Raw genomic sequence first — 461,373 nt, forward strand, 5'->3', positions numbered from 1 at the left:
GGCGCAGGCCTGATCATCGTCGAGGCGACAGCGGTAGCGCCCGAAGGCCGCATTACGCCTTTCTGCCTGGGGCTATGGTCAGACGCCCACACCCAGGCATTCAAGCCCATCGTGGATTTCATCAAACAACAGGGCGCCATCCCTGCCATCCAGATCGCTCATGCAGGGCGCAAAGCCTCTTGCGATGCCCCTTGGCGTGACGGCAAATTCCTGCCTCCGGAACAAGGCGGCTGGCAGACCTTCGCTCCCTCCGCCATTCCCGTCACGCCCGAGCATGGCACGCCCCATGCCCTCAGCCGTGAGGAAATCCAGCAGGTCGCGGCGCAATTCCATGCCGCGGCCAAGCGCGCGCTAGATGCGGGCTTCGAGGTGCTGGAACTGCATTGCGCCCACGGCTATCTATTGCACGAATTTCTTTCTCCCCTATCCAACCGCCGTGAAGACGAATACGGCGGTAGCCTGGAGAACCGCTGCCGCCTAGCACTGGATATTGCCCGCGATCTGCGCACATTGTGGCCGCAGGACAAACCTGTTTTCGTGCGCATTTCCGCGACCGACTGGGTGGAAGGCGGCTGGGACATCGACCAATCGATACAATTCGCCAAATGGCTCAAGGAGGCAGGAATAGATTTGATAGACTGCTCCAGCGGCGGCTTGATCCTGGATGCCAAGATTCCTGCCGGGCCCGGGTACCAGACCGAGTTCGCACAACGCATCCGCCACGAGACTGGCATCGCGACTGGCGCGGTGGGGTTGATCACATCGGCCGTACAAGCTGAGCATATCCTCGTCTCTGGACAGGCCGATGTCGTCATGCTCGCGCGCAAGCTGCTGAGTGACCCGCACTGGCCGCTGCATGCCGCCAAGGAATTGCGTACGGATGTCACATGGCCAGCGCAATATGTGCGCGCCAAGCATATTGAATAATCGCAGGAGCCGGCTTGGACTGGCGCCGCTCAGAAAGGAAACATGATGAAATGGACTGATAGCCAGCGAATCGCTGAAGCACTATACGACAAATATCCTGACGTGGATCCGAAAACAATACGATTCACCGACCTCTATGACTGGATACTAGCGCTGGAAGACTTCGACGACGAACCGGAAAAATGCGGCGAACGCATCCTGGAAGCCATCCAGATGGCATGGATAAAAGAAGCGGAATAACCTAGATTCAAGCATTTTCAGCATCAATTTAAGGGAGCGCCATGACAGCACCAAAAGAAATCTTCAAAGCTTACGATATCCGCGGCATCGTCGGTAAAACCCTGACCCCGGAAATCGTGGAGTCCATCGGCCATGCGATCGGCAGCGAAGCTGCGCTGCGTGACCAGAAAACTATCTGTATCGGCTATGACGGCCGCCTATCCGGCCCCGAGCTTGCCGCAGCGCTTTCGCGCGGTATCCGCAAGAGCGGCCTGGATGTGATCAATCTCGGGCTAGTAGCGACTCCTATGGTATATTTCGCCGCCTACCATCTTCAGACCGGTTCCGGCGTCATGGTGACCGGCAGCCATAACCCGCCCGAATACAACGGCTTGAAAATGGTCTTGGCAGGCGAAACCTTGTCCGGCGACACCATACAACGGCTGCGCGCGCGTATCGACAACAACGACTTCGTTCATGGCAACGGCACGGAAAGCAGCCACGACATTGCCCCTGCCTATATTGAACGCATAGCCTCCGACATCAAGCTCAAGCGTCCCATCAAGCTGACAGTGGATTGCGGCAACGGCGTCCCCGGCGCTTTTGCAGGCAAGCTTTACCGCGCGCTCGGCTGCGAGGTGGAGGAATTGTTCTGCGAAGTGGATGGGCATTTCCCCAACCATCACCCTGATCCTTCAGTCCCGGAAAATCTCAAGGACCTGATCGAAAACCTGCTGGCAGGTCAATCCGAAATCGGGTTCGCTTTCGATGGCGACGGCGACCGTCTCGGCGTGGTCACCAAGGATGGCAGCATCATCTACCCGGATCGACAACTACTGCTGTTCGCCGAGGATGTGCTCAAGCGCAGCCCCAAGGCTACCATCATTTACGACGTCAAATCCACGCGCAACCTTTCCCCCTGGATCAAGCAGCGCGGCGGCGAGCCATTGATGTGGAAAACCGGACACTCCCTGGTCAAGGCCAAGATGAAGGAAACCGGCGCTGCGTTGGCTGGTGAGATGAGCGGGCATATATTTTTCAAGGAACGCTGGTACGGCTTCGACGACGGCTTGTATTCCGGCGCGCGCCTGCTGGAAATCCTCAGCCAGTTCGACGATCCTTCCGCCGTGCTCAATGCGTTGCCCGACAGCGTCAGCACCCCTGAGCAGCATATCCACATGCGGGAAGGAGAGCCGCACCGCTTAATCAGCGAGCTGCAGGCCAGCGCCAAGTTCGAAGGGGCAAACGAAGTCATCACTATCGACGGCTTGCGTGTCGAATACAGTGATGGTTTCGGCCTGATGCGCCCTTCCAACACTACGCCCGTGATCGTCTTGCGCTTCGAAGCGGACAATGCCGAGGCGCTCAAGCGTATTCAGGAACAATTCCGCAGCGTCATCCTGGCTGCCGCGCCTAACGCCAAGCTACCTTTCTGAGCATGCGCAACTCGCGGCTGCTATGGTGGGTCATCTGGCTGGCATTGGCAGGCGCGGTCTACCACTTGGCGGATCGTGCATTAAACCCCAACCGCATCGGTATTCTGGGGGATGCTCCCAGCGTCACGCTGCAGCGCGGGCTTGACGGGCATTATCGCGCCGAGGCGCTCATCAATGGTGTCAAGGTCAACGTGCTGGTGGATACCGGCGCAACCGGCGTCGCCATATCGCCGCGCATTGCAGAGCGCCTGCAATTGAAAAGCAACCAGGCAGTTCGTACCTCCACCGCCAATGGCGAGACTGTGGCCTACATGACCCGGCTGCAGTCCGTACAGCTGGGCGGCGTCAAGGCGGACAATGTCGCTGCCGTGATTGCTCCTGGACTAGATGGCGACGTACTGCTGGGAATGTCGTTCCTGGCACGCATGGATGTCCGCCTATTCCAAGGCAAGATGACGATTACGCAGGTTGAGGAATAGCCGGCGCTCCTTGCGCCTGCCGCCATCGGTGAAGCCTCAGGCGGTATAGCACATGAGGTCTTAACCTCGGAATATCGGCAACGGCGGGATGATCGAAACTTCCTGCGATATCCTGCCGCATGGAGAGCCGCTCCATCAACGCTATGGAGCGGCGATTTTCCGCAGTGGCAAATGCCACAATCTCCTCCAGCCCCAACTCTTCAAACCCTATACGCAAGGCAGCCTAGCCTCGAAGGCGTACCCTTGTCCCCAATACGTCCGGCCAGGCGCCAACCAATTTCGACACAAGGTTGAAAAGGTAAATCATGGGCAGGGATATGCAAGCCCACAAAACCGATAAAACGATGGCTGAGCCTCTCCTCCACTGCCCATAGGCCTCAGCCGCGCTGCTCGATCAAACTGGCACAACGCCTTGCCATGGCGTCACTCTGCTGACTATCCAGAGTGTCAGGGAAATACGCCATGACTTCAGGGTCGGCATTGAGTAAAGCAAATGGCGCGAGATCCGCCTCACGCCATTGCCTCAACACCAACCTCTCAGTCGGGACCCCGAGGTATTGCATCAGGTGATGACGGTAGGCTGGTCGCGCCCGGTACGTTGCTTTAGCTCGGAAATTTGATGCGCAATCGCGATCAAGTCCGCCAAGGCATCCTGCGCATCCTGGTCATGCTTGGAAATATCCGGCTCGAAAGACTCCAGATAGATACGCAGCGTTGCACCGGCTGTGCCCGTACCAGAAAGGCGGAATACAATACGCGAGCCGTCTTCGAACAGAATGCGTATCCCCTGCTTCTGACTCACGCTGCCGTCGACAGGATCGGTATAACTGAAGTCGTCGCACGTCTTCACGGTGTAGCGCCCAAAATCCCGGCCCGGTAATGACGCAAACTGGGCACGAACATGCTCGATCAAGCCATTGGCGGCATCGCTAGGTAGCTCCTCGTAATCATGGCGCGAATAGACATTGCGGCCAAACCTTGCCCAGTGGCGCTTGACAATGGTTTCCACCGGCTGACGCTTGATCGCGAGAATATTGAGCCAAAACAGTACCGCCCACAAGCCGTCTTTCTCGCGCACATGGTCCGATCCGGTGCCAAAGCTTTCCTCCCCGCACAATGTCACCTTGCCCGCATCCATCAGGTTACCGAAGAACTTCCATCCAGTCGGCGTCTCAAAACATGGAATATCCAGCTCCTGCGCCACCCGGTCCACCGCCGCACTGGTCGGCATCGAGCGCGCCACCCCGGCGATCCCCTGTGCATAACCCGGCACAAGGCGCGCATTCGCCGCAATCAGGGCCAAGCTATCTGAAGGCGTGACAAAGAAGCGCTTGCCAAGGATCATATTGCGGTCCCCGTCTCCATCCGATGCCGCTCCGAAGTCCGGTGCATCGTCTCCATACATAATCTCGACTAAATCATGCGCATAAGTCAGATTGGGATCAGGGTGCCCGCCGCCAAAATCAGGCAGTGGATCAGCATTCATCACCGCATCAGGATCCGCACCGAGGCAGTCAACCAAAATAGCGCGCGCGTAAGGCCCTGTCACGGCGTGCATCGCATCAAAGCGCAAACGGAATCCGCTTGCCAGCAACTGGCGAATGGCTTCGAAGTCGAACAGTTTCGCCATCAAGTCAACATAATCACTGACAGCATCAATGATTTCTACCGTCATTCCAGCCAGTTCGATCTCTCCTACAATATCTAGCGCCACATCCGGTGCATCGACGATTTTGTACTGCGTCATTTCCTGGCTACGTGCAAAAATCTCCTCCGTCACTTTTTCCGGCGCAGGCCCACCATTAGCTGAGTTAAACTTGATGCCGAAGTCACCTGTAGGCCCTCCCGGGTTATGGCTTGCCGACAGGATGATGCCGCCGAATGTCTTGTATTTGCGGATCACACAGGAAGCCGCTGGCGTAGACAATATCCCATTCTTCCCGACCAACACCCGTCCTATTCCATTGGCAGCCGCCATTTTGAGGATGGTCTGTATGGCCTCAAGGTTGTAGAAACGCCCATCCCCGCCGACGACCAATGTCGCCCCAGCAGGCACCTGGACTGCGTCGAAAATGCTCTGCACAAAGTTTTCAAGATAATGTGGCTGCTGAAAAACCGAGACACGCTTTCGCAGGCCAGATGTTCCCGGCCGCTGGTCGTCGAACGGCTGGGTGCTAATAATATGAATTGCCATGCATATACTTTCGGGATGGTTTTAGGTTCAAATGCAGAAGCTAACTTACTTGATTAACAGCCCACTTTCAAGTTGACAAAAGTGTGAAACCTCAGGATAATCTCGCTTCTCGATTGGGGCATTAGCTCAGTTGGTAGAGCAGCGGACTCTTAATCCGTTTGTCGTAGGTTCGACCCCTACATGCCCCACCAATCGCATCAAGGCTTGCAGCATTGCAGGCCTTTTTCGTTTTTCGCAATGATTTCCCAACTGTTTACCTCCTTGCTCTACATATGGGCGGATATCCCGAGTATTGGCAGTCCTAAAGATATCTTTCGAGCCTGGGGAAACTCTTCGAAGCCCATACGCATTCATCAGCGCGATGAGAGTTGACATGACCGCCTGAATGAGCAGAGAGCAGACGTATGCCAATATCTAAGTGGCCTCGTGAACTGGAGAGGAAAATAATAACAATCCGCCAAGGGCAAACATCATTTTCTAGGACCTCACTCGCAAATATTGCTCTTTACTGCCCCTGTACCCCTTTGGAAAATTTGTGAATCTGGCAATTTGACTTGGCTTTTTCGAACACTCGGACCTCAAGCCCCACTCAGTATTGGTGATTTTGACTATAAATTTAAAAATATATAGGTAAGCAATATTTCATGGTATGAATGTAGCGTTGGAGCATCTTAAAGAGGCGGACAAGCCGTCGATTGCACATGACCTGAACTTGATGCTGTCATGTCAGATATGACGGTGGAAAGACGGGCGCAGTAAGTGGATGGCCAGGTCAGATCAACTCACCCAGGGTTTTGGGGAGAATCCTGTCATAGCTTTCACGAAACCTTGCAGTGAGCAATTGCAACAGCCTGATCAGCACCTTGTTGCCTAGCTTGGGCATATTGGCCAGCAATTGATATAGCGCATCCCTGCTCAGCACGGCAAAGTCAGTGGGCAAGCTGGCAACACAGCTGGCAGAGCGCGGCATGCCATCAATCATTGACATTTCACCAATGATGGCGCCAGCCCCGACCTTGGCAATGGTCTGTATTCCCTTGTTCGGAATATCCTTGATGACGTTCACTTCTCCCGTCAGGATCAGGAGCAAGTAATCTCCTGGATCGCCCTCCGTCAGCAGCTGACAGTCCCTGGGTGCAGCATAGCACTGCATATAGGAGCACAAATAACGCACTTCCTCGTTGGAAAAGTCCCCGAACAGCTTGATTTTATTTACAATCTCGAGGATTTCCTCGAAATATTTATCCGCACCGCCCAGATGCACCAGATCAGGATACATGTAAATTCAGCCCTTAAATTAAAGGAATTTATGGATTAACCGTAAAGTATTTAGGGTAAAAAAGATAAAAGCTCTCATTACTCAAGTTATTTGCGTCATAATAATGCAAGAGTATCTGAACGACATATAAAAAGTTAGACCTGAATTGCTTAGTAAATTATAACCGAGCACATGTCCTTAAATAAAAACTTAAACGATATTGAGAAAAGCCAGTTAATTGAGCTAATGCATGAATCTTTGAGAATTCGCTCGCACTTTGAGCTTTTTCTCTGGATGCAGGGAAAACTTCAGGTTTTCCTGCCGCATGAAATCATGATAACGGCTTGGGGAGACTTTTCACTTGGAGTCATATACTTCAACATTGTTTCCCCCCTGCCAGGCATCCGCTCCGACAAGATTGCCAGTCATGAAATCAATCAGTTCCTGCAAAACCTGTTCAACTATTGGCTGAACCATGCCAAGGCCCCTTTCACGCTCGCAGCAGCCGACAACATCCTGCATGACTGCGAATTCTCTAACAAAGAATCAAGCTATTACTTAAAAAACATGAAATCGGCATTGGTGCATGCCATCAAGGATCACCGTGGCAGGCATGATTGCCTTTATGTATTGCTTAGCTCCAACCTGAGCTTCCCCCCAGCCTCTCGTCCCATGCTGGAAGCGCTTCTACCCTATATCGATAGCGCATTGCGGCAGATAGAACACTTGCCGGAGCAGCAACCGACACTGATCAAGGCAGAACCCGAGCCCAAGGATGAAAGCCTGAATATCCTTTCCGGCCGCGAGCTGGAGATCATGGACTGGGTCACCAAAGGCAAAACCAACCAGGAAATTGGCATGATTCTTGATATCAGCGCCTTTACTGTCAAAAATCATTTACAGCGCATTTTCAAAAAACTCAATGTTATGAATCGTGCACAAGCCGTCGCCAAATTCCGCAAATAACCATTGTTTCAATTCCGGCAGCTAAAAAGGCCATGACATTTACAGCCTTTCCACCTTTCGATTTTCATTCACCCATGGTTGCGTAACTTGTCGCAGTTATGCGATAACGCTGACATTCCCCTGAAAAATGTGGTGTACTGCGTGCTTTTTGCACATTTTATTTTGCCCTGCTCTTGGGATGAATAGTCTCTTATCCCAGACTGGACAACAATAGGCCAATCGGACTAGCCACGTAGAGGCAAGTGCTCAGAACCCGAGGCTGTCCAGCAAATCGTCCACCTGCTCCTGACTCGCGACTACGTCGACGGCGGCATCCGGATTGATCTGCGGGCCATTCAACAAGGTGTTGTCCTCCTTCTTGACTGCGGTGCCGGGAGAGAAATCGATCAGCACCTGTACCAGTTGCTGTTCTATTTCCTGTGCCAGTTCGGTAATCTTCTTGATCACTTGCCCGGTCAGGTCCTGGAAGTCCTGTGCCATCATGATGTCGAGCAACTGAGCCTTGGTCGCGTCAGTATGATTGACCGTCCTGGAGAGAAATGCCAGCGTCTCGTCAGCCAATTGGTCATAATCGCGCTTGAGCGAGGGAGCGGCCAAGATACTCTTCCAACGTTCTTCGAGGCTGACGGCCTGTTGATTCAATTCATCCTGCAGGGGAGTCGCAATGTCGGTCGCGTTCAATACCCGCTCCGCTGCCTGTTCGGTCATACGTGCCACGTAATTCAATCTGTCACGCGCATCGGGAATACCTTGTGCCGCCTGCTCCAGCAATTTGTCGAAACCGAGACCTCGCAGGCTTTCATGCAAATTCCTGGTCAGCAATCCAATGCGGTGCAACATTTCGTCATGCGAGGTTTGAATGCTGCTCACATTCTCAGGGACAATCTCTGCATTTTGAAGTGGATTCGTCATGATCATCCCCCTGCTTTTTCAAGCTTTTCGAAGATTTTACTGAGCTTTTCGTCCAAGGTTGCTGCAGTGAATGGCTTCACCACATAGCCGCTGGCACCTGCCTGGGCAGCGGCTATGATATTTTCCTTCTTCGCCTCAGCAGTCACCATCAGTACCGGCAATGACGACAACGCCGGATCGGCACGTATCTGCTGCAACATGGTCAAGCCATCCATATTGGGCATATTCCAGTCGGATACGACAAAATCAAAGCTTCCACTCCTCAATTTGGCCAAAGCCATGACGCCATCTTCTGCTTCATCGACATTGTTGTATCCCAACTCTTTGAGCAGATTACGCACAATACGCCGCATCGTGGAGAAGTCATCGACCACCAGAAATTTGGTATTGGGGTTTGCCATTTGTTACTCCATTTCAGATTTTATTAGTATTGCCGGGAATGCCTGGCAGTAGCGCACAAGCACTTCCATTCTAAACACGCAGCGCCCGTCCACTATTGGCGGCCAGGTACTGCAAAACCCTACCGGGCATGTCATTTAATGAGCTCACGTCATCCACGCCACCCATGGCAATTGCTTCCTTCGGCATGCCGAATACAACACAGCTCGCTTCGTCCTGTGCAAAGTTGTATGCGCCTGCCTGCTTCATTTTCAACATTCCTTCAGCGCCGTCTTTGCCCATGCCGGTGAGAATAACACCGATCGCATTCTTGCCCGCATTGTTCGCGGCTGAGCTGAACAGGACATCCACCGATGGGCGGTGACGGCTGACAGGTGGGCCGTCATCCAGCTGGGTCACATAGTTGGCTCCGCTGCGCGCCAGCAATAGGTGCGAATGCCCTGGCGCAATATACGCATGGCCGGGCAGGACACGCTCACCCCCTTTCGCCTCCTGCACTGAGATTTTGCACAGGGCATTCAGCCGGTTTGCAAAGGATTGCGTAAAGCCTGCAGGCATATGCTGCGTAATCAGGATGCCAGGACAGTCCGACGGCATTTGCATCAGAAAGGACTTGATTGCCTCTGTGCCCCCCGTGGAGGCGCCGATGATAATGAGTTTTTCGCTACTGATCAGCGGATTGCCTACCAAAGGCAAACCCGCGCCGCCTGCCACAGGGGTCAATGGTTTCCTCGCAATCAATCGTGCCCTGGAGGCTGCGCGTATCTTGTCTGCGATCATTTCGCTATATTCATGCATGCCATTGGCAATCGAAATTTTCGGCTTGGTAACGAAATCCACTGCACCCAGCTCCATCGCGCGCATCGTGATTTCCGAGCCGCGCTCAGTCAGTGAGGAAATCATCACGACCGGCATCGGGCGCAAGCGCATGAGGCGCTCAAGAAAATCCAGCCCGTCCATCTTGGGCATTTCCACATCCAGAGTCAGCACATCAGGATTCTTTTGCTTGATCATTTCGCGGGCGATCAGGGGGTCGGGAGCCGTCCCGACAACCTCGAGGTCAGGCTGCTGGTTGATGATTTCGGTCAGCAGGCTGCGAATCAGCGCTGAATCGTCGATGATAAGAACTTTTATAGTCATGTCATTGCCTTTTTATTGATCGATCGCCTGGCCCCTGGCTTCCTCCCAGCCACCATGCATGCTCCGGAGCCTGCATTCAAAACAATTCCACCTCGCCAGCCACCTTGTTCGCCTTCAACCTCTTGGCATAGCTCTCTTCACGTGAAATCAAGGTGTTGTTGTGCATTTGCTTCAGCTTCTTGACCAATACGCGTCCGGTTCTGGGGAAGAAATACACTTTCCTGGGATAGATATCGTTCAGGTCCTCGCCCACCACGCGGATATTCTCGTCGCGCAAATACTTACGCACAAAGGCCGCATTCTTCTCGCCGATATTGATCGCCGTAAAACCGCTCAGCACATTGCCTCCACCAAAAATCTTGGCTTCCAGGTTCTCTCTGCGCGCGCCATTCTTCAATAGCTGGTTGATCAATACTTCCATGGCGTAAGTCCCATAACGGGCTGATTCCGACACTGGGTTGTTGGCATCAGCAGGGTTGCCTTCCGGCAACATGAAATGATTCATGCCACCGATGCCGGAAACCTTGTCGCGGATGCAGGCGGATACGCATGAGCCCAGCACCGTCACGATGACGATATCCTGATTGGTCGTGTAATACTCCCCGGGCAGAATCTTGGCAGCTTCGCAATTGAAGGTTTTGTCGAAATACAAGTTGGTCGCCAACTGCTCTTCTATCGGATTGGCCATGTTCAGCCTCCACGCCGATTGAGGGTATACACCGTCTTGCCCAGCAGCCTGAATGCGTCAGTGGCATAAAGGAAATTTTCAGAATGTCCGGCAAACAGCAACCCATCGGGCTTCAGCAGCGGAACGAAGCGCTTGAGAATCGACGATTGCGTCGGCTTGTCGAAATAGATCATGACATTTCGGCAGAAAATAGCATCAAATGGCCCGCTGATCGGCCAACTGCTACTCAGCAGGTTCAACGGCATGAAACTGACCAGTTTGCGCAAATCATCGCGTACCCGCACCAAACCCTGCTGCTTCCCTGTCCCACGCAAAAAGAATTTCTTCTTCTGTTCGATCGACAATTTCTCAATACGGTCATAGGCATATATGCCCGCAGCAGCCGTTGCCAGCACATTGGTATCAATATCGGTGGCAATGATCTCGACGGGAGGACGCAGTGTACCAAATGCCTCACAAGCGGTTATCGCGAGACTATAGGGCTCCTCCCCAGTGGAGCTTGCACAGCACCAAATGGAAATAGGATGGGCCGCCTTGCTGATATGCTCCGCGAGAATGGGAAAATGGTGGTGCTCACGAAAAAATGATGTCAGGTTGGTAGTAAGCGCATTGGTAAAGGCTTCCCATTCCTCCGACCCAGTCCCGCTTTCCAGCGTATCAAGATAATGCTGGAAGCTGGACATGCCGGTCGCCCGCAAGCGCCTCGCCAGGCGGCTGTAAACCATCTCATGCTTGGAATCCGACAGCGAAATGCCGGCCGCCTGGTAGATCAGCTTGCGTACGCGGGCAAAATCCGCTTCTGTAAAATCAAACTCCTTGCCGACATTCGATTGGCTGACTATGCGCGAATTCAATTATCCATTCCTCTGCCTATGCATAATGGTCAAAATTCTTCCCATTCGTCGCTGGAAAGGTCCGACCCGACGACCTTCTTATGGATACCTGATCTGGATGGCGTTGCATTGGGAATCGCGGCGGGCTTGGCATTCACTTTTGCCACAGATACCCTTTGTTTTGCAGAGGCGCTCGATACAACGTCTGCCTTGACTTTGGAAGGGGGAGTTTCAGGCGCAGACTCTTTCGCTTGAGCCCTAGGGTCTCGCTCCAGCGGGGTATCCCTGCCATTGCCAAGCTTGAATACACTTGCCGCACGCTCGAGCTGCAATACATCCTGCCGCAGCGCATCGGCCGCTGCAGCGGACTCCTCGACCAGGGCAGCATTGCGCTGCGTGACTTCATCCATATCATTGACAGCATGGTTCACTTGGTCGATACCTGCGCTCTGCTCGATCGAGGCGGCGGATATTTCCGCCATGATATCGGTGACATTACGCACTGAAGCCACAATTTCCGTCATCGTGGTGCCGGCCTGGTCAACGAACTCGACACCGGCCTCAACCCGTTCGACTGAATCAGAAATCAATCCCTTGATTTCTTTGGCCGCCGCCGCAGAACGATGTGCCAAATTGCGCACTTCGCTCGCCACGACCGCGAACCCACGCCCCTGCTCGCCAGCACGTGCTGCCTCAACGGCTGCATTCAATGCCAGGATATTGGTCTGAAAAGCAATGCCGTCAATCACGCCGATGATGTCTGAAATCTTGTTGGCCGACTCGCTGATCAAGCGCATCCGATCCCTGACTTCCCCGATCACTTCTCCACCCCGGGCAGCCACGCTGGAAGCGGATATCACCAACTGATTGGCCTGCCGTGCATTGTCGGCATTCTGTTTCACCGTCGAAGCAAGCTCTTCCATGGAACTGGCCGTTTCCTCCAGCGAGCTGGCCTGAGACTCGGTGCGCGCCGACAGGTCGTTATTGCCGTTGGCAATTTCGTTTACCCCGGTATTGATGCGCTGCATATTGGTACGAATGTCGGTGATCATGGCCACAATGTTGACATTCATCTGGTTGAGAGCCCGCAACAGCATGCCTGTCTCATCCGTCTTGCTCGCACTGAACTTGTGCGAAAGATCGCCGCTGGCAAGCGCATTCGCAATGTCAGTCGCTTCACGGAGCGGCTTGATCACTGAGTTGGATAGTGAAACCGCTAGACTGAGCATCGCGACCATGGCCACCAGGGCGCCACCAACAACGAAACTGATATCCAGCCCATTGAATGTTGCAGCGATGACAACCACCATGGCCAGAAGAATGGCGATGGTAGTCACCGCAACTTGTGTTTTCAATGTCATTTGCATTGCTCTTCTTACTCGCGATATGAAGTCTGTTTTCAGAATCTCGCCACGATGCAACTTGAGTCCATGATGTTTGTTTTCACGCAAACGGGCATAAATCTGAGAAGCTTGCTCGACCTGCTGACGCGACGGCTTGACGCGTACAGACATATATCCCACGACATTGCCGTTCTGCCGCATTGGAGTTGCGTTTGCCAATACCCAGTAATAGTCACCGTTCTTACGTCGGTTCTTGACCATTCCTGTCCAAGGCAATCCGGCTTTCAGCGTTGCCCACATGTCGGCAAAGGCTTCGGGAGGCATGTCCGGATGGCGCACCAGATTATGTGGTGAGCCAATCAGTTCATCTTCGGTAAAACCACTCACCTCAATGAAATCCTGGTTGATGTAAGTGATCTTTCCTTGGAGGTCAGTCGTCGACAAAATCGACTGACCATCCTGCAGAAAATACTCGTTGTTGGTCACAGGCATATTGATACGCATGCTATTTTTCTCCTAATCTTCAGTATGGAATTCCACGTGCATCCTTCTGCCTTTTGTTCGAAACAAGTATTTTATTTTTATAGCTATTTTTTTAATTTATTTTAAACACGCCGACCGTAGAGGACAGTTTCTGCGCCTGCTCCTCGAGACTTTCTGCCGCTGCCGCTGCCTGTTCAACCAAAGCCGCATTCTGCTGGGTCATTTCATCCATTTGCCCGATCGCGATGTTCACCTGCTCGATACCAGCGCTTTGTTCCTGACTGGCAGAAGTAATTTCACCCATGATGTCGGCCACGCGCTGCACTGAGCTCACGATTTCGCTCATCGTGGTACCGGCTTGGTCCACCAGCTTGTTGCCGATGTCAACCTTCTCAACGGAGTCGCCGATCAGGCCCTTGATTTCTTTCGCTGCAGCAGCAGAGCGCTGCGCCAAATTGCGCACTTCGCTCGCCACGACCGCAAACCCACGTCCCTGCTCGCCAGCACGTGCTGCCTCAACGGCTGCATTCAATGCCAGGATATTGGTCTGAAAGGCAATGCCGTCAATCACGCCGATGATATCCACGATCTTTCGTGAACTCTCCTTGATCGATCCCATGGTGCTGACCACCTGGTCGACCACATGTCCGCCCCGTACCGCAGACTCCGACGCCGTAATCACCAGCTGGTTCGCCTGTCTTGCATTGTCGGCATTCTGCCGTACGGTCGAAGTCAGCTCTTCCATGGAACTAGCGGTCTGCTCCAAGCTGGATGCCTGGCTTTCCGTGCGGGAGGAAAGGTCTGCATTGCCAGAGGAAATTTCGCTGGTCGCGACCAGCATGGTATCCGTACTGCCGCGTACCTCAGTCACCAGCCTGCGTAGCTCCTGGATCATGAAACGAATGCCGACCAGCAGCTTGCCAGGCTCATCAGAAGCATTCTCGTCGATCATATCGAGCAAATCATTCTGGCGCGGCGCCAGGTCGCCCTTGGAAACACGTCCGATCACGCGGATACCATAGTTGATGGGCTCGATGATCGACACCGTGATCACTCTGGCAAATACCACACCGAGCACAAGGGCCAGCACCCCCAGACCAACCACCAGAATACGCCCCTGGACACTGGCACTTTTATTGGCTGCGGCCAGCGCCAACGTCTTGTCACGCTCATACTGCAAAAGCTCATCCATTGCATTCTGGTAGATATCACGGGCAGCCTGGAAGCTGCTGTCCACAGTTTCGTAATATGCCTTCTCGTCCGAGATGAGCTTATTACTGACATTGCGCTTTTCTTCCAGGCTCACTTGTTCATTAGTCAGCCAGTTTTCCAGCGCAGCGGCACGCACGTTTAACCCTACCCGCACCTTGAAGGCCTCGCTACGTGCTTGGTCGAACGCTTCCCGTGCCTTGTTGACCTTCTGCAACAAAGGCTGGTATTCATCTCCCTGCATGGATTCCACAACCTGGGCCTGAAGCTTGTCGGTTTCTTGTGAGTATTGGTTCACCCTGTCAAGGAAGTAGGCTTCTTGGCTCTGACTGCGATTCCTGATATATGCCACGGCATTGGTAATATTCATATTGGTATGCAGCTTCCAATCATTCAGCAGCGCCTGCCTGCTCGCGGATTGCGTGACAATCTCATCCGTACGGTGACTCATGGATGTCATCAGCACCAGGCTAAGAATGACGATCACCGCGAGCAGAAGCAGCAACGATCCAAAACCTATCATCAGGCGCTTGGTGATCTGCAGGCTATACATGTAATTCATCAATGGATTCAGTAGCTTCATCATTTCTCATCTCCGCCCTTAGAATTGAATATTTATTTTTTTTAAGGTTATGTTGTAATTAAGCTTCCACAGCGATCTGGTCGACCAAGCCCATTTCCGAACTACTCATCAATTTGTCGATATCAACCAGTATCAGCATGCGATCATCCAGCGTGCCCAAGCCAATCAGGTAGTCGGTGCTCAGAATGGCCCCCATTTCCGGCGCGGGCTTGATCTGTTGCGCACTCAGGGTCGTGACGTCGGAAACACTGTCCACCACGATCCCGGTCACGCGACCATTGATATTGAGGATAATGACGACCGTGAACTGGTCATAGGTTGGCGTCCCCAGGTTGAACCTGATGCGCATGTCTACGATCGGGACGATAATGCCGCGCAGATTGATCACGCCCTTGATAAATTCCGGCGCATTGACGATCCTGGTCACGCTTTCGTAACCGCGGATTTCCTGCACCTTGAGGATATCGATCCCGTACTCCTCGTTGCCCAGCGTAAAAGCGAGAAACTCACTGTTCTCGCCTTGCGCCATTTCTGAAGCATGCGGCGGTTGGCCCTCTGCTTTATGACTTGTTAGTTCTAACATGACACACCTCTTAATGAATGGAAGTTTCAGTGATCAACTGCCTGCTGGAGCGCAGCAAATTGGCAACATCCAGAATCAGTGCAACGCCGCCATCGCCGAGGATGGTAGCGCCGGAAATTCCTGCCACCTTGCGGTAATTGGATTCCAGATTCTTCACCACAACCTGCTGCTGCCCTACCAGCTCATCCACGAACAGAGCGGCTTTCTTGCCATCTGCCTGCAAAACCACGAGGATGCCATCCTCGGGGGCGCGATAAAGTGGCTCGATACCAAACATCTGGTATAGGGGAATCAGTGGTAAGTAATCTTCACGCACCTTGACCAGACGGCCTTGGCCAGTCACCTCCTTGACGTCGTCCGCGGATGGCTGCAACGACTCCATGACAAAGCTCAGCGGCAGGATATAGACCTCCTCCCCCACCCGGATAGACATGCCGTCAAGGATCGCCAGGGTCAACGGCAGCGAAATCGAAATGGTCGTGCCGTATCCCGCAGCCGAGCGTATGTCGACTACGCCCCCCATGGCAGTGATGTTGCGCTTGACCACGTCCATGCCCACCCCACGACCAGAAACATCGGTCACCTGCTCAGCGGTTGAAAAGCCGGGAGCAAAGATCAATTGCCATACATCGCTGTCGGGCATGGTGTCGGAAACGCTCAGGCCTGAGGACTTCGCCTTGTTGAGAATACGCTCACGGTTCAAGCCGCCACCATCATCGCTCACCTCAATGATGATATTGCCGCCCTGGTGCCCCGCTGACAGGGACAAGCGCCCAACCGGGCTTTTGCCTGCCGCAGTACGCACTTCGGGCGGCTCGATACCATGGTCGATACTGTTGCGTACCAGGTGGGTCAGCGGATCGACAATGCGCTCGATCAGCCCCTTATCCAGCTCTGTGGCCGCGCCGTTGGTGACGAACTCGACCTTTTTGCCAAGCTTGCTTGCAAGATCGCGCACCATGCGCGGGAAACGGGAGAACACATAATCCATGGGCATCATGCGGATCGACATGACAGCCTCCTGCAAGTCCCGGGTATTGCGTGTCAGCTGGCCCACGCTGTTGAGCAACCGCTCGTGCACCATGGGATCCAGCGTGCTGGTGCGTTGCTCTATCATCGCCTGGGTGATCACCAGCTCCCCGACCAGGTTGATCAATTGGTCCACCTTCTCGATCCCGACACGGATGGACGTGGTTTCCTGGCTCACTGCCACCTTGTCGGCTTCGCGGCGCGGCGCAACCCGCTTGTTTTCCAGCGGCTCACCAGTCGTCTTGGCCCCCTCGATGGGAGCTGGCTGATTCCCTGCCTCCGGCTTGGCGACACTCGCATCGAATAGGCCGAAATCGCCTTCATCCAGCGGCTTTTCCGCGGCCTGTGTCGATGATGGCTGTACGCTTTCTGTTCCGGGGGGGATGTTTGCCTCTGCCACCTTGAGCTTGTCGACATCAACGACAAAGGAACTCACGGCCAGGATGCTGTCGCGCTTTTCCTCGGTTTCCAGCCACAGCGAGCGCAGTTTGCCAGCCATCGGCTGCACCACAACCTTGCCGAGCAACTCCAGCTCCGACACCAGCGTGCTCCAATCCTTGTCCGTGATATCCGGGATTTCGATGAGAAACCCTTGCCCGCCCTTAGATGATGGCTTGGCTGAGCTCATATCCTGCGCTCCGCCACTTTGCTCCGTAATGACCAGATCGTCGGGGTCGAGGACAAAAGAACAGATGGCGATGATGTTTTCCAGGGTTTCGTCTGTCTCAAGCTGGATCACATGTCGGTCGCCAACCGGGGGCAATGCTTCCACCGTGCCCAGCAATGCCAGCTCCTCGGACAATGCCTTCACATCCTTGTCCGGCAATACAGGCAGCTGTACTTGGTAACGTCTAATGGCCTGCGCATCGGGCTTGGCATTCGTAGCCTCTGGCGTTTTCTCGGCCTGGGCCAATGTTTCTCGCAAAGCGGGGACGCTCTTTCCATCTTCTTGGGCGAGGACATGCAACGTGGCCTTGACCTCGCTGACGGCTTCCTGGTCCACCAGACTGCCATTACGATGTCCATCCAACTGCATCTTGAGGATATCCTTGGCGGCAAGGAACACATCCACATGCTCCGCCTGCAGCTTCATCTCGTTCTTGCGGATACGATCCAGCAAGTTCTCAAGCACATGGGTGATCTCGGTCATGTCCGCCATGCCGAAAGTCGCGGCTCCGCCCTTGATGGAGTGTACCGCCCGGAAAATGGCATTGAGATCCTCTGCACTCGGGCTCTCGATATCAAGTTCGAGCAACAAACGCTCAGCTTCCGCCAGCAGTTCATCGGACTCATCGAAGAACACCTGGTAAAACTGGCTCATGTCAATTGTCATTATTCAACTCCACATTGGTTCATGCTTGTCCATCGCAAAAAACGGAGCGAAGGCGGTGCCATGCACGGGCATCATCCGATGACACGCTGAACAACATCCAATAAGCGTTTGGGATCAAATGGCTTGACCAGCCACCCTGTCGCTCCAGCAGCACGGCCCAATGCCTTCATCTCGTCACTGGACTCTGTCGTCAACATTAATATCGGCACTTTCTGGTAGGAACTGAGGTTGCGCAGTGATTTAATCAACGTCAATCCATCCATGTTTGGCATGTTCTGATCCGTCAACACCAAATCCACGACCTGGGTCTGCGCCTTGTTCAACGCATCCTCACCATCCACCGCCTCGATGACCTGGTAGCCGGCAGCATTCAGACTGAACACCACCATCTGCCTCAATGACCCGGAGTCATCCACAGCCAGTATTGTTTTTCCCATATCTTTTAATCCCCGTTCCTGCACGCCTGTACGCTCCAGCACGTACCTGACATTGTTAAAAGAGAAACCTAGAAAAGCTCAATATCTCCAACCCCCATGTGTTGCTGATTCACCGACGACTGCAAATCGCGGTGCATGGAAGTGCGTTTTTCGTTGAGCGACTCGCTCATCTTTTGCAAAATGGCCGCAATATCCTCGCGCGAGTGCTCTGCCACCAGGGACTCATGCTGGTCTGCCATCGCCAGCAGCAACAGCTTGAGCCCGCTGACTCGTGCAAGTGCGCGAGTCAGCAATTGGTTGGTCATGTCCTCGAACTGCATGCCAGTCACGACACGGTTCACTTCGCTCTCGATCTGGCGGCTATACATCGCCACCTCGGCAATATGCTGCTGCGACAATTGCGTGCTGGTGCTCAGGCTCAAGAGTATCTGCTGCTGTGCCTGAGCAGCCCGGTTGATGGCCATGAAGCCATCCACCAGCATGCCGATTGCTTCGCGTAACAAGGCATTGGCCCGGTCAAGGTCAGTCTCCACATGCTCGAGGTGTTCCTCTCCCCAGCCGCCGAGGCTGACCAATAGCTCTCTTAATTCATTTATTGGTATAGTCTGACTTGTCATATCACTATCCTGTCCAGACCGCATTCCATCTGTAAAAAACGAGAGAAAAGTCCTGCTTGGCTCACATCATGACTTGCTAAAACTCTCTGCCACAGCAGGCACATCCTCAGCCGACTCCACCTCTGCCGATCCATAATCGTTAATCGTTTCCTCCTCCGCCTTCTTGTTCATGATGATGATGCTGATGCGGCGGTTGATGGGATTGAGCGGGTTATCCTTATCGAACAACACGGCAGAGGACAGCCCCACCACCCGCAATAGTTTTTCCTCCTTCATGCCACCGGAAACCAGTTCCCGGCGCGAGGCATTCGCACGGTCCGACGACAACTCCCAGTTACTGTAGTAACGCTCTCCACTGGGATAAGGCGCTGCGTCGGTATGCCCGGAAAGACTGATTTTGTTTGGCACGTCATTGAGCAACTGACCGATCTCGTGCAGGATCTGGCGGGCATAAGGCTGAAGTTCGGCCTTGGAAGAAGCGAACATCGGACGGTTCTGCTCATCGACGATCTGGATACGCAACCCTTCCGTCGTAATATCCAGCAGCAGCTGCTTCTTGAACTGGCGCAATGTCTCGCTGGCATCAATCGCCTCCTCGATCCGCCTCTTCAGCTCCTTGAGCTTTTCCAGCTCTGCCTTGGCAACTTCTTCCTGGGCTGTTTTCAGATCAGGCTTTTTCCGGGCGTCAATGTCTTCGGCCCGCCTGATCTGCCCCTGCTTCTTGGTCATATCATTGCCGCCCCCCTTGAGGACACTATCGCTGGCGCCGGCTCCCGACCCGCCCTGCATCGCCACCTTGAGCGGTGTCTTGAAATACTCGGAGATTCCCTGCAGGTCCGCCTTGGTTGTGGATCCCAGCAACCACATCAGCAGGAAAAATGCCATCATGGCCGTCACAAAATCGGCATAAGCGATTTTCCAGGCGCCCCCATGGTGCCCGCCAGCATGCTTATTGATGCGTTTGACGACGATTCTGACGTTTTCCTTAGCCATCATGCTCTCCGTACACTAACGCGCCCGGGCCTGTTTCACATGCGCCTCAAGCTCGGCGAACTCAGGACGCTCTGTCGAATACAGCACCTTGCGACCAAACTCCACTGCGATGGCAGGCGCATAACTGTTATGACTGGCAAGCAAAGTAACCTTGGCACACTGAAGCATTTTGGAAGATTCATCAGCCTTGCGCTCCAGCAGGCTGGCCAAGGGTCCGACGAATCCATAGGCAAGGAGGATGCCGAGAAAAGTACCGACCAGCGCATGGGCAATCAACATACCAAGCTCGCCCGGGGGCAATCCCACGGATTCCATGGTATGCACCACTCCCATCACCGCCGCCACGATACCGAATGCAGGCATTCCCTCGCCTAAGCGGGCAATACAGTGGGAAGGCACCATGCTTTCATGGTGATGTGTCTCGATTTCGTTATCCATGAGGTTTTCGATCTGGAACGCATCCATGTTTCCAGACGTCATCAGGCGCAGGTAATCGCAGATAAAATCCATCAGATGATGGTCGGCAAGAATGTCCGGGTACTTGGAGAAAATCTGGCTGGCTTCGGGATTATCGATGTCACTCTCGATCGCCATCATCCCGTCGCGGCGGATTTTGGTGAGGATTTCAAACAGCAGCGCCAATAGGTCCATATAGCGTGCCTTGGTATATTTCGACCCTTTGAATACACTGGGCAACGCCTTCAAGGTAGCCTTGATCGCTTTTGCATCGTTACCGACGAGAAAGGCGCCAATGGCCGCCCCGCCGATCATCAGCAACTCTATTGGCTGGAACAAGGCGGCCAGATGTCCGCCCGCCATGGCGAATCCGCCAAAGACACTTCCCAGTACTACCAGATACCCCGCTATCACCAGCATATCAGCAAGCTCCGCCCGGGTTGCACAGACCCGATTTCTTAAGTTGTTTTCAGCATAGCAATCAAGCTGATGTTCTGATCGCGGTAATTGAAGTGCAATAACCCTTTATATCTGAATCATCGGGACCTGAATGCCTCCTGATGCGCCATGTCCCGCATCAAAGCTCCCAAACGAAAATACTCGGGGCACCGGGCCTATCCTGAATTTGCAATTTGGGAACCACTCCCGGAATCTCAAACTCGTAACTGATAAGCAAACTACCTGCCTGCATTTCCTTCTTGGCCTTGCGCCAGACATCAGGCATCGCCGCCGGGGAGAGATACGCGAACACTACGTCATACTCAGAAAGATTAACGGCCTGGTAGTCGCCATACTTGAATGAGACGGGAGATTTTTTTAAGTAGGTCAACAAGACGCTTACCAGCCATGGCAAAGGCGCGAGCTCAACTCCGGCACAGCTGGCATTCAGGCGCTCACGTGCCAGATAGAGGACAAGCCCTCCCGTGCCGCTGCCGATATCGAGCACACTGACCTTCCTGTCAGCAGGAACAAGCGCCTTCACCTGACGCCAGGTTGCAGGCAGAGATGGATAGAAAGGCACCTGGGTGCGATACGTGCTCCAGAACACGGCCAGGGTAAAACAAAACGCCAGCAGATATATCCATGCAGGTAACTGCCACTGCAGCATGAGCAGGACAGCCACGGGGAATAGCAAGTGTATCCACCGCCACCAAACGGCCATTGCCAGCAGGATGGACAAGATAGAGGCAACCACACCTTGCAGCAGGAACAGCATCCAAACCGGCAACCCACCCCAGCCAGACCGCCATAGCGCCTGGCTAACCCCCCACACTGCCACAAGCGCCGCCAGCTGGATAAAAAAAGCCAGGATAGCGGGGGGAAGCCGCCTCCTGGCATCACTCAACTCCGGCGCTTGCTCCTGCTTACCCAACATGGGCAGGAACCATTAAACACTGTAGAAACCTCATATCGATTGGTTACGCCGTCAATGCCGCAGCACGCTCCTTGGCCTTTCTGGTCTTGCCGGCACGTGAAGGCACATGGCAAAGGTTGCATTGGTAGCTGTCATGCAGATCATAGGCATTGACGACAAACTCTCCGCCACAGCAACTGCAACGCTGCATTTTTAACATGTTGCTGTCGAGAAAACGGATTAGGGTCCAGGCACGCGTCAATGACAGCACCACGTCATCATCATGTGGTTCGCTCCCCACTTGCTGCAGATAGAGCTTGTAAGCCTTCATGACCGCCGTGATGCCTGTTACCCCGGCATGCTGAATCAGGAAATGATAAATGTTGGCAAAAATCGAAGAGTGGATATTCGGTTGCCACGTCAGGAACCAATCGGTGGAAAAGGGTAGCATGCCCTTAGGTGGCGATACCCCCTTGATTTCCTTGTACAGCTTGATCAGGCGCTCGCGAGACAATGTGGTCTGGGACTCCAGAAGCTGCAGCCTTGCGCCAAGATGAATCATCTGGATGGCCAACTGGATTTGCTCTGCTTCGTTGATGACACTCTTACTCATGATACCCCCCGATACCCAATGAAGTACTGATCCTTCTGCCTGAATGTTGTTTGGTTCAGGCCATTATTCTATTGGCTTTAATGCTCAGGCAATTTCCTCAACACCCTGTCCCGCCATCAAGATAGCGGCGTGGGCCTGGGCCTGCATACGATCCTTGGTATAGCTTGTCAGCATGCCGAGAATTGCCGTGTCATCGAAGCGGAAACGCGTCAGCATCATGTTGAAGCTACTCAGTTTCAACAATTGCGCATTGCTCAGACCCTCCAGCAAATCTGCAATCTCCTGACTCAAACCAAGACGGAAAATCGCACTCGCCTTATCCGCACGGATCATTTGCTGCGCCAGCATCAGATAACTCAGGTTTGCGTCTTTGATTTCTGCCATGATTTCTTGCTCGTTCATTTTCCAGCTCCCTTGCTTGAGAAAAGTCAGCGCTGCATATGCAGTGCAGGTGAGACGTACTTTGAACTGTTTGGGATCAGGCAAATACTGGGGTCTGTCGGTTTTTCACGTAAGACAAACGAACACAGCCGATACAGTGTTTGTCTTACAAACACTGTATCGGCCTTGGGAGACAAGGCTTTCCAGAGGAGGAGCAACACTTTTTTTATAAAGCTAGTGCAATCTAACGATGCATATCTTTCACAATATTTTCAGCAATACATGTTTAACGACAGCAACTAATCAATCTTTAGGGGAAATTCAAAAAAAATTTCTAAAAATTTATAAGTTATTGTTTTATAACTAAATAATAAAATTAATTTCCTGTATTCATTCTATCTATCGGCAGATGGGCACCAGACTTTAGGCATTCTTTAAAAAAAATTTCATTCCTTTGGCAGGAATAACCGGTTTTCCCCCCTCTATTCTTCGATTCCATTCCTGTCTGCGTGGCAAATAATGCAGTCATCATGAAGGGCAACATGGACAAGACATATATGTTGCCTCCATCAGGAAACCGACGCACATGGCACAAGATAGTGATTTGGAAAAAACGGAACAGCCCACGCCCCGGCGCATCGAAAAAGCCCGGGAGGATGGCGATGTCCCGCGTTCGCGCGAGTTTTCCACTTGCGTCGTACTGATGGCGGGCGGGCTTGGTCTCATGATGCTAGGAAGCAGGCTCAACCAGGCGATGCTGAGTAACATGATCAGCAGCCTGCGTATCAGCCGCGAGGCTGCCTTCGACTTCAGCTTACTGCTCAGCAAGATTGCGAGCGGCGTCCTGGATTTGCTGATCGCATTTGCGCCTTTGATCCTGTTGCTGCTGGTCGTGATTGTGGGCGCCCCGGTACTGGTGGGCGGTTGGAATTTCAGCAACAAGGCGTTCCTCCCCAAGTTCAGCAAACTCAACCCGCTCAACGGTATCAAGAACCTGTTTTCGAAGAATTCACTGGTAGAGCTGATCAAGGCCATCTTGAAGGCCGCCTTGGTAGGCACTGTTTCCTACATGGTAATGGCGCACGATTTCGACACCCTGCTCTCGCTGCCGACACAGCCCCTAGAAACTGGTATTGCCCAAGTGGACGATATCTTGATCAAGGGATTCCTTTTCATTGTGTCGGCACTGGTGCTGGTCGCACTGATTGACGTGCCCTACCAGCGCTGGAGCTACACCAATAAGCTCAAGATGACCAAGGAAGAGGTCAAGCAGGAAGCCAAGGAAAGCGACGGCAATCCACAGATCAAGGGGCGTATCCGCCAGCAGCAACGTGAAATGGCTCGCCGCCGCATGATGGCCGAGATCCCCAAGGCAGACGTGGTGATCACCAACCCGACTCACTATGCCGTGGCCATCAAGTATGACGACCAATCCATGGCGGCTCCTCGCGTGATCGCCAAGGGCGCCGATGATATCGCCCTCAAGATCCGGGAAATCGCCGGCGAACATAACGTTGCCATCCTGGAATCCCCTAAGCTGGCACGGGCCCTTTTCGCCCATACCGAACTGGGCGATGAAATCCCGCAAGCGCTCTATGCCGCTGTCGCCGAAATCCTGGCGTATGTCTTCCAGCTGCGCAGCTACAAGACGCACGGCGGCTATTATCCCGACATGCCAACCGTATTGGACGTGCCGGACGCGATGGACCCTCATATGAAAGGAGACAGCTAAGTCATGAATGCTTTCAAACTCCCTTCATGGTTGAACGGCGGAAGCTCAATGGCGGCTCCCATCATTATCATCATGCTGCTTGCCATGATGATCTTGCCATTGCCAGCCATCGCACTGGACGCCTTGTTCAGTTTCAACATTGCGCTTTCCATCCTGGTATTGCTGGTCGGCCTGCAAACCTCCAAGCCGTTGGACTTCATTGCCTTCCCGACCGTATTGCTAGTCACCACCATGCTGCGCCTTTCACTCAACGTAGCCTCGACCCGTGTCGTCTTGACGGAGGGCCATACCGGCCCGGATGCCGCCGGCAAAGTGATTGAAGCATTCGGCCATTTCCTTATCGGTGGCAACTACACCGTGGGGATCGTCGTATTCGTCATCCTGACCATCATCAATTTCGTCGTCGTTACCAAGGGTGCTGGCCGGATTGCGGAAGTCGGCGCCCGGTTCACCCTGGATGCCATGCCCGGTAAGCAGATGGCAATTGATGCGGACCTGAACGCTGGGCTGATTGGTGAGGAAGAAGCACGTAGCCGCCGCAAGGAAATTGGTCAGGAAGCCGAGTTCTACGGTGCTATGGACGGTGCCAGCAAGTATGTGCGTGGCGATGCAGTGGCGGGAATACTGGTCATTGTCATCAACATCCTCGGGGGATTGATCGTTGGCATGGTCCAGCACGACCTCAGCTTTGCCGATGCAGTCAAGAACTATACCCTGCTGGCGATCGGAGACGGTTTGGTGGCACAGATTCCAGCCCTCATCATCTCGGTAGCAGCCGGTGTCGTCGTTTCCCGCGTCGCCGATGACCGTAACATCAGCAATCAATTGACAGAACAACTACTGTCCAATCCCCGTGCCATTTACATCACAGCCGCGATCATTGCCGGCTTGGGCCTGATTCCAGGCATGCCTCATTTTGCCTTCCTGGTGCTTGCAGGATTGCTCGCTGGTGTTGCCTTCACGGCCGAGAAAAAACAGCAAGTCAAGGAGGCCGAGCCTGAAACAGCTCCTGCCGAGGTCAATGATTCTCCGGAAGCCAGTTGGGATGACGTCATGCCTGTAGATGTCATCGGCCTGGAAGTCGGCTACCGCTTGATTCCATTAGTCGATGTCGCACAAGGTGGTGATTTGCTGAAGCGCATCAAGGGACTGCGGAAGAAGTTTGCGCAGGAAGTCGGCTTCTTGCCGCCTCCCATCCACATCCGCGACAACCTTGAGCTGCGCCCTGCAGGCTACCGGATTACCTTGAAAGGTGTTGAAGTCGGCAGCGGCGAGTCCTTTCCTGGGCAATATCTGGCCATCGACCCCGGCAATGTCACCGGCCCACTCAGCGGCACAACCACGACCGACCCGGCATTCGGGCTGCCGGCCGTATGGATAGAAGCCAATACCCGCGACCAGGCCCAAGCCATGGGATACACCGTGGTCGATACCAGCACCGTCATCGCCACCCATCTCAATCATATGATCACATCCCATGCTGCAGAACTGCTGGGGCGCCAGGAGGTACAACAGCTGCTGGATCATATTGGCAAGGAGTCTCCCAAGCTGGTTGAAGACTTGGTACCCAAGGCACTCAGCCTGTCCAGCGTGCAGAAAGTGCTGCAGAACCTGTTGATGGAAGGCGTGCATATCCGCGACATGCGCACCATCATCGAGACCCTCTCAGAACATGGGCCACGCACCCAGGATACCGACGAACTCACCTCGCTGGTCCGCATCCAGCTCGGGCGTGCCATCGTGCAGCAGCTGTTTCCCACCGGCAATGAGGTGCCGGTCATGACATTGGACCACAACCTGGAACGCTTGCTGATGCAGGCATTGCAGGCCAGCGCCAATGGCGGCGCGGCCATCGAGCCGGGACTGGCAGAAACACTTTCAACCCAGGCGGCAAATGCCGCCAAGCAACAGGAACAAATGGGGCTAGCCCCGGTATTGCTGGTTCCTGGCTCGCTGCGCACCGCATTATCCAGATTCCTGCGCCGCGCAGCGCCGCGCCTGCGGGTGCTCTCGCATGAAGAACTTCCTGATACCAAAACCATACGCGTTACCAGCCTGATCGGAGGCCAAGCATGAACATCAAACGTTACTTCGGAAAAAACTCCCGCGAAGCCTTGAACATGGTCAAGCAAGAACTGGGAGCCAATGCCGTCATCCTCTCCAACCGTGCCGTCGAAGGCGGCAATGAAGTACTGGCGTTCCGCGAGGAAGACATGGCGGCATTGGTGGCACGCGACAAGCCGACGCCAAGCCCGGCCAAGGTGCGTCATTCACCAGCCGATACAGAAGAAACCCTGGTGTCGATGCTGAACCGCAACCAGCGCATCCTGAAACCAGCGGAACCGTTGAACCAGCAGCAACTGCTGCAACAACGCTCACTCGCGACAGGAAGCAAGGGCACGCACAGTGAGCCCCATGCGACTGCCGCCGCCCAGGTTGCCAAGCCCTTGGTCAGAAGCAGAGAGCACGCAGGGAGCGAACAGCCCGGGCAGGACCGCCTGGCCCAGCGCGAATTAGCTCATATGATGCAAGAGCTGCGCTCCATGCGCGGCGCCATCGAGTCACAGCTGACGGAAATCACCTGGGCCAACATCCAGCAGCGCGATCCGGTCAAGTCCAATATACTCGGCAAGATGATCTCGGCAGGATTCAGTGCCGGGCTCGCGCGCCAGATCGCGGAGAAGGTCCCTGCTGACCACAGCGAAACAAATGCCATGAAATGGCTGCAGAATGTGATCAGCAACAATATCCACACCATTAGCGACGAGCAGCAGATTCTGGACCAGGGCGGCATATATGCCTTGGTCGGCCCGACTGGCGTCGGCAAGACCACGACGACGGCCAAGCTGGCAGCCCGCTTCGTGATGAAGCACGGTCCGCGCAAGCTAGCCCTCATCACGACCGACTCCTACCGCATTGGCGGGCACGAGCAACTGCGGATCTACGGCAAGATCCTCGGCGTCATGGTGCATGCCGTCAAGGACGAAGCCGACCTACGCATTGCCCTGAACGAACTCAAGGGCAAGCACACCATCCTGATCGACACGGTCGGCGTCAGCCAACGTGACCGTATGGTGGCGGAGCAAATTGCCATGCTGTCCAAGACAGGCCTGCCCATCAAAAAGATCCTGTGCATGAACGCCACCAGCTCTGGCGAAACCCTGGTCGACGTCATGGACGTATACAAACGCTACGGCCTGGATGGCGGTATCATCACCAAACTGGACGAGGCCGCATCGATCGGCAGCGTCCTCGATATCATCATCCGAGAACGCCTCAAGCTATATTACGTCGCGAATGGTCAACGCGTGCCGGAAGATATCCATCTCGCCAACAATCACTTCCTCGCACACCATGCCTTCAAGATGACACGCCAAAAAGCGGAGCAATTCCAGTTTCGCGAGGCCGAAATGCCCTTCCTGATGGCGAATGTCGCTACCAGTGGCAGAATCCTGGAGGCGCCGCATGAATCATCAGTACAAAGACCAAGCGGCCGGCTTGCGCCGCCTGATGGCGGGCCCCAAGCCAAGAATCATCTCCGTCCTGTCGGCAGCTGGAAAACCCGAACATACGCGCTTCATGACCAATCTTGCCGCTCCGCTGCATCGGCAGGGCAATACAGTGCTGGTCGTCGAGGCAACCAGCACCCCGGTGCACGAGGCGAGGCACTACGGCATAGATAGCAACCAAGCCACATTACTGGAGGCCCTGCTGCGCCCAGAACTGCTCCAGCCGTTAATCACCGATGACAGCCGTGGTTATTCTGTTGCAAAATTACTGCCAGGCAATACTGCCAGCCGCTTTCTGCAACAAGACAACATCAAGCAGCAACTCGAGCGTTTATTCTTGACCATGGCAGGTCAGCACGACATCGTACTGGTGGATGCTGCGCTCACCGTTGAAGACACCATGCCGCTGGACGTACTACACCATGGGGAGATACTGATACACATGACGCGGGATACCGGTTCCATTACCCAGGCCTATACCTTGATCAAGCGGCTATGCAGCCAGGTAGGCAGGCGTACCCTGGATATTGTGGTGTCGCATGCAAGTGAGGCGCAGGCCCATGTGGTGTTCAATAATATCGCCGCGGTCGCGCACCGGCATCTTGATATCAAGCTCGACTTTGCTGGCCTCATCCCGTCAGATGAGCATCTGAATATCGCAGCAAAACTTGGGCGCAATGTCATCGAAGCCTTTCCCAAGACCAAGGCTGCGGCAGCATTTAAGGCATTAGCAGGCAAAATAGACCATAATCATGGTTTATTGGAAACGTCGCTCAGCTAAGAGGACCCAAGTGATGTATACCTTGCATGGAAAAACCAGCCCGAAGGAAGAACTGCTGAAGCAGCATGCAAGCCTGGTCAAAAAGATTGCGTACCAGCTCAAGGCCAAGCTGCCTGCCAGTGTCGACATCGATGACTTGATACAGGCTGGCATGATGGGACTGCTCGATGCCAGCAATCGCTATGAAGATAACCATGGCGCGCAATTCGAGACCTATGCGGCCCAGCGTATCCGTGGCTCCATGATTGATGAACTGCGCCGGGCCGACTGGCTTCCACGCAGCGTGCGCAAGAATATGCGCGATGTGGAAAGCGCCGTGCACCTGCTGGAACAGAAACTCGGTCGGCCTCCCACCGAAGGCGAGCTTGCCCGAGAACTCAACCTGTCCATGGATGATTTCCAGGGGATGCTGGACGACTGCAGTGGGCACCAGCTCATCTACTACGAAGATTTCAGTGAACAGGACAGTGGAGACCACTTCCTCGACCGCTATCAATCCGATGATTCGGGAGACCCGCTGAAGGCCCTACTTTCCAGTGACTTCCGGGAAGCGTTGATCGAAGCCATAGAAGCGTTGCCTGAGCGCGAAAAAATCCTCATGGGCCTCTACTACGAGCAGGAAATGAACCTCAAAGACATCGGCGCCATCATGAGCGTATCCGAATCCCGGGTTTGCCAATTGCACACCCAGGCCGTCGCGCGGCTGCGCGCCAAACTGAAAGAGAAATTGTGGACTGGAGCAGTCTAGGCGGCATACTCCTTGCCCTCGCCGGCATCCTGATAGGGCAGGCGCTTGAGGGAGGGAAGTTCAGTTCCCTCATTCAGCCTGCCGCATTCATGATCGTACTGTTCGGTACCATAGGTGCCGTGCTGTTGCAGACCCGACCCGTATTTTTCATCCAGGGGATAAGGTTATTGCAATGGGTCGTGTTTCCCCCGCAGGACGACAGGGAAAAACTGGCGCGCCGTATCACCAGCTGGAGCCAAATTGCGCGCAAGGACGGCATCCTGCTGCTGGAGAACCATATGTACTCGGAACAGGATCCCTTCGTGAAAACGGCATTGCGCCTGGTGATCGATGGAACGCCTCCCGAAAAGATCCGCGATATCTGCAACGTGGATATCAACCGCTATGAGGCAGCGCAGCGCAATGCGGTCAAGATATGGGAAGCCGCTGGCGGCTATGCTCCAACGATTGGCATCCTGGGTGCTGTGCTCGGCCTGATCCATGTCATGGAGAACCTTTCCGACCCAGGCAAGCTGGGCAGCGGCATCGCAATTGCCTTTGTGGCGACTATTTACGGCGTAGGTTTTGCCAACCTGCTCTTCCTGCCGATCGCCAATAAGCTCAAGGCACTCGTGCAATTGCAGACCACCCGGCGTGAAATGGTGGTCGAAGGCGTGGTGGGGATCGCAAATGGCGAGAATCACAAGATTATCGAAGAACGCTTGAATGCTTACTTACGCTGAATCTGGGTGGATATGGGAAGAAGAAGAAAATTTGAGGATGAGCCAGACAACAATGACCGTTGGCTGGTCTCCTATGCAGACTTCATTACCCTGCTGTTCGCTTTTTTCGTCGTCATGTATGGCATCTCATCAGTCAACGACCAGAAATACAAGGAACTCACCTCTGCCCTGGGCAGCGCATTTAGCGGCAACACCAACGACAATACCTCCAGCCCCTCGCCTGATACTCCTCCCGCTGCGGATAGACATGTCCTGAAGACAACGCCCACCAGCAGCCTGATCCATGCCCTGCCGCTATCGCGGCTGCAGAAGGAGAGGCAGCGCAAGGAACAAGAAAGCATTAGCGCCATGATTGCCACACTCAACCGCGCGCTAGGCAATTTGGCCACCAACGGCAAAATCAGCATCAGCAAAACCAGCTTGGGCGTACGCATCGATATTGCCGACGGTGTATTGTTTCAGGCAGGCTCGGCAGCCATCAAGGCGGAGGCAGACGCTCCTATCAGTGAAATTACACAGATACTGGCTGACCAGCAATATGCCATCCAGGTAGAGGGCCACACCGACAATGTCCCGATCAGCAACGCCCAGTTCCCTTCCAATTGGGAGCTCTCTTCGATGCGGGCCACGAGTGTCGTCCGCAAAATGATAGAAAACGGCATTGATGCCGCACGGCTCAGTGCCGTCGGTTATAGCGACACACAGCCCATCGCTGATAATCAAACGGCGGAAGGGCGCGCGCAGAACCGTCGCGTCTCTATCATGGTGCTTTACCACAAGCCTGAAAAACTTCAGGGCGCAGCCAATCAGCAATAAATAAAAAAGCCGGGAAACCTCCCGGCTTTCTACTGTTCTGTCGTAACCTGCTCAAGCATGGGCATTGTAGCGCGTTGAACCGGTACTAGCCTGGCCATTGGGCCCGTAGAACTGCTCCAGTGAAGGTGGCCTGCCCAAGGTATCCAGTACCTGCTGGTTACGCCGGAACTGCTTACTGATCAAAATCCCGTTCACGCGATTGAGCTCCTTGGCTTGATCTATCAGGCTTTGGAACCTACCCCAGGATTTCTGTATGACAGCATCCTGAACTGCTATCCAGGCAGCAAGGCCGCGCTCGTCAGGGCCGAATCCCAAGCCAGTAATTGCCTGGTAGCGGGCCTGGGTACTAGCGTTGATGTCCTGCAAGACACGAGCCTTGTCATTCAGCAAACCTTCCATGGCGTCCACATCCACCTTGACCAGGCTAGCCTGCTCACGCTTCAGGAGCTCCAACAGGTTTTCGGTCAATGCAATTTCATGCTCAAAGCTGGCTGTGGTCATGTCAGGTCACCTTTTATTCCTGCGCAGCTTCAACGTTGAGCTGTCAACAGGTCTTTCACTGTATTGATCAGGCCATCTGCGACTTTTTCAGAGTCAACCCTAAACTGGCCGCTGGAAATGGCAGATTTGATCGCGTTGACTTTGTCCGCGTCATACACTTGCTCACTGGCCCCGGCTGCTTCAATAGATTGCAATTGCGCGGCTAGGGGAGACAAGGTGACGCTTTCACCGGCAACAGGCGCCTTGTTTTCGCTGGCGCGAGGAGCAGGCCTGTTCTCCGTCTTGTCATTGTTAAGCGCAACTGCTTTCTGAAGTGCGTCATCGATTTTCATGGCAATTCCTTAAGCTGGTTTCATCGCGGCAAAACCGCATACCGATATATTGCTCTTATCGGCAGCATTTTTGTCAACTTTAATGAAAAAGTTTAAATCCTTTTGCCTGCAGTCACAAAGCCTGTCGCCGTGTTATATCCATTACGCCGTCAATATTGCTAGAAAATGACCTCGATCAGGCCGCCCCGGCGGGCCAAGCCACTCACCACCCGGCCATTGCCCACTTTCACCTTCACGCGCTGGCCGTCTCCTGCGCTAGTGAGGGCCGTCCCTTCCGCTGACACCTTGAATCCCTCGCCCATGGTGTTGAGTATGACTTTCTGCCCCTGTTGCACCACCGGCAATACGCGTAACATCTCCTGCCGCAATACCGTGCCTGCGCTCAACGGCACATATACCGCCCGTCCTATTGCCTGGCTGGCATCGGTAAATACGCCCGGCGGCAGCTTGGCAAGGTCGCCATGGCTCTTGGCCAGGTCCTGCTCGGTAATGATATGCCCTTGCGCCAGCGGCGCGGCGGCAACCAAGTATTCCGCCATGACCTGCACATTGGCCTGTACATAAATCGTCCAGACTTGCGGTGCACTGCAGCGAACCCCTACGCTGGTCCGTCCCCATATCCTGCTGCCGGCAGCAAGCGACATCTGGAGTTGGTCGCAACTGGCAAGCTTGAGGCGCGGGTCGATGGCGAGTGCGGAGACCGACACCTTGCCGGGCAGGCCTGTACTCTGGCTCAGCAGGAACTGCTCCACCTGAACCCGCAACTGCGTCAGGTCCTGGTGGCTGGAGGCGGCATCAACCGGCGCGCCCCACAAGCCGACAATCAACCAGGCTGCGATCCGTCCGGTGATAGATACTCGCTTCATGTCTCACCCCTCAGTTATATATTGGCGCTATCTTTACTGACAGTGCGCGGGAATTCAGATCAAGTTGCATTTTACTGAGACGCGCAAGCGCATAAACGGAAAACAAAAGGGGAAATTCCGCGTTATTCACGCAATGAGATTGGCATGACAAGTCCTAGACTCACAATCATCTGAAATAACGGCAGTCGCATGCATTTCTTGACCGCCGCCGTTAGCAAAGGAGGTTGTTACGATGAACAAGCTGGACGCCGCACTCAATTTCCACCAAACCGCATTGCGCGTACGCGGACAACGCCAGGAGCTGTTGGCCGCCAATATCGCCAATGCCGACACGCCCGGCTACAAGGCGCGCGACATCAATTTTGCCGATACATTCAAGCAGGCCCTCACTGGTGCATCTGGCGGACTGAAAGCCGATACAACGCATCCTGGTCATATTCCAGCCACCGCCAGCCACCAGAACGGCGTGCTGTACCGCTCCATTATCCAAGGCAGCGTCGACGGCAACACCGTGGACATGGATGTGGAGCGCACCCAGTTTGCCGACAACGCATTGCGCTATGAAGCCAGCGCCACCATGATCAGCGGGCAGATCAAGAAACTATTGTCTGCGATACAGGGCCAATAATGGCAACTGACCTCAATCTTGAAGGAGGCACGCATGTCACTTTTTAATGTATTCAATATTTCCGGGTCAGCCATGAGTGCGCAGGGACAGCGCCTGAATGTCGTGGCCAGCAACCTGGCCAACGCCGACAGCGTCACCAGCTCCAATGGCCAGCCCTACCGCACCAAGCACATCGTGTTTTCCGCTGTGCCGGTGAATGCCAAGGGTGATGCACAAGGCGTCAAGGTGCAGCAGATCGTGGAGGACCAGGCACCTCCACAACTCAAATATGATCCCAAGCATCCCCTGGCCGACGCAAACGGCTATGTCGCCATGCCCAATGTCAATGTCACCGAAGAAATGGTCAATATGATCTCGGCCTCGAGGTCGTACCAGAACAATGTTGAGACCATGAATGCAGCCAAATCCATGCTGCTCAAGACGCTGACCATCGGCCAATAAACCTCAGTCCCTGAAAGCGAGTAAAGACCATGACAAGCACGCCAGGCATCTCCGATTCTCTGCTCTCCAGCATGAATGGCAGCGGCGCCAACAACAATACCAGCGCCATTTCCGAAACCCAGGATAGATTCATGAAGCTGCTGATTGCACAAATGAAGAACCAGGACCCCCTCAACCCAATGGACAACGCCGAGGTGACGAGCCAGATGGCGCAGCTGTCTACCGTGACCGGCATTGAGAAAATGAACGCCTCGCTGTCCACATTCATCAGCAGCATGCAGGCGACACAGGCCCTGCAGGCTTCCAGCCTGATCGGCAACACTGTCCTGGTGGAAGGTAACAGTACCTACCTTGCCCCCGCAGAGACCGAAGGCGAATCCGCTGCCTATTTAGGTGTCGAGTTACCCATTGGCGCCGATAAGCTCACGGTCAACATCAAGAATGGCGCAGGCAATGTTGTGAAGACCATCACCGTCACCAACCAGCCGGCGGGTATTTCCTCCCTGGGGTGGAATGGTTATGGCGATGACGGCACAAAACTGCCAGATGGCCGCTACACGATAGAGGCGACCGCAACCACGGGTAACAGCAGCGTGGCATCTACCCCACTGAGCTATGAGCAAGTCATGAGCGTGTCCACCGGCAGCGATGGGGTCAAGCTCAACCTGAGCAATTTGGCAGCGATCACCACAGACCAGATCAAGCAGATTTTCTAACCACCACCCAGGATTTCACCACCAGGAGAACAACATGGCTTTCCAACAGGGTTTGAGCGGACTCAACGCCGCATCCAAGAACATTGAAGTCATCGGCAACAACGTTGCCAATGCCAGCACCGTGGGATTCAAGCAATCACGCACGGAGTTTGCCGATGTATATGCCAACTCCCTGGGCGGCGGCAACGCTTCCAAGATCGGCATCGGCACCAAGATCGCCGCGATTACGCAGCAGTTCACGCAGGGCAACATCTCCAACTCCCAGAACCCGCTGGATGTCGCCATCAATGGCAATGGGTTCTTCCGCATGAGCGACAATGGCGCCATCACCTACAGCCGCAATGGTCAGTTTCAGCTGGACAAGGACGGCTACATCCAGAATGCCGCCGGCCAGCGGCTGACCGGATATGCCCTGGCAAATGGGCAGATCCAGACCGGCGCATTGACTGAGCTGAGAATCGATGCCGCTGATATGCCCCCGCGCACCACGACATCCATCACAGGCCCTTTGAACCTGGATTCCCGCGCCGAGATCCTGGACCCGGCCAATTTCGACATCGACGATCCATCAAGCTATAACCACTCTACCCCGATCGAAGTGTTCGACTCACTGGGAAACTCCCATTCCGTACAGCTTTATTATCTGAAGAGCGGCATTACCACCGCGCCCAATGCCACTACGACGTGGACTGTCATGGCCAGCGCCAATGGCAGCCAGCTGATGCCCAACCCGATTGGCACCATGGTATTTGATGGCTCTGGCATCGACCCGGCCATTACCCTTGCGCCACTCAGCATCCCGTTGAGTAGTGGAGGCCTGACTCCCATGTCGGTAACCTTGAACTTGACTGGCAGCACGCAGTTTGCCAATACCTTCAATGAAAGCGACCTCGGGCAAGATGGTTATGGAGCAGGCCGCCTTTCCAGCTTCAGTATTGGTGCAGACGGCTCCATCCTCGGACGCTACTCCAACGGCAGAAGCTCCGTGCTTGGTCAGGTTGCACTCGCCAACTTTCGTAACCTCAACGGATTGCAGCCACTGGGGGACAATCAATGGGCTGAAACCTCCGAGTCCGGCCCGCCCATCGTCGGCGTTGCCAACTCCGGCGGGCTGGGCGTCCTGCAATCCTACCGCCTGGAAGACTCCAACGTCGACCTGACCGCAGAGCTGGTCAACATGATCACTGCGCAGCGCGTCTACCAGGCCAATGCGCAAACCATCAAGACGGAAGACCAGATCATGCAGACGCTGGTCAACCTGCGTTAATGCGATGAAGCATGAGAGGCGGCTCACAATACTCAGCTACAGATACAACCATGTCAGAAGCGTGTTGTGAGTCGCGATTGAATAAAAGAAAGGAACCACCATGGACCGCCTGATCTATACCGCCATGACTGGCCTGAAGCACATCATGGAGCAGCAATCGACCACGGCCAACAATCTGGCAAACGCCACGACCACCGGCTTTCGTGCCCAGATAGACAGTTTCCGTGCGGTTCCGGTATTGAGCGACGGCCTGCCCACGCGGGCATTCGTTGTCGATGCCACAGTGGGCACCAACTTCAACAGCGGCGTCATTAATACGACCGGACGAGAGCTCGACCTCGCCATCCGTGACCAAGGCTGGTTTGCCGTGCAAAGACCAGACGGCACCGAGGCCTACACCCGCAACGGCAATTTCAAGTTGAACGAGAATGGCGTCCTGCAGACCCAGGACGGCATGATGGTACTCGGCGACAACGGTCCCATTACGATCCCGCTCGAAGCCAAGGTGGCTTTCGCCAACGATGGCATGGTATCGGCAGTGGCTACCAATGTCGTTCCTCTATTCACGAACATGATAGGCCGGCTCAAATTGGTCAACCCAGGCGATGACAACCTGGTGCGTGGTCCTGACGGCCTGTTCGAGACAAGAAACCGCGAGCCGGTGCCAGCAAGCGCAAACGTCACCATTGTGAGTGGCGCGCTGGAAGGCAGCAATGTGAACGTGGTGGAGGAAATGGTCAACATGATTTCCCAGGCACGCCAGTTCGACCTGCAAACCAAGCTGATCCAGAATGCGGAGAATAACGCCACAAAAGCAGGTCAGATCTTCAGTTTAAGTTGAGCAATGCTGGAGTAGCATAGGCTTACATTCAAGAATCCCGGCAGCCCCAGGCTGCCATTGCAAAGGAGCAGACCATGATACGCTCGCTATGGATCGCCAAAACTGGCCTTGACGCCCAACAGATGCAAATGGACGTGATTGCCAACAACCTGGCCAACGTCAGCACCAACGGCTTCAAGAAAACCCGCGCCGTATTCGAGGATCTGCTCTACCAGAACATCCGCCAGCCCGGTGCACAATCCTCCCAGCAAACCCAGTTGCCTTCGGGCCTGCAACTGGGGACTGGCGTGCGTCCCGTGGCGACCGAACGCATCCATATTCAGGGCAACCTGCAGCAAACCGGTAACAACAAGGATGTTGCCATCAGCGGTGAGGGATTCTTCCAGGTGCTTCTGCCAGACGGCTCCACGGCCTACACCCGCGACGGCGCCTTCCAGCTTGACAACCAGGGCCAGCTGGTGACCGCCAGCGGCTTTACTGTGCAGCCTGCCATCATCGTGCCACCCAATGCACTGAGCCTGACCGTAGGACGCGACGGCACGGTATCGGTGGTGTTGCCGGACAATCCCAACAATGCCGTGCAGATCGGCACCTTCCAACTGGCGACGTTCATCAACCCCGCCGGGTTGCAGTCGCGTGGTGAGAACCTGTATATCGAGACAGCCGCCTCGGGACCCGCCAATATCAACCAGCCTGGGCTCAATGGCACCGGCTTGCTGGTGCACCAGTATCTGGAAACTTCCAATGTCAACGTCGCGGAAGAGCTGGTCAGCATGATCCAGACGCAGCGCGCCTATGAAATCAACAGCAAGGCGATTTCCACTTCCGATCAAATGCTGCAGCGCTTGTCGCAACTATAAGCCTGGCAAAATCGTCGGCGGCAAAGGACAACATATGCAAACGTTTCTCTATCCAAGAACCTGGCTTATCTTGGGCCTGCTGCTGCTCGGCAGCGGCTGTGCCGTCACGCCCAAGACCATCACCCAGGTCCCCAACACCGCGCGCCCGGCGGCTCCCAGCCAGGCAGTCTACAACAGCGGCGGCATCTACAGTCCAGCCACCTACCGGCCGCTGCTTGAAGACAAGCGCGCACGCCTGGTGGGTGACACCATCGTCATCAATATCACCGAGAACACCTCAGCCACCAAGTCCGGCTCCAACTCTGCCAGCAAGTCTGGAGCCGTCAACGCCGGCATTACCGGACTGTTTGGCCACAATGTGCCCAAGGCCAGCTTCAACGCCGCCTCGGATAACGCTTATGACGATGCTGCCGCCTCCAACTCCCGCAACGTATTTACTGGCACCATCAGTGCCACTGTGACGGAAGTCTTGCCCAATGGTCACCTGGTCGTCAGCGGCGAGAAGCAGGTAGCATTCGACCGTGGCACGGAATTCGTGCGCTTTTCAGGCGTAGTGGACCCGATGTATGTCGCTGCGGGCAACAGCGTCCCTTCCAGCCGGGTTGCTGATGCCCGCATTGAATACCGTACCAACAGCAATCTTGACACAGCCCAGGTGATGTCCATCCTTACCCGCTTCTTCCTGAGCTTCGCGCCTTTGTAAAGTTGACATCATGACACTCACACGCCCTCTCGCCCTGATCTCCGCACTCGCTGCGCTAATACTCGCCCTTCCAGCCGATGCAGAGCGCATCAAGGACCTCACCACCATTCAGGGCGTGCGTTCCAACCAGTTGATAGGCTATGGCCTGGTCGTCGGGCTGGACGGCACAGGCGACCAGACCACACAAACCCCGTTTACGGTGCAAAGCATCGTCAGCATGATGCAACAAATGGGTATCAACCTGCCCAGCGGCACCAACCTGCAATTGCGCAACGTGGCCGCCGTCATGGTGACCGGCAACCTGCCGCCCTTCGCCCAGCCCGGTCAGCCCATGGACGTCACGGTGTCATCCATGGGTAACGCGCGCAGCCTGCGCGGCGGCACCCTGCTCATGACACCGCTCAAGGGTGCCGACAACCAGGTATATGCCATGGCGCAGGGCAACCTCGTCATTGGCGGCGCGGGGGCTGGCGCCAGCGGCACCAGCACGCAGATCAACCACCTTGGCGCGGGGCGCATTTCAGCAGGCGCCATCGTGGAGCGCGCCGTGCCTAGCCAGCTGACTGAAACCAGCACCATCAGACTGGAGCTCAAGGAGGCCGATTTCTCCACCGCCAGCATGGTGGTCGACGCCATCAACAAGCGCTTCGGCAATGGCACCGCCACGCCACTCGACGGGCGCGTGATCCAGGTGCAGCCGCCAATGGATATCAACAGGATTGCCTTCATCGGCAACCTGGAAAACCTGGACGTGAAACCTTCCCAGGGGCCAGCCAAGGTGATCCTCAATGCCCGTACCGGCTCCGTGGTCATGAACCAGGCTGTGACGCTGGATGACTGCGCCATCTCTCATGGCAACCTCTCCGTCGTCATCAACACCGCGCCCGCCATCAGCCAGCCCGGCCCATTTTCCGGCGGGCAGACGGTCGCTACCCAGGTTTCCCAAGTGGAAATCAACAAGGAACCTGGCCAGGTCATCAAGCTGGATAAAGGCACTTCGCTTGCCGATGTAGTGAAGGCCCTGAATGCCATCGGCGCTACGCCGCAAGACCTGGTGGCCATCCTGCAGGCCATGAAGGCTGCAGGATCGCTGCGCGCCGACCTGGAAATCATATAGGAGCACACACCATGGCTTCTTACGCGCTCAATACCGACATCAATGGCAAGATTGCAGCCGATGCCAACAGCCTGAATAACCTGAAGTACGCTGCACGCGACAATAGCCCGGAATCGATCAAGGCAGCGGCGGTACAGTTCGAGGCCTTGATGATCAACATGATGCTGAAAAGCATGCGTGACGCCACCCCCAAGGAAAGCATGTTCGACAGTGAACAAAGCCGCACCTTCCTGTCCATGCTCGACCAACAGCTCAGCCAGCAGATGGCCGCACGTGGCACCGGGCTTGCGGATATGCTGGCCCGCCAGTTGCAAGGCCGCCTGACCAGCGTACCGCCGGAAGCATTGGACTCCCTTGCCGGCTCACCGGAACACCCGCCCTTGAATCCGGGCCTGGCAGCAGGCAATACCAGCCAGCCTCTGCCAACAAATGCACATGAATTCGTGCAGCAGATGCGCCGGCATGCGGAAGCCGCCAGCCAAGACAGCGGTATCCCCGCCCACCTGATGCTGGGCCAGGCAGCGCTGGAAACAGGATGGGGCAAGCGACAGATCACCGGTACCGACGGTACTGCAAGCCACAACCTGTTTGGCATCAAGGCCGGCCCGAGCTGGAAAGGCAAGACGGTAGAAGCGCTCACTACCGAATATATCAACGGCATGCCGCAAAAGCGCATCGAGACATTCCGCGCCTACGACTCCTATGCAGACTCCTTCCGTGATTTTGCCAATATGATGCGCAACAACCCGCGGTATGGAAATGTCATGGAAAACACCGGCAGCGCCGCTAGCTATGCCCAGGCGATGCAAGAAGCAGGCTATGCCACCGATCCCCAGTATGCCAGCAAGCTGCGGCGGGTGATCGAGAACATCTCGGCCGCTTAAAGTTTCCCAATTTTATGCCGTTCACCCACTTAGGCCACCTTGATCGATACGCCCCATGTCCAATATATTCAACATCGGAAAAACTGCACTTAATGCAGCCCAGGTAGGCATCAGCACCACAGGCCACAATATTGCCAATGCGAATACCGAAGGCTATTCGCGCCAGGTGATTGTGCAGTCTGCCGGACAGGCCCAAGCCTGGGGCTTCGGCTACCTAGGCAACGGGACACAGGTCGACACGGTCAAGCGTGTTTACAACGAGCTGCTTTCGCGCCAGATCAGCAATAGCCAATCGATTGCCAGCGGCATCAACACCCAGCTTTCCAACATCAACCATATCAACAACATGCTGGCCGATGCAGAAGCAGGCCTGTCTCCCGCCATACAGGATTTCTTCGCCTCGATCAACGACCTGTCCTCTGCTCCCAACGACCCGGCATCGCGCCAGGCCATGCTGTCTACCGCAGAAGCCCTGTCAAGCCGCTTCAACGGCCTGGGAAGCCGGCTGCTGGAAATGCAGGGCTCAGTCAATGCGCAACTCAACGCCAGCGTCAACACCGTCAACCACTATGCCAAGGAAATCGCGCGGCTCAACGAAGTCATCGATGTGGCAACGACCAGCACCGGCCAGCCACCCAATGACCTGCTGGATCAGCGCGACCAATTGGTGCTTGCGCTGAACAAGGAGATCAAGGGCACCGTCATCGTGCAAGATGGCAACCGCTACAATGTCTCCATCGGCAATGGCATTCCACTGGTCAATGGCTTGAAATCGTACTCGCTGACGACGGTAGACTCGCCCACCAACCCGGGCAGGCTGGAAGTCGCCTACCAGGCCGGCGCGACCACCTCCATTCTGGCAGAGCAGAGTCTACAGGGCGGCGTCATTGGCGGCCTGATCGAGTATCGCCGTGAATCCCTGGACAAAGCTCAGAATACATTGGGGCAGATTGCCGTCGCGCTGGCGCAGTCATTCAACATCCAGCATCAGCAGGGGCTCACCAATGGCGATGTGCAAGGGGGTAATTTCTTCAACATCCCCTCACCGCAGGTAAATGCCAGCAGCCACAATACCGGCAGCGCTGATCTTGCGAGCAGCATTGTCGATGCCAGCCTGCTGACGGCAAGCGACTACCGCCTGCGTTATGATGGGTCCAACTACAGCATCACCCGCCTCAGCGACAACACGGTGCAAACCTTCAGCAGCCTGCCGCAGACCGTAGACGGCGTCAGCTTCTCACTGGCAGGCGGCTCGATGAGTGCAGGCGATCAATTCATGATCAGGCCGACTGCCAATGCGGCGGCCGATCTCTCCGTCGCCGTCAAGCAGATCGAGGACATTGCAGCCGGCGCGCCCACGATCACGACGACCGCAGCCGGCAGCAATACAGGCAGCGGTGTGATCAGCGGAGCCAGGGTAAGCGCTAGCTATGCCAGCTCCCCCCTGGCAAGCCCCTTTACCCTGAGCTACAACAGTGGCAGCCTGGGTGGGTTTCCCGCCGGCGAACCCATCACCGTCACCACCAGCGCTGGCACAACCACGACCTACCCAGCAGGCAGCACCATCCCCTACAGTGCCGGGGCCGCCATCAGCGTGGCAGGCATCAGCTTCAGCCTGAGCGGCGCCCCCGCAGATGGCGACCAGTTCACTATCGCAGCCACGACATCCAACGCGGCGGGTGATAATCGCAACGCGCTGCAACTGGCTGCACTGCAAAATACCAAGACCATGCTCGGCGGCACTGCCTCTTATCAGGGTACCTTCAACCAACTGGTCAGTTACGTGGGCAATCGCACCCGGGAACTCCAGGTCACGGGCGCAGCGGAAAATACGCTACTGGCACAATCGATCACCGCCCAGCAAGGCGAATCGGGAGTCAACCTGGATGAAGAGGCGGTCAACCTGATCCGTTACCAGCAAGCCTACCAGGCCGCAGGCAAAGTCATGCAGATTGCCAGCACACTGTTTGAAACAGTGCTGTCGATCAGATAAAAGATAAACGAGGAACGTGCCATGCGTATCAGCACCAACACCCTATACCAGAATGGCCTGAGCAGGCTCTCCCAGCTGCAGGTCGATCAAGACCGCCTGATGCAGCAGATTTCGAGCAAAAAACGCATCCTGACGCCCGCGGATGATCCCGTAGGCGCTGCTCGCTCGCTGGAATTGCAGAACTCGCAGCGCGTCAATACCCAGTTCGAGCGCAACCGCATGTTTGCCGAAAACAGCATGAACGCAATCGAAGGCAACCTGCAAGGCGTGACCGATCTGCTGATTGCAGCAAAAGCCAGGCTTGCCGAGGCAGGCAACGCTTCCTACGACGACGTCCAGCGCAGCTATATCGCCATTGACCTGCAAAACGACCTCGAGGCGCTGGTTGCCCTGGCAAACGCACAGGATGGCAGCGGCAACTATCTCTATGCCGGCTACAGTACCGACACTGCGCCCTACACCCTCAATGCCGGGGGTGCGACCTACAACGGCGACAACCAGGTCCGCCAACTGCAGGTTTCCGCCAATCGCCAATTACCGGTGGCGGAAAACGGCCCCAGCGTATTCCAGGCGAATGGCAATGATGTATTTGCCGCATTGGCCACCATCACCGACTTGCTGCAGACGCCCGTCACCAGCCCCGCAGACGCCCAGGCGCTGCAGGATGGCCTGGCAGCCGCCAGCGATGCCTTGCAAGGAACGCTGGACAATGTACTTACCGTACGCGCCCGCAATGGCTCCGCCCTCAAGGAAATTGAGGCACTCAACAGCGATGGCAGCAGCCGTGACCTGCAATATGCCAAATCGCTATCGGAACTGCAGGATCTAGATTATGCCAAGGCCTTGTCAGACCTGGCCAAGCAGCAGACGGTGCTCGAGGCCGCTCAGAAAGCTTTCGTTGCCACGACCAGCCTATCCCTGTTCAATCTGATTTAGGCCACTACTTCGATGAAGTGGCCGCGATAACGCGCAAATAAAAAGCCGGATGCATGCTCCGGCTTTTTATTTTTCTGCCCTGCCAGGCACCTATACCCCCAGCGCCTCCACCCAGGCCAGAGCTGCGACATGGGCATCATTGACCTTGTTCGGGTCAAGCTGCAGACTATCCGCCAACGCAATGATGCGGCTGCTGTCCTGGCTCTCGCAGGCCTCGGCCAGCTGCAGAAATGGCCCGTAAATACCCTGCCGATGCAGCAAGGCATCCTGAATCGCTTCAGGCAAGTCTATCTTTTCCAGCACCCGTTCCATCGGCATTTCCAGCATCAGGTCCAGCATGGAGAACACGCCTGTCACAAACAGGTTGTCGCGCCCGGTCTTGTCGAAATAACCATCGCCCAGGAGTTCGGTCAGGCGGCCCCGGGTGATCGAGGTTTTCATGAGTGCCGGCGCTGCGGCATTTTCCCCGGCGGTCACCATCAACAAGGTTAGCCAGCGATACAGCTGCTTGGTGCCGATGATCGTGAGCGCATGGCGCAGGGATTGTATTTCGCAGGACAAGCCAAACCCCACGGAATTGATATAGCGCAGCAATTTGAACGACAATGCCGCATCGCGCTTGAAGCCGTTCTCGATATCGCGCAGGTCGGCATCGCGGCTGATCATGTTCAACAAATCCAGCACGACGGCAAAGGCCGGGTTGATCACCTTGGCCGTGAAGGTCTCGGTATGGGCGAAATAAAACCCCTGGATCAGGTGGAAGCCGATCTGGCGGCACGCCTCGTAGTGGTGATGATGCTCGACCTTTTCTGCCACCACCGTGACGCCGAGTATCTGGTATTCCAGGAAACGCCGCGCCACTTCGTCCATGGTGTAGGCCAGGATATCGATCTTGACATAGTCGGCATCATCGATCAGCGCAGACCCGACCAATGAAGCCCCCTTGTCCTTGAGCGCAATCCGGTAGCCGCGCCGACGCAGGAAGCGGCAGCGCTCCAGTACCTCAGGGCTTGGTGCCACCAGCGCTTCCAGCTCCAGCACCGTCTTTGCAGGCGGCAATAATTCCAGAAGCTCGCTGTGCAGCATTTCTTCACTGATATTGAGAAACGCCAGCTTGTCGCCCAGCAGCCACTGCGTACCCATGTCGTTGAGGGTATTGACCAGCACACGGTTGCAAGCCTGAAGGCTGTTCTCATATATCGCACTCGTCGCCTCGGCGCTATGCCGGAAGAACAGCTCGTAAGCCACGATTTCCTGCAACGGGTTCATGATGGGTTGACGACCGATATAGGCTTGATCTTGTGTCATGCAAACATACTTTCCAGATAACATTCTTGTTTAAGCGGTCAACAACAACAAAACTTGATACAACGTCGCCATCAAGTTCATGTGACCCTTTTACTCTCCCCGCGGCACATCGACGACAGAATATGCCAGTGTCTGCATGAAGCTCATGCTCTCGTGCATCAACCGTTGTACAGGCTGCATCATGTAAGGCAGTGCCAGCATCAGCAAGAGGAAACCCAGCGATATTGTAATCGGGAAACCGATCCCGAACAGATTGAGCTGCGGCGCAGCCCTCGTCAGCACGCCCAGCGCCAGGTTTGCAAGCAGCAACGCCGCGATGATGGGCAACGACATCAACAGTCCGGCGCTGAATATCTTGCCCCCCCACAAGGCGATTTTATAGGGATCCAGGCCAAAATTCGGTTCCGCCGTGACAGGGAAGCTGGAAAAACTCTCGGCCAACGTGGAAATGACCACCAGGTGTCCATCGATACTCAGGAAAAGCAGCATGGACAGCACCACCAGAAACTGTCCGATCGAAGTGCTCTGTCCCTGCGTCTGTGGATCATAGAACATGGCAAACCCCAATCCCATGGTCATCCCTGCGGTATGTCCTGCCAGCTCTACCGCCGAAAAAATGATGCGCAGGCTGAATCCCATTGCCGCACCAATGATGACCTGCTGGCAAAGGATCAGCAAGCCGTTCATGGAAAACACCGACACCGGGGGAATATCTGGAATCGACGGCATCACAGCCACAGTCAATACCAGGCCGAGCCCCAGCTTGACGTTGTTGGGCAGCGCGCGATGGTTGAAGAGCGGCGCCACCGCAATAAAGGCGAGTATGCGGGTGAGTGGCCACATCAGGGTTGCCACCCACACCTGCAGGAACTCTTCAGGCACCGTCACCATGCGGACTCATTCACCCCGCCAGCACAGGAATACTCGTGAATACCGCCCTGAGGTAATCGGTGAATACTGACAACATCCAGGGCCCGGCAATCAGCAAAGTGGCAAATACGCCCAGCAGCTTGGGAATGAATGTCAGGGTGGCTTCGTTGATCTGCGTTGCAGCCTGGAAAATACTGACCAGCAAGCCGATGGCCAACACCACCAGCAACATGGGCCCTGCCACCATCAGCAATATCTCCGCCGCCTGGCGCCCCATGGTCATGACGTGTTCGGGACTCATATGCTCACCCTCTTACACTCTCAATAGAAACTCTGCGCGAGCGAACCCAGCAGCAATTGCCAGCCATCCACCAGCACGAACAGCATCAGCTTGAACGGCAACGCTACGATCGCCGGCGACACCATCATCATCCCCATCGACATCAGGATGCTTGCCACCACCATATCGATGATGAGAAAAGGAATGAAGATCGCAAACCCGATCTGGAAAGCCGTCTTCAACTCACTGGTCACGAAAGCCGGGACCAACACACGCAATGGCACCTCTTCCGGGGTAGCGACGGCATCCGCGCGCGACATCTTGAAAAACAAGGCCAGGTCGGATTCGCGCGTCTGCTTTAGCATGAACTCCTTGAGCGGAATGGAGCCACGGACCATGGCCTCCTGCATGGTGATGCGTTCTTCGTCGAACGGCTGGTAGGCCTCGGTGTAGATGCGTTCGAACACCGGCCCCATGACAAAGAAGGTCAGGAACAGCGCCAATCCCACCAGCACCTGGTTGGGCGGGGAGGACTGTGTACCCAGCGCCTGGCGCAGCAATGAGAGCACAATGATGATGCGGGTAAACCCGGTCATCATGAGCAAGGCGGCGGGCAGGAAAGTCAGGGAGGTGAGCAGGATCAGCGTCTGGATGCTCAGCGAGTAATTCTGTCCCCCGCCCGGTGCGGGCTGGCTATTGATCAGTCCCAGGCCGCCAGGCTCTGCCGCATGCCCCAGCAATGGCAAGCAGAGCAAGGCCAGGGGGAATAAAGCAGTGAAACAACGTGGATGCATGGCGATTCAGGGCTTTCTTTGCAGAGACTTGTTCAGCCAGGAGGAAAATGGGGTTGGCACCGGCTCGGCTGCCGAGGGTGTCAGTGGGATTTCCTCTCCTGGTTCCAGGTCAGCCAGGCTGGTGACCTGGCCGGGCGCAACGCCCAGCACCAGCCAACGACCAGCGACCGCGACCACCACCACCCGCTCGCGGCTGCCAACGCTGACACCGCCGACAATGCGCGCCACGGATTGCTGCTTGAGCCCCGGCGTCATCCGCTTCATCAGCCAGGCAATCGTCACCATCACGCCCAGTACCAATGCCAGGCCCAATACCATGCGCAGCAGACTGCCCGTGGCAGACACCTCATCGCCGGCAGCGCCAGCCAATGCGGGTTGGAGCATCCCACCTGCCAGGGCCAGCCGATACAGGGCCGAATGTAGTGTATGCTTCATGAGAACCGGCTCTGTTACTTGTTGATTTTACGGATACGCTCGGCCGGGGTGATGATGTCGGTCAGGCGGATGCCGAACTTGTCATTCACCACCACGACTTCACCCTGGGCAATCAGGCACCCGTTCACCAACACATCCATCGGCTCTCCAGCCAGGCCATCCAGCTCGACCACAGATCCCTGGGCCAGCTGCAGCAGATTCTTGATGGCAATCTTGGTGCGGCCCAGCTCCACAGTGAGCTGTACGGGAATATCCAGGATGAAGTCGATGTCATTCTGGGTCTCATGCAATTTATTCTTGGACGAAAACTCAGTGAACACCGGCGCCTGCTCTGCCTTGTTGTCCTGCAACGCCGAGGCCTCGGCTTGCTCCGCCTGGCTCTGCTCCGCCATGGCGGCGCCCCAGTCGTCCATTAATTGCTCATCATTGGGATCAATCGCCATCGGGCACCTCTCCTTTTACATATTCGCTGGAATTCGATCGCAGCAATTTCTCTACGCGCAATGCATATTGGCCATTGAAGACACCATATTTGCACTGCATGACAGGCACATTGTCCACCTTGGCCTCGATTTCCTCGGAAATCGACAGCGGTATCACGTCGCCCACCTTCATGTTGAGGATATCCCCCAGCGTCATTTCCGCCTTTGCAAGGTCAGCGATGAGCATCACTTCCGCACTCTGTATCTGCTGCGTCATGAGACGCACCCAACGCTTGTCCACACCCAGCGCCTCGCCCTGGAGTGGTGAGGTCAGCAGATCGCGGATAGGCTCGATCATCGAATAGGGAAAACAGAAATGGATCTCGCCGCTGGCGGAACCCAGTTCGATATTGAAGGTGGTGGACACTACAACTTCATTGGGAGTCGCGATATTGGCAAACTGCGTGTTCATTTCGGAACGTATATATTCGAACTCCAGCTTATATACCGGTTCCCAGGATTTGGCATAGGTCTCGAACACGATCGCCAGCACCCGCTGGATGATGCGCTGTTCGGTCTGTGTGAAGTCCCTGCCTTCGACGCGCGTATGAAATCGCCCGTCGCCACCGAAGAGGTTATCCACGATCAAGAAGACCAGCGTCGGGTCAAACACCATCAGCGCCGTACCCCGCAGCGGCTTCATCTGTACCAGGTTGAGGTTGGTCGGCACCACCAGGTTACGAATGAACTCGCTATATTTTGAAATCTTCACCGGCCCGACCGATACCTCCGTGGTACGGCGCAGGAAATTGAACAGCCCAATACGCAGCAAACGGGCAAACCGCTCATTGATGATTTCCAATGTCGGCATACGCCCGCGGACAATACGCTCCTGGGTCGCCAGGTTGTATTCGCGCACCCCGGCCGGGTCAAGGGCAGGCGTATCATCCTCCTGCTCATTGGTCACCCCCCTGAGCAGAGCATCGACTTCTTCCTGTGAGAGAAAATTATCCGCCATGGTCGTCTGGGCCAGGATTGGCTACTGGATCACAAATGAAGTGAAGAACACATCGCTCACCGCCTGGGGCTTGGCGCCTGGGGAGAACGGCTCGGAAAGCTGGGCAATGATTTCGCTGGCCAGGGCCTTTTTGCCGTCAATGTTCAGCAGCTCGGAAGATTTCTTGCTGCTCAATAGGATCAGGATACGGTTGCGTACACTGGGCATGTGCTTCTTGATGATATCCGCCTGCGCCTGGTCTTCCACCTGCACCGTCAGGTCTACCTGCAGATACTGATCGTCCGGATCCGGCTGCAGATTGACGGTGAATGTATCCAGGGTGACGAACACCGGCTCCTTGGCGACGACCTTTTCCTCCCTAGGCTTATCCTGCTGATTGCCGTCATGTTGCTTGAGATACCAATAGGCGCCACCGGCACCGAGTACTGCCACCAGCAAGCCCCCAATCAAGGCCAGGATCAAGCCCTTCTTTGATCCCTTTTGCTGAGTATCCTTCGCCGCCCCTTGTTTTGCCGCCTGCTGTGCCATGTTGCATCCTTCGCCGTTTTGCTATCTGTTGGGAAACATTATGAAAGAATCGCCAAAATAGTATGCGGGAAACAGAAGGAGGAAAGTACGCCAAATCCATGAATCGCCGCCATGATGAGCAGGGGCTGAGATAATCAGTGGAGGAGCACTTCCTGACATTGCCGCCATTGCGTCGGGAAGCACATGGTCAACACTCGTCAGGCAAACGTGTCTACCAGGCCCATCACCTTCGCGGCCTTGGTTAGGACCTCGCTGGTGTCATCGCCGTGACTTGCCACATCACCGCCGGACATGCCAGCTGCCTGCTGTTGTGCTTCATGTTGCCCCGACCGCACATTGGCTTGCCCCAGCTGCAATCCGGATTCGCTCATCATCTGGCGCAAGTTGTCCATGCCATCCTCAAGCGCCCTGCGTACATCCGCCTGTTCCGAGAGAAAGGTGGCATCCGCCTGGTTGTTGTGCACATGGATCACCACCTGCAATGGTCCGAGATCCGGTGGATTCAATGTCAGTGAGGCGGTCTGTTCTCCGCCGGCTACCATCCATACCACTTTTTGTCCAATCGCCTGGTTCCAGCCGGGATGCCCAAAGGGGACAGGCACCTGGCTGCTGCGCACATCCATCGCCGCCGTCACCTGTTGTGTTTGCTGCACCTGCGGCGAAGATGTCGTCACAGCTGGCTGAACTTGCTGTCCCTGCTCCAGCGCATCAGCAAACAGCGAGTTGTCACCGCCCGATGCAGGCTTGACTGATGCAGCCGCTGCTGCCGGCAGTTCAGCCTTGTCCCACTCGGGCTCCGGCTCATCCAGCTGACCCCCACCAATCCATGCTACAGGCTCCCGCTTCACATCGAGACTGTCCGCCTCTTGCGACTCCACTGCGGGGCGGCGCTGCACATCGGCACTGACCACGGCCAAGGCCGACTCTACATCAGCAGATACAGGTAATTGCTCAGCAATCGCCAATTCGGCCTCTTCTCCCAGCAATACTTGATCTTCAGTCATGGCCGACAACCCAGTTTCAGGGGAGAATCCTTGCTCAGCATTGAGCTCAGGCGCAATCAGTCCAAGGGTTTCTGGACTGACGCCCTGCTGTCTCTCATCGCCCAGCCTGAGCTGCAATTGCAGACGTTGACGCTGCAATGCTTGCTCTGGACCTCCTCCCTGCCTGGCTTCGGTTTGCACCTGCTTGGCAAGTACATCCTTGAAAGCCGGTCCATCATGGGTAGCATTCGCCTGCTTTGCCGTCTTGGCGGCAGCAGCGCTTGCTGCGGTATTCGTGAGAATGGCAGCCTGGTTGGGCATGGGAATATTCTGCATGGTCGCTCCTGCTCATTGCCTTGTTTGGTTACGGCTCACACGCATGGCATGTTCATCCATCATTTTCTGGTCCCGCTTGAGCTCGATGGCGTTTTCACGCTTGTCGGCACGGTCGATCAAGACGTCGTAGGACATTTTCTTCTTCTGGCATTCCTGCCACTCCTGCTTGCGCAGATGGTGCACTTGGCGCAAACGCTCGACATTCTCAGTCTGGCTGGTGATAGCCTGCGACAGCTTGCCGAGAAAGCTCTGGTAGTTCTGGTAAATTTCCGCCGTCATGCCATTCGCCATGGCATGATCCCGTTGGCTGACATAATCGGCACGGTATTGCAGCAACAGGTTCAGGCTGTTTTCCGCTTCCGCCAATTGCCGGCTGGCCTCGCCCAGCCGATTGACAGCGACATCCACCGCCTTCCCCGCCAAGTCCTGCAATGTCGTCAATACCACCTTTTTATGGGTAGGCATGCCATTTTCCCCTTGACCTGTTCATCAATTCGCTCCCGCCGTCCCCACCAGGCTGGCCAGCGCATCAACGCTGTCAGTCCAGCTTGCGGACTCTTTGATATCCTGTTGCAGAAATGCCTCGATGGCTTCGTGCCGCATGATGGCTTCATCCAGTACCGGGTCGCTACCGCTTTCATAAGCGCCTACATTGATCAGATCCTGGTTGCGTGTATAGCGAGAGTTGAGCTGCTTGAGCTTGCGTGCATTTTTCTGGTGCTCAGGCGAGGTGATATTGTGCATCGCCCGGCTGATCGACTGCTCGATATCAATGGCAGGGTAATGACCGCTCTCTGCCAGGCTGCGGCTCAGCACGATATGGCCGTCGAGAATCGCCCGCGCGGAATCGGCAATCGGGTCCTGCTGGTCGTCGCCCTCCGTCAACACCGTATAAAACGCCGTGATCGACCCTTCGCCAGGCTTGCCGTTACCCGCCCGCTCCACCAGTGCAGGCAGCTTGGCAAACACCGAAGGCGGATAGCCTTTGGTGGCCGGCGGCTCACCGATCGCCAGAGCGATCTCGCGCTGTGCCATCGCATAGCGCGTCAGGGAGTCCATGATCAGCAAGACATCCTTGCCCTGGTTGCGGAAATACTCGGCGATCGCCGTGGCATAGCTTGCACCCTGCAACCTCATGAGCGCAGGCACATCCGCAGGTGCCGCCACCACGACAGCGCGCGCAAGGCCTTCAGGGCCAAGAATCTGCTCAATGAATTCCTTCACTTCCCGGCCACGCTCGCCGATCAGGCCAACGACAATGACTTCTGCAGTCGTATACCGCGCCATCATGCCCAGCAACACGCTCTTGCCCACACCGGAACCGGCAAACAAGCCCATGCGCTGCCCACGCCCGACGGTGAGCATGCTGTTGATGGCGCGCACCCCGACATCCAGCACCTCTTCGATAGGCGCGCGCGACAACGGGTTGAGAGGCCGCGTGTTGAGCGGCACGCTATGCTCGCTATTGAGAGGCCCCAATTCATCCAGGGGGCGCCCTGCAGCGTCGATGACGCGGCCGAGCAAGGCCTCGCCCACCGGCAAGTGCCGTGCGCGGTCAATGGCCCGGCGGCGCGGATGCTTGGCCTGATTGGGCTTGGGCAATGCATCCGCCACTTCCAGCGCAAAAACCTTGGCACCTGGCACAACTCCCTCGACACCGCTCTGCGGCATCAGCAGCATGCGCCCACCATCAAAACCAACCACTTCGGCCTCGACGCGGCGGCCCTCCGCCAAGGGCACATAGCAGGCGCTGCCGATCGGCAGCTTGATGCCGACCGCTTCCATCACCAGGCCGGTCAGCTTGGTGATGCGGCCGGAGACCTCCAGCGACTCGACGATCTCAAGTATCTCGCTGCAATCCTTGAGATAGTCCTTCCAGCCTTGCTGATGAGCCTGTGCCCTATTCATTTGGCGCAATCCAGTCATTGTGTTGTGACAAGGCATCGCAGATGCGCTTCCAACGGGTACCATTGCTGGCATCGATCTGATTATCTCCCGTTTCCACCATGCAACCGCCACGCTCTATGCTGCTGTCTTCATGAATGTGCCAGTGGCTGTCTGCCATTTCTTCCTGCAAGTATTTCTTGACGATGATCGCATCATCAGGATGGACAACTAGCCTGGCAGGTTTCTGCACTGCAGGCAGATAATGAATTGATTCCTGCACAATCGGCAGGATAATGGCAGGATTCACCTTCAGCCTGTCCTTGACCATGGCCTTGGCAATATCCAGGGCCAGGACGAGCAATTGTTCTGATATTGCCTCATCGGCGGTCTTCAGCGCCTTTTCCATGCTGCCAAGCAACTCAAGCAGTCGCTGGCGATCCTGCTCCACCTGCGCTGCGGCATCGGCAATACCGGTGTCAAATCCCTGCTGCAACCCGATCTTATAACCTTCGCGCCTGGCCTGCTCCAACTCTGCCTCCAGGAGCGCCTTTCTGTCCTCCTCACTCTCCTGGACCACTTGCGGTGCTGCAGGCGTTGGCGCGGCGGCGGCCGGCGACGGTTCTTCGGCAAAGGAAGCCATCTCCCAGCGCTGATACGCCGTTTGCTTCTCCTTGGGAATCACCACATTAGACATAGGCATCCTCACCCTTGCCGCCCAGGACGATCTGGCCTTCGTCGGCCAGCCTGCGGACTATCTGCAATATTTGTTTCTGCTGCGTTTCCACCTCGGACAACCTGACGGGGCCCTTGCTTTCAAGGTCCTCCTTCATCATTTCTGCGGCGCGGCTCGACATATTGCGGAAGATCTTTTCGCGCAACTCTTCGGTCGTGCCTTTCAACGCCACAATCAATGTTTCGGACTGCACTTCGCGCAGCATGATCTGGATACCCTTGTCGTCGATCTCGAGCAGGTTATCAAACACGAACATTTCATCCATGATGCGTTGTGCCATCTCGCCATCATAGCTCTTGAAGCCATCCATCAGGCTGGCTTCATTTTCGCTATTCATGTAGTTCATGATTTCCGCGGCGGCCTTCACGCCCCCGATCTGCTGCTTCTTGATGCTTTCATTGCCACTCAGCAGCTTGGTCAGCACATCATTGAGCTCACGCAACGCGGTCGGCTTGATACCATCCAGGGTAGCAATCCTCAGCATGACATCCTGCCGCAGGCGTTCACCGAAATACCCGAGGATTTCCGCAGACTGATCCGGCTCCAGGTGCACCAGGATGGTGGCGATGATCTGCGGGTGCTCGTTCTTGATGAACTCCGCCACAGTCTGCGCATCCATCCACTTGAGACTTTCGATACCGCTGGAATCCCGCGTCTGCAGGATACGGTTCAATAGCCCCGACGCTTTATCGTCACCCAGCGCCTTGGTGAGCACCGAGCGGATGTATTCGTCGGAATCCAGGCCAATCGCTGTATTCTTTTCCGCTTCTTCCATGAAGGAAGCCAGTACAGCCTCGACCTGGTCATGCCCGATCGACTTCATCGATGCCATGGCCGTCCCCAGTTTCTGCACTTCACGCGGCCCCAGATATTTCATCACCTCGGCGGCCTCGTCCTCGCCCAGCGCGAGCATCAATACCGCACTCTTGACTACGCCATTATCACTCATTGCTGTTCACCCAATTTGTCACAATGCTGGCCACTACCTTGGGGTTTTCCTTGGCTAGCTTGCGCGCGGATTCCAGATTCTTCTGATAGGTACGCTCTGCCGGAGCTCCGCCTTCCTCTTCCCCGGCCTCCTCCCCTGTCATGCCACCTTCCCCCTCGGAGAGGCTGACGATGGCATCCTGATCTTCTTCATCCAGCTCGGCGAGTTCGCCCTTCTTTTCTTCTTCCGGCGAGAGCTTGCGCAGCAATGGGCGCAGGAAGCGGCGGTATAGCATATACAGTACCAGCAGAACCAGGCCATTCTTCAGCCACTCCTTGGCCATCTCGATATTGTCCGGGTCTTTCCATAGCGGCACCTCAGGGAATGCTTCCGCGATCTCCGGCATGAAAGAGCCGTTGACCACGCTCAGCGAATCGCCGCGCTCTTCATTGAATCCCATAGCCTGCTTGGCAAGGTCGCTGATCTGGGTTTTCTCGTCGTCGGTCAGCGGGCGCGTGATCACTTTACCTTGCGCATCCACTTCCTGCTTATGATTCACCACCACGGCCACGGTCAGCCGCTTGATACCGCCCATGGGCTGCTGCTGGTAGCGGATGGTCTTGTCCACTTCATAATTGGTGGTGGTATTGCGCTCCGAGTTCATGACTGGCGTCGTCACTGTCGTACCAGGCGGCGTTGTCGTCGTGGTCGTCACCACGTTGGCATTGGTCGTGGTGGTGGGCTCAGTACCAGGCGCCACGATGGGGGCAGTCGCTGGTGCCGGCGGCTGGTTGGTCAAGGCACCGGGCACCCCGCCCACTCCCTGCCCTGGCAATGTCTGCGATTCATTGGTCTGGCTGCTGCGAATAGCGGCGCTGTCTGGCGCCTGGTTGGGTTTGTAGATTTCGGCAGCCTGCTCCACCATGGAAAAATCCACTTCGGCACTGGCTTCCGCATGTACGTTCTTGGCGCCAACCAGCGGTGCAATGATGGACTCAACCCGGCGCGCGATGTTTTGCTGCAATTCATCGACATACTTCAGCTGCGTGGGATCTAGTTGATAATGATTGCCCGCATCCTTGCCATTGTCGGAGAGCAGGTTGCCATTCTGGTCAACTACCGTCACATTGGAGGTCGGCAGCTCGGGAACACTACTGGCCACCAGGTGCACGATAGCGCTCACCTGGCGCTGATCCAGGGCGCGACCAGGATGCAGGTTGAGCATCACGGATGCCGTTGGCTTTTGCTGGTCACGCGTGAACACGGTAGGCTTCGGCATGGCCAGGTGGATGCGAGCCGCCTGCACCGCGCCAATTGACTGGATAGTGCGTTCCAGCTCACCCTCCAGGCCGCGCTGGAAATTCACTTGCTCCACAAACTGGGAAACGCCGAATTTCTGGTTCTCCAACAACTCGAAACCGATATTTCCGCCCTTGGGCAGGCCTTGCGATGCCAGCCTTAGTCTGACGTCATGGACATGATTGGCCGGAACCAGAATGGCGCTACCACCATCGGCAATCCTGTACGGTACATTCATCTGTTCCAATGCAGCCACAATGGCACCACCATCCTTGTCGGAATAGCTGGAGAACAATACGCGGTATTCCGGCTTCTGGCTCCAGAGCCAGAACACCACCATCAATGCAATGACAGCAGCAGCGCCCAAGGCCAGCAGCAGCTTGTTCTCCAAGAGGGACTTGAAGTTGAATGAGCCGGGGGCTGGTGCTTCGGTCGTGGTATCGGCGGCCAGGGCCGCTTCATTGGCTGCTGCCATGTTACTTCTCCCATGCGATGGCAAAATCACTTGATGTGTAGCAATGACGGTCCGAGGAGAGCTGTTCACTTTATCCGCCGCATCAGCCCCGCCCCCTAGGCTGAAGGTGGAACAAATAACGCGGCAAGATCAGAGCAACACCCCAACGACCCCATGCAGGGTTTTATTCTCACCCTTCTTCATTACTGCGCTGCCATTATCTCGAGCCGCCAGCAAATTTGATCAGGCAAATAAAGCGGGTTTTACCAGCCTATTCCCATCAAGGAAGCATATTGACGAGTGATAAGCTGCTGCCATGTTGAAACTCAGTCCATCAAGGGCGGCCGTTTTCAGGAGAACGTCATGAAAACTTCAGCGATAGACTCTGGCAGGATAGAAGCCATGCTGGCGCAGCTCAAGGCTGCAGCGCAGAAACCAGCCACCGACACAGCTATGCACGGGATCAGCGGGAACAGCCCTGCCCAGAAGCCTCAAGCCTCGAACCGCGTTGATTTTGCCGATGTACTGAAATCGTCGATCAGCCAGGTCAACCAAGCACAAGTGAAAGCAGAAGAGCTGGGCCAAAGTTTTGCAATGGGCGATGACAAGGTCAGCCTGTCAGACGTCATGGTGGCAGGGCAAAAAGCCAATATCTCACTGCAAGCCACCATCCAGGTGCGCAACCGGCTAGTATCCGCCTACCAGGACATTATGAACATGCAGGTATGACGACACTGGCAATCCCCCTCACGCTTCTAGCGCACCTTTATCTTCATCCAGCGAACATGGCTTCCAGAGCAGCTTTCCCCTGGGCATACTCCGGTCCCTGACCTTCATGTCAGCATTGGTTTGTACAGGCGACTGGGCTGATCAAAGCTCTACCCGGTCTCAGTAGGTATCGAGGGCGTGGGCGGGGAAGCATCCTCGCCATGCTCCAGCCGGTATAGCCAAGCCAATATCTCCGCAATCGCCTGGTACAGAGCTGGCGGAATATGATCATCCAGATCCACCTGCATCAGCAGTGCCAATAACTCCCTGGATTCATGGACGAATACGCCATGCTCCTTGGCTTTGGCAATGATCTGCTCGGCAATGACGCCCCTGCCCTTGGCCACCACCCGCGGCGCAAAATCTCCAGATTCATAGGCAAGCGCTATCGCCTGCTGTTGCAATACGGGGTCATTCATCTCGCGCCACCGTCAAGGCATCCAGGGATTGCCCACGACTGGTCAGCGCCGTTGCCAGCGCAGGTAGACTCGACTGCAGACGTTGGATGGCCGCCTGGTCTGCCGCGGCGATGCGCACCCGCAACCGCCCTCCCTCCAAGGTGATATTCGCGGTAATCGTGCCCAGGCTTGGCAGCTCCAGTCGTATACTGCTCGATACTTTCCTGTCCTCACCCAAATCGGCATTAGTGCCATGCTCATCAGGGTTGACCTCTCTTTCGTGCATCTGCACCTGCCAATCCATTTTCTGTCCAGGCCACACCTCTCCCTGCCAATGGATGCGCTGGTTCTCTAACACGGCAATCTGCTTGTTGATCATGGACTCTGCTGCCCCAGGCAACTGGTTTTGCGGTTCCTGCAGTAAATGAGCCAGCGGCATCTTGCCCATCGTGAACTTTTCGAGATGTGACTCGTAGAACAGGCCGGAAGTAGTCAATGCCCGCTGCATGTCCTGCGCCACAACACGCGGAGATTGCGGTGCATGCGTCAAGACTTGGAGACTAGTCAATGTCTTGGAATTCTCGCCATGAGGCGACTGCGCCAGCTGCTGGCTCAAGATGCGGGCACCGCTGCTCAGCGCGGCAGAAACACCGCTATCCCCTGTCGGCGCAGTGGCAGGCATTGCTGGCAGCATCGTAGCCTGCAGCTTTGCCGCTTCCAGCTGTCCGGTCTGCCGACTCAGCAAACGAAAAGTAGGGACAGGATCATTACCCATGAAGCGGAGCAGCATCTGCTGACCAACGGCTGCTTGCTGGCCAAGTTCCATCCTGAAAGTATTGCCTTGCACATTGACCTGGAAGACACCAGGCTGCAACCGACTCACCACCTGGCCAAAGTAACTTTGTCCCTTGACCAGTTGGGCGATGCGGAAATTAAGATCCTGGACATTGCTGGCAATCTCCTCTACCGCCTGCGCCGGCGAGACCCTGGCAAGCGGGGCAACAGCAGCAGATGGGTCGGGAGATTGCTTGATCATTATCTGCCAGGCCGTATCAACTGCTTGTAGGTATCGAACATCTGCCGGTTGGCAGTGTTGTTGGTGAGAATATCGGAAAGACGCACCATCCAGGGATCGATGATATTGCGGATTTCTCGATCAGAATCCAGGATGCGCTTGAGATGGGAATACTTGATCTTCTGCTCCGGCTCGCGCAAGGGCTCGTCGCATTTATTCTCATCGGCCCGCTTGATGCGCTCGGCACATTCAACCTCAAGCATGGCCAACCTCTCCCAATCATGCTGCTTGGCAGCCGCCAGCATTTGATCGGTGATATCCGCCAAGGCTGCATACAACGACAAGGTTTGCTGAATGCTCATGAATATGCCTTTTCCAGCTGACGCTGGCTGTGTTGTTGGGGTTCCTGACGCGGTACTGCGCCAGCCGACTGGCTTGCGAGAGCAGACCAGGCCTCGTTCAACTCATTGAGCAATCTTACCACCTCCTCCACTGCCGCAATATCGCTTTGGCTATTCGCAAGATAAAGGCGCTTGCTCATGTAGACATACAAAGCATCCAGGCTTTCGGCAATCTCGCCGCCCCCTTTGCTATCGAGGCTGGCGCGCAAACCATTTTCTATGATCGAAATAGCCTTGGTAAGGTCAGCGCTCTTCCCCGCATAATCCCGCTCACGGATATGCTTGATCGCGAGATTGCACGCGGCAATGGCGCCTTCATACAACATGACGATCAAGCGGGCGGGACTGGCAGCCACCACGCCAGTTTCCACGCCAACCTTGGCATAAGCATTGACACCTGCGTTTAACCCGAACATGAAAGCTCCTTAATTAACTGTTGGCACTAATCGCTGCTAGTTGCTGTGTGAGATAAGATTGGGTCGTCTGCATCTGGGTCATCAGGACATCCAGCGCAACAAACTGAGCGCGGTAACGCGCCTCTACTGCCGCCAGCCTGACCTGTATCGCCTCTTCCTGCTTGGTCACGCGCTTGATGGAATCCTGCAGGCCGTCGGTCCTGCTGGCCAGCAGGCCAGTATCGCTGACGAATCCTTTTACCAGCTCGTTCAGTTGCGCGGCATAGCCCAGGCTCAAGGAAATACTGCCCCTGTCACCTGTTGCCGTGCCGCGTACCGAGACCACCAGGCCCTCTGCCGGATTGCCGACGGCAGTGCTCGTCAACACTTGCCCCTTGCCCGTTGCCTCAGCCCCATTGATGGTGCCGGCGACATCCAACCCCTCGACGGAGACCGGATCGCTGCCAAACAGGCTGCTCGCCGCTGTTCCGCCGGTAACTTCCACGGTTGAACCGCTACCGTATTCCGGAGAAATGATTTTCAGCATCCCGCCTTCGACAGCCACCTCAGCAGAGGACTTGGCATTGGCAAGCTGCGTCCGCAGCTGTTGAGCAAGCTCGTCCACCGATGCATAGCTGCCGGCGGCAAGCGTGAGGTTGTAGCTTGAACCGTTGATTTTGACCGCCAGCGTGTCGTTTACGCCGGCGACGATATTCAGGTCAGGCGCGGCACTTCCGGTCAATGCGCCGCGTGTGGCGGCCTGGGTGATGTTGATAGCGTAATTGCCAGGCTGGGTCTTGCTTCCCTGGGTCACGAACCGTGTCTCGACATCCGACGCGCTCCCCACGGCGGCGAACAGCTTGGCGACGTCGTCCAAGTTAGTTTCGATGGCTTTTTCCAGCTTGCTGGAATCCAGGGCCAAGGAGCCATCGCGCTGTATCGCGACGCCGATCTGGCTGAGCGAACTGAAGTTATCCGTACCGCCCACGGACTTGGTGAGCGCCATCTTGATCTGGGAGGAAATCGAGCGCGCTGTCGCGTCCCCGAGCAATGCGCCGTTTTTTCTATCGGCGGCCGTTGTCGTGCTGTCGTCGAACTTGGTCAGGTTGCGCAGCGTGGTATTCACTGCATTGAAGGCATTGACAAAGGCGGTGACCGAATCCTTGATCGCGGTCACGTTCTTGGTTACGTTCAAGGAAACGGCCGTATCGGGGCTGGCCTTGAATAAATTCAGCGTAATGCCGCTCAAGACGCCGGTCACGACATTGCTGGCGCTTTCGACATCGATGCCGTCGATATTGAGCTTGGCGTTGCGTGCCTCCTGCAATTCAACCAGGTTCTTGCCGGCACCGGAAGCGGCCGCGGGATCGTAAGCAAGGCGGGACAGCCCGTCGCTGTCCGTATTGTCACCATCGGCATCGGCAATACTCACCTTGATGCTGTTGACCTCACCGGACTCCTTTGAAGTCAATACCAGGCGGCCACCGCCGCTCTGGCCGTCGTTGACAATGGTCGCCGTCACTCCCATGTCGCCTGCATTGATGGCATCCCGGATGCCCGCCAAGCTATTGTTGGAAGCGGAGATGGTCACACTTTTTGCTGCCTTGTCCGGATTGGCGGTAAAGGTGTTAGTTGCCTCGTCATATGTGCCCAGGGCGATCGTGATCGTGCCCGTGCCGACAGCGGCACTGGTGTTGGAAAAATTCGAAGTGGCAACTTTATGGGATTGCGCGAGTTGGCCGACCTTGATCGCATAATTACTGACGGTTGCACTGCCGCTGGAGGTTGCGGTAAACACCGCGCTGTCGCCCGAAGTGGCAGACTGCACATTGAACTTGCTGCTGGTGGAAAGGTTGGCTAACGCCGTCTGGAAACTGGAAAGCGAGCTTTGCAAGGTCGCATAGGCAGATATCTTCGATTGATAGGACGTCTTCTGCTGGCTCAGCAATGTCAAAGGCTTTTGCTCGACCGCCATCAAGCTGCTGACGATTGAATCGATATCAAAATTGGTACTGGCAGAAATCCCGCTAGTGCTTGCCATGACAATACCTCGCTTCCCTGAATACTTGAAATTAAAAGTCAGGCCGTCTGCCTGATGATCAACCCTTGGAGCTTGTCCAGAGTTTTTGAAATCGCCAATACTTCTTCATTCGGGATTTGTCGCAATACTTTTTGCGTCTCGGAATCCACCACCTTGACCACTACCCGGCCAGAATCGGCATCCGTGGAAAACTGGATCGACTGCATGATGGGCGAGATAAACTCGTTGATCTGTTCCACCGCGGACTGGACATCGGCATCACTTGCCACAGACGCCTGTTGCTCCGCTTCTTTTGATCCAGCACCCGGCAAAGGTACGGCAGGCCCCGCATTGCGTACTGTAGAAGCCAGGCTACCTGCCTGACTGTATGCTTCTATATTCGTGATCGCCATGTTGAGTTCCTCAAGCAAAACCCGCAGCTTCCTTATTCAAGAAGACTGCGGGACTTTCATACTAACCTGCCACCTGCTTAGCCACGTAACAGGGTCAGCACATTGTTAGGGACAGAGTTGGCTTGTGCCAGCATCGCAGTACCCGCCTGTTGCAGAATTTGCGCCCGGGTCAGGTTGGCCGTTTCCGCAGCGAAGTCGGCATCCAGGATACGGGACTTGGCAGCAGACTGGTTCTCGACCGATACCTGCAAGCTGCTGATCACGGACTCGAAGCGGTTTTGCACGGCACCCAAGGTGGCGCGGCTGGTGTTCACTTGATCCAAGGCCGTATCAATCGCAGTAATCGCTGCAGTCGCATTGTCAGCAGCCGTACCACTGATCGCAATACCGGTTGCAGCCGCAGTAGCCACGCCAGCGGCAGTAGAGCTACCGGAAGTCAAATCAATCTCGTCTACAGTGATGGTATCTTGAGCACCTGTACCGGCACCTACCTGGAATGTCAATGAACCAGCAGTACCAGCAAACAACGCCTTGTTATTGAACTTGGTACCGTCCGTCAGGCGGGTGATTTCATCTTGCAATTGCTTGAATTCAGCTTGCAGGTTGTCGCGGTCGCCGGACTCGTTGGTCGCATTGGCGGACTGCACAGCCAGTTCACGCATACGCTGCAAGGCGTCGGTAATCTTGCCGAGCGCGCCTTCTGCAGTCTGTGCCAGGGAAATCGCATCATTGGCGTTACGGATTGCCACTGTCTGGCCGCGAATTTGCGCATCCATGCGCGTCGCAATGGAAAGGCCGGCAGCGTCGTCCTTGGCGCTGTTGACGCGCAGGCCGGAAGACAAGCGTTGCAGGGATGAATTCAGACTGGATTGCGAAGTCGTCAGGTTACGTTGCGCATTCAGCGAAGCCAGGTTGGTGTTGATAACTGCAGCCATGTTGGTTCTCCTTCGATTTAGTTAATTTCCATCAAACACTTTGTTGCATTTGGTATCGCTTTACAGTCTTGAATCACATCACTGTTAAGACTGTTATCGGTCGCTTCGGGAGAAAATTTAGGAGCTTTACTGCACTTGTTTTTCTCTCGAGTAGCATCTGATTGCAATGCCATGCCCCTGATGTCGGATTGATTAAAAAAATCTTTAGAGGACGCTCCTTTCTACAATGATCGACTGCCAGAAAATTTATATTTTTCAGATAATTAACAAATAATATGAAAAAAAAATTATTTTTGACCCTAAAGTTTTCCGGGTCTAATGAATGCATACTTGGCCCAGGGAAAGCTGGTGCTCGAGGCATGACAACATCGTACCGGACGACAGGGCACTGCAATTTGGATAACAAGAGGGGTAAAAAGCGCCAGATCTGCGCTTGGAATCAGTCGATCAGGTTGTTCTTGATCGCATAGTGCGTCAGCTCGGCATTATGGCGCAGGTTCAGCTTCTCGAGCAGCCGTGCACGGTACATGCTGACGGTTTTGACCGAAAGTGAGAGATTTTCGGCAATTTCACTCACTGACAGACCCGAGGCAATCATGGTCAACGTCTGGAACTCGCGATTGGAGAGCGTATCGTGGATAGGTTTCTCCAGGCCACCACTCACTTGGTCGGCCAGCGCCAATGCCACCTCGGCACTGATATATTTCTTGCCTTTGGCAACAGTGCGGATTGCTGTCACCAACTGGTCCGATGCACTCTGCTTGCTCAAATACCCGACTGCGCCTGCACGCAGGGCACGGATCGCATAGGCATCCTCCCGGTGCATGGACAGCATCAGGACGGCCACTCCGGGATGTTCTTTCTTGATGATATTGCACGCTTCAATACCGCTTCTATCCGGCAGAGAAATGTCGAGCACAACGACATCCAGGCCCTTGGTGCCTGCAAGTTTGATGGCTTCGGCTGCGTTCTTCGCATCAGCAACCACTTCGATATCTTCGGTTTCAGCAAGAATCTGCTTCAAACCCTCACGCAGGATCGCATGATCGTCAGCAATAACAACTTTGATAGTGGAAGTGAATGACATGACCAACGCAATGAGTTAGATAATTTTTATTATCCACCGGCAGCCTCGATTTTTACGGGATGCAACGGCAAAGTAACGCTGACTATTGTACCCCCTTGCCTGCCGGCTTGCACCTTGCATTGCCCGGCAAGTGCCACGGCTCGCTCAGACATGCCGCTGATGCCAAATGCATTGGCTTTCAGCCTATCTACCGGCGCAATGCCGATACCGTCGTCAATCACCTGCATCATGATTTCCTCGGCCGAAGCCTCCAGCGTCACCTCGACATGGCTGGCCTTCGCATACTTGGCGATGTTGGACATGGCCTCCTGGCAAATCCGGAACAAGGTAATGGCGTGATCGGTGGAAATATCGACCTCGGCAACGTTGCACACAAACTCGCAGGGAATGCCAATCTTGTCGACAAACTGGGTAGCTTGCCACTCCAATGCAGCCACAATGCCCAACTCGAGCACATTGGGGCGCAAGTCGCTCGCAATCCGGTGCGCGGCCTCGAATGTATCATCGACGATCGCCTCAAGCTGCCTGGCTTTGGCAAGCAATACCTCCTGCTCGGGCCCCAGCCGCTTGATCATGGAAGACAACCCAAGCCGGATCGCCGTCAAATTGCCGCCCAGATCATCATGCACCTCCTGGGCGATTTTCAAGCGCTCCTTCTCCTTGATCTGGGCAAGCTGTGCCGAAAGCCTGGCAAGCTTCTCATGCGACTCCCGGATCGCCTGCTGCTCCCGCCTGCTCTGCGTGATATTCGTCATGATGCCTTCCCACATCACGGTGCCGTCAGGCATCTTGCGCGGCGTGGCCCGCAGGTTGATCCACTTGGTATCCTGCCATGCCTGCATCCAGAAACGCCCGGTCCAGTTCAATACACTCAGTCCATGGGCAGACTGGCTGATGTTCTTCTCGTATGCGCCGCGATCCTCCTCATCAATCAAAGAGAGAAAAATGTCCGGGTTGGCAATCAATGCCTCGGCCTCCTCGCCCAGCAAGGGCTTGCAAGCATCACTGAGGTAAAGAAACCTCATGGCGCCATCACGACTCATATGCGCCTGATAAACCACGCCAGGCGCATTGGAAATCAGAGCACTCAAATTCGCGCCTTCATTCAGCACATGCAGGATATGTCGGCTGAACGCCTGGCTGTCCCGCATCACCAATAGCACCCGCCCGCTGCCACGGCCGACCATGAGCAGGCGAAACTCGCCAAAATAACGGTTGATCGCATGCAGCTCATGGCTGATATCCACCATCGCCGCTTCGGTCGGCACAGCATCCAGCAGATCTCTGACAGACGGCTCGCGTAACGCTTGCAGCAAGTCGTCCAGGGGATGATCGGCAATCGGCGCCTCTGCACCATCCACCAGCACCCCCATCAGCTGCAGTCGTTCAGGGTCGATCGCATAGATATCATCCCGCGAGCTCTGCGCGGCGGATTCGAGATACTTGCGGATTTCTGATAGCGGCGACAAAACAATACCTATTGAAAAGTTTCAGGAAAGCCTACCAGAACAATTGATTAATTCAAGCTGCGCAAGGTTTCCCGCCAGGGCTTCTCCCCGAACCCTGTCATCTATGCATGCGCATCTTCAAGATTCATCAAAATAATATTCGTTATATATTTACAAATATATTGAATTAATATTTAATCCCTCCTTTGTTTCAACTACTTAGCATCGGGGAGATCAGTGTCTAATTACCTAAAACCGCTCAAGCTGGCAGTGATTGCCGCGCTAGCAGTCAATACTCAAGTCGTTTTGGCAGAAGTTACGCCTTACGCCTTGGGTGAAATCAATGTCATCACAACCAAGCAACCAGAAAATACAAGGCTCTATGACAGCACCATCACACAAGAGGATATGCGTTTATTCAACCGCGAGACAGTAGGCACGGCTTTAAATATGTTGCCTGGTATCAGCATGACTCAAGGTGGGCAGCGCAATGAACAATTGGTGCAATTGCGTGGATTTGACTTGCGTCAAGTGCCTGTATTCGTAGACGGTATTCCGGTTTATGTCACTTACGATGGCTATGTGGACCTTGGCCGTTTCAACACTTTTGACCTCTCCAAGATTCAATTATCGAAAGGGTTCAGTTCCGTTCTATACGGCCCTAATACTTTGGGCGGTGCAATCAACCTAGTTAGCCGCAAACCAACAAAGGAGTTTGAAGGCAGCATTACTGCAGGCATTAAAACTGACCGCAATCTTAAGTTCAATGGCTATGCTACCGATGTCAATATGGGCGGTAATTACGAAACATGGTATTGGCAAGCCAATACCTCATATGTGGACAATGAGCGCTCCCGTATGTCTAGCGATTACAAGCCTAATGCATATGAGGACGGTGGGGACAGGGAGCGTGCTTATAATCGGGATGGCAAAATCAACCTGAAAATCGGCTTGACCCCCAGTGAAGGTAACGAATACAGCTTGAACTATATCAATCAGCAAGGCACGAAAGGCAGCCCAGTATATGCTGGCAGAGACAGCGACAGAAGAGCCAATTACTGGGATTGGCCCAAATGGGATAAGGAGAGCTTGTACTTCATATCACGTACCACCTTTGGTAATAGCGCTTACTTGAAAGTGCGGGCTTTCTATGACAAGTTCAGAAATGTATTGGAAAGCTACGACGATGCCCGTTATGCCACGATGACTAGACCTAGTTCATTCACTAGTATTTATAACGATGACACCTATGGTGCCAGCGCCGAGCTTGGTTTCGATATTGCCAAAAGCAATACATTGAAGTTTGCTGCACATTACAAACACGACAAGCATGAAGAACACAACAAGGGAAACCCGGTTCAAACCTTTAAAGATCGCACCATTTCATTTGGTATTGAAGATACCCATCATTTCAATGAGAAACTTAGCCTGGTAACAGGCATCAGTTATGATAAACGTGACACTATTAAGGCTGAAGGATTAAACAACTCAAATCAGATTTACGATTTCCCGAATGGAGATGCTCATGCTTGGAACCCCCAAGCTGGTCTTTTCTATAAGCCAACAGAGGATAGCGACATTCACTTTACAGTCGCCAGAAAAAGCCGCTTTGCGACCATGAAGGACCGTTTTTCTGGTCGTTTCGGTCGCGCAGTGCCTAACCCTGGCTTAGACACAGAAAGGGCAACCCATTATGAACTGGGTGCCGGTGCTTTTGTGTTGCCAGAATTGAAGCTCCAAGGTGCAGTCTTCTTTATTGATACCAAAGACATGATCCAGTCTGTCAGCTTGCCAAACTCTGCTTGTTCCGCCGGTGGAGGCGAGTGCTTCCAGTTCCGCAATATTGGTAAAGTCGAAAGTCATGGCATCGAATTGAGTGCAACCTGGTTTGCGACTAATAATATTGAGCTGGGTGGTAACTACACCTTTATCAACCGTGACAACCTCAGCAATGACCAGCGCTTGACCGATGTACCTCGCCAGAAACTGTTTGCATATGGCAAATGGAAAGTAAACAGTGCATTGCAAGTGCTGGCCAGTGTCGAAGCGGCGTCATCACGTTATTCTCGTCAGAATGCCACAGTCACGGATTGGCTGTCAGCCAAAGGTTATGCCACGGGTAACATTAAGGCCATGTATGCCGTTAATACCGATTGGTTTGCCGAGGCGGGGATCAACAATATTCTCGACAAAAACTATGCATATACTGAAGGCTTCTATATGGAAGGCCGCAACATATTCGTCAACGTCACGCGCAAGTTCTAAGCAACTCATTCATTAGATAGGAAACCCATGGCCCGCTCTCTTACTATCAAGGCTGCATTGAGCTGGCCAATCCGCACTCTCATCCTCTGGCTGATGTGTTTCAGCCAGTGGTCACTGGCAGACCCGACCAAGGTCGTGGTGATGACCAGCTATCCGCAAGAAGTCGTCTCGCAATTCGAAGCAGCATTTGAGCAGCAATATCCGCAATACAAGCTGGAAGTGCTCTGGCGGCAGTCCCGCGATGCCATGGCCTATATCCAGGATACTTCTCATCGTGTCGATGTGTACTGGTCGCCCGCCCAACGCAACTTTGCACAGCTTGAAAAAATGCAGGCGTTCCAGCCGCTGAATATCGACCTCGATGGCTTGCCTGCGGCAGTCAACGGCTTTGCCTTGCGCGAAGGCAATCATATTGCCACGGAAATTGCGGGGTACGGCATCGTGAGCAACCCACAGGCGCTGGCGAGTGCCGGGTTGGCTGCACCAAGGAGCTGGACCGATCTCGCAGACCCTGCATTCAACGGCAAGATCGCATTGCCCGTGCCTTCCAAGGTAGGCTATGCTCCCCCTCTCATCGATATCCTGCTGCAGGGCTATGGCTGGCAGGATGGATGGAACCTGTTGCAGGCCATTGCCGCCAATGCCGAACTGGTGACTTCTGGTGCTACGTTCGTCAGTGATGATGTAGCCAGCGGTCGCTTGCTGGCCGGGCTTACCATCGATTTCTTCACGGCTTCGGCCATTGCGAATGGCGCCCCCTTGCAGTTTGTTTACCCGGAGCTGACCGGCTATTCCCCTGCCCATCTTGCCATCCTGAAAAATGCCGGCAACCCCGCCGGTGCTCAGGCATTCAGCCGATTCGTGCTCTCCGAGAAGGGCCAGAAGCTGCTGTTCCATCCCGATATCCGCAAGTTGCCGGTGAGGCCATCGGTCTATGCAGACAAGCCCGCAGACTACTTCAACCCTTTCGAGAACAATCCCGTGTTCGTATATGACACCCGGCGGGGACTTGCGCGCCAGGACATCATCAATGCCTTGTTTGATGCCATCATCACACGTAACCATGCCTCGCTGCAGCATGCCCTCAGCGCCATCCGGGAGGCCAGCAGGCAGCTCGGGGCAGACGCACTGAATGTGGTGAAAGCCAGGCAATTGCTGAATACCCTGCCGATTGATGAAGCTGGGGCAGAATCGATCACGTCACTGGATCCGGTCGAGGCCGATCATTGGCGGCACATCATGCATGACCGCTATGAAGAAGCTGCACGCATTGCGACAACCTATTGAGTGCAATGCGCAACGCCCTGTCATTCCCGCTCGTTTTCATTGCCCTGTTTTCCAGCCTGACCCTCGGCACCGAGCAGGCGCAGGTCATGACGAATGACATCAGCCGGGAAGCCTATACACGCGCCATCGGCCCGCTGTCTGATGAGCAGAGGCAGCAATTCCTGCAAGGCCGCAGCCTGGTCAGGCAAAGCTGGATCATTTCACCTGCCGTGGACAATGAGATTGCCGGCCTAGGGCCTTTATACAACCGTAATTCCTGCATTGCCTGTCATGCCAAGAATGGCCGGGGCTTTGCACCCGGCTCGCCTGAAGAGTCCATGCGCGCCATGCTCGTGCGCCTGAGCCTGCCGGGAAAAACACACACGGGCGCGCCCCTGCCACATCCAGCCTATGGCGACCAATTACAGGAGTTCGGCGCCCCTGGTATCGAAGCTGAAGGCCGAGCCCGCTTGCATTACGAAGATATCATCGTGGTGCTGAATGGAGGTGAGGCCATCCGCCTGCGCAAGCCAGTATTGAGCTTCAGCAGCTTAGCCTACGGCCCACTTCCTCATGACATTCAAACCTCGGCCCGCATTGCGCCTGCCATCTATGGCATGGGCCTGCTCGAGGCGATTGCGGACAACAGCTTGCTTGCATTGCAGAACACCCCCAAGCCCGGGCGGATCAAAGGGCGGGTAAACCGCGTTTGGAGCGTGGAACGACAGCAGCAGGTCATCGGGCGTTTTGGCTGGAAAGCCAATGTCGCCACGCTGCGAGAGCAAACGGCCAGCGCCTTGGCAGGAGACATGGGCTTAAGCTCGCACCTGTTCCCGCAAGGCAACTGCGCCGAGCGTCAGACAGCCTGCAGGCAAGCTCCCACCCCAGGCCATCCGGAAATTTCGACCACCCAGCTCGCACACATGGAATTCTACCAATTGGCGCTAGCCGCACCCTCCCCGCGCCGCCAAGAGGATCCCCGCGTGCAACAGGGCGCAATGCTGTTCCGCCAGGCCCAGTGTGCAGCCTGCCACCTGCCCGCAATCAAGACTGGTGAATTTCCCAGGCTGGCGCCGCTGGGCAACCTGACCATTGCCCCTTACACAGACTTGCTGTTACATGATATGGGGCCAGGGCTGGCAGACCATCGGCCTGATTTTTCCGCCAGCGGCAGCGAGTGGCGCACCCCTCCGCTCTGGGGAATCGGCCTGGCAAAAAAGGTGGAGCCGAATGCAGGCTTCCTGCACGATGGCCGTGCCAGGACGATATTGGAAGCCATCCTGTGGCATGGTGGTGAAGCGCAGGAGGCCCGCGACATGGTGCAACAGATGTCTCCCGAGGACAGGCAATCGCTGCTCGACTTCATCGAGTCGCTTTAACAAGTTCGACGCAACGCCCCTGACTAAGCGCTCTGCCGCAGTGAGTACGAGCTCGTCCAAGCGACCAGGTTTTGTCAGCGGTCCTTAATCTCCGGTATAGGCTTGCTGCGAAAGGATTATCATATGTTTGTCCGCAGATTTCTTTACACGCACTGATATCATGATCGCCATTCTCGAAGCCAAGCACGCCGGCCTGCTCTCTCGTCAATATTGGTCCCGCAACATCATGTCCGGATTGATCGTCGGCGTTGTGGCCCTTCCGCTGGCCATGGCCTTTGCGATCGCCTCCGGCGCCAAGCCTGAACAAGGGTTATATACGGCGATAGTGGCAGGCACACTCGCCTCCCTGTTCGGCGGCAGCCGGCTGCAGATTACCGGGCCGACGGGGGCATTCATCGTCATTCTCTCCGGCATTACAGCGAAATATGGCATTGCCGGCCTGCAGATCGCCACCCTGATGGCAGGCGCAATGCTGTTGCTCATGGGGCTGGCACGCATGGGAAGCGTGATTCGGTATATCCCGGAACCTGTGATCATCGGCTTTACCAGCGGAATCGCCGTCATTATTTTCGTAGGGCAGTGGCAGGATTTTTTTGGCCTTGCTCCACAAGCATCGCATCATTTTCATGAAAAGCTGTTGCACCTGGTCGAAGCGCTGCCGCAGCTGCAATGGCAGACTTCATTACTTGGCGCGTTCACGCTGGCAGTGCTGGTCCTGTCCAACCGGTACTTGAAAAAGATTCCTGGTCCCCTGGTCGCCATCGTGGCAGCCACTGTCGTGCAGTCCGTCTTCCAATTTCAGCAAGTTGCTACCATTGGCAGCGCATTCGGCGGCATTCCGCAGGCATTACCGCATTTTTCCCTCCCCGAAGGCATCGGCCCCGCTGTCATGATCGAGCTGATCGGCCCAGCGTTCACTATTGCATTGTTGGGCGCCATCGAATCACTGCTGTCAGCCGTCGTGGCGGACAATATGGCAGGAACACGCCACCAGCCGAACCAGGAGCTGATTGGACAAGGCATTGCCAATATCGCCTCGCCATTGTTTGGCGGCTTTGCCGCCACCGGCGCGCTGGCGCGTACCGCCACCAACATCCGCAACGGAGCCAACAGCCCGTTGTCCGGCATCGTACATGCCGTCACTCTGGTGTTGATCGTGGTCTTGCTGGCCCCATTGGCCGTGAATGCTCCCCTGGCGGCGCTGGCGGCCATCTTGTTCGTGGTGGCCTATAACATGAGCGAAGTCCATCGCTTCCTGCATATTGCCAGGACTGCGCCGCGGGCGGATGTCGCCGTGCTGCTGATCACTTTCCTGCTTACCGTATTCAGCGACCTGGTCATTGCCGTCAATATCGGCGTCGTACTTGCCGCACTGCTGTTCATGAAACGCATGGCGGACACGGTGAATGTGACGCAGCTGAGTGATGACGACTTGCAGCAGGAATATGGCCCGCATGCATGGCACCTGCCGCCGGGCACACTGGTATACCGCCTGGAAGGACCTTTTTTCTTTGGAGCGGCCGAGCACCTGCAGCGCCGCCTGCAAACCATAGGCGAGAACACCGACACCATCGTGCTGCGTATGGCGCGCGTGCCGATCATGGATGCTACCGGTCTGCAGGCGTTGTGGAACCTGCTGGATACATGCAAGCAACACAATATTCGACTAGTGATTGTGGAAGCCAGGCCCAATATTCTGGAGAAGCTGCGCCGCTCGGGGATTATCGGCCAGATAGGCCCGCATCATGTGCTGCCCCACCTGCACTTACTATGGCAGGAGGCACCTTCCTCGCCCTTGCCTGGTTGACACAGTCTGCGATGGTATCCAGCCCGCCCCATCCCAGGCTGTCGCTGGACATAAAAAAATTGGCGCTATCTTCATCATCTTTGTTAAGATAGCCGCCACGCTAGGGGTCCTGAAGAGCCAATCTTCTGGTGAGATATACCCTTGAACCTGAACTGGATAATGCCAGCGTAGGAAAGCGCAAAGCCACTAAGGTCCATTCTGCCTATCTGGGGCTTTTCGTCCGTTCCTGCGCGTGCCTGTCCCTAACGCGAGTGAACGCACACCATGCCTGCCTCTACTTTCCGTCCACACATCAACATGCTGGCTATCGCCTGCGTATTTTCACCGGCAGCCCAAGCCCAGGATGCCAGCAAGGCCGATCACCCATCACTACCTGAGACCGTCGTCACCTCCGCGCCTGCCGGCAGCCCGGCACGCCGCGCCAGTGTCGGCAGCTTTCCCGAAGCATCCTTGCTGGACACGCCAGCTTCCATCAACGTGATCACCCATGAGCAAATGCAGGATCGCAGCATACGCTCCGCCACTGATGCGGTGAAATGGGATGCCAGCGTACAGAACTCCTACAATGCGGTCGGGCTGGCAGACTGGTTTGCCATCCGTGGATTTGTGCTTAATCAAGGCGCCAACTACCGCAAGGATGGCATGGTGATTCTTGCGCAAGCCATGGTGCCCATGGAAAACAAGGAGCGCATCGAGATTCTCAAGGGCCTTGCAGGAATGCAGGCAGGGATTGCTTCATCAGGCGGTATAATCAACTATGTGACCAAGCGCCCTACCGACGTCCCATTGCGTTCGGCAACATTCGAAGTTCGCGAACGCGGTACGGTATACGGCGCCGTCGACCTGAGTGGCCGCTCAGAAGATGGTATCTTCGGTTATCGCATCAATGCCGCAGCGGAAGACATCAAATCTTATGTCGATGGCTCGACCGGCAACCGCAACTTCATTTCTGGGGCATTCGATTTTCACCTCAGTCCCCGGGCATTGCTGCAGCTTGATCTCGACTACCAGCACAAGTCACAGCTGACCGTGCCGGGATTTCAGCTGCTGGGGCCGGAGCAAAGAATCCCGACCGGTGTCAGTGCCAAACAAATGCTCAACGATCAATCCTGGAGCCGGCCAGTGGTGGATGATAGCTACAATATCGGGCTGAAGTTCAATTATGAGTTGAATGACCACTGGCATACCACCCTGCAGGCCAACCAATCGACCCTGCATCGCGATGATGCCGTGACCTTGCCTTCAGGCTGCCAGACGCAAGGACTGATAGTCGGTTTCTGCAGCGACGGCAGCTATTCGATGTATGACTTGCGCCGCAAGAACGACAAGCGCTCGATCACCGCCACCCAGGCTCTGCTGCAAGGCAACTTCACGACAGCCAGCGTACACCATGAGCTCATTGCCGGCCTGTCGACGCTGAACCGTCGCGATCATTTTGCCGACTATGTGTACAACTATGTGGGTGAAAGCAATATCTACGCGCCCGTCTACTATGACAACTTCCCACTTGCCGACGTCAACCCCGTGCGTTTGCGTCGTAAGGATGAAGAGCGCGCACTGTTCGTGCAGGATGTAATGTCCCTGACCAACCAGCTCAAGCTGCATGCCGGCGTGCGTTATGTACAGTTCAAGCGTGATCAGTTCAACTCATCAGGGGTGTTGACGCACCGCACGGATGACGATTTTGTCTTGCCCAACCTCGCGCTGGTTTACAAGCTGCAGCCGGAACTGGCGGTGTATGGTGCCTACTCACAAGGCCTGGAGCCAGGCGGTACGGCACCCACAGGCACGACTAACGCAGAAGTCATCATGGATCCCAACAAGTCCAGGCAAGTCGAGTTCGGCGTGAAAGCGGAAGTGACACCGAGCGTCAGTGTATCTGCCGCCGTATTCGAGATCAAGCGCAAGAATGAATATGTGGATGCCACACCCACCTACGTCGTCAATGGCACGCAGGTCAACCGTGGCCTTGAATTTGCCGCCCAAGGACGCGTCACTCGCAACTGGGCGCTGAGCGCCAGCGTCACCGCCTTGCAGGCAAGGGCCGAAGGCACGGGCGATGACCGTATCGAAGACAAACAAGCCGGCAATGTACCGAGGTTCAGGTCTGCGCTGTACAGCGAATATACCTGGCCTGGCTTGCCTGCGCTCAAGCTGAACGCGGCATGGATTTATTCAAGTAGCAAGGCCTTCGCGCCAAGCAACGAGATTGCGGCATTGAACAGAAAAGTGGAGGGCTACCATGTCCTGAACCTGGGCGGCGCCTATACTACCAAGCTCGGCAATACAGCAACCACCTTCCGCTTTGGCGTAGACAACGTATTCAACAAGTTCTATTGGGGAGATGCGTCCAGCGCATTCGGCGGCTACCTGATTCCCGGTGCACCGCGCATCTTCCGCCTGTCCGCGCAAATCGATTTCTAACCCGCGCAGCAGATTGTTCCTTGGAGCAGCATCTCTAGGAGCATGCGGTTCATGTCAATCCAACCTGTTGCAGAAAAATAGTTGCGACGTGATGGCGGCCAGAGCTACCGTCAACGGTGCCCCGAGCCGGGCCGCCATCACCCACACTGCTCCACAGGCTCCAGATCCTGCAACTCCTCATCCGTGAACAACCGGGAATGGATGAGGAAATGCTTCCCTGTCGCCTGCTCCAGTGAAAACATGCCACCGTGACCGGCAATGGCATCCAGCGTCAAATGTGTATGCTGCCAATATTCAAACTGGGTCTTGTTCATGTAGAACGGCACACCATGCACCGTTCCCACCTTGACATCTGATGCCCCCAGCAAGAACTCTCCCTCCTGCAGGCACATGGGTGCACTGCCTTCACAGCAGCCACCTGACTGATGGAACATCAAGCTGCCATGCCTGGCCTTCAACTCATCGATCAATGCGGCTGCCGCTGGGGTGGCCACTATCCGGCTCGCGCTCATATTCATCCTCCAGACCAAGAGATGCAGAAAGAAAAACGCCTGGGTTAGACCAGCCAACCCAGGCGTCCATTCCCTTAACCTCGGGCTATCCTAGAAAAAGCCCAATGCATTGGGGCTGTAACTGACCAGGAGATTCTTGGTTTGCTGGTAATGATCCAGCATCATGCGGTGGTTCTCGCGGCCAATGCCGGACTGCTTATAACCGCCGAATGCAGCGTGCGCTGGATACAAGTGGTAGCAATTGGTCCAGACGCGGCCGGCCTGGATCCCGCGACCAACACGGTAAGCACGGCTGCCGTCACGGGTCCATAAACCTGCACCCAGGCCGTACATGGTGTCATTGGCGATTTCCAGCGCTTCCTTCTCGTCCTTGAAAGTCGTAACAGACAAAACCGGCCCGAAGATTTCTTCCTGGAAAATGCGCATCTTGTTGTGGCCCTTGAACACGGTTGGCTCGATATAGTAGCCTTCGCTCAGGTCGCCTGGCAGCTTGGTTGCATTTCCGCCGGTCAGCAACTGTGCGCCCTCTTCCAGTCCCAACTTGATATAGGACATGATGATCTCTACCTGCTCGCTGGAAGCCTGCGCCCCGATCATTGTGGACTTGTCCAGTGGACTGCCCTGTTTGATCGCCTTGACACGCTTGATCGCACGCTCGATGAACTGTTCGTAGATGGACTCCTGGATCAGTGCACGGCTAGGACAGGTGCAGATTTCGCCTTGGTTCAATGCGAACAGGGTAAAACCTTCCAGTGCCTTATCGAAATAGGCATCGTCCTTATCCATCACATCTTCAAAGAAGATATTGGGAGACTTGCCGCCAAGCTCGAGTGTCACCGGAATCAAGTTCTGGCTCGCGTATTGCATGATCAGTCGGCCAACGGAGGTGGAGCCGGTGAAGGCAATCTTGGCGATACGCGGACTGGTTGCAAGCGCCTTTCCCGCCTCGACGCCATGGCCATTCACCACATTCAGCACGCCGGGAGGCAATAGATCGCCTATCAGCTCCATGACAACCAAAATCGACGCCGGCGTCTGCTCAGCAGGTTTCATGACGATACAATTGCCCGCAGCCAGCGCTGGGGCCAGCTTCCATGCTGCCATCAAAATAGGGAAGTTCCATGGAATGATCTGGCCGACCACACCCAGCGGCTCATGGAAGTGATAAGCCACAGTCTCATGATCGATTTCGCTGATACCGCCTTCCTGGGTACGGATGCAACTAGCGAAATAACGGAAATGGTCGATCGCCAGCGGAATGTCGGCAGCCATGGTTTCACGGATGGGCTTTCCGTTATCGATGGTCTCCGCAATCGCGATAGTTTCCAGGTTGGCTTCCATCACATCGGCAATCTTGAGGAGGATATTGGCACGTCCGGTCCCTGAAGTCCTGGCCCAGGCCTCCTTGGCCGCATGTGCGGCATCCAAGGCCAGGTTGATATCCTTTTCATTCGATCGCGGCACCTGGCAGAATACCTTGCCAGTCACCGGGCTGATGTTGTCGAAGTACTCGCCATCCACCGGCGCAACCCATTGCCCTCCAATATAATTGTCATACTTATTTTTGTACGGAACCTTAATACCTAGGCCTTTCAAGCTATCCAGACTCATTACTACACTCCTCCACGAGTTATTAACGATTGCACAGGACTGCCACGATCTGATGTCGGAATACAACATCCCGCGCCTACGTTTCGTTAATATACTACCTAGTCTAGTTTTTGTCTTACATTGAGCCTGTTTTTTGAAGGAAAAACGGAAAAATCCCCGTACCGTGCAGTTTCACCTGGCTACCTGAACTGAAAGGATCAAGTGTTGGCAAAATGGATATCGTTGAGCAACAAATACTGACGCTCTAAAGTGAAAAGCCAGTTACTCACTTCTGGAATAACTGGCTTAATGGATTGTTGTTGGTCGGGACGGTGTGATTCGAACACACGACCCCTTGCACCCCATGCAAGTACGCTACCAGGCTGCGCTACGCCCCGAACCTTCGTTTCCGGCAGGCCAGAAACAAGAAAGAGATTATATCGAAAATACTCACTTTAGCACAGTGAGAAACCGCATTTTTGTTAACGCTGCCCCAGCAAATTCAGGACTTCGCGCAGTTCTGAGCGCAATGCAGCGAGATCGATGCCCGATATTGCCCCTTTTTCAGTCGCTGCACCGGACTGGGCATTTCCACCCAGACCCTCGCTGGATTCCAGCTCGCGATTCAGCCCGCCAGCACCAGCCTCATCCAGGCGATTGCGCGCGCCGCTGATCGTGAAGCCCTGTTCATAAAGCAACTCGCGTATACGCCTGATGAGCAGCACCTCATGGTGTTGGTAATACCGGCGATTGCCGCGGCGCTTGACTGGCTTGAGCTGGGTGAATTCCTGCTCCCAGTAGCGCAACACATGAGGCTTGACCCCGCACAGCTCGCTGACTTCACCAATGGTGAAATAACGCTTGGCAGGAATCGGCGGGAGCTGAACCTTAGGTGCTTGCTCCGGCATATGCCTCCTCTACCTTGCTCTTGAGTTTCTGGCTGGCATGGAAAGTCACGACTCGGCGGGCAGTAATGGGGATCTCTTCGCCGGTCTTGGGGTTGCGGCCTGGCCGCTCGGATTTCTGACGCAACTCGAAATTACCGAAACCAGAAAGTTTGACACTGTCTCCAGCCTCCAGCGCCATGCGGATTTCCTCGAAGAATGCTTCCACCATATCTTTGGCTTCGCGCTTATTCAACCCTACCTGTTCAAACAGTAAATCAGCCAAATCAGCTTTAGTTAATGTCATGCAAAACCTTTCCCTACTACTTTTTCTAATTTCTTAATGCTGCGCCATGTCGCTGAACCAATAAATCCAGCAACTCGGCCATCACTGCATCGGCTTCTGCATCGGTCAAAGTTTTTTGAGTATCTTGCATAAGCACTAGAAATGCAAGGCTTTTTTTCCCTTCAGGCACCCCTTTTCCTTGATAGACGTCGAACAGTGCAATGTCATTGATCAGTGCGTTTTTACTGCTACGCATGGTGTCCAGCAATGACTGGATCGGAGTCGCCTCATCAACCAAGACGGCAATATCTCGTCGCACCGGAGGGAACTTGCCCACCTGGACATAGGATGGCACCTGGGCATGGAGCAAGGGCTCCACGTCCAGCTCGAACAGGACAGCACCACGTGGCAATTGGTAATGCTGCTGCCACTTGGGGTGTAGTTTCCCAATCCAGCCGATAGGCTGTCCTTGCAGCAATATCTGCGCTGTCTGTCCCGGATGCAATGCAGGATGTTGTGCAGCGACATATTGCACACGACCGCCAGCCAGACGATCCACCTCAGCCTTTACGTCGAAGAAATCGACCTCACGCGCCTCGGAGGCCCATTGTTCAGGCTTGGCGCTACCATAGGCCAGGCCGGAAATACGGCCAATCTCGCGGTACGCTGAATCTTCAGCAAAATACGCCGATCCGATTTCAAACAAGCGTACCCGCTCCTGCTTGCGGTTGAGGTTATAGATCAGGCTCTCCATCAATCCTGCCCACAAGCTGGTGCGCATCACGCTCAGGTTGCTCGCAATCGGGTTTTTCAAGCCAATGGGGTTGGCGTTTCCAAGGAAATCACGCTCCCAGCTTTCATCAACGAAACTGTAGCTGACAATTTCCTGGTAGCCGCTGGCAGCTAATGTATCACGCAGCCAGTTCCGGTGTCGTTTTGATTCCGGCACCGGAAGCATGTGTTGTTCGTCATGCGGTGCCAATGCCGGAATATGGTCATAGCCATGCAGACGAGCGACTTCCTCGATCAGATCTTCTTCGATCTCGATATCAAAGCGATAGCTGGGGGGAGTCACTTCAAAACCGCCATCCATGGCAGCAAACTTGAAATTCAAGCGCTCAAGCAATGCACCAATCACTGTCGCATCCAAGGCAATCCCCAATACGGAATTCAGGCGCGCCAAGCGCAAGCGCACCGGCTGGCGTTCAGGCAATGGGTGCAATACTTCGGTAACCGGCCCAGCCTGACCACCGCAAATCTCCAATACTAGCTGGCTGGCACGCTCCAGGGCGATCAATGTGTTGCCAAAGTCGACCCCACGCTCGAAACGATAAGAGGAATCGGTAGAAAAATTCAGGCGCCGCGCCTTGCCCACAATCACAGCAGGCGCAAAGAAAGCGCTTTCGAGGAAGATATTGCGGGTGGTATCACCCACTGCGCTTGCCTCTCCCCCCATAATGCCAGCCAAAGCCAGAGGACCCTGGTCATCGGCAATCACCAGCATGTCATCGCTCAACGTGACCTGCTGGCCATTGAGCAGTAGCAAGTCCTCGCCACTTCGCGCATAACGCACTTGAATGCCACCCTGGAGCTTATCCGCATCAAAAGCATGCAAGGGCTGGCCCTGCTCGAGCAGCACATAGTTGGTGATATCGACAATAGCACTGATGCTGCGAATGCCACTACGCTCCAACCGGCGCACCATCCATTCCGGCGTTGCGGCGGCAGCATCCACACCCTCAATCAGGCGGCCTGCATAGCGCGGACAGGCCGCCGGCTCGCTGACGCTGACCGCCAGCTGGCGCGCATGTTCAACTGGAACAGGATCGACCATGGGCAGTTCCAGCGGTGCACCTGTCAGGGCCGCCACATCCCGGGCAATTCCGGTAATACTGAGGCAGTCAGCACGGTTAGGCGTGAGCTTGAGCGTAAACAGCTGGTCATCCAGGTCGAACAGCTCCCGGATATCCTGGCCGACGTGCGCATCCGCGCCAAGCTCCAACAAGCCATCGCTCCCCTCTGCCAAGCCCAGCTCCTTGGCGGAACACATCATGCCGGAGGACGCCACACCTCGCACCTTGGCCTGCTTGATCTTGAAGCCAGGCAGCTCCGCCCCCACCAGCGCACAAGGGGCTCTGAGCCCTGCACGCGCATTGGGAGCGCCACATACGATCTGCAGCGGCTCTACAGCCCCCACATCGACCTTGCACACCTGCAGGCGGTCGGCATCCGGATGCTTCTCGGCACTGATGATTTCAGCCACCACTACTTTGCTGAATGCGGGAGCGACAGGCTCCAGGGCCTCGACTTCCAGCCCTGCCATGGTCAGGGCGTGGCTCAAGCCCTGGCTGTCGAGGGCCGGATCTACATATTGGCGTAGCCAGTGTTCGGAAAATTGCATAGTGTTGATCTGTCCAGAAGTAAGGGCTAGGCGAATTGCTTGAGGAAGCGCAAATCGTTTTCAAAGAACAGGCGCAGGTCATTGACGCCATAGCGCAGCATGGTCAGGCGCTCCACACCCAGACCGAAGGCAAAGCCACGGTACTGTTCGCTATCAATGCCGACATGGCGGAACACCTCGGGATGGACCATGCCGCAGCCGCCGATTTCCAACCAGCCGCCGTTCCAGCTCATATCCATTTCCGCTGAAGGCTCGGTGAACGGGAAAAAGGATGGGCGGAAGCGCACCTGCAAGTCATCGCGCTCGAAAAACCGCTGCAGGAAATCCTGTACCACGCCCTTGAGGTTGGCGAAGCTGATGTGCTCATCCACCCACAAGCCTTCCACCTGATGGAACATGGGGGAATGCGTGGCATCGGAGTCAACGCGATATACGCGGCCAGGAGCAATGATCTTGAGCGGCGGTGCCTTGTCCTGCATGTAGTGCACTTGCACGGGGGAAGTGTGGGTGCGCAACACATGCTTGTCGTCCACGTAGAACGTGTCATGCATCGCCCGCGCAGGGTGGTCTTCCGGGATATTGAGCGCGGTGAAATTGTAGAAATCGGACTCGATCTCGGGGCCTTCCGCCACCTCGAAACCAATGGAGCGGAACAGTTCTTCCACCCGCCTCAATGTCAGCGATACCGGGTGCAGTCCGCCTGTGCCACGAGTACGGGCTGGCAAAGTAACGTCAATTGTCTCGCTTGCCAATTGACGCTCCTGCTCTGCCTGCAGAATGGCATCACGCCGCTGTTTGAGCGCCGCCTCGACTTGCTGCTTGACGACATTGATGGCCGCGCCTGCCGCAGGACGTTCTTCTGCCGACAATTTCCCCAGCCCCTTGAGAGCCTCTGTCAGGCTGCCACTCTTGCCAAGGTAACGTGCCTTGGCCTGCTCAAGGTCAGCGATGCTGGCACAACTAGCGAAATCCTGCTGCGCCTCGCTGATGATGTGATCTAGATTTTGCATGTTATGGTGTTGCCCTCACGGATGCTTTCAAAAACAGCCTTTATCCATTGATGCCATATGCCATCCACTGACATGGCCGCTTGTGGAAAAACCCGGAAAAAAAAGGAGGCACGAGGCCTCCTTTTCTTGTTGCTGTTGCTTAGGCAGCGGCGAGACCGGATTTAGCGAGTTCGGCAAACTTGGCAAACGCCTGCTTGTCGAACACGGCCAGATCAGCCAACACCTTGCGATCGACTTCAACCGCAGACTTCTTCAGGCCGTTGATGAAACGGCTGTAGGTCAAGCCATATTCACGGGCACCGGCATTGATACGTGCGATCCACAGGGCGCGGAACTGACGCTTTCTCTGACGGCGGTCACGGTAAGCATACTGACCAGCCTTCATCACCGCCTGCTTGGCGATACGGTAGACGTTCTTACGACGACCACGATACCCCTTGGCAGCGTTCAGAACCTTCTTGTGACGTGCACGGGCAATAACACCACGCTTTACTCTAGGCATCTTTCATATCTCCTTATTGAGTCGGCATCATGGCGCGTACGCGCTTGACATCGGTTGAGGAAATAATGGCCGTGCCGCGCAGGTTACGCTTCTGCTTGGTGGTCTTCTTGGTCAGGATATGGCGCAGGTGAGAGTGGGTACGCTTCACCTTGCCATTTCCCAAGAACTTGAAGCGCTTCTTGGCGCTGCTCTTGGTCTTCATCTTTGGCATTTTGTTCTCCTAAAAGGGATATTGAAAAAAGAGCGATCGGGCATGCCTTTGGCCGCGTCGCCACTTCCTTACTACTTACTACTCACAAACCTTGCCGCACTCAGGCATCAAGGTTTTGCTTTCTTTTGTGGTGACAACACCATCACCATCTGCCGGCCTTCCATCTTGGGAAACTGCTCTACCACGGCATATTCTGCCAAATCAGCCTCGACCCTTCTCAGCAAGGCCAAGCCGATTTCCTGGTGAGTGATTTCACGACCACGGAAGCGCAAGGTTACCTTTGCCTTGTCGCCTTCCTGCAGGAATCGGATCAGGTTGCGCAGCTTGACTTGATAGTCACCTTCGTCCGTACCAGGGCGGAACTTGACTTCCTTCACCTGCACCTGCTTTTGCTTGAGACGCGCCTCATGTTGCCGCTTACTCTCGGCATACTTGTATTTGCCGTAATCCATCAAGCGGCATACAGGCGGGCTCGCCTGCGGCGCAATCTCGACCAAGTCGGTATCCGCCTCCTCGGCCTTGGCAAATGCCTCGTTCAGAGTAACGATGCCTAGCGGCTCGTTATCCACCCCAACCAGACGAACCTGTGGCGCAGTAATATCGCCATTGATCCGTAATTCCTTTTCCTGAGCTATCGCAAAATCTCCCGTTATTTAATATTGAAGGTCAAAATAATAGACCGCGCTACTCGAGGACATTCTAGACCTTGTCGGCTACGTCGCTTTTCAAGCGCTCAATGAAAGCACTCAGCGGCATTGAACCTAGGTCTTCGCCCTTACGGGTACGCACGGCCACTTGACCAGTTTGCATTTCGCGCTCACCTGCAATCAGGAGGTAAGGCAGCTTCTGCAAGCTATGCTCGCGGATTTTATAGGTTATCTTCTCATTTCTCAAGTCCGAATCGACGCGGAAGCCATTTTTCCGCAACTCTGCAACCACAGAACTGACGTAATCAGCCTGCCCATCGCTGATATTGAGCACCATGGCCTGCACCGGCGCGAGCCAGGCCGGCATGGCGCCCGCATAGTTTTCGATCAAGATGCCGAGAAAACGCTCCATCGAGCCCACGATCGCGCGGTGCAGCATGACAGGATGCTTGCGCGAGTTATCTTCGTCGACATATTCCGCGCCCAGGCGCTCCGGCAAGTTGAAGTCGAGCTGGATGGTGCCACATTGCCAGAGGCGGCCCAGGCTATCCTTCAGAGTGAATTCGATCTTGGGGCCATAGAACGCCCCCTCACCTGGCTGCAACTCAAAGTCCAGGTTGTTCTGTCGGAGCGCCACGGCAAGCGCTTCTTCGGCCTTATCCCAGGCCTCGTCGGTCCCCACACGCTTTTCTGGACGCGTGGACAGCTTGACCAACACCTCGTTGAAACCGAAATCCTTGTAGGCCTTGTAGAGCATGACGATAAAATCGGCCACCTCGTCCTTGACCTGATCCTCGGTACAGAAGATATGCGCGTCATCCTGAGTAAAGCCGCGCACGCGCATCAAGCCATGCAGGGCGCCAGATGGCTCGTTACGATGACAGGAACCGAATTCGGCCAGGCGCAACGGCAGGTCACGGTAACTATGCAGGGTGCTATTGAATATCTGGATATGCCCAGGACAGTTCATTGGCTTGACGGCATAATCGCGGTTTTCCGAGGCAGTGGTGAACATGTTGTCATGGTAGTTCTGCCAATGTCCCGATTTTTCCCACATGACCCGGTCCATGATGGTCGGGGTGCGCACTTCCTGATAGCCGAACTCGCGGAACATGTTGCGCATGTATTGCTCGACTTCCTGCCAGATCACCCAGCCGCGTGGATGCCAGAACACCATACCAGGCGCCTCGTCCTGCATATGGAAGAAATCCAGCTGGCGTCCCAGCTTACGATGATCGCGCTTCTCCGCCTCTTCCAGCATGTGCAAATAGGCATCCAGATCTTCCTTTTTGGCCCAGGCTGTGCCGTAGATGCGCTGCAGCATTTCGTTATTGGAATCCCCGCGCCAGTAGGCGCCTGCCACCTTCATGAGCTTGAACGCCTTGAGCTTGCCGGTGGAAGGCACATGAGTACCGCGGCACAGGTCGGTGAAATCGTCCTGGGTATACAGAGAAATCTCCTGGTCGGCGGGAATGGACCCTATAATCTCGGCCTTGTATTGTTCCCCGATTGACTGGAAGTAAGCCACCGCCTCGTCACGCTCCATCACGGTGCGGACAATGGGAATATCGCGCTTGGCAAGCTCCTGCATCCGCGCCTCGATCTTCTGCAAATCCTCCGGCGTGAACGGGCGCTTATAGGAGAAATCATAGTAGAAGCCGTTTTCGATCACCGGGCCAATGGTCACTTGCGCATCGGGGAACAATTGCTTGACCGCCTGCGCCAGCAAATGAGCGGTGGAATGGCGAATGATGGCGAGACCTTCGGCATCCCGGTCGGTAATGATCGACAGATCGGCATCGTCCGTGATCAGGTACGAGGTATCGACGGCCTTGCCATTGACCTTGCCGCCCAATGCAGCACGTGCCAAGCCGGCACCGATGTTCATCGCAACTTCTGCGACAGTCACTGGCCCATCAAACTTGCGTTCGGAACCGTCTGGCAAACGAATAACTGGCATATATCCCCACCCAATAAACAACAAAAGCCGTCAAACGGCTTTTGTTTGCGCAATCAAATCAGGTGCCGATTATCGCATACAGGCGAGTAGCACCACAACTCGCGCGCACTGGGACGGCTAACAAGCTTTAGCGAAGTGATCCTGGCCAGGCGCTCCCGGCAATACAAGCAGTGCGACCAGGCAGAGCAACGACGCCAAGAGAGGTTTGCAGCCACTCCTTAGCGCTTGTAAGGGGAGGCCAATGGTTCGCCGATAAAAACCCCTTGCACCGGCCAGGCCACACTTTTCCAATAAGCTTCAATTGCCGAGGCACCCATCAGGTAATGCTTGAGCAATACCGCGGGATTGGGGAATTTCTGCCAATAATTGCATGGCTCGGAAACCGTACCGTAACTTGCCGTCGCGCCAGCCTCCAGCCAGCGCAAGCTGCTCATCTGGCTGGTACCCAGCAGGTCGCCACCCGCCGAAGTCAGGTGATCGGCCAGCGCCCCAGGGAAAAACTGCAATGTTTCGAGATAAGGCACACTGACCAGCCCGGTCTGATAGATCATGACATCCTGCACGTCGCGGATGCTGTCGGCCTTGAGGTTCTTGATTTCGAGGTAACGCTGCGCCACCCGGCCTGAAGGTGGGAAGAACTGGGCACGGCTGCTGCGGTTCTTGTCAGAGGTGGTCAGGTAGTAAGCCGTTGCCGCCGGCGCACTGTAGTCACTGGCAAAGCCACGATCGATCAATGCCTTGGCCTCCTCGAACGACTGTACGGGCAACAGCATGGACAAGCGGTAGCCCATATCGGTGAAAGGCTGGAACGAACGCGAATTGAAATAGCGATTGGGGTGCTTGGCAGGCGCGCAGGTGTTGGCACACTGCTCAGGATCGAAGCCCATGGTGATGGCGGAAGTAATCGAGTTGCACTCCACCGCATAGGGCGCTGTCCACATCATGACGATGACTTGGTGCCTGGGCTGCAGCTGTGCGTCAATCTCTTGCTTGAGCTGAGCGAAATACTGCGCGCTAAGCTTCTTCGGACTGCCCGGAATACTGACCTTGACCAGATTGCCATCCGGGATCTGGCGCACATTGAGATAGTACTCCCCGGCCTGCACGCTCTCAGGTTGATCGGTATTCACCACCACCGCCACATTTTCAGGCTGCAGGTTATAGCCACTGCCACTAAAAGTACGCAGGGAAATGGCTTCTCCCGCTAGCGCACCCATGCCTTGCAGCATCAGGCAGATCATCAGTAAATATCGCACGCCAGTCTTCACCTCGTCCATCAATCAGGCCATATCAAACAAAAAGGGAGCCTAAGCTCCCCTGAATCTTACAATGACTGGATGTCAGACGCTATGACACTTTACGCCTGCGCCGCGCGACGAAAGTCACCAAACCCAGGCCAGCCAACAGCATGGCAGCCATTTCTGGCTCAGGAATAGCCGCAATCACCAGGTTAACAGGGCCAACTCCCCCCTGGGCAAACAGCAATGCAGTATAGATGCCGGTATCGGCAATGGAAAAGCTCAATATCCCTTCATCCACATCGCCCAATAGATTCAAGCTGCCAAATTGCGCAGCTCCCTGCCCGATGGTCACGCCCAGCCAGGAAAAGCTACTGTCAACATCTTCAAGTGTCAGGGTGTAATCCCCAGCCAGCAAGGCTACGTTATATTTGTATATGCCAGGAATCGTAGTAGCGGCATCAACTTCAAATACCGGCGCGGCCTGTGCTGCCATCGTACCAGAGAAAGTCAACGCCACCAGCAGGTATTTGACTGCATTCAACAATTTTTTCATGATCCTATCCTTTATCAGAAATAGCAGGGGTTCTGCGACGCGAGGTATACGCCACCAAGAGGCCTATCCCGACGCACAGCAATGCCCAGGTATCAGCTTCAGGCACCAGTGAAACGGTAAATCCGAAGGAGCCTACACCCACACCATTATTTGCATCGCCAAAGACACTGAAAAGATAAGAGCCGGTAGTAAGCTCAGGCAAAAGGTAAGTACCTGAACCATAAAATGTACTGATCAGCGTAGCCCCGCTGAATACATTGATACCAAAGCTTCCATCCACAAAAGCCGCCGGGAACTCGTAATCCAGCAAGGACAGCTCATAAAGACCCGCATCAAGGCTGAGAGAAAAGACAGCATCACTAGGCAAGCTGCTATCGGCATAAAGATAGCCGACCTCATCAACCTTGGTGGCTGCATTGGCTGCTGTCATCATGACCAGCATCATCGCACCCACCAACCACTTTATAACAAAGTGTTTCATCATCACATCTCCCATCAAGGTCCAGACATGATATAGAAAGCAATAAGTAGGCCAGAATCAATATAAATTTATTTCACATATAATCAAGGCGTTATAAAAACCATCATCAGCATGGCAATCAGCCCCTGCACCATTCCCATCATATTTGCTCGAAATGAATGCATCATCACATGAAGTATCAGCCTCTCTGGGCAAGGTTTTGCTGCCAATGCCAACTATCCTTGCACATCTGCTCGATGCCACGCGTCGCTTTCCAACCCAATGCCTGCTCGGCATAAGCAGGATCGGTATAACTGGCCGCCACATCACCCGGCCGGCGTGCCACCAGCTGATAGGGAACAGCCTGGCCACTGGCGTCTTCAAATGCCTTGACCATTTCCAGCACGCTATATCCTTGGCCCGTGCCAAGATTGCATGTGAACACACCAGCTTCCTTATCCAGCCGCTCCAGGGCACGCAAATGGCCAACCACCAGGTCGACCACATGGATGTAGTCGCGCACGCCCGTACCATCCACGGTTGGATAGTCACTGCCAAACACAGAAAGAGATTCACGCTGCCCCTGGGCTACCTGGGTGATGTATGGCATGAGGTTATTGGGCATACCATTCGGGTTCTCACCAATGAGGCCGCTCTCATGCGCGCCCACAGGATTGAAATAACGCAGGATGGCAATACGCCACTCTGGATCGGAGACTGCCAAGTCGCGCAGGATATCCTCCACCATCAGCTTGCTTGCCCCATAAGGATTGGTCGCAGACAACGGGAAATCCTCGCGAATCGGCACACTGGCTGGATCGCCATACACAGTAGCGGACGAACTGAAGACTAATCGTTTGACGTCATGCGCCTGCATGACGCGCAGCAAGGTAACACTACCCGCCACATTGTTATCGTAATAACGCAAAGGCTGCGCGACCGACTCCCCCACCGCCTTGAGCCCGGCAAAATGCATGACTGCCTGGAATGGGTACCTAGAAAATAAATCACTCAGTAGTGCTTCATCCCGCACATCCCCTTCCACCAATACGGGTGCCTTGCCCGTGATCTGCTTGATGCGGTCAACGATATGCGCCTGGCTATTGCTGAAATTATCCAGCACCACCACCTCATAGCCCGCATTAATCAGTTCCACACATGCGTGGGAACCTATGTAGCCTGTACCGCCTGTTACTAATAACATTAAAAACTTTTCCTTTAGTCCAATAGCCCTATTGAAGCGCCACACATATTTATAGTAGCTTTATAAACATAGAAAACTTTTAAAAAAATCTGAATTAGAAAGTTAAGCTACCATTCTGTGATAGCCTTCTTGTAATATAAACCAGTAAATAATAATTTCACCACACCCGCAAATAATCCAGATATTAAGTGAGTTAATAGATTGACGACATTAAATAACACTATCATTGTCACTGGTGGCGCAGGCTTCATCGGTGGCAACTTCGTACTCGACTGGGTCAAGGCAGGACTAGGCACCGTCATCAACCTGGACAAATTGACCTATGCCGGAAATCTTGAAAACCTGGCAGACATTGAAGGCAACCCCAACCACATCTTCGTACATGGCGATATTGGTGACCGCGCCTTGGTCGCCAAGTTGCTGGCAGAACACAAACCCCGTGCAGTCATCAACTTTGCCGCCGAAAGCCATGTTGACCGTTCCATCCATGGCCCGGAAGACTTCATTCAGACCAATGTAGTCGGCACCTTCCACTTACTGGAAGAAGTACGCGCCTACTGGAATAGCGTGGTGAAAACCCACCCAGAGGAAAAAGAAAATCCTCAGTTCCGCTTCCTGCACGTCTCTACAGATGAGGTGTATGGCACACTGGGCCCCAAGGACCAAGCGTTTACGGAAACCACCCCTTACGCCCCCAATAGTCCATACTCGGCTTCCAAGGCAGCCTCGGATCATCTAGTGCGTGCCTACCACCACACTTATGGCTTGCCGGTATTGACCACCAACTGCTCCAATAACTATGGGCCTTACCATTTCCCTGAAAAATTGATTCCACTATGCCTGCTCAATGCGCTTGCTGGTAAACCATTGCCTATTTACGGTGACGGCCAGCAAATCCGCGACTGGCTATTCGTCAAGGATCATTGCAGCGCCATCCGCCGCGTACTGGAAGCAGGCCAGCTCGGGGAAACCTACAATGTGGGCGGTTGGAACGAAAAGGCCAATCTCGATGTAGTACAGACCTTATGCAGCATCCTGGATGAACTCAGCCCCAAGGCAGATGGCTCAAGCTACAAAGACCAAATCACATTCGTCAAGGACCGTCCAGGCCATGACCGGCGCTACGCAATCGATGCAAGCAAACTGGAGCGCGAGTTGGGCTGGAAGCCTGCGGAAACCTTCGAGTCAGGCATCAGAAAAACCGTGGAATGGTATCTGCAAAACCAGGCATGGGTGCACAACGTCACCAGTGGAGAATACCGCAACTGGGTCAGCAAGCAATATAGCGGGAGCGCAGCATGAGAAAAGGCATCATCCTCGCCGGTGGATCGGGCACCCGGCTTTACCCTGTCACCCAGGCAGTCTCCAAGCAACTGCTGCCCGTGTATGACAAGCCCATGATCTACTATCCCTTGTCCACGCTCATGCTGGCTGGGATACGCGACATCCTCCTGATCTCAACTCCGCAGGACACACCACGCTTTGAACAGCTATTGGGTGATGGCAGTCAATGGGGACTCAATATTGCCTATGCAGTACAGCCCTCCCCAGATGGATTGGCCCAAGCCTTTATCATCGGCAAGAAATTTATTGGCAATGATCCAAGTGCCCTGGTGCTTGGCGACAACATCTTCTATGGTCATGACCTGGCACATGACCTGGCACATGCCGATCAACGGCAGCATGGCGCCACTGTATTTGCCTACCCTGTTCACGACCCTGAACGTTATGGCGTGGTCGAGTTCAACGATGCTGGCCAGGCTATCAGCCTGGAAGAAAAGCCCAAAGAGCCAAAATCCCGCTATGCCGTTACTGGACTGTATTTCTATGACAACCAGGTCGTTGACATTGCCGCCAGCCTCAAACCATCTCCTCGAGGCGAACTTGAAATTACCGATGTCAACAAAATTTACCTGGAAAGGCGCTCCCTCAATGTGGAATTGATGGGGCGCGGTCATGCCTGGTTGGATACAGGAACGCATGAATCCCTGCTAGAAGCCTCACTATTCATCGAAACCATAGAAAAGCGACAAGGCCTGAAAGTCGCCTGCCCCGAAGAAATCGCTTACCGCAAAGGTTACATCGATGCAGAACAAGTAGAAAAAATTGCCCAGCCATACCTCAAGAATGGTTACGGCCAATATTTGATCCGGATGCTGAAAGAAAAGGTCTTTTAATGAATGTCACGCCCACCCATATTCCTGATGTGATCGTATTCGAACCCAAGATATTCGGTGATGCCCGGGGATTCTTTTTTGAAAGCTTCAATCAGAAAGCCTTTGAGGAAGCCGTCGGCAGGAAATATGATTTTGTACAAGACAACCACTCAAAATCCTCAAAAGGAGTATTGAGAGGGCTACATTATCAGATCCAGCAAGCCCAAGGAAAATTGGTTAGAGTAGTAGCAGGTGAAGTTTTTGACGTTGCCGTGGATATCCGCAAATCTTCTCCAACCTTTGGTCAATGGGTAGGGCAACATCTGTCAGCAGAAAACAAGAAACAAATGTGGGTACCACCAGGTTTTGCCCACGGCTTCCTCGTGCTGTCCGAAACTGCAGAGTTTCTCTATAAGACCACAGACTTCTACGCGCCTGCGCATGAACGTTGCCTAAGCTGGAACGATCCCGTTGTTGGTATTGAATGGCCAGATATTGGCACGCCCCCGCTCCTCTCAAGTAAAGATCAACAAGGCTTAGGCCTCCACCAGACAGAGTTATTCGCATAATGGCAACTTTCAACAAGATCCTGCTTACCGGCATCAACGGCCAGGTAGGCCATGCTCTCTATCCGAAACTACAAAGCTTGGGAGAAGTCGTTGCACTTGACCGCAGCCAACTTGACCTATCCAAACCTGACCATATCCGGGACGTAGTGCGACAGACCAAACCAGACCTCATAATCAACCCTGCAGCTTATACTGCTGTGGATAAAGCGGAATCTGAGCCGGAGCTGGCCTACGCCATCAATGGCACTGCTCCCGGCATTCTGGCTGAAGAAGCAGCAAAGCTAAATGCATTGCTTGTGCATTATTCTACGGATTATGTATTTGATGGCACCAAAACTACCCCTTACACAGAATTGGATGAAACAAATCCACTTAGCGTTTATGGAGCCAGCAAGTTAGCAGGAGAAAAAGCCATTCAAGAAGTCGGAGCAAATCATCTAATCTTCAGGACCAGCTGGGTTTATGGTGCATATGGAAAAAATTTCATGCGCACCATATTGAGATTAGCTGCCGAGCGTGACTCATTGAATATAGTCGCAGACCAGTTTGGCGCACCAACTTCTACCGAAAGCATTGCAGATGCAACTATTACTGCGCTGCACGCATGGGATGGGACTCAAAGAGGTGTCTATCACTTAGTCAATACTGGGGAGACGAGCTGGCATGGCTTTGCACTGGAAATCATTCGCCAGTATGGAGAAATAGCCCAAAAGAAAAATTTAGCGAAATTAAAATCCACTGTAGAAAATGTTGTCGGTATTACAACTGCAGAATACCCCACACCAGCTCATCGCCCCGCCAACTCCAAGATGAGCACTGAAAAATTCATGAGCACTTTCAAAACTGAATTAGCACCATGGGAATTGGCTTTGCGATCTACAGTAACCCACTTAGCAACATTCTCGGTCGAAAATCATTAGCATTATTACTAATTAATCATTAAAACTGACTTCAGTCAGACCAAGGGAAATTATTCATGAACGTCCATATTGATCATTGAAGCGAACAATATCATCTTCACCCAAATAAGCCCCAGACTGAACCTCTATCATTTCTAAAGGAAGCTTTCCTGGATTAGCCAGCATATGCGTCACACCTAAAGGAATATAAGTAGACTGGTTTTCAGAAACAAGGAACTCCTCATCTCCTCTTGTTACCTTCGCTGTACCGGTCACCACAATCCAGTGCTCGGCTCTATGGTGATGCATTTGAAGAGATAACGTAGCACCTGGATTCACTACAATACGTTTTACTTGGAACCGTGCCCCCATATCAATACTGTCATACCAGCCCCAGGGGCGGTGAACCTTGCGGTGAGTCTTGGCCTCGGGCCTTTTCTGGACCTTAAGCTGCTCCACGATTTTTTTCACATCCTGAGTTTTACTTTTATCTATAACTAGCACCGCATCTGCTGTCTCAATCACCGCGATGTTTTGCAGACCCACACATGCAAGCAGCCTACCTGAAGACACAGCTAGAGTATTCGAGCAATCATTGAACAGCACATCTCCTAAATGGGAGTTACCCGCGTTATCCTGCGGCAAAATTTTCCCGAATGAATCCCAGGCCCCAACATCTGACCAGCCGGCATTCAGGGGGATGACTATGCCTGCAGGCAGATTATCGGCACCACGAGCGACATGCTCCATCACCGCATAGTCTATAGAATCGCTAGGTACCTGTTGAAATTTAAGCTTGTCCACCCGAACAAAATCGCCATCGCGTTGTTGACCATCCCAAGCCTGCTTACATGAAGATAAGATATCTGGACGAGTCTTAGCAATCGCATTCAGCCATACCGTGGCACGCATCATGAACAGACCGCTGTTCCAGAAATAATTCCCACTTACTACATATTGCTGAGCAGTAGCCTCATCAGGCTTCTCAACAAACTGCTCAATACTGAAAGCAGAACCGAAACCTTCCAGCACTGCGCCTGACTTGATATAACCATAGCCAGTTTCTGCCCTATCGGGCACGATACCGAAGGTGACGATCTTACCAGCAGCGGCATGTTCAGCCCCTGTCCTCACGGTATCCTGAAAGTCTTGCACATTGATAATAGCGTGATCGGCGGGCATGACAAGTAAGATTGGATCCTGGCCGTGGCTGGCAGCCTCTAAGGCAGCCAAGGTGAGCGCAGGGGCAGTGTTCTTGCCTACAGGCTCAAGGAGAATAGATCCACGCCTTCCCATCATCCGCAATTGCTCAGCGATAACAAAGCGATATTCTTCATTACATACCAGAATTGGAGAACACTCGGTTCCAATGAGTGGATCGACCCTGCGTAATGTCGACTGAAGTAAAGAATCATTATCAAGCAATGTCAGCAATTGCTTGGGATAGTTTTCTCGAGAAAGAGGCCACAACCTTGTGCCAGAGCCACCTGATAAAATCACGGCTTGAATCTGCATAATTTTCTCACTGGATAGAAATATAAAGGGAAAGAAATAGGCACAGTATCTAATTACTTATTTGGCAAAAACCTTGTCAGCAAGGCCTCATATTGCTGCAACACTGAGTCCCAGGTAAATAAGGTATCGTATTGAGCCAAGCTACCGGCTCTCATCTCACGTAACCGAACTTCATCATTAAGAAGCTCATCAAGAGTGATTTCGCAGTCCTTTTCACCAGAAAAGTAGGCCGCCTTATCTCCAGCGACCCAGCGGTTAAAACGGTTATCGTGCGCCAATACTGCATTACCAGCCCCTAGTGCCTCCACCAAAGAAGGATTGGTGCCGCCAACTTGGTGGCCGTGAATATATAATCTTGAGAAATACCGTAAAGATTCGACCACGTGTTTATCATAAATTGCGCCAGGAAAAAGCACCTCGTCTGAGCCGGCAGCTTTAACCGCGACCTGATAAGCATGGTCAGGGTTATATTTTCCTAGCACTACAAGCCTCATGCCTCGAGGTTTAGCGGACCAGGCTTTCACCACCTCTAAAATAGAATTTTCAGGCTCTGCACGAGCAATTAAGATCGCATAACTGAAAGGCTTAAGTCCATATTCCTCCAAAACGGCCTGATTCGCCTCAATCACTTTATCTGCGCCGTATGGAATCATTGTGATCTTGCTAGGCCTGACTCTTGTTTCCAGATGACGCGCAATTTGCGGATGATCAGCAATCAGATGATTGCCTAAAATTGAACCAGCCCAATCATTAATCCAGAACCAGAGTTTAGCAACTGCCCCCCATTTTTTCCGATGCCACTCGATTCCATCCATATTAATTAGATTAGTTATTCCTTTAGTTCTATAGAGCCCACAGAATAAAGCAGTGTTATACCCAAGAGTTAAAATAAGATGATAAGTATTTGAAGCATGAATCGTTGACTTCCAATCAAAAAGAATAGTGCCTAAAGAACCCTGGATAGATATCGGAATATTTACTCGCTTTATACCATTCCACATATCCTCATACATAGGCCCATTACCATCTACTTGGCAATAAACTGTTACTTTCCACCCTTTTCTTTCAAGATAAATAGCCAAATGCTCTGCAAATGTTTCAAAGCCACCATGCGCAGCCGGAATTCCTCTGGTTCCTAATATTGCTATTTTCTTATGCATACAAATACAAACTCATGTTAAATGTGATTCTAATATTTCTTATTTTTATTAAAATTTTTCATCAAAAGCTGAAGTACAGGAACATTGTTTTGACGTTCGACAATAGCATCATTCTTGAATATACTATCTGGCATTTCCGCATCCCATCCGCTATATTCTCTATAGCTATGATATGTCCATGACCATTTCTCTTGCTCAAAGCGCTCAACTACATCTGTCAAGTAACGTAACCTCGAACCAGACGGAGCCCACCGAATAATGCTAAATTCACCGATATAAAGAGGAACATTATATTTATTAGCCCAATTACGAGCAATGTCTAGTCGATTATTTAGGTATTCTTTATCCCACTTTTCACTGGGATATATATATGCATGTGGGTATGCCGCCAATCCTTGATGAGTAAGTTCTTGGGGAGAATAAAAATGAAAGCTGTAAACTATATTATTAAATGGAACAGGAGTAAACTGCTCCAAACTAGAAGCCAGCCCCCAAGGACTAGGTTCCAGAAAAATTATATGATTTTCATCTACTTTACGTATGGCAGTAATCAATTCAGTAGCATACTTTTCCCATACTGATCCAGGCCTAACAACAGGCTCATTAATCAGGTCAAACCCTGCCACCACAGTCTCATTTTTGTATCTTTTAGCAATAGTTACCCAGTTATTCTTAATGCTTTCTCGTAATTGTTGATTATTCCAGTAGATCGCCTGATCTCCAGCAGGTTTAGGATCAAAAGCAAAAATTACATAAAATCCCAACTTACGACCTGCCTCCACAAGAAAATCCATTTGCGACAACTCAACTGGAGAAATTTCATAATCATTACATTTTTTACATTTTTCCAAATGAATAACGCTTCGAATTAAATTGACGTTAAACTTTTCAAGATCTTCCATGTCAGCAGAACTTAATTTCCGCCCAAGAACATTAAACCCTCGATAAGAATTTTCTTTAAAATCGTCTGAATTAAGAAAAGCTTTCGGTCCTTGCAAAGCCGCAGAAACCTTATCGACCGAAGCAGCTGTAGTTGTTTCAGAAGAAGAGCCACCAGCAGAAGAAGAGCCACCAGCAGAAGAAGAGCCACCAGCAGAAGAAGAGCCACCAGCAGAAGAAGAGCCACCAGCAGAAGAAGAGCCACCAGCAGAAGAAGAGCCACCAGCAGAAGAAGAGCCACCAGCAGAAGAAGAGCCACCAGCAGCAGAAGGATTGCTTGAATTGATAGATTTATTAGATGTTGAATGCTTTATAGTTACATTAGAATCACTACTAGACTCATCAATAGGAGCTTCTGTAACATTAGCAGCAGAAATAGAATTACTTCTGGATTTATTAGCTGCAGCCTCAGATTTAACATTCTTCTTATAATCAGAAGGAAAAACCTTTATCTTTTGTGAATTAGCTTGAGGGGTATCAGAATAAGTGGTACTCCCGTCTACATCTGTAGATTTATAAACTTCAGCAATACCAACCAAAGGCATAAGGGAAAACAAACTAAGTAAAACAATCCTTCGAGAGTTAATTAATTGCATAGTTATGGACCTCCAGGCTAGATACGATCAAATCACGCCACTTCAAAAAAACACTGTAAATAAAAATCCACACCTATTATTAACGGCAAAATAATCTAATTATTTAGCTAATTTTATTATTAGCTTTAAAATTTATTTTTTACAATTGACACCTATAAAAATTAATATATAAAGATTACTCCCGAAGTTAAATTAAAAAACTCATACCTTATTAAAGTCAAAGATAATCACTATCAAGCTATAGCAATGGAAAATAATCCAAATAAATATAACATACAAAAGAGCCTATTTACTGACATCACAATTCAGAAGATGAAAAAATCAAGAATCCTAACCCCATTAAGAATTTTACTAAACATCACCGCAAAATATTTTTAGATCAAACCCGTTTACCATAATCTTAGCAAATACACATTACGATATACTTTTCTGATAAACACTGATAGTTTTTATCGCAATCTCATCCCAACTGAAGCGAGTTCTCATATCGTTTTCTGCTTGCAAAGTAATCCTAGATAAGTCATGGTAAGAAAAAATTTTTACAAGCTTTTCAGCAAGATCAATATAATTTCCAGCAGAAAACAAAAATCCGTTTTCCCCATCATTTATAATTTGCGCCATACCCGGAAGGTCTGAAGCTAACACTGGAGTTCCATAACTCATTGCCATTAATAAAACACCACTTTGATATATTTTTCTATAAGGCAGAACAATCAAGTCTGCCGCACTATAAAACATTGATATCTCTTGATCTGGTATGTATCTAATATCCAATTTACAAAAATCATTTAGCCCGTTTTTACTTATTAATTCTTGATACTTAGAGAAATTATCTTTCCACACTTTTCCAGCAATGACTAGCTTAAATGGTTTTAGTTTATCTTTAACCAAACCTAACGCTTCAATCAACAAATCCAAACCTTTTACTTCTTTGATTTGACCAAAAAATAAAATTACCTTTTCATCTGATGATACATTAAGAGCTTGACGAGCATCTGCTTTTGGCATCGAGGGTGCAACCAGACCAATATAACTTCCGTGAGGAATTACATGTATTTTATTTATAGAAACATTACTTCTATTAATCAACTCATCCTTACTAACTTGATTGTGCACAATTAATTGATTACAGAGAAAGTAAGTCCATTTTAACAAGATAGAGAAGGTTAGACCCGGCTTAAAAGACTCAACATCGTGCACTGTAGCAACAACCTTAAATCCAAATAAGCGAAAAAATAATACACTTAAAAATTCTAAAACACCCACATGAAAAAAATGAAAATGGGCAATATTTGAATAATTTTTTTTAGCATGCTTTATGCTCCTACAAAGCCCTAAGATATACCTAGCCCCTCTTCTCCACGTAGCATCCTTTCCCCAAATATTTACAAAAGTAAGTTGCATGAAAATAGGTCTATTACCACAAGGTTTAGAAATGTCACAGGTATACCAAGTTGCAGATACTCCCTGATGTAACAAACCGGCACACAGTCCAGAATCATAATAGTCCATACCACCGTGACTACCAACTGGCTCCACAAAGGCGACGTTAATTTCTTTCACATAACACCCAATCTGAATAATTATTTTTTACCTGATACATATGTGTATTTAACAAAATCTTTAATGCCCAAAAATAAAGCATTATATGCATCAAGTCTCTTATATCTGACCCATTCAAAAGAGTTTCGAAACACCCATAACATAAAACCTATTAAAAATAGACCTTTCTTAAGCACAGTTCCATGAGTAAAAACAGTTAAAAATCTATTTTTCGCAGTTTGATAAACAAAAAAAGGAAGCTTAGGATTCCTTCCTTTAAACATACCAACAGCCTCTACCTCTTTGCCCTGGCTACCCTGAGCCAGATGGCGAACAACAGCTTTTGGCATATAATAAATTTTATATCCATAAGAAATTACTCTTAAAGATAATTCGACGTCTTCTTCGTACATAAAATAGCGTGGATCGAACCCGCCACACTCTTCTAAAACTGAACGTCTAATCATAAAAGCGCAACCACTGGCAAACTCTACAAATCGATCTTCTAGAGCTATTTTTGATACAGCACTTAATCCACAACCTGGTACGCGTGCCGAACCAGTTAACCAGTTCATATACCCCCCACCATACCAAAGTATATCCAACCCATCACCCATCATAGTAATTCTTGGGGTAACCAATCCAACTTCAGGGCTAAAAAATCCATCATGCAGTAATTGTAATAATCCAGGTTCAACTAGTGTGTCTGGATTAAGAAAAAATATATATTCACAATCTGTATTAACTATAACCCAATCTTTTCCAATATTGCATCCCTCACCAAAGCCAAGATTTTTTTCACTTTTAATAAGTACAACATCTGGAAACTCTTCTACGATGCACTCAGGACAATCATCCGGAGATGCATTATCCACAACAATAATCTTTGAATATCTCTCTTCCCTAAGAGAGTAAATACAAGAAATAATTTGGTCACTAGTATTATAATTAACAAAAACTATTGCAACACTTAAGTCTAACTTTTTTTTTGAACTAAAATCCGTCATCAATAAGCACCAATAAAAATTGCAACCATGAATAAAGAATCGTTAACATATTTTTAAATCCGTTTTGAAGAAACAAAACTCCATAATACTTTAAAGAACTCTGGTATTGTTTTATAAATAGCAAAGAACGGGCTTATATACCACGGGAGAAATTTAAACGCATATTTTGCCCAAACAAATTGAAAAAAACGAATCAATCGCATTTTTCTAGAACTTGAAAACTGCGTTCTAAATGTTCGATAATTTAAACATGCTTGCTTGATAAATATTACTGGGCCCAATTTAGCAGCTTGCAGGAATAGTTGTATGTCATATAACCCTGGATTATTTTTAACGAAAGAAGACCTCAAAACCACACACCCTTGCTTTAAAGGGTATACTGGTAAAATAAAGATTCCGAATAAAGTAAATAGTGATGACAGTACGCAATCATCTGATACAAAAGGAAAACGTGATTCTTTATAAATCCTCCCAGACTCATCCATATATGCCACAGCACCAAATGCAGCCAAAGCATTGGGATTTGATTCCAGTAAGTCAAGCCGCTTTGACAAAGATCCCAATGGAATAGTGTCATCGTGATCTAAAATTAGCAAATATTTACCGGTCGCCAATTCAATACCAGTTCTATATGAGTCTTCAATACCAGCATTAATACTTTTAAAATGCAATTTTATATTTGGATGATCAATTTCTTGTAAATATTTCCGCGTTCCATCAGTGGATCCATCATCAACGATAATCCACTCAAAGTCTTCAACATCTCCTTCAAGGACACTTTTTTTAGTATCCTCAAAATATTTCATTGAATTATATGTTGCCGTAATAATACTAATTAATGGAGATGTTTTAACATTCATCTTTAAGTTCTCATATTATTTTATATAATTATGACTATATATATATTCCAATTTACACTTTAAGAAGTTAGCTTTCCTTTTGTAAGATTTTTTTGATTAAGATAATTAGCCGCGCACATAAGACCAGCAAGAGTAGCCAAAAAAGCAATTCCCGGGGTTTGCATTAATTCTGGCTGAGTAATGCAGGCCAAAAAATACTCTATCATTGCAGCAAAAGAAGCTATGGCAACACTTGATATAAATAAATCATTAGACCGCGTTTGAATGTAAGTTAAATGAAGTATTTTGAATATAAGAAAAATGACTGACATGAATACAATAATGCCTGTTTTTAAGGTTAAATAGATATAAGCACTATGAACATATCTCACTTGCTCTGCTGTCACATCAGATTTAGCAGGCGGCCTATAAGGGGCACCAAGCCCAATGCCTAATAAAGGTGACCGCTGAATTGCCGCCCATGCCATTTTATTTTCATAAAACCTCCAGCCGAGAGAAGATCCATGAGAAACCTCCTCCTCCACACTAAACAATCTCTGCATCGCGCCTTCAATAGCGCCCGGCTTAATAGCTAGCATAGCACTTAAACCAAATACAGCAACAATTGCAATTAGTCCTACACTTCTAAGCATTTTTTTTGTCCCTAGCTTCCAGCATAAGAACAAAACAGCTAAGAAAGTCCCCCCCCAAACAGCACGACCATAGGTTAAGAAAATTCCAGCGCCTGTAAATATACACAATATAATAAGAGTCTTTGAAAAACCTATTCGGTTAGCAAACAAAGCCAGTACAAACAAAAATCCCCAAACAATAATGTGAGTTCCTGACGTCATGCTTCGTGTAACATCACTATTAATGCTTCCCAAAGTTTCAAGGCTAGTAAGCTCGCGCCCGAACACATTTACACCTAGAAAACCTTGCAAAATCTGGCCAATTGAAAATAAAAAAGCTACAAAAAGAAAGCCAAAAACAATAAATTTAAATCTTTGTCTATCTGAGCATGTTAAAGCTATTAAGGGAATCAATAGCCAATAAAGGAAATGCCTTGACTCCCCTAAAATATCTTTCAATGGCAATCTAATTTCAAACACCGCCCGAAATACAGAAAAAAGCAACAGTAAAAGTACAACAAATAAAGGAATAGCCAAAGGTGACAATGCTTGCTTTGTAAAGCTAAATTCTGAATTGTATTTAAAAAAACAAAAAATGAATGTTGCAAACAAGGCCATATCTGAAGATGGTATTGTGCCTCCCAGCAGTCTTATTGAAGGCAAAAATGTATCTGGAATTAATCTAGAAGAAATTGCTATAACAGCTATTAAAGCTACTAAAGGATATGTAAAACCAATAAAAATAAATAATATAGAAAGAATAATGGCTACTATCCACCACCATGGAAAAATAGCACTGACAAAACCAAATATCAAAGCCACTATTGCAGCCATTATTACAAAAAATATACTCCCTATCTTTAAACTAACGAAATTAGCATCCCTACGGTTAAAAGATAAGAGAGAAGAATTGTTCTTCATAATGACGCATTAGCCTTGTGAAATTTTAATGGTACCTTCTACCTAATATTTAATATATATTAAATATAACTCAAGACTTCACCTAAAGGTTTTCGGTATGATTGCGGAACAACAAATGATTCCCTTAAATATCCAGCGGCAACAAACATGATAATTAATTCGTTTTCTGGTATACGAAGGTGATTCCTCATTTCTATATCTTGTTTCCTAGTTTTACTCCAGTTAAGAGCGCAACTTCCTAGGCCTTGCAAATGTAAGCCATATATAAAACTCATTGCAAACATTCCCCCATCAATCCAACCTTGATAACGTTCCGCCCCATTAAAATTTGACAAATCCACTGTTATACAAAATAAAGCCTGAACCTCTTCATAAAACCCTCGTGCGCCCCCTTGAATTTGTAAAGTACTCCTAATTAATTCTGGATTAAGAATTGCCCGGACCTTTCCAGACTGTCGATTACAAACTGCTGGACTTTTTTGAGCAATACGTACGGCCTTTTCAATTACACTATGCTCTATAGGATCTTTAGTGAACTGCCTTACACTATGGCGCATAAGAAAAAAATCTTCTTTAACCCCAGATATTGCGTCTAAAACCTCAGCTTTAGAGCGCAAAATAACCCCGCCATCATTAATCCTTAATAAAGTGCTCTGATTATTTTTCTTTAACCGATCAACGATTACTTCTAATTGAGAATCTGGCTGACCAAGACTTCTATTAAATTGACAATAACGCGCCAGTACATTTATCGGAACATCTAGCTGTGGATCAGGCCCAAAATTAAGATGAAAATTATCGACTGATCCAACTAATTGTCCAATCACTACCCTTCCAAATAACGGCCTGGGATTAGGTAAAGACATTCCTTTCTCGATGTTGTGATAAGTAGCAGTAATAACCGCAAGAATCTTTTCACGATCTTTCTCGAAAGAAATTACAGATGACCATTTAATATATCGTTTAGCATCGTAACAAAAGTCTCTCAATAAACTCGGGCCTCGAAGACAAAATCTCAGAAGCCATTTAATAGAAAGCGGCAAGAAACCAATTATGTATTTTTTCATCTTACAACTATACATTCTCTAAAATATGTGTTCAACTTAGTAAATTTGACTTTTAACTTATAAAACAATCTTTTTATTTGAAATTCTAGTTAATAATTCTGCTATGTACTGCTCATAACGCAATAGTTTTTTTTCTGCAATTTTATTACCTTCTTCTACTGCAAACTTCAACTGCTCCCGACTGTTAAAACAATCCATAACCAAACCAACTATTTGCTCGTTAGTATTAACCTTACAATCCCCAAGATAAGGATAATCCAAGGCAGAAAAAAGCCCATTAAACTTCCTACTATACGCTAATGGCACAACAGGCACTCCACTTGAAAATGCTGCGATACAAGCATGCATGCGAGCTCCAAGAAAAAAATCCATCCCTGAAATAAAAGATTTAGCTTGGCTAGGAGAAGAAAAAGATGGTGCAAGCTTAGCAGCTGGATAAAGCTCTTGTAATTGAACACACACGTTCACATCGTCTTCTATAGGAAATGAGGTCGTTAGCACATGAGGAACAAGCCATACTTCACAACCTTCTATTCGAGTAAACTGATCTAATAGTGATCTAGTAAGTTCAGGATAATTAACACTAAGACCGAATTGATTCTTCCCAGTATACCCACCGTTATAAAGTAATCCTGATACATTTAGTCCAATTTTTACTTTACTTGAATCCCGGGAAGGGCGTTGAAATGGCAATCTAAAAGCAACGTCAATTACCTCCTCTGCATTTACAGATAAATTATTCTTTTGCAAGTATCCAAATGACAATCCATCCCTTACAAATATTTTAGTGCACCGCTGCATTACATTATTGGCCACCTTTAAATTAAACCTACTTTCGAATGGCCCTATAGTTTGCGGGCTTAAAATAAGAGGTTTACGTTGAAACAAGACAACCAACTTAGACACAATCTGTATTAGGAATCGTGAAAAACCATAAATATCAGCAAAACTATCACCTTCACCTATATCAAACACCACATCGCATTCCCGGATTTTCTTGGGATAATCAGAAGCCCCGATCAAAATTCTTTTGAGTGATACATTTGTCCCTCGCTCAATTAAAGGGTTGCCCTCAAAGTAATCTTTGTTTCCATTAGTGCCGAAAATTCGATATTCAACCTCAACCCCCGCCTGCACCGCAGCTTTATTAATAATAGAAATTTGTGCTTCAGTTAAAGCGCCAACACCAAGATTATCTGAAGTAGTAGAATGCCAAAGTAAGCCTATTTTCAACATGACTAATATACCAAAAGAAAAATGGAAAGACTAAATACTATTACAGTCAAAGTAAAATTAACTCCCCCAAACCCAGTAGGTATTTTTCTAAGCCGTAATGCACTGAAAAATATCAAAAACAAGGTTAATAATGTGATGATTAAAGCAATGACCATACCTTTTAGTCCAATCACTTTCATCAGAAGTGGTGCTGAAATTAGCAAAATAATAAGTGCAAAAATTTGTGCCCAGACACGTATTGTCTGAGATCCAGAAGCAGTCAATAGAACACCTTGAGGCGCAGCAAGATATCTTGTAAAAACTAACAAACCAATATAGGGCCAAATTGAATTTAACTCTACATATTCATCACCAAAAACAAATTCGGTAATATGCATACCGGCAAACCAGAAAATAGCCCAGCACACAGTACCAACAGCAAGCATCTGAAGATTAAGTTTTTTAGCTAGCTCAACAAACTCTCTAGTATTAGTGTGCTTGGCAGCAATTACAGGTAAAAATACATTTCCGAGTACAGGTGCAAATTGCATTGCACCATTTAGAAATCTCATACCTGCTTGGTAAATACCAACTCCAGTGGCTCCCAGATAATATTTCACAAGCATGGTGTCAACTTGGTAGAAAAAGTTAGTGAAACCCGCATCAACGGCATATGGAAATCCTGCTTTTAATGCTTTTAGAACAGCAACTGGAGAGGCTGACAGAGTATTTAAATCACCAACCACTCGCTTATATGCCCGCCACGACAAAATAAAATAAACAAAACGAGATAAAACAAAACCTAAACTAATTAATAATAACTCAGCCCCATTAATTACCATTAAAACTATTAAGCCGAAATGCAACAAAGAGCCAATTGTTGCAACTTTTGTTTCTTCATGAAATTTTCCGATACCTCTGAATGCAATATTAAAAAAATCCCCAAAAGAAGTGAGCAAACAAGATAACAGTAAAATCCAAAATATTGCTCTATCTAAGTCATTTGTATAGAATAAGTAATGTCCAGCAAGGCAACAGACCCCCATCACTACTGTGAGATATAGTTTTGCAAGAAAAACCCTCCCCATTAACTGATTAATATTATCAGGGTATCTTCCTATATCTCTTAACAACTGATTTGAAAATCCATATTCCACTAAAAGCACAGCTATTGACGCAAGAGTAAAATTGTACATCAATATGCCAAAGTCTCTCGGACCAAGGAATCTTGCAAGAATAATGAAAAGTACAACCGCTGATAGCAACCGTGAAAAAGTCGAAAGAGCCATAAATGCGGTATGTTTAATCATAAATTGCTACATTTTTATTATTAAAGTTAGGTTAAAAAAACATTGAATTTTATGAAAATGTACCTATAAGTTTTTTTCTACTTTTACTATCTACATTTTTCAGTAAAGATTTAACAAATTCTTCTTGCAGTGTAAAAGCAGAGATATTATCTCTGCTAATACTTGAAACTCTAAAAAGCAGTCCATCAGGAATATATCCCTGCAAACCTAATTCAAACCTTTTTATAGTTTGACCCAATCCACCATAAACTGTAGTTTCACCAACACGCATCCAATAAAGTATTGGCTCATATCGTGCCCCATGCTGGGCTAATAAATGTCTAACTTTAATTTCATATCCATCAAAATTTAAAATGGCATTACCCAACAAATCAACATTAAATCCTTGAGCTGTATAGCAGGTTTCAGGCTTATGTGCTTGCAAGCCGCGACTTTGGTCTCCCCCATAAGCAATCGAAAGCATTATTCGCATTCCTTGCTTATTAATATAGGTCCGAGAAAGAGTTTGATCATAAACTTTATTGAGGTTTTGCTGCACCTCAGGGCTCACTTGTATAGGAGTAATCGTAGGATCGATTTTCCACTCATCGAACTCCTTAGGAATCATTGCTTCTAAATTTATATCTTCTGCTGCATTAACAAACTTAGTAGGTTTAAGAATTACTCCTCCTAAAGTAGCTACCAATAACAGTAAAAATATAATTAAATTTCGCAGTGTAAATCCATCCATTAGACAGGCCTTATTAAGAGTTTAGGCTTTTAACTGCCATTTTTTAACCAAATATTGTAGGAGCGTATCAACACTAATTATCAAAATTAGAGCCACTACAAAAAGTAACATTCCAGCAAAACCATGAACAAAACCCTGACCAGCAGCATCTCCAAAATGATAAGTAACTAAAGTTAATACCATAACTCTAATCACATTAGCGGTAAAAGAAATTGGAATAATCAATATCCCAAGAATTACATTACGAATAAATGAATCGTGCTTTACAACATTTAAATAAAGTAAACCCAGCGCCTCCAAAGATATTAAAGTGTGCAAACCAGCACATGCATCCGCAACAAGTAATTGATATTGTCCGATTTGGAGGATCACCCCACTTCTTGAAATCGGATATCCTATCCAATAAAGTATATTTTCTGCTACATATGAGACCGCAATCTTCATTGGTAATGTCACAGCATCAAGAAAAACTCCAGGAAGAGGCACCATAAAAATCAAGAAGAATAACGGAAACCACAATGCTCGAAGCCCAGAATAACCACGGAAAATTAGCAACAATCCAGCAAAAACAGGAATTTGAGATGCAATATCTAACGGTGCAATATCTTGAGAACGGCCAAGAATGTAGAGTAAAAGACCAAAAACTAAAACTATCCCGCCAATTACTGGCCTGCCTATAATATTATTTTCGGCCTTAAACAATTGGTGTCTCTGTACCCATACTAAATACAAGACAACGCCAACAATTAATGGTCCATGAGCTTGATCTTCAGATTGCCATACAGTATTTAATAAGTTCAAATATGTAGGCGTATACATAATGAACAAACCTAATAATAGCATCCAATTCCGATTGATTACCTCCCAGATACCAGGATTATCTTGCTCGATTACCTCGACAGTGTTCATATCTACAAATCAACCAATATTGACCCAATTACCTTAGTACCATTATTCTTGCATTGTTCTACAGCAATAGATAAATCATTCACTCGAGTATGATTTTGTCTTGCAACTAATACAATTCCTCCAACAGTAAAAGCAATTGCATAACCATCTGAATAATTACTAAGTTCGGGAGTATCCAATAAAATTACATCATAAACACAAGCCAACTCTTTAATTAAATTTCCGAATGTTGGCTTGCTAACAAGCTCTTGAGGATTAGGAGGTAATGTACCGGCAGTTAATACAGATAAGTTTTCAAAAAAATTTATTTTTGAAATTACATCATACCCCGCTCTTCCTGCTAAGATATCAGATAACCCACGTTTGTTACTCAGATTGTATATCTCATGCTGGCGTGGGTAGCGTAAATTAGCGTCAATCAATAATGTATTTTCACCCAATTGCGCAAAAACAACTGCAAGATTTGCAACAAAAGAGCTTGCATTATCGCTGCTGCTTACTGAAGAAACAGCTAGTGCTTTTCGTTCCGGTGAAAACCAATGCAGCATTAATTGACTGCGTACTGCTCTCAAAACCTCAGCTTTGTTACTAAAAGGCTGATATGCAGCAACGAGCTCATTAAGATATGAGTTTTGGTCAGGTGATAAATAAGGATAGTTAAATTGCCTCGATAAAACCTGTTGAATATCATCTTCAGTTATCAACCCTAATGCTTGAGCAGCTTCTCCAAAGCGCAAACCCTTCTCTTTATGTAACCGCATAATTCTTTCAGCATCTTCGGGTGTAATTTTCCCCATCCGCAATAATAAACTACCAATTGTAAATTCTGAAAATTCGTTTACCAATGGTGCATTTTCTACTTTTTCAGAGTTTGAATTAGAAGGTGTAAATGAAATCATAATTCAGCCTTCCCTAAAGTTATCAGGTTTGAAGTATTTTTAAAAAATCTCAGTTTTCTTTTTTCTTTACTAATAGTCCCAAGAAGTGGGGCTTGTAATACTTCAATTAAGTCATCAGCAGTCCGTACTCTTCGATCAACAAACTCAGCTAAAACTCCAAACCCTATTCCTAAAAACATACCCAAGAGGATTGACAATATAATATTCAGCAATAAATTTGGGCTAGTGGGAGTAAGAGGTGCCACGGCAGGATTCAATAAAGAAATATCAGATTGATTTGACTGACCTTCAATATTCGTTTGAGTATACCTTTGCATAGCCATGTCGTATGCTTTTTGAGCATTTTCAACCTCTCTTGTCAAAACAGATAAAATATCCCTATCTCGATTAAGTTGTAATACTTTTTCTTTTTGATTATTTAAAGCCAAACGTATTTCCGCTTCACGTTGTTGCAGAATTCTTGAATTACTTGCCACATTACTTGAAACCGATTTGATCTGTCTATCTAGCTCAGACTTAAGATTTTCAATTTCTGCTTTAGCTCCTAGATAAAAAGGATGGTTTCTTTCAAATTTCTGCGAAACATCTGCAAACCTTGATTCTGCTCTAGCAATTTCAGTTTTAAGATTTTGGATAATTGGATTAGCTGCTACATCAGGAGACTCATAAGCTTCTTTTCCACTTGAATTTTTTTCCCGAGATCTCGCTTCCATAACTTGTGCTTGTGCAATAACCAATTGAGATGAAAGCTCATTTAATCTGGCTCTTTCCACATCCAATCTTTCATCAACACTTACAATCCCTTTCTCTTGCTGATACTCTGAAAGCTTCGATTGCGCTTGAGCTAGATCTTCTCTCAGTTCTTTCAATTGCTCAACGAAATACAAAGCAGCTTTTTGAGAAGGCTCAACTTTAAGTTGTATTGAAGTTTGCATATAAGACTCAGCAAATTCGTTTGCGATTGTAGCTGCAAACTGGGGATTTACCCCAAAAAAGCTAATATCAATAATACTACTCTCTCGAGATGGTTTAACTTGAAGTTTTTTTAGCAATAAATCTGCAAGCCATTCTTTAATTTCACCTTTACCTGAAGTTGCTTGATAAAAGTCCTCTTTTACGGCTGGAACATCTGCCAGACCTAGTTTATCAATTACCTTTTTTGCAACGTTTTTACTTGAAATAATATCCACTTGCGTTGCCATATAACCTGGCATTAACTGCGCAGGAAGCATTACACCTGTTACAGGATCAGCGCCTTTATAATTAACAAGCACTGAAGCTGTTGCTTTATAATTTTTTGGCAACAATATTGTAACAATAGCGGTAGTTAATACCGTTATAAATAAAGTAAAAATAATAATTTTATATCTAGCTTTAATGATAGAAATAAATCTGATAAAACTCATCTTAGATTACCTTTTTGATTATTCAGCTGTTATTCAAAAAACAAACTAAAATACACTCTCTTGTACATATACAACATCATTAGGCTGAATAAAATCATCATGCTTTACTTTAATTATCTTAACACCACCTTCATCATCTAACCGTTTCACCTTAATACCTTTTTCCGTTCCCCTGAGACTAAGGCCACCACCAACAGCGAGTGCTTGCAGCACTGTCATATGATACTCAAGACGATATTGTCCTGGCCGCTGAACCTCACCATATATATAGAATCTAGGAGCTCGATCTACATAAATAATATCTCCTGCCGTAAGTAAGATATTTTTATTTAAGTCGCCATCCCGCATCATTTCAGCAAAATCAATTATCTCTCTAACACTTTTCCCCTCAATCTTGCGAACCAAGCTAATCAAATCTCCCCCATCAGGTGCAACTCCACCGGCCAACGCCAGTACGTCTGCAAGAGATTTTGCACTATCCAGTGGGTAGCGACCTGGCCTGTTAACCTGACCTAGCACAGAAACCTGCTGACTCTGCAACTGAGCAACAATGATATTCACGTGAGGGTTTTTCAAGAATCCACCGCTTTCCAGCATGCTGGCAATTTTGCGTTCAGCAGCTGCAGGTGTTTCTCCACCGACTCTGACTTCGCCTATCAACGGGTAGGTGATAGTGCCAGACTCACTCACTCTTACTTCCAAGGAAAGATCAGGCTGTTCAAATACAGATATCCTTAGAACATCCCCCGGCCCAAGAACAATATCCGAATCCGCTGCGTTAACATTGAATACAACAATCGTCAGGACTACCGTTACAAACCATTTGATCAATTTAGTCATGGCACTACACCTATACACGTTTTATAGAATTACTACTTTAGTCCGCTTACTCCGCGAGCAATATCATCATCGACACTAGAGGGTTTTGACTGTTCGGCTTTTTCTGGTTGTTGTGGTACTTCGGCCGATTTGTCTAAATATTCAATTTTTGCTTCAGCCCGTAGTCGCTTGATTTCAGCCTCACCCGCTTCCTTACGCTTTTTATTCAAGAGCATTTGCTCAATTTGCGGTGTCGCATCTGCCAGTGATACCGGGCTCTCCTTTACGCTATCCATGAGCACCAGCATCGTCCTCGGTCCCATGCCGATCACAAACAGCTGGCCACGCCTTGCATCCTTCAGGCGCTCAGAAATCTGTGGAGGCAGCTCTGCCACACTGCGGGCAACTTCTCCACGGTCATATTGGATTCCCTTAGCATCCAACCACGCAGCGACTTCCTGCAGGGTTTTGAAGCTACCGAGCGCAGACTTGAATTCGTCATTGACATAACGTGAATCAATCAATATTTGTTCCATTTCCACCAGCTTGCGCTCGGAAAATAGTTGAGGGTTTTGCTTATAGAAATTCTCAACTTCTGTTTTGTCCGGCTTGCCTATGTTAGCCACCCTAGACTGGAGGTATGCCTGGGCAATCATTTGGGATTTTGCGCGCTCAATGGCTTGCATGACGTTCGGGTCCCGGTCTACTTTTGCTTTCAAGGCAGCCTGCTCCAACAGTTGACGGTCAATCAATGATTGCAATATCTGCTTGGTAGCAGCTTCTTTCTGCGCTGGCTGGACATTGGCCCGAGCAAGCTCTTCATTGAGTTGATGGACGGTTATTTCCTTGCCGTTCACTCTCGCCAGCGATTGGCTAGCCTTTGTTTCATTAGATTTATCTCCACAGCCCGACAGCCCGATACTAATCATCAAGGCGACCAACGCCCCTTTCGTCATTTTCGACCATTGCATTATTGTGCTTCCATATTCAGTATTCAAAATCCAGTCTCCTCAAAATTCAGCCAACACCATCAATACGCATTATCTTTTTTAAACACTACCAGCACCGTCCGGATGATGATCCAGAGATCGAACGCCAGCGACCAATGCCTGAGATAATCCAAATCATATTCAATCCGCGCTTCCATTTTTTCGAGGGTATCGGTTTCACCCCTCAATCCATTCACCTGGGCCCAGCCAGTAATTCCCGGCTTCACCTTGTGGCGCAACATATAGCCACGTATGAGCTTGCGGTATTGTTCATTATGCGCCACGGCGTGAGGCCTCGGGCCTACGATACTCATTCGCCCCTGCAACACATTGATAAACTGTGGCAACTCATCAAGGGAATTTCTCCTGAGAAAACCACCAATCGGTGTTAGGCGCTGGTCACGCTTTTGTGCCTGCACCACTTTGTCACCATCTTCCATCACTGTCATGGAGCGGAATTTGTAAACAATGATTTCCTCACCATTCAACCCATACCTACGCTGCTTGAATATTACCGGGCCTTTAGAAGTCAGCTTCACAGCCAAAGCCAGTGTCAGCATGATCGGTGAAAGCAACAACAGGATAAGGGATGCAAGAATAATGTCACTAGTCCGTTTGATTAAGCTATTAAACCCTGTAAACGGCGTTTCACAAATCGCCACCACAGGCACACCCGCCACATCATCAAACCTTGCCTGCACCAGATCAAAAATATAGATATCGGGCACAAAATAGACAGATGCTGTCGTGTCTTGCAGCTCCTCAAACAACTGTCTGATGCGCGGTTGCGCGGACATCGGCAGACTGATGAAAATGATCTGGGTATTGTTGGCACGCACATAAGCCGCCACGTCCGCCATTGTGCCTAGCAACGGTACATGACGCATTCCCTTGGGATGCCGGGATATCTCGCGATCATCAAAAAGACCTTTCACCTCCATGAACAGGTAAGGGTCTTCATTGATGCGATTCACCAACCGGACACCGATATCATTAGCGCCTACTATGACAACAGAACGAACTTCGCCATTTTTATGCAAATCCGAGGCAATTTTGCGGATGAGCAAATGCGCAACAGTAAAGATGATCGGCACCGCCACAAACCAGGTATACACCATTTCCTCATGGTACTGATCAGTAAGGTCTGCGGCATATCCGATAAATGCCAATATGGTGACAACAATTGCCCATCCGAACAAAATATCACGAATATAGCCCAACACTTTTCCACTACGCCATGTGCGGTAAAGATCCAGGCGCTCATAGACATTTGAAGATACAAAGTATGCAAGCAACGCAAGGATTAAGTAGTAGCCATTGAATGGCTCACCATAAAGAAGCGTAAAGCCATACAAAGTCCCCAGAATAATTAAAGGATCTAACAGCTGCTTGAAAAAAGCGACTAAAGGTATGTCATTTACCGTCATTTATAGCTCTTCAAAACTCATATTGCCCTGTTACTGAGACACTATTTGACCTAAATTCAAACATATCAGATGTTGACTCTCGATCACTATGAATAAATGAAGTAGTTATCCTAAAAGATGTTACTGGGTTATACATAAGTGACAGCATAAAACTCTTATCTTTATCTGACCTAAATTGACCAAAAATTTGATCCCCCTCAAAATCTCTTTTTTCATATTTCAATACGCCTTGAACAGCTATCTTACCAGTTGCCTGCAAATTAGCCGTTAATGATGTTCCACGATTCAGCGTATAACTTGTTGTAACAAATGACTGAGCGTTATTTTCTCTCCAAACTGCAGCATTCAAATTGGTTTTTCCAGAAGTCATCCAATTAAAGTTTCCCCGAGCATTAACCCCCCTAAAGTCCCGTTGAGACAGTTGCTCATGCTGCCTATCTACCAAACCACCAAGAAACTGCAACCTTGACTTTCCGGTAACAGCCCAATCGACATTCAACTTTAATTCATTCTGGTCATAATCATTGCTTATAAAAGATCCCTGAAAAGCTTGCTGCGGCTTTGATCCTTTAGTATTTCTGTACAGAACACCGATGATACTTTTAGTAGGAGATAGATAGTCAAATCCGATCTCCTGTATATCTTCCTTTAGATTAGCGGCCCTTTGAGCCTCAGCCCCGTACTCCATTTCAGAGTAAATAAAAGCCCCTCTAACACGCCATCTAGGATGCAGCATCCAACGCGCCTCCAATAAGCGGCGGTCCTGAGTTCTTGTGTTTAACGATAACATGGTTCCTTGCAGAGGTTGGAATTCTGAAAAAGGAACCAAAGCTTTTTTATGAAAAAACTCAACCTTGCCTTCCAATCGATTTCCCAACTCCCAATCCCACCTGGCAATAACGTCACGACCATCATTATCTAACTCTGAGTTTTTATTAAATGTGGACTTGTTTAATCTAAAATCCACATACATTTTTTGACGACTAATAGTATGATCCAGCACAATACCAGCGCTTTTGACAAGCATTGTATCTGAGGTATCTGAACTCCCAGTACTCATTTGAGCTAATTGCTTACTAGCGAATCTTCTTAAATTATCATCATATGAATATGTAAGACTGGCATACGGCTTTAAAACATCCCCCTCTAATGCACAAGCAGGGACTACAAATCCAGCAAGCTCGATACCTAGCCCAGCGACCAAAGCAATTTTTATTAGGTTAGTTGATTGAGATAACCGCAAAGAAGTGTTTCCCCAATGATTACCAGTAATGCCAGTTACCGGTATATATGATCCAAAGTCCCAATATGCCATTTGTCACCGCATGAGCGATGATCGGCAACCATATTTTTCCGCTACGAATATAAAGCAAGCCGTATGCCAAGCCAGCCACTAAACCGGCAAACCATTCGGTATGTTCTATTGCAAACAATGCGGATGAAACTAGTAAGGCCAGGACGCTTACCTGCCGAGGGTCGACATTGAGGAAATGTTGGTTGTGAATCCAGCGCATCAAGAATGAACGCCAGAACAGCTCTTCCATCAAGGGCACGACCAATGCGGCCCCCATCACTCTTGTCGCCATCAGCAGACGGGCATCCGGTCCGCTTCCCGGATCGAACCCTTCGGATTGATCGCCAATCAACATCCATGGCGCATCCAGATTGATCCAGGCGATAAATACTAGCATACCAACGGCGATTGCGCTCAACCACGACCTGGCTCCCAGCGCGGCTAGCCCCTGGAGCTCGACATACTGCTTGCGTAGATACCAAAGCAATAGGGCGACCAGCCCGACCTTGATGCCATAGAGCCAACGCGTATCGGCGTCCACCAAGCCGATCCGGACTACCAAGTCCACCACTGCCATGAAGAGCATATACAATGCAAATGGCGCTACACGGCTCAGGATCGGCGTATGTAAACGGGATAAAAACATATGTTGCAAATTGAATTCAATTGGTCATCATACAAAACTTTGGTCACAAATGACACAAATTCTCATTTAGGTAGTCTGTTCGGACTAAAAAAAATAAGTCGGCATCAAGCCGACTTATCGAATGCTACTGAGCTACTGCGATAGATTTATGACAAATCCCTGCTTTTACGGCGGCGCGCCACCAATCCCATCAACCCCATGCCGATCAGCATCAATGCATATTCGGATGGCTCAGGCACAGCAGCCACACGGAAACCGCTTAGCCAGATTTCCTGAAACTGGCGGCCGCCTTCGTTGCTGGAAGCGCCCTGGATGATGCCTATGGCATTGCTGCCAAGTTCAAACGTGTAGCGGGAGGCATCCACGCTCAGGAAATAGATACCTGAGTTAGGGTTATCCTCGCCAATGCTGACATCGGTACGGATCGCCACCTTGTCCAGGTCGAGATACTCGCCAGCCGCTGCGTCTGCCGCGTTATATGAAGGGACATAGCCTGAGCGGGACGGATCTCGCAGACGGTAGCCACCTTCAGCGCCGCTGTAAATGCCGTCAGCAAAATACCAGGCGGCAGAAATCGTCTCGACATCCGCCAGCCGTCCTCCTCGAAATGGTTATAGGCGGTAAACAACCCCAAAACCCCGTTGTTGATGCCGTTGGACACCTGCACCTGCTGCCTTCCCCAGGCGCCGCCAATCACTTCGCCGCGGGCGTGATGATCGGTAAAGCCGCTCTTGGTGCGAATCGCCAATGCGCCGCCCAAGGTGTTCAGGCCAAACAATGGGCTGGAGCCCGGCAGCAAATCCAGGGAGGCAATCGCGTTCATGGGCAGTAAATCCCAGTTCACCACATCGCCGAAAGCTTCATTGACCCGTACACTATCCAGGTAGACGGATATGCCCTGCGGCGTGCCTATCATCGGCGAGGCGGTGAAGCCGCGGAAATTGAGGTCCTGCTGGAAAGGGTTGCCTGCATAGTCGTTGATGCTCACCGATTGCATGTTGTTGTTCATGAACTCGGTGATGTTGATCGCGCGCGATTCGGAGATTTCCTTTGCAGTTGCACTTTGGATATTGGTTGCGGCCTGCTCCCGGTCTATGCCTACGCCAGGCAATGGGCTGACGATGCGCACACGCGGCGCGCGGATGACAATTTCCTCCACCCGGATGGCTGGCTGCGGCACTGCGTTTCCGTCACTTGTCGCAGTATTTGCGCCGTCACCTTCAGCAGCGAGGACCGGTACTGCCAGCATTCCCAATAGCAGTGATGCATAAACGACTACCCTACGCTGGCAAATGCTTTCCAGCCTGACTCGTGCCAACACACGCGCTCCTTCTCCATATTCATCATCTTATTGTTCTAGTGACTACCGGCTTCACAGCCAGCCTGGAGAGCAGTGCAGCAAAAGTTGCGCCACTATATCTTAGAAACCTAATAGATTGTTTTTACTTGATATTCATTAGCATTAAGGCATACATGAATCCATGCGTGGTTGTATGCAACCTGCCATGGCTACAGCCAATTGGCTGCATTTAGCCAGTTACGGAGAGAATCTAATGGGGAATGGAAAAGCAAAAAGCCACCAGATACGGTGGCTTTGGAATATTTGGTAGACCCGAATGGACTCGAACCATCGACCTCTGCCATGTCAAGGCAGCGCTCTAACCAGCTGAGCTACGGGTCTATTTGCTCTCGAGTGCGAGAGAGCTGCGCATTTTAGCGCAATGCCATTGGCTCCGCAATCCTGATTGTCAAAAATGTGGCCTGCATACACTGGTCACACGCCGCTATAATAACGGTTGAGTTCAGATCAAGGTTTTTCATGCCCCCCTTTGAGACAGTCAGCCAATATTTCGACCTGATCACGGACAATATTGCCAATCAAGGCTACGTGATCGTTCCCGGGTTCCTGCCTGACGACTTTATTCACGCCCTGCGCGATGAAGCGCTGGCATTGCATGAGGCCGGCAGGTTGAAGCGGGCCACCGTAGGCAAGGCTGAAAACAATCAGTTGGACAACAAGGTACGCGGCGACTTGATTCATTGGCTGGAACATACCCAGGCCAGTCCGGTACAACGGGAGTTTTCCGCCATCATGGAAACCCTGCGTGAATCCCTCAACCGCCACCTGTTCCTCGGACTATTCGAGCTTGAAAACCACTTTGCCATCTATCCCCCGGGCGCGATTTACAACAAGCACCTGGACCAGTTTCGCGGCAACGAAGAGCGACAGGTCACCTGCATCCTCTACCTGAACGAAGACTGGAAAGCGGAGTACGGCGGTCAATTGCGCCTCTACCTGGATGGAAAAGAGCCCGAGCCTTATATCGACACCGTACCGCTTGGCGGCACGCTGGTCGCATTCCTCTCCGGCAGGTTCTGGCATGAGGTGCTGCCGGCGTCCCAGCCGCGCATCAGCCTGACCGGATGGTTCAGGAAGCGTGGGCCCAGCCTGCCATGACCTTGTCGGGGGTGGACCAGCTGTTTGACCCGGAACAATTCCGCGCCAGTGGCCATGCATTGATCGATATGCTGACCGACCGCCTTGCGCAGGAGCTGAATGGCGATGCTAACCTCATCGAATGGCAGCCGCCGCTCGAGGCGGAGCAGGCATGGCAGCAAACCATGCCGGAGCACCCCGACCTCTCCCCAGAGGCGTTCACCCGCTGGATCCAACAGGCAATACTCCCCCGCAACCTTGCCATGCACCACCCTCACAGCATGGCGCATCAGGCAGCGCCACCCTTGCCCATGGCGGCACTTTCCGAGCTGGTGTCCGCCTTGTGCAACCAGGCGATGGCGGTTTACGAGACGGGGCCTGGAGCCACACTTATAGAGCGGCAGGTCATCCGCTGGCTCAATATCTTCATCGGCTGGCCTCAAGGCGCTGGCCTGCTGACGTCCGGCGGCAGCCTGGCCAACCTGACGGCCCTGCTTGCGGCCAGGCAGCAGATGGGAGCAGGTATCTGGCACCAGGGCGTCGGTGCTGCACCACGGATGCGAGTGCTGGCATCCGCGCTTTCCCATTATTCGATCAGCCGTGCCGCAGGCATCATGGGGCTGGGGGCAGACGCGGTCATCCCGGTTGCAGTGGATGGAGAAGGCCGCATGTCGATCGACGCCCTGATTCAGGCACACGACGGCTGTACCGCAAGGCAGGAGCAGGTCATGGCAGTGGTGGCGACTGCAGGCTGCACAGCGACTGGCAGTATCGACCCATTGCAGGCAATAGGAGAATTCTGCCGCGCGCGCGGCCTCTGGATGCATGTCGATGCCGCTCATGGCGCTTCGGCACTCCTTTCTAAAACGCACCGGACCAAACTGAACGGCATGGCAATGGCCGATTCGGTGACCTGGGACACGCACAAGCTGTTGTATATGCCTGCGGCGGCATCCGCGCTGCTGTTCCGCGATGATGCAAGCAGCTACCAGGCATTCTCCCAGCGCGCTTCATATTTGTTTCACGAGGAGGACGACGCTGAGACACTGAGCTTCAATACCAGCTATCGTACCTTGGAGTGCACGAAGCGCATGATGGGGCTGAAACTGCTCACGGCATTCAAGCTTTACGGCAGGCAGGGGATGGCGGCCCTGGTTGAACATGTATTTTCACTGGCGGAAGAGTTTGCTGGCCTTGTCGCCGACGCTCCAGACTTTGAGTTGTTGATGCTGCCACAAACCAATATCGTCTGTTTCCGCTATCTGGGCAATGCTGCATTGGATGCCACCGCACTGGATACCTTGCAAACAAATATCCGGACAACTTTGCTCGAACAGGGATTATTTCATTTGAGCCAAGCCAATGTCGGTGGTAAAACCTGGCTACGGTGCACACTCATGAATCCATATACCCGGGCACCACATCAGGAGGCCTTGCTGGACAATATCCGGCTTGCCGGTAATCGCCTGCTTGCTTCATCGACAACCTGAATCAACCACTGTCGCTAAAAAGGGGCAAGGAATGCGACCTTGCCCCTTTTCACCTCTGCAAGGCATATAACCTTACTTACTTGCTAGACTCCAGACCTGCGAGCCCAGCCTTGATGAAGCTGTCTACTGCATTTTGTGCCGTTTCATCATCCTGGCCTTCGGGCGGCTCGTTGCCGGTATCGAAACGGTAGTAACGCGCCATCCAGCTTACCTTGGCATTGCCGCCATCAGCCTCGACCTTGATCCGCCCGGTGAGTGAGCTCACCGGCAATGCTTCCAAGGCGATCTCGCCGCCCAGGCGGTATGACAATGTCTTGTTGGCGACGTCCAGCTCGTCTATCTGCTGTTGGATCTTACCGCCATTCTGCAGGGTCAGGTTAGCAGTCTTGTCGTCGACGGCCTCGCATGCCTTTACTTCAGGGTGCCACTTGGCAATGCCGCAAGGCTCGGCAATCTTGGCCCATACTGCGTCCGGAGCGGCCTTGACCACAACGGCCTCATCCGTCTTGCGTGGGGTGGGGCCGTGAGCGAATGCAGGCGCGGTAATGGCAAGGCTGAGTACTGCAATCAATAACTTCATCTTTTCTTTAACCTCAAATGTTGTTGAACGAAATCGAAAAATCCTGGTGGCATGAAATAAGCCAAAATCAATAAAAGAGCTGGCAAGGCGAACCATGGCCTGAGATCTGTCTTCCCAGAGCGCCATGTCGCCATGCCGCTTGACGTGATATCCCGCGCAAATCCATAGGGCGATTCCAGGCGTTTGTATTGAAGGCCCGTGGTGTCGGCCAATTGTCTCAGCGCTTTTTCATTCAGCCCAGAAAGGTTGGCTTGCGTATCTTCAGCGGGATTACGACCATGGGATGCATTGCGACGGTTCAGGCCGTCCTCTTCCTCCACCTCCATGTCCTTCTCCATTTCATGCACGGATTTGGAGGTAAACATACCGAATGTCGCAAAGCGCATCACTTCTTCCAGCTCCCAATAGCCAATGATGTTGTCATGCTCATCCAGCTTGGGAATCCTGCTGAGTGCTTCCTGGCCCGTGCCAACCAGCATGCCGCCGACCTCTCCAGGTTTACCCTCGAATTTGGGCAAGTAATCCGGGTTCGACGGCGGCGCCTGGTGGCCGTCGGTGAAGAATGCCAAATGCATATTGGATCCTAGCTTGGCGGTCTGCGCTATGCCGCTCAATACCCCGTGAGTAATGAAGGAGTCGGCCGCCCATGCCATGCGCCAATCCATGTGCGCAATGGTCTGGTCCAGCGCAGAAAAATGCGCGCAGACTTCGAGTGGCCGCACGATATTCTGTGTTGATCGCTCGGTAAACATGCCAAGGGCAACAGTGGAACCGCAAGGCAGCTCACGCAGCGCTTCGCGCATGGCTTTCTTGGAGAACTCCAGGCGGCTGATGCTCTTGCCATTCAGCGTATAGTCACGCACATTCATGCTCTGGGTAATATCAAGCACAAAGAACCAATCAAACACCCGGCGCGGCAATGTGGCGCTGGGGCTCAGCATGGTGATTGCGAGCAACACCACGCTTGCCAGCATCATGCGTCCGCGCAAGTCTATGCTGGAAAAGCTGAAGCGCTGCAATATCAAGGCATCCCCCTGGGGAAGCCGGGAATCGACGGCCAACCGTCAGGGCGCTTTTCGTCTTCTTCCACTTCGTCGTCATCTTCGTTGTAACGGTTTGGCGTTTTCACGCCGGCGAACGACGGCGACAGACGCAAAGCAAGCTCCAGATTGTATTTGGCCTCGATCCATTCAGGGTCGATGAGAAGCGCCTTAGTGTAATTCTCCTTGCACAGCGACATCAACGGCCCGACCTTGTCCCAGGAAGCGTAGCCTTCATTCTCGAGGATCTCTACGCTCTGAGTCAGGTAGAGGTTGCCGGAATTGAAATAGGCGGCCTTGCGCAGGCCATCATCCCCCTTGGCAGCCGCTTCAACATACAATTCAAGCGCCTTTTCCACCTGTCCCTGCTCCGCCAGCAACCAGGCATTGGCGAACAGCTCGCGTGCCGAGCTTCCGGTATGCAGCTCACCTGCTTCCAGCTTCTGGTTGTAAATACCCGCACGGTACAGGCTCACGCTGCTCCAGGCCAGGCCCGCTGTCGCCAGCACCAATAAAAGCAACATCCACGGCAATAGCCTTAAACGGCGCGCCATCTCTTAACCTCCGTCAGGTGTAGGGCAAATAATGCTGCGGCGCATAATAGCGACAATAAATAGAATATCCAGCTCAGATCGTGGCGCGCAGCGGCTTCGTAATACTTCACGGGCTGGTTCTTGAGTTCGGCAATATCGGCCAGCGCCTCTTCCACCGCCCTTGGGCTTTCCGCTTCATAAATACGGTAGCTCACACCCAGAGAGTTGAAGTAATCATGTAGCTGGTGTTCCGGATAGGCATCAAGATCCTCGTCCTCAGGCGCATTTTTGATGCTAACGCCGTTGGCAGAACGGAGGTAAACCCAATACAGGGAAGCACCCTGCCGATGGAACATTTCACGTAGCAAATCCTGAGTTTTCACATCCAGATGCGCGCCCCCATCGGACACCAGCAGGATGGCCCGTGCACCGGTAACGGGACGCCCCTCGAAATAATCCAGCGCCATGCCAAGACCACGCGCCACTGCGGTAAAGCCCATGCCACCCGCCTCTGTCGCACGCAATGCAGCCAGCACCGCCTCGCGATCGCCGCCCAGGGGCGCAGCGAGGATGGGAGAGGTGCTGAACGTCACCATGCCCAGCAAGTCCTCGCGACTCTGGCGCACAAAGGACTGCAGCACACGGCGTGCCGCTGCCATTTTCGACTCACTATCATGTTTGGCGGAGTCAGCGAAGCTGTCATTCATACTGGCACTGCGGTCCAGCACAATCATGACATGCGCGCCACGCCCGACTTTTTCCAACTGTTGCTCGCCCCAATATGGTCCGGACAATGCCACTGCCATTGCCGCAACAGCTAGCGCCCCAGCCCAGCGCCAAACACGTTCTATCCATAACGACAGTTCATCCTCAGGCAACCGCAGAATGGAAGGATAAGGAAACGCGGCATGACCACGTACCAGCAGTGGTACCAATGCCAGCAGCAATAGCGCCAGCCAGCCTGGCGCTTGCAACCCGGCGCCCGCGTTCTGCAGAAATTCGCTCATGGCGTCTCCATCAAGCTCAGCTTGCGTGCCAGTTTTTCCACCTCGGCCTTGCTGATGGTATCGGCCTTGCCTGCAAAGAACATTTGTTGCGTCGCCAGGAAGAATGTTTCAATCTCAGCCTGGAATGGCTGGGTTTCGGGATGTCTGGCAAAGAATTGCTTGAGCTCTTCCAGGGTGACAGCAGCATTAGCATAATCGGTGAATGCACGGCTCAAAATCCGCATTGATGCCTGCAGCTCGCCTTGCTGGTTGCGCAGGCGGCGGATCTCCCGCGCGGCCTTGCGGAAAGGGCTGGGATGCTTGCCGCGGAAAGGCAGGTAGTCAAACCGCCAGGCAAAATAAAGGCCGGCAACCAAGAGCCCGGCGACTGACCAGCTCAGCTGCTGCAGGAGAGGTTGCAGCGGCTGCGCCTGGGGTACGATGGCTTCACGCGGCGTGGCCTGCTCCTTGGTCAGCATCGTGGGCAGCATGGGGGCCATCAGGACTTCGGCTGGCTGCAGGCGCGCCACCAGGATGTCATCCCCCTTGCGGAACTGCAAACCCAGGGCGCGCAACGGAATCGGCCGGACATCCCGCAACGTGCGGAATACCTGCCAGTCGAACAGGAAGGTATGCCTGACCCCATTGCTCGTGCTCTCGGTTCTATGCACGACATCACGCAACTCGATATGGGCGCCGGCGCCAAGGCGCTTCGGCAAGGAGCTTTCATCGAACTCGAATCCTGCCGGCACCATGACCTCTACGCGTTGCTCGACGATATCGCCGACACGGTAGCCGATGTCGCGCACGAAGGATTGCGCATCGATGCTCTTTTCCGCGGCAAAAACAGGCAAGGTCAGGAATAGCAAAGACAACAACACACGTCTCATCAACTAGCCTCCAAAAGATGACGCGTCAGCAAGCCAGCATCAAATTTGTCTTCGATAAAAAATGGGGCGCGAGCGCCGTATTGCCGACACAGCTTCTTAAGCTCGCGCTTGCGTTCCAGGTAGCGCTGTTCGATTTCACGCCTGAGGCTGCGCCGCAGGAAAATGGAACGCTCGCCTTTTCCTTCCATGTCCCTGACTCGCGCCCACCCCCACTCGGGCAAGTCACGGTATTCGCTGCTGTCCCACAGCACCAAGGGCACGACGTCGTGCGCGGAAAAACTCGTCAAGGTATTGCTCAGCAATACCTCATCCAGGTGGAAATCGGAAATCAGGAACACCAATGACCGGCTTGGCCGCACCTGCTCGATCGCGCGCGGCAAACCTGTTGCCCCGGACTGGGGGCGAATCTCCGTGTCCAATATCTTGCGGTGCAATTCCTGGGCAAGGCCGCGCCGAAATGAGGGAGGCAGGAATATATCCTGGCGCACTACATCATCACAGGCCAGCAGTGAAAACGAGTCCCCGTGGCGCGTGCTGGACCAGGCGATTGCCGCAGCAATGTCAGCAAGCAAGCGCTTCTTTTCAGCATTGCCCGCAAACCGCATGGAGGCCGACAGGTCTAGCAAGGCATAGACTACGATCGCCCCGCGCTCGAAGAAGGAGCGCACCACGTAACGCCGGGGAATCACGCGCAGGCTGGCGCGCAAATCGAGGCGACGCGGGTCGGGGTTGTCCATGAAAGGCACATGCCCGGCAAAATCCGTCCCGCCACCGGGTGTGCAGGTGGCATGGGCACCCGGCTGGGCGCCACGGGCACGCCAGCGCAGGTGGTAATAGAATTCCTGTGGTGTAAAACTTGCCAAAATAATGCTTGCCTGTCAGGGCCTGTGCAACCTACGGCGCAGGGATCTTGTTGAGTACGCCGCTCAGCAATGCAGGGGCAATTTCATCGCGCCGCAATTCGTACGCCGGCGTAAAGAACACGCGGTGCCCTACGGTTTCAGGGAAAACAGCCCGGATATCATCTGGGGTCAGGTAATCGCGGCCTTCCAGCCAGGCACGCGTACGCGCGGCGCGCATCAACATGGCCATGCCGCGCGGGCTGGCGCCTCCAGCCACCAGGCGACTGATATCGACGTCTTCGATCTCGATCCCGATGCGCTCCGGATGGCGCAAGGCTTGCCAGATATTGACCGCGTAATCTTGCAAGGCAAGCTCGGAACGCACGCTCTCCTGAATCGCAGCGGATACCGCGTTCAGCTTGTCGTAGGGCACCAAACCCGGCTCCAACGTCTCGATCAGCGCATCCGCATCGTGGAACCGGGTACTGAACATCAGGTCGCGCTGCAGCTCTTTATCTTCCGGCGCGGTGACGGAAACTTCCATGAAGAAGCGGTCGCGTGCCGCGGCTGGCAGCTCGAACGTTTCCTCGCGCTCGAGACCATTTCTGTCGGCAAAGACGGTCAGGTGGGGAAAGGCATAGTCGCGATTGAAAGCATTGACGCTACGCTCGGCCATCAGTCGCAGCAGAAGCGAATGCGCTTGCGGCCGTGCGCGGTTGATTTCGTTGAAGAAAAATACGGCCAGGTTTTCCTCATGCCGCAACAAGGGACCAGGCGCCACGGCAGGCTGGCCATTCTGGTCAATGTAGGCATGGTAGAGAAAATCGCCGGGCATGAGGTCGATCGCACCCTCAATGCGTTGATACGCGCCGCCAAGCAAGCGTGAGGCGGCTTTCAGCAAAGTCGTCTTGCCTACCCCAACGTCGCCTTCAAGCAAAACGTGCCCGCGCGAGAAGATGGCAATCGTCAGCGCGCGAACCTGCCTTTCCAGCCCCAGCACCACTTTATTGGCGGATTGCTCGAATGATCTTGCACGCTCTCGCCATTCACTCAGATTTATTTGCTCTTGCATCTTATTGCGTCCTGCTGACTGAAGGTTTTATTTGCATGACACTGCGGACATGCCATCGAAATAACCCCCTCATGCATCCCAGTAAAAAGGCTGATGCCCGTCCCCGAACATCAGCCCTTGCCATATCACAAGCTTATTTCACGTCAAACTTGAAGGTACCGGTCGCCTTTGCATTGGCAATACGCTTGGCATTGCGTTCATCAATAGCCTTGATGGCAGCTTCCTGCTTGCTGAGTTCTGCAGGGTCATGCTTAGGGTCGTACTTGGTACCCGCAATTTTCTCTGGATAGCCAGGCTTGGGTTGCCAGCAGTCGCCAGGAGCACGACAAGTTTGGCCGTCATAGGCAAAAGCAAGGCCAGAGGCAACCATCGCACCTACGGTTGCTACTAATGTCAAAACGCGTTTCATTGATATCTCCTTGTGTTATGGTTGCTGGTGGTACTACAAGATCTGCCGGAAGCCACCAGTCAGCGTTGCCGGCAGGGTTGGGCCTACGAATTCTTCTTTTCAAAGGCATCCACGGCTTCCTGCGCCTTCTTCGGATCTTTTTCCAGCGCACGAATCCAAGCCATGACGTGCAGGATCTCATCCTGCGTCAGCAATCCCTGCTGCGGCCCCATCATGCCGGCGGCGCCGCCGAAGATCGTCTCAAACAAGCCTTTGTCTTCCAGATTGGTCGGATATGTCCAGTAGTCATCGTTCAACGCCGGGCCCAGCTTGCCTTCTGCCAAGTGTCCATGGCAGCCTGAGCAGGCGGTGGAGAAGATCACATAACCTTTTTTCATTGCCTCGAAATCACCGTTGTAAGGATTCTGGCCGGTGTTCCTGAACTCAAGCACTTGAGGCGTATCCTCCTCACCGCTGGTGTCAAGGATGTCTCCAGAAATCGTGCCGCGGAATTCCAACTCAGCCTGCGCTGGCATCAGTGCGAAACCAGTAGCCAAGAGCAAACTGATACTGCTAACAACTGCTAATTTTTTAAACATTTACTACCCCGGAGTGATAAAAAAACCTAGATTGGCAAGAGCGGGATGTGCTCTTTCTTGAGAATGGCGTCAATCTCTTGCTGGCTGGCCGTAATCGCCTTATCCAATTCAGCTTTCAGGGCATCGTCGCCATGCCTGACACCCATGACGGTTTCGTACTGCATGGGAATCTTGCTGCCATTGGCCCGCGTGGCATTGTCTTCAATCATGACCATGTTCAGCGGGGTGGTAGACTCGGCCACATATTTGGCTACTGACGGCGCCCATAACGCCGCAGCATGCAGCTTCATGGTAATCACGTCATTGACCAGCTTGCGCTCATCGATCTTGATGTAGCGATTGCGCGTAGACTTGAAATCCGTCAGCTCGGTCAGGTAATCGAACATGTCGTCAAACCGGCCGATCTCAAGCATCATGTTCTTGGCGGGACTATCAGGCAAAAATCCCAGCCTGAAGCTACGCTCCTTGAGATATGGATGATCCCAGGAGCTAATCTCTATTTCCCTGTCCTTACGCGTCACAAACACGTAACTGGACTTATAGTAGGGTTTGGTATTCAACACGCGGGGGTCGCCTTTATCCAACCCCAGCAGGACATCACATTGTTTCTTGTCGAGAAAATCCCGAACCGAATAACGCGGATCAGTCCACCAGACAAATGTCACCTTACGATTCATGGCTTTGCCGACGACTTTGGCAATCTCATTCTCAAAGCCCTGCTGCTGGTCATTGGAGTAAGGCAATTCATCTTTGCCTGCGCATACTCTCAACTCATCTGCCGCATGAACCTGCACAGCCATCATCCCGACAAAACCTGCCAAGACAGCCGTGGCAGCAGCGATAGAGGACTTCTTTTTCACAATATGCATGTCTACTCAATTCCAAAACGCAAATTCATTTAAATACCGGGGCAGTCCCGCTGCCCCGGATATCGCTTCAGCTTGCTTTCACTTACTGCATTAGAGGCTGAACACCATCAGGCCACCACCCATTTGAGTGTGATTCTGTAGCTCCTTGAAGGCACCTACAGCACCCAGACCAGCGCTAGGATCGGTCAGGTCGAATACCAGGCCAACGCCAGGCCATCCACCCACACCGTACATGGAGCCGATGTACTGCTTACCCTTGAATTGATAGGTCATGGGCGCCCCGATGCCGCCGGATGGCATCTTGAACTTCCACAAGTCTTTGCCGTTGTCCTTGTCCAGGGCCTTGATATAGCCATCCAGTGTGTTGTAGACCACCAGGCCACCCTTGGTAGCGAGCGTGCCGCCCCAAACAGCGAACTTCTCCCACTTGGTCCACTTGTACTTACCTGTCACGATGTCCATGGCACGCACTTGCCCCATTTCCTTCTTGGTCGGGCCACTAGGTCCTGGGTACATCGCCAGGGTTGCGCCCACGAAGAACTGGCCTGCACGGTATGGCAGCATGAATGGCTCCCAATCCATACAAATATGGTTCAGGCCTGCGTAGACGATGGGCTCGTCAAGATCCAGCGCATCCAGGCCCTGGTTGTGGAAGCCCATGGCGGAAGGACATACGTTGGTGCTCTTATGATCCATGCGTGTGCTGAACTCAGGATCGCGCACTGGCGTACCAGTCTTGAGGTCAACCTTCTTGAACACGTTGACCGCCGGATCAACCTTGGCAGCCTGGATCAGGTTGCCGTTGTCGCGGTTCAGCGTGTACATGATGCCGTTACGGTCGATATGGGTGAGCAGAGGTGTCACCTTGCCGTCAACCTTGTGATCGGAAAGAATCATTTGATTCACGCCTGCGAAGTCCCATTCGTCGTGAGGCGTCTTTTGGTAGCCCCACTTGGCTTCACCTGTGTCGAGGTCACGAGCCCAGATGGTCATGGTCCACTTGTTGTCGCCGGGACGCATGGTTTCGTTCCATGGCGCCGGGTTGCCTGAACCATAGTAGAAGAGGTTCAGCTTGGGATCATAGGCATACCAACCCCAGTTGGTGCCGCCACCGATCTTCCATGCATCGCCTTCCCAGGTCTTGAGACCGAGGCCGAATTGACCGTAATGCGGGTTATCGCTGTTGAAGTTCTTGGCTAGGCGGACCTCTTCATCGGGCCCGGTGGCAAAAGCACGCCACTGCAATTCGCCAGTTTTCAGGTTGAAGGAGTTAACCGCGCCGCGAACGCCCAGCTCAGCACCCGAGCAGCCAACCAGGACAGAATTCTTGGCGACAAATGGCGCCTGGGTCAGTGTGGCGCCCACCTTCGGATCACACACCTCGATTTCCCACACGATCTTGCCGGATTTGGCATCAAGGGCCACCAGCCTACCGTCCAGCTGGGTCTTCACGATCTTGCCGTCGCCATAGGCCAAGCCGCGGTTCACGATGTCGCAACATGCCACGGCCTTGACCGAGGCAATTTGCTTGGGCTTGTGCTGCCATGCAATCACGCCGGGGTCATTCAGGTTGATGGCAAACGTATTGTTCGGAAACGCACTGTGCACATACATCATGTCGCCAATGACCAGTGGCGCGCCTTCATGACCATGCAAAACGCCGGTAGAGAAAGACCAAGCTGCCTTCAGGTTCTTGACGTTGCTTTTGTTGATTTGGCTCAATGTGCTATTGTGCTGACCAGTGTAATTACCGGTTTGCAAAGCCCAGTTATCTGCATTTTTCTGTAAATTCAGCACCTCCTGGTTTGCCTGAGCACCCTGCACCGTCGCAAGCACCAGCAGGCTGCTGACAGCAGCGCTGATACCGACATGGCTTACTCTGCCTTTCATATACTTCTCCTCATTCTGGTTTGGTTACAAACTCCCTGCCGATCGGTTGTTACTCGGCGGAAACAATTGTTAACAATTTGTAACAACTGCAACAGATGAAAGATTCCCGATTAGATGGGAAAGTATTCACAGAGGCGATGTGGCCCAGGTGGGCGCGAAGGACGAGGTTGACAGGACTGGGAGCCTAATCGGCTGAACCATATTTTTCGGGCAGCCGAAGAGACATTGTGACTGTCAGGAAAATGCCCTGCGGGAAAGCCGTTTCATCATGATGCTGAAACGGCTCATCAACGACAAAAACGCCACAAGGTGACCCTATGTGGCGTTTGATACGTTCCCCAGTGTGACTGGTCAGGTCATGGGCGCATTGCAGCCAGCAAGGCACCATATCCCGATACATAATCAGGATAAATGAGCTGGTATCCGCTAGCCAGTAAACGTGCATTGCTGAGCTTCTTGTTACCCTGTACCGGCGGCGTGGCGCCTGCAGGGTAGGCAATGCCTTGCCGATCCGCCAGCCAGCGCAAAAGGTCATGCACCGGCAGGGGCTGGTTGTCGGTCACGATATAGAGGCGTTCCGGCACGGCATGACTCCGCTGCTGTATCAAATATGCAATGAATGCCGCGCCGTCATCCCGGTGAATGCGGTTGGTCCAGGCGTTCCGTGCCGGCCACTGTTCCGGCGTTTGCGCCTGCCTGATCATGCGCAGTCGTCCGGGCCCATAGATGCCGGAGAATCTCAGGATGGTGGATGAATACGCCGCCAGCAGGGCTTCTGCTTCCAGCATGCGCTTGCCGCTGAAGTCCTTGGCGATGGGAGGCGTATCTTCATCCAGCCATTCTTCCACTTCCTGTCCATATACGCCGGTGCTGGAGACGAAAAAAACGTGCTGCAAGGGCGCACCCTCCAGGGCCGACAGGGTGTTGCGCAACCCTTCAACGTAGCTGAGGCGGTAATGCTCATCGCTATATTCGCTAGCAGCAACGCAATACACCAGTATTTCTGGTCGGAGATGCACAATTGAAGCCAAGGTATCCGGCCTGGTGACGTCGGCAATCAATGTTTGCACCCCGGCAGGCATGGGTTGCGCGGAGCGCCGCAAGCCCGTTACCTCGTGCCCTTGTGCCGTTAAGCGGCGTGCCAGCTCGAGGCCCAGGTCTCCACACCCGGCAATCAGTATCTTGCTCAAGGCTGATCCCTCCCAGGCCACTCGCCACTAAGGAATTTCTCGGCATGGAACAGGGCGACGATCGTCTTGCCGTCAGTCAGCTCGCCATCCCGTATCATCTGCATGCACTGCTCCAGGCTGGCCTCGAACAATTGCAATGCCTCGTCGATGTCGCGATTATGCTGCCCGGCGGACAATCCGCAGGCAAGATAGATATGGATCACTTCATTGGAATAGCCGATACAGGGGTGCTGGAGGCCGAGATACACCCAGTCTGCCGCTGTATAGCCAGTCTCTTCGAGCAACTCCCGCTTCCCTGTTTCCAGGGGGGGCTCTCCCGCATCGATCTTGCCGGCGGGCAGCTCAATGAATACGCGCGACAAGGGGTAGCGGAACTGGCGCTCCAGCAATATATTGCCATTCTCCAGCACGGGAACCACCACCACTGCGCCGGGGTGGATGACATATTCGCGCTGGCTGGTGGCTCCCGATGGCACACGCACCTGGTCGCGCTTGACCAGCAGCATGCCGCCCTCGGCAATGGTTTCGGATGATAAGGTGACCTCGACGAGGTCCTGATCGTCGTATTGGTGATGGCTCATAAATCAACTCTTGGTGAAATGGCGGATGTCAAGACTTGCGCCAGAGATATCGGTATACAAAACCGGGGAATGCGAACACGATGAACAAGCTGAAGGTAATGGCGTAAAACTCCCAGCCCTGCGCAGCCACTTGCCCGATACTGCCACGCTCAACCGCAATCGCGATCATGCCAACCAAGAAGTAAAGCACTATCAGTTCAAGCAAACTCCAGCCCAGCGCTTTACGCTCGCCTTTCAGTGGAATGAGGTAAAACAGGCGCTCGGAAAACCAAGGCAAGTTGGCTGCGAGCAATGACAGCAGCAACAGGATTGTAATTGTCATGACGTAAGTTATACCTGGAGGCACCGCACTTGCGGCACATCGACCTGATTATTGAATGCTGTGAATAATGGCATAAGCACAAACGTCCATCAGGCGTTGTGGCAGCATGCCGAGTATGAGTAAACCAATAGCATTAACACTCAAGACCAGCTTCATGTCAATCGGCGCCTTGATTGCGCTGTGGTCGTCGGGCTCGTCAAAGTAGATATACTTGAGGACGCGCAGATAGTAGAAGGCCCCGATCAGTGCCATGATCACGGCAAACACCACCAACGCCGTGAAGCCCGCCTGCAGCGCAGCCTGCAGCACGGTGAACTTGGCATAGAAGCCCAATGTCGGCGGGATGCCCGCCATGGAAAACATGACCAGCAACATCAGGAAGGCATACCAGGGATTGCGCTGGTTCAAGCCCTTGAGGTCTTCCAGCCTGTCGGCCTCAAACCCTGCCCGGCTCAAGAGCAGGATGACGCCGAAGCCTGCCAATGTCATCAGCACATACGACAGGATATAGAAGGTTGCGGAAGCATAACCATTCAGGCTGGCGCTGAGGAATCCCAGCAACAGGAACCCGATGTGAGAAATGGTGGAGTAAGCCAGCATGCGCTTGATATTGGTTTGCGCAATCGCCGCGATATTACCGATCACCATGGACAAGACGGCCATGATGATCAACATTCCCTGCCAGTCAGCTGCGAGCATGAACATGGCCTGGATCAGCAGCCTCACCACCATGGCGAATGCCGCTATCTTGGTTGCCGATCCGATGAACAGGGTCACTGCAGTCGGCGAGCCATGATAGACATCCGGCACCCACATCTGGAACGGGGCCGCCCCCAGCTTGAACGCCAGGCCAGCCACGACGAACACCAACCCCAGCACAAGTACGCCGTGATCCGGCGCACCATTGAGCAGCGCTTCCGATACACCATCAATGCTCAGGCTACCGGTTACACCATAGAGCATGGACATGCCGTACAACAACATGCCTGAGGCCAGCGCGCCGAGCACGAAATATTTCATTGCCGCCTCGGTTGAGCTGGCGTTATCCCTGTCCAACGCCACCAGTGCATACAGGGACAATGACAACAGCTCCAGGCCGATGTACAAGGTGAGGAAATGTTGTCCCGAGACCATGACCATCATGCCCAGGGTCGAGAACAGCACCAGTGCATAGAATTCGCCCCTGAACATGCCTCGCAACGAGACATAAGTCCGGGTGTAGATCAGGGTGACAGAAGTCGCCAGGTAGATGCCCAGCTTGAGGATATCCGCAAGCGCGTCATCCACGAACATGCCGTTGAAGGCATATTCAATCACAGTGGAATGGGTGACTACTGTGATGATGGCCGCTACAAGCAGGGTCAACTGCGACAGCACATAAATCAGGAAACGGCTGGAGGACTTGAGAAACAGGTCCAGCAACAGGATCAGCATCGCCATCACGAGCACGACGATTTCTGGTAGTGCTGTCATCAGGTCAAGGGATATGGCATTCATGTCGGTATATTCTCGTCACAATCACAGTGGCGGCAGCTTGCTCAACGCCATATGCTCAAGCAGTTGGCTTACGGTTGCATGCGTCATTTCGGTAATGGGCTGCGGATAGATCCCGAACCCCAGCACCAGGAGGGCCAGCAGGCCCAGGATAAAAAACTCTCGCCGGTTGATATCCTTCAACGCAGCCACCTGGGGATTTGCAATCTCGCCGTAATAAACCCGCTTGACCATCCATAGGGTATACGCCGCACCAAAGATCAGGGTCGTAGCTGCGAGGAAGGCATACCAGAAATTCACTTGTACCGTGCCCAGGATCACCATGAACTCGCCGACAAAACCGGAAGTGCCCGGCAAGCCCGCATTGGCCATGGCAAACAGCACGGCAAAGGCCGTGAATACCGGCATGGTGTTGACCACGCCGCCGTAATCCGCAATCTGGCGTGAGTGCATGCGGTCATACAACACGCCCACACACAGGAACATCGCAGCAGAAATGAAACCATGCGAGATCATCTGCACGATCGCGCCTTCCAGGCCCAGCGGATTGAAGAGGAAGAAACCCAGGGTGACGAAACCCATGTGCGAGATGGACGAATAGGCAATCAGCTTCTTCATGTCCTTCTGCACCAGGGCCACCAGCGCGATATACACCACAGCGATCAACGACAGGGTGATCATGAAGCCCGCCAGGTAATGCGACGCGTCGGGCGCAATAGGCATGGCGAAACGCAGGAAGCTATAGCCGCCCAGCTTGAGCGCGATCGCGGCCAGCACCACTGAACCGCCTGTCGGCGCCTCGACGTGGGCATCCGGCAGCCAAGTATGCACGGGCCACATCGGGATCTTGACGGCAAACGCCATGAAGAAGGCAACGAACAGCCAGATCTGCACATCCAGGGCCAAGGGCATGCGGTAATAGTCAGTGATATCGAAACTGCCGCTCTGGTGATACAGATAGATGAACGCCACCAGCATCAGCAACGACCCGAGCAAGGTATAGAGAAAAAATTTGATGGTGGCATAAACCCGATTCGGGCCGCCCCAAATGCCGATCACCAGGAACATCGGGATCAGCATCGCCTCCCAGAAAATATAGTAGAGGATGGCGTCCAGGGCGGAAAATACGCCGATCATGATACCGGACATGATGAGGAAGGCCGCCATATATTGCGCAACCCGCTTCTCGATCACCTCCCAGCCGGCGATGACCACGATGAAGGTGGTAAAGCTGGTCAGCAGGATCAAAGGCACTGCAATCCCGTCTACCCCCAGGTGGTATTGGATATTGAACGCAGGGATCCACTGCAGGCGCTCCACGAACTGGAAGCCACCATATTGCGTATCGAAACCGAGATAGAGCGGCACGGTCACGGCAAAACCGGCGATGCTGCCCAGCAAGGCCAGCCAGCGTGCAGCGCTGGCATGCTTGTCCCCGCCGGTGAACAGTACCAACACGCCAGCCAGGATGGGCACCCAGATCGACAGGCTCAGGAAAGGTAAGTCATTCATCGCTTGTTATATTTTCATGAAGACAGTGAGTAGGAAGAAAACGCCGATGATCATGGCGAACGCGTAGTGGTACACCAAGCCAGTTTGCAACCGCCTGACCAACCCGGCAAAGCAGGCGACCAGCCTGGCAGCACCATTCACCAGCAAGCCGTCTATCAGCTTCACATCCCCGATCTGCCAGAGCTTGCCACCGAGAAAGCACGAGCCGCCGGCAAAGAATTTCTCATTGAAACTGTCAAAGCCGTATTTGTTGTCGAGGATGCAGTACACCAACCCGAACCTGTTCTTGACTGCTGCAGGAATATCCGGACGCTTCATGTAGAAAAACCAGGCCAGCGCCACGCCGGAGGCTGCGAGTATGAATGGCAGCGATGTCAGCCCATGCAGCGCCATCGCCCACGCGCCGTGGAAATGATGCGCCAGCTCACGCATTGCACCATGCTGCTGGTGATCCACATAAATGATGTCGTTGAAGTAATCGCCAAACACCATCGCATCAATCGCGACATAACCGATCAGCACAGAGGGAATGGCCAGCAGGACCAACGGCACCGTCACGACCCATGGGGATTCATGCGGCTTGTCGTGCGGTCCCAGGCCGTGATGGTGCTCGTCATCGTGGTGATGTGCATCATGATGGTCATGAGTCTTCTGCATCCATTTTTCCTTGCCGTGAAAGACGAGGAAATACATGCGGAAGGAATAGAATGCGGTGACGAACACGCCTACGAGCACGGCAAAATAGGCAAAGCCACTGCCAGGGATATGGGAAAAACTGACGGCCTCGATGATGGAATCCTTGGAATAGAAGCCGCTGAACAATGGCGTGCCGATCAGGGCCAATGATCCGATCAGGGAGGTGATCCAGGTAATCGGCATATATTTGCGCAAGCCGCCCATGTTGCGCATGTCCTGGTCGTGGTGCATGCCCATGATCACGGAACCCGCCCCGAGAAACAGCAAGGCCTTGAAGAAGGCATGCGTCATCAGGTGGAAAATCGCCACTGAATAGGCGGAAACACCCAGTGCCACGGTCATGTAGCCAAGCTGCGACAGGGTGGAGTACGCCACCACGCGCTTGATGTCGTGCTGAATGATACCGAGGAAGCCCATGAACAAGGCCGTGATCGCGCCGATCACCAGCACAAACGACAAGGCCGTGGTCGATAGCTCATACAATGGCGACATGCGCGCCACCATGAAGATACCAGCCGTCACCATGGTGGCAGCATGAATCAACGCAGAGATCGGGGTCGGGCCTTCCATGGAATCCGGCAGCCACACATGCAGCGGCACCTGCGCCGACTTGCCCATGGCGCCGATGAACAACAGGATGCAGATCACCGTCATCAATGACCACGGATGACCCGGCACCAATTCAACCGTGGTGTCGGCGAATTGCGGTGCAATCGAGAACACGGCGGCATAATCCAGGCTGCCGAGATAGTACAGCACCATGCCGATCCCCAACAGGAAGCCGAAATCCCCGACGCGGTTGACGAGGAATGCCTTGAGGTTTGCATAAATCGCGGTCGGTCGTTTGTACCAGAAGCCGATCAGCAGGTAGGACACCAGCCCCACCGCTTCCCAGCCGAAAAAGAGCTGCATAAAGTTGTTGCTCATCACCAACATCAGCATGGAGAAGGTGAAGAGGGAAATATAGCTAAAGAAGCGGCTGTAGCCGGGGTCTTCTGCCATATAGCCTATGGTGTAGATATGCACCATCAGCGAGACGAAGGTCACGACCACCATCATGGTTGCCGTGAGGCGATCAACGAGGAAGCCCACCTCGAAGCGGTGCCCACCGCTGGTGAGCCAAGTATACACCGTGCCATTGAAGACATTGCCGTGCAATGCATCCATGAATACGCAGACAGACAAGGCAAACGATGCCGCCACACCCGCAATCGTCAGCCAATGTGCCGAGGCACGAGGCAACTGGCGACCAAACAGGCCAACCACGGCGGCGGCGAACAATGGCAGCAGGGGAATCCAGAGATAAAGACTTTGCACCGTCATGCCGATACTCCAGGACTCAACATGGCATGCCGAATGAACATGTGCGGGGCTTGCATGGTTTATCCTTTCAAGCTGCCAATATCATCGACATTGATGGTTCTCAAATTGCGGAACAGCAGGACGAGAATCGCCAGTCCGATTGCAGATTCGGCCGCCGCCACGGTGAGAATGAAGAATACGAATATCTGCCCGGCAATGTCATTGAGATAGTGCGAGAATGCGATGAAATTCATGTTCACCGCCAGCAACATCAGCTCGATGGCCATCAGCAGCACGATCACATTCTTGCGATTGAGGAAAATGCCGATCACGCTGATGGCGAACAATATCGAGCCCAAAATCAGGTAGTGAGAGAGTCCTACGCTCATTGCTGCATCCTTGTCTCTATTTTTTTTCAACTGCAGGTTCTGGAGTCGGCAGGATTTCCTTTTCTGCCGGCATACTGACGATGCGCACGCGGTCGGCGCGCTTGACCTTGACCTGCTCCGCGGGGTCCATGAACTTGGAATCCTTGCGCTCGCGCAAGGTCAGCGCAATCGCCGCGACAATCGCAACCAGCAGCACGACGGAAGCCAATTCAAATGGCAACAGGTAATCGGTGTATAGCTGTCGACCGATTTCGGCAGTATTGCTATATCCTGCAGGCCGGGGTGCCGGGGTGCTGAGCATGTCGGGGCTGAAATGCTTGCTGCCCAGGATCATCACCATCTCGCCGGCCATCAACAGGCCTACCGGCAAGGCGACTGGCAAGGCATTCCAGAAGCCTTCGCGCATTTTGTCGAGATTGATGTCGAGCATCATCACGACGAACAGGAACAGCACCATCACTGCACCCACATACACCAGCACCAGGGCAATGGCAAGGAACTCGGCCTCCAGCAGCAGCCAGATACCTGCAGCCGTGAAAAAAGCCAATACCAGAAATAAGGTGGCGTGCACCGGGTTACGCGTCGTAATGACACGCACCCCCGCAAATAGCAGAATGGCGGCTAAAGCATAAAACACATAATCCTGGAATATCATGATCCCCTCCTCATGGATAAAGGCGCATTGATCAATGCCATATCCATCACTCCTCCTCGTGGCCTTCTTAGAGCGGCTTAACAAAACGCTCCTGACGTTGTTGCCCCGCCTAGTCGTACTACCTACCGTCTAGCCAAGACCGCCTTGCTGAATTTTGTTAAGCCGCTCTTATTTATCAAACTTCTAGCGATACCGTGCATCTGCCGCACGATCCGCGGCGATCTGCTCTTCGTATTTGTCCCCCACCGCCAGCAGCATGGGCTTGGTATAGATCAAGTCGCCGCGCTTTTCCCCGTGGTAGTCGAAAATCCTGGTTTCGACAATGGAGTCCACCGGGCAGGACTCTTCACAAAAGCCGCAGAAAATACACTTGGTCAGATCAATGTCGTACCGGGTGGTACGGCGGGTGTTGTCTTCACGCTGCTCTGACTCGATCGTGATAGCCATGGCTGGGCACACCGCTTCGCACAGCTTGCATGCAATGCAGCGCTCCTCGCCGTTCGGATAACGGCGCAACGCATGCAAGCCACGGAAACGCGGACTGATGGGCGTGCGCTCTTCGGGGAACTGCACAGTGACCTTGCGGGCAAAGAAATAGCGGCCAGTCAAGGCCATGCCCTTGACCAGCTCCAGCAGCATAAAACTTGCGAACAATTCTTTTATTTTGCTGATCATCCTAGTTTCTCAATGAAATGGTTTTTCAAGTAAGCCACTCGTTCAATGAAACAAATAAGCCCAGCGCGTCTGCATCATCGCACCCACAAACAATATCCATACCAAGGTCACGGGGATGAATACTTTCCAGCCCAGGCGCATGATCTGGTCATAGCGATAGCGCGGGAAAGTAGCACGGAACCAGAGGAAGAAGAACAGTAAGGCAGCCACCTTGAACAGCAACCATAAAATGCTGTCGGGCAGGAACGGCACCGGCGACAACCAGCCACCGAGAAACATCAGTGCCGCAAGCATGGCCACCAGGATCATGTTGGCGTACTCCGCCAGGAAGAACACCGCGAATGCCATACCGGAATATTCCACGTGGAAGCCAGCCACGATTTCCGACTCGCCTTCCGCCACATCGAACGGCGCCCGGTTGGTTTCCGCCACCGCGCTGATGAAATACACAATGAACAAGGGAAACAACGGCAGCCAGTACCACTCCCAGAAACCGCCGGACTGGGCCAGCACGATCTTGCCCAGATTGAGGCTGTTGGCAGACATCAACACACCCACCAGGGCAAACCCCATTGCGATTTCATAAGAGACGATCTGGGCGGCGGATCGCATTGCGCCCAGGAAGGCATATTTCGAGTTGGATGCCCAGCCAGCGATGATGACACCATACACACCAACAGAAGTCATCGCCAGAATATAGAGCAGGCCGGCATCGATATCGGCAAGCACCAGGGTCAGGTCGAAAGGCACCACGGCCCAGGCCGCCAATGCAGGGGCAATGGCCAGCACCGGGCCGAGCAGGAACAGGGTCCGGCTCGCCGCGCTCGGAATGATGATTTCCTTCATCAGCAGTTTGACGCCGTCCGCCAATGGCTGCAGCAAACCTCGATATCCGACACGGTTCGGCCCCATACGCACCTGCATAAATCCAATCACCTTGCGCTCGGCCAAGGTCAGGTAAGCCACGGCACCCATCAGCGGGCCGACAATGGCAATGATCTTGAGCAGGTTCCAGGCCACAGGCCACAGCGGACCAAGCATGGTTTGCATTTCCGCGATCATGCAACCACCTCATCCGCCGGTTGCTCGACAGGAATGCGTTCCACCGAGATCTCGCCCAGCAAATCGCCCAAGCCCGCTGTTTGTGGCAAGGCACCAGGGACTCGCACACAGCCATGAGGCACCCGGGCATCGGCATGTGCTTCCAATACCGCGCTGCCATTGCCTTGCCTGACGAGGATACGCTCGCCTTCCTTGATGCCCAGTTTCTGCATCTGCTCGGGGTGCAGTGCCGCCAGCACAGCCTTCACGACATGGCGCGTTTTCTGCAACGGCGGCGAGCGGCGGACAATGCCGTCAGACTGGAATTGCGGGATTTCGCCCACACGCTGCAAGTCACTGTCGAGCTTGACCTTAACTTCGACATCAATCAGCTCGCGCAGATTATTGTTCAATGTACGCCAAACGACCGCCGAGGGTTTCTCGCCACAGAAAATCTCATTCTTGATCTGTTCGGTGCTGTCGAAATCGAAACGGCTCACACCGGCAAGATTGCCCAATACGCGCAACACCTTCCAGCCCGGACGGGCTTCGCCCAATGCCTTGGTCACGGCAGTGAAGCTCTGCACCCGGCCTTCCATGCTCATGAAAGTACCCGAGGTTTCGGTAAACGGCACAATGGGCAAAAGAATATCGGCATCCCGCTCCAGCGCGTCCGACCGGTATGCGGTCAATACCACGACGCATTCCGCCTGTTGCAGTGCATTGACTGCCAGGCTGGGATTACCGCAATCCAGCTCGGGCTCGACATTGACCAGCATGTAGGCCTTGCGTGGTGACTCCAGCATGGTGCGTGCATTCAGGCCGCCTGCCTTGGGCATGGCACCAACCAGGTTGGCGCCAACACTGTTCGCGCCAGCGCTCAATACGCCGAACGTCGCTCCGCACAGGGAGGCAATCGCCTCGGCCAGGCTATATATCTCGGTATAGCGAGGATGATGTTGGGAAATATTGCCCAGGAACACAGCAGAGCGCGGGCTGACCAAGTCCATGGTTTCACCGTGGCCCGTCAGGCTCAGGGCAATGGCCTTGCTGTTATCCCACACCCGGACACCTTCCAGCAGCTCGCTAAGGGATTTGGGCAGACACAGGGAAAGCCGCTCCATGCCGGAAACTGCCTTGAGAATCTGCGACAATACATTGACCATGTCGTTCGGGGAACAGATGGCCTTGTGCTTGACCGGGATCAAAGGGTCGTCATCAAGCGGGTTAACGACGGAAAGCTCCGCCCCATTGGCAACCGCACGTCGGATGCGTTGCGCCAGCAAGGGATGCTCATTGCGAAGGTTGCTGCCGATCACGAGGATGCGGTCCATTTCCTGCACCTCCGGGATGTTGCAGCCCATCCAGATCACACCCAGGCGTTTGCCGTCATGGCGGAAGTCTGCATGGCGCAGACGGTAGTCGACATTATCCGAGCCCAGGCCATTGGCAAACCTGGTAGCAAGATAAGCTTCTTCCATGGTGCTGTTGGGCGACACCAGCACACCCAGCGCATCCCCGCCCTCGTTGTTCACAATATCCTTGATCTGGCCTGCGGCCAGTTCGAGCGCAGTTTTCCAGTCGGTCTCATGCCAAACGCCATTGTGCTTGACCATGGGCACTTTGAGCCTGTCCGGACTGTTCAGGCCTTCGTAGGAAAAGCGGTCACGGTCGGACAACCAGCATTCGTTGATGGTCTCCTTCTCGCGCGGCAACACGCGCAGCACCTTGCCATCCTTGACATGGACCTCGATATGCGAACCCAGGCCATCATGCGGCGCAATAGAGGGGCGGCGAATCAGCTCCCAGGTCCGCGCCTTGTAGCGGAAAGGCTTGCTAGTCAAGGCGCCCACCGGACACAGGTCGATGATGTTGCCGGAAAGCTCCGAATCGACGCTTTTGTCGACGTAGGCAGTAATCTCGGCATGTTCGCCGCGGTTGATCAACCCCAGCTCCATCATGCCACCGACTTCCTTGAGGAAGCGCACGCAGCGGGTGCATTGGATGCAGCGCGTCATATCAGTGGCAACCAGCGGCCCGATATTCTTGTTGAGTACTACGCGCTTTTCCTCGGTATAGCGCGATGCAGGAGCGCCATAGGCCACTGCGATATCCTGCAGGTCGCATTCGCCACCCTGGTCGCAGATCGGGCAATCCAGTGGATGATTGATCAACAGGAATTCCATCACGCTCTGCTGGGCCTCCACTGCTGCCTTGGAGCGCGTGAATATTTTCATGCCGTCAGCCACAGGCGTCGCACACGCAGGCAACGGCTTATTGAACTTCTCCACCTGCACTAGGCACATGCGGCAATTGGCGGCGACGGAAAGTTTCTTGTGATAGCAAAACCGTGGAATGGGAATACCAAGCTGGTCCGCTGCATCAATGATGGTGGAACCGTGCTCTACTTCGACCTGCTTGCCATCAATCTCGATATTAAGCATAGGCTACCTCGGGCTGCGCCTGGCTTCGTCCTGCCAGGCCATCTTCCACCATGCTACGGCCATGACGGATGTAATATTCGAACTCGGGACGGAAATGCTTGATGAAACTCAATACCGGCGTGGCGGCGGCATCGCCCAGCGCACAGATGGTGCGGCCGGAGATATTGCTGCTGACATCCGTCAGCAAATCCAGATCCTCCATGCGCCCCTGTCCATCAACAATACGCTTGATGACGCGGTACAGCCATCCTGTGCCTTCCCTGCACGGCGTGCATTGCCCACAAGACTCCTCGTAGAAGAAATAGGACAGGCGCTTGAGGGTCTTCACCATACAAGTGGTTTCATCCATGACGATCATGGAACCCGCCCCCAGGCTCGACCCGGCCTTGGAAAGGCCATCGTAGTCCATGGTCGCCCCCATGATGGCTGAGGCAGGTAAAATGGCAGTTGACGGTCCTCCGGGAATGACGGCTTTCAACTGGCGTCCCTTCCATACACCGCCCGCCAGCGCCAGCAATTCGGTGAATGGGGTGCCCATGTTCACCTCGTAATTCCCGGGCTTCTCCACATGTCCCGAGACCGAAAAAATCTTGGTACCGCCTGAATTGGCGACACCAAGCTCCTGGAAGGCCTGTCCGCCGTGTTCCATGATCCATGGGATCGACGTATATGACTCGGTATTGTTGACGTTGGTTGGCTTACCAAACACGCCGTAGCTTGCTGGAAAAGGTGGCTTGAACCTCGGTTGCCCCTTCTTGCCCTCTATCGACTCGATCAATGCAGTTTCCTCGCCACAGATATAGGCACCGTAGCCATGCACTGCGTAAAGATCGAAACTGAAATCGGTATCGAACAGGCACTCCCCCAGATACCCAGCAGCGCGTGCCTCATCCAGCGCCGCCTCGAATATCTCGTATTCCCGCCAAATTTCCCCGTGGATATAGTTGTATCCTACCCGCGCGCCCAGCGTATAGGCCGCAATCGCCATGCCTTCGATGAGCTGGTGCGGGTTGTAGCGGATGATGTCCCTGTCCTTGAATGTTCCTGGCTCGCCTTCGTCGGTATTGCACACCAGATACTTGGTGCCATCGAAATAGCGCGGCATGAAGCTCCACTTGAGCCCGGTGGGGAAACCGGCTCCGCCACGTCCGCGCAATCCGGAAAGCTTGACTTGGCTGATGATCTCGGTGGCCTTGACCTTTTCCGTCACCAGCCGCTTCAATTGGGCATAACCGCCAAGCTTGAGGTAGGTCTCCAGCGAGGCAGGATGCTCGTGCCCGATGGTACGCAGGCACACCAGCGTTTGGGTAGCGCTCATTTTTCCAGGCCCTCCAATATCTGGTCCACCTTCTCTGGCGTCAGGAACTCATGCATCTCGGTATTGTTGATATGGAGCAGTGGCGCCCCGCCGCAGCATCCCATGCACTCGCCCTCGCGCAAGGTATATCGATTATCCGGCGTGGTTTCGTTGAAGCCGATGCCGAGACGCTTCTGCAAATGCGCCACGATTTCGGCCGAATCGCGTAGCATGCAGGAGATATTGGTACACACCGTGATCTTGTACTTGCCGACCGGCTCCAGTTCATACATGTTGTAGAAGGTAGCCACTTCCAGTGCGGCGATGGCAGGAATACCCAAGTAGTCGGCCACCTCGGAGATCGTCTCTTTCGACAGCCAGCCTTTCTCGGTCTGTGCAATCCGTAACGCGGACATCACTGCCGCCTGGCGATGCTCAGGCGGATATTTGGTCAACTCTCGGTCGATTCTGGCTAAAGACTCAGCAGACAAGCTCATCGGTCAATTTCTCCGAATACAATATCCTGCGTACCGATAATCGCCACCAGGTCGGCAATCATGTGGCCACGCGTCATTTCATCCAATGCCGCCAAGTGGGCAAAACCCGGCGCCCGTATCTTGAGGCGGTAAGGCTTGTTGGCCCCATCGGATATCAGGTAAATGCCGAACTCCCCCTTGGGGTGCTCGACTGCGGCATAGGCTTCGCCTGCCGGAACATGGAATCCTTCCGTAAACAGCTTGAAGTGATGGATCAAGGCCTCCATGTCATGCTTCATCTCTTCACGTGGTGGCGGTGCAACCTTGGTATTGTCGCTGATCACCGGTCCGGGATTCTTGCGTAGCCAGTCGATGCACTGCTTGATGATGCGATTGGACTGACGGAACTCCTCGATGCGCACCAGGTAGCGGTCATAACAGTCGCCATTCACGCCGATCGGAATATCGAAATCGAGCCGGTCATACACCTCGTAGGGCTGCTTCTTGCGCAAATCCCAGGCAACGCCACTGCCGCGCAGCATCGGTCCGGTCATCCCCAGGGCCATTGCGCGCTCTGGAGACACCACGCCAATACCTACGGTACGCTGCTTCCAGATACGGTTGTCGGTAAGCAGGGTTTCGTACTCGTCGACATAGGCTGGAAACCGATTGGTGAAATCCTCGATGAAGTCCAGCAGCGACCCCTGACGGTTCTCATTGAGCTGCTTGACATCCTCCTTGCTGCGCACCGTTGACTCTTCATACTGCGGCATACGGTCCGGCAAGTCACGATAGACGCCGCCGGGCCGATAGTAAGCCGCGTGCATGCGAGCGCCGGATACGGCTTCATAACAATCGAACAGGTCCTCACGCTCCCGGAACGCATAGAGGAACACCGTCATGGCGCCCACATCCAGCGCATGCGCCCCCAGCCACAGCAAGTGGTTGAGGATGCGGGTAATCTCGTCGAACATCACGCGGATGTATTGTGCACGCAACGGCACTTCCAGCCCGAGTAATTTCTCGATGGCCATGACGTACGCGTGCTCATTGACCATCATGGACACATAATCAAGACGATCCATATAGGGCACAGACTGTAGATAGGTGCGGTTCTCGGCGAGCTTTTCCGTCCCGCGGTGCAATAGCCCGATATGGGGATCGGCACGCTGAATCACTTCGCCATCCAGCTCCAGCACCAGACGCAGCACACCGTGCGCTGCGGGGTGCTGAGGGCCAAAATTCATCGTGTAATTCCTGATTTCCGCCATGACTCAGCCCCTCACCTCAGTTTTTGAGCCTGCGGCTGCCACGATTGCAGCGCCGACTGACTGGCCCATGCACGCGAAGGACGAAACACGGCTGCAGCCCGGATGCATGGTGCAAATTTCGACATCAACCATGATGGAAGCCTTCCTCGCGGATCACTCGGGGCACATTATTGCGTGGGTCTATGGTCACAGGCTGGTAAACCACGCGTTGCCGCTCGGGGTCGTAGCGCATTTCCACATTCCCTATCATCGGAAAATCCTTGCGGAACGGGTGGCCGACAAAGCCATAGTCCGTCAACAATCGGCGCAGGTCTGGATGCCCCTCATACATGATGCCGAACAAATCGAAAGACTCTCGCTCGAACCAGTTGGCGACAGGCCAGATATCCACCACGGTAGGCAACACAGGAAAGTCGTCGTCCGGTGCGAACACGCGCAGGCGCAATCGCTGGTTCAAGCTGACAGAAAGAAAATGGTACACCGTGGCATACCGCAATCCTGACCACGAACCCTCGCCATAATCGGCATAATCGACACCGCACAGGTCGATCAGCTGTTCGAATTTCAGCAACTTATGGTCGCGCAACAGATTCGCCACTTCCAGCAGGCATGGCGCCTGGCACTCGATCGTCACCTCATTCCGGCACTCTTGAAGACGGGTAATGCTATTCCCAAAAACATCCTGCAAGTGCTGCTTCAATTGTTCCAAACGCGTCATCGTCTCGGCTCTCAACGGGCTATCGTGTTGGTACGCTTAATCTTGTTCTGTAATTGGATGATGCCGTAAAGCAAGGCTTCGGCAGTTGGCGGGCAGCCCGGGACATACACATCCACCGGCACGATACGATCACATCCGCGGACAACCGCATAAGAATAATGGTAATAGCCGCCGCCATTTGCACACGACCCCATGGAGATGACCCAGCGCGGCTCAGCCATCTGGTCATACACCTTGCGCAAGGCTGGTGCCATCTTATTGACCAAAGTGCCTGCCACGATCATGACGTCGGACTGACGGGGGCTGGGACGGAACACGATACCGAAGCGATCCAGGTCATACCTCGCAGCGCCGGCATGCATCATCTCCACGGCGCAACAAGCCAACCCGAATGTCATGGGCCACAAAGAGCCAGTGCGCGTGTAATTGATCACCGTATCCAACGTGGTGGTCACGAAGCCTTTTTCGAGCACCCCTTCAATACTCATGCAACATTCCCTTTCATTCCCATTCCAGCGCCCCCTTCATCCACTCATAGACGAAGCCCACAACCAGAATCCCAAGAAACACCATCATCGCCAAAAATCCGAACAGGCCAATTTCCTGTAATACAACTGCCCACGGGAAGAGAAACGCGATTTCAAGATCGAACAGAATGAACAGGATGGCAACCAAGTAATAACGCACGTCGAACTTCATGCGTGCATCTTCGAATGCCTCGAAGCCGCACTCGTAAGGAGAGTTCTTCTCTGCATCAGGCCGATTGGGAGAAACCAGCTTGCCAAGCACAATAGGGGCGACGCCGACAACAAGACCTACAATAATGAACAGCAATATCGGAAAGTAATTCTCCAGCACGTTCACACCCCATCCAAATCAGTCTTGAGAAAATCAAGCTTGCTTCGCCTGATAGCGGTCGCGGCGCCATCCATCACACCCGCACTTGTTAATGAATTGTAACATACAAATTACAACTGAACAGCCCAGAATACCAATACAGAGGCGGATCTCAGCATTAACAATTGTTTTATATGGAACTACAATTAAAATAACCTTATTTGGTAAAGGTTAAAATGAAAATCAATTAACTTTTTGTTACAAAAATAACCTTACAAGATACAGGTTATACCGACAAAAACCCCTTTAGTTCACTAAATCTCAAATTCGCCCAGTAATACGGAATTCAGAATTGCGCTACGACAGCCCATGCACGAATGCCCAGCAAGGAGGGTCTCCCTGCCCGATCGATCCGCCATGACAGTCACAAACCTCTCATCGCAACGAGAAGACTGGGAAGAACTGAATGTACAGAAGCGCGCCTGAGAGGGGATAACGAAAAAACAGGCCCTGAAAGGCCTGTGTTAGTTTGGAAGATTCAATGCGTGTCAACGCATTGATGAACAGGATATTGCCACATTGTTTCAATTAAATGAAACACGGACTAGTCCTATAGGTGCAAGCAGACAAAACGAAAATCTCCGGTTACGCAGTACGGAACCATCCATGCCCTCAAATGGAGCCAAGGGAGGTTCCACAACGCCTTTAAACCGCTAACACCCTGACAGGGCACAAGCGCAAGGCTCCACGACACTCAGCAACCCACCTCTGTCACCTACTGCGGTCATCGCCTACGGCATTAGATACAGTCTAGCTACCCATTTAAGCCACATCATCATATTGACACATAAACTCAACCGGGCAGCTATAGCTCCGCTTGGTGGTTTCTAAACTTTTCTGCGTCTTCCGCTCACCCAACACAAGGCTGCCACCCCTACCAGCATTGCACTGTATATTGATGGCTCGGGAACCGGTACCAATGCAACAGTACCATCCCAAACCACCGGAATATTTGCACTGGGACCAATCCACTGACTGGCGCCTGGTCGAGGATAGTCCAACACATACTCGCCTGTAGAAATAATGGCTCCAGGTGGTAAATTAACACCCCCGTGCGCACCATCCAAACCTGCTAGAGAAATATTCTGAACATTGATGTGCACACCATCACCAATCAAAATACTTTTGCCTATTAATGAAAGACTCAACACCTGAACATCTAGATGATCAAGCGACAGGCTGCCTCCAGCTTCAATGGAAATCGAAAAGTCGGAATAGATGCCACCACCACTCAGAGATAAATCCCCTCCGCATAGGAGCGCCTCCCCTGACGAAGTGAACTCCCCAGAGCAAATGATCTCTTGAATGTTGAATCCAGGACTGGCTTGTGATGCCAACGGAAAGGCAAGGCCAAGTACCAATAGCCGTTTGCGCATGATGGGCTTTCAGGATGACAAAACCTATCCATCATAGGCAAACCTTATGACAAGACTATAGAGGTGCCATAGGCCTAAGAGACTACCTACCCAGCACCCCTTCGACTTCCTAGGAGCGTCGCTCATGCGCTGACCTACTTTCCTCCCATCTCCCTGGCTTCAATACTGAAGCAATGCCAGCACGCAGACAGCTGCAGAAAGTGCAGCAGCATTGCCGAGAACAGCGATTGTCTATCCAGGCGAATGCACATCATAGGCGTGTCATGTCGCGACTGACCCATATCGTACCAACTATCCATGCCGTAAATAAGGGATTGAATTCTAAGCAGCAAAACACGAGTCGGTAGGCCTAGAGTTGATACTTTTCAATCGATATGCGCTGAGGCGCCTACGGTCGAAAAACATAAAAACCCGCCAAACTCTAGGTTACATGCGGGTTTTGATATGGTTTGATACAACTTGATATTATTTTTTGGTGCCGACGGTGAGACTCGAACTCACACGGCTTTCGCCACTACCCCCTCAAGATAGCGTGTCTACCAATTCCACCACGACGGCAATGGGCCAAGACCCTAAAACTTAATTACTGAGGTACATCCTTTGCCGATGTAGGCTCGGCCGGCTTAGGTACATCAGAAGCGGGAGCGGATTTTACCACAGACTTCTGCACTACGCTGCCTTGCTCAGAACGATGACTAGCCAGGTACGCGAGACTCATGCTGGTCACGAAGAAGATCGCGACACAGATGGCAGTGGCACGACTCATGAAGTTGGATGAGCCGCTGACACCAAACAGGCTACCGGAAGCGCCGCTACCAAAAGCAGCGCCCATATCAGCGCCCTTGCCATGCTGCAGCAATACCAAGGCAACTACGCCTAGCGCTGCGATTACATGAATGACAGTTACGATTGTTTCCATTTTCTCTTTTAAATCCCCTGCCCAGCTGTAACGTCAGCAAGCAGCGCGGCAAATTCTTTCAAAATCATCAGCATCCAAGGAACACCTGCCGATCAATCCGCCGTCTATATCCGGCATAGACAGCAATTGTGCCGCATTTCTCGGGTTTACGCTACCCCCGTAGATGATTCTTACGCTTTCGGCCGCCCCCGGATGCATGGCGGCGATACGCTCGCGTATGAAAGAATGCGCAGCACGTGCCTGTTCCGGCGTGGCTGTCCTGTTGGTGCCGATCGCCCATACAGGCTCATAGGCAATGACTGCCTGGTCGAGTAAAGCGCCCCCCGAGACAGAAAGTACCGCATCCAGCTGATTGGCAATTGCGTACTCCATCACCCCTGACTCGCGCTCCTGCAGGGTTTCCCCGACGCAGAAGATGGGTGTGATGCCGTAATGCTTGGCGATCGCGAACTTCTCGGCAATATTGGCATTGCTTTCACAATAGGCATCGCTGCGTTCCGAGTGCCCAACAATGACATAGCTGGCACCGAACTCCTTGAGCATGGCGGCGCTGACTTCGCCGGTATAAGCGCCATTTTCATGCTTGGCCACATTCTGCGCGCCCCAGGCGATATTGGTACCGCTGAGTATTTTCTGGGCCTGGAACAGGTAGGGATAAGGGACGCATACAGCGATATCCACATGCTCAACATCCTGCAAGCCACGCACAAGCGCTTCCAGCAACCGCTTGTTCTGAGCAAGGTTGCCATTCATTTTCCAGTTGCCGACAACCAGCTTGCGACGCATAAATAAACCCGAAAAGCTTTTATTGAAATGATGGTTGATATTACAGTGCGGCTGTCAGGCCGGTCAACGCAAGCAATTCGCCTAGACCGCGTCCTGCCAATGGTGTAAGCATAGCTGTACGGACTGTGTACCGCGAAACTCATTCACTTGCATTTGGTACACCGCATGCACGCGCTCAGGCAGGAACTGCTCCTGCCTGAAAAAGATAGCATCGAACACTTGGCCAGCCCTTTCCAGGCTCAGCTTGAGGTGCCGCTCTCCCACGACGCGCTGGTTGACAACGCGAAATTCGTCCAAGAACAACGGCGGCGGAAATCCTTGCCCCCATACCTGGCGCTCCAGTGCATTCGCCATGTCCAGCCCGGCATCCTCTAAGGACAATGAGCCGTCGACCTCGATCACGGCCTCGAGCTGCTGCTGGGTCAATAGACCCGAGACCACCTGTTCGAATGCCGCATCGAACCGCGGAAAATCCTGTTCGCGTATGCTCAAGCCCGCGGCCATGGCATGTCCGCCAAACTTCAGCAGCAATCCCGGTTCGCGCTTGGAAAGCAGGTCGAGCGCATCACGCAGGTGCAGACCGGCAATCGAGCGACCGGAGCCTTTGATGATGCCGTCGCCAGCAGACGCGAATGCAATCACGGGGCGATGAAAACGCTCCTTGATGCGGGAGGCCAGAATGCCGATCACGCCCTGGTGCCAGCCATCACGGAACAGGCTCAGGCTGTAGCGCCCGGCAGCATCGATCTCGTCCAGCACCGCCAGGGCGTCATCCTGCATATCGGCCTCGATATTGCGCCGCTCCTGGTTAAGCGCATGCAGGTGCTGCGCCATCTGCCTGGCCGATGCCATATCCGGCGCCAGCAGACAGGCAATCCCCAGCGTCATGTCATCCAACCGCCCTGCCGCGTTCAGACGCGGGCCAATACTGAAGCCCAGATCCTGCGGGCTGGCCTTGGCATGGTCGCGCCCCGCCACCTCGAACAAGGCCAGCACCCCGGGGCTGCATTTGCCTGCACGGATACGGCGCAGGCCCTGCTCGACCAGGATGCGGTTGTTGTCATCTAGCCTCACCAGGTCAGCCACCGTTCCCAGTGCCACCAAGTCCAGCAGTTCAGTCAGGTTGGGTTCGGAGCCAGCAGCGAACGCCCCCCGTCGGCGCAGCTCAGCGCGCAATGCGAGCAGTACATAGAATATGACGCCGACACCAGCCAAGTGCTTACTTGGAAAGTCGCATCCATGTTGATTCGGGTTGACGATGCACGCCGCCCGGGGAGTCTCGGCTCCAGGCAGGTGATGATCAGTCACCAACACCGGAATACCCAGTGCCTGTGCAGCATTCACTCCGTCTGTACTGGCGATGCCGTTATCCACGGTCAGGATCAGGTCGGGCTGATAGCCGACGGCCAATGCCACGATTTCCGGTGTCAACCCGTAACCGTATTCAAAGCGGTTGGGCACAAGAAAATCCACGACAGCGCCCATGCTGAGCAATCCCTTGACAGCTACTGCCGTCGCAGTCGCGCCGTCAGCATCATAATCTCCGACCACAATGATGCGCTTGCCTGCTGCAATCGCATCTGCCAGCAGGATGGCCATCTCGGCATTACCAGTCAGCCTTTCCGGGGGAATCAGGCGAGATAGGCTTGCCTCCATCTGGCCGATATTGCGTATTCCTCGCGCAGCAAGCAGGCGCGCCATAGTGGGGCGGACACCTGCGTCGACCAATGCCTGACAGGCCTCCTGGTCGATATTTCGTTGTACGATCTGTACCATCTAAAAATATGTTTCCAATGCGATTGGCTTGCGCCAGAACTTAAAAACATCGGCAGGCCTGAGCTGCACGTGCAGCATGCGATGAGACCAGGGAAAATACAGGTCAACCTCTCGCACCCGCCGCGCTTTCAATGCCTGCCACAATAATTCGCACCATTCATTGCCCAAACCCACATAGGGCGACTGCAGCACGGCATGTGGAGGTCCCTCTTGCATAACTGTGCGCAATGTTGCAACAGCAGCATGTGAGACGCCAGCCAGCTGGGCCATGCCCTTGAGCGTAGCGTTTTCACCATATACCTTGCACGCAGCTGTCTCGCTCGGACTGGGCAATATGCCTCCCCCATGCAACCAGACACTGTTCACTGCCAGCTCGCCACGCGCCTCCCTGGCTTGGTTGACCTCATGATCAAACAGCAGCATTTGCATTTCATTGAGCAGTTGCCGCCAGTGCTGGGCATCCTCTCCTTGCGGCAACCAGGATGCGACATCGTGTCCGGCCACTGTCTCGACCGCTGTCGTCGACAGCGCCGGCACCGAGGAAAGCCTCAGGTGCCAGTGTCCTTGGGCCCCCGGCAGAAACTCAAGCCCGGCCCCGGCAAAATGCCGGTTCAGGCTGATCCGCAATGCCTCGCTTTCCTGGAGGTGCAACGCCAGAGGAGCTGGCCGGGCGAGGACAAAGGAGTCACGCTGCAATGAGAAATGCACTGGACTGGCCAGCATCCAATATGCCCCATCCACAGGCACTCTCTCTCCTAGCCGCGCCAATACTGCCAAAGGCCAATCCTGCTGTTTTTTGATGCCGAATTGTTGGCAAAGATAGGCTTCGCAGCTGGTATTCAACCATTGCACCCGGCCTCGGGCAAACATCCGCAGCATCCCTTTGTCGGCTGCCATGGCATCCATATATTCAGGGAGATCAGAAAGAAAGATTTGCAATTTCACACAGATGTCACTTTGTCATGAAGCAGGTTGAGCGCTAAGATAGAAGACCACGCTTCTGCTTAGCAACAAGGTTATGGATATCATTTTATGGCGTCATGCCGAAGCCGAGGAAGGTTCTCCCGATCTTGCACGCCAGCTTACCCCCAAAGGGGAGCAACAAGCGGCAAGAATGGCTGCATGGCTGAAGCAACACATGCCTGCCAACATGCGTATTCTTGTCAGCCCGGCCAAGCGCACGCAACAAACGGCACTCGCCCTCGGGATGGAGTTTACCACTTTGGATGAACTTGCCCCGGGTGCTTCGCCGCAGGTGCTGCTGGATGCAGCTGGCTGGCCATTGGGAAAAGACAATGTGCTCATCGTGGGCCACCAGCCGACACTGGGCATGGCTGCAGCCTACGCCATGACCAGGCGCACGCAATATTGGAGCGTCAAGAAAGGCGCTGTCTGGTGGATTACCCACCGCCGCCGCGGCGAGGAAGAGCAAACCGTGTTGCGCGCCATGCTGACGCCAGAGCTGGTTTGATGGGCATGCGATCCGTCGACATTTCCCAGCACTTGCGGGAGGGCGTATGAGCACCGTTCTGATTGCAAACCCCAAAGGGGGAAGTGGCAAGACGACGCTGGCCACCAATCTGGCAGGTTATTTTGCCAGCAGAGGGCGACATGTCACGCTTTCGGACATGGACCGGCAACGCTCCGCACTGCAGTGGCTGGAACGCCGGCCATACAAACTGCCGCTGATCCACGGTCAGGATGGTCGCCATAGCTACACCAACAGCCTCAGTGCCGACTGGACCATTGTCGACTCTCCCGCCGGGTTGCGCGGCGATAAGCTGAAGCAAGCCGTCAAGGATGCAGATCTCATCCTGGTGCCTATGCAGCCGTCCGCGTTCGATATGGGAGCGACACGAGATTTTCTCCAGACGCTCCAAGAAGAGAAATCTGTGCGCAAAGGTCAAACGTTTGTCGCCATGGTCGGCATGCGTGTGGATAATCGCACCCGTGCTGCCTTGGCATTGCAGGAGTTCCTTGCACAATCCGGCTTTCCCTGCGTGGGCAACCTGCGCAGCGCTCAGGTATATGCCCTTGCGGCGGAGCAAGGCGCCAGCCTGTTCGACATCCGCCCATCCCAGGTCAGCCGCGACCTGCAGCAATGGGCCCCGCTGCTGCACTGGCTGGTCAATGCCAGCAAGCAAAAATAATTATCAGGAGGGAACATGCCCAACGAGATCGAGCTTAAGCTGCGTATTGCCAAGGAAGACATTCCACATCTACGCCGTCATGCCGCTGTCCGCAAACATGTCACGGGGAAGGCAGTTACACGCCGGCTGGTGAGTACCTACTATGACACACCAGACCTGCAGCTGCTCGACCAACACGTGAGTCTGCGGGTAAGACGCATGTCCGGAAGCTGGTTTCAAGCAGTCAAGGCAGCCGGGCACTCCCTGGCAGGATTGCACCAGCGCCTGGAGTGGGAAGACATTATTTCCAAAGGCGAACCTGATTACACCAAGATCACGGACCCTAGTCTTACCCCCATTTTCGACAACCCAGCGCTCTGGCAGGCATTGCTTCCCATTTTCACGACCGATATGCAGCGCACCGAATGGCAACTGGACTATCAAGGCAGCCACATCGAGCTATCCCTGGATGACGGCCTGTTGATCGCAGGCGAGCACAGCCAACCTATGATCGAGATTGAGCTTGAACTGAAAGGAGGAAAAGTCGAGCACCTGTTTGCGCTCGCGCTGGATATGCAATCCGATATCGCACTCACCATCGAAAATGTCAGCAAGGCACAGCGCGGCTATGCCTATTACCGTGACTTCCCGCAAAAACCATCCGGAGCCAAGCCTGCCGGCTTGATGCCTGGCGATGAACCTGGCGAAGCATTCGAGAAGGCAGGCTGGGAGTGCCTGCGCCAGTTGCAGAGCAATCTGTCGATCGCAATGCAGGGCGACGACCCCGAAGGGGTGCACCAGATGCGTGTGGCGCTGCGCCGCCTGAAAGTGGCATTGAGCGCTTTTGGCTGTCATGACGACATGCTCAGCGATGAAATCGACTGGATCAATGACTTGCTTTCCAGGGCACGTGACCTTGATGTGTTGCTGTACGACACCCTTCCAGGCCTACGGCTCACCACTGATGAGCTGAGACAGGCCCAGGCGCCGATCGCGCGTGCGCAAAAACGGGCATACAGCCTACTGCGCAATGGGCTGAAACAGCCGCGCTATCAACGTCTGCTGCTTATGCTGGGCCACCTGTTCGCCACTCCCCAGCCAACCAAGCACACCACCATCACCGAGATCGCAACGCCCCACTTGCGCCGGACACACAAGAAACTACTCAAGCAAGGCAGGCACCTGGGAAAATTGTCTGTGGAGAAAAAGCACAAATTGCGGAGATTGGCACGCCGCCTGCGCTATTCAGTCGAATTGTTCAGCTCGATTTACCCCGGCAAGAAACCTGAAAAACGCACAGCAAAGCTGCTGGATGCGTTGAAACACATCCAAAGCAATCTTGGCACACTCAATGACATCGCCGTCACCAGCCAGACCCTGGACAACATGAGCAAGCGCAACCCTGGGCTGCAGCCGGCGCGCCTTGCCTGGCAGGCTATCGCGCGAGAACGTGAAAAACGCCACATTGACAGCCTGCCATCACTATGGAAAACAGTGCGGCAAGCCCCGGTGGCTTGGTAAGCGTGCCATCTCAGGCAAAATCCACTACACTCGCCTCATTCTTTTAACCCCACACATGCAGGGATCACAATGAATCTGGAAAAAGTCATTTTCGGTTTCTTCATCGTACTTGCGATGACCCTTAACTTCGGCTTCTTTATCGGCGGTAGTGGTAACCCCATCGAGCATCATATCTACGAGTTATATACTGCCATCGTAGTCAACCTAATCGCCACGGTGCTCAAGTTCGGCGATCGCTCGCAAATTGGCGCCATTCATTTATCTACCAGCCTGGTGGCTGATCTGCAGCTGATTGCGGCAGCCATTGTATGGGTCGTCGCCAGTGCCGAGGAGTCCGGCACGGCTGCACGTGTCGTCTCGCTCAGCGGCGGCGCCCTACTCGCCAACATCACTTCGGTCATCCTACTGCTGGCGGAAACGATTACGCTGCGCCGGTAGATCCTGAGCGGAACCGCTTGTGAACAATATTTTCTTCTTGATCCTGCGGCGCATGCGCGCGCCGCTGATCACCGTGATCGTCAGCTATACCATTGCGATTGTCGGGCTAACATTGATGCCCGGCGTCGACGATCACGGCGATCCCTGGCACATGAGCCTGTTCGAGGCATTTTATGTCATCAGCTACACGGCTACCACGATCGGCTTCGGCGAGGTTCCCTACCCTTACAGCGATGCACAGCGGCTATGGATGACCTTCTCCATTTATTTCACTGTCATCCCCTGGTTTTATGCCATAGGTAAGATCATTTCACTATTCCAGGACCCGGCACTCAAGCAAGCACTCACTACCAACAGCTTCGCCCGTGCCGTGGATCATCTGCACGAGCCATTCTTCATTGTCTCTGGCTATGGCGAAACCGGCAGCCTGCTGGTGAAAGCGCTGGACCACAAGGGCATACGCGTCGTGGTCACCGAAGTGGACCAGGACCGCGTCAACGACCTGGAGCTGGAGGACTACCAATTCGACATTCCGGTGCTGTGTGCCGATGCCAAGATGCCCGACACTTTGCTAAGGGCAGGGGTGCGCCACCCCATGTGCCAAGGAATCGCCGCCCTCACGGACAACGACCATGTCAATCTGGCCATTGCTGTCGCAGCAAAGCTACTCAACCCTGACCTCATGGTGCTCGCACGGGCGGAAGATGATGAGGTGGCAGCCAATATGGCGTCGTTCGGCACCGACCACATCCTCAACCCTTACACCTTGTTTGGCGACCAACTGGGCATGGAAGTCCACGCCATCGGGACTTATCTCCTGCACAAGTGGCTGACAGGCGTCCCAGGAGACACCTTGACGTTGCCCAAGGTGCCGCCTATCGGCAAATGGATTATTTGTGGCTATGGCCGGTTCGGCAAGGCGGTCGTGGAAAGTCTGGAGCGCGAGCAAATCACGACCGTCGTCATCGAGGCAGAACCCGAGCTGACGCAGTGTGACAACTGCATCGTGGGCAACGGGACGGAGGCCTCCATCCTGAAGGAAGCAGGGATAGAGGATGCAGTCGGCATTATCGCTGGTACCAACAATGACATCAACAACCTGTCCATCGTGATGACGGCACAGAAAATGAACCCCAACCTGTTCGTCGTCGTACGCAAAAATCGCCGCTTCAACGAACCCTTGTTCGAACATTTCAACGCCGATATCTCAATGGACCCTAGCGATATCATTGCCCACGAATGCCTGGCGCGCATGATCACCCCGATGATGACGCACTTCCTGCAATTGGTGCGCACACAGGACAACAGCTGGGCCAATCAGCTGATCAGCCGCCTGGTGGGCGTGGTGGGTGAAAACGTACCGGAAGCTTGGGGCGTGACAGTGGATGCTGAGCATAGCCCGGCCGTCGCCAACCTGATTGCATGGGGCTTGCCAGTGACGCTGGATGCATTGACGCGCGACCCTGGCAACCGCATGCAGAAGCTGGACTTGGTCCCACTCATGCTGGTGCGCAGCGGTAAATACACTTTACTGCCAGAGCTTACTGAGCAGCTGCATGTAGGTGACCGCTTGCTATTCTGTGGCAGTGCCATGGCCAAGAGCGTACAGCCCATTACCCTGAGCAACCATAAAACGTTGACTTGGATTATCAATGGTCGAGAAATTGCCGACGGCTGGCTCTGGCGCTGGGCGACGCGCAAGCTGACCCGCTTGCGAAAGCTGCGTAAGCAAACACAGCAACAATGAAAGTGTGACTCGATCCTAGCTCGCTTCCCTTGCGCGGGCCCCAGCGCGGTTCCTGTCGATATGTTAGTCAGTCCATAGACGACACCACATGCCGTCGCAACGCCTTGCGCTCGGCGTGATGGCGCTTGCCTTCCAGCCGGCGCAGCTTCGAGCCCTTGGTCGGCTTGGTGGCGATGCGCGCCGCAGGTATCCTCGCCACGCTATTGACCAGCTCATGCAGCCTGGCTAGGGCATCCGCCCGATTCAACTCCTGGCTGCGGTGAAGCTGGGCCTTGATGATGATCACGCCGTCCTTGGTGATCCGGTGGTCACGCAGGCGTAGCAGGCGGGCCTTGATCACTTCGGGCAAGGAAGAGGCCTTTACGTCATAGCGCAGGTGAATGGCGCTCGACACCTTGTTCACATTCTGGCCGCCCGCCCCCTGGGCACGCACAGCGGTCAGGGTGATTTCATCCGGCGCTGGATACAGTTCTGGCAGATTCATCGTCTGAAGTGACCTCTATCGTTCAAATGCCTGTCGCACCAGCTGCAAGCCGAGGCTGACGCCGAAGCCGTTCACATCGCTGCCCACGGCGCCGAGCCCACCTTTGCGGCGATAGGAAGACAAATCCACATGCACCCAGGGAACGCCATGCTCAATGAACCTGGCCAGGAAGCGCGCAGCCAGCACATGATCGGCCTCCCCCTCCAGCGTACATTGCTTGATGTCGGCGATACTGCTTTCCAGCTCCTCCTCGTAATCCTCATCGAACGGCAGCCTGCACACGCGCTCGCCAACCGCATGTCCGGCCTGGACTGCCTTGTCCAGCCAAGTATTGTCGTTGCCGATCACGCCGCTATAACGGTCTCCCAACGCCACCTGCATACTGCCAGTCAATGTCGCGAAGTCGATCATGAAGTCCGGCTTGACGCGCGAAGCCAGCGTCAGGGTGTCGGCCAGCACCATACGCCCCTCCGCATCGGTATGAACGATTTCTATGGTCGTACCGTTGAGGGCAGTTACCACCTCACTCTGCTTGTAGGCGCGCGGCCCGATATGGTTCTGCGCCAGTGCCAGCCAGCAGTCGATTCTGACCGGCAGCTGGGCTTCAGTTACGGCAAGCAGGATCCCCAATGCCACGGCTGAGCCGTTCATGTCCTCATGCATGCCGTGCATGTATTTGGCCGGCTTGAGGTTATGCCCGCCGGTGTCGAAGCATATGCCCTTGCCGACCACCGCCACATGCTGGCGTGCATCTTTGGGCTGGTAAGACAAATGCACGATCGCGGCATCCTCCTCAGACGAGCCTTGAGCCACCGCGACAAAGGATCCCGCCCCGATTTTGCGCAGTTTTTTGAGGTCGTACTCATCGCGTCTCCAGCCATATTGCCCGGCCAGCTCCTTGATCTTTTCCCGGTATGCGGCCGGAGTCAGCTCATTCGGCGGCGTCAAGGTCAGGCTCCTGGCCAACGCACTGCCAGCCACCAGCGCACGGGTTTCGGCATAATCGTCAGCCTGCTTCCATCCGTGAATCACGATCTGCTTGAGCGGGTATGCCTTATGCCTGGATTTACGCACAGGCAGCTCCACCGCATTCACACTCACCACATAGAATGCCTCATTTGCAGCCCGCGCCCGCGATGCCTCTTCGCCAAAGACCGCAATGGTGACCGACTGCGGCTGGTCATCCAACAAAGCCGAGACAGCCTTGCGCAGCAAGGTATGGCGCTGGAAGGTATTCTGCTTATCGTCCAATACCACCCAGCTGGCGATGCCGCCGCTCGGCAGCGTAGCCGATACATGGCTTTTCGCCAGGTCAGTATATTTGCTTCGAGCCCGTCGCAGTCTGGCCTCCAGCAAGGAAGCGAACGGCAGAGAGGCTGGCCTACGTTTTGGCAGAACGAACAGTATATGGCTTGCCGCTGCCAGTGATTTTTCATCCGCCGGATCGTGGATCTGCTTGAGTTGCAATGTCATCAAGTTTTCTCTTGTTTTTAGCAGGTTAGGACTGGGCTTTCATGCGCTGGAGCAAGCGACAAAACTTGACCTAAACAGTCAAAAAAGCCAATATAGCGTCTTCACAACGGCCTCAAGCTATCACAAATATATTTAACGCTTGATGCTGCATCAGGCTGATTATACCCAAGCGTATCTTAAAAGTTTCCCGGAGAACCTTACATGGCATTGACCCCCGACATCGACCCTCAAGAGACCCAGGAATGGCTTGACGCCATCTCATCGGTACTTGAGAACGAGGGAACCGAGCGCGCGCATTTCCTGCTGGAAACGCTGATCGACAAAGCCCGCCGCTCAGGCGCATATTTACCGTATAACGCAACTACTGCATACGTAAACACTATTCCGGTCCATCTGCAGGCGAAACATCCCGGCGATGCTGCCATGGAACGCAGGATTCGCGCGCTGATTCGCTGGAACGCCATCATGACAGTATTGCGCGCCAATGAGAAATCCCCTGGCGTAGGAGGCCACATTGCCAGCTTCCAGTCTGCCGCCACCTTATATGACACTGGTTTCAATCACTTTTTCCGCGCCGCCAACGAGCGTTTCGGCGGCGACCTGATTTACTTTCAGGGCCACTCCTCTCCCGGTGTGTATGCGCGCGCCTTTCTCGAAGGCCGCATCACGGAAGAGCAGCTGTCCAACTTCCGCATGGAGTCAAATGGCAACGGCCTGTCGTCATATCCACACCCCTGGCTGATGCCTGATTTCTGGCAATTCCCGACCGTTTCTATGGGCCTGGGCCCGATTGCCGGGATATATCAGGCCCGTTTTCTCAAGTACCTGCACAACCGCGGCATTGCCGATACGGCTGACCGCAAGGTATGGGTGTTCTGTGGCGACGGTGAGATGGACGAACCTGAATCCATGGGGGCAATATCACTCGCCGCCCGTGAGAAGCTCGATAACCTGATTTTCGTCATCAACTGTAACTTGCAGCGCCTGGACGGCCCAGTACGGGGCAATGGCAAGGTCATCCAAGAGTTCGAGGCAGCCTTCCGTGGGTCCGGATGGAACGTGATCAAGGTATTGTGGGGCTCCTACTGGGATCCATTGCTCGCAATGGACAAGGACGGCCTGCTCAAGAAACGCATGGAAGAATGCGTGGATGGCGAATATCAGAACTTCAAGGCCAAGGGCGGCGCCTATACGCGCGAACACTTCTTCGGCAAATATCCCGAGCTGAAGGAAATGGTGGCTGCCATGTCCGACGAGGATATCTGGCGCCTCAATCGCGGCGGCCATGACCCGCACAAGGTCTATGCCGCCTATCATGCCGCAGTGAACCACAAGGGTCAGCCTACCGTCGTACTTGCCAAGACCGTCAAGGGCTATGGCATGGGTGACGAGGGCGAAGGACAGAACACCACTCACCAGCAGAAGAGCATGAGCATCGAAACACTGAAGAAATTCCGTGATCGTTTCGATCTCCCGCTGACGGATGAGCAAGTGGAAAACCTCTCATTCTACCGCCCTGCCGACGACAGTCCGGAAATGCAATACCTGCAGGCCCGTCGGGAAGCCATGGGGGGCTTTATTCCTGCACGCCGCCGCAAAGGCAATGAGCTGACCGTGCCCGCCTTGTCGGCCTTCGAGAACATGCTTGGCTCAACTGGCGAGCGAGAAATCTCCACGACCATGGCCTTCGTGCGCATCCTCTCCACACTGGTGCGCGACAAGCAGATTGGCAAGTATGTCGTCCCTATCGTTCCTGACGAGGCCCGTACCTTCGGCATGGAAGGCATGTTCCGCCAGCTTGGCATCTACTCCTCCGTCGGACAGCTCTACGAGCCGCAGGATGCCGACCAGGTGATGTTCTACAAGGAATCCAAGGACGGCCAGATACTGGAGGAAGGCATCAACGAAGCTGGTTCATTCTCCTCCTGGCTGGCTGCTGCGACATCATACAGCGTCAGCGGTGTGCAGATGATTCCGTTCTACATCTTCTACTCCATGTTCGGATTCCAGCGCATCGGCGACCTGGCCTGGGCGGCAGGCGACAGCCGTGCGCGCGGCTTCCTGCTCGGCGCCACAGCAGGGCGCACCACGCTGAACGGTGAAGGTCTGCAGCATGAGGATGGCCATAGTCACTTGTTGTCCGCCACCATCCCCAACTGCATCTCCTATGACCCGACGTTCGCCTACGAGCTTGCAGTCATCATCCAGGAAGGCCTGCGCCGCATGGTGCAGAATCAGGAGGATGTGTACTACTACATCACCCTGATGAACGAGAACTACACCCATCCAGCGCTACCGAAAGGTGCCGAGGAAGGCATCCTCAAGGGGATGTATCAGTTCAGTAAATCCAAATCTAAAGGTCCCAAGGTGCAATTACTCGGCAGCGGAGTCATCCTGCGCGAAGTCATTGCCGCAGCGGAGCTGCTGGAAAAGGACTGGGGCGTGTCTGCTGACATCTGGAGCGTCACCAGCTTTACCGAGCTGCGCCGGGAAGGCCTGGAAGTCGAGCGCTGGAATCTGCTCAACCCGGACAAGCCACAGAAGGAAAGCTATGTCACCAAGCTGCTGAAAAAGGCAGAAGGCCCAGTCATTGCTTCTACCGACTATATGAAGGCGTTTGCCGACCAAATCCGCAATTTCATTCCACAACGCTATATTGCGTTGGGCACTGATGGTTACGGCCGATCCGACTCGCGCGAAGCACTGCGCAGCTTCTTCGAAGTCGATCGCTACCATGTCGTGCTGGCCGCCCTGAAGGCGTTGGCAGATGAAGGAAAACTGCCCGCCACCAAGGCAGCGGAAGCAGTCAAGCAATACAAGCTAGACCCCAACAAGCCCAACCCGGCAACGGTGTAGGTCATGGTAACCAGGCTGCCAGGTGGCAGCCTGTTCGCAACGATCACACGCCCCGGCTTATCGCATGCGGGCGTTTTGCGTAAATGCATATCTTAAAAAAAGATACATTTTAAGGAACATCAAGCATGGCAATTAAAGACGTACTCGTTCCCGACATCGGCAACTTTGACAGCGTGGATGTCATCGAAGTCTTGGTCAGCGCCGGTGACACCATTGCCAAGGACGATTCACTGATCACCCTGGAGTCCGACAAGGCCTCGATGGATATTCCGGCGCCATTTTCAGGTACCGTCAAGGAAGTGAAGGTCAAGGTAGGTGACAAGGTTGCCCAAGGCACCCTCATCCTGACCATGGACGCCCTAGAGGAAGGCGCCAGCGCAGCCCCTGCCCCGAAAGAGGACGCCCCGCCAGTCCAGGTTGCGGTGCCAGCCCCTGTGCCCGAAGCCACCCGCCCGGCACCAGAACCTCCACCGACCATCCAACCACAAGCCACCCCCAACCCCATAGGCGCCAGTGTTGCAACCGCATCAGGTAAACTCGCACACGCCAGCCCGTCGGTGCGTAAGTTCGCGCGCGAGCTGGGAGTTAACCTGGCGCTGGTCACCGCCACCGGTCCCAAGAACCGCATTACGCAAAGTGACGTCCAGGCCTATGTCAAAAACGAACTAAGCAAGCCGCGCGGCGGTGGTATCGCCACTGGCGCGGGCGGACTTGCCGTCATCCCAGCACCCGTCATCGATTTTTCACAATATGGCGACACCGAGACCAAACCGCTCTCCCGCATCAAGAAACTTTCCGGCGCCAACCTTCATCGCAACTGGGTGACCGCGCCGCACGTCACGCAGTTCGATGAAGCCGATATTACCGACCTTGAAGACTTCCGCAAATCCATGCAGTCCGAAGCTGAGAAGCGCGGCGTCAAGCTCACCATGCTCGCTTTCCTCATCAAGGCCTCGGTCAATGCATTGCGCGCCTACCCTAACTTCAATGCTTCACTGTCTGCCGATGGCGAAAGCCTGATCCTCAAGCAGTATTACAATGTCGGCTTCGCCTGCGATACCCCGGACGGTCTGGTAGTGCCCGTGATCCGCGATGTCAACCGCAAGGACGTGCTTGAAATCGCTGCCGAGCTGGGCGAGCTTTCTGCCAAGGCACGTGAACGCAAACTCAAGGTCGAGGAAATGCAGGGCGGCTGTTTTACCATCTCCAGCCTGGGGGGCATTGGCGGTACGGCTTTCACCCCCATCATCAATTGCCCAGAAGTGGCAATTCTGGGCGTCTCGCGCTCCAGCATCCGGCCGGTATACAACAGTAAGACCAAGGAGTTCGAGCCGCGCCTGGTCCTGCCTTTGTCCCTATCTTATGACCACCGCGTGATCGACGGTGCCGATGGTGCACGCTTCACCAGTCACCTGCGCATGGTACTGTCCGACGTGCGTCGTTTGTTGCTGTAAGGATTGAGGGATCAAGATGAGCAAAATTATTGAAGTATTGGTTCCCGATATCGGCAACTTCGATAGCGTGGACGTCATTGAAGTCCTAGTGAAGGCTGGCGACACCATCGCCAAGGAAGACGCGCTGATTACCCTGGAGTCCGACAAAGCCTCCATGGACATCCCCTCTTCCCACGCAGGCGTGGTCAAGGAAGTCAAGGTCAAGGTCGGCGACAAGGTTGCCAAGGGTTCGCTGATCCTGCTGCTGGAAGAAGCTGGTACAGACCAGGCGAGCACGACCGCCGATGCGGCACCTGCAGCCAAGGAAGAATCCAAACCTGTCCCTGCAGCAACTCCTGCCGCACCGGAGCCGGCTACTGGCGACTCCGATATCAATACCGAAGTCGTGGTGCTCGGCTCCGGGCCTGGCGGCTATACAGCTGCTTTCCGCGCTGCCGACCTCGGCAAGCAAGTCGTACTGATTGAGCGCTATTCCACTCTGGGCGGCGTCTGCCTCAATGTGGGCTGCATTCCTTCCAAGGCCTTGCTGCACACCGCCAAAGTCATCACCGAGGCTGAGGAAACTAGCCTCCACGGCGTCAGCTTCGGCAAGCCCAAAATTGATCTCGAAGCTTTGCGTGCCTGGAAAGCCAATGATGTGGTCGGAAAACTCACTGCTGGCCTCGCGCAAATGGCGAAGCAACGCGGTGTGACCGTAGTGCAGGGCGTAGGCAAATTCACCAGCCCCCACCAGATCGCCGTGACTGCAGCCGACGGCAAGGTCACCACTGTAGGCTTTCAGAACGCCATCATCGCTGCTGGCTCCCAGGCTACCAAGTTCCCCGGCGCACCTGAAGATGAGCGCATCATGGACTCCACCGGTGCGCTAGCGCTGGCAGATGTGCCTAAGCGACTGCTGGTGATCGGCGGCGGCATCATCGGCTTGGAAATGGGGACAGTATACGAGGCGCTAGGCAGCAAGGTCAGCGTGGTCGAATTCATGGATGGCCTCATTCCCGGTGCCGACCGCGACCTGATCCGCCCATTGCAGAAGCGCATGGAAAAACGCTTCGAACGTATCATGCTGTCGACCAAGGTAGCCAACATCGAAGCCAAGAAAGACGGCATCCACGTCAGCTTCGAAGGTGAAAACGCACCCAAGGAAATCGAGGTCTACGACCGCGTGCTGGTTTCCATCGGCCGCCGTCCGAACGGCAAGAACATCGGCGCCGAAAACGCAGGCGTTGCGGTAGACGATCGTGGCTTCATCACAGTCGACAAACAAATGCGTACCAATGTGCCGCATATCTTCGCGATCGGCGACATCGTCGGCCAGCCCATGCTGGCGCACAAGGCAACCCATGAAGCCAAGGTGGCGGCTGAAGTCATTGCCGGGCACAAGGTCGAGTTTCAGGCTATGGTGATTCCTTCCGTTGCCTATACTGATCCCGAGGTGGCCTGGGCAGGCGTGACAGAAACCGAAGCCAAGGCCAAGGGCCTAGAAATCGAGAAAGCCTCCTTCCCATGGGCGGCAAGCGGCCGGGCGTTATCCATTGCCCGCTCCGAAGGCGCTACTAAGCTGATCTTTGACAAGGAAACCCACCGTGTGATCGGTGCCGGCATTGTCGGCACCAATGCTGGTGAACTGTTGGCAGAGGCTGTGCTTGCAATCGAAATGGGCGCCGATGCGCACGACCTAGGGCTCACCATTCACGCCCACCCGACCTTATCCGAGACCATCTGCTTCGCGGCGGAAATCAAGGAAGGCACCATCACCGATATGTTGCCGCCAAAGAAGCGCTAAATTTTTGTGCTTTGCTTTCAAAGTCAATAAAAAACGGCGCTTTAGCGCCGTTTTTTATTGAGGTCCAGCCTAAAGATCGCAGACCCCATCGTCAAGAATTGGTAATTCCTCACAAGTCGTTCTAGAATTCCAGAATTTGAGAATGAAAAGTATTTATCAAAATGATATTGAACCGCTTGCTAATGTCCATTGTTTTACTATGCCCTACGGCCTCCGTTGTCGCAGATAATATTACTGCAGAAGATCGCTTATATACCTTCTCATGGTATTTTCAGGATGGCTCACCGCTATCGCCTAGAGGAGGAAGTACACGCGGCACGACAATCCAACTTGTCACAGAACCCACGGCCGAATGGCACGCTTTGCAAGAACCAGGTATTACCCAGCTCGAACGCGATCGCCGTGCCATTCTTGCCATGGCAGGGGAGTACCGCGTGAGTTTCGACTTTATTGAAACCACGGGATTTGTCGCTGCCTATAAGCCAGAACGTCCCTACCGCAGTTGGGGAACGGAAAAAGTCTATGTCGTGGAGGATACTGGTCGCGATATCGTATTGCAGCATTTGCTGGTGATGTCATTCACAGATAAAGATGGCAAAACCCATGGCCCTCATGTCACCAAGCACTGGCGCCAGGACTGGCGGTACGAACCGACTGATCAGCTAGTGTATCTGGGCAACAATACCTGGCAACGCATCCAGGTTCCTGCGGAACGACAACGCGGCCACTGGCGGCAAACTGTTTACCAGGTGGATGATAGTCCGCGCTATTCCGGCATTGCACAATGGCAGCACCTGGGGAACTACTCAAGCTGGAATGACGAGAATGGCTGGCGCCCATTGCCACGGCGCGAATACTCCGTACGGAGCGATTATGATGTATTGATTGGCAACAACCGCCACACTATCACACCGACGGGATGGACGCACGAGCAACATAATCTCAAGGCAAAACTGTACGAAACTGGCAAGCTAGCTGCCAGCCAACCAATACTAGGGCGCGAGTCTGGTTTTAACCGCTATGAGCGCATCACAGGGTACGACTGGAGTGCAGGCGATCACTATCAAGAAAGCACCAAGCCCGTTTGGGATGCTGTGCGCAGCAAATGGCAGGAATTGATCAACACCACAGAGATACTACAGCTGCGAGGCTCTCCCGATAAGGACAACCTGTTCATACCGATATACCGATATGCCAGGGAAGTTGCAGAAGCAACACTCCCAATTCCGGCTGAAGAAATCCGGCAAAAAGTGGATGAGATCATTGACTCTTATCTGCCACCCGCAGCGCCTACAACGCCAAGGTCCAGCAAAAAAGACATTACAAAAGCGGCGGATCCAACAAGCACCCTATACTAGCGAGCCGTCAGTATCTAGATGAGAGTCCACTGATCGAGGAGGTGCAGTTATATGCGAAAAAGGGCGGGAAACACCCGCCCATTAGAGCACCTATTCTGCGGATGGCGGATTTGCTGTTGTATCCGCCGCAGACTGTCCAGCACTTTCTGGCTTTGCTTCCTCTGGTTGAGTTTGCTCGCTCGTCTTCGCACGTGGTTTACGGGATCTAGGTTTAGCAGCGGGCTTGCCATCGGCCTTCGTCTTTTCGGTTCCAGGCTTGGCCCGGCTTGCTGTACGCCGCCTACTGGTAGTTGAAGTCTTCGGCTTGTTTTCCGCAGCCGGCACTACGGGCTCCGTCGTGCTTTTATCCCCATCGACCACATCGTTGACCACCTTGCTCAGTATCCGCTTTCCAGCAACGACTACAGCAGCCAGTGCAACTTTCTTGACGATACTCCTGAGAATTCCCATACAGACTCCTATTGGCAAATAACCTGTTTAAGCTCGCTACCGGGAAAGTTTGCACTCTGCTTGATCAACTCGGTCGCCATCTCGGCTGACATATCATTGATAAGCAAACTGACACGCCCTTTTTCCTGATTACGCACCCCTTTTTGCACTGACCTAACGCCTTGGCGTTGCAGTTGTTCGAGTAGTTTATTCGCTAAACGTTCATCCTTGAAGACCCCGAGCGAAATTGCATGGCGCCAGGGTGCCTCTTGAATGATGAAGCTGACATCCACGCCCAGCGCTTTCAGCTCCTCGACTTTGCTCTGCGCAGCCTGCAATGATGGCAATGGCGGGATATATACCCAATAGCGCAAGGCTTCCTGGATGGTTTTCTGCTGCACAGTAGCAATCAAGGAATGCTGGTTTAAAATGGCCTGTGCACGCTGCAGCCCTTCCGCAGAAAAGCTGCCCCATTCATAGCAAGCATACGCCTCATTTTGCAGCGTGCCGCCGGACTCTACTGCCTTTGGCAGTGCTTCCACCTCATCCTGTGTCAGTAGCTTGATCTTGTCGGCATCCAGTGGTTCATGGACATGCGCCTTGGCTGCTGGCGGCGATTGGAACCAGCTCACACTCACCCACATGCCAAGATTCAACAATAATAATCCGCCCACCACCCATTTCATGGCAACCCTCTCTCCATGTACCACAAGCCTTGCAACACCAGGTTCTCCTCAAGGCAAAATTCGCTATGCAATATATGTTTTTGCAATAATGGCAATAAAGCGACTGCGTCACCACCGCTCAATATGCAAGGTATGGCTTCACCGCATCGCTCACCAAGCAGTGTCAGCAGGTTATTGATGGCACCTGCCCCAGCATGAAGACTGCCGCTGCAGACTGCATCCTGGGTGCTCAATGGAAAATCCCGGAACACGCCATGCATTGCTCCGATATTGGCGGCAGCACTGGCAAGACTCTCCTGCATCAACCTGATTCCAGGCATGATGATGCCGCCGAGGAAGCATGCCTGCCCAGGCGCGGTGCTTTCTATCATATCAACCGTCAATGCCGTTCCTGCATTCACTACCAGGCAGCTACGCTGGTAATGTTGCCAAGCCGCTATCATGGCTGCCCAACGGTCTACACCCAGTTGTGCAGGTATTGCATAGCCATTGCTCACGCCACATGCATGCAATGTGCTGGCATGCCAGCGCACCGGTAAACCAAGCAGCTTGAGGCGAGCCTCCAGCAAGGCTTGCCGATTCGGTCCGGCCACATTTGCTACGGCAACACGCTCGCACAGCGCCCATTCAGCGGGCATATCATCATTGAGTACACCGCGCTGCAGGATCTCTCCCGTTTCATATTGCAGCACCGCCCACTTCGTGCGGGTATTGCCCGCATCGATTGCCAGCAGGCAACTCACCTAGCTGACTCCTCGCACACTGATCTCGCCGGAAGAGAAACGCTGGTTACCATGTTCATTCTTTATCAGTAATACGCCATCATCGGCAATACCTTCCACCCTGCCGTATTGCTCCCGTCCATCAGGAAACAATAATTTGACGGTTTCGCCCTGGAAAATGTGATGAGACATCCATTCCTCGCGCATACCGGCAAACCCTGCGCGTTCGAACTCCTCCAACACTTGCGCCAATTGCTTCAGCAATTGTCCCAACATGTCGTTCGGATTGATCTCAAGCGGCAGATGGCTCGCCAGATCCGTTACAGGCTGATCAATCTTCTCGCGCGCGGCAACGGGCAACTTGAGATTGAGCCCTACCCCGATCACTGCTGCGCTGGGCCCTTCCATATCCCCATGTAGCTCGATCAATATGCCAGCAAGCTTACGTCCACGCACCAAGATGTCATTGGGCCATTTCAATTGTGCGCTGCGCAAGCCATACTCATGTAGCGTACGCACCAACGCCAGCCCTACTGCCAGGCTCAGGCCGGACAATGCAGAAGCCCCTAGCTGGAAGCGCCATAGCAATGAAAATGTCAGACTAGCTCCGAAAGCAGATTGCCAGCTACGGCCGCGCCGGCCGCGCCCCTTGGTCTGCAGTAATGCGGCAGCCACTGTTCCATGGGCTGCTCCAAGCGCTGCCTGTTGCATCAGGTAGCTATTCGTGGACTCTATCGAATCGAACATCAACAGCTTGAAACGCTGCTTATGGTCACCCAAGGCGACCTGCACGGCATCTTCACTCAGCAAAAGCAGGGGATATGGCAACCGATAACCTCTGCCTCGCACGGAAAAAACCTCGACGCCCAGCGCCTCCGCAGCCTGAATCGCATTCCAGACAGAGGATCGGGTCACGGAAAACCGGCGGGCAATGTCTTCACCGGAATGAAAACGTCCGTCTGCCAACAATCTCAAAATAGGAAACACCAAGTTATTCATTGCTGTGGCAGTATATCCCAAGCAATCATGATCAAATGAATATTCTAGCCCTGATGACCCCTATATGGAGGGTCCGCTGAACCAACACACAGTGTAAAATAGGAACATATCAATAATGTATGGTTACCATGTCTGAAAAACCCCCTGTTGCTCCAGCTTCCAATTTCATTCGCAATATCATTGAGCGCGACCTTGAACAAGGGACTTATGCCAGCCGCCGCTGGGCAGGCTCGCCCGGCGACGCCGTGCATCAAGCCACTGGCGGGCCGGATCCGGCCAAAATCCGCACCCGTTTTCCGCCGGAACCCAATGGTTACCTGCATATTGGTCATGCCAAGAGCATTTGTCTCAATTTCGGCTTGGCACGAGATTTCGGCGGTGTGTGCCATATGCGCTTCGACGACACCAATCCAGAAAAGGAAGAACAGGAATACGTCGACAGTATTACCGAGTCCGTGAAGTGGCTGGGCTTTGATTGGGAGGCGTTTGGTACATCCCATCTCTATTTTGCCAGCAACTATTTCGACTTCATGTATCGGGCTGCGGAATACCTGATCGAATCGGGTAATGCCTATGTCGACCAGCAATCTGCCGAAGAAATGCGCATTAACCGGGGCACGTTGACGGAACCCGGCAAGAACTCCCCCTGGCGTGACCGCCCGATGCAGGAAAGCCTAACCCTGTTCCGCGAAATGCGCGACGGTAAGCATGCGGACGGCAGCATGGTGCTGCGCGCCAAGATCGATATGGCTTCACCAAATATCAATTTGCGCGATCCTGCGATTTACCGCATCAAGCGCGCGCATCACCACAACACTGGCGACAAATGGTGCATCTACCCGATGTATACCTATGCTCATCCACTGGAAGACGCCTACGAGGGTGTCACCCATTCCATCTGTACGCTGGAGTTCGAGGATCAACGCCCTTTCTACGATTGGGTGCTGGAAAAGCTGGCGGAAGGCGGCCTGCTCGCTCACCCGCTGCCCAAACAGTATGAATTTGCCCGTCTCAACCTCACCTACGTCGTGCTTTCCAAACGCAAGCTGATCGAACTGGTGGAGAAGCAATTGGTCAATGGCTGGGATGACCCCCGCATGCCTACCCTGGTCGGAGCGCGTCGTCGCGGCTATGCACCTGAAGGTTTCCGCCTATTTGCTGAACGTATCGGTGTTTCCAAGGCAGATTCCTGGATTGAATACACTATTCTCGAGGATTGCATGCGCGAAGTACTCAATGCATCGGCAGAACGCCGCATTGCCGTACTCGACCCGGTCAAGCTCGTCATTGACAATTATCCGGAAGGCCAATCCGAAGATTGCCACGCCCCTAACCATCCGCAAAAGCCGGAGCTCGGCCATCGCGTCGTACCGCTTTCGCGCGAATTATGGATAGAGCGCGAAGACTTCATGGAAGAGCCGGTCAAAGGCTATTTCCGCCTATTTCCGGGCAACATGGTGCGCCTGCGCTATGGCTATGTCGTCAAATGCACAAGCTACGAGAAGGATGCCGCTGGCCATGTTACTGTCGTACATTGTGAATACCTGCCAGACACCAAGTCCGGCACGCCAGGTGCTGACTCGGTCAAGGTCAAAGGCAATATCCACTGGGTTTCAGCGGCGCATGCCTATGCTGCCGAAGTACGCCTGTACGACCGGCTGTTCAAGGAGGCCCATCCAGGCCAAGGCAAACATGAGGACGGCTCGGATCGCGACTACTTGGACGACATCAATCCGAACTCAGTGAAAACGATTACGGCACAGTTGGAACCTGCATTGAAGGATGCCAAACCGGAAGAGCGCTTCCAGTTTGAGCGGCATGGCTATTTCGTCGCGGACAGCAAGGATAGCCAGCCAGGCAAGCCGGTGTTCAACCGCACCGTGACCCTGCGTGATGCCTGGCAGAAATAAGATGGCAGCGCCTGTTCCGTCTGCGGCAATCATCCAGCCGGTCCCGCCAGAGATGGCGTTCCGCCTGCTCAACCACGGCCCCACTGTTCTGGTCACCACTTCCTGCGACGATCGCACCAATGTGATGGCGGCTGCCTGGAACATGCCACTGGACTTCAATCCGCCCAAGATAGCGATTGTCATTGACAAGAAAACCTATACACGGGAACTGATGGAAGCCAGCGGCACATTCGCCATCAATGTGCCATGCCGTACCCAGGCAGACATCGTCGTTAAGGTTGGCGCAAGCTCGGGCAGGGAATTATTGGGAAAACGACCGGGAGACAAGTTCGCTGCCTTTAACCTGCCGAGCTTTGCTGCATCGCAGATAGAAGCGCCATTATTACAGGGGTGTGTTGCCTGGCTGGAGTGCCGCATCATCCCCGAACCCCATATGCAGCAAATGTATGACTTGTTTATTGCAGAAATTATTGCAGCCTACGCTGATAGCCGCGTGTTCAGCAACGGGCGTTGGCACTTCGACGGTTACGATGATCTACGCACGCTGCACCACGTATCCGGCGGCTTCTTCTTCACACCGGGCGATGCCTTGACTACCTCACCGGGATAAATCATTTTACCGAACGCTGGCAATGGTCCAGTGCTGTTTCTCTCCATCCCGGGTCACCGAGCAACCCAGCGCTATCGGCTCATCTTCAGATTGCATGACATGCTTGGTGTGATCAGCAGTTTGCACTCCCATGAACCAGCGGTCCAGCCATACCACGATGGTTTTCCTGGCATCACTCTTAAGCCGAATTAGCTTGCCGTCATTGGCCAAGCATTCAGCACTATCATCCTCTATCAACGCCACCCTTGCATCACCGCTAAGTTCTGCAGCACAGAGACTAGATACCAGTGTCAGCAGGCTAACGTACAAATACAGCCTCACATTTCCCTCCACTACCATATACAGCATACGCACATTACAACTGTTTAGGGCTAGCACTAGATTCAAACCCATTACCACAAGCCTCAGGGCAATTTGATACGGTCGGCATATTTTTCACGTATCTTGGCAATCTTTGGGGCAGCTACTGCCTGACAATATGGCTGACTGGAATTGCGAGCATAATACTGTTGGTGATACTCCTCGGCTGCATAAAACTTACCGTTGGTACTCACCTCAGTCACTACGGGTGCCCCAAAAGTATTCTCCCGGGCAAACCTTTCCAGCAACCGGTGAACAGCAACCAGCTGGTCTTGACTTTGACAAAACACGGCCGACCGATATTGCGTTCCCACATCATGACCTTGTCGATTCAATGTCGTCGGGTCATGCGCCAGGAAAAATATCTCCAACAAAACTTCGTAATCAATCTCCAGTGGATCAAAAATAATTTGGACCGCCTCTGCATGTCCTGTCGCCCCGGTGCACACCTCTTCATAGGTTGGATCAACGACATTACCGCCGATATAGCCAGACACTACTTGCCTGACTCCTTGTAACTGCGAAAATACGGGCTCAAGGCACCAGAAACAACCACCGGCAAAAATAGCAACCGATTCAGCCACGATATTGACTCCCTTGTTTATCCAGCGTCCCTTGCATCGAAAAGTAGCATATTCACACCTTAGATCCTCGGATCAAGTCGAGGGCTGATAAAGCATAATACAGGGTAGCTCCCAGCAAACCATCTAGATTAATTGAAATATTATGGCGCGTATTGCAGTTTTCAACCAAAAAGGTGGAGTAGCAAAAACCACTACTGCTCTTAACCTTGCGGCAGCATTGCAACGCACGGGCAAAGAGGCGTTGTTGATCGACATGGACCCGCAAGCGCACCTGACTCAGATCTACGGTCGACCACCGGCAAGTGCCAAGCAAAGCCTCTTTGCCCTCTACCAGGATGACAAACCGCTTTATCATCTTGAAGTTGAGTGGCCCGGGCTTGGATATCTGATTCCCTCCCACAAGGAGCTGATCAAGGTAGACTCGGCCTTTGGCAAGGGTCCAGCCATACTCAATAAGCTGCGACATGGGCTTGATATTGCAGACAAATTGTATATGAACCGGCACACATTGATTGATTGTTGCCCTTACTTGGGCACGCTATCTCTCAACGCAATTTTTGCTGCAGACCTCATCATCATCCCCATCTCATCCGATTTCCTTTCCCTAAGGGGTGCCAAGAAAGTGGGAGATACCCTCGCAGCCATAGAACCGGTCCTGAAACGGCCGATAGAACGCCGTTACTTGCTGACACGCTTTGATCGCAGACGCAGCATGACATTTGAAGTACAAAAACAAGCCAAGGCACTGTTTGGGCATCATCTGCTCGACACTGTCATCTCAGAAAATGTCGCCGTAGCGGAAAGTCCCGAGCATGGTGTGGATATATTCCGTCACCAACCCAACAGTACGGGTGCACAAAACTATTTGGCGTTATTAATCGAATTGGCACAGAAATGGCCAAAAGACTAAGCTGCTTGCTGCAATACTCGACATAAGAATACAGCTGCCTCGTAAGCATCACTGCTAAGCCAGCTCGCTACAAATCACCTGCAAACATCTCACAAACCTGTGACATTTACTTAGGTATTAGAAAATGAAAAAAGCCCGCTAGAGAACTAGCGGGCTTTTGAATAAAAGCCTGGCGGTGACCTACTTTCGCATGCGTAGTGCATACTATCATTGGCGCGGAATCGTTTCACGGCCCTGTTCGAGATGGGAAGGGGTGGTTCCAATTCGCTATGGCCGCCAGACATAACCGGTAGTGCATGTGTATGAACACATTCACTGATATCTGATGGAACTTGCATAAGCAAATTCGTCTTCAACAAACAGAAGAAGTAAAGATGGTATTTTGATTGCTGCTTTGTCAGCACCTTGATTCAAGATTCAAGGTTATAGGATCAAGCCTCACGAGCAATTAGTATCGGTTAGCTTAACGCATTACTGCGCTTCCACACCCGACCTATCAACGTCCTGGTCTCGAACGACTCTTCAGTGTGCTCAAGGCACAAGGGAAGTCTCATCTTGAGGCAAGTTTCGCGCTTAGATGCTTTCAGCGCTTATCTCTTCCACACTTAGCTACCCGGCGATGCCACTGGCGTGACAACCGGTCCACCAGAGGTGTGTCCACTCCGGTCCTCTCGTACTAGGAGCAGCCCCCCTCAAACTTCCAACGCCCACGGCAGATAGGGACCAAACTGTCTCACGACGTTTTAAACCCAGCTCACGTACCACTTTAAATGGCGAACAGCCATACCCTTGGGACCGGCTACAGCCCCAGGATGTGATGAGCCGACATCGAGGTGCCAAACTCCCCCGTCGATATGAACTCTTGGGAGGAATCAGCCTGTTATCCCCAGAGTACCTTTTATCCGTTGAGCGATGGCCCTTCCATACAGAACCACCGGATCACTATGACCTGCTTTCGCACCTGCTCGACCTGTCCGTCTCGCAGTCAAGCAACCTTATGCCATTGCACTATCAGTACGATTTCCGACCGTACCTAGGTTACCTTCGCACTCCTCCGTTACTCTTTGGGAGGAGACCGCCCCAGTCAAACTGCCCACCATGCACGGTCCCCGATCCGGATTACGGACCTAGGTTAGAACCTCAACAACATCAGGGTGGTATTTCAAGGTTGGCTCCACGAGAACTGGCGTCCTCGCTTCAAAGCCTCCCACCTATCCTACACAAATCTTGTCAAAGTCCAATGCAAAGCTACAGTAAAGGTTCATGGGGTCTTTCCGTCTAGCCGCGGGTAGATTGCATCTTCACAAACATTTCAACTTCGCTGAGTCCCGAGAGGAGACAGTGTGGCCATCGTTACGCCATTCGTGCGGGTCGGAACTTACCCGACAAGGAATTTCGCTACCTTAGGACCGTTATAGTTACGGCCGCCGTTTACCGGGGCTTCGATCAAGAGCTTGCACCCCATCACTTAACCTTCCGGCACCGGGCAGGCGTCACACCGTATACGTCCACTTTCGTGTTTGCACAGTGCTGTGTTTTTATTAAACAGTCGCAGCCACCATTTCACTGCAACCCTCTTCTGCTCCACGAGCAAGTCGCTTCACATACCAAGGGCGCACCTTCTCCCGAAGTTACGGTGCTAATTTGCCGAGTTCCTTCTCCCGGGTTCTCTCAAGCGCCTTAGAATTCTCATCCTGCCCACCTGTGTCGGTTTGCGGTACGGTTCACATATACCTGAAGCTTAGTGGCTTTTCTTGGAAGCTTGGTATCAATCACTTCGTCTCACAAGGAGACTCGTCATCACGCCTCAGTCTTAACCTCCCGGATTTGCCTAAGAGATCAACCTACACGCTTAAACCACCTATTCCAACAGATGGCTGACCTAACCTTCTCCGTCCCCACATCGCAGCATATGTAAGTACAGGAATATTAACCTGTTTCCCATCAGCTACGCATCTCTGCCTCACCTTAGGGGCCGACTCACCCTGCGCCGATGAACGTTGCGCAGGAAACCTTGGGCTTTCGGCGAGGGGGCTTTTCACCCCCTTTATCGCTACTCATGTCAGCATTCGCACTTCTGATACCTCCAGCATTCCTCACAGAACACCTTCGCAGGCCTACAGAACGCTCTCCTACCATGCTAGTAAACTAGCATCCGCAGCTTCGGTTACGTGCTTAGCCCCGTTACATCTTCCGCGCGGGACGACTCGACCAGTGAGCTATTACGCTTTCTTTAAAGGATGGCTGCTTCTAAGCCAACCTCCTGGCTGTCTGTGCCTTCCCACTTCGTTTTCCACTTAGCACGTCATTAGGGACCTTAGCTGGCGGTCTGGGTTGTTTCCCTCTTGTCCACGGACGTTAGCACCCATGGACTGTCTCCTGTGATTGCACTTCTCGGTATTCGGAGTTTGCCATGGTTTGGTAAGCTCTTATGAGCCCCCTAGCCATAACAGTGCTCTACCCCCGAGAGTGAGACACAAGGCACTACCTAAATAGCTTTCGGAGAGAACCAGCTATCTCCAAGTTTGTTTAGCCTTTCACCCCTATCCACAGCTCATCCCCTAATTTTTCAACATTAGTGGGTTCGGACCTCCAGTACCTGTTACGGCACCTTCATCCTGGCCATGGATAGATCACTTGGTTTCGGGTCTACACCCAGCAACTGAACGCCCTATTCGGACTCGCTTTCGCTACGCCTCCCCTATCGGTTAAGCTCGCTACTGAATGTAAGTCGCTGACCCATTATACAAAAGGTACGCAGTCACCCCTTGCGAGGCTCCCACTGTTTGTATGCATGCGGTTTCAGGATCTATTTCACTCCCCTCCCGGGGTTCTTTTCGCCTTTCCCTCACGGTACTGGTTCACTATCGGTCGATTACGAGTATTTAGCCTTGGAGGATGGTCCCCCCATGTTCAGACAGGATTTCACGTGTCCCGCCCTACTTGTCGTTACCCTAGTTCCACAAACGGGTTTTCGTATACGGGGCTATCACCCACTATGGCCGGACTTTCCATTCCGTTCTACTAACGCGTCTGCTAAAAGTAACAGGCTTTTCCGGGTTCGCTCGCCACTACTTCCGGAATCTCGGTTGATTTCTTTTCCTCGAGTTACTTAGATGTTTCAGTTCACTCGGTTCGCCACCGCCCTCCTATATATTCAGAGGGGGTTACCCTTGCGGGTGGGTTTCCCCATTCGGACATTCCCGGATCAAAGCTTGTTTGCCAGCTCCCCGAGACTTTACGCAGGCTACCACGTCCTTCATCGCCTGTAATCGCCAAGGCATCCACCACATGCACTTATTCGCTTGACCCTATAACGTTGGACCCTGAACCCTTTTAAATTCAAGTCCGTGACTCACGAGTAGTGGTGAGTCCGTTACAGGCTGCTTCTAAAGCACTATCGAACCACGTTAAAAACAACGCTGTTCAATGTTTTGATTTCTGCAATCAAATTACCCATTGAATGTTTCAGACCTCATCACAAAGTCTTACTTCATTCTCTTTACTTCTTCCATTTTGTTAAAGATCAATCTAGCTTGTAAAAGCCAGACATAAAGACAGCACGCTGCGCTTATGTCTAACTTTTCAACAAAGTGTTGGTGGAGGATGACGGGATCGAACCGACGACCCCCTGCTTGCAAAGCAGGTGCTCTCCCAGCTGAGCTAATCCCCCTCTGAACTTCGCATTACTTCGTTACTCGTCTTCTTACATACCAAAGTATGCGGCGAAGATTCGCGCCTCGTATTACTCGTCCACTTGATAAGTGCTTGGTGGGTCTGGTTGGGCTCGAACCAACGACCCCCGCCTTATCAAGACGGTGCTCTAACCAGCTGAGCTACAGACCCTTAAGGCCAATCTTTGTTGCGCTCTTTAAAACAACCGATAAGTGTGAATGCTTGCAAGCAAGGCTTACTCTAGAAAGGAGGTGATCCAGCCGCACCTTCCGATACGGCTACCTTGTTACGACTTCACCCCAGTCATGAATCCCACCGTGGTAAGCGCCCTCCTTGCGGTTAGGCTACCTACTTCTGGTGAAACCCACTCCCATGGTGTGACGGGCGGTGTGTACAAGGCCCGGGAACGTATTCACCGCGACATGCTGATCCGCGATTACTAGCGATTCCGACTTCATGCAGTCGAGTTGCAGACTGCAATCCGGACTACGATCGGCTTTCTGAGATTAGCTCCCCCTCGCGGGTTGGCAACCCTCTGTACCGACCATTGTATTACGTGTGAAGCCCTGGCCATAAGGGCCATGAGGACTTGACGTCATCCCCACCTTCCTCCGGTTTGTCACCGGCAGTCCCAATAAAGTGCCCAACTGAATGATGGCAATTATTGGCAAGGGTTGCGCTCGTTGCGGGACTTAACCCAACATCTCACGACACGAGCTGACGACAGCCATGCAGCACCTGTGTCCACTTTCCCTTTCGGGCACCTAATGCATCTCTGCTTCGTTAGTGGCATGTCAAGGCCAGGTAAGGTTTTTCGCGTTGCATCGAATTAATCCACATAATCCACCGCTTGTGCGGGCCCCCGTCAATTCCTTTGAGTTTTAATCTTGCGACCGTACTCCCCAGGCGGTCAACTTCACGCGTTAGCTGCGTTACTAATGGATTTTACTCCACCAACAACTAGTTGACATCGTTTAGGGCGTGGACTACCAGGGTATCTAATCCTGTTTGCTCCCCACGCTTTCGAGCATGAGCGTCAGTATTAGGCCAGGAGGCTGCCTTCGCCATTGGTATTCCTCCACATCTCTACGCATTTCACTGCTACACGTGGAATTCTACCTCCCTCTCCCATACTCTAGCCTTGTAGTTTCAAACGCAGTTCCCAGGTTGAGCCCGGGGCTTTCACATCTGACTTACAAAACCGCCTGCGCTCGCTTTACGCCCAGTAATTCCGATTAACGCTTGCACCCTACGTATTACCGCGGCTGCTGGCACGTAGTTAGCCGGTGCTTCTTATCAAGGTACCGTCATCCTCATCCAGTATTAGTGGATAAGTTTTCTTTCCTTGCGAAAGAGCTTTACAACCCGAAGGCCTTCTTCACTCACGCGGCATGGCTGGATCAGGCTTGCGCCCATTGTCCAAAATTCCCCACTGCTGCCTCCCGTAGGAGTCTGGGCCGTGTCTCAGTCCCAGTGTGGCTGATCATCCTCTCAGACCAGCTACTGATCGTCGCCTTGGTAGGCTTTTACCCCACCAACTAGCTAATCAGATATCGGCCGCTCCATTAACGTGAGGTCCGAAGATCCCCCACTTTCCCCCTCAGGGCGTATGCGGTATTAGCTAATCTTTCGACTAGTTATCCCCCATTATTGGACACGTTCCGATATATTACTCACCCGTTCGCCACTCGCCACCAGGGAGCAAGCTCCCCGTGCTGCCGTTCGACTTGCATGTGTAAAGCATGCCGCCAGCGTTCAATCTGAGCCAGGATCAAACTCTTCAGTTTAATTCCGACTATTACTTTGTGGCCTCTTGCGAGGCCGGTATATCGCTTGGCTTAATCTCAAATGAATCTTAGGTGTAGCTTATAAAGCTACAGATTTCATTTAAGTGTTAAGCACTTGTATTTTGAGTTTGGGATACATATTAATATGTATCTTTTGCACTCACCTACAAGCACCCACACTTATCGGTTGTTCGTTTTGTTAAAGAGCAGGTTACTTCTTTTTACTCACCCCTGATTCGTTTCCAAATCAGCGAGAGGTGCGCATTATACAGACCTTTTTAATCCGGTCAAGCTAGTCTCGAAATTTATTTCTTACAACTTCGATCCCGCCTCTACACCCCTTACAGCGAGCCGCGCATTTTACAGATCAAAATTTGTATGTCAATACCAATCTGCAAAACTTGCATTATTTGGTTGCGGGGACAGGATTCGAACCTGTGACCTTCGGGTTATGAGCCCGACGAGCTGCCAGACTGCTCCACCCCGCGACCGATGTCGTTGCAACCCATTTCGTTAGATTTGTGTTGCGTCGAGAGGTGAAACTATAGCAAACCTAAAACTTCGGTGTCAACGTATTTTTGAGGGACTATTCAGAGTATTGGTGACGTCAAACAGAATTTTCCATCCCAATCAAGTGTTTGATGCCACACTCATAGCAGCTTGCTTTCACCACTAATAACGACAGAACGCACATATGCGAGGTCAGCTTCTGTATCTACACCGCTCGCTGGCGCCTTTTCCGTAATTTCGACGCTAATTTTGTATCCGTGCCACAGGACGCGCAATTGTTCCAGAGACTCAAAATACTCTATCGCGGAAGGGGTCAATGCTGCATATGCACGCAAGAATCCCGCACGGTATGCATAAATACCTATATGGCGGTAGATAGGCATACCAGGTGGGATATCCTGATTAGCAGCAAAAGCATCTCTTGGGTAAGGGATGGGAGCACGACTGAAGTAAAGCGCATGCCCTTGCTGATCAAGGACGACTTTGACAATATTGGGATTCAATATGGATGGTGTGTCATGCAGGACATGGCACGCAGTTGCCATGGAAGCTTCAGCGTGAGCAGACAGGTTGCCAGCCACTTCCCCGATCAGCCGCGGATCGATCAAGGGTTCATCGCCCTGCACATTGACGACAATCGTGTCATCCTCCCAACCGCGTTGTTGCACCACTTCGGCAATCCGGTCTGTACCGGATGCATGATCCGCACTAGTCATCATTACGTCATAGCCATAACTCGATACAGCCTCCTGGATGCGCTCGTGATCTGTCGCCACGACAACCTCGGCCGCACCGCTCGCAAGAGACCGTTCAATGACTCGCACGACCATCGGCTTGCCGGCAATATCCAGTAGCGGCTTCCCGGGCAAGCGGCTGCTGGCATACCGGGCGGGAATCACCACCTTAAACGACACTACTCCACCTCTTCTTCCGCTGGAAGCTTGCGCGCTTCATCCTCCAGCATGACAGGAATACCGTCTTGAATTGGATAGGCCAATCGGCAAGGCTTGCAGATCAGCTCCTGTTCGTTTTTTTTGTAATGTAGAGGCCCTTTGCAAATCGGGCATACCAGGATTTCAAGCAGTTTCGCATCCATTGATCAAATTTCCTTTTCCATGAGTCGTGTCAGGCGTGCCAGTATTTTTTCTGCAAGTGCGCGGTCTATTTCAGCCGAGATAGGCATGAACCACCAATTTTCCCGTGCAAACGCGATGCATTTGACCGCATCTTTTTCGGTCATAAGGACGATATCATCCTTGGCAAACTCAAAATCATCTTCAGTATAGGCGTGATGATCCGGAAAGGGATGCGCCTCAACGACCAGCCCCAATTGCTCCAGCTGACCAAAGAACCGTTGAGGATTGCCAATACCAGCTACCGCATGCACATGCTGCCCGATCAGCTCGTTCAGTGCCATGCGTTCTTGGGGAGCACTCACTTTGCGCAAGTCTTCCGGGATCAACTGCATGAGGTATCCACCTGCCGCAGGAGGACCCCCATTGAAAACAACCGCATCGACATCTTCAAGGCGCGAGCTGGGTTCTCTCAGCGGCCCTGCAGGCAGCAGCTGCCCATTGCCGAAAATGCGCTCACCATCGATGATGACGATTTCCATGTCACGCTCGAGCGCATAATGCTGCAGTCCATCGTCGCTAATGATGAGGTTGCATTCCGGATAATCCCTTAGCAAGTGGCGCGCGGCCCGGGTGCGTTTACGACCCACATATAAAGGTAGGCCGGTCCGTTGAACCAACAAGACGGGCTCGTCACCCACCTCCTGCGGCAAGCTGTCTTTCGTAACTTGATGGGTATGGATCGACTTACCGCCATACCCACGGCTGATGATGCCAGGATACCAGCCGTTTTGGCGCAACTGTTGCACCAACCAGATGACAAAAGGAGTCTTGCCTGTGCCACCTACGTTGATATTACCGACAATGATGACAGGCACTGACAACTTCAGAGACTTGAATAAGCGCAGACGATAGGCCAGCCTACGCAAAGCGATCAAAATGTAAAAAAGCCAAGAAAATGGCCGGAGAATCAGCTGCCAGCCTGTATGCCCGTACCACTGTCTCTCCAGCCACCTGCTGAAAGACTGGCCCATGATCAACAACTCCCGACGAAACGACTAGTGAAATTGTTTACGATAAAGCTTGGCGTAATGTCCATCCAGAGCCAGCAATTCCTCATGGCTTCCTCCTTCGATAATCCTCCCCTGCTCCATCACCATAATGCGATCCGCGTTTTCTATGGTCGACAGTCTATGGGCAATCACAATTGAGGTTCGGTTCTGCATCAACTCGTCCAGCGCTGCCTGCACATGGCGCTCGGACTCCGTGTCCAGTGCAGATGTCGCTTCATCCAATAACAGAATGGGAGCATTCTTGAGGATCGCACGCGCAATGGCCAGACGCTGGCGCTGCCCGCCGGACAAGCGTACGCCTCGATCACCGATCTCGCTTTGCAGACCGTTGGGCAATTGCTGAATGAAATCCCAGGCATGCGCCGCCTTGGCAGCAGCAATCACGTCCTCCTCACTGGCGTTGCGTAGCACACCATAAGCAATATTGTTGAACACAGTATCGTTGAAGAGAATCACATCCTGGCTGACCAAGGAAAATTGCTGACGCAAGCTTTTCAGGCTCATGTTCCGAACGTCTACACCATCGATCAGCACACGTCCCTGCTGCACCTCATAGAAGCGTGGCAGCAGGTTGACCAAGGTGGTCTTGCCGCCGCCGGAGCGGCCGACCAAAGCAATTTTCTCACCCGGCTTGACTGTGAAATTGAGATCAAGCAAGGCAGGACGTTGGGCGGAAGGATATTGCAGTGTCACATTCTCAAACACAATGCTACCCTCGGCGCGACCGATCTCCTCATGTCCCTCATCGACTTCCGGGATGCTGTCAATCAGCTCAAACACACTATGAGCGGCTGCCAACCCCACCTGCAGCTCCTCATTCAAACTGGTCAATGTCTTCACTGGTCCAATCAGCATCAGCAAAGCACCGATGAAAGCTGCAAACTCGCCGGCGCTAAATTTCCCCACTGCATAAAATACCACCAGCGCCAAAGCCACGCCCGCCAGCAACTCGACCACCATGCTGTTCAAGCCAGAAAACCGCGCCAGGCGTATTTGCATATGGCGATTCTTGCCTGCCACTTTGGTGAAGCGCTGGTACTCGTAATCACCGCCGCCAAAAATTTTCACCATCCGTTGACCGGACACAGCTTCCTCGATGACCTTGGTCATTTCCCCCATGGTCTGCTGCACAGCCTTGCCCGAACTACGTAACTTTGGTGTCATGCTCTTGAGGTACCATGCCATGGCAGGAGCCACGACCGCGAAAATCAGGGTCAGCTGCCAATCCAGATACAGCATGTACCCCACCATACCAAGAATAGTCAGCGTATCACGCACGGCACTCATGGCCACCTTAGTCGCGGCACCCGCCATCTGCTCTGTGTCATAGGTCAGCTTGGAAGTCACGACGCCAGCCGACACAGCATCAAAGAAACTGACGGGCAAACTCATCAGGCGACGAAACGTATCCTGGCGCAGGTTTTCCACCACCCGCCGGGCCACCCAGCGCATGGCAAAGTTGGAGATGAACCCCGCTAGCGCCCGGATTGCCAGCAACCCAAACAGCATAAACGGGAGCAGGTGCAGCTTGGTCGAGTCCTGATTGACGAATCCTGCATCGGTAACAAGCTTGATGGTGGCAAGAAATCCGGTATTCGTCGCTGAGAAAGTCACTAGCGCAATGATGCTGATCAGGAATGCTACCCAGTAACGGGCTGCATATTTGAGGAGGCGCAGATAAAGAGCCCGCGCACTTTGCACGGAGGCATTAGCCTTCCCAAGTGCAGTTTTAGACATGATGAATACTTTTTAAATTCAAGAACCAGAACGTGCCTGGGTTGCGAAGGTGATCTGGCTGTAACCTGCCTGGCGTGAGGCTTCCATCACGTTGACGACCGATTGGTGGCTACTCTTGGCATCGGCACTGATGATAATGGTTGGATCCTTGCCATCACCGACAGCCTTTCTCAAAGCATCAGCAATCCCGGGCACAGAGGCATCGGACACATCCTTGTTGTTAATGACATAATGGCCTGACTCATCAATCCCGACATTGATGACCAATGGCTTGTCCTTTGGATTTTCTGCATCTGCAGTAGGCAGGTTAATCTGCAACTCCGTAACACGAGAGAAAGTGGCACTCACCACCAGAAAGATGATGATGACCAGCAGCACATCAATCAGCGGCACGAGATTCACTTCCAGCTCTTCGTGCTTTTTACCTCGTTGAAAATTCATTCCTTGCGCTCGCCATGAATGATTTCGACCAGCTTGACTGCTTCCTGTTCCATCTCGACGATGAAACCGTCAATCTTGCCACGAAAGTGGCGATAGAAAATCATGGCCGGCACTGCTACCACAATACCACCCGCGGTATTGTAAAGCGCAACGGAAATGCCGCGTGCAAATTGCGCGACATCATGCCCTGTTGCGGTAAAGGCACCAAATAACTCTACCATCCCGATCACGGTGCCAAGCAGGCCAAGCAGTGGAGCCACCGTCGCAATCGTTCCCAACGTGGTCAGATACTTCTCCAGTTTGTGTGCTACGGCGCGACCAGACTCTTCAACCGCCTCTTTCATTACCTCTCGCGGCGCCCCCAGATTCTTCAACGCACTGGCGAACACAGTGCCCAGCATTGAATGCTTTTCCAGCCTGGCCAGGGCTTCCGCCGTCACACCTGCGCGCCCCTGGCTCAGCCAGTTCTGCACCTCGGGCAATAAAGCCTTGGGGACAATCTGTTGTTCGCGCAAGGCGAGCAGACGTTCAATGATGATGGCTACTGCAACGATTGAAGCAAAGATCAGCGGCCATATCGGCCATCCTGCCGCTTTAATGATTTCCCACACAAAGTGCCCCTAAATATATTCTGTAAAGTGGCGTTACTTTATCGCGCGTTGCCGGTTTCAGCAAGGGAAGGCGATGTAAAACCGGCCGGTCGGTTATACCAGTAGCGCTGCGACTTTTCCCGCCAGCGGGTGACGGCAATCCCGCGATGCTGCTCAAAATCCAACAGCACGGCACCATCGTAATCGGAGCGATAGAGCTTGGTGCCAGCGGTCGCATACCTTGTCACGACATCACTTCGTGGATGACGGAAACGGTTTCGGTAACCTGCGGTAAAAATCACGGCCTGCGGTTTCACTGCCTCCACGAACCCCGGCGTGGAAGAGGTGCGGCTGCCATGATGCGGCGCCACCAGCACATCCGCGTCAATGCCGTGCCCGGCTGCATCCAGCAGGTCGGCCTCTGCAGAGCGCTCGATATCTCCCGGTAGCAGCAATGCACCCGCGGCACTGCGGATATGCAGTACGCAACTGCGGTTGTTGGTCTTGACTCCGGTAGGCAAGTCGGCTGCATTGACGGGATAAAGTATTTCAAAATCGACACCGTCCCAGCGCCATTTCTGCCCAGCCCGGCACGGTGAATGTTGAAGCTGGCCTAGCTCAGGCTTTTCCTGCGGCAGCGAGCTGAGCGCCCAGTCGACCGGCATGGCGGCGATGACCGAGCCCATGCCACCGGTATGATCCAGGTCGTCGTGGCTCACGACCAAGCCATTGAGGCGCTTGACTCCCATGCCGTTGAGGTAGGGCACGATCACCCGGTTGCCGCTGTCGCTTTCACTGGAGAATCTTGGGCCTGTGTCATAGAGCAATACATGGTTCTGGGTATTGACGACGACAGCCAGCCCTTGCCCAACATCCAGCACGGCGACCCGCATATCGCCCCGCGCAGGCATGGACGGCGCATCGAGAAACAAGGGCAGCATGCCAGCCAACCCCAGCCAGCGCAACGGTACCCCGCTCGGTAGCAACAGGCAGGCTACGCCTGCCAGAGCCAACAGCATGGCGGGAATCGACGGTATATGCTGCTGCCATATCGCCGACGGCGATTCACTCAGCCACAGCAATAACGCCATGGCAAGCTGCATCAGCCAATGTGCGAGCCACAGCAGGGAGTCCAGCGGCAAAAAGCTGCCGAGCAAGGTCAACGGCACAATCACCAAGCTCACCAGCGGAATGGCAAACGCATTGGCCAATGGGGAGATCAGGGACACCTGCCCGAACAGCATAAGCAACACCGGCATCAAGCCGATGGTGACAGCCCATTGCGTCAAGATGGCATCCCGCAGCCAATGAGGATGTTGCAGGCGTCCGCCCAGCGCATAAGCCATCACCGCCACTGCGCCAAATGAAAGCCAGAATCCAACGGCAAGCACGGCCCAGGGATCGATCAACACGACGACCAGCAAGGAAAGCAGCAATACCCTGCCAATGGATACCCGCCTCCCCGACCAGAACGCCAATGCAATGACGGAAAGCATATATAAGGTACGCTGTGTCGGGATGGAAAACCCAGCCACCAGAGAATATGCTACTGCCGTCACCACACCTGCCACCAGCCCGGCCTTGCGTGCGGGACAGCGCAACGTCCAGTGCGGCACTCGCCTCCAGATAGCGAACACCAGGGTATAGACCATCCCGGACAACATGGTGATATGCAGGCCGGAGATACTGATAAGATGAATAATGCCGGTACGCCGGAATACCTGCCAGTCCTGCTGGCTGACGGCGTCGTCCTCTCCGATTGCCAATGCCTTCAACACGCCGGCATAAGGTCGGTCCTGTAGCACACTCTCTATGCGCCGGCTAACCGATTCCCGCACCATATCTACCCAGTAGGCAGGCCGGTTTACCCGTGCATCCACACGGACAGCGGCAGGCGATTGCCGTATGTAACCACTGGCACGGATGTTGCGCTCCAGCATCCATAGTTCAAAATCGTATCCATACGGATTGGACGTGCTGTGTGGCCGTTTCAGCCGCACCGTGAATTGCCAGCGCTCCCCGGCATGAAACTGCGGCATGCCGGCATGCTGCGTCTTGGGCGCAGGGCTTCCCAGCGAAAACCCGCCCGCATAATGAATTAACGAGATTCGGCGGGGCACGACCGCCCCTGGCGTTTGCACACTCTCCACATCAAAGTCAAAGCGCTCGCCACGGTCATGGATACCGGGAAGTCCTGCCACTACACCGACAATGGCAATATCACGGCCCTCCCACTCAGGCGGCAGCTCATCCGCCATCCGGCCATGGGCCAGCCATGCCGCCCAGCCAAAGCCGAATGCTAACCCCAGCACCGCCAGCAGCAGGCGACGGATAGCTAACCGCTTGCGGAAGCCGTAGAAGAAGGCGGCCAAGGGAACCAGGCCCCACCCCCAGGACAGGGGTGGCAACCACGGCAACTGCTGCAATACCCAGGCACCGGCTACAAATGTCAGTGCAAACGCGGGCATCCTCAGTCACCTAGTCAAATGGTGTGCAATCTGCCATCTTGAAGGCGATATTGACGCTGCATGCGTGCAGCCAGCTCAAGGTCATGGGTGACCACGACCAGGGCTACGCCTTGGTCACGGTTCAATGCAAGCAAAAGGTCAAATACGCCCTGAGCCGTATGGCGGTCAAGGTTGCCGGTAGGCTCGTCGGCAAGCACGCAGCGCGGATTGGTCACCAATGCGCGCGCCACAGCGGCACGTTGCCGCTCGCCGCCGGAAAGCTCGCCCGGCATATGCTCCAGTCTATGGCCCAAGCCCACCTGCATCAGCACGTCCTTTGCCCGCCCCAATGCCTCATCTCGCGATAGCCGCCGGATCATGAGTGGCAGAGCCACATTCTCCAAGGCGGTAAATTCCGGCAACAAGTGGTGGAACTGATAGACGAAGCCCAATGCCCGGTTGCGCAATGTGCCCCGCTCGGCCTCACTCAACGCCGCGAGCGACTTGCCCATGACCTGCACACTACCTGCGCTGGGCTCATCCAGGCCGCCGAGCAAGTGCAGCAAGGTACTCTTACCCGAGCCAGAGGTGCCGACAATGGCGATCTGCTCCCCGGCATCCACCTGCAAACTGATACCGTTGAGCACGGCAACATCCAGGCCTGTATAAGTTTTTTGCAAATCAACACATTGCAAAATAGTGGAATCACTCATAACGCAGGGCCTCCGCCGGATTGACCTTGGCAGCACGCCAGCTTGGGTAAAGTGTCGCCAGTAGGCTCAGTACGAAAGACAAGACCACGATTACCGTAACATCCGACCATAGCAGCCTGGATGGCAGGTCGCTGATGTAATACACATCCTTGGCCAGGAACTGTACCCCGAACATCCGTTCAATCATGGGTACGACCGTGTCGATGTTGAGGGCAATTAGTACACCGAAGAACGCCCCGGCGACTGTGCCAATCATGCCGATCAACGCGCCCTGCACGATGAAGATCTGCATGATGCTACGCGGGCTGACGCCGAAGGTGCGCATGATGGCAATGTCCGCACGCTTGTCCGTGACCGCCATCACCAAGGTAGACACAATATTGAAGGCAGCGACTGCGACGATCAGGGCAAGAATAATGAACATCACGCGCTTCTCCATCTGGATGGCGCGGAAGAAGTTGGCATGTTGCTGCGTCCAGTCGCTAATGTAATAGTTACCCGTGCCCATCAAGCGCTCGCCCAGCTGCCGCGCAACAGCAGGTGCATTAAAAAGATCATCCAGCTTTAGGCGTACGCCGGAGACATTCTCCCCCATGCGATACAGCCTGGCCGCATCATCGAGATGGATGAGCGCCAACCCGGAATCGTATTCGAACATGCCGATCTCGAACACGCCCACTACCGTAAACTGCTTGATGCGGGGCACTACACCTGTCGGCGTGAACTGGCCCTGCGGTGCCATCAGTACCACCTTGTCGCCCAATACCACCCCCAGGGACTGAGCCAGTTCAGCCCCCAGCACTACGCCGAACTCGCCTGGCTTGAGATCTTGCAGCCGTCCCGCACGCATATGACTGCCCAGCTCGGCCACCTTGTCTTCGGCGTCGGGAAGCACCCCGCGAATGATCGCCCCCTGCACGGATTGGCTGAACGACAGCATCCCCTGAGCCATGACGTAGGGTGCGGCAGCTTGCACATGAGGCGCCCCTTTCACCTTCTGTTCCAGGCTACGCCAATCCTCCAGGACATTGTCCGGGCCAGTGATCTGTAGATGAGAAGCCACACCAAGAATACGGTTCCGCAACTCCTCCTGGAAACCATTCATGACCGACAGAACCACAATTAAGGCAGCCACGCCCAGCCCGATGCCGATCATGCTGGTCAGGGAAATGAAGGAGATGAAATGATTGCGCCTTTTTGCCCGCGTATAGCGCAAACCGACAAAAAGCTCGAAAGGAAGTTGTCTGAAAAATGCCATGCCGCATTCTAGCGTGAATGGGGCTCAAGTACAGCATTGCGCATAACCGATGGCAATAAAAAAGCCCTTCCAAACTGGAAGGGCTATTCACTCATATCAAGTGTTGCTTAGAAGCGGATGGTATGACCACGACGACGGCGTGCAACAAATGCCACCACGCCCATGCCAAGTAGCAACATGCCGTATGTCGCTGGCTCAGGTACCGCCGCGACTGCGGTAAACACAACCAGATCTTGGTATTTCTTGTTCTGGAGATAGGTCAATGCATAATCGCCGGTAGCCACCACGCTGTCATCGTTGACGCCAGCAAGCCAGGTCTTGGCAAGGTCAATCGCTGCTTTGGAGTCTGGGTCGGTTACCCATTTGCCAAACATGAATTTACCGTGCCATTCTTTTGTAGGTTCAGCTTGAAACTTATCCTTGCCTAGATTCAAACCATCGTCTTTTTCATACACGATTTCCCATACAGCCACTTGGAAAGCTGCAGAAGAAATCGCGTCATCAACAAAGGAATAATACTTGTTGGCCAGGTTGGTCAGGTTGCTTTCCACAGTGGCACTGAAAGTGCCTTCAGTATAGGTCGCGGATTTGCCGAACGCCCGAAAGCCCTGAGTCAGTTCGACGCAGAACGCAGCAAAAGAATCCCCATTGTCCCAGGTACCGGAATACGCCCCTGCAGCAACATCACCCGATGCGCCCCCCCACCAACCAAATAAGCCTTTGCCTTTGAGGTCGACATTGACATCAACCACATCCTTCTTGCTGGAAAACTCATACCCGGTGAGCGTCGCCTTTACGCCGGCAGAGGGCGCCGCCAGTGCAGCCTGACTGATCATCGATGCGCCAACGAGCAACGAAGTTACTATCATCCCCTTAAAATTCAACATCTTACAACCCCTTTTCTAACGTTGACTGTTTTCGCACTTGAACACAGTCGTCTTGGATCTGGACAAGGGCTTATTGGCCCCGCTCAATACTGGATCGCAGTATACGGGCCATTTCATTTTTTGCATTTAGTACGTCTGGACTAATTAGTCCCATTGGACTAACCTCAACCTTATCAAGCATTTCATTGAGTCTTGGCGAGCTCAAGCTCACCCAGGTCAAGCGTTTAGCTCCCAAACAAAATTCCGCCAATATATGCCGTGCCTCTGCTAGAATCCATGCTATGTTTACCGGGATTATCCAGGCTCAGGGCCATATCAAGACCATAACACCCCATGACGGCGATGCTAGGCTGGTCATCGATACTGGCGATCTTGACCTGCATGACGTCGCGATCGGCGACAGCATTGCAGTGAATGGCGTATGCCTGACTGCCATTGCTCTGGGGCCTCATTCGTTTGAAGCAGATGTTTCCAAGGAAACCCTGTCATGCACGGTCGGTCTGGATACACTGCGCCAGGTCAATCTGGAAAAAGCATTACGGCTTTCTGACCGGCTGGGCGGCCACCTTGTCAGTGGGCACGTGGACGGCGTAGGCCAGGTCATCCGTTTCGAGCCAGTCGGAGAGAGCATGTTGCTGATCGTGCGAGCGCCACACGCATTGTCACGCTATATCGCGGTCAAGGGCTCCGTCACGATCGACGGTGTCAGCTTGACTGTGAACCATGTCGATGGTGACGACTTCAGCGTCAACCTCATTCCGCACACCATGGAAGTAACCACATTGAAGAACCTGGGCGTGGGCAGCCGTGTCAATCTCGAAGTGGACCTCATTGCCCGTTATGTAGAACGCATGGCACAGTGGGACGATACCCCAGCCTGAATCTTCCACCTCTGCACCCATTTTTCACGTACATCATGATCAGCCCAACCATAGAAATCATCGAAGAAATGCGTCAGGGACGCATGGTCATCCTCGTTGACGAGGAAGACCGCGAAAACGAGGGGGACCTCGTGCTCGCCGCCCAGTTCACGACTGCCGAACATATCAACTTCATGGCCAAGCATGGCCGCGGACTGATCTGCCTGACCCTGACGGAAGAGCGCTGCAAACAGCTCAACCTGCCAGCAATGGTGCAAAAGAATGGCAGCGGAATGGGCACCAACTTCACGGTATCCATAGAAGCTGCCACTGGCGTCACGACAGGTATTTCCGCCAGCGACCGTGCAAGGACGATTCAGGCGGCAGTCGCCCCGAACGCAAAACCAACCGACATCGTCAGTCCCGGCCATATTTTCCCGGTAGCTGCCCAGAATGGCGGCGTATTGGTACGGGCTGGTCATACCGAGGCCGGGTGCGACCTTGCTGCGCTGGCCGGCCTCACTCCTGCGTCCGTTATTTGCGAAATCCTGAAGGAGGACGGCAGCATGGCAAGGCTGCCGGACTTGATTGAGTTCGCCAAACAACACAACCTCAAGATCGGTACCATCGCCGACCTGATCCAATACCGCAACGAACACGAATGCCTGGTCAAGCGTGCCGCAGAGCGTGACGTGATCACCCCCTACGGTCCAATGCGCCTGATTGCCTATGCCGACATGATTGCCAAGGAAACCCATCTCGCGCTGGTAAAGGGAGAAATCACGCCCGACAAGGAAGTACTGGTCCGCGTTCACGAGCCGCTTTCCGTCTTTGACCTCATTGATGAAAGCAGTCGCTCACATTCTTGGAACACGTTGCAGGCAATGCGAAAAATCCAAGAGGCCGAGGCTGGCATCGTGATCCTGTTGCACAATGGGGAAGGCGCGGAAGACTTGGTGGAGCGGATCAAGTTTGCCGATGAGCCGGTACGGATTCGCCAGGACTTGCGCAACTATGGCATAGGCTCCCAAATCCTGCTGGATCTCGGTGTCAGGAAAATGAAGCTGCTGGCTGCCCCGCGCAAAATGCCGAGCATCGTAGGCTTTGGCCTGGAAATCACTGGTTATGTCGAGGCACCCTGACCTGGCCGGCTGATGCGGGCCATGATATGAGCATCGTTATGTGAGATAATCACGCCGTGGAAAACGTTAATCTCACCGGTCAGTTTCTGGTTGCCATGCCTGCCATGACTGACCCCTATTTTGCAAAGTCTGTGACGTTCATCTGCGAGCACAATGCCGATGGCGCCATGGGCATTGTCATCAACCGCCCTATCAACATGACGCTGCAGGACTTGTTCAAGCAATTGAACCTGCCACTTGCCGGCGCGCTGACGGACAAACCCATCTATTTTGGCGGCCCCGTGCAACTGGATCGTGGCTTTGTCCTTCATCAACCGCTGCAGGAATGGGACTCGACCCTGCGCATTGATGAAGAGATCGGCCTCACCACATCCAAGGATATCTTGCAGGCCATTGCAGAAGGCCACGGCCCGCACCACTTCCTGATCAGCCTGGGTTATGCCGGCTGGTCTTCAGGCCAACTCGAGCAGGAGCTGGCCCATAACGCCTGGCTGACGGTCGAGGCGACCCCAGAGCAGCGTCATCGCTTGTTGTTTGGCCTGCCTGCAGAGGAAAAAGTGCAAGCCACCATGGCATTGCTGGGACTTGACTTTGCCCGCTTTGCAGAGGAAGCAGGCCATGCCTGAGCCCGCAGCCAGCTCAAGAGGTTGCGTATTGGGCTTCGATTTCGGCGAGAAACGTATTGGTGTGGCGATAGGCGAACATCTGCTCGGCATTGCTCATCCGCTTGTAACCATTGATGCAGAGGCGAATGACAAACGCTTTGCCGCCATTGCCGGGCTGATCGAGGAATGGCAGCCCGAGATGCTAGTGGTCGGCCTGCCTAGCTACCTCAATGGAGATGAGCACGCACTGACCCAGCTTTGCCGCAAGTTCGCCCGCCGCCTGGAAGGCCGCTTCAATCTTCCCGTGCAATTAGTCGATGAGCGGCTGAGCTCTGCGGAGGCTAGCCAGACCCTCAAGCAAAGCGGCATCAGCGGACGCAAGCAGAAATCCGTGCTGGACCAGGTCGCAGCCCAGCACATACTGCAATCCTATTTTGACGGACTTGCCTCATGACAACGAATATCCCCTTACCCAATGCGGAAGACCTGCTCCTGATACTGGAACAGAAACTTTCGCCTTTCATCCATCCGAAAACCGCGATCGTCGGCATCCACAGCGGCGGCGCATGGATTGCGGAACGCCTGTTCCCCCGGCTACAGGCAGCCCATCCCCAATGCTCACTGGAGTTCGGCACCCTCGACAGCTCATTCTACCGGGACGATTACAACCAGCGCGGCCTACATGCAGAAACACGCCCCTCGCAAATCCCGTTTGACGTGGAAGAACGCCATATCATCCTTCTCGACGATGTGTTCTACACCGGGCGCACTATCCGCGCCGCCATGAACGAACTGTTCGATTACGGCAGGCCGGCCAGCATCAGCCTTGCCGTGCTGGTAGACCGCGGCGGTCGCGAGTTGCCGATCTGTCCCCAGGTTGCTGCACTGCAATTGGATATCCCACTCCACCAGAAACTGCAATTATCGCGCGACGAACATCATCAACTCCATTTCAGCCTGGAGGCCAGCGCCTGATGCATAACCCTCAATTGACCAAGGATGGAAAACTCAAGCATCTGCTTACGACTGAAGGCCTGCCCCGCGCCATCCTCAACCAGATACTGGATACTGCCGAGTCCTTCGTCGGCGTGGCCGAGCGTGAGGTTAAAAAAGTACCATTGCTGCGTGGCAAGACCGTCTGCAATATTTTCTTCGAGAACAGCACACGCACCCGGACGACATTCGAAATTGCAGCCAAACGCCTCTCCGCAGATGTCATCACCCTCAATGTGAGCACTTCCTCGCAATCCAAGGGTGAGACCATTCTCGACACCATTGACAACCTGACCGCCATGCATGCCGACATGTTCGTGGTACGCCATGCCGAATCAGGCGCCGCTCATTTCATTGCCCGCCATGTGGCTCCGCATATCCATGTCATCAATGCGGGAGATGGCCGCCACGCCCACCCTACCCAGGGTTTACTCGACGTATTCACCATCCGCCGTTATAAGCCGGACATGCATAACCTGCGCGTGGCCGTGGTCGGCGATGTGCTGCACTCCCGTGTCGCGCGTTCGGAAATTCATGCGCTCACTACCCTAGGCGTGCCCGAGGTTCGCGTCATCGCGCCCAAGACCTTGTTACCGCAGCACGTGGAAAAACTGGGCGTGCACGTCTACCACGATATGCGTGAAGGGTTAAAGGATATTGATGTCGTCATGATGCTGCGCTTGCAGAACGAACGCATGAATGGCTCCCTGCTGCCCAGTGCCCAGGAATATTTCAAGTGCTACGGGCTCACGCCGGAGAAACTTGCCTTTGCGAAGCCGGATGCCATCGTCATGCATCCAGGCCCCATGAACCGCGGCGTAGAGATTGACTCCGCCGTGGCTGATGGCAAACAATCCGTGATTCTTCCCCAGGTTACCTATGGCATTGCAGTTCGCATGGCCGTCATGAGCATCCTCGCAGGAAACTCCGAATGAACATCCTTATCAAGCAGGGCCGGCTGATCGACCCCAGGCACCGCGTCGATGCGGTACAAGATCTTTACGTCAGCAATGGCAAAGTTGTCGGCATTGATCACGCACCAGATGACTTCATGCCTAACGAGGTGATCGATGCCAGCGGATTGATTGTCTGTCCAGGTTTGGTAGACGTCTCTGCGCGCCTCCGTGAACCCGGCAACGAATACAAGGCATCACTGAAGAGCGAACTCCATGCTGCCGTAGCAGGCGGTGTCACCAGTCTTGCCTGCCCGCCGGATACCGATCCTGTGCTCGACGAGTCCGGCCTGGTCGAAATGCTAAGGCACCGTGCCAAGCAACTGCATTTGAGCAATGTGCATCCGCTGGGCGCACTCACGCGCCAACTAGCCGGAAAACAGCTCACGGAAATGAGCGAACTCACTGATGCAGGCTGCGTCGGCTTTTCGCAGGCGGACGAACCGATCATGGATACACTGGTACTGTGGCGTGCCCTGCAGTACGCCGCCACGTTTGGCTTTACCGTCTGGTTGCGCCCGCAGGAGCCTTATCTTGCCCAGGGCGGCGTCGCCCACGATGGAGAAGTTGCCGCGCGCCTGGGGCTCAAGACAATTCCTGTGGCAGCAGAAACCCTGGCCCTCGCCACCATCCTGCACATCGTGCGGGAAACCGGTGCCAAGGTGCACTTGTGCCGGCTCTCCAGCGCCGAAGGCGTTGCCATGGTCAGGGAAGCCAAGCAGCAAGGATTACATATCAGCAGTGATGTCAGCGCCCACCACCTGCATCTCACCGAGCATGACATCGGCTTCTTTGATGCCAATTGCCACCTGCGCCCACCCTTGCGCAGCCAACGTGACCGCGATGCCCTGCGTCAAGGGTTGGCTGACGGCACGATAGACCTCGTCTGCTCCGACCATGCACCTGTAGATGACGATGCGAAACTGGTACCGTTTGGCGAAGCCGAGGCCGGCGCAACAGGTTTAGAACTATTGTTACCCCTCACCCTGAAATGGGCAGAAGAGCAGAAGGTGGCACTGGTCGAAGCATTGGCACGCATCACCAGTACGCCAGCCAATATATTAGGCATAGCGAAAGGCCATTTGGGCTTGAATGCCGCAGCGGATATCTGTATTTTCGATCCGGCTCAATATTGGAAAGTGACCGCCGCCAACCTGCGCAGCCAGGGTAAGAACACTCCACTCAATGGATTGGAGCTGGCCGGCAAGGTAAGGTACACCATCGTCAACGGCGGTATTGCCTACCGTAGCTAACTGGACTGCAGGCCCATAAAACTCCCATTACGGGCCTGCCCAATCCTCCAGCCTAGACGTCGCGTCCAGGGAAGATGCCTTTTTTCACTACGGCGTGAACGCCCCAGTTGCCATCGACCACTTGGGTGATACCGAAATCCACCCCGATCGACATCAACGAGACTGCTTCATCTTCGGTCAAGTTCTGCGTTTGCATGAGGAAATGCCGCATCTTGCGGAAAGCATCCTTCAGTGCCAAATCCAGTGAGGATTTGGAGAAAATGCTGTTTTGCGCATCAGGGCCCAGCTCCGCTAAGTAATTTGCATAACTGAAGCCATGCAACACCCATTCATCCTGGGTTTCCAGCAGCGGGTATTGCAGGTCTGCAAGCGGAGTGCCCGGCAAATCCGCCTTCTTATGCAGAATGAACTGGAATGTCCCGGTCAATGAACATTCAATCGCCGTACCGCACATTTCAGAATCGCCTTGCGAGGCGTGAGGATCTCCCACGGAAAACAAGCCGCCTGCCACGGAAACCGGATAGTACATGGTGGCACCCTTGCCAATGCGCCAATTGTCGATATTGCCCCCAAAATGGCTAGGCGGAACGGAGTTGACCAAATCCGCTTCCTTTGGCGCCAACCCCATGGTGCCGAAGTGCGGCCGCACCGGCACCCGGATATTCTTCAGCACATTGTAGTTCTTGCTGATGGTGCTATGGTCAACAGGCACCCCGGGATAATCAACGATAGGGTGCACAACGCCAAAAGGATCCTTCTGTGGCGTCCAGCGATAATTATAAAAAGCCCGCGCCCAATTGCGCTCGCCAGTAGCATCGAGCTCGTAAATCGTTACGACTTCGCGCTTTTTTGGTTCCTCGATCAGTTCGTTGTAGTGGAACCCCCAATTCGCAGCTACATTGGAGCCAAATGTCTTGCCCTTGAATTCGGGGTTGGCGCTCGGACGCAAGGCGACATCGACGATGCGCACTTCCAACACGTCTCCAGGCTCGGCACCCTTGATCGCAACCGGCCCGGTTAAAATATGCACGCCCATCCCGCCACCAGCGCCAAGCTTGTGATCCATCGGCCCCATGCCTCGTCGGTCAACATTTTTGCGCTTGCTGTCCCAATAGAAGACACTCTCGGCACCGGGATCCCCCTTGACCATGAGAGACGCGTCGTCATTTGAGTGGTGGGTCAAGGTCTCGATGGTCGCGAAATCGCCCGATTCCAGCTCCACCACTGGCTTGAGCGACTTGCTGAAGAATCCCCAGCTGACAGTCTTGTCACTGGCGGGAATGTAGTAATGCGTGGCATGACCGGAAGTCAAGCCAGTCTTCGGCATGGTTTGGCCAAATGCACTCGAGCTGATACCCAGACTTGCAGCAGAAGCCAGCACCCCGCCCACGGCAAAGTCACGCATGAAGTCGCGACGTCCTTCCTGAAACTCTTGCTGGATTTCCGGACTGTCCTCTCCATGCGAATGGTGGCGGCATCCTTCTTGACATACATGATCACTCATTGATTGACTCCATCACGATTGAAAATATCGTTAGGCATCAAAGCAATTAAAGGGCCAACTGAGTGTATGTTTAAAAGTTTTTTGATATCAATCACATGATACAAAAACGTTGTGTTAGGAGACGACCATGCTACGCACTATCCTCTCCCATGATGCACCATATTGGCACATCTCTGCCCACCATGAGATCACTCCAACGGCTTCTTGCGTAACTTCACTGGCCTCCTTTGGCTGAGCCGCTTACGCATGCGGATATTGAGCATTTCCACTGCCACAGAGAATGCCATGGCAAAATAGATATAGCCCTTGGGAACATGTACATCAAAGCCCTCCACCATCAGGGTGACACCCACCAAGATCAGGAAGGACAAGGCGAGAATCTTGATTGTAGGATGCCCATCGACAAACTCACCTATAGACTTGGCGGCAAACAGCATGACACCTACAGCAATAATGATGGCGGTTGCCATGATGCCTACGTGATCAGCTAGCCCGACCGCCGTAATCACGGAATCCAGTGAAAAGACGATATCCAGCACGGCGATCTGCACTAGCACCATTCCCATGTTGGCCACGGCGACATTGCCTTCGTGATGACCATCGACACCTTCAAGGCTGTTATGAATTTCATGCGTGGCCTTGGCAAGCAGGAATAAGCCGCCGCCTATAAGGATCATGTCACGGCCTGATATTTCCACCCCGGCAATCTCGAACCAAGGCTCGGTCAAACCCATGACCCAGGAAATGGAAAACAGCAGGGCTAAACGCGCGATCATCGCCAGGCTCAACCCCAACCGCCTGGCAGTATTGCGCTGCTTTTCTGGCAGGCGCCCGACCAGGATGGAGATAAAAATGATATTGTCTATGCCCAGGACGATTTCCAGGGCGGTTAGCGTTGCAAGTGCTATCCAGGCTTCAGGGCTTGCCAACCATTCAATCATGCTTGAGCTCCAGAAAAGAAATCGTACGTCAACCCTACCGGTGCCAGTACGTCACACTATACCCAGACTATCCAGCCCTGCAGAAAGATCCCGGTCTTTTGCATCCTTGCCTTCCAGCTTGATCCTGAGCCTGAGGTCATTGACCGAGTCGGCATTACGCAGTGCATCCTCGTAGGTGATGAGTCCTGCCTCGTGCAAGTCAAACAACGACTGGTCAAACGTCTGCATGCCCAGCTCTCGCGATTTGGCAATGATTTCCTTGATTTCGTGCACGTCTCCCTTGAAGATCAGGTCGGAAATCAACGGGGAATTGATCATGATTTCCGTGGCAGCCACCCTCCCCTTGCCATCTTGACGCGCTATCAGGCGTTGGGAGACAAAAGCCTTCACATTGAGCGACAAATCCATCAGCAGTTGGTGCCGCCGCTCTTCCGGGAAAAAGTTGATGATGCGGTCCAATGCCTGGTTAGTGCTGTTGGCATGCAGCGTTGCCATACACAGGTGGCCGGTCTCGGCGAAGGCAATCGCGTAATCCATGGTTTCTCGGTCGCGGATCTCGCCGATGAGGATCACGTCGGGCGCCTGGCGCAAGGTATTCTTGAGCGCGATATGCCAATTATCGGTGTCGACACCGACCTCGCGCTGAGTGATGATGCAGTTCTTGTGCTCATGCACAAACTCGATCGGGTCTTCGATGGTGATGATGTGGCCATGGCTGTTTTCGTTGCGGTAACCGACCATGGCCGCGAGCGACGTCGATTTCCCTGAACCGGTGCCGCCGACGAAGATCACCAGCCCCCGCTTGGACTGTGCCACATCCTTGAGCACTTCAGGCAGCCCAAGCTCTTCGAGGCGAGGAATCTTGGTGGTAATGGTGCGGAACACCATGCCCACGCTGCCACGCTGCACAAAGGCATTAACGCGGAAACGCGCCACGCCGGGCAAGCCGATGGCAAAATTGCACTCACGCGTCGCTTCGAACTCTGCTGCCTGCTTGTCATTCATGATGGCGCGAGCGATCTCGCGCACCTGTTGCGGCGTCAATGCCTGCTGCGTCACTGGTGTCATCCTGCCGTCAATCTTCATCGCGGGCGGATAGGCGGCCGTAATGAAGAGGTCGGATGCCTTCTTACCCAGCATCAACCGCAACAGATCAAATACAAATTTCTCCGCTTGCCCTTGATCCATGCTATTCCTTTAATCTAGGTTAGCCGACGAAGGCATCTTTATTGGCGGCCTTGGCCCGTGCCTCGGCCAGGGAAATGACATTGCGTCGCACGAGGTCCTGCAGGTTCTGGTCTAGCGTCTGCATGCCGACGTTCTGCCCGGTCTGGATCGCGGAATACATCTGCGCGATCTTGTTCTCGCGGATCAAGTTGCGGATCGCGGGCGTACCGATCATGATTTCGTGCGCCGCCACGCGGCCTTGCTCATCCTTGGTCTTGCACAAGGTCTGTGAGATCACGGCACGCAGTGATTCGGACAACATGGACCGCACCATTTCCTTTTCCGCCGCGGGGAACACGTCGACGATACGGTCTATGGTCTTGGCTGCGGAACTGGTGTGCAGGGTGCCGAACACCAGGTGACCGGTCTCGGCGGCGCTGAGTGCCAGGCGGATGGTCTCCAGATCGCGCATTTCGCCGACCAGGATCACATCCGGGTCCTCGCGCAGGGCAGAGCGCAGGGCGTTTGAGAATGACAAGGTATGCGGCCCGACCTCACGCTGGTTGATCAGGCATTTCTTCGAGGTATGCACGAACTCGATCGGGTCTTCCACGGTGAGGATATGACCAAACTCGTTTTCATTGATGAAGTCGATCATCGCCGCCAGCGTAGTGGATTTACCGGAGCCGGTTGGCCCGGTCACCAACACGATGCCGCGCGGATTTTGCGCAATCTCGCGAAAGATGGGAGGACAGCCGAGCTGCTCCATGGTCAGCACCTTGGAGGGAATGGTACGGAACACCGCACCCGCACCGCGGTTCTGATTGAAGGCATTGACGCGGAAACGCGCCAGGTTGGGAATCTCGAAGGAAAAATCGCACTCCAGCGTTTCTTCGTATACCTTGCGCTGACCGTCATTCATGATGTCGTACACCATGTCGTGCACGGCGCTATGGTCCAGCGGCGGCACGTTGATCTTGCGCACATCGCCATGCACCCGGATCAATGGCGGCATGCCCGCCGAGAGGTGCAAATCGGAAGCCTTGTTTTTGACCGAAAACGCCAGCAAATCAGAAATATCCAAAACAGGCTCCTGTTATAATTCCAGACCCGGCACGCAGGTGCCGGGATGTTTGCACATCATGAAGAATGGACGGATTATGGACACAATTGGCAAGCGCTGGCAAGCGATCAAGGCCCGTATCCGCGCCGCTGCACTCGATGCGGGCCGGGCGCCGGATTCCGTCAGTCTGCTTGCGGTGAGCAAGGCGCACCCTGCCAGCGCCATGCGTGAACTCTTCCTGGCAGGCCAGCGCCAGTTTGGCGAAAACTACCTGCAGGAAGCGCTCGCCAAGCAGGAACAACTGCAGGATCTGGCAATAGAATGGCACTTCATCGGCCCGATCCAGAGCAACAAGACCCAGCCGATCGCCCAGCACTTCCACTGGGTGCACAGCGTCGACCGCGCCAAGATTGCAGACAGGCTCAATGCAGCCCGCGAACCCGGCCAGACAGCGTTGCAGGTCTGCATCCAAGTCAATGTCAGCGGAGAAAGCAGCAAAAGCGGCACCAGCGCTGCCGACGCGATTGCACTAGCGGACCATATCAGGCAATTGCCCAAACTGCGCCTGCGGGGATTGATGGCAATCCCGGCCCCCACGGACGATCCGCAGGAGCAACGGTCACAGTTTCGCGCCGTGCGTAACATCTACGACCGCCTGCAATCGGCGGGACATGACTTGGATACATTATCCATGGGGATGTCTGAAGATTTTCCCGCAGCCATTCAAGAGGGTGCGACAATAGTGAGGGTGGGCTCCGCCATTTTTGGGGCCCGGATCAAACCAACCGCAGAACAATCGATATGAAAATCAGCTTTATCGGCGGCGGCAACATGGCGCGCGCCATCATCGGCGGCCTGAAGCAAAAAGGCTACAGCATGGCGACCATCAGCGTCATCGAACTTGACGCTGCGAAGCGGGAGCAATTGACGGAAGAATTCGGTATCCATGCCACCGAGCATTTGCCCAGCGTTGCCAATGCCGACATCATCGTGCTGGCCGTCAAGCCACAGCAATTGCGCGACCTGGCAATATTCCTCGCCAGCTTCCTCAACCAGCAGCTCGTCATCTCGATCGCAGCCGGCATTCCCTGCGCTGCACTCAGCCGTTGGCTGAACGGCTACCGCGCCATCGTGCGTGCCATGCCCAATACGCCCGCCCAGATACAGGTCGGCATCTCTGGCCTCTATGCGGCGGATGGCGTCAGCATCGAGCAACGCGAGCAGGCTGACCTGCTGTTGTCAGCAGCAGGCAGCACACTCTGGGTCGATGACGAGCAAAAGATTGATGCAGTGACCGCAATTTCAGGCAGCGGCCCAGCTTATGTATTCTATTTCATTGAGGCGTTGGAACAGGCGGCCCTGGAACTGGGCTTCGCTCCCTACCAGGCACGCGCCTTGAGCCTGCAAACCTTCCTCGGCGCCAGCAAGCTGGCCAGCCAGAGCGATGCGCCCGCCGCCACCTTGCGTGCCCAGGTGACATCCAAGGGCGGCACCACCGAGCGCGCAATCCTCTCCATGGAGCAGGCCGGCATCAAACAAGCCATTATCCAGGCCGCGCAGGCCGCCGCTAAGCGCGCGCGCGAACTGGGCGAACAGTTAGGAAAGGACTAAACACATGCTCATCACTAATTCATGCCGGGGGCTCGAATGATCAACAACGCCTTGCAGTTTCTGCTGCATACCGTCCTCGGCCTGTTTACCCTGGCCTTGCTGCTGCGCTTCTATCTGCAACTCACCCGCGCGCCTTTCCACAACCCTGTTTCTCAGGCCATGGTCGCCGTGACCAACTTCGCCGTCAGGCCAGTTCGGCGCTTTATCCCGGGCATCGGCGGATTGGACACCTCGACCCTGCTGCTGGCATTCATTGCGCAGTTCCTGCTGCAGGTAGGCTCGTTGTGGATACGCGATTTCCCCCTGCTCGTCGCCGATAACACCATCTGGATTGCCTTGCTGGGACTGGCATTTGTCGGCCTGCTCAAGCTCAGCATCTATATCTTCCTATACGCAGTCCTGCTGCAGGCCATTCTCAGCTGGATCAATCCCCACACCATCATTACGCCTGTGTTGGACGCATTGACCCGGCCGCTATTGCGTCCATTGCGCAACCGCATCCCTACCGCCGGCGGTTTCGACCTCAGCCCGTTGGTGGTATTCATTGCCGCACAGCTGATCCTGATCGTGCTCATCACGCCAATGGAGCAACAATTGCTGCGCTTGTTCTGACCAGCTGTTACCAACCAGCTAGAATTCATCATCAACAGCTTACTGGGTGTGGGCTTCAAGTCCGGCAAGAATTAATGTGCAATGCCGAGCTTTTTTGCCAGTTCGTCAGCCGTCAGGATATGTCCAAAACCGTTGGTGCCCATGGCAAACTTGTCCGCATCCTTCAAGCCACCCACGACCAGTGGATCGAAACCCGCCGAGGAGATCAGCGCCTTGGCAACATTCAGCGCCTCTTGGTCGTCACCAGCAATCGGAATGGCAATCCGCGGCGTGCGACCCGCATTGTCGGTAAACACCCGATGATTGGCGGCATTGAAGGCGCGCACGATACGCGCGCCAGGCAGGTATTTAGCCGTGGTGATGCCTATGCCGTTGGCCTGCGTCTCTGGGTATAGCGAGCTGCGGTTAGCGTTGCCGGCGTCGAGCACAATCTTGCCCTTGAGTGCCGCACCGTAGTCACGACCGATTTGCGGATAAGCCTCATAAGGCACGGCCAGCAGAATGGCATCGCCGAATGCAATCGCCTCCTCCACAGTACCGGCGCGCGCTTTAGGGCCCAATCGTTCCACCAACGATTTCAGGCTTGAAGGATCGCGTGAGGAAAACAAGACCTCGTGCCCTGCCTTCACCCATAGAGCACCGACCGCGCCACCGAGGTTTCCGGCGCCAATAGTGCCGATTTTCAAAGGCTTTCCATCAGCAGCATAGGCAGAATGCCCGATGAAAGGAAAAGCGACCAACAGGCCCAAGCCTCCTCCAAGTTTCAGAATATGCCGGCGGGATAGGTGGCGCATGGTATGGCTCCTTGATCAAGAAATGGTCGTGTTCAAGTATAAAACCGATCGCAGGGTCAGGACAAAACTCAAGGTAAAGTTTGCGCCAAAGAATATGAGAGGCAGCCAGTCATGGATCAGGATGCCTTGCGCAACCGCCTACCAAGGCTACATCAATACGATATCGTATGTTTCCTGCGCATAGTGCGTTTCGGCCTGTAGGGAAATCGGCTTGCCAATGAAATCCGAGAGATTGGCCAGGCTCTGCGACTCCTCGTCCAGCAACAACTCAATTACCTTGGGCGCAGCCAGGATACGGAACTCGCGGGCGGTGAACTGCTTGGCATTGCGCAGCAGCTCACGAAAAATCTCATAACAGATGGTCTGCGCGGTTTTCACTTCGCCACGCCCCTTGCAGGACGGACATGGCTCGCACAGGAGGTGGGCGAGGCTTTCCCGCGTGCGCTTGCGTGTCATCTCAACCAGCCCGAGCGTGGAAAATCCATTGACACCGGTACGCGCCCTGTCCTTGGCCACATTCTTTTTCAACTCGGCCAGGACCGCACTTTGCTGTTCTTCTTCATCCATGTCGATGAAGTCGATGATGATGATGCCGCCGAGGTTGCGCACGCGCAGCTGGCGTGCGATACATTGCGCGGCCTCTAGGTTGGTCTTGAAGATGGTATCGGACAGGCTACGCCCGGTGACAAAGCCGCCCGTGTTCACATCCACGGTCGTCAGCGCCTCAGTCTGGTCAAAGATCAAGTAACCACCAGACTTGAGCTCTACCTTGCGCGACATGGCTTTGTTGATCTCGTGCTCGACGTTATACATGTCGAACAATGGGCGCGCACCTTGGTAAAGCTCGATGCGCTTTACCGCGCCCACCGCATAGTGGCTGGCGAAATCCAGCAGTTTTTGATAAGTCTCGCGCGAATCCACCAGAATGCGCTCAGTGTCGTCGTTGACCACATCCCGCAGTACGCGCATAGGCAGATCCAGGTCCTGGAATACCAGGGAGCGGTCGGCAGCCCCATGGCTGGCGGCCTGGATATTGCTCCAGACCTTTTGCAGGTAATCGATATCAGCCAACAGCTCTTCGTCTGTTGCCGCTTCCGACATGGTACGAATGATATAGCCGCCCTCACGCTTTTCCGGCAGCAGGCGCAGCAGGCGCTCGCGAAGCAGTTCACGCTCGGCCTCGTCCTCGATGCGCTGCGATACCCCGATGTGCTGCTGTTGCGGCAGGTACACCAGGAAGCGGCCTGCAATGCTGATCTGCGTCGTCAGGCGCGCCCCTTTGGTGCCGATCGGCTCCTTGATCACCTGCACCATGATGGGCTGGCCCTCATGCAACACCTCCTGGATGGCTTTCTCTTTCTCTGGGCTGCAGCACTCCAGAATATCCGCCACATGCAGAAAGGCGGCGCGTTGCAGGCCAATCTCCACAAAAGCGGACTGCATCCCGGGCAATACGCGACACACCTTGCCACGGTAGATGTTGCCCACCAGTCCGAGCGAGGTGGCACGCTCTACGTGCAGCTCCTGCAGTACGCCCTGCTCCACGATCGCGACTCGTGTTTCCTGCGGGGTGACGTTGATCAGTATTTCTTCACTCATGGGTATCTTGTTTTCAAATTCTCTATCCCTGCATGGCCAACCCAGGCTGGGTTCAGTCAATCCTGCGTGCCTGGAATGGCAACGCCACAATTCCTCAGCAACTTCGCCGTCTCGAATAACGGCAATCCCATCACGCCGGAATAACTGCCCTCGATACGTTCTATCAGTGTCCCGCCCAGGCCCTGTATACCGTAAGCGCCCGCCTTGTCGCGCGGCTCTCCGGTGGACACATAGGCAGCAATCACGTCACGGCTCAATGCAGCCATCTTCACGCGTGTCGTTGACAACGCAACTTCCGTACCGTCACGGCTTGCCACCGCAATTGCCGTATGCACCTCATGCCAGCGACCAGACATGGATGCGAGCATGGCGCAGGCTTCCGTGTCGCTTTCCGGCTTGCCCAGGATTTTGCCATCAACGCATACCGTGGTATCCGCCGCCAGCACCGGCATATCCAGGGCTGGCAACCTGGCGCAGCAGGACTGCGCCTTGCCACGTGCCAAGCGCAATACATAATCCTCGGCCAATTCCGCATTATATACAGACTCGTCTATATCGGAAGGGATGATGACGAACGCCACGCCGATTTGGTGCAGCAACTCGGCACGCCTAGGTGATCTGGATGCAAGATAGATACGTGTCATGTTGATATCCATGGGCTGTAGCGATTGTCATTGGGCGACGATACTACCGGATTGCCTCTGTCTCGAACAATAAACTTAAAGCTATACGGATACGGCAATACTGGCTTCACAGGCAATCCCGCTGTAAAATTATAGGTTTACGTTGTCTGGCCATGCCCAGACGCCTGGTGAAGAATTCATGATCTGGAAACCCCATACCACTGTTGCCGCCATTGTTGAGCAGGATGGCCGCTTTCTCCTGGTGGAAGAAGAGACTACCGACGGCATCCGTCTCAACCAGCCTGCCGGGCATGTGGAAAACGGCGAAAGCCTGCTGGAAGCCGTCATCAGGGAAACCCGCGAGGAAACCGCCTACCGTTTCAAGCCGCAAAGCCTGCTAGGTATCTATCATTGGCGCCACCCGCTCAAGGACATTACCTATCTGCGATTCGCCTTCATTGGTCTGGCTGATGATCATCAGCCAGACCAATCCCTGGACGACGGCATCATCCGCGCGGTCTGGATGACGCCGGAAGAAATCCGTGCGAGCCAGGCAAGGCACCGCAGCCCGCAAGTACTGGCATGCGTCGAACATTACCTGGCGGGGCAGCACTTCCCGCTCCACGTGATTACTCATTTATAGCGTTGCCATTTGGCAGATAGAACATCCATCATGAAGAAAAAAGTCATCGTCGGCATGTCCGGCGGCGTTGATTCCTCCGTCGCGGCCCTATTGCTCAAGGAACAAGGCTATGAAGTCGTGGGCCTGTTCATGAAGAACTGGGAGGACGACGATACCGACGAATACTGCCCGGCCAAACAGGATCTCATTGATGCCGCCGCCGTCGCCGACAAGATTGGCATAGAACTGGAAGCCGTGAATTTCAGCAAGGAATACAAGGAGCGGGTGTTCGCCAATTTCCTCGAGGAATACAGCGCTGGCCGTACACCCAACCCGGATATTCTCTGCAACTCCGAAATCAAGTTCAAAGCATTCCTAGACCATGCCATGGCGCTGGGCGGAGACCTCATGGCTACCGGTCACTATGCGCAAGTGCGCGAGAAGAACGGCTTGTTCCAGCTCATGAAGGCGGACGACGGCACCAAGGACCAGAGCTATTTCCTTTACCGCCTCAACCAGGCACAGCTCTCCAAGACCCTGTTCCCGCTCGGTCACCTGCTAAAACGCGAAATTCGCGACATTGCACGTCGCGCCGGCCTGCCCACCAGCGAGAAGAAGGACTCCACCGGCATCTGCTTCATCGGCGAGCGTCCGTTTCAGGAGTTCCTCAGCCGTTATCTGCCACGTGCTCCGGGAGAAATCCAGACGCCTGAAGGCAAGGTGGTCGGGCAGCATCACGGTTTGATGTACTACACCATGGGACAGCGCCAGGGCCTTGGTATCGGCGGTTCTAAGGATAGCAACGGGGAGCCCTGGTTCGTCGCGGGCAAGGACATGCAGCGCAACGTGCTGATTGTAGTACAGGGGCACGACCATCCCTTACTGCTCAATGACGGACTGATCGCTGACAACCTGCACTGGATTGCGGGCGAGGAACCAAAAACCCATTGGGTGTATGCCGCCAAGACCCGCTACCGCCAGCCGGATGCGCCGTGTGAGATTGACCGGCTGGACAGTGGCACTGCGGAAATCCGGTTTGGCCACAAGCAGTGGGCGATTACACCGGGGCAATCCGTCGTGGTCTACGAAAGCAATGTCTGCCTGGGCGGCGGCATCATCACCTCAGCCCTTTGACGAGCGCAGCGCAACAGGGCAGCGTCTTGTCTGCCACCCTGTGCATCATCAGCCGATGACTGGCGCGGTATCCTTGAATGAAGCCCGCTTCATCATGGCAGCATAGTGCCGGGCAAGATTGGGATACTGCTGCTTCCAGTCCAGGTGTTGATAGCGAAGCTCAAGATAGCCCAACATGCATCCGACGGCAATATCAGCCAAGCTGAAGCTTTCGTTGACACACCACTTCCTCTTCTCCAGGTCCTGGTCCATCCTCCTCAGGCCGCGTTCCACCTTGTTCAATTGCTTCTCAATCACTGCCGAATCCTGCATTCCTTCCGGGCGTCGCCCCTCCATCACGGCTGCGACAGCCGCATCTGTCACACCGTCGGCGAGGGCCTCCCAACGGCGGACGGCGATCTTGGCGGTATGGTCCTGCGGAATCAAGTGCGCCACTGGCGTCCGATGATCCAGATACTCCACGATCACACGGGAATCATAAAGGCTTTCGCCATCCGGCAGGATCAGTACCGGGATCTTGCCCAGCGGATTATGGTCGGCGACAGGGCATTCAGGGTCGGCAAGCACGACCAGCACCATGTCTACATCGATACGCTTTTCTGCAGCCACCACGCGCACCTTGCGCGCATACGGGCTGGTATTGGAGTAAAGGAGCTTCATCTTGAACAAGACTTGAGAGATGGATGGATGCATTATAATGCAAATCATGAACCCCATCTCACAGCAAACGCCATTCCCCAACGCCCTGCAGAAAGTCATCGAGGCAAACATTCTGCACGCATTGGAAGAAGATGTCGGGGCCGGAGACATCACGGCACAACTGGTGCCCGCAGGCCAATTGGCGACTGCCACCATCATCGCGCGCGAGGATGCCGTAGTGTGTGGCATCCCTTGGGCCAATGAAGCATTCCGCCAGGTTTCCAGGGAGATCGCGGCTGAATGGCTGGTGCAAGAGGGAGACCATGTCAGCGCCGGCGCCACACTCTGCTCATTATCCGGCCCTGCCCGCGCCTTGCTGACTGCGGAGCGCTGCGCCCTCAACTTCCTGCAGACGCTATCCGGCACCGCCACGGCCACGCGGCAATACGTCAACGCCATTACGGGAACACGAGCGCGCATCCTAGACACGCGCAAGACCTTGCCTGGCCTGCGTATTGCGCAAAAATACGCCGTGCGCATCGGTGGTGGGCTCAACCAGCGCATCGGGCTTTATGATGGCATCCTCATCAAGGAAAACCACATTGCTGCCGCAGGCAGCATAGAAGCAGTGCTACATCATGCCCGCGCGCTGAATCCGGATGTCTCTATCCAGATCGAAGTTGAAACCCTGGAACAGTTGCAGACCGCCCTGAACGCGGGCGCCACGCTGGTATTGCTCGACAATTTCGCTCCTCCGATGCTGGTGGAAGCCGTCCGCATCAACCAGGGCCGAGCCATCCTCGAAGCCTCGGGCGGCATCGATATTCACAATGTACGCGAAATTGCACTGACCGGGGTCGACCGCATTTCCATCGGCAGCCTGACCAAACATCTCCAGGCGATCGACCTTTCGATGCGCTTCCAGCCCCAGGAATAAGCCCTGCCGACGCAACCGGCTCCGGTCAAGCCTGGCAATGCGCACCAGCCCCCTCTGCCGGCCCCATGCCACATCTTGCTAGCGCCAAGCGCAAACGCATCGACTTTTGCGCTGCGAATCTTTAGTATTCCCACATGAATCAACCTGGCGCCATCTTCCACCCAGCCCCTGGCCGCCTCTCGCTGGGCGACACCCTGCGCATGCTTGTCAACGACGGGCTGGTGCACAAGCTGCAGGCCGAGCAGCTCTTCAAGGACCGCAGGCTGGACAGTTCCAACCTGCACCCCCTGATCATCATCAGCGAGCAAAAATGGAAAAGCCTGCAGCCCCCGCACAAGCCACTTTCGCTGGAAATGCTCACGGCATGGCTTGCCAAAAGGGCCAATCTCGAGCATTTCCACGTCGACCCGCTCAAACTGGATTTCAGCGCCGTGGCCCAGGTCGTTTCCAAGGCTTATGCCGAGCGCCTCAAGATCATGCCGGTCAAGGTCAGCGGCCAGGAGGCCATCATCGCGACCGCCGAACCGTTCTTTACCGACTGGATCCCCGACCTCGAACGCATCCTGAAACTCAACATCCGGCTGGTCGTCGCCAACCCGCGCGAAATCAGCCGCTACCTGCCGGAAGTCTACAACCTCGCCAACTCCATCCATCTCGCCAACACGGCAAAGGCCGGACAGGTCATTGGCGTGCAGAACCTGGAACAACTGGTTGAATTAGGCAAGGACAAGAATCTCGACGCCAACGAACAGCATGTGGTCAATATCGTCGACTGGCTGTTCAAGTATGCCTTCGAGCAACGCGCCAGCGACATTCACCTCGAACCGCGCCGCAACATGGGCATATTGCGCTTCCGCATCGACGGCGTGCTCCACCAGGTATACCAACTGCCCAGCGCCATCATGAATGCGATCACCAACCGCATCAAGCTACTCGGGCGTATGGACATGGTGGAAAAACGCCGCCCCCAGGATGGCCGCATCAAGACCCTGACGGACGAAGGCGAGGAAATCGAACTGCGCCTCTCCACCATGCCCACGGCATTCGGCGAAAAGCTGGTCATGCGTATCTTCACGCCGGAAATACTGGTCAAGGATTTTGTCGAGCTGGGATTTTCCAGCGCACAGGCGCAGAAATGGACCCGCTGGACGCAGAGTCCCAACGGCATCGTCCTCGTGACCGGCCCGACCGGCTCCGGCAAGACCACTACGCTATATTCGACCCTGAAGCTGCTTGCAACGCCGGAAGTGAACGTCTGCACCGTGGAAGACCCGATCGAGATGGTGGAGCCAGCGTTCAACCAGATGCAAGTGCAGCACAACATTGGCCTGACATTTGCCGACGGTGTACGCACCCTGCTGCGCCAGGACCCCGACATCATCATGGTAGGCGAAATCCGCGACGTGGAAACCGGGGAAATGGCGATCCAGGCCGCGTTGACCGGTCACCTTGTGCTCTCAACCCTGCATACCAATGACGCGCCGGCCGCGGTGACCCGCCTGCTGGACCTGGGCATTCCACCTTACCTGATCCACTCCTCGCTAATCGGCATCATGGCGCAGCGGCTGGTACGCACCTTATGCCCGCATTGCAAGATGCCTGCCGAGATCAGCCAGGAACGATGGGATGACTTGGTTAGTGCATGGAAACTGCCCAAGCCCGCCCAAATCTATGCCGCCAACGGCTGCCTGGAATGCCGCATGACCGGCTATCGCGGTCGCAGCGGCATTTACGAGATGCTGTCGCTAACGCCGGAACTCAAGAAGCTCATCACCCACGACGCCGATCTCGCCAGCATCAAAAAGCTGGCTTACCAGCAAGGCATGCAGCCATTGTTGATCAACGGCGCCGAAAAAATTGCCGAGGGCCTGACCACCATAGAAGAACTGCTCAAGGTCGCACCACCCCCTTTTGACTAATCAACATCAAGCGCCTGCCCAATACCAAGTCACAGGCTGGCTTTCTCGCCAGGGCAGCCCAAACACCATCATCCACAAAAGTATGTTGGTGTATCCTGGCTTTCAACCCATTGGAGCCAGGCTATCGTAACGGCCCGAAGCCATGGTTTCGAAGCGTGCTCCCCCTACATCGCGCTCCACCGGTCATGCAAATTGCAGCACTTGCCTAGCGCTTTGTCCGGTGCATTGGCAAGCCATGCCAAATCCATGGCATGACATTCAAAAGCACGTAATCTTCCTTGACCAAAATGGTACAAACCGTTAGTGTACTAAGTTTCCCAAACCCTCGGCGTAACAAGCATTATCTATGGAATTATCTGGCGCAGAAATCGTCATTCGCTGCTTGCAGGAAGAAAACGTCAAATACGTTTTCGGCTATCCTGGCGGCGCAGTGCTCAATATTTATGATGAAATATTCAAACAGGACAAGTTCAAGCACATTCTTGTCCGGCATGAGCAAGCCGCTGTCCACGCGGCAGACGCCTATTCTCGCGCCACGGGTGAGGTCGGGGTCGCCCTGGTGACATCCGGCCCTGGTGCCACCAATGCCATTACCGGCATTGCCACTGCCCATATGGACTCCATCCCCTTGGTCGTCATTAGCGGCCAGGCGCCTACGCCTGCCATTGGCCAGGATGCCTTCCAGGAAGTGGACATGATCGGCATCTCACGGCCCTGCGTGAAGCACAACTTCCTGGTCAAGGACGTGAAAGACATCGCTCCCACCATCAAGAAGGCATTCTTCATTGCCGCGACTGGCCGTCCCGGCCCAGTGGTCGTCGACATCCCCAAGGATATTACTGCGCACCTCGGCCATTATGAATATCCCGAGAGTGTAGAGATGCGCTCCTACACGCCTATCCTCAAGGGACACTCTGGCCAGATCAAGAAGGCCATCAAGCTCATGCTCGAAGCTAAGCGCCCCATGCTGTATACCGGCGGCGGCGTAGTGCTCGGCGATGCCTCGGAGCAGCTGATCAAGCTCGCACGCAGACTGGGCTTCCCCGTTACCAATACCCTGATGGGATTGGGCGGCTATCCTGCTACGGACAAGCAGTTCGTCGGCATGCTCGGCATGCACGGCACTCTGGAAGCCAATATGGCGATGCAGAACTGTGACGTGCTGGTTGCCATCGGCGCGCGCTTTGACGACCGCGTCATCGGCAATCCGCAGCACTTCTACAACAAGGACCGCACCATCATCCATGTCGATGTGGATCCTTCCTCTATCTCCAAGCGCGTCAAGGTGGATGTGCCCATCGTCGGCCACGTGCAGTCCGTGCTGGCCGAAATGAACGACTTGCTGGACGCCGAAACCCGCGCACCCGACGCTGCCGCGCTCAAGGCCTGGTGGACGCAGATCGAGGAATGGCGTGGCCGCAACTGCCTGGGCTACAACCGCAACAGCGAGATCATCAAGCCGCAGTTCGTCATCGAAAAATTGTGGGAAGTCACCAAGGGCGAGGCCTATGTAACGTCCGACGTCGGCCAGCACCAGATGTGGGCCGCGCAATATTACAAGTTCGACAAGCCGCGCCGCTGGATCAACTCGGGCGGCCTGGGCACCATGGGCGTCGGCCTGCCCTACGCCATGGGCGTGCAGTTTGCCGATCCCAAAGCCAAAGTCGCCTGTATTACCGGCGAGGGCAGTATCCAGATGAACATCCAGGAGCTGTCGACCTGCAAGCAATTCCACCTGCCGATCAAGGTGATCCTGCTCAACAACCGCTATCTGGGCATGGTGCGCCAATGGCAGCAATTCTTCTACGAAAACCGCTATTCGGAATCCTACATGGACAGCCTGCCGGATTTCGTCAAGCTTGCAGAGTCCTACGGCCATGTCGGCATGAACATCGAGAAGCCTGCCGACGTTGAAGGCGCCCTGACCGAGGCATTCAACCTCACGGACAGGTTTGTCTTCATGAACTTCATCACCGACCAGAACGAGAACGTGTTCCCAATGGTGCCGAACGGCAAGGGCTTGTCTGAAATCATCCTGGCTGAAGACCTGTAAGAATCATGAAACATATCATCTCCATATTGATGGAAAACGAAGCTGGCGCCCTTTCCCGCGTTGCTGGCCTGTTCTCCGCGCGTGCATACAATATCGAATCCCTGACCGTGGCGCCCACCGAGGATGCCACGCTGTCACGCATGACCATCGTCACCTCCGGATCGGATGAAGTGATCGAGCAGATCATCAAACAGCTCAACAAGCTGGTGGATGTGGTCAAGGTACTGGACCTCAACGATGGCCGCTTTATCGAGCGTGAGCTGATGTTGGTCAAGGTAAAGGCGACCGGGTCGTTCCGCGAAGAAATGAAACGCATGTGCGACATTTTCCGCGGTCGCATCATCGACGTAGCCGATAGCAGCTACACCATCGAAATGACAGGCTCCGGCTCCAAGCTGGATGCTTTCCTTGAAGCCCTGGACAAAGGTGCCATCCTGGAGACCGTCCGCACCGGCGCCTCCGGCATTGGTCGCGGCGACAGGATACTCAAGCTTTAAACACTCAAGCTGTCTATCTCACCGGACAGCAGAATCCATTTTGTATTGAAAGGCAAAACATGAAAGTCTATTACGACAAGGACGCGGATCTTTCCCTGATCAAGAAGCTGAAAGTGACCATCGTCGGTTACGGCTCCCAAGGCCATGCCCATGCCCAGAATTTGAAGGATTCCGGCGTCAACGTCACCATCGGCGCCCGCAAGGAAGGCAGTTCCTTCGCCAAGGCAGTGAACGCAGGGCATGAAGTCAAGGAAATCAAGGAAGCGGTCACTGGCGCCGACGTCGTCATGGTATTGCTGCCTGACGAAACCATGGCAGAAATCTACCATGCGGAAATCGAACCCAACTTGAAAAAGGGTGCCGCGCTAGCCTTTGCCCATGGCTTCAACATACATTACAACCAGATTGTGCCGAGCAAGGATCTGGACGTGATCATGATCGCGCCCAAGGGCCCAGGCCACACTGTGCGTTCGGAATACCTGAAGGGCGGCGGCGTGCCCTCCCTGATCGCGGTTTACCAGGATGCGTCTGGCAAAGCCAAGGACATTGCGCTCTCCTACGCTGCGGCCAACGGTGGCACCAAGGGCGGCGTGATCGAGACCAACTTCCGCGAAGAAACCGAAACCGACCTGTTTGGCGAGCAGGCCGTGCTCTGTGGTGGCGCAGTCGAATTGGTGAAGGCAGGCTTCGAGACCCTGGTTGAAGCTGGATATGCTCCGGAAATGGCTTACTTCGAGTGCTTGCACGAGCTCAAGTTGATCGTCGACCTCATGTACGAAGGCGGCATTGCCAACATGAACTACTCCATCTCCAACAATGCAGAATATGGCGAATATGTCACTGGCCCCCGCGTGATTGCCGACCAGGCCCGCGCTGCAATGAAGGAGTGCCTGAAGAACATCCAGAACGGTGACTATGCCAAGCAGTTCATTCTGGAAGGCCGCACCGGTTATCCATCCATGACTGCACGCCGCCGCCTTAACGCTGCTCACCCGATTGAACAGGTCGGCAGCCAGCTGCGTGCCATGATGCCTTGGATTGCCAAGAACAAACTGGTAGATCAATCCAAGAACTAACAGTTTCCGGCAACCTGACCGGACCTGGCCTCATCTAAAGAACCAACTGCCGGGGAAACGATCATAAGTGATCGCCCAGCAAAGAGAGCCAGACCATCCAGGTCTCCGTTAAAATAGAAAGAGGCTGGACACTGTCCGGCCTCTTTTTGCGTTTCGCTTTTCCCTTAATGAGGTCCATGTGCCAAAGCCCTACTCTGTCAAACTGCAATATTTGGTGCCAAAAATCGCATTGACCGCGTTGGCAGGCAAGCTTGCCCACCTGCGCGCCGGCTGGCTGACGACAACCGTCATTCGCTGGTTCGCCAAGCATTACCGGGTCAACATGCTGGAGGCCGTCAATCCCGACATTACCAGCTATGCCAGCTTCAATGACTTCTTTACCAGGGCACTCAAACCCGGCGCACGACCACTGGCCGATGCGGCGCAGCTCTGCCCGGTGGATGGAGCCATCAGCCAGTTCGGCCGCATAGACAAGGACCAGATTTTTCAGGCCAAGGGCCATCACTACTCGACCACGGCCTTATTAGCCGGCAATGCGCAGATGGCAAGGGAATATGAGAACGGCTACTTTGCCACCATCTACCTGAGCCCCCGGGATTACCATCGCATTCATATGCCCTGCGATGGCAAGCTGCTTTCCATGACATACGTACCCGGCGACCTGTTTTCCGTCAATCCTCTGACTGCCGAGCACGTGCCGGGGCTATTCGCACGCAACGAGCGCGTGGTATGCGAATTTGCTAATTCAGAAGGGAAATTCGCCTTGGTCCTGGTAGGCGCCACCATCGTCGGCAGCATGGCAACAGTGTGGCATGGCATCGTCAACCCACCACGTCGCGGAGAAATCCAGACCTGGCACTATCACGACCAGGATATCCGCCTCAAGCAAGGCGAGGAAATGGGACGATTCCTGCTGGGCTCGACAGTCGTCGTGCTTTATCCGGAAACAGCACAGCTCAGGTTTCAGCCCGGCTGGCACCCATTGCGGGCGGTCTCGCTGGGAGAGGCAATGGCGCAGTAGGTCTGAGCAGGGTAAAAAGCGATTCCTGGCCAAAGCCGGAATCGCCAGCCGGGGAATCAGCGCACCAATTGATCCACGCGTTCCGCTACCCGCGGACGCCGGTGCTCGGTAAGATGCATGGAAAGCTCCTTCAGCGCCATGCGGTAGACATCCCGCTTGAACTCAATAACGGAATCCATTGCCACCCAGTAGTCACTCCAGCGCCAGGCATCAAACTCAGGGTGCGTGCTGGCGCGCAACGACACATCGCTGTCACGCCCGATCAGCCGCAGCAGGAACCATATCTGTTTCTGGCCCCGGTAACTGCCACGCCATTCGCGCTTGATCCAGTTGGTCGGCACGTCGTAGCGCAGCCAATCCCGGGTGCGGCCCAGAATCTTGACATGCTCGGGACGTAACCCGACCTCCTCCATCAATTCGCGGTACATGGCCTGCTCAGGGCTTTCGCCATATTTGATGCCGCCCTGCGGAAACTGCCAAGAGTGCTCGCGGATGCGCTTACCCCAAAACACCTGATTGCGGGCATTGCATAAAATAATGCCAACATTCGGGCGATATCCATCCCGATCTATCATGACAACATACCTCTATAGTTTGTCGTCATTTTTCCATATTTTGCCGGATTTTGAAAGCTGGGCACACTTCCGGCCCCTACCGAAAATCCCGGAAAACACAGGAGAAATCCAGCCTTGACGCTATTTACAGCCCCCCCGTATACTGCCGGGTCAACCTTTGGCAACATTGAAACGTTAGCTTAACCAACCAGCAGAACCTGATCGCAAGCAAATACTTCATAGTGAAACACAGCATCCGCATCCTCAGCAGCTTACTGCTTCTCATCGCGTTTTCCCTGATAGCCCGGGCAGACGAAGCCTATATCACGAACCAAGGTGAAAATACAGTTTCCGTTCTCAGCCTTTCCGACCACCGCATCATTGCCACCATTGCCGTCGGCAAATCCCCTGTCGGCGTTGCGACCTCTGCGGCATTGGGCCGGGTCTATATCAGCAATGTGGACAGCCAATCAGTTTCAGTGATCGATGCGGACAAATATGAAGTCATCAATACCATCAACATTGCCGGCTCACCAGTCGGCATTGCATTGTCACCCGACAGCCAGACCCTGTATGTCGCCGACTGGAACGACAACCGCGTGCTCGCCATCGATACTGCCGATCCCAGCCAACGCCGTGAAGTCAGCATCGGCAAGGCACCCGCCGGCATCACCGTCAGCCCGGACGGCAGCAAGCTATATGTTGCCAACCGTGACAGCAACGACCTTGCCATCATCGACACCCAATCCCTGCAGGTACTGCAACGCGTCGCTACCGGGGAACATCCGTTCGGCATTACCCTCGGGCCGGATGGCAGGCAGATATTGGCTGTCAACGTTTACGCCAATAGCCTTTCCGTCATCGATCTGGAAACCCTGCAGACCCGCACCATTCCGGTAGGGGAGCACCCGTATTGCGTTGCGGTGAGCCCGGACAGCCGTTATGCCTATGTCACCAACACCCAGGCGGACACCGTCTCCGTCATCGATCTCGAACAGAACAAGGAAACCACCAGGATCAGTGTCGGCGGATTTCCGGAAGGCATCAACTACGATGCCGCCACCAACAAAATTTACGTTGCCAATTGGTTTGACAACTCGGTTTCAGTGATAGACGCCAGCAGCCATAAACATATCCAGGACATTTCCACCGGCAAGCAAAGCCGGGCGTTCGGACAGTTTATACTCAACAAGACGTCGCATTGATTGGGAGCTGCCGGGAACCTCAAAACAAATCGAGTGGCAAACAAGCGCTGCGGATCGGGATGTGATGCGAGGCGCAAACCACAGTGATAGCCATAGCCATAGCTATCGCGAGGATTTGCAACGAAGCAGCCCGCCCGATTCCGCAGATGCTTGCGGCACGGTGATTTGTTCTGAGGTTTCCAGGTATGCTGTCCCGCTACAACCTAGCAGCAGGACAGCACATTCACGGTTCCACTTTTATAACTTGCAAAAACATGGAGAAACATAGATGAAGAAAATCCTCGCATTACTTGCCATCGGCCTGCTGCCGCTCACTGCCGCCGCCCACGGCCCTTCGCCGCAGAAAGTTGAAAAGACTGTCGTCATCGACGCCAGCCCGGACAAAGTCTGGGCCTTGGTCAAGGACTTCGGCAACATGCAGAAATGGCACCCCGCGGTTGAAAGCACCAAGCTCGACAAGCGCACGGTAGACGGTACGGAAGAAACCGTACGCCTGCTCACCCTCAAGGGCGGCGGCACCATCCTGGAAAACCTCAAGAGCATCGATGAAGATCGCAAGCAGCTCAAGTACGGCATCATTGAAGGCGCGCTGCCCGTCTCCGACTACTACTCCACCATCACAGTGAAGGAAGCCGAAGGCGGCAAGACCGAAGTCAAGTGGATGGGCCGCTTCTACCGCGTCTACAAGCTCAACCCGCCCATCCCTCCAGGCCAGGACGACAAGTCCGCGCTGGATGCGATCAATGGCGTATATGACGCCGGCCTTGCCAACCTGAAAAAGGTTGCCGAAGGCAAGTAATTTACTTGCAAACCTAACAATGCTTGTCACATCGTGACAAAAATTGTCAGTTAAAGGTAAACAAAAAGCGGAGCAACAACTCCGCTTTTTTATTTTCCAGCTGACAAAATCCTTAAAATTCAATACATAACCCATCATCACCTAAAACTGGCACAGCCATTGCAATAAGCAATGCATGCGGTACTCCTCCAACCGCAGCAAACACTCAACTCAACTAAAGGGGTTCATGATGAAAAAAGTACAACAAGGTTTTACGTTGATCGAACTGATGATCGTCGTGGCGATTATCGGTATTTTGGCGGCAGTGGCGATTCCGGCTTATCAGGATTATGTTGCCAAATCAAAATGGGCAGCAGCATTAGCCGAGGTCGCACCAGCAAAAACTGGATTTGACCTTGCTCTGAATGACGGCCTAACCCCATCACTAACAAATCCACCAGCCGCTGGCGAGGCATTTGTGGGTGTACAAGCAGCAAACTCAAACACTAATATTGTCATAACAACTCCCACTAATGCAGGCGTAATTACTGCAACAATTGTTGGCGGCCCTGCAACAGTTGCGGGTACAACGATTACCCTAACGCGAACAGAAGCTACTGGTCAGTGGACATGCACAGCAACAGCATTGCAACGCTTTATTGGACGTACCGAAATTTGTAGGGGCGCATAAACGAAAGTTAAAATTTAGAATATATAAAAGTATCGCTTCAAATTAAATAAATTCCTCCACAGGAGACAACGCCACTCCGGCTTGTCTCCTGTCTCTTTTTTGACCTCCGCCGCCTGGCTCTCCCACTGTCATGCCGAAGACCCGGCATTCCGTTGCGTTCCTGCATATTCGCAAGATTCCAGCCTGAAGGCCGGGATGACAAGGGACAGGGATCATACCGGAGCTGAGCCAAGTGTCCTCTGCAAACGCAACTTGCACAAGACCATAAAAAGCACGCGTAAGGGGCAATAACTGAAGGGCATTGCGCCGCATAAAACACCTTCCTCACAGGAGAACAATGTCATCACTGGCTTGTCTCCTGTTTCTTTTTCTACATCATCATTGCCATACCAGTCTTGATCCGGTACTTTCTGTAAACGTAGCTTGCAGCAGAGATACTGTGTATTGAGCAAAAGCGCAAGGATTTTGTCTCCGTCCTGCAAGAGCGCATATTGCGATAGCGCTCCCAAAGATCAGACATTCAAAACCTGACCATGCTGCAAGGCCTTCGGCACCAAGGGATGCCTGGCAGCATCAATCTCCTGCATGATGGCTTCTCCTTCGCCCGGCTTCAGGTGCGTAACCCATACTTCTGGACGAGGCTTTAGTCGATCTAAACCATTCAGCAGCAATGCCGGGCAATAATGATGGGATACCAAAGCTAGGGCAATCTCGGCATCGGTAAATGACACTTCGATGATCAGGTGACGTAAATTGCCTGCTTGGTTCAGCACTTGCCAGAACTCGTCGCAACTGGTGGTATCGCCGGTAAATGCAAGGCTGCCCGAGCCGCTACCGAGCAAATAGCCGACTGCCGGCACGCTATGGTTGGCAGGGAGCGCCACAATACGGCGGCCGGCTATCTCGGCCTCGTCTCCCACCGTTATAGGCGCATATTGCAGCAACGGTTGCTCGGGAGTGGGAATCTGGTTGAAGTCCGGCCAGATGTGCCCATTGAAGATATGCGCCTTGAGGCTGGCGATGGTCTCCGGCAGGGCATGTACCGTCACTGGCTGCTCGCGCTTGCCCAGCACGGCATCCAGCAGCAAGGGCAGGAAGGCGATGTGGTCAAGGTGGGCATGGGTCAAGAATACGTGGCTGATTGTCGACATTTGGGCCAGCGTGAGGTCTCCCACGCCTGTGCCTGCATCAATCAGGATATCCCCGTCCACCAGCAGGGATGTCGTGCGCAGCCCCTGCCCAATGCCGCCGCTACAGCCCAATACCTGGACATTCATGTCGTTCCCCATTTGCTTTCAAAATTGAATACGCCATCCCAGTCGGCTGCCGGTGCATGGCGGCTGAAATGCGCAATCCGCTCCAGATAGAGTGTATAGATCCTGCGCGCACCATACGTAGCCTGCAATGTGTTGAAGGCCTCACGGGCTGGCGACCATTGTTGTTGTCTATAGGCTGCCAATGCCAGTTCGTATTGTGCCAGCTCTTGCTCCGTCACGGCATGCTCAGTGGTGATGGGCGCATAAATCCGTACCGGGATGCCCTTGCCTTTGACACGGATCAGATCCAGCTCACGGTAGGGATATTGGGTGGCTGCGCGGATGACGAACTCACTCACGATGATGGGCTCATCATAGTAGCTGCACAGGCTTTCCAGGCGTGCGCCCAGGTTGACCGCATCCCCCATCACTGTATATGCCATGCGGAATTCCGACCCCATATTGCCTACGGTCATTTCGCCCGAATTGAGACCTATGCCAATGTCCAGGCGCGGCCAGTTCCTGGCCTGGAAGCCGGCATTCACCTGTTCCAGCTCGCGCACCATGTCCAGCGCTGCATTGACCGCATTGGCGGCATGCCGGTCGTCATGCAGTGGCGCACCCCAGAATGCCATGATGGCATCGCCCATGTATTTGTCTATGGTGCCGCGGTGTTGATGGATGACGCGCGTCATTGCGGTGAGGTATTCATTCATGAGCTTGGCCAGCGCTTGCGGATCAAGCGCTTCCGATATTCTGGTGAAGTCGCGGATATCGCAGAACAGCACCGTCATTTCGCGGCTTTCTCCTTCCAGCCCGAGTTGATGCGGCCGCTCAACCATCTCAGCCACCAGCGCTGGAGGCACGTACTGGCCAAACAGCTGGGCCAGGTGCCGCCTGCTGCGCGACTCGATGAAATAGCCGTAGCTCATATTGAGCACATAAAGCAGCAGGACGAGCAACAGGGCCGAGGCCAATGGCAGCACGATACCGGCCTGCCATGCCATGAGATTGAACCCCGTAAGCAATGCCCACGTCGCCAGGGCTAGGACGGTGGCAGGCACGGGAGACATGCGTGGAATCAGAATGGAAAGCCCCACCCCCAGCAGCATGAGCAACAGGAATTCGGCCCCGCGCGTATAGCCTGGCTGTTGCAGGATATTACCGTCCAACATGCCTGAAATCAGGCTGGCATGGATTTCCACACCGGGATAGACGCTCTGTACGGGCGTAGCACGCAAATCCATCAGGCCCGGTGCCGTGGTACCGATCAGCACGATGCGGTTCTGCAACTGTTGAGGGGAAACCCTGCCATGCAATACATCGGTGGCGGATACATAGGAAAAACTGCCCTGCTTGCCGCGATATGGAATCAGCGTATTCAGGTTGGCATCAACCGGGATTTTACGCTGGCCCAGTTCCAGCCATTCCATGCCGGCATATTGCATGCTGTCGGTGAAACCAGGTGCCACCTGCACATTGCCCAGTACTCGTCGGACGACGGCCAGCGACAGCGCCTCGTACATGCCGCCCTGGTATGCCACCAGCAAGGGGACGCGGCGCGTGATCCCATCTTCGTCGGGGTCCGGATTGAAGTGCCCAGCTGCCGCTGCCTGCTGCTGCAGGATCGGCAGGTTGGCGCCATACCCACTGGCCTGTAGATAGGCGACATGACGCCCGGCCAGCATGTCTGCCTGCATTACGGGTGGCGGCAACATGCCGATATTGCGCCCCATGTCCGTGCCATGCCGAAAATAATATCCCAGCACAACATTCCGTCCGCGCATGCTGTCAGCAAATTGCCTGTCATGATCCAGCGCGGGCAGTATGGCATCGATCAACGGCACCCATTCCGGCCGCTGCGTAAATTGCGCCTGCCGCATTGCCTGCAGTGCTGCCAGGCCGGAGCTGTGGTCTTTCTCCGCAAACACGACATCGAATGCCACCAGCCTTACCTGATAGTGGTCAAACAATAGATCCAACAACTGCGCCAGCCGCTTGCGGCTCCAGGGCCAGTGTCCCTCCTGTTGCAGGCTGGCCTCATCGATATCGACGATGACGATGCGGTCGTCATGATCTTCCGGCGCGAGCAGTCGAATGCGGGTGTCATAGGCAAAGCGCTCCATCGCCTCCATGAAATCCAGCCTGAAAGCCCCCACCACGTGCGCCAGCAGTATGGCGGTGGCAAGGACGCCCAGCAACAGGCGGATATGGTGATGGGAAAAGGAGCGGGGAATACGCATGCAGAAAAGAAGGTTGGAGTGTTATGCCAGTGCGTTGGTTTTACAGAAGCATAGCGTAAAAGCCCTGCGTGTGGGCATTATGCGATGTGCCATGCGTCGGATTGCATGGCAGAATGCAACTTTCGCCAAGCATATAGACGATACCGATGTCCTTACTCGATTGCATTGAAATCTCTCCCGATGACACCATCCGCAACAGCGTAATCTGGCTGCATGGCCTGGGCGCTGACGGCAACGACTTCGCGCCAGTGGCGCGCGAACTGGCGTTGCCACACACGCGCTTCATCCTGCCACATGCCCCTGCAATCCCGGTCACGGTCAACCATGGCTATGTCATGCCTGCATGGTATGACATTTACAGCTTCGAGCCAGGTGCTCCCCAGGATGGCGACGGCATCCGCGCCTCGCAGCAAGCCGTCCAAGCCCTGATCGCCAATGAGCTGGCGCGCGGGATTCCCAGCCATCACATTATGCTGGCTGGATTCTCGCAGGGCGGCGCGATCGCGCTTCACACCGCCTTGCGTTATCCGGCACCGCTTGCCGGCGTACTGGCGCTTTCCACGTATCTCGCACTGGCCGACAGCCTGGCAATGGAAAACCATGCTGCCAATCAGCATACCCCCATTTTCATGGCGCACGGCACAGTGGACAATGTCATCCCACTGGCGCGCTACCAGGCATCTGCCCAGGCATTGCAGCTCCAGGGATATTCTCTGGAGCTGCATGAATACCCAATGCCGCATTCCGTCTGCATGGAAGAAATCGATGACATCCGCAGCTTCATGCTGCGGCAATTCGGATTATCATTAACTTAGTCGTGGTTTATCGACGCAGTTCGGCGTAAAATAACACATTAACTTCACAATAATGCAATGAGCAGCATGACCGGAAGGGGTGGTGCCACATGCTCGTGCACCGGTTGTTTTCATGAGTAAAAAAACAAAAGCTGACGACCCGCAAGCCAGCATATTCGAAGCCTTGAGCTTTGAAACCGCCATGGCCGAACTGGAGGGCCTGGTCGGACAGATCGAATCCGGCCAGCTGCCCCTTGAGCAATCCCTGGCTGCCTACAAACGCGGCTCGGAACTCCTGCAGCACTGCCAGAAATCGCTGGCAGACGTCGAGCAGCAAGTACGCATCCTCACCGAATCCAACCAGCTACAACCGTACATCGACGCTAAATGACCGATTTCCAGAGCTGGGCCCGCCATACCCAACAACGTATGGAACACACGCTGGACAACTTGCTTCCAGCATCGTACATTGCCCCCACCCGCCTGCATGAGGCCATGCGCTATGCCGTGCTGGGCGGCGGCAAGCGTGTACGCGCACTGCTTGCACATGCTGCTGGCGAACTCTGTGGTGCCGCCCCCGAAAAAGTGGATATTGCCGCTGCTGCGGTGGAGCTGATCCATGCCTATTCCCTCGTGCATGACGACATGCCGTGCATGGACGACGACGACCTGCGCCGCGGCAAGCCATCCTGTCACAAGCAATATGACGACGCTACGGCGCTGCTGGTCGGCGATGCCTTGCAGACCCTCGCCTTTCAGTCCCTGGCGACGCCCGGTTTGTGTACGGACCCCGGCAGGCAGCTGGAAATGGTCAGTCTCCTGGCCATCGCCAGTGGCTCACGCGGCATGGCGGGAGGGCAGGCCATCGACCTTGACAGCGTCGGCAAGGCACTTGAGCAGTCCGAGCTGGAATACATGCATATCCATAAAACAGGTGCCCTGATCCGAGCAGCGGCCCTGCTCGGCGCACACTGCGCCAATGATCTGGACCAGGAGCGGTTACATGCGATAGATCATTACGCCCAGGCCATCGGCCTTGCCTTCCAAGTGGTGGACGATATCCTTGACGCAGAAGCCGACAGTGAGACCCTGGGCAAAACAGCGGGCAAGGATGCCCAAAGCGACAAGCCGACTTATGTCACCATCCTGGGCATCGACCATGCCAAACAGCTAGCAAAGGAACTGCTGGATGGCGCGCTTGCCCAGCTGGCACCTTTTGGCGAAGCCGCCCACCGCTTAGAGCAGGTGGCGCACTTCATCACTCAACGTAGCTTTTAAGCGGGCCAGCCATGTACGAACTGCTAGAAAGCATCAACTCACCAGAGGATCTGCGGCGTCTTGACCGCAAGGAGCTGCATGAGCTTGCCAGGCAATTGCGCGCCTTCCTCATCAATAGCGTGGCGCAAACCGGAGGACACTTGTCCTCCAACCTCGGCGTGGTAGAACTGACCATTGCCCTGCACTATGTATTCAACACCCCTGAAGACCGAGTAGTCTGGGATGTGGGGCACCAAACCTATCCACATAAAATACTCACCGGCCGCCGCAAGGACATGGGCAACCTGCGCAGGCCGGGTGGCATTGCAGGATTTCCGCGCCGGGATGAAAGCATTTACGACACCTTCGGCACCGGGCATTCCAGCACTTCGATCTCTGCTGCGCTCGGTATGGCGGTCGCGGCGCAAAAGACCGGCTCCGACCGCCACTCCATTGCCGTGATTGGCGATGGCGCAATGACTGCGGGCATGGCGTTCGAGGCGCTCAACAATGCAGGTGCCATGGATGCCAACATTCTGGTCATCCTCAATGACAACGATATGTCGATCTCGCCCAACGTGGGCGCGTTGACCAACTATCTCGCCAAGCTGCTTTCGGGACCGTTGTATACCACGGTGCGCCGATCGGGTGAAAAGGTTCTGGGCGTCGTGCCTCCAGTGCGGGAATTTGCCAAGCGCGCGGAAGAACACGTAAAAGGCATGGTCACCCCCGGCACATTGTTCGAGGAGTTCGGGTTCAACTATATCGGCCCGATAGATGGCCACGATATTGACGTGCTGATCACCACGCTGCGCAATATCCGCGAACTCAAGGGCCCGCAGTTCCTGCATATCGCGACGCAGAAAGGCCACGGCTACCAGCCGGCTGAAGATAACCCGGGCAAGTTCCACGGTGTTGGCAAGTTCGATCCCAGCAACGGCTGCTCGATTGCGCAGGCAGGCAAGAAAACCTACACGCAGGTGTTCAGCGACTGGCTGGTGGACATGGCGGCCCGTGATGAGCGCCTGGTCGGCATTACGCCTGCCATGTGCGATGGTTCCGGCCTCAATGCCTTTGCTGAACAATTTCCCGACCGTTTTTTCGATGTCGGCATCGCTGAGCAGCATGCCCTCACTTTTGCCGCTGGCATGGCGTGCGATGGTTTGAAGCCTGTCGTCGCCATCTATTCCACATTCCTGCAGCGCGCATATGACCAGTTTATCCATGATATCGCCCTGCAGAACCTGCCGGTGATGTTCGCCATCGACCGTGCAGGCCTGGTGGGTGCAGATGGCCCGACGCATGCTGGCAGCTTTGACCTGAGCTATCTACGCTGCATTCCCAACATCATCATCATGGCGCCCAGTGATGAAAATGAATGCCGACAGATGCTATACACGGCATACCTGCACGATGGCCCGTCGGCGGTGCGTTACCCACGCGGCGGCGGTCCCGGCGCCACCATCACCCGTGACATGCAGTTGTTGCCGATCGGCAAGGGCGAGCTGCGCAGACAGGGTAGCTGGGTCGCGATTCTCGCTTTCGGCAGCATGCTGGCACCGGCATTGGAAGCAGCCGAGACGCTGGATGCTACGGTGGCGAATATGCGTTTCGTCAAACCGCTGGACGCCAACTTGATCAATCAGCTGGCATCCAGCCATACGCTGATTGTCACGGTGGAAGAAAATGCCGTCATGGGAGGAGCTGGCGCAGCCGTCATGGAATGCATGCAGGCAGCGGACATCCACACGCCTGTGCTGTGCCTCGGCCTGCCCGACATGTTCATCGAACATGGCGTACATGAAACCATGCTGGCAGAATGCGGCCTCAATGCTGCGGGAATCATTGCAGCAATTGAGAAAAAATTAACCAAGTAGTATACTCAACTATTACCGAATTCACTCTTAGCATTTCAGGAAGCCCATGAACCAGCCCTCCATTCCTCCTATTGAAGATGTGCAGAATACCCCGGATACCCGGCAGCTCGCCATTGACAAGGTAGGAATCAAATCCATCCGCCACCCGGTCAAGGTCAAGGACAAGACCGGCGGCGTACAGCACACCGTTGCGACTTTCAACATGTATGTGTACCTGCCGCACAACTTCAAGGGCACGCACATGTCGCGCTTTGTTGAAATTCTCAACAACAATGAGCGCGAAATCTCGGTGGAATCCTTCGAAAGCATCCTGAGGGCCATGGTGGAACGCCTCGATGCTGAATCCGGCCACGTCGAGATGACTTTCCCTTATTTCGTGAACAAGACCGCACCGGTTTCTGGCGTACAGAGCCTCTCGGACTACGAGGTCACCTTCATCGGCGAAATCAACAAGGGCAAGTACGACATCACCGTCAAGGTCGTCGTGCCCGTGACCAGCCTCTGCCCTTGCTCGAAGAAAATCTCGGACTATGGCGCCCACAACCAGCGCTCACATGTCACCGTGACCGCACTGATCAACGACTTCATCTGGGTGGAGGACATCATCCGCATGGTAGAGGACCAAGCCTCTTGCGAAGTGTATGGCCTGCTCAAGCGTCCTGACGAGAAGTACGTCACCGAGCGTGCCTACGATAATCCCAAGTTCGTTGAAGATATCGTGCGCGATGTCGCGGCGCAATTGAATATCGAGACACGGATTGTCAGCTATACAGTGGAATCGGAAAACTTTGAATCCATCCACAACCACTCCGCGTATGCGCTGATCGAAAAAGATAAGCGTAAGTAAGTAACGGTACGGTCACGTTATGTTGACAAAAAACGGCAGCCTGGGCTGCCGTTTTTGATGTGATGGAGCCGCCGAAACTTAATATTTTTTGGTCAGCGTCAGTGCGATACCATCGCGTTTCATTTCCATGCGGTTAAGCGCGCTCATGCCCAGTAACACGACCGCAGGCGAACCGCCCTCCATGACCAGCCCGTCCACTTGGCTCAACACCAGCCCGTTGAGCCGCACCTGATTAATCACCACCTTGTAGGCATTGGCCACGCCGTTCGCCGTCTGCACGGATACGGGTATGCCGCGTTTGTAGTCGATCCTAGCATATTTGGCATCGCCGCTGTTCAGGACGACGGCGGATGCGCCCGTATCCACCAGGAAGCGCAAGGCGGCGCCATTGATATGTCCATCGACGAAATGATGCCCGGTCGAATCGGCATATAAGGTCACACTGCCGCTGGCTGCTGGCTCCTTGCTTGGCAGCGCAAGGGCCTGCCCCATGCCCAGCTCCCGCTTCAGTCCGTCCACCTCGATCACCGCCCTGTCACTGCTTGCTGCCACCAGGCGAATGCCTTCTGGACTCACCTCGCCGACTGCAAGAGTGCGCGGCTTGCCACCATTGATGACCATGATCGCCTTACCCTGGAATAGTCCGACGATATTCACCTGGGTTTCCGCCCAAGCCAGCGAAGGCAGCAACCATGGCAGTACCCACATCAATATCCGCATTGTTTCCCCTTTTTGGAGCCGCCAACATCCCTTTCTGGCGTCGTTGCCCTGCCTTACTTGTTGTACTGTCTGCGGCGGAACGGCTGGCCAGAATCACTTGAGTTGATTTTGTTAGCGGCTCCTCAATCTTCCCGCATCATGAACATGAAAAAGATAAACCCGAGCATAGCGCATAGTGCAGATGCGGTAAATGTCCAGCTTGGGCCTATACTCTCCCAGGCAAAACCACTGATCACGGCCCCCAGCGTCCCGCCAACGCCATAAGAAATGCTGGTATACAGCCCTTGGCCCTTGGATTGGTGCCTGCCCTTGAAATATCGGTGCGTCAGTGCCACGGCTGCCGCATGATAGGAGCCGAAGGTCGCCGCATGCAATGTCTGCGCAAGCATGATCAACCACCAGACTTCCACGGCCCAGCCGATCACGAAGAAGCGCACGAATGCCAGGAGCAGGCTGGCGAGCATGATGCGTCGCAAGCCGAAAAGGGCAAACAGCTTGGGCATATACAGAAACACCATGATTTCACATATCACACCCAGGCCCCATAACCATCCGACCATGCCCTTGCTATAGCCATGATCCACCAGGTAGATCGAGTAAAAAGTATAGTAGACGCCATGCGCGGCAGACATGGCGAAACAGGCGGCCATCAGTGCCATGACCTCGCGCCTGCGCAATATCGCCCACCAGGAGCCGTCGCTATCGTGATGCTGCAACTCCACCAGCGGATCCTCCAGGCGCCAGGACAACACCCAGACAGCGCCCAGCAGGAGCAGGATGACCCACAGCAATGCCATCATGCCCAGGTATTGCACGGCATAGCCGAGCCCGATCACCGCGACCACAAACCCTATTGAGCCCCAGAGGCGGATATGCCCATAACGGTCCAGCCTGTCGCCAAGATGGCCCAGGGTAACTGCCTCGATCAAAGGCAAAGAGGCGCTCCAGAAAAAGCTCAACGCCAGCATGACCGCAAACAACCAGTAAAAACTATTGCCGAAAAACACGCCGACATAAGCCAGCAGGCTGGCACCAGCAAGGAATTGGATAATCGGGACACGATGCCCGCGCCGGTCTGCCAGCCAGCCCCACAGGCTGGGGGAAAAGCTGCGCGCGACCTGGAATAAGGACATCAGGATCGCAATCTGGAAGGCGTTGAACGCCAAAGACTGGAGATACAAGGTCCAAAACGGGGTAAAGGCGCCGACAAAGCCGAAGTAGGCACAGTAAAAGCCGGACAGGCGCCAATAGGGCAGCGAAACATGGCTTTTCATGTCAACTCAATATAGGCTCAGCGCGGAAGCGTAGCTCTAGGCAGGGGCACAGACAATGCCTGCCGGGTCGTCTCAGCGCTTGACGGTGTCCACCGAGACATCGGCGTTCTGGGCGCGATGGCGCAAGGCATGATCCATCAGCACCAGTGCCATCATGGCTTCGACAATGGGCGTGGCGCGTACACCCACGCAAGGGTCATGGCGACCCGTGGTCTGCATTTCCAGGGCCGCACCATGCTTGTCGATGGAATGGCGCAATTGCGGAATGCTGGAAGTTGGCTTGAATGCGACATGGGCAATAATGTCCTGGCCACTGGAAATGCCGCCAAGTATGCCGCCTGCATGGTTGCTGGCAAACCCCTGAGGCGTCAGTTCGTCACCGTGCACCGAGCCCCGCTGGGCCACACTGGCAAATCCATCGCCGATTTCCACGCCCTTGGCGGCATTGATGCCCATCATCGCATGCGCAATGTCGGCGTCCAGACGATCATAGACCGGCTCGCCCCAGCCTACGGGCACGCCTTCGGCCACCACCGTAATTTTCGCGCCTACGGAGTCGCGCTCGCTGCGGATGCGGTCAAGATAGGCCTCGAGTTCAGGGAGGATGGTTTCGTTCGGCGCAAAGAAGGCATTCCGGCTCACTGCGTCCCACGACTCGAAAGGAATCTGGATGTCTCCCAGCTGACTCATGCAACCTCGGATCGTGACACCATAGCGCTGCTTGAGCCACTTCTTGGCGATAGCACCCGCGGCAACACGCACGGCTGTCTCGCGCGCACTGGAGCGGCCGCCACCGCGATAATCGCGAATACCGTATTTCTGCCAGTAGGTATAATCGGCATGCCCGGGACGGAAGGTCTCGGCGATCTTACCGTAATCCTGGCTGCGCTGGTCCTGATTGCGGATCAGCAAGCCAATCGGCGTGCCTGTCGTCCTGCCCTCGAACACCCCCGACAATATCTCCACGGTATCCGGCTCCTTGCGCTGGGTGACATGGCGCGATGTGCCTGGCTTGCGGCGGTCCAGTTCCTGCTGGATATCCTCCACCGACAGCTCCAACCCCGGCGGGCATCCGTCCACAACCCCACCGATGGCCGGGCCATGTGATTCGCCGAAAGAAGTCAGGGTAAACAGGGTGCCTATGGTATTGCCGGACATGGATGTGATCTACTATGCAATATGTGGATTAAGGACCGGAGTTTACCATATCCGGCCATAGGATTTGGCCCGGCTAAAGCTGCCTCCACTCCCCTGGCGCGATGCCTTCGAGCGTATGCTGCCCCACCGCATAGCGCACCAGGCGCAATGTCGGGAACCCTGCCTTAGCGGTCATCCGCCGCACCTGGCGATTCTTGCCCTCAGCGATGATCACTTCCAGCCAGGCAGTCGGAATGGCCTTGCGCTCGCGGATAGGCGGGTGCCTGGGCCATAACCCGGCTGGTTCTTCTATGCGCCTGACTTTAGCAGGCTGGGTAACGAAGTCGCCCAGATCCATGCCATGCCGTAGGGGCTCCAATGCTTCATCGCTGGGGTCGCCCTCTACCTGCACCCAGTAAGTTTTGAATTCTTTGTGCCTGGGATGCGATATGCGGTGTTGAAGTCGCCCATCATCGGTTAGAATAAGCAGACCTTCACTGTCAGTATCAAGCCGCCCAGCGGCATAAACCCCTGGCACAGCAATATAATCCTTCAATGTCTTGTGCTTTTCATGGGGACTGAACTGGCAAATTACACCATAAGGCTTATTGAATAAAATCAGCATGTTGGTCTCATGGAATGATTGCGCCCGTCTCTCTAGCGTTTGAATAGGATAGTTCTGAATGTCTACAAAAATCAAAGTACCCACTACTGGCGAGAAAATCAGCGTTAATGCGGACAACTCGCTCAATGTGCCCGATCACCCGATTATCCCATTTATCGAAGGCGACGGTATCGGCGTCGATATCACCCCACCCATGCGCCATGTCGTCGACAGCGCCGTCGCCAAGGCCTATGGCGGCAAACGCGCCATTGCCTGGATGGAGGTATATGCCGGCGAAAAAGCCGTGAAGACCTATGGTGACAACACCTGGCTACCCGATGAAACACTCAAGGCCGTCAAAGATTATGTCATTTCCATCAAGGGACCGCTGACCACTCCCGTAGGCGGTGGCATCCGCTCGCTCAACGTGACCTTGCGCCAGGAACTCGACCTGTATGTCTGCCTGCGTCCGATCCAGTATTTTCAAGGCGTGCCCAGCCCGGTCAAGCATCCTGAAAAAACCAACATGGTGATTTTCCGCGAGAATACCGAGGACATCTATGCCGGTATCGAATGGGCTGCCGGTACCGACGAGGTGAAAAAGGTGGTGGACTTCCTCAGTGACATGGGTGTGCGCAAGAAGATACGCTTCCCAGAAGCTTCCGCCATCGGCATCAAGCCGGTGTCAATCGACGGCAGCAAGCGCCTGGTGCGCAAGGCGATCCAGTACGCCATCGACAACAACCGCAAGTCCGTAACCATTGCCCACAAGGGCAACATCATGAAGTTCACCGAAGGCGGATTTAAGACTTGGGGTTACGAAGTCGCCAAGGAAGAGTTCGGTGCAGTGGAAATTGACGGCGGGCCGTGGTGCAAGCTGCCCAATGGCATCATCATCAAGGACTGCATCGCCGATGCCTTCCTGCAGGAAATCCTGCTGCACCCTGCAGACTACGACGTAGTGGCCACCCTAAACCTGAACGGCGACTATATCTCAGATGCGCTCGCAGCCCAGGTAGGTGGTATCGGCATTGCGCCCGGTGCCAATATCTCGGATACCGTGGCCATGTTCGAGGCCACCCACGGTACGGCTCCCAAGATCGCGGGCAAGGATATCGCCAATCCAAGTTCGCTGATCCTGTCAGCCGAGATGATGTTGCGCCACCTGGGATGGACTGAGGCCGCCGACCTGGTCATTAACGGTGTGGCCAAGGCGATCCAGGCAAAGCGTGTTACCCATGACTTCTCATCACAAATGGAAGGCGCCACGCAAGTCGGCAGTGCAGAATTCGGTGCGGAGATCGTCAAGCACATGTCATGATGATGGCGCTGGAGCCAGCCCTGACGAGGCGCTGACAAATAAAAAGGCCGGATTTCTCCGGCCTTTTTATTTTTGAGGACTATATAGTCATCAGAGAGTCAAGCTTAAGCTTTCTGGATATTGGAAGCCTGCTTGCCCTTAGGACCTTCGGTAACATCAAATGATACACGTTGGCCTTCCTTCAGACTCTTGTAGCCAGCTTCTACAATTGCGGAGAAGTGTGCGAACAAATCGTCACCACCATCATCCGGGGTAATGAAGCCAAAACCTTTGGAATCATTAAACCACTTTACTGTACCTGTTGCCATTTCAATACTTCCTTGCATATATCTAAGGGGAGGCGACCCCAAAAGTTTGTACTTCAAGAATTAAAGTCGGTAGTTGCCGGCTACAATGCACTCGAATTCCAAACGCCTGTTGCGTTTTTACGTGGGTTGTTCGAATAAGTCAAGCGCTTTTTAGATGGCATTTGTTATTTTTTTCATCTCCATGCTTGATCGTGCAAGTACTATGCAAGGAACTCCCTGCGCGCTTTACAAAAAAAATCCCAGCATGCATCATCATTGTGGATTCCGCGTAATCAAGAATATAGATTGGCTTGAACATTAATGGCTGCCACCGTATCGAACAAACTGGGCGGACTCGCTCGTGTATTGATTCACCAGAACATGCTGAGCGAGGATGAGGCCGTCACCATCCAGGCAGCTGCCAGCGACAAGCAGATTTCATTCATCAGCCAGCTGCTGCAATCGCGCAAGTTCACTGCATTGCAAATCGCCCAGGCATCCTCCCAGGCCTTTGGTTATCCATTGCTGGACCTCAATACGTTAAACCCCGAATTCCTTCCCAGCAAAGGCATCAGCCCGCAACTCATGCAGAGCTACCGCGTCATCACGCTCTACAATCGCGGCAACAATATGTTTGTGGCCTTGTCCGACCCCACCAACCTACCCATGCTTGATGAAATCCAGTTCCAGACCGGCAAGACATTGTTGCCGGTCATTGTCGAGGATGACAAGCTGGGGAAATGGATAGACAGACTGGTGGAAGCAAGTGACACCACCATGCAATCCCTGGTCAGTGAAGACGACTTCGGCCTGGAGTCGGAAGAAAAGGAGAGCGAGCCGGAGCCCACGCTCGAAATTGAAGACGCCCCAGTCGTCAAGTACATCCAGAAAATCTTGCTCGACGCGATCAACATGGGCGCATCCGACCTGCATTTCGAACCCTATGAGAAGTTTTACCGCATCCGCTACCGTGTAGACGGCATCCTGCGCGAGATTGCCCAGCCGCCGCTTGCGATCAAGGATAAGCTGGCATCACGCATCAAGGTCATCTCCAACCTCGACATCTCGGAAAAACGCATTCCCCAGGATGGCCGTATGAAACTGGTGCTGTCCAAGACACGCACCATCGATTTTCGTGTCAGCACGCTGCCCCTGATCAACGGCGAGAAAATCGTGATGCGTATCCTCGACCCCAGCAGCGCCAAGCTCGGGATCGACGCCCTTGGCTATGAGCCCGACCAGAAGGAGGCATTGCTCCATGCAGTGACCCGCCCTTATGGCCTGGTCCTGGTCACGGGTCCGACCGGGTCAGGAAAAACGGTTTCACTGTATACCTGCCTCAATATCCTCAACGAGCCCGGCGTGAACATTTCCACGGCGGAAGACCCTGCGGAAATCCCGTTGCCCGGCATCAACCAGGTCAATGTCAATGACAAACAAGGGCTGACATTCGCAGCGGCCCTGAAATCCTTCCTGCGGCAGGATCCGGACATCATCATGATCGGGGAAATTCGTGATCTGGAAACTGCCGACATGGCGATCAAGGCAGCATCTACCGGCCATATGGTGCTTTCCACCCTGCATACCAATGATGCCCCCTCCACCTTGACGCGACTGGTGAATATGGGGGTGGCCCCCTTCAATATTGCCTCTGCCGTGTCGTTAATAACAGCACAGCGCCTGGCGCGCAAGCTGTGCCCGCATTGCAAGGTACCGGCCGACATTCCGCGCGAAACCCTGCTAGACATTGGTTTCAAGGAGGAGGATCTGGACGGCAGCTGGCAGCCCTATGCAGCCAACCCTGAAGGATGCGAGTACTGTACCCTTGGCTACAAGGGCCGGGTCGGGATTTACCAGGTCATGCCGGTATCCGAGGAGATGAGCCGCATCATCATGAAAAACGGCACATCGCACGACATTGCAGACCAGGCACAGCGGGAAGGCATCCGCGACTTGCGGCAATCCGGCTTGCTCAAGGTCAAGCAGGGGCTGACCTCGCTGGAGGAAATTGAAGCTGTCACCAACGAATAGAACGAAATTAGGAAGCCATGGCTGCCAAGGAAACAAAGGAAGTGACGTACGCCTGGGAGGGCACGGACAGGAAAGGCAAGCGCGTCAAGGGGGAGATGAAGGCCAGCGGTGAAGCCTTCGTCAAGGCCACGCTGCGCCGCCAAGGTATCAATGTCGTCAAAATCAGCAAACAGCGCTTCAAGTCCGGCGGCAAGATTACAGACAAGGATGTCACGTTATTCACCCGCCAGCTCGCCACCATGATGAAAGCCGGTGTTCCTCTGCTACAGGCGTTTGATATCGTCGGGAAGGGGCATAGCAATCCTGCAGTAAGCAAGCTGCTTGGCGACATCAAGGCTGACGTGGAAACCGGGAGCAGCCTGAGTCAGGCTTTCCGCAAATACCCCTTGTATTTCGACAACCTGTTCTGCAACCTTGTTGGCGCCGGCGAGCAGGCCGGTATCCTGGACTCCCTGCTGGACAGACTTGCCACCTACAAGGAAAAGATCCTCGCCATCAAGGGCAAGATCAAGTCGGCCCTGTTCTATCCCATCTCCATTATCGTGGTGGCTTTCGTGATCACCGCCGTCATCATGATTTTCGTGATTCCGGCATTCAAGGAGCTGTTCAGCAGCTTCGGTGCCGACTTACCTGCCCCCACCGTCATGGTCATGGCGATATCCGATTTCTTCGTTGACTACTGGTGGGCCATCTTCGGATCGATTGGCGGTGCCCTCTGGTTCTTCTTCTACACCTGGAAACGTTCAGAAAAGATGCAATCCAGCATGGACAGGCTGCTGCTCAAGATGCCCATTTTTGGCGAGGTGATCCGCAAGGCCACGATTGCACGTTTCTCGCGCACGTTGTCCACCATGTTTGCCGCCGGTGTCCCGCTGGTCGAGGCGCTGGATTCAGTTGCTGGCGCGTCAGGCAACCGCGTCTATCATGACGCAACCAAGAAGGTTCAGAGCGAGATCAGCACAGGTGCCAGCCTCACCGTCGCGATGCAGAACACGGAAGTCTTTCCCAATATGGTGCTGCAAATGGTCGCTATCGGCGAGGAGTCCGGCGCACTGGATTCCATGCTGGGCAAGGTGGCGGATTTTTACGAGGGTGAAGTGGATGACGCAGTTGAGGCCCTTTCGAGCTTGATGGAGCCTATCATCATGGTAGTGCTCGGCACCCTGATTGGCGGCCTGGTGATCGCCATGTACCTGCCGATATTCAAGATGGGCCAAGTAGTGTAGGCATATTATGCCGACGGAAAAACTGTATTGATATGCAACACCGATCATCAAGGAAGTGATCCCTTCCCTTGATGATCGCGCACCCTACCTTACTTCTTGCTTCCTGGTGCCGCTGCCATGGCCTTTTCGATATCCTTGGCCGGATATGCACCCAGCATCCGCTTGCCATCGGCAAAAATCAGGGTCGGGGTGCTGGTCACATTGAGCTTACGCCCCAGTTCAGCCACTTTTTCGATTGGGGTATCGCAGGTTCCCTGCGCCTTGGGCAACTGCCCGTTCAATATCCAGTCATTCCAGGCCTTGGCACGGTCTGGTGCACACCATATGGCGCGTGACTTGTTGGCGGCATCAGGATGGAGCTGCTCCAATGGGAACAGGAAGGTATAAATCGTCACGTCATTGATATTGCTGAGCTCTTTTTGCTCGAGGCGCTTGCAGTAAGGACAGTCGGGATCGGAAAACACCACCAGCTTACGGCTGCCATTACCCTTGACCACTTTGACCGCCTGATCCAACGGGAGGGAGGCGAAATCAACCCTGGTCAACTCATCCATGCGCTCACCCGTGATGTCGCGCTTGCTCTTGGGCTCTACCAATCGCCCTTCGGCAATCAGGAAGCTGAACTTGTCATCGGTATAAATGATCTGGCCATCAAGGAAGACTTCATACAAACCAGCATAAGGTGTCTTCACCACACTATCCACTTTGACCTTGGGATAAGTGGCCTCTATCGCCTTCTTCAGGCCGGCTTCATCCGCCCAGGCATGCGTCGCGAACAACGAAGCCGCCAACATTGCAATCCACTTCTTAGACATAAGCTCAATTCTTTCCCTGTGATTCAAAAATCAAATGACCGCATAATGTACCAGCTGTTTTTTCAAGGCCGGCATACGGTTCAAGCATTTCATACCCTCATTGCGCAACATCCTGACCCAGGGTATTGGACGTGCATACAACATACTTAACCCATGTGTCAGCAATCGCATGGACATCATATCGGCTTTACGTGCCCGCTCATAACGGCGCAACACGAATATGTCGCCTGGCAGACGCCTGGCCTGCTTCCCTGAAACCGCTTCGGCCAATGCCTGCACATCGCGGAAACCCAGGTTGACTCCCTGCCCAGCCAGGGGATGGACCAAGTGCGCTGCATCCCCCACCAGGGCCAGGCCAGGCTTGACCAGGCTGCTTGTTTCCTGCATCGCCAGCGGAAAGGCCTGCGCCGGGGTAACCAGCATCAACCGGCCCAGGCGATGCTGCCCGGCAGCAGCCACCTCTTGCGCCAGTGTATCAGCATCCAATGCCATCAAGGCCTGCGCCCTGGCATTATCCACTGACCAGACAATGGAAATATGCTGCTGCGGCAACGGCAGCCAGGCAAGCACATCGTTGCCGCGAAACCATTGACATGCTTGCGACTGGTGCGGATGCTCACATGCAAAATTGGCCACTACGCCCATCTGTGCATAATCATGCCGTCTCAGCGTGATATCCGCTTGGGCGCGCAGCCAGGAGTAAGCCCCGTCGGCCCCGACCAGCAATGGGGCAGCATAGGTGCCGCCGTTAGCTGCATGCAACACCACATTTTCTGGATTCCAGTCAACTCCATCAATGCTGATTTCATCATTCACAGGTACATCCAAGCTCATCAGTCTGGCAAGCAAGGCCTGCTGCAGGCGGCTTCCCTCGACGATGACACTCAAGCTGGCCAGGTTGGCAGCATACGCATCCAGCTCCAGGGCCGCACCATCGTCACCCCATATCCGCATGCTATCTACCGCACAAACCCGCTCAGCGTCCAACAATGGCCAGACGCCCAATTGCTCCAGCCAGGCAACATTGCCCGGGCTCAGGGCGTAAATCCGGCTGTCCCATGCGGCCAATCCAAGCCCAGCCCGCTCGCCTCCAACCTTGCCCTGCTCCAGCAGCATCACGCGATGGCCTTTCAGCTTGAGTGCTATCGCCGTCGCGACACCGACCAGGCCAGCACCCAGCACCATGATGTCAAACTCATGTTTCAAATCTGCCATGCCAGCATTTCTCCCGTGTTAACGCTGTTCCCCATGTTAACCCCTAGGCCCGAAACTCATCTTGCTGACCAGGTGCTGCTTGGCCAATGGCAGCATGTCCAGCAGACCCAATCCCAGCGAGCGGATCTTGCGCAATCCGACGATATCATTCGAGAACACATTGACGAGAAAGTCGGTGAACAGCAAGCCGCCACGGGTATCCGCCTTGCGGCTTGCCTGGTAAGCCTGCATCATCCTGTCCATCCCCCATTCTTCAGATGGCGTTTGCGCCAGCAATTGCGCCAGCTCCCAGGCGTCTCGCATGCCGACATTGAACCCCTGCCCGGCTACGGGATGCATGGTCTGGGCGGCATTGCCGATCACCGTCAGGTGCGGTGCCGTGACCGGCTTGAGATAGGACAGTTTGAGCGGGAAGCTGAGGCGCTTGCCCACCGTGAGGAAGCGCCCGACACGGTCGCCGAAATGGGTGTGCAAGGCCTCTAGGAAAGCAGCGTCATCCAGTGCCAGAAGCGCTTGAACCTCCTCTGCCTTGCCAGTCCAGACCAGGGAGAAATCCCGGGTGCCGTTTGGCAGCAACGCTACCGGCCCGGCTGGCGTGAAACGCTCATAGGCGATGTTGTCGTGAGGCAGCTCGCATGAGACTTTGCTCACCAGAGCATCATGCCCGTAGTGCTTGGTCTCACGCTCCAGGCCTGGGATGTCCGCCAGGCTGCGCCCGCCATCCGCCAGCACCGTCATCCTGCTGTTGCAGGAATATGCCTGCGCTTGGTACTGGTATTCGACATGCGCCGCTTCACGGCCTGGCTTGATGGCAAGCGCTTCGGCTTCGTAGCGTACCTGAATGCCGGGAAACTGCCGGATGGCATCATCCAATGCTGCAGAAAGGTCGCCATAAGACAGCACGTAGCCCAGCGCAGGCTGGTCGTGATCCTCCGCCTTGAGCAGGCTGCGCCCCAGGCTGCCGCGTTGTGAAACGTGGATGGTATTGATGGCTGTCGCCTTTGGCTTGAGGCCGGACCACAAGCCAAGGCGCTCAAGAATCAGGATGCTGCCATAGGACAACGCCAGCGCGCGCTGGTCATGATGTGCGGCCCCGTGGGCACGGGCCTCGAGCACGGTAGCGTCGATGCCCTTATACTGCAGGGCCAGGGCCAGGGTCGCCCCGACCGGCCCGCCACCCACGATCAACAGGTCATGTTCCATCGCCATGCTCATGATACCGCCATCCAGTCCTCGATTTCCTGCACGGTTTTCGGCGCGGCTGCCGTGGTGACTTCATGTCCGTCTACGGTGACAACCGCGTTGTCCTCAATGCGGATACCGATATTCCAGAAATGCTCCGGCACGTCCTCCGCCGGCCGGATGTAGCAGCCCGGCTCCACCGTTAGCACCATACCTGGCTGCAACAGGCGCCAGGCGCCGTCCGCCTGCTTATATTCTCCTGCATCATGCACGTCCAGTCCGAGCCAGTGCCCCGTGCGGTGCATATAGAAGCGCCGGTAATCGCCCGACTCCAGCACGCCGCCCAGCGATCCCCTGCACAAGCCAAAATCGATCAGCCCCTGTACCAGCACATTCAGTGCAGCCTCATGCGGCGCATTCCAGTGCTGCCCGGGCCTGACCTGCGCAATCGCCGCCTCCTGGGCGGCCAGTACCAATTCGTAGATGTCCTTCTGCACTGGGCCGAATTTGCCATTCACTGGAAAGGTGCGTGTAATGTCGGCGGCATATCCTGACAACTCACACCCGGCATCAATCAACAGCAGATCGCCATCATTGAGCCTGTCTTGGTTGGTGACATAGTGCAGCACGCAGGCATTGCCGCCCCCGGCCACAATAGAAGTATAGGCAGGAGCGCGGCTGCCCCGCCGGTAGAACTCATAAAGGATTTCGGCTTCGACTTCGTACTCCATCATGCCTGGCTTAGCCGTCCGCATCGCCCGCTTATGCGCATCCACCGTGATTGCTGCGGCCTTGCGCATCAGCGTCAGCTCATCAGGGGACTTGATCAAGCGCATGTCATCCAGCAAGCGGCGCACATCGACTATCGCTGCCGGAGCGACGATGCCACTACGCGCCTGGCTAGCAAGCTGCTTGAACCAGCCGCCAACTCTCAGGTCCCAGGCTGGGTCAGTCCCCAACGCAAAAAACAGCTGCTGCTGGTTGGCAAGATATTCGCCTACGCGCTGGTCGAGTTCGCTGATGCTGTATGCCTCTTCGAACCCAAAGACCTCACGCGCGCCTGCCGGCCCGTGACGGAAACCGTCCCAGATTTCACGCTCGATATCCTTGTCGCGGCAGAACAGGATGCTTTTGGGAGTTTCGCCGGCGACGAGCACGATGACAGCCTCAGGCTCGTCAAACCCGCTCAGATAATAGAAATAGCTATCGAAGCGGTAGGGATAATGGCTGTCGCGGTTACGCACCGCCTCGGCCGCAGTGGGAATGACCGCCACGCCATGAACCATTTTCTGCATCAGCGCCTGCCTGCGCGCCTTGAATTCCTCGATTTTCACTGTTTCAACTGGCACGGTGGTGGGTGCGCTCCATGAAGGTGGTGGTGAATGATGCCGGTGTTTTCATACCGAGTGGCGCAGCTGCTCGTCCAGGCTTTGCAACCGCTCCGGCGTGCCGATGTCATGCCAGACGCCCTGGTGGTGGAAAGCCGTAGCCTGGTCACGCATGATGGCCTCCTTCAGCAAGGGCGCCAGCTTGGCAACATCTCCCCGTACTACGCCCTTGAACAAGGCAGGGTCATAAGCAGCCACGCCAGAGAAAGTCAGCCGGTTGCGGCCATCTATCAGCAGCTTGCCGTCGTCCAGCGCGAAGTCGCCATGCGCATGCTGCGGCGGGTTGTCCACCAGCGCAAGATACGCCAAGTAGCCAGGCTGCAAACCTTCGCGCAGCTGCGCGAAGTCAATATCGCAGAATATATCGCCGTTGACCACGAGAAATGGCGCGTCCCCAAGCAAAGGCAACGCATTGGCAATACCGCCCGCCGTTTCCAGCGCAACCTGCTCAGGAGAGTAGGAAATGGATAAGCCCCATCGAGCGCCATCGCCAAGTGCGTTTTCAAGGTGCTGCCCAAGGTGCGCATGGTTAATGACGACCTCCTTGAAGCCTGCCGTTGCCAGTCGCTCGAGATGCCAGACGATGAGCGGCTTGCCTCCCACTTGCAGCAGGGGTTTGGGCGTCGTGTCAGTCAATGGCCGCATACGCTCTCCACGGCCTGCGGCAAGGATCATGGCTTTCAAGGTGAGGGGCTCTCCATCAAAAGGTGTAACCGAATTGTGGCTCGCGCTTTTCCAGTTCGTCGAGCAAGCGTAATAAAGGCCTGAGCTCACCATAACGGACACATACCTGGCGCACATAGTTCATGAAGCGAGGCGTGTCGGCGAGATACTTAGGCTTGCCGTCGCGGTAATGGATGCGCGCGAATATGCCCAGCACCTTGAGGTGGCGCTGCAAGCCCATCCACTCGAAATCCCGGTAAAAATCACCGAAGTCCGATCGCACCGGCAAACCGGCCTTGCGCGCCTTTTCCCAATAGCGGATCGTGCCATCCAGCACACGCTCCTCTTGCCAGCTGATGAAGGCATCCTTGAACAGCGAGGCCACGTCATAGCTGATTGGGCCGTATACCGCGTCCTGGAAATCGAGGATGCCGGGAGAAGGGGTGCTGATCATCAGGTTGCGCGGCATATAGTCACGATGCACGTAAACCGATGGCTGAGCCAGGTTATAACGCACAATGGTGCTGAATGCATTTTCCAGTGTGCTGCGCTGCGACTCGCTCAGCTCGACATTGAGGTGCCGTGCCACATACCAGTCAGGGAACAGGCACAGCTCGCGCCGCAGCAAGGCCTCATCATACGCTGGCAACACTCCCGGCCTGCTGGCCAGTTGCCAGGTCACCAAAGCATCGATCGCATCGCGGAATAACGTATCAGCATTGTCCTCGTTCAGCACATCGAGGAATGTCTGGGCTCCCAGATCGGTCAACAGCAGGAAACCGTTTTCCACATCCTGCGCCAGCACCTTTGGCACATTGAGCCCCGCTTGTTCAAACAGGGCAGCCACTTTCACAAACGGCCGGCAATCTTCCTGCGGCGGAGGCGCATCCATGGCGATCAGCGTCGCACCGTCGGCAAGGTGGACGCGGAAATAACGCCTGAAGCTTGCGTCTGCAGAAGCTGTGGTCAAGTGATGCGGTTTTCCCTGCAGTGCCTGGTGAAGCCAGTCGTTGAGTTGATCAAGGCGCGACACGAGCGATTCGTCCTAGAGTAATGCGACCATTACGATGGTCTTGAAAAAGGAAACCATGCATATTTTCAAGGCATGGGGGAAAATTTAAAATTTCTTTTAATTCAAATACAAAGCAATGTCACAAGTGATTTATGGATTGCCTAAAATAGCAAATTATGCGATTTTATCATCCATAAAACAAACACGCGCTTACTTTAAAGTCTCGCCACCACTGAATCATTGTGAAAATTCGCCCCATCACTTTTCTTGTCGCGCTTGTTTGCCTGGGATTCGGCCATGCACATGCCAAAGACACCCAGGATACAAACGTCATCGATCCATCGCCTGAAAACCTGCCAGATCCTGATGCCATCATCATCGAAGGCGACAAGGTGCAGGTATATCTGGATCGCAGGCTCAAATCCATTGGCAACGCGTCACTGTCCACCGGGCAGCAAAAAGTGCATGGAGACACTATCGAATATGACGTGCAGAACGAAGAACTGCACGTGATCGGCAATGTGCGCCTGGAAACCAAGGGAGGACGCATCACAGGCCCTGAGCTGCGCATGAAGCCTTCGGAAAGCATAGGTGAAATGAAGAAACCAGCTTTCGAACTTGATTCGCAGTTCGCCAATATGCCCCAATTCGGCACCTCGGGGAATAGGCGCCAGGACAATGACAATCTTGTTTACAGCTCCAACAGTACCACGCCCCTGACCCAGCAGAACATTGAGGATAGCGGTTATGCCCCCGGCTTGAGCCGCAAACAGGGGGTTTCACGTGGCGATGCCTCCGGTGTCGTGTTCGAAGGCCCGGACCGCAAGCGCCTGAAGGATGCGCGCTATACCACGTGTGAAGTAGGTTCGGACGACTGGTACATCCGCGCCAAGGAGCTGGAGCTGGACGACTATACGAGAACCGGCACCGCCCGCAATGCGCGCGTGGAGTTCCAGGGCGTCCCCATTCTCTGGACACCCTGGATCAATTTCTCCTTCCTCAATCAGCGTAAATCAGGCTTCCTGGCGCCCACCTGGGGTACTACCAGCCGCAGCGGTTTCGAGTTCCTGGTCCCGTTCTATTGGAATATTGCGCCCGATATGGATGCTACGATTGGCACCCGCTTCCTGAGCAAGCGCGGTGTGCAGTTTCAGGGTGAATTCCGTTACTTGAACGAGAATTACCAGGGAACGGCCAATCTGGAGTACCTGCCGAGCGACAGCAGCACTGGGGAGAACCGCTACTATGCCAAGTTCGCCCACCTGCACAACTTTCATAACGGCTGGACGGCGGCATATAACTTGGAGAAAGTCTCCGATGACAGGTATTTCTCTGAAATGTCCACCCGCATCGTCACCACCAGCCGGGTGAACCTGCCGCAACAGGCTTATGTCAACTATGCCGATGAAAACTGGACCTTCAACGCCCTGGTGCAGAAATTCCAGACACTGGATGGGCTCAACTATCCCCTGCAGCGCCTGCCGCAACTCACACTGACCGGCGACAATGAATGGGGTCCGTTCGACGTCAAGTTGTTTACCCAATGGGCGAATTTTGACCGCAACAATGATGCCATCAGTACCCAGGCCACATTGGGGGGCGGCACATTGGATACACTGGTTACGGGCAAACGCCTGGTAGCCTATCCCAGCATCAGCCTGCCCATGGCGCGCCCTTATGGATACATCACTCCCAAGCTGGGGCTGCATTACACCCAATACCAGGTCGACAATGGCGCCTTTACGCTGAGGGATAGTAACGGCAACATCACATCACAAGACGAATACCAGTCACAAAGCCGCACCCTGCCGATTTTCAGCATAGACAGCGGCCTTTACTTTGACCGCGACGTCCGCATCGTCAAGAATCGCTACACGCAGACACTGGAGCCGCGGATGTATTATGTTTATATCCCTTATCGCGACCAGTCGCTGATTCCCGTTTATGACTCCAGCATCTCGGACTTGAACATGGGCTCCTTATTTTTGGAGAACCAGTTCACCGGCCAGGATCGCATCAATAATGCCAACCAGCTGACACTGGCATTCACGAGCCGCATGATCAGCAAGAATACCGGCGAGCAGCGCCTGGCTGTGACAGTAGGCCAGCGCTATTATTTTGCTGATGAAAAGGTATACCTGCCTGGAGTCAACCCGCGTTCCGGCGACACATCCGACATCATCGGCGAAATTACTGCGCGGCTGCTCAACAACTGGAATATCGACATCTTCGGTCAATACAACACTGACCGTAGTGTTTACGTGCGCAACAACATCAGCGCACGCTATAACCCCGAGCCTGGCAAAACACTCAATATCGGCTACCGCTATACCGAAGACCGCCTGGACCAAATCAACCTTTCCGGCCAGTGGCCTCTGGGCAAGGGCTGGTACGGCCTTGGTCGCTGGAACTACTCCCTGCGCGAGAACCAGCCGATCGAAGGCATTGCCGGCCTGGAATATGATGCCGGTTGCTGGCAAGCCAGGACCGTCATGCAACGCGTATCTACCGCCACTGCAGACGCCAACTATGCACTCTATTTCCAGCTTGAGCTGGGTGGCCTGGCCTCCATCGGGCAAAACCCGCTCAAACTTCTTAACCGCGCTATTCCCGGCTATACTAGCTCCAGCCTGATCCCGGACTCCTACCAGTAATTACCTTATGCACAATCACGTTTTCAAGACTATCGCCAGACATGGCCTGATCGCTCTGTTTTTTTTCTTCAGCATTTCCGCCATGGCAGCAGAGGTCGCCAAGATGGACCGCATCGTCGCCATCGTCGACCAAGGCGTGATCACGGAGAAAGAGCTGGAAGACCGCATCCAGACTGTTATTGCGCAGCTGGAAAAACAAGGTACCCAGCTTCCCCCACGCGACGTGCTACAAAAGCAGATCCTCGAGCGGCTCATCAATGACAGGCTGCAGCTGCAATATGCTGCGCAGACCGGATTGCGTGTGGACGACGCCCAGCTCGACAAGACCATAGAGCGCATTGCAGAACAGAACAAGCTCAGCACGGGAGAGTTCCGCAAGGCACTGGAGGCTGAAGGCATTCCCTACCGCAAGTTCCGGGAAGACATCCGCAACGAAATCATCCTCGCCCGGCTGCGCGAGCGGGAAGTAGACAACCGCGTCAATGTCACGGAATCGGAAATCGATAATTTCCTGACTACCCAATCTTCGCGCAATGACATTCAGGATGAATTCGAAGTGGCCCATATCCTGATCCGTGCCCCGGAAGAAAGCACACCGGAAGAACTACAAAAGCTCAAGGCAAAAGCAGAAGCCGCACTGAAGGAATTGCAGAGCGGCGCAGATTTTGCCCAGGTCTCTGCAGGGTACTCTGATGCCCCCAATGCGTTGGAAGGCGGGATACTGGGATGGAAGGCTTCATCCCAGCTACCCTCACTCTTCGTGGACGCCTTGCAAGCCCTGCAGCCTGGCCAGCTTTCGCCTGTATTGCGCAGCCCCAACGGCTATCATATCCTCAAGCTGCTCAACCGGCGTGGCGGCAGCTCACCGCTCGTGGTGGACCAGACCCATGTGCGCCATATCCTCATCAAACTCAGTGAAGTAGTATCAGAACTGGAAGCTGAGCAGAAAATCAACTCCATCAAGGAACGCTTGGACCATGGTGCCGATTTTGCCGAACTGGCTCGCCAGTATTCGGAAGATGCCTCTGCCAACAACGGCGGAGATCTGGGCTGGACCAACGCAGGCGACACCGTTCCTGCATTTGAGAAGGCCATGAATGCGCTAGACATCAACGAGATTAGCGCACCTGTACGCACTCCATTCGGCTGGCACATCATTCAGGTGCTTGAGCGACGCAAGCAGGATATGACGCAGGAATCTGCTCGACTCAAGGCCAGGCAGGAAATCCGCGCGCGCAAGGCCGACGACGCATTCCAGGACTGGCTCAGCGAGCTGCGTGACCGCGCCTACGTGGAATATCGCCTGGAAGACAAATACTAGGCTAGCACATTGGAGATGATGCCCCGTATCGTCGTCACCGCCGGCGAGCCCGCCGGTATCGGGATCGACTTGTGCGTCATGCTGGCAGGGCACCCCCTCCCTTGCTATCTTGCCGTCATTGCCGACAGAGATGTGCTAGCATCGCGTGCCCATGCATTGGGCTTGCCCCTGAATATACATGTCTACGATCCAGCCCACTGGGCACCTCACCAGGGACAATCCCGGCTCGTGGTCTTGCATCATCCATGCGCAGCCCCAGTCACTGCTGGGCAACTTGACCCGCGCAACAGCACTTATGTACTACATACACTAGAGCGCGCAATTGACGGCTGCATGCAAGGCGAGTTTGGTGCCATGGTCACCGCTCCCGTGCATAAAGGGATCATCAACGAGGCTGGCATTGCCTTTACCGGCCACACAGAATTTCTAGCCGAACGCACCCATACCCCGCATGTCGTCATGATGCTGGTGGGCGGAAGCCTGCGCGTTGCGCTGGCCACCACCCACCTGCCCCTGGCGGAAGTCAGCCAGGCCATTACACAGGAAAGCCTGGACACCACGATCCGCATCCTGCATCGCGACCTGGTCCAGAAATTCGGCATCGCAAACCCACGCATTCTGGTGACAGGGCTGAACCCCCATGCAGGAGAAGGTGGCCACCTGGGGATGGAAGAAATCACCACCATCAATCCGGTGCTGGAAAAACTGCGGCGGGAAGGCATGCAATTGAGGGGCCCCCTGCCTGCCGATACTTTATTTACTCCGCACAATCTGGCACAGGGCGACTGCGTGCTCGCGATGTATCACGACCAGGGCCTGCCCGTGCTCAAGCATGCCAGCTTCGGCACTGGCGTCAATGTCACGCTGGGGCTACCCATGATACGCACCTCGGTTGACCATGGCACTGCACTGGACCTGGCCGGCAAAGGCAATATCGAGATTGGCAGCCTGCTCAGCGCCATTCAGCTTGCGATCAATTTGGCAGGAAATCGTCCCCAACCATCATGAAACATGTTGCAAAAAAACGCTTTGGCCAAAACTTTCTCACTGACCGCGCCATCATCAACAGCCTGATTGACGCCATTGCTCCTCAACCGCAGGATTGCATGGTGGAAATCGGCCCGGGCCTGGGCGCCATGACGCAGCCGTTGTTGGAGCGCCTGCAGCATCTGCACGTGGTAGAAATCGATCGTGACATCATCCAATGGATGCAGGGTCACTATCCGCAGGACAAGCTCACCATCTATGCCAGCGACGCGCTCAAGTTCAATTTCGGCAATATCAGCGACCGCCTGCGCGTCGTCGGCAACCTGCCCTACAACATCTCCACGCCCATCCTGTTCCACCTGCTCGACAATGTGCCACACATCATCGACATGCACTTCATGCTGCAAAAGGAAGTCGTGGAACGCATGGTAGCAGCCCCCTCCAGCGCGGCCTATGGGCGGCTTTCCGTGATGCTGCAATACCGACTGCACATGGAATACCTGCTCACCGTTCCGCCCGAGGCCTTTGATCCAGCACCCAAGGTAGAGTCAGCATTCGTACGTGCGGTACCTTATACCGTCCTGCCCCATCCGGCTAAGGACGAAGCCCTGCTTGGCAGGATCGTGACCGCTGCGTTTGCCCAGCGCCGCAAGACCTTGCGCAATACGCTCAAAGGCCTGCTGGACGACACTGGTTTTGCATCCCTGGGCATAGACCCACAGTTACGGGCGGAAAATATTGCCCCTGCCGGCTTCGTTGCCATCGCCAACTATCTGGCGGCATGAAAGCCGGCTGATATAATGCCGGATTGAAAAGAGGAGACCACATGAGAGTCATACTATTAGGCGCACCGGGGGCTGGTAAAGGCACCCAGGCCACCTTCATCAAGGAAGCATTCGACATCCCGCAGATTTCCACCGGTGACATGCTGCGTGCCGCAGTGAAGGCGGGCACCCAGCTGGGCCTGGAAGCCAAGCGTTATATGGACTCCGGCGGCCTGGTCCCGGATGATGTCATCATCGGCCTCGTCAAGGAACGCATCAAGGATGCCGACTGCCAGCAAGGCTTCCTGTTCGACGGCTTCCCCCGCACCATCCCCCAGGCGGAAGCGATGAAGCAGGCTGGGGTCGATATCGACTATGTGGTTGAAATCGATGTGCCCGATGAGGAAATCATCAAGCGCATGAGCGGCCGCCGCACGCATTTGCCATCCGGCCGAACCTATCATGTCGTATTCAATCCGCCCAAAGTCGCGGGGAAGGACGATGTCACCGGCGAGGATCTGGTACAGCGCGACGACGACAAGGAAGAAACCGTCGCCAAGCGCCTGGAGGTGTACCATCGCCAGACCAAGCCGCTGGTGGACTATTATTCCAACTGGGCAGCAAACGGCGCCGCCAATGCCCCCAAATATGTGCGTATTTCCGGCCTGGGTGAAGTCAGTGAAATCCGCAGGCAAGTCTTGCAGGCGCTTGGCAAGTAGCAAACCCCTCCGCCGATGCAGGTCGGCACATTGATTTCATCATCAATATCAAAAAGCCGAACATTCTGTTCGGCTTTTTGCATGTCAAGCGCGCTAGAATTCTTCCCACTCGTCAGCCGAGCCTGCTACCGCAGGCACCATGGCAGTTCTTGTCCTGGTTGTCGTCACAGGCTTGGAGGCCACTACCACCTTGGGCTTTGAAACGGCGACTGGCTTGGGTTTGCTGACTTTATGCACTGCAGCCTGTACCTGCATGCCATTGACCTTGAATACGCTCACTGCTTGGGCAAGGCTTGCCGCCTGATCCTGCAATGATTGAGAAGCCGCCGCTGCCTCCTCTACCAGGGCCGCATTCTGCTGGGTGACTTCATCCATCTGGACAATCGCCTGGTTCACCTGCTCAATGCCGGTGCTTTGCTCATGGCTGGCTGCGCTGATCTCACTGACGATATCGGTCACACGCTGCACGCTATCCACCACATGCTTCATCGTCGTCCCCGCCTGCTCCACCAGACGGCTACCGGCATCAACACTTTCCACCGAGTCCGTAATCAACCCCTTGATTTCCTTGGCCGCATTGGCTGAACGCTGCGCCAGGTTGCGTACCTCGCTCGCCACCACGGCAAACCCACGCCCCTGCTCACCGGCACGCGCAGCCTCCACCGCAGCATTCAATGCCAAGATGTTGGTCTGGAAAGCAATGCCGTCGATCACACCAATGATGTCGGCAATCCGTTTCGAAGATTCACTGATCGACTGCATGGTCGCGATGACCTGATCCACGACTTCGCCTCCCTGCGTGGCGATCCCTGAAGCAGAAACCGCCAGCTGGTTAGCTTGCTGGGCATTATCCGCATTCTGCTTCACGGTGGAAGTCAGTTCCTCCATGGCAGAAGCGGTTTCCTCAAGCGAACTCGCCTGCTCCTCGGTGCGTGACGACAAATCCAGGTTGCCCGATGCAATTTGCGAGGAGGCAGTGGCAATCGTCTCCGTGCCGCTTCGCACCTCACTGACTATCCTGGCCAGGTTATCGTTCATGGATTTCAGCGCATTCAACAACTGTCCTATTTCATCTTTTGAGTCGATGGCGAGAGTGCTGGTCAAGTCTCCAGCAGCCACTGTCTCGGCCAGCTTGACAGCGTTGGCAAGTGGACGGGTAATCCCAAGGGAAAGCCGCCAGGCAAAGATCGCGCCGAGCACGACTGCCACCAGGCCGATCACCAGCATCCATAGGCTCGCAGCATTTTTCACCCGCTGGATATCTGCCCCGGCCTCATCAATCAGGTGCCGCTCGAATTCAAGCAATTCATTCATGCTATCGAAATAAGCCTTGCGTGCAGGAAGGAACACCTCTTGCACATTCTTTTCGATAAGCGATGCTTCGGCACCATCTTTTCTTAATTGCAACAATTCACTGCGAACCTTGCTGAAGGCATCTGCCTTTTCCTTGGCATCCGCGAATTTCGCCTTCCCTTCGGGCTTGACCAGCAACGTTTCAAGCTGCTGTTTCAAACTATCGTTAGCTCGTGCTGTTTCAGCAATTTGCTGGATGTACATGTCATACATGGCCGCATCGGAACTCTTGATCGCGGCGAGGGTGCGCAATCCATTCTGGGTGGCATTCGACACCCACTCCGTGGTGATGCGTTCCTTTTTCAGCTCAGTTTCCACCACTTGCTTCGCCGTGCTTCCCACATTGGCAAGCTGAGCCAAGCCGAAAGCCACCATGATCATCATCAGCAACAAGATCACAGCAAACCCCGCCCCCAAACGCACCCCTATCCTCAAATCTGAAAACTTCACCTTAACCACTCTCCTTTGTTTTTATATGCTGCAGCCATGACAGGCACTCTTTCATCTGCTCAGTCCGGGATCACTACCGTGACCTCAACATGAGCGCTTGATCCAATCCGCCTTCCCTTTTGCGAAGAGCTGGCTCACCTGCATTGTTACGGCGTTGAGGAGTCCATTCTTTAAGCATTCAGGCCTGTTAAATTGTTAAAATATGTAACCAATTGCAATCCCCTCCAGAACAAAGACATTAAAATAAATATAAAAATCAATTTATTATGTAAAAAATAAGCATGCACTTATTGACATATCCATATTTCAATAAGAAAAAATAGTCAAATACGCAATTGACTATCGGCCGCCTTTCTAACCATGCCAAACCATGAATGGCTGCGCATATCCATACGCGCCGCACCATCGTATTTGCAGTTGCCGAGTTCAGGAAAACGGCGCGGCTTCAGGTATAATTTTGCTTTCAAATTCTTAATCCAGACGCCTAGCCATCATGCAGCAGCAGTATCCATTCCGCGACATAGAGCAACAAGCACAGCAATATTGGGAATCCAACGCCACATTCACTGCAACGGAAGTCTCGGACAAGCCCAAGTATTACTGCCTGTCTATGTTCCCCTACCCATCCGGCAAGCTGCATATGGGACACGTCCGCAACTACACCATCGGCGACGTATTGAGCCGCTTCCACCGTATGCGCGGCTACAACGTCATGCAGCCCATGGGCTGGGACGCCTTTGGCTTGCCCGCAGAGAATGCCGCCATCAAGCACAATGTCGCGCCCGCAGGCTGGACGTACAGCAACATCGAGCACATGAAGGGCCAACTGAAGAGTCTGGGTCTTGCCGTGGATTGGCAACGAGAAATCGCCACCTGCAAGCCGGACTACTATCGTTGGGAGCAATGGCTGTTCACCGAGCTCTACAAAAAGGGCCTCATCTACAAGAAAACCGCCACAGTGAACTGGGATCCGGTCGATCAGACCGTGCTCGCCAATGAGCAGGTGATCGATGGACGTGGCTGGCGCTCGGGCGCGCTGGTCGAGAAGCGCGATATCCCGCAATACTTCATGAAGATCACTGCCTATGCGGAAGAACTGCTGGCTGACCTCGACAAACTCGACGGCTGGCCTGAGCAGGTCAAGACCATGCAGCGCAACTGGATCGGCAAGAGCTACGGTTGCGAGGTGGAGTTTCCGCTGGCTGTCGGCAACGGTACGCTCAAGGTCTATACCACCCGTCCCGATACGCTGATGGGCGCCACCTATGTTGCCATTGCGGCAGAACACGCATTGGCGACGCAGGCCGCCAAGGACAATCCTGCCCTGCAAGCCTTCATCGAGGAATGCAAGCGGGGCAGCGTGGCGGAAGCCGACCTTGCCACCGCCGAGAAAAAAGGCATGAATTCTGGCCTGTTCGTACTGCATCCAATCACCGGAGAAAAACTGCCGGTCTGGGTCGCCAACTACGTATTGATCAGCTATGGCGAAGGCGCCGTCATGGCCGTGCCCGCGCACGACGAACGCGATTTCGAGTTTGCCAGCAAGTATAAGTTGCCGATCAAGGCGGTGATCAAGCCAGCTCACGGGGAGCTTGAATTGCCATTGCAGGCAGCTTATACCGAGCACGGCATCCTGTTCGACTCGGGCGATTTCAACGGCTTGGATTTCAGCCAGGCCAGTGACGCCATCGCCGCAGCATTGGCTGCCAAGAACCTGGGCAAGAGGCGGACGCAATATCGCCTGCGCGACTGGGGCATCTCGCGCCAGCGCTATTGGGGTTGCCCAATTCCCATCGTGCATTGCCCAAGCTGCGGCGAAGTGCCGGTGCCTGCGGAGCAATTGCCCGTCGTCCTGCCGGAAGACGTGGTCATGGATGGCGTCGGCTCTCCAATCAAGAAAGATCCGGCTTTTTACGAAACCACCTGCCCGAGCTGCGGCGAAAAAGCGACGCGCGAGACCGATACCATGGATACCTTTGTCGAATCATCCTGGTACTTCGCGCGCTACGCCAGCTTTGATGCCCATAGCAGCATGGTGGACGAGCGTGCCAACTACTGGCTGCCAGTCGACCAATATATTGGCGGCATCGAACACGCTATCCTGCATTTGCTATACGCACGCTTCTTCAACAAGCTCATGCGCGATGTCGGCCTGGTCCGGCATGATGAGCCATTCACCAAGCTGCTCACCCAGGGCATGGTATTGAAGGACGGCAGCAAAATGTCGAAGTCCAAGGGCAATACGGTCGACCCGCAGGAACTCATCGACAATTACGGCGCAGACACCGCCCGCCTGTTCATGATGTTCGCGGCACCGCCCGAGCAAAGCCTGGAGTGGTCCGATGCCGGCGTAGAGGGGGCACATCGTTTCCTCAAGCGCGTGTGGACCGCTGTCGCCAACCACGTCGAATCCGGCATCGTGGCGGCATTCACCATGGGCGACCTTTCAGCCGAGCTCAAGGCTTTCCGCCGCCAGCTGCACCAGACCATCGAAAAAGTGACTGATGACTATGGGCGCCGCCATGCGTTCAATACCGCCATTGCAGCAGTGATGGAGCTCATGAATGCCTATGCCAAGATCGAAGGCCATGACGCGACGACGCGCGCCATCCGCCAGGAGGCACTGGAAAATATCATATTGCTGCTTTCGCCCATTGTGCCTCACATTTGCCATGCACTCTGGCAGGCGCTACGCCCGGGCACCCAGCTCCTCGACACCCGCTGGCCGGTTGCCAACAAGGCCGCCATGGTGCAGGATGAAATCGAGCTGGTGCTACAGGTCAACGGCAAACTGCGAGGCAGCATGACCGTTTCCCGCACACTGGACAAGGCCGCGATCGAAGCCCTGGCTGTGCAGCAGGAATGCATCCAGAAATACCTGGCCGAAGGCAGCGTGCGCAAGATCATCGTCGTGCCTAACAAACTCGTCAACATCGTCGTAGGATAAACCATGTATATGCGCATCGCCCGCTGGATTCTGCTTGCCATGCTCCTGGCGCTCACTGCCTGCGGCTTCAAGATGCGCGGCGTGGCTGACCTCAAGTTCAATACCTTGTTCATTCAGGGGCCGACCATTTCCATCTCCAAGCCATTCAAACGCTCGCTGACGGTGAATGGCGTCAAGATCGTCAGTTCGCCGGACCAGGCCGACCTGCTCCTTGAAATCATGAGCGAGTCGCAGGAACAGCGCATTCTTTCTTTGAGCGGCCGCGGCCTGGTGCGCGAATTCGAGCTTTTCTATACCGTGAATTTCCGTGTGCGCGATCCCTCCAGTGAAACCTGGGGCGATGTGCAGACTATCAGGGGCCGGCGTGAGATCACTTATGACGATGCGCAGTTGCTCGCCAAACAGCTTGAGCAGGAGCGGCTCTACAATGACATGAAGGATGATGCTGTGCGCGAATTGCTGCGCCGCCTCATGGTCATCAAACCGGCCAAAGGCAAGCCGCGCGCACCTGACCTACGCTCGCTGGACGACACCGTGGAATGAGGATCAAGCCGCAGGAGCTGGAGCGGCACCTGGCCCAAGGCCTGGCACCGCTTTATGTCCTCATGGGCGATGAGCCCCTGGCCCAGCGCGAGAGCCTGGATGCCATCCGTGCTGCCGCGCGGGCCGCAGGCTACGACGAACGCACCCGCCTCACTGTGGAGCGCAATTTTAACTGGCAACAAGTGGCAGCCTTCGGTCAATCCATTTCCCTGTTCGCCAGCCGGCGCATCCTCGAGATCGCGGTTCCGTCGGGCAAGCCCGGCGTGGACGGCGGCAAGGCCCTGACCGCACTGGCGGAACACGCCATCCCCGATACAGTGACCATCGTCATCCTGCCCAAGCTAGAGCGCGACGCCAAGAACAGCGCCTGGTTTGCTGCATTGGAAAATCACGGCGTCTCGCTTGCACTCCATGAAGTCGCGCCATCGGCCTTGCCGCAATGGATCGCGAACCGCCTTGCCGGTCAGGGCCAGAATACCGATCAGGAAACGCTGGAATTCCTCGCCCACCAGGTTGAAGGCAACCTGCTCGCCGCACACCAGGAAATCCAGAAACTCGGCCTGCTGTACCCTGAAGGCACGCTGGATGGCAGCAAGGTGCGGGAAGCGGTATTGAATGTTTCGCGCTATGATGCCTTTCAACTGGGCGATGCCGTGCTGAGTGGCGATAGCGAGCATGCGGTGCGCATATTGCATGGCCTGCGCGAGGAAGGCGCACAACCGGTTGCCATCATGAGCGCCCTGGCCTGGGTGTTGCGCGGGCTGGTCAAGGTAAAATATGCTGAAAGCCGCGGCGGCAATCTCAACAGCGCCATGCAGCAAGCCAGGATTTACGGCGAACGGCAAAACCTGGTGAAACGGGCGCTCTCTCGTCTTAGCATGCGCCAGCTTGAGGCTGCGCTGCAAAAACTGGCTGAAATCGACAAAGCCGCCAAAGGCCTGTTGAACCAGGATCCATGGCTGGAAATCTCGCGCCTGTGCTTCGGTCTGGCGCGCATAGGCAGCAGGAAATAGAGGCAGGAATGGAAGACATCAAACACTACATGCAACAGCTCGGCAGCGAAGCCCGCACCGCTTCACGCGCAATGGCGCGCGCCGACACCGAGACCAAAAACAAGGCCTTGCGCGCCATCGCCACCGCCATCCGCCGCGAGCGCGACACATTGCTGGCCGCCAACGCAGCCGACCTGGAAGCAGCGCGCCGTCACGGCCTGGAGCCCGCCATGCTGGACCGCCTCGTGCTGAGCGAAAAAGGCATCGACACCATGGCGGAAGGCTTGGAGCAAATCGCCGGCCTGCCCGACCCTATCGGGGAAATGTCGGACTTCAAATACCGCCCATCCGGCATCCAGATTGGTAAGATGCGCGTGCCCTTGGGCGTGATCGGCATCATCTACGAAGCGCGCCCCAATGTCACTGTCGACGCCGCCGGCCTCTGCATCAAGTCCGGTAATGCCGCCATCCTGCGTGGCGGCTCCGAAGCCATCCAGTGCAACCGCGCCCTGGCCGCCATCGTGCATGAAGGCCTGGCTGCCGCAGCGCTGCCTGCCAGCGCAGTGCAAGTGGTAGCGACGACCGACCGCGCCGCTGTCGGCGAACTCATCACCATGAAGGATTATGTCGACGTCATTGTGCCGCGCGGCGGCAAAGGCCTGATCGAGCGCATCTCCAACGAAGCGCGCATCCCTGTCATCAAACATCTTGATGGCAATTGCCATGTCTATATTGACGAAAGCGCCGACCTCGCCAAGGCATTGCGCATCCTGGAGAACTCCAAGACCCAGCGCCTCGGCACCTGCAACACCGCGGAATCGCTGTTGGTAGCGCGCAGCATTGCGCAAGAAGCGTTGCCACCGCTAACTGCGATGCTGATCAGCAAGGGCGTGGAAATCCGCGGCTGCAGCGAAACCCGCGCGCTGGTGCCGCAGGCCAAGCCTGCCACCGAAGAGGACTACTACACCGAATACCTTGCCGCGATCATCTCGGTGAAGGTGGTTGCGGATGTGGACGAAGCCATCGCCCATATCAATCAGTACTCTTCCCAGCATACCGAGGCCATCGTCACCGAGAACTACACCAACGCGCGCCGCTTCTTGCGCGAAGTGGACTCCAGCAGTGTCATCGTCAACGCTTCCACCCGCTTTGCCGATGGCTTCGAATACGGCCTGGGTGCCGAGATCGGCATTTCCACCGACAAGCTGCATGCCCGCGGTCCGGTCGGTCTCGAAGGATTGACCAGCCTCAAGTACATCGTGCTGGGCGATGGTGAAGTCAGGGCCTGATGCCCTCACACCTGCATTTCACCAGCATGACGCTTGGCATGGCACCTCCAGCAACACCCTTGCCGCTCATCGGCGTGATGGGCGGCACCTTCGATCCCATCCACTTCGGTCACCTGCGCATGGCGCAGGAACTGGCCGAGTCCTTGGGTTTGGCGGAAGTCCGCTTTATCCCCTCCGCCACGCCTCCCCACCGTGAACAGCCCATGACCTCTGCCACGCAACGCGCGGAAATGGTTGCCCTCGCGATTGCCGGCAATCCCTTATTCAAGCTGGATACGCAGGAGCTGGAGCGGCAAGGCTACTCCTATACCATAGACACCCTGCAATTCCTGCACGAAGGATTGCAGGGCAAGGCCAGGCTCTGCCTGCTGATGGGCATGGATGCCTTTGCCGGTATCACCAGCTGGCACCGCTGGCAGGAGCTATTGCAATTCGCGCATATTGTGGTGACCACACGACCTGGCGCGGCATTGCCTTCAAGCAACCTGGTATTGGACGCATTCCTCCAGACGCATATGCTCTCGGACGCACAACAATTGCCTATTCAAGCGGAGCATGGGATATGGGTGCAGGAAATCACCGCGCTGGACATCTCGGCGACCAAGATCCGGGAATCTCTTGCATATGGCTGCACACCGCGCTACTTAGTACCTGACAAGGTATTGGAATTTATTTGCCAGCATGATTTGTACAGCGGCACTTCAAGGTATTGAAATACTTCCTCACTGCCACAATACACTCACAATATCCGTGTCTTCAGCAGTGCTTGCTTGATCCTGCCATGGAATAAACCCTAGATAGATCGAAGGCATACGCTGCTTCAACGTCTGCAGGTTGTCTTCCAGCATCGCCATCCCAGGATCCACTTGGTTCGCGACCCAGCCAGCCAGCGTCAGGCCGCGTTGCCTGATCGCCTCGGCTGTCAACAATGCATGATTGATGCATCCCAGGCGCATGCCGACCACCAGAATCACCGGCAAACCAAGCTTGGCAGCAAGGTCGGCCATATCATGCTGCTCATCCAACGGCACATAGAAACCGCCCGCGCCCTCGACGATCACGACATTCGCTTGCGCCTGCAAACGCCTGAAGGCAGCTGCAATAGGCTCCAGATCGATCCGCACGCCTGCCTGTTTGGCGGCGATATGCGGTGCAATCGCCGGCTCGAAGGCATAGGGGTTGATATCGGATAATGGTAAATCGACATTGCTGGCCGCCAATAGCTGCGTAACGTCTTCTGAAATCAATCGCCCGTCACGTCGCTCGCAGCCGGAAGCAACAGGTTTCATGCCTACGCTGCGCAAGCCACGCGCTGAAAACTGTCGCACCAGCATACTACTGACCATGGTCTTTCCGACGCCCGTATCGGTGCCAGTGACGAACCAGGCCTGTTGACGGTTGCTACTCAACGCGGCCTCCTCGGGTGCACAGTCACCGTGGCAAGCCCCGCCTGTTTGGGCTGGGGTTTCCAGGCATGTCCGTAGACTACCTCATAGGTTGCGGGCAATTTACCTTCATGGCGGAATTGCTCGTATGCCTCGGTCAAGCGGTTGAGGAATCCGCGTCCCAGCAGGCCGCGTGGGCGCCCCGTTGCAGCATTGTGCGCGCCGATGGCCTTGAGGTCGCGCATGACGGAGAGGACGTCGTCATAGGTGAGAACGAAATGCTCCACGTCGAGCACAGGATCGGAAAAACCGGCGCGCACCAGGGCGTCGCCGATATCGTGCATATCGATGAAACGGCTGACATGGACATGGTCGCCCCCCGACGCTGCACGCAATTCCTTTAGCGTATCCGGCCCGAAGGTGCTGAACATGAGCAGGCCCTCCGGTCGCAATACGCGCGCCATTCCCGCAAAAGCACTGTCAAGGTCGTTGCACCACTGAATCGCCACATTCGACCAAACCAAGTCGACGCTGGCATCTTTCAGTGGAAGCTGTTCGATATCCGCACACAATGCGGCAGGCCGCCTTTGCCCCGGCATCGGCAATACACGCTTGATCCATGGATAGTGCGCCAACGTCTGCTGCAACATACCCATGGCAATATCCAGCGAGATGATGTCGCTACCGCGATAGCGCTTGCCCAATGCCACACTGGCGTGGCCGGTGCCGCAGCCTGCATCCAGGATGACGCCGGGCGTGATCTTCACCAGCTCCAGGCGTTGCAACATGCGCTCGCGCACTTCGCGCTGCAATATCGCGGCAGCGTCGTAACTGCCTGCCGCACGATCAAACGACGCACGCACCCTGGCCTTGTCGATCAAATACCCGTCGCTCATCGTGCACTACCTGGGTTAGGTTGGAAAAAGTCACATACGCTGTCGATGAACTGCGCCGTATGTGAGAGGAAAGGCGCGTGGCCTGCGCCCGCGATCACGCGCAGGCTGGCATGCTGCAAATGTCGGGCCAGCCAATGGGCAGCCTGCACTGGCGCGAGGCTGTCGCGATCGCCGTGGACCAGCAACACAGGTTGCTGCAATGCAGACAGCTCAGGACGCAAGTCGTTCTGCAACAACACGTCAAGCGCGGATTCGAGCGCCAACGGTGCTGGCGCAGGGCGATCGGACAGCGACCGGCGTAACTCCTTGATGGTGGCGCGCGCGTCCCGGGCTCCCATGCATTGTAATGTCAGGAACTTGATCAGGGTGTTGGCATAATCCTCACCCACTTGTTGCGCGAATTTCTGAAACACGGGGGCAGCGATGCCGTATTCCCATGGCTGGGCATGCCCCGGCTCGGTATTGATGAAGCGCGGCGTGCTCCCTACCAGCGCCAGGCGCCGCACCCGCGCAGGCTGGCTCAAAGCCAGCCGCATGGCAACCAGGCCGCCCAATGACCAGCCGACGATATCGGCATGCGCAGGCAAGGCAGGCAGCAGCGAAGCCACCATTTCGTCGAGATTACTCGCGATCACCTCCTGACTCAGGCCCATGCCGGGCAAGTCCAGGACATGGACTTCGAAGGACTTGGCCAGCCTTTTAGCCACCGGTTGCCACACGCCACCATGCATGCCCCAGCCATGAATCAGCGCTACAGGTTGGCCTTTGCCGACGATATCGACATGAATACCGCTCATGCCTCCTCCAGTCTATGCAAGATGTCCAGCAATCGCTGGACATCTTCATGCGTATGCGCTGCTGATAGCGATATCCTTAGTCTTGCCGTGCCCCTGGGTACAGTGGGTGGGCGGATAGCAGGGACCAGCACGCCATGCTCAAGCAAACGCTTGCTTACCTGCACCGCCTCTTCATTGCTGCCGATGACCACGGGCTGTATCGCAGTCTCGGATGCCATTAACTGCCAGCGCTGCAATCGGCATGACGCCCTGAAATCTGCGATCAAGGCACGCAGATGGGCACGGCGTGCATGATCGTGTTCGATCAATTGCACGCCGGCCATTGCAGCAGCCGCCACTGGCGCCGGGCTCGCTGTGGTGTAGATATAGGGCCGCGCAGTCTGCATGAGGTATTCCGTCAAAATTGTCGGTCCGGCCACGAATGCGCCCGCCGCCCCTGCCGCCTTGCCCAAGGTCGCCATATAGATGATGCGCGGCGAATCCAACCCGAAGTGTTCCAGCACGCCGCGACCATGGGCGCCCAACACGCCAAAGCCATGGGCATCATCCAGCATGAGGTAGGCATCGTATCGCTCGCAGAGCGATAGCAATGCCGGGACGGGCGCCAGGTCGCCATCCATGCTGAACACGGCATCGGCCACCACCAGCTTGCGCCTGGCCTGACTTTGCGCCAGCAAGCGCTCGAGCCCTGTCAAATCGTTGTGTGCGTAACGCTTGAGCTCGGCACGCGACAGCAAGGCCGCATCATTGAGCGAGGCATGATTGAGCTTGTCGGCAAAGATGGCGTCCTGGCGTCCGCACAGCGCAGTGATAATGCCCAGGTTCGCCATGTAGCCGGTGGTGAACAGCAGGACACCGGGCAAGCCCATGAAAGTCTGTAGCGCATGCTCAAGCGCCTCGTGCGCCTGCTGATGCCCAGAGACAAGGTGAGATGCACCAGTCCCTGCGCCAGTCGTCACAGCACAATCCCGCATTGCAGAAATCAAGGATGGATGAGAAGCCAGACCAAGGTAGTCGTTGCTGCAAAACGAAAGCAAGCGCTTACCTTCGATCTCGACATACACGCCCTGCATACCGTGAAGCACGCGGCGCTGGCGCAGCAAACCCAGGCGCGCGCGATCAGCGAGCTCGGCTTGTAATGCGTCCAGCAATGGGGTGGCTGCTTCTGCCGGGTGAGATTCCAGCATGGAAGGCATCGTGACTTAAAGCGGATGGATGCCGAGTTTGTCGAATAACTTGCGGTCAGCTTCGGCTTCAGGGTTGCCCGTGGTCAGCAGCTTCTCACCATAGAAAATCGAGTTGGCACCAGCCAGGAAGCACAAGGCCTGGATGCCCTCATGCATGCTTTGGCGGCCAGCGGACAACCGCACGAAACTCTGCGGCATCGTGATGCGGGCAGCCGCGATCGTGCGCACGAATTCAAACGGGTCCAGCTCGTCCATGCCATACATCGGTGTGCCTTCCACCTGCGTCAGCAGGTTGATCGGCACGCTTTCGGGCGGACGCTCCATATTGGCAAGCTGCGCCAGCAGTCCGGCACGCTGGACGCGGGACTCCCCCATGCCGATAATGCCGCCACAGCAGACGTTGATGTCCTGTTCGCGCACACGATCCAGCGTATCCAGGCGGTCCTGGTAGGTGCGGGTCGTGATGACTTCGCCGTAGTATTCAGGCGCAGTGTCCAAGTTATGGTTGTAGTAGTCGAGGCCCGCTTCCTTCAATTGCTCGGCCTGCCCATCTTTCAGCATTCCAAGAGTAGCGCAAGTTTCCAGGCCCATGGCTTTCACTTCGCGAATCATGGCCAGCACGGGCTCGAGGTCGCGCTGCTTGGGGCTGCGCCATGCAGCGCCCATGCAGAAACGGCTGGCGCCATTCTCCTTGGCAGCACGCGCTGCCGCGAGTACCTCTTCCAGCTGCATCAAATCCTGCTTTTCCACATCGGTGTGGTAGCGGGCGGCCTGAGGACAATAGCCACAGTCCTCAGAACAACCACCGGTCTTGATGGAAAGCAAGGTACTGACCTGCACACCATTGGGATCGAAATTCTCGCGATGCACGGACTGTGCCCTGTGCATCAGATCTGAAAATGGCAACTCGAACAATGCCACAATATCATCCACACTCCAGCGTTTTGGCGCTTCTTCCTTCGCCTGCACCCTTGCACGTTGGACACGGTCAAGGCCGCGTATGTCAATCACTGAGTCTCGCATGCTGTCCTCTCTGACTTATTCTGTCTTGATGGTTAAATCCTGCCATGGCTCCCTGCGCGCTCGCAGTATGTCGCGCACCCCCAGCGGGACGATCACCAGGATGCTGACTCCCCATATGATCAAGGCGAGATTCATCCCTCCGCCTACCCAGCCTGCCATGTTGGAGCTGAAATTGAGTAGCACCACCCACGCCCCCATCAATCCATAGAATCGATAGCCTGCAGGCACAAGATATTCGCAGACTCGCGTACAGGGATGATTGGCAATGGAGCAATAGGCAAAGATGGAGGCAGCAATCCAAAAAGGAATCAATACTGGAATCACTATTGCAAGGCTAGAGAAGAAGGGAAAGCTTTGTGCTGCCCGCATCTGCTGCTTGGCAGTGATGGTTTTGGTAGCCATGATATGAAAATGGAATTTAAAGGTGGATTATATCTTGTCAAGCGCCAAGACAACAATCCATTTACATCTGATCAAAAATTAGACAGATTTGACTCTATTTGTTTAACCCAGCATCTGCTTGTATGACAGGAAAGCAAGCCCCATTTTTCAAGATGGGAAGATAATGAAGGCAGTATCTGGCAGGGCACAAAATAAACTACAGGTTTGATCTCGATACAAAGCTCATCCTAGCAGTGAGGAGCCACCACCCAACATTGGTGGCTCCAATTATGTGGGGTTTTTAAAAGCTGTACATTAACGTCACCCAGGTTTTTTCAGTATCTCTGAATCGACCTCGGTTTCCTGCAACGGTATTTGCAGCAGGTAGAGAAGTGTAATGATCTCCTTCCTTGAAACTACCATACTCAAATCTTGCCATCCAATTTTCGGCGAAATTGTAAGTAACAGATGCATTCCACTCTTTGCCCAACCTGGATCCAGTACCTCCTCCTACAGTATTGAACCCCACATCAGAGTCTAAGATGTGATAATCCATAAAGAAGGTGAAGTTTCCTGCTTTATATCCAGCGGTAATGAAGGTGTCCTTAATACCTTCTTGAGGAGTAGATAAAAATTTATCTACCCAGCCCTGGAATAAGTGATTGGTGCCATAAGGCATTTGGAACCCATATTGCCCGTCATTGCTAGATAACAGCTCTTGATCTGCTCTTAATGAAAATCCATTGTAGGCAAACCCGCCTCCAATCTTGTAATAGTGAGCATCAATACGGGAGTCCCCGTCACTATAATCTGTCTGCTTAGCATACTCTGCCGTGTATAAGCCTTTCCAGGACTGATTGACTGGATGCACTCCATCCAATCTTACTCCTATAATCTTGTTACCCTGGTCTGCTTCCTGGTTGATCGCACCATTCTTCCCTTGAGCAATACCTGCCGTCCCTGCCGCATTGCCAAACCATGCTCGCCCGAACCCCAAGTCATCGAAACTAGAAAAATAACCATACCCACTCAATGACTCTGTGGGGGAAAGTCGGTATTTCATGTTAATGATCTCCAAGGCGCCATCATCACGCAGCTCTGTAGTCAACTGCCTCACTCGTTCAATGTGCCCCACATAAAGCTCTGTATTGGAGATGGACTGATTAAGCATCGTTACCCCATCAAAGACTTGCATCACCTGCCTGAATATGACATCCCCGATAAACCTGAAGTTATCCAAATTGATTTGCTGGCGCCCAAAGCGAATACGAGTGTCTTTAAGTCCCGTCCAATCAACATAAAGTTGGTTAATTTCAGTGATATCAGGATCTACGATTTTGGCTCTATCGATATTACTTGGATTATTGGAAATAGCATCGATCAAAACGCCATTGGTACCATCGTTGAAATTGTCTATGAACTTGGTGACATTGATTAACTGGCCAGCAAAACTAATATTCTGATATGGCGCAGTTTGCCATCCAAGCAATGTCCTGAGCGTGAGCGCAGAGGCGCTTCTCAGATCTTCATTAGCAGTGGGATTAGCCTGCGCCCCTATGATTGTTGGCGGCTGCAGCCCATCCTGATCCACATGCTCGTATCTCAATCTCAGGCTGGACAAGCTTTTGCCGGCCTTGATTGCCTCCATCAAGGATTGCGGGACACGTTCTTCTGCCTGCGCTGAAAATGCAGTGATTCCAAGCAGGGCACTGATCATGCCAAGTCTTGCGGTTGGGCTGATGACACTCATGGATGGCTCCTTGATTTATGGTTTAAAAAAATGGAAAACATTGCATATTCGTGGACATTCGCTCCTTAACTTATTAAGGCAAACAGGATGGCTGTGATCACCATCAACGTGCCCAACCCCCATTTGAGAGTCAGAGAAGAGAGCCGCAGGCTCAGCAGCCGACCGATCACTGCGCCTACACATGCCGCGCCGATAAAAGTTAGGCCCGTCTGGTTGATCGTGACGCCATCAAGCACCATGCCGCCAGCAACAATCGATGACATCAGCGCGATCACCATGAGCGACGTGGCCGTGGTTGCTTGCACACTGATATTGGTGGACCTGGATAAGGCCGGTACAAGGATGAATCCGACACCGACACCATAAAGTCCCAAAAACACCCCCGAGCTAATCCCTGCGGCGGTAAGTTTGGCCGCACACTTTTTAGTCCAGATCAGCCGGCCAGTCTTCTCACTCAGCATGCAAGGCCGCTGGATGCTGTCATTGTCAGAGCATCGCGATCCAACCATGGCAAATGCCTGCCTGAACAAATTTGATGCCATGACCAGCATCAGTATCGAAAACGAATACACCAGCCATTGGTGCGACAACTGGAAAGCAATCCATTGCCCTAAGGGAGAGGCCAGGCTGCCGATGAACACAATAAAAAGAGCGGCCCGCCATCTCAAATGGCCAGACTTGGCCGACTGTAACGCACCGACAAAGGCTGCAATCGCGACGGCAATCAAGGCAATGGGTTTGGCTTCCATGAAGCTGAACCCCATCAACAGGGTTAGAAGCGGAATGGCAAAAACACCAGCCCCACCCCCCGTCAGGCCAAGCAGAACCCCTACTGCTGTTCCTGACAGCAGCACAATAATCAAAGTAATCATATGAATTTAAAGTAGATTCAGCGGTATTCTGAGGTATTGAACGCCATTATCTTCGGCCTCTGGAAATTGGCCTGCCCTGAGGTTCACTTGCACTGCGGCAAGCATCAGTGCGGGCAAAGCAAGAGTTGCATCGCGTAAATTCCGCATCCGACAAAATTCAGCTTCATCTACACCGTCATGTATATGAATATTTGAACTTCGCTGTTCTGCGATGGTGCTACTCCACCTGGCCTCCCTGCCATCAACCGGATAGTCATGACATGTGTAAAGAATGGTGTCTGGTGGATAATTAAGGAGAGTCTTGATTGATCGATACAAACGCCTGGGATCTCCCCCTGGAAAGTCGCAACGGGCGGTCCCGACATCGGGCATAAAGATGGTATCCCCGACAAAGATGCCGACATGATCGACCTCATATGCAGTATCTGCCGGTGTATGGCCGGGCACATGGTGAGCTATTACCTTGAGTTTCCCGATAAAAAACATCTGGCCATTGTCAAAAAGCTGATCAAAACCTGCAAACTCAGTGTCCACCGTGTTATAGATCAGGTTGAATTTACCCAGCACACTCTGCACCTCCGACCCGATGGCAATTGATCCGCCAAGCCGCTTTTTAAGATATGGCGCGGCAGAAATGTGGTCCGCATGAACATGGGTTTCCAGCAGCCAGACCGTCGTGAGATCCATTTCCTTCACAAATGCCGCAATTCTATCGGCACTGGTCGTTGAGGTTCTGGCGGATCTAGGGTCAAAATCCAGTACGGGATCAATCACCGCACAGTACCCACCAGGCTCGTCAAAAACGACATAGCTCACGGTGGAGGTCGCCTGATCATAAAACGCTTTTACTTGACCATTCATCGTGAGCCTCTTTTACCTAGAACTGCTTATAGGGAAGAAACTTGCCATTCAATACGATGTTGACGCGATCTCCCATCGGGTCGGCAACTCGCTGTAGATCCATCTTGAAATCGATGGCGCTCATGATGCCATCACCGAACTCTTCATGAATAAGCTGCTTGATCGTTGTGCCATAGACATTGATCATTTCGTAGAAACGGTAGATCAGCGGATCAGTAGGTACTGCGGTTGGGAGGGAACCCTTGCATGGCGTGACCATCAACCATTTCTGGTCCTCATCACTCAAGTCAAAAATCTCGGCAATGATCTTGGCCTGCTCCGCATTCAAGGTCATCTGGCCCAGGCAGGCTGCAGTTACCCACTCCTTGCTGAGATTGAGTTTGGCAGCAACATCCGCCCATTTCAGGCCCTTCATTACTTTTGCAGTAATGATTTTTTCAGTGACATCAAGGCGACTCATAATTAGCTCCTGTTAAAAAAATTAAATAATTAGGCGGTCTTGTGAATTGGCACTACCGATAGGTCATCGACAGCGCTCTCTTCAGGTGATTGGTAATCCAAGCCCGGATACACAAGTGGTGGATGTTCCGGCGCCCGGCCATGGGATAAGTCCTTGGAGCGCGACACGAGGTAATCAACAAAGTGATTCCGGATTTTGTAGTATTGGGGATCATGATGAAGCGAGGTGCGCTCGCGATTCTTCGACATGGTATTCACCACGATCTCAGCAACACGGGCACGCGGGCCGTTGCTCATCAGCAATACCTTGTCTGATAACAAGATCGCCTCATCGACATCGTGGGTGATCATGAACACTGTCTGTTGGGTTTCACGACAAATCTTCAGCAGCTCATCCTGAATCGTGCCACGAGTCAGGGCATCCAATGCCCCAAACGGCTCATCCAGCAACAACATCTTCGGTTCAATCGCAAATGCCCGCGCTATACCTACACGTTGTTTCATACCGCCAGATAACTGGGAAGGTTTTTTATCCAATGCTGGTTGCAGACCGACAAGGGAGACATACTTCATCACCTGCTCTTGGACTTTGGCCGCATTCCACTCGGGCCATTTGCTCTTGATGGCAAAGGCGATGTTTTGCCGAACCGTCAACCATGGCATGAGCGCATGGCCTTGAAACACAACACCGCGCTCCAGGCTTGGCGCAGAGACTTCCCGGCCATTCATGATGACCACCCCCTCTGTCGCGCTTTCCAGACCGGCCAACACATTCAGAATGGTAGTTTTGCCACAGCCAGAATGGCCTATCAAACAGACAAACTCACCCTTGGCGATCGAAAAGTTGACGGCATCGAAGGTAGCCTCGGGCGCCCCAGGGTATCTCTTGGCTAGCCCTTCAACTTTAAGAAAATTCTTGGAGGTAGCGCCCCTCATCCCTTTTTTATCAGTCGACATACGTCACCGCCTTTTGTACTTGGGCAAAACACATATCCAGAACCATGCCCACGACCCCGATCATCAAGATTGCAAATATCACGTTGGCAAGTGAAAGGTTGTTCCACTGATTCCAGACAAAGTAACCAATCCCCGTGCCGCCAACGAGCATTTCCGCCGCGACAATCACCAGCCACGCAATCCCCATGCTGATCCGCATGCCGGTGACAATGGTGGGCGCTGCGGCAGGTAGAATCACGCAGAAGGCTTTCCTCAATTGACCTACTTCCAGGGTTCTCGCCACGTTGAGCCATTCTTTTCTGACATTGGCTACACCGAATGCAGTGTTCATGAGCATTGGCCAAAGTGAACAGATGAAAATCACAAAAATGCCCGAAGCCGTAGAGTCCTTGATCGTGTAGAGCGCTATTGGCATCCAGGCCAATGGCGATATCGGCTTCAGTATCTGGATAAAAGGATCCAGCACCTTGAAGGCAAGCGGGCTCATCCCGATCAGGAACCCGAATGGAATCGCAACTAGCGCCGCCATGCTGAAGCCAACCGCTACCCTGCCCAGCGAATGTGCAATCTGAATACCGATCCCCTTGTCATTTGGGCCGTTGTCGTAAAACGGATGCGCAAGTTGCGACACGATGGTCTGTCCCAGCTCACTCGGCCTCGGGAAAGACGACGTGGACTGTTGCTCAGCCGCGGGGTCTTTTCCCATCAGTTGCAGATACTCAAGCTCATCGGCAGAAATCTCGGTTAAGGCCACCGAGCTTGGTGCGGTGGCAATGGCCCAGACTGCCACAATCAACAGCAAAAGCATTACCGAAAGAAAGCCTGCCTTCATATTCTGAGTGCTGAACTTTTTCATGGCCTTACCTCTTTATCCCGAAACTATCGACGTAGGATTGCGGTTTTAGGGGATCAAAGGCTTTCCCCATCACAACAATCTTCCCGCTTGATTGAGGCACTTCCAACCCAAGACCCTGCATTGCTTTCTTGGCATCCGTCATCATGAATACCTTTTCCGCAATGGCCTGATAACTGACATCGCCCTTGAGGTAACCCCAACGCTTCATTTGCGTCAGCATCCATAGCGCCATTCCCTCCCAGGGAATCGCCTCGAACCCAACACGTCCAGGAGCATTGACGATGTTCCCCAGCCCATCTGCGTATCTCCCGGTAATCACTTGGTTAACGATAATCTCGGGCTGATTGAGATACTTTGGCTTTGAAATAATGGCGGCGACCTCTTTCCGGTTGTTTTTGTCATGAGCAAAAGCGGATGACTTGAGAAATGCCCGGTACAAGGCAGCAAATGTGTTGGGGTTTTGCTGGATGAAGCTGGCGGAAGCACCGAATGAACAGCATGGATGGCCATTCCAGATATCCTGTGACAAGATGTGGATGAACCCGACACCTTCAAAGACTGCCCGCTGCGAAAATGGATCAGGCCCCAGGAAACCATCAATGTTGCCTGCACGCAGATTGGCCAGCATCTCGGCGGGAGGAACCACTCTCAACTGCACATCTCGATCCGGATCAATTCCAGCCTCGGCCAAGTAGTAACGCAGCAGGAAGTTGTGCATTGAGAATTCAAATGGAATGGCGAACTTGAAACCCTTCCAGTTTTTTGGATCACGATTCGACTTGTGCTTTAGTGCAAGCACAATGGCTTGGCCATTGACATTCTGAATCGCGGCAACATTCACCGTCTGTGCGCTTGACCCTGCACCCAAGGTCATTGCCAATGGCATAGGCGCCAGAAACTGAGAGGCGTCGTACTCATGGTTCATGATCTTGTCGCGGACCAAGGCCCACCCAGCTGTCTTGTTGAGCTCTACATTCAAGCCTTGTTCTTTGAAAAACCCCATTGGTTCAGCCAAGATCAATGGCGCTGCACAGGTGATAGGGATGAATCCGACTTTGAGGGTCGATTTCTCGATCGATCCTTTTTCCATCGCCATGGCCTTCAAGGACCCCAGGGGGAAAACCGCACTGATGGCTGCCATTGCCGCACCTTTGCCGACAGCCCTCAGGAAATCGCGGCGTTGCCTCTCATGTGGCAGAATTGCCTTGACCAACGCGGCCTCGATGAAGTCATTCGAGAACTCCTCCTCCGTACTGCGCCCGGTCTCTTGATGCTCAAGCGTGCTCATGCCGGCCTTTAGGTGATCTTCTTCACTCGCATGCTGTCCGCAAGAACAAGTAGCAAATAAAGGTTTGTCAGCATCGTATGGTGAAAAATGTTTTGTCATGGCAGTCCTTAGGTCTAGTCAATCAAACGCTTAAGTAAAGAGAAGATGTTTTAATACGGATTACTGGGATTGAATGCGTGTAATAAATGGGTTCGCAACAAGCGATCTTGGCTGCAATCACTTTGGCTTGACGATGAATAGGCTCAATGAAGCGGATTGCCTGGCCGCTGATGCTCACGCAATCACCAAGGGCATGGATATTGGCTACATTGGTATCCAGGGTGACAGGATCAACACAAATACCCTCGTTCCATTGCAAGCCGGCGGTTCTTGCCAAGCGCCCAGGGGTTTGAAGCCCTGTTGCTGCAATTACAAAGTTCACATCCAGTGCATGCCCATTACTTAGTTCAACGTGCTTCAAATCACCTTGCTTGATGATCTGTTTGACAGTAGCCTCGCCAATGAAGGCAATCGGCAAGTATTTCCAGGCGTCCAACAGGCGCCGGGCATCCTCTGAATTCAGCAGATTGCCCACCGGAGTGGGATTGGGGTCAGTCAGGAAAATACTATGTCCTGCGAGTGCCAGATCATTGGCCAATTCGCTACCGACCAATCCAGCTCCGGCAATCAAGATATTACTTTTTGCGGGAATGGCATCCAGCCGGCTCCGGAAATCGATATACGTTTGAAGATTGTTAATCTGCCAGCAGATATTGGCAGGCAATGCATCCATCTTCCGGGGGGTGGCCCCATGCGCCAATATCAAGTGAGTGTATTTTAGAGACCCCCTGGTGGTGCGCAATATTGAAGCCGCAGTATCAATGCTGATTGCATCCGTCAGGGTCATGAGCCTCACACCCAACTTCAGTGCAGCTTCCTGCCCGCTTTCCTTGATGAGCGACCGTGGATCAATTCCCTTGGATATTGCAACAGAGAGCATGGGTTTATCATAAATATCGCCGCTACAAGCTGTGACGATAGTAATAGGCATGTCCTGGTCCAGAGCCCGGATGGCCCGGGCGGCCTGCCAGCCTGCATTGCCTGCGCCAACAATGACCACACCAGTTTGATGACGGCCTGCCGCAAAGCCAAAGCTGGTTGAGCAAGCCAATGTTGACATGTCCTGGGCGACATATAGCTCAAAATCTGTTTTCGTTACACCACAGAGCGGGCAGGACCAATCATCGGGAATATCCTCAAACCGTGTACCAGGCGCTAAACCGCTGTCAGGGTCCCCCAACGCTTCATCATAAATGAGGCCACATGCCAGGCAGATATATTTGCGCCATTCCACCACTGGTTCACCCTGCTTGGAAACTGCGCTAGTCATGATGGCTGCTCCATCTTGCTAAGACGCGCCATTTCACGACGCAAATGCTTCAGCGCCGGGGTAACAATCGCGACGAAATGCGACTCCCGGACTTTGCGTTGTACTGGCGAGGACATCAGATAGCCTCTGGCCCCAGTGTGCAACACCGCCGACTGGGCTGCACGCAAGGCAAGTTCAGAGGCATGCGCCCGGACATCCAGCACATCAATCAGGTATTGCTTATCAGTTTCGTAGGGAGTTGCGGCAAGCTCCAATGTTCTGGACTTCAGTGCGTCCAGTTCGGCTTGCAATGCAAGCGGACGGTCTTCCAGGAACTCGTTCACATGACCCAATTGCTGCTCGACATTCCAAATCTCGTTGATTGAGCTCTGCGTCACACCCCAGCCCATGCCGCACTGCAGCAAAATGAATGAGGCGCGGATTTTATTGAGGAATGCTGGCACATTCTCGGCAATCACTTCAGAATCATTGATAAAAGCGTCTTTAAAGCGTAATGCCCACGTCCCGGTGCCTTCCATGCCAGCAAACGAAGGGCAATCCTTCAGCTCTATTCCCTGGCCATTGCAATGGCCCATGAACATCAACTCCCGCTCACCTTGCTCAGACTGCACAATGGCAATAGCCCCGAAGTAATGCTCTTTCCCAAGGTTGCTGACCCACGGCAATGTGCCGTTGATGAGATAACCACCGTCTACCTTCTGGGCTTTAAGCAGCATTTTCTCGATACCTGCCATTGCCTTCATGGGATTACTCAAGGCTGTACCGCCCAACGTCTTGCCCTGCAGGTGATTTTGCAGAGCAACTCCCTTCAAAGCGGGATTGTTTGAGTGATCCATATACAGGCCGCATGCAGCATGGCACCACATCATGAACCCTGTGGCTGCACAGACCTCGGACACCGCTGCGATCGCCTTCATGGTGGCCTGAAGGTTGACAGAACCTGCTTCTTGGTCACGACAATCGTATGCCCCTGCTTCCCCCAATTGCTTGAGGACGGTCTCTGGATAGGTACCGCGGCGATCGATATCCTCAACCATGTCCGCTAGGGACGTGCGGGCGATCTGCATGACGGCATGGAGCATATCGTCATGATGAGCGGTCATTGTGGCGTCAAATTCCATGGTAGGCTCGACTAATGCAGACATGGATCACTCCCTTTAATCAAGCGAGTGAAATATCAAATGGAATTGGGTTACGCATGGTATTCGCCACGGGCGAGAAGAAATTAGCATGCTTGACGATTTCTTCCAGGACTTCACGCGGCGCATCGCCTTCAACATCGACCTTGACGCGGATTTGCTGAAAACCCATTTCATGCGGCTGTTTTTCAGCACCACCGGCACCCCACGCAGCCGGGTTTCCGATATCACCTTCCAAGTAGATTTCCAGCTTGCTGAGTTTTACGTTGCGATACGTGGCAACGGCAGTAATTCCCACGCATAGGCAACCGCCCAAACCGGATAAAACGATTTCACCTGGCGCAGGCGCAGTATCCTGGCCAAATAAATGCAATGGCTCATCGACCACCACTGCCTTATGATCACCCACATAACTCAAAGTGCGGAATTTGCCATCCACAACAGTGTGAACCTTGTTAGTGCCGCGCGATGCAGGATTATTGCGGCCTTTCTCAGCAAATTGCAGCAAGCCTTCTCGATCAATGGGCCGTAAAAACTTGGTGAAGGTGGACTCTTGCTCCTGAATTGTGCATGTACTCATTGAGTATTACTCCAGTGATTAAAGAAAAGACATTTCTCTAACCGCAAGAGGTGTGCCAACAGGCTGCAACAGCAAACCAATTACTTATCAAGCAATTGATTAATAATAAACTTTAAAGAAATTACAGCAACAACACCAAGTGTAAGGAGCGGAGCTTATGCAAGACATTTTGTTAACAATGATTGACAAAATGTTAACAATCTAGCCGTTTATGATTTTTTGCCAACGATATCTAAATTGGCGAAGCGTGAGACCCAATGATTGGGCAGCACGAGACTGGTTATTGCCAAAACGCTGCATTGCCTGCACTAGGCTCTCCGCATCATGAGATTCCGCTTTCAAATATTCGCGTATCAATGGCTGCTCTTTCATTACAGGCTGAAGGACAGATTTTTTGCGAGACTTACTTGCCTTGCCAAGCAGGCGGATGACATCCCTCACGCCGACCGATTGTTGCTCGGCCAATAGCACAATCCGCTCAATGGCATTGCTCAATTCCCGGATATTCCCGGGCCAGTCCATGCTTTCCAGATGATCCAGCGCATCAGGCGAAAAATAGACATTGCGCTCATTCGCCTGATTTGCACGATTCAGGAAATGCAACGCCAATGCGCGAATGTCCTCCCGCCGCTCTTCCAGTGAAGGGAGCTGAATCGGCACCACATTCAAGCGGTAAAACAAATCCTCCCGGAAATTGCCCAACTCCACCTCATGCTGCAGATCCCTATTGGTGGCCGCCACAACACGCACATTCAGACTGATTTCCTTTTTTCCGCCAAGACGCACAATAGTGCCTTCTTGCAGGGTTCTGAGAAGCTTGGTCTGCATAAGCAATGGCATTTCCCCGATTTCATCCAGAAATATAGTGCCGTGGTTAGCCTGCTCGAACCAGCCAACCCGGGTGGTATTGGCGCCAGTGAAAGCACCTCGCTCATGACCAAACAACTCGGATTCGAATAGCGACTCTGGAATAGCAGCGCAATTCACCTTTACGAATGGCGAGTCCCTCCTCGGGCTCGCCATGTGCAATGCCCTGGCAAACAGCTCCTTGCCGCTGCCCGACTCACCCAGCAAAAGCACGATAGCTGTTGAAGTGGATACCCTTTCCAGATCCGCAATCGCTTTCAACAAAGCGGGAGACTGGCCAACAATGCCATACCGCGCAGTTGATGACTCCAGCGCATTTGTGAGGATCTCGTTTCGCGCTTCCAGTGAACGGGTTTTTTCCTCCACCAGCCCCTGAAGCTGCAGAAGCTGGCCGGTCAGGGTGGCCAACATTTTGAGGACGGACACATCGTCACTGATCAACCGGTTGCGGCGGCGAATACGGTGGACGGCCAAAACGCCTTCGACTCTTTTGTTGACCTCAATGGGGACAGCAATAAACGCGACAGTTTCTTGAGGCAGGTCGGCCCGGCTAACAGCTCGCCCAAGAAAGCGGGGATCAGCATCGATATTCTGCACAATGATCGCCTGGCCGGTAGCAAGGACAGCGCCCGTAATGCCTTCCCCGACCTTATAGACCCCCCGGCCTATTTCACTACGCGTAAGACCATATGCATAGGCTATCCTGGCCACATTACCGTCCTCATCAGGATGAAGTTGCTTTAATACGACGCGACCGCGATTCAGACCCAGCAGCTCCGACGCCAGATGCAGCATTTCCCTGAAAACGATATCAGACGATAAGCTCTGGCCAACCAAGCGCATCACTTCGCCTAGCAACAATCGTTCTTGTTCATTCCAGGATGGCTCGGTGGAGATAATTTCAGATTTTTGATTGGCGTCTTGGTCCATGTGGGCTCCAACTCAATATAAGCAGTGGCAGCTTACCAGACCGCATATTTTAAGTGAGTAATAGTGTTGCACTATGGATCGCCCCTAGCAATCTGGACAGGGGACAATCTGAATTGCCCCGGTTTTCGAGGAGGCAGTCTGGTTAAAGTACAGCACTCATCGGCACAGATTCAGAGAGATTGCGGTAATAGCATTCTTCAGCCTGCGCAGGAGGAATATACCCGATGGCGCCGAGCAGGAGCTGATGGTCTCGGCTAGGGCATTGTCGTAACTGTCGCCCCGACTGCCGACAGACGGCTCAATACCAGCCTCTGTCAGGCGCCCTGTATCGCGGATGGTCACGGATTGCGATCCTCCGTCGGAATGATGAATCAGGACGTCGGTCATATAGGGCATGCTCCATGGCATCCAGCACGAACTCCGTACTCATGGTACCACTCACCCGCCAACCGACGATGCGGCGGGCGAATACCCGGAAGCGCTCTCTCTGCAGGCATATCCGATGAAAGCCTCCCCCCTACTAAGCATTATCCCGACAGCATTCCTACCTCCCGGGACAACTTCAGCGGAAACATTTTCTTGCAAACTGCAGAGCTTGGTATATGATAAAAATATATACAGATCTGTATATATTTTAAACCCGAAAGGAGAACCCAAATGGTCGCTTTATTGATAGGCGCCGTCGCCTGCATCACAGCATTGATTCTTTCCGCCTGGCTCATGACATTTGCCAAATGGTTTCCGATCAAGGGCGTTGATGAGTTCCTGATTGATTACAAGACCATGATACGCGCGCACATCGACTACGCCTTGATGGCGCTCTTCGGGCTTGGTTTTTACGGCCTAGGAATCCCACTCCCCGCAGCCGCATGCATCTGCCTGGCCGTTGGTGGGTTCACCAACCCCACGATATTCACCATCGCAGCTTTTGACACGGACTTCTGGTCGAAGAAAAGGTGGAAAGTATTCACCGCCTTGAGCTTCATCGTATCGACCATCGGCTTCATGTGGATTGCTTTCACTATTCTGGTGTATGCGATCAACACCCTATGAAGAAATACAAACTTGTATATAAAGTGCAAATCAAATGCTAAATCTTTATTGGCGTGACAAAAGACCACCCATCAGGATGAGGCATTATTTCGGGCTGTATATTTCATTGAGCATCATTGATCGGGAAAATTGCTTGCAGTGGCGGAAATCAGCCCAATGGGCAGCCCAGAGCAAATATGCACGATAAATTTACCGCCTCACCTGCGCCAGCATGTCATGCGGGAGTGGGGCATTCTCTGGACAGGTGGTGGAAAGTCGCACGTCAATATCATCGCAAGACGTTCATCATGTGGACGGACGGGAAAAGTTTCCCACTTCCGCAAACAAAATGGCCTACACCGATCACCGGCATAGGCCATTTCCAACCTGTACGATCAAAGACAGGGATATCGGAATTCGCCAATCGTATTAATGCTTTTTCGGCTGGTTGACATCGGTGCCGCCTTGCTCCGGCTCCTTCTTGAATCGCTGACTCTTTTCCTTGGCATTGATCGGAACCGCGCCATCCTTCAGGCTTTCGCTGCGACTCCCTTCCGTTGTACCTTGATCCTGATGCTCGAGATAATTCCCGCTAGCATTGCCCTCAGGCACTGCATGCTTCTGATCATGGGCAGCGGGTCCCTCAACGGTGGTGTTTCCTGCATAGGCATGAGGCATCAGTATCACCATCAAGGCTGACATAAGCATACTGTAAACATTCTTCATCATGTTCTCCTTCCAGTTTGTTATGGATACGAAGCTTCATACTAAGGGATTTGTTCAGGACTTCATGTAGGCTCAAGCTTGAACTCCATGTCAGTCCTGACTGTGATCACTGTAGGAAATCGCTTCGAACCATCCAGCCCATGACCATGTATCTCATACCACCCACGGACCCAGCTCCATGAAAGAAATGATTGATATTACAAGTCGCTGGATTTCATGCTTTTACACTCAAAAAATCTTTCGTCATTTCTCTATGATATTTACTGGCATCCTGATTACGCTCGTTGGAGTGCATTGCACGCTTGGCCCATTGCATTTTTCGTTGCCACACCGCTGGCGTATCATCATTGATAAAAACCCTCAAACAAGCATGGCAGGACATCAGCATCAACGTGCCATTACATGCTACCCCAAAGTAGAAAGTGGCTTATCTCAGTCTGCGAGCAACACAATCAGGCTTGAGGCATTACAATTCACCCCATCGCGCCCTCATGCACATTCTCGATATGGCCGGATTGATTGAAAGACTTTTCCCCCAATCTTGCCTGCTTTGTTCAAGCTGGCGGGCAGGCTCACTGGGCCTTTGCCATGACTGCCTCCATGATATGCCGTGGCATACAGACCACGCCTGCCCACAATGCGCGCTACCCAGCGGCAACAGCATGCTGTGCGGCCAATGCCTGCAGGCCCCGCCCGCTTTCGATGCCACCCGCAGCCTGTTTCAATACCGATTCCCGCTATCTGCAACACTGCAGCAATACAAATACGGGCAATTGCTACCCCTGGCCCGCACGATGGGATTGCTGCTTGCAGAGCATGTAGGCAGGCATTCAGCAGCGGACTGCATCATTCCGATGCCATTGCATCGCAAGCGGTTGCAGGAGCGCAGCTTCAACCAGTCTGCGGAGATCGCCAAGATAGTCAGCAAGCAGTTGCATATTCCCCTGCAACTGCAGGCATGCACGCGCATCAAGCCGACGCCACCACAGGCGAGCCTGCCTTACAAACAGCGCATCAAGAACATGCAGGGAGCCTTTGCATGCCAAGCAGAACTGACCGATATGCGCGTGATATTGCTGGATGACGTCATGACCACAGGCGCCAGCCTCAATGCACTGGCAAAAACAGTGAAGGCTGCCGGCGCCAGCCGTGTAGAATGCTGGGTGATCGCCCGCACCATTGCAGAATGAACCATGTTTGAAATCGTGTTATACCAGCCCGAAATTCCGCCCAATACCGGCAATATCATCCGCTTGTGCGCTAACAGCAATACCCGCCTGCATCTGGTCAAGCCGTTGGGGTTCGAACTGGAAGATAAACAGCTCAAGCGCGCGGGGCTGGATTACCATGAATATGCCAGCCTGGTCGTGCACGAAGACTGGGAAGCCTGCAAACAGGCGCTGGCGGGCCGAAGGACATTTGCGCTCACGACCAAGGGCAGTACCCGCCACAGCGATATTCGCTTCCTGCCAGGAAACGTGTTTGTATTTGGCCCGGAAACACGCGGCCTGCCGGAAGAAATCCGCGCCGAATTCAGCCCGGAATACAGGATCAGGCTACCGATGATGCCGCAGAGCCGCAGTCTCAACCTGTCAAACTCGGCCGCCATCCTGCTGTACGAAGCATGGCGTCAACATGACTTCGCCGGCGCGGTCTAGTGCGCGGCCTCTGACACAAGGTCAAAAGGCATACAGCGCGGGATCAAATCCACACGCCCGACTCACACCCATACCACAAAAAAGCACCATGGCTGGTGCTTTTAAAATTCCCGCATTCGCGCCGATGCTACAGCGCTTCGGACTTCTGCTCCCGGCTGAGCAGGTTTTCCATCGCCTGCCGCGGCGAACGGCCATGCGACAGCACCTGATCCACCTCCTGCGTAATCGGCATCTCGACCCCCAACTGGCCTGCGCGCTTGACCACTTCCCGCGCAGTATGCACCCCTTCCGCCACATGGCCCAAGGTTTTGAGGATTTCCTGCAGGGTTTGGCCATTGGCAAGGCGCAGGCCTACTTCCCGGTTACGCGAGTATTGTCCGGTGCAAGTCAAGATCAAGTCACCGGCGCCGGTCAAGCCCATGAAGGTTTCCTTGGCACCGCCCAAGGCCACGCCGAAGCGCGTCATTTCGGCTATGCCGCGTGTAATCAGCGCCGCGCGGGCGTTATTGCCGCATTGCATGCCGTCGCTGATACCCGCGGCAATGGCCAATACGTTCTTGAGGGCGCCGCCAACCGACACCCCAATGACATCCGTGCTGGTATAGACGCGGAAATTACCGCCATGCAGCATCGCACCAGCCCTGGCGGCAAACTCCGCATCATTGGCAGCCAAGGTTACCGCCGTGGGTAACCCGCGCACCAGCTCAGCCGCAAAACTCGGCCCGGACAACACGCCCCAGTGGCGGCTGTCACCCAGTTCGTCCTGGGCAACTTCGTGCGGCAACTTGGCCGTCGCCGCTTCCAACCCTTTGGAGGCCCAGACCACTGGCGCATCACAGCCAAGCCGCTTGATTTCCTTCAATGCATTTCGGAAACCGTTGGTCGGCACGACAGAGACAATCAGGTCTGCGCCATCCAGCGCGCGCCCCAGATCGCCTTCCACCGCAAGCTGATCACCGAAGGCAAAGTCGCCCAGGTATTGCAGGTTGGCACGCGTCACCTGCATATCCACGATATGCGCCTGGTTGCGCGTCCAGAGAGAAACCTGGTGCCGACGGCTGATTTGCAGGGCCAGGGCTGTGCCCCAGGCCCCGGCGCCTAAGATAGAGATTTTCATAATGGATAATCTAAGCTGGACGCATCAAAAGCCCCACAGGGAAGAGGCTAATATATAGCCCGTGATGCCGTCCCGGTGCTTGACCTTGATCCAGCCATTGACCGGCGGCTCCAGCATGTCGAGCACAACATCCGTATCGGCTTTTCCCAGCAGGGCCGAGGCTGCATCCGCAGCCTGGCGTATGTCAGCCTGGCCGCCCTTCACCAGCACCGTGCGCTTATTTGCAAGCTGCTTGGCTTCAATCCAGTTGAGGCTGCCTTGCGCATCCCGCACTTTCAGCCAGTCTCCCAGATCGACGATGATCTCGACCGGGTAGCCCTGCCCAAGAATAAATGTCTTCTTGCCCTGAGCGGAGGGCGCGTCATACACCACCGCCTTGGGCACGGCAACGGAGCGGAACTCAACCGCTGATGCCATGACCGGCATCAGCAGCATGGTCACAGCCAACAACAGCTTAGTGTGTGGTCGCACCATTCGCCTTGGCCTGTTCCTGCTTCTGTTGTGCATAAAGCGCTTCAAAATTGACAGGGTTGAGCAGTACGGGTGGGAACCCTGCGCGCGTCACGACATCGGAAATGGTCTCGCGGGCGTAAGGGAAAATGATGTTCGGGCAAGTCACGCCGAGAATGATGTCGATATTTTCCTGAGGCACGTTGCGGATCTGGAAGATACCGGCCTGAGCCACCTCTACCAGGAACACCGTCTTGTCTGCGATCTTGGAAGTCACGGTCACGGTGACCACGACTTCGTATATACCTTCTTCCAACTGGGCAGTGGCATTGCTCAGCTCGATGGAAACCTGGGGAGCCTCACGTTGAATGAAAATCTGCGGAGCATGCGGGATTTCCAGCGAGAGGTCCTTGACGTAAACTTTCTCGATACCGAATGCCGGTTGTTGCTCTTGTGCTGCTGCCTGTTCTTCTGCCATGTCTCTTCCCTTGACTTCGGGTTGCGCCAAGCGCTTCCCCTACTATTGATAAATTGAAAACCAAAAAGTGTCTAAAACGCAAGCCTGCCATTCTATCCGCTTAAGCCCAGGTTTTGTACTACAAAACCGTGACACTATTTCGCCAGCATTGCATCCAACTTGCCGGCCATATCGAGCGCACGCAGGTCATCAAACCCGCCCACATGCACATCATCGATATAGATTTGTGGAACAGTGCGCCTGCCGGTCTGCTCCATCATTTTCACCCTGAGCTCAGGCTCAAGGTCGACGCGTACCTTATTAATCTGCTGCACGCCCTTGCTCAGCAGCAAGCGCTCGGCGCTCATACAGTAAGGGCAAGTACCGGTGGTATACATGAGGACATTCGCCATGGCCTACCCCTTCACCAGCGGCAGCTTGGCATCCTGCCAGGCTCTGATACCGCCCTGCAATTGCTGAACTTGCTTGAATTCGTTTTTTGCCAGGATGGCCGCTGCCTTGCTGGCGCGCGCGCCGCTTTCGCAGTACACCAGTACCGGCCTCTCCTTGAATTTGTTCAGCTCCTTGATGCGCTCAGGTAACTGTGACAGCGGGATATGCTTGGCTTCGGCAATATGGCCAGCCGCAAACTCGGCGTCGTCGCGCACATCCAGCACCACGGCATGGGACCGGTTGATCAAGATCACCGCATCACTGGCGCTGATCGCCGCGCCAGCACCACGCTTGATCGTCGGCCACACCAACATGATGCCGGAACCTATTGCCAAGCCTATCCACAATGCATTATTTGCAAAAAACTCCACAGTCACCTCACGGTATGTCCGAAACCATTATTGTACTCAAATTACCAGCACTCACTAAAAGCCGATTTCAAATAGATGATGCCAAACGGGAGGAATTCAAGCCCATCGGGCGAAGAAAGTGAACAAAAACCATTTTCCATGTGCTCCATCGGCGATTAAGCATGCGTGATTGGCAAAAACTCTCTAAAATACAGGGCTATTTCTTGAGTTCACCGGATCCTGATCGCAATGACTGTAACGCCTGCCTTACTCGTTATCCTCGATGGCTTCGGCTACCGCGAAGATAGCCATGACAATGCCATCGCCCTGGCCAACACTCCCAATATCGACCGCTTCTGGACACAGTACCCCCATACCCTGATCAACGCCTCCGAGACGTTTGTCGGATTGCCACGGGGTCAAATGGGGAATTCCGAGGTAGGCCACCTGAACATCGGTGCCGGGCGCGTGGTATTCCAGGATTTTGAGCGCATCAATCAAGCCATCGCATCCAGGGAGTTCTTCAGCAACCCCGTGCTGATCGAAGCCGTCAACAAGGCCAAGGCCGGGCACAAGGCAGTGCATATCCTGGGTCTGCTATCCGACGGCGGCGTCCACAGCCACCAAGACCATATTCATGCCACGATTGAGATGGCAGTGAACGCCGGGGTGGAGAAAGTATACGTCCATGCCTTCCTCGATGGGCGCGACACCCCGCCGATCAGCGCCAAGCCTTACCTGGAAAAGCTCGAGCAGGCCTGTGCCAGCATCGGTGGTGGCAAGATTGCCTCGATTTGTGGTCGCTTCTATGCCATGGACAGGGATAAGCGCTGGCCACGTGTTGAGGCCGCCTACAACCTCATTACCGATGGCCAGGGAGAGTTTGCCTCGGCCAGTGCCTTGCAGGGCCTCGAAGCCGCCTATGCCCGCGACGAGAAGGACGAGTTCGTCAAGGCCACTGCGATTGCCGCCGCCGGGGAACAGCCCGTGACCATGGAAGACGGCGATGTCGTGATCTTCGTCAACTTCCGTTCCGACCGCGCCCGCCAGCTCACCCATGCATTGCTCGACCCCGATTTCGAGGGCTTCAACCGCCGTCGGCAACCCAAGCTGGCCGGCTTCTATACCCTGACCTTGTACGACAAGGCGGAAACCCGGGCCAAGCCGATCTTCGCCCCAGTGGAAATCCGCAATACCTTTGGCGAGTACGTTGCGCAGCATGGACTGAAGCAGCTCCGCATTGCCGAGACCGAGAAATACCCGCATGTCACTTTCTTTTTCAATGGCGGGGAGGAGCAAGTGTTTGCAGGGGAAGATCGTATCCTGGTTCCATCACCCAAGGTCGCCACCTATGACCTCCAGCCCGAGATGAGCGCCTACGAAGTCACCGACAGGCTGGAGGCCGCCATCCTGAGCAGGAAATACGATGCCATCATCTGCAACTATGCCAATTGCGACATGGTCGGCCACTCCGGGGATCTGAGCGCTTCGATCAAGGCCGTGGAAACCATCGATACTTGCATCGCCCGCATTGTCAAGGCGATGGAAAGCATAGGTGGGCAGATGATCATCACCGCCGACCACGGCAATGTCGAGCAAATGCGCGACTATGAGAACAACCAGCCTCACACGCAGCACACGACCAATCAGGTTCCGCTGTTCTTCATCGGCAAGCCGGCCACCCTGGCCGCCCCTGGCACCGGTTCTCTGTGCGATCTGGCGCCATCACTGCTGGCCATGATGGGGCTCAAACAGCCACCTGAAATGACCGGAAAATCTCTGGTCGCGTTCCAGGCTGCATAGCTCATGCCTGTGCGCTGGCTCAGCATGCTGCTTGCGAGCAGCCTTTATGCCACGCCAGCCGCATGGGCTGCCAAGAACGATCCTGAAAAACCGAAGGCGGCCCTCGATGAAATCCACCAACGCCTGGAATCACTGAAAAAAGAGCTTGATAGCTCCAAGGAAGCGCATGCCGAGGCTGCCGATGCGCTCAGGAAGAGCGAAAAAGCCATCAGTGACGCCAATCGCAAACTGCTTGAACTCAGACAGCAGCAGGAAAAAAGTCACCAGGCATTACAGGCCCTGCAGAAACAGAAGGCCGCGCATGAGGCCGAACTCAAGCAGCAGCAAGCGCTGTTGAAGCAGCAGTTCTACCAGCAGTACCTGCATGGCAAACCTAGCCAGGCACAGGTACTGCTGCAGCAGCACGACCCCAACGCTGCAGCCCGCCAGCTGCATTACTTCGGCTATATCACCCAAGCCCGCAAGCAATTGATAGAGGCAGCCTCCGACAACCTTGAAAAGGTCGAGGCCCTCAACGCGGAAACCAGCAAGGCCCTTGCGGAGCTGGATGAGCTGCAGGCACAACAGGAAAAGCAACGCGCCGAGCTGCAACAACAGAAAAACCAGCGCGATAAGCTGGTCAAGCAACTCTCCAGCAAGATCAGCGCACAACGCAACGAAATCAACAAACTCAAGCGGGACGAACAGCGGCTGACGCAATTAATGGAAAAACTCGCCAAGGCCGCTCGCGAGCAAGCGGCGCGAGAAAAAGCCGCCAGGGAGAAGGCCCAGCGCGAAGCAGCGCGCGGGAAATCAGGCCAGAAAGCAGGCACCGACAACCAGGCCCCTAGTGGAAAAATCATTGGTCGCAACGAGGCACTGCCAAGCAATGCCTTTGACGGCACCAGCTTTGCTTCGCTCAAAGGCAAGCTCAACCTGCCGGTACGCGGTGAAATCACCAATCGCTTCGGCAGCAGTCGCGCCGATACTGGCATCTCCTGGAAAGGTCTGTTCATCCGGGCCAGCGAAGGCAGTGAGGTGAAATCCGTTGCCAGCGGACAAGTCGTGTTTGCAGACTGGCTGCGCGGGTTCGGCAACCTCATCATCGTGGATCATGGCAGCGGCTACATGAGCCTGTACGGAAACAACCAGGCAGTCTTGAAACAAGTAGGGGACAAGGTCAAGGGTGGCGATACCATTGCCCTGGTAGGCAATAGCGGTGGCAACGAACAGCATGGTGTCTATTATGAATTACGCCATCAGAGCAAGCCTTTCGACCCACTGAGCTGGAGTATCGTCAAATAGCTGCACACATGGAAGGTGCAGCAGGCAAGTGGCAGAAACGTTGTGGTGGAAATGTTGGCCCCGCCAGCCATCTTCTATTCGCCGATCAAATGCAGCAGCACCTTGCGCTTATGCGCCATGCGCCGATGCTCATAGAGGAATATTCCCTGCCACGTGCCCAATGCAACCCTTCCTTCCACCACGGGAATGGAAATACTGGTTTGCGTCAATGCGGAGCGCACATGGGCCGGCATGTCGTCCGGACCTTCTGCGGTATGGATGAACAAGGAGTCCCCATCAGGGACTAGGCGCTCGAAGAAACTCTCCATATCCACCAGCACATCGGAATCGTAATTTTCGTTGATGAGGATGCTGGCGGAAGTATGCTGGATGTATAGGGTCAACAATCCTTGCTGCATACCGCTATCCGCCACCCACCGCGTCACGGCAGGCGTGATGTCGTACAAGCGACGTCCATTGGTATGCTGAATGATCTGGTGATGTTGCTGCTCCATGCAAATGCTCCTAAACATGCGTCGAACCAAGCATAGAAGAGTATCACGACTGATTTCATGCAAAAAATCGCCGACACTAGCACGCGGCACCACCTCATGCAGCCAGTCGTTTCCTATGCTCTGCATTTTCCATCATCAGTTCGACTGCCACCTTTGCTGGCGAATCCAGCACCCAGACGCTTTTGCGAGAAAATGGGCGATTGCTGAATAGGCATGATGACATCACTTTCTTGTTCTAAATTACAATGAACAGCGGCATATGCACCATGCTTCACCAATGCAACTCTAGAGAAAATCTTGCAAGAATATCGACGTTATCCACACCAATATTTTTCACTTTACAAGAACAAATAGTGAAAGAGAAATATAAGTTTTCACATCAGAAATTAAAAAAATGAATCTTCCTGCTACACCATGTTGCATGGTATGCATCACAAAAAACAATCAGGATCAATCATACTGAGTTGATTGATCCTGATGTGACGACAGCAATTGCCAAAGCAGCAAGAATTATTTGCAGCTCTTTTTTACTGGAACTTCAAACTCAATATCCACATCGCTCCATGATTTACCTTTATGAAAAGCCTGGGTACACACTTTCTCAAATTTGGCAAAGGCCTTGCTACCATTGAAGTCCTTGATGATGTCCAGAGTACCCTTGGCATGAAAATTACTGCCCTTTTCAGTCACCTTCATGGGAATGACCTTGGTCACATCATTCATGGTCACTGCGAGCTGCAATGTTTCACCTTCTATCTTGTCGATTTTTGCGGAAATCTTGCCAGGGTTTGCAAAGTTCTTGAATAGCCCACTGACTACATTCATATTCCGAATCATCGGAATGCCGGCATCCCATTTTCCACCCTCCCCATTATTCAGATCGGCCGAGGTATCCAAGGATGTGCTGTCAATATTGATCGTCGCGCCTTCGAGCTTGCCTGTGCTTGACGCAACCTCATACTTCTTGAAAGTATTTTTGCTGACAACATAAGATTTGTCCGGCGCACCGAATGCTGTAAAAGAGAACTTGAACCCTTTTTCATCAGGCGTATAGCTGCAATTGGCAGCCATCGCAGCGTTACTTGCAGCCGCCATACATAGACTGCCGACCACCCCGAATAATAGATGACGAATACCGCTTTTCATTCAACCTCCCATCAACATAATGTGTTTATTGAAAAAGCCCTGAGTGAGCATGATTATATTATGCCAATGAGAATTATTTTTAAATGCGGCGAAATGCCGCAGTTTTACTCACTGAAGGGGTGCCCCATGAATGAAAGTGTCACCATTTGCCTGCGCTGATCTTTCCCCATGAACTCCAAAGTGACAGGAATAGTTTCACCTGCTCGAATAACTTGATCAAACCCGCTCAATATCAATTGATAACCTTCAGCTGTAAAATCAACCGGATTCCCTGCCGATAATGGCAGACGCTCCATCAACTTCATCCGAAGCGTGTTGCCAACACGGACGGTGCGAAAAAATGCTGCTTGTCTTGCGCGAGAAGAAGTGACATTGAGTACCACGATATCCTCGCTGGCCGTCAGCACCATGTAGGCTGAGGTAGATTTTTGTCCAGGCTCTGTCGTCCAGATGCGCAATCCTGTCCCGATAATTTCGGCACATGCGCTAGTAGAAAAAACCAGTATCAGAAAAACGCTGAAAAAAGAGAGAATCCTTGAATGGAAAAATAGATAAAACATGATGTTCTCGACAAAAAAACATCATGTTCTCTTGATTTTCCCTGATAGAAAAGTGACATATTGCCGCATAGGATCATGTTCAAAAACTGTAGGAAAGTGCGACATTGATGGAGCGCCCACGTCCGGGAACACCCATGCCCCATGGAATACCATTGGTAGTCATGGAATTCCCCTCTGCAAGATAAGCCCCGCCAAGTGGTAGATAATAGAAACGGTTGAACAGGTTTTCCACTGACAAATCCAGTCGGGCGCGCTGCCATTCCACGCTGCTGCGCAGGTTGAACAAGGTGTATCCGGGCGTGGTGATTTCGTTGCGTACCTGGGAGATTCTGTCTTTTTCGGCAACCGCATGCATTTCCAAGGTATTGGTCCACAAGCCCAGCTTGTGCTCAAGCGCGAATTTCCCGTTCAACGGCATCATGTGATAAAGGTTGTCGCCTGTCGCCCGTCGTGCGTTCTCTCCACGGACATAGCTGACCATGCCCGTGACGGCAAAGCTGCCAATATTGGCAAGACTGCCGAGGCGATAGCTTCCGGAAACGTCAAGTCCATAGAGCCTGGCATCCGCATTGGCATATTGCAGCAGCATATATTCGTCATTGCGGTTGTAACCCGGCAGTCGTACGGCATCGACGTAGTGCTCGACATAAGTTACATACCCTGTGGTCTTGACTTGCCACTTTTCCTTGTCGGCATCATGCCAATCACCGCTCGCACTGATGGTATAGGCGACTTCAGGTTTCAGGTCCGGATTGCCGACGTAGCCATTACCATCGCCGACGAAATTATTCATGAGCGCAGCCATGGGAAGCTTGGACCATGGATAGCGTTCGTACAGATTGGGAGACCGGGTCTTGCGGGCAAAACCGAATTCGTAGCTTTGACCATCATCGGGAGTAAACCGAGACAATGCAGTCAGGTCATAATGATAATCCTCACGGCTGCGGTGCAAGGCGTTGAAAGCGTCAGCGTCTGCTTGATATGAGCCACTTGAGTAGCCTTGCACAGATCCGGTATTCGATTTGACCCGGTCTGTCCTGATGCCTAGCAAGGTAGTCCATTGCCGGCTCCATTGCGTTTCCCATTCGCCGAATACGCCAATGCGGTCACGCTTGCCGTCACGGATATTCCAAAAGTTGTCGCAGCACATTGAGTTCGGGAGCAACCCGATACCAGGCCACCAGTCATCCAGGCGATAGAACTGGAAATCCGTGCCAAGGCGCGCAATGTGCTGGTCACTCAATGCAATAGTGGCTTTTGCCATACCGCCATCCGTGGTAGCTTCTGACAGCATCGGCATCATCATGAACATATAGCGGTGGGGCAACATATCCATTGAGTGCTCGAGGCTCTGGTGGAAATAACGCATCTCCAGCTCACCCCAATCAAATTGTCCAGTGTAGTGAAGATTGGCAGTACGGTTTACATTGGCAGGTTTCTTGGTGTTGAGTAGGAAATTACCGGGATTGGCAGGGTCCGGCTCACTTGACACCATGTCCATACGCTGGTTGGGGAACCCCTCCCAGTCGATGGATTGCTCTCCCAACTTCAATTCAAGCAGGTGATTGTCCAGGATTTTCCAGCCAAGACTGAGCTCGCGATGACGCGAGCCGCGGTAAGCTGTTCCTGCAACCGTACGCTCAGTGACCTTGTCAATGAAAGGTCTTAAAAAAGGATTGTTCTGCTGGTTCCACCCACCGGGCTTTTTAAAATCTCCCGCTGCCCTGTAGTTATTGGCCTGGGAATAAGAGTCGGTATAGGTCAGGCTGAGATTCTGGCTTGCCACAGTCAGCGCAATATTGCCACCTCTCGCCGCACCATTGCTGCGGTAAAACGTGCCGAGCTTGCCTGTTACCAACAGATCCTGGTCATCCTTGGCAAATTTGGGCCTGGCCGAATTGACCTGGATCGTCCCGCCGATGCTGTCGCCCCCCACGCTGACCGGCGTAATCCCTGCATATACCTGCACGGTTTCCACATTGGATGGGTCAATGTATGAGAGTGCCGGGTTCATATGATTGGGACAGGCGCTCATGAGGTCCATCCCATCCACCTGGGTGCGGATGCGGTCATCAGCAAAGCCGCGAATGGTTGGCAGGCTCGAAATACCACCTGCCCCATAAGTACTGACGCCCGGTATATCTTCCAGCAACCTGGCGGTGTCGTTGGTATTAACGCGTTGCCTGGCCAGTGATGAAGAGGAAAGCGATTGACCTTCAAATGCGGGGCCTTCCATGCGGCTTGCCTGAACATCAAGCAGGGGCAACGCCTTGACTGGAATGCCATTCTGTCTGCTGTTGTCGCTGCTATCTGCCATGCCGATGGTTGGGCTGAATATAAGCGAGACAGCCAGGCTCAGCAAGGTGGGGTTATTCATTCGTAAGCTTTCAAGATAAAAAGGCAGGTGCACTGCACCTGCCATTCTTTTGAGATTTAAATGATCAATCAGGTCAGGCCTGGCGACGACGGCGTACTACGGCCCCCATCAATGCCAAGCCCATTCCCAGCATGGCATAGGTGCTGGGTTCGGGTACCGCTGCCGTAATTGTCTGTGACAAAGGGTAACCACTCATCGTGCCAATGGCGCCATAGACTTCGGCCGAGGTGCCGGTCATGCATACCGCGCCCATCATGCCGCCGGCAGCACAGTCTGCATAGGCCAGATGGTTGATCTGCGTTTGTGTCAGCGCCTGCAAGGGATCATCTGGAATGAACACCAGCGCATAGGCATTGCCAGGGTTATTGCCAGCACCTGGGAAGCCATAGTAAACGCCGCCTGCATTTACACCAGATTGCGGGCTCCATCCATCACCACCCGTCCCAGTCCAGAAGGTATTGGTATTGTCGTTCTTGAATGTGGCAGCGAACGTACCACCAAGAGTGGCGTCATACCAGGATTTCAGCTGGTAATCGAGGGACAGCCAGGTCATGTTGTCATTGGGGTAGGCGATTGGATCCCCTGTCATCGATTCGGACAATATTCCCCTGAGATTGGACACTGTCTTGGTAGCGCTATCGTAATCAAACGTACCGAGAAAAATAGTGTCCCGAGGCTGGGTATCTGGCTCATACCATACGGTTTCAATATTGTACGTACTGACGGCAGCCATGGACTGGCTCGCACCAGCTACCATCAAGAAGGCAGAAACTGCAGATGCAACATGCTTTTTGCTGAATTTCATTTTATTCTCCTATCCGAGAAGAAAGAGGCTCGTCAGAGCCTCTGGATTGACTAAGGAACTAGCGCACTGTGCGACGGCGGGCAGCAAAGCCCAGCATGACCAGACCGAGCGCCAGCATCGCGTAAGTGCTGGGTTCTGGAACCGCAGCCACGCTCAATGTGGTTGATAAACCATAGTTGTAGGCAAGGGACAGCGGATCGTTCTGTGAGGCATAATCCGCACCGCCGACGATGAGGGTGTAGGTCCCTGCGCCCAGCAAGAAGCTGGCGCTGACAGAGCCATCCGCGACACCGTCTCCAATGACGCCCGGCAAGTCGCCGAAGTTGTCAGAGGTGCCGTCTACCGCATAGCCAATAAATGTCAGCTTATTGATTTCACCTGCATCGTTGCCGATTTGGAAATCACCCAATGTATTCAGAGCGCCTTCGGTATCAAAACCCAATGTATCGCGATAGGCCAGCGTTACTGGAGTCGCATCGTGGGCTGCAGGTGGTGCCTTTCCTTCGAAGAGGCTGAACCCAGGCAGCAATCCATCAAGAGAACTAGCCGTTGCACCTGCAAATGCAGATGCTGAAATGGTCACCAAGGCCTCATTGGCCAAGCTGAAGGTAAACCATTTGACCTGGTGCGAGTCTCCCCCAGTCGGCATCTGCGGCATCTGCCCAACCGAAACTTCGGGTGACTTGGTTGGAAACTGTGATTGACTGATCGCTCAGGCCATCAAAATTACCAAAATCCCGGCCCGTATAACTGACATGGGCAAACGCGGATTGGCTGGCAATCAAACCTGCCAGCAATAACATTTTTTTCATTGGTTTTCCCTTTCAATAAGAGCAAATTGGCTATAAGCGCCATAGAGCAATATAAGGAAAGAGGGGACAAGTGAGAATGTGACAAATTGTCGCATGACAATTTGTCACATTTGTGTTCAGTTAAAAAAGCTGACTATCCGCGAGGTAGTCAGCTTTAAACCACACTCAATATCAAGGATATATACAGAAAGATGGAAGAAGCAAGCCTAAGATGGTGCTACAAAGAAAGTATCCATTGGACGATGGTTTTAATGTCCTCATCCTTGACATGGGCATTAGGTGGCATTGGCATAGGTCCCCATACGCCGCTTCCGCCAGCCTTGACCTTAGCAATCAATGCTGCTTCTGCTGTTTTATCGCCTTTATATTTTCCAGCAATTTCTTTGTATCCTGGACCGACAATTTTCTTATCGACTCCATGACATGCAAAGCATCCGTTCTTTCGTGCCAATGCTTCTGCAGCTTTTGTATCCGCAGCATAAACATGAGCAGTAAAAATGCCCTGCGCCACCAACAGCAACACACATAGTTTATTCATACTTTCTCCAGATTATCTTTATCTTAAACATTGCATTTGAAAACAGTCTTCATTGAGAAACCATATTTCGAATGCGGACTAAATAATAATGACTCAGAGAAAGTTTAAGTATGTGGCAAATTGTCGCGCGACAATTTGCCACACCTCAAGCACTGTTAAAAAGCAAAAAGGCTGGAATCACCAGCCTTTTTGCTTTTGCTAAATAAACACTACCACCAGCCCCAGCGCGGGCCGTAATATCCGCGCCAGTAAGGTCCGTAGCCGGGGCCCCAGAAGGGATCATAGAATCCGCGATAGCGCCATTGGTATTCGCGGCGCAGCTTTTCCTGCTCCACCACTTTTTCCTTCTCGCGCTTGTTCAGCTCTTCAGCAAAACTATCTCGCAGCGCTTGTTCGCGGCTATTGTAAATATAATCCAGCACTTTGGGGTCCACTCCCTGCTTGCTCAACTCCAATGCCTTGGAGGGCGTCAAATCATAGCGGGAGTTAGTTTCCTTGATCTTGGCAATAATTTCGTCAGGGCTAGTACCGGCCTTGGACAAGCGCACCAACTCATCATAAGTGATGAAAGGAGCTGGCTTGGGCAGAAGCTTCTCCAGCTCTTCAGCGGAAATACGCTGGATCTGGGGTTCTTTCTGCTGCTGGGTAGTTGCGCATCCGGCCAGTAGCAAACTGCCGATTAGGGCAGCAACGATCAATCTCATCTCATCCTCCTGGCGCATGCCAAATCAAACAAGGCCATTACAGGCCACACTGCTTGTATGACCTTGGACCTGTGGCCAAATTCCCATAACGTCTTCTTCAAGTGTAAAAATTTTAACCTACGTATCAGGATCAGGGCAGGGATACCCCTGCCCTGACACGACTCATGCCTTACTGAATACCATACGCCCGCCTTTGAAGTCCACATGGATGGTATCCTTGGCAGCAAAGTTGCCATTGAGGATTTCCTTCGCAAGCGGATTCTCGATCTCGGACTGGATGGCCCGCTTGAGCGGTCTGGCACCATATACCGGATCAAAGCCAGCGTTGGCGATTTCTGCCAATGCAGCATCACTCACATCAAGGTGCATCTCCATTGCCGCCAGGCGCTTGGCCAGGTTCTGCAACTGGATGCGGGCGATCGACTTCACATGGGATTCACCCAGGGCGTGGAACACCACGACTTCATCGATACGGTTGACAAATTCCGGCCTGAAATTGGCCTTGACTTCGGCCATGACCGCCAGCTTCACGACCTGGTATTCGTCGCCGCTCATGTTCTGAATCATCTGCGAGCCCAGGTTGGAAGTCATGATGATCACCGTATTCTTGAAGTCCACGGTACGACCTTGACCATCGGTCAAACGCCCATCATCCAGCACCTGCAGCAGCACATTGAACACATCAGGATGCGCTTTCTCGATCTCATCCAGCAGAATCACCGAGTAAGGCTTGCGGCGCACTGCTTCAGTGAGATACCCCCCCTCCTCGTAGCCCACATAGCCTGGAGGCGCACCGATCAGGCGTGCCACGGAGTGTTTCTCCATGAACTCGCTCATATCGATGCGGATCAGGTGGTCCTCCGAATCGAACAGGAAGCCTGCCAAGGCCTTGGTGAGCTCGGTTTTGCCTACGCCAGTAGGGCCCAGGAACAGGAAAGAGCCATACGGCCGGTTCGGGTCAGCCAGACCAGAGCGCGAACGGCGGATTGCGTCACTGACAAGGCGCACAGCCTCATCCTGCCCGACCACGCGTTCATGGAGTTTCTCCTCCATATGCAGGAGTTTGTCACGTTCGCCCTGCAGCATCTTGGAAACAGGAATGCCAGTGGCACGCGACACCACTTCGGCGATCTCTTCCGCGCCGACTTGCGTGCGCAATAGCCGATGTGGCTTCTGGCCACCTTGTTCTTCCGCGCTGGCAGCCTGCTTGAGCTGGGTTTCCAGCTGCGGCAGCTTGCCATATTGCAGCTCGGACACTTTCTGCCATTCACCCTTGCGTGTGGCTTCCTCGATCTGCAGCTTGACCTTCTCGATCTCTTCCTTCAGATGCTTGCTGCCTTGGACCTGGGCTTTTTCCGCCTTCCAGATCTCCTCCAGGTCGGCGTACTCTTTTTCCAGGCGCCTGATTTCATCCTCGATCAGCGACAAGCGTTTCTGAGAAGCTTCGTCCTTCTCACGATGCACCGCCTCGCGCTCGATCTTGAGCTGGATCAGGCGACGCTCCAGCTTATCCAGTGCCTCGGGCTTGGAATCGATTTCCATCTTGATGCGTGCCGCCGCCTCATCGATCAAGTCGATTGCCTTGTCTGGCAGGAAGCGGTCAGTAATATAACGGTGGCTCAGCTCTGCGGCAGCCACAATGGCCGGATCGGTGATTTCCACGCCGTGATGCACTTCGTATTTTTCCTGCAATCCGCGCAGGATGGCGATGGTCGCCTCAACAGAAGGTTCATCCACCAGCACCTTCTGGAACCGACGCTCCAGCGCCGCATCCTTCTCGATGTACTTGCGGTACTCATCCAGCGTGGTCGCGCCCACACAGTGTAATTCGCCACGCGCCAGTGCCGGCTTGAGCATATTGCCGGCATCCATGGCGCCTTCCGCCTTGCCTGCGCCCACCATGGTATGGATCTCATCAATGAAGACAATGGTTTTGCCTTCATCCTGCGCAAGCTCCTTCAATACGGCCTGCAAGCGCTCCTCGAACTCGCCACGGTACTTGGCGCCCGCCAGCAGGCCGGCCATATCAAGAACCAGCACGCGCTTATTCTTGAGGGTTTCAGGCACCTCACCGTTGACGATGCGCTGGGCCAGGCCTTCCACGATCGCGGTCTTGCCCACACCAGGCTCACCGATCAATACTGGGTTGTTCTTGGTACGGCGCTGTAAGACTTGGATCGTGCGCCGGATTTCATCATCGCGCCCGATAACAGGATCCAGCTTGCCCAAACGGGCACGCTCGGTAAGGTCGATGGTGAATTTCTTCAGGGCCTCGCGATTGCTTTCGGCTTCCTGGCTATTGACCGTCTCATTGCCGCGTACGGCATTGATCGCTTGTTCCAGCGCAGCCTTGGTCAGGCCGTGGGTCTTCAGCAAACGACCCGTCTCGCCCTTGTCGTCAGCCAGCGCAAGCAGGAACATCTCACTCGCGATGTAGGCATCATTGCGTTTTTGGGCGTTCCTGTCCGTGATGTTCAGGAGGTTGTTGAGCTCACGCGAGATCGATACCTCGCCGCTATTGTTCTGCACCTTGGGCAGATTGTCGATGGCGGCTTGCAATCCGGCCCTTAGCGGTGCCAGGTTGGCCCCGGCACGGGCAAGCAGGGATGCCGTGCCGCCATCTTCCTGATTGAGCAAGGCCAGCAACAGGTGTGATGCTTCTATATTGGGATTGTCGTTGCCAACCGCAATGCTTTGCGCATCAGCCAGCGCTTGCTGGAATTTTGTAGTCAGTTTATCGAAACGCATGCTTGCCTTCCTTCATGAATATGTTGAGTTGACTACTAAATGGTGATCAACCTGGCTGAATTCAAGCATCTCGCTTTAACAAAATCCTACAGGGTGCTAACGCCGCTCCCAACTCCGTCCATCATCCTCCGAAACCAACCGATGCAGTGAGGTAGAACCATCGCTACGGATTTCCAGCCAGCTCAGCCTCACCTGGTTATTATTCGAGACCAGCTCAATATGACTGACATCGTCGGTCGTCATCCGCTTGGGTGGTGTGGAAACCCACGCGGAACCATCCATGCGCGCATAGTAAACACCCTTGTTCATGCGCATCCAGACCAGGTGCCAGCCCCAACGCCCTCCGCGCACGATGGCCAGCAACGGGAAGTGGCAACCTAGGCTGCGGCTGCCATCATACGTGACACGCCTGATCCCCTGCAGCCGACCTTCGAGGGAGGCAGCCATCACCAGATCCCGCGTGCCGTCGCTGAATGTATGCTGCCAGAAAAACACCGGCTGCCCGTTGGCATCCCGCGTCGCCGCCACCCGGCAATTGCTCGGGATACGGTCAGCCAGCTGACGCAGCTCGATGTCCTCGTCGTTGACGGCATCCGGGCCGACTTCTACTGCAGCAGCCGGACAACAAGCCATCAATAGCCCGATAAATCCAATAATCTTCTGTTTCATATTTCATCGATTCATGATGCGCATGACGCAAATGATACGCGTGCGACACATCTATCGCATCTCAAGAACAATGTGTGTTGTGATTATCCGGGCAAGCATGTTGTGAGGTAAAGCACTGGAGCTTGCCTTTCCTTCCTGCGTCACATCCCATTCAGCAGGCATGGCCCTTGTCTGGGTTGTCTACTTGACCAGCAAGAATGCCTGGATCCAATATATGCTTGGTCGAGTGAAAGGGCGGGTCGCGTTTTCCCTCATCACCGACGACACGCAATAGCCACACCCTCGCTATTCGAAGCAGCCTCCTAGTTACCTTCTTACTCTTCGTGATCCGTGCTGTCCTCGACTGGGCAGCGCCAAAATCCTGCCGCCATATTAGGCCGGAAACCACGATGCCAAGGCCAGCATCACCATGACGGGCAAGCGCACGCCGTCGCCATACGCACGCGGCATTTTGTCCTGTGCCGACGTCATCCGCAAGCGGGCCATTAAGGCTTGGTTGGCACAGAGCTACTCTCAATTGTTGTCCCGCCTGCCGCCGGGGAAGCAAAGAACCAGCAGCATATTAAATTTATGCGCACGGCCAGGCATACTATCGGGACTGAGGCCATCGATGGTGGCAAATTCTGATAAAGAAAAAGGCTGGGCACCAGCAAGTACCCAGCCTCTGCAAAAAAAGCCATTGGCTTTTAGATGAGGTATCCTCAATTGGATAAGGGCATATTAAATGCAGCACCTGCGCCTGGGAATGCGACATGTTGTCGCAGCCTCCCGTATAGCCAGCAGAGCGCATTTACGCAGGTGCGGCATTCTGCCGCATGCATTGCCAAGCCCTGCCTAAGGTAAAATCCTCCCATGTCTTCGCTCGCTTTTGCCACAAATCTGCGCCGCCTGCTGTGGCTACGCGTCGTCATGATGGCCGCCCTGGCATTGGCCAGCATCGTTGCCACCCGCGCATTCGACATCGCGCTGCCCACGATAGAAGTCGCCAGCGCCATCGGCCTCATGCTGGTCGTCAACCTCTTCAGCTGGTTGCGCCTGTGGCGCCAGGCACGCATCCACGAACTCGAGCTGCTGACACAGCTACTGCTCGACATTGCCCTGCTGACTTGGCTGTTCTATGTCACAGGAGGCTACAGCAACCCCTTTGTCTGGATGTACCTGCTGCCACTATCCGTGGCCGCGGTTGCACTGCCCTGGCGCTACACTTGGCTGATCGCGGCCCTGGTCATTGCAGCCTACAGCCTACTGATGTTCTGGTATGAGCCACTGACGATTCATAGCGCCATGCACCACGGTGCTTCCTACCACGAGCATGACCAAGGCTTCAGCCTACATTTACTCGGCATGTGGGGCGGTTTCGTCGTGAGTGCGATCGTCATTGCATTCTTCGTGGAGCGCATGGGGCGCAACCTGCGCGAATATGACAAGCTGCTGGCCGAATCCCGGGAAAAACTGCTCGCAAGCGAACGTATGTTGGCACTCGGTACCCTGGCGACCGGTGCGGCCCACGAGCTTGGCACCCCACTTTCCACCATGGCGGTCATCACCCAGGAGCTCGTGCAGGAGCATCAGCACGATCCAGGCCTATCCAGCTCGCTGACACTGTTACGCAAACAAATCGACCGCTGCAAGGAAATCCTTTCTTCCATTACTGCATCGGCGGGCATGATGCGCTCCGAGGCGGCCTCCTCCATGCCTGCAGACGCCTTTATCGGGCAAGTGACAGAGCGCTGGCAAGAGATGCGCCCGTCCACACCGATCAAGGTGGACATCCAGCTCCCACAGCCGTGCCCCCTCATTGTGGCCGATCTTGCCTTGGGCCAGGCGCTCACCAACCTGATCAACAATGCTGCCGATGCATCACCCCACGGTATCAGTCTGTCTGCACGGGTGGAACAGAATATGCTCATCATCGATATTCATGATCAAGGCAGCTTTCCCAGTGCGGACCGACTCGCGCTCATAGGCAGGCCATTCCACAGCACCAAGCAGGACGCTGGCGGCTTGGGCCTGGGCATATTTCTCGCCAAGTCTGTACTGGAAAAATTCGATGGCGAAGTCGCGTTCACGCCCAGGCAACCCCAGGGCACATTGTCCCGGGTGCGCATTCCGTTGAAAAATCTCCAATTGAAACCTACGCCATGACCCAAGAATCTCTTCAAGATCAACCCAGCATGCTGTTAGTGGACGATGACGAAGTCTTTACGCAAGTCCTGCAAAAAGCCATGCAGAAACGGGGATTTCTGGTGCAAGTCGCCCACAACGTGGCCGAAGCCATGTCCATGTATGTGGACGAAAGCCCGGAATATGCCGTCATCGACCTGCGTATGCCAGGGGATTCCGGACTGGCACTGGTCAGGCATTTGCACCAGCTGGATAACCAGACCCGCATCGTGGTACTCACAGGTTATGCCAGCATTGCCACCGCTGTGGAGGCGGTCAAGCTAGGCGCGACGCATTATCTTGCCAAGCCGGCGGACGCTGACCAGGTGCTTGCGGCATTCGAGCGCACGGAAGGTGACGTCAACGCCCCCGTTCCCGAAAATGCGCTCTCGGTCAACCGCATGGAGTGGGAGCACATCCAACGCGTGCTGCAGGAACATGACGGCAACATCTCCGCCACTGCGCGCAGCCTCAACATGCACAGGCGCACCTTGCAGCGCAAGCTGAACAAGCACCCGGCCAGGAAATAGCAATATACGGTCGACCGCTTTTCATGAAATACCTTGCAGGTAAAACAGTCGGATCAAGTTGGAGGTTGCGGAGGACGCTTGACCGGACGCCTGTTTAAAGTCACGCTTACCGCATGACAGAAACACCGAATGGACTTCAGGGAGTCCTAGCCCATTTGGACTAGTACCTATCCCAAGCGCTTGCACAGCGTTTACAATTCCGGAAATATTGCGTCTGCACAGGGATAATTTGCCGCCAAAGTGCGGTGAGGCGTGACACCAACGCCGAGAATAAGGCAAAATATTGGTTTTCTTATCAGCATCCCCTTAAAATCTTTGAGCTTTTTGGTATTCCGCTCCCCCGACAGCACAACGCTTGATGGAAAGCTATACTGAAACAAAAACTTACGTGCGCCCAGCGTCATGTAATTGATGGAGAGTAAACATGTTGGATTACGTAATCGCCTTTGACAAGCTGCGCATCTCTGATGTGCCTGCAGTTGGCGGCAAGAATGCCTCTTTGGGCGAAATGATCAGCCAGCTTACTGCCAAGGGCGTACGGGTGCCAGGTGGCTTTGCCACGACAGCCCATGCCTACCGCCAATTCCTGGCACAGGATGGTCTCGACAAGCGCATCAATGCAGAACTCGACAAGCTTGATGTCGACGATGTCGATGCATTGGCCGCCACCGGCGAGAAAATCCGCCAATGGATTGTCGATACCGCCTTCCCCAAGGAACTGCAGGACGCCATTGCCGAGCATTACAAGGCGCTGACCGCCGATTCCGGCGACGACATGACATTTGCCGTACGCTCTTCCGCGACGGCTGAAGACTTGCCTGACGCCTCTTTTGCCGGACAGCAGGAAAGCTTCCTCAATATTCATGGCCTGGACAACATCCTGCACGCCATCAAGGAAGTGTTCGCCTCTCTTTACAACGACCGCGCCATCTCCTATCGCGTGCACAAAGGCTTCATCCATGCTGATGTCGCCCTCTCTGCCGGCGTGCAGCGCATGGTGCGCAGCAATCTGGGCAGCTCCGGCGTCATGTTTACCATGGATACCGAATCCGGTTTCCGCGACGTGGTCTTCATCACCTCCTCCTACGGCCTGGGTGAAACCGTGGTACAAGGTGCGGTGAACCCTGACGAGTTCTACGTCCACAAGCCATTGCTCGCCCAGGGCTTCCCCGCCATCGTGCGCCGCACGCTGGGCTCCAAGCTGATCAAGATGGTGTTCAGCGACAGCAATGTCGCCGGCAAGAGCACCCATACCGTCGAGAACAGCAAGGAGGACAGCGCGCGCTACTCCATCACAGACGAGGAAATCCTCGAGTTGGCCCGCTTTGCTGTCCTGATCGAAGAACACTACAAGTGCCCGATGGACGTTGAGTGGGGCCGCGACGGCGTGGACGGCAAGCTCTACATTCTGCAGGCCCGCCCAGAGACAGTAAAATCGCAGAGCGGCAACGTGGTCGAGAAATTCCAGATCGACAGCAGCGGCAATACCGCGCTGATCACTGGTCGCGCCGTGACGCAGAAAGTCGGCTCGGGCCCTGTCCGCGTGGTTAAGCACGCCTCCCAAATGAATACTGTGCAGCCTGGCGACGTTCTGGTGGCAGACATGACCGACCCTAACTGGGAGCCCGTCATGAAGCGTGCCTCCGCGCTGGTGACCAACCGAGGTGGCCGCACCTGCCACGCCGCCATCATTGCGCGTGAGCTTGGCATTCCTGCGATCGTGGGCAGCGTCAATGCCACTGACTTGCTGGAAGATGGCAAGGTCGTCACTGTCTCCTGTGCGGAAGGTGAAACCGGCTATGTCTATGCCGGCGCAGTCCCTTTCTCCGTTACTCAGGAAGAGGAAGCCAAGCTGCCGCCAGCACCCGTCAAGGTCATGATGAACGTCGGCAACCCCGACATGGCGTTCAGCTTCGCACAGATCCCGAACGATGGCGTTGGCCTAGCCCGCCTGGAATTTGTGATCAACAACATGATCGGCATCCACCCCAAGGCCATCCTCCACCTGGACAGCGTGCCTGCCGACCTTCAGGAAGAAATCAAGCGTCGCTCCAAGGGCTACGAAAGTCCGCGCCAGTTCTACATCGACAAACTTGCCGAGGGCGTGGCTACCATCGGTGCAGCATTCTGGCCCAAGCCCGTCATTGCGCGTATGTCTGACTTCAAGTCCAACGAATATCGCAAACTGATCGGCGGCGAAATCTACGAGCCGGAAGAAGAGAATCCAATGCTGGGCTTCCGTGGAGCCGCACGCTATATTTCCCCCGATTTCGAGGACTGCTTCGAGCTTGAGTGCATTGCGATGCGCAAAGTCCGTGACCAGTTCGGCCTCACCAACGTAGAACTCATGATTCCGTTCGTCCGGACCCTGGACGAGGCACGCAAGGTCGTCGAGATTCTTGCCAAGCACGGACTCAAGCGCGGCGAAAACGGGCTGCGCCTGATCATGATGTGCGAAATCCCTTCCAATGCCTTGCTGGCTGAGCAGTTCCTTGAGTATTTCGACGGCTTCTCCATCGGCTCCAACGACCTAACCCAGCTCTCCCTGGGTATGGATCGCGACTCAGGCCTGGTCGCTGCTGGCTTCGACGAGCGTGACCCTGCGGTCAAAGTGCTGCTGGAAATGGCGATTGACACCGCGAACCGCCTCGGCAAGTATGTCGGCATTTGCGGCCAGGGGCCATCTGATCATCCCGATTTCGCGGAATGGCTGGTGGAAAAAGGCATCAAGTCCGTGTCCCTCAACCCTGATACCGTGATTAGTACCTGGCAACGTATCAGCAAGAGCAAATAACCATTCAGTCCAAGGGACAGCGCGTCATGCAGAAACGCAGCGTATTTTTCATTTCCGACGGTACCGGGATTACTGCCGAGTCCGTCGGGCACCTGTTGGCGCACTTTCCCACGGTCAGCTTCAAGCATATCCGCCTGCCCTTCACCGACTCTGAGCAAAAGGTACAGGAGGCATTGCTCAAGATTGCCGAAACGGAAAAAGCGGATGGTGCGCGGCCTATCGTCGTCATGACCCTGGTGAATACCGACCTGCGCGATATGCTCAAGCAAAGCAACGCCGTGCATCTGGATGTATTCGGCTCCTTCGTGGATCCGCTGGCTGAAGAGTTGCAGGAACAGCCTTCCCGCACCTCTGGCATTGCCCATAGCGTGCTGGGCAATAGCTACTATGAGCGTATCGACGCGATCAACTTTACGCTCAACCATGACGATGGCATGACTGATTTCGGCCTCAGCGAAGCGCAAGTGATCTTGGTCGGTGTCTCCCGTTGCGGCAAGACGCCGACCAGCCTGTACCTGGCAATGCAGTTTGGTATCAAGGCTGCAAATTATCCTTTGATCCCGGAAGACCTGGAGCGCGGCTCCTTGCCCGAGGCACTCAAGAAGTACCCCGAAAAGCTGTACGGGCTCTCGATCAATCCTGAGCGCCTGCACAGTGTACGTAGCGAGCGCCGACCGGACAGCCATTATGCATCCCTAGACAATTGCAGGCGCGAGATCCGCTTGGCGGAAGATCTGATGCATCGAGAAGGCATCAGCTGGATCGATTCCACCAGTCGCTCGATTGAAGAACTCTCCACCATCATCCTGCAGAAAATCCGTGTGAACTCGAACCACTGACGGCTGGCACTACAGCACTACCATAAAAGGGGCTTCAGCCCCTTTTTTATTGCACCTGACTCCAGAACTCACCAAGCATGCCTACACCCGGTATTGCTGGATGCTATGTGCTAGGTCGCTGTCCGAGCTGGATGAATATACTGACATGGCATACTCACTCATTTTGCTTTATGGTGGAGCCTGGCAATGCATGCGTTTTTGTCACTGCCGATTATTCCAACACTAAATGCAGAGGAGATTATGAATGAACCAATATGCACATCTAGTGGGCCGCATCCTGATCGCGATTATCTTTATCGTTGCAGGTGCAGGAAAGATTGCGGACCAGACGGGCACGATCGCCTACATGGAGTCCGTCGAGGTGCCAGGCATCTTGCTTTGGCCCACGATTGCGCTTGAGCTCCTGGGTGGAATCGCCATTATCATCGGTTTCCAGACACGCCTGGTTTCCTGGCTGCTCGCCATTTTCTGTATCGCGGCCGCCTTCCTGTTCCATTTCGACCTGAAGGACTCGATGCAGACCATCCTGTTCCTCAAGGATCTTGCCATCGCGGGCGGATTCCTGATCCTGGCAAGCACGCCCACACTCTGGCTATCTGTCGATAGCCGACGCAATTGATGACCCAACCACATCCATAGGCACGCCCCGGCTAGAAATACCAGTCTAGCCGAGGCCAAACAATTCATATTTAAGGAATTGTGAAATTGAGATATTTCCATTTATTGGATCAATAAAGCACGGCATAATAGCAACATTTTCCATATTCATTTACTGGAGTATTGCACCATGACCAAAGCCATTAGTTATGCAGCACATGATCCCAAATCTCCTTTGGCCCCATTTTCTTTCGAGCGGCGTCAGGTTGGAGCGAATGATGTCCAGATCGAAATCCTATTTTGTGGCGTTTGCCACTCCGACCTGCACCAGGCGCGTAACGAATGGGGAAACTCCATTTTCCCAGTCGTGCCTGGCCACGAAATCGTAGGGCGCGTGACCCAGGTCGGCAGCAATGTCAAAAAATTCAAGGTAGGCGACTTGGCAGGCGTAGGCTGCATGGTGGACTCATGCAACGCCTGCCCCGACTGTGCGGAAGGCCTGGAGCAGTACTGCAACCACGCTGTATTTACGTATAACAGCCCGGACAAGCACATGCCCGGCCAGGTCACTTACGGAGGCTACTCCAACCTGATTGTGGTGGACGAACGTTTCACATTGAAGATTTCAGACAAGCTCGATCTAGCGGCGACAGCGCCACTGCTCTGCGCCGGCATTACGACGTATTCCCCTCTGCGTCATTGGAATGTCGGCCCGGGACAAAAGGTCGGCATCGTGGGCCTGGGCGGTCTTGGACACATGGGCGTCAAATTCGCCAAAGCACTCGGGGCGCACACGGTGTTGTTCACCACCTCTCCCAGCAAGGTAGAAGACGCAAAACGCCTGGGTGCCGATGAAGTCATCATCTCCAAGGATCCTGAGCAAATGCAGCAGCACCTGCAAAGTTTCGATTTCATCCTCAACACAGTCGCCGCACCGCACGACCTTGACCAGTTCATGGCCCTGCTCAAGCGCGATGGCTCCATGTGCCTGGTAGGCGTGCCCGACAGCCCGCACCCTTCCCCCAGCGTCGCCAACCTGATATTCAAGCGCCGCAAGCTGGCCGGATCCTTGATCGGCGGCATCAAGGAAACCCAGGAAATGCTGGATTTCTGCGCCGAACACAATATCACTTCCGACATCGAGCTGATCCCGATCCAGGAAATCAACAATGCATTCGAGCGCATGCTGAAGAGCGACGTGAAATACCGCTTCGTGATTGATATCGCCAGCCTCAGGCAAGCGGCTTAAGCACAACAGCTCGCAAAATCCCTGTTGCATCGCAGTCCTGCCTCGCCATACTAGTTATAGCACTGGCTGGGCAGGACAACACGTCCAGTCAAAATCACTTTGCTGGATGCATGTTGTTGACACTCCATGAAATAAAACAAGCACACCGAGGTGTGCTTTTTTCTGTCCACTCAAGCCTGCAACGGCTCAGGCTTTCTTCCTGAAGCTGTCCAGTATCAGCAACGCGACGCCCACGCAAATCGCCGAATCCGCCACGTTGAATGCCGGCCAATAGTATTCTCCGTAATGGAAGAACAGGAAGTCCACCACATAACCCAAGGTCACGCGGTCATAGAGGTTGCCCAGCGCACCGCCCAGCACCAGGGCTAGCCCAAGACAGAACAAGTGCTGCTGCGGGTGCTTGCGCAGCAGGCGGATGATAATGATGGAAGCCACCACGGCGATCGCACTGAAAAAAATGCGTTGCCAACCGCCAGCGCCCGCAAGGAAGCTGAATGCAGCGCCTTCGTTGTGATAGCGCACCAGATCGAAAAATGAGGTGAGCTGCAGGTGTTCGCCATACTCGAAAGCCTTAAGCACCAAGTGCTTGGTATAAAGGTCAAGCGCAACCACGATGCCGCTCAGGCCCAGCCACTTAAGCATAATGACGCGACTCGCCCTGACCGAACAGGTTGCTGACACAACGGCCGCAAATGGTTGGGTGCGCGGCATCACTACCGACATCGGCACGGTAATGCCAGCAGCGCTCGCACTTGGCATGCGCACTCGCACTTACCTTCACTTCCAACCCACCCTCTCGCGCATGCACGGTGACGCGTGAGGCCATCAGCACGAAGCGCAGGTCGTCCTGCAGCCGCACGAGTGCGGCATGGATATCGCCGCTGGCATAGATATCCAGCTCAGCTTGCAGGGAAGCGCCAATTTTGCCTTGCGCGCGTTCGTTCTCGATCGCCTTGTTGGAGGCGTTGCGCACATCCAGCACTGTCTCCCATGCCTGCAGTGCGGACTGATCCAGGCCGTGCTCCGGCAAGGCGTACCAGGTTTCCTCGAACACGGTGGCCTTGGCATCCAGGCCCAAGGTGTTCCAGATTTCATCTGCCGTGAAGCTGAGGATAGGCGCCATCAGCCGCATCAGGGCATGGGTGATATGGTGCAGTGCACTTTGTGCGGAACGGCGCGCATGCGACTTGTCGCCCGATGTGTAGAGTCTGTCCTTGAGGATATCGAGATAGAAGCCGCCCAGCTCCTCGGAGCAGAAACCCACCAGCTTTTGCACCGCGAGGTGGAATTCGTAGCGATCGAAGTCGGCAAGCACCTGCGCCTGCAATTGCTGTGTCAATGCCAAGCCGAAGCGATCCAGCTCCAGCCACTGCTCGACCGGCAGCAAATCCTGCTGCGCATCGAAGTCGGCCAGGTTGGCGAGCAGGAAGCGTAGGGTATTACGGATGCGGCGGTAACTGTCGGTCACACGCTTGAGGATTTCCTCCGACAAGGACATTTCGCCGGAGTAGTCCGTGGAAGCGATCCACAGGCGCAGCATGTCCGCGCCGAGGCGGTTGCAGATATCCTGCGGCTCGATGCCGTTGCCGCGCGATTTCGACATCTTGTAGCCTTTCTCGTCCACGGTGAAGCCGTGGGTGAGCAAGGCATCGTACGGTGCACGACCATCGATCGCACAGCCGGTGAGCAAGGATGACTGGAACCAGCCCCGATGCTGATCCGAACCTTCCAGGTACAAGTCGGCAGGACTTTGCAGTTCCGAACGGCGTTTCAATACCGCCGCATGGGTAGCGCCGGAATCGAACCAGACATCCAGCGTATCCGTCACCTTTTTGTATTGATCTGCATTCTCGGGCGCATGCTGAGCCAGGAAGGTTGCCCCATCGAGCGAGAACCAGGCTTCGATACCCTGCTGCTCCACCTGCAACGCGACGGTTTCGAGCAGCTCCGCAGTGCGCGGATGCGGTTCGCCGGTCTCCTTGTGCACGAAGAACGGCATCGGCACACCCCAATTGCGCTGGCGCGAGACGCACCAGTCAGGACGGTTCCTGATCATCGCCTCGAGACGCGCTCGGCCCCAGGCAGGATAGAACGCCGTATCGTCCACCGCCTTGTTTGCCAGTTCGCGCAGGGATTTGCCATTGCTGCCGACCTGGTTCATGCCGATGAACCATTGGTGGGTCGCCAATTGCATCAATGGCGTCTTGTGGCGCCAGCAATGCGGGAAACTATGGTTCAGGCGCGCACTGGCGAACAAGGCGCCCTTTTCCTGCAATACAGTCAGGATGACTTTGTTGGCCTCTTGCCGGTTCAAGCCGCGAATTGCGGCCAGCTCGACCAGCTCGCTGTTGAAGAATTTGCCGTCGCCGCCGATCAACACGCGTGGCTTTTCCTCGGGATAATGCGCACGCATCACCAACCAGTCATCGTTGCCGTGCGCGGCAGCGGTATGCACCAGGCCGGTACCGGCATCGGTCGTGACATGCTCGCCCGTGATCACGGGGACGGTGCGCTGCTCGAAAGGATGCTGCACGAGCAGACCCCTAAGCGCCGCGCCCTTGGCAGAGCCAAGCACCGGCGCCTCTTCCTCGCCATAACGCTTGAGCGTCGCTTCGGCCAGGTCGTGCGCCAGCACCAGCAAGCCGCGCGAAGTCTGAAGCAGGTCATACTCCAGCTCAGGATGCACGCTGACGGCTTGGTTGGCAGGCAAGGTCCAGGGCGTAGTGGTCCAGATCACCGCGTAGGCATCACCATTGACGGTGGTATTGAACGCTGCGCCAAGCGCAGCGTGATCGACGAACTTGAAGCCAACGTCGATCGCGGGCGAGTTGACGTCCTCGTATTCGACTTCGGCCTCTGCCAATGCCGAGCCGCAGTCCACGCACCAATGCACGGGCTTGGAGCCCTGGTAGAGATAGCCATTCTTGTAGATGTCGCCAAGCGCGCGGATGATGTCGGCCTCGGTCTGGAAGTCCATGGTGAGGTAAGGATGATCCCAGTCGCCCAGCACGCCCAGGCGAATGAAGTCCTGCTTCTGCCTCGCCACCTGCTCGGCGGCATAGGCGCGGCACAGCTCACGGAATTTAGCCGGCGGAATATCCTTGCCGTGCTGTTTCTCGACAGCCAGCTCGATCGGCAGGCCATGGCAATCCCAGCCAGGCACGTAAGGCGCATCGAAGCCGGACAAGGTCTTGGACTTGACAATGATGTCCTTCAATATCTTGTTGACGGCATGCCCCAGGTGAATCGCGCCGTTGGCATACGGCGGGCCGTCGTGCAGGATGAATTTCTTCGCACCCTTGCGCGCATTGCGTATGCGCTGGTACACCTGTTTGTCCTGCCAGCCTTTCAGCCATGCGGGTTCACGCTTCGCCAGGTCTCCGCGCATCGGAAAACTGGTTTCTGGCAGGTTCAACTTGTACTTGGTGTTTTCGCTCATCAGTCTAGTTTCGTTCAATCTTTAAAAATCAGGCTTCGCGCTCAGGGATTGGCACGAAAATACTCACGCGCCATCTCGGCATCCCTGGCAATCCAGTACTTCAATGTTTCCAGGCTGTCGAATTTCATTTCATCGCGTATTTTGTGCATGAATTTCACGCGTACATGACGGCCATAGATATCGCCGCTGAAATCAAACAGGTGCGCCTCCAGCGTCGGCTTGCCATCCTGCTTTACGGTAGGTCGCACACCGAGGCTAGCTACACCCGGCCAATCGCCGCCCTCGGCCAAACCTTCCAATTTTACCGCATAGATGCCGAAAAGCGGCGGCCTATCATGCAGCATGTGAATATTCGCCGTAGGATAGCCAAGCTCGCGTGCAAGCTTGTCGCCATGCACCACCTTGCCGCTGATACTGTAGGGGCGCCCCAGCAGGCGCGCAGCTTCATCGAGCTGCCCCTTCGCCAGCGCCTCGCGGATGGCGGTGCTGGAAACACGCTTGCCGTCCAGGTTGACCTGCGGCTGGCTTTGCAGATTGAATCCTGCGCGTGCAAAATCCTCCATACTGCCCTGGCGCCCGGCACCAAAACGGAAGTCCTCTCCCACCAGGATAGTCCGGGCATCCAGCGCATTGCGTAGGATGTCCTGCATGAAGGCTTCCACCGTGATGGCGGCGAAACGGCGGTTGAAATGACAGACATAGACATAATCGACACCAGCTTCCGCAAACAACTCCAACTTCTCACGCAACGAAGTCAGCCTTGCAGGCGCCTTGTCAGGCGCGAAAAACTCCCGCGGATGCGGCTCGAAAGTCATGACTGCCGACTTCAGTCCTTGTGCAGACGCCACCTCGATCAGGCGACGCAACAATGCCTGGTGGCCCAGGTGCACGCCATCGAAATTTCCAATAGCAACCGCAAGCGGATGATGGGCAGCCTGGTGGAAATGACGAAATACCTGCATGAACCTCCCCGCCTCAACTCACACTTCGCTTGATAAAGTCGCGAATACGCAGTCCCATGACCCACAAGGCCGCAAAATAGACCGCAGCGCCCAAGCCTACCAGCCCCAGTAAATACGCAAGCTTGGCCCACAAGGTCGCATGCAGCCAATACTCGCTGTCGCCCGCACCTACCCAGAGCGCGGCGCCCATCGCCAGCAAGGCCACGGCGACACGCGCCATGAACCTCAGCCAGCCTGGCTGAGGCTGGTAAATGCCGTTCTTGCGCAGCTTGTAGTAAAGCAGGCCTGCGTTGATACAAGCGCCCAGCCCAATCGCCAATGCCAAGCCGGCGTGATGAAAAATGCCGACAAAAGCCAGATTCATCAGTTGCGTAGCTATCAAGGTGACCACTGCGATCTTGACCGGCGTCTTGACGTTCTGGCGCGCATAAAATCCCGGAGCCAGCACCTTGACCAGGATCAAGCCCAGCAACCCCAGACTATAGGCAATCAGCGCCTGGCGCGTCATCCAGACATCGTGCTCCGTAAAGGCACCGTAATGAAACAAGGAGGTCACCAACGGCACGGACAGCACTGCCAACGCTACCGCCGCCGGCAAAGCCAGCATCAAGGTCAGGCGCAACCCCCAGTCCAGCAGGGACGAATATTCGTGTTCCGCCTTGTCCGCCACGCTCTTTGAAAGACTGGGCAGGAGGATCGTTCCCAGCGCCACGCCCAGCAAGCCGGTAGGAAATTCCATGAGGCGGTCAGCATAATAGAGCCAGGACACGCTGCCACTCTCGAGAAAAGAGGCAAAGATCGTATTGATCAGCAATGACAACTGGGCGATCGAGACCCCGAACACTGCCGGTCCCATGAGGCGAAGGATGCGCCAGACACCCTCATCCCGGAAATCGAAGTGTAACTTGGGCAGCATCCCGATCTTGCGCAGAAAAGGCAGCTGGAAGACCAGCTGCAGCACACCGCCTGCGAATACCGCCCAGGCCAGCACCATGACCGGCGGATCAAAATAGGGGGCAAAGAACAATGCGGCGACGATAAATGCAATGTTGAGCCAGACTGGCGTAAACGCCGGCACGGAAAACCTGCTATAGGTATTGAGCACACCGCCCGCCAGGGACACCACGGAAATCAACAGGATATAAGGGAAAATGATGCGCAGCATGTCGATGGTCAGCGCAAAGGTTTCCGGCTCACGCTGCGCCCAGCCCGGCGCACTGATATAGGCAACAACGGGAGCTGCCAGTATGCCGAGCAAGGTCACGCCCATGAGCACCAGTCCGAGCAAGGTCGCCACTTTACTGACCAGCCCATATGTCTCGTCATGACCGCGGCGGTTCTTGTACTCGGCCAGGACCGGCACAAAAGCCTGTGAAAACGCTCCCTCGGCGAACAGGCGGCGTAACAGGTTGGGGATCTTGAAAGCGACAAAGAAGGCATCCGTGTAGATCCCCGCACCGAACACCCGTGCGATCAATGTATCCCTGACGAACCCCAGTACCCGGGAGACAAAAGTCATGCTCCCGACCGCAGCCAACGCTTTTAACAGATTCATTGCACAGGTATCATCATATGGAGTCTCAGCGACTGATCAGACGGCGATTTTATCATGTCAGTGCAATCGCACGCGGAACAAATTCACCATATTCTTGCAATTGGCGGCAATATTGGTTAATATGCTTGGCTTCGTATTTTGTTAACTTATTTAATTAGGAACTATCCATGGCTAATAGCGCACAGGCGAGAAAGCGTGCACGTCAGGCAGTCAAGCAACGCGCCCACAATGCAAGTTTGCGCTCGGCTCTGCGTACCGCGATCAAGAAGATCATCAAAGCGGTAGAGGCCGGCGACAAGACTGCGGCTCAAAGCGTATTCAATGAAAATGTCAGCGTGATCGACCGTATTGCGGACAAGAAAATCATCCACAAGAACAAGGCCGCTCGCCACAAGAGCCGTCTGAGTGCTGCAATCAAGGCGCTTGCCTGATTCAGCTCGAACTCTTGCGAAAAGCCGGGGGAATCCCGGCTTTTTTATTGCCTATTCAAGACTGTCCCGAATCACTTTCATTTCCCCGTCACTATTCAACCAAGCGCTTGATACACATGACGCCGGCAACCCCATCCGCCAGCCATCTTGCATGAATAGCATATGACTCGAGCCAGCACTACAACTACCCGATACATGCGTTAAAGGATATGCACTAAAGAAAGTCATATTCCTTCCGTAAAGTCTCATTAAGGTTTCAGAAAAAAAATATTTACTCACCACTTAACTTCAGGGGATAAGCTCAATATGCCAAAAACTACGGCAATACCTTTTCTTATCAGCATCCTGTTATCAGGTTGCGTGACTCCACACGGTGAAACGCCGATTGCGAAAAACTTTCCCACCATGTCGCAGGAGAAACTTCAAGCTGCCGCACATTGGGGATTAATAACTCAAGATCTATCCCAAAGGCTGCAAACACAAATGAGCGGCAAGGTGAGCAAAGAACAAACACTCTATGTGTCTGTGACTGAAGACTCTCCGTTCAACCAGGCAGTCGCAGGAGAATTGATCGCCACATTGGTCAATCGTGGCTATCACGTTGTCAAGACTCGCGGCGCCGCAGTCAACATTGAAATCGACACTCAAGTCCTGCAATTCTCTCCTCACCGCCTGCAAGCGCGCACTGTCGGCATTCCAACGGCCCTGGCAACAGGCGTGTGGACATTGAGCGAGCTCAATAGTTCAATTTCTGCCGCAGGTGTGGTGACAGGCGTGATCAGTGGTGCAGAAGCGTTGACATACTTCAACTCAGATAAAGCCTCTGGCGCGACACCGCAAACGGAAATCATCATCAATGCCGCAGTAACGGATAACAGTCGTTATCTGGCCGTCTCTCGTGCCACGTACTATGTTGCAGATTCGGACCAATGGCTGTATCACGCCGCCAGTCATGCCAACTTCAGCGTACGAGGAAGCCACTAACATGCTCAAGAACAGGTACACCATTGCAATGGTATTGGCTCTGACCGCATGCTCCGGCATGCCAACAGGATCGAGCACCAATGACAAGGCTGACTACACGACAGCAGCCAACAATCCGTTCATCGAGAATAATTACAAGGCAGCTGATGCGCTGATACAGCAGCTTAGCGGCAAGATCAATCCCTCACACCCGATGATCATAGCCACCCTGGTCAATATCGATGCGCTTTCCAGTTCATCCACCTTCGGCAGGCTGGCTTCCGAGCAGATTTCATCACGCTTTTCCCAAGCCGGTTACAGCATGATCGAAATGAAGTTCCGCGACTACGTCTACATGAAGCAGGACCAGGGCGAGCTGCTACTCACCCGAGAAATCAAGGATGTCGCAAAAAACCATAATGCGCAGGCTGTCATCGCAGGCACTTACGCATTGAGTAGCGACATGGTGTTTGTCAACTTGAAGGTCATTCAGCCCAGCAGCAATGTGGTGGTGGCAGTACATGATTATGCTTTCCCAATGGACAGCAACCTGAGAACCATGACCCGGAATATGCGCAAGTAAATTACATCCGCAAAAATAAAAGCCAGGCAATCTGCCTGGCTTTTATTGTTCAGGATTCCGGCTCCGTCAATCCCTGATGCCAAGCAAGTGGCGAACCTTCAACGCGCCTTGCAGCGTCTGGTCCGCCTTATCTCCAACCACGGTAAAGTGCCCCATCTTTCGGCCTGGCCTGGCTTCATGCTTGCCATAAAGGTGCATTTTCAACCCTGGCTCGGCATAGGCAGCATCCCATGAAGGCTCACCCCTGCTCCAGATATCGCCCAGCAGATTCACCATGACTGCGGGACTGTGCTGGCGCGCATCACCCAGCGGCAGGCCTGCCAACACACGCACTTGCTGCTCGAACTGGCTGGTTACGCATGCATCTATCGTGTAATGTCCGGAGTTATGGGGACGCGGTGCCATTTCATTGACCAGCAGACGGCCCTGGCTGACGAAAAACTCGACGCCCAGAACCCCCGTGTAATTCAGCTTTTGCGCAACATCCACAGCCAGCTGGCGTGCCTGCTCCCGGATAGCCGCATCACCTCGTGCCGGCGCGATGCTGACATCAAGAATGCCGTTCAAATGACTGTTTTCTGCCGCAGGGAAGGTCTCCACATTGCCGTCGGCATCCCGTGCCAATACCACGGAAACTTCGTAGTCCAGCCTGAGCATGCGTTCCAGCACGCAGACCTCGGCACCGAACTTCTCAAAAGCGGCGCTTGCCTCCTCCGGAGTCGCTACTCGCGCCTGACCCTTGCCATCATACCCGAAGCGCGCCACCTTTAGGATGGCAGGATACAAACCGCTATCGGCAGCAGGGATATCGATAGCCTGCTCAATCACGGCATACGGCGCAACCGGAAAGCCGGAGTCGCGGAAAAAGTTCTTTTCTGCGACGCGATTCTGCGCAATAGCCACTGAAGCAGCGGCAGGACGCACAGTACGATGCTGCGCCAGGAATTCCAGCGTAGATGCGGGCACGTTCTCGAATTCGGTGGTAATGGCCGCGCATTGCTCGGCAAGGGACTGCAGCGCAGTCTCATCATCATAGGCAGCACAGAGATGCACGTCGGCAATTTTGCCCGCCGGGCTGTTGCGGTCAGGATCCAGCACTGCCACCTTGTAGCCCATCTCATGAGCCGCAATCACAAAGAAGCGGCCCAACTGGCCGCCACCCAACATCCCCAGCATGGCCGGAGGCAATATAGTTTTTACACTACTCACGAAAACTCCTCGAGACTGAATATATCGTTCGATATCAGGGCTGGTCCGGCAATGTCATGTCCAGCACCCGGGCCGCCTGTGCGGCACGAAAATCTGCCAGCTGCTGCGCAAGTGCGCTATCCGTCGTCGCCAGGATGGCGGCGGCAAACAAACCGGCGTTGGCAGCCCCTGCCTCACCGATCGCAAACGTCGCGACTGGAATCCCTTTAGGCATCTGGACGATGGATAGCAGGGAATCCTGCCCCTGTAGATGGCGTGATGGCACCGGCACGCCTAGTACCGGCAATGTCGTCTTGGCCGCCACCATGCCAGGCAGGTGGGCGGCGCCGCCAGCGCCAGCAATAATGACACGCAAGCCGCGTTCGGCCGCTTGCTCGGCAAACTCAAACATCAGGTCAGGCGTACGGTGCGCAGAGACCACGCGTGCCTCGTAGACAATGCCTAAATCGGCCAACGTCTGCGCCGCGGCGCGCATGACGGGCCAGTCGCTGTCTGAGCCCATGATGATACCAACCAATGGTTTGGACATGATTTCCCCTTACACCAGAATCAGGTTGTCGCGATGAATCAATTCAGGCCCATCGATATAACCCAGGATATGTTCTATTTCGTGACTCGGCTGACGCAGGATGCGAGCCGTCTCTAGCGCACTGTAATTCACCAATCCGCGCGCGATTTCCTCGCCCGCGGTATTCACACAGGATACGACCTCTCCACGCTCAAAACTGCCTTCTACAGCCATCACGCCGATCGGCAACAGGCTGCGTCCCCCTTCGCGCAATGCCTTGGCTGCGCCTTCATCCACCACGACCTTGCCGGCAACACGCAGTTGATCCGCAAGCCATTGCTTGCGAGCCAAGGTCTTGACCTGGCCCGCCTTGAGATGCGTGCCTACCACCTCGCCTTGCGCCAGCCTCACCAAGATATCCGGCTCCCGGCCGGAGGCGATGACAGTATGCGCCCCGCTACGCGCTGCCCGCTTGGCAGCGAGGATCTTGGTCAGCATGCCACCGCTCCCAATCAGGGTGCCGGCGCCACCTGCCATCTTTTCCAGAGCAGGATTGCCAGCAGTTTCATACTGAATGAATTGCGCATCGGGATGCTTGCGCGGATCGGCCGAATACAAGCCCGGCTGGTCGGTGAGGATCACCAGCGCATCCGCTTCGATCAGGTTGGCTACCAGCGATCCCAGGGTGTCATTGTCACCGAAGCGAATTTCATCGGTCACAACTGTGTCATTTTCATTGATGATCGGAATGACGCCCAAGTCCAGCAAGGTACGCAATGTCGTCCGCGCATTCAGGTAGCGTTTCCTGTCGGCCAAGTCTGCATGCGTCAGCAGAATCTGGGCAGTATGCAAACCGTGGGAAGCAAAGCAGGACTCGTACATCTGCACCAAGCCCATTTGCCCAACGGCTGCAGCAGCCTGCAACTCGTTGATCGCCACTGGCCGCTTCTTCCAGCCCAGGCGCTGCATGCCTTCCGCCACGGCACCGCTGGATACCAGTACCACCTGCCGGCCCGACTTCACCAGCCGGGCAATCTGATCGGCCCAGGCTGCAATGGCACCTTTATCCAGGCCAGCGCCGTTGTTAGTCACCAGACTGGAGCCTACCTTCACGACCAGGCATTTTGCATTCAATAGCAATGACGTCATCTCTGCCTATCCTGGCTGCCTAGTCCCCGCTCATGGAAGCGGCACCTGTGTTTTCCGCCGCTTCATGCTCAACCCGACTGGCTTCCTCCACATGCTCCATGATGGCATAGGTCAATTCGCGACAGCCTATGCCAGCCAATGCGGAAATAGCGAAATAACGGCCCTGCCAGCCCAATCTCTGGACGAACTCGGCCACTTTCTGCTCGCTGTCCTCCAGCATGTCCACCTTATTGAGCACCAGCCAGCGCGGCTTGTTATAGAGTGCTTCATCATACTTGCGCAGCTCTTCCGTGATGGCCAACGCCTCACGTACTGGATCCACGCTTTCATCGAATGGTGCCAGGTCGACCAAATGCAGCAGCAGGCGGGTACGGGAAAGGTGGCGAAGGAATTGGTGACCTAGGCCAGCCCCCTCGGCGGCACCCTCGATCAGCCCCGGAACATCTGCAATCACAAAACTGCGATTGGCGTCCACGCGCACGACCCCAAGGTTGGGATGCAGGGTGGTAAATGGGTAGTCAGCCACTTTGGGCTTGGCCGCGGATACCGAGCGAATGAAGGTGGACTTGCCCGCATTGGGCATGCCAAGCAAACCGACATCGGCCAGCACCTTGAGTTCGAGGTAAAGCTCAAACTCCTCGCCGGGATCCCCCTTGGTGCATTGGCGCGGAGCGCGGTTGACACTGGACTTGAAATGGATGTTGCCGAGGCCGCCTTTGCCGCCCTTGGCGACCATGACCTTTTGACCATGCTCCGCTAGGTCTGTCAGCACCTGGCCTGTCGCCTTGTCGCTGACTACCGTCCCCACCGGCACTCTCAACACCATATCTTCGCCGCTCGCGCCGTACTGATCAGACCCGCGGCCGTTTTCACCACGCTGCGCCCGGAAGACACGGGTATAGCGATAGTCGACCAGGGTGTTGATATTGCGGTCGGCGATCATGTAGATCGAACCGCCACGACCGCCGTCCCCGCCATTGGGACCGCCCATGGCTTCGTATTTCTCGCGGCGGAAGGTGGCGACACCGTTGCCGCCATCGCCGGCGTAGACCTTGATTGTGGCTTCGTCTATAAACTTCATGGTCGCTATTTCACAGGTTCAACTTGTTGAGGCAGTCATCATACCTGCCTGAAGGACGACTTAAAATAAAAAAGCCCTATCAGCGGATAGGGCTTTTTCCGAATCATGCCAGGATTTACGCTGGAATGATGCTGACCAGCTTGCGACCCAACGCGCCTTTCACGGAGAAAGCCACCTTGCCATCGACCTTAGCGAACAAAGTATGATCCTTGCCGATGCCGACATTCTCACCTGGGTGCATCTTGGTGCCGCGTTGACGAACAATGATGCTGCCAGCGGAAACAAACTGATCGCCGAAAGCTTTCACGCCCAGTCGCTGGGCATTCGAGTCGCGGCCATTACGGGAACTACCGCCTGCTTTTTTGTGTGCCATTTTTAACTACTCCTTACTTAGCAGCAATCTTTTCAATCTGGATTTCGGTAAAACTCTGGCGGTGGCCTTGAGTCTTGCGATAGTGCTTGCGGCGGCGCATCTTGAAGATCAATACCTTATCACCGCGGCCATGAGCCACAACCTTGGCCTGTACGCTCGCACCTTGAACCAGAGGAGAACCAATGGTGGTATTGTCACCATCAGAAACCAACAATACCTTGTCGAGGGTGATTTCGCTGCCGACTTCGCCCGCCAACTTTTCTACCTTAAGCTTGTCACCAGCGGCTACGCGATATTGTTTGCCACCAGTCTTGATAACTGCATACATGGTTATGCCTCGTTTGCTACGCATTCAAATGAATCGGGCATTATACGGAAAATCGCGCGGAAAGCAAATGCTATTATCGCTGACGCTTTTCATGCTGTAAAAATGCAATTTTCACGTTGGGCACCTGTCATGCAGACACTGCATCCGGCCTGGCATATGCTAGAATCCCGAGACTTATTTTTGGCAGCCAGACGTGTCCCTAGCTTTTATTCAATCGTGCATCGCAGAAGACATGCAAAAGGTCGATGCGGTGATTCGCAAAGCCCTGCATTCCGATGTCGTCCTGATCAACCAGGTCGCCGATTATATTATCAACAGTGGCGGCAAGCGCCTGCGACCCACCCTGGTACTGTTATCGGCTGGTGCATTCGGGCGCATTGAAGCAAAACACCATGAGCTGGCAGCCATTATCGAGCTGATCCATACCTCGACTCTGCTTCATGATGACGTGGTGGACGAATCCTCGTTGCGCCGCGGCAAGGCAACAGCAAACACCTTGTTCGGCAATGCGGCAAGTGTGCTGGTCGGTGATTTCATCTACTCCCGCACCTTCCAGATGATGGTCGGCATCCAGAGCATGCGCGTGATGGAAGTGCTATCTGACGCGACCAACACGATTGCGGAAGGCGAAGTGCTGCAACTGCTCAATGTGCATGATGCGGACATCACCGATGAAGCCTACCTGAGAGTCATCCACTACAAGACAGCAAAGCTGTTCGAAGCCGCGACAAGACTTGGCGCCATCATTTGCGGCACCGACGCCCAGGATGAAGCCGCGATGGCAGAGTACGGCATGCGTCTGGGCACGGCGTTCCAACTGGTTGACGATGTATTGGACCTGAGCGGCGACAGTAGCGAGATCGGCAAGAACCTCGGCGACGACCTCGCAGAAGGGAAGCCCACACTTCCCTTGCTATACGCCATGCGCCACGGCACAGAAGCCCAGCACGAGATTATCCGCAACTCAATTGAAAAGGGTGGGCTGCAGGAATTGCCGGCAGTGGTCGAGGCAGTGAAGGCAACAGGCGCACTGGAGCACGTTCGGGAGCTCGCCAAGGCAGAGGCCGCCGCCGGGTGCGCGGCCATCATGCACTTGCCTGAGTCCACCTACAAGGAGGCATTGCTGCGCCTTGCCGACTTCGCTGTCTCCCGGCGCTACTGAAACCAGCGCATCGGACTCAAGAGCCTAGTTCCACCTGGCCATAACCCAATAGGGTCCCGGTAGCATATGCAATGTCGATCAACGCGGCCTGGTAATCCACCATGGCACGTATTTCCTTGATCTGCGACTCCCCTAGGCGGCTCAGCATTTCCAGCACCTCGGTCATATTCCGCAGCCCTTCATTGAATTGCTTGAGTTCGCCATCGTAATTAACGCCTGCCAGCATCACCTGCTGCCGCGCTGCAATGATGCGCTGCCAATGCTGCTCAGCCCGGTCAACCGCATCATGGATTTCCCTCTTGACCGTCAATATCTGCAACTCTTTGGTCGCTAAGCGCTGCATACGCTGCTGCACCGCCTGCTGCAATTGATTGCGTCGCGCTTCGTTCGTCATGGGCAGTTCGAAACGCAAGCCTACGGACCAATCACTGAAGCGGTTGTCGAATGGACTGTCGTACGCCCTCGACAGGCTGTTCTCGCCAGAAGACAAGGCACCATAGCTGTAATCCAGGGTAAACAACGGCAAGGTCTGGTTTTGCAGGTACTCCACCCTGTTGAGGTCTGCGGCGAGCTTCAACTCCAGCTCCAGCAATTCGAGCCGGCCCTGCATGGCGGACGAGATCAGCCTATCCTTGTCAAATTCGTAATGCATGAGGATAGGCTCGGATTGGGGACGGATCAGTGCATCGCTGTCTATGGCATATTGGGGATCATTGAGCAGGAATAGCAATTGTCGCTGGGTGAGCTGCAACCGGGTCTTGGCAAGGATCAAGGCCTCTATCCGGTCCGAAACGCCGATTTCGGCGCGACTGGCTTCAATGCCCGCGACCAGTCCCTCCTCCACCTTGCGGCGCACCATATCGAGATTACGCGCCGCTAGCTCATATTGCTGGCGCCGGACATCCAGCTCAGCCCAAGCGGCATAGAGCTCCCAATAAGCCTTGTCGATCAACGATACCACGCGGATGGACTGCAACCGCGTCTTGGCATCCACCGCCTGTCGGTCCAGATCGGCAATGCGGATGCTGGCTTCATTGACCTTGACCCCGGCATTGCGCAGCAAAGGCTGGCTGATCGAAAAGCGTGTTGCGCGACGGTACTGGTCTGAGCCTAGTACGCCTTCCGTCAGTTTACGCTCGAAGGGGGTGCTCACCCTCACCACTCCCCCGGTTCTGAGCGGAATGGCAACCCCGGCTTCGCCGTCCAGATAGTCAATCTGCTGTTCGGCCTTGTCTAACTTGGCGAGCTGTCCATCCAAGAGGGGGTCCTCGGACTTGATCTGCACGATGTCACCACTGGTCAACGGCCGATCCTCACGCCTACGTTGCAAACTGGCATAGATAATATTGTCGAACTTTGCACGCTCCGCGCCCAATACGCTTTGCGCAATTTGCTGATCGAATTGCACAACCTTCAAAGAAAGATTGTTCTGCAAGGCCCGAGCCCTGACATCTGCAATCGTCAACCCATGTTCAACCCCTTTTGGCAAGAATATTTCCTGCTCACGACTTTGCGCCAATGCCTCATCCAGGTTCAGACGGAACCGCTCGGGAACCGACAATCCATACTGCCGCCGCGCATTTGCGTAGTCTTCTTCGAGCGTTGTTGCCTTGTTCCGGCTCATGGCATTCAAATCAATGTCATTTGGCAGCTGCTCAGGCATGACAGGCCCCAGCGCTTCCATGCCGGACGCTGCCCAGGCCAGGGCTGGCGACATGCCTGACAGACTGAGCCAGGCCAACGCCTGACAACAGAGCATCACCAAACTCGACTGCCTATGTTGCATCATCAGGCTCCCTGGGCAGCATTAGCGGCAGGCTGCGGAACACGCGGAGGGAAACCATTCAGCACGCGCCAGATTTCATAACCAATCGAAACCTCCTCTAGCAGTATCCAGCCTCGGGCGGAACTTCCTTGCCTCAAGAAACGCTCGGAAGGCCATTTCTGCACACTTTCATCAGGCACCACCATGACCCGGAAACGCCCGGTGCCGTCATCGCTGGCATCGACAAAGGCTACTTTGCCGCCAAATGTGCCGATCGCAACATTGGGCCACCCGGAGATCTGCAACGCTGGCCAGCCTTCGAATTCCAACCTGACGCGGCTACCTGGAAGTATCAGCGCAGCATCCAGGCCCTTCACCATCAATTCCACCGCGCGCTGCTCTGTGTCAGGAATAATCACCAGCAATGGCTGCCCTTGACTGATCACTTGCGATTGGGAATTGACCGGCAACCTGAACACGGTGCCTGCGCGCGGTGCCCGTACCAATTGCGACTCCTGGCGAGCAAGGCTGATCTCAAGACTGGTCAATTCGTTCTGGGTATCGGCCACCTCCGAACTGATCTTGCTGATCAGGGCGCGACTGGCATCAATATTAGCCTGGGTCTCGGCCCTGACCTGCGCCTGGCTGGCTGTTGCAGCTTTTTCCTCGGCACGTGCCGAGTCCAGTGCGGCCTTGGCGCTATTCACGTTACGAAGCGCTACCGCCCTGTCCCGCTCGGCTAATTCTACATCGCGCCTGGAAACCAGCCCCTCCTGTACCAGGCGCTGCATCCTGCTCACCTGGAAATCGGCTGCATCCAACGTAGCCTGGGCGGATGCAACGCTCTCACCGGCGGCCACGACTTTCTGCTGGGCAACATTCAGGCCATAATCCACGGCCGCTATCCTGGCTTGACGCACAGCCAGCAAGTTCTGCAACTGTACTTCATAAGCCTGCAGCTCATCCTGCTTGGCCTTCAGCTTAGCAGCGACAGTCTGACGTTGTGCCGCCAGCCTTTCCTTGAACCTAGGATCGACATCGCTGATTTCAAGCAAGGGATCCCCAGCGTTGACGCGCGACCCCTCGCGCACGAACCACTGCCTGATCACGCCGCCCACCGGGGCATCCACGCTTTGGCGCCTTTCCAGTGGTGCAAATGCGGTCACGGCGCCCATGGCTTGCACATTTTGCTGCCAAGGGAGGAACAATATTAAGGTCGGTACGATAAAACACGACACCACAACCCAGAGCAGGATGCGCTTCACCAGCCTGGGCGTGACCGTATATTGTGAGAACTGCTGGTTGTGGATAACGTCAGGCGTCATGATCAGGCAACTCCAGCACAAGGGTCTGATCGCAGTGCTGTGCGATCGATGCACGGCGCGTCATGATGACAAGGCTGCACCCTGGCAAGTCAAGCAGCAAAGGCAGGGCGCGCTCCAAGTCGGCTTCATCCAGGTAGTCGAGCAAGCCATCCACAATCAGCAATGCCGGCTGGCCGATAATCCCCCTGGCCAACATCAAGAGATTGATCTGTGTCGTGGAAAGCGGCGCACCATTGACGGAAAGCTGGGTATTCAGGCCATCCTGCAGCTGGTTGATGCTGGACATCAACCCCAGTCTGCCCAGCAGCTCAGTCACCTCCCCAAGCGGAATATCATTCCGTCCGATCAGGATATTCTCGATAATACTGCCTTCAATGATCTCCAGTTTTCCGACACAGCCAATATGTTGGCGCAGCTCGTTCAAATTGAATTGGTCAATCGCGATATCATTGAACTCCACATGCCCGCTTTCTGGCTGCTTCAGGCCAGTGAGCAGTGCAGCCAATGAGGATTTTCCGCTGCCAGCAGCCCCCAGCACAGCAAGGCTGTGGCCAGGCTGCAGGGTAAAGCTGATGCCGGATTGCGAGGCTGTATGCCGCAAGTAATGATAGCTAAGATTCACGGCACTCAACTTGATAGGGCGCTTTATCTCTACTTGGCGTAGCGGCGTCTTTTCTTGGGGGAGGTCTTGGATATGGCCAATTTTGTCCATGCTGGCAAGGAGGTCGTAATAGTATTCCAGCTGGCCAATAAAGCGCAGGAACGATGCCAGGACGGCAAAGATGATCAGCTCGGCCGCAACGAACTGCCCAAGGTTGATTTGCCCCTTGATCACCAGGGTCCCGCCCAAGGCCAACATGGCAGTGCCGCCTACGGCATAGATAAACACCCCACCCAGGTATTGATTGATGAGAATCCGGAAATGCGCGCTTCGTTTTTTCAGATATTCAGATGCAAGCTCACTGGTGCGCTCATGCGCCAAGGTCACGCCAGAAGAGAACTTAAAGGTGCTGAGATTACGGGCTATCGTTTCGAGCCAAGCGGCCAATTCAAACTTGGCATGAGACTCAGCAATCGCCGTCAGCGGTGCTCTATGCCCGATGACGTATACAATGACCCCGATAACAAGCAACACCAAGGCCACTACCACCCCAAAATAAATGCTGTAGAACACCAGGATAATGCTGCCTACCATTCCCTGCAGGATGGTGGCCACACCTATCGTCAATAAAGTGGCGACTGATTTTTGTACCGAGGTCACCTCGAAAAACCGATTGACCAACTCCTGTAGGTCGTCTACATCTGCAGCATCGTATCTTGCCCCCTGCGTCTTTTTTGCAGCATCAATCGCAATACGGCAGAAAATGCGGCGCTGGATGAGCTCGACAATAAACATCTCCAGCACGTAGAACAAGCCTGCAAGCAGCAGAAAAACAAACAATATGAAGGAGATGATGAGCAACGGCTTCATCAGGCTGCCCATGGTCACTGTATTGATCAGGGCCTGCACCGAAACGGGGATCGCCAGATTGATGAACCCCACCGCCCCCATCAATACGATGATCAGTAAGATATCTTTACGTTCCAGGCTCAGCAGGTCGATCAACCGGTGCCTAGGTTGTATTTTGTGCAAGGTGTCGTTATTCATTTTTGATATTTATTTCAAGCCAGCAAAACGACCTTGTCATTCAGACTTAAGTTCCGGAAAGCAGACACTATAAATAAAAAAAGCCCTGCAAGCAGGACTTTTTTTATCGCTAGCCTATCATCGCTCAGTTCAAAGTAATCGGCTCCCCATTCTCTGCGTGATAATAGCTGAGGTGGGCGCAATGACTGGTCCTGGTAGTCAGCGACCCGTCGAATACGGATTCGCCATCTACATCAACCGTGGCATAACCGTTGTGGTAGAGGGTGACTTCGGCCTGCCGACGCCCGTGACGCATGGCAAAACTCATGTAGTTTTCATCCTCGGATTCGTCATAGACTTCCCAATCGGCCTTGCCGGTCAACTGTTCTAACCAACCCGACAAATCCACTTCGACGCGGCAAACGACAGGGGTATCCCATGTGGTTTGGACTGCTGTACTCATCATGTGCATTCCTTTCAGGTTAGTGATGTGAAAATACTTTGGTATCTATTACATGGCGGCAACCCTGCCGATTTCAAGCCCATCCATAGTGCCATGCTTACGGTTGCCATAGTGATATAACGGTGCGATGATGCGGAAAGTTTACCGGTACCCCAATTTATGCCTGAATTTGTTTTTCTGGATGCTTTGAGAGACAACCCCGCCCTCTTCATTACCTGCTCTGCGCTCCTGGGCCTCATGGTCGGCAGCTTCCTCAACGTGGTGATATACCGGTTGCCACGCATGATGGAGCTGGCCTGGCATGCTGAGCGCTTGGAAGCCGAAGGCCAACCTCAAACAGAACAGGCCCGCTACAACCTGATCACACCTCGGTCACGCTGCCCGCATTGCCAGCATGCCATCACAGCACTGGAAAATATACCAATCATCAGCTACATGATGCTGGGAGGAAAATGCAGGCAATGCAAGACTGCAATCAGCCCGCGATACCCTTTGGTAGAACTCCTCACGGCAACGCTGACCGGTCTTGCCAGCTGGCATTTCGGCTATTCCAGCCTTGCCGTGGCAAGCTGGCTTATCATCTTCGCGCTGATCGCACTCACCTTTATCGACCTCGACACGCATCTGCTGCCAGACGATATCACCTTGCCCTTGCTCTGGGCAGGACTGCTGTTCAATCTCGACCATGGCTTCACCGACATCAGCTCTGCCGTGATTGGGGCTGCTGCCGGATATCTTGTGTTGTGGTCAGTATACTGGCTATTCAAGCTCATCACAGGCAAAGAGGGCATGGGCTACGGTGACTTCAAGCTCTTGGCAGCCCTGGGAGCCTGGTTCGGCTGGCAATTGCTCCCTGCTGTCATTTTATTATCATCCGTCGCTGGTTCCATCATCGGAATTGGATTGATCGTATTGACCAAGCACGGACGGGAAACCCCGATTCCATTCGGGCCGTACCTGGCACTGGGAGGAATCGCAGCCCTGTTCTGCGGTGAACAACTTTCTCAATTATATTTAGGAGGCTGATAGATGTACGTCGTTGGACTCACCGGTGGCATCGGTGCTGGCAAAAGCGAAGCCGCAAGAATATTCAGCGGGTTAGGCGTACCCGTCGTGGATGTCGATGTCATTTCCCGCCGCCTGACCAGTGCTGGACAGCCATTGGTCGCGAAAATAGCCGAAGCATTCGGCCCAGAATATGTCACCGCAGATGGCGCCATGGATCGCGCCAAGATCCGTGACCGCATCTTTTCCAGCGATCACGATCGCCGGCTGCTGGAATCCATACTGCATCCCGCCATTCACAGCGAAGCACTGCGCGAACTTGAAAGCCATCACCAGGCGCCCTACCAAGTACTCGCCATCCCGCTGTTCTTTGAATCAAATCGTTACGAAGGGGTTGTCAATCGCACCTTGCTGATCGACTGCGATGAAGATAAGCAGATCAGCCGCGTCGTCAATCGCAACGGCTTTACCGAGAAAATGGTGCGCTCCATCATTGCTGCCCAGGCATCGCGTAGTTTCCGTCGGGCACTCGCCAATGACATCATCGACAACAACGGCACACTTGAGGAATTAGAGCAGAAAATCCGCATAATGCATGAAAAATTCATTAAGACTTGCATAGTTAGCGAATAAATCTGATAATTCACGACAGCTTTCATCAACAAACGGATCAGCCTCGAGAAGCCCGTGCCCAGTTACGACTACCCTTTTAATGAACGCATCCGTACCCTGTTGCGTCTGGAAGACCTGTTCACCAAGGTCTTGCATAACATTGAGGGTGAGCAAGAATTTATCCACCATTGTGTCCTGATTTCCATTTTCCAGATACTGGATATCATCGAGCGGGCCGAGCTCAAAATGGATCTGCTGCAGGAGCTCGACCGCCAGAAAATGGTGATGAATAACCTGCGCGGCAATCCGTCGATAGAAGAAAAAGTGCTGAATGACCTGGTAGCCGACATCGAAAATGCGGCACGCCCGCTGCGCAATACGCCAGGCAAGCTTGGGCAGTCACTGCGCGACAACGAATGGCTGATGAGCATCAAGCAGCGCTCCGTCATTCCTGGTGGTGTCTGTGAATTTGACCTGCCGTCCTACCACTACTGGCTGGGCCTGAGCAGCGAACGCCGCAAGCACGACCTCAGCGTCTGGATGAGTCCATTAATGCCACTATATGATGCCATTCGCATCATCCTGCATATCCTGCGGGGCAGTGGCGCCACCTCCAACATGACCGCCACCAATGGGGCCTACCAGCAAATGCTGGGAGGTGCCAAGCCTGCCCAGATGCTGCGGGTTGAGATCAGCGATGATACGCCCTGCTTTCCCGAAGTAAGCGCCAACAAGTACGCCATCAATATTCGTTTTAACAGCCTGGACAACGCCCAGCGGCCGCGTCCTTGTGACTCCAACATCGACTTCTCACTGACACTGTGCAATCTGTAGGCAAAAAACTGGTTCCCTGCCCGCAATGCGGGGAGTTGTCAGAATACTCTAGCGCAAACCCATACCGTCCGTTCTGCTCGGAACGCTGTCGCCTGATTGACCTCGGCCAATGGGCAAGCGAGAGCTACCGCATCCCGGACAACAACCCCAAACCTGACGATAGCGAAGAATACTAGTGTAAGTGCCAGTTAAGGCTGGACGCTGAACTCGAGTGCATATTGAGCCTTCAACGGCGGAGTGGGACGTTTGATATCCAGCGTCATCACCCAGTCGCTGCTTCGGCTCACACATACTGGCAAAGTGACCATGGCGCGCCAGCTGCCGTCAGGCTGTTGCTGAAGGCGGTAGCGGTTGAGCCCCATCTGCATATCTCGCATGTCAAAGCTGGCCTGTACCGACTCCGCCTCGGGCAACAACACCCGCAATTCGAACGCCTGCATGACTGTGGGCGTTGTCATTGTCCGGATCTCCAGGTCGCCATGGCGGCAGCCACGCACAATATCCTCGCAGGGGATCACTGACGGCTCGACCGTAGCTCCGCCAAGCCTGAGCCAAAAGTATGCCACCAGTACCGGCGCAGACGCCAGCACAACCGCCAATCGCTTGCGCGACATGATCAGTCCCATGCCCCGCGCATCATGGCAATACCGTGAGCACCGTGTTGCCATGCCTGTTCCATATGTGCCTTTTGCAGACCGCCCAATGCGTAGACCGGCAGGCTGCTGCCCTGCACCAAGGTAGAAAACCCCTCCCAGCCTAACACCCTTGCCTGGGGATGGCTCAATGTCGGCAACACGGGGGACAGTACGGCAAAATCCAGCGCCAGGGATTGGGCACGCGCAAGTTGCTGCGCATCATGACAAGAGGCAGCGCACAACATGTCATGAGGCCGCTCTGGTAGCGCCATCAGCCGCTCGGAAGACAGGTGCACGCCTGCCATGCCCAATGCCCGCGCAGTCTCGGGCTCGCCATTGAGCAGCACTCTAGCTTGATAAGGCTGCGCCAGCGTGAGTACTTGCTCCGCCAAACGCTCCAAGCTCTCGAGCGAAAGATGCTTTTCCCTCAACTGCAATAAGCGCAGCCCTTGGTCCAGGGCGCGCTGCAAGCGCTCCAGGAAGCGTTGCTCGCCCAATTCCACCGCATTGCTGACCGCATACATGGACGGCAGGCCCAAGGCTGCCAGGATAGGCGCATTAGCTGGCAACATCGGGCCCACGGTTAACGCTGCAGGATGCTGCCAGCTTAGTTGCTGTCCTTCGCAGCCATGCGGATCATGTCTCCACCCGCGCACGATAAAAAAATGTAGCTCCACGCTGCGGTCTGGATACTCGAAGCGTCGTAACAACCAGGGATAGGCTTTTTCCACTTCAATACCAAGCTCCTCGCGCAACTCCCGCACCAATGCATGGTATGGAGTCTCGCCCGACTCTATCTTGCCTCCAGGAAATTCCCACCAGCCTTCCCAAGGCTTGCCAACAGGACGCTCCGCCAGCAGCACCTGCCCGTCAGCACGTTGCAATACGGCCGCAGCGACTCGAACTACGCTCATGAATGCCCGGCTCCAGCCAGGGCTTGGCGGCCGACATAGTCGCGGGCGAACTGGTATGCCACCCGGCCGCTGCGCGCGCCACGGGTATGCGAAAACAGCAAGGCGGCGTTGCGAGTTTGCTCATCCACTTGCTCGATACCATAATGCTTGAGCCATTGCGCAACGACAGCCAAGTATTCATCCTGGCTGAATGAATAGAACGACAACCATAGACCAAAGCGCTCGGACAATGACACTTTTTCCTCGGTCGTGTCTCCTGGCCTGATCTCGTCGCCGTTCCTTGCCACCTCCAGATTCTCCGACATGTATTCGGGCATCAAGTGACGACGGTTGGAAGTGGCATACACCACGACATTATCCGATGTCGCCGCAATCGAGCCGTCCAGCACCACCTTGAGCGCCTTGTATCCCGGATCACTGGCCTCAAAAGAAAGGTCGTCGCAGAAAATGATGAAGCGCTCCTTACGCGCGCGCAGCAAAGCGACGATTTCCGGCAATGCCACCAAGTCCTGCTTGTCCACTTCCACCAGGCGCAGCCCCTGGTTCGCAAATGCACCCAGCACCGCTTTCACGAGTGAGGACTTGCCCGTGCCGCGCGCACCCGTCAACAACACATTGTTAGCCGGATAACCTAGTACGAACTGTTTGGTATTGCGCACGATCTCGGCTTTTTGCTCATCCACGTTGCGGATATCGTCCAGGCTGATATAGTGAGGATGCTCCACGGCCACCAGGTGACCGCGACCATTCAATACTTGCCAGCGCCAGGCAATGGCGCTCCAGTCGGGGTCGGGTACCGGCGACGGCAGGAAGCTTTCCAGCCTTGCCAGCACCGCTTCGGCCCGGGTGATCAACCGCTCTAGATCAGCCATGAATCGTCCTAACTGCGGTAGTCCGCGTTGATGCGGACATAATCGTAGGAAAAATCGCAAGTCCAGACCGTGGCACTGGCCTGCCCACGGTTCAGCACGACACGCACGGTGATTTCGGCTTCCTGCATGACGGCAGCACCTTGTTCCTCCACGTAGCTCGCCGCCCGTCCGCCATGCTCGGCTACCAGCACATCGCCCAGGTAAAGCTGCATGGCATTCACGTCAAGGTCGTCCACGCCAGCATAGCCAATCGCAGCGAGAATCCGTCCAAGGTTGGGATCGGAGGCGAAGAAGGCCGTCTTGACCAATGGCGAATGCGCAATCGCGTAAGCCACCTTGCGGCACTCATCCACATCTTTGCCGGACTCGATCTGGATCGTCATGAACTTGGTGGCGCCCTCGCCGTCCCGCACAATCGCCTGGGCCAGCTCGACCGCCACTTCTGTGATGGCATCCTGCAATTGCTGGAATGCCGCACTGGCAACCTCGACGATCTCGGCATTGCCGGCCTTGCCGGTTGCCATCACGATGAAGGAATCATTGGTCGAGGTGTCACCATCGACGGTGATGCAGTTGAAGGAGCGGTTCACGGCATGATCAACCAGTGCCTGCAGTGCGCCTTGGCTGATAGCAGCATCTGTCGCCACATAGCCCAGCATGGTCGCCATGTTCGGATGAATCATGCCTGATCCCTTGGAAATACCAGTCACCGTCACCACCTTGCCATCCAGGGTGATTTGCCGCGAAACGCCCTTGGGAACGATATCGGTCGTCATAATGGCTTCGGCTGCATCAAGCCAGTTCGAGTTACCGAGGTCAGCCACACATTGCGGCAAGCCAGCCAACAGGCGGTCCATGGGCAACGGCTCCAGAATGACACCCGTGGAAAAGGGCAACACTTGCTCGGGGCTGAGCTGCAGTAATCTCGCCAGCTCGCTGCAAGTCGCGTACGCTTTTTCCAACCCTGCCACCCCGGTGCCTGCATTGGCATTCCCGGTATTGACCACCAGCGCGCGAATATCGCCGTCCGTCTTGGATAAATGCGCTTTGCATACGGTCACGGGTGCTGCACAGAATCGATTTGTGGTGAAGACGCCAGCTACCCGTGTTCCTTCGGCAAGGCTGATGACCAGCATATCCTTGCGGTCAGGCTTGCGGATATTGGCTTTGGCAATACCAAGCGCTACACCTGGAACCGGCAACAAGGAGTGCGCTTCGGGCGCGACGAGATTGACTGGCATGATGATATTCCCGGGAAAGCAAAAGGCCGATTTTACCGTAATCGGGCGACGCATGCCCTGCAGCCTGGACAACGCAAACAATAAAAAAGCCGGAATTTCCGGCCTATTTTCAATCGTGGCTAAGACGCCTTGCCGCCAATGCCTGCATCACCTGCAAGCGCTCATCGTCACTCATGGCACCCCAGCCACGGATTTCGCCAAGTGTCCTTAAGCAGCCTGTGCAATATTCCCGTCGGCTATCCAGCAAGCATGCCCTGATACAAGGGGAGGCCGGTTGCGTCGCTTGTGCCTGCATCCGTCCTGCCTCGATATCAACTCAGCTTGCCATGACACTGTTTGTATTTCTTGCCGGAACCGCAAGGACAAGGATCGTTACGCCCCACCTTGGCACCCGCGCGCTCAAAGGTTTTCACTGACTGATCGCTTGCTTCGTCAGATTCCTCGGCATTGCCCAGCGCCTCGTCAAAGTCCGCGTGCTGATATTGCACGTTCTCGAGTTCGGGATGCTTCTCGACGGCCTCCACATCAGCCTCGCTCTGCACTTTGACCAGCATGGTCACCTGGGTTACTTCGCGCTTGACGGTATCAAGCATGCTTGAGAACAAGGCAAAAGCCTCGCGTTTGTATTCCTGCTTGGGATTCTTTTGCGCATAAGAGCGGAGATGGATACCCTGGCGCAGATGATCCAGTGCTGCCAGATGCTCGCGCCAGTGATTATCCAGGCTCTGCAGCATCACGGCACGTTCGAACTGACGCAATACCGGAGCCGAAGCCTGTTCTTCCTTTGCCTTGTAGGCGGCATTTGCCGCCTCGACGATATGCTCGCGCAGCGTTTCTTCATGCAAATTGGGGTTTTCTTCCAGCATTTTCTGCAATGGGATCTCAAGGCCGAGATCAGCTTGCAGGGCTTTTTCGAGCCCGGGCACATCCCACTGCTCCTCCAGGCTTTCTGGGGGAATATAGGTCGCGATCAAATCGTGAATCACATCCACGCGCATGGCTGCAATCGTTTCGCCCACGTCCGCAGCCTCGAGCAATTCATTCCGCTGCTGGTAAATCACCTTGCGCTGGTCATTCGCCACGTCGTCATATTCCAGCAACTGCTTGCGGATATCGAAATTGCGTCCCTCCACCTTGCGCTGCGCATTCTCGATCGCGCGTGTAACCCATGGATGCTCGATGGCCTCGCCTTCCGGCATTTTCAGGCGCTCCATGATGGCACCGACGCGGTCAGAAGCAAAAATACGCAGCAGTTGGTCTTCCAGCGACAGGTAGAAACGGCTGGAGCCCGGATCACCCTGGCGGCCAGCACGGCCCCGCAGCTGGTTGTCGACACGGCGGGACTCGTGGCGCTCAGTGCCTATGATATGCAGGCCACCCGCCGCCAGCACTGCGTCATGCTTTACCTGCCAATCAGCCTTGAGTGCGGCGATGCGGGCTGCCTTATCTGCTTCGGATAACTGCTCGTCCGCCTCAATCTCTGCAATTTCACCTTCCGGATTGCCACCCAGCACGATGTCGGTACCGCGGCCCGCCATATTGGTAGCAATCGTAATCATGCCAGGCCGACCAGCCTGGGCGATGATGTGCGCCTCCCGCTCATGCTGCTTGGCGTTGAGCACCTGATGCTCCAGCTTGGCTTCGGATAACACCTTGGAGATCAGTTCTGAATTCTCGATCGAGGTGGTGCCCACCAATACCGGCTGGCCGCGCTTCTGGCACTCCTTGATATCGTCGATCACCGCCTGGTATTTTTCCTTGGCAGTACGATATACCTTGTCCATGTAGTCTTTACGCTGCAAGGGGCGGTGCGTAGGAATCACCACGGTTTCCAGGCCATATATCTGGTTGAATTCATAGGCCTCTGTATCGGCGGTACCCGTCATGCCGGAAAGCTTGCCATACATACGGAAGTAATTCTGGAAGGTGATGGACGCCAGGGTCTGGTTTTCCTTCTGGATGGTCACACCTTCCTTGGCTTCCACCGCCTGGTGCAATCCGTCGGACCAGCGGCGCCCAGCCATCATCCGGCCGGTAAACTCGTCCACGATCACGATTTCGCCATCGCGCACGACATAATGCTGGTCGCGATGGTAGAGCGATTGCGCTCTCAGGGCAGCATACATGTGGTGCACCAGGCTGATGTTGGCAGCGTCATAGAGGCTGCTGCCTTCAGCCAGCAGACCTGCCTCGGCCAGCAAGGCTTCTGCATGTTCATGTCCTTGCTCCGAGAGCAAGACCTGATGAGACTTTTCATCCACCCAGAAGTCGCCTTCGCCATCTTCTTTTTCCTGGCGCACCAGCTTGGCCGCGATGCTGTTCATCTGCAGATAGAGGTCCACACTGTCGTCGGCCTGACCGGAGATGATCAGTGGCGTGCGTGCTTCATCGATGAGGATGGAGTCAACCTCGTCCACCAATGCATAGTTGAGGCCGCGCTGCACGCGCTCTTCCGCCGTGAACACCATGTTGTCGCGCAGGTAGTCGAAACCGAATTCGTTGTTGGTGCCATAGGTGATGTCCGCCGCATAGGCTTTCTGCTTTTCACCATGCGGCATCTGCGAGAGGTTGATCCCCACACTCAGCCCCAGGAAGTTATACAGGCGTGACATCCACTCGGCATCGCGCCGCGCCAGGTAATCATTCACCGTGACCACGTGGACACCCTTGCCGGTCAGGGCATTGAGGTAAGCTGGCAGGGTCGCGACCAGTGTCTTGCCCTCGCCAGTGCGCATTTCGGCAATCTTGCCAGCATGGAGCACCATGCCGCCAATCAACTGCACATCGAAGTGGCGCATGTTGAGCACGCGGCGACCACCTTCGCGCACCACGGCAAATGCTTCCGGCAAGATTTTTTCCAGCGATTCACCTTGCTGGTAGCGTTGTTTGAATTCCTCCGTCTTTGCCCTGAGCTGCTCATCTGTCAATGCCTGCATGCTGGGCTCCAGCGCATTGATGGCCTTGACGTTCTGGGCATATTGCTTGACCAGCCGCTCGTTGCGGCTACCGAAGATTTTCTTGAACAACGCGGATAACATGAAGTGACACCACTTTTCCGTCTAGACGGAAACCTCTAGGTTAGCTTTAAGTAAGTTTATTTAAATACAACCGAACTCTATTTCGCACTTTGCAAAAATTTGCGCGGATCCAGTGCAGCCCCATTCAGCCGTACCTCAAAATGCAGATGGGCGCCGGTAGAACGACCAGTGCTGCCGACACGGGCAATCATCTGGCCGCGCTCGACTCGATCCCCAGCTTTTACCAGCAGCTGGGACGCATGGGCGTAACGGGTTTCGAGCCCCGCGCCATGGTTAATCTTGACAATTCTACCATAATCGGGAGTCTGCTCCGCAGCCGTGACGATTCCTGCGGCTGAAGCATACACAGGCGTACCAGTGCCTGCTACAAAATCCAGGCCTTCATGGAAAGCGACCTTGCCGGAAAACGGGTCAACCCGCCAGCCGTAGCTGGAAGAGTTATATGCGACATCCGTTGGCATCGTGCTCGGCAATGTACTCGCCTTCAGGCGCTGCTGCAACAACATGGCTTCGAGCATACTCAATTTATCGCTGTTCAGCGCTATGGATTGTGCCAATGCATCAATGCGGTATGCCAGCTCAGGCCCGGACATGGTGCGTGCATCCACCATGGGGCCTCCCTGTCCCGGCGGCAATACATCGGCATCGCTGCCCTTGAGTCCCGCCAGGCTGGAGAGCCTGGCACCCAATGCATCCAGACGCAGTACCTTGGCCCCTATCTCTCCCAGCTGCTGCGCCAATGCATCAATGTGCACCTGCTCCCCTGCATGCGCGAAGTAGGGATGAAGCGGGGCTTCTTTGTGCTGATGCATGCCATGTGGCACAATAAGCACCCAGAGCAGCAGGGCTGGCAGCAAGCTTAGCAGCCCGATGCCAAGCAAGGCGAATGGGAGCGGGATGTTACGCGTCTTCGTCGTGCTATTCGATACTAAAATGATGTTCATTACTTCCCCTCGGGAGAATCCGGCATGCTGCGTGTAAGCGCATTGTTTACTGAAAATGCCGAATTGGCGGCTCTTTCGCAACAAGCAGAGCAACTGGCGCTGACGCAGAAGAAATGGAATGCCGTCGTTCCCGCCGCGCTAAAACCTTATACGCAGGCGGGAAGCCTCAGCCACAAGCGCCTGACGGTGTATGCCGCCAACGGCGCAGTCGCTGCAAAAATCAAACTGATGTTGCCCAGCCTGATGCTTGGGCTGAAAAAACAAGGGCTTGAAATTACTTCAATTCGGGTGGAAGTGCAAGTGCAATCTGCCGCTGGCAAGCCTGCCAAGAAAGTGCGCACCCTCAGCCCGGCCGCGGCAGCCAGCCTTGAAAAGCTGGCAAGGGAGTTGCAGGGCTCCCCTCTGGGCGAAGCCATTACCCGGCTTTCCAGCCGTCGTTAGCAGCATCCTCTTTCCCTGAATTCACCAGGATTTTGTCGCACTCGATATGGAATTGATACTTTATCTTATTGCCGGAGCTGGCGCGGGGATTTTGTCGGGGCTGCTGGGCGTAGGCGGAGGCACCGTGATCGTGCCCATCCTTGTCTTCATCTTCACTTCACTGGCATTTCCGCCGCAGCACATTATGCATATCGCGCTCGGCACCTCGCTGGCGACCATCATTGTCACCTCGATTTCCTCGGCGCGCGCCCATCACAGGAAACAGAATGTGCATTGGTCCGCCGTCAGGCTGATCGCGCCCGGCATCGTTATCGGCACACTGCTTGGCGCCGTACTGGCCGGCCAACTGGATACTGTGATACTCAAAGTGATATTTGCGGTGTTCGTGTTACTGATTGCCACCCAGATGGTGCTCAACTTTACACCGGCGCCCCATAGGCAATTGCCAGGCAGGGCGGGCACCTTGAGCATGGGAGGCATCATCGGCGTACTCTCCAGCCTGGTCGGCATTGGCGGCGGATCGCTCTCGGTACCGTTCCTGATCTATTGCAACTTCAATGCACGCTATGCCATCGGCACCTCTGCGGCAATCGGTTTACCGATTGCCGTCGCCGGGACCCTGGGCTTCATCATCACGGGCCTGTCGCAAGGCAATCTACCCGCATACAGCCTGGGCTATGTCTACTTGCCCGCATTCGCGGGGATTGCGCTCGCCAGCATGCTCACGGCGCCATTCGGCGCCTACCTGGCCCATAAGCTGCCGGTCCAGGTGTTGAAAAAACTGTTCGCACTATTGCTCTACATCGTAGGCATCAAGATGCTCTGGAGCCTGGTATGAGCCAAGAGTTCGTCATCGAAGTCGATGGTCTATACAAGTATTTCGACCAGTTCTGCGCTGTGGAAAACCTCAGCCTGCGTGCCAGGCGCGGCGTCACTACAGCGCTACTGGGAGGCAATGGTGCGGGGAAAACCACAACAATTGCCATGCTACTGGGGTTGTTAACGCCGACCCAGGGGCATATTCGCATTCTCGGCGAGGATATGCTGCAGCATCGCCACCGACTACTGCACCGCATGAACTTCTCTTCGCCATATGTCGACCTGCCGCAACGGCTGACGATACGCGAGAACCTCACGGTCTACGGGCACCTGTACCGCTTGCCCAGACTGAAGTCACGCATAGACGAGCTTGCCGGGGCGCTACACTTGGATACGTTATTGAACAAGCGTTACGGGCAACTCTCGGCCGGACAGAAAACCCGGGTTTCCCTCGCCAAGTCGCTGCTCAATGAGCCGGAACTGTTGCTGATGGACGAGCCCACCGCCTCTCTGGACCCTGACACCGCGGACTCCATTCGCAGCTACTTGGAGCAATACCAACGTGACACCGGCGCCAGCATCCTGCTCGCCTCGCACAACATGGCAGAGGTCGAGCGCATGGCCACTGACGTCATCATGATGCGCAAAGGCCAGGTGGTGGACACCGGTACACCTGACGAGCTGCAGGCCAGGTATGGTCGCAATAACCTCGAGGAGGTGTTCATCGACATCGCACGCCACAAGGAGCCTGCCTGATGCGGGATATCCAGTTCTCTCCACGACGCATTGGCGCAGTGGCATTGCGTCACCTCTACCTGATGCGTTCCTCATGGCCTCGCGTGCTGGAAATGGTCTACTGGCCCACGGTGCAGATGATACTGTGGGGCTTCATCACCTTGTACCTGCAAGGTAACAGCAGCCTGATTGCACAGGCCAGCGGCATCCTGCTGTCGGGCGTACTGCTTTGGGACGTGCTGTTCCGCGGGCAACTCGGCATTGCATTGGTATTCATGGAGGAAATGTGGTCGCGCAACCTCGGTCATTTGTTTGTCAGCCCGTTACGGCCTTATGAAATGGTGGCATCGCTACTGCTCATGAGCCTGATCCGCACCCTGATCGGCATCGGCGGCGCCACCCTCATCGCCATCCCGCTGTTTGGCTACAACATCTACGATATGGGCCTGCCGCTGATCGCCTTTTTTTTCAACCTCATCGTCATGGGCTGGGCCATTGGCCTGATCGTATCCGGCATTGTGCTGCGCTACGGTATGGGCGCTGAAAGCATCGCCTGGGTCAGCGTGTTTGCCATCCAGCCACTCTGCGCCATCTATTATCCGGTTACCACCCTGCCTGACTGGCTGCAGCCTGTCGCCCTGGCCCTGCCAGCCAGCCATGTATTCGAGGGAATGCGTGCATTGCTGTTGCAGCACCGCTTTGAGGCAAGCCACATGGCCTGGGCTATCGGGCTGAATATCCTCTACTTGGCCGTCGGCATCGCGGTATTCCTCATCTATTTCCAGATCGCAAGGCGCAAGGGGCTGCTATTGCAGGTGGGTGAATAATCAGCTTTCTTCTCAGGGGCCGTCCATATCACCCCCATTCCGCCTGCAAGTGCCAAGCGCCTGAGGTGCATCATAATGGGGCTGCACACGAGTCTGGGCGCGCTCAAACCTCTACGTGAGCCACACCTACATCCTTCCAGGATATGCCTGAGTCACGACTGGTCGAGCCTCGCTCACACGTCAACTATCATGACAAATACACATGCCGGAAAGGCCATGCCGATTGGCCTTGGCGGAGTCGGTAACGATCTCAAGAGACGCTGATAGACACCCCTGCTACCTTTACCGCATAAAAAAAGAGGAGCATCGCTCCTCTTTCGGGTCGGTCTTATACCGAAACCGGATTACTTGCCGAAGCGCTCAACCCCAGCAACGATTTCCGCCTTGGCATCTTCCGGCCCCTTCCACTCGCCAACCTTGACCCACTTGCCCTTTTCCAGGTCCTTGTAGTGCTCGAAGAAGTGGGCGATGGGTGCCAGCTGGAACTCGGGAATATCTTGGTAGGACTTGATGTCCTTGTATTGTGGGCAGATCTTGTCCAGAGGCACTGCCAGCACCTTGGCATCCACACCGCCGTCATCTTCCATGGTCAGCACGCCGATTGCGCGACAGCGGATCACCACGCCCGGCTGCAATGGAATCGGGGTGATCACCAGCACATCGACCGGGTCGCCATCTTCGGAGAGCGTCTGCGGAATATAGCCGTAGTTGCATGGATAGTGCATGGACGTGCCCATGAAGCGGTCCACAAATAAGGCGCCGGAGTCCTTGTCCACTTCGAACTTGATGGGCTCGCCACGCATGGAGATTTCGATAATGACATTGAAGTCGTTAGGGATGTCTTTGCCTGCCGGCACATTACAGAGGGACATTATTGTTCCTTAATATGGGTTGGATTGGATCATGATTTGAAGATAACGCGGGATTTTAGCGTAAATCAGGAGCAAAAATCATCTATTGGTCAGCTGTGCGATCAGCAACCTGCCGCCTGCACTCATCAATCACCACTGCCGGCACGCACTTGATTCCCAGGTAGAACAGGCCCGGTACGATGACCAGGTCGTCCAACTGACCGAGGATGGGAATGAAGTCCGGGATCAAGTCGAAAGGCAGCAGCAGATAACCCACCGACATGCCAAGCAGTACCCTGGCCAGCCAGGGCGTTTGCGGATGGCGCAGCACCAACTGATAGACTGCCAGTTCGGTCTTGAGCTGCCGCGCCAACTTTTTCAGGTTTTCTTTCAGGGGATATCCTGGCTAGAAAGGCTTCCCGGTCAGGCGCTCGAATGCCTCGCGGTATTTGTCCGCCGTCCTGGCGGCCACCTCATCAGGCAATGCAGGACCCGGCGGGGTCTTGTTCCAGCCAGTGGACTCCAGCCAGTCGCGCACGTATTGCTTGTCGAAGCTCGGTGGATTACTACCGACCTGATATTGATCCTGCGGCCAGAAGCGGGATGAATCCGGCGTCAGCACTTCATCGATCAGGTACAGCTCGCCCGCCTCGTCCAACCCAAACTCGAACTTGGTGTCGGCGATGATGATGCCGCGGCCCAAGGCGTATGCCGCCGCTTCCTTGTAGAGCTGTACACTGACGCGCGCCACCTTGTCAGCCAGTTCAGGCCCGATCAGCTGGGCGCATTTTTCCAGCGTGATGTTCTCGTCGTGGTCGCCGACTTCCGCCTTGCTCGATGGCGTGAACAAGGGTTCGGGCAACTGGGCCGCCTCCTGCAGACCAGCCGGTAGCGGGATGCCACAAACGCTCTGGCTGGCCTGATATTCCTTCCAGCCGGAACCCGCGAGGTAGCCGCGCACGATCGCTTCGATCGGCAATGGCTTGAGCTTCTTCACTACCAGCGCGCGTGGTCCCAGCTGCGCCTGTTCAGCAGGATCCTTCACCACGGTGTTGGGGTCGATGCCGGTCAGGTGATTGGGCACGATATGCTTGAGCTTCTCGAACCAGAAATTGGCGATCTGGGTCAGGATCGCTCCCTTATCCTTGATCGGTGTCGGCAGGATGACGTCGAATGCGGAGAGGCGGTCACTCGCCACCAGCAACATGTGTCTGTCGTCGATATCATAAATATCCCGCACCTTGCCCTGGTTGATGAGCTTCAGGCTCTTGATGCTGGAGTGCATGAGAGGAGTAGTCAAATCGCGTACCTTTATCAAAAACTATTTGTGAAGGTCCTGTTCGGGACCGTCGGAATAAGGAAATTTCACATATCCGTAGCGCGCCTCTCAAGAGGGAAGCAGCGATCGGCAGGATGGAAGCCGCCACAGTCACGGTTCGCATGGCCCAGATATGCAGCGCTGCCCTAAATGGCTGTATTGATTGGGTTGCATAGCGCTTCCGGCTCAAGCAAATGATCCCGGCATTATACGCTGCAAACATCCGCAACCGTGAACAGGCGCCTAGGAAACCACGTATCTCTGCGCCATTTCGTCGAGAGGGACAGGTTGGATTTGTGTCGCCCGCCCGGCAGAGCCAAATGCCTCGAAGCGTTCCCGGCATAATGTCTGCATGGCGCTGGTCGCGGCCGCCAAGATTTTGCGTGGATCGAATTCCGCCGTGTGCTCCGGCTGACCGAGAAAGCGGCGCAGCGCCCCAGTGAAAGCCAACCGCAAATCGGTATCGATATTGACCTTGCGCACCCCGCTGCGGATCCCCTTGACGATTTCCTCCACCGGCACGCCATAGGTCTCGGGAATCTCGCCGCCATATTCATTGATTACCTGCAGCCACTCCTGCGGCACGGAGGAAGACCCATGCATCACCAGATGCGTGTTCGGCAACCTTGCATGAATCTCGCGCAGGCGGCTGATGGCAAGTGTTTCACCAGTAGGCGGACGCTTGAATTTATAGGCCCCATGCGACGTGCCGATCGCGACTGCCAAAGCATCCACGCCTGTCCGCGCAACAAAATCCACCGCCTCTTCCGGGCTGGTGAGCAACTGGCTACGATCCAGACGGCCTTCAGCACCAACACCATCCTCCTCGCCTGCCAGGCCAGTTTCCAGCGAGCCTAGCACGCCCAGCTCGCCTTCCACTGACACGCCCACCGCATGCGCCGCCATCACCACCTGCCGCGTCACCTCCACATTGTATTCATAACTGGCCGGCGTCTTGCCATCCTCCAGCAACGAGCCGTCCATCATCACGCTGCTAAACCCACTTTGGATGGCATGTAGGCATATCGCCGGACTGGCACCGTGATCCTGGTGCAGCACGACAGGAAGATGCGGATAACTGGCGATGGCCGCTTCGGCGAGCTTGAGCAGAAAAGCCTCTCCTGCATACTTGCGCGCGCCTGCGGATGCTTGCAGGATCACCGGGCTATGGCACGAATCCGCTGCGCGCATGATGGCTTGCACCTGCTCCAGGTTATTCACATTGAAGGCTGGCACGCCGTAGTCATGCTCGGCAGCGTGATCCAGCAATTGACGTAGACTGATAAGCGCCATCCTACTGTATACCCTCAAAGATTGTTCGTCGCCAATATGACTGGCAGTCAGTGCCGCTCGCGCCTGTGCTCGCCTACTCTGACGATCTGCAGGGTATTGGTGCCGCCCGCCTTGCCGATCGGCTCGCCGAAGGTCAGCATCATGAGATCGCCGCGCTGCACAGCGCCCAGCCGCAATAGCGTTTCCTCTGCATCGTAGAGTATCTTGCTCAGTTCCTGGCTAGCAAACTCCACATGATAAGGATAGACCCCCCGGTACAACGTCAGCTTGCGTCTTGTGTCGCGTTCTGTCGTCAAGGCATAAATCGGCACATTCGTATTCGAGCGTGACAGCCAGGTGACAGATGAACCCGACTTTGTCAGGGCAGCAATCGCCTTCACATTCAAATGTTCTGCCGCATACACCGATGCCATGGCAATCGCCTCATCGATGAACTCGAATTCATCATTGATCGGCGCCTGAAGATGATGGCTATCATACTCCTTCTCCGCCTCCAGACAGACACGGTGCATGGCCTGGATGGACTCGACCGGATAATGCCCCACAGCCGTCTCGCCGGAAAGCATCACCGCATCGGTGCCATCCAGCACGGCATTCGCGACATCGGATACCTCTGCCCGGGTCGGGATCGGGCTGCTGATCATGGACTCCAGCATCTGCGTCGCCGTAATCACCAGCTTGTTGCGCATGCGCGCCGTGCGGATCATGCGCTTCTGCAAGCCGGGCACCGCCGCATCGCCCACCTCGACGCCGAGGTCGCCGCGCGCCACCATGATCACATCAGCAGCATCGATAATCTCTTCGAGCGCATCTATCGCCTCCGCGCGCTCGATCTTGGCGACAATCGCCGCATGGCCGCCTGCCTCCCTGACCAAGTGGCGCGCCAGCTCGATATCCGCACCGCTGCGCGGGAACGAAACAGCGATATAGTCTGCCTCCAATGCCACTGCCGTCCGGATATCTTCCTGATCCTTCAGCGTCAACGCTGGCGCAGAAAGCCCTCCCCCTTTACGATTGATGCCCTTATTGTTCGACAGCACTCCACCGGCCGCCACCGTGCAATGCACCTCGCCGCCGTTCACCGCTTCGACATTGAGCACAATGCGCCCGTCATCCAGCAGCAACACCGCACCAGGCTCCACTTCGGATGGCAGCGTCTTGTAATCCAACCCCACCCGCTCCTGGTTGCCCAACTTGCACGCCGCGTCGAGGATGAACCTGTCGCCGGCCTTCAGTAGGATGCGGTCATTTTCGAACTTGCCGATACGAATCTTCGGCCCCTGCAGGTCGCACAATACCCCCACTGGCCGCCCGCTGCGACGGGAGATATCGCGCACCAACTCGGCGCGGGCAATATGGTCTTGCGCAGACCCATGCGAAAAATTGAGTCGCACTACATCCATCCCGGCATCCACCAGCCGCTCAATCACCGCCTCCTCACTGGAAGCCGGCCCCAGCGTCGCCACAATTTTTGTTTTACGTAATGCCATGACAGCCTTTCCTTAGGATTTCTCAGTGTTCATGTTAATGCTGACATCGCCTAGGGAGAAGGGTGCATATTTTGTGTCATGAGATAATAGAAACCAATTAGCAGCTTACATCTACCCCTAGGAGTATTAATCGACATATTGCACTTCATCTGGGAATGCATTGCTCTGATAATTTATGCAAATCCTTAAGATCATGATTGGGAAATAGATCGCAGAGCTGTTCAAATGTCACAGAGCCTAGACTTCCAACAGCATCACGCACATGGCGAGCAGCGCAGAACGTACCACTAGGCAGCAACCGAACCATATTTAAAGCTTCATGATAAGGGCCTGAGTGCGGAGACTGTATAGACGTAAGGTTAAATTGTTGTTGGGCATAGATTGAAAACTCAACAGCAACACCCTCTTCTAGCCAATTAGTGTATCCAGCCATTGGGTTCAATAAATGAATTGTTTCATGTGCCATTTCATATACAACGGTTGGCCAATAATTTTTACTCGCATAACTAAGCTCAGAAAATGCGCCATCAAATGAAGGAGTGTTACGGATATTTGGACCGTTTTCGTGAAACTGAGGTTGATAAATCTTTTTTGATTGATCTCGCATACCAACAAGCTCTTCAGCCCAATTGAGCAAAATATTTTGTAACGACCAAAGACTCGAAGAATCCGCTTCAGGAACTGATGTAGGTAATTGCATCATATGGTTAAACACACAATCATCATTTAGATATCACCCTGTGTCTGACAGGCTAGCAAAACTGTGATTTTCTGCGCATGGTCAGCGATAAATATAGGATCCTGCCGTTGCCACTTCCCCCAAGCAGAATAAGATAATTGATATTTATTAGCGAACTCGACGATTGCATTATTGTTATAAAAGAAAATCCATTTATCTCCGTAACCCGCTGAACTCAGCGTATTAATGTTTGGAGCAGGGTATTTTGACCCAGCAAACAGAATACCTACCAAGAGACCAGCATAATCCAGGATCGGCGAACCTGATGCCCCGGGAAAAGCATCCATACGCATACGCTGTATGAACGGCTCTTCGTTTGGATCGCTCCATACTTGAATCTGCCCCCACTTTGTTTGCAACCTAAAACGGTTGCGCTCTGGAGCAGAAAACCCCGCACTAAAAATATCTTCCGTCTCAGTTGGAACGGATACGCTCCCTGTATTTCCATATACACGTATTGAAGCAAAAGCATCAACTGGCTTGTTAATACTCCCGGCAGCCAAGTCTGCTTGTGTATCAATCGCTAGTAGACTCACTGGATGCCAAGCACCATCAGAGGTTCTCGCATGAATAGATCCATCACGACACTCTGAAATCACATGCCGATTTGTAAAAAAATCCCCATTGCGGTTATAAAAAAACCCTGTACCAAAGCTCATTACATTTTCGGGAGGCAATACACTTACCGAAACGAGCGAAAGAAGAGTGCTTGTTAAAATCACAAATTTTCCTTCATTCTAGTATCAAAAATTAATCGGCCATCCTAACTTAGATACAGTAGGATAGTAGCAAATCATCTTTTCAAACAACACTTGGATATCAACAAATAACTAGTACAGCAACTTGGCTTTGCTACACGCATCCAAAAGAGATCTTACAAAAAAATAAAGGAGCCCGCAGGCTCCTTTATTTTTAGGCTTATCTTAGCAATCAACCTTTAGCACGCTGTTCCAAAATCTCCACCGCCGGCAATTTCTTGCCTTCAAGGAATTCCAGAAATGCCCCGCCCGCCGTCGAGATATAAGACACCTTGTCATAGATATCGTATTTCTGGATCGCAGCAATGGTGTCGCCGCCGCCGGCCAGGGTGAAGGCCTTGGTCTTGGCAATGGCGTCGGCGATGGTCTTGGTGCCTTCGCCGAACTGGTCGAACTCGAATACGCCGACCGGGCCGTTCCAGACCACGGTGCCTGCATTGAGGATGATCTCGGCCAGTTGCTTGGCCGACTCGGGGCCAATGTCGAAGATCATGTCGTCGTCGGCCACGTCCTCCGCCGATTTGAGTACGGCAGGCTCATTGGCGTCGAACTGCTTGCCGCAGACCACATCCACCGCGATTGGCACGGCCGCACCACGCTTCGCCATTTTTTCCATCAGGCATTGGGCAGTAGGTACCAGGTCGTCCTCGCTCAGTGAGCGGCCAATCGGTTTTCCAGCTGCCTTGAGGAAGGTATTGGCAATACCGCCGCCTACCACGAGCTGGTCGACCTTTTCAGCCAGGCTTTCCAGCACGGTAAGCTTGGTGGAGACCTTGGAGCCGCCGACAATCGCGACCATGGGGCGGGCAGGTTCGCACAGGGCCTTGCCCAGTGCATCCAGCTCGCCGACCAGTAGCAAGCCCGCCGCCGCGACCGGTGCATATTGCGCCACCCCGTAGGTGGAGGCCTCTGCGCGGTGAGCTGTACCGAAAGCGTCCATCACGAATACATCGCATAGCGCGGCATACTTGCGCGCGGTTTCTTCGGCGTTTTTTTTCTCACCTTTATTGAAGCGGCAATTTTCCAGCAAGACCACTTCGCCTTCCGCCACTTCAAAGCCACCGTCGACCCAGTCCTTGATCAGGCGCACCGGCTGACCCAGCTTGTCGGCCAGCACGTCAGCCACGGGCTGCAAGGAGTTTTCCTCCGAATATACGCCTTCTTCCGGGCGACCAAGGTGGGAAGTCACCATAACGCGTGCCTTGGCATCCAGGGCATGGCGTATGGTGGGAATGGAGGCGGTGATACGCGCATCGGAAGTGACTTTGCCATCGCTGACCGGCACGTTAAGATCGGCGCGAATGAAGACGCGCTTGCCCGCGAGGTCAAGGTCCGTCATGTTGATTACGGTCATCGCTTGCTCCTTGGCCTAGCTGGCAATGTGACGCACCAGGCGCAACATGTTGCAGGTGTAGCCGTATTCATTGTCGTACCAGGCCACGACCTTGACAAAGGTCGGGTCGAGCTGGATACCAGCGTCGGCGTCGAAAATCGAAGGATAGGCATTGCCGCGGAAATCGGTGGACACCACTTTCTCGTCAGTAAAACCGAGTACGCCCTTGAGCGGACCGCTTTCGGAAGCAGCCTTCATCGCAGCGACAATCTGCTCGTAGGTTGTCTCCTTGTTCAGCTCCACAGTCAGGTCCACCACAGATACGTCGCTGGTCGGGATGCGGAATGCCATGCCGGTCAGCTTCTTGTTCAGTTCCGGGATCACCTTGCCCACGGCCTTGGCTGCACCGGTAGAGGAAGGAATGATGTTTTCCAGGATGCCGCGGCCACCGCGCCAATCCTTGTTGGATGGGCCGTCCACAGTCTTCTGCGTGGCAGTGGCCGCATGCACGGTGGTCATCAGGCCGCGCTTGATGCCGAAACTGTCCTGCAACACCTTGGCAACCGGTGCCAGGCCGTTGGTCGTGCAAGAGGCTGCAGAGACGATGGACTGGCCTTTGTAGGTGTCATGGTTCACGCCATAGACGAACATCGGCGTGTCGTCCTTGGATGGCGCTGACTGCACGACCTTCTTGGCGCCCGCATCAATGTGCTTCTGGCAGGTTTCTTCTGTCAGGAAGAAACCAGTACATTCGACCACCACATCCACATCGACTTCATCCCACTTGAGGTTTGCAGGGTCACGCTCGGCCGTCAGGCGGATGGTCTTGCCATTCACGACCAGGTTGCCGCCACTAACGGAAACGTCTCCATCGAAGCGGCCATGCACGGAATCATACTTGAGCATGTAAGCCAGGTAGTCGGGCTCGAGCAAATCGTTGATCGCCACAACTTCGATATCAGTAAAGTCCTTGATTGCCGCACGGAACGCCATACGGCCGATACGGCCGAAGCCGTTGATGCCAACCTTGATTGTCATAGGGTTTTCCTCTCTATGAAAAACAAAAAGGGAGCCAGTCGCCTGGCCCCCTTTCTTTAGTCAATTCACGCCATTACAGCACGGACTTGACGGTGTTCACTACATTTTCAACCGTGAAGCCGAAGTGCTTGAACAGCACGCCGCCTGGAGCAGACTCGCCAAAGGTGTCGATACCGACCACGGCACCTTCGAGGCCAACATACTTGCGCCAGAAATCGGTCACACCAGCTTCAACAGCTACGCGCTTCACGCCTGGGGTCAATACGCTGTCCTTGTAGGCTTGATCTTGGCGGTCGAACACGTTGGTGGATGGCATGGAAACCACACGCACCTTGGTGCCAGCAGCATTCAACTCTGCCGCAGCCTTGATTGCCAGGTCCAGCTCGGAGCCGGTCGCGATCAGGATGACGTCTGCCTTGCCTTCCACGTCGGAGAACACATAACCGCCCTTGCGGATCAGTTCGAAGTGCTTCTCGTCGTGCTTGATGCCAGGCACATTCTGGCGGCTCAGCACCAGGCTGGTCGGGCCATCCTTGCGCTCAACGGCAGCCACCCAGGCAATCGCGGTTTCAACGGAGTCGGCAGGACGCCATACATCCATGCGGGGAATATAACGCAGGCCTGCGGTGTTTTCGATTGGCTGGTGGGTAGGACCGTCTTCGCCCTGACCGATGGAGTCATGCGTCAACACCGCGATAGTGCGTTGCTTCATCAATGCTGCCATGCGCAATGCGTTCTTAGCGTAATCGGAGAACATGTGGAATGTACCGCCGAAAGGCAGCAGACCGCCATGCAGCGCCATACCGTTCATGATCGCGAACATGCCGAACTCACGCACGCCGTAGGAAATGTAGTTGCCTGGCTCCTTGCCGCTAACATGCTTGAAGCTGGCGCAGCTGGTCAGGTTGGAACCGGTCAGGTCGGCAGAGCCGCCGAGGAACTCGGGCAGCACTGGTGCCAAGGCAGCAATGGCATTCTGGGAGGCCTTGCGGGTAGCAATGCTTTCTGCCTTTTCGTTGGTGGCCTTGATGAAGGCGTCGGTGACTTCCTTCCAGTTGGCAGGCAACTCACCAGCCATGCGGCGCTTGAACTCAGCAGCTTCAGCAGGATAGGCCTTGGCATACGCTTCGAACTTCGCGTTCCACTCGCTTTCGAGCTTAGCGCCTTTTTCCTTGCCATCCCAGCCAGCGTAGACCTCTTCAGGAATCACGAATGGCTCGTGTTTCCAGCCCAAGGCTTCGCGGGTAGCGGCGACTTCTTCCAGGCCAAGGGCAGAACCATGGCAGTCATGGGAGCCACACTTGTTGGGGGATCCCTTACCGATGATGGTCTTGCAGCAAATCAAAGTCGGCTTGTCAGTCACCTTCTTCGCAGCTTCGATGGCGGCATTGACTGCGTCGAAATCGTGACCATCAACATTGGGGACAACATGCCAGCCGTAAGCTTCGAAACGCTTGGCTGTATCGTCAGTGTACCAACCCTCGATGTGACCATCGATGGAGATGCCGTTGTCATCCCAGAAAGCAATCAGCTTGCCCAAACCCCATGTCCCGGCCAGCGCTGCGGCTTCGTGGGAAATGCCTTCCATCATGCAGCCATCGCCGAGGAAACAGTATGTATAGTGATCGACGATCTCATGGCCTGGCTTATTGAATTGGTGTGCCAGCAGTTTTTCAGCCATGGCGAAACCTACAGCATTGGTAATGCCCTGGCCAAGAGGACCAGTTGTGGTTTCGACGCCAGGCGCGTAGCCATACTCAGGGTGACCAGCACAACGGGAATGCAGCTGACGGAAAGACTTGATGTCGTCCATGTTCAGGTCGTAGCCTGTCAGGTGCAACAAGGAGTAGATCAACATGGAGCCGTGACCGTTGGACAGGATGAAACGGTCACGATCAGCCCAACTAGGGTTGGTCGGGTTGTGACGCAGATGATGGTTCCAGAGAACCTCTGCGATGTCTGCCATCCCCATCGGTGCACCAGGGTGTCCAGAATTTGCCTTCTGAACTGCATCCATGGATAACACGCGGATGGCATTTGCCAATTCTTGACGACTTGCTGCCATACATATCTCCCTACGGTTGAAGAGAAAAAGGCTTCACCAGCACAGGGAAGGCTGGTGGAAGCCTCACTCAAATTCTTGAAAACCCTCTGGAATGTTGGGGATGCTGAAACCGTTGCAAACCACAATGACGAAGAGGTATTTAACCCATAATTATTCCTTAGATGTGCGGTTTCAGCAATACCAACAACGAGATTAATGCCGTTGCCGCCATGATCCCCGCCTATTCACGCCGGCTCATTCCGCAGGCTCACGCCACTTGATCGAGCAACCGATTGAAGGCACCTGTTCGGCAGGGCCACGCCCCGTCTCGGCAATCTGCTTCATGGCATTGAACAGGTCGCGGGTGGGGTTTTCCACTGGCGTCATGCTCCGCCCCTGATTATCGAAGCGCCCGCGGTATTGCAGTTCGAGATGCGCATTGAAGCCGAAGAAATCCGGCGTACAGACAGCACCGTAGGCCTTGGCCACTTGCTGGCTCTCATCAAACAGGTAAGGAAAAGGAAAATGAAACTCGCGGGCCACTTCCGCCATTTTCTCGAAAGAATCCTCGGGATACGTCACTGCATCATTGGATGAAATAGCGACAGCATTGATGCCGAATTCGCGCAAAGCGCGCACATCGGCCACCAGCCTCTCGCGGATGGCCTGTACATACGGACAGTGATTGCAAATGAACATCACCAGCGTACCGTTGACCCCCTTGACCTCTTCTAGCGACCAATGCCTGCCATCCACACCAGGCAGGTTGAAATCAGGCGCCTTCCAGCCAAAATCACAGACTGGAGGGTTCAGACTTGCCATAATGCACACTCCTTCCATTAGAATTTCAAGTTCCGCCAATACTACCACCTCCCCATGACAACTCCTCGCTTTTACCATCCCGGGGCACTGATTCCCGGCAATGAAACCGCATTGGCTGGCAATGCAGCAAGCCATGCCAGCAAAGCCCTGCGTATGCAAGTAGGCGACCATGCCATCCTTTTCAATGGCGATGGACACAATTACTTGAGCAGGCTGACCTCTATTCGCAAACAGGAGGTAATTGCCGAGGTATTGGAAGCGCAACCATGCCCGACAGAGTCTCCCTTGAAAATCACGCTGGCCCAGGCAATCTCCTCAGGCGACCGCATGGACTTCACGATTCAAAAAGCGGTGGAAATGGGCGTATCGTCCATCCAGCCCATCTTTAGTCAGCGCAGTATCGTCAAGCTCACCGGCGAGCGCGCCGAGAAACGCCGGGAACATTGGCAGAATGTGGCTATTTCCGCCTGCGAGCAGTCAGGGCGCGCCTATATTCCTCCCGTGGCGCCCGCCATCAACCTGAGCGAGTGGCTGGCACAGAAACCAGGTGCAGATGCCTATATTACCCTGGCGCCCGGCGCACCTCTCACACTGCCGCAACTTACTTCCCCAACACGCCATATCTGCTTGCTGATCGGCCCCGAAGGGGGCTTGGCCGACCATGAAATAGCACTGGCTGCTCAACACGGGTTCACTCTCGTACGCATGGGTCCGCGCATACTCAGAACGGAAACAGCCGCCATTGCCGCCATTGCCAGCATGCAAACGCTATGGGGTGATTTTATCAATTGACTCCAATTAAATTGCATTAAAAGTCTATTTGCTATAGAAATATGTCTTAAACGCAAATTTAGGACAGATTTCCATGGCTTTAGGAAACGCAATCCGCAAACGTCGCAAAGCGCTCAACATGACGTTGCAAGAACTGGCCCGCAAGGTCAACGCGAATAGCGGCAACCTATCCCGCATTGAACGCGGAGCGCAAGGCGTATCCGAAACCATGTTGCGCAAGCTATGCACTGCACTGGATTGCACTGCAGCCTACCTATATGCCCAAAGTGATGCAGAAAGCGGGCATAGCACCAATACCTCACGCCTGACCCTGCACCAACCTCAGGAGTTCGTCCGCTGGTTCCGCTCTGCTGCCCCTTATATCCACGCATTTGGGGGGCGGACCTTCGTGATTGCCTTTGGCGGCGAGGTCGTGGATGACGGCCAGTTCGTTGCCCTTTCGCACGACCTCAACCTGCTTGCCAGCCTGGATGTGCGTCTTGTGCTCGTGCATGGCGCACGCCCGCAAATAGAACGCCGCCTCAGGCGTGCCAAGCTGCAGACCAAACTGGTCAATGGCTTGCGTGTCACGGATGACGAAGCCATGGAAGCCGTCAAGGAAGCGAACGGCGCCGTTCGCGTTGAAATAGAATCCTTGCTTTCTATGGGGCTGATCAACTCGCCGATGGCAGGCGCAGACATTCGCGTTGCCAGCGGCAACTTCGTCACCGCCAAGCCGCTCGGCGTGCGCGACGGTATAGACCTGCAGCATACCGGCGAAGTACGCAAAATCGATGCTATTGGTATCCAAAAGCGCCTGGACGACGGTGAGCTGGTATTGCTATCGCCCCTGGGCTACTCGCCTACCGGGGAAGTATTCAACCTGACGCTGGAAGATGTTGCCACCAGCACGGCCATTGCCCTGGACGCTGACAAGCTGATTTTCCTCATGGACTCCAGCGGCGTGCACAATATTCGCGGGGAGCTGCTGCGGGAAATGACCACCGACAAGGCCAGAAACCTTCTGCGCCATATCGGTAACAACGGTGCCCAACAGATTACCGAAGATGAATTGTATTACCTGCCTGCCGCAGTCCGCGCCTGCGGACAAGGCGTAGCACGCACTCACCTGATCAGTCGGCATGTGGACGGCGCGATTTTGCAGGAGCTCTTCACACACGACGGCATCGGCACCATGGTGACCGAGGATCCGCTGGAAGCCATGCGGCCTGCGGATATTGGTGATGTCGGCGGCATACTGCAATTGATCGAGCCCTTGGAAAACGAGGGAATACTGGTCAGGCGCGGGCGCGAACGCCTGGAAATGGAAATCAACCACTTTTATGTCATGGAGCATGACGGCAAGATCATTGGCTGCGCAGCGCTCTACCCCTTTGCTGATGCCAAGACCGCGGAGCTCGCCTGCATGGCCATCCACTCCTCATTCCGCCGTGGCGGACGCGGCGACCGACTGCTCAGCTATTGCGAAGGACAAGCGCGCGAGCTGGGCTTGAAATCCATCTTTGTCCTCACGACGCGCACAGAGCATTGGTTCCTCGAACGAGGCTTTATTGAAACCAGCGTCGAGCAACTGCCGGGTGAAAAGCAGAAACTCTACAACCTGCAGCGCCGCTCCAAGGTTTTCATCAAGCATATTTGAGTCTTGCATTCTTCCCCAGCAAAATAAAGTATTGACCTTTTAAATGATAATAATTACTATTATTTAATCAATGATATAAATGATACCTATTTATATTTATTGATCATTCTCACCGCCTGGTCACGCTCATAGTGCTCAGGCACTCAACCAGCTTTAAGGGGAAAAATGCATTTCACATACACTAAAAGCATTCTTGCACTGAGCCTGCTTGCAGCCACATCCATCGCTCAGGCAGCCACCGAAACCAGCGAATACTTCACTGACGTTGCAGGCTCAGCGTCTACAGACGGCTTCAACCAATTGATTGCCAGTCGTCTCGGTAGTGGCGCAACCGGCATAGCCGCAGTCACCACAGGCGTTGTCAGCAACGCTCCTGCTGGCGATGCCGTCCTGACCCGCACATCTGGCACAGCTTATCCTGCAGGCTTCGGCCTCTATGAGTGGCAAGGCCCATACTCAACTTTCACCATTAGCGATGAAACACTGATCTCTGATCTTGGCTCCATCGTATTCCAGAGCCATGTCAACCCTGGCGGCAATTATGAGCTTGGCGGCGCTGGCGGCATTGATGCTGCGATTTCAGAAGTATTCCTGAGCTTCAACGGCGGCAACCAACTTCTTGCGGCAACTTCGTTCAGCCTCACAAATGCCATTGACAACCCTGGCTCGCCTTTCTACAACCCTGACAGTCCAATCCTTGAGGCAGCAATCGGCTACTTTACGTGGGATTTGAGCGGGATCAGCGACCCAATCACTTCCTACTCAATTTCTTTCGGTACCCATGCCCACAGCAGCATCATCGCCTTCCAGGTTGACCAGATCGCTGCCGCTGTACCCGAGCCTTCCGCTTATGCACTGATGCTCGGCGGCCTGGCGCTGGTGGGCTTTGCGGCTCGTCGCAAAAAGGCTTAATCGTCCACGGTCTTTGACATCTACCCCGGTCGGCAACCTCCCGCGCTGTTCAAGGAGGTTGCCGCTTTCACGTTCCCTCACCCATCACCCGCTAATATAGCCCGACCACCTGCCCATCATCATCTATATCCATCCTGATTGCGCATGGCTCCTCCGGCAATCCAGGCATCGTCATGATGTCATCACATATGATCACGACAAACTCTGCTCCAGCACACAGGCGTACCGCTCTGACCGTCAATATATGCTCATGCGGCACACCGCGCCGGGACGCGTCCGTCGAGAATGAATACTGAGTCTTGGCGATACATATCGGATAATGCCCATACCCTGCATCCTGCAACCTGTCGATCATGGCACGAACCGGGCGAGGCGCATGGACATCCATCGCACCATAAATCTTGCGCGCCACCTGATTGACCTTTTCCCAGAGTGTCTCGCTACTTTCGTACACATACCGCACTCCTTCGCTTCGGCCCTCGATTAATTGCAACACATGGGCAGCAAGGCTTTCCGCACCAGCTCCGCCCTTTGCCCAGTGCTCCGCCACTACCACCTTGATCCCCATCTCCCCCATTCGCTTCATCACCAGCGCAAGCTCCGCCTCGGTATCATGATCAAAGCGGTTCAGCGCAATCACTGCGGGCATACCGTAATGCGTCGTCACGTTTTCCACATGCTTTTCCAGGTTGGCAATCCCTCGGTCCAACGCCAGCATATCCTCTCTTGATAGCGCCGACACGTCGGCGCCACCGTGATACTTGAGCGCACGTATGGTCGCTACGATCACACAGGCATCGGGATGCAATCCCGCCTTTCTGCACTTGATATCAATAAATTTCTCCGCGCCCAAGTCGGCACCAAATCCAGCCTCAGTCACGACATAATCTCCCAGTTTCAGGGCGGTCCTGGTGGCAATGACAGAGTTGCAGCCATGGGCGATATTGGCAAACGGCCCGCCATGCAGCAGCGCAGGCGTATGCTCCAATGTTTGCACGAGGTTGGGCTTGATGGCATCTTTGAGCAGTACCGTCATCGCTCCGTGTGCCTTGAGGTCCTGCGCCGTCACCGGCTGACCTGAATATGTATATCCAACCACGATACGACCCAGGCGCGTGCGCAAATCCTTGAGAGAGTCCGCCAGGCAGAACACAGCCATCACCTCAGAAGCCACGACGATATCGAAACCGTCCTCGCGAGGCTGGCCATTGACCTTGCCGCCCAACCCGATCACGACCTGGCGTAAGGCACGATCGTTCATGTCGATCACCCGCTTCCATGTGACTTGGCGCGGATCTATCTGCAAGGCGTTGCCGTGGTGGATATGATTGTCGATCATGGCGGCAAGCAGGTTGTGCGCTAGCGCGATCGAGGCAAAGTCGCCAGTGAAGTGCAGGTTGATATCCTCCATCGGCACGACTTGGGCATAGCCGCCGCCGGCAGCCCCTCCCTTCATGCCGAATACCGGCCCCATGGAAGGTTCGCGCAGACAGATGACAGCGCGTTTGCCCATACGCTGCAAGGCATCACCGAGGCCAACCGTGGTCGTGGTTTTGCCTTCTCCCGCTGGGCTCGGGCTGATGGCCGTGACCAGGATGAGCTTGCCGTCCGGCTGCGCTTGCAGTTGCGGGTTGGCGTTGAGGTCTATCTTGGCCTTGTATTGCCCATAAAGCGTGATGGAGTCCTCGTTCAGGCCGAGTTCAGCGGCAATCTCGCTGATTTTACGGAGCTTGGCCTGCCGGGCAATTTCAATATCGCTGAACATGCAATTCCCTGTGCTGATGGTTGAAGAATACCAGGAAGGTGTGACTTTCGAGCTCAGTGTACCTCTGCCTTCCAGGCTTTGATAGTTTTAGCAAGCTGTCGCGTGATTTTCACGTTAAACCAGTTAAAATAACCGCTTATTCATTCACTCGCACTTTTAGAGAGAGTCGATGCTCAACCAAACCACTGCCGCCCAGAAAGCCCAAACCCTAGCCGAGGCCTTGCCTTACATCAAGCGTTTCTTCGACAAAACCATTGTCATCAAATATGGCGGCAACGCCATGACCGACCCTCACCTCAAGGAATGTTTCGCCAGTGATGTCGTGCTGCTCAAACTGGTGGGCATGAACCCAGTGGTCGTGCATGGCGGCGGCCCACAGATCAATGAATTGCTGGACAAGCTTGGCAAGAAAGGCGAGTTCATCCAGGGCATGCGCGTCACCGACGAAGAGACCATGGATATTGTGGAAATGGTACTGGGCGGACAGGTCAACAAGGAGATCGTCAACCTGATCAACCGCAACGGCGGCAAGGCCGTCGGACTGACTGGGCAAGATGGCAATTTCATCCATGCGCGCAAACTGTTGGTACAGGACTTGCAGAACCCGTCCAACATGATCGATATTGGACAGGTAGGTGAAATCAGCGGTATCGATCCCAGCTTGATCCAGTTTCTGGACAGCGGAGACTTCATTCCTGTCATTGCCCCTATCGGTGTAGGAATAGATGGGCAGACTTACAATATCAATGCCGATGTCGTGGCCGGCAAGCTGGCAGAAGTGCTCGGCGCCGAGAAACTGATCCTGCTCACCAATACGCCGGGCGTATTGGACAAGACGGGTCAGCTACTCACAGGCCTCACCCCCAAGCAGATAGATGACCTGGTTGCCGACGGCACCCTGTCGGGTGGCATGCTGCCCAAGATCAGCTCAGCGCTGGACGCCGCACGCAGCGGGGTCAAGTCCGTTCATATCATCGATGGCCGCGTCGAGCATGCCTTACTGCTGGAAGTCCTGACTGACGCCGGCGTAGGCACCCTCATCACCGCCAAGTAAGCGCATACTCCCGTCCTAATCCATGTCACACAAGGTCTGGATCTTCGACCTCGACAATACCTTGCATGATGCAGATGCGGAAATCTTTCCGCATCTGCATATCGAGATGACGCGCTACATCATGAGCGAGCTCAGGCTGGAGGAAGAGGCGGCATGCCTGTTGCGCCAGCATTACTGGCGCATCTACGGCGCCACCCTGAAAGGCCTGATGCGCCATCACCGTGTGCACCCGCACCATTTCCTGCAGACCACCCACCAGCTCGCCGGGCTGCCTCAAATGGTGCGCTCGGTCAAAAAGCTGCGACATACCTTGCAGCAACTCTCTGGCCGTAAGGTAGTATTCACTAACGCGCCGATGAGTTATGCCAAAAGAGTGTTAAAATTGCTCGCTATCGACGACTTGTTCGACCAGGTGTTCAGTGTGGAATCCTCTGGTTTCCACCCCAAACCTGCCATACGGGGATTTCAGCACCTGCTGCGAACGCTCAAGGTCAATGCCGGCGACTGCGTGCTACTCGAAGACAGCCTGCCGGCATTGATGACAGCCAAGCGACTGGGCATGAACACCATCCATGTCTCGCGCAGGCCAAAACGCCCCAGTTATGTGGATGCACGCATTTCGAGCGTGTTGGAGCTACCGCATACCTGGCTTTATAAAACGTACAACAATGCAGAGTATCGCCATCCCCCGGCGTACTGTCCCGGACTGGCTTCCTGCCTGGATCAAGAGGTAAAGAAATGGCTTTGAAACCCGGAGAACGCAAACAGCAAATCCTGGAAACCCTGGCGAAGATGCTGGAATCGCCCAAGCGCGAAAAAATCACCACCGCGTCCCTGGCCGCCAAGCTTGATGTCAGCGAAGCAGCGCTCTACCGCCACTTCCCCAGCAAGGCCCGTATGTTCGACGGGCTCATCGAATTCATCGAGCAAACCCTATTCGGCCTCATCAACAAGATCACCTCGGAAGAGGAAGAAGGCCTGCGACAAGCGCGGCGCATTGTCACCATCCTGCTGCTGTTCGCGGAAAAGAACCACGGTATGACCCGCGTGCTGATCGGCGATGCATTGGTCAACGAAGATCCTGCCCTGCAAACCCGCATCAACCAACTGTTCGACCGCATTGAATCTACCCTGAAGCAAAGCCTGCGCATTGCTGAAACCCAGACCGGCCGCAAGTTCGATCCCGAGTCCCAGGCCAACTTGCTGCTATGCTTCGTGATTGGCCGCTGGCACCAGTTTGCCAAGAGCGGCTTCAAACGCAAGCCGATGGAATATGTACAGCAGCAATTGACCTTGCTGTATGGCCTCGAAGAATAAGGTTAATTAAGCTGGCGGCGGGCTGGATTTAATGCACAAACGGCGCTCAATCTGGCCTAAAGGCGAGTATTGTTCCAGCAAATCCAACAGCCCATCCTGTACGTCCATCCGCTGTCACGTGAACAGATCTAAGCTCGTTGGATGTGCCACTCGATTGAACCGTCCACGCCTGACCTCCATTTGAGGTGGCTAGAATGATGCCGTTAAACCCGACGGCCCAACCTGAACCACCATCAGGCACAACGCTGACAGAGTGAAGTTCATGTTGGGTGCCACTGGATTGCATTTTCCAGACACCTCCACTGTCCGAAGTGGTGAGAATAGTGCCACCGAATCCCACAACCCAACCGTGGCGGCCATCAGACGTGATGCTGATTGAGTACAACTCATTTGATGTACCACTATCTTGGCGTATCCAGGTTTCTCCGCCATCTACTGTAGAGAGTATCGTACCGTTGAATCCAACTGCCCAACCTGTGCGCCCATCGGCTGTGAATGTCACAGAACGAAGCTCATTCATCGTTCCGCTTGCTTGTGGCTCCCAAGCCAGACCTCCATTGGTGGTAGCAAGAATAGTACCGCCAAACCCGACTGCCCAGCCGTGCTGCCCATCACTAGCCACACTGACTGAACGTAGCTCGTAAGGCGTGCCGCTCTCTTGCTGCACCCAGGTGGTCCCGCCATTGGAGGTGGTGAGTATGGCTCCACCGAAGCCGACTGCCCACCCCTGTCGACCATCACGGCTAATACTCACTGAGTTTAGCTCGCTAAAGGTACCACTGTCCTGTGCCACCCAGGTTTCCCCTCCATTGGAGGTAGCGAGTATCGTTCCGCCGAAACCCACTGCAAATCCGTGCTGCCCATCACTAGCAAAACTGACTGAGCGTAGCTCATGGGACGTGCCACTGTCTTGCTGCATCCAGATCTGTTCTGCGTAGGCGCCCACTGCAATGGACATTGCGAAGAAGCTCATGAGCAATATTGCGATGCCCCGAAAAATCGCACCAAATTGAGCAACACTCACATTGAACTCCATCGCTAATGCCTCCATCAAGCACCATTTTTCCCAGATCAATTGGCAGCCGGATTTAGGTAAGCAGCACTTACCAACTGCATTCACCAGCGTGATAGTCACAAGTCAATCATGCCTGAGTCATATTGATACGAGTGCTAGCATCAGCCACGACTGAGCATCCCTTTCCAGCTCCGTCTCTGAGCAACCCAATTTCTTTGCAGCAGGGATGTACCTTCAATCATCCAACAGCTTCCTTAAGCGGAAACCGGTATGCGGCTTCCATTGCCGCAACCCGGGCGGAAAATACAGCTTCCTTGATCGCGTCCGGACTACTTTGCTCACGGGCAATTGCGCCAGCATCCACTGTCCTTACAAGTTGCAATATCTCCAGCAATAGTGGGAACAATGGCAATGCCTGTTGCTCGAAGCCAGTCCGCCCGCGGGCATCCGCCTCGCAGGCGGACAGAAAATCACGGAATCGTCCCGGCTGCCGCAGTGCATCGGTTTCCTGCAGGAAACGCAGGACAGTGGCCGCCTTCATCTCGCCGACCTGATGCACCTTGCCGTGGTGCTTTGCTACCAGCAAGGCCAGATCCTTGCAATCATTTGGTACACGCAAGCGCTTCACCAGGGACTGCAGCAGCTCCACGCTACGCTCTTCATGGCCAATGTGTCGTGGCAGGATATGGGCTGGCGTAGTTCCCTTGCCCAGATCATGAGTCAACGCGGCAAAGCGAACCGGCAGGCTGAATCCCGCACGAGCGGCATAGTCAATGACCAACATGACGTGGACGCCGGTATCGATTTCAGGGTGGTATTTGGCCGTCTGCGGTACGCCAAACAATCTGTCCAGTTCGGGTAACAGCCTCTTCAGCGCACCGCAGGCCCGCAATACTTCAAACATGCGGCTGGGCCGCTGCTCCATCAAGCCCTTGGCCAGCTCCTGCCAGACGCGCTCCGGCACCAGGGCGTCGACTTCGCCATCTTCCACCATATGCCGCATCAGCGTCATGGTTTCGTCTGCTACACTGAATTCGACAAACCTGGCCGCAAAGCGTGCAACGCGCAAGATGCGCACCGGGTCTTCACAGAAGGCGGGACTGACATGGCGCAGCACCTTGGCATGCAGATCGGCGACCCCATGGTAGGGATCGATCAAATTTCCGTGCTCATCCTCAGCAATCGCATTAATGGTAAGATCCCGTCGCGCCAGGTCCTGCTCCAGCGTCACTTCTGGATCTGCATGAACCTGGAACCCTTTGTAACCTTTGCCAGTCTTGCGTTCAGTACGCGCCAAGGCGTACTCCTCATGAGTAACCGGGTGGAGGAACACTGGAAAATCCTTACCCACCGGCCTGTAGCCCAATTGCACCATCGCCTCTGGCGTACTGCCGACCACGACATGGTCCCGATCCTTGACTGGCAAGCCCAGCAACCTGTCCCGAACAGCGCCACCGACCGTATAAATGCGCATGAATCTAACGCCTGCTGAACGTACGTCCAGCCAGGCTGCGAAAACGCTCATAAGCACTGCGCGGCGTTTCTCCGGCAATATACTCGGGAGCTATCGCTTCCAGTGAAGCCAGGGAATGTCCAAAGAACTCGGAAATTGGCCCATCACATACGCTATCCACTTCCATGCTCAGCAGATTGTCACGCGTCATCAGCTTGAATGGCATCAGCTCAAGCGCATAGGCCTGATAGTAGGACAGCTTGTCGTTCAAGCTGACAATGCGGCGCTTCTTTCCTAGCAAGAGGGCCGTAAGCTCAATCAACTGCTTGAGGGTGTATACCTGCGGCCCGCCAAGATCGATGCTGCGGCCATAAGTGCTGACATTTTCCAGCGCTGTCAGGAACACATAAGCCACATCCTCTACCCAGATGGGCTGGAACTTCGCGTTTGGCTTGGCAACCGCAACGACTGGCATCATATTGACAACATTGGCCAACATGCTGAGGAAGTGGTCGCCCCGGCCAAAAATGACCGAGGGACGGAATACCGTCACCTGCAACTCATCTGCCCGCCGGAGCACAGCCTGTTCCCCGGCCGCCTTGGAGCGAAGATAGGCGCTTTTAGCATCGGCACTGGCCTTCAGCGCACTCATGTGCAACAGGCGAGGCACGCCCTGTTTGCAGCAGATATCGGCAATCCTGGTCGCCAGGTCGACATGGATGGACTCGAATGTCGCGTTTCCGCTCTCGTGCAGAATGCCTGCCAGGTTGATGACAGCATCCTGGCCATGGAGCTGTCCGGATAACGAGGCCTCGTTGAAGACGTCGCACTCTGTCACCTGCACGTTCGGGAGCAGGATCAAGTGCTTGCTGCTCTCACGCCTGCGTGTCAGCACCTTGACATCATAGCCGGCGGTGCTGAGCCTATGCACGAGGGCGCTACCGACAAAGCCCGAGCCACCGACGACACATATTTGCCTGACACGTTGCATATTGAATATTTTCCTTGCTGCTATCTGCCAAGGACAGGCTTAATCCTGTTCCGGATTGACTGGTGATCCCACGCCTGGTACGACCCCCAGCCGCTGCTTGAGCGTCTGTGACTGAGTCCCCAGTTGATGGGAATAATAGATGGAGTTGCTGAGTACTTTCTTGACGTAGTCACGCGTTTCACTGAAGGGAATGGTTTCAGCATACACCGCTCCCTCCAGTGGCTGATCCGAAGCCCAGCGTTTTGGCCTGCCTGGACCAGCATTGTAGGCTGCAGTCGCCATCAGAGGCTGTTGGTCCATCCTATCCATGGTATAGCGCAGGTAATGGGTGCCAAACTTCAGGTTGGTATCGAGCTGGTTAATCATGGCAGGCTTGTAGTCTCTCATGCCCATGCGCTTGGCAATCCACTTGGCGGTTTCAGGCATGACCTGCATCAAGCCGGATGCGCCGACCACAGACTTGGCCCAGCTGACAAACCGGCTTTCCTGGCGAATCAGGCCATAAACCCAGGCTTCGTCCAATGCATTGTCCGCCACATATCCCTGCATCAGGTCTCGATAAGGAGTAGGGTAGCGCAAGGCGAAATCGTGCAACAACTTGGTGCGGTCAGCCGTATTGATGGCAATGTCGTACCAACCTTCACGGAACGCCACCTCGGCAGCGGCGATCAACTGCTTGTCATCGAAGTCGCGACTGGCAAATCGCCATTCCTCGCGTGACTCCCAGCGCATTTCCAGCCGGCGTAGTGCCAAGGCACGCTGTATGCCAGGGTTATCCAATACGGCCCGCACCTCATCGGCACTTGCACGGTAGCGCTCAGGCGCCGCGCCTAATGCATCGCCCATCTCCTCTTCCGCCAGCAATCCATAGTAAGTATTTTCCTTGGCCAGTTTGACCAAGATCAAATTGGCCGCGACGATCTGCTTTTGTTCTTTGAGTGCCCGGGCTTTCCAATACTGCCAAACCTGTTCTGCCTGCAGGGATTCCGGCATGGCGGCAATCGCTTCCTGCAATGCCTTCCAATCGCCTGCCCGCATGGCAGCCCTGGCTTTCCATTCCCGCTGATCATTGTCCAGGACCACATTCCCGGCTCTCTGGAAATAGGTCAATGCGGCGGGATCATGTTTGCGTGCGGCATGGAGGGCAAAGCGCCCCCAGAAATAGTCGCGGTCCGCCACGTCGAAATTGCCGTGTATCTTTTCCCACAAATCCAGCACCAATGCAGGCTGGCTACGGCTCAGTCGTTCCAGGGCGTAAAGATTGAGCTCTCTTCCCAGGCGACTCTTGAAGCTGATCTGGCGATTTTCCAGGACTTTCTGTGGGTTCTGGTAAACCCGGTCCAAGAGCTTGAGATTGTTCTTGTCGATGCCCGGCAGACGCTGCAGCACAGACTTGGCCACAGTGATCCTTGAGCCTTGCAACAGCAAACGGGTCCTTGCCCAGATATCCTCTTCCCGCAGAACGCCGCCCTTCTGCAGCCGGTCAAACACGGCATCGCAATTGGCAGGCAGTTCATTGCCCGTCATCCATAGGGCCTTGCCTGCATTGACGGCAGACTCCAGGCCCTGCTGGATGCCGCCGTCTGCCGCATAGCAGTTCACCGCCATATCCTCGCGCTGGAGCTTGGGATATTCTTCAAAGAATGTTTCCCAATCTTGGCGTCTCGCCAATACTTTCAACCATTCGCCGCGCAGGCGATCCGCGAAGGGCGCATCCTTGTATTGATCGAGGAACTGCCTCACGGACTGGTTGCTTGCCTGATTCAACTCCAGCAAGAAACGCCAATAATCGGTGTAGGGAGCGAGAATATAATGCTGCGCATGCAGGTTTCGCGAAGCAGTGGTGAGTGCATTGAGGTTGCGGGCATTATAGGCTGCGCGCGCGCTCAGGAAGACATCGTCAGGACCGGCGGCATGCCCGGAGCCATTTCCCAACAGGAGCCCTGCCACCATCAGGAATGAGGCACACGCCATCCTGCACACTTCTACCCATTTGGTTTTGCCTGTACGACGCAAGCCACTTGCCTGCGCGATGCCCACCTTACTCAATTGCATTGTAATGTACCCAATGGTGCTCTCGTAGCACAACCATCCAGAGAGAGCTGCTGCCAATCAGCAATCTAGTAAAGAATGATGCGGCCCATTGAAATCACCAAGGCCACGACCATCAGCATGACCAGCGTGAATTTGGTCAACTGCCAGGTGAACTTGAGATAGCGCTTGTCGCCGGATATAAAATAAATGCCCAGCGAGACAGCAACCGAAATCAAGCCCAGTACCAGCAGGATTCGTAATACCAGCATGGCTAGACGTATTGTAATGCCGGCGGCAGACCAATGGGATTCCGAAAGGCGCCGGGCGCCTCCTCGATCTTGGCAAAGGTGGCGTATTCCCATGCATCGCCATCGGCCAATAGTGCCCGCAGCAGTTGATTATTCATGTAATGCCCCGCTTTGTAGGCGCTGAAAGCACCAATCAAGGGGTGGCCCAATACGTATAGGTCGCCAATGGCGTCCAGCATCTTGTGCTTGACGAACTCGTCGTCATAGCGCAATCCATCGCTGTTCAGTACGCGAAACTCGTCCAGCACGATCGCATTATCCAGGCTACCGCCCCGGGCAAGGCCCATGGAACGCAGCGCCTCCACCTCATGCATGAATCCGAAGGTGCGCGCACGACTGATTTCCTTGATATAGGAGTTATCAGCAAAATCAATCGTGATGCGCTGTCCGGTGTGCTCCACGGCAGGATGGTTGAAATCAATCGTGAAATCGAGCTTGAAGCCAAAATAGGGATCGAAACGTACCCATTTGTCGCCTTCGCGGTACTCAACGGTTTTCTTGATGCGGATGAATTTCTTCATCGCATCCTGTTCGACGATGCCGGCCTGTTGCAGAAGGAAGACAAAAGGCCCGGCACTGCCATCCATGATAGGGACTTCACCCGCATTGAGCTCAATACGGATGTTGTCTATCCCCAACCCTGCCAGGGCAGACATCAGGTGCTCAATCGTGGCAACCCGGGCACCGTTGCACTCCAGGGCGGAACACAACTTGGTATCGGTCACGAGATGAGGTTGTACCTTGAATTCCGCAGTATCGGGCAGATCGATCCTGCGGAATACAATGCCGGTATCAGGTGCCGCCGGGCGCAAGGTCAGGGTCACCTTGTCGCCGGAATGCAAACCAACGCCGGTGGCGCTTATTTCTTTTTTCAGTGTTCTTTGTTTAAGCACTGCTGCCCCTCTCGCGAGAGCCCTCATTCATATGATTGCCATATTGTAGCACGCAACGCTACCCGACCTGGTCGGGCAAGCCCGCTTCAGTCAGCCTGCTTGCGCAGGAATGCAGGAATATCATATTCCTCCACGCCCGACATCTTCATGGCTTCAACCTGCGCACGACGGCCATTCGAACTGAATACGGCAGGACTGTCATCATCCGTACCACCCATATACATCGGCTGGTTGGTGGTACCATCGCGCACCTGCGTCATCACACGCAATTCGGGCTTCTGCTGGCGACGAGACGCCACACCGTTCAACCCGGTTGCTACCATGGTGACACGCAAGCCATCGCCGATAGACTCATCGAACACATTGCCCACGATCACCGTGGCATCCTCAGCCGTGAACTCCTTGATCGTGTTCATCACGTCATAGTACTCCTTCATCTTGAAGGAAGTGCTTGCAGTGATGTTGACCAGCACGCCACGCGCATTGGCGAGGTTGACGTCTTCCAGCAGAGGGCTTGCCACTGCCTGTTCAGCTGCGATGCGGGCGCGCTCGCTGCCGGTGGCAGTCGCGGAACCCATCATCGCCATGCCCATTTCGGACATGACGGTACGCACGTCGGCAAAGTCGACATTGACCATGCCAGGGCAATTGATGATCTCGGCAATACCGGATACCGCATTGTGCAATACGTCGTTGGCCGCTTGGAACGCCTCCAGGAAGGGTACGTCTTCACCCAGCACCTGCATGAGCTTCTCATTCGGGATGATAATAAGAGAATCGACATGCTTAGAAAGTTCTTCCAGCCCCTCCTGTGCGACCTTGGTACGTTTGCCTTCAAAAGCGAACGGCTTGGTCACCACCGCCACGGTGAGGATGCCCATTTCCTTGGCGACTTCCGCGATGATGGGCGCTGCGCCGGTGCCGGTGCCTCCCCCCATGCCTGCGGTGATGAACAGCATGTCTGCACCATCGATCACCTCAGCGATGCGATCGCGGTCTTCCAAAGCGGCCTCGCGGCCGATCTCCGGACGCGCACCTGCACCCAGGCCCTTGGTGATGTCAGTGCCAATCTGCAACACGGTCTTGGCTTGGCTCTTCTTCAGTGCCTGCATGTCGGTATTGGCGCAAATGAACTCCACGCCGCCGACCTCTTTTTCAATCATGTGAGCCACTGCGTTGCCGCCGCAACCACCCACGCCTATCACTTTGATCACGGCCTCTTGTGAGTCCCTGTCCATAATCTCAAACATGTTAAATCCCTCCTAAGTTACGTCTGCCTAAACTCGAAAAAAGCACTATTGCTTACCAACAATCGCTTAAAATCAATGTACTACTAGAAATTACCCTGAAACCAACTCTTCATCCGGCTCAATACCTGGCTGAAGGAATTGGATTCCATCTGTCCCTGAAGCTGACGTTCCACTTGCTGCTGGCCCATCAGCACCAGTCCCACCCCGGTGGCATAACGCGGATTGCCTACCACCTCGGACAAACCTCCCACATTGCGCGGCATGCCAAGACGAACCGGCATGTGGAAAATCTCTTCACCCAGCTCCACCATCCCCTTCATGAGAGAGGAGCCGCCAGTAATCACGATGCCGGAGGCGATCATTTCCTCCATGCCGCTACGGCGCAGCTCGCCGAGCACGAATTCGTACAGCTCGACCACGCGGGGCTCGATCACCTCGGCCAGGGTCTGTACTGACAACTGGCGCGGGTCGCGGCCATCGACACCCGGCACTTCCACTACTTCGCGGGCATCGGCCAGCTGGCGCAAGGCGCAGCCATGCTTGATCTTGATCTCTTCCGCCGATTGGGTGGGTGTACGGAATGCCACTGCGACATCGTTGGTGATCTGGTCGCCAGCAATCGGCACCACGGCCGTATGGCGGATCGCGCCCTGCTTGAACACGGCGATGTCGGTCGTGCCGCCGCCTATATCCACCAGGCAGACGCCGAGCTCCTTTTCGTCTTCAGTCAATACTGCGAGACTGGAAGCCAGCGGCTGCAGAATGAGATCGCTGACCTCCAGGCCGCAGCGCTTGATGCACTTGACGATGTTTTGCGCGGCAGAAACCGCGCCAGTGACGATATGCACCTTGACCTCAAGCTTCATGCCGCTCATGCCCAAGGGTTCGCGCACATCCTCCTGGCCATCAATAATGAACTCTTGCGTCAGGATATGCAGGATCTGCTGATCTGACGGCAGGGCAATCGCACGTGCGGTTTCGATCACGCGGTCCACATCCATCTGCGTTACTTCGGCATCCTTGATCTTCACCATGCCGTGCGAGTTGAGGCTCTTGATATGGCTGCCAGCAATGCCGGTGTAAACGGTGCTGATCTTGCAATCCGCCATGAGCTCGGCCTCCTCCAGCGCGCGCTGTATGGCCTGTACCGTGGAGTCGATATTCACCACGACGCCCTTCTTCAGGCCGCGCGAGGTGTTCTGGCCCAGGCCGATCACCTTGAGGCTGCCGTCTACCTGCAACTCGGCCACGATCGCCACGATCTTCGAGGTGCCTATATCCAGCCCGACGATCAGATTCTTATCTTCCCGGACCCTGCTCATTTATTTCTCCAATTTTCCATGTTTCTCAGGCTGCTCCTGTCTTGCGTTTTGGCGTCAACCCCTCGGGCTTGCGCACGGCAAAGCCATTGGGATAGCGCAAATCGGCGTAGCTGATCGCCACTTTCAGCCCGCCTAATGTCTGTTTGTACACGCTGGCAAATTTCTGCAATCGTGTTTCCATCTGCTCCCGCCCCAGTTCGACCACCATGCCGGTATTGGTCCTGATCTGCCAGGCGCGCCGCGGTGTCAGCGCCAGCTGGACAATATGCATGCCGGTGCCCTCTGCCAGTATCCGGCTGTAGATACCATATTGCTTTGCCACCTCGGCCACGCCGTCTCCGGGTCCGTAAAACACGGGCAGGTCGCTGTCCGAGGCCGCATGGAACAGCTCTCCGTAACTGTTCACCAGCGCGATATTGCCCCAGCGCGCCAGCTCCCGGTGCTCCTCAATCACGACTTCCAGGCGGTCGGGCCAGCGTTTCCGTACGCTGACCTTGCGTGCCCACGGCAGCTTCTGGAAAGCATCGCGCGCTTTCGCCACGTCGACCGTGAAGAAGTTGCCCTGCAAATGCCGGTCCGCAATCAGCTTGATCTGCTCGCGTGTGACATGCTCCAGCTTGCCATTCACCCGGACTTCCCTTAGCGGGAAAATCGGCAGATGAACCACCACATACACCAGCCCGTACAAGAACATCACTGCCGCCAGCGCATTGAGCAGGTTCGCGATCCAGTTGAGGACCCGCGGCTTATCCCACATGCGCAAGCTCCAATATGCTCAATACCAGCTCGTCAAAGCCAAGCCCGACCGCCTTGGCCCCCATGGGCACCAGGCTGTGGTCAGTCATGCCGGGTGAAGTATTCACTTCAAGGAAGTAATGGCGTCCGGCCTCATCCATGAGGAAATCCACTCGCCCCCAACCTCGTCCGCCGACGATGCGGAATGCCTGCAAAGCCTCAGCCTTGATCTGCTCCTCCAGCGACGCATCCAACCCACATGGACAAAGGTATTGTGTGTCGTCGCGCAGGTACTTGGCCTCATAGTCGTAGAACTCATTGGCAGGCACGATGCGAATCACCGGCAAGGCGGCCCCACCGAGTATGCCCACCGTATACTCGCCACCGCCGACGAACTGCTCAGCGATCACCAGTGGGTCGGACTTGGCCGCCAGCGCGTAGGCTGCCTGGAGACCGCCTGCGGCCTTCACCTTGCTGATACCAATGCTGGAACCTTCATTGGCAGGTTTTACGAACAAGGGCAGGCCAAGCTTGCGTTCTATCGCGTCAAAGTTGCTATCTGCCGTCACCAGTTCGAAATCCGGGGTCACCACGCCAGCCGCACGCCAGAGCAGTTTGGTTCGCCATTTGTCCATCCCCACGCTGGATGCCATCACTCCACTGCCGGTATAGGGAATGCCCATGAGCTCCAATGCGCCCTGAATGGTGCCGTCCTCGCCATAACGGCCATGCAGTGCGATGAACACGCGGTCGAATCCGGCCAGTTCGCTCAGCGCGCGTTCAGCCGGATCGAAGGCATGGGCATCGACGCCGTTGCGGCGCAAGGCAGCCAGCACTGCAGCACCGCTCTTCAGCGACACCTCGCGCTCACCCGACTTGCCTCCCAGCAGCACGGCCACCTTGCCGAAATCCCTACGCATGCCCATCTTCTCCAATCACTCTCACTTCCGGTTGCAGATCCACACCCTGCTGTTGCTTCACCACTGCCTGCACATGCAGGATTAATTGTTCGATATCCCTTGCCGTCGCATCGCCCTGGTTGACGATGAAATTGGCATGCTTCTCAGACACCTGTGCTCCGCCGATACGGTAACCCTTGAGGCCACTGGCCTCGATCAGGCGCGCCGCATGGTCACCCGGCGGGTTGCGGAAAACTGATCCGGCATTCGGCAGGTTCAATGGCTGTGTCGCCAAGCGCATTGCCAAGAGCTGCTTGATCTTGCTTTCTGCCTCTTCCGCATCGCCATCCGCCAATCTGAACCAGGCTGCCACGAACCACTCGTCCGCCACCGGCATCTCCACATGGCGGTATGCAGTGGCGAACGCCTGGTGGTTACGCTCGTGCAGCTTGCCTACGCGGTCTATGGTCAACACGCGGTCGACAATCTCCCAGGTTTCGCCGCCATGGCAGCCCGCATTCATCGCCAGCGCTCCCCCCACTGTACCGGGAATGCCCGCCATGAATTCCGCGCCGTGCTGATGCTGGCGCGCCGCAAACCTGGCGAGCTTGGCGCAGGTCACGCCTGCCTCGGCATAAATGCGTCCTTGATCCACTCGTAACCCGGTCAAAGCGCCATGCATGAGAATGACGGTCCCCCTGACGCCGCCATCCCGCACCAGCAGGTTGGAGCCCAAGCCAATGAAATGCAGCGGCTCGGCGTCAGGCAATCCGCTAAGGAATTGCTGCAGACCCTCCATGCTGGCGGGAATATACAGTTGATCAGCCACCCCGCCCGTACGCCAACTGGTATAGCGGGCCAGGGGTTCCCGGTGAAGCAGCCTGCCTTCCTCGACCATGGCCGTCACCTTACGGCCTCCATGGGCACATGTTCAGCCACCTCAGCCATTTCCTTGGTTCTCGCGGCAACCTGCCCGATGGAGCCAGCCCCCATCACAATCACGACATCGCCATCCTGTGCCATATCCAGGATCGATTGCGGCAACTCCTGAGGCGTTTCGACGAATAGCGGCTCCACTTTCCCGGCAACGCGAATGGCACGCACCAGGGAACGGCCATCTGCGGCTACGATCGGGGCCTCTCCTGCGGCATACACCTCGGTCAACAACACGACGTCGGCGCTGGAAAGTACTTTGACGAAATCCTCGAAGCAGTCCCGGGTGCGAGTGTAGCGGTGTGGCTGGAAAGCCAGCACCAGCCGGCGACCGGGGAAGGCATCACGGGCAGCGGCGATCACCGCGTTCATCTCTGCGGGATGATGACCATAGTCATCGACCAGCGTGAAATATCCGCCATCCCTTGCTGGCACTTCGCCATAGCGTTCGAAGCGGCGCCCTACTCCCTTGAATTCGGCAAGTGCCTTGATGATGGCGCCATCGGGCACGTTGAGCTCACTGGCCACCGCAATCGCAGCCAGCGCATTCAGCACATAGTGTCTGCCCGGCAGGTTGAGCGTGACATCAAACGTCGTCGTCACGCCGTTGATGCGGGTCACGGTGAAATGCATACGGCCATTCTCCGCCTGCACATTGCTGGCGCGAATGCGGGCTTCCTCCGAAAAACCATACGGCATCACCTGCTTGGAAATCTGTGGCAGGATGGCGCGGACGTTAGGGTCGTCAATGCAGACCACAGCCATGCCATAGAACGGGAGACGCTGCAGGAACTCGACGAATGCGCCTTTGAGCCGCTCGAAATCATGACCATAGGTATCCATGTGGTCGGCATCAATATTGGTGACGACGGAAATGATAGGCGTGAGGTGCAGGAAGGAAGCATCCGACTCATCGGCTTCCGCGACAATATATTCTCCCGTTCCCAGGCGCGCATTGCTGCCTGAGGCTTCCAGGCGGCCTCCAATCACGAAAGTTGGATCCATGCCAGCCTCTGCCAGGATGCTGGCAATGAGGCTGGTCGTAGTCGTCTTGCCATGTGTGCCGGCAATTGCAATTCCCTGGCGGAAACGCATCAGCTCCGCCAGCATCAAGGCACGCGGAATGATGGGGATGTTGCGCTCGCGTGCCGCCACCACCTCAGGGTTGTCATCCTTGACCGCGCTGGAAATCACCACCACGTCGGACTCGCCAAGGTGTTCAGCAGCATGGCCTTGATACAGCTTGGCCCCGAACCCCGCCAGCCTGCGCGTGGTCGCATTATCGGCAAGATCGGAACCGCTCACGCTGAATCCCAGGTTGAGCAAGACCTCGGCAATGCCGCTCATGCCCGAGCCGCCGATACCGACAAAATGCACGTGTTTCACTTTATGCTTCATGAGTGCTTTCCTCCCTGCACAGGCAGGGCAATGCTTTCCAGTTCGTTTGCAATCGTCTCCGCCGCCATGGGCCTGCCCAGCTCGCGTGCTGCATGCGCCATTGCCAGCAGGCGGGTGCGCGTCAGTTCCTGCAGAAGCAGGGCCAGGCGCTGCGGTGTCATTTCCTGCTGCGGCAGATGGATCGCCGCGCCATGCTCTGCCATCCAGCGCGCATTGTCGCGCTGGTGCGACGTGGTCGATACCACGAGCGGCACCAGAATACTGGCCACGCCAGCCACCGCCAGCTCACTTACCGTGATCGCCCCGGCACGGCAGACCAGAACATCGGCATCGGCATAGGCACTCGCCATGTCATCGATGAACGGCACCACATGGGCTTGCACCCCGACGGCAGCATACGCTTCGCGCAACGCATCAATATGCTGCGCCCCGGACTGGTGAGTCACGATCGGACGCTGCTCAGCTGGCAGCAGGGCAAGAGCCTTGGGCAAGGTGGCATTTAACACCTGAGCCCCCAGGCTTCCGCCTACCACCAACACACGCAGCGGTCCCTGACGGTCAGCAAATCGCTGTTCCGGTGAGGCAATTTCCACGATCTCGGCGCGTACCGGGTTGCCGGTCACGCGCGCCTTGAACGCCATGCCACCCAACGTCGCTGCGCCGCCGTCGAAGCCGAACAACACGCGCTTGGCATGTTTGACCAGTGCCCGGTTCGACATGAGCAAGGCAGCATCCGCATTCACGATGGCCAGCGGCACACCCGCCAACCTAGCCGCCCAGCCACCGGGCACGGTGACATATCCCCCCATACCGAGCACGGCCTGGGGTTGCAATTCGCGCATCAGGCGCCACGCCCTCCACGTAGCACCCACCAGGCGGAACATCCCCAGCAGTGTATGTTTCCACCCCTTGCCGCGCATGCCGGAGAACTTGAGCAGCGTCATCGGCAATCCACTAGGCGGCACCAAGCGGTTTTCCATGCCATGGGTAGTACCGAGCCAATGGACATTCCAGCCGCGCGACTGCATGGTTTTGGCAATCGCCAGGCCGGGCATGACATGTCCGCCGGTGCCTGCGGCCATGATGAGCAGGGTCTTACTCATGCCCACCACCTTTGGCCCATGGAAGCGTTTTGGCTCTGGCCGAATGCTTAACTTGCTCTCGCAAGTTAGCCTGACGGTCAAATAAGCCGCACCAGGTTGCCATGCCGCTCATGCGAGCAACCTTCTCGAAGATACGGAAGTTTTGGCTACGGCCGCTACGCTTATTAGCCTGCGGCGAAACAGGCGCCTGGCAAATCCCTTCGAATATTGTGTTATCCATCATGCTGGCAATCCCTTTTGAAGGCGCCTGTTTTCCCAATCGATCCTCAGCAGAATCGCCAGCGCAATGCAGTTTGCCAGAATGCCGCTACCGCCGAATGACAGCAGCGGCAGGGTCAAGCCCTTGGTAGGCAGCACGCCCATATTCACACCGATATTGATGATGCTCTGCACGCCGATCCAGACGCCTATGCCCTGCGCGAGCAAGGCAGAGAAATAGCGCTCGTTGGCAACGGCTTCCTTGCCGATTCGGAAAGCCCGGATCACCAGCCAGGCGAACAGGGCAACCACGACCATGACACCAATGAAGCCGAGCTCCTCGGCGATCACCGCCATGAGGAAGTCGGTATGCGCTTCAGGCAGGTAAAGCAGCTTCTCCACGCTCGCACCCAGGCCAACGCCCAGCCACTCACCGCGCCCAAATGCGATCAGGGCATGCGAAAGTTGGTAGCCCTTGCCGAATGGGTCGGCCCAAGGATCCATGAAACCGATCACGCGCTGCAAGCGGTATGGAGAACTCCAGATCAGGCCCACGACCGCCACTGGCAGCAGGGCCATGAGGCCGACAAAAATGCGCGCGTTGATGCCGCCGAGCCAGAGGATCGCCATGGAAATCGACACGATCACGCTGAACGCGCCGAAATCAGGCTCGCGCAGCAATAGCCAGCCTACGACAACCATCACCGCCACCATGGGCAGGAAGCCGCGCTTGATACTGTCCATCACCTCCGCCTTGCGGATGGTATAGTCCGCAACATAGATCGCGGCAAACAGCTTCATGAATTCCGACGGCTGCAGGTTGATGACGAACAGGGACAGCCAGCGCTGGCTGCCGTTGACATTGCGGCCGACCCCGGGAATCAGCACCAGCACCAGCAGAAATAAGCCCAGCAGGAATAGATATGGCGCCATCTTTTGCCAGAACCGGGTCGGCACCTGGAAGGCGAGCAAGGCTACCGTCAGGCTGATCACCAGGAAAATAGAATGGCGCACCAGGAAATAGGTCGGCTGGTGCCCGGTCATCTTGTCGGCTTCCGCCAACGCAATTGAGGCGGAATACACCATGACCAGGCCGATGCCGAGCAGGATCAGGGTCACCCAGACCAGACCCTGGTCATAGGTCGACGATGCAGAAGTGAATCGGTTGCGCCCGCTCAGCATGTACATCATATTGTTCATGCGCTCACCTCTTTTTTTTGCAGGTCGGTGACCGCCTTTACGAACACTTCTGCACGATGCACGTAATTGCGGAACATATCCAGACTCGCGCAAGCCGGGGAGAGCAACACGGCATCGCCCCTGTCAGCCAAGTTGAACGCTTTCACCACGGCTTCTTCCAGCGTGTCGCCATATTCCAGGAGCACCCCTGACTCCTGCAGCGCGTCGGCAATCACTCCGGCATCGCGCCCGATCAGCACCACGGCGCGCGCATGCTTGGCCACAGGCGCCCGCAAAGCCGCAAAGTCCTGCCCCTTGCCGTCGCCGCCCGCAATCAGCACCAATTTGCGGTTCAGCCCATGCAGCGCCGCGACGGTAGCACCGACATTGGTACCCTTGGAGTCATCATAGAAGGACACGCCATCGATATCGGCTACCCATTGCACGCGGTGCGGCAAGCCCTTGAAATCGCGCAGTGCTTGCAAGGCAACAACCTCGTCGATATCGAGCACGGTGCACAAGGCCAGCGCCGCCAGGGCATTGGCTGCATTGTGCAGGCCGGTAATGTTCAGGTCGGCGACAGGCATCAGTTTGCGCTGTCCGCGGGCAAGCCAGGCTTCACCGGCGTCATGCAGCAGGCCAAAATCCTGTGCACTGCGCGGTGCATCCAGGCCGAACGTGAGCTGGGCAACGCCTTCTGCCGCCATTCCCCGGCTCCACGCATCATCGGCATTAAGCACCTGCAGGCCGGCACGGGTAAAAATGCGTGCCTTGGCATTGGCATAAGCCTGCATGTCGGCATAACGGTCCATATGGTCTGCGCTGATATTGAGCACCGTGGCAGCATCTGCGGCCAGGCTGTAAGTGGTTTCAAGCTGGAAGCTGGAAAGCTCGAGCACATAGACATCCACCGCGTCATTGATCACGTCCAGTACCGGCAAGCCGATATTGCCTGCCACCACCGTCTTGAAACCAGCGGCCTTGCAGATCTCGCCCACCAACGTCGTTACGGTGCTCTTGCCATTCGCGCCGGTAATGGCGATGACCTTGGCATGCGCCGACCTTGCCTGGGCGAACAATTCGACATCGCCTACTACCGGTACGCCGCGCTCAATGGCGGCTTGGACTTGAGGCTCCGCTACCGGCACGCCCGGGCTGGCCACGATCAACTCCGCTTCCTTGAATGCAGCTGCAGTAAACGGCCCCAGATGGATGGCCATGCCCGGAAACTCCTGCCGGACTGCATCCAGGCCCGGCGGCAGTGCACGGCTGTCGGCAACGGACAGGCGCGCGCCCTGACGGGCAAGCCAGCGTAATGCCGAAAGGCCGGTATCTCCCAGCCCCAGCACCAGCACCTGTTTATCCTTGAGTTGCAGCATATCCGTTCGCCTGTTGCCTCATCTCAGTTTCAGTGTAGAGAGACCGACCAGGACCAGCATCATGGTGATGATCCAGAACCTGACTACGACTTGCGTTTCTTTCCAACCCTTGAGCTCGTAGTGGTGATGCAAGGGCGCCATGCGGAATATTCGCTTGCCCGTGAGCTTGAACGACCCAACCTGCAGCATCACCGAAATCGTTTCCATCACGAACACCCCTCCCATGATGAACAACACGATTTCCTGGCGCACGATCACGGCCACTGTGCCCAGCGCAGCTCCTAGCGCCAGCGCACCGACATCGCCCATGAACACCTCCGCCGGATAGGCATTGAACCAGAGGAAGCCCAGGCCCGCCCCGCCGATCGCCGCACAGAACACGGTGAGCTCACCTGCCCCGGGCACATAGGGCACGCCAAGGTACTTGGAGAAGTAAAGATGGCCCGCCACGTAGGCAAACACTGCCAATGCACTCGCCACCATCACGGTGGGCATGATCGCGAGGCCATCCAGCCCATCGGTCAGGTTGACTGCATTGCTGGTGCCGACAATCACGAAATAGGTCAGCACGATGAAACTCACCGCACCCAGCGGCAGCACGAGATGCTTGAAGAACGGCACGATCAGTTCAGTCTCGGCCGGCACCGTCGCGGTATGGAACAAATAGGCTGCAACACCCGCACCTATCAATGATTGCCAGAAATATTTCGCCTTGGCCGACAAACCCTTGGGGTTGCGATAGACCACCTTGCGCCAGTCATCAACCCAGCCGATCACGCCGAAGCCCAGGGTCGTGATCAGCACCACCCAGACAAAGCGGTTGGAAAGATCAGCCCAGAGCAAGGTCGAGATGACAATCGCGATGAGGATCAGCGCCCCGCCCATGGTCGGGGTGCCCGCCTTCACCAGATGGGTTTGCGGACCGTCATCGCGCACGGATTGCCCCACCTTGTATTCAGTCAGCTTGCGGATCAGCTTGGGGCCTACCAGAAAAGAAATCGTCAACGCCGTCAATGTCGCGAGGACGGCGCGCAGCGTAATGTAATTGAACACATTGAAGCCGCGAATATCCTGGGCCAGCCAACGGGCAAGTTCTAGCAGCATGATGGTTTCTCCTTTTGATCTTGCAGCAAGTCGATGACGCGCTCCATACGCATGAAGCGCGACCCCTTGACCAGCACCGTCGTATCGGCATCCAATGCCGGCAGCAGGGCTGCCGCCAGGCCTTCCACTGTCTCATGATGGCTGGCACCAGGGCCGTATGCTTCCACGGCCCCGGCAGATAAACGGCCCAGTGCATGCAGGGCGTCCACGCCTGCCGCCTTGGCATACGCGCCCAATTCGGCATGCAATGCCGCTTCGTTCTCACCTAGCTCGCCCATGTCGCCCACGACCAGCAGCCGCTTTCCAGAGTGGCTGGCAAGTACGTCGATCGCGGCACGCATCGAAGCGGGATTGGCGTTGTAAGTGTCATCGATCAGCAATGCGCCGTGCCTGCCGGGCTTGCGCTGCAACCTGCCCTTGACGCCGGCAAAGCCGGCAAGGCCCTCGGCAACCGCATCCAGCGACACGCCCATGGACAAGGCGACGGCTGTGGCGGCCAGTGCATTCCTGATGTTGTGTAGACCTGGCACAGGCAAGTGCAATGCGCGTTCGCCTGCTGGCGTACTCAATTGCAGGTCGCATCCTGCGGAGTGCAGCGCATACCCCGCTGTCACATCTCCGGCATTGAGGCCGAAACGCACGATGCGGCGCCGCCCTGCCAGGGATTGCCATAGACCTGCAAATGAGTCGTCGGCATTGATCACCGCCACACCATCGTCGGCCAGGCCCTCGAAAATCTCGCCCTTGGCTTTCGCCACGCCCTCGACGGAACCCAGGCCGCCCAGGTGGGCAGCAGTCGCATTGTTGATCAGGGCCACGTCCGGGCGGCCGATTCGGGTGAGGTAGCTGATCTCGCCAGCATGGTTCATGCCCATTTCCACCACGGCATAGCGATGGCGTTCATGCAACCTCAGCAGTGTCAGCGGCAGGCCGATGTCATTGTTCAGGTTGCCCTGGGTCGCAAGCACGGCATCATCCGCGCCTGCCGCAACCCGCAGGATCGCGGCCAGCATTTCCTTCACGCTGGTCTTGCCATTGCTGCCGGTAATGGCCGCCACAGGAATGCTGAATTTACTGCGCCAGTAAGCGGCCAATTGCCCGAGCGCAAGACGGGTATCCTCAACCAGGACGGCGGGCGTTGCACCGACATCATGGGAAAGCAGCACAGCGGTCGCCCCTTCGCTCAATACCGCCCTGGCATAATCGTGTCCATCAAATCGCTCTCCCTTGAGCGCCACGAACAATTGTGCCGGTTCCAACTTGCGGCTATCTGTACCTACCGACTGGATCAGTACATCCTGACCGACCAGGGTGCCGCCCGTTGCCTTGGCGATTTCAGACAAATACATCATGTGGCAACTCCTAGTACCTTGGCCGCCACCTCAGCATCGTTGAACGGATACCGTACACCCGAGACTTCCTGGTAATCTTCATGCCCCTTGCCTGCGATCAGCACGACATCACCCGCCTGCGCCGCCCTGATCGCCTGGGTAATGGCCTGCTCCCGATCCGGCTCCACCTGGGCCGGGCCATGCAAGCCAGCCACCACTTCGGCAATGATCTCCTTGGGGTCTTCGTTGCGCGGATTGTCCGAAGTCACGATCACTTTGTCTGCCAGTCTTGATGCGACTTCTGCCATCAGCGGGCGCTTACCTTTATCCCGGTCTCCACCGCAACCGAATACGCAAATGAGGTTGGCCTTTGCCTGCTCGCGCAAGGCATTCAGCGCCTTTTCAAGCGCATCAGGGCTGTGTGCATAATCCACCACGACCAGTGGCTGACCACCGCCGCCCAGTTGCTGCATACGCCCGGGTGCTGGCCGGATGTCAGCCAGGACGCGCACCGCATCTTCGAGAGCAACTTCCGAAGCAAGCAATGTCGCCAATACGGCGAGCAGATTGCTGGCATTGAAACGCCCCACCAGCTTGGCATGCACCATGGCTTCACCCTGCGGGGTGTGCACCTGCATATGCAGGCCCTCTGCATCGAAATGCAGATCATGACCGCACACGTCTCCGCCGCTCAATCCATAGCTCAGCACATGCTTGCCCTTGGCCTTGAGTTCGCTCAGTAAAGCCCGGCCAAAGGCATCGTCCTGATTGAGAATGGCGGCTTGCACGCCGCCGAAATGGAATAATTTGCGCTTGGCGTCGGCATAGCTGGCCATGTCGCCGTGATAATCCAGATGGTCACGCGTCAGGTTGGTCAGCACGGCGACCTTGAAATCGATGCCATTCACCCGGCCCTGGTCCAGCCCGTGCGATGAAACCTCCATTGCCGCCACTTCTGCCCCCGCTTGCAGGTAGTCGGCAAGCATGGATTGCAGCAAGATGGGGTCCGGCGTCGTGTTCACCGCAGCAGACAGGGCATCCGGAAAACCGTTGCCCAGGGTGCCGATCACCACCGCCTTGCGTCGAAGGGCGTTGAATGCCTGCGCCAGCCAATGGCTGCAGGAGGTTTTTCCATTGGTACCGGTCACACCTATCATCCAGAGCTGGCGAGACGGGTGGCCGTAGAATTGCCCGGCAATGGCGCTTGCCTGGCCGCGCAAACCTGTTACTGGCTGGTGATCAACGGTCCATGCAGGATTCCAGTCGAATCCCTCCTGCTCCCATATCACGCCTGTTGCCCCGTTGGCGATGGCCTGTGCAATGAAACGGCGCCCGTCGGCCTGCTCGCCAGGATAGGCAAGGAACAGGCTGCCGGCGGAAGCCCGGCGGCTATCGGAAGTCATGCCGGTGAAATGGTGACGATCAATGTTGAGCAGGCTCATACCACCTCCTTGATCTCAGGCAGGTCGTCGACCGGGATCACGACATTGTTGTTCGGCGCATCCTGTGGAACTGCCAGCATGCGCAACGCGCCCGACATCACCTGGCTGAATACCGGGGCGGCCACCGTCCCGCCGTAATACTTGCCAGCACTGGGATCGTCGATCATCACGGCAATGATCAAGCGCGGGTTGGAAGCAGGCGCAAAACCGACAAACGAAGACACATAATGGTTTGCCTGGTAGCCGCCAACGCCGGGCTTATGCGCTGTCCCGGTCTTGCCGGCGACACGATAGCCCAGCACCTGCGCCCGCGGGGCAGTCCCGCCAGGCTGGATCACCGTCTCCATCATGTCGCGCAAGTGGCGCGCGGTTTCAGGGGTATACACCTGATGCCCGACGGGAGGCTCCTTGAGCTTGAGCAGGGAGACCGGCAGCAATGCGCCGTCATTGGTGAATACGGTATAGGCACGCGCCAGCTGCAGCAAGGTCAGGCTGAGGCCATGACCATACGACATGGTGGCCTGCTCGATCGGACGCCAGGTCTTGTAATTGCGCAATTTACCTGAAGCCTCGCCGGGAAAGCCAATGCGCGTCGGAGCACCCAGGCCGATCTGGCTATAGATACTCCACATATATTGTGGCTCCAGGCTCAGCGCCATTTTTGCCGAGCCGATATTGGATGACTTCTGGATCACCTGCGCAACTGTGAGCATCCCTTGCTGATGGGCATCCCGAATCGTTGCCCTGCCAATGCGCATGACGCCTGCGGATGTATCGATCAGGGTATTAGGCTTGTACTGTCCGCTGTCGAGCGCCGCGGCTGCAGTAAACGGCTTTAGCGTCGAGCCGGGTTCGAAGGTATCGACAATTGCCCGGTTGCGCGACCGCCCTCCCGCGAGGTTCACAGGATTGTTCGGGTTATAGCTGGGAACATTGACCATGGCCAGCACCTCGCCAGTCTTGGCATCCAATACTACTGCAGAGCCTGCCTTGGCTTTGTGCTCTGTCACCGCCGCGGCCAGTTCCCTGTAGGCCAGGTACTGGATCTTGCGGTCGATGGAAAGTGTCAGGTCACGGCCATCCTGTGGCACCTTGACGGCCTCAAGATCTTCGACGATGCGGCCTTGCCGGTCCTTGATCACCCGGCGGCTCCCTGGCTTGCCGGACAACCACTGCTGGAAATGCAGCTCGAAGCCTTCTTGGCCATTGTCATCAATGCCCGTAAAGCCGACAATATGCGCAGTCACCTCTGCCGCAGGATAATACCTACGGTATTCTCGCTGCATGAAAACCCCAGGGATGCCGATACGCATCACTTGTGCCGCGACCTCTGGCGGCAAGCGACGCTTGAGGTAAACGAATTCACGCTGGGTATTATCGAACTTGGACTGGATCGCTTCCGGCTTGAGTTTGAGGATTCCAGCCAGCCTGGACAATTGTTCAGGTGTCATTTTCACATCGGGCGGACTGGCCCAGATGGACTCCACGGGCGTGCTGATGGCAAGGGGCTCACCATAGCGGTCGGTAATCTTCCCCCGATGCGCTGGCAAGCTCAGCGTACGACTATAGCGTGCTTCACCTTTCTGCTGGAGAAAGGACTTATGCACGCTCTGTAAATAAACACTGCGCACCAGCAGTATGGCAAATCCGCACAATACCAGTGCCAGCAGTAAACGGCGGCGCCAAACGGGCAGCCTGACCATGAGCCGCGGCCTGGATCCTACGCGCATGCGCATCGAACTCATCATGGCGCCACCACCTGTATACGACTTGGGTCGGGCACCTGCATATTCAAGCGGCGCTCGGCGATCTGCTCGATGCGGGAATGCATGGCCCAAGTGCTCTGTTCCAATTGCAGCTGGCCCCATTCGATCTCGTATTGCTTGGCCTCATCTTCTTGCTGCTGCAGCTCAATATAAAGCTTGCGCGCCTTGTGCTGGGACGTAATAACGCCTAGCGCAGCCGCTATCACCACCAAAAAAAGGATCAGGTTGAGCTTCACCATTACAGCACCGCGGTTCTCTCGGCGACTCGCAACACTGCGCTGCGCGAGCGTGGGTTGCGCCTGACCTCATCTTCACTCGGACGCACTGCGCGGCCAATTGCCACCAGGCGCGGCTGAGGAAGATCGCTGGCACGCACCGGGAAATGTGCAGGCAGGTTATCCCGATCCTGCTCGCCACGAATAAAGCGCTTCACGATCCGGTCTTCCAGCGAGTGAAAACTGATCACGGCCAAGCGCCCTTGTGGTGCCAGCAGCGACAGACACTGAGGAAGAGTCAGCGACAATTCCTCAAGCTCCTGATTGATGAAAATCCGTAAAGCCTGAAAGGTGCGCGTCGCCGGATCTTGGCCAGGCTCGACTTTTGGGACCGCGCCTGCCACGATCTTGGCAAGTTGTCCGGTAGTGGAGATGTCCATCCCTCCTGCGCGCTGCGCAACAATCGCCCTTGCAATCTGTTTAGCAAACCGTTCTTCACCATATTCCTTGATTACCCTCGTCAGTTCCTGCTCCGTTGCAGTCGCGATGAATTCCGCAGCCGTCTGCCCACGGCTTTGATCCATGCGCATATCGAGCGGGCCGTCAAACCTGAAGCTGAAGCCGCGCTCGCCCTCGTCGATCTGCGGAGATGAAATCCCCAGATCAAGCAACACACCATCTACTTGTTGAATATTCAGACTCGCCAGCACTTGTGCCATGGCAGCAAAATGACTATGGACAATCTTGAAGCGTGCATCCTGGATACCCTGTGCAGCCTGAATGGCTGCGAGATCACGATCCAGCGCCACCAAGCGACCTTGCGCCCCCAGCTTTTCCAGTATCTTGCGGCTGTGTCCGCCCCGGCCAAATGTGCCATCCACATACACGCCATCCGGCTTGATTGATAGCGCCTCTACTGCCTCTTCCAACAAAACCGTGACATGCTGAGAAACTTGGGCGGCGGGCACATGGCTAATGCCTGCACTCACAGCGAGAAGCCCTCCAGTTCGTCCGGCAGCTCCACACTCTCAGCGGACATGACCTGCTGCAGCTGGGCCCGCCAGGCCTCCATACTCCAAAGTTCGAAATGAGAGCCCTGCCCCACCAGCATCACCTGCTTTTCAAACCCGGCAAATTCCCTGAGCACAGGAGAAACCAGCAGCCGGCCAGCACCGTCCAGCTCGACATCTTCGGCGAACCCGACCAGCAAGCGCTGCAGGGCACTGGATTGACGGTCAAAACTGGAAAGCGCCATGATCTTGGACTGGATAGGCTCCCAGGCAGGCAAGGGATACAAGAGCAGGCAGCGATGAGGATGGGCAGTCAGGACCAGATTGCCTTCGCTCTGAGCGTGCAGGGCGTCACGATGCTTGGCTGGCACCGCCAGCCTGCCTTTGGCATCCATATTTAAAGACGTCGCACCGCGAAACATGAGGTCCCTTGACCGATGCCAGCGTGAAAACCCCTGGATCGGCATTAAATTTTCAGATCGGGAGGTGGGCTATCTGCCAAGCATACGGAGACGAGCAATCAACCTGGCCCGCAGATAACCCACAAAACTCCACTTTTCTCCACTGACACCCACTATAGATAAAAAAAAATGGCAATGCAAGGGCTTTTTCAGGGTTTTTCCTTTACGGGACAATGACTTATAGGATTTTTATAATAAAATTTTTATCCTTAAGAAATAAGGAGATAGGGGACTTAGTGAAAGTTCTTTGTTAGAAATCTTTGGGAGATAACTGAATCTTGGTAACGGGGGAATGAGATAGAGCAGAAAATGCAATATTGACGATCAATCATCAAGAATGAAGCTGGCCGGTAAGCCGGGTTCTGTCCCCGCAAAGCGGGTGGCAGCCATTCATCTAGGCCTGGCGTTGCCACCAGGCTCAAGCGACCTACCCGGTAGCGGCGCGAGCCACGCCATCGCTACCCTATTTGGCCTTGCTCCGGATGGAGGTTACCGCGTTTCACGTCCACCTTGCGGCTTACTCGTCTCTGTGGCCCTGTTCCTCGCCTCACGGCGTACGGCCGTTAGCCGTCATCCTGCTCTATGGAGCCCGGACTTTCCTCCCCTCGCTTGCGCGAGCGGCGGCTGCCTGGCCAGCTTCGATGCGCATTTTATCATGCCAGCCAGATTTCTTTTTAAATCAATCCAAAACGATTAGTGCCTGCGGACTATTTCCCATGGTTGAATTTAGGTATATGGTCGAAAAGTAGTTTAAATATTCTTAAAAATAAGGGAGCTCAACTATGAAAACAATGCACTATCTGGCAGCTATCGCGATAAGCAGCCTCTTCTCGTTAACGAGTCACGCCGAACTGAAAGGCACACTTTACTATCTAGAGCCGCACGACACCATCAGCAGCACTGACAGTGTAATAGTGAACATGCGACTGACCCTGAATGATGACTCAGATACACTGAACATTAACGGTGCCGATCCAAATGCATGGCTTGATTTTGTAAATGCGCAGCTACCTCACCACTGGGATCAAGAGCTTGCCAGCATCCAATTTGTCAATATTGATTATATGGGGATAGGCGCTTGGCGCGCCTGTGGAGGAGGCACATTTACTACCCATTGTGATGATGGCCCTCCATATGATTTCAGCTTTACTACTCGTACACTGGCTGGTGATCATTTATTCGACCTGGACTTGCCCCTTGCACCAAGTGAAAGTCTAGACTTCACCTTTGGTTTACTCACCCCTAGCCATGGCCCAGTAGCAGCAGGCACTTACGAATCTCCTCGTGAAGGACTCGCTTTACAATTCTATGGTTACACAGCAGATGATTATGATGAGTACGGCAATTTGCGGTTAGATGATGATGGCTGGGTAATTGCCCCTAGAATGTTCTCCTATGATCTGGCAACCACCTGCCATGACTGCACATTCACTCGCACTGTAGTGGCAGCCGTACCTGAACCATCAAGTTATGCACTGATGGGGCTGGGTATGGGAATGCTAGCCTATTCGGGGCGCAGGAGAAAAGCGAAGGCTATTCAATAAAACAATTCATTCCGCTCAATACGAGGCGATTTTCCAACAAGGTCCACTGTTGTGGGCCTTGTTATTTTTAGTCTTTTAATCTCCAGGAAATATGGCTGCCAGCTCTCAGCGGAACCAGCTCATCCCCGGCAAACGGCAAGCTTGCAGGCACTTCCCACGCAGTTTTTTCAAGAGTGATCTTGTCCGTATTGCGCGGCAGACGGTAAAAATCCGGCCCATGGAAGCTTGCAAATGCCTCCAGCCTGTCAAGCGAGCCAGCTGCATCAAACACCTCGGTATACAGTTCAATTCCGGCATGTGCGGTATACATGCCGGCACAGCCACAAGCCGCCTCTTTGGCGGACTTCGCATGCGGCGCGCTATCGGTGCCCAGAAAGAACTTTGGATTGCCGGAGGTCGCCGCCGCGACCAAGGCAAGTCGATGCTCCTCACGCTTGAGCACGGGCAGGCAATAATGATGCGGTCGGATACCCCCGTTGAACATGGCATTGCGGTTCATGAGCAGGTGGTGCGCCGTGATGGTGGCAGCGACGTTCTCCGGTGCCCCAGCGACGAAGTTGGCCGCATCCTTGGTGGTAATGTGCTCAAACACCACCCGCAACCCCTGGAATCGTTCCAGCAGCGGGACCATATTGCGCTCGATGAACACCCGCTCGCGGTCAAACACATCCACATCGACATCAGTCACTTCCGCATGCACCAGCAGGGGAATCCCGTGCTTTTCCATCGCCTCGAGCGCCTTGACGCAATGCCCGATGTTAGTCACCCCCGAGTCGGAATTGGTGGTCGCCCCGGCAGGATAAAGCTTCACGCCATGCACAATACCGCTAGCCTTGGCGCGGTCAATCTCTTCTGCACTGGTATTGTCAGTGAGGTACAAGGTCATCAATGGCTCAAATCCTGACCCAGCAGGCATTGCCTGCATAATGCGCTCACGATATGCATACGCCAATGCCGTGGTCGTCACCGGCGGACGCAGGTTGGGCATGACAATCGCCCGCCCAAAGCGCCTTGCCGAATCTGGCAGCACTGCAGACAAGGCTGCGCCATCGCGCAAATGAAGGTGCCAATCATCGGGGCGCGTGATAGTAATGGTAGTCGTCATGAAGCTCTCTATTCAATACATACTCATGAATTCAGGATTGCTTGAGGCTAAGCGCCAGCTCATAAAGTGCATTCTTCTTGGCACCGGTGATTTCCGTCGCTAGCTTGACCGCCTGCTTCAAAGGCAATTCATCCAGCAGCAGCGCCAATATTCGCTGCGACTCTGCATCAACCGGCTCAACCTCCCTTGCCGGTGCAGGCTCCACCAGCAGCACGAATTCACCGCGCTGGCGGTTGGCATCCTGCTCCAGCCACGCTCTAGCCTCCAGCAAGGGCAGCCGGTGGATGGTTTCAAAGGTCTTGGTCAGCTCACGCGCAATCGTCAGCATCCGCGATGGTCCCAGCACAGCCGCCATGTCTGCGACACTATCGAGCACCCGGTGCGGAGCCTCATAGAATACCAGGGTAACTGCCACATCCGTCAGGGCCTGCAGGGCCAAACGGCGCTGGCTACCGCTGGCAGGGAGAAAACCATGAAACTGGAAACCGGGCGTTACAATTCCAGCAGCACAGATCGCAGCAATGACCGCAGAAGCCCCCGGCACGGGCACGACCCTGACACCTGCTTCATGCGCCATTCCAACGACCAAAGCGCCTGGATCGCTGATGCCGGGCGTGCCAGCATCGCTCACCAGTGCAACAGATCCACCGGCCAACAAGCGCTGGATCAATTGCTCACCCGCCTTGCGCTCATTGTGCTCATGCACGGCCACCAGTTTTTTCTGAATGGCAAAATGCGATAACAGGCCGGACGTGTGGCGCGTATCCTCCGCCGCCACCACATCAACTGCCTTGAGCACCTCCAACGCGCGCAAACTGATGTCCTGTAGGTTTCCAATTGGGGTGGCTACCACATATAATGTTCCGCTATGATCCAACGACTCTTCGTCCTCCTGTATTTCACATGGGTATTGCTGCCAGGACAGGCCATGGCAGCCACCGCAACTGATACTACCCCCGAAGCGCGGTTCAAAGAAGGCATGGCCTGCCTGCAGGCCCAGGATATCGCTTGTGCGACCCTGGCGCTCAACCGAATCCCCAGCCAGTCTCCTTATGCAAAACTCCTGGCTGGCAATCTTGCGGCGGCACAACGGGATTCCGACACTGCCTTCCAATTGCTGCTGCCTTTGCAAGTCAACACCTCGCTCACCCGCGAAGCAGCCGCAAGTTTACACGCAAGCCTCGCACTCGCCTATGAGCAAGAGGCCGATCCTCTGCGTGCGCTGGAGCAGCGCGTAGCGGCAGAGCGCTTCATGGATGACGAACAGGAACGTGCAGAAAACCACAACAGAATCTGGGACATCCTAAACCGCTTGAACCGGGAAGACCTGATCAGCATCCGAGGTGAAAGTCCAGACACGGATATCCAAGGCTGGATCGATCTGGCACTGGCAGCCCAGGAGCCCGGCGGAAATGCGCTCAGGAATTGGTCGGATGTCTACCCTGGTCATCCTGCAAGCAATGGTTTCAGCCAAGCACTGCTTTCCAGCCACCTGGAAGCCCCAGCACCCATCCCAGCCACCATGGGGGCAGCCACTAGCGCCGATGGCAAGATCGGCATCATGCTTCCATTTGCGGTAGAGACCTACTATCCCGTTGCGGATGCAATCGAACAGGGATTTGCTGCAGCCCAGTCCCTGGCAGGAGATCAACGCGAGCTCACACTCTATGCCACCGACGGCAACCCCGCAAACATTGTTGCGACATACCAGCGTGCGGCCGATGACGGCATGCAAATGGTACTGGGGCCGCTGACGAGGGACGAGGTCACACGCCTGAGTCAGCAGCAGGCACTCAGCACTCCCACACTGGCGCTCAATCAGCCGGACAACATTCCAGGAAACACCCCCAACCTATATATCTTTGGCTTGTCCCTTGAGGTAGAAATTGCCCAGCTTGTCAGGATGGCACAACAATTGGGCATGCAAACCGCGACCATCGCGGCCGGCGCCAATCATTTAGCTGAACGCATGGCGCAAGCATTCAGTAGCGCGTGGAGCGACGCTGGCGGACGTATCACTCAGCAGCTGACATTTGACGAAAATAGCGACCCGGCTGAACTGCAAGCCAACATCGCATCCAACCCTTCCGACCTGATTTTCCTGGCGGCAAACTATGAAGAGGGCAGGGCCATACGTCCTTACCTCGACACTGCAACCCCTACATTCGCAACTTCGCATATATACGCAGGCATTCCACAGGATCCAGACAACGCCTCCCTCAATGCAGTGCGCTTCGTGGATATGCCTTGGCTGTTCGAACCTGACGCCCCTGCATTTTCAGACTTGCGGCCTGCAGCCTCCGCTTTGCCTCCCGGGGAAATGCAACGCTGGTTTGCGCTCGGGGCAGATGCCTACCATATCCTGGACCACATCAGCAAACACCCGCAGCAAGCGCATACCCTGCAAGGCCTGACTGGCAAAATCAGCATCTCCGCCGATGGCATAATTACCCGAGAACTCGCCAGCGGACATTTCAGTGCTCAAGGGATCGTGCTGGAAACCACGCCTTGAAACAACTGGGGGATGATGCAGAAGCCCTTGCAGAGCGCTACCTTATCAAGCAAGGTTTAGTGGTGATTGCCCGCAATTATCGTTGTCGCTTCGGTGAAATAGACCTGGTGATGAAACAAGGCGCAACCATTGTATTCGTCGAAGTCCGCATGCGGAGCCATGCTACGTTCGGTGGCGCGGCTGCCAGCATTCATGCTGCCAAGCGGCAAAAGCTGATCCTGACCGCCGAGCACTTCCTGCAGCGACATGGCAGCGCCCCATGCCGCTTCGATGCCATTTTGCTGAGCAAGCGTGACGCAGACGGAATCGAATGGATTCAGGATGCATTTAGCGCCTGACCGCCTTGCCCCTACTGACCTTACGACAATATGACTGATCTTCACCATCGAATTACTGCCCATTTTGAAGAAAGTGGACGCCTCAAGTTGGAGCTCGCAGAACTATTGGCTGCACCCATCGCCAACTCGGCCGAACTCATCGTTCAGGCGCTACTCAATGAGAAAAAAGTTCTGACTTGCGGCAATGGCGGCTCAGCCTCCAACGCGCAATATTTTGCGTCACGCATGCTCAATCGTTACGAACAGGAGCGCCCAGGACTGGCCGCCATCGCCTTGCCGGCAGATATCTCGACCCTGACCTCAATTGCCAACGACAATCATTTTGAACAGGTGTTTTCACGCCAGATTACCGCGCTAGGCCATCAAGGCGATGTGCTGCTTGCACTCAGCACCAGTGGCAGCTCCAAAAACATCCTGCGCGCGATCTCCGCCGCCAAGGATGCGGGAATGTACATCATCGCGTTTAGCGGTGGTGACGGCGGCGAGCTAGTGGAACTTCTCACCGAAGAAGACATCCATATCGGGGTGCCGCATGAGCACCCCGCCAGAATTCAGGAAGTTTATATGTTGACCCTGCATTGCATTTGCGATGCGATTGATTGTCTTTTGTTAGGAGTGAATTGATATGCGCGCACTTACCCTCTCCACCCTGGCTCCCCTGCTTCTGGCGGTGTCCCTTTCCACACAGCTGGCAGCATGCGTGCCTGCAGTGATTGGAGGAGCAGCTGCTGGCGGTGCCATGGCCGCCGACCGGAGGACCTCCGGCATCTACATTGAAGATCAAAATATAGAACTCAAAGCAAGACACGCCATCTCGCAGGAGCTGGGTGACAAAAACCATATCAGTGTCACCAGTTACAACCGGAATGTGCTGCTGACCGGAGAGGCCGTTGATGAAGCAAGCAAGCAAGCTGCTGAGAAAGCAGTGCGCGGCGTTGAGAACGTCCGCAATGTGATCAATGAAATCGTCATTGGCCCGAAGAGCACATTCAGTGAGCGAAACAATGACACCTACATCACTTCCAAGGTCAAGGCACGTATGGTGAAAGAAAACCGCTTCCCGCCAAATTATGTCAAAGTGGTCACTGAAGCCACCACCGTCTTCTTGTTGGGCCTAGTCACCCGGCAGGAGGCCGAGGATGCCGTGGATATCGCCCGCAGTACCAGCGGGGTAGGCAAGGTGGTCAAGGTATTCGAATATATCGATTAACAGCGGGGCAGTGAGCACCCAGCCAAACTATCCGGGCCGGTTGGGTGCTAGAATGCACTGATCATAGAGGCAATGGTTAAGTCATGGGCACGACAGAGAAATCAGGTATCAAGGAAATCATCATTCAAGGCTTGACCCGGGCAGGCAAACCGTTCAGGCCCAGCGACTGGGTGGACAGAATGTGCAGTACTTATGCCAGTTTCGGCGCTGATCGCAAACTTCGCTATTCTCCGTACCTCAAGCCCCGTGTCATCGAAGGGGTGCGTTGCCTGGCGGTCGATCTGAAGCTGAAGGACACCAACCCCGAAGGCTTCAACCAGCTGATGCATTTTGCCACTGAGAATCAGCTCAATATACTGGACGCTGAAGGCAATAGTATCGATGCAGCCCAGGTGACGGAAATTTAGGCAACTCATCAGCACGACTCCCGCGCCAGCATGGCCCTCCGGGCGCCACAAGGCAGTGACAAATCCACCAAGACTATTTACCATCCTCACTTTAAAGGGGGATTTAGGGAATGCTCTTGAATTTGAACGTGCCGGGATTGGTGGACCATCCACTGATTATTGCAGAAACCAAACCTGCAAAAATTACCAAGTTCCTGAATGCACTCCCAGTCACGAATATATTAGAAACCTCCCAGGCGCTGCAAGAAGAGTTAGAAATCCTCAATCGGCAGAAAGTCGCGCCAGACACCCGGGTCAAAGCACTGGAAACCTATCGCCCAGCCATCATCTCGGTAACGGAATCCCTTGCTGCACATTACTGCAGTGCTCCGCTCCCTCTGCCTGAGCAGGACAAGCAATATGCCATGCTGGCCAACATTTTGTGGACCGAGCTCGCTTATGGCTACAAACTCGCCCTGCTGGATGTCGAAGCCAGGCTATTTAAGCTAGGCGGTACAAAGCTTCTGACCCTATGCGTGCATCGCGCCATGGATGCCTTACGTGTCCAGGTAGAAATTTATTATGAAACCTACCGCGCGCAAGCGCCCTCCCTCTGGAGCGAATTGCACCAGCTTTACTTGTTGGGCGTAACGCGAAACTTGGCAGATACGATGATGGAAGACCCGGTACGCAATCAAACGCTACCCGCCAGCCACATTTACAAGCAGGCTCTGCTACTCAGCCTTGCAGACCCTCAGCATCTCTCCCAGAAAGACATCAAACTCACCTGCGATTATATTGCGCGCTTTGCCGGTCTTGCCCAGCTGCAGCGCCCGGAACCCATGGAAAATCCCGCTGCCATCTTCTTGGTATCAGGCAACCGTGACAAGCCGCCGGTACCACTGGGCAAGCGTCTACGGAAAGTGGATCAGGAGCACGATTTCTTTCTGCTGACCATGGATTTGGCGCGCCAAATCCACCAGCACATCAAGCAATGCCAGCTTGGCCCATTCCCACCGGAAGCGGGCCTACCCGAAAACGCAAATCAGCCACGCTATCAGGACCTGTTGACCTACCTGCTCCGGCACTGGGGAGCTGCTCCAAAACGCATTTACAATCGCACCCCAAAAAATGACGGCATCGAGCTGATCATCGGCTTACCGGCATTACATGCAACGCTATCCGGGAAGACATTGCCAGTCGCAGACAACACATCTGCCAAGCTACCGCGCAGCTCGCGCTGGCAGGCGCTCAACATCAGTGCCGGCGGCATGGCCCTGCGCAAACTGCCCGCAACAGAAGTCCACCTACACATTGGCGACTTGGTGGGCGTCAGGATCAGTCATGCCACCCATTGGGCCATCGGCGTGCTGCGATGGGGCAGCCACACGGAAAATCGTCATCTGGATATTGGCCTCCAGCTACTGGCTCCGGAAGCAAAACCAGTCAGCATGCGATCAACCGACGAACAGCTCACGCCGTTACTGTTGCTGCCAGAGATCGCCACCCTCAAACAGTCTCCTTCTCTGATCGGCGCTCCAGGCAGTTATAGCCCGGCCAGAATCATCGACCTGATACTGGAAGACGGCAGCAACAAACGTGTCATGATTACTCGGTTGATCGAACGAACCAATCAGTTCGATCACTTCCAGTTCAGCGCCTCATGAACACTCGCTGAGCATATCTCAAGCACTACAGTGGTGCACAAACATCACTAGAGTGCACTACTTTATGCCAAAACCCTCATCCACCCAATTGAAGTCAAAGCACAGTATGCTGACCTGGCCATGCAGCACAATCGCCATGGATAGCGTCACGCAAAGCTTACCTGTCGCGATCGAGAGATAAGGCCGCGTCATCTGCAACGAGCCCGGATTCTGCAAGGCCCGACGCAGATAAGGACGGCGCAGCCAGACGGCACCACTCCCATCGGCCAAAGGCCGGTAGCGCCGGTCCGTTGACATTTCAGCACGATCAGCCAGGTAACTGCTGCCAAGCTGTACCCCTTGCTGATCCAGCATATAGCAACGATCGGCCCCGTTCAGCAGCAATAACTTATGGAATGCCAGCTCCGGCAAGGCTCCGGCCTGTAGCTGCGCCACGGCCTGCATGAAGGCGCCGCGGTAATATGTCAGGCACTTTTGGCTCGCGTCCAAGGCGGAGGAAGCCTGGTACCGCTCAAACAATGAAAATATCTTGTTTTCACTCTGCGCTTCGTTGAGCGTATGGGCAGGCATGCCGAAATAATGCCCCTGAACCAGATCGACATCCGTTTCCATTGCCACCATGGCCTCTTCCAAGGTTTCTATGCCCTCAATCAATACCAGGCTGCCAGCCTCGTGGATCAGAGACACGATTCCTGGCAGTAACCGGCGCGCCATCGGCTTTTGCATGGCCTGAACGATCATTGAGCGATCAAGCTTGACGATGTCAGGCGATAATCGCCATATCCGTTCAAAATTGGACTGTCCTGCGCCAAAATCATCGATCGCCACCAGACAGCCCAGATCCTTGTAGAAACCGACAGACTCGGACAACTGCAGCTCGTCGTCGATCGCGCCCTCCATGATTTCCACCACCACCCGTTCAGGCGGCATGTCGTTCTCTTCCAATAGCTGCCGGAAAAAAGCACCATACTGCCTGCCCTGCACAATCACGCGGGGATCGACGTTCAGGAATAGCCAGTCTGCACTTTCGCGCCCCATACTGCAAAAATTACGTAAATGCAGGGCTCGCGACAGGCGATCCAGATGCACGATGCTGGCCTCGTCCCTGGCCAGGGAAAATATCTGATAAGGCGATACTTGCCTGCGCCCATCAATGGCGCGCAGCAACCCTTCGTAGCCGACTACCCGGCAATGCGACAAACTATAAATTGGCTGAAATGCGCTATACAGTTTTACATGCTCATAAGCGGCAAAAACCTTGCCATGCTCCCCAGGCTCGTCCAGGAACTGGAACTTCCCAGTCGTGTTTTTGGTCATCGATGAAGCCCTGTCCTAATATGTCATTGAGGCGATTCGCAGCGCGGATAACAAAAATCCATGCAGCTCAGCAATATCCATGCCTGCATTCAATACTTCACTTGCAGGATTTTTTTCGCTAGGATAGCGGAATTGCTTGGCATGCTATAGTCACAATCCAGCTGGTGCACAAGAGTCACCCAGCATAACCAAAATCATCACTAGAGGTTCAAATGAGCGAACATATTACCCATATCAGCGACGATACTTTCGACCAGGAAGTTTTACAGTCCCAGCTGCCTGTTCTGGTTGACTACTGGGCGGAATGGTGTGGTCCTTGCAAGATGATCGCTCCAATCTTGGACGAAATTGCCAAGGAATATGCTGGCCGTCTGAAGATCGCCAAGCTCAATATCGATGAAAACCAGAACACGCCGCCAAAGTATGGCATTCGTGGCATTCCAACCCTCATGTTATTCAAGGATGGTAATGTGGAGGCCACCAAGGTTGGCGCACTTTCAAAATCCCAACTTACGGCATTTATTGACAGCAATATCTAATAGCGCTACTCTGGCGCCAGGCTCCATCTAAAACAAAACGCTTATAAGCGTCTGAACGCCACAGGAGCCTGGCGGTCATCCTTCAAACAATCCCCGTTTTGCAGCACATCCGATCTTCAACGAGCCTTTCCAAATATGCATTTATCAGACCTGAAGCACCTTCCTGTCACTGAACTAGTCGAAATGGCGATCGCCAATGAGATTGAAGGCGCAAGCCGTATACGCAAACAGGACTTGATCTTTGCGATATTGAAGAACAAGGCCAAGAAAGGCGACAGCATCTTTGGCGATGGCACGCTGGAAGTCCTGCAGGACGGGTTCGGCTTCCTGCGCTCCCCAGACACTTCCTACCTTGCCGGCCCTGACGATATCTATGTTTCGCCTTCGCAGATCCGTCGCTTCAATCTGCATACTGGAGACACGATTCAGGGCGAGATCCGCACTCCGAAAGATGGAGAACGCTATTTTGCGCTGGTGAAAGTGGACAGCGTCAACGGCGAGGCGCCAGAAAACAGCAAGCACAAGATCCTGTTCGAAAACCTGACGCCCCTTTTCCCCACCAAGCCGCTGGTGCTTGAGCGCGACATCCGCAGCGAAGAAAACATCACAGGCCGCGTCATCGACATGATCGCGCCGATAGGCAAGGGGCAGCGAGCCCTGCTGGTAGCGCCGCCCAAGTCGGGCAAGACAGTGATGATGCAGCACATTGCCCATGCCATCACGGCCAACCATCCAGATGTGGTACTCATCGTGCTCATGATCGACGAGCGGCCAGAAGAAGTCACGGAAATGACCCGCTCAGTAAAAGGCGAGGTGGTCGCGTCCACCTTCGATGAACCTGCGACCCGCCATGTGCAAGTCGCAGAAATGGTGTTGGAGAAAGCCAAGCGCCTAGTCGAACACAAGAAAGATGTCGTGATCCTGCTCGACTCCATTACCCGCCTTGCGCGCGCTTACAATACTGTAGTACCAGCCTCTGGCAAGGTTCTGACCGGAGGGGTGGATGCCAATGCACTGCAGCGCCCCAAACGTTTCTTCGGTGCTGCCCGCAACATTGAAGAAGGCGGTTCGCTCACCATCATCGGCACGGCCCTGGTTGATACCGGGTCCCGCATGGACGATGTCATCTATGAAGAATTCAAGGGTACCGGCAACTGCGAACTGCACCTTGACCGCCGCATGGCCGAGAAACGCATCTATCCAGCCATCAACGTCAACAAATCCGGTACTCGCCGTGAAGAGCTGCTGATTGAAAAAGATGTGCTGCAGAAAATATGGGTATTGCGCAAGCTGCTTTATCCGATGGACGATCTCGAGGCCATAGAATTCCTGCTCGACAAGCTCAAGGCCACGAAGAATAATGCCGACTTCTTCGACTCAATGCGTAGGGGTTAACACTGCAGTCCGCTCGGAGCGAGTTGCAATTTATTGATAAGCATTGATATAATGCGCGACTTCCCTGCTAGGCAGGGACCCATACACTGGCCCGCCGCACAAACCGGCATATAGAGGTAAAACATTATGAAACCTGGCATTCATCCAGAATACCGCGAAGTTGTATTCCAAGACATCGGTGCTGATTTCAGCTTCCTGACACGCTCCACCATTGCCGCAAAAGAAACCATCAAATGGACAGACGGCAAGGAATACCCATTGGTGAAGATTGAAGTGTCCTCCCAGTCTCATCCATTCTACACAGGCAAGCAGAAGATTCTCGACACTGCTGGTCGTGTTGAAAAATTCCGTCAGAAATACGGCATGTAATCCAAAAATCACATGTTGCGGAAAAAGGCAGCCTGGGCTGCCTTTTTTGTTTTCCATACGATGACCCCGTGATTAAAATGGGCAGGTATCAACAAAAATACTAAAGGATATACATGGCATTCGAGCTTGAGCACGATTGGCAGGCACACTTGGCAACTCCTCGCGCACGCGTTGGCGAGCGCGCCAAGACGCACCTGCTGATCCTGCTCTGCATTGCATGGATATTTCTCGGACTGATCGGACACGAACCCTGGAAACCGGACGAGGCGCAGACTATCAGCATCGTCAAGAACATGACGGAAGGCAAAGGATTGCTGGCTCCGATCGCCGCAGGACAGCAGTCGATAGAATACCCTCCACTGTATTACTGGAGCGCCGCAGGGTCTGGCAAACTATTGTCGACCATTCTTCCTTTGCATGACGCTGCCAGGCTGATCAACAGCGTCTGGATGGCCATCACCCTGCTCATGGTCGGCATGCTGGGGCGCGAACTCTGGGGCGTTGGCATTGGCCGGCAGATTACCTTTGTCTTCATTGCCTCGATTGGCCTCGTGGCCTCTTCGCACCTGCTGATGCCACAAGTCGCCTCTCTGGCCGGGCTGTCAATGACATTGTATGCCTTGGCACTTGCTAAGCGTCGTCCGATCAGGGCATCGGCACTGCTAGGATCAGGCATAGGAATCAGTTTTCTTGCGACGGGGCTGGCTAGTGCGCTCATCCCTATCGCCACCATGCTGCTGCTGCCCATTCTGTTCAGTCAATGGCGCAGCAAGAGTTTTGCCGTTGTCGCTGCACTAAGCCTGCTGGTTGCCAGCCCGTGGCTTTCCATCTGGCCTTGGCTGCTATACAGCACTGACCCAATGCAATTCCACACCTGGTGGCACAACAGCCTCTCCGGCTCAGGGACGGTCACTTACCCTTATATCCTGCGCACACTGCTCTGGTATTCCTGGCCAGCGCTGCCCATTGCCGCATGGGGTGCGTGGCGTTACCGCGCCGTACTCTTCATCAAACCCAAAATGCAGTTGTTGCTGGTCTTTTTTGTAGTCAGCATCATCATTATCGGTGTCGCGTTCGAGCGCCGCGAGATCCATATCCTGCCCATCTTGCTACCGTTAGCCGCCCTGGCGGGAGGAAGTATCGAAACATTGAAGCGCGGGGCTGCTGGCGCACTGGACTGGTTTGGCTTGCTATTATTCGGCCTGCTGGGGGCGCTGATCTGGCTCGGCTGGTTTGCCATGCTGACAGGCGTGCCCGCCAAGATTGCCGAACGCATGCAATTCCTAGCGGCCACCCAGGAAGCGCACCTGAACATTCTAGCCCTGGCTGCAGCCCTGACCGTCACTATTATCTGGCTGTTTGTGGTTTCAAACAGCCAACGTTCCAATCGCGGTGCGCTGACCAACTGGGCCGTCGGCATGACAATGGCATGGGGGTTATTGATGACACTCTGGCTGCCCTGGATAGACAACGCACGCGGCTACAAGCATGTCTTTGAAGCGCTCAATGAAGCTATGCCCGCGCAATATGCATGTATCAACAGCTATGGCGTAGGCGCTGCACAGACCGCTTTACTTGACTACTATACCGGCTTGACCATCCAGCCACAGCGCGCTCCCCGCAGCCATCACCCGGCCTGCGATCTTTACCTGGTGCAGGAAGACAGCCGACACGTCACCCTGACTCCCGGTGATGACTGGCAGCTGATATGGTCTGGCAACCGTGCCTTGGACAGGCGCGAAAGCTTTAGGCTCTTCATGCGCCGCCCCAGTTCGTCAGCGGAAGATTAAAGATACCGGGCAATATTAAAGCGGTTGTAGCAAAGACGCCAATGCCTCTGCATCCTGAGCGATACAGCTGCTGGCCTTGGCCTCCATCGCACGATAGCGTGCCAGCACATCATGTCCGAATGGCGTGACCTTCGCACCACCACCATGGCTCCCGCCCGTCGCTGTTGCGACCAGCGGCTCGCGAAAACTTTTATTCATGGCATCCACTAGATCCCAGGCACGCTTGTAGGACATTCCCATAGCCCGCGCACCTGCAGATATCGAGCCACTTTTGTCTATGGCTTCCAATAAATCAGCCTTTCCTGGGCCGATCGCAACCAAATGCTGATATGGCAGGCGGATCTTGATACTGATTGCGCTCATATGGAATTTTCACCTCTTTCCAAGGTCGTATAGACATTATCTTGACGATAGATTGTTAGTATTGACCGAAGGACTTACAATCCCCACATCTTATCGCATCCATGCCAGGCCTGAATAGCCGTCCAATGCCCAGCTCCGCCTACACTCCCGAGTTGATCGACCAGTTTGGTCGCCGGGTGGATTATATACGTCTATCGATTACGGACCGATGCGACTTCCGCTGTGTCTACTGTATGGGTGATGACATGGTTTTCCTGCCACGTGAAGACGTGCTGTCCTTAGAGGAATGCGCCCGCCTCGTACGCACCTTTGTCACACTAGGTGTCAGCAAGGTGCGCATTACCGGTGGCGAACCCCTGGTACGCAAAAACGCGTTGACCCTTTTTCAAGAAGTGGGTCGCCTACCCGGGCTGCGTGAATTGACAATGACCACCAATGGCTCGCAGCTTGAGCGTTACGCCCACGACCTGAAAAAGGCCGGGCTTAGTCGCATCAATATCAGCATGGATAGCCTTGACCCTGAGCGTTTTCGCAAGATCACCCGCGTAGGCGACCTCGACAAGGTGCTGCGTGGCATTCAGGCAGCCAAGGATGCGGGGTTCACCCATATCAAGCTCAATACGGTCCTCATGCGCGGTATCAATGATACCGAAGCGATACCCCTGCTCGAGTTTGCAATCCAGCACTCCTTGGATATCGCTTTCATCGAGGAAATGCCGCTGGGCGAGGTTGATCATAGCAGGGGCGACACTTATGTCAGCAACCAGGCAACGCTCACATTACTGCAAGCCCACTTCCCACTGATCAGCAGCACCGAAACGACGGGCGGTCCGGCCCGCTACTGGCGAGTTGCACATACCAATACCCGCGTAGGCTTCATCTCGCCACACAGTCACAATTTCTGCGAGGCATGCAACCGCGTGCGCATTACCTGCAAGGGTGAACTCTATCTTTGCCTGGGACAGGAAAACAAGGTCGATCTCATGCCCTTGCTGCGCGATCACCCCCACGATGACCAGCCCCTAAGAGAGGCCATTATTGCCTCCATGCAAATCAAACCCAAGGGCCATGACTTTGACCTGCGTCGTCAGGCGCCTTCTGTCATCCGCTTCATGTCACAGACTGGCGGCTGACCACACCGGGCTGCATGATGACACCACGCTGTAGCAACAATAAAAATTAAAGTAAAATTTTACATTTCATCATCAGGGCTATTGGCATTGCTGATGAGTCATTCAATAGCCGACAAAATCATATGAGTATTACAGGTATCGTACTTGCTGGTGGAAAAGGCACACGCATGGGTGGCGCAAACAAAGGCCTGCTTGAATTCCATGGCCGGCCCATGGTCGCGCATGTACTACATCGCCTTGCCCCGCAAGTGGATGAGTTAATGATCAATGCCAACCGCGAGATCGAGCGCTATCGCCAGATGGGCTACCCCGTCATCCAAGATGAAATCAGCGGCTTTGCTGGTCCACTGGCCGGCTTGCATGCGGGAATGCAGCATGCGCAGCACCCTTACATCCTTACCGTACCATGCGACTCACCACTTCTGCCGTCCAACCTGGCAAAGCGCCTGATCAATGCATTGATTGAGCGGGATGCGGATATCGCTATTGCAAAAACCGGCACACAAGCCCATCCTGTCTTCAGCTTATGCCGCAAGGCTTTGCTTCCAAAGCTGGAGTTGTTTCTGGAGCGAGGTGAACGCAAGATGACAGAGTGGATTGCAGAACTCGACAGCATCGAAGTCTCTTTCACAGACCAGGCGCCAGCCTTTACCAATATCAATACTCCGGAAGAATTGCGGATATTGGAGCAGGCAGCATGAACACCCTGGTATTCCCTCGCCCTGTTTTAGGCTTTTGTGCCTATGGCAGCGGTTCGGGAAAAACAACGCTACTTACCCGCCTGATCCCGGTGTTGACTGCCCGTGGCTTGCGCATTTCTGTAATCAAGCACGCACACCACAAATTCGATGTGGACAAACCGGGCAAAGATAGTTATCGCCTGCGCGAAGCTGGGGCCGTGCAGACATTGGTAGCTTCGGATATCCGCTGGGCATTGATGACCGAACGCCAGCGCATCCCTACTCAACAAAATGAGCCGGCCAACCTGCCAGAGCTGCTTTCCCAGCTCGATCCCGATGTCGTTGACCTCGTGCTGGTCGAGGGTTTCAAACAGGCAGACATCGACAAGATCGAGATTCACCGCCCCAGCCTTGGCTACCCGCTGCTGGCACCAGAAGACCGCCATATCATCGCCGTAGCCGCTGATGGCCCTGTCACAGGTCTGGCCGTGCCGACGCTGGACTTGAACAACCCTGAGGCGATGGCCGATTTTATTACTCACTGGATGGAAGACCGGACATCATGACCATGCAATCCTCATTCAACCAGCTCATTAGCTGCCAAGGTGATTATGACCCTGACTCCCTGCCAGTAGAGCAGGCAAGAAAATTCATCCGTCAATTCCTCAGTCCGGTCAGCTCCACCGAGACATTGCCCCTGAAAGCCGCCCGTGGGCGCATCCTCGCATCCGATGTCATTTCACCATTGAATGTTCCTAGCCATGACAATTCGGCCATGGATGGATTCGCCCTCCACAGCCGCGACATCAATGCAGGATCCTTGAGAATCATTGGTACTGCATATGCAGGCAGGCCATTTTCTGCCACCGTGAAATCCGGCGAATGTGTCCGCATCATGACTGGAGCAGTCATGCCTGAAGGTACGGATACCGTCATTATGCAGGAGCGCACCCAGATAGCCGATGGCATCATGACCATGCTTGAAGCGCCGAAGCCATTGGCGAATGTGCGGTATGCAGGCGAAGATCTCAAGGTTGGCCAAATCGTGCTGCAAACTGGGCGCAAACTCCGTCCCGCGGATATTGGCCTGATCGCATCATTAGGTATTGGCGAAGTACTGGTGTACCGAAAACTAAAGGTAGCCTTCTTCTCAACCGGCGACGAATTGGTCAGCATAGGCAAACCATTGGGTGAAGGGCAAATATATGATAGCAACCGATACACCCTATACGGCATGCTGGAAAGTCTGGGGAACGTCGAAATCATGGACATGGGCGTGGTTCCCGATGCCCCGCAGGCATTGGAGGACATGTTGATCCAGGCATCTTCCCAAGCGGATGTGATTCTGACCAGCGGCGGTGTTTCCGTTGGCGAAGCCGACTTTATGAAGCAGCTATTGGAAAAACTAGGCCAAGTCGTATTTTGGAAAATTGCCATGAAACCCGGCCGACCACTGGCCTATGGAAAGGTTGGGGAAGCACATTATTTCGGCCTGCCAGGCAATCCTGTCTCCGTCATGGTCACCTTTTACCAATTTGTTCGCGATGCCTTATTATACCTGATGGGGCAAAACCCGGTCCCAATGCTGCCATTGCTGAAAGTTCGATGTGTCGAACCCATTCGCAAGCTGGCAGGACGTACGGAGTTCCAGCGCGGCATCCTGTTTGCCGACCCATCAGGCACATGGCAAGTACGCCCCACTGGCAACCAAGGCTCTGGCATCCTGCGCTCCATGTCTGAAGCCAACTGCTTTATTGTGCTGGGTGACCAAGTAGGCGACCTTCCCGGGGGGTCAGAAGTCGAGGTTCAAGTAATGGAAGGCATGTTGTAGGCACGCCATCCCATGCAGGGATAGCGCGCCTCTTGAACTAGTTGAACTTCTGCAGATGCAGATGTTCACTCAAGTCGATTTTCATTCCCTTTTGCAGCTTCATTTTCTGTACGTGATGAGACAGCAAGGCGTATTGCACCCATGCTCCCCTCGCCCGGGTCCAGTTAACCACACCGCCTTGAAACCTGCTCTGGCGGCCGCCGCCCTTGCGCGGCTCTTCATCTGAAATCGGGTATCCGAGCTTGCTGCGCTCCCAGCCTAGAGTAGCCCATTGATTGCGAATCACGCCGCGTACCGACCACGCTCCTGTCTTAGAAGTCCAATAAATGGATCCGCCCTCAAAGTGGTGATAACGCCCGTTCCCATCCGGAGTGCCGAGTTCATCGGTCAATGCCCTGCCAAGAAAACTTTGCACCCCTCCCAGGGCGGCATACTTTTCACCAATCGCCCCGCTCACCTCGAACTCGCGGCGGACGCTTTCGACGATGTGATTGAAATTCATCTGGATCACCGAGGGAAATGCGGCACGCCCGCCATGCTCCCCGAGTTGTCCGATGAAATTGGAGACACTGTTCAGTATCTTGCTCGCCACATTGGCGATAGCACCGTACTCCTGACCGAATATGCTGGCCGCTTCAGTCACTAGGCCGGTGTCGAACTGGGGATTGCCCTGTATTTGAACCTGAGTACGCCAATTTACCAGCGTGCCCTGGCTGTCAAATTGCATCTCGAGTTGGCAATGGTCATCTTTTGCTCCGCCACGAATATGATCCAGTTTGGTGAATAATTGCAGCCCACCTCCTATTGGGGTCGATACTGTGGGCTTGTAGGTACGGTAATTACTTCCCGCCGCCTTATACTCAGCAGCCGTCCGGCTTTTAAAACGCCACCCACCCAATCTGCTCCCCAGCTCGTTGAAGTCCAATGTTATTTTGGCCATGCTAAACCTCCCTGATTGAAGATAAGAAAGCCAATATTATTATACTTTTATAGTTATAGATATATCTTAATATGCCGTCCTGAAATATATTCCTGTTGAACGATCGTCGCAGTGGAAGTTAATATGCCATTGAATTTTTATGGATCCAATGTGTGTCATCATTACGCCCACTCAAAGACAATGTTCCGCCCATCACCAACCTGATCAGATTGGATAAGCACTCACCTATCCCACTCTATGCACAACTGTATCAGCAGCTTGAATCCCTGATATTGCAGCAGGAGCTCAAGCCAGGCACGCAATTGCCAACCGAGGCTGCTTTCTCGGAAGCGCTAGGAGTCAGCAAAATCACAATCAAGCGCAGCTATATGGAACTGCGCAACCGCAAGCTCATCACCAGTAATCGCAAGGGCGGTACCACCGTCCTCACCCCTGGACGGCTTGACACCCACATGTTCAAGCTGCGCGGCTTCACCGATGAGATGCGCGAGTTGGGCATGACACCGTCCACCCGCATTCTGAACCGCTCCATCGTCAATGACCGTGGCCTCGCCTCCATGTTCGGCCTCAACTCCAACACGCCCCTCCTCAAGCTGGAGCGCATTCGCTGCGGAGACGAGAAACCCCTATCCCACGAAGTTGCGTGGTATAACCTGCACCATTTGCCAGAACTCGCTTCAGCAGACTTGCAGGGATCCGTCTATCACACCATCAACCAACAATGCCGGCATCGCCTTGACTGGTGTGAGCAAACCGTAGAAGCCGTGCTTTCCAATGCGGTAGAAAATCAGGCATTCGGTTTCAGCACACCTCAGCCTTGTCTGTTGATCAAGCGCCGCAGCTATTCGCAAGATGGCATCCTGCTAGAATACGTGGAGGGCACATTCCGTGGCGACGCCTATGCCTACCGCGTCAAGATGAAAGGCTGAGCGCGCATGCTGGCAAGCTTCACACCCACCACCTCGCATGCCTACATACTTGCCAGCCTCATGATCGCGCATATCTATTTCGTGCGGCGCTTCCCGGCACCAGGCGAATCATTTCAGGCAGATGGCTTCTACTGCGAAACCGGTGGCAAGGGACTAAATGTCCTGATCGGACTGCACAAGCTTGGGATCCCCGTGGACGGCATACTGCCTTGTGGCCGAACCCCATCATCACGACAGCAGCACCTTGAGGTATTGTCGCAATGGGCACTCGACCATATCGCTGCACCCATCACCGCCGAATACAATGGTCACGGCGTCGCACTCATCGATGAACAAGGGCAAAATCAAATCATCGTTCACCCCGGGGCCAACGCCTTGCTTGGAGAAAATCACGTCCAGCCCCACGCAACCTCCATCCAGCGGGCCAGCCTCGTCTACGCTCCCTTTGAATTGCCTGATTCCGCCATATTGGCTGCCTTCAAGATCGCACATTCGGCCGGCCGCATGACAGTGCTCAACCCATCTCCCTATCGAGATATCTCCCCCGAATTACTCGCGCTCACCGACGTATTCATCCTGAATCAAACCGAGGCACAAGCATGGCTGAATGGCATGCCCGAGCATTTCGCCTCATGCGAAGCAGCACTCACTTGGCTGCGCGTCATACGATTCAACCAGCGCTTTGCAGGAAAGTCCATCATTCTCACCCTAGGCTGCAAGGGCGCAATTGCCTTATTGGAAAACGGCAATACCTACACACACACAGGCTTTATCACCCCAACCGTTGATACGATCGGGGCAGGCGACGCCTTTGCCAGTGCCTTGCTCGCAAGCCTGTTACGTGGCGACTGCGTCAACACTGCCTTGCGGCATGGCTGTGCCAGCGCCAGTCTTACCATCCGTCAGCGTGGACTTCTTGCTCACTTGCCTAGCGAAAAAGTGTTGCATGACTTCCTGAATGGTGAAGGTTCAACGATAAATTCATGATTATCTTGATAGTCAAGACAATAACTTTCACCTAAGCTCGCCAGACTTATAAAACAATCGAAAAGTATCATTGGGGAGTCACCATGCATCATTCCAGATTTCATTTCAAACTCATTCCACTCGCTGTAGTGAGCACATGCTTCGGCAATGCAGCCTTTGCAGAAGACAGCATGCCATCCTCTCAAGGCGGCCTTCAAATCGTTTCCCCGGTGGTAGTCACAGCCACCCGCGCGGCACAAAGAAGCTTTGATCTGCCTGTCGCCATTGACCTGGTCGATAAGGAAAACATCCAGAATGGCCTGCCGCAGATGACCTTGTCCGAAAGCCTGATCCGCGTTCCGGGCATCACAGCACAAAACCGCACGCAAATGGCACAGGATCCGCAGATTTCCACGCGCGGTTTTGGAGCCCGCTCTGCATTTGGCGTACGCGGTGTACGCTTATATGTCGACGGCATCCCTTTAAGCTTCCCGGATGGCAGTGGCCAACCAGGCAGCGTGGACTTGGGTGTCATGCAGGGCATTGAAGTCATGCGAGGCCCCTTCTCGGCACTTTATGGCAACTCCTCCGGCGGCGTTGTGCAATTGCTGACAGAAAATGCGCCTGCAGGCCATGAGTTATCAGCGGGAGTATTATTCGGCAGTTACAACACACATCGAGAAAATGCGCGCGCAGCTGGTACTGCGGATGGACTGGAGTACCTGATCAACTACAGCAACTACTCCTCCGACGGCTATCGCGATCATAGTCGTAACAAGAAAGAACAGGGTACAGCCAAGTTCAGTTTCAACTTAAGTGAAGACACCAAACTCACCACATTGATCAATTGGTTTGATCAGAAGGCAGATGATCCTCTTGGATTAACCCGAGCTGAAGTTCGTGCTGATCATAACCAAGCCGCCCCCAGCGCATATCGCGCAGACACGCGTGTATCTCGTAGCCAGACTCAGGTCGGCTTCAATCTTGAACATAAAATCAACGACAATAATTCCATCAACCTGATTTCTTATGTTGGCACCCGCAGAAACGAACAATACCTCTCTATCAGCCAAGTCAATGGTAATGGTCGCGCAAGCTCTATTGATCGTGAGTTCTGGGGAGCCGACCTGCGTTGGAATAATAAGGGCGAATTAATAAGTCGTCCTTACTCCATCAGTCTAGGCCTGACATACGGCAAGATGAATGATGATCGCTTAGATATTGAGGCGGTAAATGGTATTAAAACAGGCACATTGAATCGAGATGAAGAAAATATTGCCACCAATTCCGATCAATATATCCAGGCACAATGGTCGGTATTAGATAGCCTAAATTTGCATTTTGGCGCTCGCCGCACCAAGGTCAAACTGGAAGTTGACGATCATCGTGGCACCAACGATGGCAGCGTCACTTATGAAAAAACTACGCCCGTTTATGGCGTGGTTTGGAAAGTTTCTCCAATCTGGAATATCTATGCAAATTATGGCAAGGGCTTCGAAACTCCCACTTTTGCTGAAGCAGCTTATGCCACCGTTACCCCTGCAGTTACTGGCCCGAACTTAGGCTTAAAGCCTAGCGAAAGTCGCAACTTCGAAGTTGGTACAAAGGCATTTATCGGCAGCAATACTGTTGCTAATCTAACTTTGTTCAATGTACGTACTGATGATGAAATTGTAGTACAGCAAAACCTAAACAATAATGTCACCTATATGAATGCTAGCAAAACTAAGCGCAATGGTGTTGAATTATCAATTGACTCCAAACTCGCTAACAATATTTCGCTATTTGGCTCTTACACCTTGCTACGCGCAAAATTTGATGACACCTACTCTTATCCTGTAACTCGCTTTGGGAACACTACCATCAATACAGTTCAGTCAGGCAATTACATCCCAGGAACTTATCGATCCCAAATTTATGGTGAAATTGCGTGGAAACATCAAGCTAGCGGCTTCAACACTGCCTTTGAAGCTCGGCACAATAGCAAGGTGTACACTGACGACCAAAACAGCGACTCTGCCCGTTCATATACGCTTTTCAATATCCGCGCAGGCTTCCAGCAAAAACTACAGAACTGGCGCTTCAGTGAGTACGTTCGCGTAGAAAATATATTCGACAAGGACTACATTGGCTCGATCCGTGTCAATGACGGTAATAGACGCTTCTATGAACCTGCTGCAGGCCGCAACTGGCTGTTGGGCCTCAACGCCACCTATATTTTCTAGACTTTCCTCACATCATTTCTGAATAAAAAAGGATGCTGCAATTGCAGCATCCTTTTTGCTTTCTAGAGAATCCTTACTTTCAACATCGACCTTCGTCACTTCGATTTTCCCGAAGTATTGATCAGGGAACAATATGTTTTTCTGTTTGTCTATGACTAGTAAGATGTGAACCATTGCAAGACACAATATTAATTAATTCATTATTCAGGAGAAGATCATCATGAAAAAGACAGTTGCAATGTTAGGTTTGGTACTTGCTGCTTCCTGGGGCGCTGTTGCTCAGGCAGAAGAGCATAATGCAGCATTGTTCGATCATCAGGTGCTGGCCGCAGCGGCCATCAATCCTAACCGCCTGGCTACCGATGCACGTGTTGCGGAGTCTTCTGCCGTGATTACTCATAAGGATGTGGTGCAGTCCCGCAACAATCGTCCTCACTTCAGGCACCACTTCAATGTGAACCGTATCGACACAAGCGGAATCAGTGCTGATCGCCTTGCCGGGAAGAAGTTTGTCTATGTGACTCATCCCAAGCATCATTTCAAGGTAAAGCGCTATGTCGGTGGTATGCAGTAAGCTGTAAAGATCAGGCAAGCTCAGATCATTCTGGGCTCCATCAGCCAACACCCTCAGGATAATATCCTGAGGGTGTTTTTATATGGGAATACTGCTACCGCCTCAGTCAAAAAATGACATTCGCTTCAAAGTGTTATCCTTGTCAATGAACTGGTGCTTAAGTGCAGCGGCAATATGCAAGCCGATTAATACTATGAGTATTGATGCAGAGAAGCCATGCGCATCCACAAAGAAATCCCGCCATCCAGGGTTATCCAACCCCGGCAGCACCGGCACCGAAAACCAGTGCAAGCCATATTTGCTATAAAGCGTCGTCAGTAATCCTGTGAGTGGCATCAGCACCATCATCAGGTACAGCAAATGATGGGTACCATGGGCCACTACTTTTTCCCACCGCTTCATCGACGCTGGCAAAGCTGGAGGCCGATGCATGAGCCGCCAATACAGTCTTAAAGCGACAAGTAGCAACACGGTAAAACCGATAGATTTGTGCAGATTGAAATAAAAGGTTCGCGGCGTTGCAGCCTCGGTAAGATGAAAGGTATATATCCCCAGGTCAAATAGATCAATGTCGGTCACCTTGCCGCTGCCACGGGGCAGTTCGTTCATATACCAGCCAAGCGCAAACAGGAAGAGGATAACGATAGCGATCAGCCAATGTAGCATGATAGCCACCTTGGTATACCTGTCAGGGTTATTCATGGCAATTCCAAGCTATAAGCCTGGCATTTGACAGTGATTGCCAAGTGCCAGGGCAGGGTCAACGATCTCTAATGAATGAATACACCCCATGGGGTATCACCCACTGGAATTTCCTTCAGCGCCTTGTCAGCAACTGTATCCACAACCGTGACCGAGTTTGATTTGCCATTGGCAACATATAGCTTCTTGCCATCCGGGGTCACCGCCATATTCCATGGTCGCTTACCGACTGGAATAGTAGTGATCACTTTATTGGTTGCAGTATCGATGACAGAAAGATTAGCATCCCCTCCATTGGATATATAGACCTTTTTGCCATTAGGCAATACCTTCACCCCATTCGATCTCTGCCCCACAGGAATAGTCGCAATCACTTCATGCTTGCTGGTATCGAAGACAGAGACAGTACCTGCGGCCTCATTGGCGACATAGGCACGTGAACTATCGGGCAGGAAGCCAATACCGCGGGGGCGATCGCCGACTTCAACCAATTTGATGGAAGAGCGCTTCGCCACATCAACGACATCTACATACTTGGCTTCTTCGGCACTGACATACATCCACTTGCCGTCGGGACTGAATTCGGCATGTTCAGGATTCTTGCCTTGCATCGGAATGATAAAGCTCACCTTATGGCTATCAGTATCAATCACGGCGACACTATTGTCTTCCTCGTTTGCTGCGGCAATCCATTTGCCATCATGCGAAATGCCAACACCCTCCGGCGATTCCTCGAGCTCAATCTTGTCAGTCACTTTCTTGGTCTTGAGATCAATGACCAGCAACGCATTCTGCTTCTGGTCGCTCACAAAAATATATTTACCATCCTTCGTAATGGCGGCACCACGAGGCTTCTTGCCTGCATCAAAGGTCTCTACCACGCTATCAGTCTGGGTATCAATCACTGAAATCGTCCCCGATTTCTCATTGGTAGAGTAGGCGAAAGGGGCCGCGAGCAAAGTGCTCGAAAATGCTAGCGCCGCTGCCGCTGTCATGAGCTTTATCTCAAATTTACATTGCATATACATTCTCCAATAGTCTTTTTAACGCGTTATAGTTGTCGTTTAAACGCATTGTTTCAGACGCTGCGATACTTCTCAAGTTCAATTGGGGTATTTACAGAATTGTATATCCCCATTTAACATGCAATTTTTGCATTCCCTCATGTATGGTTCGTCAGCTCATCCATTGCATTGCCCCTCTATTCTACGCTGTCAGCCTGCTGGGGATACCATCATGTGCGCATAGCCAGCCATCAGCACTGTCTGTGCAACAAGTAGCGCCTGGGGTCTATATGCACCAAGGTGCCCATCTCGACCTGGACGATGGGTACCAGGGAGATATCAGCAATATCGGCTTCATCATTGGCGCAAAAGGAGTGGCCGTTATTGACACGGGCGGCAGCCGGCAGGTAGGTGAGGCCCTGCTCTCCGCCATTCGAGAAATAACTGACCTGCCTGTTTTGTATGTCATCAACACCCACATTCATCCTGACCATATTTTCGGTAATGCAGCCTTCAAACAGGAGCATCCAGTATTCATCGGCCATGCCAAACTGCCGAATGCCATGGCACTGCGTGGCGAAGCTTATTTACGCCAAGGCCAAAAGCTTCTCGGCATACAATTTTCGGAAAGCGAGATCATCCCACCCACACAACTGGTAGCGTCCTTTCAGGAACTAGATATTGGGGGGCGAAAGCTGCTGTTGACAGCGTACCCGAACGCCCATACCAATACCGACCTTACCGTATTGGATGAGACCACCGGCACACTATGGACGGGGGATCTGCTTTTCATCGAACGCGCTCCCTCCATAGATGGCGATATCAAGGGATGGCTGTCTGCCATTGAAGACTTGCAGAAGTTGACCGGAATACAGCTTGCAGTGCCCGGCCATGGGCCCGCCACGCAAGATTTGCAAGGCGCCTTGAGTAATCAGGCCCGTTACCTCAACCTTTTACTGCATGATGTCCGTAAAGCCATCAAGCAGGGGCACAGCATGCAACAGGCGATGGAAAGTGCTGCAGCTAGCGAGTCTGGTCACTGGCAATTGTTCCATGAAGTCAACCGACGCAATGTCAATCTGATTTATCCTGTGCTCGAATGGGAATAATTTCATGAAGGCATCCAGGGTCGGTCTATAATTAACAATGCTTTCTTTCTAATAATCCATCACAAATCACCCACATCTTGGTTGCGATCTCCTACTCAGCCCCTGCTCAGATAAACCGGCATAACATCGGCTGGGCTGTTCTCGCGTCGTTGGCACTCCATATCATGCTATTCATGCAATTGCCTGCGCTGAACTTTACGGCTCCGGAACCGATTGAACAGACAACGCTTCAAGTCGAGCTGGTAACGCAACAACCCACTCTGGCTCCATCCGTTGCCTTGCCGGAGCCAGATACCATCAACCCACCGGCACCAGTCAAGCAGCCAGACCCAGAGCCCGTCCCCGTCGTGCACAAACCGGCGCCCGCGCCGGTGCCCTCCCCTCCCAGACCCGTCACAAAACCGCCAGAACCTGCTCTTGCAGAGCCATCCCCTGAAGCACATGAAACCACAGAAGCGACCAGCCCGACGACTGTCCAAGAAGTCATGACAGCGCCTCCGGGAGATGAACCAACACCATCAGCCCAGCCTGCCCCTGCCGCACCTCCTGTGCATGAGCCTGCACTACCACCCCAGCCAGCGGGCCCGAGCCAGCAGGATATCGAGGCAGCACGCAATTTGTATGGATCCCTGCTTTCACAGGCCATTGCCAAGCACAAACAGTATCCGAGGATTGCCCAAATGCGGGGATGGGAAGGCGAGGTTTTATTGGAGGTGCATTGTGATGAGACCGGCCACGTGCTGTCGACACACGTGAAAAAATCCAGCGGTCATCAAGTATTGGATGAGCAAGCCATCACCATGGTGAGAAAAGCCTCTCCCTTGCCACAGCCGCCAGAAATATTGCGTAACACCAAGAACCTCGTCATCTTGGTGCCGATTCCTTTCACACTGGAATCGTCATGAGCAGTCGGCCCCACGCCAAGTCGTTGAAAGATGTTTTACTGATTCATGAGTTGACGTTCTTCCTGCTGGTCATCCTTGCCGGAGCCGCGGGCGTCATAGGAATGCGCATCTGGGATAAGTCATCCCAGGAATCCCAACGCATTCACCTCATGGTCCAGGAAATCCAGCAAACACGTGGTGACTTGTATAGACAAATGAAAGAGTTGTTCGACCTGCACTTTTTGAAAGACCCGCAAGCACAAGAAGAATATAACGTCTATACGCTTTCAATCGACGCACACTTCCGCAAGCTTCTGGCACTTTCCGCGGACAGCCAGGAAAGGTCAGCCATTCAGGAACTGAATGCCAGCTATCAGGATTTAATCCAGGAAACCCAGCATATCTTTACCCTGGTAGAAGGCTACAATAATGCCGAGCTGGAAAAGGCATTGAATACCCATTTGGAATCCAGCATCTTTCATCATTATGAAATTATTTCCGCACGGGCCGAGCGCTTGCTGCTTCTGAAGCACAGTGAACTTTCTGCACGTTTGGAAGACGTCAAGCACATAGCCTTCACCCTATTGATTATCCCCATCGGACTGGCGTTGCTGCTCCTGGTGTTTTCCCACATTTTCCTCAAACGAGCCATTGTGTGGCCCATCCGCAATGTCTTGCATGCCACTCGCGAAATCAGTGCGGGCAACCTGGACCACAAGGCGCCTGAAGAAGGTGTTGCTGAGTTAGCTGCATTGTCGTGCGCTATCAATAGCATGGCGCAAGAACTGAGCCGGAGCCAAGAAGCATTGGTGCGCTCGGAGAAGCAAGCGGCGCTTGGGCTGCTGGTACCAATGCTGGCCCACAACATCCGTAACCCATTGGCCAGCATCCGTGCTACAGCCCAAGTAGCAGACAGTGCCAATCTCGACCAGGAAACACGCGACTCACTCACGGCCATCATCAATACCGTGGACCGTCTAGACCGCTGGACTCGTGCCTTGCTCGCGTACCTACATCCATTGAAGCCCCATGCCAGCGCCATGACCCTGCGCCAGGTATTGCAAGGCGCGCTATCGCCCTTGCAGCAGAAAATCCAGGAAAAGCAGATATCGATACAACTGCCAGACTGGCAGAATGTGAATGACAACATGTTTACCGACGAGAACCTGCTTGAGCAGGCACTATACAACCTGTTACTGAATGCCGTGGAAGCGTCCCCGCCATCAAGCGCAATCACCATTGAGTGTGATATCGCCGAAGACAGCATACGTCTTAGGATCAGCGACCAGGGGCCAGGCATGCCATTCATTCCAGACCCTCATGCCGCCAGCCCCGCCCCCACCACAAAACGCTTTGGCACAGGGCTGGGAATTCCTTTTGCATTCAAGGCAATGGAAGCACTATCAGGACATATCCATTTCAATCATCAGGTAAAGGGCGGCACCATGATTGACATCGTCCTGCCGCGCGACTATGAGCCGCAATGAAGCCAATGAGCAGAAGACGCCCATAAACTTGCTTGCCATCTTTGCTGTTTTTATCAACAATGGGAGCGTCTAGAATTTCATGTCTACTATGTTGAATCAAGCAATTCCCGACTTTGAATTACCTTCTACCAGCGGAAAAATCTTCAAGCTATCTGATTATATTGGCAAAAAGCTGATTATTTACTTCTATCCAAAAGACAATACCCCTGGCTGTACCAATCAAGGCAAAGACCTGCGCGATCTCTATGAAGCATTTAAGGCCAGCAATACCGATATTGTCGGGATCTCGCGCGATAGTCTCAAATCTCACGAAAACTTCAAAGCGAAGTTCAGCTTCCCTTTTGAATTACTATCAGATTCCGAAGAAAAAGCCTGTACGTTGTTCGACGTAATCAAGATGAAGAAACTTTATGGTAAAGAAGTACGTGGTATAGAACGCAGCACTTTCGTTGTCGATGAACAGGGTGTCCTGATTCGCGAATGGCGGAAAGTAAAAGTTGACGGTCATGCACAGCAAGTGCTCGAATTCATTCAATCCCTTTAAAAAGGCAGCCAGATGATCAGAAAGCGCACGGCAAGCACCAAACTGTTTGTACTTGACACCAACGTGCTCATGCACGATCCATCAAGCCTGTTCCGCTTTGAGGAACATGATATTTATCTTCCCATGGTCACGCTGGAAGAACTGGACAACAATAAAAAAGGGATGACAGAGGTGGCCCGCAATGCGCGCCAGGCAAGTCGGAACCTAGAGGAGATCGTGGGTAGTAACCTCGCAGGCCTGGAAAAAGGCTGTCCACTTTCGATGAACGGCAACAAGCATGTCAGCGGCAAACTATTTATGCAGACAGAGGCCGTGACGACAGAATTGCCCATGCTGGCAGGCAGCAAGGCCGACAACCAGATACTAAGCGTGGTGCTCAGCCTGCAGGCGTCCCAGCCCAGCCGGGAAGTGGTTCTTGTCAGCAAGGATATCAATATTCGCATCAAGGCACGCGCAATTGGTGTGGCTGCGGAAGACTACTTCAACGACAAGGTGCTGGAAGACACCGACCTGCTCTACACCGGCATGAAAGAGCTTCCCGCCGACTTCTGGGACAAGCACAGCAAGGCCATGGAGTCATGGCAGGATGCAGGTAGAATGTTTTACCGCATCACCGGGCCGCTATGCAAAGGCTTTCTGGTGAATGAGTTCGTCTATTACGAATTCGAAAAGCCGTTCCATGCCATCGTACGCTCAATTGAAGGAAATACAGCCGTGCTGGAAGTCGTCAAGGACTACACCCAGCCCAAACACAACATCTGGGGCATCACAGCCCGCAATCGAGAACAGAACTTCGCCCTCAACCTGCTGATGGATCCCGATGTAGACTTCGTGACGCTGCTTGGCCAGGCTGGCACTGGTAAAACCTTGTTGACGTTAGCCTCAGCACTGACACAAACATTAGATAAGAAGATTTACAGTGAAATCATCATGACACGTGTCACTGTCCCGGTCGGAGAGGATATCGGCTTTCTACCCGGCACAGAAGAGGAGAAAATGGCGCCGTGGATGGGGGCTTTGGAAGACAACCTCGACGTACTCAACAAATCCGACGAGGACGCCGGGGAATGGGGCCGCGCAGCGACCCAGGATCTAATACGTACCCGTATCAAGGTAAAATCATTGAACTTCATGCGTGGACGCACTTTCCTACATAAGTTCCTCATTATTGATGAAGCCCAGAATCTGACGCCAAAACAGATGAAAACGCTTATTACGCGTGCTGGACCCGGGACGAAAGTGGTTTGTTTAGGTAATATTGCGCAAATCGACACGCCTTACCTCACAGAAGGAAGTTCCGGCCTGACCTATGTTGTCGATCGCTTCAAGGGCTGGAAGCATAACGGACACATTACCCTGGTTCGCGGAGAGCGATCCAGGCTGGCAGACTTTGCCGCAGAAATATTGTAATAATCGGTCAATACCATGACTCAATCTGGCACAGCCAGTCATAATGACAGGAAAATGCAATCCCCTTACTGGGGTGCAATAAAGCAGCGATGAACTGGGGTTTTTATATCATACTGCTAGCGCAATTCTTATCTGCGCTGGCTGACAATGCATTGCTGTTCACCGCAATTGCCCTCTTGAGAGAACTGGAGGCACCGAGCTGGCATGATCCATTGCTACAATGGTTTTTTGTCATCTCCTATATCTTGCTTGCCCCTTTTGTTGGCGCCTTTGCTGATGCTTTTCCCAAAGGCCGGGTGATGTTTGTATCCAATGCCATCAAATTCATTGGCAGTACCGCCATGGTATTGGGAGTCCCGCCTTTATATGCCTATGGCATTGTGGGGATCGGTGCTGCAGCATATTCTCCTGCGAAATATGGCATCCTGACCGAATACTTGCCCCATTCCATGCTCGTCAAGGCCAATGGCTGGATGGAAGGCTCCACTGTCATGGCCATCGTGCTGGGCACTGTCATTGGTGCAATTCTTCCCAGCATCGACATCCAGGTTGCCATGATCGTCATCACGATACTTTATCTATCCGCAGCCATCTTCAATATCTACATCCCCCGCGTACCGGTAGACCATAAACCTCCGAAGAAAACCCCAGTGTTTCTGATCAAGGACTTCTGGATTGCGACCAAGACACTGTGGAAGGATGCTCAGGGCCAGGTTTCCCTTGCCGTCACCACGCTATTCTGGGGGGTAGCGGCCACGCTGCGCTTCGTTGTGCTTGCCTGGGCCGGCTTTGCCTTGAACTTCACTCAAGAACAATCCACCTATCTCATGGTCGTGGTTGCGATCGGCATTGCCATTGGCTCTATTGCCGCAGCGCGCATGATCAAACTCGAGCATTCTGTCCGCGTGCTTCCTGTTGGCATCGTGGTTGGTTTACTGGTCATTGCAATGGCATTTGTCAGCAACTGGCTTCTTGCTTGCGTCCTGCTCATGCTGATCGGCGCCTTGAGCGGCTACCTGGTGGTACCACTGAACGCCTTGCTGCAGCATCGCGGGCACTTGCTTATCGGAGCTGGCCACTCCATTGCCGTACAAAACTTCAACGAAAACTTAGGTATTGCCGCGTTGATCAGTCTGTACACCCTCATGATCAAGGCAGATATTCACATCAACTTTATTATTGTGGTCTTCGGCCTATTCGTCAGCCTGAGCATGGGCGGCATATACAAGCTTTATCAGGCTCAACATTCAAGACAATAAATAGACTATTAGCCTTTTGATGGATAGCTACTATCTATCCATCAAAGATAAAGCCCGGACCAGCCGGGCTTTATCTATTTTCTATCAGATGTAAAGTGTATCAATGCAGCTTGACCCTGGCCTCTGTCCTCCTGGTAATCAGGCGCGCCAATATCTGGAGCACCACAGCGAAGAAACCATGCAACGCCATCAGGTGCATTTGATACAAGGACTGATACATCAAGCGCGCAAATAAGCCTTCAATGTACATGCTGCCACCGGCAATCGCGCCCATGAGGCTACCTACAGTAGAGTAGCGCCCAAGATTGACCAGCGACCCATAATCGCGATAGGTGAATTCCGGAAGATTACTCTTACCTGCCACTCGGGCCTTTACGGTTTTGACCAACATTGAAGCCTGCTGGTGAGCAGCCTGGGCACGCGGAGGCACATTCTCATCGTGACCAGGCCAAGGGCAGGCGGCGCAATCACCAAAAGCAAAAATATTCTCATCCAGCGTGGTTTGTAGCGTGCGCTTGACCACCAGCTGATTGATACGATTGACCTCCAGACCATCCAGCTCTCGGAGAAAGTCGGGCGCCTTGATGCCAGCTGCCCATACTACCAGCGAGGAAGGAATGAATCGGCCGCTATGGGTATACACCCCTTTATCTGTCACCTCTGTGACTCTCTCTCCGACATAGACATGTACACCCAGCTTGCGTAGCTCAGTATCTACTGCTTTTGAAAGTTTGGGAGGCAACGCAGGCAATACACGATCACTTGCCTCAATGATGGAAATCTTGATATCGCGATCAGGATCAATCTTGTCCAATCCATATGCGGCTAACTCACGCGTAGTATTGTGTAGCTCCGCAGCAAGTTCGACGCCTGTGGCACCAGCCCCTACGATCACAACCTCTAGCTGCCCGGCTTGAATCGGTTCGGCCTGAGTTTGCGCCCTCATCAAGGCATTCGTTAATTGGCGATGAAAACGTTCAGCCTGATTTTGCGTATCCAGTGCAATGGAATGCTCACGCGCGCCGGAAATTCCAAAGTCATTTGTCGTGCTACCGACGGCAATAATCAAGGTGTCATACTTGAACGTGCGACGCGGAATGACCTCAACCCCATCATCATAATAGGGTGCGACAGTCACCTCCTTCTTGGTACGATCCAGGCCATCCATACGCCCCAGGCGGAAATGAAAGTGATGCCAATGCGCCTGGGCAATATAATCTAGCTCATGCTTGTCTGGATTCATGCTCCCAGCGGCAATTTCATGCAACAGTGGCTTCCAGACATGAGTACGAGTGCAATCGATGAGGGTGATATGAGCTTTTTTCTTGCGCCCCAGAGTTCTACCCAGGCGTGTGGCAAGCTCTAGACCACCCGCCCCACCACCGACGATAACAACACGGTGCAAATCTGAATTTGTTTGCTTTTCCAATTGCATAACTTCACTTTCCAGGACTAATCAATGTAAATCCATACATTTTCAGAGCAAGCGCAGCACTGTTATTCCTCAACGGACTATCTGTCTACCCTCAGACGAAGCCAACTTGCTCAAGAAAGAATATTCAGATTTTACCTCTAAAGACCAGGCTTCGCGCATAAAAAAACGGTCATTGCAAAAACAATGACCGTCTCTTGGCTACCAGGGGGAACTCAGCGAGTTAGAAAATACAAACCCACTATGTTCCACGCTCGTTATTTCTGTGGCTTTTCGTTCAACCATGGCTTGTCGCCGCCGCCCTTGTATTGGCTGCGCAAGAAACCGATAATCTTGAGGATCTCATCAGTCGTCACCAGATCTGGATTGTTGGCCACCTGCTTATGCCAGGCAGCCATGCCACCATTGGTACCACCGGCGATAGTTTCAAACAAGCCCTTGTCCGTGATGTGCTTGGAGTATTGCCAACGATCATCGGTAATCGACACGGCTACCTGACCATCACCATTCGGCCCATGGCAAGTCGTGCAAGAATAAAGACCAAATTTCCTCTTACCTTGCTTCGCCTTATTGGGATCCTCTACATAAATTTTGGTGTAGGGGTTGACGCAAGTCTCCAAGAACTCCTTGGCCTCGGGAGTATCCCCCTCTTCGACCTTGATGTTCAATGGGCTGTTATCCTTGGTAGAAACGAGATTACATGCAGCACTTGCCTGCATCGGCATAGCCAATCCTGCGAGCGCCAATACAGAGGCTGCCAAGGTTGCTTTGATCACTCCATGGTTCAACATACTTTCTCCTTGCTTTTTGAACATTTAAACTTCGACTATTTTTTTGAAAATCACGAGTCTGCAACTTCATCAACGTGTCAGACTATGAATAGTTGACCCGGTTCATGAAAAATATTACTCAAATTTAGGAATAACATCCCCCCTGCTTTTGGACTTTTTCTCGATGTCGTCATCTTCGACAATCGGCACATGGGGGATACCGTATTCGTCAAGTATCTTGATGATATCGTCATGACGCCTGTCCAGCACCTCCTGCAACATCGCAAGCCGCTCCTTGTCGCGTTTACGTACGCCCAGTGAAATATTCCAGTATTCCTTGCCATGAATATTTTCCTGTTCATATTCTGGAGCAGGAACCACGACCAAGGGAATGGGTGCTTTCTTGGCATAGTATCCGGCAATGGGTCCCCACAGGATGGCAACATCAATCTCACCCTTGACCAGATCGTCGATCACGAAACTTGGAGGCAGATTGAGGTCGCGCTGGATACGGTATGGACGCGAGTTGCCGAGCAAACCCTTGTCATTGAGCGGTCGCGAGGGCGGCGTCTGCCCTACCACGCCGATAATCCCTTTACGCAGATCAGGAGAGTCCCAGTCCTTGATGTCGTAGCCACTGTCCTTACGATAGACAAAGACATATCCTGAGCGATAATAGGGCTTGGACGTCAACATCATGTCATTGCCAGCCACGGTACCAATAATCACATCACATCGTCGCGCATTCAATGTGTTTCGAATGAATCCCATACGGTCATACCAGAATTGGTAGGTCAGGGTCTTGCCAAGATCCTTGGCGATCAGTTCGGCGATCTTGTTCTCGAAGCCTTCCTGCTTGCCATTTGAATAAGGCAAATTGTCATAGTCGGCACACACCCTCAATTCATTGGGGTTGTCTTCACGTACCGGCAGGCCACCGCGTCCCACTTCCGTATCAACTTCCAATGTATTGACAGCAGCGCCTGCCATCACAAACTGGCTCACACCAGACAGCACAAGCACTAATGAGACCTTTTTCAGCGTTTTAAGCATTACCTACTTCCTTCTACGTTGATAAGCAAGCTAACTAATTGCCTATCAAAGATAAAAGCACCCCGTCCTAGGACAGGGTGCTTGGGAACAGCTAACCCATGTCAGCTTTGAATCTTCCGCATCAAATGCAACAAGATTACAGGCTAAACACGTTCAGTGCACCACCACCAGGAGCGGCGTTGTACTTGGTCAGCTCCTTATAACCACCGGCAGCGCCCAACGCATCGGTTTCATTTTCCAGTCCCAGGTTCATCGCAACGCCAGCCCAACCGCCGATACCGGACAGTACACCAACGTATTGCTTACCCTTATGACTATATGTAAACGCATTGCCAATCACACCGGAACCTACTTGGAACTTCCAGAGCTCCTTACCAGTTTGCGCATCCAATGCCTTGAACCAACGATCAAGCGTACCGTAGAACACCAGATCGGAAGCCGTTGCCAGAGCACCACCCCAAGCAGAGAATTTCTCCTTGTTGTACCACTTGGCCTTATTGGTCATTGGATCATAAGCAGCAAAACCACCCATGACACCGTCTGGACCAGCAAACATGGTCAGGGTAGCACCCACCCATGGCTGACCAGCAATGTACTTGGACTCAACTGGCTCATATGTCATACATACATGGTTCAGAGGAGAGTACACCAGACCAGTACGTGGGGAGTAAGCAGCAGGCTGCTGATCCTTAGTACCTAGCGCAGCAGGGCAGATACCCTTGGTATTATAGTCCTGGTGAGTGGAGTATTTGCCATCCTTATGCGGAATGCCCGTGGCCTTGTCGACATGCGTTGCCCAGTTGACGAATGGGTGAACCTTTTCTGCGGCAATGATGCTGCCGGTATGTGCATCAAAAGTATACGCAAAACCGTTGCGGTCATGGTGCCAGGCGTAAGTCTTGCCACCCTTGTCGAACAGGATTACCTCGTTGATACCGTCATAATCCCATTCATCGTGAGGCGTCATTTGATAACCCCACTTGGCGATACCAGTATCCACATCACGAGCAAAAATAGTCATGGACCACTTGTTGTCGCCAGGGCGTACATCCGGATTCCAGACAGATGGGTTACCAGTGCCGTAGTACACCAGATTAGTCCTGTGATCGTAAGGCCACCAACCCCATGTGGAGCCACCGCCATGCTGCCAGCCATCCTTAACGGCCTGTGGCTTGAGCCAGGTTTTTACACCCAGGTCTGTCTCAGGGAACTTCAACTTTTCCTTGGGCAGAGCCTTGAAGGAGCCACCTTCCTTGTTACCGCCGTTGATGTCTTCATAGACCGACAGGGCGCTGTAATGTGGGTTGTCCTTGTTGAAATCCTTGCCGATCAGCACTTCACTGTCAGGACCTGTGCTGTATGCTTTCCATACCTGAGAGCCATCCTTGATGTTGTAGGCAACCAGGAAGCAGCGAACACCGAACTCAGCACCGGAACAACCTGTCAGGACCTTGTCCTTGATGACGTGGGGAGCATTGGTATTGGTTGCACCAACCTTGGGATCATTTACCTTGACGTCCCAGACCTTGGCACCAGTTTTTGCGTCCAGGGCAACCAGCACGCCGTCATTTTGTTGCAGGAAGATCTTGCCATCGCCATAGCCCAGACCACGACTGACGTTATCGCAGCAAAGCACAGCTTGTACAGAAGGATCCTGCTTGGGGAAGTAAGCCCAGACAATTTTTTGATTGTCGTTCAAGTCAAGCGCGTAAACGTTATTAGGGAACGCTGTATGCACATACATCATATTACCAATAACGACGGGAGAGCCTTCGTGACCGCGATTTACACCGGTAGCGAATTGCCAGGCTGCCTTGACATTCTTGACGTTGCTCTTGTTGATTTGATTGAGGGTGCTGTAACCCTGGTTGTTATGTTGTCCACGTGGATGTACCCAGTTATTGGGGTCCTTCATTGCGGCTTCCTGGTCAGCAGCTGCAGATGCAACCATGGGCACAGCCATAGCCATGCCAAATGCCACCCCAAGCGCCAGCTTGATTTTGCTCATCTCCATTTTTATAAATCTCCATAGTGATACTACTAAGGGTTTAACAAGACCCAGCCCCACATACACCACCTCCCATTTATAATTATGGGTTTTGCAGCATCGTTGAGACTTTGCCTTTTACTCACCACAAAGCGAGTAGAGTGCATCTTAGTGCAGGAAAAAATGTTTTGCAATACTTCATTTACATTTTACTTACAATTAAATAATTCCTAAACTTGACAAGACAATTTCCCAATATCAGAGAAGACTTATCTCGCTACAGACAAGGCCTTAACCCATGAATCACGTATTATTTCCCGACATTCAACCCTATCAGCAAGAGATGCTGCCCGTCTCAGACCTGCATGCTCTTTATTATGAACAATCGGGCAATCCTGCCGGTCAACCGGTCATTTTCCTGCACGGCGGCCCAGGAAGCGGTTGCAATCCAGGGCAACGCCGCTATTTCGACCCGGGCCACTACCGCATTATCCTAGTGGATCAGCGAGGTTGCGGACGCAGCACGCCGCAAGGAGAAATCAGGGAAAACACGACCAGCCATTTAGTGAATGATCTGGACACGCTGCGCAAGCACCTGGGCATTGATCGCTGGCTGGTGTTTGGCGGCTCATGGGGTAGTACGCTGGCGCTGAACTACGCTTTGGCATATCCGCAACATGTCACAGGTCTCATTCTCCGCGGCATTTTCCTGAGTCGCCCGAGCGAGCTGGAGTGGTTTTTGCATGACGTGCAACACTTTTTTCCTGAGTCCTGGCATCGGCTGCTTTCCTACTTGCCTGTTGCTGAACGGCATGACCCCTTGACTGCATTCGCGGCACGCGTGTTTTCAGATGATCCTGCCGTCAACGCACCGGCCGCCATCCACTGGAACGCATTCGAGTCCAGCATCATGACCTTGCTGCCAGTAACCGCCACCAGCGAACAGGGCCTCAACCCCGACATCGAGCTGGCACGAGCCCGCGTGCAAATCCATTACATCAAACACCAGTGCTTCCTCGAGGGACGCAACCTGATCGCGGAAGCCTCCGCCCAGCTGCGACATATACCTACCGTCATCGTACAAGGCCGCTACGATATGGTGTGTCCTCCATTGACAGCATATGAGCTTCACCAGGCCATGCCTCATGCAGAATTCCACATAATTCCGGATGCCGGCCACTCAGGCATGGAAGCCGGCACCAGGAGCGCCCTGATTGCGGCTACGGAAAAATTCAAGCAAGCTCTGCAATCAAGATAACGCAGCAGGAATACTCTTGGCACTCAACCTCTCCAAGGTCAAGCATCTGGGCAGCCACCCGGCGCTGCATAAGTCTCGTCGCGCTTACGCGCGCCACCGCTATAGCACCCCGTTCTTCGTGCTACGCGAAACGCTGAACAGCTTCCAGGTTCATAATGGGTTCGGGATGTCCGCATCGCTGTCGTTTTACGCCATGTTTGCCTTGATTCCGCTGATCGTGCTCATGTTTTTTCTCTTGAGCCACCTGGTGGTGTCATCCAACTCCGCTACCGTCAAACTGGCGATCATCGTCAGCAACCTGGTACCGAACCTCAGTAATCGCATCATGGTGGAAGTCTACAATGCCTCTCAGCACAAGGCAGCCTGGGGCGTCTTCGGTTTCATCGCCATGTTCTGGCTGGCTGTCCCGCTGGCAGGAGCGCTGCGCTCAGCCTTTTACACCATTGCGGGCGTTCAGGAAAAACCTTCCTTCATGCGTCGCCAGATCAAGGACATTCTGGGCGTACTGGGTATATTGCTGATGTTTTTCCTGTTCACCATTCTTGGACTGGGCATAGAAAAAGTGATGCATGTGCTGGAGCCGCATACCAGCTATTCCAGATACATCAACTCAGCGATTTCCATCGCGCTCACCACTTTATTGATTGCCATGTTCTACCGCGTTTATTTTCCATTACGCCTACAACATTCCCATATTGTGATTGGCGCAGCGATCACTGCCCTGCTGTGGCTTGCCATGCGCCCGGCCTTTAGTCTGTTTCTATCCATCAATCCGGCGTATGGTGCTGTGTTTGGCGGCATGAAAAACCTGTTCATCTCAATTGCCTGGCTTTACTACACCTTTGTGGTGTTCATGCTTGGTACCACGCTGGTTTCCATACTGCATAAAAAAGATGTGTTATTGCTGCGCGGGCTGTTCGGCCAGATGCCGGATGACAAGGAAACCTATCTGGAAGAGCTGATGGAGCGCTATGGCAAGACATTCCAGCGCAGTGAGTATATTTTCAAGGCAAATGACAGCTGCCATGATCTTTATTATCTTGTGTCTGGGCAGGTCAAGCTCATGGTCGGAGGGAAACTCTTGCGCGAACTCAACGCTGGAGATTATTTTGGCGAAATGGCTTTCCTCACCCAAACTCCCAGGGTTGCGGATGCCATCGTGACATCGGATACCGCCAGCGTCGTGGTGATGAGCGCTGAAAACATTGAGACCCTGCTACGGAGCGAACCCGACATCACCATGAATTTTTTGCGCCAGATCGCCTCTCGCTTGCAGCATAACCATATACAAGGAGCGGCATGACATATTGATAAAACTTGATTCTTTAATAATTGGGAACGATTCCGGGCTGTGCCACCCTGTCCTGCACAACACATCATGCCTTACATGCCCACCGACACTTCCCCCTTGGCAATCTAATCCCGTGGCATGGCAATGTGCCTAGCTGTCTGCCCACATTCTTAAAAGATTATGGTACACGCCCGTCAGGCGGATCACTTCAGGATCCCCGGCTCCGCGCTCGGCGCCGATGGCCTGAATGCTGCCGTCCAGCTGGAACAATAACGTACGCTGCGCATCATCGCGGATCATGCTTTGCATCCAGAAAAACGACGATACCCTCACTCCGCGTGTGACAGGCGTGACATGATGCAAACTACTGGAAGGGTACAGCACCATATGTCCGGCCGGTAACTTCACCTCCTGAATGCCGAACGTATCCTCTATCGTCAGTACGCCGCCGTCATAATCTTCAGGCTCGGAAAAAAACAAGGTCGCCGAAAGGTCGCTTCGGATACGGAAATTGGTGCCGCGCAACTGGCGAATCGCATTATCCACATGCGTACCAAATGCCTGCCCCCCTTCATAGCGGTTGAACAAGGGGGGAAATACCTTCAACGGCAAAGCTGCAGAGATGAACAGTGGACTCATTCCCAGCGCATCCTGGATCAAATCTCCCACCTGCCGCGCCACAGGAGAACCCTCTGGCAGCTGCATGTTATTCTTGGCCAACGCAGACTGGCTGCCGGACGTGACATTGCCATCCACCCACTCCGCAGCATCCATCAGCTGCCGGCACTGCGCTACCTGTTCCTTGGTCAATACTTCCGGAATTTCAATCAGCATATTGATTTCTCATTCATTGAAACAAAAATCCCCGCCAGAGTATTCTGACAGGGATTTCGTCAAGCCCAAACTATCTCAATAGTCTAGAAATGATAAGTAGCATTCAACAGTGCAGAACGGCCCGGCGCCATCACAGCAAAGATACCAACGTGCGACGCATCGTAAATGCGCTCGTCCGTCAGGTTCAACACATTCAGGCGCAACGACAGCTTCTGGTTGACCTCATAAGTTGCCGATGCGTCCCAGCGCCATGTGGAATCGAAAAACATGGTGTTGGCATCGTCGAGATAACGCTTTCCTGCATAAATTGCACCGCCTCCCACAGAAAACTTCGGCGTCACCTTATACATGGTCCACAATGAACCAGAACGCTTGGCGATGAACTTGCTCTGATTGCCAGAATAATCACTTGTTGTATTGGCTGCAAACTTATCAAGCACAGGATCCATGAATACCACTCCGCCCCATACCGACCATTTATCAGTAATGTTGCCCGCAGCACCCAGATCGATACCCTTGACGCTATTATCGCCTACCAAAGCGACCTCGCCAGTTGTAGGATCCGCCGCACGCGCGTCAGTCTTTTTGGTCTCGAAAATTGCAGCGGTCAAGGACAGCCTGTTATTAAACACATCCCACTTGGTTCCAAGCTCAACCGCCCTGGTTCTTTCAGGCGCCACATTCATATTCGCAGCAGTCAGGCGACCACCGGCTACACCATCAGCCCCTCCGCTTTGTCCAGCCGTCTCACCAGTAGGATTGGATGACGTTCCCAGATTGAAATATACACTGCCATTAGGCGCAGGCTTATACAACAGACCCAAGGTGTAATTGAACATTCTATCTTTGCGATGCACTGTAGGATCGCTGGTATCAACAACGCGATAATGATCCAAACGGATTCCTACATTCGCTTGCCATTGTTCATTGAAATGTATCGTGTCGCTTGCATACCAAGCGCGCGTATTATATTTGAATGGATCACCATAGTCCGTCCTACGGAAAGGTCCCCCGGGGAAGGGGGCATAAGGGTTAGGGTTGTAAAGATCCGTAGTCGTCCCAGCAGCATTCGTATTACCCCCCGTTGCTGTCTGATAGCCCCCTGACGAAAGCTCCTCCTTGCTTATTTCTATACCAGTAGAAATGTTATGCTTCATACCAAACAGCTCTACGCTACCGAAATAGTCAGTTTGATTAAGCATACCCTCGGTCAGCCTACGACTTCCACGAATACTCTGATCCACGATTCCATTAGCAAATGCTGCCGCATTAGCGAATGATGGCCTAGTCATTATGTACTGGTTGGTAGTACGGGTATACATCGTAGTATTACGCAATGTAAATCCATGATCAAAATCATGCTCCAGCCTCAAGGTAATCTGATCAGCATTTTGCTCACGGAAATCCCGGTTCTTCAGCCCATAGAAATTGTCCCGGTCGACACGAGGTGGTGTTCTCAACGCACCACCGGCACTGAATGGTAAGCCCAGGTCCGGCGTATCGTCAGATTCAAAATGATAGAAGCTGACATTGGCACGCGTGGAGGTATTCAAGCCTAACGCCAGCGCAGCTGCAATGCCTTTGCGTTCCAGCTCTACCGCTTCACGCCCCGCTACGTTGGCATCGTGGTGCACCAGATTGATGCGCAAGGCCGCCTCATCGCCGAGTAGCCAGTTGGTATCAACCGTAAAACGCTTAGTCTGGTCGGTACCCCAGGTAACGCCAGCGCTGGTAAAGTTTTCTGCTTTCGGCTTCTTGGTCACCATATTGATGACACCGCCAGTGGAACCACGACCATTCTGCATGGAGCCAGGCCCCTTAATGATCTCCACGGACTCGAGATTAAAAATCTCATGGGAGAAACGTCCAACCTGACGGATACCGTCTATCTGCAAGTCGGTACTCGCTTCATAGCCTCGGATGAAAGGGCGGTCACCCATTGGCGTCCCACCCTCACCTGAACCAAGTGTCACACCAGGAGTAGTGCGCAATATATCGGTCAGGGACATCAACCCACGTGCCTGGATCAACTCTTCGTTCACGACCGTAATGGATTTCGGTGTATCCAAAAGCGGTTCGGTAAATTTGGGAGAAGACACCCTATCAACCTTGTATGAAGCCTCCTTCTTTGCAGACACGCTCACTTCCGGCAGCGCACCTCCCTCTTCAGCCGCGTGTGAAGCCCCCGCAAATGCCAGTGCTACCGCAGTGGTAACGCGTTGAAAATGAATAGTTTTTTTCTTACTAGAAATTTGCACAGATATCCCTTTACATCCATTTACAAAAATAGAATTGGTGGAATATAAATAGTAAAAGTTATCATTACAAGTAAAATTTATGTTCAGTTGCAAAATTACAACACAATAACCATATGAAATTTATGGAATTTTATTTAAAATACGATGCTTTGACACGCAAATGCTCATTGCAAAGTGTCTTGATCATCCATTAATTTGCCTGTGATTTCGTGAGTGTGCACCGTGCCCCAGATTGTTGTCGCTGCTTTATACAAGTTTGTTAGCCTTCCTGATTACCAAGAGCTCCAACCCGGCTTACTAGCCTTATGCAACGCCCAAGGCATCAAGGGCACCTTATTGCTGGCTGAGGAAGGCATCAACGGTACTGTCGCTGGTAGCCGCGCCGCTATTGATGCGCTGTTAACTTACTTGCGGCAGGATTCACGTATGGTCGACATTGATCACAAGGAATCCTTCGCTGATGAAATGCCGTTTTATCGCATGAAAGTGCGGTTGAAAAAGGAAATCGTGACCCTGGGTGTACCCGGCATCAGCCCAAATAAGAAAGTGGGAACCTATGTCAAGCCGGAAGACTGGAACACCTTGATCTCGGATCCGGATGTCGTTGTCATCGACACGCGCAATAATTATGAATACGAGATCGGTACATTCAAGGGCGCGATTGACCCTGCAACCACGACCTTCCGCCAGTTTCCCGAATTTGTCCGCAAGAATCTTGATCCTGCGAAAAACAAGAAAGTCGCCATGTTCTGCACGGGTGGCATTCGCTGCGAAAAAGCCAGCTCGTATATGCTGGAACAAGGATTTAAAGAGGTATACCACTTGCAAGGCGGCATTCTGAAGTATCTGGAAACCATTCCTGAAGAGGAAAGCCTTTGGGAAGGCGAATGTTTTGTTTTTGACCAGCGGGTAGCTGTGAAGCACGGCCTGCAAGTCGGGGATTATGACCAGTGCTTCGCATGTCGGCACCCCATTTCTGCTGCAGATATGGCCTCCTCGAAATACGTGAAAGGTATTTCCTGTCCGCGCTGCTATGACAGAATGTCAGCTGAGAAACGCGCCAGAATTGCCGAAAGGCAAAGACAAATTGAAATTGCGCGCCAACGAGGAGAAGAACATATTGGCGACAATGCCCGTCAATACTCGCTCATCCATAAGCTATCAAAAACAAAAAAAATACTCCCTAAAACTTAGTTTTAGGGAGTGGCTTCCTGGTATCACCGACTACCAGGATTGGTCGAGACTCGCGCTACAGCTTACTGCATACCACCGACATAGCGCTTGACCTTGAAATGATGCTTGGGATGAGTCACATAGACAAACTTCTTCCCGGCAAGGCGATCAGCACTGATTCCGCTTGTGTCGATACGGTTCACATTGAAGTGGTGCCTGAAGTGAGGACGATTGTTGCGGGACTGCACCACATCCTTATGAGTAATCACGGCAGAAGACTCCGCAACACGTGCATCGGTAGCCAGGCGGTTAGGATTGATGGCCGCTGCGGCCAGCACCTGATGATCGAACAATGCTGCATTATGCTCTTCTGCCTGAGCAACAGCGCCCCAGGAAGCAGCAAGTACCAAACCTAACATTGCAACTGTCTTTTTCATGATGATCTTCTCCTGAATAATGAATTAATTAATATTGTGTCTTGCAATGGTTCACATCTTACTAGTCATAGACAAACAGAAAAACATATTGTTCCCTGATCAATACTTCGGGAAAATCGAAGTGATGCCAGCATTCCTCATTCGGGAGAAATTATGAATTATAAGCAACTCAGCTATTTCTGGGCCGTGGCCAAAGCCGGCAGCTTAGTTAAGGCCAGCGAACAATTGGGCGTCACTCCACAAACACTCAGCGGGCAGATTTCACTACTTGAAGCTGACTTGAATGTGACTTTATTGCAACGCGCTGGACGCGGGCTGGAATTGACTGATGCTGGTCGGCTCGCCCTTCCTTATGCCGAACGCATTTTTGAAATTGGCAGCATGTTGGAGGAAACCCTACAACATCAGCCAAAAAAACGTCCTAGGGTGTTTAATGTCGGGATTGCTGAATTCGTCCCTAAATCCATCGCCTATCACCTGCTATCCGCTGCGATGGAATTAGAAGACCCCATTCGCATCGTATGCCGGGAAGACAACTTCGAAACCCTGCTTGCCCAATTGGCGATTCATAAACTGGATATCGTGCTGGCAGACCGACCCATGCCGAGTGAAGTCAATATTACGGGCATCAGCCGAAAACTTGGGGAAAGTGGCACAGCTTTCTTTGCTACTAAAGAGCTGGCAATGAAATACCCCGGTCAATTTCCAGAGCGCTTACACCGGGCCCCCATGTTGGTCATGGGAGAGGATAGCCTTCTCCAAGGACAGATCATGCGCTGGCTGAATGAACAGCACATTACCCCCAATATCGTCGGGGAATTTGACGATAGCGCCCTCATGAAAGCTTTTGGTACAGCGGGAGCAGGCTTTTTTACTGTTTCATCCGTGATAGCACATGAAATTGAACAGGAATATAACGTTATCAAGATCGCCGACACTAACGAGTTTACTCAGCATTTCTATGCCATTTCAGTACCAAAGCGAGCGACTCACCCTGCCGTGATAGCAGTGAATGAGTCAGCGGACAAATTATTTTTATTCAATGCTCCAGCATCACATCAATAGAAAGCTATTACAGTGTAGGTATCTACGGACTCCCATCATTCTTAAACATCAGAGTTAATGTGCCTAGCTTACTCATGATTTAGGCGACGCCTTCCCAGACTAGGTCACCCAGAAATTTGGGGCCAATCACCCTAATAGTAGGAGATTAGACATGAGGGAGCGATGCACAAAAAGAAAAGATTATTGGTTTCCTACGAAAGCTGATGCATTACCTACCTGGTTAGTGCAGAAAGTACGCATCATTACCGGATAACATTACCACCTTTTTAAAAATAACGGCTGATACAAAAAAGGGGTTACGAATTAACGTAACCCCTTGATTCTATGGTGGGCCTCCCCGGAGTCGAACCGGGCACCAACGGATTATGAGTCCGCTGCTCTAACCATGCATGAGCTAGAGGCCCTGAAACTGTAGCCGCTTAGTCGTTGCCAGTTTCGAGGAAACTGCGCAGGCGTTCTGAGCGGGTTGGATGGCGCAGTTTGCGTAGCGCCTTGGCCTCAATTTGACGGATACGTTCGCGGGTGACATCGAATTGTTTGCCAACCTCTTCCAGGGTGTGGTCGGTATTCATCTCAATACCGAACCGCATGCGCAACACCTTGGCCTCCCTTGCGGTCAGCGATTCTAACACTTCTTTGGTGGCATCACGCAAGCTTGCGTATACGGCGGCATCCACGGGAGCAAGTGTTGCGACATCCTCGATGAAATCACCCAAGTGGGAATCGTCGTCATCTCCAATTGGGGTTTCCATGGAGATAGGCTCCTTGGAAATCTTGAGGATTTTGCGGATCTTATCTTCCGGCATCTCCATTTTTTCCGCAAGGGTGGCTGGATCTGGCTCCAAGCCGGTTTCCTGCAGGATCTGGCGGCTGATGCGATTCATCTTGTTGATCGTCTCGATCATGTGCACAGGAATGCGAATAGTACGCGCCTGATCTGCGATCGAGCGTGTGATTGCCTGGCGAATCCACCATGTGGCATATGTAGAGAACTTGTAACCACGACGGTATTCGAACTTGTCTACCGCCTTCATCAAACCGATATTGCCTTCCTGAATCAGGTCAAGGAATTGCAGGCCACGGTTGGTGTATTTCTTGGCGATAGAAATCACGAGACGCAAGTTGGCCTCGATCATCTCGCGCTTGGCACGACGCGCCCGTGCCTCGCCTGTGGACATCTGCTTGTTGATTTCCTTGAGCTCCCTGATGGGAATACCCACACGCTCTTGAATGGCAAGTAATTGTTGCTGCTGGTCATCGATCGAGTGCCTGAATCGCTCAAGACGCTCAACATACGGTTTGTTGACGGCAAGTTCCGCAGCCAACCACTCTGGATTGCCCTCGTTGCCCGGGAAGCTCTTAATGAAATGCGCCCTCGGCATACCGGCCTTTTCGACGCAGAAGTCCATGATTTTACGTTCATGGCTACGGATCTCTTCTACCATGCCACGCACACGGTCACACAATGCCTCAACCTGCTTGGCTGAAAAGCGGAATGCCATCAGCTCTTCAATAATCGTAGCCTGCAGCTTGAGATACTCTTTGTCCTGAGAACCCTTGCTTGCCAAAAGCACGGTCATCTTCTCATGAGCGCTACGGATGACGGCAAATCGCGTCAGCACTTCCTCGCGAAGCCTTGCAAGTGCTTCTGCCGAGATCGCTGCCGCCTTGGCACCATCATCGTCTTCTTCGTCCTCCTCGTCGGCGTCTTCAGCCACATCTCCAGCATCAGCAGCTTCTTCAGCCACGATTTCGGCACCAAGACCATCGTCAGCATCAATCAGGCCATCGACCAGATCATCGACCCCCAACTCGCCCTTCTCAACCTGATCCACCATGGCCAATAATTCGGCAATGGTACTGGGACAGGCGGCAATAGCTTGCACCATATGCTTGAGGCCGTCTTCTATCCGCTTGGCAATCTCGATTTCGCCCTCACGGGTCAACAGATCGACCGTACCCATTTCCCGCATGTACATGCGCACCGGGTCAGTGGTGCGGCCAAACTCGGAATCCACCGTAGAAAGGGCCTGCTCGGCTTCCTCAACGGCATCCTCGTCAGCAACTGGTGCTGGTACATCGGACATCAGCAATGCTTCGGCGTCGGGCGCCTCTTCATAGACCTGGATGCCCATGTCGTTGATCATGCCGATGATGCTGTCGATCTGCTCGGAATCCTGTACATCATCCGGCAGGTGATCGTTAATTTCTGCGTAAGTGAGGTATCCGCGCTCCTTACCCAGGATAATCAGGGACTTTAACCGCGTGCGACGTATATCTGCGTCATTCAGTGTAATATCGGCTTTATCGTTTACATTGTCATTCTGTTGCTCTTTAGCCATGCTTGACCCCATCGAACTGCGGTTGAGTACGAAAAACCCTAGATTATACCTTAAAAACAACTGCAATTTTCAGCAGTTTTGCAGCCTGTCGCTGCCAATTCAGCGAGTGCCAATGGACTTCAGCAACTCGCGCTCCTCTTCCGTGAGCTGGCTCAGGTTTTTTTCCTTGAGCCTATCCACTGCAGAGGCTTTTTGGCGTTGCAGGTACATGTCTTTCAATTGCCTGCGCACACCATCAAACTCCAACTCAAAGTCCAGGCTTTCATCCAGCAAATGCAAATCACGCTGCAAATCAGGTAAAAGCCTGGCATTCACTACCGACTCAAGCCCATGCAGTATCGCCACGGGCTTGGCATCGGGACTTTCCAGTGCAAGTTTAACAACTTGGCGCACCATCTCATCTTCATCGGTAGAGCCAGTCATCCATTGCTGATCGCCTTCCTGCACCAAATGCGGGCGCATGATAGCCATCAGCGTAAATCTGCGTTGTAATGACATCGTAACGCGTGCCTGCTTGGGAGCAGACCGTGTCTGCTGGCGATTAGTTTCCGGCAATTTGACCATACGACGCATTTCATCACTCGAGATATCCGCCAGCTCCGCTATGCGCTTACGCAATAACAATGCCAGTCGCGGCGCTTGTATCTGCTTTAGGATGGGCTCTGCCTCGTTAAGGAACTGTACCTTGTCTTCCTGCGATTGCAGGCGATTATTAGCACTCAGCTCCTGAATAAGATATTGCGACAAGGGCATTGCCTGTGCCATTAAGTCCTCAAACGCTTGTTTGCCAAATTCGCGCACATAGCTATCCGGATCATGCTGAGCCGGCAAGAATAAAAAGCTAAGCCGCAGCCCATCCTTGAGCACAGGCAATGCATTCATTGCAGCACGCCAGGCTGCGCCCCGGCCTGCGCTATCTCCATCAAAGCAAAACACAATCTCATCCGTCTGGCGCATGAGCTTGGCGATATGAGCCGGTGTCGTAGCCGTACCCAGGGCAGCCACCGCATAATCGATGCCATATTGCGCCAGCGCCACGACATCCATGTACCCTTCGACCACTAGCGCACGGCCTGCTTCGCGAATGGCACGTCGCGCCAGGAAAAGGCCATAAAGCTCTTGCCCTTTCTGAAATAAGGGGGTTTCTGGCGAATTCAAGTACTTCGCCCCAGCATCAGCACTCTCCAGCACCCTGCCACCGAAACCGATGACCTGCCCCTTCTGGCCATGAATAGGAAACATGATACGGTCGCGGAAACGGTCATAGCAGCGCCCCTGCTCATTCTCAATCACCAACCCGGCTGTTTGCAGCACTTCGTGCCGGTAATCCGCAAACACGGCCTGCAGATTCTGCCAGCCCGCAGGCGCATAACCAATCTGGAAGCGGCCAGCCACTTGACCACTCAAGCCGCGCCCCTTGAGATACTCGATGGCACGCGGCGACTTCTTCAGCTCCGCCCTGTAATAATCCGCCGCTTGCTGCATCACTTCCTGCAAGCCGGGGATTACCTTTGCTCGTACCACATCTTCAGGCCGCGACTCCTGGGGCACGATCATGCCAACCGATTTGGCCAGCTCGTGCACCGCCTCGACAAAGCTGATTCCCTGGTACTCCATGACAAAGCCAATGGCGGAGCCATGCGCACCGCAACCAAAACAATGATAGAACTGCTTGGTCGGACTGACGGTGAAAGAAGGGGATTTCTCGTTATGAAATGGGCAACAGGCGGAGTAATTGGCCCCTGCCTTCTTCAAGGGGACGCTGCGGTCAATCACATCCACAATATCGACGCGATTAAGCAGCTCTTGAATGAAGGAATCAGGAATCATGAATGAAAATAATAGCCTAAACCCAAACTGAATCCAAAAGCAAAAAAGGAGCTTGCAGCTCCTTTTTCAACATCGTCAAGCTTCAGTTCACGCAGCAAGTTTGGACTTGATCAATCCTGAAATCTTGCCCATATCGGCACGCCCCACCACTTTGGGCTTGATCGCAGCCATTACCTTGCTCATATCCTTGATGCTGGCAGCGCCGGTTTCAGCAATCACATCATCCAGGATGGCATTCACCTCTTCCTCGGACAATGCTTCAGGCAAATAGGTTTTCAGCACGGTCACTTCAAACTTCTCTACATCCGCCAGATCATGCCGGTTGGCAGCCTCATACTGAGCGATCGAGTCTCTACGCTGCTTGAGCATCTTCTCGATCGCCTCAATCACCTGGCCATCATCCAGCTCGATACGCTCATCCACCTCGCGCTGCTTGATCGCCGCCTGTAAAAGACGAATAGCCCCGAGGCGCGCACTATCCTTTGCACGCATCGCGGCTTTCATATCCTCGGCGATTCTCGCCTTAATTGTCACAGCAACCCTACCTTAGGCTTAGTAAAGCTTGGTAGGCAGAGTCTGGCTGCGGATACGGCGGTAGTGACGCTTAACAGCAGCAGCAGCCTTACGCTTGCGCTCCCATGTAGGCTTTTCATAGTACTCACGAGCGCGCAAGTCGGTCAGAAGGCCAGTTTTTTCAATCATGCGCTTGAAACGGCGCAGAGCCACATCAAACGGCTCGTTCTCTTTTACACGTACGCTAGACATTTAAATCACTTTACCTTTGAGAAAGGGTGAAAAAGTTTGCTATTCTAGCGCCTCATTATTGATTTATCAACATTATCCTGAAACTTATGTTAATTCTTGGCATTGAATCTTCCTGCGATGAAACCGGCCTAGCCTTGTACGACACGGAACGAGGCTTGCTCGCCCATGCATTGCACTCCCAGATCGACATGCATGCCGCATACGGCGGCGTGGTGCCAGAATTAGCTTCCCGCGACCATATTCGCCGGACATTACCACTGACCCAGCATGTATTGGAGCAAGCAGGAAAATCATTGGCCGACCTGGATGGCATCGCCTACACCCAGGGGCCTGGCCTCTCGGGCGCCCTGCTGGTCGGCACCAGCATTGCCGAATCCCTGGCATTCAGCCTCGACCTTCCGACCATCGGCGTCCACCATCTCGAAGGCCATTTACTCGCCCCGTTGCTTGAGCCCGATCCACCGGCATTTCCATTCGTAGCCTTGTTGGTATCAGGCGGACATACCCAACTTATGCGCGTGTCCGCGATCGGCGACTATGAGTTGCTGGGCGACACCCTGGACGATGCCGCCGGGGAAGCGTTCGACAAAACCGCCAAGCTGCTCGGCCTCAGCTACCCCGGCGGCCCCGCGGTTTCGAGGCTGGCAAACCAGGGACAGCCCGGTGCCTGTCAATTGCCTCGCCCCATGCTGAACAGCGGGGACCTCAATTTCAGCTTCAGCGGCCTCAAGACGGCGGTGCTCACACTGGTCAACCAATATGGCGACGCACTCGACGAAACTGCGCGCGCCAATATTGCCTACGAATTTCAGGAAGCCGTCACGGAAGTACTCACCAAGAAATGCATGGCCGCCCTGCGCAACACCGGTTTAAATCAATTAATCGTCTCGGGCGGAGTAGGCGCCAATGCCCGGCTGCGCGAACGCCTCAATATGGCAGCCAAGCGCAGGCAATACCAAGTGCATTATCCGAGGCTGGAATTCTGTACCGACAATGGCGCCATGATCGCATTTGCTGGCGCCATGCGCATGCAACACGCCAAGCAAGGCAACCACAGCTTCACCGTGCGGCCGCGCTGGGACCTGGCGGAACTGAACAAGCCGTAAAAAACGCGCTTAGCGCACTCAGGACTTCTTGCCGAATCCAGCCTCACTGCCATCCAGCAATTTGCGAATATTGCTGCGGTGGCGCCAGATCAACAATAACGACAGCACAAACACGACAATGATGTAGCCAATCTGTGGCAGCAGGAGCCAGGCAAAACCAGGTGCCAAGGCTGCGGCAGTCAACGCGGCCAATGATGAAAAACGCGTCAATGCAAATACCACAATCCAGCTCAGCAAGGCTAGGCCTGCCAACAGCGGGGAGAATGCCAGCAATACGCCTAATGCGGTTGCCACACCCTTGCCGCCCTTGAAGCGGTAGAACACCGGATACAAGTGCCCCAGGAATACCGCCACTGCAACCCAGCACACCACCCCCACCGGCAGCGCATAGTATTGTGCAAGCCAAACCGGCAGCCAGCCCTTGGCCGCATCCCCCAGTAATGTCAGCAAGGCAGCCAGCTTCTTGCCGCTGCGCAATACGTTAGTCGCACCGGGATTTCCCGAGCCGACGGTACGTGGATCCGGCAGGCCGAAGGCTTTGCTCACCAAGATACCGAAAGAAATTGAGCCGAGCAGGTAGGCGGCGATGACGAAAACTGCGTTATTCATAAGGATTGGATTAAAATTGCGTTGCCGTATTCTATCAGCCCTCAAGCCCTAAAGCAGGATCCCGCCCATATGGATATTATTTTTCTCAGCGAAGTCAAGGTACAAACCCATCTCGGCGTGCCCGACTGGGAACGCCTCGCAGCGCAAACGATCATCCTTGACATTGAAATTGCCATGCCCGACAGCAGCTCCTGCCAGACCGACGACATCAGCGACACCATCGATTACGGCGTAGTCGTCTCGCGCATTCGAGAAACACTGGCAGAGCGCTCATTCAAGCTGGTCGAAGCACTGGCAGAACATGTCTGCCAACTCATCATGCATGAATTCGGTGCCCCCTGGGTCAAGCTGCGCGTCGCCAAACCTGGCATATTGCCTGGGCTGAAAGCGTTGGGAGTGGTGATAGAGCGGGGAGAAAAACTGCCTCATGGCAACCATCCATGAACAACCAGGACTGCCTGCGGCTTTACACAGACAACAAACACCCAATACCGGATCGCGTGATCCACTAAGTATTTAAATGTATCTGTAGCATCCGCTGCCTAATGACAGCGGACATGGATTTTGGTCGCCAATACATCATTCAGGCCGCGGTTATCATCCTCGTGGATGATGTTGTTGATGCAATCGCTTCAAGCGCTCGCGCGCGACATGGGTATAAATCTGCGTAGTGGAGATGTCTGCATGACCCAGCAGCATCTGCACCACGCGCAGGTCGGCGCCGTGGTTAAGTAGGTGAGTGGCAAAGGCATGGCGCAGTACGTGGGGAGACAGGGAAGCCTGGATACCGGCAATGGCGGCATACCGCTTGATAAGATACCAGAATGCCTGGCGCGTCATACCCTCGCCACGCTGAGTCACGAACAGGTGGTCACTCAGGCGCTGCTGCAAGATTGATGGCCGACCTTCCTGCAGGTAGCGTGCCAACCACTCCACCGCTTGCTCACCCAGCGGCACCAGCCGCGTCTTGCTGCCCTTGCCTGTGATGCGAACCACACCATCCGTCAGACTCAATTCGGTAACATGCATGCCGACGAGCTCGGAAACCCGCAATCCTGTCGCATAGAGCGTTTCCAGCATGGCGCGGTCGCGCAAGCCGAGATTGGTATTGGTATCAGGCGCATTGATCAATCGCTCTACCTCATCCTCACTCAGGCTCTTGGGCAGGGAGCGCGGAAGTTTCGGCGATTCGATGTGAATACTCGGATCTGCGCTGATATAGGACTCACGCAAGGCGAAGCGGTAAAATCTGCGCAGGCTGGCAACCAGGCGGCTGATGCTACGCGGCTGGCTTTGTGGAAAGCGGAACGCGATGAAGCCCTGGATATCCTCCGGGCCAGCCTCCAACATAGCCCTGCGCCTGGTCTGTTGCAGCCAGGCGGCAAATGCAGCCAGATCCTGGCGATAACTGGTCAAGGTATTCTTTGCCAAGCCGTCTTCCAGCCATAAATGGTCGATGAAATTGTCTAGCAGTGCATCAATGGTATCCATCGGCCCGCTCGTGCTGCAGCAACCAGCGCTTGATCTCCAGACCCTTGACATCTCCCTGCATGAATCCGCCCAGACCCCCTTTGGCGACGATGCGATGGCAGGGAATCACCAAGGTCAGGTGATTGGCGCCGCAGGCATTGGCAACCGCACGCGGACCAGACTTCACCCGCTCCGCCAGGTCTCCATATGTCCACGCCTGGCCAAGCGGAATCGTGGACATCACCTGCCACACCCGCTTCTGAAACAAGGTGCCCTGTAGCAGGTAAGGAAAATCAAGCGGCGAGGCAGCATCTTGCAGATATTGCCCGACTTGCCGGGCGACATGCTGAACGAAAGGATTGGCGCTGCAAAATGCCCGCTGCTGTTCGGAAAGCAGGCGTATGCCCGTCACGTAATCGTTTGACACATGGATCCCTATCGCACCGAACGGCGCTGTGACGACGGCATCGAAGGAAGGGGGTGGTTTGATCTCCATATAGCGATGATAGAACAAAACAGCACGATCACAAACGTGATCCCACAGGATCAGCGAAAATGAAAAAGCCCCGGATGCCGGGGCTTTTGTACACTGCCAACAAGCAAGTGCTTATTCTGCGCTGCTTGTTTCCTTTGGAGCGCGCAGTTGCAGCTTTTCCTTGATGCGAGCGGACTTGCCTGAGCGCTCGCGCAAGTAGTAGAGCTTGCTGCGGCGTACGTCACCACGGCGCTTCACTTCGATGCTGGCGATCAGCGGGGAGTAGGTTTGGAAAGTACGTTCCACGCCTTCTCCGGACGAGATTTTACGTACGATGAAGGAGGAATTCAGGCCACGGTTGCGAATTGCAATTACAACACCTTCGTATGCCTGCACACGCTTACGTGTACCTTCAACCACATTCACACCGACGACGACAGTGTCGCCAGGAGCGAAAGAAGGGATGGTCTTGCCGAGGCGGGCAATTTCTTCCTGTTCCAGTTGCTTGATGATATCAGCCATGTCTTGCTTCCTTTTAGTTATGGGAATCTTGTTCCTGCTCTATTTCCATGAGCAGCCGAGATTCCTCTTTCGTCAACGGCCTTGCGGCCAATAAATCCGGGCGCCTGGCCCGGGTTCGCGCCAGCGATTGCTTCAACCGCCAACGCTTGATCTTTGCATGGTTACCAGAAAGCAATACTTCCGGCACCTTCTGCCCCGCGTACACCTCTGGCCGGGTGTAATGCGGGCAATCCAACAAACCATCGGCAAAGGAGTCTTCCTCTGCCGACCCGGCATCGCCCAGGCTACCGGGCAACTGCCTGATAATCGCATCCAGTATCGCCATGGCGGGAATTTCACCGCCAGACAACACATAGTCGCCGATCGAATATTCTTCATCCACCAGCGTGGACAGCAAACGCTCATCTACACCTTCATACCGACTTGCCAGTAATATCAGGCCGGGTACATCCTTCAACTGCATCACGTGCTCATGCTTGAGCGGGACGCCCTGCGGGGAGAGGTGGATGACTCGCGGGTTCTCCACACCGCGTGACTGCTGGCGGACTTTCGCCGCCGCAATCGCCTTTTCCAACGGTTCAGCCAGCATCACCATGCCGGGGCCGCCACCGTATGGCCTATCGTCGATGGTGCGATAATTGTCGGTTGTGAAATCCCTGGGGTTCCACAACGCCAGCTCATAAATACCGCGTTCCTGAGCCCGGGCGCTGATACCAAACTTTGTCAGCGCATCGAACATTTCCGGGAACAAGGTCACCACGTCAAATTGCCTGGCACACCTTTCCTGCAGATGACTGGCCTCGCTCAAAACTCCGGATCCCAATCCACCAGCATCGTCTTGCCGTCGGTATCCACTTCCAGTACAACCTGGCCGATAAACGGCACCAACCGCTCACGGTCACCCTTCACCACTAAGACATCATTGGCACCGGTAGCAAATACATCGACCACCTGGCCGAAATCCACCTCTTGTTGGTTGCGTACCTGCAGACCGATCAGGTCGGACCAGTAATATTCACCCTCTTCAGGCTCCGGCAACTCATCCCGATACACGGCAACATACATGCCCTTGCAGGAAAATGCCTGGTCGCGATCATCAATACCTTGGAGCTTGACCAGCAACAAATCGTTATGCACCTTGGCCTTTTCGACCTCGCATGACTGCCATTGCTCAGGTTGCTTCGGATCGCCACGCCCCAGCATCCAACGGCCATAATCAAACAGGCTGTCGACATACTCGGTAGCCGGCTGGACCTTGACCCAGCCATAAACGCCATAAGGGGCGACGATGCGCCCCATAATGACCAATTCACTCACAATTTGCACGAACCGCCTTCACAGCGGCTTTTCAAATCAAGCAGACTTTTGCGCTTGCTTAACCAAGCGGGCAACCGTATCAGACAGCTGAGCACCGTTATCACGCCAGTGAGCAATACGCTCGTTGTTCAGGCGCAAACCTTCTTGACCTTCTTTCGCCAGCGGATTGTAGAAGCCCACACGCTCAATGAAGCGACCATCACGACGGTTACGGGAATCAGCGACGACAACGCTATAAAAAGGAGTTTTCTTCGCGCCACCGCGGGCGAGACGAATAATCACCATAATCTTGTTCTCTTTGGATTGGACTGAAAGGCGCGGATTTTACGTTATTTTTTATGGTCTTGGCAAGTAAATCATCTAATACCTGCCGTCGGCGCATACCGAGTGGGGTCGGCCAATCCTGCTGCAACAAAGCCCTGGCGCCGCAAGCGACAAGAATCGCATACGCCACATGCCCGGCCCTCGTCATCCGCCTGGTAACAGGAAACAGTCAAACTGTAATCGACACCAAGGGAAGTACCCTGGGTCACGATATCAGCCTTGGTCATATCAATCAGCGGCGCATGGATGGCGATTGTTCGCCCCTCCACTGCACTCTTGGTCGCAAGATTCGCCATGGCCTGGAAAGCGTGCACATACTCTCCACGGCAGTCAGGATAGCCGGAATAATCCAGGGCATTCACGCCAATGAAGATATCCCGCGCCTCCAGCACCTCAGCCCATGCCAGCGCCAGGGACAGCATGATCGTGTTGCGGGCAGGCACGTAGGTTACAGGAATGCCTTCGCTAGGCACTTCCGGCACTGCAATCGAGGCATCGGTCAGCGCAGAGCCGCCGAACACCGACAGATCAAGCTTCACAGTACGATGCATTACGGCACCAAGCGCTTTGGTGACGCGATCGGCAGCTTGCAGCTCGGCGCGATGCCGCTGCTGGTAATCCAGGCTAAGACAATAGACGTCATAGCCCTGATGGCGTGCTATGGCTAGTACAGTGGCAGAGTCCAGGCCGCCCGACAACAGCACTACGGCTTTCTTGCTCATATATATTGGTTCCAGTGACTACCGCATGGATTGCGGTCAGAAATTCTATTTCCCGGGTGTCTCACCCCAGAGTATTTTGTGCAACTGCACCTGCATACGCACAGGTAGCCTATCCTCCAGTACCCAGTCGGCCAGATCAGCAGGCTTTACCTGGCTATACACCGGTGAGAAAATCACTGCACATTTTTCATTTAACGCGTGCTCGGCAAGCAATTGCTTGGCCCATTCGTAATCTGCGCGGCTGCACAGCACAATCTTGACTTCATCATTGGGCTTGAGCCGTGACAGATTATCCCAGTGGTTTTTGGCAACCTCGCCAGAATCCGGTGTCTTGATGTCGAGGATGATCGCCACCCTCTCATCCACGCCATCCGTGGCAATCGCGCCACCAGTTTCCAATGACACCTCATAGCCGGCATCGCACAACTGCCGCAACAACTCGAGACAGTGCTTTTTCTGTGCCAGTGGCTCTCCCCCAGTCACACAAACATAGCGCGCACCATAACTTGCGACTTGTTCCATGATCTGGTCCAGGGTCATATTGCTCCCACCCTTGAATGCATACTCAGTATCGCAATAAACACAGCGCATTGGGCAGCCGGTCAGGCGTACGAAAACGGTAGGCAGACCTACACGTGACGACTCCCCTTGCAGGGAGTGGAAAATTTCATGGATACGAAGCACGGAGAAAACTATCTGGACTTGATTGAGTCCAGCACATTGAGTCGACGCTTGGCGCTTGGCGCCAGCTCATGGTCAGGGAATTTATCCAACAACTCACGTAATGTTTTTTTTGCACCATCCACATCTGACAGCTGGATCTGGCTATTGGCGATGCTAAACATGGCATCCGGCACCTTGTCGCTTTCCGGGTGTTGGGAAATAAGCTTCTGCTGAGTACTGATGGAAGCCTTATAGTTTTTCAACGAGAACTGTGCACTGCCCAAGCCGAGCAATGCATCAGGGACCAATGCTGACCTCGGGTAGGTCTGAAGGAATTTGCCATAGGCATCAAAAGCCTCTTTGAATTTTCCAGATGCGGCAAGTGCTCTCGCTGCTTCGAGATCTCGCGCTTCCGGATTATCGGCATTGTTGTTTGGACCAGCGGGCGCATGATTTCCATCAGCACCGCTCTGAACGGCAGACGGAACACCGCCTTCTTCCAGTTTACGCAAGCGACTATCAGTATCCGCATACAAATCGCGCTGACGCTGCTGCGTATTTTCAATGTTGTGATTGACAACCTCAAGCTCGCCCCTGAGGCGGCTGATTTCCTGATTGAGCCTATCTATCTGTGCCATTAAATCCAACATGCCCTGGCTTCTTGCTTCCAGGGCTTGCTGGCTTTTCTTCAACTCGGCCAATGCAGCTTGCGTTTCCTGATTCTGGGCTTGAACCTGCTCCTGTAAATCAGCGATTTTCTTTCTTGCCTCATCATCGCCGAACAGCGCTGCCTGCACCATGTGAGGCAGCGAGAGACAACCGACGACGACCAGAACCAGTAAACGCTGCATCATGAATTATTCGCCTTGATATACAAACTCTACGCGGCGGTCTTGCTGCCAGCAAGTGTCATCCACGCAAGAGGTATTGGCCTTTTCCTTGCCAAAACTCACGGTCTCGATCTGAGTGTCCTGCACGCCGAGCAAGTTCAGCACTTTCTTGACGGCCACGGCACGACGTTGTCCCAGCGACAAGTTGTATTCACGCGTACCACGTTCGTCAGTATTGCCTTGCAGGAATACCTTGGCACCACTGTTGGAGTTCAGGTATTGCGCATGAGCTTCTATTAACGGACGGAACTCCGCTTTGATCGCGTCGCTGTCAAAATCGAAATACACATTGCGCTTGGACAGGATGTTATTGGGGTCCTTCAATGGGTTGCTGGCCACGGAAGAATCAGACACACCGCTGGTGGCGGATTCGCTACTGCTCGTACTGCTTTGAACAGGAACTGGGCTTTTGTCTTCGACGGCAGCCTGTGGAGTTTCTTTCACAGCCTTGCTCGAGCAAGCGACCAACATGGCTGCAAGCAATACACTGATCACGATATTCTTGTTCACTTTATTCTCTCCTTTAAATTATGTAAGACATACCATCAATAAATTGTTACTACACAACAAAACTTGCTGATTACTGCAAAAGCAGGCAAGCAACACTCATCACGACTATTTCTACAGCAGCTTGCTTGCTAATTCAATTTTACTGACTGATGATCGGCCCCCAGGCAGGCTCTCGCACATCACCGCCACTTTCACTCAGACGTTGCTTGACCCGACCATCGGCAGATACAGCTGCAAGTGCGCCACGCCCGCCTACCCGTGTGGCATGCAGCAGCATGCGGCCATTTGGCGCAAAGCTGGGAGACTCATCCTTGGGACCATCACTCAACACCTGCACCTGTCCGGTCTGCAAATCCTGCAAAGCTACCCTGAACTGCCCACCGTCACGGCGGATATAAGCAAGAGACTTGCCATCCGGAGAGAGACGCGGACTCACCACATAACTGCCTTCGAACGTCATGCGGCTGGCTTCGCCACCACTGGAAGGCATGCGATAGATTTGAGGGCTGCCCCCACGATCCGAGGTAAAGTAGATATAGCGCCCATCTGGGGACCATGTCGGCTCAGTGTCGATCGCGGTTGTGCGCGTCAATTGTTGCAAGCCAGTGCCATCGGCATTGATGGAATATATCTGAGAATTGGCTGCATGGGTCAGTACAATCGCCAGGCGCTTTCCATCCGGCGACCATGCAGGCGCACTATTATTACCCTTGAAATTCGCCAAGACGGTGCGTTGCCCGGATACCAGGGATTGCACATAGATGATCGGTTTTTTCTTTTCGAACGAAACGTAAGCCAGCTTGGTACCATCAGGAGACCAGACGGGCGAAATAATGGGCTCTGCAGAAGAAACGACGGTCTGCGGGTTATACCCATCGGAATCCGCCACTTGCAGTGCATAGCGACCGCCTGATTTGCTGACATAGGCGATACGGGTAGCAAAGACACCCTGTTCGCCCGTCAGCTTCTGATAAATCACGTCGGCGATCTTGTGCGCAGTCAGGCGTAACTGGGACGGCGTGATATTGTATTCCATGCCTACGAGCTGGCTTTGCTTGTATACATCCAGCAGCCTAAAAGACACCTTGAGGCGATTGCCGGGCAGCGTTTCTATATTGCCGATGGTCAGGGCTTGCGCCTGGATTGCAGCCCAGTCCTGATAGTTAACCTGGCTGATATCACTTGGCTGATTGGCCACTCCGCGAGTCTCTAGTACGCGAAACAGTCCGCTACGGCGCAAATCGGCGCCTATGACGTTGGCAATCGTATCCTGCTGGCCGGGAATGACACCCTGCTGGGCAAAAGGCACGACCGCAATCGGAATTTGCTGGGCGGCACCACCCACAATTTCAACGGTAAGCGCACCATGGGCGGCGCCAGTCGCCATACCGAATGGCAGGAGAAAAGCGAAGAAACTGCGAAATAGGCGTAATTTATTCATGTGGATTTAGGGCAATAATACAGCGCAAAGTTCCCAGTGTCGATACATCCCGCATTCTATCAAACTCGCCTATAGACTTGCTATGGGCGCATGTTACTTCATGATGATTAAATGATAATGCTCATATTTAATTTTCCTCATTGGGACGGAATTTGAGCCTAAGGTCACGGAACTTCGAAAACAGGTCGGGCTGCGTCGGCACCGGTAAAGGCTGCGCCTGCAGGATCGCCCTTTCGATGGCTTCATCACATGCCGGCAGGCCGCTACTCTTCAATATGCGCGGCACGCCTATCACCTCTCCCGTGGGCATCAGGCTGATACCAACCTCGAGCTCCGGCTTGCCTGTCCCGCATAACTGGCGATTCACGTTACGTCTAATCTTGTCGCGAATTTGGCCCAGATACTTGTCAATTTCGCCCTGATTGGCCACATTGGCACCCAATTGTGTCGGCCCCTGCTTTTGCGCAGGCGCGGGCTGCGAACTTTCTTCCAGCAGCTCCTGCTGCAGCTTCTTCAGCTCATCCAGCTTGACCTTATCCTCTTTCTTGGGCACCGGCTTTTTGGGCTCGGGCTTCTTGGGGTCAGGTTTCTTCTCGGGCTTCTTCGGTTCCGGCTTTTTTTCTGGCTTTGGCGGCTTGGGCTTTTCCGGTTCCTTCTTCACCTGGATTTCTGCCTGTGGCTCCGGTGCGGGTTCCGGTTTTGGCTCAGGCTTGGGTTCGGGCTGCGGTGCCGGCTTAGGCTCAGGTGTTGGCGGCTCGGGAACAGGCTGGGGCTGCGGTGGCTTCACCACCGGATTGTCGGCAGGCAGGCTCTCCCAGAGCTCGACCTGGGCCACCATTACCGGCGGCTGCGTCTTCCATTCAAAAGACACCAGAAGCAGCGCCAGCAACAGCAGATGCACGAACAACGAAAGTGCAGCGGCACGCGCTTTATAGGGGTTTGCTCGACGTTTTTTCATGCATCAACTGGCTGGCTTAAGCAGAAGACCGACCTTGTACTGCTTGAGGCTGTCCATTAAGGTCACCACTTTGTCGTATTGCACGTTCTTGTCGGCAGCGATCACAATGGCGCGTTCCGGGTTCTTCTCGACCTGGGTCTTAACCTCAAACAACAGCTGGTCGCGTTCCATGACCTTGCCTTCGATCTCGGCGCGGCCATCCGCCTTGACGGTGATGACGATGGGCGCAGCGGCCTGCTTGAGCGTCTGCCCGACCTGCGGCAGCTCGACAATGCCGGGATTGGTCATGGGCGCCGTGACCATGAAGATCACCAGCAGCACTAGCGTCACGTCGATGTAGGGCACGACGTTGATCTGGTTCATCAGGCGGCGGGATTTGCGACGGCTCATCACAACCTCCTTATGCTTTGCGTTGCAGGATGTTGGTGAATTCTTCGATAAAGCTCTCGTAACGCACGGCCAGTCTGTCGGCCGAGGCGGTAAAGCGGTTGTAGGCAATCACGGCGGGAATCGCGGCAAACAGGCCGATCGCAGTAGCGACCAATGCTTCGGCAATCCCGGGCGCGACGTGGGAGAGGGTGGCCTGGGCCATATTGGCCAAGCCACGGAATGCGTTCATGATGCCCCACACGGTGCCGAACAAACCGATGTAAGGACTCACCGAGCCGACCGAAGCCAGGAAAGGTAGGTGGGAATCCAGCTCGTCCATCTCGCGGTTGTAGGCGGCGCGCATTGCGCGGCGCGCGCCCTCCGTCACGTCGCCGACATCCAGGCTTGGCTGGCGCTTGAGGCGAGCATATTCCTTGAAGCCGGCCTCGAAGATACTGGCAAGGCCCTGCGTGCTGCGCCGTCCCGATGTCACGCTCTCATAGAGCTGGTTGAGATCGCCACCCTTCCAGAATACGCGCTCGAACTCCTCGGCTTCATTATCTGCGCTGCGGATGGAGAAAAATTTGATGAAGATATACCACCAGGAGATCAGCGATGTGAGCAACAGCAATGCCATCACGATCTGCACAGGCACACTAGCGCCGCTGATCAGCGATATAAAGGACATGTCTTCAGTAGGATTCATTCAAACTCCATTGGGGTTGATCACGTAGGGTTGACCAGGTTGCGCACGGCAGGCGGGATGACGGCCGGCCTGAACTGCTCCGCATCGATGCAGACGATATCCACGGTAGCCTCTGTCAGCAATAGCTCGCCACGGTAGATCTTCTGCTCGAATTTCATGAGGCTGCGCCCAAGCTCCTCGAGCCGCGTCACCACTTCCAGCGCGTCATCGAAGCGCGCAGGACGGCGGTATTGTAGCGCAAGGCTGCGCACCACGAACAAGACCCCGAGATCATCCCTTAGTTCCGCCTGGCCAAACCCCAGGCTACGCAGGAACTCGGTGCGCGCACGCTCCATGAACTTGAGATAATTGGCGTGATAAACCACTCCGCCGCTATCGGTATCTTCGTAGTAAACCCTGACCGGCCAACGGAACTCCGTGCTTGCGCTCATTGCTGCCAGAGCTCTCCCGTCCCGATCTTGCCTGGTATGGCCAACCCGAAATGTTGGTAAGCCTGCTGCGTGGCGATGCGCCCGCGCGGGGTACGCATGAGGTAGCCTTGCTGGATCAGATACGGCTCGAGCACATCCTCGATGGTATCGCGCTCCTCTCCGATCGCGGCTGCGAGGTTATCCAGCCCCACCGGACCTCCGTCGAACTTCTCCAGCACGGCTAGCAACAGCTTGCGGTCCATGACATCGAAGCCGAGCTTGTCCACGTCAAGCATTTTCAGGGCAGCGTCGGCAATATCGGCGCTGACGACACCGTCGGACTTCACCTGGGCATAGTCGCGCACCCGGCGCAACAGGCGGTTGGCAATACGCGGCGTGCCGCGCGAACGGCGCGCGATTTCCAGCGCGCCCTCCTGCTGTATGGCAACTTCCAGCAACCCGGCGGAACGGTGAACGATGCGGGCTAGCTCGTCTGCAGTGTAGAACTCCAGGCGCGAAACGATGCCGAAACGGTCGCGCAAAGGGTTGGTCAGCATGCCGGCCCTGGTGGTCGCCCCCACCAAGGTGAAAGGAGGCAGATCGAGGCGCACCGAACGTGCAGCGGGGCCTTCGCCGATCATGATATCCAGCCGGTAATCTTCCATCGCTGGATAAAGTATTTCCTCCACGACCGGGGAAAGCCGGTGGATTTCATCGATAAACAAGACATCGTTGGGTTCAAGATTGGTGAGCAGCGCCGCAAGGTCGCCGGCGCGCTCCAGCACCGGGCCCGAGGTCTGGCGCATGTTGACGCCCATCTCCTTGGCGATGATATGCGCCAGCGTGGTCTTGCCCAGGCCCGGCGGCCCGAACAGCAGCACGTGATCCAGCGCCTCGGAACGGCCACGTGCGGCGTTGATGAAGATTTCCAGCTGGCCGCGCGCTTTTTCCTGGCCTACGTATTCATCCAGTACTTTAGGACGCAGGGCACACTCTAGCGCTTCTTCCTGCGTGCCTTGGGTGGATGGGGCGATTAAACGGTCGGTTTCTATCATTCAGGTTGGATTCTGCTTGGCAACGCTGCGCAGCTTCTGCGCGCAGCGGCATATGCGCATGATACAGAAAAGCCTGCGATTGTTCTCTACCTTGCAGGTCAAAAAACGTAAAAACCTTCCGGGACTTAACAACAGCCTGTTCACGATATTTTCATCAGGTACGTTGTCCCGGCAGGGCAAGTGATGCAAGGTGCAAACCATCAAGCGCGTGGATTTCACCGGGACATTACCCGAGGAATTGCAACGTCCCGGCCATTGCGCTGCCGAGACAACCCTATGGGCAAGGCCCCAACATGCATCCGGTCAAGGCGCAGTTCGCAGGTGATGCTGATTGCCTCGCCAAGGACTGCAACGCAGAACGGGCGCATGTTGGGGCCTTGCGTACCCGATGAAAATATCGTGAACAGGCTCTGGACTGGCTATTTCCAGTCGCTGGACGAACCGGCCCAGAGGTCGATGCCTCCTTCCTGGGCAAGAACATCTATCGCCGCCAGCTCTTCCGGCGTAAAGACAAGGTTCTGCAATGCGGCAACATTCTCGCGGATCTGCTGGCTATTGCTCGCGCCGATCAAGGTGGAGGTCACGCGTTCATCACGCAGTACCCAGGCCAGCGCCATTTGTGCGAGCGTTTGCCCACGCTGCAATGCAATCTCGTTGAGGCCACGAATACGCTTGAGGTTTTCCTCGCTCAAGTGGCTGGTAGGAATGGAGTTGCCGCCAGGACGGTTGATGCGCGCCTCCTGCGGAATGCCGTTGAGGTATTTGTCAGAGAGCAGCCCTTGGGCCAGCGCGGTAAAGGTGATGCAACCTATGCCTTCTTGCTGCAAGGTATCGAGCAGTCCGCGCTCTATCCAGCGGTTGAGCAGGTTGTAGGAGGGTTGATGGATCAGGCAAGGAATATTCCACTTGCGCAACAGCCTGGAGGCTTCCAGCGTTTTGGCAGGGGAGTAGGAGGAAATGCCGACATAGAGCGCCTTGCCCTGCTGCACAGCACTGGCGAGGGCGCCCATGGTTTCCTCTAGCGGCGTTTCCGCATCGAAGCGGTGGGAATAGAAAATATCCACATAGTCCAGCCCCATGCGCTGCAGACTTTGGTCCAGGCTCGCAAGCAGATATTTGCGCGAACCGCCGCCCTGCCCGTAAGGACCCGGCCACATGTCCCAGCCTGCCTTGGTGGAAATGATCAACTCGTCGCGGTAAGGCCGGAAATCCTGCCGGAATAACTGTCCGAAATTGGCTTCCGCGCTGCCATACGGCGGGCCATAGTTATTGGCAAGGTCGAAATGGGTGATGCCAAGGTCAAACGCAGTGCGCAACATGTCGCGCTGCACGGCGATACTGGTGTTATCGCCAAAATTGTGCCATAAGCCCAGCGACAGCAACGGCAGCTTGAGCCCGCTCTTGCCACAACGGCGGTACTGCATCTGTTCATAGCGATGTTCATCAGCCTGGTAAGTCATTCACTGCTCCTTCAATTCAAATGCATTCAATATCAGGCGCTCTCGCGCGCAATTAATTCACAGTCCAGCAGGTTGAGGTGCTGCACCGGGCCATCCGCCGGCACTTCGCCCAATGCCTGCAATACACGCAAGGCGGCGACCTCACCGATTTCCCTTGCAGGAGACCTGATGGTAGTCAAGCTAGGCAACAGCATCTCGGAAAAAGCGTAATTGCCGAAGCCGAAAATGGCACAATCCTCGGGAAAGCGCTTGCCTGCCCGCAAGCCAGCCAGCATGCCACCTGCAGCCAGGTTGTCATTGGCGAACACAATGGCTTCGGCAGGCCGCTGGCGCAACAGCAAGGAGTTCACCGCCTGCCGACCCGCCTCGAACGGGTCGGCCTGGGTGGGGACGAATACCCAGGGCTCCAGGCCGTATTCGTTCATGCGCGATATATAGCCATCACGCCGGTCCAGCGCGCTCAAGTCGCCTATCAGACTGTTCTGCACATAGGCGATGCGCTTGTAGCCCTTGCCATGAAGGTACTCCACCGATTGCCGACCCACCTCCACATGCGAAAAACCTACCTGCACAGGCTTGCGCTCCGGCACATAGTCCCAGGTTTCCACCACCGGCATGGCAGCCTTGGCAATCAGCCTCTCGGTTCCCTCGGAGTGATACTGGCTAGTCAGCACCAACGCCGCCGGCGACCAGCCGAGGAAGGCGCGTACCGCACTTTCCTCCTTTTCCATCGAGAAATAACTTGAGGCCAGCAACAACTGGTATCCATGCTGGTTCAACTCATCGCTGAAGCTCTGGATAGTGTTGGCAAAGATGGGCCCTGAGATGTTGGGAATCACCATGGCCACAACCCGGCCCCGGGTCGAAGCCAGGCCGCCTGCTGCATGGTTGGGCAAATAATCCAACGCGGCCACCGCCTCGGCGATGCGGTCACGCAATGCTTCGGACACGATTTCCGGCTGCTTGAAATACCGCGACACGGTAATGGATGAAACGCCTGCCAGCTTCGCCACATCATGCACAGTGGCCCTACCCAATCCCTTGCGCTTACCCGACATCAGCCGCAGCCCGTATATAATTTTTATGAATATTAATTTTCATTTTAATTCTTTGACAACATACAAAGACTTGCCGGAACATTCCAATGTTACCGGTAACATCATTGAGATTATCAGTGTTTTCAAAATTTTCAAAACATTTGTATGTTATTCAAGAAAAACGGTTCTTGAATATATTGAAGTCAGTTTTAATACAGGCACCCGCCCATGGCAACGCTTAGCCTGCAGCGTCTGGGCAAGCACTTCGCCCAAACGCGCATTCTCCAGGAGATCGACCTGGACATTGCATCAGGGGAATTCATTGTGCTGGTCGGCCCCTCTGGTTGTGGCAAGTCCACATTGCTACGCATTCTGGCCGGCCTGGAAGAAGCTGACGAGGGGCAAGTGATCCTAGACGGTCGCAGCATCAACCGCCTGCCGCCGCGCGAACGCAACATGGCACTGGTGTTCCAGGACTATGCGCTCTATCCGCACAAGACGGTTTACGACAACCTGGCGTTTGGCCTCAGCATACGCGGCACCCCCAAGCAGCAAATCCAGCAGAAAGTGCACGCCGCAGCGGAGCTTTTGCAATTAACCCCCTTGTTGCAGCGCAAGCCCGCCGCGCTTTCAGGCGGCCAGCGCCAACGCGTGGCGATCGGCCGCGCACTCGTGCGCGACGCCCAGCTGTTCCTGTTCGACGAGCCGCTGTCCAATCTGGACGCCAAACTACGCACGGAAATGCGTATGGAAATCAAGCGCCTGCACCAGCGCATCGGCAAGACCATGATCTACGTCACGCATGACCAGGTGGAAGCCATGACGCTGGCTGACCGCATTGCAGTGATCAATCACGGCCGCATCGAGCAATTGGGCACACCGGCAGAAATCTACCAGTCTCCAGCCACCACCTTCGTGGCCGGCTTCATGGGCTCACCTTCAATGAACCTGCTCGACCTGCCGCTGCAATGGTCTGCCGATTACAGATCCGCCTTTGTTGCCGGGCAGTCGGTGCCCGTCAATCATCTGGAGATCGATCCGGAACAACAGATCACCCTGGGCATCCGCCCTGAGCACATCCATATCGACGCCGCTGCCCTCAATGGCCAGGCGGCGCTACGCCTCAACGCCGTAGTTGAACTAATCGAGCCCTTGGGCGCGGAGACCATTGCCACGCTGCGGCTGGAGCAATTGACTGCAAACCTCGGGCAATACACGGTGCAGGCGCGCCTGCCCGGCCACCAGACGGTATCCCCTGGGCAGCAACTGCAAATCCAGGTAGCACACGCCAACCTGCACTGGTTTGACGACGGACAAGGCACGCGCATTGCCTCTCGCCCAACAGGCAACACGGAGCCAGCGGCATGAGCTTCCCTCGCGTACTCCGACTCATTGCCCTCACCCTACTGGTATCCGTTGCCGTCCCGGCGCAGGCAGAGACAGTGCTGCGCGTCTTCATCGGCGGCGCGGCGCAACGACCTGACCTGTTCCGAGCGCTTGCTGATCGCTATGAAGCCAGCCATCCGGGTGTCCGCATCGAAATCGGCAGCGGCGCTGCCACTTCAGAGCTGCAACGTAAATACCTTTCCGTCCTGCTCAATGCGCACGACCCCAGTTTTGACGCCTTGATGCTGGATATCGTCCATCCCTACCAATTCGCCACCGCTGGCTGGATCGCCCCGCTAGACCCGTATTTCGGCGAGGAGAGGCAGACGCTGCTCGCCGACGGTTTGCCCATCTACCGCCAGACCAACCTGATCAAGGGCAAGCTCTACACCTTGCCCGCCGTGACCGATGCCATGTTCATGTACTATCGCAAGGACCTGCTGGCGCAACACGGCATTGCACCACCGCAAACCTGGGACGAGCTGGCAAATGCCGCGCAGACCATCCTGAAGCAGGAGAACAATCCTGCGCTGCAAGGGCTTTCCGTCCAGGGAGCGCCGATCGAAGGTACGGTGTGCAGCTTCCTGTTGCCTTACTGGAGCCAGGGCAAGGACATCCTCGACAGCAACGGCAAATTGGCCTTGGACAAACCTGCGGCGTTGCGCAGCCTGCAACTATGGAAAGGGCTGATCGACAAGAATGTGATCCGCCGCCACGTAGCCGAGGTCAAGACCGGCGACACCGTCAACACGTTTAAGGCTGGCAATGCGATCTTCGCCATCAACTGGGGCTTTGCCTGGGGCGCGTTCCAGAACGATACGGATTCCCGCGTCAAGGGTAAGGTCGGTGTCATCCGTATACCGGCGGTGCAAGGAGGCGAGCATGCGACCTGCCTGGGAGGATGGCAGTGGGCGCTCTCCAACTATTCGCGCAACAAGGCGCAAACGGCGGATTTCTTGCGCTTCCTAGCCTCGCCTGAAAGCGTGCGCTTCATTACTTTGCAAGGCGCATTGTTGCCGCCTTACCTGCCGCTTTATGACGATGCGGAAGTCCAAGCCGTGATCCCCTGACTCAAGGATGCCAAGCCAGCCTTGCTGGAAGCAAAGTCCCGTCCGCTGACCGCGCGCTACGCGCAGGTATCGGACGTACTGCGTATCTCGACCTCGGCCGTATTGGCCGGATCATTGACAGCCGAGGAAGGCCTGGAAGACATCAGCCGTCGTCTGGAAAGGATATTGCGTTGAACCTTCGCGCATTTTCCAACCTCCGGCGTAACTACTTACGCAACAGTGCCAGTGATGTCAGTGAGTCATCGCTAGCATTCTGGCTGTTACTGCCTGCGGTGCTACTGCTCGCCCTGATCGTGGTCTACCCGGTGGCGAAAGTCATCCACGACAGCTTTTACTCCATCAGCCTGTTCAGTGAGAGCGGCCCGGCCTTCGTTGGATTTTCCAACTACGTTGACGCCATGCGCGATCCGGATGTCTGGCGCGCAGTGCGCTTCACGATTGCCTTGTGCGTGGTGACTGTACCTGGTGCGCTGCTCGTCGGTCTCGGGCTGGCGCTGCTCGCCAATCGCGAATGGAAGTGGCGCTGGCCCGTACGCCTGGCATTGCTGCTACCGTGGGCCATACCCCTGGCATTCTCGGGCATGATCTTCGCATGGTTCTTCAACACGGAATACGGCGTGGTCAACGACTTGTTGCGCCGTGCCGGCTTTGCGCCGATTTCCTTTTTGCTGATACCACAATGGAGTTTTCTTGCAATCTGCATCGCCACCATCTGGAAAACTTCTTCATTCGTCGCGCTGATCCTGCTCGCAGGCCTGCAAACCATCCCGCGCAGCCTTTACGAAGCCGCGGCGCTGGAAGGCGCCAGCCGTTGGCAGATATTCCGCCATGTCACCTTGCCGCTGCTGATGCCAGCCATGATGATCGCCTTGATCTTCCGCACCATCAGCGCCCTGCAGTCCTTCGACATCCCTTATGCAATGACGCAAGGCGGCCCGGCCCGATATACGGAAACCTTGTCCATCCTGATCAACACCACGGCCATTGAATATATGGATGTCGGCTACGGCTCGGCCCTCGCGGTGCTGCTGTTCCTGCTGTCCATGGCCATCAGTTCGGTCTACCTGCGTAAGCTCTACAAGGGGGCACTGTAATGCTGAAGCTCCCCTTGCGCTGGATTGCCGCTGCCGTCCTGCTGATCAACGGCTTCTTCCCTGCTGTGTGGATATTGCTGACTTCGTTCAAGCAAGATGCCGAACTAGCCCAAACCCCGATTACCTGGTGGCCGCAGCACCCTACACTGGATAATTACGTGCATGCGTTCAGCGACCAGCCGCTGCTGCTATTCCTAGGCAATAGCTTCGCTGTCGCCTTGCTTTCCACCCTGCTGACCTTGTTTGCCGCCACCGGTGCCGCCTACGCACTTACCCGTCTGCGGCTGCGCCGTCGCGGCCTCACCCTCACGGCACTGGTCGCAATTGCGATGTTTCCACCAGCAACATTGCTGGTACCCCTGTTCGAGATCATGCGCGGACTGGGCTTGATCAACACCTATGGCGCACTCATCCTGCCTTATGCCGTACAAAGCCTACCGGTATGCACACTCGTGCTCGCAAGCTTTTTCCAGCAGGTACCCAAGGATATCGAAAATGCCGCCATGCTGGACGGTTGCACCAGGCTGCAGGCGCTTTACCGCATCGTGCTGCCATTGTCGGCTCCCGGTGTGTTCACGGCAGGCATCCTGGCTTTCGTCAATGCGTGGGACGAATTCCTGCTGGCACTGGCCCTGAATGCCGCCCCAGGCAGCCGCACCCTGCCAGTTGGCATTTTGCTCTATCAGGGTGAATTCACCTTTCCATGGCCGGTGATCTCCGCCGCACTGGTGGTTGCCATCGTGCCGCTCGCCATCCTCATCATCCTGTTCCAGGAACGCGTCATTAGCGGACTTACTACAGGAGGCATCAAGGGATGAAGCATATCCCTCCATTCCCCTGGTTTCCCGACAACGGGTATCAGGCTGACTACATCATTTTCACGACTAAATTAGGGGAATCAGCATGAAACCACACCACACTCAATTGCGACCGTTCAGACGCCGTGGCATCAGCCTGGCACTCGCTGCCGCATTGCTTTCCGCCGGCATCCCGACAGCATTTGCCGTCGAAGAAACCACCAAAGCCGAAAACAAGCAAACTTCGGCCGATCAGGAAGCGCAGCCTGCGCTTGGTACAGTCACCGTCACCGCTACCCGACGCGAAGCCAGCCTGCAATCCATTCCCGTCGCCGTATCCGTGCTGGACGGGCGCAAGCTGGAACAATCCAACCTCAACAGCATCCAGACCATCGCCAACGAGGTGCCCAGCCTAACCTTCCGCCAGCAAGGCGGCAACAAGGACTCCTCTATCTTCATCCGCGGCGTGGGTACCATTTCCACCTCGCCCGGTATTGAACCCACCGTTTCCACCGTGATCGATGGCGTGGTCTATGCCCGCCCAGGCCAGGCAACACTGGACCTCATGGATGTGGAACGCATCGAGATATTGCGCGGTCCGCAAGGCACATTGTTCGGCAAGAACGCTTCTGCTGGCGTGATTAATATCGTCACAAAGGAGCCTAGCGCCGACCTCCATGCTTATGTCGATACCTCCTACTATGAAGGTGGGGAAAAGCGTATACGCTTTGGCCTTTCCGGCACATTAGTTCCTGACCTGTTATATGCCTCTATCAACGGCTTATGGGCCGACTACGACGGCAACGTGAAGAACTTGCTTGGCGGCCGACTCAACGGTTATGAGCGTGAGGGAGCCCGTGCCAAATTCCTGCTAACACCGAACGAAGATCTCGATATCACTTTGATCGCCGACTATACCCATGGTACCAATGGTGTTATCGCGGTGCCTTACCAAACCACCGACAGCACATTCACTCAGGCCATCAGCCCAGTTCAAGTCAGCAAAGGCAACCGCACAGTCCGCAGCGATGGCAAAAACGAAGTCACCGATACCAACCAGGGGATTTCCGCACAAGTCGACTGGCGCATCAACGACTACACGCTAACCTCGATCACGGCGTTCCGCACCTGGGACAATAAGCAAAATACCTCCGTATCCGGGATAGGCAACAATTACGACCCTGCCAGAATCGCCACTGGCTATCCTGCGACATGGGACAGGGGAACTGTGGATTCCAGCCAGTTCTCACAGGAAGTCCGCATCGCATCGCCCAAGGATAAATTCGTGGAATATGTTGCAGGAGTCTATTACCTCAAGAGCAAGACAGACGAAGTCTACCAGCGTTACGCTGAGACCATTTCCGGCGCTAATTACTTCGGGCGTTCCGACTATGGCGTGGAAAACGACAGCATCTCGCTGTTTGGCGAAAGCACCCTGAACTTCACTCCCGAGTTCCGCGGCATTGCAGGCCTGCGTTACACGCATGACGAGCTTTCCTTCGACCACGTGCGCAACAGCAATGTCCCTTCGGGCATACAATCCGCCGTCAGGGCCAGTCAGCCGCTCAGGAAAGGCACCACCAGCGCTAGCGAATACTCTGGCCGACTGGGCGCGCAATATGATTTGAGCAAGGATGCAATGGTATATGCCACCTATTCCCGTGGCTACAAAGGTCCGGCCTACAACGTGTTCTTCAATATGTTCGACGGCAACAACGATACGGCACCATTGGAACCCGAAACCGCCAACTCCTTCGAGATCGGCCTGAAATCGGCATTGCTCGATAATCGCCTGATTTTCAATGCCGCGGCTTTCTACACCAAATACAAAAACTACCAGGCCAATGCACCAGAGCATGTGGGTAACAATGTCTACATCTACCGGTTGATCAATGCGGGCGAGGTCTCGACCCGAGGGGTGGAGCTCGACGTCAATGCCAAAGTCACTTCCAGGCTTAGCTTCTCCGGCTCGCTGGCATACGTGGATGCACGCATAGACAATCTCAATTGCCCGCCGACCGATGCCGCTTGCCAAGTCAACGGCAAGCCATTGCCGTTTTCACCGAAATGGAAATCCGCAGTACGTGCCAACTATGCCATTCCTCTCAACAACGGCTATGTGATCGACCTCGGCACAGACTACATCTGGCAAAGCAAGCAGCAATTCAGCCTGATACCGCAGACCGACGCCACGATACAAGAAGCCTATGGTATCTGGAACGCCAGCGTAGCGCTTTCCACACAGGATGGCTGGCGTTTTGCTCTAGTTGGTCGCAACCTACTGGATCGCTCCTATGCCAGCACATTGTCCGGCAATGCCTCCGTGGCGCAGCGCTACGTCCCCCGCGACGATGCCCGCTACTTCGGCGTTCAAGTAAGGAAGGACTTCTAATCATGAGCCAACCCCGTCAACTCAGCCTGGGCGCGTTCCTCATCCGCAATGGTCACCATGTGGCCGGATGGCGCTACCCGGACAATGTGCTGGATGACGACCCGTTTGCCGTCTACAAGGAAGCGGCACTTCTGGCAGAGGCAGCGCATTTCGATGCAGTGTTCTTTGCCGATGCGCTCACCGCTGCGGCCGGCCCTGCGGGGCTGGAGCCACTGACGCTACTCAGTGCGTTGGCAGCGGTAACCAAGCGCATCGGCCTCATCGGCACGGCAACCACCACCTATAACGAGCCTTATCATATCGCGCGCAAATTCGCCTCCCTTGACCAGATTTCGCGTGGGCGCAGCGGGTGGAACCTGGTGACCTCAGACAATGCGTCCGAGTCAGCCAATTTCGGCCTGCCGCAGCATGTTTCCCATGCCGAGCGCTATGCCAGGGCAAGAGAGTTTTATGAAGTGGTCACCGGGCTCTGGGATAGCTGGGAAGAGGACGCGTTCCTCAACGACAAGGAGAAAGGCATATGGTTTGACCGCAGCAAGCTGCATGCGCTCAACCACCACGGCAAGCATTTCAATGTCGCCGGGCCGTTGAATGTGCCGCCCAGCCCACAAGGACGACCAGTGGTCGTGCAGGCCGGCGGTTCAGAAGCAGGGCGCGAGCTGGCCGCAGAAACGGCGGAAGTGGTATTCACCGCCCACCCCACGCTGTCATCTGCGCAGGACTTCTACCGCGACCTCAAGCGTCGACTGGCAAAATACGGCAGGCAGCCAGACAGCCTCAAGATCATGCCTGGCATTTTCAGCATTATCGGCAGAACGCAAGCAGAAGCCGAAGCCAAGTTCAACAAGCTGCAGGAACTGGTTGACCCCGAACTCGGCCTGGCATTGCTGGGGCGCATGATAGGCAATTTCGACCTTTCTTCCTATCCAGTAGATGGCCCATTGCCAGAACTACCCCTGACCGACAACGGTCAGCAAAGCCGACAAAAGTTGCTAACCGAATTGGCCCAGGGAGAGAACCTGACCATACGCCAGCTATACCTGCGCATTGCAGGCGGACGCGGCCATTTGACTGTCGTGGGTACACCGGAAACGGTCGCCGATAAGATCCAGGAATGGTTCGAGCAGGATGCTGCCGATGGCTTCAATGTGATGCCACCCTGGCTGCCAGGCGGTTTACGCGACTTCACGGAGCTGGTGGTGCCGGAATTACAGCGACGCGGCATTTTCCGTACGCAATATCAGGGTCGCACATTGCGGGAGCACCTGGGTTTGCAGAGACCGATAAACCGTTATAGCAAGGCCTGATAGCAAATCAATGGATTTATCCCAATGAGCAATTTGAATGCCTGGCAACTATCGCCAGGCATTTTTTCTTTCTGAACCACAAAACTCACGCTCAATAAACAAGGGTGAGCGCAGCCAAGGGTTGGCTTTTCCTCCCTTCTGGCTGTGCCGAGTAGCGCAGTCAGTCAGAGGAAGTCAACGTCAAATCCATACTTGGCATCGCTGCGCTCACCCTGAAAGTTGCTGAGGTATTTTAGCTTATGTTTTGGAAAGCGACTTGAGTGAGAGCTTGATGCCTTCGGCAACCGCAATGTCGGCAGGAAGCTGCTTGACCGCAGCCAGGGCCTCGCGCTCGTTATAGCCCAGCGCAAGCAAAGCATTGAGCACATCGCTGCTAGCCGACTTGGCCGGATTGCTGCCAGCCAGGGCTGTACCGCCGTCGATAGCAAACTTATCCTTGAGCTCAAGCAGGAGACGCTCGGCGGTCTTTTTGCCTATGCCAGGCACCTTGATCAGCAAACCGGTCTCCTGCAAGGCCACCGCCTGAGCCAGGTCATCCACGGACAACCCACTCAGGATAGCAAGCGCTGACTTTGCGCCTACGCCGTTCACTTTGAGCAATTGCCGGAAGGTAGCGCGCTCCTGGTCGCTGCCGAAACCGTAGAGCAACTGTGCATCTTCGCGCACGATAAACTGGGTGAGCAGGACAACCTTCTCGCCGGTAGCAGGCAAGTTGTAGAAAGTGCTCATGGGCACTTCGCACTCATATCCCACACCGTGACAGTCGATCACCACCTGGGGAGGCGTTTTCTCGACGAGGATACCGCTCAATCTTGCAATCATATCAGCCTGCCACCTTTCACCCTGAATCCTGCCGTTGCCAATTTACCCAAGCCTTGCCCGCCATGTGCATGGCAAATCGCGCAAGCCAGCGCATCTGCCGAGTCCGGCCGAGGCAGGCCAGGCAGGTTCAGCAGACGCTTTACCATCTCCTGCACTTGGTCCTTCGCCGCATGACCATGACCAACGACCGACTGCTTGACCTGCAGCGCGGTATATTCGGCAATCGGCAAGCCTTGCAATACCAGGGCGCTGATGGCTGCACCACGCGCCTGACCCAGCAACAAGGTAGACTGGGGATTGACGTTGACAAATACCTTCTCGATCGCCGCCTGTTGTGGCTGGTAGTTATCAATCACTTCCGCCAGGCTATCCAGGATGATCTTGAGGCGGGTAGGCAAATCTTCGATTTCGCTGCCTTTGCCGGTTGTGGTCTTGATGGTGCCGCTGGCCACATAGGCAAGCTTCTCGCCGGTTTTCTCAATGACACCGAAGCCTGTCAAGCGCAGGCCGGGGTCGATACCGAGAATGCGGAATGTCATTACTCCTCGATGACTGCCGTGGTATAGACTTCCTGCACGTCATCAAGGTCTTCCAACGCATCGAGCAGCTTCTGCATTTTGACCCCATCTTCACCGCTGAATACGGTTTCATTATCAGGCTTCATGGTCACCTCGGCCAGCACTGGCTTCAACCCTGCAGCTTCCAGCGCCTCCTTCACCGCAGTGAAGTCTCCGGGAGCAGTGATCACCTCGATACTACCGTCTTCGTCGGTAATGACATCTTCAGCCCCGGCTTCCAACGCAGCCTCCATTACCTGGTCTTCACTGGTGCCTGGCTCGAAAACCAGTACGCCGCAATGCTTGAACATGAAGGCAACACAACCGTCAGTTCCAAGGTTGCCACCATGCTTGCTCAATACATGGCGCACATCGGCAACGGCACGCTGCTTATTGTCAGTCAGACAATCGATAATGAGGGCTGCGCCGTTAATGCCATAACCCTCATAGCGGATTTCCTCGTAATTGACACCTTCAAGTTCGCCAGTACCGCGCTTGATCGCTCGGATAATATTTTCCGCAGGCATGTTCTGCTCTTTGGCTTCTGCCACGGCAGCGCGCAGGCGCGGATTGAAATTGACGTCACCCCCGCCCATACGCGCGGAGACGGTGATTTCCTTGATCAGCTTGGTGAATATCTTGCCACGTTTGGCATCCTGGCGACCTTTGCGGTGCTGGATGTTGGCCCATTTGGAATGCCCTGCCATGTGTAAAATCCTTTGATTGCGAAATATGCAAAAACCTTGCGGATTTTACCATAGAGGTCCACAGGCCTGCTCACGGAGTGCTATGCCGCCTTGCCACCCTATTGTTACTCAGCATGAAGTACGATATACCACCATTAGTCCGTGTGATAGTGCTTGCAGCTAGACCAGCATCAGTCCTGACCCATGGCCGGATTCACCACTTCCCTGCGCTTCATGCTATGCAGGGAAATAATGAGCAGTGCAACTCCAATCAATATCATGCCGATAACTTCGCCTCGCTCCGGCTCCTCGCCCAATTGCCACCAGGCCGCAAGCACACCGATGACGGGGGCCAGCAATGATGTCATGCTGGCGATGCCCGCAGGCAAATGCTGCAGGGCATAAAGCCAGAGCAGCCAGGCGAGCGCATTGCACAATACTGCGTTGTATAGCACGGCGCCAATGAAATTGATGCTCCAGTCTATCGGTGGCGCAGGCACAATGAAGGCGACGGCCACCAGAGGCAGCGAGCCGAACAGCATTTGCCACGCAGTCAACGACATCAGGTCAAGATCGGGAACACGCTGGTGCAGCTTCTTTGCGACGATGACGGAAATCGCCCAGAATACGCCGCCCAGGATGGCAAGCGACATGCTGAACAGGTCTGAGCCCAGGTGCAGCGGATCTAGAATGAACAGCAGCCCCATCACCGAGAACAACACAGCCAGCCATTGGATACCGCGAATCTTTTCACCGAGCAATGGCCAGGCCAGCACCATCACCCAGAACGGCATGGTGTAGGTCAGCACCGCGGTCTTGCCGGCGCCGCCCTCGACCAGAGCCCAGATGATGAGGCCGGTGAAACCGCAGGTCTGCAGCACTCCGAGCCAGATCAACGTCGGTACCTCGCGTGGCTTGAGCGGCTTGCGCATCAGCACCAATAACGCCATGAGGCAGACGGCGCCGTAAAACGTCCGCATCGCACCGAACTGGAACGCGCCGGCATAATCCAGCGCATGCTTCATGACTACCCAGTTGTAACCCCAGAGCACTGCCAGCAGCAGCAAGGCTGCAAAGGCGCGCAACGTGGTCGAGGTTCCCGCTTTCATGTCGATTCCTGGCCCAAGGCCTTAGTTAACACATCAAGAGCAATCGAGAAAAGGCAAACGCTCCGACCAGTGTTGCCCTGCCTCAGCAGTAGGTCATACCGCACGGCAGCGCAACAAAGTCGGAGGGGCTGCGTCAGTGGCTCTAATTCCAGATATGGCTCAATAGTTTCCAGCTGCCATCGGCCTGTTTCTTGTACAGCAGGTGCACATTACCATTGAAGCTCTGCCGGGTACCTTGGGCATCAATCACGGCCGCGCTCCAGTGTCCGCGCTGGAAAGCGAGGTTGCCGTCAGCCTGTGCATCCACCAACTCCAGCTTGTGGTCGATGATGCCTTGTGCAATCGCAGTTTTCCAGAAGCTCAACAGCGCCTCCCTACCAGTCACCTGCGGCGCACCACCGGCAGGCATAACGGTGGCAGCATCATCGTAAAAAGAAACGACCAAGGCATGGTCCTTGGCATTGAAGGCGGCGTCCCACGCTTGGTTGAGGCGTTCGGCGGTAGCCTTGAAATCCGAAGTAGTCATTACGATTCCTTGATAATGAAAGGTTAATTCCAGGTATGCGTCAGAATCTTCCAGCTGCCGTCGTCCTGTTTCTTATAGAGAATATGTAGGTTGCCGCTGAATTGCTGAGGCTCGCTGTCCGCGCTTTTGAGCACTGCGCTCCATTTCCCGCGTTGATAGATAGTATTGCCGACGATACCGGTTTCCACGGTGGTAATCTGATGCTCAGCAAAACCCTTGGCAAACAAGCCAGACCAGAAATCCGCAATATCATTGTTGCCGGTGACTTGCTCTCCACCAGCAGGCAGCAAGCTGCCATTGGCATCGTAGTAGGAGGCGAGCGTACCTGCGGAAGCTTCTGCAAATGCGGCATCCCAAGCACTGTTGAGCTTGCTGACGATCGCCCTGGCCTCTTCTTCATTCGGCTTGGCATTACATTTGTAGACAGCAACGGCGGCAACCGCCACCAATGCCAGCAACACGATAGAGACAATAACCTTGCTGATTTTCATAGTAGTGCTCCTCTCCTAAATTAATATTAAGAATACAAACTTCACGCCACCGTCGACCGTCATGTGCCCGTACGCATGCTGCCAGGCACATCGAAAGCCGAGATCCCTGCATTGAGCTTGCCCAAAATACCGCCCAATAAAACCCTTTCCTCCTCATTCACTGCAGCCATGCACTGGCGCAAACGCGTGTAATAATCCGGCATCACCTGATCCAGCTTTTCCTGTCCCGCTGCCGTCAGGCGTATGGATACCCTTCGGCGGTCATCCCGGTCAAAAATACGTTCCACCAGGCCGTCACGCTCCAGGCCGTCAATCAGCCCAGTCATCGTGGCACGGCTGACGCCAGCCTTCTCTGCCAGCACGGAAGGCAAGGAGATGCCGTTCTCTTCGCGCATCAGCAGGATCAACACCCACCAGCGCCCCTGCAGAAGGCCATGTTGGCTCAGGCATGCATCCAGCGCAAGGGAAAGATCACTTGCAACACGCAGTAGGTGCAGGAAAGACGATACCGCACTGACATCCGCTTCAGGATAGCGTGCGGAAAACTTGTCCAGGACGGCCTTGCTGGGAAGATCTCTGAGCTGCAGCATAATTAGTCACATTATAATTAGCCGACTAATTATGTCAACCGTCATTCTCAGGGGGGGGTAGTTTCCTTGCATCCGCCAACGTTACATTTAACCCGATGCAGTTAAGGTGTATATTGGTTTACGCCAAGAAAACGTAAGGAGTAGCCAACATGAAAACCGTGAGGCAAGTTCTGGAAACCAAAGGCAGTACCGTCTATTCCGTCGCACCGGAAAGCCTGGTCTATGACGCCTTGCTGCTCATGGCCGAGCACCATATCGGCGCACTGGTGGTCATGCAGCGCGACAAGATGGTGGGTATATTTTCTGAACGCGACTATGCGCGCGAAGTGGTCATCAAAGGCAAGACCTCCAAGACCACGACCGTGGGCGATATCATGTCAGTGCAATTGATCACCGTCAGCCCTGACGACACGGTGGAGCATTGCATGAACCTGATGTCGGGCAAGCGCATCCGCCACTTGCCGGTGTTGGAGGGTGAAAAACTGGTCGGCCTGCTCTCGATCGGCGACCTGGTCAAGGAAACCATCGCTTATCAGGAGTTTCTGATCAAGCAGCTGGAAAGCTATATCCAGAGCTAGGCCACCGCCCAGGCAGTAAACCTCACCCCTTTTCCTCGGGCGTGTCACTTGGTGGCCGCCCTTCCCAGGCATTGCGACCCTGGCCGGCAATTGCATCTTCCATCTCGCGCGACAAAGTACGTTGCAAGTCTTGCCGCGTGCGTACACTATAGGACACCACTTTCTGCATATCAGTATGGATGGGATGCAAGTTGTGCATCAATTTCTCGTCATCCTGCCTGAACTTCCATGCAGTACGGTAGGCATGAAACGGGGAATAGCCCATTTCGCGCAATGCTTTCTCCCCCAGATGCACTGCACTGAGGAATGTCTCGCGTACGCAGTCTATCTCCATATCCATATAGTCGAACACATAGGTACGGTTACGCGCACGGGCCAGAATCTTGACTTGCGGATAATGCTCGCGTACGTAGCGCGCTGTCTCCAGCGCTGCATCGGCATCGTCGATGGCGAGAATCAGCAACCTAGCATTCGCGATACCCGCCGCCCGCAACACATCCGGCCGCGTGATATCGCCATAATAGGCATGGTAACCGAAGCTGCGCATGAGCTCGATCTGGTTGGGGTCATGCTCGATCACGGTAGGCTCGACACCGACACTCGTCAGCAAGCGGGTAATGATCTGCCCCACGCGCCCAAAACCAGCCACGATCACCGGGCGTGCCTCTTCGAATTCATCGTGTCCCCTGCTGCTACGACGTTGTTGCAATCTGCGGCGATAGACGCCACGGAAGCCCAACAGCAACAAAGGCGTTGTCACCATCGACAGTGCAACGACCGAATTGAGCAGTGCACCATGCTCACCGCTGATGACCTTGGCATCGAGTGCCGCACTGAAAATGACAAACGCAAACTCGCCCACCTGCGACAGGGTCACCGCAAACATGAGTCCACCGGCATTATCAAGACGGAAAACCTTAGCAAGACAGAAGAGCAACACCAGCTTGAACAGCACCAATACCAGTGCCAGACCCAAGACCAATTCCGGCTGCTGCAATATCAAGTCAATATTGATCGACATCCCCACCGAAATAAAGAACAGCCCGAGGAGTAGTCCTTTGAAAGGCTCGATGTCCAGCTCCAGCTCCTGCCGGTATTCTGAATCCGCCAGCAGCACCCCGGCAATGAAGGCGCCCAGCGCCATGGACAGGCCAACCAGGGTCATGAGGATGGAAACGCCAATAATCAGGAACAGGGCGAAGGCGATGAATATCTCGCGTAGCTTGGTGTTGGCAGTGTATCGCAGCACGGGCCGCAACAGGTATCGCCCACCCAGTACCAGCAACACCACCAGTGACACCGCTTTGAGGATGGCAAACCAATCCATGTGGACGCCATGCGCGGTATGCGCTCCAGGCGCAATCACCAGCAACAGGATCATGATGGGGATCACTGCCAGATCCTGGAACAGCAGCACCGAGAACGCAGATCGCCCGGACGGGCGATTCAACGCACCCTGCTCCGTGAGTATCTGCATGGCGATTGCCGTCGACGACATGGCCACACCCATGCCCGCCACCAGCGACAATCGCCAATCTAGGCCGATGGCAATCCCGGCACCATACACCAGCGCTGCAGTCAGCACCACCTGCAATCCGCCCATGCCAAAGATGGGAAGTCGCAATGCCATCAGCTTGTCGGGCTCAATCTCGAGACCGATTAGGAACAGCATCATGACCACGCCGAATTCGGAAAAATGCATGACAGCTTCGGCATCTGCCACCAGGCCCAGGCCCCAAGGCCCGATCACAACGCCGGCAAACAGGTACCCCAGCACGGAACCGAGCCCAATCCGTCGGAAAACAGGAACAGCGATCACGGCAGCACCAAGGTAAATAGCGCTTTGCAGCAACAGCGAAGAAATCTGGGGTTCAGCCATCAGGAAGCGCCTGCACCATCAGCAGGTGCCAGATAATGCGCCTCTTCCGACTGCAGGCTGTCAACCTGTGGCGGCCAGCTTCCCTTTGCCAGCCCATCCAGCCATGCTGCATAGCTGGCTGCATACTCTTGCAATGTCTCATCACTCAGCGTGTCTGCAGACTGCACCAGAAAAGGTTGCAAATAGCGCATGCCGCACAATCGTGCTGTCTGCTCGAAAGGTCGCAGCAGTTCAGCGATGGAAAAACAATTGTATCCGCGCCGCTGGTAGACACGTTCAGACCCGCCTGTAGACACCGTATGCACCCATGCCTTTTCCGAGAGCTTGTTGGCACTGCCGCCATATGCCCAGCCATAGCTCAGCACAGAGTCAAACCAGCTCTTGAGCAGGGCAGGACAGGAATACCAATACATGGGGTGTTGGAACACCAGGATGTCATGCGTATCGACTAGCGCCTGCTCATGCGCCACATCGATCATCTGTTCCGGGTAATGAGTGTACAGGTCATGTACCTGGATGCCCTCGCAACCTTGCGCGGCATCCAGCAACGCTCGGTTTACCCGCGAGCTCTCTAGCATGGGATGAGCCATGACGACCAGCACGCGGTGTTTCACCATCTATTCACCAATGATCTTCACCAGCACCCGCTTGTTGCGGCGTCCGTCGAACTCACCGTAGAAAATCTGCTCCCATGGGCCGAAGTCCAGCTGGCCATCGGTCACTGCGACCACGACCTCACGCCCCATTATCTGGCGCTTCATATGGGCATCAGCATTGTCTTCACCGGTATCATTGTGCCGATAGTTGCGGATAGGCTCATGTGGCGCGAGGCGCTCAAGCCACTCGCGATAGTCATGATGCAGTCCGGATTCGTCATCGTTGATGAAAACGCTGGCCGTGATGTGCATGGCGTTGACCAGTACCAGGCCTTCCCTCACGCCGCTCTCTCGCAGGCAAGCCTCGACCTCGTGTGTGATGTTGATGAATGCCACACGCGAAGGTGCATTGAACCACAGCTCTTTACGATAACTTTTCATGAGTGTTGCCCTTAAAAATGTAAGCTGGGAAATTATAGCCTGCCGCTGGTGTCATTGAGTGGTCAGTCAACATTTTTGCAATTGCGCCGGATTTCGGTTAAAAGTAAGTGATCGATCAATTTCGTTATCCATCCCATCAAGCAAGGAGAAACAATGAGTGACAAGATTTTCATGCGTGTCGGCGAAGCTCTGGTAGCAGGAGGTCCTCCAGGCACGGCAGCAGAACCCGAAGTCATCATCGGTGAAATGGACGGCCCCATGGGCACGGCTTTCGGCACGCTGCTCGGCGACCAGGTCAAGGGCCACTCACGCGTGCTGGCCATCCTCAATACCGACATCATGGTTCGCCCTGCCACCATCATGGTGAGCAAGGTAACTGTCAAGAACGAGCGCTATACCAACATCCTCATGGGAACAGTGCAGGCCGCGATCGCCAACGGCGTCCTGGATGCCGTGCGTAACGGCGACATCCCCAAGGAGAAAGCCAACGACCTTGGCATCATCGTTTCCGTCTGGCTCAACCCGATCGTGGCCGAACAGGACGATCTCGATCACAAGATCCTGTTCGACATCCACCGCAAGGCAACTGCCAATGCCATCCACAAGGCAATGAGCAACAAGCCGGATATCGACTGGCTGCTGGAGAACCAGGACAAAATCGTCCACAAATATTTCCAGATGGGCCTGGATGGCAAGATCTAGGCTGCCTTAACCTATGTTATAACCAACCCATCGGCAGTCGTCGGCTGCCGATGCCACGCCAGTCTTGCGACCACGCCTCTTGCGGCAAGACTGGCGCCCATTCACCAGAGGATGCTCATGGCTGCAGCGAGTTTTCAGGTAGAGGATGATACCCAGGGTGGTAAGCGCATTGTGCTTAACGGACAATGGTCCTTGCGCGCCTTGGATAACGACTTTGCCGAGTTGCGCCGGGCCCTCAAACCGTATTTTTCCGATGAAAAAGCGCAATGGGACCTGACCCAGGTCGAGCAACTGGATACCGCCGGCGCAGCGGTGCTATGGAACGGCTGGCAGGGAAAGATGGAAGGCAGGGTAACGCTCACTGACGAGCAAGTGGCCCTGTTCGATACGCTAGCGTCCATTGAGACAACGACGGTCGCCGAAAAACCACCACGTTTCGACTGGCTCAAGCTGGTGGCCGGGTTCGGAAAATTGACCATCTTCATTTCCAGTCATGTCGTCGACTTCGTCAAGCTGATCGGACTACTGGTGCTGGAGTTGGGCTACCTGCTGCGCCGCCCCCAGGATTTTCCGTGGCGGGAGTTCAGCGCCAATATCTACAAGAGCGGCGTTACCGCACTGCCTGTCACCGCGCTGCTTGGCTTCATGATCGGGATTGCCATGAGCTATCTGATGGCTACCCAGCTGCGCACCTTCGGCGCTGACATCTTCATCGTCAATATCCTCGGGCTGGCAGTTATCCGCGAGCTCGGCCCCATCCTCATGGCCGTACTGGTCGCAGGGCGCTCTGGCTCCTCCATGGCAGCCCAGATCGGCGTCATGCGGGTGACGGAGGAAATCGACGCACTTGCCACCATGGGAATCTCGCGCATCCTGCGCGTGGTTCTGCCCAAGGTACTTGGACTGACGGTGATTGCCCCCTTCCTGGTGATCTGGACCTCGTGCTGGGCCCTGCTGGGCGGCGCATTATCGGCCAATATCGAGCTGGGCCTCGGCTTTCGCTTCTTTTTCGACTACCTGGCAGCCGTCGTACAGCCGGTCAATATCACCCTGGGCCTGATCAAGGGCGTCATGTTCGGATTCATTGTCGCGGTGATGGCCTGTCACTTCGGCCTGCGCATCAAGCCGAACACTGAAAGCCTCAGCCGCAGCACCACGAGCTCCGTGGTCACGGCGATCACCTGCGTCATCCTGATTGATGCCGCTTTCGCCATCATCACCAGCGGCATCGGAGTGTAGAGGCCATGAACAGTCAACACACTCGCCCCATCTGCGAAATCAGGAAAGTCTGGACCGTGTTCGGCAGCAATGTCGTGCACCAGGATCTCGATCTCAGCATCAATGCGGGAGAAATCATCTCCCTGGTCGGGGGGTCGGGCAGCGGCAAAACCACACTGCTGCGCCACATCGTAGGCCTGACACGCCCGACCAAGGGAGAGGTCTTGCTGTTTGGCAAGAATCTGCATGAAATGGATCGCGTGCCACAGCAACGCCTGATGAACCGGCTAGGCATGTTGTTCCAGCAGGGTGCACTGTTTTCCGCCCTGACCGTGTTCGACAATATTGCCTTTCCACTGCGCGAGCTCAAGCAGTTCGACGAAGCCACCATCCACCAGCTCGTGCTGCACAAGCTCTCGCTGGTGGAAATGGAGCCGGATACGGGGTCAAGACTGCCATCCCAGCTCTCTGGCGGCATGATCAAGCGCGTGGCCCTGGCGCGGGCGCTGGCGCTGGAGCCAGAGCTGCTGTTACTGGACGAACCGACAGCGGGGCTAGACCCAGATCGCAGCGAAAAATTCGTGGAGCTGATCAAAAGCATCAAGCATAGCCTGGGCCTGACGGTGATTTTCGTCACTCACGACCTGGATACCCTGGTATCGCTGACCGACAAGGTCGCTGTCCTTGCCGACAAACACATCGTCGCCAATTGTGGGTTGCGTGAGCTCGGCAACATCGATCATCCTTTTGTGCAAAACTTTTTCCAGGGCGTTCGTGTCCGATTGGAAAGGACATGAGGCACCTGTGCAATGGCCTTTTATTTAGCATCCTTGGCTGCAACATCTCCTTGCTCAGGGCGCAGGCAGTATATAGGCACTGTCACATACCGCGCCACACAAGGCGGGGGCATTTTAAAACAATGCCTCATTTATCGGTTTGCCCTGTCGGTGCAGCTACAGCTGTGTGTCAAGCCCTTGCCGAACCATGCGCCCGTCTGTGGCATGCGCCTTGCATTGACTACGCCGACAGGGCAACATTCCCATGAAAAGACATTGAACATGAACAGGCTCTAACATTATGGAAAACCGCGCACATGCCTTGGCTGTTGGCATTGCCACCCTGATCTTGGTGGCCATTCTCGCATTTGCCTTCTGGTGGATGAGCGGCAGCCGGCAGCCGCTCACTGAATACAAGATCATCTCGAGACAGCCTGTGACCGGTCTCAATCAGGAAGCATCGGTCAAGTTTCGCGGTGTGAACGTAGGCAAGGTTTCCAGCATTGCGCTGGACCCGGACTCGCAATCCTCGATCGAGATCACCATCCGCGTCGATGAAAAACTGCACCTTACCAAGGATGCCTACGCCGAATTGCGCTCACAGGGGGTCACCGGCCTTGCCTATATCGACCTCAATGACCCCAATGATGATGGCGAACAACTGCCACCCGGCTCTCTGATCACGATGCGCCCTTCATTGATAGACCGCATTTCCGAACGGGTGCCGCGGCTGGTGGACAAGGTGGAATCGTTCGTCAACCATGGCGTCGAGACCATTGAGCAGGCGAACACGATGATGCAGAGTATAGATGTAAAGCGCCTGAACCAGACGCTGTCCAACCTGGAAGAGGCATCCTCCAAGTTGGGACCGGCTCTCGTCTCTGCCAATGAGGCTTTCGGCCAGGCCACTAAACTGCTGTCCGAACAAAACCAGCAACAGTTCACGCAAACCTTGAATAACCTGCAGGCAGCCACCCAAGCCGCCACACCGCTGCTCAACGAACTGACAGCCACTGTCCACGATGTACGCGGAATGACAGGGGATATTCGCAACAGCGCCAGCCTGATCGGCGATACGTTGAATCACGAGACCCTGCCGCAGCTCAATGAACTGACGGCCAATGCCAGCAACGATGCGCGCCGCATCAGTCGTATTTTGGATATGCTGGAAGAAAACCCGCAAAGCCTGCTTTTCGGCAAACCAGAAATTCGCCCGGGTCCGGGTGAATCCGGCTTCAAACCTGCACAATGAGGTACCCCATGCAAAACATTACGTCCATGGCGGCGCTGTTGATGACTGTTCTCAGCCTGAGCGCCTGCATGAGCTCGATCAAGCCTGACACCAAGCCACTGGATTTTTACGACTTCGGGCTGCAGGATGCAGACAATCGCATCAGCTTCACCTTGCCGCTGGAAAAGCTAGACGCCACCGATGCGATCCAGCACAGCAATATCCGCTACCGCCTGCACTACAAGCATCCATCCCAGGTATTCGCCTATGCAGAAAGCCGCTGGTCTACCTTGCCCGTGGATCTCTTGCGCCAGAAAGTTGCCAATGCGCAACCTCTCAACACGACATGCGGCCTGAAAATACAAATCGTCACTTTCGACCAGGTGTTTGACGACGCCAGCAGTAG

Annotated in this window: 453 protein-coding genes, 8 tRNA genes, 3 rRNA genes, 1 other RNA gene, 1 pseudogene and 1 riboswitch (2 of these 467 only partly in view); of the genes and pseudogenes, 161 read left to right on the forward strand and 305 right to left on the reverse strand. The window is 54.4% G+C overall.

Annotated elements, in window-relative coordinates; genetic code table 11:
• The 4 genes in view from MFLA_RS09805 to MFLA_RS09820 are tightly spaced (at most 45 nt apart) and all read left to right on the forward strand, a layout consistent with a single transcriptional unit that may run on beyond the window.
• Positions 1-927: the 3' portion of an NADH:flavin oxidoreductase/NADH oxidase gene (locus tag MFLA_RS09805; protein WP_011480140.1), read on the forward strand. The gene continues 144 nt to the left of window position 1, outside the view; the window shows 927 of its 1,071 coding nt (coding positions 145-1,071); the start codon falls outside the window, past its left edge; the stop codon is at positions 925-927.
• Positions 928-972: 45 nt separating this feature from the next.
• Positions 973-1,167, forward strand: coding sequence for a Fe-S cluster assembly protein IscX (gene iscX, locus MFLA_RS09810; RefSeq protein ID WP_011480141.1), 195 nt, complete (start codon positions 973-975; stop codon positions 1,165-1,167).
• Positions 1,168-1,208: 41 nt separating this feature from the next.
• Complete coding sequence (locus MFLA_RS09815; protein ID WP_011480142.1) at positions 1,209-2,582, forward strand: phosphomannomutase/phosphoglucomutase; 1,374 nt, start codon at positions 1,209-1,211, stop codon at positions 2,580-2,582.
• Between the two features lie 2 nt (positions 2,583-2,584).
• Positions 2,585-3,061: a retropepsin-like aspartic protease family protein gene (locus MFLA_RS09820; RefSeq protein ID WP_011480143.1), complete on the forward strand. Its 477-nt coding sequence runs from the start codon at positions 2,585-2,587 to the stop codon at positions 3,059-3,061.
• Here the strand turns inward: MFLA_RS09820 and MFLA_RS14910 are convergent.
• The 3 genes from MFLA_RS14910 to MFLA_RS09830 all read right to left on the reverse strand — a co-directional run bounded on the left by MFLA_RS14910 (position 3,042) and on the right by MFLA_RS09830 (position 5,255).
• Positions 3,042-3,278, reverse strand: coding sequence for a GNAT family N-acetyltransferase (locus MFLA_RS14910; protein WP_011480144.1), 237 nt, complete (start codon positions 3,276-3,278; stop codon positions 3,042-3,044). The genes MFLA_RS09820 and MFLA_RS14910 overlap by 20 nt on opposite strands.
• Before the next feature lie 160 nt (positions 3,279-3,438).
• A complete protein-coding gene (locus tag MFLA_RS14915; protein ID WP_229407047.1) occupies positions 3,439-3,591 on the reverse strand; it encodes a GNAT family N-acetyltransferase in 153 nt (50 codons plus the stop codon).
• A 32-nt stretch (positions 3,592-3,623) separates the two neighbouring features.
• Positions 3,624-5,255 carry an alpha-D-glucose phosphate-specific phosphoglucomutase gene (locus tag MFLA_RS09830; protein WP_011480146.1) on the reverse strand — a complete coding sequence of 544 codons (1,632 nt, stop codon included), beginning with the start codon at positions 5,253-5,255 and terminating at the stop codon, positions 3,624-3,626.
• A 115-nt stretch (positions 5,256-5,370) separates the two neighbouring features.
• Here MFLA_RS09830 and MFLA_RS09835 point away from each other — a divergent pair.
• Positions 5,371-5,446 (forward strand) — tRNA-Lys (locus MFLA_RS09835).
• 581 nt (positions 5,447-6,027) lie between these two features.
• On the opposite strand, the gene MFLA_RS09840 is transcribed toward MFLA_RS09835, so the two are convergent.
• On the reverse strand, positions 6,028-6,534 hold the full coding sequence (locus MFLA_RS09840; RefSeq protein ID WP_011480147.1) for a Crp/Fnr family transcriptional regulator: 507 nt from the start codon (positions 6,532-6,534) through the stop codon (positions 6,028-6,030).
• A gap of 171 nt (positions 6,535-6,705) precedes the next feature.
• Between MFLA_RS09840 and epsA the strand changes: the two genes are divergently transcribed.
• Entirely contained in the window at positions 6,706-7,479 is a 774-nt protein-coding gene (gene epsA, locus MFLA_RS09845; protein ID WP_011480148.1) for an XrtB/PEP-CTERM-associated transcriptional regulator EpsA, read from the forward strand.
• Positions 7,480-7,725: 246 nt separating this feature from the next.
• On the opposite strand, the gene cheZ is transcribed toward epsA, so the two are convergent.
• From cheZ to flhD, 16 genes are all read right to left on the reverse strand, one after another.
• Positions 7,726-8,391, reverse strand: coding sequence for a protein phosphatase CheZ (cheZ, locus tag MFLA_RS09850; protein WP_011480149.1), 666 nt, complete (start codon positions 8,389-8,391; stop codon positions 7,726-7,728).
• 2 nt (positions 8,392-8,393) lie between these two features.
• Positions 8,394-8,792: a chemotaxis response regulator CheY gene (gene cheY / locus MFLA_RS09855; RefSeq protein WP_011480150.1), complete on the reverse strand. Its 399-nt coding sequence runs from the start codon at positions 8,790-8,792 to the stop codon at positions 8,394-8,396.
• 70 nt (positions 8,793-8,862) lie between these two features.
• On the reverse strand, positions 8,863-9,930 hold the full coding sequence (locus tag MFLA_RS09860) for a protein-glutamate methylesterase/protein-glutamine glutaminase (RefSeq protein ID WP_011480151.1): 1,068 nt from the start codon (positions 9,928-9,930) through the stop codon (positions 8,863-8,865).
• A 76-nt stretch (positions 9,931-10,006) separates the two neighbouring features.
• Complete coding sequence (cheD, locus tag MFLA_RS09865) at positions 10,007-10,618, reverse strand: chemoreceptor glutamine deamidase CheD (RefSeq protein ID WP_011480152.1); 612 nt, start codon at positions 10,616-10,618, stop codon at positions 10,007-10,009.
• Positions 10,619-10,620: 2 nt separating this feature from the next.
• Entirely contained in the window at positions 10,621-11,472 is an 852-nt protein-coding gene (locus tag MFLA_RS09870; protein ID WP_011480153.1) for a CheR family methyltransferase, read from the reverse strand.
• 29 nt (positions 11,473-11,501) lie between these two features.
• Positions 11,502-13,298, reverse strand: a complete 1,797-nt coding sequence (locus tag MFLA_RS15040; protein ID WP_011480154.1) for a methyl-accepting chemotaxis protein — start codon at positions 13,296-13,298, stop codon at positions 11,502-11,504.
• A gap of 91 nt (positions 13,299-13,389) precedes the next feature.
• Entirely contained in the window at positions 13,390-15,072 is a 1,683-nt protein-coding gene (locus MFLA_RS15045) for a methyl-accepting chemotaxis protein (protein WP_011480155.1), read from the reverse strand.
• Between the two features lie 55 nt (positions 15,073-15,127).
• Positions 15,128-15,598: a chemotaxis protein CheW gene (locus MFLA_RS09885; protein ID WP_048811677.1), complete on the reverse strand. Its 471-nt coding sequence runs from the start codon at positions 15,596-15,598 to the stop codon at positions 15,128-15,130.
• Positions 15,599-15,662: 64 nt separating this feature from the next.
• Positions 15,663-18,014, reverse strand: a complete 2,352-nt coding sequence (locus MFLA_RS09890; protein WP_011480157.1) for a chemotaxis protein CheW — start codon at positions 18,012-18,014, stop codon at positions 15,663-15,665.
• A 71-nt stretch (positions 18,015-18,085) separates the two neighbouring features.
• Entirely contained in the window at positions 18,086-18,451 is a 366-nt protein-coding gene (locus tag MFLA_RS09895) for a response regulator (protein WP_011480158.1), read from the reverse strand.
• A gap of 68 nt (positions 18,452-18,519) precedes the next feature.
• Positions 18,520-19,068, reverse strand: a complete 549-nt coding sequence (locus MFLA_RS09900; protein WP_011480159.1) for a hypothetical protein — start codon at positions 19,066-19,068, stop codon at positions 18,520-18,522.
• Between the two features lie 66 nt (positions 19,069-19,134).
• Positions 19,135-20,061, reverse strand: coding sequence for a flagellar motor protein MotB (motB, locus tag MFLA_RS09905; protein WP_011480160.1), 927 nt, complete (start codon positions 20,059-20,061; stop codon positions 19,135-19,137).
• 15 nt (positions 20,062-20,076) lie between these two features.
• Positions 20,077-20,937, reverse strand: a complete 861-nt coding sequence (gene motA, locus MFLA_RS09910; RefSeq protein WP_011480161.1) for a flagellar motor stator protein MotA — start codon at positions 20,935-20,937, stop codon at positions 20,077-20,079.
• A gap of 157 nt (positions 20,938-21,094) precedes the next feature.
• A complete protein-coding gene (locus tag MFLA_RS09915; protein ID WP_195741989.1) occupies positions 21,095-21,892 on the reverse strand; it encodes a class I SAM-dependent methyltransferase in 798 nt (265 codons plus the stop codon).
• Positions 21,893-21,935: 43 nt separating this feature from the next.
• Positions 21,936-22,487: a flagellar transcriptional regulator FlhC gene (gene flhC, locus MFLA_RS09920; protein WP_195742179.1), complete on the reverse strand. Its 552-nt coding sequence runs from the start codon at positions 22,485-22,487 to the stop codon at positions 21,936-21,938.
• An 81-nt stretch (positions 22,488-22,568) separates the two neighbouring features.
• Positions 22,569-22,886: a flagellar transcriptional regulator FlhD gene (flhD, locus tag MFLA_RS09925; RefSeq protein ID WP_011480164.1), complete on the reverse strand. Its 318-nt coding sequence runs from the start codon at positions 22,884-22,886 to the stop codon at positions 22,569-22,571.
• Between the two features lie 565 nt (positions 22,887-23,451).
• Here flhD and flhB point away from each other — a divergent pair.
• The 7 genes from flhB to motD are packed head-to-tail and all read left to right on the forward strand — an operon-like array spanning position 23,452 to position 31,173.
• A complete protein-coding gene (gene flhB / locus MFLA_RS09930) occupies positions 23,452-24,597 on the forward strand; it encodes a flagellar biosynthesis protein FlhB (RefSeq protein WP_011480165.1) in 1,146 nt (381 codons plus the stop codon).
• 3 nt (positions 24,598-24,600) lie between these two features.
• The gene (gene flhA / locus MFLA_RS09935) at positions 24,601-26,673 is read left to right on the forward strand and encodes a flagellar biosynthesis protein FlhA (protein WP_011480166.1); all 2,073 of its coding nucleotides are present in this window, start codon (positions 24,601-24,603) and stop codon (positions 26,671-26,673) included.
• Positions 26,670-28,280 carry a flagellar biosynthesis protein FlhF gene (gene flhF, locus MFLA_RS09940; RefSeq protein WP_011480167.1) on the forward strand — a complete coding sequence of 537 codons (1,611 nt, stop codon included), beginning with the start codon at positions 26,670-26,672 and terminating at the stop codon, positions 28,278-28,280. The genes flhA and flhF overlap by 4 nt, the downstream gene beginning before the upstream one ends.
• Positions 28,177-28,887 (forward strand): MinD/ParA family ATP-binding protein, encoded by a 711-nt coding sequence (locus tag MFLA_RS09945; protein ID WP_048811679.1) that lies wholly within the window; start codon positions 28,177-28,179, stop codon positions 28,885-28,887. The genes flhF and MFLA_RS09945 overlap by 104 nt, the downstream gene beginning before the upstream one ends.
• Positions 28,888-28,900: 13 nt before the next feature.
• The gene (locus tag MFLA_RS09950) at positions 28,901-29,635 is read left to right on the forward strand and encodes an RNA polymerase sigma factor FliA (RefSeq protein ID WP_011480169.1); all 735 of its coding nucleotides are present in this window, start codon (positions 28,901-28,903) and stop codon (positions 29,633-29,635) included.
• Positions 29,617-30,357, forward strand: a complete 741-nt coding sequence (locus tag MFLA_RS09955; RefSeq protein ID WP_011480170.1) for a flagellar motor protein — start codon at positions 29,617-29,619, stop codon at positions 30,355-30,357. The genes MFLA_RS09950 and MFLA_RS09955 overlap by 19 nt, the downstream gene beginning before the upstream one ends.
• A gap of 12 nt (positions 30,358-30,369) precedes the next feature.
• Positions 30,370-31,173 carry a flagellar motor protein MotD gene (gene motD / locus MFLA_RS09960; RefSeq protein WP_011480171.1) on the forward strand — a complete coding sequence of 268 codons (804 nt, stop codon included), beginning with the start codon at positions 30,370-30,372 and terminating at the stop codon, positions 31,171-31,173.
• A gap of 51 nt (positions 31,174-31,224) precedes the next feature.
• Here motD and MFLA_RS09965 read toward each other — a convergent pair whose 3' ends face one another.
• The 3 genes from MFLA_RS09965 to flgA all read right to left on the reverse strand — a co-directional run bounded on the left by MFLA_RS09965 (position 31,225) and on the right by flgA (position 32,872).
• Complete coding sequence (locus tag MFLA_RS09965) at positions 31,225-31,674, reverse strand: flagella synthesis protein FlgN (protein WP_011480172.1); 450 nt, start codon at positions 31,672-31,674, stop codon at positions 31,225-31,227.
• A gap of 29 nt (positions 31,675-31,703) precedes the next feature.
• Complete coding sequence (gene flgM / locus MFLA_RS09970) at positions 31,704-32,006, reverse strand: flagellar biosynthesis anti-sigma factor FlgM (RefSeq protein ID WP_011480173.1); 303 nt, start codon at positions 32,004-32,006, stop codon at positions 31,704-31,706.
• Positions 32,007-32,164: 158 nt separating this feature from the next.
• Positions 32,165-32,872: a flagellar basal body P-ring formation chaperone FlgA gene (flgA, locus tag MFLA_RS09975; protein ID WP_011480174.1), complete on the reverse strand. Its 708-nt coding sequence runs from the start codon at positions 32,870-32,872 to the stop codon at positions 32,165-32,167.
• A 232-nt stretch (positions 32,873-33,104) separates the two neighbouring features.
• On the opposite strand from flgA, the gene flgB reads away from it, so the two are divergent.
• The 11 genes from flgB to flgL all read left to right on the forward strand — a co-directional run bounded on the left by flgB (position 33,105) and on the right by flgL (position 43,258).
• Positions 33,105-33,500, forward strand: coding sequence for a flagellar basal body rod protein FlgB (gene flgB / locus MFLA_RS09980; protein ID WP_011480175.1), 396 nt, complete (start codon positions 33,105-33,107; stop codon positions 33,498-33,500).
• 33 nt (positions 33,501-33,533) lie between these two features.
• Positions 33,534-33,941, forward strand: coding sequence for a flagellar basal body rod protein FlgC (flgC, locus tag MFLA_RS09985; RefSeq protein WP_011480176.1), 408 nt, complete (start codon positions 33,534-33,536; stop codon positions 33,939-33,941).
• Between the two features lie 29 nt (positions 33,942-33,970).
• On the forward strand, positions 33,971-34,657 hold the full coding sequence (locus tag MFLA_RS09990) for a flagellar hook assembly protein FlgD (protein ID WP_011480177.1): 687 nt from the start codon (positions 33,971-33,973) through the stop codon (positions 34,655-34,657).
• 34 nt (positions 34,658-34,691) lie between these two features.
• A complete protein-coding gene (flgE, locus tag MFLA_RS09995) occupies positions 34,692-35,924 on the forward strand; it encodes a flagellar hook protein FlgE (RefSeq protein WP_011480178.1) in 1,233 nt (410 codons plus the stop codon).
• 100 nt (positions 35,925-36,024) lie between these two features.
• On the forward strand, positions 36,025-36,765 hold the full coding sequence (gene flgF / locus MFLA_RS10000; RefSeq protein ID WP_011480179.1) for a flagellar basal-body rod protein FlgF: 741 nt from the start codon (positions 36,025-36,027) through the stop codon (positions 36,763-36,765).
• Between the two features lie 74 nt (positions 36,766-36,839).
• On the forward strand, positions 36,840-37,625 hold the full coding sequence (flgG, locus tag MFLA_RS10005; protein ID WP_011480180.1) for a flagellar basal-body rod protein FlgG: 786 nt from the start codon (positions 36,840-36,842) through the stop codon (positions 37,623-37,625).
• A gap of 34 nt (positions 37,626-37,659) precedes the next feature.
• Positions 37,660-38,328 carry a flagellar basal body L-ring protein FlgH gene (locus tag MFLA_RS10010; RefSeq protein ID WP_011480181.1) on the forward strand — a complete coding sequence of 223 codons (669 nt, stop codon included), beginning with the start codon at positions 37,660-37,662 and terminating at the stop codon, positions 38,326-38,328.
• 10 nt (positions 38,329-38,338) lie between these two features.
• Complete coding sequence (locus MFLA_RS10015) at positions 38,339-39,445, forward strand: flagellar basal body P-ring protein FlgI (RefSeq protein WP_011480182.1); 1,107 nt, start codon at positions 38,339-38,341, stop codon at positions 39,443-39,445.
• 11 nt (positions 39,446-39,456) lie between these two features.
• Positions 39,457-40,329 carry a flagellar assembly peptidoglycan hydrolase FlgJ gene (gene flgJ / locus MFLA_RS10020; protein WP_011480183.1) on the forward strand — a complete coding sequence of 291 codons (873 nt, stop codon included), beginning with the start codon at positions 39,457-39,459 and terminating at the stop codon, positions 40,327-40,329.
• Between the two features lie 55 nt (positions 40,330-40,384).
• Positions 40,385-42,322: a flagellar hook-associated protein FlgK gene (flgK, locus tag MFLA_RS10025; protein WP_011480184.1), complete on the forward strand. Its 1,938-nt coding sequence runs from the start codon at positions 40,385-40,387 to the stop codon at positions 42,320-42,322.
• A gap of 21 nt (positions 42,323-42,343) precedes the next feature.
• Complete coding sequence (gene flgL, locus MFLA_RS10030) at positions 42,344-43,258, forward strand: flagellar hook-associated protein FlgL (protein WP_011480185.1); 915 nt, start codon at positions 42,344-42,346, stop codon at positions 43,256-43,258.
• 90 nt (positions 43,259-43,348) lie between these two features.
• On the opposite strand, the gene MFLA_RS10035 is transcribed toward flgL, so the two are convergent.
• The 14 genes from MFLA_RS10035 to fliF form a co-directional block, all read right to left on the reverse strand.
• A complete protein-coding gene (locus MFLA_RS10035; RefSeq protein ID WP_048811680.1) occupies positions 43,349-44,566 on the reverse strand; it encodes an EAL and HDOD domain-containing protein in 1,218 nt (405 codons plus the stop codon).
• Between the two features lie 90 nt (positions 44,567-44,656).
• Positions 44,657-45,457 (reverse strand): flagellar biosynthetic protein FliR, encoded by an 801-nt coding sequence (fliR, locus tag MFLA_RS10040; protein WP_011480187.1) that lies wholly within the window; start codon positions 45,455-45,457, stop codon positions 44,657-44,659.
• Positions 45,458-45,467: 10 nt separating this feature from the next.
• A complete protein-coding gene (gene fliQ, locus MFLA_RS10045) occupies positions 45,468-45,737 on the reverse strand; it encodes a flagellar biosynthesis protein FliQ (RefSeq protein WP_011480188.1) in 270 nt (89 codons plus the stop codon).
• Positions 45,738-45,757: 20 nt separating this feature from the next.
• Positions 45,758-46,510, reverse strand: coding sequence for a flagellar type III secretion system pore protein FliP (fliP, locus tag MFLA_RS10050; protein ID WP_011480189.1), 753 nt, complete (start codon positions 46,508-46,510; stop codon positions 45,758-45,760).
• 6 nt (positions 46,511-46,516) lie between these two features.
• On the reverse strand, positions 46,517-46,945 hold the full coding sequence (gene fliO, locus MFLA_RS10055) for a flagellar biosynthetic protein FliO (RefSeq protein WP_011480190.1): 429 nt from the start codon (positions 46,943-46,945) through the stop codon (positions 46,517-46,519).
• Between the two features lie 14 nt (positions 46,946-46,959).
• Complete coding sequence (fliN, locus tag MFLA_RS10060; protein ID WP_011480191.1) at positions 46,960-47,388, reverse strand: flagellar motor switch protein FliN; 429 nt, start codon at positions 47,386-47,388, stop codon at positions 46,960-46,962.
• Positions 47,378-48,385 (reverse strand): flagellar motor switch protein FliM, encoded by a 1,008-nt coding sequence (gene fliM / locus MFLA_RS10065; protein WP_011480192.1) that lies wholly within the window; start codon positions 48,383-48,385, stop codon positions 47,378-47,380. Before fliM ends, fliN begins: the two co-directional genes overlap by 11 nt.
• 21 nt (positions 48,386-48,406) lie before the next feature.
• Positions 48,407-48,913 carry a flagellar basal body-associated protein FliL gene (gene fliL, locus MFLA_RS10070; RefSeq protein ID WP_011480193.1) on the reverse strand — a complete coding sequence of 169 codons (507 nt, stop codon included), beginning with the start codon at positions 48,911-48,913 and terminating at the stop codon, positions 48,407-48,409.
• 197 nt (positions 48,914-49,110) lie between these two features.
• Complete coding sequence (locus MFLA_RS14145; RefSeq protein ID WP_011480194.1) at positions 49,111-50,232, reverse strand: flagellar hook-length control protein FliK; 1,122 nt, start codon at positions 50,230-50,232, stop codon at positions 49,111-49,113.
• 12 nt (positions 50,233-50,244) lie between these two features.
• On the reverse strand, positions 50,245-50,697 hold the full coding sequence (gene fliJ / locus MFLA_RS10080; protein WP_011480195.1) for a flagellar export protein FliJ: 453 nt from the start codon (positions 50,695-50,697) through the stop codon (positions 50,245-50,247).
• A gap of 24 nt (positions 50,698-50,721) precedes the next feature.
• Entirely contained in the window at positions 50,722-52,140 is a 1,419-nt protein-coding gene (gene fliI, locus MFLA_RS10085; protein WP_011480196.1) for a flagellar protein export ATPase FliI, read from the reverse strand.
• Positions 52,133-52,813 (reverse strand): flagellar assembly protein FliH, encoded by a 681-nt coding sequence (locus MFLA_RS10090; RefSeq protein WP_011480197.1) that lies wholly within the window; start codon positions 52,811-52,813, stop codon positions 52,133-52,135. The genes fliI and MFLA_RS10090 overlap by 8 nt, the downstream gene beginning before the upstream one ends.
• Positions 52,806-53,801: a flagellar motor switch protein FliG gene (fliG, locus tag MFLA_RS10095; protein WP_011480198.1), complete on the reverse strand. Its 996-nt coding sequence runs from the start codon at positions 53,799-53,801 to the stop codon at positions 52,806-52,808. Before fliG ends, MFLA_RS10090 begins: the two co-directional genes overlap by 8 nt.
• Entirely contained in the window at positions 53,794-55,554 is a 1,761-nt protein-coding gene (fliF, locus tag MFLA_RS10100; RefSeq protein WP_011480199.1) for a flagellar basal-body MS-ring/collar protein FliF, read from the reverse strand. The genes fliG and fliF overlap by 8 nt, the downstream gene beginning before the upstream one ends.
• Positions 55,555-55,896: 342 nt before the next feature.
• On the opposite strand from fliF, the gene fliE reads away from it, so the two are divergent.
• Complete coding sequence (gene fliE, locus MFLA_RS10105) at positions 55,897-56,262, forward strand: flagellar hook-basal body complex protein FliE (RefSeq protein ID WP_011480200.1); 366 nt, start codon at positions 55,897-55,899, stop codon at positions 56,260-56,262.
• A gap of 149 nt (positions 56,263-56,411) precedes the next feature.
• Here the strand turns inward: fliE and MFLA_RS10110 are convergent, their stop codons facing one another.
• The 9 genes from MFLA_RS10110 to MFLA_RS10150 form a co-directional block, all read right to left on the reverse strand.
• Positions 56,412-56,720, reverse strand: coding sequence for an EscU/YscU/HrcU family type III secretion system export apparatus switch protein (locus MFLA_RS10110; RefSeq protein WP_011480201.1), 309 nt, complete (start codon positions 56,718-56,720; stop codon positions 56,412-56,414).
• A complete protein-coding gene (locus MFLA_RS10115; RefSeq protein ID WP_011480202.1) occupies positions 56,713-57,735 on the reverse strand; it encodes a flagellar hook-length control protein FliK in 1,023 nt (340 codons plus the stop codon). Before MFLA_RS10115 ends, MFLA_RS10110 begins: the two co-directional genes overlap by 8 nt.
• Entirely contained in the window at positions 57,735-58,076 is a 342-nt protein-coding gene (locus tag MFLA_RS10120; protein ID WP_011480203.1) for a flagellar protein FliT, read from the reverse strand. Before MFLA_RS10120 ends, MFLA_RS10115 begins: the two co-directional genes overlap by 1 nt.
• A complete protein-coding gene (fliS, locus tag MFLA_RS10125) occupies positions 58,073-58,531 on the reverse strand; it encodes a flagellar export chaperone FliS (RefSeq protein WP_011480204.1) in 459 nt (152 codons plus the stop codon). Before fliS ends, MFLA_RS10120 begins: the two co-directional genes overlap by 4 nt.
• A gap of 13 nt (positions 58,532-58,544) precedes the next feature.
• The gene (fliD, locus tag MFLA_RS10130) at positions 58,545-60,551 is read right to left on the reverse strand and encodes a flagellar filament capping protein FliD (RefSeq protein WP_011480205.1); all 2,007 of its coding nucleotides are present in this window, start codon (positions 60,549-60,551) and stop codon (positions 58,545-58,547) included.
• 38 nt (positions 60,552-60,589) lie between these two features.
• Entirely contained in the window at positions 60,590-60,943 is a 354-nt protein-coding gene (locus tag MFLA_RS14620; RefSeq protein WP_011480206.1) for a flagellar protein FlaG, read from the reverse strand.
• Between the two features lie 77 nt (positions 60,944-61,020).
• Positions 61,021-61,878: a flagellin domain-containing protein gene (locus MFLA_RS10140; protein ID WP_011480207.1), complete on the reverse strand. Its 858-nt coding sequence runs from the start codon at positions 61,876-61,878 to the stop codon at positions 61,021-61,023.
• Positions 61,879-62,317: 439 nt separating this feature from the next.
• Entirely contained in the window at positions 62,318-62,965 is a 648-nt protein-coding gene (locus MFLA_RS10145) for a response regulator (protein WP_011480208.1), read from the reverse strand.
• Between the two features lie 29 nt (positions 62,966-62,994).
• Positions 62,995-64,434: a sensor histidine kinase gene (locus MFLA_RS10150; RefSeq protein WP_011480209.1), complete on the reverse strand. Its 1,440-nt coding sequence runs from the start codon at positions 64,432-64,434 to the stop codon at positions 62,995-62,997.
• Positions 64,435-64,650: 216 nt separating this feature from the next.
• On the opposite strand from MFLA_RS10150, the gene MFLA_RS10155 reads away from it, so the two are divergent.
• From MFLA_RS10155 to MFLA_RS10175, 5 genes are all read left to right on the forward strand, one after another.
• A complete protein-coding gene (locus MFLA_RS10155; protein WP_011480210.1) occupies positions 64,651-66,678 on the forward strand; it encodes a TonB-dependent receptor plug domain-containing protein in 2,028 nt (675 codons plus the stop codon).
• A 27-nt stretch (positions 66,679-66,705) separates the two neighbouring features.
• Positions 66,706-67,965, forward strand: a complete 1,260-nt coding sequence (locus tag MFLA_RS10160) for an ABC transporter substrate-binding protein (protein ID WP_011480211.1) — start codon at positions 66,706-66,708, stop codon at positions 67,963-67,965.
• 5 nt (positions 67,966-67,970) lie between these two features.
• Positions 67,971-69,323 carry a di-heme oxidoredictase family protein gene (locus tag MFLA_RS10165; RefSeq protein WP_011480212.1) on the forward strand — a complete coding sequence of 451 codons (1,353 nt, stop codon included), beginning with the start codon at positions 67,971-67,973 and terminating at the stop codon, positions 69,321-69,323.
• A gap of 160 nt (positions 69,324-69,483) precedes the next feature.
• On the forward strand, positions 69,484-71,130 hold the full coding sequence (locus tag MFLA_RS10170) for a SulP family inorganic anion transporter (RefSeq protein ID WP_048811960.1): 1,647 nt from the start codon (positions 69,484-69,486) through the stop codon (positions 71,128-71,130).
• A 92-nt stretch (positions 71,131-71,222) separates the two neighbouring features.
• Positions 71,223-71,321: riboswitch (TPP riboswitch) on the forward strand.
• A gap of 73 nt (positions 71,322-71,394) precedes the next feature.
• A complete protein-coding gene (locus MFLA_RS10175; RefSeq protein WP_011480214.1) occupies positions 71,395-73,554 on the forward strand; it encodes a TonB-dependent siderophore receptor in 2,160 nt (719 codons plus the stop codon).
• Between the two features lie 137 nt (positions 73,555-73,691).
• Here the strand turns inward: MFLA_RS10175 and MFLA_RS10180 are convergent, their stop codons facing one another.
• From MFLA_RS10180 to galE, 15 genes are all read right to left on the reverse strand, one after another.
• On the reverse strand, positions 73,692-74,066 hold the full coding sequence (locus MFLA_RS10180; RefSeq protein WP_011480215.1) for a DUF779 domain-containing protein: 375 nt from the start codon (positions 74,064-74,066) through the stop codon (positions 73,692-73,694).
• A 90-nt stretch (positions 74,067-74,156) separates the two neighbouring features.
• Positions 74,157-75,677: an aldehyde dehydrogenase gene (gene adh, locus MFLA_RS10185; RefSeq protein WP_011480216.1), complete on the reverse strand. Its 1,521-nt coding sequence runs from the start codon at positions 75,675-75,677 to the stop codon at positions 74,157-74,159.
• A 300-nt stretch (positions 75,678-75,977) separates the two neighbouring features.
• A tRNA-Pro gene (locus MFLA_RS10190) sits at positions 75,978-76,054 on the reverse strand.
• Positions 76,055-76,138: 84 nt separating this feature from the next.
• On the reverse strand, positions 76,139-76,564 hold the full coding sequence (locus MFLA_RS10195; protein ID WP_011480217.1) for a MerR family transcriptional regulator: 426 nt from the start codon (positions 76,562-76,564) through the stop codon (positions 76,139-76,141).
• Positions 76,545-76,847, reverse strand: coding sequence for an integration host factor subunit alpha (locus MFLA_RS10200; protein WP_011480218.1), 303 nt, complete (start codon positions 76,845-76,847; stop codon positions 76,545-76,547). Before MFLA_RS10200 ends, MFLA_RS10195 begins: the two co-directional genes overlap by 20 nt.
• A gap of 25 nt (positions 76,848-76,872) precedes the next feature.
• Complete coding sequence (gene pheT, locus MFLA_RS10205) at positions 76,873-79,227, reverse strand: phenylalanine--tRNA ligase subunit beta (protein WP_011480219.1); 2,355 nt, start codon at positions 79,225-79,227, stop codon at positions 76,873-76,875.
• A gap of 26 nt (positions 79,228-79,253) precedes the next feature.
• On the reverse strand, positions 79,254-80,237 hold the full coding sequence (gene pheS / locus MFLA_RS10210) for a phenylalanine--tRNA ligase subunit alpha (RefSeq protein WP_011480220.1): 984 nt from the start codon (positions 80,235-80,237) through the stop codon (positions 79,254-79,256).
• Positions 80,238-80,376: 139 nt separating this feature from the next.
• A complete protein-coding gene (rplT, locus tag MFLA_RS10215; protein ID WP_011480221.1) occupies positions 80,377-80,739 on the reverse strand; it encodes a 50S ribosomal protein L20 in 363 nt (120 codons plus the stop codon).
• A 13-nt stretch (positions 80,740-80,752) separates the two neighbouring features.
• The gene (rpmI, locus tag MFLA_RS10220) at positions 80,753-80,950 is read right to left on the reverse strand and encodes a 50S ribosomal protein L35 (RefSeq protein WP_011480222.1); all 198 of its coding nucleotides are present in this window, start codon (positions 80,948-80,950) and stop codon (positions 80,753-80,755) included.
• 107 nt (positions 80,951-81,057) lie between these two features.
• Entirely contained in the window at positions 81,058-81,585 is a 528-nt protein-coding gene (gene infC / locus MFLA_RS10225; RefSeq protein WP_195742183.1) for a translation initiation factor IF-3, read from the reverse strand.
• Positions 81,586-81,649: 64 nt separating this feature from the next.
• Entirely contained in the window at positions 81,650-83,557 is a 1,908-nt protein-coding gene (thrS, locus tag MFLA_RS10230) for a threonine--tRNA ligase (protein ID WP_011480224.1), read from the reverse strand.
• 218 nt (positions 83,558-83,775) lie between these two features.
• Complete coding sequence (locus MFLA_RS10235) at positions 83,776-84,834, reverse strand: TIGR03790 family protein (RefSeq protein ID WP_011480225.1); 1,059 nt, start codon at positions 84,832-84,834, stop codon at positions 83,776-83,778.
• A 70-nt stretch (positions 84,835-84,904) separates the two neighbouring features.
• Entirely contained in the window at positions 84,905-85,351 is a 447-nt protein-coding gene (locus MFLA_RS10240) for a PEP-CTERM sorting domain-containing protein (protein WP_011480226.1), read from the reverse strand.
• A 4-nt stretch (positions 85,352-85,355) separates the two neighbouring features.
• Entirely contained in the window at positions 85,356-85,835 is a 480-nt protein-coding gene (locus tag MFLA_RS10245) for a hypothetical protein (protein ID WP_011480227.1), read from the reverse strand.
• Positions 85,836-86,010: 175 nt separating this feature from the next.
• Positions 86,011-87,015 (reverse strand): UDP-glucose 4-epimerase GalE, encoded by a 1,005-nt coding sequence (gene galE / locus MFLA_RS10250; RefSeq protein ID WP_011480228.1) that lies wholly within the window; start codon positions 87,013-87,015, stop codon positions 86,011-86,013.
• Positions 87,016-87,216: 201 nt separating this feature from the next.
• Between galE and rfbB the strand changes: the two genes are divergently transcribed.
• The 4 genes from rfbB to rfbD are packed head-to-tail and all read left to right on the forward strand — an operon-like array spanning position 87,217 to position 90,660.
• Positions 87,217-88,317 (forward strand): dTDP-glucose 4,6-dehydratase, encoded by a 1,101-nt coding sequence (rfbB, locus tag MFLA_RS10255; RefSeq protein WP_011480229.1) that lies wholly within the window; start codon positions 87,217-87,219, stop codon positions 88,315-88,317.
• Positions 88,314-89,192 (forward strand): glucose-1-phosphate thymidylyltransferase RfbA, encoded by an 879-nt coding sequence (rfbA, locus tag MFLA_RS10260; RefSeq protein ID WP_011480230.1) that lies wholly within the window; start codon positions 88,314-88,316, stop codon positions 89,190-89,192. The genes rfbB and rfbA overlap by 4 nt, the downstream gene beginning before the upstream one ends.
• Positions 89,192-89,740, forward strand: a complete 549-nt coding sequence (gene rfbC, locus MFLA_RS10265; protein ID WP_011480231.1) for a dTDP-4-dehydrorhamnose 3,5-epimerase — start codon at positions 89,192-89,194, stop codon at positions 89,738-89,740. Before rfbA ends, rfbC begins: the two co-directional genes overlap by 1 nt.
• Positions 89,740-90,660: a dTDP-4-dehydrorhamnose reductase gene (rfbD, locus tag MFLA_RS10270; RefSeq protein WP_011480232.1), complete on the forward strand. Its 921-nt coding sequence runs from the start codon at positions 89,740-89,742 to the stop codon at positions 90,658-90,660. The genes rfbC and rfbD overlap by 1 nt, the downstream gene beginning before the upstream one ends.
• Positions 90,661-90,714: 54 nt before the next feature.
• Here the strand turns inward: rfbD and MFLA_RS10275 are convergent, their stop codons facing one another.
• From MFLA_RS10275 to MFLA_RS10370, 22 genes are all read right to left on the reverse strand, one after another.
• Positions 90,715-92,154 (reverse strand): mannose-1-phosphate guanylyltransferase/mannose-6-phosphate isomerase, encoded by a 1,440-nt coding sequence (locus tag MFLA_RS10275; RefSeq protein ID WP_011480233.1) that lies wholly within the window; start codon positions 92,152-92,154, stop codon positions 90,715-90,717.
• Between the two features lie 53 nt (positions 92,155-92,207).
• Positions 92,208-93,314 carry a DUF1972 domain-containing protein gene (locus MFLA_RS10280; RefSeq protein ID WP_011480234.1) on the reverse strand — a complete coding sequence of 369 codons (1,107 nt, stop codon included), beginning with the start codon at positions 93,312-93,314 and terminating at the stop codon, positions 92,208-92,210.
• Positions 93,315-93,343: 29 nt separating this feature from the next.
• Positions 93,344-94,849 (reverse strand): cellulase family glycosylhydrolase, encoded by a 1,506-nt coding sequence (locus tag MFLA_RS14625; RefSeq protein WP_011480235.1) that lies wholly within the window; start codon positions 94,847-94,849, stop codon positions 93,344-93,346.
• Positions 94,850-95,263: 414 nt separating this feature from the next.
• Entirely contained in the window at positions 95,264-96,412 is a 1,149-nt protein-coding gene (locus MFLA_RS14630) for a glycosyltransferase family 4 protein (RefSeq protein ID WP_011480236.1), read from the reverse strand.
• A gap of 20 nt (positions 96,413-96,432) precedes the next feature.
• On the reverse strand, positions 96,433-97,398 hold the full coding sequence (locus tag MFLA_RS14635) for a glycosyltransferase family 2 protein (RefSeq protein ID WP_195741990.1): 966 nt from the start codon (positions 97,396-97,398) through the stop codon (positions 96,433-96,435).
• 53 nt (positions 97,399-97,451) lie between these two features.
• The gene (locus tag MFLA_RS14640) at positions 97,452-98,258 is read right to left on the reverse strand and encodes a glycosyltransferase family 2 protein (protein WP_011480238.1); all 807 of its coding nucleotides are present in this window, start codon (positions 98,256-98,258) and stop codon (positions 97,452-97,454) included.
• 59 nt (positions 98,259-98,317) lie between these two features.
• On the reverse strand, positions 98,318-99,790 hold the full coding sequence (locus MFLA_RS10305; protein ID WP_011480239.1) for an O-antigen ligase family protein: 1,473 nt from the start codon (positions 99,788-99,790) through the stop codon (positions 98,318-98,320).
• A gap of 59 nt (positions 99,791-99,849) precedes the next feature.
• Positions 99,850-100,857 carry a nitroreductase family protein gene (locus tag MFLA_RS14645; protein ID WP_195741991.1) on the reverse strand — a complete coding sequence of 336 codons (1,008 nt, stop codon included), beginning with the start codon at positions 100,855-100,857 and terminating at the stop codon, positions 99,850-99,852.
• A 57-nt stretch (positions 100,858-100,914) separates the two neighbouring features.
• Positions 100,915-102,093: a polysaccharide pyruvyl transferase family protein gene (locus MFLA_RS10315; protein WP_011480241.1), complete on the reverse strand. Its 1,179-nt coding sequence runs from the start codon at positions 102,091-102,093 to the stop codon at positions 100,915-100,917.
• A gap of 2 nt (positions 102,094-102,095) precedes the next feature.
• Complete coding sequence (locus tag MFLA_RS10320; protein ID WP_011480242.1) at positions 102,096-103,382, reverse strand: oligosaccharide flippase family protein; 1,287 nt, start codon at positions 103,380-103,382, stop codon at positions 102,096-102,098.
• Between the two features lie 49 nt (positions 103,383-103,431).
• Complete coding sequence (gene epsI, locus MFLA_RS10325; RefSeq protein ID WP_011480243.1) at positions 103,432-104,112, reverse strand: exosortase-associated protein EpsI, B-type; 681 nt, start codon at positions 104,110-104,112, stop codon at positions 103,432-103,434.
• 21 nt (positions 104,113-104,133) lie between these two features.
• Complete coding sequence (gene xrtB / locus MFLA_RS10330) at positions 104,134-105,021, reverse strand: exosortase B (RefSeq protein ID WP_011480244.1); 888 nt, start codon at positions 105,019-105,021, stop codon at positions 104,134-104,136.
• 2 nt (positions 105,022-105,023) lie between these two features.
• On the reverse strand, positions 105,024-105,920 hold the full coding sequence (gene epsG / locus MFLA_RS14650; RefSeq protein WP_011480245.1) for a chain length determinant protein tyrosine kinase EpsG: 897 nt from the start codon (positions 105,918-105,920) through the stop codon (positions 105,024-105,026).
• Positions 105,917-107,326, reverse strand: coding sequence for a chain length determinant protein EpsF (gene epsF / locus MFLA_RS10335; protein ID WP_011480246.1), 1,410 nt, complete (start codon positions 107,324-107,326; stop codon positions 105,917-105,919). Before epsF ends, epsG begins: the two co-directional genes overlap by 4 nt.
• A 45-nt stretch (positions 107,327-107,371) precedes the next feature.
• Positions 107,372-108,166: a polysaccharide export protein EpsE gene (gene epsE, locus MFLA_RS10340; protein ID WP_048811689.1), complete on the reverse strand. Its 795-nt coding sequence runs from the start codon at positions 108,164-108,166 to the stop codon at positions 107,372-107,374.
• Positions 108,167-108,198: 32 nt separating this feature from the next.
• Positions 108,199-109,143, reverse strand: coding sequence for an EpsD family peptidyl-prolyl cis-trans isomerase (locus tag MFLA_RS10345; protein WP_011480248.1), 945 nt, complete (start codon positions 109,141-109,143; stop codon positions 108,199-108,201).
• A 32-nt stretch (positions 109,144-109,175) separates the two neighbouring features.
• Positions 109,176-110,561, reverse strand: a complete 1,386-nt coding sequence (locus MFLA_RS10350; RefSeq protein WP_011480249.1) for an undecaprenyl-phosphate glucose phosphotransferase — start codon at positions 110,559-110,561, stop codon at positions 109,176-109,178.
• Positions 110,562-110,571: 10 nt separating this feature from the next.
• Positions 110,572-111,876 carry an XrtB/PEP-CTERM-associated polysaccharide biosynthesis outer membrane protein EpsL gene (epsL, locus tag MFLA_RS10355; RefSeq protein WP_195741992.1) on the reverse strand — a complete coding sequence of 435 codons (1,305 nt, stop codon included), beginning with the start codon at positions 111,874-111,876 and terminating at the stop codon, positions 110,572-110,574.
• A complete protein-coding gene (locus tag MFLA_RS10360; protein WP_011480251.1) occupies positions 111,824-112,501 on the reverse strand; it encodes a CAAX prenyl protease-related protein in 678 nt (225 codons plus the stop codon). Before MFLA_RS10360 ends, epsL begins: the two co-directional genes overlap by 53 nt.
• Before the next feature lie 146 nt (positions 112,502-112,647).
• Positions 112,648-112,932 (reverse strand): PEP-CTERM sorting domain-containing protein, encoded by a 285-nt coding sequence (locus MFLA_RS14935; RefSeq protein ID WP_229407050.1) that lies wholly within the window; start codon positions 112,930-112,932, stop codon positions 112,648-112,650.
• Positions 112,869-113,822: a TonB-dependent receptor plug domain-containing protein gene (locus MFLA_RS14155; RefSeq protein ID WP_011480252.1), complete on the reverse strand. Its 954-nt coding sequence runs from the start codon at positions 113,820-113,822 to the stop codon at positions 112,869-112,871. Before MFLA_RS14155 ends, MFLA_RS14935 begins: the two co-directional genes overlap by 64 nt.
• Positions 113,823-114,105: 283 nt before the next feature.
• A tRNA-Val gene (locus tag MFLA_RS10370) sits at positions 114,106-114,182 on the reverse strand.
• 138 nt (positions 114,183-114,320) lie between these two features.
• Between MFLA_RS10370 and MFLA_RS10375 the strand changes: the two genes are divergently transcribed.
• Both MFLA_RS10375 and MFLA_RS10380 read left to right on the forward strand, forming a co-directional pair.
• Positions 114,321-114,959 carry a 2OG-Fe(II) oxygenase gene (locus MFLA_RS10375; RefSeq protein ID WP_011480253.1) on the forward strand — a complete coding sequence of 213 codons (639 nt, stop codon included), beginning with the start codon at positions 114,321-114,323 and terminating at the stop codon, positions 114,957-114,959.
• On the forward strand, positions 114,926-116,428 hold the full coding sequence (locus MFLA_RS10380; protein WP_229407051.1) for a pyridoxal phosphate-dependent decarboxylase family protein: 1,503 nt from the start codon (positions 114,926-114,928) through the stop codon (positions 116,426-116,428). Before MFLA_RS10375 ends, MFLA_RS10380 begins: the two co-directional genes overlap by 34 nt.
• Before the next feature lie 76 nt (positions 116,429-116,504).
• On the opposite strand, the gene MFLA_RS10385 is transcribed toward MFLA_RS10380, so the two are convergent.
• From MFLA_RS10385 to MFLA_RS10550, 34 genes are all read right to left on the reverse strand, one after another.
• Entirely contained in the window at positions 116,505-117,008 is a 504-nt protein-coding gene (locus tag MFLA_RS10385) for an SRPBCC family protein (protein WP_011480255.1), read from the reverse strand.
• Positions 117,005-118,069 (reverse strand): VWA domain-containing protein, encoded by a 1,065-nt coding sequence (locus MFLA_RS10390; protein ID WP_229407052.1) that lies wholly within the window; start codon positions 118,067-118,069, stop codon positions 117,005-117,007. The genes MFLA_RS10385 and MFLA_RS10390 overlap by 4 nt, the downstream gene beginning before the upstream one ends.
• Positions 118,030-118,602, reverse strand: a complete 573-nt coding sequence (locus MFLA_RS10395) for a hypothetical protein (RefSeq protein ID WP_011480257.1) — start codon at positions 118,600-118,602, stop codon at positions 118,030-118,032. The genes MFLA_RS10390 and MFLA_RS10395 overlap by 40 nt, the downstream gene beginning before the upstream one ends.
• A complete protein-coding gene (locus MFLA_RS10400; protein ID WP_011480258.1) occupies positions 118,587-119,588 on the reverse strand; it encodes a vWA domain-containing protein in 1,002 nt (333 codons plus the stop codon). The genes MFLA_RS10395 and MFLA_RS10400 overlap by 16 nt, the downstream gene beginning before the upstream one ends.
• Positions 119,585-120,457: a hypothetical protein gene (locus MFLA_RS10405; protein WP_011480259.1), complete on the reverse strand. Its 873-nt coding sequence runs from the start codon at positions 120,455-120,457 to the stop codon at positions 119,585-119,587. Before MFLA_RS10405 ends, MFLA_RS10400 begins: the two co-directional genes overlap by 4 nt.
• Positions 120,457-121,320, reverse strand: a complete 864-nt coding sequence (locus MFLA_RS10410) for a DUF58 domain-containing protein (protein WP_011480260.1) — start codon at positions 121,318-121,320, stop codon at positions 120,457-120,459. Before MFLA_RS10410 ends, MFLA_RS10405 begins: the two co-directional genes overlap by 1 nt.
• A 31-nt stretch (positions 121,321-121,351) precedes the next feature.
• A complete protein-coding gene (locus tag MFLA_RS10415; RefSeq protein WP_011480261.1) occupies positions 121,352-122,371 on the reverse strand; it encodes an AAA family ATPase in 1,020 nt (339 codons plus the stop codon).
• Between the two features lie 133 nt (positions 122,372-122,504).
• Positions 122,505-122,780 carry a methanol dehydrogenase [cytochrome c] subunit gene (locus MFLA_RS10420; RefSeq protein ID WP_011480262.1) on the reverse strand — a complete coding sequence of 92 codons (276 nt, stop codon included), beginning with the start codon at positions 122,778-122,780 and terminating at the stop codon, positions 122,505-122,507.
• 83 nt (positions 122,781-122,863) lie between these two features.
• The gene (gene moxG / locus MFLA_RS10425) at positions 122,864-123,358 is read right to left on the reverse strand and encodes a cytochrome c(L), periplasmic (protein ID WP_011480263.1); all 495 of its coding nucleotides are present in this window, start codon (positions 123,356-123,358) and stop codon (positions 122,864-122,866) included.
• Positions 123,359-123,384: 26 nt separating this feature from the next.
• Positions 123,385-124,227: a methanol oxidation system protein MoxJ gene (gene moxJ / locus MFLA_RS10430; protein ID WP_011480264.1), complete on the reverse strand. Its 843-nt coding sequence runs from the start codon at positions 124,225-124,227 to the stop codon at positions 123,385-123,387.
• 90 nt (positions 124,228-124,317) lie between these two features.
• Positions 124,318-126,117, reverse strand: a complete 1,800-nt coding sequence (locus MFLA_RS10435; RefSeq protein ID WP_011480265.1) for a methanol/ethanol family PQQ-dependent dehydrogenase — start codon at positions 126,115-126,117, stop codon at positions 124,318-124,320.
• 356 nt (positions 126,118-126,473) lie between these two features.
• On the reverse strand, positions 126,474-127,307 hold the full coding sequence (locus tag MFLA_RS10440; protein WP_011480266.1) for an SDR family oxidoreductase: 834 nt from the start codon (positions 127,305-127,307) through the stop codon (positions 126,474-126,476).
• The gene (locus MFLA_RS10445) at positions 127,304-127,888 is read right to left on the reverse strand and encodes an NUDIX domain-containing protein (protein ID WP_011480267.1); all 585 of its coding nucleotides are present in this window, start codon (positions 127,886-127,888) and stop codon (positions 127,304-127,306) included. Before MFLA_RS10445 ends, MFLA_RS10440 begins: the two co-directional genes overlap by 4 nt.
• 28 nt (positions 127,889-127,916) lie before the next feature.
• A complete protein-coding gene (locus MFLA_RS10450) occupies positions 127,917-128,210 on the reverse strand; it encodes a DUF2818 family protein (RefSeq protein ID WP_011480268.1) in 294 nt (97 codons plus the stop codon).
• A gap of 48 nt (positions 128,211-128,258) precedes the next feature.
• Positions 128,259-129,707 (reverse strand): NADH-quinone oxidoreductase subunit NuoN, encoded by a 1,449-nt coding sequence (gene nuoN, locus MFLA_RS10455; protein WP_011480269.1) that lies wholly within the window; start codon positions 129,705-129,707, stop codon positions 128,259-128,261.
• 21 nt (positions 129,708-129,728) lie between these two features.
• Entirely contained in the window at positions 129,729-131,216 is a 1,488-nt protein-coding gene (locus tag MFLA_RS10460; protein ID WP_011480270.1) for an NADH-quinone oxidoreductase subunit M, read from the reverse strand.
• A 6-nt stretch (positions 131,217-131,222) separates the two neighbouring features.
• Positions 131,223-133,235, reverse strand: a complete 2,013-nt coding sequence (gene nuoL, locus MFLA_RS10465; protein WP_011480271.1) for an NADH-quinone oxidoreductase subunit L — start codon at positions 133,233-133,235, stop codon at positions 131,223-131,225.
• 59 nt (positions 133,236-133,294) lie between these two features.
• Positions 133,295-133,603, reverse strand: coding sequence for an NADH-quinone oxidoreductase subunit NuoK (nuoK, locus tag MFLA_RS10470; RefSeq protein ID WP_011480272.1), 309 nt, complete (start codon positions 133,601-133,603; stop codon positions 133,295-133,297).
• Between the two features lie 16 nt (positions 133,604-133,619).
• On the reverse strand, positions 133,620-134,258 hold the full coding sequence (locus MFLA_RS10475; protein ID WP_011480273.1) for an NADH-quinone oxidoreductase subunit J: 639 nt from the start codon (positions 134,256-134,258) through the stop codon (positions 133,620-133,622).
• Positions 134,259-134,441: 183 nt separating this feature from the next.
• A complete protein-coding gene (nuoI, locus tag MFLA_RS10480; RefSeq protein WP_011480274.1) occupies positions 134,442-134,933 on the reverse strand; it encodes an NADH-quinone oxidoreductase subunit NuoI in 492 nt (163 codons plus the stop codon).
• A 42-nt stretch (positions 134,934-134,975) separates the two neighbouring features.
• The gene (gene nuoH / locus MFLA_RS10485; protein WP_011480275.1) at positions 134,976-135,995 is read right to left on the reverse strand and encodes an NADH-quinone oxidoreductase subunit NuoH; all 1,020 of its coding nucleotides are present in this window, start codon (positions 135,993-135,995) and stop codon (positions 134,976-134,978) included.
• Entirely contained in the window at positions 135,992-138,418 is a 2,427-nt protein-coding gene (nuoG, locus tag MFLA_RS10490) for an NADH-quinone oxidoreductase subunit NuoG (protein ID WP_011480276.1), read from the reverse strand. Before nuoG ends, nuoH begins: the two co-directional genes overlap by 4 nt.
• Positions 138,411-139,736: an NADH-quinone oxidoreductase subunit NuoF gene (gene nuoF, locus MFLA_RS10495; RefSeq protein WP_011480277.1), complete on the reverse strand. Its 1,326-nt coding sequence runs from the start codon at positions 139,734-139,736 to the stop codon at positions 138,411-138,413. The genes nuoG and nuoF overlap by 8 nt, the downstream gene beginning before the upstream one ends.
• Complete coding sequence (gene nuoE / locus MFLA_RS10500; protein WP_011480278.1) at positions 139,733-140,212, reverse strand: NADH-quinone oxidoreductase subunit NuoE; 480 nt, start codon at positions 140,210-140,212, stop codon at positions 139,733-139,735. The genes nuoF and nuoE overlap by 4 nt, the downstream gene beginning before the upstream one ends.
• Positions 140,209-141,462, reverse strand: a complete 1,254-nt coding sequence (locus tag MFLA_RS10505) for an NADH-quinone oxidoreductase subunit D (RefSeq protein ID WP_011480279.1) — start codon at positions 141,460-141,462, stop codon at positions 140,209-140,211. The genes nuoE and MFLA_RS10505 overlap by 4 nt, the downstream gene beginning before the upstream one ends.
• A 124-nt stretch (positions 141,463-141,586) precedes the next feature.
• Positions 141,587-142,180: an NADH-quinone oxidoreductase subunit C gene (locus MFLA_RS10510; RefSeq protein WP_011480280.1), complete on the reverse strand. Its 594-nt coding sequence runs from the start codon at positions 142,178-142,180 to the stop codon at positions 141,587-141,589.
• Positions 142,181-142,191: 11 nt separating this feature from the next.
• Positions 142,192-142,668, reverse strand: coding sequence for a NuoB/complex I 20 kDa subunit family protein (locus MFLA_RS10515; RefSeq protein ID WP_011480281.1), 477 nt, complete (start codon positions 142,666-142,668; stop codon positions 142,192-142,194).
• A 13-nt stretch (positions 142,669-142,681) separates the two neighbouring features.
• Positions 142,682-143,038, reverse strand: coding sequence for an NADH-quinone oxidoreductase subunit A (locus MFLA_RS10520; RefSeq protein WP_011480282.1), 357 nt, complete (start codon positions 143,036-143,038; stop codon positions 142,682-142,684).
• An 866-nt stretch (positions 143,039-143,904) separates the two neighbouring features.
• Positions 143,905-144,453 carry a PEP-CTERM sorting domain-containing protein gene (locus tag MFLA_RS14660; protein WP_011480283.1) on the reverse strand — a complete coding sequence of 183 codons (549 nt, stop codon included), beginning with the start codon at positions 144,451-144,453 and terminating at the stop codon, positions 143,905-143,907.
• A 473-nt stretch (positions 144,454-144,926) separates the two neighbouring features.
• A tRNA-Leu gene (locus tag MFLA_RS10530) sits at positions 144,927-145,011 on the reverse strand.
• A 25-nt stretch (positions 145,012-145,036) separates the two neighbouring features.
• Positions 145,037-145,372, reverse strand: a complete 336-nt coding sequence (gene secG / locus MFLA_RS10535) for a preprotein translocase subunit SecG (protein WP_011480284.1) — start codon at positions 145,370-145,372, stop codon at positions 145,037-145,039.
• A 33-nt stretch (positions 145,373-145,405) separates the two neighbouring features.
• Positions 145,406-146,158 (reverse strand): triose-phosphate isomerase, encoded by a 753-nt coding sequence (gene tpiA / locus MFLA_RS10540; RefSeq protein WP_011480285.1) that lies wholly within the window; start codon positions 146,156-146,158, stop codon positions 145,406-145,408.
• A gap of 81 nt (positions 146,159-146,239) precedes the next feature.
• The gene (recJ, locus tag MFLA_RS10545) at positions 146,240-147,934 is read right to left on the reverse strand and encodes a single-stranded-DNA-specific exonuclease RecJ (protein WP_011480286.1); all 1,695 of its coding nucleotides are present in this window, start codon (positions 147,932-147,934) and stop codon (positions 146,240-146,242) included.
• Entirely contained in the window at positions 147,935-148,879 is a 945-nt protein-coding gene (locus MFLA_RS10550; RefSeq protein WP_229407053.1) for a hypothetical protein, read from the reverse strand.
• A 73-nt stretch (positions 148,880-148,952) separates the two neighbouring features.
• Here MFLA_RS10550 and MFLA_RS10555 point away from each other — a divergent pair, with 73 nt between their 5' ends.
• From MFLA_RS10555 to MFLA_RS10575, 5 genes are all read left to right on the forward strand, one after another.
• On the forward strand, positions 148,953-149,405 hold the full coding sequence (locus MFLA_RS10555) for a SixA phosphatase family protein (RefSeq protein ID WP_011480288.1): 453 nt from the start codon (positions 148,953-148,955) through the stop codon (positions 149,403-149,405).
• Positions 149,406-149,451: 46 nt separating this feature from the next.
• Positions 149,452-150,084: a ParA family protein gene (locus tag MFLA_RS10560; protein WP_011480289.1), complete on the forward strand. Its 633-nt coding sequence runs from the start codon at positions 149,452-149,454 to the stop codon at positions 150,082-150,084.
• Positions 150,085-150,099: 15 nt separating this feature from the next.
• On the forward strand, positions 150,100-151,584 hold the full coding sequence (locus MFLA_RS14160; protein ID WP_011480290.1) for a CYTH and CHAD domain-containing protein: 1,485 nt from the start codon (positions 150,100-150,102) through the stop codon (positions 151,582-151,584).
• Positions 151,585-151,653: 69 nt separating this feature from the next.
• Complete coding sequence (locus MFLA_RS10570) at positions 151,654-152,022, forward strand: DUF6394 family protein (protein ID WP_011480291.1); 369 nt, start codon at positions 151,654-151,656, stop codon at positions 152,020-152,022.
• Between the two features lie 52 nt (positions 152,023-152,074).
• Complete coding sequence (locus tag MFLA_RS10575) at positions 152,075-153,769, forward strand: potassium channel family protein (protein WP_011480292.1); 1,695 nt, start codon at positions 152,075-152,077, stop codon at positions 153,767-153,769.
• A 67-nt stretch (positions 153,770-153,836) separates the two neighbouring features.
• On the opposite strand, the gene arfB is transcribed toward MFLA_RS10575, so the two are convergent.
• Together arfB and MFLA_RS10585 are read right to left on the reverse strand one after the other, a co-directional pair.
• Entirely contained in the window at positions 153,837-154,253 is a 417-nt protein-coding gene (gene arfB / locus MFLA_RS10580) for an alternative ribosome rescue aminoacyl-tRNA hydrolase ArfB (protein ID WP_011480293.1), read from the reverse strand.
• Between the two features lie 15 nt (positions 154,254-154,268).
• On the reverse strand, positions 154,269-155,726 hold the full coding sequence (locus MFLA_RS10585) for a M17 family metallopeptidase (protein WP_011480294.1): 1,458 nt from the start codon (positions 155,724-155,726) through the stop codon (positions 154,269-154,271).
• A 201-nt stretch (positions 155,727-155,927) separates the two neighbouring features.
• Here MFLA_RS10585 and aceE point away from each other — a divergent pair, with 201 nt between their 5' ends.
• The 4 genes from aceE to MFLA_RS10605 all read left to right on the forward strand — a co-directional run bounded on the left by aceE (position 155,928) and on the right by MFLA_RS10605 (position 163,177).
• Positions 155,928-158,582, forward strand: coding sequence for a pyruvate dehydrogenase (acetyl-transferring), homodimeric type (gene aceE, locus MFLA_RS10590; protein ID WP_011480295.1), 2,655 nt, complete (start codon positions 155,928-155,930; stop codon positions 158,580-158,582).
• A 125-nt stretch (positions 158,583-158,707) separates the two neighbouring features.
• Entirely contained in the window at positions 158,708-160,036 is a 1,329-nt protein-coding gene (gene aceF, locus MFLA_RS10595; RefSeq protein ID WP_011480296.1) for a dihydrolipoyllysine-residue acetyltransferase, read from the forward strand.
• A gap of 16 nt (positions 160,037-160,052) precedes the next feature.
• On the forward strand, positions 160,053-161,819 hold the full coding sequence (gene lpdA, locus MFLA_RS10600; RefSeq protein WP_011480297.1) for a dihydrolipoyl dehydrogenase: 1,767 nt from the start codon (positions 160,053-160,055) through the stop codon (positions 161,817-161,819).
• A 362-nt stretch (positions 161,820-162,181) separates the two neighbouring features.
• Complete coding sequence (locus tag MFLA_RS10605; protein ID WP_195741994.1) at positions 162,182-163,177, forward strand: DUF6607 family protein; 996 nt, start codon at positions 162,182-162,184, stop codon at positions 163,175-163,177.
• Positions 163,178-163,267: 90 nt separating this feature from the next.
• Here MFLA_RS10605 and MFLA_RS10610 read toward each other — a convergent pair whose 3' ends face one another.
• Genes MFLA_RS10610 through MFLA_RS10625 form a run of 4 tightly spaced genes read right to left on the reverse strand, consistent with a single transcriptional unit; the run spans position 163,268 to position 166,013 of the window.
• Positions 163,268-163,627, reverse strand: a complete 360-nt coding sequence (locus tag MFLA_RS10610) for a hypothetical protein (RefSeq protein ID WP_048811695.1) — start codon at positions 163,625-163,627, stop codon at positions 163,268-163,270.
• A gap of 8 nt (positions 163,628-163,635) precedes the next feature.
• On the reverse strand, positions 163,636-164,292 hold the full coding sequence (locus MFLA_RS10615) for an SPOR domain-containing protein (RefSeq protein ID WP_011480300.1): 657 nt from the start codon (positions 164,290-164,292) through the stop codon (positions 163,636-163,638).
• The gene (locus MFLA_RS10620) at positions 164,289-165,035 is read right to left on the reverse strand and encodes a type III pantothenate kinase (RefSeq protein WP_011480301.1); all 747 of its coding nucleotides are present in this window, start codon (positions 165,033-165,035) and stop codon (positions 164,289-164,291) included. The genes MFLA_RS10615 and MFLA_RS10620 overlap by 4 nt, the downstream gene beginning before the upstream one ends.
• The gene (locus tag MFLA_RS10625; protein WP_011480302.1) at positions 165,036-166,013 is read right to left on the reverse strand and encodes a biotin--[acetyl-CoA-carboxylase] ligase; all 978 of its coding nucleotides are present in this window, start codon (positions 166,011-166,013) and stop codon (positions 165,036-165,038) included.
• 128 nt (positions 166,014-166,141) lie between these two features.
• On the opposite strand from MFLA_RS10625, the gene MFLA_RS10630 reads away from it, so the two are divergent.
• Together MFLA_RS10630 and MFLA_RS10635 are read left to right on the forward strand one after the other, a co-directional pair.
• Positions 166,142-167,923 (forward strand): glutamine--tRNA ligase/YqeY domain fusion protein, encoded by a 1,782-nt coding sequence (locus tag MFLA_RS10630; RefSeq protein ID WP_048811966.1) that lies wholly within the window; start codon positions 166,142-166,144, stop codon positions 167,921-167,923.
• Position 167,924: 1 nt separating this feature from the next.
• Positions 167,925-168,533: a flavin reductase family protein gene (locus MFLA_RS10635; RefSeq protein ID WP_195741995.1), complete on the forward strand. Its 609-nt coding sequence runs from the start codon at positions 167,925-167,927 to the stop codon at positions 168,531-168,533.
• Between the two features lie 6 nt (positions 168,534-168,539).
• Here the strand turns inward: MFLA_RS10635 and MFLA_RS10640 are convergent, their stop codons facing one another.
• Entirely contained in the window at positions 168,540-168,881 is a 342-nt protein-coding gene (locus tag MFLA_RS10640; protein ID WP_052286277.1) for a hypothetical protein, read from the reverse strand.
• A 56-nt stretch (positions 168,882-168,937) separates the two neighbouring features.
• Entirely contained in the window at positions 168,938-169,477 is a 540-nt protein-coding gene (msrA, locus tag MFLA_RS10645; protein ID WP_011480306.1) for a peptide-methionine (S)-S-oxide reductase MsrA, read from the reverse strand.
• A gap of 142 nt (positions 169,478-169,619) precedes the next feature.
• Between msrA and MFLA_RS10650 the strand changes: the two genes are divergently transcribed.
• Positions 169,620-170,387: a ParA family protein gene (locus MFLA_RS10650; RefSeq protein WP_011480307.1), complete on the forward strand. Its 768-nt coding sequence runs from the start codon at positions 169,620-169,622 to the stop codon at positions 170,385-170,387.
• Between the two features lie 167 nt (positions 170,388-170,554).
• Here the strand turns inward: MFLA_RS10650 and rrf are convergent.
• The 16 genes from rrf to MFLA_RS10730 all read right to left on the reverse strand — a co-directional run bounded on the left by rrf (position 170,555) and on the right by MFLA_RS10730 (position 186,578).
• A 5S ribosomal RNA gene (gene rrf / locus MFLA_RS10655) occupies positions 170,555-170,668 on the reverse strand.
• A gap of 146 nt (positions 170,669-170,814) precedes the next feature.
• Positions 170,815-173,698: ribosomal RNA gene (locus MFLA_RS10660) — 23S ribosomal RNA — on the reverse strand.
• A 286-nt stretch (positions 173,699-173,984) separates the two neighbouring features.
• Positions 173,985-174,060 (reverse strand) — tRNA-Ala (locus MFLA_RS10665).
• Between the two features lie 96 nt (positions 174,061-174,156).
• Positions 174,157-174,233: transfer RNA gene (locus MFLA_RS10670), tRNA-Ile, on the reverse strand.
• Positions 174,234-174,306: 73 nt separating this feature from the next.
• Positions 174,307-175,849: ribosomal RNA gene (locus MFLA_RS10675) — 16S ribosomal RNA — on the reverse strand.
• Together the 16S, 23S and 5S rRNA genes with 3 tRNA genes alongside form the textbook arrangement of a ribosomal RNA operon.
• A gap of 411 nt (positions 175,850-176,260) precedes the next feature.
• A tRNA-Met gene (locus MFLA_RS10680) sits at positions 176,261-176,337 on the reverse strand.
• Between the two features lie 162 nt (positions 176,338-176,499).
• Positions 176,500-177,273: a 3-deoxy-manno-octulosonate cytidylyltransferase gene (gene kdsB / locus MFLA_RS10685; protein WP_011480308.1), complete on the reverse strand. Its 774-nt coding sequence runs from the start codon at positions 177,271-177,273 to the stop codon at positions 176,500-176,502.
• Positions 177,273-177,455, reverse strand: coding sequence for a Trm112 family protein (locus MFLA_RS10690; protein ID WP_011480309.1), 183 nt, complete (start codon positions 177,453-177,455; stop codon positions 177,273-177,275). Before MFLA_RS10690 ends, kdsB begins: the two co-directional genes overlap by 1 nt.
• Positions 177,456-177,458: 3 nt before the next feature.
• Positions 177,459-178,466 (reverse strand): tetraacyldisaccharide 4'-kinase, encoded by a 1,008-nt coding sequence (lpxK, locus tag MFLA_RS10695; protein ID WP_011480310.1) that lies wholly within the window; start codon positions 178,464-178,466, stop codon positions 177,459-177,461.
• Positions 178,467-178,490: 24 nt separating this feature from the next.
• Positions 178,491-180,242, reverse strand: coding sequence for a lipid A export permease/ATP-binding protein MsbA (gene msbA / locus MFLA_RS10700; protein ID WP_011480311.1), 1,752 nt, complete (start codon positions 180,240-180,242; stop codon positions 178,491-178,493).
• Positions 180,243-180,260: 18 nt separating this feature from the next.
• The gene (locus MFLA_RS10705; RefSeq protein WP_011480312.1) at positions 180,261-180,683 is read right to left on the reverse strand and encodes an ExbD/TolR family protein; all 423 of its coding nucleotides are present in this window, start codon (positions 180,681-180,683) and stop codon (positions 180,261-180,263) included.
• Positions 180,680-181,294: a MotA/TolQ/ExbB proton channel family protein gene (locus MFLA_RS10710; RefSeq protein WP_011480313.1), complete on the reverse strand. Its 615-nt coding sequence runs from the start codon at positions 181,292-181,294 to the stop codon at positions 180,680-180,682. The genes MFLA_RS10705 and MFLA_RS10710 overlap by 4 nt, the downstream gene beginning before the upstream one ends.
• A 38-nt stretch (positions 181,295-181,332) precedes the next feature.
• Positions 181,333-183,741 (reverse strand): DNA internalization-related competence protein ComEC/Rec2, encoded by a 2,409-nt coding sequence (locus MFLA_RS10715; RefSeq protein ID WP_011480314.1) that lies wholly within the window; start codon positions 183,739-183,741, stop codon positions 181,333-181,335.
• A gap of 14 nt (positions 183,742-183,755) precedes the next feature.
• On the reverse strand, positions 183,756-184,433 hold the full coding sequence (lolD, locus tag MFLA_RS10720) for a lipoprotein-releasing ABC transporter ATP-binding protein LolD (protein WP_011480315.1): 678 nt from the start codon (positions 184,431-184,433) through the stop codon (positions 183,756-183,758).
• Positions 184,426-185,691 (reverse strand): lipoprotein-releasing ABC transporter permease subunit, encoded by a 1,266-nt coding sequence (locus MFLA_RS10725; RefSeq protein ID WP_011480316.1) that lies wholly within the window; start codon positions 185,689-185,691, stop codon positions 184,426-184,428. Before MFLA_RS10725 ends, lolD begins: the two co-directional genes overlap by 8 nt.
• A 107-nt stretch (positions 185,692-185,798) precedes the next feature.
• Positions 185,799-186,578 (reverse strand): PEP-CTERM sorting domain-containing protein, encoded by a 780-nt coding sequence (locus tag MFLA_RS10730; protein ID WP_011480317.1) that lies wholly within the window; start codon positions 186,576-186,578, stop codon positions 185,799-185,801.
• Positions 186,579-186,859: 281 nt separating this feature from the next.
• Between MFLA_RS10730 and MFLA_RS10735 the strand changes: the two genes are divergently transcribed.
• From MFLA_RS10735 to MFLA_RS10765, 7 genes are read left to right on the forward strand one after another with little or no spacing between them, the layout of a single operon-like run.
• Positions 186,860-187,459, forward strand: a complete 600-nt coding sequence (locus MFLA_RS10735; protein ID WP_011480318.1) for a riboflavin synthase — start codon at positions 186,860-186,862, stop codon at positions 187,457-187,459.
• Positions 187,460-187,494: 35 nt separating this feature from the next.
• On the forward strand, positions 187,495-188,580 hold the full coding sequence (ribBA, locus tag MFLA_RS10740) for a bifunctional 3,4-dihydroxy-2-butanone-4-phosphate synthase/GTP cyclohydrolase II (RefSeq protein ID WP_011480319.1): 1,086 nt from the start codon (positions 187,495-187,497) through the stop codon (positions 188,578-188,580).
• Positions 188,581-188,636: 56 nt separating this feature from the next.
• The gene (locus tag MFLA_RS10745) at positions 188,637-189,206 is read left to right on the forward strand and encodes a YqgE/AlgH family protein (protein ID WP_011480320.1); all 570 of its coding nucleotides are present in this window, start codon (positions 188,637-188,639) and stop codon (positions 189,204-189,206) included.
• Complete coding sequence (gene ruvX, locus MFLA_RS10750; RefSeq protein ID WP_011480321.1) at positions 189,199-189,639, forward strand: Holliday junction resolvase RuvX; 441 nt, start codon at positions 189,199-189,201, stop codon at positions 189,637-189,639. Before MFLA_RS10745 ends, ruvX begins: the two co-directional genes overlap by 8 nt.
• On the forward strand, positions 189,636-190,160 hold the full coding sequence (pyrR, locus tag MFLA_RS10755; RefSeq protein WP_011480322.1) for a bifunctional pyr operon transcriptional regulator/uracil phosphoribosyltransferase PyrR: 525 nt from the start codon (positions 189,636-189,638) through the stop codon (positions 190,158-190,160). Before ruvX ends, pyrR begins: the two co-directional genes overlap by 4 nt.
• Positions 190,160-191,113, forward strand: a complete 954-nt coding sequence (locus MFLA_RS10760; RefSeq protein ID WP_011480323.1) for an aspartate carbamoyltransferase catalytic subunit — start codon at positions 190,160-190,162, stop codon at positions 191,111-191,113. Before pyrR ends, MFLA_RS10760 begins: the two co-directional genes overlap by 1 nt.
• A complete protein-coding gene (locus tag MFLA_RS10765) occupies positions 191,110-192,384 on the forward strand; it encodes a dihydroorotase (RefSeq protein ID WP_011480324.1) in 1,275 nt (424 codons plus the stop codon). The genes MFLA_RS10760 and MFLA_RS10765 overlap by 4 nt, the downstream gene beginning before the upstream one ends.
• Positions 192,385-192,436: 52 nt before the next feature.
• On the opposite strand, the gene MFLA_RS10770 is transcribed toward MFLA_RS10765, so the two are convergent.
• From MFLA_RS10770 to MFLA_RS10785, 4 genes are all read right to left on the reverse strand, one after another.
• Positions 192,437-193,888 (reverse strand): acetamidase/formamidase family protein, encoded by a 1,452-nt coding sequence (locus MFLA_RS10770; RefSeq protein WP_011480325.1) that lies wholly within the window; start codon positions 193,886-193,888, stop codon positions 192,437-192,439.
• Between the two features lie 188 nt (positions 193,889-194,076).
• Positions 194,077-194,829, reverse strand: a complete 753-nt coding sequence (locus tag MFLA_RS10775; RefSeq protein ID WP_011480326.1) for a TerC family protein — start codon at positions 194,827-194,829, stop codon at positions 194,077-194,079.
• Positions 194,830-194,880: 51 nt separating this feature from the next.
• Entirely contained in the window at positions 194,881-196,017 is a 1,137-nt protein-coding gene (locus MFLA_RS10780) for a PilT/PilU family type 4a pilus ATPase (protein ID WP_011480327.1), read from the reverse strand.
• A gap of 19 nt (positions 196,018-196,036) precedes the next feature.
• The gene (locus MFLA_RS10785) at positions 196,037-197,080 is read right to left on the reverse strand and encodes a type IV pilus twitching motility protein PilT (protein WP_011480328.1); all 1,044 of its coding nucleotides are present in this window, start codon (positions 197,078-197,080) and stop codon (positions 196,037-196,039) included.
• 76 nt (positions 197,081-197,156) lie between these two features.
• On the opposite strand from MFLA_RS10785, the gene MFLA_RS10790 reads away from it, so the two are divergent.
• Genes MFLA_RS10790 through MFLA_RS10800 form a run of 3 tightly spaced genes read left to right on the forward strand, consistent with a single transcriptional unit; the run spans position 197,157 to position 199,282 of the window.
• Complete coding sequence (locus tag MFLA_RS10790; protein WP_048811698.1) at positions 197,157-197,864, forward strand: YggS family pyridoxal phosphate-dependent enzyme; 708 nt, start codon at positions 197,157-197,159, stop codon at positions 197,862-197,864.
• The gene (proC, locus tag MFLA_RS10795) at positions 197,861-198,670 is read left to right on the forward strand and encodes a pyrroline-5-carboxylate reductase (protein ID WP_011480330.1); all 810 of its coding nucleotides are present in this window, start codon (positions 197,861-197,863) and stop codon (positions 198,668-198,670) included. The genes MFLA_RS10790 and proC overlap by 4 nt, the downstream gene beginning before the upstream one ends.
• 36 nt (positions 198,671-198,706) lie before the next feature.
• Entirely contained in the window at positions 198,707-199,282 is a 576-nt protein-coding gene (locus MFLA_RS10800) for a YggT family protein (protein ID WP_011480331.1), read from the forward strand.
• Between the two features lie 71 nt (positions 199,283-199,353).
• On the opposite strand, the gene MFLA_RS10805 is transcribed toward MFLA_RS10800, so the two are convergent.
• The 3 genes from MFLA_RS10805 to MFLA_RS10815 form a co-directional block, all read right to left on the reverse strand.
• The gene (locus MFLA_RS10805) at positions 199,354-200,076 is read right to left on the reverse strand and encodes an NADPH-dependent F420 reductase (RefSeq protein WP_011480332.1); all 723 of its coding nucleotides are present in this window, start codon (positions 200,074-200,076) and stop codon (positions 199,354-199,356) included.
• Positions 200,077-200,223: 147 nt separating this feature from the next.
• Positions 200,224-201,675: a ribonuclease G gene (gene rng, locus MFLA_RS10810; protein WP_011480333.1), complete on the reverse strand. Its 1,452-nt coding sequence runs from the start codon at positions 201,673-201,675 to the stop codon at positions 200,224-200,226.
• Between the two features lie 56 nt (positions 201,676-201,731).
• Complete coding sequence (locus tag MFLA_RS10815; RefSeq protein WP_011480334.1) at positions 201,732-202,331, reverse strand: Maf family protein; 600 nt, start codon at positions 202,329-202,331, stop codon at positions 201,732-201,734.
• Between the two features lie 166 nt (positions 202,332-202,497).
• On the opposite strand from MFLA_RS10815, the gene MFLA_RS10820 reads away from it, so the two are divergent.
• Both MFLA_RS10820 and mnmA read left to right on the forward strand, forming a co-directional pair.
• On the forward strand, positions 202,498-202,941 hold the full coding sequence (locus MFLA_RS10820; protein ID WP_011480335.1) for an NUDIX hydrolase: 444 nt from the start codon (positions 202,498-202,500) through the stop codon (positions 202,939-202,941).
• 30 nt (positions 202,942-202,971) lie between these two features.
• Positions 202,972-204,054: a tRNA 2-thiouridine(34) synthase MnmA gene (mnmA, locus tag MFLA_RS10825; RefSeq protein WP_011480336.1), complete on the forward strand. Its 1,083-nt coding sequence runs from the start codon at positions 202,972-202,974 to the stop codon at positions 204,052-204,054.
• A gap of 48 nt (positions 204,055-204,102) precedes the next feature.
• On the opposite strand, the gene MFLA_RS10830 is transcribed toward mnmA, so the two are convergent.
• Positions 204,103-204,714 carry a glutathione S-transferase family protein gene (locus MFLA_RS10830; RefSeq protein WP_011480337.1) on the reverse strand — a complete coding sequence of 204 codons (612 nt, stop codon included), beginning with the start codon at positions 204,712-204,714 and terminating at the stop codon, positions 204,103-204,105.
• 46 nt (positions 204,715-204,760) lie between these two features.
• Here MFLA_RS10830 and nadC point away from each other — a divergent pair, with 46 nt between their 5' ends.
• From nadC to asd, 6 genes are all read left to right on the forward strand, one after another.
• A complete protein-coding gene (gene nadC, locus MFLA_RS10835) occupies positions 204,761-205,630 on the forward strand; it encodes a carboxylating nicotinate-nucleotide diphosphorylase (protein WP_011480338.1) in 870 nt (289 codons plus the stop codon).
• A gap of 134 nt (positions 205,631-205,764) precedes the next feature.
• On the forward strand, positions 205,765-207,549 hold the full coding sequence (locus tag MFLA_RS10840; RefSeq protein ID WP_011480339.1) for a GspE/PulE family protein: 1,785 nt from the start codon (positions 205,765-205,767) through the stop codon (positions 207,547-207,549).
• Between the two features lie 346 nt (positions 207,550-207,895).
• A complete protein-coding gene (locus MFLA_RS10845; RefSeq protein WP_011480340.1) occupies positions 207,896-209,602 on the forward strand; it encodes an acetolactate synthase 3 catalytic subunit in 1,707 nt (568 codons plus the stop codon).
• Positions 209,603-209,607: 5 nt separating this feature from the next.
• Complete coding sequence (gene ilvN, locus MFLA_RS10850; protein WP_011480341.1) at positions 209,608-210,099, forward strand: acetolactate synthase small subunit; 492 nt, start codon at positions 209,608-209,610, stop codon at positions 210,097-210,099.
• A gap of 59 nt (positions 210,100-210,158) precedes the next feature.
• Positions 210,159-211,175, forward strand: coding sequence for a ketol-acid reductoisomerase (gene ilvC / locus MFLA_RS10855; RefSeq protein ID WP_011480342.1), 1,017 nt, complete (start codon positions 210,159-210,161; stop codon positions 211,173-211,175).
• 178 nt (positions 211,176-211,353) lie between these two features.
• Positions 211,354-212,196, forward strand: a complete 843-nt coding sequence (gene asd / locus MFLA_RS10860) for an archaetidylserine decarboxylase (protein WP_011480343.1) — start codon at positions 211,354-211,356, stop codon at positions 212,194-212,196.
• 56 nt (positions 212,197-212,252) lie between these two features.
• Here asd and MFLA_RS10865 read toward each other — a convergent pair whose 3' ends face one another.
• Positions 212,253-212,771 carry an RNA pyrophosphohydrolase gene (locus tag MFLA_RS10865; protein ID WP_011480344.1) on the reverse strand — a complete coding sequence of 173 codons (519 nt, stop codon included), beginning with the start codon at positions 212,769-212,771 and terminating at the stop codon, positions 212,253-212,255.
• Positions 212,772-212,992: 221 nt separating this feature from the next.
• Here MFLA_RS10865 and MFLA_RS10870 point away from each other — a divergent pair, with 221 nt between their 5' ends.
• From MFLA_RS10870 to MFLA_RS10880, 3 genes are all read left to right on the forward strand, one after another.
• Positions 212,993-213,955, forward strand: a complete 963-nt coding sequence (locus MFLA_RS10870) for a beta-propeller fold lactonase family protein (protein ID WP_011480345.1) — start codon at positions 212,993-212,995, stop codon at positions 213,953-213,955.
• Positions 213,956-214,223: 268 nt separating this feature from the next.
• The gene (locus tag MFLA_RS10875; RefSeq protein ID WP_011480346.1) at positions 214,224-214,754 is read left to right on the forward strand and encodes an SRPBCC family protein; all 531 of its coding nucleotides are present in this window, start codon (positions 214,224-214,226) and stop codon (positions 214,752-214,754) included.
• Between the two features lie 229 nt (positions 214,755-214,983).
• A complete protein-coding gene (locus tag MFLA_RS10880; RefSeq protein WP_011480347.1) occupies positions 214,984-215,424 on the forward strand; it encodes a pilin in 441 nt (146 codons plus the stop codon).
• Positions 215,425-215,936: 512 nt separating this feature from the next.
• Here the strand turns inward: MFLA_RS10880 and MFLA_RS10890 are convergent.
• A complete protein-coding gene (locus MFLA_RS10890; protein ID WP_011480349.1) occupies positions 215,937-216,701 on the reverse strand; it encodes a 3',5'-cyclic-nucleotide phosphodiesterase in 765 nt (254 codons plus the stop codon).
• Positions 216,698-218,923: a CHASE2 domain-containing protein gene (locus MFLA_RS10895; RefSeq protein WP_011480350.1), complete on the reverse strand. Its 2,226-nt coding sequence runs from the start codon at positions 218,921-218,923 to the stop codon at positions 216,698-216,700. The genes MFLA_RS10890 and MFLA_RS10895 overlap by 4 nt, the downstream gene beginning before the upstream one ends.
• Positions 218,924-219,069: 146 nt before the next feature.
• Between MFLA_RS10895 and MFLA_RS10900 the strand changes: the two genes are divergently transcribed.
• From MFLA_RS10900 to folE2, 5 genes are all read left to right on the forward strand, one after another.
• The gene (locus tag MFLA_RS10900; RefSeq protein WP_011480351.1) at positions 219,070-219,738 is read left to right on the forward strand and encodes an alpha/beta hydrolase; all 669 of its coding nucleotides are present in this window, start codon (positions 219,070-219,072) and stop codon (positions 219,736-219,738) included.
• Between the two features lie 112 nt (positions 219,739-219,850).
• Positions 219,851-220,108 (forward strand): exodeoxyribonuclease VII small subunit, encoded by a 258-nt coding sequence (locus MFLA_RS10905; protein WP_011480352.1) that lies wholly within the window; start codon positions 219,851-219,853, stop codon positions 220,106-220,108.
• A complete protein-coding gene (locus MFLA_RS10910; RefSeq protein ID WP_011480353.1) occupies positions 220,105-220,995 on the forward strand; it encodes a polyprenyl synthetase family protein in 891 nt (296 codons plus the stop codon). Before MFLA_RS10905 ends, MFLA_RS10910 begins: the two co-directional genes overlap by 4 nt.
• 11 nt (positions 220,996-221,006) lie before the next feature.
• Complete coding sequence (gene dxs, locus MFLA_RS10915; protein ID WP_011480354.1) at positions 221,007-222,851, forward strand: 1-deoxy-D-xylulose-5-phosphate synthase; 1,845 nt, start codon at positions 221,007-221,009, stop codon at positions 222,849-222,851.
• A 46-nt stretch (positions 222,852-222,897) separates the two neighbouring features.
• A complete protein-coding gene (gene folE2, locus MFLA_RS10920) occupies positions 222,898-223,698 on the forward strand; it encodes a GTP cyclohydrolase FolE2 (RefSeq protein WP_011480355.1) in 801 nt (266 codons plus the stop codon).
• Between the two features lie 78 nt (positions 223,699-223,776).
• Here folE2 and MFLA_RS10925 read toward each other — a convergent pair whose 3' ends face one another.
• From MFLA_RS10925 to MFLA_RS10940, 4 genes are all read right to left on the reverse strand, one after another.
• Entirely contained in the window at positions 223,777-224,418 is a 642-nt protein-coding gene (locus MFLA_RS10925) for a retropepsin-like aspartic protease family protein (RefSeq protein ID WP_011480356.1), read from the reverse strand.
• A gap of 122 nt (positions 224,419-224,540) precedes the next feature.
• Positions 224,541-225,692 carry an MFS transporter gene (locus MFLA_RS10930; RefSeq protein WP_011480357.1) on the reverse strand — a complete coding sequence of 384 codons (1,152 nt, stop codon included), beginning with the start codon at positions 225,690-225,692 and terminating at the stop codon, positions 224,541-224,543.
• 72 nt (positions 225,693-225,764) lie between these two features.
• A complete protein-coding gene (gene aroC, locus MFLA_RS10935; protein ID WP_011480358.1) occupies positions 225,765-226,850 on the reverse strand; it encodes a chorismate synthase in 1,086 nt (361 codons plus the stop codon).
• Positions 226,851-226,923: 73 nt separating this feature from the next.
• Complete coding sequence (locus MFLA_RS10940; RefSeq protein WP_011480359.1) at positions 226,924-227,454, reverse strand: rRNA large subunit pseudouridine synthase E; 531 nt, start codon at positions 227,452-227,454, stop codon at positions 226,924-226,926.
• Between the two features lie 58 nt (positions 227,455-227,512).
• Between MFLA_RS10940 and icd the strand changes: the two genes are divergently transcribed.
• On the forward strand, positions 227,513-228,754 hold the full coding sequence (gene icd, locus MFLA_RS10945) for an NADP-dependent isocitrate dehydrogenase (RefSeq protein WP_011480360.1): 1,242 nt from the start codon (positions 227,513-227,515) through the stop codon (positions 228,752-228,754).
• 104 nt (positions 228,755-228,858) lie between these two features.
• Here the strand turns inward: icd and MFLA_RS10950 are convergent, their stop codons facing one another.
• On the reverse strand, positions 228,859-229,062 hold the full coding sequence (locus MFLA_RS10950) for a cold-shock protein (RefSeq protein ID WP_011480361.1): 204 nt from the start codon (positions 229,060-229,062) through the stop codon (positions 228,859-228,861).
• 300 nt (positions 229,063-229,362) lie between these two features.
• Between MFLA_RS10950 and pilB the strand changes: the two genes are divergently transcribed.
• Both pilB and MFLA_RS10960 read left to right on the forward strand, forming a co-directional pair.
• Positions 229,363-231,072: a type IV-A pilus assembly ATPase PilB gene (gene pilB / locus MFLA_RS10955; protein ID WP_011480362.1), complete on the forward strand. Its 1,710-nt coding sequence runs from the start codon at positions 229,363-229,365 to the stop codon at positions 231,070-231,072.
• 17 nt (positions 231,073-231,089) lie between these two features.
• Positions 231,090-232,298, forward strand: a complete 1,209-nt coding sequence (locus MFLA_RS10960; RefSeq protein WP_011480363.1) for a type II secretion system F family protein — start codon at positions 231,090-231,092, stop codon at positions 232,296-232,298.
• 89 nt (positions 232,299-232,387) lie between these two features.
• On the opposite strand, the gene MFLA_RS10965 is transcribed toward MFLA_RS10960, so the two are convergent.
• Genes MFLA_RS10965 through MFLA_RS10990 form a run of 6 tightly spaced genes read right to left on the reverse strand, consistent with a single transcriptional unit; the run spans position 232,388 to position 238,594 of the window.
• Positions 232,388-233,113, reverse strand: coding sequence for a DsbC family protein (locus tag MFLA_RS10965; RefSeq protein ID WP_011480364.1), 726 nt, complete (start codon positions 233,111-233,113; stop codon positions 232,388-232,390).
• A gap of 30 nt (positions 233,114-233,143) precedes the next feature.
• On the reverse strand, positions 233,144-234,328 hold the full coding sequence (locus MFLA_RS10970; RefSeq protein ID WP_011480365.1) for an FAD-dependent monooxygenase: 1,185 nt from the start codon (positions 234,326-234,328) through the stop codon (positions 233,144-233,146).
• A gap of 36 nt (positions 234,329-234,364) precedes the next feature.
• On the reverse strand, positions 234,365-235,537 hold the full coding sequence (locus MFLA_RS10975) for an FAD-dependent monooxygenase (protein WP_048811970.1): 1,173 nt from the start codon (positions 235,535-235,537) through the stop codon (positions 234,365-234,367).
• A 2-nt stretch (positions 235,538-235,539) separates the two neighbouring features.
• Positions 235,540-236,859, reverse strand: a complete 1,320-nt coding sequence (locus MFLA_RS10980) for an aminopeptidase P N-terminal domain-containing protein (RefSeq protein WP_011480367.1) — start codon at positions 236,857-236,859, stop codon at positions 235,540-235,542.
• A 48-nt stretch (positions 236,860-236,907) separates the two neighbouring features.
• Positions 236,908-237,573 carry an N-acetylmuramate alpha-1-phosphate uridylyltransferase MurU gene (gene murU / locus MFLA_RS10985; RefSeq protein ID WP_011480368.1) on the reverse strand — a complete coding sequence of 222 codons (666 nt, stop codon included), beginning with the start codon at positions 237,571-237,573 and terminating at the stop codon, positions 236,908-236,910.
• 25 nt (positions 237,574-237,598) lie between these two features.
• On the reverse strand, positions 237,599-238,594 hold the full coding sequence (locus MFLA_RS10990; protein WP_011480369.1) for an aminoglycoside phosphotransferase family protein: 996 nt from the start codon (positions 238,592-238,594) through the stop codon (positions 237,599-237,601).
• 221 nt (positions 238,595-238,815) lie between these two features.
• On the opposite strand from MFLA_RS10990, the gene MFLA_RS10995 reads away from it, so the two are divergent.
• Genes MFLA_RS10995 through adk form a run of 5 tightly spaced genes read left to right on the forward strand, consistent with a single transcriptional unit; the run spans position 238,816 to position 245,018 of the window.
• Positions 238,816-241,227 carry an LPS-assembly protein LptD gene (locus MFLA_RS10995; protein ID WP_011480370.1) on the forward strand — a complete coding sequence of 804 codons (2,412 nt, stop codon included), beginning with the start codon at positions 238,816-238,818 and terminating at the stop codon, positions 241,225-241,227.
• A 7-nt stretch (positions 241,228-241,234) separates the two neighbouring features.
• The gene (locus tag MFLA_RS11000) at positions 241,235-242,548 is read left to right on the forward strand and encodes a peptidylprolyl isomerase (RefSeq protein ID WP_011480371.1); all 1,314 of its coding nucleotides are present in this window, start codon (positions 241,235-241,237) and stop codon (positions 242,546-242,548) included.
• A gap of 15 nt (positions 242,549-242,563) precedes the next feature.
• Positions 242,564-243,556, forward strand: coding sequence for a 4-hydroxythreonine-4-phosphate dehydrogenase PdxA (gene pdxA, locus MFLA_RS11005; protein WP_011480372.1), 993 nt, complete (start codon positions 242,564-242,566; stop codon positions 243,554-243,556).
• On the forward strand, positions 243,553-244,320 hold the full coding sequence (rsmA, locus tag MFLA_RS11010; RefSeq protein WP_011480373.1) for a 16S rRNA (adenine(1518)-N(6)/adenine(1519)-N(6))-dimethyltransferase RsmA: 768 nt from the start codon (positions 243,553-243,555) through the stop codon (positions 244,318-244,320). The genes pdxA and rsmA overlap by 4 nt, the downstream gene beginning before the upstream one ends.
• Before the next feature lie 41 nt (positions 244,321-244,361).
• Positions 244,362-245,018 carry an adenylate kinase gene (adk, locus tag MFLA_RS11015; protein ID WP_011480374.1) on the forward strand — a complete coding sequence of 219 codons (657 nt, stop codon included), beginning with the start codon at positions 244,362-244,364 and terminating at the stop codon, positions 245,016-245,018.
• A gap of 93 nt (positions 245,019-245,111) precedes the next feature.
• Here the strand turns inward: adk and MFLA_RS11020 are convergent, their stop codons facing one another.
• Together MFLA_RS11020 and MFLA_RS14665 are read right to left on the reverse strand one after the other, a co-directional pair.
• Positions 245,112-246,821: a methyl-accepting chemotaxis protein gene (locus MFLA_RS11020; RefSeq protein WP_011480375.1), complete on the reverse strand. Its 1,710-nt coding sequence runs from the start codon at positions 246,819-246,821 to the stop codon at positions 245,112-245,114.
• 323 nt (positions 246,822-247,144) lie between these two features.
• Positions 247,145-247,288: a hypothetical protein gene (locus MFLA_RS14665; protein WP_195741996.1), complete on the reverse strand. Its 144-nt coding sequence runs from the start codon at positions 247,286-247,288 to the stop codon at positions 247,145-247,147.
• A gap of 26 nt (positions 247,289-247,314) precedes the next feature.
• Between MFLA_RS14665 and leuS the strand changes: the two genes are divergently transcribed.
• Genes leuS through nadD form a run of 5 tightly spaced genes read left to right on the forward strand, consistent with a single transcriptional unit; the run spans position 247,315 to position 253,305 of the window.
• Positions 247,315-249,768, forward strand: a complete 2,454-nt coding sequence (gene leuS, locus MFLA_RS11025; RefSeq protein WP_011480376.1) for a leucine--tRNA ligase — start codon at positions 247,315-247,317, stop codon at positions 249,766-249,768.
• A gap of 3 nt (positions 249,769-249,771) precedes the next feature.
• A complete protein-coding gene (gene lptE, locus MFLA_RS11030; RefSeq protein ID WP_011480377.1) occupies positions 249,772-250,311 on the forward strand; it encodes an LPS assembly lipoprotein LptE in 540 nt (179 codons plus the stop codon).
• On the forward strand, positions 250,308-251,324 hold the full coding sequence (holA, locus tag MFLA_RS11035; protein ID WP_011480378.1) for a DNA polymerase III subunit delta: 1,017 nt from the start codon (positions 250,308-250,310) through the stop codon (positions 251,322-251,324). The genes lptE and holA overlap by 4 nt, the downstream gene beginning before the upstream one ends.
• Before the next feature lie 8 nt (positions 251,325-251,332).
• Positions 251,333-252,592 carry a glutamate-5-semialdehyde dehydrogenase gene (locus tag MFLA_RS11040; RefSeq protein ID WP_011480379.1) on the forward strand — a complete coding sequence of 420 codons (1,260 nt, stop codon included), beginning with the start codon at positions 251,333-251,335 and terminating at the stop codon, positions 252,590-252,592.
• Positions 252,593-252,630: 38 nt separating this feature from the next.
• Positions 252,631-253,305, forward strand: a complete 675-nt coding sequence (gene nadD, locus MFLA_RS11045) for a nicotinate-nucleotide adenylyltransferase (protein WP_048811973.1) — start codon at positions 252,631-252,633, stop codon at positions 253,303-253,305.
• 9 nt (positions 253,306-253,314) lie between these two features.
• Here the strand turns inward: nadD and bioD are convergent, their stop codons facing one another.
• The 18 genes and pseudogenes from bioD to MFLA_RS11135 form a co-directional block, all read right to left on the reverse strand.
• On the reverse strand, positions 253,315-254,001 hold the full coding sequence (gene bioD, locus MFLA_RS11050; protein ID WP_011480381.1) for a dethiobiotin synthase: 687 nt from the start codon (positions 253,999-254,001) through the stop codon (positions 253,315-253,317).
• A complete protein-coding gene (gene bioC, locus MFLA_RS11055; RefSeq protein ID WP_011480382.1) occupies positions 253,998-254,873 on the reverse strand; it encodes a malonyl-ACP O-methyltransferase BioC in 876 nt (291 codons plus the stop codon). The genes bioD and bioC overlap by 4 nt, the downstream gene beginning before the upstream one ends.
• Positions 254,870-255,670, reverse strand: coding sequence for a pimeloyl-ACP methyl ester esterase BioH (gene bioH / locus MFLA_RS11060; protein WP_011480383.1), 801 nt, complete (start codon positions 255,668-255,670; stop codon positions 254,870-254,872). Before bioH ends, bioC begins: the two co-directional genes overlap by 4 nt.
• Positions 255,667-256,866 (reverse strand): 8-amino-7-oxononanoate synthase, encoded by a 1,200-nt coding sequence (gene bioF, locus MFLA_RS11065; protein ID WP_011480384.1) that lies wholly within the window; start codon positions 256,864-256,866, stop codon positions 255,667-255,669. The genes bioH and bioF overlap by 4 nt, the downstream gene beginning before the upstream one ends.
• A 6-nt stretch (positions 256,867-256,872) precedes the next feature.
• Positions 256,873-257,880 carry a biotin synthase BioB gene (gene bioB, locus MFLA_RS11070; RefSeq protein ID WP_011480385.1) on the reverse strand — a complete coding sequence of 336 codons (1,008 nt, stop codon included), beginning with the start codon at positions 257,878-257,880 and terminating at the stop codon, positions 256,873-256,875.
• 15 nt (positions 257,881-257,895) lie between these two features.
• Entirely contained in the window at positions 257,896-258,282 is a 387-nt protein-coding gene (locus tag MFLA_RS11075) for a hypothetical protein (RefSeq protein ID WP_011480386.1), read from the reverse strand.
• Positions 258,283-258,562: 280 nt separating this feature from the next.
• Positions 258,563-260,011 carry an alginate export family protein gene (locus MFLA_RS11080; RefSeq protein WP_011480387.1) on the reverse strand — a complete coding sequence of 483 codons (1,449 nt, stop codon included), beginning with the start codon at positions 260,009-260,011 and terminating at the stop codon, positions 258,563-258,565.
• A gap of 65 nt (positions 260,012-260,076) precedes the next feature.
• Positions 260,077-260,883: a sulfite exporter TauE/SafE family protein gene (locus MFLA_RS11085; protein ID WP_011480388.1), complete on the reverse strand. Its 807-nt coding sequence runs from the start codon at positions 260,881-260,883 to the stop codon at positions 260,077-260,079.
• Between the two features lie 6 nt (positions 260,884-260,889).
• Positions 260,890-261,744, reverse strand: a complete 855-nt coding sequence (locus tag MFLA_RS11090) for an MBL fold metallo-hydrolase (protein ID WP_011480389.1) — start codon at positions 261,742-261,744, stop codon at positions 260,890-260,892.
• A gap of 16 nt (positions 261,745-261,760) precedes the next feature.
• Positions 261,761-262,204 (reverse strand): cyanase, encoded by a 444-nt coding sequence (gene cynS / locus MFLA_RS11095; protein ID WP_011480390.1) that lies wholly within the window; start codon positions 262,202-262,204, stop codon positions 261,761-261,763.
• Between the two features lie 29 nt (positions 262,205-262,233).
• Complete coding sequence (locus tag MFLA_RS11100) at positions 262,234-263,160, reverse strand: ABC transporter ATP-binding protein (RefSeq protein WP_011480391.1); 927 nt, start codon at positions 263,158-263,160, stop codon at positions 262,234-262,236.
• Complete coding sequence (gene ntrB / locus MFLA_RS11105; RefSeq protein ID WP_048811701.1) at positions 263,150-264,016, reverse strand: nitrate ABC transporter permease; 867 nt, start codon at positions 264,014-264,016, stop codon at positions 263,150-263,152. The genes MFLA_RS11100 and ntrB overlap by 11 nt, the downstream gene beginning before the upstream one ends.
• A gap of 4 nt (positions 264,017-264,020) precedes the next feature.
• On the reverse strand, positions 264,021-265,106 hold the full coding sequence (locus MFLA_RS11110) for a CmpA/NrtA family ABC transporter substrate-binding protein (RefSeq protein WP_229407055.1): 1,086 nt from the start codon (positions 265,104-265,106) through the stop codon (positions 264,021-264,023).
• A gap of 319 nt (positions 265,107-265,425) precedes the next feature.
• Entirely contained in the window at positions 265,426-266,673 is a 1,248-nt protein-coding gene (locus MFLA_RS11115) for an FAD-dependent oxidoreductase (protein WP_011480394.1), read from the reverse strand.
• Entirely contained in the window at positions 266,670-267,818 is a 1,149-nt protein-coding gene (locus MFLA_RS11120) for an acyl-CoA dehydrogenase family protein (protein WP_011480395.1), read from the reverse strand. The genes MFLA_RS11115 and MFLA_RS11120 overlap by 4 nt, the downstream gene beginning before the upstream one ends.
• 16 nt (positions 267,819-267,834) lie before the next feature.
• Positions 267,835-268,392, reverse strand: a complete 558-nt coding sequence (locus MFLA_RS11125; protein ID WP_011480396.1) for an OsmC family protein — start codon at positions 268,390-268,392, stop codon at positions 267,835-267,837.
• Positions 268,393-268,593: 201 nt separating this feature from the next.
• Positions 268,594-270,189 (reverse strand): sigma-54 interaction domain-containing protein, encoded by a 1,596-nt coding sequence (locus MFLA_RS11130; protein WP_011480397.1) that lies wholly within the window; start codon positions 270,187-270,189, stop codon positions 268,594-268,596.
• Between the two features lie 142 nt (positions 270,190-270,331).
• A pseudogene (locus MFLA_RS11135) lies at positions 270,332-270,661 on the reverse strand (DDE-type integrase/transposase/recombinase); the annotation flags it as partial.
• A gap of 185 nt (positions 270,662-270,846) precedes the next feature.
• Between MFLA_RS11135 and MFLA_RS11140 the strand changes: the two are divergent.
• Positions 270,847-271,242, forward strand: coding sequence for a hypothetical protein (locus tag MFLA_RS11140; RefSeq protein ID WP_011480399.1), 396 nt, complete (start codon positions 270,847-270,849; stop codon positions 271,240-271,242).
• Between the two features lie 408 nt (positions 271,243-271,650).
• Here MFLA_RS11140 and MFLA_RS11145 read toward each other — a convergent pair whose 3' ends face one another.
• On the reverse strand, positions 271,651-271,950 hold the full coding sequence (locus MFLA_RS11145) for a hypothetical protein (protein ID WP_011480400.1): 300 nt from the start codon (positions 271,948-271,950) through the stop codon (positions 271,651-271,653).
• Between the two features lie 175 nt (positions 271,951-272,125).
• On the opposite strand from MFLA_RS11145, the gene MFLA_RS14670 reads away from it, so the two are divergent.
• The 3 genes from MFLA_RS14670 to trmL are packed head-to-tail and all read left to right on the forward strand — an operon-like array spanning position 272,126 to position 273,605.
• A complete protein-coding gene (locus MFLA_RS14670; protein ID WP_011480401.1) occupies positions 272,126-272,470 on the forward strand; it encodes a hypothetical protein in 345 nt (114 codons plus the stop codon).
• A complete protein-coding gene (locus MFLA_RS11150; protein WP_011480402.1) occupies positions 272,454-273,137 on the forward strand; it encodes a ComF family protein in 684 nt (227 codons plus the stop codon). Before MFLA_RS14670 ends, MFLA_RS11150 begins: the two co-directional genes overlap by 17 nt.
• 3 nt (positions 273,138-273,140) lie before the next feature.
• Complete coding sequence (trmL, locus tag MFLA_RS11155) at positions 273,141-273,605, forward strand: tRNA (uridine(34)/cytosine(34)/5-carboxymethylaminomethyluridine(34)-2'-O)-methyltransferase TrmL (protein ID WP_011480403.1); 465 nt, start codon at positions 273,141-273,143, stop codon at positions 273,603-273,605.
• Positions 273,606-273,732: 127 nt separating this feature from the next.
• On the opposite strand, the gene MFLA_RS11160 is transcribed toward trmL, so the two are convergent.
• The 5 genes from MFLA_RS11160 to MFLA_RS11180 all read right to left on the reverse strand — a co-directional run bounded on the left by MFLA_RS11160 (position 273,733) and on the right by MFLA_RS11180 (position 276,417).
• Entirely contained in the window at positions 273,733-274,722 is a 990-nt protein-coding gene (locus MFLA_RS11160) for an NAD(P)H-dependent glycerol-3-phosphate dehydrogenase (RefSeq protein ID WP_011480404.1), read from the reverse strand.
• A 24-nt stretch (positions 274,723-274,746) separates the two neighbouring features.
• The gene (locus tag MFLA_RS11165; protein WP_048811703.1) at positions 274,747-275,196 is read right to left on the reverse strand and encodes an SH3 domain-containing protein; all 450 of its coding nucleotides are present in this window, start codon (positions 275,194-275,196) and stop codon (positions 274,747-274,749) included.
• The gene (gene secB, locus MFLA_RS11170; RefSeq protein WP_011480406.1) at positions 275,177-275,650 is read right to left on the reverse strand and encodes a protein-export chaperone SecB; all 474 of its coding nucleotides are present in this window, start codon (positions 275,648-275,650) and stop codon (positions 275,177-275,179) included. The genes MFLA_RS11165 and secB overlap by 20 nt, the downstream gene beginning before the upstream one ends.
• A 134-nt stretch (positions 275,651-275,784) precedes the next feature.
• Positions 275,785-276,042: a glutaredoxin 3 gene (gene grxC / locus MFLA_RS11175; protein WP_011480407.1), complete on the reverse strand. Its 258-nt coding sequence runs from the start codon at positions 276,040-276,042 to the stop codon at positions 275,785-275,787.
• 3 nt (positions 276,043-276,045) lie between these two features.
• A complete protein-coding gene (locus MFLA_RS11180; protein ID WP_324286801.1) occupies positions 276,046-276,417 on the reverse strand; it encodes a rhodanese-like domain-containing protein in 372 nt (123 codons plus the stop codon).
• Between the two features lie 264 nt (positions 276,418-276,681).
• Between MFLA_RS11180 and gpmI the strand changes: the two genes are divergently transcribed.
• Positions 276,682-278,235 carry a 2,3-bisphosphoglycerate-independent phosphoglycerate mutase gene (gpmI, locus tag MFLA_RS11185; RefSeq protein WP_011480409.1) on the forward strand — a complete coding sequence of 518 codons (1,554 nt, stop codon included), beginning with the start codon at positions 276,682-276,684 and terminating at the stop codon, positions 278,233-278,235.
• Positions 278,236-278,238: 3 nt separating this feature from the next.
• Positions 278,239-279,519, forward strand: a complete 1,281-nt coding sequence (locus MFLA_RS11190; RefSeq protein WP_011480410.1) for a murein hydrolase activator EnvC family protein — start codon at positions 278,239-278,241, stop codon at positions 279,517-279,519.
• Positions 279,520-279,593: 74 nt separating this feature from the next.
• Here the strand turns inward: MFLA_RS11190 and MFLA_RS11195 are convergent, their stop codons facing one another.
• From MFLA_RS11195 to MFLA_RS11245, 11 genes are all read right to left on the reverse strand, one after another.
• Positions 279,594-280,013: a secondary thiamine-phosphate synthase enzyme YjbQ gene (locus MFLA_RS11195; protein WP_011480411.1), complete on the reverse strand. Its 420-nt coding sequence runs from the start codon at positions 280,011-280,013 to the stop codon at positions 279,594-279,596.
• Between the two features lie 510 nt (positions 280,014-280,523).
• Positions 280,524-281,159 (reverse strand): YceI family protein, encoded by a 636-nt coding sequence (locus MFLA_RS11200; RefSeq protein WP_011480412.1) that lies wholly within the window; start codon positions 281,157-281,159, stop codon positions 280,524-280,526.
• Between the two features lie 104 nt (positions 281,160-281,263).
• On the reverse strand, positions 281,264-281,719 hold the full coding sequence (locus MFLA_RS11205; protein WP_048811704.1) for a copper chaperone PCu(A)C: 456 nt from the start codon (positions 281,717-281,719) through the stop codon (positions 281,264-281,266).
• Between the two features lie 79 nt (positions 281,720-281,798).
• A complete protein-coding gene (locus MFLA_RS11210; RefSeq protein WP_195741997.1) occupies positions 281,799-284,096 on the reverse strand; it encodes a TonB-dependent receptor in 2,298 nt (765 codons plus the stop codon).
• Positions 284,097-284,169: 73 nt separating this feature from the next.
• Positions 284,170-284,901 (reverse strand): PEP-CTERM sorting domain-containing protein, encoded by a 732-nt coding sequence (locus MFLA_RS11215; RefSeq protein ID WP_011480415.1) that lies wholly within the window; start codon positions 284,899-284,901, stop codon positions 284,170-284,172.
• A 58-nt stretch (positions 284,902-284,959) separates the two neighbouring features.
• Positions 284,960-285,484, reverse strand: coding sequence for an FxDxF family PEP-CTERM protein (locus tag MFLA_RS11220; protein ID WP_229407056.1), 525 nt, complete (start codon positions 285,482-285,484; stop codon positions 284,960-284,962).
• Between the two features lie 7 nt (positions 285,485-285,491).
• A complete protein-coding gene (locus tag MFLA_RS14945; RefSeq protein ID WP_048811706.1) occupies positions 285,492-285,713 on the reverse strand; it encodes a hypothetical protein in 222 nt (73 codons plus the stop codon).
• A gap of 217 nt (positions 285,714-285,930) precedes the next feature.
• Positions 285,931-286,251: a c-type cytochrome gene (locus tag MFLA_RS11230; RefSeq protein ID WP_011480417.1), complete on the reverse strand. Its 321-nt coding sequence runs from the start codon at positions 286,249-286,251 to the stop codon at positions 285,931-285,933.
• Between the two features lie 209 nt (positions 286,252-286,460).
• On the reverse strand, positions 286,461-286,955 hold the full coding sequence (locus MFLA_RS11235) for a hypothetical protein (protein ID WP_011480418.1): 495 nt from the start codon (positions 286,953-286,955) through the stop codon (positions 286,461-286,463).
• 162 nt (positions 286,956-287,117) lie between these two features.
• Positions 287,118-289,703, reverse strand: a complete 2,586-nt coding sequence (clpB, locus tag MFLA_RS11240) for an ATP-dependent chaperone ClpB (protein WP_011480419.1) — start codon at positions 289,701-289,703, stop codon at positions 287,118-287,120.
• 96 nt (positions 289,704-289,799) lie between these two features.
• On the reverse strand, positions 289,800-290,372 hold the full coding sequence (locus tag MFLA_RS11245) for a hypothetical protein (RefSeq protein WP_011480420.1): 573 nt from the start codon (positions 290,370-290,372) through the stop codon (positions 289,800-289,802).
• Positions 290,373-291,224: 852 nt separating this feature from the next.
• On the opposite strand from MFLA_RS11245, the gene MFLA_RS11250 reads away from it, so the two are divergent.
• The 6 genes from MFLA_RS11250 to MFLA_RS11280 all read left to right on the forward strand — a co-directional run bounded on the left by MFLA_RS11250 (position 291,225) and on the right by MFLA_RS11280 (position 298,544).
• A complete protein-coding gene (locus MFLA_RS11250) occupies positions 291,225-292,517 on the forward strand; it encodes an ATP-binding protein (protein WP_011480422.1) in 1,293 nt (430 codons plus the stop codon).
• On the forward strand, positions 292,514-293,065 hold the full coding sequence (locus tag MFLA_RS11255) for a response regulator transcription factor (RefSeq protein WP_011480423.1): 552 nt from the start codon (positions 292,514-292,516) through the stop codon (positions 293,063-293,065). Before MFLA_RS11250 ends, MFLA_RS11255 begins: the two co-directional genes overlap by 4 nt.
• Positions 293,066-293,489: 424 nt before the next feature.
• On the forward strand, positions 293,490-295,859 hold the full coding sequence (gene ppsA, locus MFLA_RS11265) for a phosphoenolpyruvate synthase (RefSeq protein ID WP_011480424.1): 2,370 nt from the start codon (positions 293,490-293,492) through the stop codon (positions 295,857-295,859).
• A 26-nt stretch (positions 295,860-295,885) separates the two neighbouring features.
• Positions 295,886-296,698, forward strand: a complete 813-nt coding sequence (locus tag MFLA_RS11270; RefSeq protein ID WP_011480425.1) for a posphoenolpyruvate synthetase regulatory kinase/phosphorylase PpsR — start codon at positions 295,886-295,888, stop codon at positions 296,696-296,698.
• A gap of 244 nt (positions 296,699-296,942) precedes the next feature.
• Positions 296,943-297,317: a DoxX family protein gene (locus MFLA_RS11275; RefSeq protein ID WP_011480426.1), complete on the forward strand. Its 375-nt coding sequence runs from the start codon at positions 296,943-296,945 to the stop codon at positions 297,315-297,317.
• 168 nt (positions 297,318-297,485) lie between these two features.
• Entirely contained in the window at positions 297,486-298,544 is a 1,059-nt protein-coding gene (locus MFLA_RS11280; protein ID WP_011480427.1) for an NAD(P)-dependent alcohol dehydrogenase, read from the forward strand.
• 186 nt (positions 298,545-298,730) lie between these two features.
• Here the strand turns inward: MFLA_RS11280 and lspA are convergent, their stop codons facing one another.
• The 4 genes from lspA to murJ are packed head-to-tail and all read right to left on the reverse strand — an operon-like array spanning position 298,731 to position 304,500.
• Positions 298,731-299,186 carry a signal peptidase II gene (gene lspA, locus MFLA_RS11285; protein WP_011480428.1) on the reverse strand — a complete coding sequence of 152 codons (456 nt, stop codon included), beginning with the start codon at positions 299,184-299,186 and terminating at the stop codon, positions 298,731-298,733.
• Entirely contained in the window at positions 299,179-301,983 is a 2,805-nt protein-coding gene (gene ileS, locus MFLA_RS11290) for an isoleucine--tRNA ligase (protein WP_011480429.1), read from the reverse strand. The genes lspA and ileS overlap by 8 nt, the downstream gene beginning before the upstream one ends.
• A 41-nt stretch (positions 301,984-302,024) precedes the next feature.
• Entirely contained in the window at positions 302,025-302,945 is a 921-nt protein-coding gene (locus tag MFLA_RS11295) for a bifunctional riboflavin kinase/FAD synthetase (RefSeq protein ID WP_011480430.1), read from the reverse strand.
• Positions 302,946-302,958: 13 nt separating this feature from the next.
• A complete protein-coding gene (gene murJ / locus MFLA_RS11300; protein WP_011480431.1) occupies positions 302,959-304,500 on the reverse strand; it encodes a murein biosynthesis integral membrane protein MurJ in 1,542 nt (513 codons plus the stop codon).
• 167 nt (positions 304,501-304,667) lie between these two features.
• Between murJ and rpsT the strand changes: the two genes are divergently transcribed.
• From rpsT to MFLA_RS11315, 3 genes are all read left to right on the forward strand, one after another.
• On the forward strand, positions 304,668-304,931 hold the full coding sequence (gene rpsT / locus MFLA_RS11305) for a 30S ribosomal protein S20 (protein ID WP_011480432.1): 264 nt from the start codon (positions 304,668-304,670) through the stop codon (positions 304,929-304,931).
• A gap of 306 nt (positions 304,932-305,237) precedes the next feature.
• Positions 305,238-305,915 carry a hypothetical protein gene (locus MFLA_RS11310; protein WP_011480433.1) on the forward strand — a complete coding sequence of 226 codons (678 nt, stop codon included), beginning with the start codon at positions 305,238-305,240 and terminating at the stop codon, positions 305,913-305,915.
• Between the two features lies 1 nt (position 305,916).
• Entirely contained in the window at positions 305,917-306,477 is a 561-nt protein-coding gene (locus tag MFLA_RS11315; protein ID WP_011480434.1) for a FlgO family outer membrane protein, read from the forward strand.
• A 66-nt stretch (positions 306,478-306,543) separates the two neighbouring features.
• On the opposite strand, the gene MFLA_RS11320 is transcribed toward MFLA_RS11315, so the two are convergent.
• The 6 genes from MFLA_RS11320 to rplU form a co-directional block, all read right to left on the reverse strand.
• Positions 306,544-307,686, reverse strand: coding sequence for a 5-(carboxyamino)imidazole ribonucleotide synthase (locus MFLA_RS11320; RefSeq protein WP_011480435.1), 1,143 nt, complete (start codon positions 307,684-307,686; stop codon positions 306,544-306,546).
• A 34-nt stretch (positions 307,687-307,720) separates the two neighbouring features.
• On the reverse strand, positions 307,721-308,215 hold the full coding sequence (purE, locus tag MFLA_RS11325) for a 5-(carboxyamino)imidazole ribonucleotide mutase (protein WP_011480436.1): 495 nt from the start codon (positions 308,213-308,215) through the stop codon (positions 307,721-307,723).
• Positions 308,216-308,224: 9 nt separating this feature from the next.
• Positions 308,225-309,343 (reverse strand): glutamate 5-kinase, encoded by a 1,119-nt coding sequence (proB, locus tag MFLA_RS11330; protein ID WP_011480437.1) that lies wholly within the window; start codon positions 309,341-309,343, stop codon positions 308,225-308,227.
• 19 nt (positions 309,344-309,362) lie between these two features.
• A complete protein-coding gene (gene cgtA / locus MFLA_RS11335; protein ID WP_011480438.1) occupies positions 309,363-310,424 on the reverse strand; it encodes an Obg family GTPase CgtA in 1,062 nt (353 codons plus the stop codon).
• Positions 310,425-310,539: 115 nt separating this feature from the next.
• Positions 310,540-310,797: a 50S ribosomal protein L27 gene (rpmA, locus tag MFLA_RS11340; RefSeq protein ID WP_011480439.1), complete on the reverse strand. Its 258-nt coding sequence runs from the start codon at positions 310,795-310,797 to the stop codon at positions 310,540-310,542.
• Positions 310,798-310,810: 13 nt separating this feature from the next.
• Entirely contained in the window at positions 310,811-311,125 is a 315-nt protein-coding gene (gene rplU, locus MFLA_RS11345; RefSeq protein WP_011480440.1) for a 50S ribosomal protein L21, read from the reverse strand.
• Positions 311,126-311,318: 193 nt separating this feature from the next.
• Between rplU and ispB the strand changes: the two genes are divergently transcribed.
• On the forward strand, positions 311,319-312,287 hold the full coding sequence (gene ispB / locus MFLA_RS11350) for an octaprenyl diphosphate synthase (RefSeq protein ID WP_011480441.1): 969 nt from the start codon (positions 311,319-311,321) through the stop codon (positions 312,285-312,287).
• A gap of 16 nt (positions 312,288-312,303) precedes the next feature.
• Here the strand turns inward: ispB and MFLA_RS11355 are convergent, their stop codons facing one another.
• The 4 genes from MFLA_RS11355 to MFLA_RS11370 form a co-directional block, all read right to left on the reverse strand.
• Complete coding sequence (locus MFLA_RS11355; protein ID WP_011480442.1) at positions 312,304-314,076, reverse strand: TolC family protein; 1,773 nt, start codon at positions 314,074-314,076, stop codon at positions 312,304-312,306.
• Positions 314,076-315,377, reverse strand: a complete 1,302-nt coding sequence (locus MFLA_RS11360) for an HlyD family secretion protein (protein ID WP_011480443.1) — start codon at positions 315,375-315,377, stop codon at positions 314,076-314,078. Before MFLA_RS11360 ends, MFLA_RS11355 begins: the two co-directional genes overlap by 1 nt.
• Positions 315,367-317,025, reverse strand: a complete 1,659-nt coding sequence (locus MFLA_RS11365; protein ID WP_011480444.1) for a peptidase domain-containing ABC transporter — start codon at positions 317,023-317,025, stop codon at positions 315,367-315,369. The genes MFLA_RS11360 and MFLA_RS11365 overlap by 11 nt, the downstream gene beginning before the upstream one ends.
• A 124-nt stretch (positions 317,026-317,149) precedes the next feature.
• The gene (locus tag MFLA_RS11370) at positions 317,150-317,470 is read right to left on the reverse strand and encodes a hypothetical protein (RefSeq protein ID WP_011480445.1); all 321 of its coding nucleotides are present in this window, start codon (positions 317,468-317,470) and stop codon (positions 317,150-317,152) included.
• Positions 317,471-317,626: 156 nt separating this feature from the next.
• On the opposite strand from MFLA_RS11370, the gene MFLA_RS11375 reads away from it, so the two are divergent.
• The 4 genes from MFLA_RS11375 to MFLA_RS14675 are packed head-to-tail and all read left to right on the forward strand — an operon-like array spanning position 317,627 to position 320,094.
• Entirely contained in the window at positions 317,627-318,493 is an 867-nt protein-coding gene (locus MFLA_RS11375; protein ID WP_011480446.1) for a prepilin peptidase, read from the forward strand.
• A 3-nt stretch (positions 318,494-318,496) separates the two neighbouring features.
• A complete protein-coding gene (gene coaE / locus MFLA_RS11380; RefSeq protein ID WP_011480447.1) occupies positions 318,497-319,105 on the forward strand; it encodes a dephospho-CoA kinase in 609 nt (202 codons plus the stop codon).
• A gap of 54 nt (positions 319,106-319,159) precedes the next feature.
• Positions 319,160-319,918, forward strand: a complete 759-nt coding sequence (gene zapD, locus MFLA_RS11385; protein WP_011480448.1) for a cell division protein ZapD — start codon at positions 319,160-319,162, stop codon at positions 319,916-319,918.
• Entirely contained in the window at positions 319,906-320,094 is a 189-nt protein-coding gene (locus MFLA_RS14675; RefSeq protein ID WP_011480449.1) for a DNA gyrase inhibitor YacG, read from the forward strand. Before zapD ends, MFLA_RS14675 begins: the two co-directional genes overlap by 13 nt.
• Before the next feature lie 12 nt (positions 320,095-320,106).
• On the opposite strand, the gene MFLA_RS11390 is transcribed toward MFLA_RS14675, so the two are convergent.
• From MFLA_RS11390 to MFLA_RS11420, 7 genes are all read right to left on the reverse strand, one after another.
• The gene (locus tag MFLA_RS11390; protein ID WP_048811711.1) at positions 320,107-320,544 is read right to left on the reverse strand and encodes a hypothetical protein; all 438 of its coding nucleotides are present in this window, start codon (positions 320,542-320,544) and stop codon (positions 320,107-320,109) included.
• A complete protein-coding gene (locus MFLA_RS11395) occupies positions 320,535-321,467 on the reverse strand; it encodes a Nudix family hydrolase (protein ID WP_011480451.1) in 933 nt (310 codons plus the stop codon). The genes MFLA_RS11390 and MFLA_RS11395 overlap by 10 nt, the downstream gene beginning before the upstream one ends.
• Positions 321,464-322,339 carry an ATP-binding protein gene (locus MFLA_RS11400; protein WP_011480452.1) on the reverse strand — a complete coding sequence of 292 codons (876 nt, stop codon included), beginning with the start codon at positions 322,337-322,339 and terminating at the stop codon, positions 321,464-321,466. Before MFLA_RS11400 ends, MFLA_RS11395 begins: the two co-directional genes overlap by 4 nt.
• A gap of 8 nt (positions 322,340-322,347) precedes the next feature.
• Entirely contained in the window at positions 322,348-323,580 is a 1,233-nt protein-coding gene (argJ, locus tag MFLA_RS11405; RefSeq protein ID WP_011480453.1) for a bifunctional glutamate N-acetyltransferase/amino-acid acetyltransferase ArgJ, read from the reverse strand.
• 109 nt (positions 323,581-323,689) lie between these two features.
• A complete protein-coding gene (locus tag MFLA_RS15095; protein WP_011480454.1) occupies positions 323,690-323,875 on the reverse strand; it encodes a DUF1289 domain-containing protein in 186 nt (61 codons plus the stop codon).
• A 16-nt stretch (positions 323,876-323,891) separates the two neighbouring features.
• Complete coding sequence (gene secA / locus MFLA_RS11415; RefSeq protein WP_011480455.1) at positions 323,892-326,618, reverse strand: preprotein translocase subunit SecA; 2,727 nt, start codon at positions 326,616-326,618, stop codon at positions 323,892-323,894.
• A 77-nt stretch (positions 326,619-326,695) separates the two neighbouring features.
• Positions 326,696-327,562 carry a M23 family metallopeptidase gene (locus MFLA_RS11420; RefSeq protein WP_011480456.1) on the reverse strand — a complete coding sequence of 289 codons (867 nt, stop codon included), beginning with the start codon at positions 327,560-327,562 and terminating at the stop codon, positions 326,696-326,698.
• 24 nt (positions 327,563-327,586) lie between these two features.
• On the opposite strand from MFLA_RS11420, the gene MFLA_RS11425 reads away from it, so the two are divergent.
• From MFLA_RS11425 to MFLA_RS11440, 4 genes are read left to right on the forward strand one after another with little or no spacing between them, the layout of a single operon-like run.
• Positions 327,587-328,003, forward strand: a complete 417-nt coding sequence (locus MFLA_RS11425; protein ID WP_011480457.1) for a DUF721 domain-containing protein — start codon at positions 327,587-327,589, stop codon at positions 328,001-328,003.
• A 46-nt stretch (positions 328,004-328,049) separates the two neighbouring features.
• Positions 328,050-328,841, forward strand: coding sequence for a sulfite exporter TauE/SafE family protein (locus MFLA_RS11430; RefSeq protein ID WP_011480458.1), 792 nt, complete (start codon positions 328,050-328,052; stop codon positions 328,839-328,841).
• On the forward strand, positions 328,838-329,578 hold the full coding sequence (locus MFLA_RS11435; protein ID WP_011480459.1) for an ABC transporter ATP-binding protein: 741 nt from the start codon (positions 328,838-328,840) through the stop codon (positions 329,576-329,578). The genes MFLA_RS11430 and MFLA_RS11435 overlap by 4 nt, the downstream gene beginning before the upstream one ends.
• Positions 329,578-330,384, forward strand: coding sequence for an ABC transporter permease (locus MFLA_RS11440; protein ID WP_011480460.1), 807 nt, complete (start codon positions 329,578-329,580; stop codon positions 330,382-330,384). Before MFLA_RS11435 ends, MFLA_RS11440 begins: the two co-directional genes overlap by 1 nt.
• A 344-nt stretch (positions 330,385-330,728) precedes the next feature.
• Here the strand turns inward: MFLA_RS11440 and ppa are convergent, their stop codons facing one another.
• From ppa to MFLA_RS11490, 11 genes are all read right to left on the reverse strand, one after another.
• Positions 330,729-331,256 carry an inorganic diphosphatase gene (gene ppa, locus MFLA_RS11445; protein WP_011480461.1) on the reverse strand — a complete coding sequence of 176 codons (528 nt, stop codon included), beginning with the start codon at positions 331,254-331,256 and terminating at the stop codon, positions 330,729-330,731.
• Between the two features lie 82 nt (positions 331,257-331,338).
• Positions 331,339-331,608 carry a YkvA family protein gene (locus MFLA_RS11450; protein ID WP_011480462.1) on the reverse strand — a complete coding sequence of 90 codons (270 nt, stop codon included), beginning with the start codon at positions 331,606-331,608 and terminating at the stop codon, positions 331,339-331,341.
• A 33-nt stretch (positions 331,609-331,641) separates the two neighbouring features.
• A complete protein-coding gene (locus tag MFLA_RS11455) occupies positions 331,642-332,535 on the reverse strand; it encodes a phosphoribosylaminoimidazolesuccinocarboxamide synthase (protein ID WP_011480463.1) in 894 nt (297 codons plus the stop codon).
• Positions 332,536-332,796: 261 nt separating this feature from the next.
• Positions 332,797-333,846 carry a class II fructose-bisphosphate aldolase gene (gene fba / locus MFLA_RS11460; RefSeq protein WP_011480464.1) on the reverse strand — a complete coding sequence of 350 codons (1,050 nt, stop codon included), beginning with the start codon at positions 333,844-333,846 and terminating at the stop codon, positions 332,797-332,799.
• 47 nt (positions 333,847-333,893) lie between these two features.
• Entirely contained in the window at positions 333,894-335,336 is a 1,443-nt protein-coding gene (gene pyk / locus MFLA_RS11465) for a pyruvate kinase (RefSeq protein ID WP_011480465.1), read from the reverse strand.
• Between the two features lie 145 nt (positions 335,337-335,481).
• Positions 335,482-336,039, reverse strand: a complete 558-nt coding sequence (locus MFLA_RS14685; protein WP_195741998.1) for a hypothetical protein — start codon at positions 336,037-336,039, stop codon at positions 335,482-335,484.
• Positions 336,040-336,062: 23 nt separating this feature from the next.
• A complete protein-coding gene (locus MFLA_RS11470) occupies positions 336,063-336,797 on the reverse strand; it encodes a S1 family peptidase (RefSeq protein WP_011480467.1) in 735 nt (244 codons plus the stop codon).
• A gap of 208 nt (positions 336,798-337,005) precedes the next feature.
• A complete protein-coding gene (locus MFLA_RS11475) occupies positions 337,006-338,187 on the reverse strand; it encodes a phosphoglycerate kinase (RefSeq protein ID WP_011480468.1) in 1,182 nt (393 codons plus the stop codon).
• Positions 338,188-338,202: 15 nt separating this feature from the next.
• Positions 338,203-339,204 carry a type I glyceraldehyde-3-phosphate dehydrogenase gene (gap, locus tag MFLA_RS11480; protein ID WP_011480469.1) on the reverse strand — a complete coding sequence of 334 codons (1,002 nt, stop codon included), beginning with the start codon at positions 339,202-339,204 and terminating at the stop codon, positions 338,203-338,205.
• A 73-nt stretch (positions 339,205-339,277) separates the two neighbouring features.
• Complete coding sequence (tkt, locus tag MFLA_RS11485) at positions 339,278-341,269, reverse strand: transketolase (protein WP_011480470.1); 1,992 nt, start codon at positions 341,267-341,269, stop codon at positions 339,278-339,280.
• A 234-nt stretch (positions 341,270-341,503) separates the two neighbouring features.
• Positions 341,504-342,070, reverse strand: coding sequence for a thioredoxin family protein (locus MFLA_RS11490; protein WP_011480471.1), 567 nt, complete (start codon positions 342,068-342,070; stop codon positions 341,504-341,506).
• A gap of 54 nt (positions 342,071-342,124) precedes the next feature.
• Between MFLA_RS11490 and MFLA_RS11495 the strand changes: the two genes are divergently transcribed.
• From MFLA_RS11495 to MFLA_RS11505, 3 genes are all read left to right on the forward strand, one after another.
• Entirely contained in the window at positions 342,125-342,862 is a 738-nt protein-coding gene (locus tag MFLA_RS11495) for a 16S rRNA (uracil(1498)-N(3))-methyltransferase (RefSeq protein ID WP_011480472.1), read from the forward strand.
• Between the two features lie 73 nt (positions 342,863-342,935).
• Positions 342,936-344,501, forward strand: a complete 1,566-nt coding sequence (gene argA, locus MFLA_RS11500) for an amino-acid N-acetyltransferase (protein ID WP_048811714.1) — start codon at positions 342,936-342,938, stop codon at positions 344,499-344,501.
• Between the two features lie 165 nt (positions 344,502-344,666).
• Positions 344,667-345,413 carry a PEP-CTERM sorting domain-containing protein gene (locus MFLA_RS11505; RefSeq protein ID WP_011480474.1) on the forward strand — a complete coding sequence of 249 codons (747 nt, stop codon included), beginning with the start codon at positions 344,667-344,669 and terminating at the stop codon, positions 345,411-345,413.
• Between the two features lie 91 nt (positions 345,414-345,504).
• Here MFLA_RS11505 and MFLA_RS11510 read toward each other — a convergent pair whose 3' ends face one another.
• On the reverse strand, positions 345,505-347,178 hold the full coding sequence (locus tag MFLA_RS11510) for a formate--tetrahydrofolate ligase (RefSeq protein ID WP_011480475.1): 1,674 nt from the start codon (positions 347,176-347,178) through the stop codon (positions 345,505-345,507).
• Between the two features lie 169 nt (positions 347,179-347,347).
• Between MFLA_RS11510 and argB the strand changes: the two genes are divergently transcribed.
• The 3 genes from argB to slmA are packed head-to-tail and all read left to right on the forward strand — an operon-like array spanning position 347,348 to position 349,549.
• Entirely contained in the window at positions 347,348-348,232 is an 885-nt protein-coding gene (gene argB / locus MFLA_RS11515; RefSeq protein WP_011480476.1) for an acetylglutamate kinase, read from the forward strand.
• A gap of 22 nt (positions 348,233-348,254) precedes the next feature.
• On the forward strand, positions 348,255-348,980 hold the full coding sequence (locus MFLA_RS11520) for a pyrimidine 5'-nucleotidase (RefSeq protein WP_011480477.1): 726 nt from the start codon (positions 348,255-348,257) through the stop codon (positions 348,978-348,980).
• A complete protein-coding gene (gene slmA, locus MFLA_RS11525) occupies positions 348,971-349,549 on the forward strand; it encodes a nucleoid occlusion factor SlmA (RefSeq protein WP_011480478.1) in 579 nt (192 codons plus the stop codon). The genes MFLA_RS11520 and slmA overlap by 10 nt, the downstream gene beginning before the upstream one ends.
• Positions 349,550-349,595: 46 nt before the next feature.
• Here slmA and MFLA_RS11530 read toward each other — a convergent pair whose 3' ends face one another.
• From MFLA_RS11530 to rnpB, 24 genes are all read right to left on the reverse strand, one after another.
• Positions 349,596-350,684 (reverse strand): WD40/YVTN/BNR-like repeat-containing protein, encoded by a 1,089-nt coding sequence (locus tag MFLA_RS11530; protein ID WP_229407057.1) that lies wholly within the window; start codon positions 350,682-350,684, stop codon positions 349,596-349,598.
• A gap of 118 nt (positions 350,685-350,802) precedes the next feature.
• Positions 350,803-352,038 carry a multifunctional CCA addition/repair protein gene (locus MFLA_RS11535; RefSeq protein ID WP_011480480.1) on the reverse strand — a complete coding sequence of 412 codons (1,236 nt, stop codon included), beginning with the start codon at positions 352,036-352,038 and terminating at the stop codon, positions 350,803-350,805.
• 4 nt (positions 352,039-352,042) lie between these two features.
• Entirely contained in the window at positions 352,043-353,008 is a 966-nt protein-coding gene (locus MFLA_RS11540) for a complex I NDUFA9 subunit family protein (RefSeq protein WP_011480481.1), read from the reverse strand.
• 39 nt (positions 353,009-353,047) lie between these two features.
• Positions 353,048-355,063 (reverse strand): transglycosylase SLT domain-containing protein, encoded by a 2,016-nt coding sequence (locus MFLA_RS11545; RefSeq protein WP_011480482.1) that lies wholly within the window; start codon positions 355,061-355,063, stop codon positions 353,048-353,050.
• A 65-nt stretch (positions 355,064-355,128) separates the two neighbouring features.
• Positions 355,129-355,311, reverse strand: coding sequence for a hypothetical protein (locus tag MFLA_RS11550; protein WP_048811715.1), 183 nt, complete (start codon positions 355,309-355,311; stop codon positions 355,129-355,131).
• Between the two features lie 2 nt (positions 355,312-355,313).
• Positions 355,314-356,243: a UDP-3-O-acyl-N-acetylglucosamine deacetylase gene (gene lpxC / locus MFLA_RS11555; RefSeq protein ID WP_048811716.1), complete on the reverse strand. Its 930-nt coding sequence runs from the start codon at positions 356,241-356,243 to the stop codon at positions 355,314-355,316.
• 86 nt (positions 356,244-356,329) lie between these two features.
• Positions 356,330-357,493, reverse strand: a complete 1,164-nt coding sequence (gene ftsZ, locus MFLA_RS11560; RefSeq protein ID WP_011480484.1) for a cell division protein FtsZ — start codon at positions 357,491-357,493, stop codon at positions 356,330-356,332.
• An 83-nt stretch (positions 357,494-357,576) separates the two neighbouring features.
• A complete protein-coding gene (ftsA, locus tag MFLA_RS11565) occupies positions 357,577-358,815 on the reverse strand; it encodes a cell division protein FtsA (RefSeq protein ID WP_011480485.1) in 1,239 nt (412 codons plus the stop codon).
• 25 nt (positions 358,816-358,840) lie between these two features.
• A complete protein-coding gene (locus MFLA_RS11570) occupies positions 358,841-359,572 on the reverse strand; it encodes a cell division protein FtsQ/DivIB (RefSeq protein WP_011480486.1) in 732 nt (243 codons plus the stop codon).
• Complete coding sequence (locus MFLA_RS11575) at positions 359,562-360,470, reverse strand: D-alanine--D-alanine ligase (RefSeq protein ID WP_011480487.1); 909 nt, start codon at positions 360,468-360,470, stop codon at positions 359,562-359,564. Before MFLA_RS11575 ends, MFLA_RS11570 begins: the two co-directional genes overlap by 11 nt.
• Positions 360,463-361,347: a UDP-N-acetylmuramate dehydrogenase gene (murB, locus tag MFLA_RS11580; RefSeq protein ID WP_011480488.1), complete on the reverse strand. Its 885-nt coding sequence runs from the start codon at positions 361,345-361,347 to the stop codon at positions 360,463-360,465. The genes MFLA_RS11575 and murB overlap by 8 nt, the downstream gene beginning before the upstream one ends.
• 5 nt (positions 361,348-361,352) lie before the next feature.
• On the reverse strand, positions 361,353-362,780 hold the full coding sequence (gene murC, locus MFLA_RS11585) for a UDP-N-acetylmuramate--L-alanine ligase (RefSeq protein ID WP_011480489.1): 1,428 nt from the start codon (positions 362,778-362,780) through the stop codon (positions 361,353-361,355).
• Positions 362,777-363,883 (reverse strand): undecaprenyldiphospho-muramoylpentapeptide beta-N-acetylglucosaminyltransferase, encoded by a 1,107-nt coding sequence (gene murG / locus MFLA_RS11590; RefSeq protein ID WP_011480490.1) that lies wholly within the window; start codon positions 363,881-363,883, stop codon positions 362,777-362,779. Before murG ends, murC begins: the two co-directional genes overlap by 4 nt.
• The gene (locus MFLA_RS11595; RefSeq protein ID WP_048811718.1) at positions 363,876-364,106 is read right to left on the reverse strand and encodes a hypothetical protein; all 231 of its coding nucleotides are present in this window, start codon (positions 364,104-364,106) and stop codon (positions 363,876-363,878) included. Before MFLA_RS11595 ends, murG begins: the two co-directional genes overlap by 8 nt.
• A complete protein-coding gene (gene ftsW / locus MFLA_RS11600; protein ID WP_011480491.1) occupies positions 364,103-365,281 on the reverse strand; it encodes a putative lipid II flippase FtsW in 1,179 nt (392 codons plus the stop codon). Before ftsW ends, MFLA_RS11595 begins: the two co-directional genes overlap by 4 nt.
• Positions 365,278-366,639 carry a UDP-N-acetylmuramoyl-L-alanine--D-glutamate ligase gene (murD, locus tag MFLA_RS11605; RefSeq protein ID WP_011480492.1) on the reverse strand — a complete coding sequence of 454 codons (1,362 nt, stop codon included), beginning with the start codon at positions 366,637-366,639 and terminating at the stop codon, positions 365,278-365,280. Before murD ends, ftsW begins: the two co-directional genes overlap by 4 nt.
• 18 nt (positions 366,640-366,657) lie before the next feature.
• Positions 366,658-367,743 carry a phospho-N-acetylmuramoyl-pentapeptide-transferase gene (gene mraY, locus MFLA_RS11610; RefSeq protein WP_011480493.1) on the reverse strand — a complete coding sequence of 362 codons (1,086 nt, stop codon included), beginning with the start codon at positions 367,741-367,743 and terminating at the stop codon, positions 366,658-366,660.
• Positions 367,734-369,095, reverse strand: coding sequence for a UDP-N-acetylmuramoyl-tripeptide--D-alanyl-D-alanine ligase (gene murF, locus MFLA_RS11615; RefSeq protein WP_011480494.1), 1,362 nt, complete (start codon positions 369,093-369,095; stop codon positions 367,734-367,736). Before murF ends, mraY begins: the two co-directional genes overlap by 10 nt.
• Positions 369,092-370,516, reverse strand: coding sequence for a UDP-N-acetylmuramoyl-L-alanyl-D-glutamate--2,6-diaminopimelate ligase (locus tag MFLA_RS11620; RefSeq protein WP_011480495.1), 1,425 nt, complete (start codon positions 370,514-370,516; stop codon positions 369,092-369,094). The genes murF and MFLA_RS11620 overlap by 4 nt, the downstream gene beginning before the upstream one ends.
• A complete protein-coding gene (locus tag MFLA_RS11625; RefSeq protein ID WP_011480496.1) occupies positions 370,513-372,264 on the reverse strand; it encodes a peptidoglycan D,D-transpeptidase FtsI family protein in 1,752 nt (583 codons plus the stop codon). The genes MFLA_RS11620 and MFLA_RS11625 overlap by 4 nt, the downstream gene beginning before the upstream one ends.
• The gene (gene ftsL, locus MFLA_RS11630; protein WP_011480497.1) at positions 372,261-372,521 is read right to left on the reverse strand and encodes a cell division protein FtsL; all 261 of its coding nucleotides are present in this window, start codon (positions 372,519-372,521) and stop codon (positions 372,261-372,263) included. Before ftsL ends, MFLA_RS11625 begins: the two co-directional genes overlap by 4 nt.
• Positions 372,521-373,486, reverse strand: a complete 966-nt coding sequence (gene rsmH, locus MFLA_RS11635; RefSeq protein ID WP_011480498.1) for a 16S rRNA (cytosine(1402)-N(4))-methyltransferase RsmH — start codon at positions 373,484-373,486, stop codon at positions 372,521-372,523. The genes ftsL and rsmH overlap by 1 nt, the downstream gene beginning before the upstream one ends.
• Positions 373,483-373,929, reverse strand: a complete 447-nt coding sequence (mraZ, locus tag MFLA_RS11640; RefSeq protein ID WP_011480499.1) for a division/cell wall cluster transcriptional repressor MraZ — start codon at positions 373,927-373,929, stop codon at positions 373,483-373,485. The genes rsmH and mraZ overlap by 4 nt, the downstream gene beginning before the upstream one ends.
• A gap of 374 nt (positions 373,930-374,303) precedes the next feature.
• An RNA gene (gene rnpB / locus MFLA_RS14200) (RNase P RNA component class A) lies at positions 374,304-374,608 on the reverse strand.
• Positions 374,609-374,750: 142 nt separating this feature from the next.
• Here rnpB and MFLA_RS11645 point away from each other — a divergent pair.
• Positions 374,751-375,512, forward strand: coding sequence for a PEP-CTERM sorting domain-containing protein (locus tag MFLA_RS11645; RefSeq protein ID WP_011480500.1), 762 nt, complete (start codon positions 374,751-374,753; stop codon positions 375,510-375,512).
• Positions 375,513-375,579: 67 nt separating this feature from the next.
• Here MFLA_RS11645 and pyrC read toward each other — a convergent pair whose 3' ends face one another.
• On the reverse strand, positions 375,580-376,617 hold the full coding sequence (pyrC, locus tag MFLA_RS11650) for a dihydroorotase (protein WP_011480501.1): 1,038 nt from the start codon (positions 376,615-376,617) through the stop codon (positions 375,580-375,582).
• A gap of 31 nt (positions 376,618-376,648) precedes the next feature.
• Positions 376,649-377,494, reverse strand: coding sequence for a 16S rRNA (cytidine(1402)-2'-O)-methyltransferase (gene rsmI, locus MFLA_RS11655; protein ID WP_011480502.1), 846 nt, complete (start codon positions 377,492-377,494; stop codon positions 376,649-376,651).
• Between the two features lie 51 nt (positions 377,495-377,545).
• Between rsmI and MFLA_RS11660 the strand changes: the two genes are divergently transcribed.
• The 6 genes from MFLA_RS11660 (at position 377,546) to MFLA_RS11685 (ending at position 382,730) form a co-directional block, all read left to right on the forward strand.
• Positions 377,546-379,129 carry a penicillin-binding protein activator gene (locus MFLA_RS11660; RefSeq protein WP_048811720.1) on the forward strand — a complete coding sequence of 528 codons (1,584 nt, stop codon included), beginning with the start codon at positions 377,546-377,548 and terminating at the stop codon, positions 379,127-379,129.
• Positions 379,126-379,467 (forward strand): YraN family protein, encoded by a 342-nt coding sequence (locus MFLA_RS11665; RefSeq protein WP_011480504.1) that lies wholly within the window; start codon positions 379,126-379,128, stop codon positions 379,465-379,467. Before MFLA_RS11660 ends, MFLA_RS11665 begins: the two co-directional genes overlap by 4 nt.
• 30 nt (positions 379,468-379,497) lie before the next feature.
• Positions 379,498-380,091 (forward strand): phosphoheptose isomerase, encoded by a 594-nt coding sequence (locus MFLA_RS11670; RefSeq protein ID WP_011480505.1) that lies wholly within the window; start codon positions 379,498-379,500, stop codon positions 380,089-380,091.
• Between the two features lies 1 nt (position 380,092).
• A complete protein-coding gene (locus MFLA_RS11675; protein WP_011480506.1) occupies positions 380,093-380,677 on the forward strand; it encodes a BON domain-containing protein in 585 nt (194 codons plus the stop codon).
• Between the two features lie 83 nt (positions 380,678-380,760).
• The gene (locus tag MFLA_RS11680) at positions 380,761-381,084 is read left to right on the forward strand and encodes a DUF3579 domain-containing protein (RefSeq protein ID WP_011480507.1); all 324 of its coding nucleotides are present in this window, start codon (positions 380,761-380,763) and stop codon (positions 381,082-381,084) included.
• A 110-nt stretch (positions 381,085-381,194) separates the two neighbouring features.
• Positions 381,195-382,730 (forward strand): hypothetical protein, encoded by a 1,536-nt coding sequence (locus tag MFLA_RS11685; protein WP_011480508.1) that lies wholly within the window; start codon positions 381,195-381,197, stop codon positions 382,728-382,730.
• Between the two features lie 57 nt (positions 382,731-382,787).
• Here MFLA_RS11685 and MFLA_RS11690 read toward each other — a convergent pair whose 3' ends face one another.
• The gene (locus MFLA_RS11690) at positions 382,788-384,047 is read right to left on the reverse strand and encodes a sensor domain-containing phosphodiesterase (RefSeq protein WP_011480509.1); all 1,260 of its coding nucleotides are present in this window, start codon (positions 384,045-384,047) and stop codon (positions 382,788-382,790) included.
• A 212-nt stretch (positions 384,048-384,259) separates the two neighbouring features.
• Between MFLA_RS11690 and trxA the strand changes: the two genes are divergently transcribed.
• From trxA to MFLA_RS11710, 4 genes are all read left to right on the forward strand, one after another.
• On the forward strand, positions 384,260-384,586 hold the full coding sequence (gene trxA, locus MFLA_RS11695) for a thioredoxin TrxA (protein WP_011480510.1): 327 nt from the start codon (positions 384,260-384,262) through the stop codon (positions 384,584-384,586).
• Positions 384,587-384,721: 135 nt separating this feature from the next.
• The gene (gene rho / locus MFLA_RS11700) at positions 384,722-385,981 is read left to right on the forward strand and encodes a transcription termination factor Rho (protein ID WP_011480511.1); all 1,260 of its coding nucleotides are present in this window, start codon (positions 384,722-384,724) and stop codon (positions 385,979-385,981) included.
• 126 nt (positions 385,982-386,107) lie between these two features.
• Positions 386,108-386,350 (forward strand): type B 50S ribosomal protein L31, encoded by a 243-nt coding sequence (locus MFLA_RS11705; RefSeq protein ID WP_011480512.1) that lies wholly within the window; start codon positions 386,108-386,110, stop codon positions 386,348-386,350.
• 113 nt (positions 386,351-386,463) lie between these two features.
• Positions 386,464-388,140, forward strand: a complete 1,677-nt coding sequence (locus tag MFLA_RS11710; RefSeq protein ID WP_011480513.1) for an ArnT family glycosyltransferase — start codon at positions 386,464-386,466, stop codon at positions 388,138-388,140.
• Between the two features lie 15 nt (positions 388,141-388,155).
• On the opposite strand, the gene MFLA_RS11715 is transcribed toward MFLA_RS11710, so the two are convergent.
• Positions 388,156-388,503: a winged helix-turn-helix domain-containing protein gene (locus MFLA_RS11715; protein ID WP_011480514.1), complete on the reverse strand. Its 348-nt coding sequence runs from the start codon at positions 388,501-388,503 to the stop codon at positions 388,156-388,158.
• A 125-nt stretch (positions 388,504-388,628) separates the two neighbouring features.
• On the opposite strand from MFLA_RS11715, the gene moaA reads away from it, so the two are divergent.
• From moaA to glp, 4 genes are all read left to right on the forward strand, one after another.
• Positions 388,629-389,636, forward strand: a complete 1,008-nt coding sequence (moaA, locus tag MFLA_RS11720; protein ID WP_048811721.1) for a GTP 3',8-cyclase MoaA — start codon at positions 388,629-388,631, stop codon at positions 389,634-389,636.
• 122 nt (positions 389,637-389,758) lie between these two features.
• Positions 389,759-390,337 carry a molybdenum cofactor guanylyltransferase MobA gene (gene mobA / locus MFLA_RS11725; protein WP_011480516.1) on the forward strand — a complete coding sequence of 193 codons (579 nt, stop codon included), beginning with the start codon at positions 389,759-389,761 and terminating at the stop codon, positions 390,335-390,337.
• On the forward strand, positions 390,334-390,882 hold the full coding sequence (gene mobB / locus MFLA_RS11730) for a molybdopterin-guanine dinucleotide biosynthesis protein B (RefSeq protein ID WP_011480517.1): 549 nt from the start codon (positions 390,334-390,336) through the stop codon (positions 390,880-390,882). The genes mobA and mobB overlap by 4 nt, the downstream gene beginning before the upstream one ends.
• The gene (gene glp / locus MFLA_RS11735; protein WP_011480518.1) at positions 390,879-392,147 is read left to right on the forward strand and encodes a molybdopterin molybdotransferase MoeA; all 1,269 of its coding nucleotides are present in this window, start codon (positions 390,879-390,881) and stop codon (positions 392,145-392,147) included. Before mobB ends, glp begins: the two co-directional genes overlap by 4 nt.
• Positions 392,148-392,184: 37 nt before the next feature.
• Here glp and MFLA_RS14950 read toward each other — a convergent pair whose 3' ends face one another.
• The gene (locus MFLA_RS14950; protein ID WP_011480519.1) at positions 392,185-393,087 is read right to left on the reverse strand and encodes an LGFP repeat-containing protein; all 903 of its coding nucleotides are present in this window, start codon (positions 393,085-393,087) and stop codon (positions 392,185-392,187) included.
• Between the two features lie 152 nt (positions 393,088-393,239).
• Between MFLA_RS14950 and MFLA_RS11745 the strand changes: the two genes are divergently transcribed.
• From MFLA_RS11745 to MFLA_RS11760, 4 genes are all read left to right on the forward strand, one after another.
• Positions 393,240-394,016, forward strand: coding sequence for a GntR family transcriptional regulator (locus tag MFLA_RS11745; RefSeq protein ID WP_011480520.1), 777 nt, complete (start codon positions 393,240-393,242; stop codon positions 394,014-394,016).
• A gap of 6 nt (positions 394,017-394,022) precedes the next feature.
• Positions 394,023-395,003 carry a PfkB family carbohydrate kinase gene (locus MFLA_RS11750; protein WP_011480521.1) on the forward strand — a complete coding sequence of 327 codons (981 nt, stop codon included), beginning with the start codon at positions 394,023-394,025 and terminating at the stop codon, positions 395,001-395,003.
• An 83-nt stretch (positions 395,004-395,086) separates the two neighbouring features.
• Positions 395,087-397,207 carry a TonB-dependent receptor family protein gene (locus tag MFLA_RS11755; RefSeq protein WP_011480522.1) on the forward strand — a complete coding sequence of 707 codons (2,121 nt, stop codon included), beginning with the start codon at positions 395,087-395,089 and terminating at the stop codon, positions 397,205-397,207.
• Positions 397,208-397,427: 220 nt separating this feature from the next.
• A complete protein-coding gene (locus MFLA_RS11760; protein WP_011480523.1) occupies positions 397,428-397,781 on the forward strand; it encodes a hypothetical protein in 354 nt (117 codons plus the stop codon).
• Between the two features lie 102 nt (positions 397,782-397,883).
• Here the strand turns inward: MFLA_RS11760 and MFLA_RS11765 are convergent, their stop codons facing one another.
• Positions 397,884-398,483 carry a cytochrome b gene (locus MFLA_RS11765; protein ID WP_048811722.1) on the reverse strand — a complete coding sequence of 200 codons (600 nt, stop codon included), beginning with the start codon at positions 398,481-398,483 and terminating at the stop codon, positions 397,884-397,886.
• A gap of 68 nt (positions 398,484-398,551) precedes the next feature.
• Entirely contained in the window at positions 398,552-399,505 is a 954-nt protein-coding gene (locus MFLA_RS11770) for a beta-propeller fold lactonase family protein (protein WP_011480525.1), read from the reverse strand.
• Positions 399,506-399,651: 146 nt separating this feature from the next.
• Between MFLA_RS11770 and MFLA_RS11775 the strand changes: the two genes are divergently transcribed.
• From MFLA_RS11775 to lplT, 6 genes are all read left to right on the forward strand, one after another.
• The gene (locus MFLA_RS11775; RefSeq protein ID WP_011480526.1) at positions 399,652-400,596 is read left to right on the forward strand and encodes a quinoprotein relay system zinc metallohydrolase 2; all 945 of its coding nucleotides are present in this window, start codon (positions 399,652-399,654) and stop codon (positions 400,594-400,596) included.
• Positions 400,597-400,760: 164 nt separating this feature from the next.
• Positions 400,761-401,501, forward strand: coding sequence for an energy transducer TonB (locus tag MFLA_RS11780; protein WP_011480527.1), 741 nt, complete (start codon positions 400,761-400,763; stop codon positions 401,499-401,501).
• Positions 401,498-402,967: a sensor histidine kinase gene (locus tag MFLA_RS11785; protein ID WP_011480528.1), complete on the forward strand. Its 1,470-nt coding sequence runs from the start codon at positions 401,498-401,500 to the stop codon at positions 402,965-402,967. The genes MFLA_RS11780 and MFLA_RS11785 overlap by 4 nt, the downstream gene beginning before the upstream one ends.
• Positions 402,968-403,055: 88 nt before the next feature.
• The gene (locus MFLA_RS11790) at positions 403,056-403,511 is read left to right on the forward strand and encodes a peroxiredoxin (protein WP_048811723.1); all 456 of its coding nucleotides are present in this window, start codon (positions 403,056-403,058) and stop codon (positions 403,509-403,511) included.
• 12 nt (positions 403,512-403,523) lie between these two features.
• Positions 403,524-404,921, forward strand: a complete 1,398-nt coding sequence (locus tag MFLA_RS11795) for a PhoH family protein (protein ID WP_011480530.1) — start codon at positions 403,524-403,526, stop codon at positions 404,919-404,921.
• An 89-nt stretch (positions 404,922-405,010) separates the two neighbouring features.
• Positions 405,011-406,180 carry a lysophospholipid transporter LplT gene (lplT, locus tag MFLA_RS11800; protein WP_011480531.1) on the forward strand — a complete coding sequence of 390 codons (1,170 nt, stop codon included), beginning with the start codon at positions 405,011-405,013 and terminating at the stop codon, positions 406,178-406,180.
• A gap of 100 nt (positions 406,181-406,280) precedes the next feature.
• On the opposite strand, the gene MFLA_RS11805 is transcribed toward lplT, so the two are convergent.
• The 4 genes from MFLA_RS11805 to MFLA_RS11820 form a co-directional block, all read right to left on the reverse strand.
• On the reverse strand, positions 406,281-407,615 hold the full coding sequence (locus MFLA_RS11805) for an NAD(P)/FAD-dependent oxidoreductase (protein WP_011480532.1): 1,335 nt from the start codon (positions 407,613-407,615) through the stop codon (positions 406,281-406,283).
• Between the two features lie 254 nt (positions 407,616-407,869).
• The gene (locus MFLA_RS11810; protein WP_011480533.1) at positions 407,870-408,403 is read right to left on the reverse strand and encodes a c-type cytochrome; all 534 of its coding nucleotides are present in this window, start codon (positions 408,401-408,403) and stop codon (positions 407,870-407,872) included.
• A 114-nt stretch (positions 408,404-408,517) separates the two neighbouring features.
• Positions 408,518-409,435, reverse strand: coding sequence for a substrate-binding domain-containing protein (locus tag MFLA_RS11815; protein ID WP_011480534.1), 918 nt, complete (start codon positions 409,433-409,435; stop codon positions 408,518-408,520).
• A gap of 136 nt (positions 409,436-409,571) precedes the next feature.
• Positions 409,572-411,449: a methanol/ethanol family PQQ-dependent dehydrogenase gene (locus tag MFLA_RS11820; protein ID WP_011480535.1), complete on the reverse strand. Its 1,878-nt coding sequence runs from the start codon at positions 411,447-411,449 to the stop codon at positions 409,572-409,574.
• 271 nt (positions 411,450-411,720) lie between these two features.
• Here MFLA_RS11820 and pip point away from each other — a divergent pair, with 271 nt between their 5' ends.
• Positions 411,721-412,680 (forward strand): prolyl aminopeptidase, encoded by a 960-nt coding sequence (pip, locus tag MFLA_RS11825; RefSeq protein WP_011480536.1) that lies wholly within the window; start codon positions 411,721-411,723, stop codon positions 412,678-412,680.
• Positions 412,681-412,696: 16 nt separating this feature from the next.
• On the forward strand, positions 412,697-413,983 hold the full coding sequence (locus MFLA_RS11830) for a YhjD/YihY/BrkB family envelope integrity protein (protein ID WP_011480537.1): 1,287 nt from the start codon (positions 412,697-412,699) through the stop codon (positions 413,981-413,983).
• A 138-nt stretch (positions 413,984-414,121) separates the two neighbouring features.
• On the opposite strand, the gene MFLA_RS11835 is transcribed toward MFLA_RS11830, so the two are convergent.
• Together MFLA_RS11835 and MFLA_RS11840 are read right to left on the reverse strand one after the other, a co-directional pair.
• Entirely contained in the window at positions 414,122-414,805 is a 684-nt protein-coding gene (locus MFLA_RS11835; RefSeq protein ID WP_011480538.1) for a Fe2+-dependent dioxygenase, read from the reverse strand.
• 83 nt (positions 414,806-414,888) lie between these two features.
• Positions 414,889-417,156, reverse strand: coding sequence for a TonB-dependent receptor (locus tag MFLA_RS11840; protein WP_195742000.1), 2,268 nt, complete (start codon positions 417,154-417,156; stop codon positions 414,889-414,891).
• Positions 417,157-417,285: 129 nt separating this feature from the next.
• Here MFLA_RS11840 and MFLA_RS11845 point away from each other — a divergent pair, with 129 nt between their 5' ends.
• Entirely contained in the window at positions 417,286-418,257 is a 972-nt protein-coding gene (locus tag MFLA_RS11845; RefSeq protein ID WP_011480540.1) for a rhodanese-related sulfurtransferase, read from the forward strand.
• Between the two features lie 62 nt (positions 418,258-418,319).
• Here MFLA_RS11845 and MFLA_RS11850 read toward each other — a convergent pair whose 3' ends face one another.
• Positions 418,320-418,673, reverse strand: a complete 354-nt coding sequence (locus MFLA_RS11850) for a hypothetical protein (protein ID WP_011480523.1) — start codon at positions 418,671-418,673, stop codon at positions 418,320-418,322.
• 153 nt (positions 418,674-418,826) lie between these two features.
• On the opposite strand from MFLA_RS11850, the gene nhaR reads away from it, so the two are divergent.
• A complete protein-coding gene (gene nhaR / locus MFLA_RS11855; RefSeq protein ID WP_011480541.1) occupies positions 418,827-419,738 on the forward strand; it encodes a transcriptional activator NhaR in 912 nt (303 codons plus the stop codon).
• A gap of 325 nt (positions 419,739-420,063) precedes the next feature.
• Here nhaR and MFLA_RS11860 read toward each other — a convergent pair.
• The 5 genes from MFLA_RS11860 to rpsU form a co-directional block, all read right to left on the reverse strand.
• Positions 420,064-420,142: transfer RNA gene (locus MFLA_RS11860), tRNA-Ile, on the reverse strand.
• Positions 420,143-420,157: 15 nt separating this feature from the next.
• Positions 420,158-422,080, reverse strand: coding sequence for an RNA polymerase sigma factor RpoD (gene rpoD / locus MFLA_RS11865; protein WP_048811725.1), 1,923 nt, complete (start codon positions 422,078-422,080; stop codon positions 420,158-420,160).
• A gap of 99 nt (positions 422,081-422,179) precedes the next feature.
• Positions 422,180-423,910, reverse strand: a complete 1,731-nt coding sequence (dnaG, locus tag MFLA_RS11870) for a DNA primase (protein WP_011480543.1) — start codon at positions 423,908-423,910, stop codon at positions 422,180-422,182.
• An 87-nt stretch (positions 423,911-423,997) separates the two neighbouring features.
• On the reverse strand, positions 423,998-424,444 hold the full coding sequence (locus tag MFLA_RS11875) for a GatB/YqeY domain-containing protein (protein WP_011480544.1): 447 nt from the start codon (positions 424,442-424,444) through the stop codon (positions 423,998-424,000).
• Positions 424,445-424,462: 18 nt separating this feature from the next.
• Positions 424,463-424,675, reverse strand: a complete 213-nt coding sequence (rpsU, locus tag MFLA_RS11880; RefSeq protein ID WP_011480545.1) for a 30S ribosomal protein S21 — start codon at positions 424,673-424,675, stop codon at positions 424,463-424,465.
• Positions 424,676-424,761: 86 nt separating this feature from the next.
• Between rpsU and tsaD the strand changes: the two genes are divergently transcribed.
• A complete protein-coding gene (gene tsaD / locus MFLA_RS11885) occupies positions 424,762-425,781 on the forward strand; it encodes a tRNA (adenosine(37)-N6)-threonylcarbamoyltransferase complex transferase subunit TsaD (RefSeq protein WP_011480546.1) in 1,020 nt (339 codons plus the stop codon).
• Positions 425,782-425,799: 18 nt separating this feature from the next.
• On the opposite strand, the gene plsY is transcribed toward tsaD, so the two are convergent.
• The gene (gene plsY, locus MFLA_RS11890) at positions 425,800-426,390 is read right to left on the reverse strand and encodes a glycerol-3-phosphate 1-O-acyltransferase PlsY (protein ID WP_011480547.1); all 591 of its coding nucleotides are present in this window, start codon (positions 426,388-426,390) and stop codon (positions 425,800-425,802) included.
• 69 nt (positions 426,391-426,459) lie between these two features.
• Between plsY and folB the strand changes: the two genes are divergently transcribed.
• Complete coding sequence (folB, locus tag MFLA_RS11895) at positions 426,460-426,834, forward strand: dihydroneopterin aldolase (protein WP_011480548.1); 375 nt, start codon at positions 426,460-426,462, stop codon at positions 426,832-426,834.
• 153 nt (positions 426,835-426,987) lie between these two features.
• On the opposite strand, the gene xerD is transcribed toward folB, so the two are convergent.
• The 18 genes from xerD to MFLA_RS11985 form a co-directional block, all read right to left on the reverse strand.
• The gene (xerD, locus tag MFLA_RS11900; RefSeq protein ID WP_048811726.1) at positions 426,988-427,881 is read right to left on the reverse strand and encodes a site-specific tyrosine recombinase XerD; all 894 of its coding nucleotides are present in this window, start codon (positions 427,879-427,881) and stop codon (positions 426,988-426,990) included.
• Positions 427,868-428,356, reverse strand: a complete 489-nt coding sequence (locus MFLA_RS11905; protein ID WP_048811727.1) for a methylated-DNA--[protein]-cysteine S-methyltransferase — start codon at positions 428,354-428,356, stop codon at positions 427,868-427,870. The genes xerD and MFLA_RS11905 overlap by 14 nt, the downstream gene beginning before the upstream one ends.
• Positions 428,357-428,467: 111 nt before the next feature.
• Entirely contained in the window at positions 428,468-428,857 is a 390-nt protein-coding gene (gene rplS / locus MFLA_RS11910) for a 50S ribosomal protein L19 (protein WP_011480551.1), read from the reverse strand.
• A gap of 13 nt (positions 428,858-428,870) precedes the next feature.
• Positions 428,871-429,665, reverse strand: a complete 795-nt coding sequence (gene trmD, locus MFLA_RS11915; protein ID WP_011480552.1) for a tRNA (guanosine(37)-N1)-methyltransferase TrmD — start codon at positions 429,663-429,665, stop codon at positions 428,871-428,873.
• Positions 429,662-430,156, reverse strand: a complete 495-nt coding sequence (gene rimM, locus MFLA_RS11920; protein WP_011480553.1) for a ribosome maturation factor RimM — start codon at positions 430,154-430,156, stop codon at positions 429,662-429,664. The genes trmD and rimM overlap by 4 nt, the downstream gene beginning before the upstream one ends.
• A 54-nt stretch (positions 430,157-430,210) precedes the next feature.
• Positions 430,211-430,459 (reverse strand): 30S ribosomal protein S16, encoded by a 249-nt coding sequence (rpsP, locus tag MFLA_RS14695; protein ID WP_011480554.1) that lies wholly within the window; start codon positions 430,457-430,459, stop codon positions 430,211-430,213.
• Positions 430,460-430,530: 71 nt separating this feature from the next.
• The gene (gene queC, locus MFLA_RS11930; RefSeq protein WP_011480555.1) at positions 430,531-431,220 is read right to left on the reverse strand and encodes a 7-cyano-7-deazaguanine synthase QueC; all 690 of its coding nucleotides are present in this window, start codon (positions 431,218-431,220) and stop codon (positions 430,531-430,533) included.
• 45 nt (positions 431,221-431,265) lie between these two features.
• Positions 431,266-431,904: a 7-carboxy-7-deazaguanine synthase QueE gene (gene queE, locus MFLA_RS11935; RefSeq protein WP_011480556.1), complete on the reverse strand. Its 639-nt coding sequence runs from the start codon at positions 431,902-431,904 to the stop codon at positions 431,266-431,268.
• 8 nt (positions 431,905-431,912) lie between these two features.
• The gene (locus tag MFLA_RS11940) at positions 431,913-432,737 is read right to left on the reverse strand and encodes a YbgF trimerization domain-containing protein (RefSeq protein ID WP_011480557.1); all 825 of its coding nucleotides are present in this window, start codon (positions 432,735-432,737) and stop codon (positions 431,913-431,915) included.
• A gap of 3 nt (positions 432,738-432,740) precedes the next feature.
• Positions 432,741-433,283 carry a peptidoglycan-associated lipoprotein Pal gene (gene pal, locus MFLA_RS11945; protein ID WP_011480558.1) on the reverse strand — a complete coding sequence of 181 codons (543 nt, stop codon included), beginning with the start codon at positions 433,281-433,283 and terminating at the stop codon, positions 432,741-432,743.
• A gap of 139 nt (positions 433,284-433,422) precedes the next feature.
• Positions 433,423-434,724, reverse strand: coding sequence for a Tol-Pal system beta propeller repeat protein TolB (gene tolB, locus MFLA_RS11950; protein WP_048811729.1), 1,302 nt, complete (start codon positions 434,722-434,724; stop codon positions 433,423-433,425).
• A gap of 127 nt (positions 434,725-434,851) precedes the next feature.
• The gene (locus MFLA_RS11955) at positions 434,852-435,682 is read right to left on the reverse strand and encodes an energy transducer TonB (RefSeq protein WP_011480560.1); all 831 of its coding nucleotides are present in this window, start codon (positions 435,680-435,682) and stop codon (positions 434,852-434,854) included.
• Positions 435,683-435,685: 3 nt separating this feature from the next.
• Positions 435,686-436,072, reverse strand: coding sequence for a biopolymer transporter ExbD (locus MFLA_RS11960; protein WP_011480561.1), 387 nt, complete (start codon positions 436,070-436,072; stop codon positions 435,686-435,688).
• Between the two features lie 10 nt (positions 436,073-436,082).
• A complete protein-coding gene (gene tolQ / locus MFLA_RS11965) occupies positions 436,083-436,757 on the reverse strand; it encodes a protein TolQ (protein WP_011480562.1) in 675 nt (224 codons plus the stop codon).
• Between the two features lie 20 nt (positions 436,758-436,777).
• Positions 436,778-437,188, reverse strand: coding sequence for a tol-pal system-associated acyl-CoA thioesterase (ybgC, locus tag MFLA_RS11970; RefSeq protein WP_011480563.1), 411 nt, complete (start codon positions 437,186-437,188; stop codon positions 436,778-436,780).
• Positions 437,185-438,222, reverse strand: coding sequence for a Holliday junction branch migration DNA helicase RuvB (gene ruvB, locus MFLA_RS11975; RefSeq protein WP_011480564.1), 1,038 nt, complete (start codon positions 438,220-438,222; stop codon positions 437,185-437,187). The genes ybgC and ruvB overlap by 4 nt, the downstream gene beginning before the upstream one ends.
• A 419-nt stretch (positions 438,223-438,641) precedes the next feature.
• Entirely contained in the window at positions 438,642-439,682 is a 1,041-nt protein-coding gene (gene mgrA, locus MFLA_RS11980) for an L-glyceraldehyde 3-phosphate reductase (protein WP_011480565.1), read from the reverse strand.
• A 32-nt stretch (positions 439,683-439,714) separates the two neighbouring features.
• A complete protein-coding gene (locus MFLA_RS11985) occupies positions 439,715-440,740 on the reverse strand; it encodes a LacI family DNA-binding transcriptional regulator (protein ID WP_011480566.1) in 1,026 nt (341 codons plus the stop codon).
• A gap of 207 nt (positions 440,741-440,947) precedes the next feature.
• Here MFLA_RS11985 and MFLA_RS11990 point away from each other — a divergent pair, with 207 nt between their 5' ends.
• The 7 genes from MFLA_RS11990 (at position 440,948) to MFLA_RS12015 (ending at position 448,765) form a co-directional block, all read left to right on the forward strand.
• Positions 440,948-442,087, forward strand: coding sequence for an ABC transporter ATP-binding protein (locus MFLA_RS11990; RefSeq protein ID WP_011480567.1), 1,140 nt, complete (start codon positions 440,948-440,950; stop codon positions 442,085-442,087).
• Positions 442,084-443,175: an extracellular solute-binding protein gene (locus tag MFLA_RS11995; protein WP_011480568.1), complete on the forward strand. Its 1,092-nt coding sequence runs from the start codon at positions 442,084-442,086 to the stop codon at positions 443,173-443,175. Before MFLA_RS11990 ends, MFLA_RS11995 begins: the two co-directional genes overlap by 4 nt.
• 21 nt (positions 443,176-443,196) lie before the next feature.
• Positions 443,197-443,349, forward strand: a complete 153-nt coding sequence (locus MFLA_RS14700) for a hypothetical protein (RefSeq protein ID WP_195742001.1) — start codon at positions 443,197-443,199, stop codon at positions 443,347-443,349.
• Positions 443,346-444,269, forward strand: a complete 924-nt coding sequence (locus tag MFLA_RS12000) for a carbohydrate ABC transporter permease (protein ID WP_011480569.1) — start codon at positions 443,346-443,348, stop codon at positions 444,267-444,269. Before MFLA_RS14700 ends, MFLA_RS12000 begins: the two co-directional genes overlap by 4 nt.
• Positions 444,269-445,087 carry a carbohydrate ABC transporter permease gene (locus tag MFLA_RS12005; protein WP_011480570.1) on the forward strand — a complete coding sequence of 273 codons (819 nt, stop codon included), beginning with the start codon at positions 444,269-444,271 and terminating at the stop codon, positions 445,085-445,087. Before MFLA_RS12000 ends, MFLA_RS12005 begins: the two co-directional genes overlap by 1 nt.
• Before the next feature lie 85 nt (positions 445,088-445,172).
• Positions 445,173-447,458 (forward strand): TonB-dependent receptor, encoded by a 2,286-nt coding sequence (locus tag MFLA_RS12010; protein WP_011480571.1) that lies wholly within the window; start codon positions 445,173-445,175, stop codon positions 447,456-447,458.
• 2 nt (positions 447,459-447,460) lie between these two features.
• Entirely contained in the window at positions 447,461-448,765 is a 1,305-nt protein-coding gene (locus MFLA_RS12015) for an LLM class flavin-dependent oxidoreductase (protein WP_011480572.1), read from the forward strand.
• A gap of 237 nt (positions 448,766-449,002) precedes the next feature.
• On the opposite strand, the gene ruvA is transcribed toward MFLA_RS12015, so the two are convergent.
• The 7 genes from ruvA to MFLA_RS12050 form a co-directional block, all read right to left on the reverse strand.
• On the reverse strand, positions 449,003-449,587 hold the full coding sequence (gene ruvA, locus MFLA_RS12020; RefSeq protein ID WP_011480573.1) for a Holliday junction branch migration protein RuvA: 585 nt from the start codon (positions 449,585-449,587) through the stop codon (positions 449,003-449,005).
• Positions 449,584-450,126: a crossover junction endodeoxyribonuclease RuvC gene (ruvC, locus tag MFLA_RS12025; protein WP_011480574.1), complete on the reverse strand. Its 543-nt coding sequence runs from the start codon at positions 450,124-450,126 to the stop codon at positions 449,584-449,586. Before ruvC ends, ruvA begins: the two co-directional genes overlap by 4 nt.
• On the reverse strand, positions 450,126-450,851 hold the full coding sequence (locus MFLA_RS12030) for a YebC/PmpR family DNA-binding transcriptional regulator (protein WP_011480575.1): 726 nt from the start codon (positions 450,849-450,851) through the stop codon (positions 450,126-450,128). Before MFLA_RS12030 ends, ruvC begins: the two co-directional genes overlap by 1 nt.
• A gap of 170 nt (positions 450,852-451,021) precedes the next feature.
• Positions 451,022-451,939 carry a DMT family transporter gene (locus MFLA_RS12035; RefSeq protein ID WP_011480576.1) on the reverse strand — a complete coding sequence of 306 codons (918 nt, stop codon included), beginning with the start codon at positions 451,937-451,939 and terminating at the stop codon, positions 451,022-451,024.
• A 142-nt stretch (positions 451,940-452,081) separates the two neighbouring features.
• The gene (locus MFLA_RS12040) at positions 452,082-452,465 is read right to left on the reverse strand and encodes a YybH family protein (RefSeq protein ID WP_011480577.1); all 384 of its coding nucleotides are present in this window, start codon (positions 452,463-452,465) and stop codon (positions 452,082-452,084) included.
• Between the two features lie 23 nt (positions 452,466-452,488).
• Positions 452,489-452,956 carry a YybH family protein gene (locus tag MFLA_RS12045; protein ID WP_011480578.1) on the reverse strand — a complete coding sequence of 156 codons (468 nt, stop codon included), beginning with the start codon at positions 452,954-452,956 and terminating at the stop codon, positions 452,489-452,491.
• A 59-nt stretch (positions 452,957-453,015) separates the two neighbouring features.
• Positions 453,016-453,546: a MarR family winged helix-turn-helix transcriptional regulator gene (locus tag MFLA_RS12050; protein ID WP_011480579.1), complete on the reverse strand. Its 531-nt coding sequence runs from the start codon at positions 453,544-453,546 to the stop codon at positions 453,016-453,018.
• Between the two features lie 149 nt (positions 453,547-453,695).
• Between MFLA_RS12050 and MFLA_RS12055 the strand changes: the two genes are divergently transcribed.
• Positions 453,696-454,124 carry a CBS domain-containing protein gene (locus MFLA_RS12055; protein WP_011480580.1) on the forward strand — a complete coding sequence of 143 codons (429 nt, stop codon included), beginning with the start codon at positions 453,696-453,698 and terminating at the stop codon, positions 454,122-454,124.
• 22 nt (positions 454,125-454,146) lie between these two features.
• Here the strand turns inward: MFLA_RS12055 and MFLA_RS12060 are convergent, their stop codons facing one another.
• Genes MFLA_RS12060 through MFLA_RS12070 form a run of 3 tightly spaced genes read right to left on the reverse strand, consistent with a single transcriptional unit; the run spans position 454,147 to position 457,040 of the window.
• Positions 454,147-456,003, reverse strand: a complete 1,857-nt coding sequence (locus MFLA_RS12060; RefSeq protein ID WP_011480581.1) for a monovalent cation:proton antiporter-2 (CPA2) family protein — start codon at positions 456,001-456,003, stop codon at positions 454,147-454,149.
• Entirely contained in the window at positions 456,003-456,620 is a 618-nt protein-coding gene (locus MFLA_RS12065) for an NAD(P)H-dependent oxidoreductase (RefSeq protein WP_011480582.1), read from the reverse strand. Before MFLA_RS12065 ends, MFLA_RS12060 begins: the two co-directional genes overlap by 1 nt.
• Complete coding sequence (locus MFLA_RS12070) at positions 456,621-457,040, reverse strand: secondary thiamine-phosphate synthase enzyme YjbQ (RefSeq protein WP_011480583.1); 420 nt, start codon at positions 457,038-457,040, stop codon at positions 456,621-456,623.
• A 153-nt stretch (positions 457,041-457,193) separates the two neighbouring features.
• On the opposite strand from MFLA_RS12070, the gene fae reads away from it, so the two are divergent.
• From fae to MFLA_RS12095, 5 genes are all read left to right on the forward strand, one after another.
• Positions 457,194-457,742, forward strand: a complete 549-nt coding sequence (gene fae / locus MFLA_RS12075) for a formaldehyde-activating enzyme (protein WP_011480584.1) — start codon at positions 457,194-457,196, stop codon at positions 457,740-457,742.
• A gap of 117 nt (positions 457,743-457,859) precedes the next feature.
• Positions 457,860-458,981 carry an ABC transporter permease gene (locus MFLA_RS12080; protein WP_011480585.1) on the forward strand — a complete coding sequence of 374 codons (1,122 nt, stop codon included), beginning with the start codon at positions 457,860-457,862 and terminating at the stop codon, positions 458,979-458,981.
• A 5-nt stretch (positions 458,982-458,986) separates the two neighbouring features.
• On the forward strand, positions 458,987-459,757 hold the full coding sequence (locus MFLA_RS12085; protein ID WP_011480586.1) for an ABC transporter ATP-binding protein: 771 nt from the start codon (positions 458,987-458,989) through the stop codon (positions 459,755-459,757).
• 280 nt (positions 459,758-460,037) lie between these two features.
• Positions 460,038-460,988, forward strand: a complete 951-nt coding sequence (locus MFLA_RS12090) for an MlaD family protein (protein WP_011480588.1) — start codon at positions 460,038-460,040, stop codon at positions 460,986-460,988.
• Positions 460,989-460,996: 8 nt separating this feature from the next.
• Positions 460,997-461,373: the 5' portion of an ABC-type transport auxiliary lipoprotein family protein gene (locus MFLA_RS12095; protein ID WP_011480589.1), read on the forward strand. It continues 220 nt past the right edge of the window; only the first 377 of its 597 coding nucleotides appear in the window; its start codon is at positions 460,997-460,999; its stop codon lies beyond the right edge, outside the window.

The organism is Methylobacillus flagellatus KT (genome assembly GCF_000013705.1).
Lineage (GTDB): Bacteria > Pseudomonadota > Gammaproteobacteria > Burkholderiales > Methylophilaceae > Methylobacillus > Methylobacillus flagellatus.

What these genes read in the sequence shown, in the direction of transcription:
- bioB (WP_011480385.1), bottom strand. Translation starts at nt 257,880, where the DNA reads ATGCGAGACTCAGTGATTGACATACGCGGCCTTGACCGTGTCCAACGT.
- MFLA_RS10015 (WP_011480182.1), top strand. Translation starts at nt 38,339, where the DNA reads ATGACACTCACACGCCCTCTCGCCCTGATCTCCGCACTCGCTGCGCTA.
- MFLA_RS11540 (WP_011480481.1), bottom strand. Translation starts at nt 353,008, where the DNA reads ATGCAACGTGTCAGGCAAATATGTGTCGTCGGTGGCTCGGGCTTTGTC.
- cynS (WP_011480390.1), bottom strand. Translation starts at nt 262,204, where the DNA reads ATGAGTCGCCTTGATGTCACTGAAAAAATCATTACTGCAAAAGTAATG.
- MFLA_RS10115 (WP_011480202.1), bottom strand. Translation starts at nt 57,735, where the DNA reads ATGATCAAGCAATCTCCCGACCCATCTGCTGCTGTTGCCCCGCTTGCC.
- MFLA_RS10170 (WP_048811960.1), top strand. Translation starts at nt 69,484, where the DNA reads ATGATCGCCATTCTCGAAGCCAAGCACGCCGGCCTGCTCTCTCGTCAA.
- MFLA_RS10760 (WP_011480323.1), top strand. Translation starts at nt 190,160, where the DNA reads ATGCATAACCCTCAATTGACCAAGGATGGAAAACTCAAGCATCTGCTT.
- epsF (WP_011480246.1), bottom strand. Translation starts at nt 107,326, where the DNA reads ATGAGTTTTATCAGATTTATTTCTATCATTAAAGCTAGATATAAAATT.
- MFLA_RS12015 (WP_011480572.1), top strand. Translation starts at nt 447,461, where the DNA reads ATGAGCCAACCCCGTCAACTCAGCCTGGGCGCGTTCCTCATCCGCAAT.
- MFLA_RS11775 (WP_011480526.1), top strand. Translation starts at nt 399,652, where the DNA reads ATGGTTCGTCAGCTCATCCATTGCATTGCCCCTCTATTCTACGCTGTC.
- recJ (WP_011480286.1), bottom strand. Translation starts at nt 147,934, where the DNA reads ATGGTACAGATCGTACAACGAAATATCGACCAGGAGGCCTGTCAGGCA.
- MFLA_RS11125 (WP_011480396.1), bottom strand. Translation starts at nt 268,392, where the DNA reads ATGAGTACATGCACAATTCAGGAGCAAGAGTCCACCTTCACCAAGTTT.
- MFLA_RS09885 (WP_048811677.1), bottom strand. Translation starts at nt 15,598, where the DNA reads ATGGCGCAAGGCGAGAACAGTGAGTTTCTCGCTTTTACGCTGGGCAAC.
- rfbD (WP_011480232.1), top strand. Translation starts at nt 89,740, where the DNA reads ATGGCAACTTTCAACAAGATCCTGCTTACCGGCATCAACGGCCAGGTA.
- MFLA_RS11545 (WP_011480482.1), bottom strand. Translation starts at nt 355,063, where the DNA reads ATGCAATTGAGTAAGGTGGGCATCGCGCAGGCAAGTGGCTTGCGTCGT.
- MFLA_RS09945 (WP_048811679.1), top strand. Translation starts at nt 28,177, where the DNA reads ATGACCAATCTTGCCGCTCCGCTGCATCGGCAGGGCAATACAGTGCTG.
- MFLA_RS12070 (WP_011480583.1), bottom strand. Translation starts at nt 457,040, where the DNA reads ATGAAAAGTTATCGTAAAGAGCTGTGGTTCAATGCACCTTCGCGTGTG.
- MFLA_RS10735 (WP_011480318.1), top strand. Translation starts at nt 186,860, where the DNA reads ATGTTTACCGGGATTATCCAGGCTCAGGGCCATATCAAGACCATAACA.
- rplS (WP_011480551.1), bottom strand. Translation starts at nt 428,857, where the DNA reads ATGGCTGATATCATCAAGCAACTGGAACAGGAAGAAATTGCCCGCCTC.
- MFLA_RS12065 (WP_011480582.1), bottom strand. Translation starts at nt 456,620, where the DNA reads ATGGTGAAACACCGCGTGCTGGTCGTCATGGCTCATCCCATGCTAGAG.
- secG (WP_011480284.1), bottom strand. Translation starts at nt 145,372, where the DNA reads ATGGAAACAATCGTAACTGTCATTCATGTAATCGCAGCGCTAGGCGTA.
- MFLA_RS10800 (WP_011480331.1), top strand. Translation starts at nt 198,707, where the DNA reads ATGATCAACAACGCCTTGCAGTTTCTGCTGCATACCGTCCTCGGCCTG.
- MFLA_RS10320 (WP_011480242.1), bottom strand. Translation starts at nt 103,382, where the DNA reads ATGATTAAACATACCGCATTTATGGCTCTTTCGACTTTTTCACGGTTG.
- secB (WP_011480406.1), bottom strand. Translation starts at nt 275,650, where the DNA reads ATGGCAGAAGAACAGGCAGCAGCACAAGAGCAACAACCGGCATTCGGT.
- MFLA_RS12060 (WP_011480581.1), bottom strand. Translation starts at nt 456,003, where the DNA reads ATGGCTGAACCCCAGATTTCTTCGCTGTTGCTGCAAAGCGCTATTTAC.
- MFLA_RS11575 (WP_011480487.1), bottom strand. Translation starts at nt 360,470, where the DNA reads ATGCGTAGGGATTTCGGCAAGGTGGCCGTGCTGCTGGGAGGCAAGTCG.
- MFLA_RS10200 (WP_011480218.1), bottom strand. Translation starts at nt 76,847, where the DNA reads ATGACATTAACTAAAGCTGATTTGGCTGATTTACTGTTTGAACAGGTA.
- pheT (WP_011480219.1), bottom strand. Translation starts at nt 79,227, where the DNA reads ATGCAATTTTCCGAACACTGGCTACGCCAATATGTAGATCCGGCCCTC.
- MFLA_RS11770 (WP_011480525.1), bottom strand. Translation starts at nt 399,505, where the DNA reads ATGCAATGTAAATTTGAGATAAAGCTCATGACAGCGGCAGCGGCGCTA.
- aroC (WP_011480358.1), bottom strand. Translation starts at nt 226,850, where the DNA reads ATGTCCGGCAATACCATAGGCACCCTGTTTACCCTGACTTCTTTCGGC.
- MFLA_RS10585 (WP_011480294.1), bottom strand. Translation starts at nt 155,726, where the DNA reads ATGACATTGCAACTCAAGCAGATCCACGATCCGGCGGATGAAAAATCA.
- MFLA_RS11160 (WP_011480404.1), bottom strand. Translation starts at nt 274,722, where the DNA reads ATGAAAATCTCTATCTTAGGCGCCGGGGCCTGGGGCACAGCCCTGGCC.
- MFLA_RS10930 (WP_011480357.1), bottom strand. Translation starts at nt 225,692, where the DNA reads ATGAAAAGCCATGTTTCGCTGCCCTATTGGCGCCTGTCCGGCTTTTAC.
- cgtA (WP_011480438.1), bottom strand. Translation starts at nt 310,424, where the DNA reads ATGAAGTTTATAGACGAAGCCACAATCAAGGTCTACGCCGGCGATGGC.
- cheY (WP_011480150.1), bottom strand. Translation starts at nt 8,792, where the DNA reads ATGGCAAACCCCAATACCAAATTTCTGGTGGTCGATGACTTCTCCACG.
- MFLA_RS10970 (WP_011480365.1), bottom strand. Translation starts at nt 234,328, where the DNA reads ATGGCAGATTTGAAACATGAGTTTGACATCATGGTGCTGGGTGCTGGC.
- pyrR (WP_011480322.1), top strand. Translation starts at nt 189,636, where the DNA reads ATGACAACGAATATCCCCTTACCCAATGCGGAAGACCTGCTCCTGATA.
- MFLA_RS11150 (WP_011480402.1), top strand. Translation starts at nt 272,454, where the DNA reads ATGGCCGGATTGATTGAAAGACTTTTCCCCCAATCTTGCCTGCTTTGT.
- MFLA_RS14640 (WP_011480238.1), bottom strand. Translation starts at nt 98,258, where the DNA reads ATGAATGTTAAAACATCTCCATTAATTAGTATTATTACGGCAACATAT.
- MFLA_RS11120 (WP_011480395.1), bottom strand. Translation starts at nt 267,818, where the DNA reads ATGTCTGCATTAGTCGAGCCTACCATGGAATTTGACGCCACAATGACC.
- MFLA_RS10865 (WP_011480344.1), bottom strand. Translation starts at nt 212,771, where the DNA reads ATGATAGATCGGGATGGATATCGCCCGAATGTTGGCATTATTTTATGC.
- MFLA_RS14625 (WP_011480235.1), bottom strand. Translation starts at nt 94,849, where the DNA reads ATGCAATTAATTAACTCTCGAAGGATTGTTTTACTTAGTTTGTTTTCC.
- mgrA (WP_011480565.1), bottom strand. Translation starts at nt 439,682, where the DNA reads ATGACTTACCAGGCTGATGAACATCGCTATGAACAGATGCAGTACCGC.
- flgL (WP_011480185.1), top strand. Translation starts at nt 42,344, where the DNA reads ATGCGTATCAGCACCAACACCCTATACCAGAATGGCCTGAGCAGGCTC.
- ileS (WP_011480429.1), bottom strand. Translation starts at nt 301,983, where the DNA reads ATGAGCGAAAACACCAAGTACAAGTTGAACCTGCCAGAAACCAGTTTT.
- bioC (WP_011480382.1), bottom strand. Translation starts at nt 254,873, where the DNA reads ATGAGCGACGGGTATTTGATCGACAAGGCCAGGGTGCGTGCGTCGTTT.
- MFLA_RS10360 (WP_011480251.1), bottom strand. Translation starts at nt 112,501, where the DNA reads ATGTTTTTATCCCGTTTACATACGCCGATCCTGAGCCGTGTAGCGCCA.
- MFLA_RS11940 (WP_011480557.1), bottom strand. Translation starts at nt 432,737, where the DNA reads ATGATGCAGCGTTTACTGGTTCTGGTCGTCGTCGGTTGTCTCTCGCTG.
- MFLA_RS10400 (WP_011480258.1), bottom strand. Translation starts at nt 119,588, where the DNA reads ATGAGCGAATTTCTGCAGAACGCGGGCGCCGGGTTGCAAGCGCCAGGC.
- MFLA_RS11080 (WP_011480387.1), bottom strand. Translation starts at nt 260,011, where the DNA reads ATGAGTGTCATCAGCCCAACCGCAAGACTTGGCATGATCAGTGCCCTG.
- ftsL (WP_011480497.1), bottom strand. Translation starts at nt 372,521, where the DNA reads ATGGTGAAGCTCAACCTGATCCTTTTTTTGGTGGTGATAGCGGCTGCG.
- MFLA_RS11990 (WP_011480567.1), top strand. Translation starts at nt 440,948, where the DNA reads ATGGCAACGCTTAGCCTGCAGCGTCTGGGCAAGCACTTCGCCCAAACG.
- ppsA (WP_011480424.1), top strand. Translation starts at nt 293,490, where the DNA reads ATGTTGGATTACGTAATCGCCTTTGACAAGCTGCGCATCTCTGATGTG.
- tolB (WP_048811729.1), bottom strand. Translation starts at nt 434,724, where the DNA reads ATGAATAAATTACGCCTATTTCGCAGTTTCTTCGCTTTTCTCCTGCCA.
- MFLA_RS11670 (WP_011480505.1), top strand. Translation starts at nt 379,498, where the DNA reads ATGACTGATCTTCACCATCGAATTACTGCCCATTTTGAAGAAAGTGGA.
- xerD (WP_048811726.1), bottom strand. Translation starts at nt 427,881, where the DNA reads ATGGATACCATTGATGCACTGCTAGACAATTTCATCGACCATTTATGG.
- fliG (WP_011480198.1), bottom strand. Translation starts at nt 53,801, where the DNA reads ATGAGTGATAATGGCGTAGTCAAGAGTGCGGTATTGATGCTCGCGCTG.
- murF (WP_011480494.1), bottom strand. Translation starts at nt 369,095, where the DNA reads ATGATGTATTTGTCTGAAATCGCCAAGGCAACGGGCGGCACCCTGGTC.
- MFLA_RS10780 (WP_011480327.1), bottom strand. Translation starts at nt 196,017, where the DNA reads ATGGATCAAGGGCAAGCGGAGAAATTTGTATTTGATCTGTTGCGGTTG.
- tkt (WP_011480470.1), bottom strand. Translation starts at nt 341,269, where the DNA reads ATGGCAGCAAGTCGTCAAGAATTGGCAAATGCCATCCGCGTGTTATCC.
- ntrB (WP_048811701.1), bottom strand. Translation starts at nt 264,016, where the DNA reads ATGAAAAAGTTCAGCACTCAGAATATGAAGGCAGGCTTTCTTTCGGTA.
- MFLA_RS09900 (WP_011480159.1), bottom strand. Translation starts at nt 19,068, where the DNA reads ATGACAAGTCAGACTATACCAATAAATGAATTAAGAGAGCTATTGGTC.
- MFLA_RS14145 (WP_011480194.1), bottom strand. Translation starts at nt 50,232, where the DNA reads ATGCAGAATATTCCCATGCCCAACCAGGCTGCCATTCTCACGAATACC.
- MFLA_RS10305 (WP_011480239.1), bottom strand. Translation starts at nt 99,790, where the DNA reads ATGAAGAACAATTCTTCTCTCTTATCTTTTAACCGTAGGGATGCTAAT.
- MFLA_RS10570 (WP_011480291.1), top strand. Translation starts at nt 151,654, where the DNA reads ATGAATCTGGAAAAAGTCATTTTCGGTTTCTTCATCGTACTTGCGATG.
- MFLA_RS10010 (WP_011480181.1), top strand. Translation starts at nt 37,660, where the DNA reads ATGCAAACGTTTCTCTATCCAAGAACCTGGCTTATCTTGGGCCTGCTG.
- lpxK (WP_011480310.1), bottom strand. Translation starts at nt 178,466, where the DNA reads ATGGGCCAGTCTTTCAGCAGGTGGCTGGAGAGACAGTGGTACGGGCAT.
- ybgC (WP_011480563.1), bottom strand. Translation starts at nt 437,188, where the DNA reads ATGAGCGCAAGCACGGAGTTCCGTTGGCCGGTCAGGGTTTACTACGAA.
- MFLA_RS11110 (WP_229407055.1), bottom strand. Translation starts at nt 265,106, where the DNA reads ATGGAAAAAGGATCGATCGAGAAATCGACCCTCAAAGTCGGATTCATC.
- MFLA_RS10385 (WP_011480255.1), bottom strand. Translation starts at nt 117,008, where the DNA reads ATGAAGTTATTGATTGCAGTACTCAGCCTTGCCATTACCGCGCCTGCA.
- pilB (WP_011480362.1), top strand. Translation starts at nt 229,363, where the DNA reads ATGGCTGCCACCGTATCGAACAAACTGGGCGGACTCGCTCGTGTATTG.
- MFLA_RS10435 (WP_011480265.1), bottom strand. Translation starts at nt 126,117, where the DNA reads ATGAAAGGCAGAGTAAGCCATGTCGGTATCAGCGCTGCTGTCAGCAGC.
- MFLA_RS10960 (WP_011480363.1), top strand. Translation starts at nt 231,090, where the DNA reads ATGGCTGCCAAGGAAACAAAGGAAGTGACGTACGCCTGGGAGGGCACG.
- gpmI (WP_011480409.1), top strand. Translation starts at nt 276,682, where the DNA reads ATGACTGTAACGCCTGCCTTACTCGTTATCCTCGATGGCTTCGGCTAC.
- MFLA_RS10420 (WP_011480262.1), bottom strand. Translation starts at nt 122,780, where the DNA reads ATGAAACGCGTTTTGACATTAGTAGCAACCGTAGGTGCGATGGTTGCC.
- ruvB (WP_011480564.1), bottom strand. Translation starts at nt 438,222, where the DNA reads ATGATAGAAACCGACCGTTTAATCGCCCCATCCACCCAAGGCACGCAG.
- MFLA_RS09815 (WP_011480142.1), top strand. Translation starts at nt 1,209, where the DNA reads ATGACAGCACCAAAAGAAATCTTCAAAGCTTACGATATCCGCGGCATC.
- MFLA_RS11425 (WP_011480457.1), top strand. Translation starts at nt 327,587, where the DNA reads ATGCTGCGTGTAAGCGCATTGTTTACTGAAAATGCCGAATTGGCGGCT.
- tsaD (WP_011480546.1), top strand. Translation starts at nt 424,762, where the DNA reads ATGTTAATTCTTGGCATTGAATCTTCCTGCGATGAAACCGGCCTAGCC.
- MFLA_RS11365 (WP_011480444.1), bottom strand. Translation starts at nt 317,025, where the DNA reads ATGAATAACGACACCTTGCACAAAATACAACCTAGGCACCGGTTGATC.
- murG (WP_011480490.1), bottom strand. Translation starts at nt 363,883, where the DNA reads ATGAGTAAGACCCTGCTCATCATGGCCGCAGGCACCGGCGGACATGTC.
- MFLA_RS11660 (WP_048811720.1), top strand. Translation starts at nt 377,546, where the DNA reads ATGGCAGCCACCGCAACTGATACTACCCCCGAAGCGCGGTTCAAAGAA.
- MFLA_RS10445 (WP_011480267.1), bottom strand. Translation starts at nt 127,888, where the DNA reads ATGAGCCATCACCAATACGACGATCAGGACCTCGTCGAGGTCACCTTA.
- MFLA_RS11435 (WP_011480459.1), top strand. Translation starts at nt 328,838, where the DNA reads ATGAGCCAAGAGTTCGTCATCGAAGTCGATGGTCTATACAAGTATTTC.
- flgG (WP_011480180.1), top strand. Translation starts at nt 36,840, where the DNA reads ATGATACGCTCGCTATGGATCGCCAAAACTGGCCTTGACGCCCAACAG.
- MFLA_RS14950 (WP_011480519.1), bottom strand. Translation starts at nt 393,087, where the DNA reads ATGGCCAAAATAACATTGGACTTCAACGAGCTGGGGAGCAGATTGGGT.
- MFLA_RS12045 (WP_011480578.1), bottom strand. Translation starts at nt 452,956, where the DNA reads ATGAAAATCAGCAAGGTTATTGTCTCTATCGTGTTGCTGGCATTGGTG.
- MFLA_RS11315 (WP_011480434.1), top strand. Translation starts at nt 305,917, where the DNA reads ATGCTCAAGAACAGGTACACCATTGCAATGGTATTGGCTCTGACCGCA.
- MFLA_RS09830 (WP_011480146.1), bottom strand. Translation starts at nt 5,255, where the DNA reads ATGGCAATTCATATTATTAGCACCCAGCCGTTCGACGACCAGCGGCCG.
- MFLA_RS15040 (WP_011480154.1), bottom strand. Translation starts at nt 13,298, where the DNA reads ATGCGTATCAATATGCCTGTGACCAACAACGAGTATTTTCTGCAGGAT.
- MFLA_RS11505 (WP_011480474.1), top strand. Translation starts at nt 344,667, where the DNA reads ATGCATTTCACATACACTAAAAGCATTCTTGCACTGAGCCTGCTTGCA.
- MFLA_RS10730 (WP_011480317.1), bottom strand. Translation starts at nt 186,578, where the DNA reads ATGTTGAATTTTAAGGGGATGATAGTAACTTCGTTGCTCGTTGGCGCA.
- fliJ (WP_011480195.1), bottom strand. Translation starts at nt 50,697, where the DNA reads ATGCCTACCCATAAAAAGGTGGTATTGACGACATTGCAGGACTTGGCG.
- MFLA_RS12010 (WP_011480571.1), top strand. Translation starts at nt 445,173, where the DNA reads ATGAAACCACACCACACTCAATTGCGACCGTTCAGACGCCGTGGCATC.
- MFLA_RS10615 (WP_011480300.1), bottom strand. Translation starts at nt 164,292, where the DNA reads ATGAAATGGGTGGTGGGCGGATTATTATTGTTGAATCTTGGCATGTGG.
- MFLA_RS11645 (WP_011480500.1), top strand. Translation starts at nt 374,751, where the DNA reads ATGAAAACAATGCACTATCTGGCAGCTATCGCGATAAGCAGCCTCTTC.
- MFLA_RS10770 (WP_011480325.1), bottom strand. Translation starts at nt 193,888, where the DNA reads ATGAGTGATCATGTATGTCAAGAAGGATGCCGCCACCATTCGCATGGA.
- epsE (WP_048811689.1), bottom strand. Translation starts at nt 108,166, where the DNA reads ATGACTAAATTGATCAAATGGTTTGTAACGGTAGTCCTGACGATTGTT.
- rimM (WP_011480553.1), bottom strand. Translation starts at nt 430,156, where the DNA reads ATGGGGCGCATCGTCGCCCCTTATGGCGTTTATGGCTGGGTCAAGGTC.
- tolQ (WP_011480562.1), bottom strand. Translation starts at nt 436,757, where the DNA reads ATGAATCCTACTGAAGACATGTCCTTTATATCGCTGATCAGCGGCGCT.
- MFLA_RS11510 (WP_011480475.1), bottom strand. Translation starts at nt 347,178, where the DNA reads ATGTTCAGCGATATTGAAATTGCCCGGCAGGCCAAGCTCCGTAAAATC.
- MFLA_RS11820 (WP_011480535.1), bottom strand. Translation starts at nt 411,449, where the DNA reads ATGGAGATGAGCAAAATCAAGCTGGCGCTTGGGGTGGCATTTGGCATG.
- MFLA_RS11255 (WP_011480423.1), top strand. Translation starts at nt 292,514, where the DNA reads ATGACCCAAGAATCTCTTCAAGATCAACCCAGCATGCTGTTAGTGGAC.
- folE2 (WP_011480355.1), top strand. Translation starts at nt 222,898, where the DNA reads ATGAACCAGCCCTCCATTCCTCCTATTGAAGATGTGCAGAATACCCCG.
- fliR (WP_011480187.1), bottom strand. Translation starts at nt 45,457, where the DNA reads ATGGTGACGGTGCCTGAAGAGTTCCTGCAGGTGTGGGTGGCAACCCTG.
- MFLA_RS11310 (WP_011480433.1), top strand. Translation starts at nt 305,238, where the DNA reads ATGCCAAAAACTACGGCAATACCTTTTCTTATCAGCATCCTGTTATCA.
- MFLA_RS14620 (WP_011480206.1), bottom strand. Translation starts at nt 60,943, where the DNA reads ATGGCGATCACGAATATAGAAGCATACAGTCAGGCAGGTAGCCTGGCT.
- MFLA_RS11750 (WP_011480521.1), top strand. Translation starts at nt 394,023, where the DNA reads ATGCTGGCAAGCTTCACACCCACCACCTCGCATGCCTACATACTTGCC.
- MFLA_RS11140 (WP_011480399.1), top strand. Translation starts at nt 270,847, where the DNA reads ATGGTCGCTTTATTGATAGGCGCCGTCGCCTGCATCACAGCATTGATT.
- clpB (WP_011480419.1), bottom strand. Translation starts at nt 289,703, where the DNA reads ATGCGTTTCGATAAACTGACTACAAAATTCCAGCAAGCGCTGGCTGAT.
- MFLA_RS09895 (WP_011480158.1), bottom strand. Translation starts at nt 18,451, where the DNA reads ATGGGAAAAACAATACTGGCTGTGGATGACTCCGGGTCATTGAGGCAG.
- glp (WP_011480518.1), top strand. Translation starts at nt 390,879, where the DNA reads ATGACCATGCAATCCTCATTCAACCAGCTCATTAGCTGCCAAGGTGAT.
- epsA (WP_011480148.1), top strand. Translation starts at nt 6,706, where the DNA reads ATGTCCTTAAATAAAAACTTAAACGATATTGAGAAAAGCCAGTTAATT.
- nadC (WP_011480338.1), top strand. Translation starts at nt 204,761, where the DNA reads ATGAACCCCATCTCACAGCAAACGCCATTCCCCAACGCCCTGCAGAAA.
- MFLA_RS11960 (WP_011480561.1), bottom strand. Translation starts at nt 436,072, where the DNA reads ATGAGCCGTCGCAAATCCCGCCGCCTGATGAACCAGATCAACGTCGTG.
- MFLA_RS11905 (WP_048811727.1), bottom strand. Translation starts at nt 428,356, where the DNA reads ATGGAGATCAAACCACCCCCTTCCTTCGATGCCGTCGTCACAGCGCCG.
- MFLA_RS10575 (WP_011480292.1), top strand. Translation starts at nt 152,075, where the DNA reads ATGCGCGCGCCGCTGATCACCGTGATCGTCAGCTATACCATTGCGATT.
- MFLA_RS11040 (WP_011480379.1), top strand. Translation starts at nt 251,333, where the DNA reads ATGGAAGACATCAAACACTACATGCAACAGCTCGGCAGCGAAGCCCGC.
- MFLA_RS14660 (WP_011480283.1), bottom strand. Translation starts at nt 144,453, where the DNA reads ATGCGCAAACGGCTATTGGTACTTGGCCTTGCCTTTCCGTTGGCATCA.
- MFLA_RS10275 (WP_011480233.1), bottom strand. Translation starts at nt 92,154, where the DNA reads ATGCAGATTCAAGCCGTGATTTTATCAGGTGGCTCTGGCACAAGGTTG.
- MFLA_RS14645 (WP_195741991.1), bottom strand. Translation starts at nt 100,857, where the DNA reads ATGAAAAAATACATAATTGGTTTCTTGCCGCTTTCTATTAAATGGCTT.
- rng (WP_011480333.1), bottom strand. Translation starts at nt 201,675, where the DNA reads ATGAGTGAAGAAATACTGATCAACGTCACCCCGCAGGAAACACGAGTC.
- MFLA_RS11000 (WP_011480371.1), top strand. Translation starts at nt 241,235, where the DNA reads ATGCACAATCACGTTTTCAAGACTATCGCCAGACATGGCCTGATCGCT.
- rpsT (WP_011480432.1), top strand. Translation starts at nt 304,668, where the DNA reads ATGGCTAATAGCGCACAGGCGAGAAAGCGTGCACGTCAGGCAGTCAAG.
- MFLA_RS11420 (WP_011480456.1), bottom strand. Translation starts at nt 327,562, where the DNA reads ATGAACATCATTTTAGTATCGAATAGCACGACGAAGACGCGTAACATC.
- MFLA_RS11130 (WP_011480397.1), bottom strand. Translation starts at nt 270,189, where the DNA reads ATGGACCAAGACGCCAATCAAAAATCTGAAATTATCTCCACCGAGCCA.
- MFLA_RS10315 (WP_011480241.1), bottom strand. Translation starts at nt 102,093, where the DNA reads ATGTTGAAAATAGGCTTACTTTGGCATTCTACTACTTCAGATAATCTT.
- MFLA_RS10280 (WP_011480234.1), bottom strand. Translation starts at nt 93,314, where the DNA reads ATGCATAAGAAAATAGCAATATTAGGAACCAGAGGAATTCCGGCTGCG.
- mobA (WP_011480516.1), top strand. Translation starts at nt 389,759, where the DNA reads ATGAGTATTACAGGTATCGTACTTGCTGGTGGAAAAGGCACACGCATG.
- gap (WP_011480469.1), bottom strand. Translation starts at nt 339,204, where the DNA reads ATGACAATCAAGGTTGGCATCAACGGCTTCGGCCGTATCGGCCGTATG.
- MFLA_RS11200 (WP_011480412.1), bottom strand. Translation starts at nt 281,159, where the DNA reads ATGAAAAGCGGTATTCGTCATCTATTATTCGGGGTGGTCGGCAGTCTA.
- moxJ (WP_011480264.1), bottom strand. Translation starts at nt 124,227, where the DNA reads ATGCATATTGTGAAAAAGAAGTCCTCTATCGCTGCTGCCACGGCTGTC.
- mraY (WP_011480493.1), bottom strand. Translation starts at nt 367,743, where the DNA reads ATGCTGCTAGAACTTGCCCGTTGGCTGGCCCAGGATATTCGCGGCTTC.
- MFLA_RS14670 (WP_011480401.1), top strand. Translation starts at nt 272,126, where the DNA reads ATGAAAGAAATGATTGATATTACAAGTCGCTGGATTTCATGCTTTTAC.
- MFLA_RS10090 (WP_011480197.1), bottom strand. Translation starts at nt 52,813, where the DNA reads ATGTCTAATGTGGTGATTCCCAAGGAGAAGCAAACGGCGTATCAGCGC.
- MFLA_RS10560 (WP_011480289.1), top strand. Translation starts at nt 149,452, where the DNA reads ATGAGCACCGTTCTGATTGCAAACCCCAAAGGGGGAAGTGGCAAGACG.
- MFLA_RS10395 (WP_011480257.1), bottom strand. Translation starts at nt 118,602, where the DNA reads ATGGCGCGCCGTTTAAGGCTATTGCCGTGGATGTTGCTTTTATTGGTG.
- nuoL (WP_011480271.1), bottom strand. Translation starts at nt 133,235, where the DNA reads ATGACGGTGCAAAGTCTTTATCTCTGGATTCCCCTGCTGCCATTGTTC.
- MFLA_RS11430 (WP_011480458.1), top strand. Translation starts at nt 328,050, where the DNA reads ATGGAATTGATACTTTATCTTATTGCCGGAGCTGGCGCGGGGATTTTG.
- fliP (WP_011480189.1), bottom strand. Translation starts at nt 46,510, where the DNA reads ATGCATCCACGTTGTTTCACTGCTTTATTCCCCCTGGCCTTGCTCTGC.
- fliE (WP_011480200.1), top strand. Translation starts at nt 55,897, where the DNA reads ATGAAAACTTCAGCGATAGACTCTGGCAGGATAGAAGCCATGCTGGCG.
- MFLA_RS11675 (WP_011480506.1), top strand. Translation starts at nt 380,093, where the DNA reads ATGCGCGCACTTACCCTCTCCACCCTGGCTCCCCTGCTTCTGGCGGTG.
- MFLA_RS10180 (WP_011480215.1), bottom strand. Translation starts at nt 74,066, where the DNA reads ATGAGCGCGAGCCGGATAGTGGCCACCCCAGCGGCAGCCGCATTGATC.
- dnaG (WP_011480543.1), bottom strand. Translation starts at nt 423,910, where the DNA reads ATGATTCCTGATTCCTTCATTCAAGAGCTGCTTAATCGCGTCGATATT.
- MFLA_RS10940 (WP_011480359.1), bottom strand. Translation starts at nt 227,454, where the DNA reads ATGCTGATTTTATTCAATAAGCCTTATGGTGTAATTTGCCAGTTCAGT.
- MFLA_RS12040 (WP_011480577.1), bottom strand. Translation starts at nt 452,465, where the DNA reads ATGACTACTTCGGATTTCAAGGCTACCGCCGAACGCCTCAACCAAGCG.
- MFLA_RS11355 (WP_011480442.1), bottom strand. Translation starts at nt 314,076, where the DNA reads ATGATGCAACATAGGCAGTCGAGTTTGGTGATGCTCTGTTGTCAGGCG.
- MFLA_RS11760 (WP_011480523.1), top strand. Translation starts at nt 397,428, where the DNA reads ATGAAAAAGACAGTTGCAATGTTAGGTTTGGTACTTGCTGCTTCCTGG.
- MFLA_RS10790 (WP_048811698.1), top strand. Translation starts at nt 197,157, where the DNA reads ATGGACACAATTGGCAAGCGCTGGCAAGCGATCAAGGCCCGTATCCGC.
- msbA (WP_011480311.1), bottom strand. Translation starts at nt 180,242, where the DNA reads ATGTCTAAAACTGCACTTGGGAAGGCTAATGCCTCCGTGCAAAGTGCG.
- MFLA_RS10380 (WP_229407051.1), top strand. Translation starts at nt 114,926, where the DNA reads ATGGTTCAGGAAGCGTGGGCCCAGCCTGCCATGACCTTGTCGGGGGTG.
- MFLA_RS11370 (WP_011480445.1), bottom strand. Translation starts at nt 317,470, where the DNA reads ATGATGAGTACAGCAGTCCAAACCACATGGGATACCCCTGTCGTTTGC.
- MFLA_RS15095 (WP_011480454.1), bottom strand. Translation starts at nt 323,875, where the DNA reads ATGCAGGCACAAGCGACGCAACCGGCCTCCCCTTGTATCAGGGCATGC.
- MFLA_RS11755 (WP_011480522.1), top strand. Translation starts at nt 395,087, where the DNA reads ATGCATCATTCCAGATTTCATTTCAAACTCATTCCACTCGCTGTAGTG.
- plsY (WP_011480547.1), bottom strand. Translation starts at nt 426,390, where the DNA reads ATGAATAACGCAGTTTTCGTCATCGCCGCCTACCTGCTCGGCTCAATT.
- argA (WP_048811714.1), top strand. Translation starts at nt 342,936, where the DNA reads ATGGCTTTAGGAAACGCAATCCGCAAACGTCGCAAAGCGCTCAACATG.
- pip (WP_011480536.1), top strand. Translation starts at nt 411,721, where the DNA reads ATGAATCACGTATTATTTCCCGACATTCAACCCTATCAGCAAGAGATG.
- ftsZ (WP_011480484.1), bottom strand. Translation starts at nt 357,493, where the DNA reads ATGTTTGAGATTATGGACAGGGACTCACAAGAGGCCGTGATCAAAGTG.
- flgJ (WP_011480183.1), top strand. Translation starts at nt 39,457, where the DNA reads ATGGCTTCTTACGCGCTCAATACCGACATCAATGGCAAGATTGCAGCC.
- MFLA_RS12080 (WP_011480585.1), top strand. Translation starts at nt 457,860, where the DNA reads ATGGCTGCAGCGAGTTTTCAGGTAGAGGATGATACCCAGGGTGGTAAG.
- MFLA_RS09840 (WP_011480147.1), bottom strand. Translation starts at nt 6,534, where the DNA reads ATGTATCCTGATCTGGTGCATCTGGGCGGTGCGGATAAATATTTCGAG.
- MFLA_RS11375 (WP_011480446.1), top strand. Translation starts at nt 317,627, where the DNA reads ATGCCTGAATTTGTTTTTCTGGATGCTTTGAGAGACAACCCCGCCCTC.
- MFLA_RS10375 (WP_011480253.1), top strand. Translation starts at nt 114,321, where the DNA reads ATGCCCCCCTTTGAGACAGTCAGCCAATATTTCGACCTGATCACGGAC.
- MFLA_RS14685 (WP_195741998.1), bottom strand. Translation starts at nt 336,039, where the DNA reads ATGATGCAATTACCTACATCAGTTCCTGAAGCGGATTCTTCGAGTCTT.
- MFLA_RS11815 (WP_011480534.1), bottom strand. Translation starts at nt 409,435, where the DNA reads ATGCTTAAAACGCTGAAAAAGGTCTCATTAGTGCTTGTGCTGTCTGGT.
- MFLA_RS10175 (WP_011480214.1), top strand. Translation starts at nt 71,395, where the DNA reads ATGCCTGCCTCTACTTTCCGTCCACACATCAACATGCTGGCTATCGCC.
- flgM (WP_011480173.1), bottom strand. Translation starts at nt 32,006, where the DNA reads ATGAAAATCGATGACGCACTTCAGAAAGCAGTTGCGCTTAACAATGAC.
- MFLA_RS11115 (WP_011480394.1), bottom strand. Translation starts at nt 266,673, where the DNA reads ATGACTAGCGCAGTTTCCAAGCAGGGTGAACCAGTGGTGGAATGGCGC.
- fliO (WP_011480190.1), bottom strand. Translation starts at nt 46,945, where the DNA reads ATGAAGCATACACTACATTCGGCCCTGTATCGGCTGGCCCTGGCAGGT.
- MFLA_RS11100 (WP_011480391.1), bottom strand. Translation starts at nt 263,160, where the DNA reads ATGTCGACTGATAAAAAAGGGATGAGGGGCGCTACCTCCAAGAATTTT.
- MFLA_RS11210 (WP_195741997.1), bottom strand. Translation starts at nt 284,096, where the DNA reads ATGAATAACCCCACCTTGCTGAGCCTGGCTGTCTCGCTTATATTCAGC.
- MFLA_RS10815 (WP_011480334.1), bottom strand. Translation starts at nt 202,331, where the DNA reads ATGGATATCAACATGACACGTATCTATCTTGCATCCAGATCACCTAGG.
- purE (WP_011480436.1), bottom strand. Translation starts at nt 308,215, where the DNA reads ATGTCCAAACCATTGGTTGGTATCATCATGGGCTCAGACAGCGACTGG.
- MFLA_RS10840 (WP_011480339.1), top strand. Translation starts at nt 205,765, where the DNA reads ATGAATCAACCTGGCGCCATCTTCCACCCAGCCCCTGGCCGCCTCTCG.
- secA (WP_011480455.1), bottom strand. Translation starts at nt 326,618, where the DNA reads ATGTTATCCGCGTTGTTCAAGAAAATCTTCGGTAGCCGCAACGAGCGG.
- lptE (WP_011480377.1), top strand. Translation starts at nt 249,772, where the DNA reads ATGTATATGCGCATCGCCCGCTGGATTCTGCTTGCCATGCTCCTGGCG.
- mobB (WP_011480517.1), top strand. Translation starts at nt 390,334, where the DNA reads ATGAACACCCTGGTATTCCCTCGCCCTGTTTTAGGCTTTTGTGCCTAT.
- MFLA_RS10235 (WP_011480225.1), bottom strand. Translation starts at nt 84,834, where the DNA reads ATGGACGAGGTGAAGACTGGCGTGCGATATTTACTGATGATCTGCCTG.
- MFLA_RS11715 (WP_011480514.1), bottom strand. Translation starts at nt 388,503, where the DNA reads ATGAGCGCAATCAGTATCAAGATCCGCCTGCCATATCAGCATTTGGTT.
- MFLA_RS11955 (WP_011480560.1), bottom strand. Translation starts at nt 435,682, where the DNA reads ATGAAAAAACGTCGAGCAAACCCCTATAAAGCGCGTGCCGCTGCACTT.
- MFLA_RS10120 (WP_011480203.1), bottom strand. Translation starts at nt 58,076, where the DNA reads ATGAGCATTCAGCAAACCTTGTCGTTGTATGCAGCCTTGGCGGATATC.
- pdxA (WP_011480372.1), top strand. Translation starts at nt 242,564, where the DNA reads ATGATGCCCCGTATCGTCGTCACCGCCGGCGAGCCCGCCGGTATCGGG.
- mraZ (WP_011480499.1), bottom strand. Translation starts at nt 373,929, where the DNA reads ATGTTTCGCGGTGCGACGTCTTTAAATATGGATGCCAAAGGCAGGCTG.
- MFLA_RS09990 (WP_011480177.1), top strand. Translation starts at nt 33,971, where the DNA reads ATGACAAGCACGCCAGGCATCTCCGATTCTCTGCTCTCCAGCATGAAT.
- MFLA_RS11165 (WP_048811703.1), bottom strand. Translation starts at nt 275,196, where the DNA reads ATGGTGCGACCACACACTAAGCTGTTGTTGGCTGTGACCATGCTGCTG.
- ftsA (WP_011480485.1), bottom strand. Translation starts at nt 358,815, where the DNA reads ATGAGCAGGGTCCGGGAAGATAAGAATCTGATCGTCGGGCTGGATATA.
- MFLA_RS10805 (WP_011480332.1), bottom strand. Translation starts at nt 200,076, where the DNA reads ATGCGCCACCTATCCCGCCGGCATATTCTGAAACTTGGAGGAGGCTTG.
- MFLA_RS10950 (WP_011480361.1), bottom strand. Translation starts at nt 229,062, where the DNA reads ATGGCAACAGGTACAGTAAAGTGGTTTAATGATTCCAAAGGTTTTGGC.
- fliN (WP_011480191.1), bottom strand. Translation starts at nt 47,388, where the DNA reads ATGGCGATTGATCCCAATGATGAGCAATTAATGGACGACTGGGGCGCC.
- MFLA_RS11390 (WP_048811711.1), bottom strand. Translation starts at nt 320,544, where the DNA reads ATGGGACTGATCATGTCGCGCAAGCGATTGGCGGTTGTGCTGGCGTCT.
- flgE (WP_011480178.1), top strand. Translation starts at nt 34,692, where the DNA reads ATGGCTTTCCAACAGGGTTTGAGCGGACTCAACGCCGCATCCAAGAAC.
- ribBA (WP_011480319.1), top strand. Translation starts at nt 187,495, where the DNA reads ATGATCAGCCCAACCATAGAAATCATCGAAGAAATGCGTCAGGGACGC.
- MFLA_RS10845 (WP_011480340.1), top strand. Translation starts at nt 207,896, where the DNA reads ATGGAATTATCTGGCGCAGAAATCGTCATTCGCTGCTTGCAGGAAGAA.
- MFLA_RS11235 (WP_011480418.1), bottom strand. Translation starts at nt 286,955, where the DNA reads ATGAGATTGATCGTTGCTGCCCTAATCGGCAGTTTGCTACTGGCCGGA.
- MFLA_RS11145 (WP_011480400.1), bottom strand. Translation starts at nt 271,950, where the DNA reads ATGATGAAGAATGTTTACAGTATGCTTATGTCAGCCTTGATGGTGATA.
- rsmA (WP_011480373.1), top strand. Translation starts at nt 243,553, where the DNA reads ATGAAACATGTTGCAAAAAAACGCTTTGGCCAAAACTTTCTCACTGAC.
- MFLA_RS11705 (WP_011480512.1), top strand. Translation starts at nt 386,108, where the DNA reads ATGAAACCTGGCATTCATCCAGAATACCGCGAAGTTGTATTCCAAGAC.
- MFLA_RS09915 (WP_195741989.1), bottom strand. Translation starts at nt 21,892, where the DNA reads ATGTTGGGTAAGCAGGAGCAAGCGCCGGAGTTGAGTGATGCCAGGAGG.
- MFLA_RS15045 (WP_011480155.1), bottom strand. Translation starts at nt 15,072, where the DNA reads ATGATGAAGCTACTGAATCCATTGATGAATTACATGTATAGCCTGCAG.
- MFLA_RS11810 (WP_011480533.1), bottom strand. Translation starts at nt 408,403, where the DNA reads ATGTTGAACCATGGAGTGATCAAAGCAACCTTGGCAGCCTCTGTATTG.
- rpsP (WP_011480554.1), bottom strand. Translation starts at nt 430,459, where the DNA reads ATGGTGATTATTCGTCTCGCCCGCGGTGGCGCGAAGAAAACTCCTTTT.
- xrtB (WP_011480244.1), bottom strand. Translation starts at nt 105,021, where the DNA reads ATGAACACTGTCGAGGTAATCGAGCAAGATAATCCTGGTATCTGGGAG.
- MFLA_RS11295 (WP_011480430.1), bottom strand. Translation starts at nt 302,945, where the DNA reads ATGCAGGTATTTCGTCATTTCCACCAGGCTGCCCATCATCCGCTTGCG.
- MFLA_RS11595 (WP_048811718.1), bottom strand. Translation starts at nt 364,106, where the DNA reads ATGATGGATAACACAATATTCGAAGGGATTTGCCAGGCGCCTGTTTCG.
- MFLA_RS14945 (WP_048811706.1), bottom strand. Translation starts at nt 285,713, where the DNA reads ATGAAAAAAATGTTATTGCTGGCAGGTTTGATTGCCAGCCAATCCGCG.
- MFLA_RS11275 (WP_011480426.1), top strand. Translation starts at nt 296,943, where the DNA reads ATGAACCAATATGCACATCTAGTGGGCCGCATCCTGATCGCGATTATC.
- cheD (WP_011480152.1), bottom strand. Translation starts at nt 10,618, where the DNA reads ATGGCCAATCCGATAGAAGAGCAGTTGGCGACCAACTTGTATTTCGAC.
- fliD (WP_011480205.1), bottom strand. Translation starts at nt 60,551, where the DNA reads ATGGCAAGCACTAGCGGGATTTCTGCCAGTACCAATTTTGATATCGAT.
- folB (WP_011480548.1), top strand. Translation starts at nt 426,460, where the DNA reads ATGGATATTATTTTTCTCAGCGAAGTCAAGGTACAAACCCATCTCGGC.
- MFLA_RS10820 (WP_011480335.1), top strand. Translation starts at nt 202,498, where the DNA reads ATGATCTGGAAACCCCATACCACTGTTGCCGCCATTGTTGAGCAGGAT.
- flgC (WP_011480176.1), top strand. Translation starts at nt 33,534, where the DNA reads ATGTCACTTTTTAATGTATTCAATATTTCCGGGTCAGCCATGAGTGCG.
- epsL (WP_195741992.1), bottom strand. Translation starts at nt 111,876, where the DNA reads ATGGCATATTGGGACTTTGGATCATATATACCGGTAACTGGCATTACT.
- MFLA_RS11625 (WP_011480496.1), bottom strand. Translation starts at nt 372,264, where the DNA reads ATGATGAGTTCGATGCGCATGCGCGTAGGATCCAGGCCGCGGCTCATG.
- MFLA_RS10925 (WP_011480356.1), bottom strand. Translation starts at nt 224,418, where the DNA reads ATGCGGATATTGATGTGGGTACTGCCATGGTTGCTGCCTTCGCTGGCT.
- murD (WP_011480492.1), bottom strand. Translation starts at nt 366,639, where the DNA reads ATGCTGCAACTCAAGGATAAACAGGTGCTGGTGCTGGGGCTGGGAGAT.
- MFLA_RS10775 (WP_011480326.1), bottom strand. Translation starts at nt 194,829, where the DNA reads ATGATTGAATGGTTGGCAAGCCCTGAAGCCTGGATAGCACTTGCAACG.
- MFLA_RS11075 (WP_011480386.1), bottom strand. Translation starts at nt 258,282, where the DNA reads ATGGCTACCAAAACCATCACTGCCAAGCAGCAGATGCGGGCAGCACAA.
- cheZ (WP_011480149.1), bottom strand. Translation starts at nt 8,391, where the DNA reads ATGACGAATCCACTTCAAAATGCAGAGATTGTCCCTGAGAATGTGAGC.
- rplU (WP_011480440.1), bottom strand. Translation starts at nt 311,125, where the DNA reads ATGTATGCAGTTATCAAGACTGGTGGCAAACAATATCGCGTAGCCGCT.
- fliQ (WP_011480188.1), bottom strand. Translation starts at nt 45,737, where the DNA reads ATGAGTCCCGAACACGTCATGACCATGGGGCGCCAGGCGGCGGAGATA.
- slmA (WP_011480478.1), top strand. Translation starts at nt 348,971, where the DNA reads ATGGCTTTGAAACCCGGAGAACGCAAACAGCAAATCCTGGAAACCCTG.
- MFLA_RS14160 (WP_011480290.1), top strand. Translation starts at nt 150,100, where the DNA reads ATGCCCAACGAGATCGAGCTTAAGCTGCGTATTGCCAAGGAAGACATT.
- fliL (WP_011480193.1), bottom strand. Translation starts at nt 48,913, where the DNA reads ATGGCACAGCAGGCGGCAAAACAAGGGGCGGCGAAGGATACTCAGCAA.
- pheS (WP_011480220.1), bottom strand. Translation starts at nt 80,237, where the DNA reads ATGCAAAATCTAGATCACATCATCAGCGAGGCGCAGCAGGATTTCGCT.
- queC (WP_011480555.1), bottom strand. Translation starts at nt 431,220, where the DNA reads ATGAGCAAGAAAGCCGTAGTGCTGTTGTCGGGCGGCCTGGACTCTGCC.
- MFLA_RS10725 (WP_011480316.1), bottom strand. Translation starts at nt 185,691, where the DNA reads ATGGCATTTTTCAGACAACTTCCTTTCGAGCTTTTTGTCGGTTTGCGC.
- MFLA_RS11620 (WP_011480495.1), bottom strand. Translation starts at nt 370,516, where the DNA reads ATGAGCCTGCTCAACATTGATCGTCACCATTTCACCGGCATGACTTCC.
- murB (WP_011480488.1), bottom strand. Translation starts at nt 361,347, where the DNA reads ATGGTCGAGGAAGGCAGGCTGCTTCACCGGGAACCCCTGGCCCGCTAT.
- MFLA_RS10475 (WP_011480273.1), bottom strand. Translation starts at nt 134,258, where the DNA reads ATGATATTCCAGGATTATGTGTTTTATGCTTTAGCCGCCATTCTGCTA.
- MFLA_RS10765 (WP_011480324.1), top strand. Translation starts at nt 191,110, where the DNA reads ATGAACATCCTTATCAAGCAGGGCCGGCTGATCGACCCCAGGCACCGC.
- galE (WP_011480228.1), bottom strand. Translation starts at nt 87,015, where the DNA reads ATGTTATTAGTAACAGGCGGTACAGGCTACATAGGTTCCCACGCATGT.
- lspA (WP_011480428.1), bottom strand. Translation starts at nt 299,186, where the DNA reads ATGCTTAAGTGGCTGGGCCTGAGCGGCATCGTGGTTGCGCTTGACCTT.
- MFLA_RS10510 (WP_011480280.1), bottom strand. Translation starts at nt 142,180, where the DNA reads ATGACGCGTTTGGAACAATTGAAGCAGCACTTGCAGGATGTTTTTGGG.
- MFLA_RS11570 (WP_011480486.1), bottom strand. Translation starts at nt 359,572, where the DNA reads ATGTGGGATAAGCCGCGGGTCCTCAACTGGATCGCGAACCTGCTCAAT.
- MFLA_RS12090 (WP_011480588.1), top strand. Translation starts at nt 460,038, where the DNA reads ATGGAAAACCGCGCACATGCCTTGGCTGTTGGCATTGCCACCCTGATC.
- grxC (WP_011480407.1), bottom strand. Translation starts at nt 276,042, where the DNA reads ATGGCGAATGTCCTCATGTATACCACCGGTACTTGCCCTTACTGTATG.
- nadD (WP_048811973.1), top strand. Translation starts at nt 252,631, where the DNA reads ATGGCACCTCCAGCAACACCCTTGCCGCTCATCGGCGTGATGGGCGGC.
- MFLA_RS10195 (WP_011480217.1), bottom strand. Translation starts at nt 76,564, where the DNA reads ATGCCGGAGCAAGCACCTAAGGTTCAGCTCCCGCCGATTCCTGCCAAG.
- MFLA_RS12005 (WP_011480570.1), top strand. Translation starts at nt 444,269, where the DNA reads ATGCTGAAGCTCCCCTTGCGCTGGATTGCCGCTGCCGTCCTGCTGATC.
- MFLA_RS10035 (WP_048811680.1), bottom strand. Translation starts at nt 44,566, where the DNA reads ATGACACAAGATCAAGCCTATATCGGTCGTCAACCCATCATGAACCCG.
- MFLA_RS11440 (WP_011480460.1), top strand. Translation starts at nt 329,578, where the DNA reads ATGCGGGATATCCAGTTCTCTCCACGACGCATTGGCGCAGTGGCATTG.
- rpmI (WP_011480222.1), bottom strand. Translation starts at nt 80,950, where the DNA reads ATGCCAAAGATGAAGACCAAGAGCAGCGCCAAGAAGCGCTTCAAGTTC.
- fliS (WP_011480204.1), bottom strand. Translation starts at nt 58,531, where the DNA reads ATGTTCGGGTTAAACGCAGGTGTCAATGCTTATGCCAAGGTTGGCGTG.
- fliM (WP_011480192.1), bottom strand. Translation starts at nt 48,385, where the DNA reads ATGGCGGATAATTTTCTCTCACAGGAAGAAGTCGATGCTCTGCTCAGG.
- rpsU (WP_011480545.1), bottom strand. Translation starts at nt 424,675, where the DNA reads ATGTCTAGCGTACGTGTAAAAGAGAACGAGCCGTTTGATGTGGCTCTG.
- MFLA_RS11520 (WP_011480477.1), top strand. Translation starts at nt 348,255, where the DNA reads ATGTCACACAAGGTCTGGATCTTCGACCTCGACAATACCTTGCATGAT.
- MFLA_RS10910 (WP_011480353.1), top strand. Translation starts at nt 220,105, where the DNA reads ATGACCGATTTCCAGAGCTGGGCCCGCCATACCCAACAACGTATGGAA.
- rho (WP_011480511.1), top strand. Translation starts at nt 384,722, where the DNA reads ATGCATTTATCAGACCTGAAGCACCTTCCTGTCACTGAACTAGTCGAA.
- MFLA_RS10145 (WP_011480208.1), bottom strand. Translation starts at nt 62,965, where the DNA reads ATGTCATTCACTTCCACTATCAAAGTTGTTATTGCTGACGATCATGCG.
- MFLA_RS11850 (WP_011480523.1), bottom strand. Translation starts at nt 418,673, where the DNA reads ATGAAAAAGACAGTTGCAATGTTAGGTTTGGTACTTGCTGCTTCCTGG.
- ilvN (WP_011480341.1), top strand. Translation starts at nt 209,608, where the DNA reads ATGAAACATATCATCTCCATATTGATGGAAAACGAAGCTGGCGCCCTT.
- pyrC (WP_011480501.1), bottom strand. Translation starts at nt 376,617, where the DNA reads ATGACGACTACCATTACTATCACGCGCCCCGATGATTGGCACCTTCAT.
- dxs (WP_011480354.1), top strand. Translation starts at nt 221,007, where the DNA reads ATGTACGAACTGCTAGAAAGCATCAACTCACCAGAGGATCTGCGGCGT.
- murU (WP_011480368.1), bottom strand. Translation starts at nt 237,573, where the DNA reads ATGATCCTTGCCGCAGGCCGTGGAGAGCGTATGCGGCCATTGACTGAC.
- ppa (WP_011480461.1), bottom strand. Translation starts at nt 331,256, where the DNA reads ATGTCCCTCTGTAATGTGCCGGCAGGCAAAGACATCCCTAACGACTTC.
- MFLA_RS11090 (WP_011480389.1), bottom strand. Translation starts at nt 261,744, where the DNA reads ATGAATGGTCAAGTAAAAGCGTTTTATGATCAGGCGACCTCCACCGTG.
- flgK (WP_011480184.1), top strand. Translation starts at nt 40,385, where the DNA reads ATGTCCAATATATTCAACATCGGAAAAACTGCACTTAATGCAGCCCAG.
- MFLA_RS09820 (WP_011480143.1), top strand. Translation starts at nt 2,585, where the DNA reads ATGCGCAACTCGCGGCTGCTATGGTGGGTCATCTGGCTGGCATTGGCA.
- MFLA_RS11280 (WP_011480427.1), top strand. Translation starts at nt 297,486, where the DNA reads ATGACCAAAGCCATTAGTTATGCAGCACATGATCCCAAATCTCCTTTG.
- MFLA_RS09890 (WP_011480157.1), bottom strand. Translation starts at nt 18,014, where the DNA reads ATGACAATTGACATGAGCCAGTTTTACCAGGTGTTCTTCGATGAGTCC.
- nuoI (WP_011480274.1), bottom strand. Translation starts at nt 134,933, where the DNA reads ATGATCAGCAAAATAAAAGAATTGTTCGCAAGTTTTATGCTGCTGGAG.
- flgA (WP_011480174.1), bottom strand. Translation starts at nt 32,872, where the DNA reads ATGAAGCGAGTATCTATCACCGGACGGATCGCAGCCTGGTTGATTGTC.
- MFLA_RS12055 (WP_011480580.1), top strand. Translation starts at nt 453,696, where the DNA reads ATGAAAACCGTGAGGCAAGTTCTGGAAACCAAAGGCAGTACCGTCTAT.
- thrS (WP_011480224.1), bottom strand. Translation starts at nt 83,557, where the DNA reads ATGCCAGTTATTCGTTTGCCAGACGGTTCCGAACGCAAGTTTGATGGG.
- moaA (WP_048811721.1), top strand. Translation starts at nt 388,629, where the DNA reads ATGCCCAGCTCCGCCTACACTCCCGAGTTGATCGACCAGTTTGGTCGC.
- motD (WP_011480171.1), top strand. Translation starts at nt 30,370, where the DNA reads ATGGGAAGAAGAAGAAAATTTGAGGATGAGCCAGACAACAATGACCGT.
- motB (WP_011480160.1), bottom strand. Translation starts at nt 20,061, where the DNA reads ATGGCTAAGGAAAACGTCAGAATCGTCGTCAAACGCATCAATAAGCAT.
- bioF (WP_011480384.1), bottom strand. Translation starts at nt 256,866, where the DNA reads ATGCCTTCCATGCTGGAATCTCACCCGGCAGAAGCAGCCACCCCATTG.
- flhB (WP_011480165.1), top strand. Translation starts at nt 23,452, where the DNA reads ATGGCACAAGATAGTGATTTGGAAAAAACGGAACAGCCCACGCCCCGG.
- MFLA_RS10895 (WP_011480350.1), bottom strand. Translation starts at nt 218,923, where the DNA reads ATGCGTATTCCCCGCTCCTTTTCCCATCACCATATCCGCCTGTTGCTG.
- nuoE (WP_011480278.1), bottom strand. Translation starts at nt 140,212, where the DNA reads ATGAGCTTGTCTGCTGAGTCTTTAGCCAGAATCGACCGAGAGTTGACC.
- tpiA (WP_011480285.1), bottom strand. Translation starts at nt 146,158, where the DNA reads ATGCGTCGCAAGCTGGTTGTCGGCAACTGGAAAATGAATGGCAACCTT.
- MFLA_RS11985 (WP_011480566.1), bottom strand. Translation starts at nt 440,740, where the DNA reads ATGTCGGGTAAGCGCAAGGGATTGGGTAGGGCCACTGTGCATGATGTG.
- flhF (WP_011480167.1), top strand. Translation starts at nt 26,670, where the DNA reads ATGAACATCAAACGTTACTTCGGAAAAAACTCCCGCGAAGCCTTGAAC.
- icd (WP_011480360.1), top strand. Translation starts at nt 227,513, where the DNA reads ATGTCTACAAAAATCAAAGTACCCACTACTGGCGAGAAAATCAGCGTT.
- MFLA_RS11685 (WP_011480508.1), top strand. Translation starts at nt 381,195, where the DNA reads ATGCTCTTGAATTTGAACGTGCCGGGATTGGTGGACCATCCACTGATT.
- MFLA_RS09860 (WP_011480151.1), bottom strand. Translation starts at nt 9,930, where the DNA reads ATGACTATAAAAGTTCTTATCATCGACGATTCAGCGCTGATTCGCAGC.
- MFLA_RS14635 (WP_195741990.1), bottom strand. Translation starts at nt 97,398, where the DNA reads ATGACGGATTTTAGTTCAAAAAAAAAGTTAGACTTAAGTGTTGCAATA.
- MFLA_RS10880 (WP_011480347.1), top strand. Translation starts at nt 214,984, where the DNA reads ATGAAAAAAGTACAACAAGGTTTTACGTTGATCGAACTGATGATCGTC.
- MFLA_RS10140 (WP_011480207.1), bottom strand. Translation starts at nt 61,878, where the DNA reads ATGGCTGCAGTTATCAACACCAACCTGGCTTCGCTGAATGCGCAACGT.
- ruvX (WP_011480321.1), top strand. Translation starts at nt 189,199, where the DNA reads ATGCCTGAGCCCGCAGCCAGCTCAAGAGGTTGCGTATTGGGCTTCGAT.
- MFLA_RS11395 (WP_011480451.1), bottom strand. Translation starts at nt 321,467, where the DNA reads ATGAGCGTAGTTCGAGTCGCTGCGGCCGTATTGCAACGTGCTGACGGG.
- MFLA_RS10450 (WP_011480268.1), bottom strand. Translation starts at nt 128,210, where the DNA reads ATGACAATTACAATCCTGTTGCTGCTGTCATTGCTCGCAGCCAACTTG.
- moxG (WP_011480263.1), bottom strand. Translation starts at nt 123,358, where the DNA reads ATGTTTAAAAAATTAGCAGTTGTTAGCAGTATCAGTTTGCTCTTGGCT.
- proC (WP_011480330.1), top strand. Translation starts at nt 197,861, where the DNA reads ATGAAAATCAGCTTTATCGGCGGCGGCAACATGGCGCGCGCCATCATC.
- MFLA_RS11535 (WP_011480480.1), bottom strand. Translation starts at nt 352,038, where the DNA reads ATGCGCATTTATACGGTCGGTGGCGCTGTTCGGGACAGGTTGCTGGGC.
- motA (WP_011480161.1), bottom strand. Translation starts at nt 20,937, where the DNA reads ATGCTGGTGATAGCGGGGTATCTGGTAGTACTGGGAAGTGTCTTTGGC.
- flhD (WP_011480164.1), bottom strand. Translation starts at nt 22,886, where the DNA reads ATGAACGAGCAAGAAATCATGGCAGAAATCAAAGACGCAAACCTGAGT.
- MFLA_RS11495 (WP_011480472.1), top strand. Translation starts at nt 342,125, where the DNA reads ATGACAACTCCTCGCTTTTACCATCCCGGGGCACTGATTCCCGGCAAT.
- ilvC (WP_011480342.1), top strand. Translation starts at nt 210,159, where the DNA reads ATGAAAGTCTATTACGACAAGGACGCGGATCTTTCCCTGATCAAGAAG.
- MFLA_RS11270 (WP_011480425.1), top strand. Translation starts at nt 295,886, where the DNA reads ATGCAGAAACGCAGCGTATTTTTCATTTCCGACGGTACCGGGATTACT.
- MFLA_RS10875 (WP_011480346.1), top strand. Translation starts at nt 214,224, where the DNA reads ATGAAGAAAATCCTCGCATTACTTGCCATCGGCCTGCTGCCGCTCACT.
- aceE (WP_011480295.1), top strand. Translation starts at nt 155,928, where the DNA reads ATGGCATTGACCCCCGACATCGACCCTCAAGAGACCCAGGAATGGCTT.
- MFLA_RS10905 (WP_011480352.1), top strand. Translation starts at nt 219,851, where the DNA reads ATGAGTAAAAAAACAAAAGCTGACGACCCGCAAGCCAGCATATTCGAA.
- MFLA_RS10240 (WP_011480226.1), bottom strand. Translation starts at nt 85,351, where the DNA reads ATGAAAAAATTGTTGAATGCAGTCAAATACCTGCTGGTGGCGTTGACT.
- MFLA_RS10965 (WP_011480364.1), bottom strand. Translation starts at nt 233,113, where the DNA reads ATGTCTAAGAAGTGGATTGCAATGTTGGCGGCTTCGTTGTTCGCGACG.
- MFLA_RS11400 (WP_011480452.1), bottom strand. Translation starts at nt 322,339, where the DNA reads ATGGCTGATCTAGAGCGGTTGATCACCCGGGCCGAAGCGGTGCTGGCA.
- MFLA_RS10460 (WP_011480270.1), bottom strand. Translation starts at nt 131,216, where the DNA reads ATGAATGACTTACCTTTCCTGAGCCTGTCGATCTGGGTGCCCATCCTG.
- MFLA_RS10635 (WP_195741995.1), top strand. Translation starts at nt 167,925, where the DNA reads ATGGCAGCGCCTGTTCCGTCTGCGGCAATCATCCAGCCGGTCCCGCCA.
- MFLA_RS10350 (WP_011480249.1), bottom strand. Translation starts at nt 110,561, where the DNA reads ATGACGGTAAATGACATACCTTTAGTCGCTTTTTTCAAGCAGCTGTTA.
- MFLA_RS11785 (WP_011480528.1), top strand. Translation starts at nt 401,498, where the DNA reads ATGAGCAGTCGGCCCCACGCCAAGTCGTTGAAAGATGTTTTACTGATT.
- MFLA_RS10830 (WP_011480337.1), bottom strand. Translation starts at nt 204,714, where the DNA reads ATGAAGCTCCTTTACTCCAATACCAGCCCGTATGCGCGCAAGGTGCGC.
- ruvC (WP_011480574.1), bottom strand. Translation starts at nt 450,126, where the DNA reads ATGACATTCCGCATTCTCGGTATCGACCCCGGCCTGCGCTTGACAGGC.
- argB (WP_011480476.1), top strand. Translation starts at nt 347,348, where the DNA reads ATGCTCAACCAAACCACTGCCGCCCAGAAAGCCCAAACCCTAGCCGAG.
- MFLA_RS11690 (WP_011480509.1), bottom strand. Translation starts at nt 384,047, where the DNA reads ATGACCAAAAACACGACTGGGAAGTTCCAGTTCCTGGACGAGCCTGGG.
- ftsW (WP_011480491.1), bottom strand. Translation starts at nt 365,281, where the DNA reads ATGAACAATATGATGTACATGCTGAGCGGGCGCAACCGATTCACTTCT.
- nuoN (WP_011480269.1), bottom strand. Translation starts at nt 129,707, where the DNA reads ATGAATGCCATATCCCTTGACCTGATGACAGCACTACCAGAAATCGTC.
- adk (WP_011480374.1), top strand. Translation starts at nt 244,362, where the DNA reads ATGAGAGTCATACTATTAGGCGCACCGGGGGCTGGTAAAGGCACCCAG.
- MFLA_RS11780 (WP_011480527.1), top strand. Translation starts at nt 400,761, where the DNA reads ATGCTATTCATGCAATTGCCTGCGCTGAACTTTACGGCTCCGGAACCG.
- MFLA_RS10975 (WP_048811970.1), bottom strand. Translation starts at nt 235,537, where the DNA reads ATGGCGATGGAACATGACCTGTTGATCGTGGGTGGCGGGCCGGTCGGG.
- rpoD (WP_048811725.1), bottom strand. Translation starts at nt 422,080, where the DNA reads ATGGCTAAAGAGCAACAGAATGACAATGTAAACGATAAAGCCGATATT.
- MFLA_RS11230 (WP_011480417.1), bottom strand. Translation starts at nt 286,251, where the DNA reads ATGAATAAACTATGTGTGTTGCTGTTGGTGGCGCAGGGCATTTTTACT.
- MFLA_RS11360 (WP_011480443.1), bottom strand. Translation starts at nt 315,377, where the DNA reads ATGACGCCTGACGTTATCCACAACCAGCAGTTCTCACAATATACGGTC.
- ruvA (WP_011480573.1), bottom strand. Translation starts at nt 449,587, where the DNA reads ATGATTGCAAGATTGAGCGGTATCCTCGTCGAGAAAACGCCTCCCCAG.
- MFLA_RS11550 (WP_048811715.1), bottom strand. Translation starts at nt 355,311, where the DNA reads ATGCTGGTATTACGAATCCTGCTGGTACTGGGCTTGATTTCGGTTGCT.
- MFLA_RS10625 (WP_011480302.1), bottom strand. Translation starts at nt 166,013, where the DNA reads ATGAATAACTTGGTGTTTCCTATTTTGAGATTGTTGGCAGACGGACGT.
- holA (WP_011480378.1), top strand. Translation starts at nt 250,308, where the DNA reads ATGAGGATCAAGCCGCAGGAGCTGGAGCGGCACCTGGCCCAAGGCCTG.
- iscX (WP_011480141.1), top strand. Translation starts at nt 973, where the DNA reads ATGAAATGGACTGATAGCCAGCGAATCGCTGAAGCACTATACGACAAA.
- fliI (WP_011480196.1), bottom strand. Translation starts at nt 52,140, where the DNA reads ATGAATAGGGCACAGGCTCATCAGCAAGGCTGGAAGGACTATCTCAAG.
- murC (WP_011480489.1), bottom strand. Translation starts at nt 362,780, where the DNA reads ATGAAGCATAAAGTGAAACACGTGCATTTTGTCGGTATCGGCGGCTCG.
- pyk (WP_011480465.1), bottom strand. Translation starts at nt 335,336, where the DNA reads ATGGCATTACGTAAAACAAAAATTGTGGCGACGCTGGGGCCGGCTTCC.
- MFLA_RS11490 (WP_011480471.1), bottom strand. Translation starts at nt 342,070, where the DNA reads ATGGCAAGTCTGAACCCTCCAGTCTGTGATTTTGGCTGGAAGGCGCCT.
- rfbC (WP_011480231.1), top strand. Translation starts at nt 89,192, where the DNA reads ATGAATGTCACGCCCACCCATATTCCTGATGTGATCGTATTCGAACCC.
- MFLA_RS10405 (WP_011480259.1), bottom strand. Translation starts at nt 120,457, where the DNA reads ATGAGACGTGTGTTGTTGTCTTTGCTATTCCTGACCTTGCCTGTTTTT.
- argJ (WP_011480453.1), bottom strand. Translation starts at nt 323,580, where the DNA reads ATGCCAGTCAATCTCGTCGCGCCCGAAGCGCACTCCTTGTTGCCGGTT.
- MFLA_RS10165 (WP_011480212.1), top strand. Translation starts at nt 67,971, where the DNA reads ATGCGCAACGCCCTGTCATTCCCGCTCGTTTTCATTGCCCTGTTTTCC.
- nuoF (WP_011480277.1), bottom strand. Translation starts at nt 139,736, where the DNA reads ATGAGCGCTACCCAAACGCTGGTGTGCCTGCGTACCATCGGGCACGAG.
- MFLA_RS11795 (WP_011480530.1), top strand. Translation starts at nt 403,524, where the DNA reads ATGATCAGAAAGCGCACGGCAAGCACCAAACTGTTTGTACTTGACACC.
- fae (WP_011480584.1), top strand. Translation starts at nt 457,194, where the DNA reads ATGAGTGACAAGATTTTCATGCGTGTCGGCGAAGCTCTGGTAGCAGGA.
- lpdA (WP_011480297.1), top strand. Translation starts at nt 160,053, where the DNA reads ATGAGCAAAATTATTGAAGTATTGGTTCCCGATATCGGCAACTTCGAT.
- murJ (WP_011480431.1), bottom strand. Translation starts at nt 304,500, where the DNA reads ATGAATCTGTTAAAAGCGTTGGCTGCGGTCGGGAGCATGACTTTTGTC.
- MFLA_RS11790 (WP_048811723.1), top strand. Translation starts at nt 403,056, where the DNA reads ATGTTGAATCAAGCAATTCCCGACTTTGAATTACCTTCTACCAGCGGA.
- MFLA_RS09965 (WP_011480172.1), bottom strand. Translation starts at nt 31,674, where the DNA reads ATGACCACAGCCAGCTTTGAGCATGAAATTGCATTGACCGAAAACCTG.
- arfB (WP_011480293.1), bottom strand. Translation starts at nt 154,253, where the DNA reads ATGAATCTGCCAGAACTGTATCCAGCGCCGGATGAAATCACCCTGACC.
- MFLA_RS10505 (WP_011480279.1), bottom strand. Translation starts at nt 141,462, where the DNA reads ATGGCGGAAATCAGGAATTACACGATGAATTTTGGCCCTCAGCACCCC.
- MFLA_RS10715 (WP_011480314.1), bottom strand. Translation starts at nt 183,741, where the DNA reads ATGCCCGCGTTTGCACTGACATTTGTAGCCGGTGCCTGGGTATTGCAG.
- MFLA_RS11205 (WP_048811704.1), bottom strand. Translation starts at nt 281,719, where the DNA reads ATGTTTTATCTATTTTTCCATTCAAGGATTCTCTCTTTTTTCAGCGTT.
- bioH (WP_011480383.1), bottom strand. Translation starts at nt 255,670, where the DNA reads ATGAGCGGTATTCATGTCGATATCGTCGGCAAAGGCCAACCTGTAGCG.
- MFLA_RS12030 (WP_011480575.1), bottom strand. Translation starts at nt 450,851, where the DNA reads ATGGCAGGGCATTCCAAATGGGCCAACATCCAGCACCGCAAAGGTCGC.
- MFLA_RS11085 (WP_011480388.1), bottom strand. Translation starts at nt 260,883, where the DNA reads ATGATTACTTTGATTATTGTGCTGCTGTCAGGAACAGCAGTAGGGGTT.
- MFLA_RS10900 (WP_011480351.1), top strand. Translation starts at nt 219,070, where the DNA reads ATGTCCTTACTCGATTGCATTGAAATCTCTCCCGATGACACCATCCGC.
- MFLA_RS11995 (WP_011480568.1), top strand. Translation starts at nt 442,084, where the DNA reads ATGAGCTTCCCTCGCGTACTCCGACTCATTGCCCTCACCCTACTGGTA.
- adh (WP_011480216.1), bottom strand. Translation starts at nt 75,677, where the DNA reads ATGAGTCTGGATAGCTTGAAAGGCCTAGGTATTAAGGTTCCGTACAAA.
- flgB (WP_011480175.1), top strand. Translation starts at nt 33,105, where the DNA reads ATGAACAAGCTGGACGCCGCACTCAATTTCCACCAAACCGCATTGCGC.
- proB (WP_011480437.1), bottom strand. Translation starts at nt 309,343, where the DNA reads ATGACGTCATTGCTATTGAATGCAAAATGCCTGGTCGTGAAGGTAGGC.
- MFLA_RS10245 (WP_011480227.1), bottom strand. Translation starts at nt 85,835, where the DNA reads ATGATGAAACACTTTGTTATAAAGTGGTTGGTGGGTGCGATGATGCTG.
- MFLA_RS11710 (WP_011480513.1), top strand. Translation starts at nt 386,464, where the DNA reads ATGGCATTCGAGCTTGAGCACGATTGGCAGGCACACTTGGCAACTCCT.
- MFLA_RS10690 (WP_011480309.1), bottom strand. Translation starts at nt 177,455, where the DNA reads ATGGATGCGAAACTGCTTGAAATCCTGGTATGCCCGATTTGCAAAGGG.
- MFLA_RS10555 (WP_011480288.1), top strand. Translation starts at nt 148,953, where the DNA reads ATGGATATCATTTTATGGCGTCATGCCGAAGCCGAGGAAGGTTCTCCC.
- flhA (WP_011480166.1), top strand. Translation starts at nt 24,601, where the DNA reads ATGAATGCTTTCAAACTCCCTTCATGGTTGAACGGCGGAAGCTCAATG.
- MFLA_RS12050 (WP_011480579.1), bottom strand. Translation starts at nt 453,546, where the DNA reads ATGCTGCAGCTCAGAGATCTTCCCAGCAAGGCCGTCCTGGACAAGTTT.
- MFLA_RS10110 (WP_011480201.1), bottom strand. Translation starts at nt 56,720, where the DNA reads ATGAATGACCCCGTATTGCAACAGCAGGCGATAGCGCTTGCCTATGAA.
- MFLA_RS11250 (WP_011480422.1), top strand. Translation starts at nt 291,225, where the DNA reads ATGTCTTCGCTCGCTTTTGCCACAAATCTGCGCCGCCTGCTGTGGCTA.
- MFLA_RS11245 (WP_011480420.1), bottom strand. Translation starts at nt 290,372, where the DNA reads ATGAAACAGAAGATTATTGGATTTATCGGGCTATTGATGGCTTGTTGT.
- fliF (WP_011480199.1), bottom strand. Translation starts at nt 55,554, where the DNA reads ATGGCAGCAGCCAATGAAGCGGCCCTGGCCGCCGATACCACGACCGAA.
- MFLA_RS10650 (WP_011480307.1), top strand. Translation starts at nt 169,620, where the DNA reads ATGGCGCGTATTGCAGTTTTCAACCAAAAAGGTGGAGTAGCAAAAACC.
- MFLA_RS11190 (WP_011480410.1), top strand. Translation starts at nt 278,239, where the DNA reads ATGCCTGTGCGCTGGCTCAGCATGCTGCTTGCGAGCAGCCTTTATGCC.
- MFLA_RS10640 (WP_052286277.1), bottom strand. Translation starts at nt 168,881, where the DNA reads ATGCTGTATATGGTAGTGGAGGGAAATGTGAGGCTGTATTTGTACGTT.
- mnmA (WP_011480336.1), top strand. Translation starts at nt 202,972, where the DNA reads ATGAAGAAAAAAGTCATCGTCGGCATGTCCGGCGGCGTTGATTCCTCC.
- flgF (WP_011480179.1), top strand. Translation starts at nt 36,025, where the DNA reads ATGGACCGCCTGATCTATACCGCCATGACTGGCCTGAAGCACATCATG.
- trxA (WP_011480510.1), top strand. Translation starts at nt 384,260, where the DNA reads ATGAGCGAACATATTACCCATATCAGCGACGATACTTTCGACCAGGAA.
- MFLA_RS10515 (WP_011480281.1), bottom strand. Translation starts at nt 142,668, where the DNA reads ATGAGTATTGAAGGGGTGCTCGAAAAAGGCTTCGTGACCACCACGTTG.
- coaE (WP_011480447.1), top strand. Translation starts at nt 318,497, where the DNA reads ATGTACGTCGTTGGACTCACCGGTGGCATCGGTGCTGGCAAAAGCGAA.
- MFLA_RS10160 (WP_011480211.1), top strand. Translation starts at nt 66,706, where the DNA reads ATGGCCCGCTCTCTTACTATCAAGGCTGCATTGAGCTGGCCAATCCGC.
- MFLA_RS11765 (WP_048811722.1), bottom strand. Translation starts at nt 398,483, where the DNA reads ATGAATAACCCTGACAGGTATACCAAGGTGGCTATCATGCTACATTGG.
- lplT (WP_011480531.1), top strand. Translation starts at nt 405,011, where the DNA reads ATGAACTGGGGTTTTTATATCATACTGCTAGCGCAATTCTTATCTGCG.
- MFLA_RS10705 (WP_011480312.1), bottom strand. Translation starts at nt 180,683, where the DNA reads ATGAATTTTCAACGAGGTAAAAAGCACGAAGAGCTGGAAGTGAATCTC.
- epsG (WP_011480245.1), bottom strand. Translation starts at nt 105,920, where the DNA reads ATGATTTCATTTACACCTTCTAATTCAAACTCTGAAAAAGTAGAAAAT.
- nuoK (WP_011480272.1), bottom strand. Translation starts at nt 133,603, where the DNA reads ATGAGCGTAGGACTCTCTCACTACCTGATTTTGGGCTCGATATTGTTC.
- rfbA (WP_011480230.1), top strand. Translation starts at nt 88,314, where the DNA reads ATGAGAAAAGGCATCATCCTCGCCGGTGGATCGGGCACCCGGCTTTAC.
- lolD (WP_011480315.1), bottom strand. Translation starts at nt 184,433, where the DNA reads ATGAGTGATTCCACTATTTTGCAATGTGTTGATTTGCAAAAAACTTAT.
- MFLA_RS11805 (WP_011480532.1), bottom strand. Translation starts at nt 407,615, where the DNA reads ATGCAATTGGAAAAGCAAACAAATTCAGATTTGCACCGTGTTGTTATC.
- MFLA_RS12035 (WP_011480576.1), bottom strand. Translation starts at nt 451,939, where the DNA reads ATGAAAGCGGGAACCTCGACCACGTTGCGCGCCTTTGCAGCCTTGCTG.
- epsI (WP_011480243.1), bottom strand. Translation starts at nt 104,112, where the DNA reads ATGGATGGATTTACACTGCGAAATTTAATTATATTTTTACTGTTATTG.
- rplT (WP_011480221.1), bottom strand. Translation starts at nt 80,739, where the DNA reads ATGCCTAGAGTAAAGCGTGGTGTTATTGCCCGTGCACGTCACAAGAAG.
- aceF (WP_011480296.1), top strand. Translation starts at nt 158,708, where the DNA reads ATGGCAATTAAAGACGTACTCGTTCCCGACATCGGCAACTTTGACAGC.
- MFLA_RS10890 (WP_011480349.1), bottom strand. Translation starts at nt 216,701, where the DNA reads ATGAATGTCCAGGTATTGGGCTGTAGCGGCGGCATTGGGCAGGGGCTG.
- nuoG (WP_011480276.1), bottom strand. Translation starts at nt 138,418, where the DNA reads ATGCTTAATATCGAGATTGATGGCAAGCAGGTCGAAGTAGAGCACGGT.
- MFLA_RS10630 (WP_048811966.1), top strand. Translation starts at nt 166,142, where the DNA reads ATGTCTGAAAAACCCCCTGTTGCTCCAGCTTCCAATTTCATTCGCAAT.
- leuS (WP_011480376.1), top strand. Translation starts at nt 247,315, where the DNA reads ATGCAGCAGCAGTATCCATTCCGCGACATAGAGCAACAAGCACAGCAA.
- nhaR (WP_011480541.1), top strand. Translation starts at nt 418,827, where the DNA reads ATGAATTATAAGCAACTCAGCTATTTCTGGGCCGTGGCCAAAGCCGGC.
- MFLA_RS11835 (WP_011480538.1), bottom strand. Translation starts at nt 414,805, where the DNA reads ATGCTGATTGAAATTCCGGAAGTATTGACCAAGGAACAGGTAGCGCAG.
- trmL (WP_011480403.1), top strand. Translation starts at nt 273,141, where the DNA reads ATGTTTGAAATCGTGTTATACCAGCCCGAAATTCCGCCCAATACCGGC.
- MFLA_RS10415 (WP_011480261.1), bottom strand. Translation starts at nt 122,371, where the DNA reads ATGCAAGAGCAAATAAATCTGAGTGAATGGCGAGAGCGTGCAAGATCA.
- MFLA_RS12085 (WP_011480586.1), top strand. Translation starts at nt 458,987, where the DNA reads ATGAACAGTCAACACACTCGCCCCATCTGCGAAATCAGGAAAGTCTGG.
- MFLA_RS11195 (WP_011480411.1), bottom strand. Translation starts at nt 280,013, where the DNA reads ATGGAGCAGCAACATCACCAGATCATTCAGCATACCAATGGACGTCGC.
- rpmA (WP_011480439.1), bottom strand. Translation starts at nt 310,797, where the DNA reads ATGGCACACAAAAAAGCAGGCGGTAGTTCCCGTAATGGCCGCGACTCG.
- MFLA_RS11475 (WP_011480468.1), bottom strand. Translation starts at nt 338,187, where the DNA reads ATGACCGTAATCAACATGACGGACCTTGACCTCGCGGGCAAGCGCGTC.
- fba (WP_011480464.1), bottom strand. Translation starts at nt 333,846, where the DNA reads ATGGCGCTTATCAGTCTACGTCAATTGCTGGATCACGCTGCCGAGCAT.
- MFLA_RS11215 (WP_011480415.1), bottom strand. Translation starts at nt 284,901, where the DNA reads ATGAAATTCAGCAAAAAGCATGTTGCATCTGCAGTTTCTGCCTTCTTG.
- MFLA_RS11680 (WP_011480507.1), top strand. Translation starts at nt 380,761, where the DNA reads ATGGGCACGACAGAGAAATCAGGTATCAAGGAAATCATCATTCAAGGC.
- MFLA_RS10610 (WP_048811695.1), bottom strand. Translation starts at nt 163,627, where the DNA reads ATGGGAATTCTCAGGAGTATCGTCAAGAAAGTTGCACTGGCTGCTGTA.
- MFLA_RS09950 (WP_011480169.1), top strand. Translation starts at nt 28,901, where the DNA reads ATGTATACCTTGCATGGAAAAACCAGCCCGAAGGAAGAACTGCTGAAG.
- nuoH (WP_011480275.1), bottom strand. Translation starts at nt 135,995, where the DNA reads ATGATCGCGGAAATGCAAACCATGCTTGGTCCGCTGTGGCCTGTGGCC.